The following is a 451,980-nucleotide window of genomic DNA, read 5'->3' on the forward strand; positions in this document are numbered from 1 at the left end:
AGAACCACAAAGTGGACGCGAGCAGCAAGCTCATGTTGTTGTTATCAAGTCATCGGCTTATTAGTACCGGTCAGCTCCATGGGTCGTTAGTCCCCACTTCCACATCCGGCCTATCAACCCAGTAGTCTGGCTGGGAGCCTCTCGCCCGAAGGCACGGAAGTCTCATCTTGAGGCCGGCTTCCCGCTTAGATGCTTTCAGCGGTTATCCATCCCGAACGTAGCTAATCAGCGGTGCTCTTGGCAGAACAACTGACACACCAGAGGTTCGTCCAACCCGGTCCTCTCGTACTAGGGTCAGATCCTCTCAAACTTCCAACGCGCGCAGCGGATAGGGACCGAACTGTCTCACGACGTTCTAAACCCAGCTCGCGTGCCGCTTTAATGGGCGAACAGCCCAACCCTTGGGACCTACTCCAGCCCCAGGATGCGACGAGCCGACATCGAGGTGCCAAACCATGCCGTCGATATGGACTCTTGGGCAAGATCAGCCTGTTATCCCCGAGGTACCTTTTATCCGTTGAGCGACAGCGCTTCCACAAGCCACTGCCGGATCACTAGTCCCGACTTTCGTCCCTGCTCCAGTTGTCACTGTCACAGTCAAGCTCCCTTGTGCACTTACACTCGACACCTGATTGCCAACCAGGTTGAGGGAACCTTTGGGCGCCTCCGTTACTTTTTGGGAGGCAACCGCCCCAGTTAAACTACCCACCAGGCACTGTCCCTGAACCGGATCACGGTTCGAAGTTAGATATCCAGAGTGACCAGAGTGGTATTTCAACAATGACTCCACATGCACTGGCGTGCATGCTTCACAGTCTCCCACCTATCCTACACAAGCCACACCGAACACCAATACCAAGCTGTAGTAAAGGTCACGGGGTCTTTCCGTCCTGCTGCGCGTAACGAGCATCTTTACTCGTAGTGCAATTTCGCCGAGTTCGCGGTTGAGACAGCTGGGAAGTCGTTACGCCATTCGTGCAGGTCGGAACTTACCCGACAAGGAATTTCGCTACCTTAGGATGGTTATAGTTACCACCGCCGTTTACTGGGGCTTAAATTCTGAGCTTCGCTTGCGCTAACCCTTCCTCTTAACCTTCCAGCACCGGGCAGGCGTCAGTCCGTATACATCGACTTGCGTCTTCGCACGGACCTGTGTTTTTAGTAAACAGTCGCTTCCCACTGGTCTCTGCGGCCTTCAAACGCTTCCAGCAGCAAGTGCTGTCACGCCTCAGGCCCCCCTTCTCCCGAAGTTACGGGGGCATTTTGCCGAGTTCCTTAACCACGATTCTCTCGATCTCCTTGGTATTCTCTACCTGACCACCTGAGTCGGTTTGGGGTACGGGTGACTAGAACCTCGCGTCGATGCTTTTCTTGGCAGCATAGGATCACAGACTTCCCTCTAGGGTTCGGCAAAGCTCTCAGGCTATATGTGCGACGGATTTGCCTATCGCACGCCCTACGGCTTACCCGGACTCAACCATCGGCCCGGTTCTGCTACCTTCCTGCGTCACACCTGTTAATACGCTAGCCGCACCAGCATGGGGTCGAGTGCTAGCCCAAGGGCGTCCCCCCGAAGGGTTCGGCCCGAGGATTCGGACTCTTAGCACCACTGGATTGACTGGGGCGGTTCTTCGCCAGCTCAGGAGTATCAACCTGATGTCCATCGACTACGCCTGTCGGCCTCGCCTTAGGTCCCGGCTTACCCAGGGAAGATTAGCTTGACCCTGGAACCCTTGGTCTTTCGGAGGACTGGTTTCTCGCCAGTCTTTCGCTACTCATGCCTGCATTCTCACTCGTGTGGCGTCCACGGCTGGATTCCTCCGCCGCTTCACTCGCCACACGACGCTCTCCTACCAATCCGCACGCCTGGACAGCCACAAGGGCTGCCGAGCTGTTGCGCGAATTCCACGACTTCGGTGGTGTGCTTGAGCCCCGTTACATTGTCGGCGCAGAATCACTTGACCAGTGAGCTATTACGCACTCTTTCAAGGGTGGCTGCTTCTAAGCCAACCTCCTGGTTGTCTAAGCAACTCCACATCCTTTTCCACTTAGCACACGCTTGGGGACCTTAGTCGGTGGTCTGGGTTGTTTCCCTCTCGACGATGAAGCTTATCCCCCACCGTCTCACTGCTGCGCTCTCACTTACCGGCATTCGGAGTTTGGCTGACGTCAGTAACCTTTTGGGGCCCATCGGCCATCCAGTAGCTCTACCTCCGGCAAGAAACACGCAACGCTGCACCTAAATGCATTTCGGAGAGAACCAGCTATCACGAAGTTTGATTGGCCTTTCACCCCTATCCACAGCTCATCCCCTCAGTTTTCAACCTAAGTGGGTTCGGTCCTCCACGAGGTCTTACCCTCGCTTCAACCTGGCCATGGATAGATCACTTCGCTTCGGGTCTAGGACATGCGACTGAATCGCCCTATTCAGACTCGCTTTCGCTACGGCTACCCCACTCGGGTTAACCTCGCCACATATCGCTAACTCGCAGGCTCATTCTTCAAAAGGCACGCCGTCACAGCTGCTAGGGCTGCTCCGACGGTTTGTAAGCAAACGGTTTCAGGTACTATTTCACTCCCCTCCCGGGGTACTTTTCACCTTTCCCTCACGGTACTTGTCCGCTATCGGTCATCTGGGAGTATTTAGGCTTACCAGGTGGTCCTGGCAGATTCACACGGGATTTCTCGGGCCCCGTGCTACTTGGGATGGACCTCGCGCCATCGCGCGGTTTCGGCTACGGGATTGTCACCCTCTTCGATGGACCTTTCCAAGTCCTTCGCCTACCGCGGTCTGTCACGCTTGCTGCTCGGCAGAACAGCTGAGATGTCCCACAACCCCGATCGTGCAACGCCTGCCGGCTATCACACACGATCGGTTTAGCCTGATCCGCGTTCGCTCGCCACTACTGACGGAATCACTGTTGTTTTCTCTTCCTGTGGGTACTGAGATGTTTCACTTCCCCACGTTCCCTCTACCCGCCCTATATATTCAGGCGGGAGTCACTGGGTCGGCACGCCGCCCAGCGGGGTTTCCCCATTCGGAGATCCTCGGATCGAAGCTCGTTTATCAGCTCCCCGAGGCTTATCGCAGATTACTACGTCCTTCATCGGCTCCAGATGCCAAGGCATCCACCGTTTGCTCTTAGAAACTTGACCACATACATGAGTATTTTGGTTAGGACACCGTCACCCGGAGGCGACGGCGACCAATGATCTATAAAGATCATCAAGACTCGAGCCGAAGCTCGAATCTAAGATGCTCGCGTCCACTGTGTAGTTCTCAACATACGGTCGGTGCCGTCGAATCCGCAGCACTGCTGCGAAGCCGGCCGGCCCAGAGGTTCGTCCAACGCCCAAAGGCGCCGTCCGGTCCCTCAGGACCCAACAGCGTGCACGTGCCCGGCCTCCCCGACCCTGCTCTTCCTGACCGCCGAAGCAGCCGTACTAGACAGGGACAGATCGTCCGAGCACCAATGTCAATGTTCCACCCATGAGCTGACCACCGATCGACGTTCGCGACCGAAGTGGCTCTGCGCCCCGAAGGGCGAGATGCTCCTTAGAAAGGAGGTGATCCAGCCGCACCTTCCGGTACGGCTACCTTGTTACGACTTAGTCCTAATCACCGATCCCACCTTCGACGGCTCCCTCCACAAGGGTTAGGCCACCGGCTTCGGGTGTTACCGACTTTCATGACTTGACGGGCGGTGTGTACAAGGCCCGGGAACGTATTCACCGCAGCGTTGCTGATCTGCGATTACTAGCGACTCCGACTTCATGAGGTCGAGTTGCAGACCTCAATCCGAACTGAGACCGGCTTTTTGGGATTCGCTCCACCTTGCGGTATCGCAGCCCATTGTACCGGCCATTGTAGCATGCGTGAAGCCCAAGACATAAGGGGCATGATGATTTGACCTCATCCCCACCTTCCTCCGAGTTGACCCCGGCAGTATCCCATGAGTTCCCACCATGACGTGCTGGCAACATAGGACGAGGGTTGCGCTCGTTGCGGGACTTAACCCAACATCTCACGACACGAGCTGACGACAACCATGCACCACCTGTATACGAGTGTCCAAAGAGTTCGCTGTCTCCAGCGCGTTCTCGTACATGTCAAGCCTTGGTAAGGTTCTTCGCGTTGCATCGAATTAATCCGCATGCTCCGCCGCTTGTGCGGGCCCCCGTCAATTCCTTTGAGTTTTAGCCTTGCGGCCGTACTCCCCAGGCGGGGAACTTAATGCGTTAGCTTACGCACTAAGACCGTGGAATGGTCCCCACATCTAGTTCCCAACGTTTACGGCGTGGACTACCAGGGTATCTAAGCCTGTTTGCTCCCCACGCTTTCGCTCCTCAGCGTCAGTTACGGCCCAGAGATCTGCCTTCGCCATCGGTGTTCCTCCTGATATCTGCGCATTCCACCGCTACACCAGGAATTCCAATCTCCCCTACCGCACTCTAGTCTGCCCGTACCCACTGCAAGCCCGAGGTTGAGCCTCGGGATTTCACAGCAGACGCGACAGACCGCCTACGAGCTCTTTACGCCCAATAATTCCGGACAACGCTTGCACCCTACGTATTACCGCGGCTGCTGGCACGTAGTTAGCCGGTGCTTTTTCTGCAGGTACCGTCACTCTCGCTTCTTCCCTGCTAAAAGAGGTTTACAACCCGAAGGCCGTCGTCCCTCACGCGGCGTTGCTGCATCAGGCTTGCGCCCATTGTGCAATATTCCCCACTGCTGCCTCCCGTAGGAGTCTGGGCCGTGTCTCAGTCCCAGTGTGGCCGGTCACCCTCTCAGGCCGGCTACCCGTCGTCGCCTTGGTGAGCCATTACCTCACCAACAAGCTGATAGGCCGCGAGCTCATCCTTGACCGAAGTTCTTTCCACCCACAGGAGATGCCTCCGAGGGTCGTATCCGGTATTAGACGCCGTTTCCAGCGCTTATCCCAGAGTCAAGGGCAGATTGCTCACGTGTTACTCACCCGTTCGCCACTAATCCAGAGGAGCAAGCTCCTCCTTCATCGTTCGACTTGCATGTGTTAAGCACGCCGCCAGCGTTCGTCCTGAGCCAGGATCAAACTCTCCGTAAAGAAATGTTGCTGACCGACCGGGGAAAAACCGGACGGCAGCGAGTTCGATCTGACAACAAGGATCGTCAACTGACAATCCATCATCATCCAAAGGAATCGTTGCGACCCCGAAAGGTCACGACGAGTAAAATTTGGCATTTGACATTGTGCACGCTGTTGAGTTCTCAAGGATCGGACGCTCTCGTGCTTTCCCTTCCGGGTCAGCGCCGAGGCAACTTCTCAATCGTAACCACTTCTTCGTCGGTGTCAAATCGACACACCGTGCGGAGTGAAACTCACACCGGCTTTCCAGTTTCCGTTCGTGGCAACCTCGCTAGGTTACACGCTTCGGAGCGACTGTCAAGTCGTCGTTCCGGCCGGGGCCGGCGAGTCGCCGAGGCGACTCCATGATCGATCGACAGCTGCCGACCATGCGTTCCGCACGTTCATCGTTGAAGTGGTTTGTCACCATACCCGCGTCATCGAGCGCCACGCAATCAGCGTGTCGCCTCTCGGCGGGGAGGTGGTCCCTCTTGATCCGCTGGCCTCTCCGGCCCGGCGTCTTTGGGGTGACGAGGAGATACGTTACATGGCTGGCGGCGCCTGGCCGCAAACGGCGCGCATCCCGGGCGTGTCGCCCTGGCCTCCGCCTATCGCCGGATGCGGGAACGGGGGCCCTCAGGCCCCCGCGTCGATCCCCGCCAGCGTCTTCTTGCCGCGCCGCAGCACGGCGAAGCGCCCGTGGAGCAGCCTGCCCTCGAGCGTGGCCGCCGCATCGTCGATGCGCTCGTTGTTCACCGACACGCCTCCCTGCCCGATCGCGCGCCTGCCGTCCGACAGCGAATCGACGAGCCCGGTCTCCAGCAGCAGCTGCAGCACGGGAGCGTCGGGCGTCGCCGTCGCCTGCTTGTCCAGCGAGACCACCGCCGCCTCGAGCGTGCCCGCGTCGAGCGCCGCCAGATCCCCCGAGCCGAACAGCGCCTGCGATGCCGCGATCGCCTGCTCGGTGGCCTGCGCGCCGTGGATGAACGCCGTGGCCTGGAGCGCGAGCTCGCGCTGCGCCTCGCGGCGGAAGGGCGCCTCGGCCGTCGCGGCCTCGAGCTCGTCGATCCGCGACTTCGGCAGGAACGTGAACGCCTTCAGCAGGTCGACCACGATCGCGTCGTCGACGTTGAGCCAGAACTGGTACATCGCGTACGGCGTCGTGAGCGCGGCGTCGAGCCACACGGCGTTGCCCTCGCTCTTGCCGAACTTGCGACCGTCGGCGTCGGTGATGAGCGGCACGCCGATCGCGTGCGCGTGCACGCCCTCCGCCTTGCGGATCAGCTCGGTGCCGGCGGTGAGGTTGCCCCACTGGTCGCTGCCGCCGGTCTGCAGCACGCAGCCGTAGGAGCGATGCAGCTCGAGGAAGTCCATGCCCTGCAGCACCTGGTAGCTGAACTCGGCGAACGAGATGCCCTCGTCGCTCGCCATGCGAGCCGCGACCGCGTCCTTCCGCAGCATCGTGCCGACGCGGAAGTGCTTGCCGATCTCGCGCAGGAAGTCGACCGTCGAGAGCGGCGCCGTCCAGTCGAGGTTGTTCACGAGGCGCATCGCGCTGTCGCCCTCGGCCGAGAGGAAGCGCGAGACCTGCGCCTGCAGGTACGTCACCCACTCCGCGACGGTCTCGCGCGCGTTGAGCGTGCGCTCGCTCGTGGGCTTCGGGTCGCCGATGAGGCCGGTCGAGCCTCCGACGAGCGCGAGCGGTCGGTGGCCGGCGAGCTGGAGGCGGCGCATGAGGATGAGCTGCACGAGGTTGCCGAGGTGCAGGCTCGGCGCCGTCGGGTCGAAGCCGCAGTAGAACGCGATCGGCTCGCCGCCGAGCAGCTCCCGCAGGGCCTCGGGGTCGGTCGAGACGTGCACCGAGCCGCGATAGACCAGCTCGTCCCAGACGTTGTCGAACGACGGGTCGAGCTGGATGGGGGCGATCTCGGTCACCCGACGAACCTACCGGAGGATCACGCCCCGGCCAGGCGCGCGAGCCGCGCGTCGAGCGCCGCGAGCTGCGCCGCGACGGCCGATCCTGCGGTGCCGCCGATGCCCGCGCGGGCGGCGATCGCGCCGTCGACCGTCAGGACCTCGCGGACCTCGGGCAGCAGGTGCTCCGAGACGGAGCGATAGTCCTCGTCCGTCGCCTCGTCGAGCTCGATGCCGCGCTCCTCGCAGAGCCGGACGAGCGCTCCCGAGATCTCGTGCGCCTCGCGGAAGGGCACGCGCCGACGCACGAGCCACTCGGCGACGTCGGTCGCGAGCGCGTAGCCCGCGGCCGCGCCCTCGCGCATCCTCGCCTCGTCGAAGTCGAGCGTCGCGACGAGCCCCGCGAAGGCGGGCAGCAGCAGGCGCAGCTGGTCGACGGCGTCGAAGACCGGCTCCTTGTCCTCCTGCAGGTCGCGGTTGTAGGCGAGCGGCAGCGCCTTGAGCGTGGCGAGGAGGCCCGTGTGGTCGCCGATGAGGCGGCCGGCCTTGCCGCGCGCGAGCTCGGCGATGTCGGGGTTCTTCTTCTGCGGCATGATCGACGACCCGGTCGAGAAGCCGTCGTGCAGCCTCGCGAACCCGAGGTCGCGCGTCGACCACAGGATGATCTCCTCCGAGAGGCGCGAGAGGTCGATCGCGGTCATCGCGAGGATCCAGGTGAGCTCGGCGACGACGTCGCGCGCGCTCGTGGCGTCGATGGAGTTGGGGCTCGGGGCCGCGAGGCCGAGCTCGGCCGCGACGAGCGCCGGGTCGAGCCCGAGCGTCGAGCCCGCGAGCGCGCCGGCGCCGTAGGGCGACTCGCTCGCGCGCACGCGCCAGTCGGCGAGGCGCTCGAGGTCGCGCACGAGCGGCCACGCGTGCGCGAGCAGGTGGTGCGAGAGCAGGATCGGCTGCGCGTGCTGCAGGTGCGTGCGGCCCGGCATCGGGGCGTCCGGGTGCGCCTCGGCCTGCAGGCGCAGCGCCTCGATCACCGCGCGGATGCCGCGGGCGACCTCCTCGGCCTCCTCGAGCATCCAGACGCGCACGAGCGTCGCGATCTGGTCGTTGCGGCTGCGGCCGGCGCGGAGGCGCCCGCCGAGCTCGGCGCCCGCGACCTCGATGAGGCCGCGCTCGAGCGCGCCGTGGACGTCCTCGTCGGACTCCGCGGCGACGAACGCGCCCGTGCGCACCCGCTCGGCCAGCGCGTCGAGCGCGCCGCGCATGTCGCGCAGCTCGTCGTCCGAGAGCAGGCCCGCGGCGTGCAGCGCGGTCGCGTGCGCCTTCGAGCCGCGGATGTCGTGCTGCGCGAGCCGCCAGTCGAAGTGCGTCGACTTCGACAGCGCCGCCATCTCGGGGCTCGGGCCCGAGGCGAAGCGGCCGCCCCAGAGCGAGCCCTCGTTGGTGCCGTGCTGCGGCGCGGCACCCGATGCACCGGTCCCCTGCGCGCCGCTCATGCCGCGCTCCGCTCGAGCAGGCTGCGCTCGAGCAGCCAGGCCAGCAGCGCCTTCTGCGCGTGCAGGCGGTTCTCCGCCTCGTCCCAGATGATCGACTGCGGGCCGTCGATGACCTCCGCCGTCACCTCGAAGCCGCGGTCCGCGGGCAGGCAGTGCATGAAGACCGCGTCGGGCTTCGCGAGCGCCATCATCGCCTCGTCGACGCGGAAGCCGCCGAAGGTCGAGACGCGCTCGGCCTTCTCGTCCTCCTTGCCCATCGACACCCAGGTGTCGGTGACGACGACGTCGACGCCCTCCACGGCCTCCGCCGCGCTCGCGACGACCGTCGCCGAGCCGCCCGTGCTCGCGGCGATGCGCTGCGCGTCGGCGACGACCTCGGCCTCCGGCGCGTATCCGGCCGGGGCGCCCACGCGCACGTGCATGCCGGCGGTCGCGCATGCCAGCAGGTAGGACTGCGCCATGTTCGAGCGGCCGTCGCCGACGAAGGCGACCGAGAGGCCGGCGAGCTCGCCCTTGTGCTCGCGGATCGTGAGCAGGTCGGCGAGCAGCTGGCAGGGGTGGAAGTCGTCGGAGAGCGCGTTCACGACGGGCACCGTCGTGCCCTCGGCCATCTCCTCGAGGCCCGCCTGCGCGTAGGTGCGCCACACGATCGCGGCCACCTGCCGCTCGAGCACGCGCGCGGTGTCGGCCGCGGTCTCCTTGCCGCCGAGCTGGCTCGATGCGGTCGAGATGATGAGCGGCGAGCCGCCCAGGTCGGAGATGCCGACGTGGAACGAGACGCGCGTGCGGGTCGACGACTTGTCGAAGATGACCGCGACCGACTGCGGGCCCTCGAGGGGGCGCTCCGCGAAGCGGTCGGCCTTCATCCTGGCGGCGCGCTCCAGGACCTCGCGCTGCTCGGCGGGGCTCAGGTCGTCGTCGCGGAGGAAGTGGCGGGTCATGCGTGCTCCTTGGCGTTCAGGACGGTGGCGTGCGTGGCGTCGGCCGGCGCGGGCACGACCTCGGTGCCCGAGCCGGCGCTCGTGAAGATCTCGGTGAGGATGGAGTGCGGCGATCGGCCGTCGATGATCGCAGCCTTCGGCACGCCCGCGCGGACAGCGTCGAGGCACGCCTGCATCTTGGGGATCATGCCCGACTCGAGCGAGGGCATGAGGGCTGCGAGCTCGACGTCGGTGAGCTCGCTGATGAGCGACGAGCGGTCGGGCCAGTCGGCGTAGAGCCCCTCGACGTCGGTGAGGATGACGAGCTTCTGCGCCCCGAGCGCTGCGGCGAGCGCCGCGGCCGCGGCGTCGGCGTTGACGTTGAGCGACTCCCCCGGCCGGTCGCCGTCGGGCGCGATCGACGAGACGACGGGCACGAGGCCCGCGTCGAGCAGGCGCTGCACGGGGGCGGGATCGACGGCGACGACGTCGCCGACCTGGCCGAGGTCGTGCTCCTGGCCGTCGATCACGACGCCGCGACGGCGGCCCGTGAAGAGGCCTGCGTCCTCGCCGGACATGCTCGCGGCGACGGGGCCGTGCGCGTTGATGAGCGAGACGAGCGTGCGCGCGACCTGCCCCGTCAGCACCATCCGCACGACGTCCATCGCCTCGCGGCTCGTCACGCGGTAGCCGCCCCGGAACTCGCTCTCGATGCCGTGGATGCGCAGCGCCTCGCTGATCTGCGGGCCGCCGCCGTGCACCACGACCGGGCGGATGCCCACGTGGCGGAGGTAGACGACGTCCTCCGCGAAGGCGCGCTGGAGGTCCTCGCTCACCATGGCGTTGCCGCCGTACTTCACGACCATCGTGGCGCCCCGGTAGCGCTCGAGCCACGGCAGCGACTCGATGAGCGTGGCGGCCTTCTGCGCGAGGAGCGCCTCGTCCCTAGCTGGCATATGCGGAGTTCTCGTGCACGTAGTCGTGGGTCAGGTCGTTCGTGCGGATCGTCGCCGAGGCCGAGCCCGCGTGCAGCTCGATGCGGATGCGCGTCGCGCGCGGCGAGAGGTCGACCTCCTCGCGCGGGCGGTCGGGCTCCCCCGCGTGGCACACGCGCACGCCGTTGAAGGAGACGTCGACCGCGTACGGGTCGAAGGCGGCATCGGTCGTGCCGATCGCCGCGAGCACGCGACCCCAGTTGGGGTCGTTGCCGAAGATCGCGGCCTTGAAGAGGTTGGAGCGGGCCACGGAGCGGCCGACGACGACCGCGTCGTCCTCGCTCGCCGCGCCGACGACCTCGATCGCGATGTCGTGGCTCGCGCCCTCCGCGTCGACCTGCAGCTGCGCCGCGAGGTCGTCGCACACCGCGGTCACGGCGGCGGTGAGGGCCGCCTCGTCGGGCTCGGCGCCCGAGGCACCCGAGGCGAGCAGCCACACGGTGTCGTTCGTCGACATGCAGCCGTCGGAGTCGAGGCGGTCGAAGGTGCGGGCGGTGGCCGCCCGCAGGGCGCGATCGAGCGCGTCGGGCGCCGCGACCGCGTCGGTCGTGAGCACGACGAGCATCGTGGCGAGGCCGGGGGCGAGCATCCCCGCGCCCTTGGCCATGCCGCCGACCGTCCATGCGCGCCCGTCGACGTCGCCGCCGGCGACCGCCTGCTTCGGCACGGAGTCGGTGGTCATGATGGCGCGCGCGGCGTCCTGGCCGCCCTCGGTCGAGAGCGCCTCCGCAGCGAGGTCGACGCCGCGCAGCACCGCCGCGCGGAAGGCCTCGTCGCCGACGCCGATGAGGCCCGTCGAGGCGACCTGCACCTCGATCGCGCCGATGCCGAGCCGCTCGGCGACGCGCTCAGCCGTGCGGTGCGTGGTCTGGAAGCCGAAGGATCCGGTGAAGCAGTTGGCGCCGCCGGAGTTGAGCACGACGGCGCGCGCGGCGCCGCCGGCCATCGCCTGCTGGCTCCAGAGCACCGGGTTGGCCTTCGCGCGGTTCGACGTGAAGACCGCCGCCGCCGCGTCGAGCGGCCCGTCGTTCACGACGAGCGCGACGTCCTTCGCGCCGGACGACTTCACGCCAGCCGCGACGCCCGCCGCACGGAAGCCCGCGGCGGCCGTCACGCTCACGGGGCGACCCCGTCGATCGTGAGGCCGAGGTGCTCCTCGAGGCCGAGGGCGATGTTGGCCGACTGGATCGCGGCGCCCGCCGTGCCCTTGCCGAGGTTGTCGATCGCGGCGATCGCCACGACGCGGCCCGCGGCCTCGTCGACGCCGACGCCGATCTGCACGGCGTTCGTGCCGAGCACATCTGCCGTCCGCGGGTACTGGCCCGCGGGCAGCACGTGCACGAAGCGCTCGTCGTCGTACTCGCCCACCCAGGCCGAGCGGACCTCCTCGGGGCTGGCATCGGCGATGAGCGGCGCCGTGACGGCGGCGAGGATGCCGCGCGACATGGGCACGAGCATGGGCGTGAAGGAGTGGCGCACCTCCGGCGCGCCGACGTGGCGCAGGTTCTGCGCGATCTCCGGCAGGTGGCGGTGGGTGCCGCCCACGCCGTACGCGTTCGCCGAGCCGAGGAGCTCGGAGGCGAGCAGCGAGACCTTCGCCGCCCGGCCGGCGCCCGAGGGGCCGACCGCGAGCGTCGAGACGAGGTCGCCGGGATCGACGAGGCCGGCCGCGATGCCCGGGGCGATCGCGAGCGTCACCGCCGTCGCGTTGCAGCCGGGCACCGCGATGCGGCGGGCCGCGCGCAGCTCGCGACGCTGGCGGCCGCCGTCGGCGAGGATGAGCTCGGGCATGCCGTAGGGCCAGGTGCCCGCGTGCTCGGTGCCGTAGAAGGCCGTCCAGTCCTCGGCGCGCTCGAGCCGGTGGTCGGCGCCCGCGTCGACGACGAGCGTCGACTCCGGCAGCCGCGCCGCGATCGCCCCGGAGTGGCCGTGCGGCAGCGCGAGGAAGACGACGTCGTGGCCTGCCAGCACCTCCGCGGTGGTCTCCTGGAAGGTCAGCGACGCGAGGGAGCGCAGGTTGGGATGCACGGCGACGAGGGGCTGCCCGGCGTTCGAGTGCGCCGTGACGGTGCGCACCTCGAGCTCGGGGTGCTGCGCCAGCAGGCGCAGCAGCTCGCCCCCGGCGTACCCGCTCGCGCCAGCGACGGCGACGGAGAGGCTCATGCCCTCCAGGCTATCTGCCTGCGGCGTCCCCTCCGGTCGCGAAGGTCGCCTCGACGTGCGCCTCGACCTCGAGCTCGCCCGCCTGGAGCTCCACCGATCCCCCTGCGGGCGCCCCCGCCATCATCACGTCGTGCACGCGGTGCTTGGGGCTCGGACCGGATCCGAACGGGCTCGGCTCGCGCACCTCGACGACGCGCACCTCGCCGATCGCGGCGGCGCGCGCGTAGTCCTGAGCGCGCTCGACGGCGTCGGCGACGGCGTCCGCGCGGGCGCCGCGCGCGAGCTCGCGCCGGGTCGGCTCGGTCAGCCTCCACTCGATGTCGCCCACCTCGAGGACAGGGTCGCCGCCGAGCGCCGCGATCCATCGGCCCAGCGCGTCGAGGTCGATGAACGTCGCGGTGACGCTCGCCGCCGCGGCGTAGACGAGGCGGGGCGCCTTGTCGTCGCCGCGCCACTCGCGGTGGTGCGAGAGCCAGACGCGATCGGCGTGCCACGACTCGGCCGCGCCGGCGGCGACGAGCTCCTTGACCTCCGCGACGACGCGCGCGTGCGCCTCCTGCACCGTCGCCATCGCGTCGGCGGGCGTCTCCGTCTGCCAGCGCGACTGCACCGTGAGCTCCGCGCGCTCGGCGGCGGCGCGGCGGGACCCCGTCCCCTGGACCGTGATGTGCACCATGCGACCGGATGCTAGCGGCGGCGCCTGCGACCGCCCTGGCGGGCGGCCGCAGGCCGGGCCGGGAGCGTCGTGCCTAGTCGCGGAGCCGCGCGCCGTGGCGCTCGGCCGCGACGGCGACGCCCGAGAGCTTCGCCTCGGTCGCCTCGGCAGCGGTGAGCGTGCGGTCGGCGGCGCGGAAGCGGAGCGCGAACGTCAGCGACTTCTCGCCCTCGCCGAGGCCCGCGCCCCGGTAGTCGTCGACGAGCGCGATGTGCTCGAGCAGCGCGCCGGCGCCCTCGCGCACGGCGGTGAGGACCTGCCCGGCGGGGACCGCCGCGGGCACGACGAGCGAGAGGTCCTGCGTCGCCGCCGGCACGGGCGCGATCCGCAGCGTGTCGAGGCCCACGCGCGCCGCGGCGATGATCGCGCCGAGGTCGAGGCTCCGCGACCGCGACGACGCGCGGCAGGTCGGCCGCCTCGGCGACGGCCGGCAGCAGGCTCGCCCGCGACGCCGACGACCGCGCCGTCGACGAGCAGGCTCGGCCGTGCGACCGGGGTGCAGCCACGGCCGCTCCGCCTGCCGCAGGCTCGAGCGCGAGGCCCGCGGTGCGCGCGACGCGCTCGGCCACCTCGACGGCGTCGGCGAGCCCGTAGCGCACCGCGGCGACGCCGGGCTGCTTGCGGACGCGCTCGCCGAGCAGCACCGCCGCGAGGCGCAGCGGCTGCTCGGGCAGGCGGTCGAGCGCCTCGAGCACGTCGTCGCTCGGGCGGCCCGCGGCCTCGGGCAGCGCCTCGGTGCCGTGGCCCTCGGTCGCGAGGAAGGCGTGGCCGATCTCGAAGAGCGCGAGGTCGGTCAGGCCACGACCCAGGTTGCGGTGGGCGGTGTCGAGCATCCCGGGGACGAGCGCGGTGCGCAGCCAGGGGCGCTCGCCGTCGAGGGGGTTCTCGAGGCGCACGGGCTCGTCGCCCGCGAGCCGCGCCTGCGCCTCGGTGACGAAGGGCGCCACGAGCACCTCGGTGAGGCCCGCGGCGGCGAGGCCGTCGGCGACGCGGCGGCGGAGCCGCTGCGCGCGGGTGTGGCCCCGACCCGGCGGGGCGACCGGGAGGACGGCGGGGATGCGGTCGAAGCCCACGACGCGCGCGACCTCCTCCACGAGGCCCTCGCGGTCGACGAGGTCGGGGCGCCACGACGGCGGCACGACGACCCACGACGCGCCGTCCTCCTCGACCGCCGCACCGATGCGCTCGAGCGCGTCGCGCGCCTCGGCGTCGAGGTAGTCGGCGCCGGTGTGGGCGCGCCAGTAGCCGACCGGGATGGCGATCGGCTCGCGCGCGGCCACCTCGCCGACGCGCGCGCCGAGCGCGTCGAGCGTGCCGCCCGCGAGCTCGACGAGCAGGCTGGGCGACGCGCGCCGCCGCCGCGTCGGCGACCGCGGGGTCGACGCCGCGCTCGAAGCGCTTCGAGGCCTCCGAGAACAGCTTGTGCCGGCGCGCGGTGCGGCCGATCGAGACGCCGTCGAAGGTCGCCGCCTCGATGAGCACGTCGGTCGTCGCCGAGCCGATCTCGGTCTCGGCGCCGCCCATGACGCCCGCGAGGCCGATCGCGCCGCGGTCGTCGGTGATGACGAGGTCCTCGGGGTGCAGGGCGCGGTCGACGCCGTCGAGCGTCGTGAGCCGCTCCCCCTGCTGCGCGCGGCGCACGCCGAGGCCGCCGCGGAGCGTGCCGAGGTCGTAGCCGTGGATCGGCTGGCCGAGCTCGAGCATGACGTAGTTCGTGATGTCGACCGGGAGCGAGATCGAGCGGATGCCCGCGAGCCGCAGGCGCGCCGCGAGCCAGCCGGGCGTCGCGCGGCCGGGGTCGATGCCGCGCACGACCCGCACGACGAAGCGCGAGCAGCCGACGCGACCGCGGATGGGCGCGTCGTCGTCGATCGCGACGGGGAAGCCGCGGCCCTCTCCCGCGTCGACCGCCGCCGGGTCGCGGAAGGCCTGCCCGGTGGCGGAGGCGACCTCGCGCGCGATGCCGCGGAGCGAGAGCGCGTAGCCGCGGTCGGGCGTGACGTTGATCTCGACGGCCTGGTCGTCGAGGCCGAGGATCGCGAGGGCGTCCTCGCCGACCTCGCCGGGGATCCCGAGCTGGTCGAGCCGCATGATGCCGTCGTGGTCGTCGCCGAGCCCGAGCTCGCGCTCGGAGGCGATCATGCCGTCGGAGACGTGGCCGTAGGTCTTGCGCGCGGCGATCTCGAAGCCGCCGGGCAGCGCGGCGCCCGGGAGCGTCACGACGACGCGGTCGCCCTCGACGAAGTTCAGCGCGCCGCAGACGATGCCGCGGACGCCGCCGTTCGCCTCGCCGACGTCGACCTGGCACCAGCGGATCGTCTTGCCGTTCTTCTGCGGCTCCGCCTCGATCGAGAGGACCCTGCCGACGACGATCGGCCCGCGGAGGTCGCCGCCGTGCACGGCCTCCTCCTCGAAGCCGACGCGCACGAGGGTCGCGTGGAGCCACGCGGCGGCGTCCTCCGTGGGGACGTCGACGTGGTCGCGGAGCCAGGAGAGCGGGATGCGCATCTCAGATCACCATCCCGAACTGCTCGGTGAAGCGGACGTCGCCCTCGATCATGTCGCGCATGTCGTCGAGCTGGTAGCGGAACTGGAGGGTGCGCTCGATGCCCATGCCGAACGCGAAGCCCGAGTACACCTCAGGGTCGACGCCGGCGGCGCGGAGCACGTTGGGGTTGACCATGCCGCAGCCGCCCCACTCGACCCAGCGCGGGCCGCCGCGCATGCCGGGGTGCCACACGTCCATCTCGGCGCTCGGCTCGGTGAACGGGAAGTAGTTGGGGCGCAGGCGGATGCGCGCCTCCTCGCCGAACATCTGGCGGGCCAGGTGCTCGAGCGTGCCGCGCAGGTGGGCCATGGTGATGCCCTCGTCGACGGCGAGGCCCTCGAGCTGCGTGAAGACGGGCAGGTGCGTGGCGTCGATGTCGTCGGTGCGGTAGACGCGGCCGGGCGCGACGACGTACACGGGCAGCTCGCGCGTGAGGAGCGAGCGGATCTGCACGGGGCTCGTCTGGGTGCGGAGCACCAGGTGGCGGTCGGCGGGCGCGACGTAGAAGGTGTCTGACTCGCTGCGCGCCGGGTGGTCGGGGTCGACGTTCAGGGCGTCGAAGTTGTACCACTCGTGCTCGAGCTCGGGGCCCTCGGCGATCTCCCAACCCATGCCGACGAAGACGTCGCCCATCTCGTCCATGAGCATCGTGAGCGGGTGGCGGCCGCCGGGTCGCTGGAGGCGCGGGAGCGCGGTGACGTCGACGCGCTCGGCCTCGAGCTGCACCGCCTGCTCGGCGGCCTCGAGCTCGGCCAGCCGCGCCGCGATCGCGGCGCCGACCTGCTGGCGACCGCCGCCGATCAGCTGCCCTGCCGCCTTCCGGTCCTCCGGGGCGATGTCGCGGAGCGAGGCGTTGAGCGCGGCGAGCTCGCTGCCCTGGCCGTTGTGCTGGCCCTTCGCGGCCTGCAGCTCGGCGGTGGTCTGGGCGGCCTCGATCGCGCTGAGCGCCGCGGCCACCGCGGCGTTGACGCGCGCGCCGAGGTCGGCGGAGGTGTCGGGGGGAGTCACCCGACGATCCTATCGACGGGCGGGGCCCGGGAGCCCGCTGCGACGACAGAGGGCGGGCACCTCTCGGTGCCCGCCCTCTCTGCCGCCACGCTTCGCTCAGCGCGGATGGCCTCCACCGTCGGGATCGTGATCGGAGGCTCGGCCGGTGAGCCCGAGCGTGCCTCCGCCGCCGACGACGTTGCCGGTGTTCGCGTCGACGCCGCGCTGCGTCAGCAGGAGCTGCGTGTCGGTCGCGCCGCCTGCGTTGCCGGGGCGCGTGCCGCCCGCCGCCTTGGGGCCGGCCGCCGAGCGACGCTGCACGACCGTCGCGAGCCACGACAGCAGCAGGCAGATGGCGATGTAGATGGCGCCGACGACGATGGTCGACTGGATGATCGGCCGGTCGAGGGTCGCGGCCGAGCCGAGCCGCTTCGCGATGAAGAGGAGCTCGGGGTAGGTGATGATGAAGCCGAGCGCGGTGTCCTTCAGCGTCACGACGAGCTGCGCGATGATCACGGGCAGCATCGACCGGATCGCCTGCGGCAGCAGGATGAGGCGCATGACGCCGGACTTCCGGAGGCCGATCGCGTAGCCCGCCTCCTTCTGCCCCCTCGGCAGGGCCTCGACGCCGGCGCGGATGACCTCCGCGAGCACCGAGCCGTTGTATGCCACGAGCGCGATGACGACCGCCCAGTACGGCGGGAGCCTCGGCCCGAGCACCGGCAGCGCGTAGTAGAGCAGCATCATGAAGATGAGCACGGGGATCGCGCGGAGCACCTCGGTGACCACGGCGGCCGGCACTCGGACCCACCGGTGGTCGGAGAGGCGCGCGATCGCGAGCACGAGGCCGAGCACCAGCGCACCGACGGCCGCGACCGCGAACGCGCCCAGCGTCGCGCCGAGGCCCGTGAGGATCTGCTCCCAGATCGTCTGGTAGGCGAACGCCTCCCACTTGCTGGCGCTGAACTGGCCCGTGACGGCCATGCGCCACGCGATCCAGCCGAGCGCCGCGAGCACGGCGGCGACGGTGACGACGCCGAGGATGCGGTTGCGCGCGACGGCCCGGGGGCCGGGCACGTCGTAGAGGACGGAGGCCTGGCTCATCGCGCCACCTTCCAGCGTCGTTCGAGCTGCGCCTGCAGCAGCGTGAGGAGCATGACGAGGGCGACGAAGATGATGGCGACCCAGAGCAGCACGTCCATCGGGTTCTCGCCGCGCTCCGACATGTAGGCGCGGATCGAGCCGAGGTTGAGCACCGAGAAACCGGCAGCGACCGTCGTGTTCTTCAGGAGCGCGATGAACACGCTCATCATCGGCGGGATCACCGCGCGCATCGCCTGCGGCAGGATCACGAGCGACATGACCTGGCCGAAGGGCAGGCCGATCGCGCGAGCGGCCTCCGCCTGGCCCACGGGCACGGTGTTGATGCCGGCGCGGAGGGTCTCCGCGACGTAGGTCGCGGTGTAGAGGCCGAGCGCCCAGATGGCGAGGCCCAGGAAGTCGACGTCGCCCTCGATGAGGACCGGGACGCCGAACGCGAAGAGGAAGAAGATGAGCGTGAGCGGGGTGTTGCGCACGAGGTTGACGTACACCGTGCCGACCGCCCGGGCGATCGGCACCGGCGAGACCCGCATGCCGCCGACGACGATGCCGAGCACGAGCGCGATGGCGCCGCCGCCGAAGAACAGCACGACCGTGCCCCAGAGCGCCTGGCCCCACAGGTCCAGGTGTCCGAAGAGCGCGTCCAGCATGCGGCTCCCCCTCTCAGTCAGATGTCAGCGGTGGGGGCGGCGGCTGCGCCGCCGCCCCCGTCGCGGATCAGTAGCGGTCGACCTCGGGCTGCTCGCCCTCGACGCCCGAGTCACCCAGGTTGGCGTCGTAGATCGCCTGCCAGGTGTCGGGGTTGTCCTCGAACAGCGCGTTGATGTGCTCGCGGAGCGCGTCGTCGCCCAGCGTGAGGCCGACGCCGTAGCGCTCCTCGCTGAACGGCTCGCCGACGACCTGGAGGTTGTCCGGGTCCTGCGCCGCGTAGCCGATGAGGATCGCCTCGTCGGTCGTCACGCCCTGCACGGTGCCCGCGAGGAGCGCCTCGACGCACTGCGAGTACGTGTCGAACTCCGTGGTCTCGATGTCGGGGTAGTTCTCGCGGATGTTCTGGATCGGCGTCGAGCCCGTCGCCGAGCAGACCGTCTGGCCGGCCATGTCGTCGATGCTCGCGATGTCCGAGTCGGCGGCGACGAGGAGGCCCTGGCCCGTCACGAAGTACGGACCGGCGAAGTCGATGAGCTCCTTGCGCGAGTCGGTGATCGAGTAGGTGCCCACGTAGTAGTCGATGTCGCCGTTCTGGATCGCCGTCTCGCGGTTGGCCGACGGGATCGACTGGAACGTGATCTGGTCCTCGGAGAAGCCGAGCGACGCCGCGATCCAGCGCGAGATGTCGACGTCGAAGCCGGTGCGCTCGCCCGTGACGGGGTCCAGGTAGCCCAGGTTCGGCTGGTCCTCCTTGACGCCGATCGTCACGCCGCCCGCCTCGGTCATCGCGTCGAACGTGGGCGAGCCCTCGAGCTGGACGTCGGTCGCGACCTCGAACAGGGCGCCGGTGTCGCCGCCGTCGGCGCCGTCGGTCGAGCCGGGGTCGCCGGGCGTGCCCTGGGCGCAGCCGACCAGTGCCAGGGCGGCGATCGCGCCCATGGCGATGGCGCTGCCGCGTCGTGTGATGCGCATGCTGTCTCCTTGGTTCCGTGCTTGGGATCTAGTGGGTGATGAGCTTGGAGAGGAAGTCCTTGGCGCGCGGCGTCCGCGGGTTCGTGAAGAACTCCTCCGGGGTCGCCTCCTCGACGACCTCGCCGTCGGCCATGAACACGACGCGGTCGGCCGCCTTGCGCGCGAACCCCATCTCGTGGGTCACGACGATCATCGTCATGCCCTCCTTCGCGAGCCCGACCATGACGTCGAGGACCTCGTTGATCATCTCGGGGTCGAGCGCGGAGGTGGGCTCGTCGAAGAGCATGACCTTGGGCTTCATCGCGAGCGAGCGGGCGATGGCCACGCGCTGCTGCTGTCCGCCGGAGAGCTGCGCGGGGTACTTGTCGGCCTGGTGGCCGACGCCGACGCGGTCGAGGAGGGCGCGCGCCTCCTGCTCGGCCTCCTTGCGCGAGAGGCCGCGGACCTTGACGGGGCCGAGCGTGACGTTCTCGAGGATCGTCTTGTGCGCGAAGAGGTTGAACGACTGGAAGACCATGCCGACCTCGGCGCGGAGCTTCGCGAGCGCCTTGCCCTCGGAGGGCAGCTCCTTGCCGTCGATGCGGATCGAGCCGCTCGTGATCGTCTCGAGCCGGTTGATCGAGCGGCAGAGCGTCGACTTGCCGGAGCCCGAGGGTCCGATGACGACGACCACCTGCCCCTGCTCGACGGAGAGGGTGATGTCCTTGAGGGCGTGGAACTCGCCGTAGTGCTTCTCGACGCGCTCGAGCTCGACCAGGGGCTGCATGGTTGCCATCCAAGCACGACCTGTCTCGGAGCCATGACCGGTCGCGGCATTCGCAACGAAACGGTTACACGCGTGCGCGCGCCCGCGGGCGGAGGACGGCCGGCTCAGCGGCGCTGGGCGAAGGCGCTCTGGTAGAGGCAGACCGAGGCGGCCGTCGCGAGGTTCAGCGACTCCGCCTCCCCGTAGACCGGCAGGCGGACGGCGCGGTCGGCGAGCGCGAGGGTCGCGTCGTCGAGGCCGCGCGCCTCGTTGCCGAAGAGCCAGGCCGTCGGGCCCGCGAGGCCGCCGTCCCGGTCGAGGGCGACGAGGTCCTCCCCCGACACGTCGGCGGCCAGCACCGCGAGGCCCGCGCGGCGCACGGCCTCGATCGCGTCGGCGGTCTCGGCGCCGACCGCGACGTCGACGTGGAAGAGCGAGCCCGTCGTGGAGCGCACGACCTTGGGGCTGTAGGGGTCGACGGAGTTGGCGGTCACGACGACCGCCGAGGCGCCGGCCGCGTCCGCGGCGCGCAGGATGGTGCCGAGGTTCCCGGGGTCGCGCACCTCGTGGAGGATCGCGACGAGCGGATGCGGGCGCGCCGCGGCCCGGGCGACGGCCTCCTCGAGCGCCACGGGACGCTGGCGGGCGATCGCCACGACGCCCTGCGGACGCACGGTGTCGGCGATCGCGGCGAGCGCGCGCTCGGAGACCTCGGTGAGCTGCGCGTGCTCGCCCGCGCGCTCGATGAGCTCGGGGTGGCGCTCGCGCGCCTGCTGGGTCCAGAAGACCTCGACGAGCTGCGCGCCCTGCCAGCGCACCGCCTCGTCGAGGGCCGCGGGGCCCTCCAACAGGAACAGCCCGGTCTGCGACCGGGCTGCTCGCTGCTGGAGCCTCGCAGCCTCGCGCACCCTGGGTGCGCGGGGGCTGTCGAGCACGCTCAGGCCTTGGCGGCCGAGGTGTCGGCGGGGAGGGCGGCCTTCGCGGCCTCGACGAGCGTCGCGAAGGTGGCGGGCTCGTGCACGGCGAGCTCGGCCAGCATGCGGCGGTCGACCTCGATGCCCGCGAGGCCGAGGCCCTGGATGAGGCGGTTGTACGTCAGGCCGTTCTGGCGGGCAGCGGCGTTGATGCGCTGGATCCAGAGGCGGCGGAACTCGCCCTTCTTCGCCTTGCGGTCGCGGAAGGCGTAGACGCGCGAGTGGAGGATCTGCTCCTTGGCCTTGCGGTACAGGCGCGACCGCTGGCCGCGGTAGCCCTCCGCCTGCTCGAGGATGACGCGGCGCTTCTTGGCGGCGTTGACCGCGCGCTTGACACGTGCCATGGTTCTTGACTCTCTTCTTGGTTCCGGGGCCGCGTCAGCGGCCGAGCAGCTTCTTGATGACCTTGGCGTCGGCCGGAGCCAGCACCTTGTCGCGGTTGAGGCGGCGCGTCTGGACCGACGACTTGACCTCGAGGTTGTGGCGCATGCCGGCCTGCTGCTTGCGGATCTTGCCGCTGCCGGTCACCTTGAAGCGCTTCTTCGCACCGGAGTGCGTCTTCTGCTTGGGCATTCTTCTCTCCTTGTACTGGCAGCCGCGGCTAGGCCGACGGCGTCGCCTTCGGGCTCGCGGGCTTGGGCGAGCCGGTCTTGGGCGCAGCGGGCTTGCCGGGCACGGCAGGCTTCGCGGCGGGCTTGGGCGCTGCGCCGGGCGTCGCGGCCGGCTTCGCCGCTGCGGGCGAGGCGGGGGCCGCGGACGTCGACGCGGGGCGCGGGGCACCGGCCGGGCGGGGGGCGCCGGCGGGCGTGGGCCGCACCGAGCGTGCCTGCGGACGATCGCCCTGCGGCCGGTCCGAGCGCTCCGAGCGGTCAGGACGGTCGCCGCGGTCCGGGCGGTCGCCGCGGTCGGGACGGTCGCCGCGGTCGGGACGGTCGCCGCGGCCGCGCGAGGGACGGTCGATGCGCTCGCCGCGCTCGAAGCGGTCGGGGCGCTCGCTGCGCACCGGGCGCTCGCTGCGCACGAACTCGCCGATGGTCGCGGCGCCGGGGATCGCCTCGCGCGCGGGGCGCGCCGCCTCGACCTCGGCCTGGTGCGCGGCCTGGCGCTCGGCCTCGAGCCGACGCTTCTCCTGGTCGGCCTTGCGCTGCTCCTGGCGGGAGGTGTTGAGCTCAGCCTTCGCGTCCGACTTCGAGCGGATCGGGCCGATGATCATCGTCATGTTGCGGCCATCGATCGTCGGCGACGACTCGACCTGCCCGAACTCGCGGATCTCCTCGGCGAAGCGCTGCAGGAGGCGCACGCCCATCTCCGGACGCGACTGCTCGCGGCCGCGGAAGAGGATCATCGCCTTCACCTTGTCGCCGGCCTTCAGGAAGCCCTCCGCACGCTTGCGCTTCGTCTCGTAGTCGTGCTCGTCGATCTTCAGGCGGAACCGGACCTCCTTGAGGATGGTGTTCGCCTGGTTGCGACGGGCCTCCTTGGCCTTCTGCGCCTGCTCGTACTTGAACTTGCCGAAGTCCATGATCTTGACCACGGGCGGACGCGAGTTGGGCGCCACCTCGACGAGGTCGAGGTCCGCCTCTCGGGCAAGACGAAGGGCATCCTCGACCCGGACGACGCCGACCTGCTCGCCACCGGGGCCGACCAGACGGACTTCTGGGACGCGGATGCGCTCGTTGATGCGGGGATCGCTGATCGCGGGCTCCTTCTCGTTGCTTCGTGTGCGGGATGCACGGCGAACGGGGAGCCTCGCGCGGGACCTGCCTGCGCATGCTCAGCACCCTCGGACGACGTGCGCCCTGGTGCTGCTGACCCGATAGCCTGGTGCGGCTGCGGGTGGGATCGCTCCACTTTCACCTCCGGGCTGACGCCCGAAACCTGCAGAAGCCTAGCAGAGACCACTCCTCGGAGGAAGAGCGCGATGACCGACACGATGCCGCACGAGCACCACGACGACGCGATGCCGCAGGCGCGGGACATCGCGGAGGTGCCCGCCGTCGAGCTCATCAACACCGTCGCCATCCACCTCCTGAGCGCCGCCGCGGTGAAGCTCGGCCTCGGCGACGGCCCGCAGGCGCAGGAGGAGCTCGACCTCGACGAGGCGCGCAAGCTCATCAACGCCCTCGCGGGCCTCGTGACGGCCGCGGCCCCCGAGGTCGGCAGCATCCACGCCGCGCCGCTGCGCGACGGCCTGCGCTCGGTGCAGCTCGCCTTCCGCGAGGCGAGCGCGATCCCCGACGCCCCGGGCAAGGGCCCGGGCGAGAAGTTCACCGGCCCCGTCACCTGACGCGGGCCGGAGCGATCGCCCCTGCCCGCTCCCCCTGCCTGGCGCGCCCAGGCCCGGTCGGCTCAGGCGCGTCGGTCGGCGCGCGTGACCGCAACGACGGCGGGCGCGGCGAGCGGCAGCTGGGCGGGTCCGCCGTCCCACCGATGCAGCCGCACGGCGAGGCTCGCGACGCGCTCGCGCAGCAGCGCGGCCTCCCCCAGCGCGGCAGCGGCGCGCTGCACCTGCTCGGCGGCGTCCGGCGCGTCGTCGACGAGCGCGTGCGCCTCGAGCTCGGCACCCGCGAGACGGCTCGCGGGGTCGCCCGGTGCGAGCACGACCCCCTGCACGGCGGGCGCGGCGAAGAGCGCGTCGAGCACGGTCGCCTGCACCTCGGCGTCCTGCAGCGGCGAGGACCAGGGCCCGCCGACCAGCAGCGCCTCGAGCATGGGGCGCGTCAGCACGAACTCCGTCTCGGCGCCCGGGTCGACGACGACGCGGCCCGGCCCGTCGAGCGCGGCCGCGGCAGCCCGGTCGACGCCCGTCGGCACGGGGCGGGCGCGCGCGTCCCACGCCTGCATGGCCCCCACGCTCGAGAACATCGGCAGGATCGGGGCGCCGTCGGGGCCGCCGACCGTGACGATCGAGAGCTCCTGCGTCTTGTCGACGGTGCGCCCGCGCTCGTCGACACCCGTCTCTCCCGCGGCCGCGAGCAGCGGCACGAGGAGCCGCTGGCCCCGCAGCGCGTCGACCGCCGCGTCCTGCGCGGCGTCGCCCGAGCGCAGCGCTGCGACCGCGGCCTCCCAGCCCTCGGGCGCCGAGCCGTCGTCGCCCGCGAAGGCCGTGTCGTGATGCTGGAAGGAGCGGCCCTCCCAGGGCCGTCCCGCCGAGTCGGCGCCGCGGCTCACGACGACGAGGTCAGTCGCCCGCGACGTCGAGCGCCGCGGCGAGCGTGAACGCGCCCGCGTACAGCGCCTTGCCGACGATGACGCCCTCGATGCCCGCGGGCACGAGCTCGCGGAGCGCCGCGATGTCGTCGAGCGTCGAGACGCCGCCCGAGGCCACCACGGGCTTCTCGGTGCGCTCGGCCACCTGGCGCAGCAGCTCGATGTTCGGGCCCTGCAGCGTGCCGTCCTTCGTGACGTCGGTGACGACGTAGCGCGAGCAGCCGGCTGCCTCGAGGCGGTCGAGGACGTCCCACAGGTCGCCGCCGTCCTGCGTCCAGCCGCGCGCCGCGAGCGTCGTGCCGCGCACGTCGAGCCCGACCGCGATCTGGTCGCCGTACTCCGCGATGACCGACGCCGTCCACTCGGGGTTCTCGAGGGCAGCGGTGCCGAGGTTGATGCGCTTCACACCCGTGGCGAGGGCCGACTCGAGCGACGCCTCGTCGCGGATGCCGCCCGAGAGCTCGACGTGCACGCGGCCCTTCACGGCCTTGATGACCTTCTTGATGACGGCGCGGTTGTCGCCCCGGCCGAAGGCGGCGTCGAGGTCGACGAGGTGCAGCCACTCGGCGCCCTGGCGCACCCAGTCCTCAGCGGCCTCGACGGGGCTGCCGAACGAGGTCTCGGTGCCTGCCTTGCCCTGCGTGAGCCGCACGGCCTTGCCGCCCGCGACGTCGACGGCGGGCAGCAGCTGGAGCTTGGGTGACTGGTTGAAGTCGGTCATGGGGTGTTGGAGCCTTCCGGGGACGAGCCGTAGCGATGCTACTGCCGTCGGTCAGAGCGAGCGAACCCAGTTGCCGAGCAGGCGGATCCCCGCCTCGCCCGACTTCTCGGGGTGGAACTGCGTGGCCGAGAGCGGGCCGTTCTCGACGGCGGCGATGAACCGCTCGCCGTGGTGGGCCCACGTGACCTGCGGCTGCCGGATCCGCGGGTGCGGATCGATGAGCCACTCGGTCGCGGCGTAGGAGTGCACGAAGTAGAAGCGCTCGTCGCGCACGCCCTCGAAGAGCATCGAGCCCTCCGGCGCCTCGACCTCGGCCCAGCCCATGTGCGGCAGGATCGGCGCCTCGAGCCGCCGCACCACGCCCGGCCACTCGTCGAGGCCGACGACCTCGCCGCCGCCCTCCTCGCCCGTGGCGAAGAGCGCCTGCATGCCGACGCAGATGCCGAGGACGGGCCTGCCGCCCGCGAGGCGGCGTCCGATGAGCTCGCCGCCGTGGATGGCCTGGATGCCGGCCATGACGGCCGCCATCGAGCCGACCCCGGGCACGACGAGGCCGTCGGACTCGAGCACCTCGCGGCGGTCGACCGTGAGCGTCACGTCGGCCCCGGCCAGCTCGAGCGCCTTCGCGGCCGAGTGGACGTTGCCGAAGCCGTGGTCGAGCAGCGCGACGCGGGGGCGGGACGCCGTCACAGCGCTCCCTTGGTGGAGGGCACGCCGCGCACGCGCGAGTCGGGCTCGACGGCCGCGCGCATCGCGCGCGCGAGCGCCTTGAACTCGGCCTCGGCGATGTGGTGCGGGTCGCGGCCCGCGAGCACCTCGAGGTGCAGCGTGATGCGGGCGTTGAGCGCGATCGCCTCGAGCACGTGCCGCACGAGCGAGCCCGTGAAGTGGCCGCCGATGCGGTGCAGCTCGAAGCCCGCGGGCTCGCCGGAGTGCACGAGGAAGGGCCGGCCGGAGAGGTCGACGACGGCGCGCGCGAGGGCCTCGTCGAGGGGCACGGTCGCGTCGCCGTAGCGGCGCACGCCCGCCTTGTCGCCGAGCGCGTCGGCGAGCGCGAGGCCGAGCGCGATCGCGGTGTCCTCGACCGTGTGGTGGGCGTCGATGTCGGTGTCGCCGGAGGCCTCGATCGTCAGGTCGATGAGCGAGTGCTTGGCGAAGGCCGTGAGCATGTGGTCGTAGAACGGCACCGTCGTCGAGATCGACGAGGCGCCCGTGCCGTCGAGGTCGAGCGAGAGGCGGATGCTCGACTCGCTCGTCGTGCGCTCGATGGATGCGGTGCGGGCCATGGCTCGATCCTATTCGGCGGCGGATCCCGCGCCGGACAGCGCCGCCATCGCCTCGAGCAGCGCCGTGGTCTCAGCCTCGGTGCCGGCGGTGATGCGCAGCGTGCCCGGCAGACCCACGTCCCGCACGAGGATGCCGCGCGCGAGGAGCGCCTCGAAGGTGGCGCGCGGATCGTCGACGCCGCCGACGAGCACGAAGTTCGCGTCGGAGGGGTGCGGCGCGTAGCCGAGCGCCGAGAGCTCGTCGACGATGCGGTCGCGCTGGACGCGCAGCGCGTCGACGCGCGAGAGCATCTCGTCGCTGTGGCGGAGCGCCGCGACGGCGGCGGCCTGCGTGATGGCAGAGAGGTGGTACGGCAGGCGCACGAGGCGCAGCGCGTCGACGACCGCCGGGTGCGCGGCGAGGTAGCCCACGCGGATGCCCGCGAACGCGAAGGCCTTGCTCATCGTGCGCGAGACGAGCAGGCGCGGCGAGCGCTCGAGCAGCGAGAGCGCCGTCTGCGAGCGGTCGTGCGCGAACTCGGCATAGGCCTCGTCGACGAGCACGATGCCGCGCGCGGCCTCGAGCGCCGCCTCGACCACGTCGAGGCCGATGGCCGTGCCCGTGGGGTTGTTGGGGGCGCAGAGGAACACGACGTCGGGGTCGTGCTCCTCGATCGCCGACCGGACGCCCGCGGGCGTCAGCGCGAAGCCCTCCTCGCGGGGCACGCCGACGTAGGCCATGCCGACGCCGCGCGCGAGGAGCGGGTACATGGAGTACGTGGGCGTGAACGAGAGCAGCGTGCGGCCGGGTCCGCCGAAGGCCTGCAGCACGTGCTGCAGCACCTCGTTCGACCCGTTGCCGGCCCAGATCTGCTCCGGAACGACGCCGTGGCCGAGGTAGCGGGCGAAGGCGGCGCGGAGCTCGTCGAACTCCCGGTCCGGGTAGCGGTTCGCCTCGGGCAGGGCCCTCGCGATCTCCTGCACGATGTCGAGGGCGACGCCCTCGGGCACGCGGTAGGCGTTCTCGTTGACGTTGAGCCGCACGGGCACCTCCAGCTGCGGCGCGCCGTACGGCGTCAGCCCGCGGAGGTCGTCACGGATCGGGAGGTCGTCGAGGCTCGTCACCAGACCAGCCTAGGACGGCGTGCGCACCCGGGCCGCGCAGGCCCGGGCAGCGGCTCAGGAGGCGTACTCGGCGGGGATGGCGAGGCGGTCGCCCGGCTGGATCGCGCCGGCGATGCCGTTCAGCAGCTCGATCTCGGCGACGACCTCGCGCGGGTCGGCGTCGGGCGCGACCGAGAGCGCGATCTGCCACAGCGACTGGCCGGGCAGCACCGTGACCTCCTGGAAGGCCTGGGTCTCGGTGGAGCTCGAGGCGACCGCGCCGGAGACGGCCTGGCCGACGATGCCCGCGCCGCCGAGGGCGCCGAGGGCGAGGACGGGGGCTGCGACCAGCAGGGCGAGCGCGCGGCGGCCGCGCGCGGTGATGCGCAGACGGGGGCTCGGGGTGATCGCGGTGATGGTGGTCATCGCCTGCTCCTCTCGGTCTGGGGTCCGCAGGCGGTGCTCGGCCGGGAGCGCCGCCTGCGAACCTCTGTTTCGAATGTATCTTCGATCTGAGCGATGCGTCAAGCCCTGTCGCGGAGGAATGCCGCGACACGGTCGAACATCTGTGTGGTTCCTGGGCATCCGTCGGATACGCTTTCGAACCGAGAGCAGTCAAGCGCAGGCCACTGACACGCCCACCTCCGGGCGCCGACGGCAGGCGGAGCGGAGCGGGCATGACCAGGCAGCTGACCGAGAAGCAGCAGGCGATCCTGCAGGTGATCCAGCAGGCGGTGCGCCAGCGCGGCTACCCGCCGAGCTACCGCGAGATCGGCGACGCCGTCGGCCTCTCCTCGCTCTCGAGCGTCACGCACCAGCTCGGGCAGGCTCGAGCTCGCCGGCGCCATCCGCCGCGATCCCGCGCGGCCGCGCGCGATCGAGGTGCTGGTGGAGGACGAGACCGACTCGGCCGCCGGCAGCATGGAGCAGGCCACGTTCGTCCCGCTCGTCGGCCGCATCGCCGCCGGCATCCCCATCACCGCCGAGCAGCAGGTCGAGGACGTCCTGCCGCTGCCCAAGCAGCTCGTGGGCTCGGGCGGCGACCTGTTCATGCTGAACGTGGTCGGCGACTCGATGATCGACGCCGCGATCTGCGACGGCGACTGGGTCGTCGTGCGGCAGCAGCGCACCGCGGAGAACGGCGACATCGTGGCGGCCATGCTCGACGGCGAGGCGACCGTCAAGGTGTTCCGCCAGCGGGACGGCCACACCTGGCTGCTGCCGCGCAACTCCGCGTTCGAGCCCATCCTCGGCGACGAGGCCGAGGTGCTCGGCCGCGTCGTCGCCGTGCTGCGCGCCGTCTGACCGTGCCGCTCGTCCCGATCGACGGCGTGCCGACCTGGCACGACGTCGCGGGCGCGGGGGAGCCCGTCGTGCTGCTGCACGGCGGGCTCTCGCACTCCGGGGCGATGCGTCCGCTCGGCCGCCTGCTCGCCGAGCGGCGCCGCGTGCACGCCTTCGACCGGCGCGGCCACGGCGCGACGCCCCGCGCCGGCGCGCCCTTCACCTACGCGGCGATGGGCCACGAGGCCGTGCGCTTCCTCGAGGAGGTCGTGGGCGGACCCGCGCACCTCGTCGGCTGGAGCGACGGGGCGGTCGCCGCGGTGCTCGCCGCGCTCGAGCGGCCGGACCTCGTGCGCCGGATCGTCGCGATCGACCAGTACCTCGCGCTCGAGGGCGCGCCGAACCCCGAGGGCTTCGACGCGAGCATGCGAGAGCACGCGACGCGCGAGCGGCTCCGTGCCGCCTTCGCGCGCCGCTCCCCCGAGCCCCGGGCCTTCGACGCCGCGCTCGAGGACTCGCTGCGGCTCTGGCGCACCGAGCCCGCGTTCGACCTCGCACGCCTCGAGCGCCTCCGCTCCCCCGTGCTCCTGCTCACCGCGGACGACGGCGAGGTGCTGCCGGACCACGCGGCCGCGCTCGTCGCGCGGATCCCCGTCGCCGAGCACCGGACGCTGCCCGGCACGCACCTGCTGCCGCTCGAGTCGCCGGAGGCCGTCGCGGCCGCCGTCGAGGACTGGCTCGACTAGGCCGCGTCGACCACGAAGTCGCGCAGGCGACCCGCCTCGGCCTCGGTCACCATCGCGTCGATGCGCGTGCCGGCCTCGACGTAGTCCTCCTGCACCACCTCGAAGCGGTCGTGCAGGTCTGCCACGACGTCGCCCCGGTCGTAGGGCACGAGCAGCGAGACCGGCACGCTCGGCCGCGGCAGCAGGGCGGCGATCCGTCCCAGCAGCTCGTCGACGCCCTCGCCCGTCCGCGCCGAGGCGAAGACGGCGTCCGGCTGGAGGCCGCGCAGCACGAGCCGCGTGCCGTCGTCGACGAGGTCGCTCTTGTTGAAGACGACGACCTCGGGGATGTCGCGCGCGCCGGTCTCGCCGATGACGTCGCGCACCGTCTGCAGCTGCGCCGCGGGATCCGGGTGGCTCGCGTCGACGACGTGCACGACGACCTCGGACTCCGCGACCTCCTCGAGCGTCGAGCGGAAGGCCTCGACGAGCTGGTGGGGCAGGTTGCGCACGAAGCCGACCGTGTCGGCGATCGTGAACTCCCGGCCGTCCGGCGTGCGCGCGCGGCGCACGCTCGTGTCGAGCGTCGCGAACAGCGCGTTCTCGACGAGCACGCCGGCGCCCGTGATGCGGTTGAGGAGGCTCGACTTGCCTGCGTTCGTGTAGCCGGCGATCGCGACGCCCGGCACCTCGAACCGGTCGCGGTTGGCGCGCTTCGCCTGGCGCGCGGGCGCGAAGCCCTTGATCTGCCGACGCAGGCGCGCCATGCGCGTGTGGATGCGGCGGCGGTCGAGCTCGATCTTCGTCTCGCCGGGGCCGCGCGAGCCCATGCCCGCGCCCTGGCCGCCGACCTGGCCGCCGGCCTGGCGCGACATCGACTCGCCCCAGCCGCGCAGGCGCGGCAGCAGGTACTCGAGCTGCGCGAGCTCGACCTGCGCCTTGCCCTCGCGGCTCTTGGCGTGCTGGCTGAAGATGTCGAGGATCACCGCGGTGCGGTCGATGACCTTGACCTTCACCTTGTCCTCGAGCGCGCGGCGCTGGCTCGGGGCGAGCTCGGAGTCGGCGATGACGGTGTCCGCGCCCAGCTCCTTCACGACGTCGGCGAGCTCCTCGGCCTTGCCGCGGCCGACGTACGTCGCGGGGTCCGGGTTGGGGCGGCGCTGCAGGAGCCCGGCGAGCACGCTCGCGCCCGCCGTCTCGGCGAGCGCCGCGAGCTCGCGCAGCGACTGCTCGGCGTCCTCGACGGAGCCCGAGTGCACGCCCACGAGGACGACGTTCTCGAGGCGCAGCTCGCGGTACTCGACCTCGGTGACGTCCTCGAGCTCGGTGCGGAGGCCGTCGACGCGGCGCAGCGCAGCGCGGTCGGCGCGGTCGAGCTGCTCGCCGTCGCGGTCGCCGTCGGCCACGCTCGCCTGCAGCGCCTGCGCGCGCTCCGCGAGGAGCGCCTCCGAGGGCTGCGCCCACGCCAGGATGCGGTCCGTCGCGCGGCCGGCGCCCTCGCCGTCCACGGTGCCGTCCTGCGGTGCTGCCATGCTTCGTCCTTCGCTACTGTCGATCCGTGCCGGACCACTACTTCTCGCCCGATCCTGCCGCGCCCGAGGCGCTCCGCACCATCCGGGTGCCGCTCGCGGGCTCCGAGCGGGAGATGGTGACCGCCACCGGCGTCTTCTCCGGCGACCGCCTCGACGTGGGCACGTCGGTGCTCCTCGACGCCGTGCCCGCTCCGCCCGAGTCCGGCGATCTGCTGGACCTCGGCTGCGGCTGGGGGCCGATCGCGGCGACGCTCGCGCTCCGCTCCCCCGCCGCCCGCGTGTGGGCGGTCGACGTCAACGCCCGTGCGCTCTCGCTCGTGGAGCGGAATGCCGAGCTGCTCAGTCTATCGAACATCACCCCTGCGACACCAGAGCTCGTGCCCGCCGACGTGCGCTTCGCGACGATCTGGTCGAACCCGCCCATCCGCATCGGCAAGGCGCAGCTGCACGCGCTGCTCGAGGCCTGGCTCCCCCGCCTCGCACCCGACGGCACCGCGTGGCTCGTCGTGCAGAAGCATCTGGGCGCGGACTCGCTCCAGCGATGGCTCGAGGAGCGCTTCCCCGGCTTCGACGTGGAGCGGGCGACGTCGAAGAAGACGTACCGGATCCTCGCGGTCACCGCGCCGTCGGAGGGCTGAGCGGCGGCCCGCGGCGAGGCGACCCGCGGCGCGGCGACCCGCGGCGAGGCGACCTGCGGGGAGGCGGCACGCGGCGCGGCCACCCGCGGATCAGCGCGCGAGCGTCGCCTCGCCGCGCGCGACGATCTCGGCCGGGCCCGTGAGCCACGCGTGGCCGCGCTCGTCGACCTCGACCTCGAGCCGTCCGCCCGGCACGTCGACGATCCAGCGGTCGGCCGCGTCACCCGACCAGTGCCGCACCGCCATCGCGGCCGCGACCGCCCCCGTGCCGCACGAGAGCGTCTCTCCGACGCCGCGCTCGTGCACGCGCATCCGGATCGCGCCCACGCCGTCGGCGATCGCGCCCGGCACCGCGAACTCGACGTTCGCGCCGTCGGCGGGCAGCGGGTCGAGCGCGGGCGCGGCGTGCAGGTCGAGCGCCTCGAGCTCGTCCTCGCCCGCGAGGGCGACGACGACGTGGGGGTTGCCGGTGGAGACGTCGAGACCCGGTCGCGCGACGTCGAGGCCGTGGGCGGCGACGAGGCGGTCGCCGCCGAGCTCGAAGGGGCCGAGGTCGGCCGAGAGCAGCGGGCCGCGACGCTCGACGCGCTTGGTCCCGGCGCGCGTCACGATCTGGAGCACCTCGCCGTCCGCGAGGCGCACGAGGCCCTCCTCGAGCAGGTAGCGGACGAACACGCGCACGCCGTTCCCGCACATCTCGCTCGTGGTGCCGTCGGCGTTCCAGTAGTCCATGGCCCACGTGCCCGGCTCGGCGGCGTCGAGCGCCGCGTCGCCCGCGCTGCCGGCGCGCACGGCGCGGATGACGCCGTCGCCGCCGATGCCGAAGCGCCGGTCGGCGAGCGCGCGCACGCGGTCGGCATCGAGCGGCGAAGCGCCCTCGGGGTCGGCGAGCAGCACGAAGTCGTTGCCGGTGCCGTGGCCCTTCGCGAAGGCGACGGGCGGCTGCGCGGCGAGGGAGGTCATGCCTCCAGGCTACCGACCGCGCGCGCCGCGAGCTCGGCGGCGGGCAGCGGCTCGGCCGCCGGGTAGCGCTGGAACCAGGAGACCTGGCGTCGCGCGTAGCGGCGGGTCAGCGCCTGCGTGCGCGCGATCGCCTCGGCCTCGTCGATGCGGCCGTCGAGCTGGTCGAGCGCCTGCCGGTAGCCGATCGCCTGCTGCGCCGTCGTGCCGCGCTCGATGCCGGCCTCGCGCAGCGTGCGCACCTCGTCGAGCATCCCCTCGGCCCACATGCGCTCCACGCGCGCGTCGAGCCGCTGCACGAGCTCGTCGCGGGGCGTGCGCTCGTGCTGGATGATCGTCGGCCGCGCGAGCGACTCCTCCGCGGGGAGGCCCACGCGGAAGGGCTCGCCCGTGAGGGTCACGGCCTCGAGCGCGCGCACGAGGCGGCGGCCGTTGTGCGGCCCGATCGCCTCGGCCGCCGCCGGGTCGACCGCCTCGAGGCGCGCGTGCATCGCGGCGGCGCCCGTGACCGTCAGCTCGGCCTCGAGCCGGGCGCGCAGCGCCTCGTCGGTGGCGGGGAAGGCGAAGTCGTAGAGGACGCTCGAGGCGTACAGGCCCGAGCCGCCGACGAGGATCGGCACGGCCCCGCGCGCCTCGATGCCCGCGACGGCGGCGAGCGCCGCCTCGCGGTAGGCGGCGACCGCCGCGTCCTGCCACGGGTCCAGCACGTCGAGCAGGTGGTGCGGATGCCCCGCGCGCTCGGCCTCCGTCGCCTTGGCCGTGCCGACGTCCATGCCGCGGTAGAGCTGCATCGCGTCGCAGTTCACCACCTCGGCGCGCGCGCCGAGCGCCGCCACCGCATCCGCGATCGCGATCGAGCGCGCCGTCTTGCCGGTGCCGGTGGCGCCGACGACGGCGATGAGCGTCACGCGCCGATGCGGAGGGTCGGCAGGCCGAGCGAGACGGCGCCGCCCTGGACGGCGCCGCCGGCACCCGCGCCGACCGCCGGGACCGCGCAGGAGTCGGCCTGCGCGCGGTCCCACGCGTCGCCCGAGCGCGTGCGGCGCACGTGCTGCACGCCGGCGTCGGCGAGGAGGTGGAACGGTGCAGCCTGCGTGATCTCGACCGTGGCGACGTCGCCAGGGCGCGGCTGCGCATCGCCTGGCGCGAAGTGCACGAGGCGGTTGTCCTCGGCGCGGCCCGAGAGGCGGTGCGTCTCGGCGTCCTTCTTGCCCTCGCCGATCGCGACCAGCACGTCGACGGTGCGGCCGACCTGGCGTCGGTTCTCCTCGGCCGAGATGCGGTCCTGGAGCGCGATGAGCCGCTCGAAGCGCTCCTGCACGACCTCCTTCGGCACCTGGTCGGGCATCGTGGCCGCGGGGGTGCCCGGGCGGATCGAGTACTGGAAGGTGAAGGCCGACGCGAAGCGCGAGGCCTCGACGACGCGCAGGGTGTCCTCGAAGTCCTCGTCGGTCTCGCCGGGGAACCCGACGATGAGGTCGGTCGTGATGGCCGCGTGCGGGATGCGCTCGCGCACGCGGTCGAGGATGCCGAGGAACCGCGTCGACCGGTAGGAGCGGCGCATCGCCTTCAGCACGCGGTCGGAGCCTGACTGCAGGGGCATGTGCAGCTGCGGCATCACCGCGGGCGTCTCGGCCATCGCGTCGATGACGTCGTCGGTGAAGGCGGCGGGGTGCGGGCTCGTGAAGCGGATGCGCTCGAGGCCGTCGATCTCGCCTGCGGCGCGCAGCAGCTTGCCGAAGGCCAGGCGGTCGCCGAACTCGACACCGTAGGAGTTGACGTTCTGGCCCAGCAGCGTGACCTCGATCGCGCCGTCGTCGACGAGCGCCTGCACCTCGGCGAGCACCTCGCCCGGGCGGCGGTCGCGCTCCTTGCCGCGGAGCGAGGGCACGATGCAGAACGTGCAGGTGTTGTTGCAGCCGACCGAGATCGAGACCCAGCCGGCGTAGGTCGACTCGCGCTTCGTCGGCAGCGTCGACGGGAAGACCTCGAGCGACTCGAGGATCTCGACCTGCGCCTCGTCGTTGTGGCGGCTGCGCTCGAGCAGCGCCGGCAGCGAGCCCATGTTGTGGGTGCCGAAGACGACGTCGACCCAGGGCGCGCGCTCGACGATCGTGGCGCGGTCCTTCTGCGCCAGGCAGCCGCCGACCGCGATCTGGAAGCCGGGCCGCTCGCGCTTCGTCTTCGCGAGGTGGCCGAGGTGCCCGTAGAGCTTCGTGTCGGCGTTCTCGCGCACGGCGCAGGTGTTGATGACGACGACGTCAGGGGCGCCGTCGACGGCTTCGGCGTAGCCTGCGTCCTCGAGCGATCCGCGCATCCGCTCGGAGTCGTGGACGTTCATCTGGCACCCGAAGGTCTTCACCTCGTAGGTGCGCACCGGAGCGATCGCGGACATGCTCCGAGGGTACCGGCGGCGGTGCCGGGACGTGCGACGGCGGACCGCCCCGCGGGGGCGGTCCGCCGTCGTGGATCGCAGCGCTGCGGGGCGCTCAGCCCTGCGAGGCGCTCAGCTCGTAGTCGCCGCCGTCGGTGCCCTGGCCGCTCAGCTCCATCGAGCCGTCGGCCGCGCTGCCCGAGAGCGTGACGTCGAAGGACTCCTGGCCCGTCTCGTCGACGGAGATCTGCGTGATCGTCATCTCGATCGTGTCGCCGTCCTGCGACCAGACGTCGGCCGGCGAGTCGAACGTGTCGCCCGCCCAGTCGGAGAAGTCGATCGTGCCGTCCTCGTTGAGGGTGAAGGCGATGTCGGAGACCTGGCCGTTGAAGTCGCCGGTCCACGAGGTGCCCGCGAGGTCGGCGGTGTCGCCGCTGCCGTCGTCCGAGCCGCCGTCGGGCTCGGTGGTGGCGTCGGTGCCGGTGGTGGCACCGCCCATCGGGGGCAGCTGGAAGCAGCCCGTGAGGGCGAGGAGGGACACGGCGGCGATTGCCGGGACAGCGAGCATCCTGGAGGTCTTCATAGCGGGAACGTAGCCGGGCGCCGCTTCGCCTACCTGGATGCCTGCTGAGGCTTGCGGGCGAGCGCGCTCGGCTCGCCCGCCATGCCGTCAGCGGAAGCGAGGCCCCCGTGGCCGCGTGCGCTCGATGGCCATGCGCACCGCGCCGCCGCCGAAGCCCCGCCGCTGCAGGAAGCCCGCGAGCCTGCGCTCCGCGGTCTCGTCGTCGAGCGAGCCCATGCGGCGGCGCCGATCGGCAGCGGCCTCGATCGCGCGCTCGAGCTCGTCGCCGTCGTCGGGACGCTCGAGCACCTCGGGATCGAGGCCGCGGCGACGGAGCTCGGCGGCGACGCCGCGCTCCCCCAGCTGCTTGCGCTCGCGCAGGCGCTCGGCGAGGTCCTGCGCGAGCTGCGCGTCGTCGACGAGGCCCTCGCGCTCGAGGCGGTCGAGGACGGCCTCGCGCACCTCGGGCTCGACCTCGCGCCGCTCGAGCGCGCGATCGAGCTCCTGCCGGCTCGCGGCCCGGCGGCCGAGGGCGCGGAGCGCGATCGAGCGCGCCGACTCCTCGTCCGGCGGCGCCGACGGCGCGTCGCGCTCGTCGGATGCGGCCGAGGCCCCGTCCTGCTGGACGGGGCCTCGTGCGTCGTCGTCCTTGCTGGCGATCCAGGCGGAGAGCTCGACGACGCCTGCCATGCGATCGGGCTCGCTCACGCGCCCTTGCGCTCCTCGCGACGGGCGTCGAGGGACTCGACCTGCGCCTGCGCCTGCGCCTGCGCCGCCTTGCCCTCGGCGCCGATGCCGAGCTTGCCCAGGATCTGGCGCTCGATGTCGGCGGCGATGTCAGGGTTCTTCAGCAGGAAGTTGCGGGCGTTCTCCTTGCCCTGGCCGAGCTGGTCGCCGTCGTACGTGTACCAGGCGCCCGACTTGCGGACGATGCCGTGCTCGACGCCGAAGTCGATGAGGCTGCCCTCGCGCGAGACGCCGACGCCGTAGAGGATGTCGAACTCGGCCTGCTTGAACGGCGGCGCCATCTTGTTCTTCACGACCTTGACGCGCGTGCGGTTGCCGACCGCCTCTGCGCCGTCCTTCAGGGTCTCGATGCGACGGATGTCGAGGCGCACCGAGGCGTAGAACTTCAGCGCCTTGCCGCCCGCGGTGGTCTCGGGGCTGCCGAAGAAGACGCCGATCTTCTCGCGCAGCTGGTTGATGAAGATCATCGTGGTCTGCGTCTGGTTGAGGCCACCGGTGAGCTTGCGCAGCGCCTGCGACATGAGGCGGGCCTGCAGGCCGACGTGGCTGTCGCCCATCTCGCCCTCGATCTCGGCGCGCGGCACGAGCGCAGCGACCGAGTCGACCACGACGAGGTCGATCGAGCCGGAGCGCACGAGCATGTCGGCGATCTCGAGCGCCTGCTCGCCCGTGTCGGGCTGCGAGACGAGCAGCGCGTCGATGTCGACGCCGAGCTTGCGGGCGTACTCCGGGTCGAGCGCGTGCTCGGCGTCGATGAAGGCGGCGATGCCGCCGTTGCGCTGGGCGTTCGCGATCGCGTGGAGCGTGAGCGTGGTCTTGCCCGAGGACTCCGGGCCGTAGATCTCGATGATGCGGCCGCGCGGGAGGCCGCCGATGCCGAGCGCTACGTCGAGGGCGATGGAACCGGTGGGGATGACCTCGACGGGGGCGCGCTCCTCGCTGCCGAGGCGCATCACCGTCCCCTTGCCGAACTGGCGGTCGATCTGCGCGAGCGCCGCCTCGAGCGACTTCTCGCGGTCTGCGGGTGTGGGCATTGCTGGCCTTCCGTTGGTGGGATGCGCTCACGGTACGTCGGGCCACCGACATGCGGGCGGCCACCGGCACCGCCTGTGGAGACGGGACCGTCGGACCCCTCCAGCGTACGCCTCGTTCGAACGGATCTTCGAACGGCGATGCGGCGTGTCGGCTCGGCTCGTGCCGCGCGGCGAGCGCCTCAGGCGCGCGGGTCGCGCAGCCCCCTGCCGTGGCGGCGGTCGGCCGGCACGTCCTGCGACTCGCAGAGCGCCGCCCAGACCTCGCGCGCGGGCACGCCGCCGCGGAGCGCCTCGGCGCCGGTCCGGCCGCCCAGGCGCTCGAGCACGAGGTCCGCGAGCAGGACGGCGCCCAGGGCGCCGAACTCCTCGCGGACCGCGATCTGCAGCTCGCTCCCGCGCATCGCCTACCGGACGGCCGCGTCGAACTCCGCGACGAGCCTCGTCGGGCAGCGTGTCGGGCACCGAGCCCAGCGTCGTGAGCGGAGCGTCGAGCTCCGCGAACGTCAGGCCCTCGAGCACTGCGAGACGGTCCCCCACCTCTCGCAGGATGCTCGACAGCGGCACCTCGAGCGCCTCGGCCACCGAGGCGAGGATCTCGCTCGAGGCCTCCTTCTGCCCGCGCTCCACCTCGCTCAGGTAGCCGAGCGCGACGGAGGCCCGCGATGCGACCTGCCGCAGGGTCCTGCCCTGCCGCAGGCGGACGTCGCGCAGCACGTCGCCGATCTCCTGTCGAACCAGCACCATGGTCTCCCCCTCCACCGTGGTCGGATGCCCCAGCCTAGTCCGCAGGACCTGCGGCTCCTCCGGGGCGCGTACCGATGACAACACCCATCCGAGCGGACGCATTCCGCAGCAGCCCCGGTTCAGGGTGTGGATCCGCTGTGGGGGCCGTCGGGCGCGAGATCGTCGCGGTCGAGCGCCTCGAGGAGCAGCTCGAGCGCCGCCCGGACCGCCGCCTCGCGCACGGCCGACCGGTCGCCGTCGACGGCGCGCGACGCCGCGCTGACGGCGCGGCCGGTCGCAACGCGCGCCTCGAGCCCGACGTGGAACTCGCCCGGCGCATGCCCGTCCTGCGGATCGGGGCCCGCGACGCCCGTCGTCGCGACACCGATGGTGCACGCTGCGCGGTCGATCGCCGCGAGCTCCCGCGCGCCGCGCGCCATCGCGACCGCGACCTCCGGATCGACCGGCCCGCGCTCGCGGAGCAGCGCCGCGGGCACGTGGAGCACCGAGCCCTTCATCTCGGTCGCGTAGGCGACGACCCCGAGGCGCAGCACCGCGGACGCGCCGGGGACCCCGACGAGCGCCGCCGCGAGCGCGCCGCCCGTGAGCGACTCGGCGACGGCGAGCGTCGCGCCGCGCTCGATCGCGCGGAGGACGGCGCGCTCGGCGAGCGCCTCGACGCCCGCGTGCTCGGTCACCGCCGGCTCCGCGCCGCCTGCACCGCGAACTCCAGCCCCGAGTAGATCGTGAGCGCCACCGCGACCGACATCGTCGCGACGCAGACCCAGTGGCCCCACTCGCCCACCCAGGCCTGCAGCGGCAGGAGCGCGAGCGGCAGCGCGATGCCCTGCGCCATCGTCTTCGCCTTGCCTGCCCAGTCCGCCGCGATCACGACCTGCGTCGCGACGACGAGCCGGTAGAGCGTGATGCCGACCTCGCGCACGAGGACGACGGCCGTGATCCACCAGTCGAGCTCGCCGAGGATCGACAGCACGACGAAGGCGCTGCCGGTGATCGCCTTGTCGGCGATCGGGTCGACGAGCTTGCCGAGGTCGGTCACGAGGTTCCTGCCGCGCGCGATCCAGCCGTCGACGAAGTCGGTGGCGATGAGCACCGCGAACAGCACCGCCGCGGCCGTGCGCGCGGCGCCCGGCTCCGGGTTCGCGAGCGCGACGGCGATGAAGACCGGCGTCAGCAGGATGCGGACGAAGGAGATGAGGTTCGGCACGCTCAGGACGCTGGCCGGGGCATCGCCCCGCGCCCAGATGCGACCGCGGAGCGGGCTGAGGATCCCCATGCGGCCCAGGCTACCCGCGCGTCCCGAGCGTCAGTCGCGCCCGGTCAGGGACCAGGCGTCCTCGTCGTCGCCCTCGGCCTCCACGACCTCGAGCCCGTCGCGGTTCGCCTCGTCGAAGGGGTCCGCGTAGCGGTCGTCCGAATCGACCCACGCCTCGCCCTCGTCGTCGCCGGCGGCGGCCGCGCCCGCTGCACCGGCTCCCACCACGGCGGCGCTCGTCCCGGCAGGGGCGGCGGCAGCGGGCGCCGACGGCGCGGGCGCAGGGCCCTCGCCGCGCAGCGACGCGAGCACGGCCGCGAGGCCGTCCGGCGGCACGAGCACGTCGCGCGCCTTCGAGCCCTCCGAGGGGCCGACGATCTCGCGCGACTCCATCAGGTCCATGAGGCGGCCCGCCTTCGCGAAGCCGACGCGCAGCTTGCGCTGCAGCATCGAGGTCGAGCCGAACTGGGTCGAGACGACGAGCTCTGCCGCTGCGCACAGGTCCTCGAGGTCGTCGCCGATGTCGGCGTCGATCTCGCGCTTCTCGGCGACCTCCGCGACGTCGTCGCGGTACTCCGGCTGGGCCTGGCCCGTGACGTGCTGCACGACGCGCTGGATCTCGGCCTCGTCGACCCAGGCCCCCTGCACGCGCATCGACTTGTTGGCGCCCATGGGCAGGAACAGGCCGTCGCCCTGGCCGATGAGCTTGTCGGCGCCCGGCTGGTCGAGGATGACGCGGGAGTCGGTGACCGACGACACCGCGAACGCGAAGCGCGAGGGCACGTTGGCCTTGATGAGGCCCGTCACGACGTCGACCGAGGGACGCTGCGTCGCGAGCACGAGGTGGATGCCGGCCGCGCGGGCGAGCTGCGTGATGCGGACGATCGAGTCCTCGACGTCGCGCGGTGCCACCATCATGAGGTCGGCGAGCCTCGTCGACGACGACGAGCAGGTACGGGTAGGGCTTCAGCGTGCGCTGGCTGCCGGCGGGCAGCACGATCTCGTCGTTGCGGACCGCGGCGTTGAAGTCGTCGATGTGCTTGTAGCCGAACGACGCGAGGTCGTCGTACCGCATGTCCATCTCCTTCACGACCCACTGCAGCGCCTCGGCGGCCTTCTTGGGGTTCGTGATGATGGGCGTGATGAGGTGCGGCACGCCCTGGTAGGCGGTGAGCTCGACGCGCTTCGGGTCGACGAGCACCATGCGCACCTCGGCGGGCGTCGCGCGCATGAGAAGGCTCGTGATCATCGAGTTGACGAACGACGACTTGCCGGAGCCCGTGGAGCCCGCGACGAGGAGGTGCGGCATCTTCGCGAGGTTCGCGACGACGAAGCCGCCCTCGACGTCCTTGCCGATGCCGATCGTCATCGGGTGGCGCGACTCGCCGGCCGCGCGCGAGCGCAGCACGTCGCCGAGCTTCACCGTCTCGCGGTCGGGGTTCGGGATCTCGATGCCGATGGCGCTCTTGCCGGGGATGGGCGAGAGGATGCGCACCTCGTTCGACGCGACGGCGTAGGAGAGGTTCTTCGACAGCGCGGTGACGCGCTCGACCTTCACGCCGGGCGCGACCTCGATCTCGTAGCGCGTGACCGTCGGGCCGCGGGAGAACCCGGTGACCTTCGCGTCGACGTTGAAGGACGACAGCACCTGCGTGATGGCGGCGACGATCTCGTCGTTCGCCGCCGAGCGCGCCTTCGGGGCGTCGCCCTGCCCCAGCGAGGCGATCGACGGGAGGCGGTAGGGGCGCTCCCGGCGGGGCGCCTGCGCAGCGGGCGCGGCGGGCAGCTCCGGCTGCTCGCCCGTCGTGCGCGCAATGGCCGCCTCGGCCTGCTCGAGCGATGCGAGCACCTCCGTGGCGTACTCGTCGTGCTCGCGCGGCGAGACGGCGGGCGCCTCCTCCGGCTCGACGGCGACCCCGAAGAGCGACTCCATGGACGCCGTGCCGGCGTCGGGGTCGACCTCGTCGCGGTCGACCTGGTCGCGATCGACGAGCACCGGGCTGTCGTAGGCGGGGTCGACCTCGCGGCCCGTGCTGTTGCGGCGCCAGAACGGCAGGTCGTCGCCGTCCTCGACGACCTCGTCCTCCGCCTCGGCCGTGCGTGCGGCCCTGCGCTCCTCGCGGCGCGCGCGGCGCGCCTCGTCGCGCTCCTCCTGCGTCGCTGCGTCGAGCCCGAAGAGGTAGGCGTAGAGGTCCTGCAGGCGCTCGGGGATGCGGGTGGGCGCGGTCGCGGTGATCACGAGGACCGAGAGCAGCGCGATGAGCCCGGCGACGATGCCGGCGCCGACCGGCGCGATGAGCGCCGCGAGCGGGGCCGCGAAGACCCAGCCGAGGATGCCGCCCGCGTCGGCCAGGGCCGGCATGCCGAGCGAGGCGTCGGGCATGCCGAGCAGCACGTGGCAGAGGCCCGCGACGGCCATGAGCAGCATCGCGAGGCCGACGCCGACGCGGCCGTTGTCGCTCACTGAGGCGGGATGGCGGAACATCCAGAGCGCGAGGAGGACGAAGACGACCGGCAGTGCGATCGCGACCTGCCCGAAGAGGCCCCCGAGCGTGTAGGCCGAGATCGCCTGCGCGACCTGGTTCGCGGGCAGGATCCACTCGACCACGGCCCCGGCGATCGCGAGCAGCGTGAGCAGGAAGGGCACGCCGTCGCGGCGCTCGTCCTTCTCGAGCGACTCGCGCCCGAAGACACGGGCCGCGCCGCCCGTCGCGTGCGCGAGCGCCATCCAGGCGCGCTGGCCGGCGCCCGGCCCCGTCTCCTCGAAGGTCGGCTGGACCTTCGTGGCGCGGGTCGTGCGCTGCGTCGGGGACGTGCGCGGGGCGCGCCCGGTGGAGCTCCCCTTCGAGGAGCCCTTGCCGGAGGCGCCGCCGCGCGGCGGCTTCGTGCTCGTGGCCATGCGCACACCCTAGGCGCGGCCGCCCCGCGGGCCCGGGAGGCGCTCCGTCGAACGCAGGAGCGCGCCGCCCCCGTGGAGGGTGCGGCGCGCTCCGATGCGACCTGGGCTCGCGGCTAGGCCTCGATGACGACCGGCACGATCATCGGGCGGCGGCGGATGCGCGTGCCCACCCAGCGGCCGACCGTGCGGCGCACGACCTGCGAGTACTGGTGCGTGTCGCGCGTGCCGGACTCGCCCGCCTCCGCGAGCGCCTTGACGATCTTCGGTCGGATGTCGTCGAAGATCGAGTCGTCCTCGGCGAAGCCGCGCGCGTGGATCTCGGGCCCCACGATGATCTTGCCCGTCTGCGGCTCGACCGCGACGAAGATCGAGATGAAGCCCTCCTCGGCGAGGATGCGGCGGTCCTTCAGGTCGGCCTCGTCGATGCGGCCCACCGACGAGCCGTCGACGTACACGAAGCCGATCTCGAGCTGGCCGGCGACGGCCACCCGGCCGTCCTTGAGGTCCCAGACGGTGCCGTTCTCGCCCACGTGCGCGCGCTCGCGCGGCACGCCCGTGTCGATCGCGAGCTGCGCCGCCGCGTGGAGGTGGCGGTACTCGCCGTGCACGGGGATGACGTTGCGCGGGCCGAGGATGTTGTAGCAGTACAGCAGCTCGCCGGCCGAGGCGTGGCCCGAGACGTGCACCTTCGCGGAGCCCTTGTGCACGACCTTCGCACCCAGCTGCATGAGGCCGTTGATGATGCGGAAGACGGCGTTCTCGTTGCCCGGGATGAGGCTCGACGCGAGGATGACGGTGTCGTCGTCGCCCACCTCGATGCGGTGCTCCTGGTTGACGATGCGGCTGAGCACGGCCATCGGCTCGCCCTGCGAGCCCGTCGACATGAAGACGACCTGGTGGCGGGGCATCTGCTCGGCCTTCTTCTGGTCGACGACCACGCCGTCCGGCACCTTCAGGTAGCCGAGGTCGGCCGCGATGCCCATGTTGCGCACCATCGAGCGGCCGACGAAGGCGACCTTGCGGCCGTGCTCGGCGGCGGCGTCGAGCACCTGCTGCACGCGGTGCACGTGGCTCGAGAACGAGGCGACGACGACGAGGCCCTTCGTCCGGCCGATGACCTGCGACAGCACGGGGCCGATCTCGCGCTCAGGGGCGGTGAAGCCCGGCACGTCCGCGTTCGTGGAGTCGACGAGGAACGCGTCCACGCCCTCCTCGCCGAGCCGCGCGAAGGCGCGGAGGTCGGTGATGCGGTCGTCGAGCGGCAGCTGGTCCATCTTGAAGTCGCCCGTGTGCAGCACGAGGCCCGCCTTCGTGCGGATCGCGACCGCGAGGGCGTCGGGGATGGAGTGGTTGACGGCGACGAACTCGGTCTCGAACGGACCCAGCTGCTCGACCTGGCCCTCGCGCACGGTGTGCGTGTAGGGCTTGATGCGGTGCTCCTTGAGCTTCGCCTCGATGAGCGCGAGCGTGAGCTTCGAGCCGAGCAGCGGGATGTCGGCCTTCAGGCGCAGCAGGTACGGCACGGCGCCGATGTGGTCCTCGTGCCCGTGCGTGAGCACGATGCCGACGACGTCGTCGAGGCGGTCGCGGATGGGCCCGAAGTCGGGCAGGATCAGGTCGACGCCGGGCTGGTGCTCCTCAGGGAAGAGGACGCCGCAGTCGACGATGAGCAGCTTGCCGTCGAGCTCGTAGACCGTCATGTTGCGGCCGACCTCGCCGAGGCCGCCGAGCGGGATGATGCGGAGCGTGCCTGCCTCGAGCGGGGCGGGCTGGGTGATGGCCGTCAAGGGCCCTCCTTCGTCTTCGGCTCGCCCTGGGGCGAGCGGTCATGTGGGGTGCGCGCACCTCGCGCGCGGAAGCCTGGTGCTGTGGTGGTGATCGTGATGGTGCGGTGCACGCTCAGCGCGTGGTGCCGTGCACCTTGGGCAGCGCGCCGCCGGCCGCCGCGTTGCGGTCGGGGCGGAAGCGGCTGAGGTCGAGGCCGTCGATGCCCTTGACGAGGGCGATCTCGTCCTCGATGAGGGCGGCCTCGGTGTCCTCGGGGCCGACGAGCGGCAGGCGCACGCGCGGGCTGCCGATGCGGCCGAGGCCGTGGAGGATGTACTTCGTGGCGACCGTGCCGGGCACGTGCGTCATGGTCGCGCGCACGAGCGGCTCGAGCGCGCGGTGCTGCGCCTGCGCCGTGCGCAGGTCGCCGGCGTTCACCGCGTCGATCATGGTGCGGTACGGCTTCGGGGCGATGTTCGCCGTGACGCCGATGAGCCCCGAGGCGCCGATCGCGAGGTGCGGGAGCACGTTCGCGTCGTCGCCCGAGAAGTAGAGCAGGTCGGTCTGGTTGAGCACGCGGCTCACCTCGGCGAGGTCGCCCTTCGCATCCTTCACGGCCAGGATGTTCGGGTGCTTCGCGGCCCGCAGGAGCGTCTCGTAGCGGATCGGGATGCCGGAGCGGCCGGGGATGTCGTAGAGGATGACGGGCAGGTCGGTGGCGTCGGCGATCATGCGGAAGTGCGTGAGGATGCCGGCCTGCGTGGGCTTGTTGTAGTACGGCGTGACGATCATGACGCCGTCGGCGCCCGCCCGCTCCGCCTGGCGGTAGAGGTCCATCGCGTGGGCGGTCTCGTTCGAGCCGCCGCCCTGGATGACCTTGGCGCGGTCGCCCGCCACCGCCTTCGCCACCTCGACGAGCCGGATCTTCTCCGGATCGGTGAGGGTCGAGGTCTCGCCCGTCGTGCCCGAGACGACGATGCCGTCGGCGCCGTGCGTCACGACGTCGTCGATGAGCCGCTCCACGTCGTCCCAGGCGACCTCGCCGTCGGCTGCGAACGGGGTCACGAGCGCGACGAGCACCTGGCCGAAGGGATTGTGGGTCACGGCTCCAGGCTATCGCGGCGGGCGCGCCCGCCCGGCCCTGGGCCCGTGGCAGGCCCTAGCGTGGGCGCATGATCCGCCTCCCGCTCCCGTCCCGCGCCCTGCACGGCGCCTGGCTCGAGGCGATGCGCGAGTTCGAGGGCGAGACGCTGCACGGCTTCTCGACCTTCGGCTACGAGGTCGAGGAGCTCGCGCTGCCGGACCGGTTCGAGCACTGGCTCGCGCGCGAGGCGCGCCAGCGCGTCGAGGGCCAGGACGGCTTCGTGCCGGCGACCGTGTGGTGGATCGTCGACGACGACGAGCCTGAGCGGGTGCTCGGCTCCATCCACCTGCGGCACGAGCTGGACGACTGGCTGCTCGCCGAGGGCGGCCACATCGGCTACGGCGTGCGGCCCTCCGCGCGGCCGGGGCGTCGCGACCGCGGCGCTGCGGCTCGTGCTCGACGAGGCGCGCGCCCTGGGGATCGGCCGCGCGCTCCTGCTCTGCGACGCCGACAACCCGCCGTCGCGCGCCACGATCCTCGCCGCGGGCGGCGTGCGGGATGCCGAGCCCAGCCCGTACGAGCGCTACTGGATCACGCTGTAGCGGACGCGGCCCGCTCGAGGGTGCGGTACCGGTAGCCGAGGCCGGTGCGGCTCTCGTGCCAGCCCTCGGCCGGATCGCGCGCGGTCTCGCGCCAGCCCTCCCCGGGCTCGGGCGCGGTCGTGTCACCCTCGGCCTCGAGGTCGATGTCGGTGATCTCGAGCACGTCGGCGCGATCGATCGCGTCGCGGTACACCCGGCCGCCGCCGATGACCCAGGCCTCGCCGCCCTCTGCGAGCCTGCCCGCCAGCACGAGGGCCTCCTCGAGGCTGCCGACCACCTGCGCGCCCGCCGCCTGGTACGCCGCGTCGGAGGTGATGACGACGTTCGCGCGGCCCGGGAGCGGGCGGAAGCGCTCGGGGAACGACTCCCACGTGCGGCGGCCCATCACGACGGGGTGCCCGGTCGTGATCGCCTTGAAGCGCGCCATGTCCTCCGGCAGCGACCAGGGCATGTCGCCCGCGTCGCCGATGACGCCGTCCCGGGCCTGCGCCCAGATCATGCCGATCCGCATCAGACGGCGACCGGCGCCTTGATGCCGGGGTGGTGCTGGTAGTCGACGACCTCGAAGTCGTCGAGCGCGTAGTCGAGGATGCTCTCGGGGGTGCGCAGGATGCGCAGGCTCGGCAGCGGGAAGGGCTCGCGCGCGAGCTGCCGCTCGACCTGCTCGACGTGGTTGTCGTAGATGTGGCAGTCGCCGCCCGTCCAGACGAGGTCGCCCGCCTCGAGGCCCGTCTGCTGCGCGAGCATGTGCGTGAGCAGCGCGTAGCTCGCGATGTTGAAGGGCACGCCGAGGAACATGTCCGCCGAGCGCTGGTACAGCTGGCACGACAGCCGGCCGTTCGCGACGTGGAACTGGAAGAACGCGTGGCAGGGCGCGAGCGCCATGTCGGGGATGTCGGCCGGGTTCCAGGCCGAGACGATGTGGCGGCGGGAGTCGGGGTTCGTGCGGATCGACTCGACGACCTGCGCGATCTGGTCGATCGTGCCGCCGTCGGGCGTCGGCCACGAGCGCCACTGGACGCCGTAGACGGGGCCGAGGTCGCCCTCCGCATCGGCCCACTCGTCCCAGATGGTGACGCCCTGCTCCTGCAGCCAGCGCACGTTCGACTCGCCGCGCAGGAACCACAGCAGCTCGAGCGCGATCGACCGGAAGTGCACGCGCTTCGTGGTGATGAGCGGGAAGCCCTGCGCGAGGTCGTAGCGCAGCTGGCGGCCGAACACCGAGCGCGTGCCGGTGCCGGTGCGATCGCCCTTCGCCTCGCCGTGGGCGAGGACGTCGGCGAGCAGCTGCTCGTAGGGGTGCCCGTCGAAGCGCGCTCCGGTGGCCGTGATGTCGCTCATGCTGCCTCCTGCTCTCCATCCTGCACCGGATCGGCCTGCGCCGGTCCGCCCACGCCGCGACGCAGGCGGAGCGCCGTGCGCGCGGCGCGTCGCGCCCGCTTGCGGTCGCGCGCCGCGTCGTACGCCATCGACAGCCGGAGCCAGGACTCCCACGAGCCCTCGTGCGCCTCCACGTCGGCGCGCGCCGCGGGGAAGGCCGCGAGCGCGGCGTCCTTGTCGGCCCGGCCCCCGGGCGTCGTCGGCAGGGGCTCGGGCATGCCGCCCGCGGCGTCGAGCGCTCGGATCGCGCGGTCGAGCTGGATGCCGAAGACGACCTCCCGCACGAGCGCCCACGCGCCGACGAGGAACATCACGAGCAGCGCGATGCCCACGACGACCGCGATCGGCTCGCCCGTGGCGATGAAGCGCACGGCGCGGTCGCCCGCGACGACGACGTAGAGGGCGAGCAGCGCCGCCATCGCGAGCGCGGCCGGCCGGGTGAGCCCCGCCGGGGCGGCGCGCCGCTCGCTCACGCGAGGCCCAGGAGGTCGCCGATGCCGACGACGACGCCGGGCTGCGGCTCGGCGCGGAGCGCGAGCAGGATGCCGGCCGCGTACGACTCGGGGCTCGTGGTGTCGTGGCGGATCGTGAGGGTCTCGCCGAGGCCGCCGAAGACGACCTCCTGGCGCGCGACGACGCCCGGCAGGCGCATGGCGTGCACGGGGACGCCGGCGATGACGGTGCCGCGGCCGGGCTCGTCGGGCGTCGGCGCCTCGAACGCGCGCACGGCGCCGATCGCCTCGGCCGTGCGCGTCGCGGTGCCGCTCGGCGCATCGACCTTGCGGGCGTGGTGGGCCTCGAGGATCTCGACGCTCTCGAAGTGGCGCGCGGCGATCGTCGCGAGGTGGGTCTCGAGCACGCTGCCGAGCGAGAAGTTCGGCACGATGCGCACGCGGTCGCCGCCGCGCCCGCGGAGCGCCGCGATGCGCGACTCGCTCCAGCCGCTCGTGCCGACGACGACGGGCACGCCCGCGGCGACGGCGGCCTCGACGACGCGCTCGCTCGCCTCGAGCACCGTGGCGTCGAAGAGCACGTCGAGGCCGTCGAGGTCGAGGCCGTCGCGAGCGTCGACCGGCACGGCCACCAGGTCGTCGGCCTCCTCGACGAGCCGGAGGGCGAGCGAGCCGAGCCTGCCGGTGCTGCCGGAGACGCCGACGCGGAGGGAGCGAGCCATGCCTCCAGCCTACGAGGCGACCGGGCGCCGAGGCGGTCGGCGGTCGCCGCGCGCGTAGGGTCGAGAGCGTGAGCGTCACCATCGAGCCCCTCGCCGCCGACTCCCCCGTCGCGCAGGCGCTGCTGCAGGCGTACTTCGCGGATCGCGCCATCACGTTCGTCGGCGGCGGGTACACGCCGAAGCCCGCCGACCCCGCGACCCTCGCCGCCCCCGACGGCGCGTTCCTCGTGGCGCGCGCCGAGGACGGCGAGGCGATCGGCTGCGGCGCGCTCCGGCGCCTCGGGCCCGCGCGCTTCGAGGTGAAGCACCTCTACGTCGCCCCCGCCGGCCGCGGCCGCGGCACCGGCGCCGCGCGCTGCGCGCGCTCGAAGCGGAGGCCGTGCGGCTCGGCGCCGACGAGGTCGTGCTCGACACGAACCGCTCGCTCGAGGCCGCGAACGGCCTCTACGCCTCGCGCGGCTACGCGGCGATCGAGCCCTACAACGACAACCCGAACGCGACGAGCTGGTTCCGCAAGCCGGTCGGCTGACCGCCCGGCCGGGCTCGTCGACCGGTCACGCGCGGCGACGCGCGGAGCCGCTCGGCAGCCATCCGCGACCGCTCGACGAGGCGGCGCGGCGGGAGCGACCGCTCGACGAGGCGGTGCGGCGGGAGCGACCGCTCGGGGGCCTCGGGCGGCGGGAGCGACCGCTCGGGAAGGGGCAGCGGGTCAGTAGGGCTGCGGGATCGCGAGGCCCGTGCGGTCCTCGGGCGGCAGGTGGCCGAGGTCGTTGTGGGCCACGAGCTGGGCGGGCTTGCCCGAGCGCAGGCGGATGATCGTGAGGCCGCAGTTGGCCTGGTTGAGGGCCATCCACTGCCAGGCCGGCGCCTGCATGACCTCGCGCACGAACCAGCCGATCACGAAGTTGTGGGTCACGAGGAGCTCGTTGACGTCGCCGCGCGAGGGCTGCAGCCACTGGTCGCCCGCGTCGGCCATCTGCGCGGCGCCCGCCTCGGCCTGCTCGGGCCGCACGCTCTCGAGGAAGCGGTGGAAGCCGGAGGGCGTGTCGGGCTCGAGGCCCGAGGGGATGCAGTCGAGCAGCAGCGACGAGCGCTCGAACGGCACCGCGGGGAGCCGCTGCTGCATGATCGACGCGGTCTCGATCGCTCGCTCGAGCGGCGAGGTCCACGCATGGTCGAAGCGCACGCCCGACAGCCGCTGCGCGATCGCCTGCGCCTGGCGGACGCCGCGCGGCGAGAGCGCGCCGTCCTCGACGCCGTGCTCGGCATCCACCTGCTCGCCGTGGCGGACCAGGTAGAGCAGATGGGTCATCGATGCCTCCGGGCGCGTGCAGCGTCGTACGTGTCAGGGGCCGGCGGGAGCCGACGGGCGACGGGCGTCGCGCATCGTCGCGCTCAGGCCGTCGCCTCCACCGTACCCCGAGCGGCGCCGGCGACGAGCCGATCGAGGCCGTCGACGGCGGGGCCGACCGCGGCGATCGAGCGCGGGCCCGCCGCGAGCTCGCCGGCGAGCGCGCGCACGTCGGCGTCGGTCACGGCGTCGATGCGCTCGAGCGCCGCGTCGAGGTCGGCGAGCTCGCCGAGCGAGAGCTCCGCGCGGCCGAGGCGCGACATGCGCGCATCCGAGTCCTCGAGCGCGAGCGCCGAGCCGCCTGCCAGCTGGCCCTTCGCGCGCCGCAGCTCGTCGGCGTCGACGCCGCCCTCGGCGAGCCGCTCGAGCTCCGCCGCCATGAGCGTCGCGACCTCGACGGCGCTCCGCGGCGCGCACGCCGCGGCGAGCGCCATGAGCCCGGCGTCCGCGTAGCCGGAGGAGTAGGAATAGACGGCGTAGGCGAGGCCGCGCCGCTCGCGCACCTCCTGGAAGAGCCGCGACGACATGCCGGAGCCCAGCACGGTGTTGAGCACGGCGAGCGCACCGCGCCGATCGTCGCGCGAGACGAGGCCGGGCATGCCCATGATGAGGTTCACCTGCTCGAGCGGGCGGTCGACGACCGTGAGGCCGCCGGCGCCGGGCTCGACGCGCGCGCGGTCGCGGCGGGGCCGGGGCCGGCCCTCCGCGAGGCTCCAGCCGTGGCGCACGAGCGCCTCCTGGAGCTGCGCGACGACCCGGTCGTGGTCGAGCGCGCCCGCGACGGTCACGACGACGTCGCCCGGGCCGTAGTGCTCGCGGTAGTGCTCCATGACGCGATCGCGCGAGACGGCGCGGATCGACTCGGGCGTGCCCGCGATCGGCAGGCCGAGCGGGTGGTCGCCGTGCACGAGCTCCGCGAGCCGCTCGGAGGCGACGTCGGCGGGGTCGTCGTCGGCCATCGCGAGCTCCTCGAGGATGACGCCGCGCTCGCGCTCGAACTCATCCGGGTCGAGCACGGAGGACGTCACCATGTCGGCGAGCACGTCGATCGCCATCGGCAGGTCGCGGTCGCGCACCTTCGCGTAGTAGCAGGTGTGCTCCTTGGCGGTGACGGCGTTGTGCTCGCCGCCCACCTCGTCGAACGCGACCGCGATGTCGAAGGCGCTGCGCGTCGGCGTGCCCTTGAAGAGCAGATGCTCGAGGAAGTGCGTCGCGCCGCGCGCATCCTCGCGCTCGTCGCGCGAGCCCACGGGCACCCAGAATCCCACCGAGGCGCTCTGCGCGCCGGGCATCTGCTCGGTGAGCACGCGCAGGCCGCTCGGCAGCAGGCTGCGGCGGACGATGGCGCCGCCGGCGGCGGCGATGGCGAGCTCGGGCGTCTCGCGCGGCAGGGGCACGACGGGCATCCGACCAGCCTAGCCGCGCGCCCCGCGGCCCGGGACGACGGAAGCCCCCGCCGAGGCGGGGGCTTCCGGGTGCGTCAGTCGCTGCCGATCACTCGGCGGCGGCCTCCGCGGGCGCCTCCGCGGGCGCGGCGTCCTTCGACTCGTCGACGAGCTCGAGCGAGAGCTTGCCGCGGTCGTCGAGCTTCGTGATCTCGACCTGGAGCTTCTGGCCGACCGACACAACGTCCTCGACGGCCTCGATGCGCTTGCCGCCGTTCAGCGGGCGCATCGCGGTCACGTGGAGCAGGCCGTCGCGACCCGGCAGCAGCGAGACGAACGCGCCGAACGACGCGATCTTCACGACGGTGCCGAGGTAGCGCTCGCCGACCTCCGGGTTCTGCGGGTTGGCGATCGCGTTGACCGCGGCGCGCGCGGCCTCCGCCGAGGGGCCGTCGACCGCGCCGATGTAGACGGTGCCGTTGTCCTCGATCGAGATCTGGGCGCCCGTGTCGTCCTGGATCTGGTTGATCGTCTTGCCCTTGGGGCCGATGAGCTCGCCGATCTTGTCGACCGGGATCTGCACGCTGATGACGCGCGGCGCCGTGGGCGCCATCTCGTCGGGGGCGTCGATCGCGGCGTGCAGGACCTCGAGGATCTTCGTGCGCGCCTCCTTCGCCTGCGTCAGGGCGCCCGCGAGCACCGAGGCCGGCAGGCCCGAGAGCTTCGTGTCGAGCTGGATCGCCGTGACGAACTCGGGCGTGCCCGCGACCTTGAAGTCCATGTCGCCGAGCGCGTCCTCGGCGCCGAGGATGTCGGTGAGCGCCGCGTAGCGGGTCTCGCCGTCGACCTCGTCCGAGACCAGGCCCATCGCGATGCCCGCGACGGGCGCCTTCAGCGGCACGCCGGCGTTGAGCAGCGCGAGCGTCGAGGCGCACACGGAGCCCATCGACGTCGAGCCGTTCGAGCCGAGCGCCTCCGAGACCTGGCGGATCGCGTACGGGAAGTCCTCCCGGCTCGGCAGCACCGGCATGAGCGCGCGCTCGGCCAGGGCGCCGTGGCCGATCTCGCGGCGCTTCGGGCTGCCGACGCGGCCCGTCTCGCCCGTCGAGTACGGCGGGAAGTTGTAGTTGTGCATGTAGCGCTTCGACGTCACCGGGCTCAGCGAGTCGATCTGCTGCTCGAGCTTCAGCATGTTGAGCGTCGTGATGCCCATGATCTGGGTCTCGCCGCGCTGGAAGATGGCCGAGCCGTGCACGCGCGGCACGACCGCGACCTCGGCGTCGAGCGGACGGATGTCGGCGAGGCCGCGGCCGTCCATGCGGACGCCCTCCGAGAGGATGCGGCCGCGGACGACCTCCTTCGTGACGGCCTTGTACGCGCCCGAGACCTGCGTGGCGACGCTCGGCTCGAGCTCGCCGCGCTCGACGCGGGCGTTGATCTCCTGCTTGACCTGCTCCTTGAGCGCGTCGTCGGCGTCCTGGCGCTCGATCTTGCCGGCGATCTGGTAGACCTCCGACAGGCGCTCCTTCGCGACCTCGCGGACGGCCGTGAGGGCCTCGTCCGAGTAGGGCGGGAAGAGCGGGTACTCCTGCGTCTCCTTCGCGGCCGTGCGCGCGACCTCGGCCTGCGCGGCGACGAGCTGCTTGATGAAGGGCTTGGAGGCCTCGAGGCCCTGGGCCACGACCTCCTCGGTCGGCTTGATGGCGCCGCCCTCGATGAGCTCCCACGCGTGGTCGGTGGCCTCGGCCTCGACCATCATGATCGCGACGTCCTCGACGCCCGCGGCGTCGGTGACGACGCGGCCCGCGACGACCATGTTGAACACGGCCTGCTCGAGCTGCGAGTGCTTCGGGAACGCGACCCACTGGCCGTCGATGAGCGCGACGCGCACGCCGCCGATCGGGCCGTCGAAGGGCAGGCCCGAGAGCTGCGTCGACATGGACGCGGCGTTGATGGCGAGGACGTCGTAGAGCTCGTCGGGCTCGATGGCGAGCACGGTCACGACGACCTGGACCTCGTTGCGGATGCCCTCGACGAACGACGGGCGCAGCGGCCGGTCGATGAGGCGGCAGGTGAGGATGGCGTCGGTCGAGGGGCGGCCCTCGCGACGGAAGAACGAGCCGGGGATGCGGCCCGCGGCGTACATGCGCTCCTCGACGTCCACGGTGAGCGGGAAGAAGTCGAAGTGGTCCTTCGGCTGCTTCGAGACGCTCGTGGCGCTGAGGAGCATGGTCTCCTCGTCGATGTACGCGACCGCGGCGCCCTGCGCCTGCTGCGCGAGGCGGCCGGTCTCGAACCGGACGGTGCGGGTGCCGAAGCGGCCGTTGTCGATGACGGCTTCGGCGAAGGTGATCTCAGGACCCTCCACGGGTCTCCTCTCGTCGGCGCGCGGACGCGCTGTCGAACACCGCGATCCGCGGCGAGGAGGTGGTCATCAGTGGAGGAGGTCGAAGCTCCGCTTCGGCATCCTCCACCAACGACCAGTCTCTGGGTCTCGTCGGGGATGCGCGATCGGCCGCCGCAGACGCTGACGCGGCCGGGTCGATGCTATCAGCCGGAGGCCCGGATGCCGCGGAGGCCTACGGTGCCGCGCAGACGACGAAGGGGCCGCCCCTCTCGGGACGGCCCCTCGTGCCTCTGCGGGCGGCGTCGAAGGCTGCGACTAGCGGCGCAGGCCGAGGCGCTCGATGAGCGCGCGGTAGCGCTCGATGTCGATGTCCTGGAGGTAGCCGAGCAGGCGGCGACGCTGACCGACGAGCAGCAGCAGGCCACGACGCGAGTGGTGGTCGTGCTTGTGCTCCTTCAGGTGCTCCGTGAGGTCCTTGATGCGGCGCGTCATGAGCGCGACCTGCACCTCGGGGCTCCCGGTGTCGCCCTCGTGCGTGGCGTACTCCTCGATGATGGCCTTCTTGACCTCTGCGTTCAGGCTCATGTGGACCCCTCTCTGCTTGCAGCGCGGTGCCCCTGCCCGATGCAGGAGCGCTCTCTGTCCGCGGCCGATGGACGGCAACCTGAAGACTCTACCAGGGATCCGCAGCGCCCGTCGCGCGCATCCGCGGCCCGCGCCCCGCGCTCAGCGGCGGATCGGCCAGGCGTCGAGGTCGCCGAAGCGCTGCACGCGCTGCCCCGCGACCGCCTGCACGGGCGTGCCCTGCGCGAGCTGCACCGGCTGGCCGATCACCGTCGTCACCATGCGCCGCCGATGCTGGAGCAGGCGGGCGAGCAGGCCCGCCTCGTCGGCGACGTCGCGCGCGACGTGCCGCCCGACGAGCGAGCGCTGCCGGTGGTTCGCGAGGCGCGTCGCCGTGTGGATGTAGTCGCGCATGGGCGCCCTGAGGCCCCGCCGCCGCGCCCAGTCCATGAGCGCCGCCCGCCCCTCGCCCGAGGAGAGCCGCTCGACCTCCTCGTGGGTGAACCAGCCCGCGCGCCCGTAGTCGTGCAGGCGTGCGCGCGTGATCCGCACCTCCTGCCGCAGCAGCAGCCAGACGAGCGCGGCCGCGAGCGCGCACAGCGGCACCTGCACCACGAGGTAGTAGGCGAAGAAGCCGAGCTCGCCGCCCGGCACCCAGAAGCCGGCGGAGTTCCACAGCGCGTGGAGCCCCGCCGAGACGAGCCAGCCTGCGGGGCCCGCGAGGAGCACCCACGCGCGCGAGCGCGCTCGCGCGGCGAGGCCGAGCGCGAGCCCGATGCCGACGGCCGTGAAGATCGCGTGCGTCAGCGGGCTCATGATGCCGCGGAGGAAGAAGATGAAGGAGCCGTCGCCCGTGTCGGCGAGCGTCGTGCCGAAGTAGAGGATGTTCTCGGTGAAGGCGAAGCCCGCGGCGGAGAGCGCCGCGAACACGACCCCGTCGACCGGCCCGTCGAAGGTGCGCCGGAACAGCAGGAACATGATGAGGACGGGCACGCCCTTCCACAGCTCCTCGACGACGGGCGCCTGCACGACCGTCGCGTAGAGGTCGTAGGCCGCCTGGTCGGGCAGGAACGGGCCGACGATCGGCAGCAGCACGAGCTCGTTCGTCGCGAGCGTCAGCAGCACCGCCGCGATCCCGCCCCACAGCGCCGCGAACCACATCGCGACGCGCGGCTCCGGCTCCCACCGGTCGATGGCGAGCACGGCCCAGATGACGAACGAGAGCGGCACGAGCGCCATGACGCCGGAGACCGCGAGCAGCACGGGGCTGCCGATCGCGCCGCCGAGGAAGAGGATGACCAGGAACGAGGCGAGCGCGAGCGCGACGATGCCGACGATGCCCGCGACGAGCCCCGTGCTCGGGCCCTCGCGCCGCCGCAGCGGCGACGGGACGGGGGCGGCCGCGGGGCCGGGCTGCGGTGCGCTCACGAGGGGAGCGTAGCCGCCCCGCTCCCCCCGCGCGCCGAGCGCGCGTCGGGAGCGGGGCGCGGGGCTCAGCGCGCGTCGCCCGCGGGGGCCGGCGCCTCCGGCATGGGGATCACGGGGATCGCCTGCGTCACGGGCTGGAGGCCCGAGAGCCGCGCGGGCTGCAGCAGCTTCTCGACGCGCTCGCGGTCCATGAGCCCCGCCTCGACGACGAGGTCGGCGATCGACTGGTGGCCCGTGAGCGCCTCGTGCGCGAGCTTCGCCGAGGCGGCGTAGCCGATGTAGGGCGTGAGGGCCGTGACGACGCCCACGGAGGTGCCGACCATGAGGTCGAGGCGCTCGCGGTTGGCCTCGATGCCGTCGACGCAGTTGACGCGCAGCGTGAGGCACGCCTGCGTCATCCAGTGCAGGCTCTGCAGGATCTGGTGGGCGATGACCGGCTCGAAGGCGTTCAGCTGCAGCTGGCCCGCCTCCGCCGCGGCCGTCACGGTGGCGTCGGAGCCGATGACGGCGAACGCCACCTGGTTCACGACCTCCGGGATGACGGGGTTGACCTTGCCCGGCATGATCGACGACCCGGCCTGCTTCGGCGGGAGCGTGATCTCGCCGAGGCCGGCCTGCGGGCCCGAGGAGAGCAGGCGCAGGTCGTTGCAGATCTTTGACAGCTTCGCGGCGCAGCGCTTCAGCGTGCCGGAGAGCGTCATGAAGACGCCCGTGTCGCTCGTGGCCTCGATGAGGTCGGCGGCCGCGACGATCGGCAGGCCCGTGAGGTCGGCGAGGTGGCGGCACGCGGCCTCCGCGTAGCGCGGGTCGGCGGTGATGCCCGTGCCGATCGCCGTCGCGCCGAGGTTGACCTCCGAGAGCCAGGCGATCGTCTCCTCGAGCCGGTCGCGGTCCTCGCGGAGCGTGACGGCGAAGCCGCGGAACTCCTGGCCGAGCGTCATGGGCACCGCGTCCTGCAGCTGCGTGCGCCCGACCTTCAGGACGTCGCGGAACTCCGTGGCCTTCGCGTCGAAGGCGTCGGTGAGCAGCGTCAGCTCGTCGAGGAGGCGGCGCAGCGTGAACGCCATCGCGACCTTGATGGAGGTCGGATACGTGTCGTTCGTCGACTGCGATCGGTTGACGTCGTCGATGGGGCTGAAGTGCTCGTAGGAGCCCTTGCGGTGGCCGAGCTCGACGAGGCACGCGTTCGCGATGACCTCGTTCGTGTTCATGTTCGTGGAGGTGCCGGCGCCGCCCTGGATGACGCCCACCTTGAACTGGTCGTGCAGCTCGCCGCCGCGGATGCGCCGGCACACGCGGTCGATGAGGTCGGCCTTCTCGGGGTCGAGCACGCCGATCTCGCGGTTCGCCCGCGCGCACGCCTGCTTGACGACCGCGAGCGCGTTCACGAGGTCGGAGTACACCGAGATCGAGCGGCCCGTGATGGGGAAGTTGATGAGCGCGCGCTCGGTGTGGATGCCCCAGTAGGCGTCGCGCGGCACGGGGAGCTCGCCGAGGGAGTCGCGCTCGAGGCGCGTGGGGCCGCTGTAGGCGTGCTCGCCCTGGGGCGCGGGGTCGAGCTTGTACGTGGGCGTGTCGGTCATCTCGGCTCCATCGCCTCGTGCCTCGCGGGGATCGTGCCCACGGGTCTGTCGGTGCATCGAACGCGGGGGTCGCCCGCGGCACCGAGCCTAGCCGGGCGCGCGGTGCCGATCGGCGATGCCGCGCCCGTCGGACGGCCATGGCGCGGCGGAGTATCGTGCTCCGGGTGCGCCGCCTCATCCTGCCCCTCGTCGTCGTGACCGCGCTCGCCCTCGCGGGCTGCCAGGCGGCCGAGCCCGAGCCCTCGACGACGCCCGCGCTGCCCGCGCCGAGCGGCTCGGCGGCGCCGAGCGAGTCGCCCGTGACCGCCGAGGGCGACCCGGACGCGCCCGAGGGCTACCCCATCGCACCGCCGACCGAGCTGCCGGAGTGCGCGGCGCTCGACGCCGCTGTGGCTCCGATCGTGCCCGCGGGCTTCGCCTTCGACCAGGAGGTCAGCGACGCGCAGGACCAGGAGGACGTCTCGGTCGAGCGCCAGTGCGCGTGGACCTCAGGAGAGCGGGTGCTGCGCATCACCGTCTCGGGCATCGCCTTCGCGCCCGAGGAGCTCATCGCGCTCTCCTCCTCGCGCCTCATCACCCCCGACGCCGCGGCGAACGAGCGCGGCCTGTTCGTGATGGGCGTCGACGAGCCGCCAGCGCTCGACGCGCCCTTCGCGGGCACCGTCAACGTCTACGACCAGTTCGTCACGGCCTCCGTCGGCTGGTCCGAGGGCCAGGCCCCGTTCTCGGGCCAGCAGGCCGTCGACGCGGCCGTCGCGGTGCAGGACGTCGTGCGCGGCTGAGGCCGACGCCTCCGCGCTCGGGCCCCGACCCGATCGCCTCCCGCCGCGGCCGCTCGGCCTCGCCGCGCCGCTCAGGCAGCGGCGCGCAGCTCCTCCGCGATCGCCTCGATGCCGACGAGCACCTCGGCGAAGGTCGTCGACAGCGGCGAGAGCCCGATGCGGATGCCGTCGGGCGCGCGGAAGTCGGGGATGACGCCCCGCTCCCACAGCCGCGCCGTGACCTCGCGGAACGCGGGGTGCGCGATCGTCAGGTGGCTGCCGCGGTGCGGCCCCGCCTCCGGGCTCACGAGGCGCGCGCCGAGCGGCAGCACGAGCGCCTCGATCGCCTGCTCCGCGAAGCCCGTGAGCGCCACCGACTTCGCGTGCACCGCCTCGATCCCGACCTCCTCGAGCAGCTCGACCATCGCCTCGAGCGCGACGGTCGCGAGCACGGGCGGCGTGCCCGAGACGAAGCGGCGGAGGCCCTGCGCGGGCTCGAAGCGCTCCCCCATCGCGAAGACGTCGGCGGCGCCCATCCACCCCTGGATGGGCTGCGCGAGCGAGGCCTGGTGCTCGGTGCGCACGTAGGCGAAGGCCGGGCTGCCGGGGCCGCCGTTCAGGTACTTGTAGCTGCAGCCGACCGCGAGGTCGACGCCCCAGGCGTCGAGCTCGGTGGGGATGACGCCCGCCGAGTGGCAGAGGTCCCAGAGCACGAGCGCGCCCGCGCGGTGCGCGGCCGCGGTGATGCCCGGCACATCGGCGACGAAGCCCGAGCGGTAGGCGACGTGGCAGAGCAGCACGAGCGCCGTGCGTTCGGAGACGGCCTCCTCGACCTGCTCGAGCGTCGCCCCCGCGGCGCGGTCGACGCGGAGCCAGCGGATGCTGCAGCCGCGCTCGGCCGCGATGCCCTCGACGATGAAGCGGTCGGTGGGGAACGAGTCGTCCTCGATGACGATCTCGGTGCGGGCGGGATCGGCGGCGAGCTGCGCGTCGACGGCGGCGCGCACGAGCTTGTAGAGCAGGACGGTCGTGGAGTCGCCGACGAAGGACTGCCCGGCCGCGGCGCCGACGAGCGCGCCGATGCGGTCGCCGAGCGCGTAGGGGCGCGCCATCCACTGCTCGTCCCAGCCGCGGATGAGCCGGGTGCCCCATTCGCCGCCGACGAAGTCGGCGAAGCGCTGCGGCAGGCTCGCGAGCGGACGGCCGAGGGAGTTGCCGTCGAGGTACGAGACGACGTCGCCCTCGCGCACGAAGGCCGAGGCGTGCCGGGCGAGCGGGTCGGCCGCGTCGAGCGCGGCGGCGCGGCTGCGGAGGTCGGTCGTGGCGTCGGTCATGCGGGGCTCCTCGGGCTCTCGTGCCGGTCAGGCGGCGAAGGATGCGGGGTCGAGGTCGGCGGCCGTGACGGCGCGCGCTGCGTGCAGCGACCAGATGGCGGCCTCGTCGTCGGCGACGTCCTCGGGCAGCGCGGTCGTGCTCGACGCGGCGCGGCCGAGCAGCGCGTCGAGCGGCGCGCCGACGAGCGCGTCGACGACGCGGCCGGCGCCGAGCGCCGCGGTCACGAGGCTCGCGACCTCCTCGTCGTCGATGCCGAGGCGGCTCGTGCCGTTGCCGAGGTCGGTGCCGTGCAGCACGGCGCCGCCCGCCTGCGCGAACCGCAGCAGGTTGTCGACCGCGCAGCCCCACGCGGCGTCGTCGCCGTCGCGGCGGTGCATGCCGAGGGTCGAGATCCACGTGGTGCGCGCGGCCGCGGCCTCGATGACGCGCCGCGGCAGCGCCTCCGACCAGGGCGCGTGGGCGAGGATCGCGACGCCGTGCTCGATCGCGCGCTCCGCCTGGCCCGCTCCCTGCACGTGCGCGGCGACCGGGAGGCCCGCGACGCGCGCGGCGGCGACGATCGCGACGAGCGTCAGGTCGTCGACGACGGGGCCGGCCTCGGCGTTGAGCGCGAGCCTTGACCACGGCGGCACCCGCGGCGGCCTGCGCGGCGACGGCGGCCGCCGCGTCCTGCGCACCCGCGACCGCGTGCGCCGCCTCCTGCGGCGCCCAGCCGCTGCGGCTCGGGTAGCCGCCGGGCGCCGTGAGCAGGGCGCCGGCCCACGCGACCTCGAGCGCGGGCGCCGCATGCCGGTGCGCGGCCGCGATGCCCGGCAGTAGGGCCGGATCCCAGCCGAGGTCGAGCGCGCGGCCGATCGCGGTCGGTCCGGGCTCGGCGAGGCCGAGGTGCACGTGGGCGTCGGTGAGCGCGGGCAGCAGCGCGATCGGGAGGCGCTCGAGGGCGGCGCGGTCGGCCTCGGGGGCGAGCCGCAGGCCTCGGCCGACGGCGACGGCGACGTCCTCGTGCCAGGCGCCCGCGACGCGCGCGCGGGCGACGCGGACGATGCGCTCGGCGGGCGCTGCGGGCGCGGCGACCACGGCGCTCAGGCGCCGATCCGGGTGCGGACGGCGTAGAGCTCGGGGAAGAACGTGAGCTCGAGCGCGCGCTGCAGGAAGCTCGTGCCGCTCGAGCCGCCCGTGCCCGTCTTCATGCCGATGGTGCGCGTGACCGTGCGCAGGTGCCGGAACCGCCACATCTGGAAGTTGTCCTCGAGGTCGACGAGCTCCTCGCACGCCTCGTAGGCGCGCCAGTCGTCGCCCTCCCCCGGCGTGCCCGCGCCCTCGTAGATGCCGACGAAGACGTCGACGAGCGGCTCATGGAAGACGTGCGCCTTCCGCACGTCGCGCTCGAGCACCTCCCGCGGCACCGCGTGGCCGCGGCGGGCGAGGTGGCGCAGGAACTCGTCGTAGAGGCTCGGCCGCTCGAGCTCGGCCGCGAGCGCAGCGTGGTCCTCGGGCGCGGCCTCGAAGACCTTGAGCATGCGCTCGTGCTTGTTGCCGAGCGCGAACTCCACCTGCCGGTACTGCGCCGACTGGAACCCCGAGGCGCTCGCGAGCGCGCCGCGGAACTGCGCGTACTCGGTGGGCGTGAGGGTGGCGAGGACCGACCACTGCTGCGTCAGCACCTCCTGGATGTGCTTGACGCGCGCGATGCGCTTCAGCGCCGAGCCGAGGTCGTCGGCCGCCAGCAGGCGCCGCGCGTCGTCGAGCTCGTGCAGCACGAGCTTCAGCCAGAGCTCCGTCGTCTGGTGCTGGATGATGAACAGCAGCTCGTCGTGGTGCTCGGGGCGGCTCTTGGGGTGCTGCGAGGCGAGCAGCGTGTCGAGGCCCAGGTAGGAGCCGTAGGTCTGCCGGTCGCGCAGGTCGGTGACGATCGTCGACTCGATCTCGCGGGTGTTGTCCTCGACGGCCACGTCGGCCCTCCCCTCAGCCGGGAGCAACGCTAGCGCGGCCCCCGATGCCCCGCGCGCGATGCGCGGTCGGCGCACGGGCGCCGGGCGGTGACGGCGGTCGCGCCGATCTCGTCGTCCTCGTGCACGCGCGCGCCCTGCAGCCCCGCGGCCTCGAGGATCCGGATCGCCTCGGCGACCTGCGGCGGCGCGACCTCGGTGCCGACGAGGCCGCCGGGCGCGAGCCGCGCGGCGACCTGCGGGGCGAGCGCGCGCAGGGGCTCGAGGCCGTCGGGGCCGCCGTCGAGCGCGAGCGGCGGCTCGTGCTCGCGCGCGTCGCGCGGGAGGTGCGCGAGCTCGGCCGTGGGCACGTACGGGAGGTTCGCGGCGACGGCGTCGAAGCGGAGGCCCTGCGGCAGCGCACCGAGGTCGGCGCCCAGCAGCACGAGCGCACCGGGGAGGTTGGCGCGCGCGTTGGCGACGGCGGCGGGATCGGCGTCGACCGCCGCGATGCGCAGGCCCGGCACCCGGTGGGCGGCGAGCGCCGCGATCGCGCCGGTGCCGCAGCCGAGGTCGAGGAGGCTCGCGCCGCCGCGCGCGGCGGCAGCCGCCGCGAGCGCCGCGGCGACGAGGCGCGCGAGGAGCAGGGTGCGGCGGCGCGGCACGAACACCCCCGGGCGCACGAGCACGCGCAGGCTCGCCGAAGGCGGCGCCGCCGACCACCACCTCGATCGGCTCGCCCGCGATGCGGCGCGCGACCATCGCGTCGAGCGATCCGGCGTCCGCGGCCGCGCGCCGCAGCTCGGCGAGCTCGGCCTCGGCGAAGGCGCTGCCCGAGGCGCGGAGCGCGGCGATGCGCGCCGCGTCGTCCTCGTGCCCCGCCATCGCTCCCCCGCCCCGCGCCGGATCCCGGCATCCGCTGCGCGCCCGATCCGGGCGCTCCGCCCCAGGCTCCCACGGCCCGCCGCGCGCGCGACGGTAGCCTGCGCGCATGCCGCGCATCGATGCCTCCGCCCTCGACCACCTCGTCGCGCTCGTGCAGGTGCCGACGGAGTCGCCCGAGCAGCTGCCGGCGTTCCGCGCGGCGCTCGAGGCCCGCTTCCCGCGGCTCTTCGCGGCGCTCGAGGTGGAGGCGGTGGGCGACACGATCCTCGCCCGCTGGGCCGGCCGCGGCGAGGGCGCGCCCGCGCTGCTCATGGCGCACCAGGACGTCGTGCCAGCGCCCGCCGAGGGCTGGACGCATCCGCCGTACTCCGGCCACCGCGACGGCACGCACGTGTGGGGCCGCGGCACGCTCGACGACAAGGGCTCGCTCGTGGGCATCTGCGTGGCCGTCGCGGCGCTGCTCGACGAGGGCTTCCGGCCCGCGCGCGACGTGTGGCTGCTCTTCGGCCACGACGAGGAGACGATGGGCACGGGCGCCGCCGACGCGATCGCGGTGCTCGCCGAGCGCGGCGTGCGGCCGGCCTGGGCGCTCGACGAGGGCGGCGCGATCATCGAGCCGCCCATCGCCGGCGTGGCGCGCGACGTCGCGGTCGTCGGCGTCGCCGAGAAGGGCTTCGCGAACGTGCGGCTGCGCGTCGCGCAGCAGGGCGGCCACGCCTCGACGCCGCCGCGGCTGCCCGCCACCTCGCGGCTCGCGCGAGCCATCGGGCGGCTCGACCGGGCCCGCTTCCCGCGCTCGCTGCCGGAGCCCGCGATCCGGATGCTCGAGCTGCTGGGCGCCGAGGCGCGCGGGGCCCAGGGCGCGGTGCTGCGGCGCGTGCGGCGGGCGCGGCCGCTCGTCGAGCGCATCCTCGCCCGCGGCGACGAGACGCGCGCGATGCTCGCGACGACCGCGGTCGTCACGCAGCTCTCGGGTGCGGCCGCGCCCAACGCGCTCGCAGAGGAGGCCGTGGCGGTCGCGAACGTGCGGATCGCCGTGGGCGAGGACGTCCCCGGCACGCTCGCGCGCATCCGTGCCGCGATCGCCGACCCGGCCGTCGAGGTCTCGCTGCTGCACGGGCACGGGCCGAGCCCCGTGAGCCCCTCGAGCGGGCCCGGGTGGCTCGACCTCGAGGCGGCGATCGGGCGCCTGCGACCCGACGTGCTCACGGTGCCCTACGTGGTGCTCGGCGGTACCGACGGCCGGCACGCGCACCGCGTCACCGACCGCGTGTACCGCTTCGCGCCGTTCGCGATGACGCGCGAGGAGCGGCTGGGCCTCCACGCCCGCGACGAGCGCATCCGCGAGGACACCTGGCTCGACGGCTGCCGCTGGTACGCCGACCTGCTCGAGCGCTCCTGCTGACTCGCCGAGCCGCCGGCCCGCCGAGCGGTCGCTCCCGCCCGCGCAGCCCCGCGAGCGGTCACGCGTGGTCGTCGGGAGGGCCCGATCGTGACCACAGGTGACCGGTCGGCGTCGCGGCGGCGAGCCGCCAGTGCAGGAGGGCCGCCCCGAGGACGCCGCCGAGCGCGAGGAGCGCGGGCACGAGGGCGATGAGGTGCTCGCCCGTCGCGGCGCCCGCGATCCAGCCGGTGAGGACGACCGCCCCGACGCCGAGGTGCGTCCTGAGCCACCGCCCGGGCGGCACGGACCGCCACAGCGAGCCCGCGGCGCGCCAGCTGCAGAGCACGAGGAGCGTGAGCGCCACCAGCACGAGCCACAGCGGCGGGGCGAGGTCGAAGGGCAGCGCCGCGAGGACGGAGAGCGGCAGCCACGACACGAGCGCGTAGCGGCCCACGAGCATCGGGGTCGTCGGGATCGTGTGCAGCGGCCGGCCGTCGTCGACCGAGCCGGTCACCGGGTTCGGGATCCGCGTGGCCGCGGCGTCGGTCGTCTCCATGCCCCGGGGCCAGCGAAGCGGACGATCGATCCGCTAGGCGTGCGTCGTCGTCTCGTGGGCGCTGTGGCCCGGGGGCTCCAGCTGGAACGTGGCGTGCTCGAGCGCCACCGGGAAGTGCTCGGCCGCGCACGCCTGCAGGGCGTCGAGGATGCGCGGCGCGTGCCCGTCGCGGAAGCACGCCTCGTCGATGACGACGTGCGCCGTGAGCTGGTGCGTGCCCGTGCCGAGCGTCGAGGCGTGCAGGTCGTGGACCGCGAGCACGTGCTCCTGCTCCTCGAGGTGCGCCCGCACCTCGGTGAGGTCGAGCTGCGGAGGCGTCGACTCCAGCAGGATCCGGCCGGCGTCGCGCAGCAGCACCGCCGCGCGCGGCACGATGAGCGCCGCGACGAGCGCCGAGGCGATGAGGTCGGCCTGCTGGAAGCCCCACAGCCAGATCGCGAGGCCCGCGAGGATCACGGCGACCGAGCCGACCGCGTCGTTCAGCACCTCGAGGAACGCCGCGCGCAGGTTCAGCGAGTCGCCCCGGCCGCGCGCGAGCACGACGAGCGAGATCGCGTTGCCGACGAGGCCCACGACGCCGAAGGCGAGCAGCATGCCGCCCGGCACCTCGGGCGGCTCGGCGATGCGGCGCACGCCCTCGACGACGACCACGAGGGCGACGACGAGCAGCGCCGCCGCCTGCGCGGCCGCCGCGAGCACCTCCACGCGCACGAGCCCCCAGGTGCGGCGCTGCGTCGGCGGCCGGGCGATGAGCACCTGCGCGACGAGCGCGACCGCGAGGCCCGCGACGTCGGTGAGCATGTGCACCGTGTCGACGAGCAGCGCGAGGCTGCCGGTGAGGATCGAGCCCACGACCTGCGTGACGAGCACGGCGGAGGTGATGCCGAGCGCGACCGCGATGCGCGTGCGGCCGGAGGCGCCCGCGCCGTGCGCGTGGCCTCCGGCGCCGTGCGCGTGGTCGTGCCCGGCCCCCACTACAGGCGGGACTTCGTGTGCCAGACCGTCTTCGTCTCGGTGAGCGCGAGGATGCGCTGCGGGGTGGCGGGCGGGAGGCCCGGCTCGGGACGGATCACGCGCTTGAGCGTATCGGCCGCCGTCGCCTCGAGCGCGACCCAGTCGAGGGCGCCCGCGCCCGTGAGGTCGAGCGCGTTCACGTCGGCGTGGCTCGCGAGCCACGGCGCGAGCTCGGCCGCCTCGCCCGTGAGCACGTTGACGACGCCGCCGGGCAGGTCGCTCGTGGCGAGCACCTCCGAGAGCGAGATCGCGACGAGCGGCGAGGCCTCCGCCGGCACGACCACGACCGCGTTGCCCGTGACGAGCGCGGGCGCGAGCACCGCCGAGAGGCCGAGCAGCCCCTGCTCCTGCGGCGCGACGATCGCGACGACGCCCGTCGGCTCCGGCACCGAGAGGTTGAAGTAGGGCCCGGCGACGGCGTTGGCGCTGCCGCCGATGGCGGCGATCTTGTCGGTCCAGCCGGCGTGGTGCACCCACAGGTCGATCGCCTCCTCCACCTGCTTCCGCGCGCGGGCGGCGGTGAGGCCCTCGGTGCGCTGCAGCTCGTCGACGAACTGGGCGGCGCGGCCCTCGAGCACCTCGGCCACGCGGTAGAGCACCTGCCCGCGGTTGTAGGCGGTGGCGCCCGCCCAGCCGGGATGCGCCTTGCGGGCGGCGCGCACGGCGTCGCGCGCGTCCTTGCGGCTCGCCTTCGCGACGTTCGCGACGAAGCGGCCCCGCCTGTCGAGCACCTCGGTGACGCGCCCCGACTCGCTGCGGGGGAACGCGCCGCCGATGAACAGCTTGTAGGTCTTCGGCACGTCGAGGCGCGCGGTCGTGGTGGTGGTCATCGCTTCCCTGCCTTCAGGTACGCCTGCATGCCGTGCACGCCGCCCTCGCGGCCGTAGCCGGACTCCTTGTAGCCGCCGAAGGGGCTCGCCGGGTCGAACTTGTTGAACGTGTTCGTCCAGATGACGCCCGCGCGCAGCCTGTCGGCAACCGCGAGCACGCGGGAGCCCTTGTCGCTCCAGATGCCGGCCGAGAGGCCGTAGGGCGTGTTGTTGGCCTTCGCGATCGCCTCGTCGGGCGTGCGGAAGGTCAGCACCGAGAGCACGGGCCCGAAGATCTCCTCGCGCGCGATCGTCGAGGAGGCCTCGACGCCCGTGACGACGGTCGGCGGGAACCAGTAGCCCGCAGCGGGCAGCTCGCACGGCGCGCTCCAGCGCTCGCCGCCCTCGGACTCGCCGAGCTCGACGAGGCGCGTGATGCGCTCGAGCTGCTCGGCGGAGTTGATGGCGCCGATGTCGGTGTTCTTGTCGAGCGGGTCGCCGAGCCGCAGCGTCGACATCCGCTCCTTGAGGCGCTCGAGCACCGCGTCGTGCACGTTCTCCTGCACGAGCAGTCGGCTGCCGGCGCAGCAGACGTGCCCCTGGTTGAAGAAGATGCCGTTCACGATGCCCTCGACGGCCTGGTCGATGGGGGCGTCGTCGAAGACGATGTTCGCGCCCTTGCCGCCGAGCTCGAGCGTGAGCCGCTTCTCGGTGCCGGCGACCGCCTTCGCGATCTCGCGGCCCACCGCGGTGGAGCCCGTGAAGGCGACCTTGTCGACGCCCGGGTGGCGCACGAGCGCCGCGCCCGTCTCGCCCGCGCCCGTGAGGATGTTCACGACGCCGGCGGGCAGGCCCGCCTGCTCGCACACCTCGGCGAAGAGCATCGCCGAGAGCGGCGTCGTCTCGGCGGGCTTCAGCACGACCGTGTTGCCGGCGGCGAGCGCCGGCGCGACCTTCCACGCGAGCATGAGCAGCGGGAAGTTCCACGGGATCACCTGCGCGGCGACGCCGTGCGGCTGCGGGCTCGCGCCGAGCCCGACGTGGTCGAGCTTGTCGGCCCAGCCGGCGCAGTGGAAGAACCACTGGGCGACGAGCGGGATGTCGGCGTCGCGCGTCTCCTTGATGGGCTTGCCGTTGTCGAGCGTCTCGGCGACGGCGAGCTCGCGCGCCCGCTCCTGCAGGATGCGCGCGATGCGGAAGAGGTACTTGCCTCGGTCGCGGCCGCTCATCGGGCCCCACGTCCGCTCGAACGCGGTGCGTGCGGCGCGGACGGCGCGGTCGACGTCGCCCTCGTCGGCGCTCGCGAACAGCGCGATGCGGCGCTCGGTCGCGGGCGAGGCGGAGGCGAAGGGCGTGCCGCCGCCGGCGACGTGCTCGCCGCCGATCCAGAGGCCGTACTCGTCGCGGAGCTGCAGGATGGACGTCGACTCGGGGGCCGGCGCGTACTCGAGGAAGGTCATGGTCGCCTCAGTCGATCGTCACGTAGTCGGGGCCGGAGTAGCGGCCCGTGGTGAGCTTCTGGCGCTGCAGCAGCACGTCGTTGAGCAGGCTGGAGGCGCCGAAGCGGAACAGGTGGGGGTCGAGCCAGGCCTCGCCGCAGGTCTCGGCGACCGTGACGAGGTACGTGATGGCGTCCTTCGCGGTCGAGATGCCGCCCGCGGGCTTCACGCCGATCCGCTCGCCGGCGAGGCGCTCCCAGTCGCGCACGACCTGCAGCATGAGCAGCGTCACCGGGAGGGTCGCCGCGGGCTGCACCTTGCCGGTGGAGGTCTTGATGAAGTCGCCGCCCGCGAGGATGGCGAGCCACGAGGCGCGGCGCACGTTGTCGTAGGTCACGAGCTCGCCGGTCTCGAGGATGACCTTGAGGTGCGCGTACGTGCCGTCCGCGCGGCGGCACGCCTCCTTGGTGCGCACGATCTCGTCGAAGACCCTGCCGTAGGCGCCCTCGAGGAACGCGCCGCGATCGATGACCATGTCGATCTCGTCGGCGCCCGCCTCGACGGCGTCGCGGGTGTCCTGGAGCTTCACCGCGAGGCTCGCGCGGCCGGAGGGGAACGCGGTGGCGACCGCGGCGACGTTGATGCCGTCGTCCTTCCCCGCGCTCCACGCGGACCCGAGCGCCTCGACCGCGTGCGGCACCATGTCGCCGTAGACGCAGATCGCGGCGGGCCTCGGCGTCGAGGCGTCGGAGGCGTCGGGCACGAGCGCCTTCGCGACGAGCGAGCGCACCTTGCCGCGGGTGTCGGCGCCCTGCAGCGTCGTGAGGTCGATCATGCGGATCACGAGGTCGAGCGCCGCGGCCTTCGACGTGGTCTTGATCGAGCGGGTGCCGAGGCTGGCCGCGCGGGCCTCGAGGCCCACCGCGTCGACGGCCGGCAGGCCCTCGAGGTGGCGGCGGAGGGCGACCTCGGACAGGTCGCCGCCGAGCAGCTGGACGGCGCGCTCGGCGGGTGCGAGCGCGGCACGGGATGGGGTCACTGCGTTCCTCACGTCTCCGCGCGGAGCGCCCTCGCTCCGTCGCGGTGGAATCCGGCGCGGGCGGGGCCCGCGGCATCTGGACGCACGAGTCTAGCCCGGCGCGCGCCCCGGGCGCGCGCGGCGCCGCTCAGCCCCGGTCGGCCGCCAGGATCTCGCGGGTCGCCTCGACGTCGCGCCCCATCTGCGCGATGAGCTCGTCGAGGCTCTCGAAGCGGTGCATCGGCCGCACGAAGTCGACGAGCTCGAGCGAGATCCGCTGGTCGTAGAGGTCGAGGTCGACGTCGAGCAGGTAGGCCTCGACCGTGCGCTGCGGCACGCCCTCGAAGGTGGGGTTGTCGCCGATCGAGACCGCGGCCGGGAAGCGCCCGGCGTCGACGTCGACCCACGCGGCGTAGACGCCATCCGCGGGCACGAAGCCCTCGACGGGTGCGCCGAGGTTCGCGGTCGGGTAGCCGAGCGCCCTGCCGCGCTGGAAGCCGCGCACCACGTCGCTGCAGAGCCGATGCCGGCGGCCGAGCATCTCGGTCGCCTCGCGCACGCGGCCGAGGGCGAGCGCCTCGCGGATCCAGGTGGAGGAGACACGCCTGCCGTCGGCGAAGCAGATGTCGTCGATCGACTCGACGCGCACGCCCGCGGGCGCGCCGAGCTCGCGCAGCAGCGCCGCGTCGCCCGCGCCGCGGGCGCCGAAGCGGAAGTCGTCGCCGACGAGCAGCACGCGCGCGTCGAGGCCGTCGAGGAGCACCCGCCGCGCGAACTCCTCCGCCGGCACCGCCGCGACCTCCGCCGTGAAGGGGATGACGACGACGCGGTCGACGCCCGCCTCGCGCAGCAGCTCGATGCGGTGCTCCGTCGTGGTGAGCGGCAGCGGCGCGCGGTCGGGGCGCACGACCTCGAGCGGGTTGCGGTCGAAGGTCACGACGACGGTCTCGAGGCCCTCGGCGTCGGCGATCGCCCGCAGCTGCTCGATGATGCGCCGGTGGCCGATGTGCACGCCGTCGAACTTGCCGACCGTCACGGCGCTCGGCCGCGGCTCGAGCGCGTCGGCCCAGTCGAGCGCGCTCATGCGGCGCTCCGCTCGCGGCTCGCCCGCAGCCACCAGAGCCCGAGGAACGGCAGCACGGCGGGGATGAAGAGGTAGCCCATGCCGAAGCGGCTCCAGACCGTGTCGTGGGCGAACAGCTCGGGGTGGAGCAGGGAGAGCGCACCGACCACGACGACGCCGACGAGCTCGAAGCACACGGCCGCGAGCGCGACGGGGCGCCAGCGCCGGCCCGGCATCGCGAGCGCGACCGTGGCGAGGATGTAGACGACGGCGGCGAGGGCGCTCAGCGCGTAGGCGAGCGGCGCCTCGTCGAAGCTGCGCACGATCTGCACGAACGAGCGGCCCGTCGCCGCGAGCGCCAGCACCGCGTACACCGCGATGAGGACGCGTCCGATCCCGGCATGCCTGCGCTCGCTCACTCGATCGATCCTACGCCGGGCGCAGGGGCCTCGAGACGCGTGCGCCGCAGGCTAGGCGACCTGCACGAACCAGATCTGGTGCATGCGGTAGACCATGACGGCGCAGGCGAGGATGCCGACGCCGACGATGAGCGTCGACCAGCTGCCGCGCCGGTCGATGAAGGCCCACAGCACCGAGGCGGGCGGCAGCAGGATCGCGGTGAGCAGGTACGTCCAGTACTCGAGCAGGTCGCCCGTGGGACCCGCGCCCGCGATGGGCGCGATGATCGATGCGACCACCTGCACGACGAGCGTCAGGAAGGTGAGCGCGGCGGCCCCGAGCACCCAGTCGCCGAAGGGCCTGCGGGCGAGGCCCGCGATCGCGACGACGGCGCCGATCGCGCCGAGCGCGATCGCCTGCGCGAGCATGAGCCAGGAGATCATGCGTCGGCCGTCGGGAAGTTCGTGACCGGCAGGAGACGGCGCCCGGAGACGCGGGCGATGCCCACGAGGCGCTGGCCGTGCACGGCGGCGACCACGCCCTCCTCGCCCTCGAGCGCCGGCGTGCGGCGGCCGTGGGCGAGGTCCGCGGCGCGCTCGTCGTCGAGCCTGCACGACGGGCAGGATGCGGGCGGCGGCGGCCGCGGGCGGCACGAGCAGCGCGGCGGCGTCCTCCGGCAGCCGATCGGCGATCGGGGCGCCGTCGACCGCGAAGGCGCCGATGCGGGTGCGGCGGAGGGCCGTGAGGTGGCCGCCGACGCCGAGCGCGGCGCCCAGGTCGCGCGCGAGGGCGCGGATGTAGGTGCCGCTCGAGCAGTCGACGACGACGTCGAGCTCGGCGACGGCGCCGGGGCGGAAGGCGAGCGCCTCGAAGCGCGCGACCGTGACGGGCCGCGCGGCGAGCGCGACCTCCTCGCCGGCGCGCACCCGCGCGTACGAGCGCTGGCCGTCGACCTTGATCGCCGAGACGGCCGAGGGCACCTGCTCGATGTCGCCCGTGAGCGCCGCCATGGGCGCGGCGAGGTCGTCGGCCGTCAGGTGCGACGCATCCGCCTCGCCCGTGACGTCGCCCTCGGCGTCGTCGGTGACCGTCGTGCGGCCGAGCGCGATCGTGGCCGTGTAGGTCTTGTCGAGGCCGACGACGTGCGTCAGCAGGCGCGTCGACGGTCCGATGCCGAGGATCAGCAGGCCCGTGGCCATGGGGTCGAGCGTGCCCGCGTGGCCCACCTTCTTCGTGCCGAGCGCGCGGCGGGCGCGGGAGACGGCCGTGTGGCTCGTGATGCCCTGCGGCTTGTCGACGAGCAGGATCCCGTCGGGCTGGACTGGCTGGGGCACCCTCCGAGCCTAGCCGCGCGCGGTCGGCGCCGCGTGCCGCCGTCGGTAGCCTGGCGGCATGGCGGGTGAGTGGACGCGGCAGCGCGTCGCGGTGATCGGCGCGGGCGCGATCGGGGGCGCGATCGCGGCGCGGCTCGACGCGATCGGGCACGAGGTCGTCGTCGTGGCGCGCGGCGAGAACCTCGCGGCGATCGAGCGGCACGGCCTCCGGCTGCGCGGCGCGCTCGGCGCCCACAACGCGCGCATCCCCGCGGTCGCCGCGCTCGAGGAGCGGCCCGAGGTCGCGATCCTCGCCACGAAGGCCACGGGCGCCGCGGCAGCGCTCGAGGCGAGCCGCGCGGCCCTCGCGGACGTGCCGCTGCTCGTCGTGCAGAACGGCCTCGGCGGCGAGCGCGCCGCCGCGGCGCTGCTCGGGCACGAGCGCGTCGCGGGCGGCATCGCCCTCATGGCGGCCAACTCGATGGAGCCGGGCGTCGTCACCGTGACCGCGGCGGGCGACACGATCGTCGGCGGGCGGGAGGGCGCGCGGTTCGAGGCGCTCCTCGGCGAGGCGCTCCCGACCTCGCTCACCGCCTCGATCGAGGGCGCCCAGTGGACGAAGCTGCTCATCAACATGGTGAACGCGATCCCCGCGATCGTCGGCCGCTCGGTGCAGGACGTCATCCGCGACCCGGGCCTGCGCGCCGTGCTCGTCGCCTCGATGCGGGAGACGGCCCGCACCGGGCTCGCGGCGCGCGTGCGCTTCCAGCCGCTGCAGGGGCTCGGCCCCGCGCTCGTGCGGCTCGTCGCGTCGGCGCCGGACCGCGTCGCGTCGCTCGTGCCGCTGCGGATCGCCGACCGCCTCGGCGAGGTGCCGAACCTCGGCTCGACGCAGCAGTCGATCCGGCGCGGGCAGCCGACCGAGGTCGACGCGATCAACGGCGCCGTCGTCGAGGCGGCGGCGACCCTCGGCCTCGACGCCCCCGTGAACGCGGCGCTCGTCGGGCTCGTGCACGAGGTCGAGCGCACGGGGCGCTTCCTGCCCGCATCGACGGTGCGGGCGCTGGCCTAGCGCCTCCCCCTGCTGTGCGCCCGCAGGGCGCTCGCTAGCAGCGGTCGTCGAAGACCTGTCGCGGCGCGCGCCAGTCGCTCGTGTCGATCACCATCGTCGCCCGCGCCCGCGGCCCTGTCTCGCGCTCGTAGCGATCGTGCGCCTCGCGGTAGCGCCTGTGGGAGTCGTGCTGCACGTCGGGGTGGGCGCCGTCGCGCGCGCGCAGCCGCTCGCCGCGCACGCGGTCGTCGGCCACGAGGAAGATGCTCGCGTGCCACTTGCCCGCGAGGGCGGGGCGCTGCAGGAAGACGCCGTCGACGATGAGGACGGCGTCGGGCCCGGCCGTGCGCCACTCCATCTCGATCGGCTGGTCGCGCTCGAGGTCGAACGCCGCCGTCTGGAAGCCCGTGGAGCCGCCCATGCGGAACGGCTGCAGCAGCACGCGGTCGAGCAGCTCGACGTCGAAGGCGTCCTCGTAGTAGCCCTTCGGGGAGTCCCGCCCCTGCCGGTACCGGAAGGCCTGCGGTCGGTGGAAGTCGTCGACGCTCGCGCGGAACGCCTCGACGCCCGCGCGCGCGAACGCCACCTGCAGCGCATCCGCGAAGCGCGTCTTGCCGACGGCGTCGCGGCCGTCGACGCCGATGATCCTGCGGCCGCGCGGGCTGCGGCGCTGCAGCTGGTCGACGACGCGCGTGTAGAGCTCCTTCTGCTCGGGCGTCCAGGACGCGGCGCGCATGAGGAGGGAGCGGTCGACCATGCGGCAAGCCTAGGCCGGGCGCGTGCGCGGCCGCCGAGAGCTCAGCGCATCGCCGAGGGCGCGGCGAGGCCGCGCCTGCCGTACGAGAGCCGGCGCAGGAGCGCCTCCGCCGGGCCGCGCCTGCCGCCGCGCTCGAGCACCGCCGCGACGGCGAGCGTCACGAGCCACACCGCGACCGCGAGCCCGGCCGCCTGCAGCGGCGAGAGCACGCCGCCGAGCCCGAGCCCCCAGGCCGCCAGCAGCGGCGCGAAGAGCACCGACTGCACGAGGTAGCAGGAGAGCGAGCGCTTGCCGACGGCCGCGACCGCGCGGCTCACCGCGCCCTGCCGGTCGCCGATGGCCGCTGCGACGAGGCCGAAGAGCGCGGCGTAGCCGACGCCGCCCGCGATGCCCGCGAGCATCGAGAGGCCCATGGTCGCCCAGCCGAGGGCGGGCTCGAAGAGGAGCCCGGCATGCTGGGCGGCCGCGAGCGCGCCGCCCGTCCAGCCGATCGCGATGCCGCCGACGGCGATCCGCACGAGCGCGCGGCGGTGCTCGGCGGGGCGGTCGAGGAGGCCGCGGCGCGCGGCGAGGATGCCGAGCACGACCGCGAGCGGCACCGAGAGGCCGAGCAGCTGCAGCGGGGTGGCGACGAGCCAGGCGCCGATGCTGTCGAGGGCGAACCGCAGGTAGTCCCCCTCCCCCGCCGCCTGCTGCAGCAGCGCGCCGCCGAACCCCGCGGGGTCGCCCGCGACGCCCGTGCTCAGCACGAGCCCGCCCGCGAGGCCCAGGAGGCCCACGAGCAGCAGCACGCCCGCCATGCTCCACGCGACGACGGCGAGGACGCGGTCGGAGCGGCGCAGCAGCAGCGCGGCGACCACGAGCCCCGTGAGCCCGTAGGCACCCACGATGTCGCCGAACCAGAGCAGGAGCGCGTGCACGGCGCCGAGCGCGAGCATCCACGCATGACGGCGCTGCAGCAGCCCGCGCGCCCGACGCCAGGGCGTCCCGGCAGCCGACTGGCGGCTGTAGAGCTGCCACATGCCGTAGCCGAAGAGGAACGCGAAGAGCGGGTAGGAGCGGCCGTCGATCGCGACGAGCGAGACGACCTGCCACGCGAGGTCGGCGCCGCCGTGCCCCAGCTGGTGGGCGGTCGTGACCGCCTGCTCGCGGCCGTGGAGCCACCACGGCACGTTCGCGAGCGCGATGAGGAGCAGCATGAGGCCGCGCGCGAGGTCGGGCGCGAGGCTGCGGCCGCGCGCGGCGGTCGCCGCAGCCGCGAGGTCCACCTCGAGCCGGGGATCGGCGGGCGCGGCTGCCTGGACGGGCATGGGAGGCGCGGCCCGGTGGGCGTGCTGGGCGGGGTGGGCGTCGGGATGGCTCACGGGATCGACGGTACGGAGGCGCGGTCTACGCTGGCTGGATGCTCGGTGCCCCCGACCTCGACGCGCTCGCCGACTGGTACCGCGAGCACGCCCGCGACCTGCCCTGGCGGCGGCCGGACTTCGACGCCTGGGGCACGCTCGTGAGCGAGATCATGCTGCAGCAGACGCAGGTGGCCCGCGTGCGCATCGCGATCGACGAGTGGCTGGCGCGGTGGCCCACGCCCGAGGCGCTCGCCGACGCCCCCACCCACGAGGTGCTGCGGCAGTGGGGCACGCTCGGCTACCCGCGCCGTGCGCTGCGGCTGCAGGACGCGGCGCGAGCGATCGCCGAGCGCCACGGCGGCGTCGTGCCGCGCGACGTCGACGAGCTCCTCGCGCTCCCCGGCGTGGGCGACTACACGGCACGCGCCGTGGCCGTCTTCCACTTCGGCGACCGCCACCCGGTCGTCGACACGAACGTGCGCCGCGTCGTCGCGCGCGCCGTCCACGGGCAGGGCGAGCAGGGCCCCGCCGCGCGCCGCGACCTCGCCGACGTCGAGGCGCTGCTGCCCGAGGCGCGCGCCGACGCCGCCGTCGTCTCGATCGCGCTCATGGAGCCTCGGCGCCCTCGTGTGCACCGCGCGCACCCCCGACTGCGAGGCGTGCCCGCTCGCGGCGGCGTGCGCGTGGCGCGCGGCGGGCCATCCCGCCTACGAGGGGCGCCGCGCGCCGCGGCAGCCGCGCTTCGCGGGGAGCGACCGCCAGGCCCGGGGAACGGTGCTGCGGGCGCTCCGCGGGCTCGACGGTCCGCTCGCCGAGGCGGAGCCTGCCGGCCCTGTGGCCGGACGCCGAGCAGCCTGGAGCGGGCGCTCGCCTCCCTCGCCGAGGACGGCCTCGTCGTGCGCGAGGGCGGCTCGGTCAGCCTGCCCGACTAGCCTCGGCGCCATGCCCGCACGACACCAGCGGCTCCGCGACGGCGACGGCGCCCTCGCGGCTGCGCTCGCCGCGATCCGCGCCGACCTCGAGCCTGCCCGAGGCCTTCCCCGCCGAGGCGGAGGCGGAGGCCGCGCGGCTCGCGGCGGCCCCTCCCCTGCCCGACGCCGACGCGACCGACGTGCCCTTCGTGACGATCGATCCGCCCGGCTCCACCGACCTCGACCAGGCGCTGCACCTCGCGCGCGAGGGAGCGGGCATCGTCGTCCGCTACGCGATCGCGGACGTGTCGGCCTTCGTCGCACCCGGAGGCGCGATCGACGCCGAGGCGCGGCGCCGCGGCCAGACGCTCTACGCGCCCGACGCGCGCATCCCCCTCCACCCGACCGCGCTCTCGGAGGGCGCCGCGAGCCTGCTGCCCGGCGAGGAGCGTGCGGCGCTCGTCTGGACGTTCCGGCTCGACGCCGACGGCAGGCCCACCGCCACGGCGCTCGAGCGGGCGCGGGTGCGCTCGCGCGAGCAGCTGACCTACGAGGACGCCCAGCGGCGCGTCGACGCGGGCGACCCGATGCTGGCGCTGCTGCGCGAGGTCGGCGAGGCGCGCATCGCGCTCGAGGCGGAGCGCGACGGCGCGAGCCTCGACATGCCCGAGGAGGAGGTCGTGGCCGAGGACGGCCGCTGGAGCCTGCGTCGCCGCGCCCTGCTGCCGGTGGAGCGCTGGAACGCGCAGCTGTCGCTGCTGACGGGCATGGAGGCCGCGCGCCTCATGCTCGAGGCCGGCGTGGGGATCGTGCGCACGATGCCCTCGCCGCCCGCCCCCGACGTGCGGCGGTTCCGGCAGGAGGTCGCGGCGATCGGCGAGACCTGGGCCGAGGACGAGCACTACGGCGCGTTCCTGCGGCGGCTCGACCGGGAGAAGCCCACGACGCTCGCGATCCTGCAGGCCGCGCGGCGCCTGTTCCGCGGCGCCGGGTACACGCTCGTGACGCCCGCGACGCGCGCCGAGGACGTCGAGCAGGCCGCGATCGGCGCCCCGTACGCGCACGTGACGGCGCCGCTGCGGCGGCTGGTCGACCGCTTCGGCCTCACGATCTGCGAGGCGGTCGCGAACGGGCGCGAGGCGCCCGCGTGGGCCGTCGAGGGGCTCGAGGGCCTGCCGGGGGTCATGCAGTCGTCGAGCGCGCTCGCCGGCCGGCTCGAGCGCGAGAGCGTCGATGCGGTCGAGATCGCGGTGCTCGAGGACCGCGTGGGCGAGGACTTCGACGCGGTCGTCGTCGAGCGCCGCGACGCCGGCGCGACCGTCCAGCTGCTCGACCCGCCCGCCGAGGCCGGCTGCGACACCGACGCCGAGCCGGGCGAGCGCATCCGCGCCAGGCTCGTGGAGGCCGACCTCGCGGCCCGCCGCCTGCGCTTCGCGGAGGCGCCGGCGGCGGGCTGAGCTCAGTCCTCGGGGTCGAGCTCGCGGGGCTTGCGGTAGGGGTCGGCCTCGCCGGCGTACTGCGCGCTCGACGCCGCGTCGTGGCTCTGCCTGTCGCGCACGCGCGCCTCGTCGAGCAGGTGCTCGATCGTCGACGCCGACTCCGGCAGCGCGTCGAGCATGAACTCGATCGACGGCGTGAGCCTGAGGCTCAGGCCCTTGCCGAGCTCGCGGCGCACGACGCCCTTCGCGCTCGAGAGCGCCGCCGTCGTGTCGGCCCGCTCCTCGTCGGTGCCGAGCACCGTGTAGAAGATCGTCGCGTGCTGCAGATCGCCCGTGACGCGCACGTCGGTGATCGTCACGAAGCCCAGCCGCGGATCCCGCACCTCGCGCTCGAGCGCGCGGACGGTGATCTCGCGGATGCGGTCGGCGACCTTCCTCGCCCTGGGGTTCTCGCTCATGGCTCGTCCCTCCTGCTCCCTGTGGGAGCGATCCTGCCTGGAGACGCCTGTGGGGCGGCCGAGGCCGCCCCACAGGTCGTCGATGCGATCAGTCGCGCGGCTTCTCGACCATCTCGGTGGTCTCGATCTCGTCGCCAAGCTGGATGTCGTTGAACTTGCCGAGGCCGATGCCGCACTCGAAGTCCGTGCGGACCTCGGTGACGTCGTCCTTGAAGCGGCGCAGCGACTCGATGGCGAGCCCGTCGGCCAGCACGACGCCGTCGCGGATGACCCGCGCCTTCGCGTTGCGCGTGATCGTGCCCGAGCGCACGATGACACCGGCGATGTTGCCGAACTTCGAGGAGCGGAAGACCTCGCGGATCTCCGCGACGCCCGACTGGACCTCCTCGTACTCCGGCTTCAGCATGCCCTTCAGCGAGTTCTCGATGTCCTCGATCGCCGCGTAGATGACGTTGTAGAAGCGGACGTCCACGCCCTCGCGGGCGGCGCGCTCGCGCGCCTTCGTGTCGGGGCGGACGTTGAAGCCGATGATGACGGCCGAGTCGACGGTCGCGAGGCTCACGTCGGACTCCGTGATGGCGCCGACGCCGCGGTGGATGATGCGCAGGTCGACCGAGTCGTCGACCTCGATCTTCATGAGCGACTCCTCGAGCGCCTCCACGGCACCCGACACGTCGCCCTTGATGATGAGGTTGAGCGTCTCGACCTTGCCCTGCTCGAGCGCCAGGCGGAAGTCCTCGAGCGAGAGGCGCTTGCGCGCCTTGGCGAGCAGCGCGTTGCGCTCGACGGCCTCGCGCTTCTCGGCGATCTGACGAGCCGTGCGGTCCTCCTCGGTGACGAGGAAGGTGTCGCCGGCGCGCGGGACGCTCGAGAGGCCCTGCACCTGGACGGGCATCGACGGGCCGGCCTCCTCGACCAGCTCGCCGCGGTCGTCGACCATCGCGCGGACGCGGCCGTAGGCCGTGCCTGCGACGATCGCGTCGCCGACGCGCAGCGTGCCGGACTGGATGAGCACGGTCGCCACCGAGCCGCGGCCCTTGTCGAGCTTCGCCTCGATCGCGACGCCGCGCGCCTCCTTGTTCGGGTTCGCGCGCAGGTCGAGACCCGCGTCGGCCGTGAGGAGGACCGCCTCGAGGAGGTCCTCGATGCCGATCTTCGCGAGCGCGGAGACGTCGACGAACATCGTGTCGCCGCCGTACTCCTCGGCCACGAGGCCGTACTCGGTGAGCTGCTGGCGCACCTTGGCGGGGTTCGCGCCCTCCTTGTCGACCTTGTTGACCGCGACCACGATCGGCACGTCGGCCGCCTGGGCGTGGTTCAGCGCCTCGATCGTCTGGGGCATGATGCCGTCGTCGGCCGCGACCACGAGGATCGCGATGTCGGTCACCTGCGCACCGCGGGCACGCATGGCGGTGAACGCCTCGTGACCCGGGGTGTCGATGAAGGTGATCGCGCGGTCCTCGCCCTCGTGCTCCTGCCAGACCTGGTAGGCGCCGATGTGCTGGGTGATGCCGCCGGCCTCGCCGTCGATGACGTTCGCGCCGCGGATGGCGTCGAGCAGTCGCGTCTTGCCGTGGTCGACGTGGCCCATGACCGTGACGACGGGCGAGCGGTACTCGAGGTCCTCGTCGGTCTCGTCCTCGAGCTCCTGCTCGAGGTCGAGGCCGAAGCCGCCGAGCAGCTCCTTGTCCTCGTCCTCGGGGCTGACGATCTGGACCTTGTAGCCCAGCTCGGCGCCCAGCAGCTCGAAGGTGGTCTCGTCGAGCGACTCCGTCGCCGTCGCCATCTCGCCGAGGTGGAAGAGCACGGTGACGAGGTCGCCGGGGCTCGCGTCGATCTTCTCGGCGAAGTCGGCGATCGAGGCGCCGCGGCGCATGCGGATGACGGTGTCGCCGTCGCCGCGACGGATCTTGACGCCGCCGACCGTCGGGGCCTCGCGCATCTCGAACTCGAGGCGCTTCGTGCGCTTCGACTTGCGCGACTTCGCCTTGCCGCCGCCCTTGCCGAACGCGCCGGCGGTGCCGCCGCGACCGCGACCGCCGCCGCGGCCCGCGAACGCGGGGCCGCCGCGACCGGGAGCGCCGCGACCGGGCGCGCCCTGGCCGGGACGCTGGAAGCCGCCGCCCGCACCGGGACGGCCGCCGCCGCCGGGGCGGGGCGAGCCGGGACGCGGGGAGCCGGGGCGCGGGGCGCCCGGGCGGGGCGCACCGGGACGCGGCGCGGCCGGGCGGGGACCGCCGGGGCCCGCCGACCCCTGGCGGCTCGTGAACGGGTTGTTGCCGCCGCGCGGCCGGCCCATGCCCTGGCTCGACGCGAACGGGTTGTTGCCGGGGCGGGGCGCGCCGGGGCGGCCCATGGGGCGCGGGATCGCGCTGGGCGTCGGGGCACCGGGCGTCGGCGCACCGGCTGCCGGAGCGCCGGGGGTCGGTGCGTCGCCCTGCGGCGCGGCCGGAGCCGCCTCCGCGGGCGCGGCGGGCGCGGCCGGAGCCGCGGGGGCCGGGGCGGGCGCCTCGGCGGCGGGGGCCTCGGCCGCGGGCTTCGCGGCCGGCTTGGCCGCGGGCTTCGCGGCCGGCGACTTCGACGCCGGCTTGGCGGCGGCGGGCTTCGCCGCTGCCGGGGCCGCGTCGGCGGGCGCGCCGACGTGGCCGTCCGCCTCGAGGGCGGCCTTGAGCTTCCGGGCGACCGGGGGCGCGATCGCCGAGGCGGGTCCCTTGACGAACTCGCCCATCTCCTTGAGCTTGGCCATGGCGACCTTGCTCTCGACGCCGATCTCGGCGGCGATCTCGTGCACGCGGGGGTTAGCCACTTACTCTCCTGTCCTGGTCCGCCCAGGACAGGGCGGACGTCACTTGCTGACGGGTCTCATCTCGAGCCGCTCATCAGTTGTCCATTGGCCGTTCGTTCCTTCGGTCGGGGCTCTGGCCGAGCCCGTCCTGTGCCCATCGTGCGATGGGTCCGGTGTCCAGGTGCTGGCGCAGCGCCCGCGGGATCGCGCGGATCGCGCGCTCCGCGCACTGCTGCGTCGGATGCACCCACGCGCCTCGGCCGGGAAGCCGTCGACCTTGGTCGACGACCGCCTGACCGCCCTGCGCGCCGATCCGCACGAGGATTGCGGATTCGGAGCGCGCGCGGCAGCCAAGACACGTTCGGATGACCCCCACTCTACCGCACGACACGCCCGGGCGCTGTGGCTCGCCCGGAGGCGACCCTCCCCCGCGCACCCCGCCACCGAGTGGCGGCATCCGGTGCTGAGTGGCGACGAACGGCTGGGATCGGCGGCGAATGACAGCCATCTGCCGCCACTCGCCGCCAGGTGCCGCCACTGGCCGCCAGGCGCCAGCAGCGCTCGACGCCGCTGGCGGCTCAGTCCTCCATGACGGAGTCGGGCTGGATGTCGATCTTCGCCCCCGTCAGCTTCGCGGCGAGGCGCGCGTTCTGGCCCTCGCGGCCGATCGCGAGCGAGAGCTGGAAGTCGGGCACGAGCGCCCGCACGGCCTTCGTCTTCGCGTCGAGCAGGAACGCGTCCGAGACGCGGGCCGGGCTCAGCGCCGAGGCGACGAAGGTGGGCAGGTCGTCCGAGTAGTCGACGATGTCGATCTTCTCGTCGCCGAGCTCCGACTGCACGGCGCGCACGCGCGCGCCCAGCTCGCCGATGCAGGCGCCCTTCGCGTTGATCCCCGGCTGCGTCGCGCGCACGGCGATCTTCGAGCGGTGGCCGGCCTCGCGCGCGATGGCGACGATCTCGACCGCGCCGGAGGCGATCTCCGGCACCTCGAGCGCGAACAGGCGGCGCACGAGCGCCGGGTGCGTGCGGGAGACGGTCACCTGGGGCCCGCGCTGGCCGCGCTCGACCTTCGTGATGTAGACGCGCAGGCGCTGGCCGTGGCGGTACTGGACGCCGGGCACCTGCTCCTCGGGCGGCAGCAGCGCCTCCATGTCGTCGCCGAGCTTGACGTGCACCATGCGCGGGTTCGGGCCCTGCTGCACGACGCCCGCGATGATGTCGCCCTCGCGGTCCTTGTACACGCCGAGCACCGACTCGTCGTTCTTCTCGCGCAGCGCCTGGAACAGCACCGACTTCGCGGCGGCGGCGGCGATGCGGCTGAAGTCGTCGGTGTTGGCGCGCGACTCGCCCACGACGTTGCCGTCCTCGTCGACCTCCGGCTCGAAGAGCGTGACGTCGCCGGTCCTGCGGTCGATCTCGACGCGCGGCTGCGGGCCCTCCGCGTCGTGCTTCTCGCCCGAGCGGAGGTGAGCCTGGAGGATCGCCTGCTCGATGATGCGGATCAGGTCGTCGGCGGCGATGTCACGCTCGCGCTCGACGGTCTTCAGCACGGTCAGATCGATCTTCACTTGTGGGCTCCCTCTCGCAGGTCCGATCGCTCGATGCGGACCCGACAGCCTACCGCGGACCGGGCGGCCGCGGCGAGCCCGCGGATAGGCTCGGCGGCATGGAAGCCCTCGACGCCTTCGTCCTCTCCGCCGGCGACTTCTGGTGGACCTGGATCGTGCTCCCCCTGCTCGCCGTGCTCGGCGTGTACTTCACCGTCCGCTCGGGCGTCGTGCAGCTGCGGCTGCTGCCCGCGATGTTCCGCGTGCTCGGCGACAAGACCCCGAACGGCCCCGACGGGAAGCCGCAGTCGGTCTCGTCGTTCCAGGCGTTCACGATCTCGGCGGCCTCGCGCGTCGGCGTCGGCAACATCGCGGGCGTCGGCACCGCGATCGCGATCGGCGGCCCCGGGGCAATCTTCTGGATGTGGACGATGGCCTTCGTCGGCGGCGCATCGTCGTTCATCGAGTCGTCGCTCGCGCAGCTCTTCAAGCACCGCGACGCGGATGGCTTCCGCGGCGGCCCGGCCTACTACATGCAGCGCGGCCTCGGTCAGCGCTGGATGGGCATCCTCTTCGCCGTGCTCCTCATCGTGTGCTTCCCCTTCGCCTTCTCGTCGCTGCAGGCCAACACGATCGCCGCCACCGTCTCCTCGACCGTCGGCACCGACGCCGCGTGGCTGCCCTGGATGGTGGGCATCGTCGTCGCCGGCCTCACGGCGCTCGTCGTCTTCGGCGGCCTCCGCCGCATCGCGCAGGTCACCGACAAGCTCGTGCCGGCGATGGCGCTGCTCTACCTGCTGCTCGGCCTCGTGATCGTCGGCATGAACGTGACCGAGGTGCCGCGCGTCATCGGCGAGATCTACGCCGGCGCCTTCGGCTTCCAGCAGGTCGCGGGCGGCGCGCTCGGCGTCATCATCATGCAGGGCGTCAAGCGCGGCATGTTCTCGAACGAGGCGGGCCTCGGCTCCGCGCCGAACGCCGGCGCGACGGCGGCCGTGACGCACCCGGTCAAGCAGGGCCTCGTGCAGACGCTCGGGGTCTACTTCGACACGTTCCTCGTCTGCTCGATCACGGCGTTCATCATCCTCGTCTCGACCCCCGACCTCGCAGGCGCCGCGCAGGGCATCGACCTCACCTACGGCGCCGTCACCGGGCAGCTCGGCGACTGGGCGGGCGTCGTGCTCTCGCTCGTGATCTTCCTGCTGGCCTTCTCGTCGATCATCGGCAACTACTACTACGGCGAGTCGAACATCGAGTTCATCACCGAGCGCCGCGGCGCGCTCGTCGCCTACCGCGTGCTCGTCGTCGCCGCGGTGCTCGGCGGCTCGGTCGTCGCCACCGGCGTCATCTGGAACACGGCCGACTTCGTCATGGGCCTCATGGCCGTCGTCAACCTCGTGGCGATCGGCCTGCTCTCGGGCGTCGCGTTCAAGCTCATGCGCAACTTCGACGAGCAGCGGAAGGCCGGCAAGGACCCGGTGTTCACGCGCGACATGCTCCCCGAGGTGCGGGGCATCGAGGTGTGGGAGTCGGTGGAGTCGGTCACCGGCACGGTCGCGAAGGTCGACGCGGAGCGCCCCTCGGGCGCCGAGCGCGGCTGAGCTACCGACCGCGCCCGACGACGAGGGGCTCCGCCGATCGGCGGGGCCCCTCGTCGTCGACGCGCGCTCGAGGCGCGGGGGTCAGCGGCCGAGCGCCACCGCGAGGCTCGTCGATGCGCACCTGCTGCCGCTCGCCGCTCGCGCGGTCCCAGACCTCGACGACGCCCTCGGGCGCGTCGCGGCCGACGACGACGGCGCGGGGCATGCCGAGCAGCTCGACGTCGCCGAACTTCACGCCCGGGGAGACCTTGCGGCGGTCGTCGTAGAGGACCTCGAGGCCGAGCGCCTCGACGTCGGCCGCGACCCGTTCGGCGATCTCGAAGACCGCCTCGTCGCGGCCCGTGGCGACGACGTGCACGTCGAAGGGCGCGACCTCGCGCGGCCAGACGATGCCCTTGTCGTCGTGGTACCGCTCGACGATCGCCGCGAGGTTGCGGGTGACGCCGATGCCGTAGGAGCCCATCGTGGGCGTGACGAGCTTGCCGTTGGCGTCGAGCACCTTGAGGCCCAGCGCCTCCGCGTACTTGCGGCCGAGCTGGAAGACGTGGCCGACCTCCATGCCGCGCTCGAGCGTGACGGGGCCGGAGCCGTCGGGCGCCTCGTCGCCCGCGCGCACGTCGGCGGCCTCGACGGTGCCGTCGGCCGTGAAGTCGCGGCCCGCGACGAGCCCGAAGACGTGGTGGCCCGCGACGTTCGCGCCCGTGAGCCACGCCGAACCCTCGACGACGCGCGGGTCGAGCAGGTACCGGATGCCGGTGCTCGACTCCTCGCCCAGCACCGCCCCGGCCTCCGACCAGGGGCCGATGTAGCCCTTGACGAGGCCCGGGTGCTTCGCGAAGTCCTCCTCGGTGGCGGGCTCGACCTCGGCCGGCTGGAACGCCACCTCGACGCGCTTGTCGTGCACCTCGCGGTCTCCGGGCAGGCCGACGACGACGAGCTCGGTCGAGCCGTCGGGGTGCGTGAGGCGCAGCACGACGTTCTTCAGGGTGTCGGCCGCCGTCCACTCGCGGCCGTCCTCGCGGGGCGCGTGCTCGTTCGCGTGCGCGACGAGCGTCGCGATCGTCGGGGTGTCGGGGGTCGCGCGCACGACCGCGGCCGGCTGGCCCTCGATCGGGATCGCGGCCGGCGGCACCGTGGTGAAGGCCTCGACGTTCGCGGCGTAGCCGCCCGCCGAGCGCACGATGGTGTCCTCGCCTACGGGCGTGGGGTGCAGGAACTCCTCCGACTTCGAGCCGCCCATGGCGCCCGCGTCGGCGGCGACGATGACGTAGTCGAGGCCGAGGCGCTGGAAGATGCGCTCGTACGCGTCGCGCTGCGCCTGATAGGAGGCCTCGAGGCCCGCGTCGTCGACGTCGAACGAGTAGGCGTCCTTCATCGAGAACTCGCGCGCGCGCAGGAGGCCCGCGCGGGGCCGCGCCTCGTCGCGGTACTTGTCCTGGATCTGGAAGAGCGTGAGCGGCAGCTGCTTGTAGCTCGAGACGAGGTCCTGCACGAGCAGCGTGAACATCTCCTCGTGCGTGGGGCCGAGCAGGTGGTCGGCGCCCTTGCGGTCCTGCAGTCGGAAGATGCCGTCGCCGTACTCCTCCCAGCGGCCCGTGCGCTCGTAGGGCTCGCGCGGCAGCAGACCCGGGAAGAGCACCTCCTGGCCGCCGATCGCCTCCATCTCCTCGCGGACGATGCGCTCGACGTTGCGGCGCACGCGGAGGCCCAGCGGCAGCCAGCTGAAGAGGCCGGAGCCGGCGCGGCGCACGAGGCCCGCGCGCAGCATGAGCGTGTGGCTCGCCACCTCCGCCTCGGCGGGGTCCTCGCGGAGGGTGGTGAGGAAGAGCTGGGACTGTCGGATCACCCTTGCGATCCTAGACGGCGGGCGGCGCGCGGCCGGCCCCGGGCGAGCGGCTCGGGCCCCTCACCAGGGCCGGTCGACCTGCGGCCCGCCCTGGCCCTCGCCCGACTCGTCGTACTGGTCCTGCTGCTGCTGCTCGGCCTGCGCGTCCTCGTTCTGCTGCTCGAGCTGCTCCTCGGGCGTCTGCGGCTCGTCGGTCCCCTCGCCCTCGCCCTCGCCCGAGTCGTCGCCGCCGGACGGCGGCTGCTCGATCTTCTCCTCGATGCGCGGCTGCGCGGCCTCGAGCTGCTCGCGCACCTGCGGCTCGCCCTCGCGAGGCTCCTCGAAGCAGCCCTCCCCCGCCCCGGCGATGAGCGCGAGCGCCTCCTCGTAGTAGCCGTTCGCGCTCTGCTGGTCGCCGGACTCGCGCAGCTCGTCGCCCTGCTTCTCGATCGCGGTCACGAGGGAGGCGACGATGATGCAGTGCTCGACGACCTGCGCGCGGCCCTCGGGCTCCCCGTGGAGCTCGAGCGCCTCCTCGAGCGCGGCCCTGCCCTCCGGCAGCGCGCCGCCCATGACGAGCGAGACGCCGAGGTCGAAGGGCGCCTTCCACGGCTCGATCCAGTTCCACACCTCGAGGCCCCGCGCGGCCTCGACCGCCTGCGGGTAGGCGCGCGCCTGGAAGCGGTCCTGCGCGGTGCCGGAGAGGACGTTGACGCTGATGAGCTTCGTCGCGAGCACGACGGCGACGAGCGCGACGGGGATGAGGCCGATGAGCAGCCAGCGGCGCAGCACCCGCCGCCGACCGTCGGTGAGGACGCGGCTCATGCGCCCCTCCCCTGGAAGCCGCCGCGCGTGGCGCGGAGGGAGCGCGCGAGGCTCAGGGCCTCCCAGCCGAGCAGCAGCGCCAGCGGTGCGCCGAAGAGCCACGCGAGCTCGAGCCGCGCCTCCTCGGTGCGGTCGAGGTCGGCCTCGCCGTCGGCCTCGGCCATCGGCTGCAGCGCGTCGGCGATCGGCAGCGCCGGCTCGCGATGGAGGTAGGAGACGCCGAGCTGCTCGGCGATGGCCCGCAGCCGGCCCTCGTCGATGCGGCTCACGGCGTCGCCGCCCGTGCTCGGGTCCTGCACGTAGCCCGGCTCCTGCCCCGTGTCGAAGCCGGAGGCCTGCATGCGCCCGCCCTGCGCCGTGCCGTAGCCGAGCACGAGGCCGCGGTCGACGAGCCCTGCGACGTCGCCGAAGGACTCCGGCTGGCCCTCGGCCGTGTGCTCGCCGTCGCCGAGGTAGAAGACGATCGCCGGGGAGGCGGGATCCGCCGCCTCCGAGCGCTCGAGCTCGGTGCGCAGCAGGTCGCGCGCGACGGCCACCGAGGTGCCGCGCGAGCGCTGCGCGATCTCGGGCCGCAGCGAGCGCACCATCTCGATCACCGCCGAGCCGTCGTCGGTGAGGGGCACGCGCAGCACGGCCTGGGAGTCGAAGGAGATGACCGAGAGGTCGGCGCCCGCGAACGCCCGCGCGATCTCGACCACGTCCTCCTGGACGCCCGCGAGGCGCGGCTCGCTCCCCCAGTCCTCGGCCGCGATCGACTGCGAGGTGTCGACCATGATGAACACGCGCGCCTGGATCGACGCGGTCGGCACCTCGCCGCCGGGGACCGCCGGGCGCATCGCCATCGCGACCGCGAGCACCACGAGCGCCGTGCGCCGCGCCCACGCGAGCCGTCGGCCGCGCTGCGCGACGAGCTGCCAGGCGCAGAGCCCCAGCAGCACGACGCCGATCGCGGCGACGAGCCAGGGCAGCTCGGCCTCGAACGAGAGCGGCGCGCCGGTCACAGCCGCGCCCTCCACGCCGCGAGCACGACGGCCCCCACGAGCACGAGCGCGACGAGCGGCAGCGCGCCCGGCCGGTCGACCACCTGGATGAGCGGCGGCGTCTCGATGTAGCCGGCCTCGATGGCGTTGACGCGATCGACGATCTGCGGCACCGTCTGGGCGAAGTCGAGCGGGAAGTACGCGCCGCCCGTGCCCTCCGACACCTCGCGCAGCTCCTGCGCGGCCTGGTCGGCGCCGAAGTCGAGCGGGTTGATCGCGTACACGCGCACCTCGTTCTGGACGGCGAGCTGGCCCGCCTGCTCCACGGTGAAGAGCTGCTGCCCGTTCACGTAGTTGTCGGTCGCGAGGATGATCGAGCGCGGCCGCTCGCTCGCCTCCAGGTCGGCGAAGTCGAGCACGCACGACGCCAGGCCGTCGCCGACGAGCGAGGCGCCGAGGCCGTTCGCGGTGCCCGCGAGGTAGTTGAACTGCTCATCGGGCCCGAGCTGCCCCGTGAGCGCCCGCTCGTAGCGCCCGAGCTGCTCGGCGACGTACTCGTAGTCGCTCGTGAGCGGGAAGGCCATGACGCTCGAGGCGTCGAAGATGCGCATGCCGATGCGCTCGCCGTCGAGCTCGCGCGCGAGCTGCTGGTAGACGCCCAGGATCTCGGCGTCGACGTCGACCATCGAGCCCGAGACGTCGAGGCACAGCACGATGTCGCGCTTGTAGTCGTCGTCCTGGTTCGCGCTCGTGCCCGCCGGCCGGGCCGCGACGGCGGCCGCGACGAGCGCGGCACCGATCGCCATCGCCGCTGCGCCGCCGATCCACAGCCGGTAGCGCAGGAGCGCGCCGCGGAAGGCGGCGAGGCCCGTCATGCGGTCGACGTGCGCGACCGCGAGGCCGCGGTCGCGCCGGCGGCGCGGCAGCAGCAGGCCGAGGACCGCGAGCGCGATCGCCGCGACCCCCAGGATCGGCAGCACCCACGGCCACAGCAGCATCACATCCACGTCGACACCACCCGCCGCGCGGCGTCGACGGCCGACTCCGGGTCGTGCCGGGCGGCCCGGCGGAACGACGAGGGGTAGTACTGCTCGACGGCGCCGCGCACCGTGGGCAGGTCGGCCTCGCCGAGGTCGCGGAGCGTCATGACCTCGGCGACGACGCCCGTCGACTCGTGGGCGAAGAAGCGCAGCACGAGGCTCAGCCGCTGCGCGAGGCCGCGCGCGTCGAGCTCGCCAGCCGCGTGCTCGGCGGCCACCTCGTCGATCATCCCCAGGTACTTCTCCTTGACGCTGCGCACGTCGATCGGCACGGGCGGGGGCGGCGGCGGCTCGAGGATGCCGCGCGGCCTCGTCCACGCCCACGCGAGGCCGTAGGCGAGGGCCACGGCCAGCAGCATCGCGACGCCCAGCACCCACCACGGCCCGTAGCCGAAGGGGCCGTAGGTGTCGGGCGCGGGCAGCAGCGCCAGCTCAGCGCCGGGCACGGCGGTGCCTCTCGAGCAGGCGGAAGAGCGTGCCGATCGCGGTCGCCTCCTCGGCGACGCGCACCGAGGCGATGCCGAGCGAGCGCAGGCCCTCCTCGAGGCGCGCGCGGCGCTCGGCGCTCGCCTCGTCGAAGGCGCGGCGGAGGCCCCGGTCGCGGCGCAGGAACGGCGGCAGCCCGATCCCGGACTCCACGCCGACGAGCTCGCGGTGGTCGCCGCGGCGCGCCATGAGGTCGGCGTCGCCGATCGAGACCCAGAGCACCTCGTGGCGCGCCTGCAGGCGGCCGAGGTGCACGTCGAGGTCGTGCGTGTAGGCGAGGTCGTCGGCGATGACGACGACGAGCGCGCGCCGCCGCATGCGCCGCACGGCGGTCTCGAGCACCTGGGCGAGGCTCGAGCGCGGGCCGTCGACCGAGATCGCCTCGTCGATGCGGCGCAGCAGTCGCTCGAGGTGGGCCTCGGAGCCGCCCTCCTGCTCGTGGAGCACGCGCTGCTCGTCGCCCGCGAGGAGCGCGACGCGATCGCCGTGGCGCGTGGCGAGGTAGCCGAGCACGCCCGCGACGAGGACCGCGAGCTCGCTCTTGGTCGTGCCCGACTCGGCGGTCGCCGCCATGTTGCGGCCCGAGTCGACGACGAGCAGCAGCGTGTGCTGGCGGGAGGCGATGTAGCGCTTGATGAGCGGCACGTGGCTGCGCGCCGTCGCCTTCCAGTCGATGTCCTTGACGTCGTCGCCCGGCTGGTACTCGCGGAGGTCGTCGAAGTCGTGGCTGCGGCCGTGGTGGATCGAGGCGTACTCGCCGTCGAGGAGCTCGAGCGTGCGACGGTGCGCGTGGATCGACATGGTCGTCCTGACCTTGCGCAGCCGTCGCTCCATCCGGGACCTCCTACGGGGTCCGGACGGCGGCGAAGATGGCGTCGACCACCTGGTCGCTCGTGACGCCGTCGGCCTCAGCCTCGTAGCCGAGGATGAGGCGGTGGCGCAGCACGGCGTGCCGGAGGTCCTTGACGTCCTCCGGGATCACCCAGTCGCGGCCCTGCACGAGCGCGAGGGCGCGCGCCGCCTGCGAGAACGAGAGCGAGCCGCGGGGGCTCGCGCCGTACTCGATGTAGCCGGCGAGCTCGGCGCCGATGTAGTCGGCCGCGTGCCGGGTGACGTACATGAGCTGCACGATGTAGTTCGTGATCGCCTGGTCGACGTAGACGCGCTTCGTGAGGCCCTGGAGGAACCGCACGTCGTCGAGGCTCGCGACGGGCTCGCCGTGGCCGCGCTCGAAGACGCCCGACTCGCTGCGGCGCACGATCTCGGCCTCCTCGGTGGGCGAGGGGTAGGTGAGCACCTCCTTGAGCAGGAAGCGGTCGAGCTGGGCCTCGGGCAGCGTGTAGGTGCCCTCCTGCTCGATGGGGTTCTGCGTCGCGAGCACGAGGAAGGGCTCGGGCAGCTTGTGCGTCTCGCCGCCGATGGAGGTCTGCCGCTCCTGCATCGCCTCGAGCATCGCCGACTGCGTCTTGGCGCTCGAGCGGTTGATCTCGTCGAGCAGCACGAAGTTGGCGTGCACGGGGCCCAGCTGCGTGCGGAACGCGCCCGAGTGCTGATCCCAGATCTGCGTGCCGACGATGTCGCTCGGCAGCAGGTCGGGCGTGCACTGGATGCGGTGGAAGGAGGCGCTCACGGAGCGCGCGATCGTCGCGGCCGCCGTGGTCTTCGCGAGGCCCGGCACCGACTCCATGAGCACGTGCCCGCCGCTCAGCAGCGCCACGAGCAGCGAGCGCAGCAGCTGGTGCTGGCCGACGACCGTCGACTGGAAGGACTGCTCGATGGCGCGGATGGCGCGCGTCGCGCGCTCGAGCTCCTCCGGGGCGATCGGCTCCCTGCCGGGCACTGCAGCGTTCACACGTCGCTCCTCGTGGATCGTGGCCGCGCGCCTGCTCGGATGGGTCGGCGCGGTCGCCGGAACACGGTACCGGCTTGCGCTCGCGCGGCGCTGTGCGGGCGCTGGGCGGGTCGCGCGATCACCGCGCCGCGAGATCGGCGCGGCGCGTGGCGAGGACGGCGCCGACGACGATCACCGCGATGACCGGCAGCATCGCGAGGTTGAGGCCCGCGTAGCCGACGAGGCCGAGCACGGGGCCCGCGACGGCGCCGGCGGCCGCGCCCGCGAGGCCCATGACGAGGTCGCTGCGGCCCTGCAGGGCGGGGCGCAGCTCGGTGGCGACGGCGCCCGCGACGATCGCGGAGCCCGCGACGGTCGCCGCGCTCCACCCGAGGCCGAGGAGCGCGAGCCCCACGGGCGCCGCGTCGGGCGGCAGCGCGAGGTTCGCGGCCACCGAGAGCAGCAGCAGAGCGGCGCCGAGCAGGACCGTCCGGCGCGCGCCCGCGCGGTCGGCGAGCCAGCCGAAGACGGGCGAGAGGGCGTACATCCCCGCGGTGTGGGCGCTCATCGTGATGCCGATCGCCGCGAGCCCGTGGCCCGCGTGCTCGAGGTGCACGGGCGTGAGCGCCATGACGCCCACCATGGTCGCGTGGGCGGCGGCGACGACCGTGACCGCGGCGACCGCCCGCGGGTGCTCGCGGATCCGGAGGCGCGCGGCCGGCCCCGAGGCCCTCGGCAGGCCCTCGCGCGCCGTCAGCAGCGGATCGGGGCGCAGCGCCGTCCACAGCACGAGGGCCGTGACGGCGAGCGCGCTGCCGGAGATGACGTAGGCGCCTACGAGCTGCGGGAGTCCCAGCGCCGTGCCGAGCGCGTCGCCCGGCGCGATGAGGTTCGGCCCCACGATGACGCCGACCGTCGTCATCCACACGACGAGCGAGAGGTCGCGGCCGCGCCGGGAGGGGCTCGAGAGGTCGGTCGCGGCGAAGCGCGACTGCAGGTTGATGGCGGTGGCGCCGCCGAGCACGAGGAAGCCGGGCAGCACGATGGCGGGCTGGCCGAGCGTGCCGCCCACGGCGAGGAGCACGGTGCCCGCGAGCGCGAGGAGCGCGCCCGTCGTGAGCGCGACGCGGCGGCCGCTGCGGGCCGCGAGCCGAGCGAGCGGCACCGCGAGCGCCGCGCCGCCGAGCACGAGCAGCGTGGCGGCGAGGCCCGCGAGCTCCTCGCGGCCCGTCACCTGCGCCACGAGCAGCGAGCCCACGCCGAGCGCGACGCCGTTCGCGACGCCGCCGAGCGCCTGCGCGACCGAGAGCACCACCAGGGTGCGGCGCTGCGCCGGGTGCGCGACGAGGCGGCCCGGCGCTGCGGCGCCGCGGGTGGTCATGTCAGGCCGTGACGACCTCGGCCTCGCCGGCGGGCAGGCCCTGCTCGTCGGCGATGCGACGCGCCTCCTCGATGAGCGTGCGCACGATCTCGGCCTCCGGCACGGTCTTGATGACCTCGCCCTTGACGAAGATCTGGCCCTTGCCGTTGCCGCTCGCGACGCCGAGGTCGGCCTCACGGGCCTCGCCCGGGCCGTTCACGACGCAGCCCATGACGGCCACGCGCAGCGGCACCTGCACGTCCTTGAGGCCCTCGGTCACGTCGTCGGCGAGCGAGTAGACGTCGACCTGCGCGCGACCGCAGGAGGGGCACGAGACGATCTCGAGCTTGCGCTCGCGGAGGTTGAGCGACTGCAGGATCTGCAGGCCCACCTTGACCTCCTCGGCCGGCGGCGCCGAGAGCGAGACGCGGATCGTGTCGCCGATGCCCTCGCCGAGCAGGATGCCGAAGGCCGTCGCCGACTTGATCGTGCCCTGGAAGGCGGGGCCGGCCTCGGTGACGCCGAGGTGGAGCGGCCAGTCGCCGCGCTCGGCGAGCTGGCGGTAGGCCTTGACCATGACCACCGGGTCGTTGTGCTTGACCGAGATCTTGAAGTCGTGGAAGTCGTGCTCCTCGAACAGGCTCGCCTCCCACACCGCCGACTCGACGAGCGCCTCCGGCGTCGCCTTGCCGTGCTTCTCGAGCAGGCGCGGGTCGAGGCTGCCCGCGTTGACGCCGATGCGCAGGCTCACGCCCGCGGCCTTCGCGCGCTTCGCGATCTCGCCCACCTGGTCGTCGAACTTGCGGATGTTGCCCGGGTTGACGCGCACGGCCGCGCAGCCGGCGTCGATCGCCTGGTAGACGTACTTCGGCTGGAAGTGGATGTCGGCGATCACCGGGATCTGCGACTTCTTGGCGATGATGTGCAGGACGTCGGCGTCGTCCTGGCTCGGCACCGCGACGCGCACGATGTCGCAGCCGGTCGCCGTGAGCTCGGCGATCTGCTGGAGGGTCGCGTTGATGTCGGTGGTCTTCGTGGTGGTCATCGACTGCACCGAGACCTGCGCGTCACCGCCCACGAGCACCTTGCCGACCTTGATCTGCCGGCTCTTCCGGCGGGGCGCCAGGGTGAGGGGCGCCGGCTTGCCGAGGTTGATCGCTGCCATGGCACCAGCCTAGACGTGCGGGCTGTGGACGACGGCGGCGTCCGGCGCCGCGGGCGGTCGCGCCGGCGGCGGTGCGGGCGGCGGCCGCGGCGCTGGCACGATGGACGCATGACGATCACGGCGGCCGCGGACGGCTCCTCGCTCGGCAACCCCGGGCCCACCGGGTGGGGCTGGTACGTCGACGACGAGCGCTGGGCCGCGGGCGGCGCCCGCATGGGCACGAACAACATCGGCGAGCTCACGGCGGTGCTCGACCTGCTGCAGCAGACGCGCGGCGTCGAGGCGCTCCACATCCTGTGCGACAGCCGCTACGTCATCGACTCGATCACCAAGTGGATGCCGGGCTGGAAGCGCAAGGGCTGGAAGAAGGCCGACGGCAAGCCCGTCATGAACGTCGGAGCTCATGCAGGCGCTCGACGCGCTCATGGCCGAGCATCGCGCGCTCGGCGGCCGCGTGACCTTCGAGTGGGTGAAGGGCCACGCCGGCCACCCCCTGAACGAGGCCGCCGATCGGCTCGCGAACGGCGCGGCGGCCGCCTACCAGCGCGGCGGCGTGCCGGATGCGGGGCCCGGCTTCCCCGGCACGGCCGCGCCTGCGCCTGCGGGGCCGACCGCGCGCGACGGGTCCGCGGCCTCCGCTCCCGCCGCGTCGCCCGCGCCCGCAGGCTGCGGCCGCTCCGAGGGCCGTGGCCGCGCAGAGGGCCGCGGCCGCACCGTCGCTGTTCGACGACCTCCTCGAGGGCCTCGACGACGCGCCCGCGGCCGATGCCGCGGAGGCGTCGGAGCACGAGGTCGTGCGCCTCGAGCGCTCCCTGCTGCGCAGCGAGGTGCGCGCCGACCGCGACGCGGTCGCGGCGCTGCTGCACCCCGCGTGGGAGGAGATCGGCGCGACCGGCCGGCGCTGGAGCCGCGACGAGATGCTCGACGAGATCGCGCCGCTCGACGCGCCCGTCGAGCTCGAGGTGCTCGCGACCCACGAGCTCTCGGCCGACGCCCGCCTCCTCGTCTGGCGCTCCGTCGGCGCGGCGCCCGCGCTCCGCAGCTCCCTGTGGGTGCGCGAGGGCGGCCGCTGGCTGCAGCGCTTCCACCAGGGCACCCGCGAGGGCTGACGTCCCATCTCGACGTCCCTGCGCGCATCCCGAGCCCGGATCCGGGGTCGAGGTGCGCACGGAGACGTCGACCTCCGCGCCGTGGCGCGCTAGCCGCCGAAGAGGCTGATGGGCTTCACGATGTCGGCGTAGATGAGCAGCGCGCTCATGACGCCGAGCACCATCGTGACCGCGAGCGTCACGGGCACCCACTTCGCGGTGTCGAGCGGCTTCGCGACCCTGCCGCGCAGCCGCGCCCAGCCGCGCCGCACCGCGTCGACGATGGCGCCGAGCACGTGGCCGCCGTCGAGCGGCATGAGCGGGATGAGGTTGAAGACGAAGAGCGCGACGTTGAGGTTGGCGAGCAGCTGCAGCATCGCGCTGACGCGCTCGGCGACGGGCACCTGATCGGTCGACGCGAGCTCGCCCGCGATGCGGCCGACGCCGACGACCGAGATGGGGCCGTTCGGGTCGCGCTCCCCCGGACCGAAGGCCGCGACCGCGACGTCGACGAGGCGCTGCGGCAGGTTGAGCACGAGGTGCACGACCCGCTCCACGTTCTCGCCCACGGCCGGCAGCACGGCCGTGACGGGCTGCTGCTGGATCTCGTACTGCGGCCCGATGCCCGCGAAGCCGACCGTCTCGACGAGCGGCTGGCCGTCGACCTCGACGGGCTGCCCCGCGTCGTCGAAGACGGCGCGCTCGGTCTCGAGCGGCGTGATGGTCAGCGAGCGCTGCTCGCCGTCGCGCTCCACCTCGACCGCGAGCGCCGTGCCCGCGCTCTCGCGGAACGCGGCCTGCACCGACTCCCAGCCCTCCACGGGGCGCCCGTCGATCGCCACGATCCGGTCGCCGGGCTCCACGCCCGCGGCCGCGGCCGGCGCCTCAGGGTCGGTCGCCTCGCACTCGGTGCGGTCGGCGGAGGCGCTGATGACGCACTCCGAGACGCTCGCGACCGTCGTGCCCGGCACCGCGGCGCCGAAGCCGCACAGCACGATCGCGTAGAGCACGATCGCGAGCACGAGGTTCATCGCCGGCCCGCCGAGCATGATGACGATGCGCTTCCAGGTGGCGAGCCGCCAGAACGCCCGGTGCTCCTCGCCCTCGCGCACCGTCTCGGCGCTCGAGTCGCGCGCGTCCTGCACGAGCGTGTCGAAGAAGCCCGTCGAGGCCGTGCGGCTCTCGCCGCCGCGCTCGCTGGGCGGGAACATGCCCGACATCGAGATGTACCCGCCGAGCGGGATGGCCTTGATGCCGTACTCGGTCTCGCCCCTGCGCCGCGAGAAGAGGGTGGGGCCGAAGCCGATCATCCACTGCCCGACGCGCACGCCGAAGGCCTTCGCGGGCCACAGGTGCCCGAGCTCGTGCAGGCCGATCGAGACGGCGAGGCCGACGACGATCACGAGCACGCCCAGGACGTAGAGGAGGACGGGTTCCATCGCCGCTCAGGGTAGTGCCACAGCCGATGTCCCTACCGTGGCTCGCATGTCCGTCCGCCCTGCGCGCCCGCGCGCGATCGCCGAGCGGCCCGCGCGCTCGGGCGACGTGCGCGGTCTCGTGCTCGGCCTGCTCGGCCTCGCGGTCGTCGTCGTGCTCGCCTCGCTGCTCCTGCGGCCGGCGCCCGCGGAGGAGCCGCCCGTCGTGCCGCAGTCGGCGGTCGTCGAGGGCGAGCTGCCCGAGCGCGTCGGCGAGTGGCGCGGGCAGCAGCTCGAGCAGGCCGCGATCGTCGTGCAGGCGGGCCGCGACCTCGGGATGTCGGATCGCGACGTGCGCATCGCGGTCATGACCGCGATGGGCGAGTCGAGCCTGCGGGTGCTCGACCGGGGCGACCGCGTCGGGCCCGACTCGCGGGGGCTCTTCCAGCAGCGCGACTCGTGGGGCGCGTACGAGGTGCGGATGGACGCCTACGCCTCGTCGGTGCTGTTCTACCGGGCGCTCGCGCGCATCGACGGCCGCGACGACCTCGCGCCCACGCGCGTCGCCCATGCCGTGCAGATCAACCGCGACCCCGACCACTACGCGCGCTGGTGGGAGGACGCGAACGCCGTCGTCGACGCGCTCGAGGCGTCGGACCACGACGTCGTCCGCACCGCCTGAGCCTGCTCCGCCCTCCGCCGCCCGGCCGTGCAGCCGCACATGTGCAGGAGTTGGTCGCTCTGGGGCCGTCAGAACGACGAATCCCTGCACATGTGCGGATCGGCAGGGGCGGCGGTGGCGGGCGGGGCGGGCTAGCGGTGGACGCCGCAGACGCGGTCGGCCTCCGCGCGCGCCCAGCGCTCGGCGGCCAGCACGCCCTCGAGCGTCAGCTCGCCCGGCTCGTGCGCGTCGAGCACGCGCTCGATCGCGGGGATGATGTCGAGGAAGCCGATCTCGCCCGCGTGGAAGGCGTGCACGGCCTGCTCGTTCGCGGCGTTGAAGACCGCCGGGAACGTGGAGGCCCTGCGCCCCACCTGCTTCGCGAGCGCCACCGAGGGGAACGCGGCGGCGTCGAGCGGCTCGAAGGTCCAGCTCGAGGCCACCGTCCAGTCGAGCGGGCGGCCGACGCCCGCGACGCGGCGCGGCCAGTCGAGCCCGAGCGAGATCGGCAGGCGCATGTCGGGCGGCGAGGCCTGCGCGATCGTCGAGCCGTCGACGAACTCCACCATCGAGTGCACGATCGACTGCGGGTGCACCGTGACGTCGATGCGGTCGTAGCCGACGTCGAAGAGCAGGTGCGCCTCGATCACCTCGAGGCCCTTGTTGACGAGGGTCGCGGAGTTCGTCGTCACCATGGGCCCCATGTCCCACGTGGGGTGCGCGAGCGCGTCCTTCGGCGTGACGGACGCCATCCGCTCCCTGCTCCAGCCCCGGAACGGCCCGCCCGAGGCCGTGAGCACGAGCCTGCGCACCTCGGGGTGCGCGCCCGCGAGCAGCGCCTGCGCGAGCGCCGAGTGCTCCGAGTCGACCGGCACGATCTGCCCCGGCGCGGCGCGCTCGGTGACGAGCGCACCGCCGGCGACGAGCGACTCCTTGTTCGCGAGCGCGAGCGTGCGCCCCGCGTCGAGCGCGGCGAGCGTGGGCGCGAGGCCCACGGAGCCCGTGATGCCGTTCACGACCACGTCGCACTCGACGCTCTCGATCATCGTCACGGCCGCGTCGGCGCCGAGCGCCGCCTCGCCGCCGAAGGCCGCCTGCTGCGCCTCGAGGCCCTCGCGATCGCGGCCGGCGACGAGCCCGACGACCTCGAAGCGGTCGGGGTTGGCCCTGATGACGTCGAGCGCCTGCGTGCCGATCGAGCCCGTGGAGCCGAGCAGGATGACGCGGCGGCGGCTCACGCGCCCGCCTCCGCCGTGCCCTGCTCCGACCCGTGCCCGGCCTCCGCGCGCGCGACGACCTCGCCGTCGGCGACGATCGTGGGCGCGTGCAGCACCGGGAAGGCGACGGAGGAGGCAATGAAGCAGTCGGCGCCCGCCTGGCCGTGCGCGTCGAGCGCGTCGGCGGCCTGCGAGGCGTCGGCGATCGTGACGACCGGGTGCAGCACGGCCTCGGTGAAGCGGCCTCCCGTGCCCGAGGTCTCCATCGAGCCCGTCGCGGCGTCGCGGTAGGCCGTGACGACGATGCCTCGGCTCGCGGCCTGGTGGAGGTAGCTGAGCATGTGGCACTGCGCGAGCGCCGCGAGCAGCAGCTGCTCCGGGTTGTGGCGGGCGCGGTCGCCGCGGAAGGTCGGATCGGCGGAGCCCAGGATGTCGGGCAGCCCCTCGACCCGGACGACGTGGTCGCGGCGGTACGAGCGGTAGGTCGCGGTGCCCTCCTCGCCCGCTCCCGTCCACTCGACCTCGACGGCGTAGGCGTGTCGCATCGGCATGGCTCCAGCGTAGGCCGAGCCGCCCGTGCGCCGAGGCGTAGGATCTGGGCATGACCGACATCGCCGCCCCCGCGACCTCCCGCGCCATCGTCACCGAGATCCCCGGACCCAACAGCCGCGCGCTCCTGGAGCGCAAGGCGGCGGCGGTGGCCCAGGGCATCCCGCACCAGCTGCCCGTCTTCATCGCCGAGGCGCACGACGCGATCATCACCGACGTCGACGGCAACCGCTTCATCGACCTCGGCTGCGGCATCGGCGTGACCACGATCGGCCACACGAACGACGAGGTCGTCGTGGCCGTGCGCGAGCAGGTCGGCAAGCTGACGCACTCGCTCTTCGGCACCACGCCCTACGAGCCCTACGTGCGCGTCGCCGAGCTGCTCGCCGAGCTGACGCCCGGCGACCACGCGAAGAAGTCGTTCTTCGTCAACTCGGGCTCCGAGGCCGTCGAGAACGGCGTCAAGGTCGCGCGCAAGCACACGGGCCGCCGCGCGGTCGCTGTCGTCGAGCACGGCTACCACGGCCGCACGAACCTCACGATGACGATGAACTTCAAGCCCGCGCCGTACGCGACCGGCATGGGCCCGCTCGCGAGCGACATCTTCCACGCCCCCGGCTCCTACCCGCTGCGCGACGGCCTCGACGGCGCCGCGGCCGCGAAGCGCACGCAGTGGTACCTCGAGAAGCACGTGGGCGTCAGCGACCTCGCGTGCCTCGTCATCGAGCCCATCCAGGGCGAGGGCGGCTTCATCGTGCCCGCCGACGGCTACCTGCCGCTCATGCAGGAGTGGTGCACCGCCAACGGCGTCGTCATGATCGCCGACGAGGTGCAGTCGGGCGTGGCCCGCACGGGCGCGACCTTCGCCTCCGAGCACTTCGGCTGGGTGCCCGACATCCTGCTCTCGGCCAAGGGCATCGCGGGCGGCATGCCCCTCGCCGGCGTGACGGGCCGCGCCGAGATCATGGACTCCGTGCACACGGGCGGCATCGGCGGCACCTTCGGCGGCAACCCCGTCTCGTGCGCGGCAGCCGTCGCCGTGCTCGAGCAGGTGACCTCGAAGGACCTCAACGCTGAGGCGCGCCGCGTCGAGTCGGTGCTGCGGCCCCTGCTCGAGGAGCTCGCGGCCTCGCACCCCGAGATCGCCGAGGTGCGCGGCAAGGGCGCGATGCTCGCCATCGAGCTGCTCGACCCCGAGACGCGCGAGCCGATCCCGACGGGCCCGATCTCGGCCGCCGCGGGCAAGGAGGGCGTGCTCGTGCTCACCGCGGGCACCGACTACAACGTGCTGCGCTTCCTGCCGAGCCTCGCGATCACCGACGAGCAGCTGCGGGAGGCGATCGAGGTCGTGGGCCGGGCGCTCTCGGCCCGCTAGCGACGCATCCCGGCGGCGCCGGGATCCGAGGGGCGTCGTCCGCGCGAGCGGGCGGCGCCCCTCGGCCGTCGGCGCGGCGAGGTCGTCCGCGCGCAGCGGTCGTCCGAGCGGCGAGGTCGTCTGCGCTCAGCGGTCGTCCGCGCGGCGAGGTCGTCCGCACTGCCGGGATCCGCGCGCGGGCGCGCTCAGGCCTGCAGGCGGTGCCAGCGGCTGCCGTCGAGCAGCCACGCCGGCTCGCCGCGCATGGGCGGCGGCAGCGGGGCGTGGCGCAGCACCTGCCGCAGCTGTCGCGCATCCGCCCCGAGCACGAGGACGGGCCGCTCCTGGCGCAGCCGCTCGAGCTCGCCCCACGCGCCCTCCCACGCCTGCGCGACGCCGGCGACCACCGGGGCCTCGGCCGCCTCCGGGCTGCCGGGCGCCGCCGCCCGTGCGGCGAGCGCAGGCGGCAGCGCGGCACCGGGGCCTAGCACGACGGCGACGCGGGAGGCGTGCAGCCGCGCCGCGCGCGGCGCCCAGCGCGGGGCGGGCCGCGGCGGGATCGCGAGCCTGCACGCGCTCGTCGGCGATCCATCCCGCGCCGGGCGGCAGGGCGGCGTCGTGGGTCCCGCCCGCGCCGCCGGCGACCACGTGCTCCTGCCTGCTCGCGATCCGCAGGAGCACGCGCAGGCTCGGCGAGCGGCGCGAGCCTGCCCCATCGCCGACGACACCCGGCGCGCCGTGAGCGCGACGGCGCGGCCCGAGCGCATCGCGGTCGCGAGCCGCTGCTGCACGACGGCCTGGTGCTCCTCGCCGAGCCGCGCGAGCAGGAGGTCGACGTCGTCGACGACGAGCGGCCCGTCGTCGTCGAGCGCGTCCCACAGGGCGTCCTCGCGGTCGACGACCGCGGTGCCGAGCTGCCCGGCGACGAGCTCCGCGAGGCCCGTGCGACCGGAGGCCGAGGAGCCGATCGCGAGCAGCGGCCCGTCACTCGCCGGGCGCCACAGCACCGGCTCGACCGCCTGCGCGGCCGGACGGTCGACGAGGCCGAGCCGCACGCCGCCACCCTCGCCCGGCACCGCCGAGAGCCTGCAGCCGCTCGGGCAGCGGCTCGCGCCATGGGCGCTCCGGCACCGGCAGGGCGCGGGATGCGGCGACGAGCCGCGCCAGCCTGCGCGGGCTCGGCGAGCGCCGCCTGCGCCAGCCGGGTGCGCCCGCCGCTCACGCGCACGACGCAGCGACCGCGCGCCTCGAGGCCGATCGACGCGGCCTCGGCCGAGCCCGTCACGGCGATCGCGTCCTGCTCGCCCGTGACGCGCAGCGAGACGCGGATGCCGCAGTTGGCGAGCAGCGCGTCGCGCACCGCCTCGGCGGGCCGCTGCGTGCAGAGCACCAGGTGCACGCCGAGCGAGCGGCCGCGCGCCGCGAGGTCGACGAAGAGGCGGTGGAGGTCGGGCAGCTCCTGCAGCATGGCCGCGAACTCGTCGACGACGATGACCAGCCGCGGCAGGCCCGTCGCCTCGGCCACGTCGCGCGCGCCCTGCTCGGCGAGCGCGAGCTCGCGCCGCCGGAGCTCCGCGCGGAGGCTCTCGATCGCGCGACGGGCGCCCGCCTCGTCGAGATCGGTCATCACCCCCACGCAGTGCGCGAGGCCCGCGAGCGCCGCGAACGACGCACCGCCCTTGAAGTCGACGAGCAGGAAGGTGACCTCCTCGGTCGACCGCCCCTCGGCCATCGCGGCGACCCAGGCGATGAGGAGCTCGCTCTTGCCGGAGCCCGTGGTGCCGCCGACGACCGCGTGCGGCCCGTCGCGCACGAGGTCGAGGTCGATGGGCTCGTCGGCGACGAGGAAGCGCGCCGCGAGCCCGCCGCGCGGCTGCTCGAGCGCGGCGAGGGCGACGTGCGGCGGCGGGCCGCCGCGCGCGCCGATGCCGGCGCGCTCCGCGGCCTCGGCGAGCGTCCGCGCCGCCGCCGCGGCCTCCCGGAGCGACAGGGCCTCCGGCGCCGCCTCCCGCGCCGCGGCGCGCACCGCGTCGAGCGCGGCGTGCACCACGACGCGGCACTCGCGCGGCAGCCCCTCGGCGCTCGTGGCCGCCGCGACGGTCGCCTCCGCGGCGTCGCCCACGATGCGCACGACGGCGCCGGGCTCGCGGTGCAGCTCGTGCGGGCACGCCTCGAGCCAGTCCCAGGCCGCGTCGTCGGGCGCGACGACGACCGCCTCGCCCGGCGGCAGCGCCTCGAGCACCTGCAGGACGGCGGTGCGGGCGACGGCGATCGCGGCAGGCCCCACGACGCCGACGCCGTCACGCGCGTCGACGACGAGCGGGCCCTCGACCGTCGCCGCGCGCGCCCGCACGCGCTCGGCGTCGTCGACCGCGCCCGCGCGCACCGCCGAGGGATCCGACGCCCGCACGTCGCCGGGCACGCCGATCCCCGAGTCGACCGGGCCGCGCCCGAGCACCACCGCCAGCGGGTCGCCGGACTGGCGGCGCCACCGGCGCGGATCGTGGGCCGGCATCGCGGCGAGGGCCCGCGCGCCGGGATGCTCCTCGCGGAGCGCCTCGCGGCGCGCCTCGAGCGCCGCGTCGAGCCGCTCCTCGACCTCCGCGAGCTCGCGCCGCCAGCGCTCGGCCTCGGCGCGCCTGCGGCGCCTGCGCGAGCGCCGGCCGTCGCCGAGGCTCGCGAGCGCGATCACCGGGCCGAGGAGCGCGAAGACGAGCACGGTCGGGGTCTGCAGCAGCAGCCACAGCGCGACCGCGCCGAGCACGGGCGCGAGGCTCGCGAGCAGCGGGAACGTCCCGGGCTCCGGCTCGGCGGGCGGGCGGGGCAGCGCGATGGGCTCCATGCGGGCGAGGATGCCCTGCGGGGCCCGCTCGCGCGCGCCTGCCGCCCTGGCCTGTGGAGGGACTCAGCGCCGCGCGAGCGAGGCCGGGTTGAGGCGTGCCAGCACGCGCTGCGCGCCGCCGGCCTCGCGGTCGCGGCGCGCGAGCACCTCGTCGCTGAGCGCCCACGCCTCGTCGATCTCGCCCTCGCTCGGCTCGACGGCGGCGAAGACGGCGCGATCCACGCGGCCGGCGAGCGCGCGCATGGTGCCGTCCTCCCCCGCCTGCTCGAGCCGCGTCGCACCCGGCGCGAGGCTCTCGCCGCGGTCGTGCAACGCGTCGACGAGCTCGGCCCACGCTCCCTCGGCGCGGTCGCGGGCGGCGTCCGCGCGGCGGCGACGACGCCGACGGATGACCTTCGACAGCACGAGCCCGACCGGCACCGCCGCGATCAGGGCCAGCAGGCCGAGCACGGCGGCCGCGGCACCGAGCGTCGCGAGCAGCCGGGAGCCGTCGTCGATGGGCTCCTGGGGCGCCGATGGCGGCGCCGCGTCCGCCCCGTCCTCCTGACCGCCCGGCGCGGGCGCGGGCGCCTGCTGCGCAGGCGGCTCGAGCACGACGCTCGGCGCACCCTCCTCCTGCTCGGGGATGGGGCGCGGCTCCGGCGTCACGTCGACGCCCACCCAGCCCGCCTCGGTGCGCACCTCGATCCACGCGTCGGCGTCCGAGCCCACGACGCGCGTCGGGGTGCCCGCGACGACGCCGTCGGGCGTGAAGCCCACGACCACGCGGGCGTCGAAGCCCAGCTGCCGCGCGAGGAGCATCGCCGCGGTCGCGTACTGCTCCGCGTCGCCCACCATCGGATCCTGGAACAGCGCCTCGAGCCGCTCGATCGAGTGGCCGGGGCGCGAGGGCGGCTCGTCGTCGAGCACCCCGTGGCTCACGTAGCCCTCGGCGCGCAGCCCCTCGAGCATCGCGGCGAGCCGCTCGCCCGGCACCTGCGCGTCGCCCGTCCACGCGGCGAGCGCCGTGAGCATGGCGTCCGGCAGCTCGATCGCCCCCTGGCGCGGGTCCGCCGGCTCGAGCGCCGCGACCTCCTCGGCCGCGACCACCTCGCCCCCGGGCTCGACGAGCAGCTGCACGCCGTCGCCGGGCCCGATGCCCGGCTCGACGACGAGCGCGTCGAGCTCGGCGTCGCGGTGCAGCCCCTCCGCGAGCTCGGCGCTGCGGTCGCCGACGAAGCGGATGGCCGAGGGCACGCCCACCGAGGGCAGCCACTGCGAGCGCAGCTCGTCCACCGTGATGCCCACGAGGCGGCCGGCGCCCTCCTCGACGGCCGCGACGCGCTCGAAGGATGCGCGGTCGACCGAGAGCACCGAGCCGTCGTAGCGGTCGAGCGCCGCGAGCCGGATGCGGTCGCCGGGCTCGAGGCCCGTCGCGGTGAGCTGCACGGCGTCGCGCGCCTCCGCGAGCCAGAACGAGCGGTAGGCGGACAGCGGCGAGGCCCCCACGAGGTCGACGCTCGAGGCCGGATCGCCGCGCAGGACGATGCGGTCCGGCAGCGGCACGAGCGCGCCGGCCGCGGCCGCAGCGCCCGCAGCGAGCACTGCGACGAGCGTGCCCGCGCCCACGCGCCGCGCGAGCGAGGAGAGCGCCCGCGGCGCCCGGCTGCGCCGGCGCGCCTGGCGGACGAGCGCGACGTAGGCCGTGATCGGCACGAGCGCCGCGAGCCCTGTGAGCCATGCCGCCGGCAGGCTCGTGCGGCCCCCACAGCACCGCCCAGACCCCGATCGCCGCGGGCACGACCGCCGCGGTCTCGGCACGCGGCGAGCGCAGCGCGACGGAGACGGCGACGACGGTGCCGACGAGCACGAGGACGACGGGGGCCACGAGCAGCGCGTCGCCCGTGCCGACCGGGAGCCCGATCGTCAGGAGCCGCCGCCACGACAGCACGAGCGCCGCGAGCGCGTCGACCGCGGCCGGCCCCCACTCGCCGCGGGGGATCCGCTGCGGCGACACGAGGGGCACCAGGAGGAGCGCGAAGGCCGCGAGCCCCGCGAGCAGCAGCGAGAGCGCCGACCAGCCGCGCACGGCACCGAGCACCGCGAGCCCCGCCCCCACGAGGAGCGCGACCGCCACCGCGACGAGCAGCTGCGGCGTGCCGAAGATCCACCACATCGGCGCGCAGGCCGCGGCGATCGCGATGAGGATGGCCGCGACGCCCGGTGCCCGCTGCACGAGGCGGCGACCCCGCACGGCGGTCACCGCCCGGCCTCCTGCCGGACCGAGCGCGCGAGGTCCTCGATCGCGCCCACCGTGACGACGTCGGCGTCACCGAGCCTCGACCGGGCGGGCACGGCGCCCACCGCGGCGCGCACGACGACGGCGACGACGCCCGCGGGCATGCCGTTCGACGCCGTGCGCAGGGCGCGAGGGCTCGCCTTCGACCCCGTCACGAGCCACGCGACGCTGCCCGGCGCGACCCCGCGGGCCGCGCGGGCCGCCGCGGCGACGCCGTGCTCGCTGCGCGGCTCGAGCACGGCGAGCGCGTCGAGCAGCCGGTCGCGCGTCGCCGCGTCGACGGGCTCGGCCCGCGAGCGCTCGGCGCGCGGGCTCTCGACGACGCGCAGCGTGCGCCGGTCCGCGAGCGCCGCCGTGCCGAGCGTGCCCACGAGCGAGAGCGCGAGCTCGAAGTCGTCGCCGTCGTACTCGCGCGGATCGGTCGACACGACGATGAGCGCGTCGGCGCGCCGCGAGGGCTCGAACTGCCGCACGAGCAGCTCGCCCAGCCGCGCGCTCGAGCGCCAGTGCACGAGCCGCCGGTCGTCGCCCGGCACGTACTCGCGGAGGCTGTGGAACGAGATGTCGTCGGCCGTGCGCTCCGCGGCCGCCTCGCCGTCGAGGTCGCGCACGATGCCCGCGGCGCCGCCGGGCAGCCGCACGATCCGCGGGTGCACGACGAGCGTGCGCGTCTCGGTGAGTCGGTGCCGGCGCTCGAGCACGCCGAAGGGGTCGGTGCGCAGCAGCGTCGCCGGCCCGATCGTGCGGAGCCCGCGCCGCGAGGTGTCGAGGGGGACGGACCGCAGCACGCTCCCGCCCACCTCGAGCGGCGGGATGTCGAGCACGGCCTCCTCGTCGCCGACGTCGAGATCGACCTGGCGCGGCGGCAGGGCGCGCGTCGGGCGAGCGATCTCGACGAGCGCGAGCGCGGGCGAGCCCACGGGCACCCGCTCCGCGCTCAGGCCGATGCGGGCGCGCGCCCACCGCTCGCCGACGATCCACGGCACGGCCCCCAGCAGCAGCGCCCCGGCCGCGACCGCCGCCACGAGCGCCTCCGTCCACCCGAGCGCGCGGGCCACGACCACGCCCACCACGAGGGTCGCGACGAGCGCCCACCCCCACGGGGTGACCGTGCGCCAGACGGGCTCGAGCCAGCGCACGTCAGCGCCTGGGCGGTGCCACGGTCAGCATGAGCTGCTGCACGACGCTCTCGGGCCGCACGTCGTCGAACTCGGCCTCGGGCTGCAGCACGAGGCGGTGGGCGAGCGCCGGGACGGCGAGCGCCTTGACGTCGTCGGGGGTCACGTAGTCGCGCCCGTGCACGGCCGCCCAGGCGCGCGCCGTCCGCACGAGCGCGAGCGCGCCGCGCACCGAGACGCCCAGCCGCACCTCGTCTGCCTCGCGCGTCGCCTCGACGAGGCGCGCCACGTAGTCGACGATCGAGGGCTCCACGTGGACGCCGCGGACGGCGACCGCCATGTCGCGGATCGTCTCGGCGTCGGCCGCGGGCCGCAGCTCCTCCGGGGCCACCTCCTCGCCGGAGTCGCCGAGGATGCGCAGGGTCGAGGCGTGGTCCGGGTAGCCGATCGAGGCCTTCAGCGCGAAGCGGTCGAGCTGCGCCTCCGGCAGGCGGTAGGTGCCGGCGTGCTCGATGGGGTTCTGCGTCGCGATGACCATGAACGGCTGCGGCACCGCGTGCGCGACCCCGTCGACCGTCACGTGCCCCTCCTGCATGACCTCGAGCAGCGCCGACTGGGTCTTCGGGCTCGCGCGGTTGATCTCGTCGGCGAGCACGACGTTCGCGAACACGGGCCCGGGCCGGTACTCGAACTCGCGCGTCGCCTGGCTCCACACCGACACGCCCGTGATGTCGCCGGGCAGCAGGTCGGGGGTGAACTGGATGCGGCTCGCCGTGCCGGAGACGCTCGCGGCGAGGGCGCGGGCGAGCGAGGTCTTGCCCGTGCCGGGGTTGTCCTCGATGAGGAGGTGCCCTCGGCTCAGCATGGCCGTGAGCGAGAGCTGCACCACGTGGGGCTTGCCCACGAGCACGCGCTCGACGCGCTCCACGATCCGCTCCGCCAGCTCCTGGATGCCCGCGACATCGATCCCCACGCCTGCTCCTGCCATGCTCGTCGCTCGCTCGTCCCGCCGGGTCACAGGCCGCACCCCGCGACGGTCGGCTGCGGATCCTTGTACGGCTCGGGGTCCTGATAGGTTACGACGCCCCTCGCCTCGACCCTGGTCGCCTGCGCGGGCACGGCCTGCGAGGCGGGCCGCCAGCTCGTCCACGAGCCGCCGACGAGGTACCGCGCCTCGACGTCGCCGCGCGCCTGCAGCGACGCGTTCGCGGGCGCCGTCGCCTCGAGCGGCGCGAGCGGCCGGCACGTCTCGACGGTCGCGCGGAGGCTCAGCGGCGTGAAGGGGCCGACCGTCGTCGGCTCCGAGCAGAGGCGGCCGTCGCCGGCGCCCGAGGGCGCGCACGCGCGCAGGTCGACGCGCGTGTCGCCGCGGCCGTAGGCGAACGAGCCGCCCGGCGGCGTGATCCAGGAGCCCTCGCTCACCCGCCGCCACTCGCTCGTGGACGTCTGCCGCGTCCGCACCTCGATCCAGGTGCCCGAGGCCAGCGCGGGTGCGCCCGCGAGGCGCAGGTCGCGCGCGTCGTCGCGGACCTCCGCGACGACGTCGACGTCGGCGGGGTCGATCGGATCGGGCCTGCCGAAGACGGGGCCGGACGTCGAGACCGAGCAGAACCAGCCGTTGTCGGCGATCACCGCGACCACGGCGCGCGCGCCGTCGGCCACCTCGAGCGAGGTGCTCGTCTCCGACGAGCCGGAGGGCGTGCCCGTGCCGGAGCTCGTGCACGTGAGCCCCGCGACGTCCGCCTCCGCGACGATCCGGGCCTGGTACCGCACCTGGCGCGCGCCGCCTGGCTCCACCGTCGCCCAGCGAGCCGCGACCGTGCCCGAGGCCTGGTCGCGCCCCGTGATCACGATGCTCGTCGTGCCGGGCTGCCCCACCGCGGTGAACGGCACGGTCGCCGCGGGCCAGCGCCAGCTCGCGTCGGGGACGCCCGCGGCATTCGCAGCGGCGACCTCCACCTGGTACGCGCGGCCCGCCGTGAGGCCGGCGACGACGGCGCTGCGCTCCCCCGCGCCGACGCGGACGATGCGGTCGGTGCCCGATCCCACGACGTGCACGAGGTACGCCTCGACGGGCGTGCCGCCCGCCGGCTGCGCGACGCCGCGCCACGTGACCCGCGCCGAGCCTGCCTCGGTGCCGGGCGCCACGGCGATGCCCTGGACCGCGGCGGGCAGGCGGTCGGCGTGGACGGGCTCCGAGGGCGCGGAGCGCTCGCTGTCGCCGAGCGCGTTCGTGGCGATCGCGTGCAGCCGGACGTCGACGCCCGCCTGCAGCCCCTCGATGCGGCAGCGGGGCTGCGCGCCGCAGTCGACGTCGACGCCGGGCCCGACGATCCGGTAGCCGGTGATGGGGCTGCCGTTCGAGGCGGGCGGCTCGATCGACATCGTCACGACGCCGTCGACGTGGTCGTCGAACGCCTGCACGGGAGGGACGGGCGCGTCGGGCACGTCCTGGACGGTGACCGTCACGGGGCTCCAGACCCCGCGGCGCACGTCGCCCGTCGCGTCGAGCACGAGCACGTTCAGGATGGTCGCGCCGATCTGCGCGTCGCCGGCGACGTCGATGCGGAGCCGATCGCCCTCGAGGCGCGCCTCGACCCCGCGCGCCGCGGCGCCCGCGTCGCGGAGCCCGCCGAGCCGCAGCGGCGAGTCGGGGAAGGGGTTCGATGCCTCGTCGTTCGCGAGCGGCCGCACCTCGGCGCTCGCCCCGCGCCGCACCGTCACCTCGTCGGCCTCCGGCGCGACGAGGGGCTGGGTCGACGAGACGACGGAGAGCACGATGTCGCCCGCGACCCCCTCGCCCGCGCCGTCGCGCACGCCGACGGAGAGCGCGGCCATGGTGCCCGGCACCGTGCGCTCGAGCGCGCGGACGGTGAGCGTGGAGCCGACGACCGCCGCTTGGAAGCCGGCCGGCACGGCGTCGGCGAGCGACCATGAGGCCGCCTCGAGCCGCGCGGCGTCGGGCGTGCGGGTGATGCGCGCGAGATCGATCTCGCGCTCCTGGCCCGGCTGCAGCTGCGCCTGGAAGCCCTGCACGGTGAGGGGCACGTCGTCGCCGGGCAGCACCTCGATCGGCAGCACGATCATGCCCCGCCGCCCCTCCGGATCGGAGGGGCTGTCGCCGTCCGTGACCTCGAAGGTGATGCTCGCGGGGCCGTAGTAGCCGCGCTCGGGCACGAAGCGGAGCGTGCGCTCGTCGATCACGGGGTTCGTGCCGTCGGTCGGGGTCGCGTCGACGTCGCTCGCGTCGGTGAGGATCGGGCCGTCGCCGTCGACGGTGTCGATGACGTCGGCGAGCGCGATCTCGAGCGTGCCGCCCGAGGGCACGGTGAGCGGGGCGACGCCGGGTCGCAGCTGCGGCAGGGCGTCGTCGCGGCCCGGCACCGCGACGACCGCGGTGCCGGTCGCACCGACGTCGTCGCTGCGGACGACGGCGAAGGGCACGTAGCGCGTGCGGTCGCCGACCGCGATCTCGATCGAGCCGTCCTCGCGCAGCACGACGCCCTCGGCCGGCATGGGCAGGCTCGCCTCCAGCACGTCGGCGCGGCCGTCGCGGACGCTCGCGTGCGCGAGCGGGTCGATCCGCACCGCGTCGGCCTCGGCGATCGACTGGATGCCCACCTGCACGTCCTGCACGTCGGGCGCGGGCGGCGCCGCATCCGGGTCGACGTCGACCCGCAGCCAGCTCGCTGCGGACGAGCCCGCCGAGTTCTCGACCGTGACGAGCACGCCGATGCGCGCGGTGCCCGGGCCCGCCGTGACCTCCACCGCGCCGTCGCGCTCCACGGCGGACGCGCCCGCGGAGTCGGTGCGCACGTCGACGATCCGCAGCGGCAGGCCCGCGGGGTCCTCGTCGTTGTCGAGCACCGGCACGACGAGCGTCGAGTCGGGCCGCATCGCCGCGACGTCCGCCCCGAGGACCGGCGGGAGGGCGGCGGAGGGCTCGACGACCGCGATGCGCACCGTGCCCTCCGCGACCCCGCCGAGGTCGTCGGCGATCCGGTAGCGGAACTCGTCGGTGCCGACGGAGTAGTCGCCCGCCTGGTACCGCAGGATCGACGGCCCCGACTGCGTGACGAACCCGAGCGATGGCGCGCTCGAGGGCCCGAGGAGCTGCACGGGGTCGCCGTTGGGGTCGGCGTTCGACAGCGGGAGCGGCAGGTCGACGCTCGCGCCGGCGACGACCCGGGCCTCCAGGGTGGGAGCCTCCGGCGCCGCGTTCGTGGTCTGCGCCGCCGCCGCGACCCGCAGCTCGACCGCCGCCGTCGCGGTCTGCCCGTCGGGGCCGCGCACGGCGTAGGTGGCGTGGAAGGTGCCGGGCTCGTCGGCCGCGACGTAGCGGAGGCGGTCGCCGTCGACGAAGAGGAGGCCCTGCTCGGGCGGCGCTACGATGCCGTCGACGACGACGTCGAGGCCGTCCGGCTGCTCGTCGTTCGCGAGCACGGGCACGTCGACGAGGCCGCCAGGGCGCACGCTGACGGCGTCGTCGCGCGCGATCGGCGCCTGCACCGCCGCCGCTGCGGCCGCCGAGACGAGCAGCTCCCCGCTCGCGGCACGCCCGCCGTTCGTCACCGTGTAGCGGACGAGGGCGGAGCCCTCGAGCTCGTCGACGAGGCGGAGCCGCACGCGGTCGCCGTCGACGACCTCCGCGCGCACCGCCGGATCCTCGCTCGTCGCGACGGTGACGGCGACGACGCCGCCCGCGGGATCGTGCGCGAGGCGATCGACCCCGACCTCGACCGCGCCGATCGCGGGCAGCAGCGCCCTGCCGGGCGTCGTGACGGGCGGAGCGGACGCGTCGACGGGGTCGAGGACGCGGACGGCGGCGAGCCCGTTGCGGGTGGAGGTGCCGTCGGTGACGACGTAGGTGAAGCGCATGAGGCCGGCCTCGGTCGGCACCACCTCGATCGTGCCGTCGCCGTAGTGCGGCTCGACCGGCAGCCCTGCGGCGACGACGTTGTGCAGGCTGAGCGCGCCGGCACCGCCGTGGGAGGCCAGCAGCGGCTCGAGCACGAGCCGCTGCCCCGGCCTGCCGACCGCCGTGATCGGGTCGGCGCTGATCGGCACGGCGCCCGCGTGCACGGTGAGCGGCAGGGAGGCCGTCGCCGTCGCCTGGCCGTCGGTCACGGTCACGGCGACCTCGCGCTGGGCGCCCGCCCGCCCGTCGCGGAACTCGAGCCTGCCGTCGGGGCGCACCGTCACCCGGTCGGGCGCCTCCGCCGTCGCGGACACCACGGCGAGCGAGTCGCCGTCGGGATCGAGCCAGCCGTCGAGCGCGTCGAGCACGATGGTGCCGCCCGCCTCGAGCGTCGCCTCGCGCGCGCGCTCGAGCCGCGGCGGCTCGTTGCCCGTGGGCCGCACCGTGACCACGGCGCGCGCCGCGTCGCTCTCGGTGCCGTCGGAGACGCGGTAGTCGACGACGACGACGCCCGCGTCCGGGGCCTCGAGGCGGATCCCGCGCCCGTCGGGCTGGATGGAGACCGGCGCGTCCTCCCGGTCGCTCGCGACGTCGGTGATGACGATCGGGTCGCCGTTCGGGTCGGTGTCGTTCAGCAGCACCGGCAGCACCGTGACGGCGCCCGGGCGCGCGCCGAGCTCGTCGTCGACCGCGGTGGGCGGGGCGGGGGCCGCCTCGACCTCCTGCTCCACGGTCTCGCCGTCGCTCGGCGCCTCGGCCTCGGGCTCCTCGGCCTCGAGCTGCCAGCCCTCGACGCGGCCGCCGTCGCGGTCGATCGCCCAGGCGTCGCCCGCGAGCGGGTCGACGAGCGCCGTCGCCGAGCCGCGGTGGAGGATCGCGAGCGGCGCGCTGGGCGCGACGCCGTCGATCGAGAGCACGACCGGCTCCTGCTCCTCGCAGTCGCGCCACGCGGTGCCGGAGGCCCAGGCGGCGAAGGTGCAGCCGCCGGCGACGAGCGGCGCGGCCGGCTCGCCCTGCAGGCCGGAGGCGAGCACCTCGCTCGCGTGGATCCCGAGCTGCTGGCGCACGAGGCCGTCGTCGGTCGCGTAGAGCACCGCGCCCGCGTCGTCGCCGGGTTCCTGCAGGCGCACCCCCGTGGCCTCGACGGCGGTCTCCCACGTGGCGGTGGAGAGCACGCCCGCGCCCGCGTCGAACAGCACCCACTCGTCGCCGAGCGCCGTGAGCTGCAGCGCGGGGGCGGAGGGCGAGATGGGGGCGCGCTCGCTCGCGACGGTCTCGCCCGCGTCGTCGATCGTCAGCACGCGGCCGAGGCCGGGCGAGGCGGCCATGAGCGCGGTCTCGCCGAGCACCGCGACGCCGCCCCGGCCGAGCGCGACGACCGCGTCGCCGAGCTGCGCGCCCTCGGCGAGCGCGCCGACGCTCGAGCGCCACACGTCGCCCGTGGTCTCGGCGGCGATGAGGACGTCGTCGCCGCGCACCTGCACGTCGGCGCCGGCGCTGATCGGCACCGCGGGCCCCGGCTCGGTCGCGGCGTCGAGCACCACCCGCACCGTCGAGGCGTCGCGGTCGACGAGCACCGTGCCGCTCGCGCCCACGAGCGCCTCGTCGACGGCGCCCACCCGCAGCACGCGCTCGATCGCGCGGTTCGCGGTGTTCGCGAGCCCGATCGCCCCCGCCTCGCCGTTCGCGACCCACACGCTCGAGCCGTCGAGCTCCGGCTCCACGGCCGCGTAGCCCGGGCTCAGCACCGCCCCGGCCACGACCCCGGCGACCAGGAGTCCGCCGAGGCCCGCCGCGGCGGTGCCGCGCCTCATGGCAGCGGCTCCGCGCAGGACTCGGTGCTCTCGCCCGTCGAGCCGTCGCGGTTGACGGCGACCTGCACGCAGAGGCGCTCGCCCGGCTCCCCCGTGAGGGTGAAGCTCGTGCCGCCCTGGATGAGGGAGTCGCCCGTGGAGGTGCGCACGAGGTAGGTGTCGGTGCCCGTGAGGCCCGGGTCCTGCCACGCGAACTCCACCGCGCCGCTCGCCGGCGTCGCGGCCACCTCGGCGACCGAGGGGATGCGGGCCGACACCGAGGAGAGCGCGAGCGCGGCGACCGCGACGATGCCGAGCACCACGACGGTCGCCGCAGCGATGCCCACGCCGACCGCGAGCCGCTTCGGCTGCTGGGGCGTCCTGCGGCCCGTCGACGAGGAGATGTCGATGCGGCTGCCCGTGATGCCCGGCGAGCGGCGCGCGCGGCGCTGGCGCAGCCGCAGCGCGTCGGCCTGCGCCTCGACGTCCTCCTCCGCCTGCGTGGCGGGCCCGGAGGCCCACGGGTCGAGCTCGACCTCGATCGGGGTGACGTCGAGCTCGAGCTCGCGCTGCACGCGCTGGAGGTCCTCGAGGAGCGCCTCGACGCTCGGGTGGCGGTCGGCGGGCTTCGCCGCCATCGCGCGATCGAGCACGGGGCGCAGCGCCGTTGGGATCGCGCGCGAGGGCAGCAGGTCGTGCGCGACGATCCGGTCGGTGAGCGCCGCCTGGTCGTTGGCGCGGCCCGGCTGCTCGGCGGGGCTGCGACCGGCGATGAGCGAGAAGATCGTGGCGCCGAGCGACCACACCTCGGTGGCGATCGTGCCGCCCGTGCCGCCGCGCAGCACCTCGGGCGCCGCCCACGGCACCGAGACCCCCGCAGCCTCCGAGACGTCGTGCCGGAGGCCGGCGATGCCGAAGTCGGACAGCACCGGATGCCCGAACGCGGTCGTCAGGATGTTCGCGGGCTTGATGTCGCGGTGCAGCACGCCCGCTCGGTGGGCGGTCTCGATCGCGGAGCCGATGTGGATCGCGACGCGGAGCGCGGCCTCGACGCCGAGCGGCTCGGTGCGGAAGCGCTCGCCGAGCTCGGGGTTCGCGAGCTCCATGACGAGGTAGGGCCTGCCGTCGCTCGCCACGGAGGCCGAGAAGACCGTGAGGATGCCCGGGTGCGACGAGAGCCGCCCCATGAGGTTGACCTCGCTGCGGAACGACGCCCGCACGTCCTCGTCGACGAGCTCCGCGAGCAGCACCTTGACGGCGACGGGCCGCCGCGGCAGCGCCTGCTCGTACAGGAACACATCGGCGTAGCCGCCGGTGCCCAGCACGTGCAGGTGCGAGAAGCCGGGCAGGACCGGCGGCGCTGAGGGGAGCCGCCTGGGCATCAGGGCCGCCCTGGCTCCTCGTCGCGGAGCGTCGTCCGGGGCACCGTGCGGTCGACGTCCTCGACCGTGGGCGCCCTCGTGACGTCGACGACGATGACGGACACGTTGTCGCGCCCGCCGTGGTCGAGCGCGGCGGCGACGAGCGCCTCGGCGGCGGCCGCGGGCTCCTCGTGCTCCCACAGCATGCGCTCGATGTCGACGTCGTGGACCTCCTTGGTGAGGCCGTCGGAGCAGACGAGCAGGCGCAGCCCGGGCATGATCGGGAGCAGGAAGTAGTCGGGCACGGGATCGATGCCGGCGCCCACGCCGCGCGTGACCACGTTGGCTTCGGGGTGCGTCTCGGCCTCCTCCTCGGTGAGGAGGCCCGCGTCGATGAGCTCCTGCACGACGGAGTGGTCGGTCGTGATGCGCGTGAGGCGCTCGCCGAGCATCGCGTAGGTGCGGGAGTCGCCGACGTTGAAGACCGCGAAGTGCGGCGCGCCCTCGTGGATCGCGAACGCGCAGCCCGTCACGGTGGTGCCCGCGGCGCCGTCGCCGTCGCCGAGGCGCTCGATCTCGTCGGTCGCCGCGCGCAGGGCGTCGACGACGTCGATGGGCTCGACGGCCTCGAGGCCTGCGAGGCCGCCCAGGTGCTCGACGACGGCCTTCGAGGCGAGGTCGCCGTGCGAGTGCCCGCCCATGCCGTCGGCCACCGCGAAGACGGGCGGCTGGGTGACGAGCGAGTCCTCGTTGTGCTGGCGGCGGAAGCCGGTGTCGGTGAGCCCCGCCCACCGCACCGCGAAGCGGCGCGCCTCAGGGCCCTCTGTCGCGTGCTCGCCGGCTGCCGATCCGATGTGGGTCACGCCTGCCAGTCTCCCACGACGCGGCTCCGAGCCTCGCGACGCGCCAGGCGACCGGGGATGGAGGCCATGCGGGCGGCTCTCAGAGACGGCCCGCGAGGATGCCCCGCCAGTACGTGCGCGGCAGCGCGTAGCGGTCGACGAGGTGCCACACGGGGCTCGAGCGCACCTCGTCGACGAGCGGGATGCTGCCGCGCACCCGCAGCTGCCGGTCGTACTCGCCGAACGAGAGGCTGCGGCGCCCGGTGGCGATGGGCGCGACCGTGTAGCCGTCGTAGCGCTCGAGCCTCGCGCCGGCGCGCGCATGCCGGATGTTGTCGACGACGATGCGCACCTGATGGCGGAGCGCGCCGCCCGTGCGGCCGTCGCCGAGCGCCGCGCCGTCGCCGACGCCCCAGATCCGGGGATGCGCGCGGTGGCGCAGCGGATCGGGGTCGACGTCGACGAACCCGCCGCTGCCCGGCCCGTCGAGCCCCGAGGCGGCGACGAGCGGCTGCGGCGCGTACGGCGGGAGCACGTGCAGCAGCGCGACCCGCTCGCGGCGCGCGCCGCCCGGGCCCTCGAGCACCGCGACGTCGCCCTCGATCGCGACGAGCCGGGAGCGGGCGATCGTGCGCACGCCGTAGCGGTCGAGGTGCCGGCCGACCTCGGCCGCGATCCGCGGCACGGGGTGCAGCGCCTCGCCCTCGTGGACGAGCACGACGTCGATCCGGTCGAGCGCACCCTCCGCGCGCCAGCGGTCGCACGCGATGAGCAGCGGCTTCAGCGCCGTCTCGCGCCCGGATGCCGGCTGGTCGTGGAGCGTGAACATCGCCGTGCCCTCGCGCAGCGCGGCCAGCCGCTCCGCCGCGGCCGCGAGCCTCGGCAGGCTCGAAGGCCGTGACGGCCAGGCGCGCGTCGAGCGCGTCCGCGGCGCCCGGCAGCGCCGCCCAGTCGATGCGGGCGCCGGGGGCGAGCACGAGGTCGCCGTAGCGGAGCCTCCTGCCGTCGTCGAGCTCGACGACGCGCGCCTCGGGGTCGATCCGGACCGCGGCCGCGCGATGCCACGTCACCCCCTGCGGGATGAGCGGTGCCTGCGGCCTCGTGAGCGCGGCCATGGGCGCGAGGCCCGTGGCGACGTAGTTCTGGAGCGGCTTGTAGACGTGGACCTCGGAGGGCTCGACGAGCCCGACGTCGGGGCAGCCGCGCCGCCGCAGGCGCGCCGCGGCGGAGAGCCCGCCGTTGCCGCCGCCGATCACCAGGACGTCGTGCTTGCCATCGCTCGCCATGCCGCGACGCTACGCGGTGTCCCCCGCTCGCGCCTCGGCGCGGGCTGGACGCGCGGTGCGCCCCCGCAGCCAGGCCGGCGCGCCGCGCGCGTCGACGAGGTCGCGCAGGAGCGGCGCCATCGTGAGCCCCGGGTCGATCGCGGCCGCCTGCTCGGCGCAGCGCGCCGCGGTGCGGCCGCGGCCCAGCGCGAAGTGCAGGAACCCGACGATGACGAGGAGCGGCGCGCGATCCTCGACGGGCGTCGCCGCGGCGAGCGCCGTCCAGGCCCGCAGCTGCGCGAGGACGCCGCCGTGATCGGGTGCCGGCCCCTCGCCCAGCATGCGCGCCGCGCCCGCGGCGTCGCCGGCGGCCTGCGCCTCCGGGCCGTCGATCGCGACGACGATCGCGAGGTCGCGGAGGGCCGGCCGATGCACGAGCGCCACGGCGAGCGCGGCCTCGGCCGCGCGGTCGACGCCGAGCGCCGAGCGCCCGCCCGAGGCGAGCAGCGGCGCGGCGGCGAGGCCCGCCTCGAGCGCCGGGACGGGGTCGTCGGCCGCGGCGGCCACGGCGGCGGGCGCGAGGGCCCTGAGCGCGGCGTCGAGGCGCGCGATGGCCGCGTCGTCGCCGACGGGGATGCCCGGGACCTCGGGCGGCAGCGGCGCGCCCGGCACGGGATCGTCCTCGAGGTCGAGCTCGGCCCTCGGCCCCCGGGCGGACGCCGGCCTCGCGTAGTCGCCCCAGGCGTCCGGTGCGAGCGCGAGCGACTCGAGCACGCCGAGCCGCTCGGCCACGAGCGCGGCCACGAGCGCGCGCTCCCCCGCCGCCCCCGGGAGGGCGCCGGCGCCGATCGGTGCCGCGAGGCTCGCGACGAGGAGCACGGCGTCGGCCTCGGGGGCACCGCGCCGGATCGCCGCCGCGAGCGCCGCCGCCGTCGCGGGCTCCGGCAGGTCGAGGGTCATGGGGGTGCCGGATCGGCCGCGCGCGAGCGGCACGACGAACAGCGCGTCGGGCTCCACGGGGCCGGCGATGCGCGGCAGCAGCGCGAGCAGGGACTGGGGCGTGCGGATGCGGACTCGTTCCATGCCGCGGAGCATGCGGGAGGCGCGCCGCGGCCCGCGCCGAGCGCGGCCGCACCTGTGGACGATCCGGGTTGCGACATACCCCCCAGGGGTATACGGTCGACCGCATGTCGAGCCACGACCCGCACGCCGCGAGCGCCGTACACGAGCGCGGGCCCCGCGCCGGCGGCGACGCGCACCACGGCCACGCCGGCCACCACGGCCACGGCGACCACGCCGCCGCCTTCCGCCGCCTCTTCTGGTGGATGCTCGCCCTCGCGATCCCCACGGTGCTCGCGAGCGAGATGTTCGCGATGATCGTCGGCTACCCGCTGCCCGACGCCCCCTGGGCGCCGTGGGTCTCCCCCGTGCTCGGCACGATCCTCTACGCCGTTGGCGGCCGCCCGTTCCTCGTGGGGGCCGTGCGGGAGCTGCGGGGCCGCCGCCCCGGCATGATGCTGCTCATCGGGCTCGCGATCACCGTCGCGTTCGTCGCCTCCTGGGCCGCATCCCTCGGCTTCGCCGAGCACGGCCTCGACTTCTGGTGGGAGCTCGCGCTGCTCGTGGCGATCATGCTCCTCGGCCACTGGCTCGAGATGCGCTCGCTCGCCCAGACGTCCTCCGCGCTCGACGCGCTCGCGGCGCTGCTGCCCGACGAGGCCGAGCGGATCGTCGAGGGCGGCACCGAGCGGGTCGCACCCGCCGACCTCGAGGTCGGCGACCTCGTGCTCGTGCGGCCCGGTGCCCGCGTGCCCGCGGACGGCGCGGTCGTCGAGGGCGAGGCGAGCGTCGACGAGTCGATGATCACGGGCGAGTCGCGCCCCGTGCACCGCGGCTCCGGGGACCGCGTCGTCGCGGGCACCGTCGCGACCGACTCGGGCCTGCGCATCCGGGTCGACGCGACGGGCGACGACACCGCGCTCGCGGGCATCCGCCGCCTCGTGGCCGACGCGCAGGCATCGAGCACGCGCGCGCAGCGGCTGGCCGACCGCGCCGCCGGCTGGCTGTTCTGGTTCGCGCTCGGCGCGGCCGTCGTCACCGCGATCGCCTGGACGGCCGTCGGCAGCCCGGACGACGCCGTCGTGCGCGCCGTCACCGTGCTCGTGATCGCCTGCCCCCACGCGCTCGGCCTCGCGATCCCGCTCGTCGTCTCGATCGCGACCGAGCGCGCGGCGCGCGGCGGCGTGCTCGTGGCCGACCGGCTCGCGCTCGAGACGATGCGGCGCGTCGACGTCGTCCTCTTTGACAAGACCGGAACCCTCACCGCCGGCGAGCCCGCCGTGGTCGATGCGATCGCCGCCGACGGCGACGTGCCGCGCCTGCTCTCCCTCGCTGCCGCCGCCGAGGCCGAGAGCGAGCACCCGCTCGCCCGCGCCATCGTGCGCCGGGCGGAGGCCGACGGCCTCGCCGTGCCCGCCGCCTCCGGCGCCGCCTCCTCCCCCGCCGTCGGCGTCACCGCGACGGTCGAGGGCGCGCGCGTGCGCGTCGGCGGCCCGCGCCTGCTCGCCGAGGAGGGCGCATCCGAGCTCGACGGCGTCGCGCCCTGGCAGGCGGCCGGCGCGATCGTGCTGCACGTCGTCGTCGACGGCGCCGTCGCCGGCGCCCTGCGCCTGGCCGACGAGATCCGCCCGGAGTCGCGCGAGGCCGTGCGGGCGCTGCGCGCGCTCGGGGTCGACGTCGCGATGGTGACGGGCGACGCGGAGGCCGTGGCCCGGCAGGTGGCGGGCGAGCTCGGCATCGAGCGCGTCGCCGCGGGCGTGCGCCCCGAGCACAAGGCGGAGGAGGTCGCGCGGCTGCAGGCCGAGGGCCGCACCGTCGCGTTCGTCGGCGACGGCGTCAACGACGCGCCCGCGCTCGCCCGCGCCGACGTCGGCCTCGCGATCGGCGCCGGCACCGACGTCGCCGTGGCCTCCGCGGGCGTCGTGCTCGCGAGCTCCGACCCGCGCAGCGTGCTCGGCGTCGTCGAGCTCTCGCGCCGCAGCGCCCGCACGATGGTGCAGAACCTCTGGTGGGCGGCCGGCTACAACCTCGTCTCCGTGCCGCTCGCGGCCGGCGTGCTCGCCCCCGTCGGCTTCGTGCTGCCCATGTCGGTGGGCGCGCTGCTCATGTCGGCCTCGACCATCGTCGTCGCCCTCAACGCGCAGCTGCTGCGCCGCCTCGACCTCGATCCCGCCCGCACCGCCGCGCGGATCCTGGACGCCCCCGAGGGCGACCGGGCCGCCGGCGACGACAGGAAGGAGCGCTGATGCGCACCACCACCGCCCTCGTCCCCCTCGCCGCCGCCCTCGCGGTCGGCCTCGGCCTCGCCGGCTGCAGCACGGGCGGCGCCGCCGCCGACCACGGCGACCACGGCATGCGGCCGAGCGCCGGCGATGGCGCCGGCGCCACGTGGAACGACGCCGACGTCGCGTACGCGACGGGCATGGCCGCCCACCACGAGCAGGCGGTCGAGATGAGCGAGCTCGTGCTGGCCCACGACGGGCTCGACGCGCGCGTCGCCGACCTCGCCGAGCGCATCCGCGCGGCGCAGGGCCCCGAGATCGCGCAGATGGAGCAGTGGCTCGAGGCCTGGGGCGCCGACGGCGACATGGCCGACCACGGCGACCACGGCATGGCCGGGATGCAGTCGGAGGAGGACCTCGCGGCCATCCGCGACGCCGACGCCGACCGCGCCGCCGTGCTGTTCCTGGAGGGCATGGCCCTGCACCACGAGGGCGCGCTCGAGATGGCCGAGGCGCACCTCGAGGCGGGCGCCGATCCGGCCGCGCTCGCGCTCAGCGAGCAGGTGATCGCCACGCAGCGGGCGGAGGTCGACGAGATGCGGGCGCTGCTCGACGAGCTCGCCTGAGCCGCCTCGACCGGCCTCCCACGCGGCCGCCGCGGGCCCTCCGGCCCCGGCGGCCGCACGGCGCGACCTCGCTACGGTGGAGGGCATGATGCGCACCAGGCCGCCGCTGCAGGGATCGTTCGGAGCCGTCGCCTCGACGCACTGGCTCGCGTCGTCGAGCGGCATGGCCGTGCTGGAGCGGGGCGGCAACGCGGCCGACGCCGCGGCCGCCGCGGGCTTCGTGCTGCACGTCGTCGAGCCGCACCTCAACGGCCCGGGCGGCGACCTGCCCGCCATCGTGCGCCTCCCCGGGCAGGAGCCGCAGGTGCTGTGCGGGCAGGGCGTCGCGCCCGCCGCCGCGACGATCGAGCGGATGCGCGCCGAGGGCATCGACCACATCCCCGGCACCGGCCAGCTCGCGGCCGTCGTCCCGGGCGCCGTGCCCGCGTGGCTGACGCTCGTGCGCGACCACGGCACGTGGCGGCCGGAGCAGGTGCTCGCGTTCGCGATCGAGCTCGCCGAGCGCGGCCACCGGGTGCTGCCGCGCGTCGCCCGCACCATCGCGGGCCGCGCCGACTTCTTCGCCGAGCACTGGGCCGCCTCGCACGCGCTGTGGTCGGCGCAGGTGCCCGAGGCCTGGGACGTGGTGCGGAACCCCGCGCTCGCCGAGACCTACCGCCGCCTCGCCGACGCCGGCAGCGGGCTCGGCCGCGAGGCCGCGTGCGACGCCGCGCTCGCCGCCTGGAGCGAGGGCTTCGTGGCCGAGGCGGTCGACCGGCACAGCCGCGAGGCCTTCATGGACTCCTCCGGCGCCGCCCACGCGGGCCTCCTGACGGGCGACGACCTCGCCGCCTGGCGGCCCTCCTGGGAGCCCACGATGTCGATGCCGTGGCGCGGCACGACCGTGCACAAGGCGGGCGCCTGGACGCAGGGGCCGATGCTGCTCGAGGCGCTCGGCATCCTCGAGCCGCTGCTGCCCGAGCGGGCGGAGGCCTTCGACGAGCGGCTCGTGCACCTCGCTGCCGAGGCCGCGAAGCTGGCCCTCGCCGACCGCGACGCCTGGTTCGGCGACGGCGCCGACCTCACGGGACTCCTCGACGAGCCCTACCTGGCCACGCGCCGCGCGCTCATCGGCGAGGAGGCCTCGCTCGAGCCTGCGCCCCGGCGCGCTGCACGGCGCCCCGCGCATGCCGCGCGCCGAGGCCGCGGGTGCCGCACCCAAGGCCGCGGGCACCGGCGAGCCGACCCGCGGCGACACGTGCCACATCGACGTCGTCGACCGCGACGGCATGGTCGTCTCGGCCACGCCCTCCGGCGGCTGGCTGCAGTCGGCGCCCACGATCGCCGAGCTCGGCTTCTGCCTCGGCACCCGCGCGCAGATGCTGTGGCTCGAGGAGGGGCTCACGACGAGCCTCGCGCCCTCCGTGCGCCCGCGTACGACGCTCTCGCCCACGATGCTCGTCGACGACGACGGCGGCACGGCTGCGCTCGGCACGCCCGGGGGCGACCAGCAGGACCAGTGGCAGCTGGCGATGCTGCTCGGCATGCGGGTGCTCGGGCTCGACGCGCAGGCGGCGATCGACGCGCCCTCGTGGCACGTCACGCACCTCGTCTCCTCCTTCGAGCCGCGCGTGTGGGAGCCGGGCGGCCTCCACGTGGAGTCGCGGCTCGGCGAGGCGGCGATCGCGGGCCTGCGCTCGCGCGGCCACGTCGTGACCGACGCGGGCGCGTGGGCGCTCGGCCGGCTCTCGTACGCGGCGCGCGACGCCGACGGCACGGTGCGCGCCGCCTCGAACGCCCGCGACGAGCAGGGCTACGCCGCGCTCCGCTGAACCGGAGCGCGCCTCCGGCTCCGGTAGCCTCGACGCGCCGGCGCCCCGCGCGCCGGCCGAACCGACGAGGAGCACCATGCGACGCGACGCACGCCCCCTGGATGCCCGAGCCCCGGGGCCCCGAGCCCTGCGCCTGCGGGCCATCGCGGTCGCGACGGTCGCGGCGCTCGCGCTCGTCGGCTGCGGGCCGCAGGAGGAGCCGGAGCCCACGCCGAGCACGACGCGCGCGCAGCCCTCGGTGACGGCCCCCGCGCCGACGCCCACCCCGGACGCGCCGATCGACCCGCTCCCGGAGGGCGCCGTCACCGCCCTGCTGCTCGGCTCCGACTCGCGGACGCCCGGCTCGTTCACGGGGCAGGCCGACACGATCATGCTCGCCCAGATCTCGGCCGAGCGCGACGCGCTCTCGCTCATCTCGATCACGCGCGACTCCTGGGTCGCGATCCCCGGGTACGGCTCGGGCAAGATCAACAGCGCCTTCGCCCGCGGCGGCACCGAGCTCATCCGCAGCACCGTCTCGGAGCTGTTCGGCGGCCTCGAGATCGACTACGTCGTGCAGACCGACTTCGAGGGGTTCATCGGGCTCACGCGCGCCCTCGACGGCTTCGACGCCGACAACCAGCACCCCACGCGCGTCACGGTCAACAGCACCGGGCGCGTCGTCGACCTCACGGCCGACCCCGTGCACCTCTCCGGCACCGACGGCCTGATCTTCGTGCGGCAGCGGAAGGGCCTGCCGCTCGGCGACCTCGACCGCACCGAGCGGCAGCGGGCCGCCATCGCGGGCATGCTCGCGCGCATCGACGACATCGCCGAGGACCCCGCCGCGCTCGCGACGCTCATGGGCCACGTGGCCTCGCGCGTGAAGATCACGGGAGACCTCTCGGTCGAGGACATGCTCGCGCTCGCCGCGATGAGCCAGGAGCTCGACGACGCAGCCGTGATCAGCCTCATGGCGCCGATCTCCGGCTTCGGGAACCAGGCGGGGCAGTCGGTGAACGTCGTCGACGAGGCGCGCACCGCCGAGCTCGGCGACGCGCTCCGCGCGGGCGACGTGCAGCCCTACGTCGACGCGCACGGCACCGACTACGCCCCCTAGCCCGGTCGCGCCGCAGCCCGGCCGCTCCCTGGCCCGGCCGCTCCCTGGCCCGGCCGCTCCCTGGCCCGGCCGCGCCGGAGTCGGGCCGCGCCGCCGGCGCTCAGGCGAAGACGCCCGCGATCTCCTCGACCGTCGCGGGGTCGAGCTCGCCCTGGCCGGCGGCCGCGTTCTGCGCGATCTGCTCGGGGCGGGTCGCTCCGGCGATGACGCTCGTCACCGCGGGCTGCGCGAGCAGCCACTGGAACGTCGCCTCGAGCATCGTGCGGCCCGCCTCGCGCGCGATGCGGTCGTACTCCGCCAGGCGCGTCCAGTCGGCCTCGTCGAGCAGCTGCGGCTTCAGGGCCGTCAGGCGGCCGCCGACCGGACGCGCGTCGGCCGTGTACTTGCCCGAGAGCAGGCCGTTCGCGAGCGGGAAGTAGGGCAGGAAGCCGATGCCGGCCTCGAGCACCGCGGGCAGCACCTCGCGCTCGACGTCGCGCTCGACGAGCGAGTACTCGTCCTGCGCCGAGACGAACCCGTTCGGGCTCTCGACCGCGGCGGCCTCGCGGATCTGCTCGGCGCTGAGGTTGGAGTGGCCGTAGGCGCGCACCTTGCCCTCGGCGACGAGCTCGTCGAGCGCGCGCACGGTCTCCTCGATCGGCGTCGAGGGGTCGGGCGTGTGCAGCTGGTAGAGGTCGATGCGGTCGGTCTGCAGGCGGCGGAGCGAGGCCTCGACGGCGCTGCGGATGTAGCCGCGGGCGCCCTTGGGCCCCCAGCCCTCGGTGCCCTCGATCGCGAAGCCGCTGTGGCCCCACTTCGTGGCGAGCACGACGCGGTCGCGGGCGGCGGATCCGGCCTTCGCGAGCGCGACGCCCATGAGGGCCTCGGAGGTCGTGGCGGGGTTGCCGTAGATGTCGGCCGTGTCGAAGAGCGTGATGCCGTGGTCGATCGCGGCGTGGATGACGGCGTCGGTGCCCGCCTGGTCCTCGGTGCGGGTGCCCCTGCGGCCGAAGTTGTTGCAGCCGAGGCCGATGGTCGAGACCTGGAGGCCGGAGGTGCCGAGGGCGCGCGTCGTCGTCATGCCTCCAGCCTAGGGACGTCGGCGGGAGGCCCGGTGCGCGCCCGAGCCTCCGCCGCCGACGCGGGGCGGGGCGGGGCGGCGCCGCAGCACCGCCCCGCCCCGCCCCGCACGCATTGCGCCTACGGGCGGCCGCCGGGGCCGCCGGGGCCTCCCTGGCCTCCGCCCATGCCGCCACCGGTCGCTGTGCCCAGCGTCGCCGCGGTCTCGGCGCCGTCGACCACGACCGTCGCGGTCGTGCCGGTGAGCGCCGCGCTCGAGAACACGACGTTCGCGAAGGCCGACGCCGCCTGGAAGCTCGCGATCGTCGCGCCGGACTCGTCGCGGACCTCGATGGTCGAGCCCGCCTGGCCGCTCGCGGCCACCTGCAGCCAGCCCTGCGTGGAGGTGTCGTCGGGCGACTCGGCCATGCCGGCGGACCCCACCGCGAGCAGCGTGCCGCCGGTGACTGAGAGGCCGCCGTTCGCATCGAGCGCGCCGTTGCCGTCGCTCGTCGGGCCCCAGACGACGACGGTGCCGCCGCTCAGCTCGATCGATCCGTTGGAGTCGAGGCCGTCGCCGCCGGCGCGCAGCGTCACGTCGCCGCCGGTGATGGCGACGAGCTCGCCGGAGTCGGCCATGCCGCCGCCCATGCCGCCCTGGTCGGCGGTCGTCGAGGACGAGCCCGCCGAGCCGTTGATGGCATCGTCGCTCGCGGTGACGTCGATCGTGCCGCCGTCGATCTGCACGAGCGCCGACTCGAGGCCCTCGTCGGACCCCGCGACGGTCACGCTGCCGCCCGCGATCGCGAGCGCCACGTCGGCGTGCAGGCCGTCGCCGACGGCGTCCACGGTGATCGTGCCGCCCGAGACGAGGATGTCGCTGGCCGCGTGCAGGCCGTCGTCGCCGGCGGTCGCCTCGATCGTGCCGCCCTCGATCGCGATCCAGCCGCGGCCCTCGCCGTCCTCCTGGTCGCTCTGCAGCGCGTCGCCGCCCGCGTCGAGGCGGAGCGCGCCCTCCTCGACGAGCAGCGAGTCGCCGCCCCGCAGCGCCTCGTCGCCGGCGACGACCTCGAGCTCGCCGCCGATGATCGCGAGGTCGTCGCTCGTCGAGATGCCATCGTCCGAGGCCTCGATCGCGAGCGCACCGGCACCCGAGACCGTCAGGTCGGCCGCGGCGTCGATCGCGGCGTGCGCCCCGGCGTCCGCGGCGTAGGCCGTCGTGTCGACGATCGTGCTCGAGGTGCCGTCGACGAGGTGGATGGCGACGTCGTCGGCCGTCTGCACCTCGATCGCGGGGCCGTCGTCGGAGGCGATCGAGGCGCCGTCGAGCAGCAGCACGACCTGGGCGTCCTCCGCCGCGGCCACCACGACCCTGCCGTCGAGGCCACCCGAGAGGCGGTACACGCCCGCCTCGGTGATCGTGACGACCCCGTCGGCGCTCGTCACGCCGCTCGCGGCGGTCGCGCCGGTGCCGGAGAGCGTCACGTCGATGGCGTCGGCGGCGCTCCACTCGTCCTCGCGGACGACGGTGCCGTCCTCGTTGACGGCGACGAGCTCGTCGAGCGTGGCGCTCGTGACGGCGCTCGTCGTGGTCGTGGTGCCGGAGGCGCTGCTCGTGCCGGCGCCCGCCGCGGCGATCCCTGCGGTGACGGCGGTGCAGCCGGCGAGCAGCGCGCCGGTCGCGACGATCGCGACGGCGGGCAGCAGGCGGCGCAGCGGCGCGCGGCGGCGATGAGGACGGGCGGCGAGGGCGGGCTCGTCGCGGATGGGCTCGAGCGGGCGGCGGTCGGTGGTCATGGTGGTCTCCTTCTCAGGGGTTCGGTGTCGGTGGGCCGCTCAGGCGGCGGTGCGCTCGGCGTCGGCGAAGCAGCGGCGCAGCACGCCGTGCCAGCGGTTGGCGGGGAGGTCGGGCCGGAGGGCCGCGAGGCCGGTGGCGAACTTGCTGACGCGATCGGGGCGGTGCCCCGCGCGCCACAGCAGCCGGTCGACGCTGCCCGGGCCGCCGGTCGCCTTCGTCTCGACGATGACGAGGCCGGGCGTCCGGAGGGTCGTGCCGTCGTCGAGGCGCCACGCGAGGTCGGTGTCGACGGTCGCGCGGGTGGCGCCGTCGGGCAGCAGCAGCGTCGTGCGGCGGTAGGCGGTCTCGATGACGGGCCGCAGCGGCGGCGCGGGGATGCCGACGACGGCGAGCCCCTCCTCCGCGTACGCGCGGCCGTCCTCGGTGAGCACGGCCCGGTCCTCCGGCGCGTACGCGATGCGCTCCTTCACGGTCGTGCCGCGGCCGCCGCGGGTCTTCAGCTCGAGGAAGGCGAGGTTCGCGTCGACGTAGGTGCGCGTGCGCAGCTTGAAGCGCCGGCGGCGGCCGTGCGCGGCGAGCCGGTAGGCGAGCAGGTCGCCGGAGTCGAAGTAGGTGGAGGCGTAGGCCAGCGCGCGCTCGCCCGCGATCTCGAGCGCCCGCGTGCCCTCGGGGAGCGCCGCGAGCATCCGCGCCGCGTCATCGGCGGCGAGCGCGTACTTGCGGTCGACGCGGGTGAGGAGCGCCGCCGCGGCCGTGAGCTCCTCGAGCGCCACCGGCTCGAGCGCGGCGACGGCGCGCTCGATCGTCCGCGACGCGGATGCGGCGGTCATGCCGCCACCGCCTGCCGCGCCGGTGCGACGTCCCAGCGCACGTCGACCAGGGTGCTGTCGTCGACGAGGTCGACCTCCACGACGCTCGCCTGGCGCACGCGGCCGCCGAGCAGCTGCTCGAGGTGCGCGACGAGCTCGGCGCGATCGACGATCGCGCGGTCGATGCGCACCTGCTGGTGCTGCCCGGCGGCCAGCAGGCGCGGGTGGTCGACGATCGCGAGGGCGCCGACGACGAGCGCGATGAGGGCGCCGGAGAGCACGAGGTCGGCGGCGCCGAGGCCCGCGACGAGGCCGATGGCCAGCGAGGCGAAGTAGTAGGCCACCTCGCGCTGCGAGATCTCGGTGGAGCGCAGGCGGATGATCGAGAGCACGCCGAAGAGGCCGAGGCCCACGCCGATCGAGGCGGTCGCGTCGGCGAGCACGAGGCTCACGGCGAGCACGCCCACGTTGACGCCCACGAAGGCGACGAGCAGGTCGCGGCGGCGGTGGCGGCGGTAGTAGAGGCCGTAGGCGAGGACGAGGATCGCGAGGGCGTCGACGGCGAGCAGGAGGGCGGTGTTCACGGGAGCTCCAGGTGGGGGTTCGGGTTGGATCGGTTCGGGATGGATCGGTTCGGGATGGATCGGCTCGACGGGACGGCGCGGGTGGCGGGCGGCACGGGTGCGGCCTCCGCCGCCCCGCCCGCCGCCGGGGCGAAGACGCCGAAGCGCTGCGCCGCGTAGGCGAGGCCTGCGAGGCACGCGTCGATCGCGAGCTTCGCGGGCAGGAGGGCGGCGCCGGCGGCCACGGCCGCCTGCAGCGCGCCCGCGCCGACGACGGCGCTCGCGACGGCGAGCAGCGCGTAGCGGCGGGCCTGGTCGAGGGTGCGCCCGGAGGCTGCGGCGAAGACCCAGCGACGGCCGACCGCGAAGTGCACGCCGGCGGTGACGGCGCGGGCCGCGAGCGCCGCGAGGCCGGCGAGCCCGAGCACGGCGGTGAGGGCGACGACGAGCAGCGCGTCGAGCGCGAAGCACGCGAGGCCGAGCGCAGAGAAGCGCAGGACGGGGCCGAGGAGCGGCGCGAGGACGCGCGCGGAGTCGGCGATCGGGCGGAAGTGCGAGGAGGCGTTGCCGTCGAGGTAGACCGTGGCGATCGGCACCCCGTGGAGCACGACGCGGCGGCGGGCGGCCTCGAGCAGCACGCGCTGCTCGTGCTCGAAGCGATCGCCCGGCACCCGCCCGATCCAGCGCAGCGCCCCCGCCGGGAGGCCCCGCAGGCCCGTCTGCGCGTCCCCGACGCGGACGCCCGAGGCGAGGGCGAAGAGGCCCCGGCTCACGGCGTTGCCGAGCCGGCTGCGCAGCGGCACGTCACCGACGAGCGCGCGCTCGCCGAGCACGATCGCGTCGGGGTGCGCACCCAGCGCGGCCTCGACGGCGGCGACGTCCTCGGGCGTGTGCTGGCCGTCGCAGTCGGCGGTGACGACGGCGCTGCCCGGGTGGGCGGCGCGCACGTGGCCGATGCCGGTGCGGAGGGCAGCGCCCTTGCCGCGGTTCGCGGGGTGCGTGAGCACGGTCGCCCCGAGGGCCCGCACCGCGGCGAGCGCGGCGGCCGCGCCCGGGCCGCTGCCGTCGTCGACGACGACGACCGGCCGAGGCGCGAGCGCCCGCACGAGGCGCTCGAGGCGCTCGTCCGGGTCGAGCGCGCAGATCAGGACGACGGCCACGGTCAGCCCACCACGTAGAGGATGTCGCTCGTGGCGCGCTCGCCGCCGTTCGACGGCTCGTTCACGACCTCCCCGTCGACGACGATCGTCGAGGAGCCGCCGCCGTCGAGGTTGTAGGCGACGTCCGCGCCGAGGCCCTGCAGGGAGGACGCGAGCTCGGTGAGCGTCATGCCCGCGCTCTCGTCGCTGCGGCCGTCGACGACCACGAGCGCGATCCGCCCGTCCTCGAGCACCGCGACGGCGGTGCGCGGCTGGTCGCCCTGGATGGAGTGGTTGCCGACGTTCGTGTCGACCTCGACGCTCTCGATGCCGCCGACGACCGCGCCGTCCTCGACGAGCGCGGGGCCGAACGAGAGCGTCTGCCAGGCCCCGTCGGCGAGCAGCTCCTCGCCGCTCGTGGCGGTCTCGTCGACGATCGCGGCGGTGCCGTCGCGGTAGAGCACGAGCGCCTCGCGGACGCCCTCGTCGCGGTAGAGCACGCCGTTGCGGATGACGATGCCGGTGTCGCGGAAGCCGTAGTAGTCGCCGTTGATGGCGATGCTCGCGCCCACCTGCTCGGCGATGACGCTCGGCAGCTCGGTGATGTTCTCGCCGAAGGCGTCGTCGGCGAAGGCGCTGCGCAGCTGCGTGATGTCGTCCAGCTCGAGGATCGCCGTCGTCACCGCCGCGGCGTCGTCGCCCTCCCCCACCGTCTCCGTCGTGACGGTCGCGGAGGCCGTGCCCGCCTCGGCGGCGACGGCCGCGGTGCCCGCGGCACGCTCGAGCGAGGAGGCGCTGACGACCTCGACGTGCTCGACGACGAAGCGGTCGAGCGCCCAGGCGACGCCGCCGATCGCGGTCGTGCAGGCGACGAGGCCGGCGGCGATCGCGACGCGGGCGCGGGTGCCGAGGCGGCGGCGCGGGCTGGCGGCGGGCTGGTCGGCGCCGACGGGCGCGCCGGGAGCGGGAGCGGGGGCGGGAGTGGAAGAGGCGGCGTCGTGCATGGATCCCACGATCCGCGGGGGCCCCTGCCCGGAGCAGAACCGCACCTTGGCCGCGCATGAGCGGAGCCGAGCGATCCCCGATGACGGGCCTGTGCGCCGCCTATGCGCGCTCGGCGAGCGGGAGCCGCACCGCGAAGGCCGTGCGGCCGGGGGCGCTCTCGACCTCGATGCGGCCGCCGTGGGCCGCGACGATCGCCGCCGAGATCGACAGGCCGAGGCCCGTGCTGCCCCAGGCGCGCTGCCGCGCCTCGTCGCCGCGCGCGAAGCGCTGGAACAGCCGCTCCTGCAGCGCGGGATCGATGCCGGGGCCGTCGTCGACGACCCGCACCACCGCCTCCGCGCCCTCGCGATCGAGCGAGGCCGTCACCGTCGTGCCGGCCGGCGCGTGCACGCGGGCGTTCCCCAGCAGGTTCGCGAGCACCTGGCGCAGCCGGTCAGGATCGCCGGGCACCTCGACCGGCTCGTCGACGTCGAGCAGCCACACGTGGCCGGGCGCCGCGGCGTGCGCGTCGCCCACGGCGTCGATGAGCAGCAGCGCGAGGTCGACCCGCTCCTGCCGCAGCGGCTGCCCCGCGTCGAGCCGGGCGAGCAGCAGCAGGTCGTCGACGAGCGCGCTCATGCGCACGGCCTCCGCGCCGATCCGCTCCAGCGAGCGCTGCTGCGTGGAGGTCATGGGTGCTCCCTCGGCCGCCGAGAGCTGCGCGTAGCCGCGGATCGAGGCGAGCGGCGTGCGCAGCTCGTGGCTCGCGTCGGCGATGAAGCGGCGCAGCTGCTCCTCGCTGCGCTGTCGCGCGGCGAGCGAGGCCTCCACGTGGTGCAGGAGCGTGTTGAGCGCGAGCCCCACCCGGCCGGCCTCCGTGCGCGGATCGGCGTCGCGATCCTGCACGCGCTCCGGCAGCTCGACCGCGCCCGCCGCGAGCGGCCTCGCCGCGACGCCCTGCGCGGTGGCCGCGACGCGCTCGAGCGGCCGGAGGGCGCGGGCGACGACGATCGCGATGCCCACGACGACGAGCAGCAGCGCGGCCCCCATGACGGCTGCGAGGATGCCCGCCGAGGCCGCGGTCGTCGCGTCGACGTCGCCGAGCGAGCTGCCCGCGATCACCGTCGTGCCGTCGCGGGACTCGGCGGCGACGCGCATGCGCCCCACCTCGCCGCCGAGGTCGACGGTCGCCGGGGTGCGCTCGCCCAGCCCGGCGTCGAGGAGCGCCTGCACCTGCGATGCGGCGAGCGGGATCTCCCCGCCGTCGAGCCCCGTGTAGTCGGCGCCGGAGACGGTGCCGTCGGCGGCCACGACGAGCTGCAGGGTGCCCACGCGCGGCGCGGGCCCGTCGCCCGGCTGGCCTCCGGGGCCTCCGGGGCCGCCGCGCCCCGAGCCCGCGATGTCGAGCCCGGCGAGCACCTGCTCGTCGAGCCGGTCGAGCACCGACTGGCGCAGCGTCGCCACCGCCGTCGCGCCCGCGACGAGCAGTGCGATCGCCACCACGGCGCTCGCGCCGACCACGAGGGTGCGGCGCAGCGTCCAGGCGCGGCTGCGCATCAGGCCGGCTTGATCGTGTAGCCGACGCCGCGCACGGTGTGCAGCATGGGCTCGCCGAGCGCGTCGACCTTCTTGCGCAGGTACGAGACGTAGATCTCGACGATGCTGGCCCTGCCGCCGAAGTCGTAGCTCCAGACGGCGTCGAGGATCTGCGCCTTCGAGAGCACCCGCCTGGGGTTCCGCATGAGGTAGCGCAGCAGCTCGAACTCCTTCGCCGTGAGCGCGATGGGCGTGCCGCCGCGCGAGACCTCGTAGGTCTCCTCGTCGAGGACGAGGTCGCCCACGACGAGGCGCGGATCGTCGTCGCCGGTCGCGACGTGGCGGCGCACCATCCGCCGCAGCCGCGCCACGACCTCCTCGAGGTTGAAGGGCTTCGTGACGTAGTCGTCGCCGCCCTCCTCGATGCCGGCGATGCGGTCGGTCACGGCGTCCTTCGCCGTGAGGAGCAGCACGGGCACCTCGTTGCCCGCGGCGCGGAGCCTGCGCAGCACCTCCATGCCGTCGATGCCGGGGAGCATGATGTCGAGCACCACGACGTCGGGCTGCAGCTCGCGGATCGCGTTCAGCGCGTCCTGCCCGTTCGCCGCGGTGCGGGCGAGCCAGCCCTCGTTGGCGAGCGCCATGCGCAGCAGCTCGGCGAGGTTGGCCTCGTCGTCGACGACGACCGCGCGGATGGGCTGGCCGTCGGCGCGCACGAGCGGGCGGCGCGGGGCGGCGGGGCGAGGATCCATGGCCATAGTCAATCCGATGCTGGGCGGCAGGGGTGCCACCAGCGTGCGCGGCTCGCACGAGCGGCGGCCCGGCGGAGCCTTGGAGGACGCCAAGCGCCGCGGCGCGGGTGCGCCGGCTCGACGCATCTGCGCAGGCGCACCCGGCTCAGGCGCCGGTTCAGGCGCCGCGCGTCTTCCGGGGCTTCCGCGGCTTGTGGGGCTGCGTCGCGGCGATGGTCTGCACGACCTCGTGCAGCCACTCGGTGTCGGCCATCGCGTCGTCGTCGGCGATGCCGTAGGGCTTCGAGCCCGGGTACGCCTCGCCGCGCGGGAGGTGCGCGGTGAGCTCGGCCGCCTCGGGCACGAGCTTCAGGAAGAGGGTGTCGTCGCACACGAACGCGAAGACGCGGTCGTCGCAGTACAGCGCGTGCTCCCCGAACATCGGCTGCAGGCGGATGGGCAGCGGGTCGAGCGCGCGCTCGATCCGCTCGAGCGTCTCGGGCAGGTTCGGCATGCCCCGATGATGGCGCACGCCGGTGACGGAGGCCGCACTGCCATCCAGCGGTGACCGGCCGCCGCAGGTCGAGGAGGCCGCGCCGGAGGCGCTGCCGTCACGAGACCCGCCGAGCGGGTCGGGTCTCGTGACGCGTGCGGGCGCGCCGCGCGCTCGTCGACCAGCGGGAGCGACGCGTCAGGCGGCGACGGCGCGCGGGTCGCGCACCGTGAGGCGGAGCCCCGACCCGGTGCGCTCGAGCGGCAGCCCGGCGCCGGCCGCCCAGGCCGCGAGCTCGTCCGCCGAGCCCGCGCGGGCGCCCGCCTCGGCGAGCGCGCGCACGAGCGCGCCCTTGCCGGCCTTGTTCCAGTGGTTGAGCGCCGTGCCCTCGGGCGAGACGACCTCCACGGCCACCGCGCCCGCGACGGGCGCGAGCTGCGCGTAGGCCTTCGAGCGGAGGTCCAGGGCGAAGCCGTCGAGCTCGGCGCCCGCGTCGGCCCAGAGCGCCTTCATCCGCGCCCCCGGCAGCCGCGTGTGCTCGGAGACCTTGTAGGCGGGGATCGCGTCGCCCGCGCGCACGAAGCCGAGCAGCGCCGACTGGATGACCACGTGGCGCTCCACCCACGCTCGCGCGTCGCGCTCGAGCGAGCCGGCGTCGAGCGCGTCGTAGAGCACACCCGTGTACCGGTCGATCGCGGGCATGGTCGCCGAGGTGCGCACCGCTGCGTTGTCGGCGGCCGCGCGCGCCTTCGCGGGCGTCGAGGTGTCCTGCCCTGCGGCGACGAGGCGGTCGAGCGCAGCCAGTGCCCGGGAACGGGCGACGGCCAGCCCGGGGAACCCCAGGCCGGCCGTCGTGAGGCTGGCGCCCGTCCCGCCTGCCGCCTTCGTCTCGCTGGGCGGCAGGAGGACGATCACGCGAGCGCTGCGTCGCGGGCGACGATCTCCACCCGGTCGTGGTCGACCGAGAGGAAGCCCTCGTCGGCCTGCACGCGGTGGACCGTGCCGGACGTGTCGGTGACGCGCACCTGACCCTCGGCGAGCAGCGCGAGGACGGGCTCGTGACCGGTCAGGATGCCGATCTCACCCTCCACCGTCTTGGCGATGATCTGCGACGCCTCGCCCGACCACACCTCCTGGGTGGCCGACACGATGCTCACCGAGAGCGGCATCAGCCGTTCTCCTTCTGGATCTGCGCCCACTTGGCCTCGACGTCCGAGATGCCGCCGACGTTGAAGAACGCCTGCTCGGCCACGTGGTCGAACTCGCCCTTGACGATCGCGTCGAACGACTCGATGGTCTCCTTGATCGGGACCGTGGAGCCCTCGACGCCGGTGAACTTCTTCGCCATGTAGGTGTTCTGCGAGAGGAACTGCTGGATCCGGCGCGCGCGCGACACCGTGATCTTGTCCTCCTCGGAGAGCTCGTCGACACCGAGGATCGCGATGATCTCCTGCAGCTCCTTGTTCTTCTGCAGGATCTGCTTCACGGCGGTCGCCACGCGGTAGTGGTCGGCGCCGATGTAGCGCGGGTCGAGGATGCGGCTCGTCGACGTGAGCGGGTCGACGGCCGGGTAGAGGCCCTTCGACGCGATCTCGCGGCTCAGCTCCGTCGTCGCGTCGAGGTGCGCGAACGTCGTGGCCGGGGCCGGGTCGGTGTAGTCGTCGGCGGGCACGTAGATCGCCTGCAGCGAGGTGATCGAGTGGCCGCGCGTCGAGGTGATGCGCTCCTGGAGGATGCCCATCTCGTCGGCGAGGTTCGGCTGGTAGCCCACCGCGGAGGGCATGCGGCCGAGCAGCGTCGACACCTCGGAGCCCGCCTGCGTGAAGCGGAAGATGTTGTCGATGAAGAGCAGCACGTCCTGCTTCTGCACGTCGCGGAAGTACTCCGCCATCGTCAGCGCCGAGAGCGCGACGCGGAGGCGCGTGCCCGGCGGCTCGTCCATCTGGCCGAAGACGAGCGCGGTCTTGTCGAAGACGCCCGCCTCCTCCATCTCGTGGATGAGGTCGTTGCCCTCACGCGTGCGCTCGCCGACGCCGGCGAACACCGAGACGCCGCCGTGGTCCTGCGCGACGCGCTGGATCATCTCCTGGATGAGGACGGTCTTGCCGACGCCGGCGCCGCCGAACAGGCCGATCTTGCCGCCCTGCACGTACGGGGTGAGGAGGTCGATGACCTTGATGCCGGTCTCGAACATCGCGGTCTTCGACTCGAGCTGGTCGAAGGCCGGCGCCTTGCGGTGGATCGACCAGCGCTCGGAGACCTCGAGCTGCTCGCCCTCCGGGAGGTTGAGCGGCTCGCCGATGACGTTGAAGACCTTGCCCTTGGTGACGTCGCCGACGGGCACCGTGATGGGCTCGCCGGAGTCGCGCACCTCCTGGCCGCGGACGAGGCCGTCCGTGGGCTTCAGGGCGATCGCGCGCACGAGGTCGTCGCCGAGGTGCTGGGCGACCTCGAGCGTCAGCGTGAACGACTCGGCGCCCTCGCCGAGCGACACCTCGGTCTTGAGCGCGTTGTAGATGCCCGGGATGGCATCGTGCGGGAACTCGATGTCGACGACCGGGCCGGTGACTCGGGCGATGCGACCGACGCCGCCTGCGGCCGCCTGCGGGGCCGACTGGGTGTCCGTGATGGTCATTGTCCTTGCCTTTCGTGGCTACTTCGCCGAGGAGAGGGCGTCCGCGCCGCCCACGATCTCGGAGATCTGCTGCGTGATCTCGGCCTGACGCGCGTTGTTGCGGAGACGCGTGTAGTCCGTGATGAGCTTGTCCGCGTTGTCGGAGGCCGACTTCATGGCCTTCTGCGTGGCCGCCTGCTTCGCGGCGGCCGACTGCAGGAGCGCGTTGAAGATGCGGCTCTCGACGTACACGGGGAGGAGGGCGTCGAGCACCGACGCGGGCTCCGGCTCGAACTCGTAGAGCGGCAGCGCCGCCTCGTCGGAGGCCTGGTCGGCCTCGACGATCTCGAGCGGGAGGAGGCGCACGACGCTCGGCTCCTGCGTCATCATGCTCACGAAGCGGTTGTAGACGACGTGGATCTCGTCGACCTCCCCCTTCGTGTACGACTCGATGACGAGGTCGGCGATCTCGCGGGCGAGCTCCGAGTCCGGCACGTCCGTCTGACCCTGCCAGTCCTTGATGAACGAGCGACGGCGGAACTGGAAGTACTGCACCGCCTTGCGGCCGACGAGGTAGTGGTCGACCTCCTTGCCGTCCTGCTCGAGCTGCGCCCGCAGCTCACCCGCCTCGCGGATGATCTGCGAGTTGAACGCGCCGGCGAGGCCGCGGTCGCTCGTGAGGACGATGACGGCGGAGCGCTTGATCTCCTCGCGCTCCGTCGTCAGCGGGTGCCCCTCGTTGGAGTACGTGGCCACGGCCGAGACGGCGCGCGTGATCGCCCGGGCGTAGGGGCTCGACGCCTCGACGCGACCCAGAGCCTTCTGGATGCGCGAGGCGGCGATGAGCTCCATCGCCTTCGTGATCTTCTTGGTCGTCTGCGCAGACTTGATCTTCTGCGTGTAGACCCTGAGCTTGGCGCCCATGGATCAGCGCTTGCCCTTCACGATCTGGGCCTGGTTGACGTCCTCGAGCGGCATCGCGCTCGAGGGGTCGTTGTCGACGATCGAGTCGGAGCCCTTGGCCTGGAAGCCCTTCGCGAACTCGTCGACCTCGCGCTCGAGCGTGGCGAGCGTGTCGTCGTCCAGGACGTTCGTGGCGCGGAGCGTCGCGAGCACCTCGGAGTTGTTGCGGAGGTGCTCGAGCAGCTCGGCCTCGAAGCGCAGGATGTCCTCGACCGGGACCTCGTCCATCTTGCCGTTCGTGCCGGCCCAGATGGAGACGACCTGCTCCTCGACCGGGTACGGCGAGTACTGCGGCTGCTTGAGGAGCTCGGTGAGGCGGGCGCCTCGCGCGAGCTGACGACGGCTCGCGGCGTCGAGGTCGGACGCGAACATCGCGAAGGCCTCGAGCGAGCGGTACTGGGCCAGCTCGAGCTTGAGCGTGCCGGAGACCTTCTTGATCGACTTCACCTGGGCGTCGCCGCCGACGCGCGACACCGAGATGCCGACGTCGACCGCGGGGCGCTGGTTGGCGTTGAAGAGGTCCGACTGGAGGAAGATCTGGCCGTCGGTGATCGAGATCACGTTCGTCGGGATGTAGGCCGACACGTCGTTGGCCTTGGTCTCGATGATCGGCAGGCCCGTCATCGAGCCCGCGCCCAGCTCGTCCGAGAGCTTCGCGCAGCGCTCGAGGAGGCGGGAGTGCAGGTAGAAGACGTCACCCGGGTACGCCTCGCGGCCCGGCGGGCGGCGGAGGAGCAGCGAGACGGCGCGGTAGGCCTCGGCCTGCTTCGACAGGTCGTCGAAGATGATGAGGACGTGCTTGCCCTGGTACATCCAGTGCTGGCCGATGGCCGAGCCGGTGTACGGCGCGAGGTACTTGAAGCCCGCGGGGTCCGAGGCGGGAGCCGCGACGATCGTCGTGTACTCCATGGCGCCGGCGTCCTCGAGCGCGCCCTTCACGGAGGCGATCGTCGAGCCCTTCTGACCGACGGCGACGTAGATGCAGCGCACCTGCTTCGTGATGTCGCCCGACTCCCAGTTGGCCTTCTGGTTGATGATCGTGTCGATCGCGATCGCCGTCTTGCCCGTCTGGCGGTCGCCGATGATGAGCCTGGCGCTGGCCGCGGCCGACGGGGATCATCGCGTCGATCGCCTTGATGCCGGTCTGGAGCGGCTCGTGCACCGACTTGCGCTGCATGACGCCGGGCGCCTGGAGCTCGAGCGCGCGGCGGCCGGTCGACGAGATCTCGCCGAGGCCATCGATCGGGTTTCCGAGCGGGTCGACGACGCGGCCGAGGTAGCCCTCGCCGACGGGGACCGAGAGGACCTCGCCCGTGCGGGTGACCTCCATGCCCTCGACGATGCCGTCGAACTCGCCGAGCACGACGACGCCGATCTCGGACTCGTCGAGGTTCTGGGCGAGGCCGAGCGTGCCGTCGGCGAAGCGCACGAGCTCGTTGGCCATGACGCCGGGGAGGCCTTCGACGTGGGCGATGCCGTCGGACGCGTCGATGACGCGGCCGACCTCGGCCGTCGTCGACGACGACGCCTCGTAGGACGAGACGAAGTCGGCGAGGGCGCCCTTGATCTCGTCGGGGCTGATGGTGAGCTCTGCCATGTGTCTTCCTCTTCGGGGTGCCTTCGACCTAGCCGAGCTGCAGGCGGAGGTCGGTGAACTTGGAGCGGACGGTGCCGTCGATGACGTCGTCGCCGATCGCGACGCGGAGGCCGCCGAGGACCTTCGGGTCGACGATCTGCTGCAGCTGCAGCGTGCGGCCGTACTGGCGCTCGAGGCCGACGCGGAGCCGGTCGAGCTGGGCCGCGGGGAGCTCGCGAGCGGTCGTGATGGTCGCGAGCGAGCGGCCGGATGCGGCGGCCACCTGGGTCGCCGCGCCGCTCAGCAGCTGTCGCACGCGACGGCCGCGCGGGGCGCGCACGAGGTGGTCGAGGATCGCCGCGGTCGCGGCGCTCGAGCGGCCGGCGAGGAGGCGCTCGACGAGCACCGCCTTGTCGTCGGCGCGGCCGAGCACGCCGCCGAGCGCGAGCTCGAGCTCGGCGTCGGAGGCCACGATCCGCTCGAACGAGGCGATCTCGCCCGCGACGTCGGCGTCGCCGGAGGCGCGCACCGCGATGCGGATGGCCGCGTCGTCGACGGCGGCGAGGATGTCCTCGGCCTTCGACCAGCGCTGGCGCGCCAGGTGCGCGACCACGGCGCGCGCCGGAGCGCCCACCTGGCCGAGCACCCGCTCGGCGAGCGCCGCGCGGGCGTCCGCCGTGGCGACCGGGTCGACGAGCGCCGACAGCACCTGCTGGCTGCGCTCGATGGCGCGCGAGGCCTGGAACAGGTCGCGCGCGTCGTCGAGCCCGGCGTGGGGCTGGCCCTGGAGCGCCTCGTCGATGCCGGCTCGCGCCTGGCTGGTCGCGCTGCCCACTAGCGGGCCGCCCCGTCGCGCTCGAGGTCGGCGAGGAAGCGGTCGACGATCGCCGCGCTGCGCGCGTCGTCCATCGACTCGCCCACGACCTTCTCGGAGAGGTCGATCGCGAGCGTGCCCACCTCGTGCTTGAGGGACGAGAACGCCGCCTGGCGCTCGGCCTCGATGCGCTGGTGCGCCTGCGCCGTGATGCGCTCGGCCTCGTCGTTGGCGCGAGCCTTGAGGTCGGCCTCGATCTTGGCGGCGTCGGTGCGGGCCTGATCCTTGATCCGGCTGGCCTCGGCGCGTGCCTCGGCGAGCTGGGTCGTGTAGGTCTCGAGCGCCGCGGCCGCCTCGGCCTGGGCCTCCTCGGCCTTCTTGATGCCGCCCTCGATCGCAGCGGAGCGCTCGTCGAGGAGCGCCTGCATGCGCGGGAGGACGACCTTCCAGAAGATGACCAGGAGGACGACGAAGATGACCGACGACCACAGGATGTCGTAGAACGCGGGGAGCAGCGGGTTGGGCGTGCCCTCTGCGCCTTCCTCCGCGAGGAAGAGAGGAGTGGTCAGCATGTCGCCTCGATCAGTTGGTCATGAAGAAGTACGTGGCGATGCCGATGAACGCCAGTGCCTCCGTGAACGCGATGCCGATGAACATGAGGACCGTCAGGCGGCCCTGGAGCTCGGGCTGGCGGGCGACCGACTCGATCGTCTTGCCCACCACGATGCCCACGCCGATGGCGGGGCCGATGGCCGCGAGGCCGTAGCCGACGGTGCCGATGTTGCCGTTGATCTCGGCGAGGATGGTCGTGGCGTTGTCCACGGTCGTTCCTTTCGGTTGTCCGGGGGTTCCGGGGTCAGTGCTCTTCAGCCAGCGCGAGCTGGATGTAGACGGTGGTCAGGATGGCGAAGACGTAGGCCTGCAGCACGGCGACGAGGATCTCGAAGGCCGTGAAGGCGAAGCCGAACGCGAGCGTGCCCACGCCGAACAGCGTGAAGAGGCCGCCGGCGCTGAAGAAGAAGAAGTGCGTGGCCGCGAAGAACAGCACGAGCAGCAGGTGGCCGACGAAGAGGTTCATCATCAGTCGCAGCGTCAGCGTGATGGGGCGCAGCACGAAGGTCGAGAGGAACTCGATCGGCGTGACGATGATGTAGAGGAACCACGGCACGCCGGGCGGGAAGAGCGCGTTCTTGAAGAAGGCGCCCGGGTGCTTCTTGATGCCCGCGTACATGAAGGCCACGTAGCTCACGAGCGCGAGCACGAGCGGGACGCCGATCACCGAGGTGCCGGCGATGTTGAGGAACGGGATGATGCCCGTGATGTTCATCGCCAGGACCATGAAGAAGATCGTGGTGATGATCGGCAGGAACCGCTTGCCGTCCTTCTCGCCGAGCAGATCGATCGCGATGCCGTCGCGCACGAAGCCGAGCGGCAGCTCGATGAGGCTCTGGCGGCGCGTCGGCACGATCGACATGCGGCGGGTGCCGAGCACGAAGATCAGGATGAGCGCGGCGGCCGCGATGAAGCGGACGAGCATGATGCGGTTGATGCCGAAGATCGGGTCCTCGTCACCGAGCCAGGCGATCGTCGGCTCCTGGAACAGGAAGACCTCGGGGAAGAACTCCGCGATCGACGGCGGGTGGAAGGGCTCCGGCTCGGTACCTGCAGAGGCCAGCAACGACAGGGGGACGTTCAGTGTCTCTTCCTCAACCTCATGGCGCCAGGCGCCTGATCGACGTCGGTGCGCCCCCTCGCGCACGATCGCTCGAAGCCGAGCGCAGCATGAGGGGGGACGTGAGAAAGCCTATCAGAATCCCAGCCTCCGCACGGCCCTCGCCGGGCGTGCGCCAGGGTCCGTCAGGCCCGCGCGCCCGAGGCGGGGCGGCCCTGCGTCTCGTCGTCGGCGGGGGTGTCGACGATCGGCTGGCGGCTCGTCGCGATGACGACGCAGTCGATGACGAGGGAGCCGATCACGGCCGCCACGAGCGAGCCGAACGCGACGCCGCGGTGCAGCCAGTCCTGGTCGGCGAGCACGAAGACGAGCAGGATGAAGAGGGCGAACTTCAGCAGCCAGCCGCCCAGCACGATGCCGAAGAAGGCGCCCGAGAGCATCTCGCCCCGCGAGGCCTTGAAGGCCAGGACGATGCTCGCCGCGGTGAGGCCGCAGAAGACGATCGCGAGGACGGTGCCGACGAGCGCCGAGGCGAGGCCCGCGCCGCCGGCCAGGAGCCAGCCGACGATGCCGCCGAGCACGGCCACGGCTGCGGCGAGCATCGCGCCCCACAGCATGATGCGTCGCATGATGGCGTTCGTGGTCATGGACCCTCTCCCGGTCGGTCGGCGCTGCTGACGGCGATGCGGCTGTGCCGGACTCCCCTGCGGGCCGCTCGCCGCTCGTGCATGACCCGCAGGAAGGTGCGCCACACGCGGCGGCCGACCGGCGCTGCGGTCAGGACGGCGCACACGACGAATCCGGCCACCATGATACCGACGGCCACCCACCAGGGCACGATGAGGAAGAGCAGGCAGCCCACCGACACCACGGCGGTCCACGCGTAGAAGATGAGCACGGCCCCGAGGTGCGAGTGCCCCATGTCGAGCAGCCGGTGGTGCAGGTGCTTGCGGTCGGCCGCGAAGGGGCTGTTGCCGTTCGCGAGGCGGCGCACGACCGCGAGCGCGAAGTCGGTGAGCGGCAGCAGCAGGATCGCGAGCGGCAGCAGGATGGGGATGAAGGCGGGGAGGATCTGGCTGCGGCCCGTGATGGTGCCGATGTCGATCTGGCCCGTGACCGCGATCGCGCTCGCGGCCGTGAGGAGGCCCAGCATGAGCGCCCCGCCGTCGCCCATGAACATCTTCGCCCGGTGCCAGTTGACCGGCAGGAAGCCGAGGCACACGCCGATGATGATCGCGGTGATGAGGCTCGCGAGCGAGAAGTAGGCGTTCGACTGCGCGAAGTCCTGGCTGATCATCCAGATGTACGCCCAGAACGCGGCGGCGCCGATGAGGGTCGTGCCGGCGACGAGGCCGTCGAGGCCGTCGATGAAGTTCACGGCGTTCATCACGAGCACGATGAGCAGGATCGTGAGGGCGATCGACATCTGCGACGAGGGCACGGTGAGCCCCGCGACGGGCAGGCTCACGATCTGCACGCCCAGGAGCGCCACGAGCGCGGCGACGAGCATCTGCGCGCCGAGCTTCAGCATCCAGTCGAGCTCGACGAGGTCGTCGAGCACGCCGACGGCGCAGATCGCGATCGCGGCGCCGAGCAGCGCCCAGATTCGCACGGGATCGGCGAAGACGCCCGCGAAGTCGGGCAGCAGCGCCGCGACGCCGAACGCCGCGAGCACGCCCACGAGCATCGCGACGCCCCCGAGGCGGGGCGTCGGGCGCGAGTGCACGTCGCGCTCGCGGACCGGCGGGTGGATGCCGTGCTTCAGCGCGACGCCGAGCACGATGCGGCTCGCCACGAGGGTCACGACGGCGGCGACGGCCGCGACGAGGAGGAAGGTCACCGGTGCACCCGCCTCACTGGATCGTCCCGCTCACCGGCTCACCCGGCGAGCAGCTCGCCGAGCGCCTCCGCGACCGTCGCGCGCGGCAGCACGCCCTGGCGGACGATGCGGACGACGCCGTCGGTCGAGCAGTCGAGGATCGTGGAGCCGTTCGCGGCGCCCTCGGGCACAGCGCCGCCCACGGGCCCGGCGTCGAGGATCGCGTCGACGCGGTCGCCGAGCATCTCGGCGGCCTCCTGGGCCGTCAGAGCGGCGGGCATCCCGTGGAGGTTGGCGCTCGAGACGGCGAGCGGGCCGGTCTCGCGCAGCAGGCCGATCGCGATCGGGTGGTCGGGCACGCGCAGCGCCACGGTGCCGCCCGTGTCGCCGAGGTCCCACGTGAGCGAGGCCTGGGCGCGCACGATGATCGTGAGCGGGCCCGGCCAGTGCGCGTCGAGCAGCGGCTCGAGCGCCGCGGGGATGGACTCCGCGAGCGCCGAGGCCATCGCGCGGTCGGCGACGAGCACGGGCGGCGGGAAGCCGCGGTCCCGGCCCTTCGCGGCGAGGAGGCCCGCGACGGCCGCGTGCGAGAAGGCGTCCGCGGCGATGCCGTAGACGGTGTCCGTCGGGATCACGATGCAGCGCCCCGCCGCGACCGCCGTGCGCGCAGCGCGGACGCCGTCGAGCAGGGACGCGGGGTCGGCGCAGTCGTGGATCGCAGGCACGATGACATGGTACTTCGGGCTGCCGCGAGCGGCGGTCGCGGCCGGGGTGGGAAGGCGGACGCGGCTCAGCGCAGCGCCGAGGTGACGCGGTCGCGCCCCGAGAGGTCGCGGCGCGTGCGCGCGCTGCGGAAGCCCGCGGCCGCGAGGAGGTCGCGGATCGCGCTCCCCTGGTGCTCGGCGTGCTCGAACGCGACGAGGCCCCCGGGCGCGAGGAGGTCGGCGGCGAGGGGTGCGAGCGAGCGGATGAGGTCGAGGCCGTCGGCGCCGGAGTAGAGCGCCGCCTGCGGGTCGTGGCCGCGCACCTCGGGGTCGGCAGGGATCGCCGCGTGCGGCACGTAGGGCGGGTTCGACACGAGCACGGAGAGCGAGCCGGGCAGCACGCCCACCGAGGCGAGCGCCGCGGCGTCGCGCGCGTCGGCGTGGAGCACGAGCACGTCGGGGGCGAGCTCGGCGACGTTGGCGCGCGCCCACACGTACGCGGCCGGGCTCGACTCGACCGCGACGACGCGGGCCGACGGCGCCTCGCGCGCGACCGAGATCGCGACCGCGCCGGAGCCGGTGCCGACGTCGAGCACGAGCGGCTCGCGGCCGGCACGGCGCAGGTGCTCGAGCACGACGTCGACGAGCACCTCGGTCTCGGGCCGCGGCGTGAAGACGCCGGGGCCGACCGCGAGCTCGACGTGCCGGAATGGTGCGACGCCCGTGATGCGCTGCAGCGGCACGCGCAGGGCGCGGCGCGCGACCGCCTCCTGGAGGCGCGCCTCCGCCTCCGCCTCGAGCGGCCGGCCGACCGCCATGTCGAGGCGCAGCTCCGAGAGCGAGCGGCCAGAGGCCCACGCCGCGAGCAGCTCGGCGTCGGGGCCGTCGACGCCCGCCTCGGCGAGCACGGCCCGCACGGAGCGGACGGCGTCGGCGACGGATCGAGCAGGCATCAGGCCACGGTACCGCCGCGCTCAGCCGGCGCCGGAGCATCGGGGACGATCCTCGGGCGAACGCGAGGCGAGCCTGATCCGCGCTCGGCGAGCGCTCGGGCGACGGGCCGTATGCTGAAAGCGCACGTTCCATGGGATGAAAGGCAGGCGCATGGCCCGCATCTTCGACGACATCACCGGCACGATCGGCGGCACGCCGCTCGTGCGGCTGCAGCGGCTCGACGACACGCACGCGACCGTGCTCGTGAAGCTCGAGTCGTTCAACCCCGCAGGCTCCGTGAAGGACCGCATCGGCAAGGCGCTCATCGACGCCGCCGAGGCCTCCGGCGAGCTGCGGCCCGGCGGCACGATCGTCGAGGGCACGAGCGGCAACACGGGCATCGCGCTCGCCTTCGTCGGCGCTGCCCGCGGCTACCGCGTCGTGCTCACGATGCCCGAGACGATGTCGGTCGAGCGCCGCGCGATCCTCAAGGCCTACGGCGCCGAGCTCGTGCTGACGCCCGGCCCCGACGGCATGCGCGGCGCCGTCGAGCGCGCGCAGCAGATCGTCGACGAGACGCCGGGCGCGATCCTCGCGCGGCAGTTCGAGAACGAGGCGAACCCGGCCGTGCACCGCGCGACCACCGCCGAGGAGATCTGGGCCGACACCGACGGCCAGGTCGACGTCTTCATCTCCGGCATCGGCACGGGCGGCACCATCACGGGCGCCGGCAACCGGCTCAAGGAGCTGAACCCCGACATCCGCATCGTGGCCGTCGAGCCGGCCGACTCGCCGCTGCTCACGAAGGGCACCGCGGGCCCGCACAAGATCCAGGGCCTCGGCGCGAACTTCGTGCCCGCGCTCCTCGACACCGAGGTGTACGACGAGGTGATCGACGTCGAGCTCGAGGACGCCGTCCGCGTCGGCCGCCGCCTCGCCGCCGAGGAGGGCATCTTCGCCGGCATCTCCTCGGGCGCGATCGTGCACGCGGCGCTCGAGCTCGCGAAGCGGCCCGAGTGCGCGGGGAAGACGATCGTCGCGATCGTGTGCGACACGGGCGAGCGCTACCTGTCGATGCCGATCTACGCCGAGCTGGCGTAGTCCGGCCGAGCAGCGAGAGGGAGGCGATGGGCCTGCTCCACGTCCGCGAGGACATCGAGAACGCGAAGCGGCACGACCCGGCGGCGCGCGGATCGCTCATGATCGCGCTCACCTACTCGACCCTGCACGCGGTGTGGGCCCACCGCATCCACCACCGCCTCTGGCACGCCGGCGCGCGCTCGCTCGCGCGCGCCGGCAGCCAGTGGATGCGCTTCCTCACCGGCGTCGAGATCCACCCGGGCGCGACGCTCGGCCGGCGCTTCTTCATCGACCACGGCATGGGCGTCGTGATCGGCGAGACCGCCGAGGTGGGCGACGACGTCATGCTGTACCACGGCGTGACGCTCGGCGGCACCGCGCTCGACGCCGTGAAGCGGCACCCGACGCTCGGCGACCGCGTGCTCGTGGGCGCCGGCGCCAAGGTGCTCGGCGCGATCGAGCTCGGCGACGACGTCAAGGTCGGCGCGAACGCCGTCGTGCTCCACTCGCACCCCGCCGGCACGACGCTCGTCGGCATCCCGGCGCAGCCCGTCGCGCGCGACACCCCCACGGGCCTCATCGAGTACGCGATCTAGCTGCGGCGCCGCGGTTCCTGCGACCCTCTCGCGGGCCCGCGCCGGCCTCCGACGATCGAGTGGCGGGATCCGGCTCGTGAGTGGCGGGATCCGGCCCGTGAGCGGCGCGATCCGGCCCGAGAGCGGCGGGATCCGGCTCCTGAATGGCGGCACCCGGCTCGTGAGTGGCGGCATCTGGCCGCGAGTGGCGCCGAACGGTTGGAATTCGGCGCCACTGTCGACGAATCGGCGCCGCTCACCGCCGAACGGCGCCACTCACCGAGGGCGGTGGAGGTTCGGATCGCGATGGGAGGCGGGCTCGGCGTGACAGGGGGCGAAGGCTCGGCTGCGAGCGGTCAGGCGGCGGAGGCCCGGCTGCGGGCGGTCAGGCGGCGGAGGCCCGGCCGCGGGCGGTCAGGCGGCGGAGGCCCGGCCGCGGGCGGTCGGGCGGCCGGCGGCTCGGAGTCGGAGGGCCCGACCGTGGGCGGTCAGGCGGCGGGCTCGACCGTGGGCGGTCAGGGGGCGGGCTCGACCGTGGGCGGTCAGGCGGAGGGCGGGCCTGCAGCGGGCTGCTCGGCGGCGGGCTTCGGCGCCGTGAGCTTCAGGCCGATGACGGCCGCGACGATGACGGCGACGAACAGGATCGTCCACCACGAGAACGCCTGCGCGCCCGCCGCGATCGCCCAGCCCACCGTGAGGGCCGCGCCGAGGCCCACCCACACCGCGTAGGCGGTGCCGATCGGGATCGCGCGGGCCGCGCGCTCCAGGCCGATCATCGAGAGCACGATGCCGATCGCGAAGACGACCGTCGGGATCGGCCGCGTGAACCCCGCAGACTCCCCCAGCGCCGTCGCCCACACGGCCTCGAGCACGGCGGAGACGACGAGGATCGCCCATGCGGCGCCCTGCCGGGGCGCCCGGCTCGCGCGCGCCATCAGGCCACGACCTTCAGGCCCGCGACCGCGGCCACGAGCACCGCGAGCAGCAGGATGCGCACGAGCGTCGCGCGCTCGGCGCGCGTCACCATCGCCCAGCCTGCGGTCGTGACCGCCCCGATCCCGACCCAGACGGCGTAGGCGGTGCCCGTGGGGATCGTGAGCATCGCGACGGCCAGCCCCGCCATGCTCGCGACGAGCGCGATGCCGAAGACGATCGTCGGGCGGCGCTTCGTGAAGCCCTCGGACCGCGAGAGCGCGATGGCCCAGACGGCCTCGAGCAGCCCCGAGACGATGAGGACGAACCAGTCCATGACGGACCTCCCTGGGTGGTCAGTCTTGTCGCTGTGCGGGTACTGCGCCCTCGTCCGCAGGCCTGTCGGGGCCTGCCTCCAGCCTAGGCGCGCCGCCCCGCCATCTCAACGTCTCCGCGCGCAGCTGCGGCCCGGAGCCGCGCCCCAGGCTGCGCGGGGAGGCGTCGAGACCGCAGCAGAGGCGCGCGGAGGCGTCGAGCGCGGAGCGGCGACGATCAGGGGCGGCGGCCGCCGAGCGCCGCGGTCACGCGATCGGCCGCCGCGACGACGTCGTCGACGAGCGCCTCGCAGCGCTCGCGCGAGAGCCGCAGCGTCGGCCCCATGACGGTGAGCGCGCCGACGAGCTGCGCGTGCGCGTCGAACACCGGCGCCGACAGGCCGCTCGCGGCCTCCACCCGCTCCCCCGTCGTGATCGCGAACCCCTGCGCCCGCGTCGTCGCGACCGCGTCGCGGAGCGCCCCCGCGTCGGTGATCGTCGAGGCCGTGAGGGCCTGGAGCGGCACGGCCAGGATCGCGTCGAGCAGGTCCTCGCGCCACGCGAGGATGACCCGGCCCGCGCTGCCGACGTGGAGCGGCTGGATGCGGCCGACGTACATCTCGCGCCGGAGGCCGTGCCGCGTCTCGGCGACGCCGATGCAGACGCGGGCGCGCCCCTCCGGCCGGAAGCAGCACGCCGTCTCGCCCGTCGCGTCGCGCAGGGCCGTGAGCTGCGGCGAGAGGAGGTCGGCGAGGTCGAGGCCGCGCACCGCGGGCCCCGCCCAGTAGGCCATGCGCGCACCGATCGCGTACCCGTCCCCCGCCCGGTCGAGGAAGCCGTGCTCGACGAGGTTCTGCAGCAGGCGATGGGCGGTGGAGGCGGGGATGCCCGTGGCGTGCCGCACCTGCGCGGCCGTGAGCGTCGGCCGCTCGAGCGTGAAGGCGTCGAGGATCGCCGCGATCTTGGCGAGCACGAGCAGCGGTGCGTCGGACATGCCCCGAGCGTAGCGGCGCCCGACACGCCGGACTATCCGCGATGTGGGAACTGTGCCACGATGTGGGAAACCGTGGCGTCGTCAGTTGGGCGTCGCCACCCTCGACGGAGAGGGAGCCCATGCCCGAGTGGTCCATCCTGGCGATCGTCGCGGTCGTCATCGTCGCGGTCGTCGTCATGATCGTGAAGCTGCACGTCAACCCCGTGATCGCGCTCGCGATCGGCGCCGCGTCGATCGGCCTGCTCTCGGGCCTCGGCGCCATGGGCACGGTCGAGACCATGGCCGCCGGCTTCGGCGACACCATGGCCGAGGCGGGCCTGCTCATCGCCTGGGGCGTGCTCATCGGCTCGCTGCTCAACCGCATGGGCGCCATCACCCGCCTCGTCGAGACGCTGCTGCGCGCCTTCGGCCCCAAGGGCGTGCCCTATGCGATCGGCATCTCGTTCGCGACCTACCTGCAGACGATCTTCGTCGACGTCATGATCGTGCTCGCGGCGCCGCTCGCCCGCCGCATCGCGCCGCGCCTGGGCAAGGCGGGCGTGGGCATCATGGCGGCGACCTTCGCGATCAGCCTCGAGACCGGCATCGCGCTCATGGTGCCGGGCATCGGCGCGGTGATGATCGCCGCGAGCCTCGGCGTCCCCATCGGCCAGATGCTGCTGTGGGGCGTCGTGGTCGTCGTGCCGACCGTCATCATCTCGATCCTGCTCATGACGATCGCGTTCCGAGCGGGGTTCTGGAAGGCGGGCGACGAGCTGGCGATGATCGACGACGGCGGCGAGCGCGATGCGTCCGGCGCGGGCCCCGAGGACGCCCCGCGCTCGGTCGCCGGCGCGACCCGCTCGATCCCCGTCGCCGACGCCGACGCGCAGGCCGACCGCAGCGGCGCGGGCGTGCTCGTGGCCGAGCACGACGACCCGACGATCCGCCGCCTGCCGCTCCTCGTGCTCTTCGCGCCGCTGCTGCTCTCGCTCGTGCTCATCGCGCTCGGCGCGATCCTCGACGTCGCGGGCCTCGAGGTGCCGCCGATGCAGTTCCTCGGCGCCCCCGCCATCGCGCTGCTCATCGGCGTCATCGGCACCGCCGTGATCGCGCGCCGCGTGCTCGGCCGCACCGAGCTCGAGCGCGCGCTCGTGCACGGCTTCAAGGACGCCGGCCAGATCTTCGCGCTCACGGGCGTCGGCGGCGCGCTCGCCGCGGTCATCGCCGCCGGCGAGCTGGGGCCGCTGCTCACGCAGTACCTGGGCGCCTCGGCGTTCGCGCCGATCCTGCTCGTGTGGGCCTTCGCCGCGATCCTCCACATCGCCGTGGGCTCGGTGACGCTCTCGGCCATGACCGCCGCCGGCATCCTCGCGCCCGTCGCCGCGAGCCTCGGCCTCGACCCCGTGCTCGTCGGCCTCGCGGCCGGCGCGGGCGCGCTCTTCTGCATCCACGTCACGTCGAACACCTTCTGGCTGCTGCAGTCGTTCCTCGGCCAGTCGGTGCGCGGCGCGCTCAAGTCGGTGACCGTCGGCGTCTCGGTCGCGAGCATCGTCGCGCTCGGCATGGTGCTGCTGCTCTCGCTCGTGCTCTGAGCCGCGCATCCGTCATCCAGGGAGGACCCCCATGACCCACCGCCCCCTCGCCGGCATCCGCGTGCTGGAGCTCGGGAACTACATCGCCGCGCCCACCGCCGGCCGCCTGCTCGCCGACTTCGGCGCCGACGTCGTGAAGGTCGAGCGGCCCGGCACCGGCGACGAGCTGCGCCGCTGGCGCCTCCACGCCGGCTCGACGTCGATGCTCTTCCGCGCCGTCAATCGCGGCAAGCGCTCGGTCGTGCTCGACCTCCGCTCCGAGGAGGGGCGCGAGGCCGTGCTCGCGCTCGCCGCGGAGGCCGACGTCGTGCTCGAGAACTTCCGCCCCGGCACGCTCGAGCGATGGGGCCTCTCCCCCGCGGACCTCGAGGCCAGGAACCCCGGGCTCGTGCTCGTGCGCATCTCGGCCTTCGGGCAGACCGGGCCGCTCGCGCCGCGGCCGGGCTTCGCGGCGGTGGCGGAGGCCCACGGCGGCTTCCGCGAGCTCGTCGGCGAGCCGGGGCGACCGCCGAGCCGCACCGGCTTCTCGATCGGCGACACGATCGCAGGCCTCTACGCCGCCTTCGGCGCCGTCATGCAGCTGCTCGAGCGCGAGCGCGGCCGCCCCGAGGGGGTGCCGCTCGACCGCCGCGCGATCGACGTCGCCCTCAACGAGGCGATGCTCTCGGTGACGGAGTCGCTCGTGCCCGACTGGGAGGCGTACGGCGTGCGCCGCGAGCGCACCGGCGGGCGCATGGAGGGCATCGCGCCGTCGAACGCCTACCTGTGCGCCGACGGCCGCTCGATCGTCGTGGCCGGCAACGGGGACGGCATCTTCCGCCGCTACATGGAGGCCATCGGTCGGCCCGAGCTCGGCACCGACCCGTCGCTCGCCTCGAACGAGGGCCGCTGGGCGCGCCGCGACGAGGCTCGACGCGGCGATCGGCGCGTGGACGGCCGGTCGCGCCGCGGCCGACGCGCTCGCGGTGCTCGACGAGGCGGGGGTGCCCGCTGGCCTCATCGCCACCGCCGAGGACGTGTGCGCCGACGCGCAGTACGCGGCGCGCGACATGGTGCAGCGCTTCGACGTGCACGACGGCGAGGCGCTCCGCGAGGGCGTCGGCTTCCCGGGCATCGTGCCGGTGATCGGCGGCCGCTCGCTGCCGATCGCGCATCCGGGGCCGGACCTCGGCGCGCACACCGCCGAGGTGCTCGGCGAGTGGCTCGGGTGGGATGCGGCGCGGGTCGAGGCGCTCGCCGGCGCTGCGACGAACGTGGAGGCCCGGGCGTGAGCGTCGCGATCCGCGACGTGACGCTCCGCGACGGCCTGCAGCTCACGGGCAAGCCGCTGCCGACGGAGCGCAAGGTCGCGCTCGTGCGAGCGCTGCTCGCGCTCGGCGTCGAGGAGCTCGAGATCGGCTCGATGGCGCGGCCCGACCTCGTGCCCGCCGTCGCCGACACGCTCGACGTCGTGGCGGCGCTGACACCTGCGGAGCTCGAGCGCTGCTGGATCTGGGTGGCGACGCCGCGGCACGTCGAGCGTGCCCGCGCTGCCGGGGCGACCCGCTTCCAGTACTGCTTCTCGGCCTCCGACGGCCACAACCGCGCGAACGTCGGCCGCGACACCGAGACCTCGATCGCGGCGATGCCGGAGGCCGTGGCCGCCGCGGGGCCGGCCGGCCGGGTGCAGCTCTGCATCGCCACGTCGTTCACGTGCCCCTTCGAGGGCGAGGTGCCGCTCGAGCGCGTCGCGGGGATCCTCGCCGACCCGCGGACGGCGGGTGCGAGCCACGTGGTGATCGCCGACACGCTCGGGCAGGCGCACCCGGCCGAGGTCGCGCGGCGCGTGGCGCTCGCGGCCCGCGAGCGGCCGGAGGCGGGCCTCGTCTTCCACGGCCACGACACGTGGGGCCTCGGCGTCGCGAACGCGCTCGCCGCCGCCGGCGCCGGCGCGGGCGTGCTCGACGGCGCGCTCGGCGGCCTCGGCGGCTGCCCGTTCGCCCCGGGCGCCTCCGGCAACACCGCCACCGAGGACCTCGCCTTCGGCCTGCGGCCCGCGTGGGCCGACCCCGCCTCCTTCGCCGAGCTCGTGCGGCTCGGGCAGGAGGTCACGGGGCTGCTCGCCGAGGACGACCGCGCCCGCGTGCTCGGCGGCGCGCTGAGCGAGCGCGCCCGCGCGTTCCCCTGGACGCTCCGCTAGCCGCGATCTCGACGTCTGCGCGCGCACCTCGCGCCCGATCCGGGGCTCGGGATGCGCGCCCAGGCGTCGAGACCGGAGGGGACGCGCCTCACGCGGTGGTGCGGAGGGTGTGGGGCTCGTCGGCGCCCGGCCACTCGAAGCCGTCCACGTAGGCGGCGAGGGCCGCGTCGCCGAGCACGACCGATTCGGGACCGGGCGCGCGGGCGCGCACGCGCTCGCGGAGCACCGCGAGCGGTGCCGACACCACGACGAGCTCGTGGCTCGCGCCGAGCGCCTCGCAGCGCGAGCGCCACGCATCGCGCACCCAGCGCGCCGCCATCGAGGCGTCGACCACCACGCGCTCCCCCGCCGCGACCGCCTGCCGCAGGCGCGCGTGCAGGTCGGCGTCGATCGCCTCGACGAGCGCGCGGGAGGGCCGCCCGTCGCGGACGCCGCGCGCCCACGCTTCGCGGTCGAACGAGAGCACCACGGCCCCCGCGGCCTCGAGCCCGCGCGCGAGCGTCGTCTTGCCCGCGCCCGCCGGGCCGCACAGCAGCGTCACCTGCGCCATGGCGCGAGCGTAGCGGCGGCGACCCTGCGGCGGCCTCCCCGCGCGGTGCCTGCCGCGCGGGGCATCTCGCGCGCCGGCTCCCCCGCGCCGCCGCCCGAGCACCGCCTCCGGCGCGGCTCGGGCCAGGGTCGCGTGGGTGCGCCAGGCGCCGAGGATCGCGCCGAGCGGGCGCGGCTCAGGCCACGGTCGCGTGCGCGCGCCAGGCGCCCAGGAGCGCGCCGAGCAGCAGCGAGATCGCCGCGAGCACGACGAGCACCGCCCCCGTCGCCGGCGAGCCCGCGAGCGCCGCCGCGAAGCCGCCGAACCCGGCGAGCGTCGCCACCGAGCCCGTCAGCCACGTGATGGGCGTCGCTGCGCGATGGCCGAGCCGCCACGCGTCGTCGCTCGCGAGGAGCGTGCGCGTGCGGATGCCGGCGTAGGGGTTGCGGCGCAGCCTCCCGATGCCGGCGAGGTGCACGAGCACGATCGCGCCGACCGATCCGAGCACGACGGCGGCCGAGGCGAGGGCCAGGCCCCATGCCGCCCCGGCGAGCTCCTGCGCATCCATGCCCCCATCGTCCCACGCCGGGCGCGGCGCTCGGCCTCAGCGAGCCGTGCGGAGCGGCGACGCGGCCAGCCCGATCGCGGCGACCGCGAAGCCCGCGACGACGGCGAGCAGCACGGGCCCGATGCCCCAGGCATCGGCGGCGATGCCCGCCGCGGGCGCCGCGAGCACGATCATGCCGCGGTTCACCGTGCGCATCGTCGCGTTCATGCGCGACTGCATCGCATCCGGCGTCGCCCGCTGCCGCAGCGCCATCTCGCTCGGGTTGCCGACGCCCATGCCGACGCCGACCACGACGAGGCCGGCGACCACGACCACGAGGCCGGCCCCCTGCGCCATCGGCGCGAGCGCGGGCACGGCCACGACGCCCCAGCCGAGCGGCGAGGTCGCGCGCGCGACGAGGATCGTCGCCGTCTCGCCGAGCCGGGCCGCGGCGACCGCAGCGAGGGCCGTGCCGAGCAGCGTCGCCGCCCCGAGCACGCCGAGGGCGAGCCCGAGGCCCGCGGGGCCGGCGTCCAGGCCCGTGAGCACGAGCGGCACGAGCAGCGTCATCGCGGCGCCGTTGCAGAGGAACCACGCGTGCGTCCACCGCGCGAAGGGGCCGAGCCGCGGGTGCCGGTGCACGAAGCGCAGGCCCCGCCCGATCGAGCGGCCGAGCGGCGCGCGCCGCGCGGGCGCGGGCTCGTCGACCGGCATGGTCGCGAGCACCGCGGCCGAGACGAGGTGCGCGACCGACGCCAGCAGCAGCGCGACGGGCGCCCCGAGCCACGCGATGAGCGCGCCCGAGGCCGCGGGGCCGGCCGACTGCGCGACGCCCGCGCCCGCGTCGAGGCGCTGGTGCGCCGCGAGCAGCGCGCGGCCTGGGCACGAGCCGCGGCACGAATGCCTGCGAGGCGGCGTCGTTCACGAGGCTCGCGGCCCCGAGCAGCAGCGCGCCCGCGAGGAGCGGCCAGAGCGCACCGCCGCCCGCGAGCCACAGCGCGCCGAGGCCTGCGAGGATCGCGAAGCGCGCGAGGTCGGAGACGAGCATCGCCGTGCGGCGACGCCAGCCCTCGACGAGCGCACCCACCGCGAGCCCGAGCACGACGTAGGGCAACCAGCGCGCCGCGGCGAGCCAGCCCACCTCCGCCGCCCCGCCGCCCAGGTCCTCCACGACCATCGCCTGCAGCGCGAGGAGCGCGAGGCCGATGCCCGTGCCGGTCGCGAGCTCGACGCCCCAGAATCGCCAGAACGCGGCGCCGAGGCGCTCCCGCCCCGACGCCGCGCTCATCGCAGGATCAGGCCTCGGCGGCGAGGGCCGCGAGGCGCGCCTCCTCGTCGGCCTGGATGCACGAGTCGATCACGGGCTGCAGCGCGCCGTCCATGACGGTGTCGAGGTTGTACGCCTTGAAGCCCGTGCGGTGGTCGGCGATGCGGTTCTCGGGGAAGTTGTACGTGCGGATGCGCTCCGAGCGATCCATGCCGCGGATCTGCGAGCGGCGCGCGTCGGACGCGGCCGCGTCGAGCTCCTCCTGCTGCTTCGCGAGCAGGCGGGCGCGCAGCACGCGCATGCCGGCCTCGCGGTTCTGCAGCTGGCTCTTCTCGTTCTGCATCGAGACGACGATGCCCGTGGGCAGGTGCGTGATGCGCACGGCCGAATCGGTCGTGTTGACGCTCTGGCCGCCCGGGCCCGACGACCGGAAGACGTCGATCTTCAGGTCGTTCTGGTCGATCTGGATCTCCTCGGGCTCGTCGACCTCGGGGAAGACGAGCACGCCCGTCGTCGACGTGTGGATGCGCCCCTGCGCCTCCGTCGCCGGCACGCGCTGCACGCGGTGCACGCCGCCCTCGTACTTCAGCGAGGCCCACACGCCCTCGGCGGGGTCGCTCGAGGAGCCCTTGATGGCGATCTGGACGTCCTTGAAGCCGCCCATGTCGCTCGGGGTCGACTCGAGCATCTCGACCTTCCAGCCGCGGCCGGTCGCGTAGTGCGAGTACATGCGCATGAGGTCGGCCGCGAAGAGCGCCGACTCCTCGCCGCCCTCGCCGCCCTTGATCTCCATGATCACGTCGCGCCCGTCGTCCGGGTCGCGCGGGATGAGCAGCCGCCGCAGGCGCTCCTCGGCCTCGTGGGCCGCGGCCTCGAGGCCCGGCACCTCCTCGGCGAAGGCGTCGTCCTCGCGGGCGAGCTCGCGCGCGGCCTCGAGGTCCTCGAGCGCGCCCGTCCACCGCTCGTGGGCGGCCTTGATCTGGCTGAGCTCCGCGTAGCGGCGGTTCACCCTGCGCGCACGGCCGGCGTCGGCGTGCAGCGCAGGGTCCGCGAGCTGCTGCTCGAGGTCGGCGTGCTCGGCGAGCAGGCCCGACACCGACTCGAACACGTCAGTCCTTGTCGTGCTGGCCGGGCACCGACTTCGAGACCTTCATGAGGAACTCGACGTTCGACTGCGACTCCTTGAGCTGCTTGAGCACGAGCTCGAGCGCCTGCTGCGTCTCGAGGCCCGCGAGCGCGCGGCGCAGCTTCCACATGACCTTCGTCTCCTCGACGCCCATGAGCATCTCCTCGCGGCGCGTGCCGGAGGCGTTGACGTCGACCGCGGGGAAGATCCGCTTGTCGGCCATGTGGCGCGAGAGCCGCAGCTCCATGTTGCCGGTGCCCTTGAACTCCTCGAAGATCACCTCGTCCATCTTCGAGCCGGTCTCGACGAGCGCGGTGGCGAGGATCGTCAGCGAGCCGCCGTGCTCGATGTTGCGCGCGGCGCCGAAGAACTTCTTCGGCGGGTAGAGCGCGCTCGAGTCGACGCCGCCCGAGAGGATGCGGCCGGAGGCGGGGGCCGAGAGGTTGTAGGCGCGGCCGAGGCGCGTGATGCCGTCGAGCAGCACGACGACGTCGTGGCCGAGCTCGACGAGGCGCTTCGCGCGCTCGATCGCGAGCTCGGCGACCGTCGTGTGGTCCTCGGCGGGCCGGTCGAAGGTCGACGCGATGACCTCGCCCTTGACGGTGCGCTGGAAGTCGGTGACCTCCTCGGGGCGCTCGTCGACGAGGACGATCATGAGGTGGACCTCGGGGTTGTTCTCGGCGATCGCGTTGGCGATTGCCTGCATCACGAGGGTCTTGCCGGCCTTGGGCGGCGAGACGATGAGGCCGCGCTGGCCCTTGCCGATGGGCGCGACGAGATCGATGACGCGGGTCGAGAGCTTGTTCGACGTGGTCTCGAGGCGCAGGCGCTCCTGCGGGTAGAGCGGCGTGAGCTTCGAGAACTCGACGCGCGCGAGCGACTCCTCGACGGTCTGGCCGTTCACCGAGTCGACGCGCACGAGCGCGTTGAACTTCTGGCGGCTCGACTGCTGCTCGCCCTCGCGCGGCTGCTTGATGGCGCCGACCACGGCGTCGCCCTTGCGGAGGCCGTGCTTCTTGACCTGCGCGAGCGAGACGTAGACGTCGTTCTGGCCGGGGAGGTAGCCGGAGGTGCGCACGAAGGCGTAGTTCTCCAGCACGTCGAGGATGCCGGCGACGGGCAGGAGCACGTCGTCCTCGTGGATCTCGGGCTCGGCGTCCTGGCCGCGGCGGTTGCGATCGCGCCCGCGCGAGCGGCGCGACGACTCGTCGGCCTGCTGCTGCGCCTGCTGCTGCTGGCCGCGGCCGCCGCGCTGGCCGTCCTTGCCCTGCTGCTGGCCGCCCTGGCGGCCGCCGCGCTGGCCGCCGCCCTGCTGGGCGTCGTCGGCGTCGTCCTGCTGGTCCTGCTGGCGGTCCTGGCCGCCCTTGCCGCGGCTGCGGCGGCGGCGCGAGGAGCGCTCGCCCTGCTCGGCCTGCTCGCCCTGCTCGGCCTTGGCGTCGCCCTCGGCGGCCTCGGCCTTCGCCTCGGGGGCCTCGGCCCGCTCCTGGGACGCCTCGGCCTGCGCCTTGGGCGCCTCCGCCTCGGCGGCGGGCTCTGCGGCGGGCGCGTCGGCGGCCTCGGCGTCGGCCTTCCGGCGACGCGGGGCGCGCTTCTTCGGCGCGGCCTCCTCCGCGGCGGGGGCGGCGTCGGCGGTCGCCGGGGCGTCAGCCTGCGCGGCGGGCGCCGCCTCGTCGGCGGCCGCCTCGGCGGCAGCGGCCTCGGCGGCGATGGCCGCCTTCGTGCGGCGCGGGGCGCGCTTCTTCGGCGCGGCCTCGGCGGCGGGCGCGTCGGCGGTCGGCTCGGCCTTCGCGGCCGCGGTGCCGGCCTCGGCCTTCGCGGCCTCGGTGCCGGTCGGCTCGGCCTTCGCGGCCTGGCTGGCCGCCTGGTCGACCGAGGCGCTCGTGGCGCGGCGCGAGCGGCGCTTCGGCGCGGCCTGCTCGGCGGGAGCGGCGGCCTCGGCCGCAGGGGTGGTGTCGGTGGTCTCGCTGGTCATGCGCGAGGGCTCCTTCAGATGTCGTACCGCGCGCGATGCGCGCAGGCGTGGGAGCTCATCTCCTGCTGCGTCGGTGGCCCCTGGGCCGGACCCGGCGCAAAGAACTGCGCGGAGAGGAGTGGGGATCGCCCCGTGCCGGGCTAGGCCGCGGCCGAAGGGGAGACGGATTCCACTGTACCACCGCGGATGTCGACGGCCAGCAGGAGCGCGCGCCACGGCTCGTCGCGCGCCTCGACGATCGCGGCGGCCTCCAGGCGCGCCGCCGGGTCGTTCGCGAGCACGAGCACCGAGGGCCCCGCGCCCGAGACGACCGCCGCGTGGCCGGCGTCGCGGAGGGCGGCGACGAGGGCGCTCGTGCCGGGCATCGCGCTCGAGCGGTAGGCCTGGTGCAGGCGGTCCTCGGTGGCGTCGAGCAGCAGCTCCGGGCTCTGCGTGAGGGCGGCGACGAGCAGCGCCGAGCGCGAGAGGTTGAAGACGGCGTCGGCGTGGGGCACGGCCTCCGGCTGGAGGCTGCGCGCGAGCTTCGTCGACATCGTCGCCTCGGGCACGGCCACGAGGAGCGAGACGCCGCGGTGCACCGCGAGCTGCTTGTGGCGCGGGCCCGTGCCGTCGACCCAGGCGATCGTGAGGCCGCCGAAGATCGCGGGCGCGACGTTGTCCGGATGCCCCTCGAGCTCGGTGGCGAAGCGCAGCACGTCGGCGTCGTCGAGCTCGACGATGCCCTCGAGCAGACCCTGCGCGGCCAGCACGCCCGAGACGATCGCGGCGCCCGAGGAGCCCATGCCGCGGCCGTGCGGGATCGCGTTGCGGGCGCGCAGCACGAGGCCGGGCGCCTCGACGCCCACGGCCTCGAGCACGTGCAGCAGCGAGCGGGCGACGAGGTTCTCGGCGTCGGTGGGCACCTCGCCGGCGCCCACGCCCTCCACCTCGACGCGCACGGCCGAGCCCTCCACGGCCTCCACGACGAGCTCGTCGTGCACGTTGAGGGCGAGCCCCAGGGTGTCGAAGCCGGGCCCGAGGTTCGCGCTCGTGGCGGGCACCTGCACGCGCACGCGGCGGCCGACCGGGATCGCCCCCGCCGGCGTCGCGCCGCTCGGCATCGCGCCGCTCACGCGAGGCCCAGCATCTGCGCGACCTGCGTCGTGTCGGCGTCGGCCGCCTCGGGCGTCGCGTCGGAGCCGTCGTCGAGCCGCAGGCCGTACTGCGCGTCCTTCAGCCCGTGACCCGTGACCGTGAGCGCGATCGTCGAGCCCGCGGGGATCTCGCCCGCCGCGTGGCGCTCGAGCAGGCCCGCGACCGAGATCGCCGATGCCGGCTCCACGAACACGCCCGTCGAGGAGGCCAGCAGGCGCTGCGCGCGCAGGATCGCGGCGTCGTCGATCGCGCCGATCCAGCCGCCCGACTCGTCGCGCGCGTCGAGCGCGCCCTGCCACGAGGCCGGGTTGCCGATGCGGATCGCGGTCGCGATCGTGTCGGGCTCGCGCACGACCTCGCCGCGCACGATCGGGGCGGCGCCCGCGGCCTGGAAGCCGAGCATCCGGGGCCGCTTCGTGGCCATGCCGCTCGTCTCCGCCTGGGCGTAGCCGCGCCAGTAGGCGGTGATGTTGCCCGCGTTGCCCACGGGGATGCAGTGGATGTCGGGCGCGTCGCCCAGCACGTCGACGATCTCGAACGAGGCGGTCTTCTGCCCCTCGATGCGGTCGTCGTTCACCGAGTTCACGAGGTGCACGGGGTAGTGCTCCGCGAGCTCCTTGGAGATCTCGAGGCAGTCGTCGAAGTTGCCGCGGATCTGCACGATGCGCGCGCCGTGCACGACCGACTGCGCGAGCTTGCCCATCGAGATGCGGCCCTCCGGCACGAGCACGACCGCCGTGATGCCCGCGGCGGCCGCGTAGGCCGCGGCGGCCGCGGAGGTGTTGCCGGTGGAGGCGCAGGCGATCGCCTTCGCGCCCGCCTCGACGGCCCGCGAGACCGCGACCGTCATGCCGCGGTCCTTGAACGAGCCCGTGGGGTTCAGGCCCTCGAACTTCACGAGCACGCGCCCGTCGACCATCGCCGAGAGCGCCCGCGACTCGATGAGCGGCGTGCCGCCCTCGCCGAGCGTGACCACGGTCGACGCATCCGTCACGCCCAGCTGCTGCGCGTACTCGCGCAGCACGCCCTGCCACTGCTTCGCCATCGTCTGCCTCCTAGTCGATGAGCCGGATCACGCTGTCGATCCGCTCCACGTCGTCGTGCCGCTCGAGCGCGTCGAGCACCGAGGCGATGCGCGCCTCGCTGGCCGTGTGGGTGCCGAGCACGAGCGCGGCCTCGTCGCCGCGCGCGTCCTGCCGGACCGACTCCACCGAGACGCCGTGCTCGGCGAAGAGCCCCGCGACCGCCGCGAGCACGCCCGGCCGGTCGGCGACCGTGAGCGCGAGCTCGTGGCGCGCGAGCACGTCGCCGAACTCGGCGACCGCGAGGTTCGCGTGCGAGGAGGGCGGCGAGCCCGGGCCGCCGAGCACGTGGCGGCGCGCGATCGAGACGAGGTCGCCGAGCACGGCGGAGGCCGTCTCGGGTCCGCCCGCGCCCGCGCCGTAGAACATGAGGTCGCCCGCGGCCTCCGCCGTGACGAAGATCGCGTTCTTCGCCTCGTGCACGGCGGCCAGCGGGTGCGACGCGGGCAGCGAGACGGGGTGCACGCGCGCGCTCACGCGGTCGCCGTCGGGGCCCGCGAGGCGCTCGCAGATCGCCACGAGCTTCAGCACGCGTCCCGTGCGCTCCGCCTGCGCGACCATGTCGGCGCTCACGCCCGTGATGCCCTCGCGGTGCACGCGCTCGGCCGACACGACGGTGTGGAACGCGAGCGAGGCGAGGATCGTGGCCTTCGAGGCCGCGTCGAAGCCCTCGATGTCGGCCGTCGGGTCCGCCTCGGCGTAGCCGAGGTCGGTCGCGATGCGCAGGGCGTCCTCGAGGCTCGCGCCCTGCGTGTGCATGCGGTCGAGGATGAAGTTGGTCGTGCCGTTCACGATGCCCATGACGCGCGTGACGCGATCCCCCGCGAGCGACTGCTCGAGGGGGCGGATGATGGGGATCGCGCCGCCGACCGCGGCCTCGTAGGCCACCTGGGCGCCCACGGCCTCCGCCGCCTCGAACAGCTCCGGGCCGTGCGCGGCGACGAGCGCCTTGTTGGCCGTGACGACGTCGGCGCCCGCGGCGATCGCGCCGAGCAGCAGCGAGCGGGCCGGCTCGATGCCGCCCAGCAGCTCGACGACGACGTCGGCGCTCGCGACGAGCGTCTCGAGGTCGGTCGTCAGGAGCTCGCGCGGCAGGTCGACGTCGCGCTTCGCGTCGACGTCGCGCACGCCGATGCCGACGAGCTCGAGCCGCGCGCCGGAGCGAGCGGCGAGCTCGTCGCCCTGCTCGAGCAGCAGGCGCGCCACCTGGGCGCCCACGCTGCCCGCGCCGAGCAGCGCGATCCGGAGGCTTCGGTAGTTCATTCGTGGTCCTCCCCCGCCGTCGGCGCGACGCGACCGAGGCCCGTGTCGCGCGCCAGCAGGTCGTCGATGGTCTCGCGCCGCACGAGGGTGCGCACGACGCCGTCGCGCACCGCGAGCACCGGCGGCCGGGGCGCGAGGTTGTAGTTCGAGGCGAGCGAGTGGCAGTAGGCGCCGGTCGCGGCGACCGCGAGCAGGTCGCCGGGGGCGACGTCCGCGGGCAGCCACTCGGCGTCGACGACGATGTCGCCCGACTCGCAGTGTCGGCCGGCGACGCGCACGAGCGCGGCCTCGGCCTCCGAGACCCGGCTCGCGATGCGCGCGCTGTACTGCGCGCCGTAGAGCGCCGGCCGGGCGTTGTCGCCCATCCCGCCATCGACCGAGACGTACGTGCGCACGCCCTCGTCGAGCTGCACGGGCTTGATCGTGCCGACCGTGTAGGCCGTGACGCCGGCGGGACCGACGATCCAGCGGCCCGGCTCGATCGCGATGCGGGGCACGGGGATGCCGAGCTCGGCGCAGCGCTCGTGCACGCTCGCCGCGAGGCGGTCGGCGATCGCCTCGATGGGCTCGGGGCTGTCGGCCGCCGTGTAGGCGATGCCGAAGCCGCCGCCGAGGTTGAGCTCGGGCAGCGGCGCGCCCGCCGCCTCGCCGAGCTCGGCGTGCAGCGCGAGCAGGCGGCGCGCCGACTCGGCGAAGCCCTCGTGGTCGAAGATCTGCGAGCCGATGTGCGTGTGGAGGCCCACGAGCTCGAGGCTCGGGAGCTCGCGGATGCGGGCTGCGAGCGCGGGCGCCTCGGCGATGGGCACACCGAACTTCTGGTCCTCGTGGCTCGTCGCGAGGAACTCGTGGGTCGATGCGTGCACGCCCACCGAGATGCGCAGGCGCACGCGCTGCACGCGCCCGGCGCGGGCGGCGGCCTCGGCGACGCGCTCGACCTCGACCTCGGAGTCGAGCACGAAGGTGCCGACGCCCGCGGCGACGCCCTGCTCGATCTCGAGCAGGCCCTTGTTGTTCCCGTGGAAGCCGAGGCGCGCGGGCTCGAGGCCCGCGGCGAGCGCGAGCGCGAGCTCGCCGCCCGTGCAGACGTCGAGGCGCAGGCCCTCCTCGCGCATCCAGCGCGCGACGTCGGCGGTGAGGAGCGCCTTGCCCGCGTAGTAGACGTCGGCACCGGAGACCGCGAAGGCGGCCTCGAAGGCGGCGCGGATGCGGCGGGCGCGGGCGCGCACGAGGCCCTCGTCGACGAGCAGGAACGGCGTGCCGTGCTCGGCGGCGACCGCGGGCAGGATCGCGCCGCCGACGACGAGCGCGCCGTCGCGGCGCTCGGCTCCCTCGGGCCAGACGCCCGCGGCGAGCGCGTTGGCGTCGTCGGTGGCCGGCAGCTGCGGGGCGAGCGGATGGGGCACGGGACTCCGTCCGAGGTGGGCGGTGGGCCTGGCGGGCGGACCGGCGGCAGGCGTCGAGCGGCGCTTGTGGCGCTGCCGACCATCCTACGAGGCCGTGCGTGCCGCGCCGACCGGGGGCGACGCGCGGCGTCGCGCGGGCGCCGGCGGGTGCAGGCTCGGCCTCGCGGGTCGGCGCGTGCCGGCCGCCGCGTGCCGCGCGGCGCCGCGGGCCGGCCTCCGGCGGTCGCCGCGTGCCGGCCCGCGGCACGCCACCCGCCGATAGCGTGCGGGCATGCCCACGCCGCCGCCCGACTGGTTCGAGCGCGACCCGCTCGAGCTCGCGCCCCTGCTGCTGGGCGGCGTGCTGCGGCGCGTCGACGCCGAGGGCGCCGTGGCGCTGCGGCTGACGGAGGTCGAGGCCTACCGGGGCGCCGACGACCCGGGCGCGCACTCCTTCCGCGGCCGCACCCCTCGGAACGCGACGATGTTCGGGCCCGGCGGGCGCGTGTACGTGTACTTCACCTACGGGATGCACCACGCGGTGAACCTCGTGGCGGGGTCCGCGGGCTCCGGCTGGGGCGTGCTCGTGCGGGCCGGCGAGGTGGTGGAGGGTCGTGCGCTGGCGCTCGCGCGGCGCTCGGCGCGGCGGGCGTCCGCGCCGGCGGGCGAGGCTCGCGCGCGGGCCGGGCAACGCGGCGCAGGCGCTCGGTGCGACGCTCGCCGACGACGGCGCGGCGCTCGGGGCCCCTGCGGCCGCGGCCACGTCGACCGGACGGGCGGGCTGGTCCTTCTCCCCCGCCGCCGAGCCTCCGACCTCCCGCACCGGCCCGCGCGTCGGCGTCTCCGGCCCGGGCGGCGATGCCGCGGCCTTCCCGTGGCGCTTCTGGCTGCCCGGCGAGCCGAGCGTGAGCGCCTACCGCGCGGCGACCCCGCGCCGCCGACGTCCCTGACCCGCCGTGCCCAGGCCCCGCGGCCGGCATCCGTGAGTGGCGCCATCCTGCACCGAGTGGCGCCATCCGGCATCGAGTGGCGCCGTTCGGCGCCGAGTGGCGCCATCCTGCACTGAGTGGCGCCGTTCGGCTTCGAGTGGCGGCGAATGGCTGGTTTCCGGCGCCACAGTCGACGCAACGGCGCCACTCGTCGCCCTATGCCGCCACTGGAGGACGGGGAAACGGTGCCCGTGCGGGTGCGGGTGGCCGTGCCGCCGCGGGTGGCCGTAGGGGTGCGGGTGCCCGTGCGGGCGCAGGTGCGAGCGGGCGGGAACCGCTACATGCGCTCCGGCGCGGAGACGCCGACGGTCGTGAGCGCCGTGCGCAGCACCTGGCCCGTCGCGTCGTTCAGCCACAGGCGCGTGCGGTTCACGGCCTCCACGGGCTCCTCGCCCTGCGGCACGACGCGGCATGCGTCGTACCAGCGGTGGTAGAGGCCCGCGAGCTCCTCGGCGAACCGCGCGACGCGGTGGGGCTCGCGCAGCTCGGCCGCCTGCGCGAGCACGCGCGGGAAGTCGGCGAGCGCACCGAGCAGCGCGGCCTCCGACGGGTGCGAGAGCAGCGAGGGGTCGAACTCGGAGCGGTCGACGCCCGCCGATGCGGCGTTCCGCGCGACGGCCGACATCCGGGCGTGCGCGTACTGCACGTAGTAGACGGGGTTGTCGTTCGTGCGCTGCGTGAGCAGCTCGAGGTCGATGTCGAGGGGCGTGTCGGCGCTCGAGCGCACGAGCGCGTAGCGGGCCGCGTCGACGCCCACCGCGTCGACGAGGTCCTCCATCGTGACGATCGTGCCCGCGCGCTTCGACATGCGCATCGGCTGCCCGTCGCGGATGAGGTTGACCATCTGGCCGATCATGATCTCGAGGTGCTGGTGCGGGGTGTCGCCGAAGGCCGCGCACATCGCCATCATGCGGCCGACGTAGCCGTGGTGGTCGGCGCCGAGCATGATGATGCACTCGTCGAAGCCGCGCTCGCGCTTGTTGCGGTAGTAGCCGATGTCGCCCGAGAGGTACGCCGGCATGCCGTTGGAGCGGATGACGACGCGGTCCTTGTCGTCGCCGAAGGCCGTCGTGCGCAGCCAGAGCGCGCCGTCCTCCTCGAAGACGTGGCCGCGCTCGCGCAGCTCGTCGATCGCGCGCTCGACCGAGCCGTCCGACTGCACCTGGTGCTCGTGGAAGAAGACGTCGAAGTCGACGCCGAACTCGTGGAGGTCCTGCTTGATCTCGTCGAACATCATCGCGACGCCGCGCTCGCGGAACGTCTCCTGCAGCGCCTCGTCGTCGAGGTCGAGGAGGTCGCCGTCGTAGGCGTCGTCGACGCGCCGCGCGATCTCGGCGATGTAGGCGCCGCCGTAGCCGTCCTCCGGCGTCGCCTCGCCGCGGAACGCCGCGACGAGCGAGCGCGCGAAGCGGTCGATCTGCGCGCCGTGGTCGTTGAAGTAGTACTCGCGGGTCACGAGCGCGCCCTGGCGCTCGAGCACGCGCCCGAGGCTGTCGCCCACCGCGGCCCAGCGGGTGCCGCCCATGTGGATGGGCCCCGTGGGGTTCGCGGAGACGAACTCGAGGTTGATGCGGCGGCCCGTGAGCGCGTCGCCCGAGCCGTACGACTCGCCCGCCTCGAGGATCGTGCGCGCGAGCTCGCCCGCGGCGCCCGCGGCGAGCGTGAGGTTGATGAAGCCGGGACCGGCGACCTCGGCGCGCTCGATGCCGTCGATCGCCGCGAGCGCCGCGGCCACCTCGTCGGCGAGCTCGCGCGGCGCGACGCCTGCGCGCTTCGCGAAGCGCATCGCGGCGTTCGTCGCCCAGTCGCCGTGCTCGCGCTGGCGGGGCCGCTCGAGCACGATGTCTGCCTCCGACACCTCGACGTCGGCCGCGCGTCGCCCGACCGCGTCGCGGACGGCGGCGAGCACGGCGGACGAGAGCGAGGAAGGCTGCATGGCCTCGATCGTAGTCCGCGCGGCGGGCCGGGGAGCGCGCTCGCCCGCCGTAGCCTGGCCGCATGCGGACGCCCCTGATGCCCCTGACGCCCCGCCGGATCCTGCCCGTCGCCGTCGTCGCGGCCGCGACGGCGCTCCTCCTGACCGGCTGCGAGCCCGGCGCGCTCGCGCCCTCCGCCTCGCCCACGTACTCGGAGCCGGGTGCGCTCCCCTCGGGCTCCCCCACCGCGGCACCCACGAGCGAGCCGCCGACGGCCGCACCCACCGGCACGGCGCTGCCGACGACGCCGCCCGTCGCGGGCGAGATCGCCTGCGCCGACCTGCTCACCGCCGACCAGCTCTACGAGTTCAGCCCCAACTTCGCGCCCGCCGCCGATGCGGGCGCGCTGCCCGGCGCGGTCGCGAGCATCGCGCAGGCCGGCGGCACCGTGTGCGCCTACCAGCACGTGACGGCCGGCGACCGCCTGCTCGTCGCCGCGCTGCAGTCGGGCGGAGGCTTCTCGGCCCCGGCGTTCGAGACGAGCGGCGACCTCGGCATCGCCGCGGCGACCGACGGCGAGACGGCCGTCGCGGTGGCCTCGGAGTACTTCGGCGTCGCGGCCGACGCCCAGCCGGTGCTCGACCAGGTGCTCGGCAACCTCGGCTGAGCACTGCGGCCAAGCCCGGCGGCAGCGCCGCGCGAGCGACGGCCGCATGCGCGCGCCTCAGCCGATGCGGATGCGCGCCGCGGGCTCGTCGACCGCGCCGTCGGGCAGCGCGTCGTCGTGCGCCTCGACCGAGAGCTCGAGCAGCGTCACGGGATGCCGGGACGTCGTCGCCCACGCCGTCTCGAGCGCGTCGGCGCCCGTGGCGATGCGGATGAGGCTGCCGCGGGGCGCGAGGCCCGTCGCATCGACGACCCACCACGCGCCGTCGAGGTGCACCTCGGCGACCGCGTGGAAGTCGGGCGGCACGAGCGCGGGCGCGTAGACGCCGACGTAGCGGGCGGGGATCCCCGCCGCGCGGGCGAGCGCGATCATGACGTGGGCGTAGTCGCGGCACATGCCGCCGCCCTTCTCGAGCGTCTGCACCGCGGTGTCGTCAGGGCCCGAGAGCGCCGGCGAGTAGGCGAAGCCGCGCTGGATCCAGCGGCGCATCGCGTCGACCTGCTCGAAGCCCGTCGCCCTCCCGAAGCGCTCGGAGACGAAGCCGCGGAGCGCGCTCGCCTCCACGTAGCGGGAGTCGTCGAGGTAGCGGGCGGGATCGCCGTCGTCGGCCCCCATGTGCCTGCCCTCGATCCGCGTGCGCACGTCGACGTCGAGGCGGCCCTCCCCCGCCGTGAGCACGAGCTGCCGCGCGCCGTGCGCGGCGGGCACGATGCGATGCGGCACGGGCTCGCCGTCGAGGCGCACGTCCACCGCGTCGTCGGAGCCGTAGCCCTCGGCGGGGAGCACGAGGAGCACGACGTCGGTCGCGCCGGAGAGCGACATCGAGAAGGCGGCGTGGGCGGTGCGCATCAGGGCACGATCCTCCCACGCCGCGGCGGCGCTCCCCTACGGCGCCGGGACCTCGGCCGCGGTGGTGAGCACGTAGAGGAAGCCGATGATCTCGGCCGTGCCCGTCGTGTCGGTCGCGGCGGGGTCGGGGGCGGTGATCGAGGCGGAGGTGACGGAGACGATCCTGTCGCCCGACTGCAGGCGGTCGAGGAGGCTCGTCAGCGCGGCGGGGTCGCCCGCGGCCGAGATCGTGAACGGCACGGCCGCGAAGTTCTCGGCGCCGATCCGCGGGTCGACGTAGGGCATGGGCGCCCCGGCGGCTGCGCCTGCGCCGTCGGCGGGGACGGCCTCGGGCGCGACGCCGGCGTCGGCGCCGCCGGTCGCTGCTGCCGAGGCGTCGGCCGACGAGGCCTCCGCCTCGCCCTCCGCGGTGTCGCCCTCGGCAGGGGCGGGCTCCGCGGCCGGCGCCTCGGCCACGGGCGCGAGGTAGGCGACGGGGTCGCCGGAGTCGACGCCCTGGATGGTCACGGAGGCGGCGGCGGCCATCGCGTCGAGGTCGCGCAGGAAGTCGCTGTACAGCGTGGCGCCGGGGATCCCGGCCGCGAGCGCGTCGCGCTCCGCCCGCAGCTCGTCGATCCGCGCGAGCTCCTCCTCGAGCGACGCGATGCGCAGCTGGTGCACGGCGTTGAGGTCCTGCACGTTCCGCAGGTCGTCCCGCGCCGTCGCGGTCGCGGAGAGCTCGGGCGAGATGACGCCGAACCAGGCGCCGAGTCCCAGCGCGAGGGCGACGATGCCCGCCCCGAGGCTCCAGAGCCGATCCATGGGGTTCACTGCTGGCCCTCCTCGCCGCTCGCGGCCTCGGCATCCGTGCCGGCGCCATCCCCGGCGCCCGCTGCGGTCGGCGCCTCCGGCGCCGGGAACCGGTTCGACAGCGCCCCGCCGTCGAGGTGCAGCACGAGCTCCGACTCGACGATGCCCTCGAGGGCCGAGCGCGACTGCACGTGCGCGTCGACGTAGCCGTCCATCTCGGCGAGGCGGTCGAGCACGGCCGCCGCGTCCTCGGCCGAGGGGCCGACGATCGTGAACGTGACGGTCGCGAGCCGCGGCCCCTGCAGCGGCACGACCGACTGGCCGTAGGCCGTCATGGGCGTCGCGCCGTCGGCCACGATCGTCGCAAGGGTGGATCCGGCGGGCACCATGCCCCTGATCTCGGTGACGACGCTCGCCCAGGCGATCTCCTGGCTGGTCGCGACGGCCCTCGCCGCCGAGCGCTCGTCGATCTCGGTCTGCACATCGGTGACCTCGCCGAAGGCGGCCTGCGCCTGCAGCAGCTCGATCGTGCGCGCCTCGCCCTCGGCGAGCTGCAGCTCCGCCACGAGCGACTGCGCCTTCGCCGCGACGGCGCCCGAGCCGGCGAGCACGACGACCGCGACGGCCGCGGCGACGACGCCGCGCCGTGTGCGCCGGCTGCGCTTCGCGATCCGCACCTCGGGCGGCAGCAGGTCGACGCCCGGCACGCCGCCGACGACGAGGGGCTGCTTCGGCGCACCGCCGCCGAGCTCGATCCCGAAGGCCTTCATGCTGCGCTCCGCATCGCCAGGCCGAGCGCCACGCTCGCGCGCGGGCCGCCGAGGGCGTCGCGCTCGCGGTCCTTGGGGCTCAGCGCCGTGTAGGGGTCCGCCCACTCGATGGGCACGCGCAGCACCTCGCGGAGCGCCGCGGGGAAGCCGCGGAGCGCCGTGCCTGCGCCGGTCAGGAGCACGCGCTGCACCGGCAGGTCCGGCCGCAGCCCCGCGAAGTAGCCGAGCGTGTTGCGCACACCCGTGACGAGCTCGCCCGTCTCCTCGCGGATCGCCTCGATGAGCTGCACGCGGTGCGGGTCGGCGCCCTCGACGACGCCGCCGTCGGGCTCCGCCGCGGGGGCGAGCCCGAGCGCGCGCTGGGCAGCCTCGCCGCCCGCGACGAGCGGGCGCCGCACGGTCTCCTCGCCGAGCCCGAGGTCGCGCTTCGTGGCCTCGGCGTTCGCTCGCTCGAGCCCGAAGCGGGCGTGGAGCGTGTGGGTGACGGCGTCGCCGCCCGCAGGGATGATGCGCACGAAGCGCGGCACCCCGCCCGCCACGATGACGACCGAGGTCGTGTGGGCGCCGACGTCGACGACCGCGGTGGTCTCGGGCGTCGGCGGCACGAGCGCGCGGCTGAGCGCGAAGGGGATGAAGTCGACCGAGACCGGCTCGAGCTTCGCGCGCCGCACGGCGTCGACCGTGGCGAGCACGCCCTCCTTCACGGCCGCGACAAGGAGCCCCTGCACCTGGCCGTGCTCGGCCTCCTGCACCGGGTAGAAGTCGAGGATCGCCTCGGAGACGGGCATCGGCAGCATGTCCTGCACCTGGAAGGGCAGCGCCTCGCGGATGAGCGGCAGCGGCGCGTGGGCGACGGTGAGCTCGCGCGCGAGCACGCGGTCGTTGCCGATGCCGAGGATGACCTGGCGGCTGCGGAACCTGCCGCGCTTCCAGAGCGCCTTGAGCGCGCCGGTGACGACCTGCGGCTCGACGACCTCGCCGCGCTCGACCGCGCCGCTCGGCAGCTCGATCGCGTCGGCGCGCACGAGCTTCACGCCGCGCTTCCCGGGCACGACCTCGACCGCGCGGATGCCGCCCGCGCCGATGTCGAGGCCCACGATGCTGTTGGCCATGTCCTACTCCAGTCCTACGAGTCGCAGGTACGCCTGCCAGATGGGGTCGCCTGCGAAGACCGCGAGGGCGGTGCCGGCGAGCATCCAGGGTCCGAACGGGATGCCGCTGCCGCGCCCGACGCGGCGCATCGCGGCGAGCACGGCGGCGAAGGCCCCGCCGAGGAGGAAGGCGCCGAAGCCGCCCACCGCGAGCTCGCCCCAGCCGAGCCACCCGAGGGCGATGCCGAGCACCCCGGCGAGCTTCACGTCGCCGAGGCCCATGCCCGCCGGGTAGGCGAAGGCGATGAGGAAGTAGGCGACGAGGAGGATCGCGCCGCCCGCGAGCGCCCGCAGCAGGGCGCCCCAGTCGCCGCCCGTCGCCGCCGCGACGGCCAGCAGCCCGGCGATCGCCGGGTAGGCGGGCAGCACGATCGCGTCGGGGAGACGCTGCGTGTCGAGGTCGATCCACGCGAGCGCGACGCCGATGGCCGCGAGTACGAGGAAGGCGAGGGTCTCGGCGAGCGCGGCCACGAGCTCGCCCGTGGGCGCGAAGAGCGCCTCCCACGGCGCGAACCGCACGACGACCGCGGCGAACACGACCCCCGTGAGCAGCTCGACGAAGGGGTACCGCACCGAGATGGGCGCGGCGCAGTCGCGGCAGCGGCCGCGCAGCAGCAGCCAGCTGAGCACCGGGATGTTGTCGAAGGGCCGCACGCGCGCCCCGCACGACCCGCACGCGCTCGGCGGCGAGACGATCGAGCGGCCCGCCGGCACCCGGAAGATGACGACGTTGAGGAACGAGCCGATGAGGAGCCCGAAGCCGCCCGCAAGGGCGATGAGCGGGGCGGTCATCGCACCGCTCCGTCGGCGCTGAAGGCTGCGGGGGTCTCGATCCACGTGGAGACGCCGTAGGCGATGGTGGTCGGCGAGAGGAAGTGCGGCGGCGACTGCGTGCGCATGCGCGGGTCGTAGTTGTAGTCCTTGCGGTAGCCGCTGTTGAACGACACGACACCGCGGAACGCCTGCGAGATCGAGCCGTAGACGGTGAGGCTGCTGTTGCGGGTGCCGCTGACGTCGGTGTTCTGCACCGCGAAGCTGCGGAGCGAGAGGATCGCCGCCTCGATCGTGTACGCCGGCGAGCGCGGCGAGTAGCTCAGGCAGCCCCGCGAGGTGCACGAGCTGCCCATCGACGGGTTCCAGACGTAGACCATGCTGTTGCCGATGAGCCCGAGCATGTCGTCGTCGCGGCTCTCCATCACCACGTTGCCGACGATGTAGATGAAGTTCTCGGAGGCGAGCGTCACCTCGCCGTCGAGGGTGCCCGAGACGAAGAGGTCGCCGCTGTGGCAGTCGTAGGGCGCCACGCGGTTGATCGCGGGCGGCGCCTGCTCGTTCGTGCGCGGGTAGCCGAGCGCGTTGCCGCTGGCGCAGTTCGCGGGCCGCACGCGGTAGTTCGGGTCGGCGGCGTTCGAGGGCACGTTCTGCACGTAGACGGCGCCCTCGGCGGGCACGTTCACGAGCGCGCCGGAGGACGACGCGAGCTGCGCCGGGGTGCCGCACGAGGAGGGCGCCGAGACGGCCTGTCCGGGCCGGGTCTGCCTGGTGAGGGGCGACTTCACGAGCATGCGTCCGTCCGCCCGCAGCTCGATGCTCGTGGGACCGGAGTAGATGCAGCCGGTCTGGAGCGCGGCGGCGCGGATCTCGGTGTTCGTCTCCGGCATCGGCAGCACAGGCTGGTAGAACGGCGAGTTGCCGCGCTGGGCGTCCGGCACCTGGAAGGCGGGGGTCGCGCCCGAGCCGCAGCGGTAGCGGGCCGTGCTTCCGGTCGGGTTCCACGCGGTGCTCACGCGCCCCTTGAAGGTCGCCGAGCACGCCCAGATGACGTCGTTGGAGTGCACCATGCCGTTGACGGTGTCGCCGTTGTCGAAGGTGATGCGCCCGCAGTCCGCAGGGCGCACGGGGCTCGACCACCCGTAGCGGTAGCACTCGGCGCGGTTCGTCGAGCTCGAGAGGGCGGGGTCTGCGATCTCGAGGTCGGTGAAGTAGAGGTAGTGCGCGAAGCCGGCCTGGCGCAGGTCGACGATGACGCTGCGCGTCTCCTGCCCGACGCGGCCCGTGGCCCGCAGCCGCAGGAGCTGATCGGAGTCGAAGGCGCGCGAGTCGAGCTCGTAGCGGTAGCTCGCGGTGCGGGGCCCGTCCGCGCGCGCCTCGCTGCCCGGCACCGTCGCCCAGGTGCCGCCGATGCCGAAGGCGGGGTTGTCGGGCGCGGCGGCGAGGGCGCTGCCCTGACTGAAGGGCGCGGCGGGGTTGCCCCAGATGTAGTAGGCCGGATCCTCGGCGAGGCGGCTCTGGTACTCCTCGATGCCGGCGTAGGCGGCGGCGAGCGCGCCGTTCCAGTCGGCGTCGTCGCGGGCGTAGCGCGCGCCGTTGACGGCGACGACGACGAGCGTCGCGACGAGCGCCATGACGAGCGCGCCGAGGCCGATGACGAGCACGAGCGCGGCGCCGCGCTCGCGCTCCTCGACGGGGGTGTGCAGCAGCGCGCGCATCAGGGGGCCGTCCTCGTGAGCTCGATGTTGGGCAGCGACACCGTGGCCTCGAGCCGGGAGGGCGCGACGCGGCCGGTGTCGTCGGCCTGCACCGCGTAGGAGACCCGCACCGCGGCGATCTCGCGCCGCTCGGCCGCGGTGAGGGCGCGCGCGGGGAGCGACGTGCCGTTCGCCCGCCGGTACGTGAAGACCGCGGCGTCGATGACGTCGCGCAGCACCACGCGCGTGCGGAACGGCGTGGTGCGGAACTGCCAGAGGCCGCTCGCGCGGTAGCTCGCGAAGCGCTGCTCCGTGATGGTCCCCGCGGTGGGGTCGAGCGTGAGGTCGACCCGGACGGGGCCGTCCTCGACGCGCTGCACGTCGAGGTAGGCGCTGATCGAGAGCGCGGTGGGCGACGCGGCGGCGAAGGCGGGCGCGCGCTCGCCCGTCGCGGTGTCGAGCTCGGCGGCGGCCCGGACGACGCGCGAGAGCTGCTGCATGCCGAGCGCGGCGGCCGTGCTGCTCTCGTGCTGGGCCTCCTCGCGCGTGAAGGTGCGAGAGACCGAGACGACGAGGGCGGTGACGAGGGTCATGGCGATCGCGAGCAGCGAGATGGCCACGAGCAGCTCGACGAGCGTGAGGCCGCGCTCGCGGTCCGCGGGCGCCAGGCGGCTCACGGCGCGACCTCCCTCGGGTCGAGCGTGATGGTGCCGGGCAGCAGCACCTGGCCGCGAGAGGCGGGGGTCGCGAGCAGGACGCCGAGGCCCGTGCCCGAGAGCGTCCACGTGCCGTACGGCACGGCGATCACGGTGCCCGCGGTGACAGAGCCGTAGCTGAGCACGGGGTGGCCGCTGCAGGTGGGGTCGCCGAGCCGTCCGGGCACCGAGGTGGCGCGGAGGTTCGTGACGCTCGTGGGGATGGTGATGAGGCCCATGCGCACGTCGGCCGTCGCGACGCGGCCGGGGTCGCCCGCGACGTCGGTGGCGGCGCCCTCGGCGAGCTGCTCGAGGCCCACGAGGCCGGCGGGCCAGGCGGTGGGGTCGACGGCGGCGCACTCCTGGCCGTTCGCCTGCAGCACGCTGCCCGCGAGCACGCGGTAGTTGACGCGCGGGTGGGCGGTGACGTCCTGCGTGCGGGTGGTGGAGGGCAGGGTCGAGGAGCGCACGCCGTAGGTGGTCACGAGCGAGAGCGGCATGCCCGTGGGCAGGCGCGGCGCCGAGGTGCCGGGGGCGAAGGTGAGCCGGAGCGTGGTGGCGAGGTCGTACTGCAGCGAGACGCTCGTGGAGGAGCTCGCCTGCACGCTCACGTCGCGCTGGCGCGGCGTGGCCTCGAGGATGCCGGTGTGGCCGAGCTTGGCGACCGAGACGTCGTAGATGCCCGGCGGCACCTGCAGGAAGTATGCGCAGCCCTGCGAGTCGGTGGAGACCGGCGCGATCGTCGCGCCGCCGGAGGTCGCGGTGAGCGAGACCGTGGCGGAGGGCACGCCCACACCGACGGAGTCGATGATCGAGACGAGCACGGTCCCCTTGGCGGGGTCGTTGATGTGCTCGGCGGGGTTGACGACGGTGTCGGCGCGCACGGGCAGCGCGGACTCGGGCATGTTGGGCCACGTGACGGTGACGTGCACGCGCTTGTAGCGCAGGCTGCCGCCGCCGGCGCCGCAGGCCGCCGCCGCGCCGGAGGCGCTCACCCAGGCGGTCGTGCGGGCGATCGTGTAGGGGACGCCGCCGACCGTGACGGTGCGCGTGGCGTCGAGGAGGGTGAAGAGGTCGGCGGTGTCGTGCGCGAGCTCGATCTCGGAGGCCGCGAGGCTCGCGGCGACGTGCTGCGCGCGCGACTCCCGGTTGGTGGCGAGCACCTGCACGAGGCTCGCGAGCACCGCCGTGGCGATGATGGCGAAGACGAACATGGCGACCATGACCTCGACGAGCGTCATCCCGCGGTCGCCTGCGGCGACCGGGAAGCGTGCTCGGATGCTGCGCATGGTCCCGTTCCTCTCCTGGGTCGTGGGGTGGTGCGGAGGGTGGTGGCGTGGCCGCGGGACGGGTCCCGCGGCCACGCCGGTGCGCCCTAGGGCGTGTCGAGAAGGCCGCCCTGAGCGCTGTCGTAGGTGACATTCGGCGTCAGGTCCGGGTGGTCGATCACGATGACGAAGTTGTTGCCATCTGCGCTAGGCGTGACCGTCGTGTAGTTCGCGGTAGTGCGCGACGGCTCGTAGCCCTCGCCCTCGAGGAGCGCAGCAGTCAGACCGGAGTACTTGCCGCTGTTGCCCGTGGCGTAAGTCTCGGCAGCGAGCGCCGCGTTGCGGGCGTCGGACTCGGCCTCGGCCTCCCAGGCGCTCGTGCGCTGGTTGAGGAAGACCGGGATCGCGATGCCGGCGAGGATGCCGATGATGATGACGACGACGAGGAGCTCGACGAGGGTGAAGCCCTTCTGGCCGTTCTCGGCCAGGCGCGTGCGACGGTCGCCGAGCGCCGTGAGGAGGTTCTGCATGGCTGTTCCTTTTCTGGTGGTGGTGAGGGGTGGTGGTCGGTCAGGGGACGACGAGCAGCTGGCGCGGGCGCGTCAGTTGATCTGCTCGAAGATGGAGAAGACGGGCATGTAGAGGGCGACGATCATGCCGCCGATGAGGACGCCGACGCCCGCGATGAGCAGCGGCTCGATGATCGAGGTCATCTGCGAGGTGGTGGCCTCGACCTCGTCGTCGTACGCGTCGGCGATCTTGCCGAGCATGGTCTCCATGGAGCCGGCGTCCTCGCCGACGGCGATCATCTGCACGACCATGGAGGGGAACACGGTCTCCTTCGCGAGCTGGTCGGCCACGGGCCGGCCCTCCCGCACGGCGTCGGCGACGCGCTGCGAGGCCTCGCGGATGACGGCGTTGCCGGAGACCTCGCCGACGACGGTGAGGGCGAGCACGATCGGCACGCCCGCGCCGAGGAGCGACGCGAAGTTGCGGGTGAAGCGCGCGAGGGCGATCTTGCGCACGAGCGGGCCGAACACGGGCAGCCTCAGCAGCAGCGGGTCGAGCACCGCGCGCACCTCGGGCGCGTTCTTGTTGCGGCTCCACCAGATCGAGAGCACGAGCGTGCCGACGATGAGGAGCGGCCCGAGCCAGATCATGTTGCCCGAGATCGAGACGAGGATCTGCGTCGGCAGCGGCAGCTCGCCGCCGAGGTCGGCGAACATGCCCTCGAAGATCGGCACGATGAACCAGATCATCGCGACGACCGCCACGAGCGCCATGCCCACGACGACCATCGGGTAGGCCATCGCCGACTTCACGGTGTTGCGCAGCTTGACCTCCTTCTCGAAGGTCGTGGCGACGGCCACGAGCGCCTCGTCGAGGAAGCCGCCGGTCTCGCCCGCGCCGATCAGGTGGATCATGAGCGGCGGGAAGACGTCGGAGTGCCGGCCGAAGGAGCCCGAGAGGCTGCCGCCCTGCTCGATCTCGAGCCGCACCTCGTCGAGCACGCGGCGGAGCGTGGGGTGCTCGGTCTGCTCGGCGAGGATGCGCAGCGCCCGCAGGAGCGAGAGGCCGGCGCCGACCATGGTGGCCAGCTGGCGCGCCATGACCGAGAGGTCCTCGAGCTTCGGCCGCTTCTTGAGGAACGAGAGCTCGATCTCGCGGTTGAGCCCCGTGCCGCCGCCGCTCTCGGCGACGCCGACGGGCGAGAGCCCCATCTCGCGCATGCGGGTGAGCACCGCGGCCTGCGAGGGGGCGTCGAGCTTGCCCTTGACGAGCTTGCCCGCGCCGTCGCGGCCCGAGTACTGCCAGGTCTTCGCGGTGGTCACGATCGCGCTCCCCTCGAGAAGGCGTCGCCGAAGTCGAGGCCGGAGGCGATGCCCGCGGAGGGGCCGGCGGCGACGACCATGCCGAGCATCTCGTCGACGTCCTGCGCCTTCTCCATCGCCGCGTCCTTCGTGATGATGTCGCGGTTCACGAGCTCGGCGAGGTGCTGGTCCATCGTGCGCATGCCGTGCGAGGCGCCCGACTGCAGGGCGCTGCCGATCTGGTGCGTCTGGCCCTCGCGGATGAGGTTCGAGATGGCCGAGGTGGCGACCATGATCTCGCTCGCCGCGACGCGGCCGCGGCCGCCGGCCTTCGGCACGAGCGTCTGGCAGACGACGCCCTGCAGGGTGGCCGCGAGCTGCGCGCGCACCTGGCTCTGCTGGTGCGGCGGGTAGACGTCGATGATGCGGTCGATGGTCTGCGCGGCGGACTGCGTGTGCAGGGTCGCGAAGACGAGGTGGCCCGTCTCGGCGGCGGTGAGCGCGACCGAGATCGTCTCGAGGTCGCGCATCTCTCCGACGAGGATCACGTCGGGGTCCTGGCGCAGCACGTGCTTGAGGGCCGCGGCGAAGCTGTGGGTGTCGTGGCCGACCTCGCGCTGGTTGACGATCGCCCGCTTGTGCTGGTGCATGAACTCGATCGGGTCCTCGACCGTCACGATGTGCTCGGCGCGCGTGCGGTTGACGAGGTCGATGAGGGCGGCCAGCGTCGTCGACTTGCCCGAGCCCGTGGGGCCCGTGACGAGCACGAGGCCGCGCGGCAGGGTCGCGAAGCGCGAGATGCTCGCCGGCAGGTCGAGCTCCTCGATCGTGCGGATGCGCGTGGGGATGAGGCGGAAGGCCGCGCCGCGCGCGGAGCGCTGCTGGTAGACGTTGACGCGGAAGCGGGCCTGGTCCGAGAGCGCGTAGGCGAAGTCGAGCTCGAGGTGCCGCTCGAAGGTCTCGCGCTGCTCGGGGCTCATGAGCGCCTCGATCGCTGCCGAGACGCGCTCGGCCGACCAGACGCCGAACTCCTCGAGCTGCACGAGCTGGCCGTCGAGGCGCATCGTCGGTGCCGACTCGGCGGTGATGTGGAGGTCGGAGCCGCCGGTCTGCACGACCCATTGCAGGGCCACGAGCAGGTCGCGCTCGTCGCCGCGCGAGACGGGCCCGGCCGCCTCGGCGGGCGCCGCAGGGGCCGACGCCGCCTGCGCCTCGCGGCGCAGGCTCGCACGGGTCTGGGGCTGGAGGAGCTCGGTCATACGATCACCCGCTGCACTTCCTCGACGGTCGTGAGGCCCAGGCGGGCCTTCGCCCACGCGTCCTGGCGGAGCGTGCGCATGCCCTGCGCCATCGCGACCTTCGCGATCTCGGAGGCCGAGGCGCGGGCGACGGTGAGCCGCTCGATCTCCTCGGTCACGGTCATGACCTCGTGGATCGCCACGCGGCCGCGGTAGCCGGTGCCGCCGCAGTGGGTGCAGCCGACGGCGCGGTGCACGTCCAGCTCGCCCGAGGCGTCGAAGCCCATGGCCTGGAAGTGCTCGGCGCTGCGCGGGTCCGGCTCCTTGCAGCGCAGGCACAGCCGGCGGGCGAGGCGCTGGGCGACGACGGCGTCGAGCGCCGAGCCGACGAGGAAGGGCTCGATGCCCATCTCGGTGAGGCGCGTGATGGCGCTCGGCGCGTCGTTCGTGTGGAGGGTCGAGAGCACGAGGTGGCCGGTGAGGGCCGCCTCGATGGCGATCTGCGCCGTCTCGTGGTCGCGGATCTCGCCCACGAGCACGACGTCGGGGTCGGAGCGGAGGATCGAGCGCAGCGCCGCGGCGAAGGTCAGGCCCGCCTTGTTGTGCACCTGCACCTGGTTGACGCCCGGCATCCGGTACTCCACCGGGTCCTCGACCGTGATGACGTTGACCTCGGTGCGCGCGACCTCGTTGAGGGTCGTGTAGAGGGTCGTCGACTTGCCGGAGCCCGTGGGGCCGGTGACGAGGATCATGCCGTAGGGCTTGCGGAACGAGGTCTGGTACGTCTCGAGGTTGTGCGGCAGGAGGCCGAGGTCCGAGAGGTGCAGCGACTGCCCGCCCGTGTCGAGGATGCGCATGACGACCTTCTCGCCCCACACCGTCGGCAGCGTCGCGACGCGGAGGTCGACCTTGCGGTCGCCGTGCATGACCGACATGCGGCCGTCCTGCGGGCGGCGGCGCTCGGCGATGTCGATGTCGCTCATGATCTTGAGGCGCGAGATGATGCCCTGCTGCATGTGCTTGGGCGCGCTCGGCATCTCCTGCAGCACGCCGTCGACGCGGAAGCGCACGCGCACGCCGCGCTCCCCCGGCTCGATGTGGATGTCGCTCGCGCGGTCCTGCACGGCCTGGCTCACGAGCAGGTTGACGAAGCGCACGATGGGCGCGTCGTCGTCGCCCGCGTCGGGGAGGTCGAAGCCGATCTCGACCGCGGCCTCCTCCTCCTGGAGCGTCGCGGTGATGTCGTTGAGCTCGCTGTCGACGCGGTGGAAGCGGTCGATGGCCGCGAGGAGGTCCGACTCCTCGGCGCCCACGGGCAGCACCGCGACGCCGGCGCTCTGGCGCACGTCGTCGATCGCGAGCACGTCGGAGGGATCGACCATGGCGACGACGAGGCGCCCGTTCTCCCGTGCGACCGGCAGCAGCGTGTGGCGGCGCGCCGTGGCGCTCGGCACCATCGCGACCGCGCTCTGGTCGACCGCGAGGTCGGCGACGACCACGAAGGGCACGCCCGCACGGGCGGCGCGAGCCGAGGCGGCCTGCGCGCTCGTGATCGTGCCGTCCTCGATGAGGAGCCGCAGCGCGGTCTCGTCGTCGTAGCCGGCAGCCACGAGCTGGTCGCGCCGCGTCGTCGTCAGCTCCCCGCGCCGCGCGAGGAGGTACGTCAGCGTCGCCATGGCGAGCCGGCCCTCTCGAGCGGGGTGCGGGCGCCGGTGGGCGCTGCCGCACGCAGGGATGCGTACATGGTGCGGGATCCTTCGTGACAGGTCCGGTGCTGGACGGTGCTGCTGCGCGGCTCGGGTGCTGGGTTCCTCCGCCGCTGTCCGGATCGCTGATCCCGACGCAAGGATGGTGGCACGGTGCTTGCGCGGCACGCAACAATCTGTCAGCGCAAGGTTCGCTGAAGCGGCAGAACGCCGCATCTGCACTTCGCCTCTTCCATACATCGGCGATTCTGGTAACGTTGTTACACATCTCGGATGCGCCGGGATCCCGCGGAATCCAGGTCCGCGGCGGTGGGCCGCCCGTGCGGCCGGTCGAGGCGACGGCGCACGAGACAGGAGGGGCGATGCCTGAGCGCGCATTGAGCAAGCCGGCGATCACCTTGCGCGCACCTCAGGGTCGGCCACGGCATCGCGCAGGTACAGTGAGGCGCCATGCCTGACCAGGACGCACGCCCCACTCCGGGCCTCCGCGAGCGCAAGAAGCAGCTGACGCGGCGCACGATCGCGGACGCCGCGTTCGCGCTCGCGGTCGAGCGCGGCCTCGACGGCGTCACGATCGACACGATCGCCGAGCAGGCCTTCGTCTCCCCGCGCACGGTCTCGAACTACTTCCCCTCCAAGGAGGCGGCGATCGTGGCCTCGGGCGCCGACGACCCCGAGCCCATTGCCGCCGCGCTCGTGCTCGAGCCCGGCGAGGCACCGCTCGTCGCGATCCGCGAGGCGCTCGCCGCGCGGGTGCGCGAGTGGGACGCCGAGCACCTCGCGACCCTCCGCGCCAAGGAGGAGCTCATCGACCGCTTCCCCGCGCTCCTGCCCCACCGGATGGCGCAGTACGACGCGCTCGAGGACGCCCTCCGCGTCGCGGTCGCGGCGAGGCTCGGCGCCGACCCCGACACCGACACGCTCCCCCGGCTCGTCGCCGGCGCAGGCGCGGCCGTGCTGAAGACGGCCATCCGCATCTGGGTGCAGCAGGGCGGCGACGGCGCCGAGCTCGCGGCGCTCGTCGAGCGCGGCTTCGACGAGGTCGAGGGCGGCCTCGGCGGCGACGCCTGAGCGCGGCTGCGAGACGCGTTCCCGTGATCGACGCCAGGACGGCGCCGACGGGGCACGGAGACGGCCAGCGCGAAAGCGCCTTCGACAGGCGTGTCTGTGCTCGGCGCCGAGAGGGCGCCGACGTGGCACGGAAATGGCCAGCGCGAAAGCGCTGGCCATGAGATCTTCCGTGCTCGGCGCCGAGACGGCGCCGGCGGGGCACAGACGTCGAAGGCGCGAAAGCGCCTTCGACAGGCGTGTCGGTGCCCCCAGTAGGATTCGAACCTACGGCCTTCTGCTCCGGAGGCAGACGCTCTATCCCCTGAGCTATGGGGGCCGGGCCGCCGAGGCAGCTCCGCCAATCTAGCACCGCGCGACGGCACGCCGGACCGCGCCTCCGCGGCACGCCGAACACGGACAGCGTACGCTTACCTGCATGGGACGCCCACGACTCCACGACGAGCAGCTGCGCCAGCGGCTGCTCGACGCCGCGACCGACCTGCTCGCCGTCGAGGGCGCCGACTTCTCGCTGCGCCCCCTCGTCGCCGCCGTCGGCACGTCGACCTCCGCCGTCTACTCGCTCTTCGGCTCGCGCGGCGAGCTCGTCGAGGCCATCACGCTCCGCGCCGCCGCGTCGTTCGTCGACGCGCAGCACGCGGTGGATGAGGACGCGCCCGGCGTCCGCGTGCTCGCGCTCGCCCGCGCCTGCCGCGGCTGGGCGCTCGAGCACCGCACGATGTTCCAGGTCGTCTTCGGCGGCGCGAGCGGCTCGGCCGCGATCGAGGAGGCCCGTGCCGCGACGACCGCGCCGCTCCTCGAGGCCGTCCGCGAGGCTGTCGCCGCCGGCGTGCTCGAGGGCGACCCCGAGGTCGCGACGCGCACGATCTTCGCCGGCCTCCACGGCTCCATCTCGCTCGAGCTCGTCGGCATGATCGCCGAGGGCGACGCCGCCTCGCTCTTCGAGGCGCAGCTGCAGGCGATCTGGCGCTCCTGGGCCTCCGAGGCGCACCGCACCGCCGACGCCGCCTGAGCCTCGACACCGATACCCCTCGGGGGTATGATGGCGTGACCATGGACACGCACGCGACGCACGGCTACGCCTCGGACAAGGAGGCGCTCCTCAAGCGGCTGCGCCGCGCCGAGGGGCAGGTGCGCGGCGTCGCCCGCATGGTCGACGAGGACGTCTACTGCATCGACATCCTCACCCAGGTCTCCGCCGCCACGAAGGCGCTCGAGACCGTGGCGCTGCAGCTGCTCGAGGACCACCTCGCGCACTGCGTCGCCGAGGCGGCCGAGCAGGGCGGCCCCGTCGCGCAGGAGAAGCTCGCCGAGGCGAGCGCCGCGATCGCGCGGCTCGTGCGCTCCTGATCCAGCAGACAGCCACAGGCAGAGGAAGGCACCACCGTGCAGCAGCCCATCGAGATCATCAGCACCCCGGCCGACGTCGACCAGCAGGCGGGCGGCTGCTGCGGCGGCGGCTGCTGCTCCACGACTCCCGCCGACGCCGCCCCCGCGGCCGCCACCCAGTCGTTCGAGGTCGAAGGCATGACCTGCGGCCACTGCGTCTCGTCGGTCACCGAGGAGCTCTCGGGCCTCGCGGGCGTCGCGGGCGTCGAGGTGCAGCTCGTCGCGGGCGGCCGCTCCACCGTCACCGTCGCCTCCGACGCGCCGCTGCGCCTCGACGACGTGCGCGCGGCGGTCTCGGAGGCCGGCTACTCGCTCGTCGAGGCCTGAGCCCGCACGATCCCCATCCCGAGGGCGTCGCACCGCGAGGTGCGGCGCCCTCGTCGTGCGCCGCGCGCTCCGCGGACGCCGCGGGCACGCTCGACAGGCATACCCCCCAGGGGTATGCTGGATGCCATGAGCGAGCCCCGCACCGTCGACCTCGAGATCGAGGGCATGACCTGCGCGTCCTGCGCCTCCCGCATCGAGCGCAGGCTGGGCCGCATGCCCGGCGTCGCGGCGAGCGTCAACTACGCCACCGAGGTCGCCCACGTCTCGCTGCCGGAGGGCACGAGCGTCGACGACGCCATCCGCACCGTCTCGGAGGCCGGCTACCGCGCCGCGCTCCCCCAGCCGGAGGTCGAGCGCGACGAGACCGGCACCCCGCTGCGCACCCGTCTCGTCGTCTCGGCGATCCTGGCGCTCCCCGTCGGCGTGCTCTCGATGGTGCCCGCGCTGCAGTTCGACGGCTGGCAGTGGGCGATCCTGCCGCTCGCGCTCGTCGTCGCCACCTGGGGCGCCTGGCCGTTCCACCGCGCCGCCGCCGTCAACCTCCGTCACGGCGCAGCCACGATGGACACGCTCGTCTCGCTCGGCGTCGCCGCCGCGACCCTCTGGTCGCTGTGGGCGCTCGTGCTGGGCGACGCGGGCCGCATCGGCATGCGCATGGAGCTGCACTGGTTCGGCGGCCACGGCGACGAGCTCTACCTCGAGGTCGCCGCGATCGTCACCGTCTTCCTGCTCGCGGGCCGCTGGATCGAGTCGCGCGCGAAGCGCCAGGGCCAGCAGGCGCTGCGCGCCCTCGCGCGCCTCGGCGCCAAGGAGGCGACGGTGCTGCGCGACGGCCGCGAGGAGCGCATCCCCGTCGGCGAGCTGCAGGCGGGCGACCGCTTCCGCGTCGTGCCGGGCGAGAAGGTCGCCGCCGACGGCGTCGTCGTCGAGGGCGCGTCCGCGATCGACGCGTCGCTCCTCACGGGCGAGTCGATGCCCGTGGAGGTCGTCCCCGGCAGCGAGGTCGTGGGCGCCACCATCAACGGGCACGGCGTGCTCGTGGTGGAGGCGACGCGCGTGGGCGCCGACACCGAGCTCCAGCGCATCGCGACGCTGCTGACGCGAGCCCAGGAGGGCAAGGCCGACGTGCAGCGCGTCGCCGACCGCGTCTCGCAGTGGTTCGTGCCGGCCGTGCTCGTGCTCTCGGCGCTCGCGCTCGTGGGTTGGCTCGTCGTGACGGGCGACGCCGCCGCCGCCTTCACCGCGGCCGTCGCGACCCTCATCATCGCCTGCCCGTGCGCGCTCGGCCTCGCGACCCCCACGGCCCTCCTCGCCGGCACGACGCGCGGCGCCGAGCTCGGCATCCTCATCCGCGACGCCCGCGTGCTGGAGTCGAGCCGCGGCATCCGCCGCATCCTCGTCGACAAGACGGGCACCGTCACCGAGGGCCGCATGGCGGTCGAGGAGGTCGCGGCCGGCGCGGGCGAGGACGCCGACGAGGCGCTGCGCGTCGCCGCGGCCGTCGAGCGCGCGAGCGAGCACCCGATCGCGCGAGCGATCGCCGCCGCAGTCGCCGAGGCCCCGACCGCCGAGGGCGTGCGCGCCGCGGCCGGCGCGGGCGTCACGGGCGTCGTCGAGGGCCGCGCCGTGCAGGTGGGCAAGCCCGACTGGCTCGCCGCCGACTGGGGCGTCGCGATGCCCGACGACCTCGCGGCGGCGTTCGAGGCCGCGGAGGCGCGCGGCGCCACCGCGCTCGCCATCGCGTGGGACGGCCGGATGCGCGCGGTCGTCGCCGTGCGCGACACCGTGAAGCCCACGAGCCGCGCCGCCGTCGAGCGGCTGCGGGGGCTCGGCGTCGACGTCGTCATGCTCACGGGCGACCACGAGCGCGCAGCGCGCGCCGTGGCCGCCGAGGTGGGCATCGAGCGCGTCGTCGCGGGCGTCTCCCCCGCCGGCAAGGTCGACGCGGTGCGCGCCGAGCAGGCCGACGGCGTGCGCGTCGCGATGGCGGGCGACGGCGTCAACGACGCGGCGGCCCTCGCCGCCGCCGACCTCGGGCTCGCGATGGGCACCGGCACCGACGCCGCGCAGCAGGCGGCCGACATCACGCTCGTGCACGGCGACCTCGCGGGCGCGGCCGACGCCGTCGCGCTCTCGCGACGCACGCTCCGCACGATCCGCGGCAACCTCTTCTGGGCGTTCGCCTACAACGTCGCCGCGCTCCCGCTCGCGATCGCGGGCCTGCTCAACCCGCTCATCGCGGGCATCGCCATGGCGCTCTCGAGCGTGTTCGTCGTGCTCCACTCGCTCACGCTGCGCGGCTTCCGCCCCACCGCGTGAGGCGCGCGGGCTACGGCGCGACGAGCCGGGCCCGGCCCCCGCGCACGAGCCAGATCGCGGCGGTCGTGCCGACGACGCCGATCCCCGCGAGCAGCGCGTCGAGGCCGAGCTCCATGATGAGGAAGGGCGCGATCGCGAACAGCAGCACCGCCGCGACCGTCGCCGCCCGCCCAGGGTGCACGGGGTCGGCGAGGTGGCTCGGGCTGCGCTCGTAGCGCACGAGCCACAGCGAGAGCAGCCAGACGACGCCGAGCACCGCGAGCAGCATCGGGATGCGCGTGGCCCACCACACGCTGGAGCCGGGCTCCGGCAGGGGCAGCGGCAGCAGCAGCTGGAGGCCCGTGAGCACCATGATGATCGGCAGGTGCCAGAGGTAGATCGTCATGAGGCGGCTGCCCGCGAGCCACACCACGGCGCGGGCCGGGCGCGTCTCCATGAGCGCGGCGAGCGGCCGGTGCAGGAGCGTGAGCGCCGCGGCCTGGATCGCCCCGAGCACGAGCATGGGCACGGTGGGCGGGTACTGGTTCGAGAGCATGCTGGGCGAGTAGCCCGCGAACGGCACGAGCACCAGCAGCAGCGCATAGCCGGCCAGCACGATGCCCGCGAGCGCCCAGGGCGAGCGCTGGCGGAACCAGCCGTCGTGCATCCAGAAGCCCAGCTGCTGCACCGCGACCCACACCACGACGACGTTGACCATGCCGAGCTGCGGGATGCCCGTGCCGAGCCGCGCGGCGTCGACGAGGCACGCCGCGAGCGCGAGGAGCGCGAGGGTGCGCAGGGGCGCGCGCTCGTGGAGGCGGATCATCGCCGGCGCGAGCGCCTGCGCGAGCACGTACGCCGCGAGGAACCACAGCGGCGAGCCGATGCCGATCGCCACGGTGTCGACGAGCAGCGGGTCGACGCCCAGGAGCGCCGCGCCGACGAGCGCGAGCGCCAGGAAGGCCAGGAGCGGCAGGGCCGGGCGGGCGAGCCGCACGAGGCGCAGGCGCACGAACGCATCCGCATCGCCGCCGCGCCGCTCGAGGCTGCGCCAGCCGGCCATCGCCGCGAAGCCGCCCACCACGAAGAAGAGCGGCATGACGTCGCCGAGCCACGTCGCCGCAGCGAACCACGGCTGCGCCTCGACCGTGCGCTCGATGAGCAGCTGGCCATCGGGGCCGTGGCCCACGCCGACGAAGAGCAGGTGGATGACCACGACGAGCAGCACGCACGAGACGCGGGCGAGGTCGAGGGTGAGGTCGCGCTGGGCGAGCCTGGCGTCGGCGCCGGTCGTCATGCGAGGACAGTAGCCCCTTGCGGGCGCCGCCGTGGGCCCGCCGCGCACGGCCCGCGTCAGCGGTCGAGCTGCGCGAGGAACTCGGCGGCTCGTCGCCGCACGCGGTCGCGGATGCGCCGCACCTCGTCGGTGCCGAGGCCCGCGGGGTCGTCGAAGTCCCACGCCTCCAGCCGCTGCCCGCGCGCGCGCGGGAAGGGGTGGCGCACGAGCATCGTGACGACGACGTCGGCGGCGGCCGCGACGTCCTCGGTCGCGGGCTTCGGGTACGCGGCATCGATCGGCACGCCATCCTCGGCCATGACGTCGACGACGGTGCGCAGCGGCTCGGCCGCGGGGTTCAGCGCCCCGGATCGCGCCTCGACCCTGCCGCCCGAGAGGGCGTTGAGGTAGGCGGCGGCCATGAGCGAGATGCCGTCGTTGCGGATCGACTCGACGAGCACGCGCACGGGCGAGCCCGCGGGGCGCGGCTCCGCGACGGCCTGGATCGCCTCCACGCGGTCCGCGGCGAGCGCGAGCGCCCGCGCCGTGCGCCCGGGCTCCGCGGCCCGCTCGAGCGCGTCGTGCGACTCGAAGACGATCCGCTCGACGCGCGCGGCGTCGAGCCCGGGGTGCGCGGCCGCGAGCCTCCCGCGCGCCGGCGCGCAGGAGGGCGTCGACCGACCGGTGCTCCTCGCGGTTCATGCTGCGCCCCTCCCCGCCGCGCGCGGCGTCGTGCCCAGGCTACGGCGCGGCGGCGCGGCGCGGGATGCGGCGTCGCGCCGTGGCCGCGGCGCTCGGGATGCGGCGTCGCGCCGTGGCCGCGGCGCTCATAGCGCCGGCGCGTGGCGCTCGAGGAAGGCGTAGAGCTCGCCGTCGTCGACGCCGGGGTAGGTGCCGGAGGGCAGCGGCGCGAGCGTGTGCTGGTGCATGCGCGCCGAGGCCCAGGAGTGCTGCCGCCAGCGCTCGACGAGGCCGGCCTCCGGGCTCGCGCAGCAGCGCACGTCGGGGCACGTGGAGCGCTCGCGGAACGCGGTCTGCGCGCCGCGGAACCACTTCGCGTCGTCGAAGCGCACGCCGAACGAGATCGAGAACTCGCCGTCGGTGCCGGAGCCCGTCTGCGTCGAGCACCAGAACGTGCCGCCGGGGGTGTCGGTGTACTGGTAGAACTCCGTCGTGCGCGAGGTGCGCTCGAAGGCCGTGCGGGCCGCGAAGCGGCGGCACACGATCTGGCCCTCGGCGTGCCCGGAGGCGTCGACCGGCACGGGCAGGCCGTCGTTCTCGTAGACCCGGATGAGCGTGCCGTCCTCCCCCACGCGCAGGAAGTGCACCTGCAGGTCGAGGTCGGTCGCGAGGTTCGTGAACCGCATCGCGGCCGTCTCGTGGGTGACGCCGAAGGCGTCGCGGAAGTCCTCGACCGCGAGGTTGCGGTCGCGCTTGGCACGGCGCAGGTACTCCACCGCGCGGCTCTTCGGCATGAGCGCGGCCGCGGCGAAGTAGTTGATCTCGAGCCGCTGCTGCAGGAACTCGCGGTAGGCGCGCGGCTCGCGGTGCTGCAGCAGGCGGTGCGCGATGGCCTGCAGCGCCATCGAGCGCAGTCCGTGCCCGCCGGGGATCGATGCGGGCGGCAGGTAGATCCGTCCGTTCTCGAGGTCGGTGACCGAGCGCGCCGAGTGCGGCATGTCGGTGACGTACACGAGCTCGAAGCCGAGCCGCGCCGCCATCTCGCTCACGGTGTTGTGGGTGAGGCTGCCGCCCTCGTAGCCGACCGCGGCGAGCTGCTGCTCGGCGAGCTCGTCGAGCTCGTCGATCGCGTTCGCCCGCTCGCGCATCTCGTGCCGCAGGGCCGTGGCGTCGCGCCGCGCCTGCTCGGGCGTCGCGATCGCCTCGCGGCTGCGGCGGTCGAGCTCGCGGTGGAGGCCGACGAGGGCGCCGAGCACGTCGTCGCCCATCGAGCGGCTCGGCCGCACGGCGGGGAGGCCGAGGCGCCGGTAGCTCGCACCCTCCTGCAGCCGCTGCAGGTCGAGCTCGAGCCGGGAGCGCTCGCTGGGCGGCTCGGGGTCGAGCAGCTGCGAGGTGGCGACGCCGAGCACCTCGGCGATGGCCTGCAGGTGGCTGAGCTTGGGCTCGCGGCGGCCGTTCTCGATGAGCGAGAGCTGGCTGCCCGCGAGGCCGATGCGCTCGCCGAGCGCGTCGAGCGTGAGCTCGGCGGCGGTGCGGAAGTGCCGGATGCGGTGTCCGAGGACGGCGGCGTCGACCATGCGCCCATCATACGAAAGATCGCGCGATCCTCGCACCACGCGCGAGGGATGACTGGCGCGCACGAGGGCGCGGGGGCGACGGACGGGCCGCGAGCGGCGGAGCGTGCCCGGCCCGCGCGCACGCGCCGCACCGGAACGAGCACGCGTCCCGCGATCGGACGACGACCGCGTCGCTCGACTTTGCAGGAGCGAAGGAAGCGCGCATCCTTCCTCGCTCGGAGGCATCGCAGCGCGCCGCCGCGCGAGCAGAGTGGAGGCATGACGATCCTCCCCGCCGCCCCCACCCGCGCCGCGAAGGCCGCGCCCTCCCCCGCGGCGCGCCGCGCGGTCGGCGCGCCGGAGTCCGCCGACCCCGCCATCGTCGCCTGGGTGCAGTCGGTCGCCGACCTCACCGAGCCCGCGCGCATCCAGTGGTGCGACGGCACCGACGCCGAGTGGAACGCGATCGTCGCCACGATGCTCGACGCCGGCACGATCGTGCCCGTGCCGAAGCGTCCCGGCAGCTACCTCGCGCGCTCGAACCCCGACGACGTCGCCCGCATGGAGGACCGCACCTTCATCTGCGCCGAGGACGCCGACGACGCGGGCCCCACGAACAACTGGCGCGCGCCCGAGGCGATGCGCCACGTGCTCGGCGGCCTCTTCGACGGCGCGATGCGCGGCCGCACGATGTACGTCATCCCGTTCTCGATGGGCCCCGTGGGCGGCCCCATCTCGAAGAACGGCATCGAGATCACCGACTCCCCCTACGTCGTCGCCTCCATGCACGTCATGACGCGCGTCGGCACCGCCGCGCTCGAGGCGATGCGCGGCACGAGCGACTGGGTGCCCGCGGTGCACTCGGTGGGCGCGCCGCTCGCCGAGGGCGAGGCCGACGTCGCCTGGCCCTGCAACCCCACGCGCTACATCTCGCACTTCCCCGAGACGCGCGAGATCTGGTCGTTCGGCTCGGCCTACGGCGGCAACGCGCTGCTCGCGAAGAAGTGCTTCGCGCTCCGCATCGCCTCGGTGCAGGCGCGCGACGAGGGCTGGCTCGCCGAGCACATGCTGCTGCTGCGCATGACGCACGAGGACGGCCGCCGCATCCACCTCGCGGGCGCCTTCCCGAGCGCGTGCGGCAAGACGAACCTCGCGATGCTGCAGCCGACGATCCCCGGCTGGAGCGTGGAGACGCTCGGCGACGACATCGTCTGGATGCGCCCCGGCCCCGACGGGCGCCTGTGGGCCATCAACCCCGAGCACGGCTTCTTCGGCGTCGCGCCCGGCACGAGCGAGTCGTCGAACCCGACCGCCATGGCGATGCTCGACAAGGACACGATCTTCACGAACGTCGCGATGACCGCGGACGGCGACGTGTGGTGGGAGGGCATGTCGAAGGAGGCGCCAGAGGGCCTCACCGACTGGCAGGGCCGCCCGCACGACCCGGCTCGCGGCCCGGCCGCGCACCCCAACGCGCGCTTCACCGTGCGCGCCGAGCAGTGCCCCTCGATCGCCCCCGACTGGGAGGCGCCGGAGGGCGTGCCGATCGACGCGATCGTCTTCGGCGGCCGCCGGCCCACGCAGGTGCCGCTCGTGCTCCAGGCGCGCGACTGGGAGCACGGCGTCTACGTCGGCGCGACGATCTCGAGCCAGCAGACCGCCGCCGCCGAGGGCCCGGTGGGCGAGATCCGTCGCGACCCCTTCGCGATGCTGCCCTTCTGCGGCTACAACATGGGCGACTACTTCGAGCACTGGGTCGACATGGGCCACCGGCTCGGCCGCGGCGCGCCGAAGATCTTCTCGGTCAACTGGTTCCGCCGCGACGACGAGGGCGGCTTCCTGTGGCCCGGCTTCGGCGAGAACGCGCGCGTGCTCGAGTGGATCGCGGGCCGCGTCGCCGGCACCGCGGCCGGCGTCGACACCGCGATCGGCGTGCTGCCCGCCGACGGCGCGATCGACCTCGAGGGGCTCGAGCTCGACCCGCGCGTCGTCGACGAGCTGTTCGAGATCGACCCGAAGGCGTGGCTCGGCGAGCTCGTCGACATCGAGGCCTTCTTCGGCCAGTTCGGTCGGGCGCTGCCCACGGGCCTCGTGCGCCAGCTGAACCACGTGCGCTGGCGCCTCGAGCAGCTGAGCGCCGTCGCGGCCTGACGCGCGGCCGCCGCGCACCGAGCCCCGCCCGCCCTCCGGCGCGGCGGGGCTCGGTCGCGAGCGGCAGGGGTGGGATGCTCGGAGCGTGCAGCCGAACCCGCAGTACCGCATCGACGAGCCCGCCGTGCGCGCGCTCATCGCCCGCGCGCCGTGGATGACGCTCGTCTCGCACCCCGCCGACGGGCCCGTCGCCTCCCCGAGCCCCGTGCTGCTCGACGACGAGGCGGACGCCGAGGGCATCGTCCTCGTCACGCACCTCGGGCGCGCCGACGCGCGCCTCCACGGCCTGCTCGCGCCCGCCCCCGATCCCGAGGCCCCCTTCGGCGGCCGCACGCTGCTGGCGATCTGCCAGGGCGAGCACGGCTACGTCTCGCCCTCCTGGTACCTCGGCGACGACGCCGGCCAGGTGCCCACGTGGAACTTCGAGATGGCGACCATGCGCTGCGCCGTCGAGGTGCTCGAGCACGAGGAGAACCTCGCGGTGCTGCGGCGGCTCGTCGCGCACTTCGAGGGGCCGGGCGGCGTCGAGCTCGACCTCTCGGACGACGACACCCGCGGCCTCGCGATGGGCACCGTCGGGCTGCGCCTCCACGTGACCTCGTTCGACGCGAAGGCCAAGATGAGCCAGAACAAGGGCGCGGCGACCCGCGCCTCCGTCATCGCGCACCTCGAGACCGGCAACCCGCGACTCGCCGCGCGCATGCGCGCCGCGAGCTGACCCCAACCCTCCCGTGCGCCCGTTCGTCCTAGGGAGCAGGAGGAGCATCGCGTGAGCGCCCGGTGGGAGCTGGTCGTGGCCGAGCTCGTGGCCGAGCGCGGCGAGGCGCTCGTGCGCTACGCGACGCTCCTGACGGGGAACGAGGAGGAGGCGCGCGACATGGTGCAGGACGCCCTGGCGGCGACGTTCGGCCGCCTGCGGAACGGCTTCGCCGTCGACCAGGCCGAGGCCTACGTGCGGCGCGCGATCGCCAACCGGTTCCTCGACACCGCGCGGCGCCGGCAGCGCTGGCGCCGGATCTCGCCGCTCGTGGTGACGCCCGAGCGCCTCGACTCGGGCTCGACGCTCGCGGGCGAGCGGCTCGACATGGCCGCGCGCCTCGAGGGCCTCGCCCCGCGCGAGCGCGCGTGCATCGTGCTGCGCTACGACGAGGACCGCACCGTCGAGCAGATCGCGGCGGAGCTCGGCATCTCGCAGGGCGCGGTGAAGCGCTACCTCTCGGACGCGCTGGGCAAGCTGCGCGGCATCCTGGATCGCGAGCGCCTCCGCGGCGAGCGGCTCGAGCACGGGGAGGACGGGCGATGAGCGATCCGCACGACGATGAGCTGCGCCGCCGGCTGCGCGCGCTGCCGGGCTCCGGCGGCCCCGGCGGCGGCCTCGACCCCGATGCGGCGATCGCGGGCGCCCGACGGCGACGGCGCCCGAAGGTCGCGGCGCTCTCGGCCGCGGCGACCGTCGCGGGCGTGCTCGTCGTCGCACCCTTCGTGGCGCCGTCGTTCGCCCCGGGCTCGATGGACGCCGCGACGATGCAGGAGGGCGGCGCGGCGCCCGAGGTGGCGCCCGGCGCCGAGCAGGAGCCCGCGACGGGCGGCGAGGACGCGGGCGCGACCGAGCAGGGCGGCATCGGCGACGGCGCCGTGGCGGCGCCCTGTGCCGCGCCGGCGCTCCGCGCCGACACCGGGATCCAGGCGCGGTTCCTCGACGACCCGGCCGACGGGGTCGCGTCGATCGAGCTCGAGTTCCCGCCCGCGGGCGGCGACCTCCGGATCGAGGGGGTCGGCATCGCGCAGGTCGCCGCGGACGGCGGGCCGCTCCGCATCGTCGCCGCGCCGGACGCCGCCCAGCTCGCGACCGGTGCGGAGGAGCGCTCGGCCAGCACGGGCTCCGGGGGCGGCACGATCGTGCTCGACGACGTGCCCGTCGACACGGCCGAGGGCGTCGGATGCGGGCTCGACGCGCCGACCGCGCCCGCGCCGCTCGTCGTCGGCGAGGCGGACGGGCGGCCCGTCGTCGGCGTCGGCGAGCCCTGGGCTCCCTGATCGGCGGAGCTCGGGCCGCCGCCGCCAGGAGCGGCGCGGCGGCGCGGCGGCGTTCGCCGAGGGCGTGCCGCCTCGGCCCGGTTCCCAAGGTGGCGGCGAGGTTCGCTCCCTAGACTCGCCGCGAGCCGACAGCCTGATCCGTCGGCCCGAGGGAGTCGCAGATGCAGGTCCGGATCGTCCGCCCCGTCGCGGTGCTCGCCATCGCCGCAGCAGGGATGCTGGGGCTCGGCGCGGGCGCGCTCGTCACCGAGGACCCCGTCGACCTCGGCGGCGAGGTCGTCGTCGACAGGACGGGCGACACCATCCGCGACCTCGGCCTCGTGCAGCAGCGGGTCGCCGACAACAACGCCTCGGCGGACGCAGACCTGTACGTCGTCGTCGTCGATTCCTTCGACGGCCTCGACCGAGGCGAGTGGGCCGCGCAGTCCGCCGACGCGTCCGGGCTCGGCACCGACGCGCTGCTGCTCGCGATCGCGATGCAGGACGGGCAGTACGGGCTCGCGGTCGCGGACGGCTACCCCTACTCGCTCGGCGAGGCCGAGTCGCTCGCCGTGGATGCGCTCGAGCCCGACCTCAACGACGGCCCCGACGTCGACGGCGCGATCAGCTCCTACAGCAACGCGCTCGCGAGCGGCGTCGGACTGGGCGGCGGCTCGGGCGACGGCGGCAGCACCGAGGTGAACGTCGACGGCTCCGCCGTGTGGCCGATCGTCGCGCTCGTCGGCGGCGGCGCGGTCGTGGGCGTCGGCGCGTGGGGCATCACCCGCGCCGTGCGGGCGAACCGGCGGCGCAAGGGCGAGCGCGAGGTCGCGCAGCAGCAGCAGCTGAGCCTCGAGGAGCTCAAGCAGCGCGCCGACATCGCGCTCGTGCAGCTCGACGACACCGTGCAGCAGAGCGAGCAGGAGCTCGCCTTCGCGGGCGCGCAGTTCGGCGACGACGCCGTGCGGCCCTACCAGGAGGCCCTCGCGAAGGCGAAGGGCGGCCTCCGCGAGGCCTTCCAGCTGCAGCAGCAGCTCGACGACGCCTTCCCCGACACCGACCAGGAGCGGCACGACTGGTCGAGCCGCATCCTGCAGATCGCCGACGGCGCGGGCCGCGAGCTCGCGGGGCACGCCGCCTCGTTCGACCAGCTGCGCGACCTCGAGCACACCGCGGCGCAGGCCATCGAGCACGCGGCGCAGCTGCGCACCGAGCTCGGCGAGCGCCTCGGCGACGCGCGCCGCACCCTCGAGCGGCTCGGGCAGCGGCACTCGGGCGGCTCGATCGCGCCCGTGCAGCAGAACATCGCCGGCGCCGAGCGCCTCCTGCCCGCGATCGACGAGGCCATCGCCGTCGGCCGCCAGGCGGCCGCCGCGGGCGACGGCTCGAAGGCTGCCGTCGCCGTGCGCACGGCGGAGGCCGAGCTCGCGCAGGCCTCGGGGCTCCTCGCGGGCGTCGAGCGGGCCGAGCAGGACCTCGGCACGGCCTCGCAGCAGCTCGCCGAGCTCGTCGAGGACTCGGTGGGCGACGTCGCCACCGCCAGGTCGCTCCCCCGCGGACCCGTCGACCTGCAGCCGCTCGTGGAGCTCGTCGAGCAGGGCGTCGCCCAGGCGCGCGCCGTGCCCGTCGACACCCTCGCGGTGCTCGCGGCCCTGCAGCGCGCCAACCAGCGCCTCGACGAGGCCACGGGCCAGGTGCGCGCCGAGGGCGAGCGCCAGCAGCGCACCGCGAGCGACCTGCAGCGATGGCTCACCGCCGCGCGCTCGAGCATCGACCTCGCCGAGCAGTTCATCCGCTCGCGCCGCATCGGCATCGGCTCGGCGGCCCGCCAGCACCTCGCGGCCGCGCAGGACGCGCTCGCGCAGGCGATCCGGCTCGAGCGCCAGGATCCCGCGCAGGCGGCCGCGCTCGCCCAGCAGGCCACGCAGCTCGCCGAGCAGGCGCAGCGCGAGGCGGACGACGACGTCGACCGGTGGCAGGGGCCCGGCGGCGTCCGCAACCCCTACTACCGGCGCGGCGGCTACGGCGGCGGGATGTTCGGCGGAGGCGGCGGCCGCGGGCAGGACATGCTCACGGGCGGCCTGCTCGGCTACATCCTCGGCGACATGATGAGCGGCGGCCACTCCGGACCGGGCTTCGGCCAGGCTTCCGGCGACCCCTTCGCCTCCGGCGGCGGCGCGGGCGGCGGCGGCGGCCTCGGCGACCTCTTCTCGGGCGGCGGCGGCTCGTTCGGCGGTGGCGGCGGCGGCTTCTTCGGCGGCGACTTCGGAGGCTTCTCCGGCGGCGGCGGCGACTTCGGCGGCGGGGGCGGCGGCTTCGGCGACTAGCCCGCCGCGGCGCCCAGCCCGCATCCACATCCGACAGGCACCATGACCACGACCCCCAGGCAAGGAAGGCACACCATGTCCAAGCAGTCCATCCTCGGCCGCATCGCGCAGCTCGCGAAGGCCAACATCAACGCGCTCCTCGACCAGGCCGAGGACCCGCAGAAGATGCTCGACCAGATGGTGCGCGACTACACGAACTCGATCGCCGAGGCCGAGGCCGCCATCGCGCAGACGATCGGCAACCTGCGCCTCCAGGAGCAGGACCACCAGGAGGACGTGCGCGCCGCCGAGGACTGGGGCCGCAAGGCGCTCGCCGCGAGCCAGCGCGCCGACGAGCTGCGCGCCTCCGGCTCGCCCGACGCCGCGAAGTTCGACAACCTCGCGAAGGTCGCCATCGGCAAGCAGATGCAGGCCGAGCAGGAGGCGCGCTCCGCCGAGCCCTCGATCCAGTCGCAGAACGAGGTGGTCGACAAGCTGAAGGCCGGCCTCGAGACGATGAAGGGCAAGCTCGACCAGCTCAAGTCGAAGCGCTCCGAGCTCATCGCGCGCGCGAAGGTCGCCGAGGCGCAGTCGCAGGTGCACGACGCGGTGCGGTCGATCGACATCCTCGACCCCACGAGCGAGATCGGCCGCTTCGAGGACAAGATCCGCCGCGAGGAGGCGAAGGTGCTCGGCCAGCAGGAGCTCGCCGCCTCGTCGCTCGACGCGCAGTTCGAGGCCCTCGAGGACGTGGGCCGCGAGACCGAGATCGAGGCGCGCCTCGCCGCGCTGAAGCACGGCGGCGGCCAGCTGGGCGCCGGCCGGCAGCAGGGCGCCCTCGGCGCCGCCGGGCAGAGCCAGGCGCACGGCGACGCCGTCGAGGCGGAGGTCGTCGACCGCTGACGCGCGCCGCGCGGCGACGCGTTTGGAGGGGGCGGACGAAGGTCCGCCCCCTCCTCGCACGCTCGGGCTAGCGTGCTCGCATGACCTCGCAGCCGAGTCCCCGCGTCCGCGTCGAGCGCGACGGCCCCATCCTCCGCATCGCCCTCGACCGGGTCGACAAGCGCAACGCCGCCGATGAGCGGATGCTGCAGGAGCTCGCGCTCGCCTACGGCGAGCTCGACCGCGACCCGACGCTCCGCGTGGGCCTCGTGCACGCGATGGGCGACCACTTCACGGGCGGCCTCGACCTCGGCGACGTCGCGCCGAAGCTCGCCGCGGGCACCCTGCAGGTGGTGCCGGAGGGCGGCCTCGACCCGTGGGGCGTGCAGAGCCGCCAGGTGTCGAAGCCCGTCGTGCTCGCCGTGCAGGGCACCTGCCTCACGCTCGGCATCGAGCTCGCGCTCGCGAGCGACGTCGTCGTCGCCGCCGACTCGACGACCTTCGCGCAGCTCGAGGTCGCGCGCGGCATCGTGCCCTTCGGCGGCGCGACGCTGCGCTTCCCGCGCCTCGGCTGGGGCGACGCGATGCGCTGGATCCTCACGGGCGACCGCTTCGACGCCGCCGAGGCGCTGCGGATCGGCCTCGTGCAGGAGGTGGTGCCCGTGGGCACCGAGCTCGAGCGCGCGGCGGCGCTCGCCGGGCGCATCGCCGCGCAGGCGCCGCTCGCCGTGCAGGCGGCGCTCGCGTCGGCGCGCGCGGCGCTCCCGGACGCCTCGGCCGCCGCCGCCGACCTCGTGCCCACCACGCGCCGCCTCGCCGGCACCCGCGACGCCCGCCGCGCCGCCGAGTCCTACCTCACGGGCACCCCCGTCGCCTTCGAGGGCGACTGACCGATCTAGCGGGCGGCGCGGCTCGCGCCGACGGCGCGGTAGACGCCCTCGAGCTCGAGGGCGACGTCCTGCCAGTCGCGGCGGGCCGCCGCCCTGCGGCCCGCGAGGCCGAGCTCGAGCCGCAGGTCCTCGTCGTCGAGGATCGAGGCGACGGCCGCCGCCCACCGCTCGGGATCGCGGCCCTCCACGAGCACGCCCGTCTCGCCGTCGACCACCGACTCCAGGAGGCCGCCGACGCGCGCCGCGACCACGGGCGTGCCGCTCGCCGCCGCCTCGAGCGGCACCAGCCCGAACGACTCCGTGCGGCTCGGCACGACCACGACGTCGGCCGCATCGAGCAGCTGCGCGAGCGCGGGCCGCTCGAGGCTGCCGATGTGGCGCACGCGCCCCGTGACGCCCGTCTCGCGCGCGAGGTCGTGGAGCGAGTCGAGGTAGCGCTCGGCGCCCGGCGTCGCGTCGCCCGCGAGCACGAGCACCGCACCGGGCAGGTGCTGCAGCATCCGCACCGCGAGGTCCTGCCCCTTCAGCGGCTGGACGCGCCCCACGCAGACGACGAGGCGGTCCTCGGCGCGCACGCCGAGCCGCGCCCGGACGTCCTCGCGCGCGTCGACCGACGCGGGCTGGAAGAGCGCGGTGTCGACGGCGGGCGGCACGAGCCACACGCGCTCGGCCGCGGCGCCGACGCCGTCGCAGAGCGCGTCGACCTCGGCGCGCGAGACGGCCGCGATCGCGTCGACCTCGTGCGCGAGGTAGCGCTCCGTGCGCACGCGGCGCTCGGGCTCGGGGCGGTCGCCTTCGGCGAGGCTGCGGTTCTTCTCCTCGGCGAGCGTGTGGAAGGTCTGCACGATGGGGATGCCGAGCGCGAGCGAGACCGGCAGCGCCGCGAGCCCCGACAGCCAGTAGTGCGCGTGGAGGACGTCGTAGGGCGTCGTCGCCGTCTGGGCCATGCGCCGGAGCTCCTCGCCGAAGGCGTCGGCGAGGTTCGGGAGGTCGTGCTTGCGCACGATGCCGCCGCCCGTCTCGAGCGCGTGCAGCGCCACGCCGGGGGCGATCGGCTCGGTGTGCGCGGCGCCGGCGGAGCGGGTGAAGAGGTCGACGCGGTGCCCGCGGCCGGCGAGGGCACGCGCGCTCTCGAGCACGAGCACGTTGAGGCCGCCCGCGTCGCCCTTGCCGGGTCGGTCGGCGGGCGAGGTGTGCATCGACACCATCGCGATCCGCAGCGGCGCCTCGTGAGGCGCGCCGAAGGGCTCGGGGCGCATGGCTCCAGGATATCCGCCGAGTATCGTCGCCGGCATGGACGGATCCTCGGCGCTCGCCCGCGCGGGCCGCGCGGTGGGGGCGCTCGGCCGCGAGGCCGCCGGGCCCGCCTTCCGCGCGCTCACCGCGCCGCCCCTCGCGCGCGCCGGCCATCGGTTCGCGACGCGGGCGGCGCGGCTGTGGGGGCGCGCGCTGGGCGGCGAGGAGCGGCGCGAGGGCGAGCTGTGGGTCGTGACGGGCCTGCCCTCGTGGGCGTTCGGGCGCGGCGGCACGACGATCGGTGCGACGTTCCTCACGAAGGACGCGACGAGCACCGCGGTGCTCGGCCACGAGGACGTCCACCGGCAGCAGTGGGAGCGCTACGGGCTGTGGTTCATCCCCATGTACCTCGCCGCGGGGCAGGATGCGCTCACGAACCGCTACGAGATCGAGGCCGGCCTCGAGGCGGGCGGCTACGTGCGGCGACCGGCGACGCGGCGCCCCCGGCCCGGCGCCTGAGGGCGCCTCCTCGGGCCCGGCTGCGCCGATTAGCGCGCCCGGGCGGCTCGCGCCGCACTCGATCGGCCTGAGCGAGGCGCGAGCCGCATGATGCGCCCGCCCTCCCGCTCAGGCCCATCGAGCGCGGGCAGGCCCCGTGACGCGTGCGGCGGCGCCGCGCGCTCCTCGACCGGCGGCTGCGCGCTGGGATCAGGGGCGCAGGAGGTCGCGCGACTCCGGGAGGGCACGGAAGCCGGCCGAGCGGTAGGCCGCGACGCCCCCGACGTTGGCGGTCTCGGTCGCGACCGCCGCGCTCGACGCGCCCTGGCTCCGCAGCGCATCGGCCGCTGCGAGCACGATCGCCCGGCCGAGCCCGCGACCGCGGAACGCGGGATCGACGCCCATCGGCTCCAGGATGCCCTGCCGGCCCTCCCCCGCCGACCACACCGTCACCGCCGCCGCGGGCGCGCCGTCGACGCGCGCGAGGAGGCTCGTGGCCCGGCTCGCCAGCGGGCTCGCCGCGAGCGCCGTCCACCGCTCGGGCGCCGGCCTGGTGCCGAAGGCTGCCGCGACGACCGCGCCGAACCCGTCGCGCGAGGTCTCGCCGTCGACGACCTCGAGGGCGAGGCCGTGCGGCTCGACCGGCGCGGCGAGGTCGCGCACGAGCGGCGTCCACGGGTCGTCCTCGACCCAGCCGAGCCGCGCGAGCGCCGCGTGCAGCGCGGGCGCGAGCCGCGCCTCGACCGCGGCGTCGCCCGCGGGCAGCATCCCTGCATCCGGGTCGTGGAGGTCGTCGGCGACGCGCGCCGCGAGCGCCGCGTCGTCGGCGAGCGCCGGCGCGACGCCGAGTCGCGCGAGCCCCGGCCCGTCGAGCAGCCCGATGGCCGCCGCGGCGCCATCGGCGCGCCACACGCGCAGCGCCGCCGCGGTCGCCGCCGCGCCGAGCCTCGTGTGCCAGCCGAGGTCGCCCGCGTGCAGCTGCAGCGCGACGTCGTCGGGCTGCCACCCGTCGAGCGCGCTCGCGAGCGCCGGGAGGTCGCCGACGGACGGCGTGGTCAGCTCGATGCGCATGGCAGGAGCCAAGCACAGCGCGTGCGCGGCTACGCCCGCATCCGGTCGACGACCCGCCGCTCCCACGGGATGCGCCGCTCGAGCTGGCGGCCGATCGCGAGCAGCGTCGCCTCCTCGCCGGGTCGCCCGATGAGCTGCACGCCCATGGGCAGGCCGTCGCCGGTGCGCGAGACGGGCAGCGTGATCGCCGGCAGGCCCGTGAGGTTCACGAACGAGGTGTGCGGCGTGTGCAGCACCTGCGCGTGGAAGTCGGCCTCGCCGTCCTCGAACGGGTACCACTCGAGCGGGCGGGGCGTGAGCGCCGTCGCGGGCGTGAGCACGGCGTCCCACGGCGCGAAGGCCGCGAGCACGCGCCGCTCGAAGTCGGTCGCCCACAGCTGCGCGCTCGCGAGGCCGCCGGCGCCCAGGTGGTCGCTGCCCTCGATGATCCAGCGCGCGAGCGGCTCGAGCAGGTGCCGCTCCTCGCGCGGCACGGGCACGGTGGCGGCCCCGCCCTGCCAGAGCGCCGTGAACGCGGCCGCGTAGCCCGTCGCATCCGGCAGCGCCACCTCGCCCACCTCGTGGCCCGCGGCCTCGAGCGCGGCGATCGTGGCCGCGACGGCGTCGGAGGCCTCGGGGGCGATGCGGATGTCGGCGACCTCGTCCCACGGGGTGCCGCCCGTCAGCACGGCGACGCGGAAGCGGCCCTCGCCCCGCACGGCAGCCGCGAGCAGCGAGCCGTCGTCGTGCTCGGGCGAGCGCAGCGTCGTCGTGTGCGGCACCCGACCGTTGACGCGGCCGATGAGCGCGTCGGCGAGCAGCGCGGCATCGATGACGGAGCGCGCGATCGGGCCCGCGGTGACGAGCCCGCCCACCTGGCCGACGCCGCCCTGCGCGGGGATGCGGCCGCGCGTGGGCTTCAGCCCCACGAGGCCGCACGTGGCCGCCGGGATGCGGATCGAGCCGCCGCCGTCGGAACCGGGCGCGAACGGCACGAGGCCCTGCGCGACCGCGGCCGCCGCGCCGCCCGAGGAGCCGCCCGCGTGGAGGTGCGGATGCCCCGGCAGCGTCGTCGTGCCGTGGAGCGCGGAGCGCGTGTAGCCGGCGAAGCCGAGCTCGGGTGCCGCGGTGCGACCGAGCGTCACGCCGCCCGCGGCGTCGAGCACGCCCGCGACGGGGTCGGTCGCGTCGCCGACGCGCCCCGCGAAGGCGAGCGAGGCGAGGTCGGCCGGCTGGCCGGCGCGCATCCCGAGGTGCTTGTCGGCGAAGGGCACGCCGTGCAGGAGACCCGTGCGGTCCTCCGCGTCGTCGGCCGCGCGGGCACGCAGCAGCGCGAGCTCCGGGTCGACGTGGACGAAGGCGTTCGCCTCGTCGAGCCTGCCGATGCGCTCGAGCTGGTGCTCGGCGACCTCGACGGCGCTCAGCTCGCGCGCGTGCAGGAGGCGCCAGAGCTCGAGCGCGCCGAGCTCGTGGATCGCGGTCACGCGGCCGCCCTCCTCGGTCGGAGCACGAGCAGCAGGGCCGCCGCGACCAGCAGCCCCCACGGCAGCGCCTGCAGCGCCTGGAGCATGCCGGTGGACGCGATCCGCCGCATGCCGCCGGAGAGCATGCGCCCGTCGGCGTCGAGCGTGCCCGGGTAGGCCACCTGCCAGCCGATGACGGTGCCCACCAGGAGCGCGACGGCGACCGCGGCGCACGCGAGCCACCAGCGCGCGCGCCGCAGCGCCTCCACGAGGGTCGCGCTCACGCGAGGTACCGCCCGGCTCGCCGCTGCAGCCGCCTGCGCTCGGTGCGCTCGAGCATCTGCTCGCGCGAGGCGTAGTTCGTCAGCTCGCGGAACGGGTCGCGGCCGACGAAGCGGGGCGGCTCCGCGACGAGCGCCGCGATGGCGCGCTCGAACTCCCAGTACTCGCCGATGCGCGTGCCCTGGCCCGGGTTCATGTGGCGCAGGCGCGCCTCGAAGCGCAGCTCGCCCCGCACCTCCACCTGCGTGATGAAGCCGCGGGTCGCACCCGCGATCGACACCATCCAGAAGCCGGGGCCGAGGTCGGTGACGGTCGCGCTCGCGGCGTCGCCCGCCGCGGCGGCGGCGGCCTGCGCGTCTGCTGCCTCGCGCGATGCGCGCCAGGCCTCGTAGTCGGTCACGCGCCCATCGTGCCACCGCGCGCCGACACGCGCCGGCGCGCCGCACGCGTGGCCCGCAGGAGGCCGCGCGCCGACGGCGATCCTCGTCGCGGTGCCGGGCGGTCACTCCCGCCACGACGTGCCACCGAGCGGTCACTCCTGTCGATACCCACCGCTGAGCGGTCGCTCCCGTCGAGTCCCGCCGCTGAGCGGTCGCGTGCGGCGGTGCCGGCCTCGCCACGCCCACCGCGAACGACCGCTCGATGCACGGCACCGGCGGGAGCGACCGCTCGGAGGGGAACGCGGGCCGGAGCGACCGCTCAGCGGCCAAGGCGGGCCGGAGCGACCGCTCGGCGGGGAGGGCGGGCGGGAGCGACCGCTCAGCGGCGAGGGCGGGCCGGAGCGACCGCTCAGCGGCGCTTGCGCAGCGAGGCCTGCATGAGGATGATGCCCAGCTCGCGGCCGAACTTCAGGCCCACGCGGCCCATCCGCCCGATCTCCTCGAAGCCGAGGCGGCGGTGCAGTGCGATGGAGGCCTCGGCCCCCTGATCGGCGATCACGGCGATCATCTCGCGCACCTTGCGCTCGCGCGTCGCATCCATGAGCGCGACCATGAGTGCCTTGCCGAGGCCTCGGCCCGCGGCGGCGGGCGCGAGGTAGACCGACGACTCGACCGTGTGCCGGTAGGCGGCGCGCTGCTTCCAGGGCTGCGCGATCGCGTAGCCGACGAGCGTGCCCGTCGCGCTCACCGCCACGAGGAACGGCAGCTGCAGCTCGGTCGCCTCGCGCAGCGTGCGGCGCCACTGGCCGAGCGTCTTGGGCCGCTCGTCGAAGGTGACGGTGCTGTTGAGCACGTAGTGCTTGTAGATGTCGCGCACCGCCGGGAGGTCGCCGGGCTCGGCGCGCCGGATCGTCCAGGAGAAGTCGGGCTCGCGGTGCTCGGGCGCCTTCAGGTGCTGCGGGAGGACCCGCCGGCGCTCGTACTCCTCGGGCAGCATGCGGTCATGCTCCCACGTCGAGCCGGGCGGGCGCCTCGGGATCCTCCGGGATCCGCCAGTCGATCGGCGCCGCGCCCCGCGCCGCGAGCGCCGCGTTCGCGCGCGAGAACGGCCGCGAGCCGAAGAAGCCGCGGCGGGCCGAGAGCGGCGAGGGATGCGCGGAGGCGATGGCGTCGACGCCCTCGGCGCCCTCGAGGATCGGCAGGAGCGACTGCGCCTGCGCGCCCCACAGGATCGCGACGAGCGGCACGGCCCGCCCCGCGGCGTCGCGGCGCGCGACGAGCGCTCGGATCGCGGCCTCGGTCACGGCCTCCCAGCCCATCCCGCGGCGACCGCCGTGGCCGCCCGCCTCGCCCGCGGGCACCGTGAGCACGCGGTTGAGCAGCAGCACGCCCTGCTCGGCCCAGGCCGAGAGGTCGCCGTGCGCGGGCGGCGCGATGCCGAGGTCGTCGTGCAGCTCGCGGTAGACGTTCTGCAGCGAGCGCGGCAGCGGCCGCACGCGCCGGTCGACGGCGAACGAGAGGCCCACGGGGTGCCCGGGCGTCGGGTACGGGTCCTGGCCGACCACGAGCACGCGCACCGCCTCGAGCGGCAGCTCGAGCGCGCGCAGCACCCGCTCGGGCGCCGGCAGCCAGGCGCGACCGGCCACCGCGTCCGCCTCCAGCCGCTCCGCGATCGCCCGCAGCCGCGGCTCGACCTCCGCGAGCGCCGCGGCCCAGCCCGCGTCGACGGGCGGGGCGAGCGGCTGCGCTGCGTCCACGGAGGGCGGCCTCAGGCGGTCGCGGCGAGCACCGCGACCGAGACGCGGTCGCCGTCCTGCGTCGCCGTCCACACGTTGCCGAGGCCCGCGACCTCGAGGCCGCCGGGGCCGACGATGAGCGAGGTGTCCTCGTCGATGCCGACCACGCGCTCCGCGAGGCCCGAGGAGGCGATCGCCACGACGCGACCGAGGTTGCCGTACTGCGCGACGTGCACGTCGACGACGAGGTCGACGAGGCCGAGGCCCGCGTCGAGCGTGACCTCGTCGAGGCCCTCGCCCGAGGCCCGCTGCGTCACCGCGACGCCCCCGATGCGCCAGCCGCCCAGCAGCGCGACGTCGCCCGCGATCATCGCGCCGGCCGAGAAGCCCGCGTAGGGCACGCCGGAGGCGACGAGCCCCCGGATGGTGTCGGCGGCGGGCATGACGGCAGCGTGGTAGCCGGGGGTGAGGCCGCCGCCGACGAAGATGCCGTCGGCGCCGCCGAGGTCGGTGGGCTCGAGCATGCGGCCGGCGTGCAGCTGCACGATGCGCACCTCGCCCGCGCCGAGCTTCGCGAGGTCCTGCCGGTAGTCGTCGTGCCACTGCGCGCCGTCGGCCTCGGCCTCCGCCCACAGCACCACCGCGATCGTCGGCGGCCCGCCCGCGCGCTCGCGCGCCTCCTGCACGAAGCGGCCGGTCCACGCGGTCTCGTCGTCGGCCCAGCCGCCGCCCAGGAGATGGATGCTCATGCCCACGATCCAAGCACGGGGCGGCCGGGCGGCCGCTCCGGCCCGCGGCGCGCTCGCGGCGCGCTCGCGGATGGGCGGGCGTAGGATCGTGGGCGCGCCGGGCACCACCTCCGCGCGCGAACCCGTCACACCGTTCGCGCCAGCATGCCCTGGAGGCCCCCGTTGCTCCGCACCCCGATCGCGCTCGCCGCATCCGTCCTCGTCGTCGCCCTCGCCGGGTGCGCCGCCGCCGCGCCGCCGGCGGACACCGGCGCGACGCCGACGGCCACCGGATCCGGCGCGGCGACGATCGTCGACTGCGGCATCGAGGTGGCGCCGCGCGCGACGCCCGCGGAGCGCATCGTCGCCGTGAAGTCGACCGCCGCCGACCTCGTCGCGGCGCTCGGGCTCGGCCCGGCCCTCGTCTCCACCGCCTTCCTCGATGCCGAGCCGGCGGACGCCGACGTGGCCGCCGCGCCCACGATCGAGGGCATGCCCTCACGGGAGGCCGTGCTCGCGCTCGAGCCGGACGCCGTGGTCGCCGGCTGGGAGTCGGCCTTCGCCCCCGAGGCGGCGGGCGACCGCGCCGCGCTCGAGTCGCTCGGCGTCACCACCTGGGTCTCGCCCGCCGCATGCCGCTCGACCGAGGTCGCCCCGCTCACGTGGGACGCCCTCTTCGCCGAGCTCGAGCAGGCGGGCGCCGCGCTCGGCGTGCCGGAGGCGGGCGCTGCGCTCGGCGCCGAGCAGCGCGATGCGCTCGAGGCGGTGACGCCCGTCGAGGGCGCCCCGACGGCCCTCTGGTACTCCTCCGGCGAGGACGCCCCCTACGTCGGCGGCGGCACGGGCGCCCCGCAGCTCGTGCTCGAGACGGCGGGACTGACGAACGTCGTGGCGGACGTCGACGAGTCCTGGACGACGCTCTCCTGGGAGGCCGCGGCCGCGGCCGACCCCGACGTCATCGTGCTCGTCGACGCCGCCTGGCACACCGCCGACGCGAAGCTCGAGCGGCTGCGCGCCAACCCCGCCACCGCGCAGCTCGAGGCCGTGCGGGAGGGCCGCGTGGTGGTCGTGCCGTTCCCGATGGCGGAGGCCGGGGTCGGCTCGGTCGCGGCCGCGCAGGCTCGTGGCCGACGCGGTCCGGGAGCTCGATCTGCCGTGACCCGCCTCGCTCCCCCGCCCGCCGCGACCGCCGCGCCGCGAGCCCCGCACCGCCCGGCGCGCTGGGCGCTCGCCGCGCTCGCGGCGCTGCTGCTGCTCACGGCGGTCGCCGCCGCCTGCGTCGGCGCGGCGGGCGTCGCCCCGGCGGATGCGCTGGGCGCCATCGCGGCGCGGGTCACGGGCGACGCCTCCCCGCTCGACGCGATCGGCGACGCGATCGTCGTCGACCTGCGGGTGCCGCGCATCCTCGCCGCGTGCGCCGTCGGCGCGGGCCTCGCCATCGTCGGCGTCGTCATGCAGGCGCTCGTGCGCAACCCGCTCGCCGACCCGTACCTCCTCGCCGTCTCGTCCGGCGCATCGGTGGGCGCCGTGCTCGTGCTCGTCTCGGGCGTCGCGCTGCTGCTGCCCGTCGCGGCCTTCGGCGGCGCGCTGCTCGCGCTGCTCGCGACGCTCGGGCTCGCGGGCGCGGCGGGCGGCGCGACGCCGACCCGCACGGTGCTCTCGGGCGTCGTCGTCGCCGCGGCCGCGTCGGCAGTCGTGAGCCTCGTGATCTTCTGGCGCGCGGATGGCGACGCCTACCGCGAGATCCTCGCGTGGCTGCTCGGCTCGCTCGCCTCCGCCTCCTGGCAGAGCGCACCCGTCGCGCTCGCGGGCGTCGCGCTCGCGCTGCCGCTGCTCGCGAGCGGCCGGATGCTCGACGCGCTCGCGCTCGGCGACGCGGCGGCCGGCGCCCTCGGCGTCGACGTGCGCCGGACCCGCTCGACCCTGCTGGTCGCCTGCGCGCTCGTCACCGGCGCGCTCGTCTCGGTCTCGGGCGCCATCGGCTTCGTGGGCCTCGTCGTGCCGCACGCCGTGCGCCTGCTCGTGGGCGCGAACCACGCGCGACTGCTGCCCGCCGCCGCGCTCGCGGGCGCCCTCGTGCTGCTCGTCGCCGACACCGTGGCCCGCGCGGCGTTCGATCCGCGGGAGCTGCCCGTCGGCATCGTCACGGCGCTGCTCGGCGCGCCCGCGTTCGCGGCCCTCATGCTCACCGGGCGGGTGCGGGCGTGAGCGACGCGAGCAGGGCGGGCGGCGCGAGCGGCGCGGATGCGGGCCTCGCCGTCGACGGCCTCTCGGTCGTCGCGGGCGACCGCGCCCTCGTCGACGCCGCCTCCTGGTCGGCGCCCGCGGGCGGCATCACGGCGCTCGTGGGGCCGAACGGCGCCGGGAAGTCGACGACGCTCCGCGCCATCGCGGGCCTCGTGCCCGAGCGGGCCAGGGCCTCCGGCGCCGTGCTGCTCGGCGGCGAGCGGCTCGACGCGCTGCCTGCGCGCGAGCGGGCGCGGCGCGTGGCGCTCGTGGAGCAGGCCGGTGAGGTGCTGGCGCAGGCTGACCGCGCGCGAGGCGGTGCGGCTCGGCCGCACCCCGCACCACCGGATGCTCGGCTTCGCGCTCGGCGACGACGCGATCGTCGCCGCCGCGCTCGCCGACGCGGGCGTCGAGCCGCTCGCCGAGCGGCGCCTGGGCGAGCTCTCGGGCGGCGAGCCTGCAGCGCGTGCACCTCGCCCGCGCGCTCGCGCAGCAGCCGCGGCTGCTGCTGCTCGACGAGCCCACCAACCACCTCGACGTCGCGGCGCAGCTCGACCTGCTCGCGCTCGCGCGGCGCATCGCGGCCGACGTGCCGGTCGTCATGACGCTGCACGACCTCGCGCTCGCCGCGACGCACGCCGACCGCGTGGTGCTGCTCGACGGCGGGCGCGTGCTCGCCGAGGGGGCGCCCGCCGAGGTGCTCACGGCCTCCCGCATCCGCGCCGCCTACGGCGTCGAGGCCACGATCGACGCGGCGCCCGAGGGCGTCGCCATCCGCTACCGCAGGCTGGAGGACCGATGACCGGGACGAGGCAGAGGATCGCCGTGCTCGCGGGCGGCGTGGGCGGGGCGCGGTTCGCCCTCGGGCTCCGCGAGGCCGCCCCGGAGGCCGACATCGCGATCGTCGCGAACGTCGGCGACGACGTGTGGCTCGCGGGGGTGAAGGTGTGCCCCGACCTCGACTCGCTGCTCTACGCGCTCGCGGGCGTCGGCGACACCGAGCGCGGCTGGGGCCGCGCCGGCGAGAGCGAGCGCGTGGCCGCGGAGCTCGCGGCCTACGGCGTCGGCTGGCCGTGGTTCACGCTCGGCGACCTCGACCTCGGCACGCACCTCGCCCGCACGGCGATGCTCCGCGACGGCGCGACCCTCACCGAGGCGACGGCGCGGCTCGCTGCGCGCTGGCCGCTCGGCGCGCGCCTGCTGCCCGTCACCGACGACGAGGTGCCCACCCACGTCGTCACCGACGAGGGCGTGCTGCACTTCGAGGAGTGGTGGGTGCGCACGCGGGCGCAGCTGCGCGCGCACCGCTTCGTGCAGCACGGGGTGGAGCGGGCCAGGATCACGGAGGCGGCGCGCGCCGCGATCGCGGACGCCGACGTCGTGGTCGTGGCGCCCTCGAACCCCGTCGTGTCGATCGGCACCATCCTCGGCGTGCCGGGCGTGCGCGACGCGCTCGCGACGGCCGCGGCGCCCGTCGTGGGCGTCTCGCCGATCATCGGCGGCCAGGCGGTGCGCGGCATGGCCGCGGCGTGCCTCGAGACGATCGGCGTCGCTCCGGATGCGGCCGCCGTGGGCCTGCACCACGGCGCGCGCTCGGCCGGCGGTGTGCTCGACGCCTGGCTCGTGGCCGAGGAGGACGCCGCCGCGGTGCCGGCGCTCGAGGCCGCGGGCATCCGCGCCGCCGCCGCCCCGCTGTGGCTCACGCCGGGCGGACCGGCCGCGCAGGTCGCGCGCGACGCGCTCGCGCTGGCCGACGCGGTCCGGTAGGGGCCCGCGGCCGTCCGCCGCGCGCGGCGGTCAGGCGGGCCTCGGCCGTCCGCCGCGCGCGGCGGTCAGGCGGCGTCGGTGACGTGCGCGCCGGCGAGCACGGCGCGCGTGTGGGCGCCGACGCCGAGGTCGAGCGCCACGTGCAGGTCGGCGAGGCCTCGTCGACGTCGACCCGCAGCCCCGAGGCGGCCGGGATCGGCAGCGCCACGTGCCCCTCGGCGCGGTGCCTGGCGGCCGAGCCCTCGCCGAAGCGCGGCCGCAGCGCATCCGCCCGCAGGGCCGCGAGCATCGTCGTGCCCGTCGCGAGGGCGTCCGGCACGAACGAGCGGTGCTCCTCGGCCGCGAGCTCGAGCGCCTGGCCGAGGGCGTCGGGCGTGAGCGCCGGCAGGTCGCCCAGCACGACCGCGGCCGGCGCCTCGGGCGCGAGCGTCGCGAGGCCCGCCTCGATCGCGGGGCGGAGGCCCGCCTCCGGATCGGCGACGACCTCGACGCCGTCGAGCCCGGCGGTCACCGCGTCGTCGCCGGTCACGACCACGACGCGCTCCACCGCCTCGCACGCGAGGGCCGCGGCGATCGCGTCGCGCGCGAAGGCGACGGCGAGCGCGGCGCGGGCGTCGCCCGCGTCGAGGCGCGACTTGCCGGCCTGGCCCTTCACGGGGAGCACGACCGTCCAGCGCATGCCGCCAGCCTACGACGGCGGAGCGCGGCCGCCGGACGCGCGGCGCCCCGTCGCGTCGGGGCTCGAGGTCGCGCTCGATCGGGCTGCGCGGGCAGCGAGGCGCACTGTGCGGCTCGCGCGCCGCTCTGCCCCATCGAGCGCGGCGGCAGCCGGCGCGCGCCGCCGGGACGGACACGCGGCGAGGCCCGTCCGCGCCGGTCGCGCTCGATCGGGCTGCGCGGGCAGCGAGGCGCACTGTGCGGCTCGCGCGCCGCTCTGCCCCATCGAGCGCGGCGGCAGTCGGCGCGAGCCGTCGGGACGGACACGCGGCGGGGGCCGGCGCGAGCCGGCGGGACGCGCGGCGAGGCCCGTCCGCGCCGGTCAGCGCTCGTCGCGCTCGCGCGCGACGACGCCCAGCAGCGACGGCGGCAGCAGCAGCGCGAGCGCCCGCCGCCACGGCGGCGCAGTGTCGAGCAGGGCCTCGCGCACCCCCTGCACGTCGCCCTCGAAGCGGCCGTCCCTCGGCCCCTCGGCGAAGGCGGCGCGCTCCGCGGCGAGCTTCACGCGCTCGGCCGCGGGGGTCAGCGGCTCGCCCGTGCGCCGCTCGATCGCGGCCGCGACGTCGCCGGCGGTCGCCGACGCCGGCAGCCGCACGCCGAGGTCGGCGAGCGTCGCCCGCAGGCTCGTGCCAGGCGCCCGGCGGACCGCGCCGCAGCCGCACCCGCCGCTGCACGAGCCGCACCGCCCACGGGGCGAGCACGAGCGCGATCGCCGCGAGCCACGCGAGCAGCGACAGCAGCGCCTCGGGGTCGAGGCGCGGGCCGGCGCCAGCACCGCCCGGCTCCGCGCCCGGCGAGGCCGGCACCGAGGCGCTCGGCCGCGGGCTGTCGGACGGGGCGGCGGAGTCGGAGGGCGTGGGGCTCGGCGTCGGCGGCTCGTCGGTCGGCGTGGGCGTCGGCGTCGGGCTCGGCGTCACCTGATCGCCCTCGGGGCTCACCGACCCCGTGCCCGCGCCCGGGGTGGTCTCCACCCGCACCCACCCTGCGCCGTCGACCCACGCCTCCGCCCACGCGTGCATCTCGTTCGTCGACACGGCCCATCCGCCCCGGATCTCGGCGCCCGGCAGGAAGCCGACGACCACCCGCGACGCGACGCCCGCGCCGCGCAGCAGCGCGGAGGTGGCGCTCGCGTAGTGGACGCAGTAGCCGCTGCGCGTGTCGAGGAAGCCCTCGAGCGCCGCCCAGCCGTCGCCGCCCGCGCCAGCGAAGCCGGGCAGGTCGAGCTGCTCGGAGTACTCCCAGAGGCCGCTCGTCATGTACTCGTGCACCGCGAGGACGCGGTCGCGCGCATCCATGCCGTCGTCGACGAGCGCGGCGCCCTGCGCGCCGATGCCCGCGGCGGCCTCCGGCAGCGCGAGCGCGTCGTCGTGGCCCGTCGAGCCGACGCCCGCGGGCAGCTCCTCGAGCGCGCCGATGCGCGTGCCGCTCGCCGAGTACTCGAGGCCCGAGGTGTCGAGGCCGTTCTCGAGGCGCAGGGCGTCGTTCGCGACGTCCCAGGTCGCGCCGCGGGGCGCCGTCACGCCGACCGCGCGCTCGGGCACCGGCAGCGACTCGGCCCGCACGTCCGACATCCGGATCGTCGAGCGCACGATCGTGCCGGCGTCCGCGCCCTCCACGAGCACGCCCGGCGCGCCCGCCTCGGGCGCGACGCTCTCGAAGCCCGCGGCGCCCGCGAGGGGCAGCGTCATGAGGCGCGTGACGACGGGCTCGCCGTCGGAGGTGGAGTAGGTGTAGACCGGGCGCGCCTCGGGCCTGCGGAGCTCGTCGCCCAGGTCGATGTCGGTGCGCAGCACCGGCGTCACGGGGCGGAAGAGCTCCTCGATCGTCGGCAGGTCGATGTCGGCCTCGCGCGGGCTCGGCGCCACGAGCGGGAGCGCGGCGGCGGCGACGCTCGCGGCGGCGACGAGCGCGAGCGCGCGCCCGACCCCGCGGCCGAGGTCGAGCCGCTCGTCGATCGTCGGCGCCGCGAGCACGAGCGCCGAGACGACGGCACCCGGCACGAGGTGCCACGTGGGCGCGTCCACGCGGAACGCGAGCGGCACGACCACGGGGAGCGCGGCGAAGAGGATCGCGACGGCGGGCACGCGGAGGGCGTGGCCCAGCAGGTCGACGTTGACGGCGAGGATCGCGGCGGCCGCGACCGCGACCGCGAGCACGGGCGCATCGATCGGGATGGGGGTCGCGAGCGCCCAGGCGATCGCCTCGATGCCGTCGGCGAGCACGTCGAGCGACGCGGGCACCGCGGAGGGCAGCGGCACGATGCCGAGCACGGTGTGCTCGGGCCCCCCGGCGAGCGCCGTGACCCACCAGGCGGCGACGAGCGCCGCGGCGGCCGTGCCCGCGAAGGCCGAGAGCGCCTGCCGCACGAACCAGGCGGCGAGAGCGACCGAGAGCGCCGCGGCGATGCCGAGCGGCAGCCACTCGGGCTCGAGCACGGAGCGCGTGGACCACAGCCACGCGATCGGCAGCACCGCGAGCGCGATCGTCTCGATGGGGCCGGCGCCGCCGAGCCGTCGCCGCTCGCGGCGCGCCTCGGCCCGCACCTCGGCCCGTTCCGCCGCGCGATCGGCGTCGCGGCGGCGCTCCTCGACGCCGGTCACGAGAGCTCCCTCGCGGGCCCCACGCCGTCGATCCACCGGCGCACGCGCACGCGCGAGCCGGGCGACACGGCGCGGGCGGCCGCCCACGGGTCGGCGACGAGCCACAGGGTGGAGCCGGGCGCGAGCGTCCAGCGCTCGGGCGCCGACTCCTGCAGCGCCACGACGTGCGCCGGCACGGCCTCCTCGGTGCCGGGCCGCTCCGCGGGCGCCGCCGGGGAGGCCGCCATCGTCGCGAAGGCCGCGAGCGCCGCGTCGCGGTCGCGCCACATGACGGGCCCCTGCGCGGCTGCGCCGATGCTCGGCGCGCCCGTCTCGCGCACGACGACGGCCCCGTCCCGGCCCGCGAGCGAGCGCACGATCGAGCACGCCGCGCGCGCGAGCCGGTCCTCGGCCTCGCGACCGAGGCCCTCGGCGAGCGCCGTCGCGACGACGACGACGTGGTCGTCGACCGCCGGGTTCGACTCCTGCCGCACCATGAGCTGCCCGCGCTTCGCGCTCTGCCGCCAGTGCACGCGCCGGCGCGGATCGCCGGGCCGCCACTCGCGCACCATCGCGTCGACGCTGTCGGCGGTGCGGGAGCGCGCCTCCCTGCCGGAGTCGCGGTCGGAGCGCAGCGTCGCGGGGGCGACGTCGAGCGTCGCGGGGCCGACGACGAGGCTCGCGCCCGGATCGACGGTGCGGATGGTGCGCACGACGCGGAAGGGGTCGAGCGCGACGACGTCGACGGGCGCGAGCCGCCACCGGCCGCGGGGCTGCTCGCCGAGCGGCACCTCGGCGCGGCCCGCGTCGTCGAGGTGCCCCTCGAGCAGCAGCGAGCGGTCGTCACCGGGTCCGTGCGTGCTCCAGCGGGCGCGCGCGTGCCGGGCGTCGCCGACGATCCGGATCGTCGCGCCCTGCCCCTCCTCCACGACGCCCGGCACGCCCAGGCGGACGCGGCCCGCGGGCTCGAGCGCCCACCACCAGCCGAGCGCGACGACGCCGAGGCACAGCGCCGCGGGCACGAGGAGCATCCCCTGCCGCTCCCAGTAGGCCGCGAGCAGGAGCCCGAGGCCCGCGAGCGCGAGCATGACCCCGCGGCCCGTGGGGCGCGCTCGGGGGCGCTCGCGGCGGGCCATCAGCGCATGACGGGGGCGACGGTCTGCGCGAGCGCGTGCGCGACGATGCGGCGCGCGTCGTCGTGGCGCGCCTGCGGGTCGTGCAGCACGAGGTGGTGCGGGAGCACCGCGGCGGCGAGCTCCTTCACGTCGTCGGGCGAGAGCCAGTCGCGCCCGGCGAGGTGCGCGCGGGCCTTCGCGGCGCGCACGAGCCTGCAGGGTGGCGCGGGGGCTCGCGCCCAGGCGCACCTCCGGGTGCTCGCGCGTGGCGCGCGCGATGCGCACGGCGTAGCGCTCGACGAGCTCGTGGGCGCGCACCTCGTGCGCGGCGTCGATCTCGGCGCGGAAGCTCGCCTCGTCGGTCACGGCGCGCACCGCATCGAGCGGCTGCGCGGTCTCGCGCGCCTGCACCATCGCGAGCTCCGCGTCGAGGTCGGGGTAGCCGAGCTCGAGCCGCGCCATGAAGCGGTCGCGCTGCGCCTCCGGGAGCGCGAAAGTGCCCTCCATGTCGATCGGGTTCTGCGTCGCGACCACGAGGAAGGGCGTGGGGAGGCGGTGGGTGACGCCGTCGACGGTCACCTGCCCCTCCGCCATGCACTCGAGCAGCGCCGCCTGCGTCTTGGGGCTCGCGCGGTTGATCTCGTCGGCGATCACGATGTTCGCGAAGACGGGCCCGGGCTGGAAGCGCAGCTCGCCCGAGTGCGGGTCGAGCATCGACAGGCCCGTGATGTCGGAGGGCAGGAGGTCCGGCGTGCACTGGATGCGGCGCACCGTGCCGCCGATCGCGGCGGCGAAGGCGCGCGCGAGCTGCGTCTTGCCGACGCCGGGCACGTCCTCGAGCAGCACGTGGCCCTCGGCGAGCAGCACCGTGAGCACCGTGCGGATCTCGCCCTGCTTGCCGGCGATGACGCTGCCGACGGCCTCCTCGATGCGCGCGAGGGCCTCCGGCGCCCCGGGCTCGTCGGTCGCGAGCCCCGTGCGTCGCTCAGCCTCCATGGCGTCCTCCAGCCTCGGCGATCCCCTCGATGCGACCGGCCTCGCGGCCCGCCCGGTAGGCCTCGTCGCTGCCGAGCCGGAACATGTCGTCCCCGGATCGTCGCACGAGGCGGCTGGCTCCCGGCTCCGTGAGGTCCCCGACGTGGCGGCCGAGGCCGCGCACGAGCACCGCGGGCACGCCATCGGCCTTGCCCGCGACGAGGTCGGCAGCCGCCGCGATCTCGTCGGCGATCGCAGGGGCGGTCACGACGAGCGGTCGCCCGCCCGCGTCGAGCTGGCCCGCGAGCGGCTCGAGCACGCGCACGCCCGCCGCGCCGATCGCGACGTCGGTCTGGCCGACGCGCCACGCACGGCCGAGGGTGTCGGAGACGACCACGCCGAGCGCCACGCCGAACCGCTCGCGCAGGTGCGTGGCGATCGCGAGCGCGGAGGCGTCGGAGTCGATCGGCAGCAGCAGGATCGTGCCGTCGTCGGTGTTCGAGGCGTCGACGCCCGCGGCGGCGAGCACGAGGCCCGTGCGGTGCTCGACGATGCGGGTGATGCCGCCGGGGTGCGCGCGGCTCGCGACGAGCCGCACCGATTCCTCGGTGATCGCCTGCTCGCGCTCGTCGGCGGGGCGCACGCGGCCCTCGGCCTTCGAGACGACCTTGCTCGTGACGACGAGGATGTCGCCCTCGCGCGGGCCGTGCGGGGCGAGCGCGTCGGCGAGGATGCCCGGGAGGTCGTCGCCCGGCCGGACCTCGCGGATCCCCCGGAGCGCGACGAGCTCGAGGTCGCTCATCGCGACTGGAGGAAGGTGGCGACCGCCCGCGGCACGTAGGGGCTGATGTCGCCGCCCAGCTCCGAGACCTGGCGCACGAGGCTCGAGGAGACGTGCGCGTTCTCGGGGTCGGGGAGCATGAAGATCGTCTCGACGCCCGCGAGGTTGCGGTTGACGATCGACATGGGCGTCTCGTACTGCAGGTCGGTGCTCGAGCGGATGCCCTTCACGAGCACCTCGGCGCCGACCTGCTGGCAGTAGTCGACGAGCAGGCCCATCGACCAGTTGGCGATCCGGATGGCGGCGCCCTCGATGCGCGCCTCCTCGATCGAGCGCTCGATGAGCGCCTCGCGCTCGGGCACCGGCAGGAAGGCGCGCTTGCCCGGGTTGTGCGTGACGACGACGTGCACCTCGTCGAAGATGCGGGCCGCGCGCGCGATGACGTCCAGGTGCCCCAGGGTGACGGGGTCGAACGAACCGGGCACGACGGCGATGCGAGGCATGCTCCCAGCCTATCGGCCCGGTTCGGCGGCCTCTCCCCCGGCTCCCAGGCGGGCCTCCCGCTCGGCCCGGGCCGCCCGTCCTCCGGGTGTGGTCACCTCGTGCCCCTGCAGCGCCGGTGGGGGGGCACTTCCTGACCACAGCACCGACCCGCACGGGCGGGTGTGGTCGCTCCGCGCCCTCTCCGCACCGGCGGGAGGGCACCTCCTGACCACAGCACCCACCCGCACGGGCGGGTGTGGTCGCTCCGCGCCCTCTCCGCACCGGCGGGAGGGCACCTCCTGACCACAGCACCCACCCGCACGGGCGGGTGTGGTCGCTCCGCGCCCTCTCCGCAGCGACGGGAGGGCACCTCCTGACCACAGCACCGAACCGCACGGGCGGGTGTGGTCGCTCCGCGCCCTCTCTGCGCCGGTGGGAGGGCACCTCCTGACCACAGCACCGACCCCGGCCAGGGCGAGTGCGCGGACGGGCGTGGTCGCGGAGCGGGCCCGGACGCTCAGGCGGTGACGAGCGCGGCGCGGGCGTCGGGGTCGAGCCGCTCGTGCACCGCATGCCGGAGGACCGGGTGGCGCTCGAGGGCCGGGTCGGCGTCGAGCACGGCACGGGCCGCGGCGCGCGCGGCCTCGATGATCGTGCCGTCGCGGGCGACGCGCAGCACGCGCAGGCCGCTGCGGGCGCCCGACTGCGCGCTGCCGAGCACGTCGCCCTCGCCGCGCTGCTCGAGGTCGACCTCGGCGAGCGCGAAGCCGTCGAGCGTCGAGGCGACGGCGTCGAGCCGCTCGCGGGCGGGCGAGAGCGCGTCGGCGTCGGTCACGAGCATGCACAGGCCCGGGTGCTCGCCGCGGCCCACGCGGCCGCGCAGCTGGTGCAGCTGCGAGACGCCGAAGCGATCGGCCGAGAGCACGACCATCATCGTCGCGTTCGGCACGTCGACGCCCACCTCGATGACGGTCGTGGCGACCACGACGTCGACCTCGCGGGCGGCGACGGCGCGCATCACCGCATCCTTCTCGTCGGTGGACATCGCGCCCGTGAGCGCGGCGATGCGCCGGCCCGCGAGCGCCGGCACGTGCGCGAGCCGGCGGACCGTGGTCTCGACGTCGTCGATCGGCGGCTTGGGCGTGCCGTCGTCGTCCTCGGGCGCCTCGATGCCCTCGAGCTCGCCCGGCGAGATCGCGGGGCAGACGACGAAGGCCTGGCGGCCGGCCGCGAGCTCCTCGCCCATCCGCTCCCACACGCGCAGGAACAGCTGCATGTCCTGCGCCCGGTCGACGACGAACGAGCGGATGGGGCTGCGGCCGGCGGGCAGCGTGCGGATGGTGGAGACGTCGAGGTCGCCGAAGGCGGTCATCGCGATGGTGCGCGGGATGGGCGTGGCCGTGAGCACGAGCGTGTGCGGGTGCACGCCCTTCGCCCGCAGGGCCTCCCGCTGCGCGACGCCGAAGCGGTGCTGCTCGTCGACGACCACGAGGGCGAGCTCGGCGAAGGTCGTGCGCTCCGAGAGCAGCGCGTGCGTGCCGACGACGATGCGGGCCTCCCCCGCCGCGATGCGCAGGAGCGCGCGCTTGCGCTCGGCGGCCGGCAGCTGCCCGGTGAGGAGGGTGGGGCGCAGCTCGGCCGCGAGCTCGGGCCCGAGGGATCGCGTGATCGAGCGCAGGTGCTGCACGGCGAGCACCTCGGTGGGCGCGAGCAGCGCCGCCTGCCCGCCCGACTCGGCGACGGCGAGCATCGCGCGCGTCGCGACGACGGTCTTGCCGGAGCCGACCTCGCCCTGCACGAGCCGGTGCATCGCGGTGCCCGAGGCGAGGTCGGCGAGGATCGCCTCGCCCGTCGCCGCCTGGTCGTCGGTGAGCGGCCACGGCAGGCCCGCGTCGAAGCGCTCGAGCAGCGCGCCGGGCTCGCGCGGGCGGGTCTCGAGCGAGTCGAACCAGTCGCGCGTCGCGAGCAGGTACGTCTGCAGCAGGAAGGCCTCGTGCCAGGCGAGGGCGTGCCGGGAGCGGAAGGCGTCGCGCTCCTCGGCGGGCTGGTGCGCGGTGCGGAGCGCCTCGCCGAGCGGCAGCACGCCGTGCTCGCGCCGCACGTCGTCGGGCACCGCATCCGGTACGGGCCCCAGCCCGTCGAGCGCGATCGCGATCGCGCCCTGCAGCTGCTTCGTCGTCACCTGCGCGGTCGCGGGATAGATCGGGATGGGCGTGGCCGCCCACGCCTCGGCGTCGACGCCGGCCTCGTCGTCGAAGGGCTCGTAGAGCGGATGCGCGAGCTGCCGTCGGTCGCGGTAGATGCCGACGGTGCCGGAGAAGAGGGCGGTGACGCCCTGGTGGAGCGTGCCCGTGACCCACGACTGGCTGAAGAACGCCAGGTCGATCGAGCTCTGGCCGTCGGTGATCGTGACGGTCGTGAGGGTCTTGGGGCGGCCGCGGCCGTCGCGGCCCGCGAGCTGGCGCGTCTCGACCGACTGCACCCTCGCGACGACGGTGACGTGCTCGCCGGGCACGAGGCTCGCGAGCGGCGTGAGCTCGCCGCGCTTCGCGTATCGGCGCGGCAGGTGCCAGAGCAGGTCGCCGACGGTCTCCATGCCGAATGCCTTGTGCAGCTTCGTGGCGAGCGGCTTCGTGAGGATGCGCTCGAGCGGTCGACGCATGCCCTCCGCGAGGGCGCCCGCTGCCTGGTCCGCCACGCCCCCAGGCTATGCCGTGCCGCCCACGCGGCTCCTCCGGCGCCGCCACTGCCAGGATGGAGCCATGACGCGCATCATCGCCGGGCTCGCGGGCGGCGTCCGCCTCCGCGTGCCCCTCGCGGGCACCCGCCCCACGTCGGAGCGCGTCCGCGAGGCGCTCTTCGGCGCCCTCGATGCGCGCGGCCTCTGCGACGGCGCGCGGGTGCTCGACCTCTACGCGGGCTCCGGCGCGCTCGGCCTCGAGGCCGCGAGCCGCGGCGCGGAGTCGGTGGTGCTCGTCGAGCGCGACCGCGCGGCCGCGAAGGTCGCCGAGCGCAACGCCGAGGCCGTCGCGCAGGCGGGCGCGGTCCGCGCCCTCGTCGAGGCGGTCGCGGTCGCGCCCTTCCTCGCGCGCACGGGGCGCCGCTTCGACCTCGTGCTCGTCGACCCTCCCTACGACCTCCCGCAGGCCGAGCTCGAGGGGGCGCTCGCCGCCCTCGCGCCCGCGCTCGACCACCCGGCGACGGTCGTGGTGGAGCGCTCGCGACGCTCGGCGCCGCTCGCCCTGCCGGGCGACCTGGAGGTCGAGCGCGAGAAGGCCTACGGCGACACGATCGTGCTCTCCCTCGCCACCCGCGGCACGGCGCGCGACGCCGATCCCGTCGCCGCGGCCGAGACGCCGCCGGCGGCCGAGGCGGGCGCACCGTGACCGGCCTCGTCGTCGAGCGCGCCGACTTCGCCGAGCCGGCGCTCCTCGCGTTCCTGCAGGCGCACCTCGACGACATGGCGCCGACCGCGCCCCCGGAGAGCCAGCACGCGCTCGACGCGCGCGAGCTGCAGGCGCCCGGCGTGCGCCTGTGGGTGGCCCGCAGCGGCGGCCGGATCGTCGGCACCGTGGCGCTCGCCGCCCTCGAGCCCGCGCACGAGGAGCTGAAGAGCATGCGCACCGACCCTGCGCTGCGCGGCGCGGGCGTGGGATCGCGCATGCTGCGGCACGCCCTCGACGACGCCGCCTCCCGCGGCATCGCGAGGATCTCGCTCGAGACCGGCGCGCAGGACTTCTTCGCGCCCGCACGCGCGCTCTACGCGACGCACGGCTTCGCCCCCTGCCCGCCCTTCGGCGACTACTGGGACGACCCGCTCAGCGCGTTCATGACCCGCGAGCTCGCGCCCGGCGCCTAGCGGCCGCGGTAGGGATCCCAGCCGCGCGGCGGCAGCGGCGATCCCCGAGCTGCACGCTCGGCGCCCCCGCCTCCACGTGCCCGATGCGCCGCACGACGTGGCCGCCGAGCTCGGCGGGCATCGCCGTGCCCGCCGGCACCGTGAGCAGCAGCGCGTGGTCCTCGCCGCCGTGCAGGGCGGCCTCGAGCGGCGCGCCCTCCGCGGCGCGGGCGACCGCCGCGGCGTCGAGCAGGATGCGCGCGCCCGAGGCGCGGGCGATGCGCGCCGCGTCGAGCGCGAGGCCGTCGGAGACGTCGAGCATCGCCGTCGCGCCGAGGTCGGCGAGGCGGGTGCCGGCGGCGACGGGCGAGACGGGCGCGAGCTGCGCCGCGATCCGCGGATCCTCGGCCCGCAGGCGCGCGACGGCCGCGGGATCCTCGGCGCCCTCGGCGTCGACGCCCTCTGCGAAGAGCCGCGCGAGCCCGGCCGCGGCATGGCCCAGGCGCCCGACGACCCACAGCTCGTCGCCCGGCCGGGCACCCGAGCGCAGCACGGCGGCGCGGCCCTCGAGGTCGCCGAAGGCCGTCACGGCGACGACGGCCGCGGCGGCGGTGCCGAGGTCGCCGCCGACGACGCCGCACCCGGGGGCCATCGCGGCCACGCCGTCCGCGAGGCCGCGCGCGAGGTCCTCGAGGTCGGCCACGCGCGTCGCGGGCGGCACCGCGAGGGCGACGACGAGCGAGGTGGGGCGGGCGCCCATCGCGGCGACGTCGATGAGGTTGGTGGCGACGGCCTTCCAGCCGAGGTCGTGCCAGGACGACCAGCCGAGCCGGAAGTCGGCGCCCTCGAGCATCGTGTCGGTCGTGACGACGAAGCGGCCGTCGGGCGCGGGCACGACCGCCGCGTCGTCGCCGGGACCGACGAGCGCGTCGCCCGCGGGCAGCAGCGGGAGGATGCGCGCGAGCGCCTCGAGCTCGCCCGCCTCCGCGAGCGTCCGCGCGTCCGGCTCATCCCCCATGCGGCCACCGTAGCCGCTCGGCGCTCGCCGCCAGGGCGGCGCCGCCTAGGATCGAGGGGTGCCCCGCAACCGCCCGCTCCTCGTCGTCGCGGCCGCGGCGCTCGCGCTCGCGGGCTGCGCGCCGGTCGTGAACCTGCCCGCCGCCGAGGACGCCGCCGACCCCGGCTGCGCCTCCGTCGTCGTCTCGCTGCCGGAGGAGCTGGGGGCCGAGTCGCTGCCGGAGCCGCTCGAGCGCCGCGACACCTCCTCGCAGGGCTCCGCCGCGTACGGCGACCCCGCCTCGGTCACGCTGCGCTGCGGCATGCCCGAGCCCGCGCCCTCGACCGAGCGCTGCATCACCGTCGGCGAGGTCGACTGGCTGCTGCTGGGGCAGGAGGACGACGTCTGGACGCTCGTGAGCTACGGCCGCTCCCCCGCGACCGAGGTGATCATCGACACGAAGGTGACGAGCTCGTCGTCGGCGCTCGAGGCGATCTCGCCCGCGGTCGCGCGCACCGAGCTCGTGCGCTCCTGCGAGTAGCCGGGCGACGGCCCGGCCAGAGCGGCTAGCCCTCGGCGTCCGCCGCGATGACCGCGGGCAGGAACACGCGCCCGTCGTCGTGCCCCGGGTCGAGCACGATCGCGTAGCCGGTCGGTGCGCCCGCCGCGACCTCCGCGCCCGTGAGGCGCAGGTGCCGCTTCGTGCGCGTGGCGAAGCCGCCGATGCGGCCCGTCGCCGTGAACGCCACGACGAGCTGCAGCTCGCCGTGCGGGATGGTGAGGAAGCGGCCCGAGGCGGGGTCCTTCGGATCCTGCACGACGGCGGGCACGACGAGCTCCGCCTCGCGCACCACCGCCCAGGCGGCGTCGTGGTCGGTGGCGGGGATGCCGCGCAGGGCGTCGAGCGTCGTGTTCTCCACGCGGCCATCCTCCCAGCAGCTGCCGCGCGGGCCTCCCAGTCGCGCGAGCGGCGCGGCGCGCGCGGTCCGGAGGTGTGGGCGGGCTCTGGGAGGATCGATGCATGGCGCTCGACTTCACCGCGATCGACTTCGAGACCGCCAACGGCAATGCCGCCTCCGCCTGCGCCGTCGGCCTCGTGAAGGTCGCGGGCGGCCGCGTCGTCGACCGCTGGTCGACGCTCATCCGCCCGCCCGCACCGTTCGACGAGTTCTGGGAGTGGAACGTGCGCATCCACGGCATCGAGGCCGCCGACGTCGTCGGTGCGCCGGAGTGGCCCGAGGTGCAGGCGCGCATCCTGGCGTTCGGCGACGGCGACGTCTACGTCGCGCACAACGCGGGCTTCGACCGCGGCGTCATGCGCGCGGCGGCGAAGGCCGCGCACCTGGCGGTGCCCGAGATGCGCTGGACCGACTCGCTGCGCATCGCGCGGAAGACCTACCACCTCGACTCCTACCGGCTGCCGGTGGCGGCGATGGCGGCGGGCTTCGAGGACTTCGAGCACCACGACGCCGCGGGCGACGCCGCCGCGTGCGCCGCGATCGTCGTGCACGCGGCCGCGCGCCACGAGTGCGACGGCATCGAGGCGCTCGTGCAGCGCTGCACCTCTGCGATCCACGAGATCGGCGAGCGGCACGAGGCCGTCGCCGAGCTCGCCGCCGCCCGCCGCGCCGCCGAGCGCGAGCGGCCCTGGTGGCAGTAGCGGCGCGGGCGACGCAGCCCCTCGGCCGCACCGCGCCGCGCCCGGGTCCGCCTCCTCGCACAGCCGGGCCATAACGAACGCATCACGATCGCGCGCTTGTCTGATAGCGCAGACCCCAGAAACCAGCGGAATCCGGCCCGACCGGCCCGAAGCAGCGCTTCTGGCGTGCGTACGGTGGTCGACCGGGCCGCCCGACGGCGTTCCCCATCCACAGGACGCGACCCCCGCCCACCCGGCGGGGAGCGTATGGTGCCGCAGCGCACGACCGGGAGGTCGGGCCGCACGGCAGACGACACACCGCTCGCGCGGCTGCACCCGTCCACGACTGAGCCCCTCGGGGCCGCCAGGAGTGCCATGACATCACCGAGCCCGCACGAGGCCGCGCCGCCCGAGCCCGACGTCGCCCTGCGCGTCGACGGCCTCACGAAGGTGTTCGGCCGCCGCCCCAAGGAGGCCCTCGAGCGCCTGCGCGCCGGGGCCACCCGCGAGGAGGTCGCGAAGCTCGGCACCGCCGCCGTGATCGACGCGTCGTTCGCGGTGCGGCGCGGCGAGATCTTCGTCGTCATGGGGCTCTCGGGCTCGGGCAAGTCGACGCTCATCCGCATGCTCAACGGCCTGCTCGAGACCACGGGCGGCACGGTCGAGATCGGCGGCGAGGCCGTCACCGGCATCGACGCGAAGCGGCTGCGCGCCGTGCGCCGCTCGCAGGTCTCGATGGTGTTCCAGCACTTCGCGCTGCTCCCCCACCGCACCGTGCTCGAGAACGTCGCCTACGGGCTCGAGGTGCAGGGCGTCGCCCGCGCGCGCCGCGAGGAGCTCGCGCACGACGTCATCCGCCGCGTCGGCCTCGAGGCCTGGGCATCGCGCATGCCGGGCGAGCTCTCGGGCGGCATGCAGCAGCGCGTCGGCATCGCGCGGGTGCTCTGCGCCGACACCCCGGTGCTGCTCATGGACGAGGCCTTCAGCGCCCTCGACCCGCTCATCCGCCGCGAGATGCAGGAGCAGCTCGTCGAGCTGCAGGCCGAGCTCGGCAAGACCATCGTCTTCATCACCCACGACCTCAACGAGGCGATGTTCCTCGGCGACCGGATCGCGGTGATGCGCGACGGGCGGATCGTGCAGATCGGCAGCCCTGAGGAGATCCTCACCGACCCCGCGAACGACTACGTCGCGCAGTTCGTGCAGGACGTCGACCGCGCCCGCGTGCTCACCGCCGCCTCCGTCATGGAGCCGCCGGCCGCGGCCGTGCCGCTCACGGTCGGCCCGCGCGGCGCCCTCAAGGCGATGCGCGACGCGCAGACCTCGACGCTGCTCGTCACCGGCCCCGGCCGCACCGTGCAGGGCGCCGTGCGCGACCGCGACGTGCTGCGCGCCGTGCAGCGCGGCGAGCGCGAGCTCCACCCCCTCGTCGACGCCGGCGTGCAGCAGGTGGCGCCCGAGACCTCGCTCGCCGAGCTGCCGGAGCTCGCCATCACGAGCGGCCTGCCGCTCGCGGTGGTCGGCGACGGCGGCCGGCTGCTGGGCGTCATCCCCCGCGTGATGCTGCTCGCGGCGCTCGGCAACGTGCCCACCGACACCTCGGAGCTGCAGGTCGTCGACCTGCCGCCCGCCCTCGACGCGACGCTCGTCGCGCAGACCCTCGACGCCGCCCCGGAGGTGCACGATGCTCGATGACGTCCGCATGCCGCTCGGCGACTGGGTGGAGTCCGGCGTCGACTGGATCACCGACCACCTCGGCGTCGTCTTCGACGTCGTCAAGGCCGTCGTCTCCACCCTCTACGACGGCGCCGAGTGGGCGCTCACCGAGCCGCCCGCCCTCGTGATCATCCTGCTGCTCGCCCTGCTCGGCTTCGCCGTGCGCGGCTGGAGGATGGGCGTCGGCACGATCGTCGGGCTCCTCGTGATCGTGCTCGTGAACCAGTGGGACAACGCCATGGCGACCCTCGCGCTCACGATCGTCGCGGCGCTCCTGGCGCTCGTCATCGCGATCCCGCTCGGCATCTGGGCGGCCCGCGACGACCGCGTCTCGACGGTCGTGCGCCCGGTGCTCGACTTCCTGCAGACGATGCCCGCCTTCGTCTACCTGATCCCCGCGATCATCCTGTTCAGCATCGGCGTCGTGCCCGGCATCATCGCCACGATCGCCTTCGCGATGGCGCCCGGCGTGCGCCTCACCGAGCTCGGCATCCGCGGCGTGAACTCGGAGATCGTCGAGGCCGGCCACGCCTTCGGCGCCTCGCCCGGCCGCATCCTGCGCCAGATCCAGCTGCCGCTCGCGCTGCCGACGATCATGACGGGCGTCAACCAGATCATCATGCTGTCGCTGTCGATGGTCGTCATCGCCGCGATGGTCGGCGCCGGCGGCCTGGGCCAGCCGATCGTGCAGGCGCTGCAGCGCATCGACGTCGGGCTCGGCGCCGAGGCGGGCCTGTCGGTCGTGATCCTGGCGATCGTGCTCGACCGCACGACCAACGCGCTCGGCGACCTGAAGGCGCACAGCCCGATCGCCAGGCTTCGGGCGCAGCGCGGCTCCTCGCGGCCCGCCGCGCAGCAGCCTGCTGCCACGGACGCGGTCGCAGCGCAGCGGGGCTGAGCCCGACCGACATCCAGACCCGCGCGCGCCGCAGCCGGCGGCGCCCGCAGCACCACCCATACGGAACCAGAGAGGAACACAGCACATGACCAAGCGCATCTTCAGGATCGCCGCCGTCGCCGCCGTGGGCGCGCTCGCGCTCGCCGGCTGCTCGGCCGGCGGCGACACCGCCCAGGAGGGCGCCGCAGGGGGCGACCGGACCGACCTCACGATCGGCGTCTTCAACGGCTGGCCCGAGGGCGAGGCCGTCTCCTACCTGTGGGAGGCGATCCTCGAGGAGCAGGGCTACGACGTCTCGCTCGAGTACGCCGACGCCGGCCCCGTCTGGGCCGCGGTCGCCGGCGGCGACTACGACGTCAACCTCGACGCGTGGCTGCCGATGACCCACGAGTCCTACCTCGAGCAGTACGGCGACGACGTCGTCGACCTCGGCGCCTGGAACGACGAGGCCGTGCTCACGATCGCCGTGAACGAGGACGCGCCCATCACGTCGCTCACCGAGCTCGCGGACAGCGCGGACGACTTCGGCAACCGCATCGTCGGCATCGAGCCGGGCGCGGGCCTCACCGCCGCCACGCAGGACAGCGTCATCCCCACCTACGGCCTCGAGGGCATGGAGTTCACGACCTCGTCGACGCCCGCGATGCTCGCAGAGCTGAGCGCCGCGGTCGACGCGGGCGAGAACGTCGCCGTCACGCTGTGGCGCCCGCACTGGGCCTACGACGAGTTCCCCATCCGCGACCTCGAGGACCCCGAGGGCACGCTCGGCGAGGCAGAGGGCATCCACTCGATCGCCCGCACCGGCTTCGACGAGGACTTCCCGCAGCTCACGCAGTGGCTGCAGGCGTTCGAGATGGACTCGGAGCTGCTCTTCTCGCTCGAGAACGCGATGTTCAACAGCGGCGCCGACCAGAGCGACTACCCCGAGATCGTCGCCGACTGGATCGCCGAGAACCAGGAGTGGGTCGACGGCCTCACGGCCGGCGCTGACGCCTGATCCGCGTTCTCACGAGCGAGGGCCGCACCCACACGGGTGCGGCCCTCCTCGCTTCCCTCGTCGTATCCCCTACCGCGCGCGCACCTCGAGGCCGCACATGTGCAGGGAATCGTCGTTCTGGACGCGTCAGAACGACGATCCTCTGCGCATGTGCGGGATCGGAGGGGTCAGTCGGCGGCTGCGACGTGGGCCAGGAGCGCGGCCGCGAAGCGGGCGGGATCCTCGAGGTGCGGCGCGTGGCCCGCGTGCTCGAAGACGTCCTCCACGTACGAGCCGCCCGCGGCGGCGTAGGCGTCGAGCACCGCGCGGGTCTGCGCCACCATCGGCTGCGGCGGCGCCGCCTCCTCCCCCGGCCAGCCCGGCACGATGCCGTGCTTGCCGAGCGCGTGGAGGTCGAAGAACGACTCGTCGGCGACGATCGCGTCGTGCGCGCCCCGCACCCACAGGATCGGAGGCTTCGCCGGCACCGAGACGACGCCCGTGAGGTCGAGGTGCTTCGCCGACATCGCGTTCAGCACCCCGCGATCGCCGGGCGCGAAGCCCGGCCAGTGCTCGGATGCCGTGCCGTCGCCCGGGTAGTGGTCCTCGCCCGTGCGCGTCGTCAGCATCGACGCCACCCACAGGTCCTCGTGCTCGTCCGAGAACCCCGGCGCCACGTAGCTCGAGCGGAACACCGAGCGCGGGCTCGTGGGCGCCTCGTCGGTCGTGTCGCCCGCCGCGAGCCGCGCCACGAAGTCGGGATTGGCCCCGAGGCCGCCGGAGCCGGCGGCGTCGGGCGTGCAGCGCGAGCCGTCGAGCCGCGTGCCGAAGCCCTGCGGCGGCACGGGAGCCTGCAGCGTGAGCGAGCGCACGAGATCGGGCCGGGCGAGCAGCAGCTGCAGCACGACGCCACCGCCCATCGACCAGCCGACGACGTGGGCCTCGGCGATGCCCAGCGCGTCGAGCACCGAGGCGACGTCGTCCGAGTAGTCGGCGAGGCCCCGGGTCGCGTCGACCGGCAGCGCCTCCGAGTCGCCGAAGCCGCGCAGGTCGATCGCGATCGTGGGCCGCGGCAGCGCGAGCATGAGCGGCTGCCAGAAGAGCGAGGAGGAGACGTTGCCGTGCACGAGCACGACGGGCGCGCCCTCGCCGTCGTGCCGGAGCACGGACGCCGAGAGGCGGTCCGTGCGGACCGCGTCTCGCACGATGCCGGGGAGCAGCGTGCTCACGCCAGGATCTCCGGCTCCGTCTGCGCGCGCAGCTCCTCGAGCGTCACGCCGGGGGCGAGCTCCACGAGCCGGAGGCCCTCGTCGGTCACGTCGAGCACGGCCAGGTCGGTGATGATGCGGTCGACGACGCGCTTGCCGGTGAGCGGCAGCGAGCACTCGCGCACGATCTTCGCCGAGCCGTCTTTGGCCACGTGCTCCATGAGCACGATGACCTTCGCGGCGCCGTGCACGAGGTCCATCGCGCCGCCGGGGCCCTTCACCATCTTGCCGGGGATCATCCAGTTGGCGATGTCGCCCGCGGCCGAGACCTGCATGGCGCCCAGGATCGCCGCGTCGATCTTGCCGCCGCGGATCATCGCGAACGAGGTGGCGGAGTCGAAGAACGACGTGCCGGGCAGCGTCGTCACGGTCTCCTTGCCGGCGTTGATGAGGTCGGGGTCGACGGCGTCCTCGGTCGGGTAGGGCCCGACGCCGAGGATGCCGTTCTCGCTCTGCAGGACGACGGTGACGTCGTCGGGCACGAAGTTCGGCACGAGCGTGGGCAGGCCGATGCCGAGGTTGACGTACATGCCGTCCTCGAGCTCCTGCGCGGCGCGGGCCGCCATGTCGTTGCGGGTCAGTGCCATGCTCAGCCGTCCTCTCGCACGGTGCGGCGCTCGATGCGCTTCTCGATGTCGGTGCCCACCTCGACGATCCGGTGGACGAAGACGCCGGGCAGGTGCACGCCGTCGGGGTCGATCTCGCCCGGCTCGACGAGCTCCTCCACCTGCGCGATGCAGATGCGGCCGGCCATGGCGGCGGGCGGCGAGAACTGGCGCGCGGCCTTGTTGAAGACGAGGTTGCCGTGGCGGTCGCCGCGCAGCGCGTGCACGAGCGCGAAGTCGGTCGTGATCGCCTCCTCGAGCACGAACTCCTGCGGCGTCCCGTCGACGTCGAAGACGGCGGTGGGCTTGGGCGCGGAGGCCTTCGCGATCGAGCCGTCGGCGTTGTAGCGCTGCGGCAGGCCGCCCTCCTGCACCTGCGTGCCGACGCCCGTGCGGGTGTAGAAGGCGGCGATGCCCGAGCCGCCCGCGCGCAGCTTCTCGGCGAGCGTGCCCTGGGGCGTGAGGATCAGCTCGAGCTCGCCCGAGAGGTAGCGCCGCTCGAACTCCTTGTTCTCGCCGACGTACGACGACGTCATCGTGTCGATCTGCCCGTTGCGGAGCAGGAGGCCGAGGCCCCAGTCGTCGACGCCGCAGTTGTTCGAGACGACGCGCAGCCCCGTCACCCCGCGCTCCTCGAGCGCCCGGATGAGCGCCATCGGGTTGCCGGACAGGCCGAAGCCGCCGACCGCGAGGGTCGCTCCGTCGGGGATGTCCGCCACGGCCTCCGCCGCGGAGGCCCAGGTCTTGTCGATCGCCATCAGCGTCCCTCCACCTGCGCGGAGGAGGCTGCGCCGCGGACCGCATCGGCCACGGCGCCCACCCCCTCGCCGAGCAGGATCGTGTAGTGGTTCGTGCCCTCGACGTCGGTCACGTCGAGGCGGGGCAGGCGGGCCGTCCACATCGCCAGCCACTCGTCATCGTAGAGGCCGGGCGCCTGGTCGAGCAGGTCGCGCGGGCTGCGCAGCAGCACCGCGGGCGCCTCGACCGCGGCCAGCGCCTCGGCGTAGCCCTCGCGCCCGTCGAGCTCGACGAGGTTCGCGACCACCGCGTCCGGGTTCGCGGAGGGCCGCAGCGCCCCGTCGACCTCGCGCAGGTCGTAGTCGACGTACTCCTCGATCGCGGGCGACCAGTAGGGCCCGAAGCCCGGGTGGGCGCGGAAGAAGGCGCGGTACGCCTCGCGGTCGGGGAAGGTGCGGGCGAGGCGCTCGAGGGCGGGGCCGAGGATGTCCTCCGGCTTCGCCCCGGCGGGCGCGGGCCGCAGCGGCACGCCGCCGTCGACGAGCACGAGCGCGGCGACGAGCTCGGGTCGCGCCTCGGCGAGACGCCCGGCGACGAAGGCGCCCATGGAGTGGCCGACGACGATCGCGCGGTCGATGCCGAGGGCGGTCATCGCGTCGGCGACGTCCTGCGCCTGCTGCACGAGGCCGTAGGGGCCCGGCAGGCCGCGGGAGGCGCCGCGGCCGCGCAGGTCGAGCGCGAGCACGGGCGCGTCGAGCCGCGCCGCGAGGCCCGAGAACGAGCGGTGGTTCGCGGTGATGCCGTGGATGGCGACGACGGGCGTGCCGGGCGCGCCCTCGTGCCAGAGCGTGCCGACGAGCTCGCCGCCCTCGACGGGCGCGGCGACCGGGCGCTCGGCGACGGCCGCCGCGGCCGCCTCCGTCGCCGTCACCGGGCGCTCCATCCGCCGTCCATGACGTACGACGAGCCCGTGACCATGCCGGCGTGCGGGCCGGCGAGCCAGGTGGCGAGCGAGGCGACCTCCTCGGGCTCGACGAGGCGCTTGATCGCCGCCTCGGTGAGCATGACCCTCTCGAGCACCTCGTCCTCGGGGATGCCGTGGGTGGCGGCCTGGTCGGCGATCTGCGACTCGACGAGCGCCGTCCGCACGTAGCCGGGGTTGATGCAGTTGGAGGTGATGCCGTGCGGGGCGCCCTCGAGCGCCGTCACCTTCGAGAGCCCCTCGAGGCCGTGCTTCGCGGCCACGTAGGCCGACTTGAAGGCGGAGGCGCGGATGCCGTGCACGCTCGAGAGGTTGATGACGCGGCCGAAGCCGCGCTCGACCATGCCGGGCATCGCGGCGCGGATGAGCAGGAACGGCGCCTCGAGCATGAGCGCGTGGATGCGGCGCCAGGCGTCGGGCTCGAACTCGGCGATGGGCGCGACGCGCTGGATGCCGGCGTTGTTCACGAGGATGTCGGCCTCGAGCGAGAGGGACTCGAGCGAGCGCGTGTCGAGCAGGTCGACCTCCCAGGCCTCGCCGCCGAGCTCGCTCGCGAGCGTCGTCGCGGCCGCGCCGTCGCGGTCGGCGACGACGACGTGCGCGCCCTCGGCCGCGAACGACCGGGCGATCGCGGCGCCGATGCCGGCGGCGCCGCCGGTGATGACGGCCCTGCGGCCGGAGAGCGTGCTCATGAGTCCTCCTCGGGGTGCGCCGCCGCTGCGGCGGGCTGGTCTGCGGTGCGTCCAGCGCCGAGCGCGCGCTGCACGAGCGCGACCATCTCGTCGAAGACGTGGTCGGGCACGGGCGTGGCGCCGGTGCCGTAGGGGCCGGTGTCGGCGGTGGGCCAGAGCACGTAGCGCATGCCGATCATCTCGCCGATGCCCATGAGCGCCCATGCGGCGACCTCCGGGTCGAGCTCGGCGATCTCGCCTGCCTCGCGCGCGGCCGAGAGGCCGCCGACGTAGCCCTCGACGATGCGCTCGTAGTGGCGGCGCATCGCGCCGGGCGAGACCTGCTCGGCCTCGCGCACGACGCGGTAGAGCGCGGGGTGCTCGGCGGTGAAGCGGAAGAACTCGCGGAAGCCCTCGCGCTCCGCCTCGGCGCGGTTCGTGCCGCGGGAGGCCCCGTCGCTCATCGCGGCGCGCACGCGGCGGTTCAGGTCGTCGACGAGCTGCTCGAAGACGTCGAGCTTCGACTCGAAGTACAGGTAGAAGGTGCCCTGCGCCACCTGCGCGCGCTCGGTGATGCGCGCGATCGACGCCGCCTGGTAGCCGTGCTCCGCGAAGACCTGCTCGGCTGCCGCGAGCAGCTTCGCCTTCGTGGCCTCGCCGCGCTTCGTCCTGGGCTCGGTCATCGGTCCTCCTCCGGGGCTGCGCCGGCCGCGAGCGCGCGGCGCAGCGGCTTGCCGCTGGGCGTGCGCGGGATCGCGTCGACGACGAGGTAGCGCTTGGGGTGCTTGAAGGCCGCGAGCCGCCCGTCGAGGTGCGCGCGCAGCGCGGCCTCGTCGACGGGCTCGGCGAGCACGAGCCACGCGGCGACCTCCTCGCCCCACCGCTCGCTCGGCAGGCCGGCGACGGCTGCGTCGATGACGGCGGGGTGCTCGAGGAGGGCGAGCTCGACCTCGATGGGCGCGATCGACTCGGCACCGGAGCGCACGATGTCCTTCATCCGGTCGACGACGCGGATGCGCCCCGCCGCGTCGCGCTCGACGAGGTCGCCGGTGCGGAGCCACTCGCCGAGCATCGCCGCCGCGGTCGCCTCGGGGTCGCCGAGGTAGCCGGAGAAGAGCGCGGGCCCTCGCACGAGCAGCTCGCCCGTGCCGGGGCCCCGCACGACGCGGTCGCCGTCGAGCAGCGCGACGTCGACGTGCGGGTAGGGCCGCCCGGCCGTGCCCGCGTCGGCGTCGCCCTGCGTGATGGTGACGTTGGGGCCCGCCTCGGTGAGCCCGTAGCCCTGCCGCAGCACCACGCCGCGCTCGGCGAGGCGCTGCGCGGTGCGCTCGTCGAGCATCCCGCCGCCGACGACCGCGGTGCGCACGCTCGAGAGGTCGCGGACCGCGAGGTCGGGGTGCTGCACGAGCGCGCGGTAGGTCGTGGGCACGCCCATCGTCGCCGTGACGCGGTGCCGCTCGACGAGCGCGAGCGCGCGGCCCGCGTCGAAGGTGCGCTCGAGCACGACAGTCGCTCCCACCCACCAGGCCAGGAGCGGCTGGATGTTCCAGCCGGCCACGTGGTGCTGCGGCAGCACCTGCAGCACGACGTCGTCGGGCACGAGCGGCGTCGCGCGCGAGAGCGCGATGTTCGCCCAGGTGCACGCGGCGTGGCTGAGCACCACGACCTTCGGCGCGCTCGTGGTGCCGGAGGTCGTGAGCAGCAGCAGGGCGTCGTCGTCCTGCGGCGCGCCCGCGGGCAGCGGCGCGGCCGCGGGCGGCACCTCGGCCTCGACGCCGGCCGCGCCGAGCCCGGCGAGGGGCATGGCACCGGAGGGCCCGCCGCCCGGGGACGCCGCGCCGTCGAGGAGCGCGAGCGCCTCCTCCCCCGCCCGGCGGTGGTCGTCCTCCACGAGCAGCAGCGAGGGCTCGATGCGGCGCAGCTGCTCTGCGAGCTCCCGCGGCGTCAGCCGCCACGACAGCGGCGCGAGCGCGACGCCCGCCTTCGCGCAGGCGAAGAGCAGCACGACCTGGTCGGCGGTCGATCCCGTGACCGTCGCGATCCGCGCGCCGCGCCCGTGCCCCGCGTCGGCGAGCGCGTGCGCGAGCGCGCTCGCGCGCGCCTCGAGCTCGCCGTAGGAGACGGCCACACCGCGGTCGACGATCGCCGTGCGGGTCGCGTGCGTGCCGGCGCGGTCGGTCGTCCACCGCCCGAGCGTCAGCGCGTCAGGAGCCATGCGTCGATGCTTCCACGTCGGCGCGGGGCGCGGGCCGAGCCTCGGCCGCCGCGCGCCGCCCGGCACGCCGGGGACGGCCGACGCGATGCGCGATGCCGACGATGCCGCCCGGCGCGAACATCACGACGAGCACGAAGAGCGTGCCCAGCAGGAACAGCGGCTCCGAGAGCGGGATGCGCAGCACGTCGGGCAGGCCGGCGATCGCAGGGCTCGAGGCGAGCGCCGAGAGCCGCTGGTCGAGCAGCGTGTAGACGATGCCGCCGACGATCGCGCCCCAGCGGTAGCCGACGCCGCCGAGCACGACGATCACGAGGAGCGTCAGCGTGAAGTCGGAGCCGGAGATGCGCGGCGTCGCGCTCGACTGCAGCAGCATGAAGCCGAGCCCCGCGACCGCGGCGAGGCCCGCGGCGATCGCGAACACCGCGAGCCTCGCGAAGTACGGGCGGATGCCGAGCACGGTCACGCGCAGCTCGTTCTCGCGCGCGGCCGCGACGACGTGGCCGAGGCGCGAGCGCTCCACCCACACGCACACGAGGTAGGCGACCACGAGGATCGCGAGCGCGAGCCAGTAGAGCGAGCGCGTGTTCACGACGCCGACGAGGCCCGGCGGCACGACGTCGACGAGCAGCGTCACGCCCTCCTCGCCGCCCGTGAGGCCGCCGACGTTGCGGCGGATCATCACGTTGACGGCCTGCGCGAAGGCGAGCGTCACCATCGCGAACGAGATGCCGGTCACGCGCAGCGCGAGGGAGCCCGCGAGCGTGCCGACGACGAGCGCGAGCACGATCGTCAGCAGGATCGCGAGCAGGAACACCGCTTCGCTCGGGATGCCCGAGGGGGCGAGCATGCGCAGCAGGATGCCGAGGCCGTAGGCGCCCGCGGCGAAGAACATCGCGTGGCCGAACGAGAGGAGCCCCGCGACGCCGAAGAGCAGGTGGTAGCTGAGCGCGAGCGCCGAGATGATGAGCGCGTACGCGAGCACCGCGAGCGTGCCGGGCGTGTAGGTGGGGCCGGGCAGCACGCCCGGGATGTCGAGCGCGAGCAGCGGCAGGCACGCGGCGGCCGCGACGAGCACGGCGCCGAGGGCGACGCGGCCCCAGGGCGAGCCGGCGACGGAGCGGAGGCGGTTCATCGTGCCGCCGCCTTCCCGAGGAGGCCGCGAGGTCGCACGAGCAGCACCGCCGCGAGCGCGAGCACGACCGCGAGGTCGCCCGTGCCGCCGAGGTAGAAGTTGGCGAGCTGCTGGATGACGGCCACGAGCACCGAGGCGATGGCGGCGCCCGCGAGCGAGCCGAGGCCGCCGATGACGGTGACGATGAACGCGTAGATGAGCAGCGACGTGCCCTGGTGGGCCGAGACCTGGCCGTAGTAGACGGAGGCGAGCACGCCGCCGAGGCCCGCGGCCGCGCCGCCGATCGCGAAGACGACCGTGAACGCGCGGCGCACGTCGATGCCGAGCGCGGTCACCATCGTGCGGTTCTCGACGCCCGCGCGGATGACGAGGCCGTAGGAGGTGCCGCGGAGGAACAGCACGATGAGGCCGAGCACGACGATCGCGGCGCCGATGAGCAGCCAGCGGTCGTTCGGCACGTTGGCGCCGAGGACGTCCGTCGTGCCGCCGAGCCACTCCGGCTTGGCGATGCGGATGGGGTCGGTGCCCCAGATGCCCTCGAAGAGCGCGACGGTGGCGAGGCCGAGGCCGACGGTGACGAGCACCTGCTCGATGTGCCGCTGGTAGAGGCGACGGATGAAGACGAGCTCGGTGATCGCGGCGACGAGCGCGCCGACGACGAGGCCCACGAGCATGCCGACGAGCAGCCCGCCCCAGGTGCCGTCGCCCACGCGGCGCCCGACCTCCCAGCCGAGGAAGCCCGCGAGGGTGAGGAACGAGCCGTGCGCGAAGTTCAGCACGCCCATGAGGCCGTAGATGAGCGAGAGGCCCGAGGCGACGAGGAAGTACAGGGCGCCGAGGCCGACGCCCGTGATGAGGAGCAGCAGCAGGGTGCTCATGCGGCGGCCTCCGCTCCGGCGACGCCGAGGTGGCGGTGCACGAGGTCGCTGTCGAGGAACTCGGCGGCGGGCCCCGCGTGCACGACGCGGCCGCCGGAGAGCACGACGACGCTGTGGGCGAGGTCGCGGACGACCTGCAGGTTCTGCTCGACGAGCAGCATGGGCGTGCGCTCGGCGGCGTCGCGGAGCGCCTTCGTCACGTCGCCGACGATGCGGGGCGCGAGGCCCTTCGTGGGCTCGTCGACGAGCAGGAGGCGGTTGTCGTTCATGAGCGCGCGGGCGAGCGAGACCATCTGCTGCTGGCCGCCGGAGAGCGTGCCCGCCTGCTGGCCGGCGCGCTCGACGAGCTCGGGGAAGAGCCGGGCGACGACCTCGCGGTGGCTGCCGTCGCGCTGCGCGAGGCGGAGGTTCTCGGCCACCGTGAGGCTGCCGAAGACCTCGCGGTCCTCGGGCACGTAGGCGATGCCGCGCTGCACGATGCGGTGCGTCAGCAGCCGGTCGATGCGCTCGCCGTCGAAGACCACCTCGCCCGTGCGCTCGAGGATGCCGAGCAGGGCCTTGATGGTCGACGACTTGCCGACGCCGTTGCGGCCGAGCAGCGCCGTGACGCCCTGGCCCGCGACGTCGAAGGCGACGTCCTCGACGACCTGCTGGCCGGCGATGCGCGCGGAGAGCCCGCGCACCTGCAGGATGGCGCTCACACGGCCTCCCCGAGGTAGGCCGACTGCACGGTGGCGTCGGCCATGACGTCCTGCGGGCTGCCGACGGCGAGCAGCTCGCCGTGGTGCATGACGGCGACGCGGTCGACGAGGCCCAGGAGCACCTCCATGTGGTGCTCGACCATGAGCACGGTGCGGCCGGAGGCGTGGAGGCGCCGGATCACCTCGACGAGGCCCGCGACGTCGCCGGAGCCGACGCCCGCCATGGGCTCGTCGAGCAGCACGAGCTCGGGCTCGGTCGCGATGAGCATCGCGATCTCGAGCTTGCGCTTGTCGCCGTGCGAGAGCACGCCGGCCTCGGTGCCGGCGTGGTGGTCGAGGCCGACCTCGGCGAGGCAGCGCTCGGCCACCTGCGTCGCCTCGTCGCCGCGGCGCGGGAAGCGCCACAGGCTCGTCGCGGCGCCGAGCTTCGCCTGCGCCGCGAGCCGCACGTTCTCGCGCGCGTCGAGGCCCGGGAAGACGCTCGAGGTCTGGAAGGTGCGGCCGAGCCCGGCCCGCGCCCGCTGGTGCACGCCGCGACCCGTGACGTCCTCCCCCGCGAGCAGCACGCGGCCGCTCGTGGGGGTCGTGACGCCCGAGATCACGTCGAACAGCGTGGTCTTGCCCGCGCCGTTCGGGCCGATCACACCCACCATCTCGCCGCGCGCGACCTCGAGGGACACGTCCTGGAGGATGCGCGCGCCGCCGATCTGCAGGCCGACGGCGTCCAGCTGGAGCGCGGGCTGGTCCGTCATCGGTCGCCCGCCACGGGCGGGGCGACCGCCTCGGCGTCGACGATCTCGACGAGCTCGGGCATCCACGTGCCGCCGTCGTCGACGAGGCGCACCTGGAACATCGGCTGCACGAGCGCGTGGTCGTCGGCGCGGATCGTCAGCTCGCCCTTCACCGACTCGAACGTCCACCCCTCGAGCGCGGCGATCATGGCGGCGGTGTCGCCCTCGCCCTCGGTGACGGCCTGCACGAGCATCTGCGCGCCGACGAAGCCGTCGACGGTGAAGAGGTCGGCCTCGTGGCCGTGCTCCTCGAGGTACGCGTCCATCGCCTGGGCGGCCTCGGTGTCGGTCGCGCCCGGGAAGTAGTGGTTGAGGAACTGGATGTCGCCGGAGCCCGGGCCGTAGGCCTGGTACGAGGCGCGGTCGGCGAGGCCCGTGACGACGGTGGTGTCGGCGAGCACGCCCTGCTGCGCGAGCGCCTCCCACATCGCGCCCGTCGTCGCGCCCGCCCAGGCGACGAAGACGAGGTCGGGCGAGGCGGCGGCGATCTGCTGCGCGAAGGGCGTGAACTCCGTCGCGTCCTCGGCCACGAGGATCGGCGTCACGTCGGCGCCCTCGGCGCCGAGCACCGACTCGACCGAGGCGACGTTGCCCTGGCCGAAGGCGTTGTCCTGCGCGAAGACGACGATGCTCGAGCCCTCGACCGAGTCGAGGAAGGTCGCGGCGGTCGCGACGTCCTGCAGCGTCTGGCGGCCCGAGCGGAAGGTCTGGTCGTTGATGCCGGTGATGGCGTCGGCCGCGGCGGGGCCGGAGAGGAAGAGCGTGTCGTTCTGCGCCGCCTGCTCGGCGACGGCGAGGGCGACGCCCGAGGCCGCCGAGCCGCCGATCACCTGGAAGCCGCGGCCGATGAGGTCCTTGGCCTGCGTGACGGCGGTGTCGGGGTTGCCCTGGTCGTCGACCCACTCGATCGTGAGGTCGACGCCCTCGATCTCGCCCGTGCCGTCCGTGGCGTAGTCGAGGCCGGCCTCGAAGCCCTGCTGGTAGGCCTCGCCGTAGGCGGCGAGGGGGCCGGTGATGGAGGTGAGCATGCCGACGCTGACGGCGACGCTGCCGTCCTCGCCCTCCGCGGGGGCGGTGGTCGTCGGGGCGCACGCGGTGAGGGCGAGCGCGGCGACGACGACGCTGGCGCCGACGAGCTTCGGGGTCCTGCGCATGGGGTGCCTTTCGAGCTGGGCGAGCGCGCGCGAGGCGCGGCTCGAAGCTCGAGCGCACGTCGTCGTGCTGCGTCACGGTCCTAACCTGACGACTGGTTCAGGTTTCAGGTTCCAGCATGCGACGGCAGGCCGCCGGTGTCAAACCGCCCGCGCGACCGTGACCGTTCCGTGACCTCCGGGCGCGTCGAACCCGCCGCGCCGATGCGACCGCGCCGGGCCGTCACGACACCGCACGGCGTCCTCAGCGACCGTCCGCCGGGGCGTCCTCGAGGGCCGGCCCCTCGTCGTCGACCCGCTCGCGCCGCGGCCAGAAGGCCCACGTGACGAGCGCGGCCCCCGCGAGCGTGACGCCCCCGAGCACGAGCGGCTGCTGCATCGCCTGGATCGCCGGGGCGACGCCGGGCACGGCGGCGAGCACGACGCGCGCGCGCTCCACGGCGTAGGGCGCGGGATCGGGCGCGGCGTTCGCGTCGCCCTGCATCGTGAAGGTGACGGTCTCGCCCTCGACCGCGAGGATCTCGACGATCCGGTGCGTGACCGGCAGCGCCCCAGCCCGGTCGACCGTCACGACGTCGCCCGGGCGCAGCTCGGTCGCGGGCACCTCGCGCACGAGCGCGGCGGAGCCCGCCGGGATCGCGGGCGCCATCGAGCCCGTGGCGAACAGCATGATCGAGCAGCCGAGCACGACCGCGCCGATCGCGAGCAGGATGCAGAGCGAGCCGGCGACCGCGAGCACGTCGAGCACCCGGCGCCCGAGCCACGCGACGCCGCGGCGACTCACGACCACCGCTGGCAGGAGGGCGCGACGAGGCCGAGCACGCCGGGCACGGCGAGGCCGCGGAGCGCGGTCGAGGTCCAGCCGGTGGCGCTGCCCGCGAAGGCGCGCACCTCGACGACGAGGCGCTGGCTCGCGGTGACCGAGACGCTGGTGGTCGTCGCGGGCAGCACCGCCTGGTCGACGAGCGCGCCCGCCTCGGTGCGCACCTGCGCGAGGTAGCCGGTGCGCACCTCCCCGGTGCTGCCGTGCGACCACTGGAAGGTCACCTGGTTGCCCAGCAGCACGCCCGCGCAGCTCGTCGCGACCGGCTGCGTGACGACGCCCGCGCGCACCGTCGCGCGCGCCGCCTCGGTGTCGGTCCAGGCGGCGAGCACGGGCGGCGCCGCGTGCGCGGCGACGAGCAGGCACGACGCGGCCGCGATCGCCGCGATCGCGCGCGCCGGCCTCACCGCCCTGCCTCCGCCCCGCCGCGCCGCGCGACCGCGAGGGCGCCCGCGAGCAGCAGCGCGCCGCCGGCCGCGAGGAGCCACGGCGGCATCGCCCCGCCCGTCTGCGGCAGCGCCCCCGCCTGGGGCCCCGGCCCGGGCGCGGCGCCGCCCTCGCTCGCGACCTCGTCGCCGAGGCCCACGGCGCGGAACGTGAGCGCCGCGGTCGCCGCCGCGCGCTCGACCAGCACGACTTCGATGCGGTACCAGGCCGCGGCCGCGGCCCGCTGCTCGCCGAGCGCGATCCGGCCGTCCCGGACCTCGCCCGAGGCGAGCGTCGCGCCGCGCTCGCAGCCCGCGACGCTCGCGCCGCATGCGACGACCGTCGCGCGGAAGGCGCGCGGCGTCGCGCTCGACTCGAGCGCGAGCGCGATCGTGCCGTCGTCGCGGCCGGCGCTCACCCCGAGGTCCCACGCGACGGGGACCCCCACCGCCATCGAGGCCATCGCGGCGCGATCCTGCACCGACTCCAGGCGCAGCACCTCGCCCTCGACCACGGTCGTGCTCGACGGGCGCGCCGCCGGCACCGGCACGGCGACGCCCGTGGCCGCGACGCCGGAGGCGACGAGCGCGGCCGCGAGCGCCGCGGCGATCACGTCGACCCCGTGAAGCGCCAGGTGATGCCGAAGGCGCCGCCCTGCGCGGCGCTCGGGGCGTCGCTCGGCAGCACGAGCTGCATGCAGTGATGCTGCCCGGAGGCGCCCGCGGCGGGGAGGGGCTGGGCGGCGGGCGAGATGGCGGCGTCGAGGCGCTGCGAGGTGACGAGCGCCGTGCCCTGGCTGCCGGCGAAGACCGCGGCGCAGTCGGCGGTCGGGGTCGTGACGACGCGCACCGAGTAGCGCAGCGCGCCGAGCAGCGCCTGGTCGGCGACGCCCTCGGCCCCCGTCGTCGCGACGCCGTCGAGCGTCGGCTGCTGGAACGTGACGGTGCCGGCCGCGGAGGCGGCGATCGTGCGGACGCCGAAGCGCGCGTACGTCGTGGCGCCCGGGACGAAGGGCGGCGTCGTGGGCGTCCACGAGAGCGTCGCGGGCGATCCGACGGGGTGCTCGGCGTAGGTCGTGCCGTTCACGGTGCCCTCGATGCCGAACCGCGCGGCCTCGACGCTCGAGCGCGCGTGCTCGTCGTCGGTCCAGGCGGCGAGCGTCGCGGTGGCGCCGAGGCCCAGCACGAGGCCGCCCGCGAGCCCGGCGCGGACGCGGAGCCTGCGGATGCGGCGGTCGGGGGCGCGGCGGTGGAGGCCTGCCACGGCGGCCTCAGTCCGTCGAGGTCGCCGTGAGCCTGCCAGGTGGCGGTCGCCGAGCCGCCCTGCTCGAGGTCGGGGCCCGCGACGACCTCGAAGCACAGCGCCGCCGCCTCGCCCGGCCCGGTCGTGGGGTCGCCGTTCACGAGGCTCGATCGTGGCGCCGCCCACCGCGGGCGCCGAGGCGAGCGTCGTGCCGGAGCCGAGCGAGGTGCCGCCGGCGATGCCCGCGGCGTCGCACGCGGCGCCGGGCGCGAGCGCCACGACCTCCCACGCGAGGTTCGCGGTGTTGTCGGGGGTGCCGGGCGCCGTCGTGAGCGCCGCGAGGTCGAGCGTCGCGTCGGTCGAGGTGCCCTCGGCCAGGCGCACCCAGAAGGGCGCGAAGACGACGTCGTCGGGCGAGAGGCTGCCCGCGAGCGGCACGGTGAACTCGAGCTCGGCCGCGTCCTCGGCGCTCTCGTGGTCGGTGAAGCCCGCCGTCGCGCTCGTGGTCGAGCCCTCGAGGTCGAACTGGCCCGCCGTGAAGATGCCGGTCGCGAACTCGTCGTCCGTCCACGCGGCGAGCGTGACCGCGGCGCCCACGCCGAGCACGAGCCCGCCGGCGAGGATCGCCCGGACCTTCCTGCGAGCAGTGCGGTCCTGGACGGCGATGCGGGTGGCCATGCGAGCTCCTCGTGACGGGTCGTGCGCCCTCCGGGACCGCGCGACAGGATGTGGACAATCGTCCAGGTCACGCCATTGTGGAGCGGAGTTCCGCTCCGGTCAACCCCGCGGCCTCCCAGGTTCGTCGCGCGCGGCCCGCGCGGCGAGCGCCCCCACGGCGGCCTCCAGCGGCCCCCGGGCGCCGGTCGCGGCGAGCGCGGCCCCGATGCCGAGCCCGACGGCCAGCCTGCAGCGCCCAGCCGCCCCACCCGGCGGCGACCGCCGCGGGCCCGACCACGAGGAGGACCGACACGAGCATCGCGTGCAGCGCGTAGACCGTGAGCGGCGCCGCGCCCATCGCGCGCACGGGCGCGAGCGCGCGGAGCGCCCCGGCGGGCAGCCGCGCCGCCACGAGCCCCGTCGCCGCGACGACGAGGAGCGCGATGCCGACCGTGCGGGCGACGTCGGCGGGCGTGCCCGTGTGGGGCGCGGCGACGAGCCTGCAGCAGCGGCTCGCCGCTCGCCGCGGCGCCGTAGCCGTTCACCACGAGCGCATCGCGTGCCGCCTCGAGCCCGCCCGCGGTCGGCGCGAGCAGGTGCAGCGCGAGCTCGGTGCTCGCGACCCCCAGCCCCACGAGCAGCGCGCCGAGCCCCGCGACGCGCACGAGCGCCGCCCGCTCCTCCCCCGCGGCCCGGCGTGCGAGCAGCCACCGCGCGAGCAGCATCCCGACGAGGAGGTAGCCGATCCACGTCAGGGCGGGGTAGACGCCGGTGAGCGCGAGCGCCGCGAGCGAGGCCGCGGGGTCGGCGACGGCCGTCGTGATCGAGAGCGGCTCCTGCAGCGCCGGCAGCCGCTCGTGCGCGAGCGCCGACGCCCAGCCGCCGAGCGCCGCGATGGGCAGGAGCAGCGCCCACAGCACCGCCGACGGCGCCGCGAGGAGCGCGCCGCACGCCACGATCGCGAGCCCGAAGGGCGGCAGCACCACGACGACCGCGGGCGCCACGGGCACGAGCAGGAGCCCGAGGAGCAGCACCGCGAGCCCGCGCGCGACGGCGGCTCGCACGGCCGCCCCGACGCGGCCCTCGGCGAGCCGTCTGCGCGAGGCGAGCACGAGGCTCGCGCCGCCGAGCACGGCGAAGAGCGTCGAGGGCGGCCCGTCGACCGCCGCCACGACGGCATCGGGCGACGAGCGCTGCAGCGCGGTGTGGGCGGCCATCATGCCCGCGAGCGCGATCGCGCGCGCGAGGTCGACGCCCACGAGGCGCGTCGAGCCCTCGACGAGAGGCATGCCCATGCCGCCCATCCTGCCCCGGGCGGCTGGAGAGGCGCCCGTCAGCCCCTCGTGGACTCCTTCTCGAGCCACTTCTCGGCGCGGTGCTCAGCGATGACGCGGCGCGCCGTGCCGGTCTTGGAGCGCAGCACGAGCGACTCGGTGCGGATGAGCGGCCCCTTGCGGCGCACGCCGTCGAGCAGGCCGCCGTCGGTCACGCCCGTGGCGACGAAGTAGGTGTTGTCGCTCGAGACGAGGTCGTCGAGACCCAGCACGCGGGTGAGGTCGTGGCCGGCCGCGGCGACCTTGCGGTGCTCCTCGTCCGACTGCGGCGAGAGCCGGCCCTCCATGAAGCCGCCGAGCGCCTTGATCGCGCACGCGGTGATGACGCCCTCGGGCGTGCCGCCCACGCCGGCGCAGAGGTCGATGCGGCTCTCCCAGCGCGAGGCGTTGATGCCGCCGGCGACGTCGCCGTCGCGCATGAGGCGCGTCCCGGCGCCCGCGGCGCGGATCTCCTCGATGAGCTCCGCGTGGCGGGGCCGGTCGAGCACGGCGACGACGATGTCCTCGACGTCGCGGCCCTTCGCGCGAGCGAGCTCGCGGATGTTGTCGCGCATCGACTGCTCGAGCGAGACGACGCCCACGGCCTCGGGGCCGCCGACGAGCTTGTCCATGTAGAACGCGTCGATCGGGTCGTACATCGAGCCGCGGTCGGCGACCGCGATGACCGAGAGCGCGTTCTGGCGCCCCGCGGCCGTGAGCGAGGTGCCGTCGATGGGGTCGACCGCGATGTCGCAGGCGGGGCCGCGCCCGTTGCCGACGTGCTCGCCGTTGAAGAGCATCGGCGCCTCGTCCTTCTCGCCCTCGCCGATGACGATGACGCCGTCGAAGGCGACGGTCGCGAGGAAGGTGCGCATCGCGTCGACGGCCGCGCCGTCGGCGGCGTTCTTGTCGCCGCGGCCGATGAACGGCACGGCGCGGATCGCGGCGGCCTCGGTGGCCCGCACGAGCTCCATCGCGAGGTTGCGGTCCGGGTTGTCGAAGACCGGGGCGCTGTGGCCTCCGGCCTCGTCGGGGCGCTGCGGCACGGGTGTCCTCCATCGGGGTCGGCTGGCTGCTTCGAGCCTAGTGAGCGGGGCGATCGTCGCCCCGCCCGGTGCGGCGAAGGATCCGCGGATCCTTCGCCCGAAGCAGGAGCGGCGAGCGCCGCGCGGATGCGGCGAGGGCCGGCGCGGGGTGTCGCGATCCCCGCACCGGCCCTCGTGCATCCGCTCGGATGCTGCGCCCCGCCTAGTGGCCGGGCGCGGTCTCCTCCTCGAGCAGCGTGTCGGCCTTCGCCGTGAACCGCTTGGTCGCGGCGAGCATGACCGCCGCGAGGAACGCGAACACGCCGAGCGAGACGACGCCCCACGTGCCGGCGTCGGTCGGGACCGCCTCGTTGACCGCGGTGCGCATGATGGGCGCGACGAAGCCGCCGAGGTTGCCGAGGGAGTTGATGAGGCCGATGCCCGCGGCCGCCGCCGTGCCCGTGAGGAACGCCGTCGGGTACGACCACGTGATGGGGCCGACCGAGAGGAAGCTCGCGACGGCGAGGGTGATGCACAGGATGCCGATGATCGGCTGTCCCGCGGCGCCCGCCCAGGCGGAGCCGAGGATGAACACGCCCGTCGCGAGGTAGAACATCGTGCCCCAGTGCCTGCGGCGGCGCACGGTGTTCGCGGCGCGGCCGAAGAAGTAGCAGGCGAACAGGCCCACGAGCCACGGGATGGCCGCCACGAGGCCCACCTGCCAGCCGACGTCCTGCCCGAGCAGGTTCGCCACCTGCTGCGGCAGGTAGAACGTGGTGCCGTACACCGCGATCTGGAGGCAGAAGTAGATGATCGTGAAGTACCAGACCTTCCAGTTGCCCATCGCCCGCCAGATGCCGGTGGGGCCGTCGGCCTCGCGGACCGAGTCCTCCTGCGCCATGACGTCGGTCAGGGCGCGCTTCTCGTCCTCGTCGAGCCACTTCGCGTCCTGCGGGCTGTTGATGAGGAACTTGAGGGCGAGGAGGCCGGCGACGATCGCCATGACGCCCTCGACGAAGAACATCACCTGCCAGCCGTGCCACGGCGTGAACTGGTCGCCGAAGCTGATGAGGCCGCCCGAGAGCGGGGCGCCGAGCATCTGCGAGAACGGCTGCGCCAGGTAGAAGATGGCGAACATCTTCACGCGGTGCTTGTTCGGGAACCACTCCGACAGGAAGAGGATGACGCCCGGGAACAGGCCCGCCTCGGTGACGCCGAGCAGGAAGCGCAGGATGATGAACATCGTGTCGTTCGTCGTCCACGCGAACGCGGCGGCGACGATGCCCCACGTGACCGCGATGCGCGCGAGCCAGAAGCGCGCGCCGAACCGCTTCAGCAGCAGGTTCGACGGGATCTCGAAGATCGCGTAGCCGATGAAGAAGATGCCCGCGCCGAGCGCGAAGGCGCCGGCCGAGATCCCGCGGTCGACCGCGAGCGCGTCCTCCGCGAAGCCGACGTTCGTGCGGTCGAGGAACGCGACGAAGTAGAGGACGACGAGCATCGGCATGAGATGCCGAGACGCCTTGGCGATGGCCGACCGCAGCGCGGGGCTCTCCCCCTGGGCTGCGGCCAGGCCGCTGGTGGTACCGGGCACATGAGACATGCTGCTTCGCTCCTTCGCGAGTGCCGTGATGGGTGTGGGACGGGCGCTACGCGCCCTGGGCGATCAGCCAGATCCCGATGCCGACGCACACGACGCCGAGCAGCAGGAAGAGGATGCGGGACTTGGACCAGGTGCCCATGGCCGCCTCAGTGCATGTAGAGGCCGCCGTCGACGTTCAGGGTCTGGCCCGTCACGAATCCGGCGTCCTCGCTGATGAGGTAGGCGATGGCGGCGGCGATGTCCCGAGGGGTGCCGATGCGCGGCAGCACGCCGTCGGCCGCCATGGCGGCCTTGCGCTCCTCGGTGAGCGTGCCGCCCATGATGTCGGTGTCGATCGGGCCGGGCGAGACGACGTTGAGCGTGATGCCCTCCTGCCCGAGCCTCGCGCGCCACCGAGCGGGTGAAGCCGATGACGCCGGCCTTCGCGGCCGAGTACGCGGTCTTCGAGAAGGTGCCGCCGCCGCGCTGGGCGGAGACCGACGAGAGGCTGACGACGCGGCCGACGCCGTGCTGCACCATCGACTCGACGGCGCGGCGCGTGGCGTGGTGCACGCCGTGCAGGTTGATGTCGACGACGCGGTGCCACTCCTCGGCCGAGACCTCGAGGTAGGGCACGGGGCTCGAGACGCCCGCGAGGTTCACGAGCGCGACGACCTGCGGCAGCGCGGCCTCGAGCTCGTCGAAGGCGCGGCGCACGGCCGCCTCGTCGGCGACGTTCGCGCCGGCGCCGGCCGCCTGCACGCCGTGCTGCTCGGCGATCTCGGCGGCCACGGCCCGCGCGGCCGCGTCGTCGAGGTCGATGATGCCCACGTGCCAGCCGCGCTCGGCGAGGAAGTGGGCGGCGGCGCGGCCGATGCCGCGCGGCGAGGCCGCGCCCGTGAGGACGACGGTGCGGGACTGGGGGAAGGCGGTTGCCATGACGCTCCTTCGCGTGCTCTGCCGCGCCTCAGCGCGCGGCGGCCTCGTCGGTCGAGGCGGGGTGGATGGGTGCGGGCCCGAGCTCGTCCTTCAGCCGCTGCATCGCGACGTAGGCGCGGTTGCGGTAGGCGACGAGCTCGGGCGTGCGCTCGGCGGGCACGTCGAGGTAGCCGGCACCCGACTTCGTGCCGAGCCTGCCCTCGTCGACGAGCCGCTGCAGGCTCTCGGGCGTCGCGAAGCGCTCGGGCCACCGCGTCTGCAGCGAGGCGTAGCAGAACGAGTAGACGTCGAGGCCGGCCATGTCGGCGATCGCGAAGGGGCCGAAGAACGGCAGGCGGAAGCCGAAGGTCGTGCGGACGATCGTGTCGATGTCGTCGGGGGTCGCGACGCCCTCCTCGACGAGCTGCGTGGCCTCGTGGAAGAGCGCGTACTGCAGGCGGTTGAGCACGAAGCCGGTCGCGTCGGAGACGCGCGCGGTCTCCTTGCCCGTCTCCGCCACGACCGCCTCGGCGAGCGCGACGGCGGCCTCGTCGGTGCCCGCGTGCGGGATGATCTCGACGCCGGGGATGAAGGGCGCCGGGTTCGAGAAGTGCACGCCGAGGAAGCGCTCGGGGCGCTCGACGGCCTCCGCGAGGCGCTCGATGAGGATCGTCGAGGTGTTCGAGCTGATGACGGCCTCGGGCCGCGCGGCGGCCGAGATGCGCCGCAGCGTCTCGTGCTTGATCTCGATCCTCTCCGGCACCGCCTCCTCGATGAGGTCGGCGTCGGCGACGGCCTCCTCGATCGATGCGGCGGCCGTGAGGTGCTCGCGGATCCGCGACACCGCGTCGGCCGGGAAGAGCCCGTCGGCGACGAAGGCGGCGGCCTCGTCGAGGAGCCGCTGGAGGTTCTGCTCGGCGATCTCCTGCGAGACGTCGGCGATGCGCACGTCGTGGCCCGCGAGCGCGAGCACCTGCGCGATGCCGCCGCCCATGTAGCCGGAGCCGACGACGGCGATGGTCCTGGTGGTCATGCGTTCAGCCCTTCGGGAGGAGCGATCGGAGGTAGCGCTCGTTGGTGGAGCAGTTGCCGAGGCTGTCGCCGCCGTAGTGCTCCATGAGGAAGATGCCGTCGAAGCCGAGCTCGAGCGCGTCGCGCACGACCTGGCGGTAGTTGATGAGGCCGGCCTCCATCGAGCTGGGGACGCTCGTGGCCCACGAGCCGTCGGCGGCCTCGTCGCGCGTGTAGTTCTTCACGTGCCAGTAGTTCGCATAGGGCAGCGTCTTGGCGTGCATCTCGCGCCAGTCCTCGATGGGCCGGTGGAGGCGGATGAGGTTGGCGATGTCGGGGTTGAGGCCGACGTTGTCGAGCCCGATCTCCTCGACGAGGCGCACCGCGGAGTCGGCGGTGCCGAGGTAGGTGTCCTCGTACATCTCGAGCGACATCCGGAGCCCCACCTCGGCCGCGTGCCGGCCGAGCTCCCGCAGGCGAGAGACCGCCGCGGCCCACACCTCGGGGTCGTCGGGGTCCTTCGGCCCCTGCGCGGTCCAGAACCACAGCGCCGCGCGCTGCGCCTCGGAGAAGGGCTGGTGCAGGCCGGTGGAGAAGACCTGCATGCCCCACTCGGCCGCGGCGTCGATCGTGCGGTGGGCGTAGGCGAGGTTGCGCTCCTCGTGGCCCGGCATGATGACGCTCTGCCGCTGCAGGTGCACCGAGGGCAGCGAGATGCCGTGCGTCGCGAGGATGTCGAAGAGCTCGTCCTTGCGGCTCGCCTCGAGGTCGGCGGGCCGGATGTGGCTGTCGGCGAGCTCGGCCATGGCGAAGCCGACGTCGGCGACCTGCGCGAACGCGGCGTCCCAGACCTCGGCGGGCGCGTCGTGGAGGGCGACGCCGTCTCGGCCCACGGCGGGGATCCCGTGCAGGCAGGTGGCGATGGGCCACTCCTCGGCGGTGAACGCAGGCTGCTGTGCCATTCCCTCTGCTCCGTCGCATCCGGGCGATCGTCTGTCGCCGTCGAAAAGATCCTATAGGAAATATAGACAGGCGAGGACGTGCGCGCAACCCGCGACCGCATCCCGGCCGGAACGGGCTCAGCCTGCCGCGCGCTCCTCGCCGATCGAGCGCGCGCGCACGCCCGCGATGTGGGCGCGCATCGCCGCGACCGCCGCGCCCTCGTCGTGGTGCTCGAAGGCGCGCAGGATCGCCTCGTGCTCGACGTGGGCCTCCTCCACGTCGCTCGTGCCGCGCAGCACCGCCTGCCGCAGGCGGTGCGTGAGGGCGCCGAGGTCGCTGTGCATCGCGACGAGGTAGCGGTTGCCCGTCGCGGCGAAGATGAGCCGGTGGAAGGCGTTGTCGGCCTCGAAGTAGTCGCGCGTGATCGCGACGGGCACCTCGCCCTGCTCCATGGCAGCCACGATGCGGGCGGCGCACGCCTCGTGCGCCTCGTGCGCGCGCTGCAGCTCGGGCACGAGCGCCTCGGCCCGGGGCGCCGCGAGCCGAGCCGCCTCGAGCTCGAGCATCATGCGCGCGTCGAAGAGCTCGGCGAGCTGCGCCTCGCCGAGCGGCGGCGCCACGCGGTAGCCCTTGAGCGCCTCGCGCGTCACGAGGCCCGTGCGCTCGAGCTGCACCATCGCCTCGCGCACGGGCGTGGGCGAGACGTCGAGCTGCTTCGCGAGCGTGTCGATCGAGAGGCGCGAGCCCGGCTCGACGTCGCCCTCGAGCAGCATCGCGAGGATGCGGTCGTAGACGCGGTCGCGGAGCCCCCTGCGCTCGAGCTCGCTCACGCCGCGGATCGGCAGCGCGGCGCTCATCGCGACGCCCCCGCGAGCTCGTGCGCCTCGTCGAGGATGCGGCCGAACGCGGCGGGGTCGTGCGCGAAGCGGCCGAGGAACATGCCGTCGACGCCGTCGGCGATGCGCGGCAGGAGGCCGGGGCCCGCGCTGCCGCCGTAGATGACCTGCGCGTCGAGCGCGGGATCGCCGGCGAGGTGGGCGCGGAGCGCCCCGCCGACCGCGCGGATGTGGTCGTCGCCCGCGGGCGCGGGCGCGCCGATCGCCCAGACGGGCTCGTACGCCACGACGAGGCGGCCGGTCGCCCCGGCCTCGCGCGCGAGCGCGAGCGATGCCTCGAGCCTGGGCGACGCATGCCGCCGCGGCGGCGTCGGGGGCGCCCTCGTCGGCCTCGCCGATGCACAGCACGGGCGCGATGCCGTGGCGGAGCGCCGCCGCGACCTTCCGCGCGACCGTCCCGTCGGTCTCGCCGAACATCGCGCGGCGCTCGGCGTGGCCGATCTCGGCCAGCCGCACGCCGTGCTCGGCGAGCTCCGGCGCCGAGACCTCGCCCGTGAAGGCGCCCTCGTCCTCCCAGTGGAGGTCCTGCGCGCCCACGAGCATGCGGCCCTCGGCCGCGATCGGGACGACGTCGGGGATCGACGGGAACGTGGGGATGACGAAGGGCTCCACGACCCCATCCTGCACCGCGGGGTGGGCGGCGCAGATGCGCGCGACCTCGCGGGTCCACTCGATCTGGCGCGCGCGCCCGAAGTACATCTTCAGGCTCGAGCCGATGAGCAGCCGGCGCATCTCAGCCCTCGTAGGCGCAGATGTCGTCGACGTTCGCCTGCGAGTGGCTCGAGGGGTCGAACTCGTACGTCAGCCACTCCTTCGCCAGCCGCTTCGCGAGCTCGATGCCCACGACGCGCTGGCCCATGCAGAGCACCTGCGCGTCGTTCGAGAGGATCGAGCGCTCGACCGAGAAGGAGTCGTGCGCGGTCACGGCGCGGATGCCCGCGACCTTGTTCGCGGCGATCGCGACGCCGAGGCCCGTGCCGCAGAACAGGATCGCTCGGTCGGCCTCGCCGCGCGCGATCCGCTCCGCCGCCTCGATCGCGACCTTCGGGTAGGAGGTCGCGCCGTCGGGGTCGTCGACGCCGACGTCGACGATCGACTCGAGCAGCGCGTGGCCCTGGAGGTCGGCCTTCAGGACCTCCTTGTAGTCGTAGCCGGCCTTGTCGCTGCCGATGATGAGGCGGATCGCCATGGTCACTGCTCCCTGTCCGCGGTGAGGACGTCGTAGATGGTCGTGCAGATGAGCGCGAACGAGACCGCGCCCGGGTCGGGGGTGCCGATCGACCTGTCGCCGTGCGAGCGGGCGCGCCCGAGGGTGGCCGCCATCGAGGCGGTCTCCTGCGCGGCCTCCTCGGCGACGCCGGCGGAGTGGCCCCACGCGTCGCGCAGGCGCTGGCCGCCGGCGACGCGCTGGCCCAGGTCGTCGGCGAAGGGCACGATCGCGTCGATCATGGTCTTGTCGCCGACCGTGGCCTTGCCGAAGGACATCACGGCGTCCTTCGCGGCGGCGACGCCGTCGGCCACGAGCTGCGCCGTGACCTCCTGCTGGTCGCCGAGCTCGCGGCCGAGCGCGCGCAGCATCTCGCCCCAGATGGCGCCGGAGGTGCCGCCCGCGCGGTCGCTCCAGGCGTCGGCGGCGCGCTGCAGCGTCGTCTGCGCGCCCGCGCCCGCCTCGGCGGCCGCCGACGCCGCAGCGGCGCCGGCGCGCGAGCCGCGCTGCATGCCGATGCCGTGGTCGCCGTCGCCGGCGACGGCGTCCATTCGGCCGAGGCTCGTCGGCGGCCTCGTCGACGGCCGCCGCCGCGGCGCGAAGGGCCGCGGCCACGAGGTGGGCCGCGTCGCGCGACTCCGCGCTCGACTCGGGCACGGCCTCCTCGTGCGCCTCGACGACGACGGCCTCGGCGCGGCGCTGCGGCGCGACCGAGCCCTTCGAGAAGCCGGGGGCGTCGGCGGGCGCCGTCCACAGCTCCTCGAGCTCCTCGTCGAGCCAGAGCAGCGTGAGCGAGGCGCCGGCCATGTCGAAGCTCGTGCACAGCTCGCCCACCTCGGGCTCGACCACCTCGATGCCGCGCTCCTCGAGCAGGCGGTGCACGCGGCGGTACACGACGAAGAGCTCCTCGTACTTCACCGAGCCGAGGCCGTTCACGAGCGGCACGACGCGCGCGCCCTCGACCTCGACGCCCTCGGGCACCTCGTCGAGCAGGCGCTCGACCCAGAGCTCCGCGAGCTCGTCGGCCGTCGGCACGTCGACCTCGTCGATGCCGGGCTCGCCGTGGATGCCGAGGCCGATGGCCATGCGGCCCTCCGGCACGGTGAAGAGCGGCGCGTCGGCGCCGGGCAGCGTGCAGCCCGAGAAGGCGACGCCGAAGGAGCGCGTGCGGTCGTTCGCGCGCCGCGCGACGCGCTCGACGCCGTCGAGGTCGTAGCCCGCCTCGGCCGCGGCGCCCGCGACCTTGAAGACCGCCAGGTCGCCCGCGATGCCGCGGCGCCGGCGCTCCTCGCCGCGCGGCGCGCTGAAGATGTCGTCGGTGACGGTGACCGTGCGCACGTCGATGCCCTGCTCGCGCAGGTGCGCCTGCGCCTGGTCGAAGTGCAGCACGTCGCCCGCGTAGTTGCCGTAGCTGAGCAGCACGCCGCGGCCCTGGTGCACGACGCCGGCGATCTGCTCGACCTGGTGCGCGGAGGGCGAGGCGAAGAGGTTGCCCATGACGGCGCCGTGGGCCAGGCCGGGCCCCACGAGGCCGCCGAAGGCCGGGTAGTGGCCGCTGCCGCCGCCGATGACGAGCGCGACCTGGTCGTCGTCGCCGCGCGTCGAGCGCACCACGCCGCCCGGGGCGGCCTGCACCCAGCGCGCGGCCGCGGCGGCGAAGCCCTCGATCATCTCGTCGGCGAACCGGCTCGGGTCGTTGAACAGTCGCGTCATTGCGCTCTCCTCGGTCGGCACCCTCTCGGGCGGGGGATGTGCAATGTCAACCCTATAGGAAGTGCGGTCGAGCGCCACCCCGGGATCCGGATCCCGCCCCGCGCGAGGGCGCTCGCTAGGCTGAGCCACGACATGCGCGGCTGCGTCCACGGCGGCCGCCGAGACGAGTCAAGGAGCTGTGCATGCCCGTCGCCACCCCAGAGCAGTACGCCGAGATGCTCGACAAGGCCAAGGCCAACGCCTTCGCCTACCCCGCGATCAACGTGTCGTCGTCGTCGACGATCAACGCGGTCCTCCAGGGACTCGCCGAGGCCGGCTCGGACGGCATCATCCAGGTCACCACGGGCGGCGCCGACTTCTTCGCCGGCCAGAGCGTCAAGAACCGCGCCGGCGGCGCGATCGCCTTCGCCAAGTACGTCACCGAGGTCGCGAAGGCCTACGACGTCACGGTCGCCCTCCACACCGACCACTGCCCGAAGGACGCCCTCGACTCCTTCCTGCTGCCGCTCATCGCCGCGAGCGAGGAGGAGGTGGCCGCCGGCCGCCCCGCGCTGTTCCAGTCGCACATGTGGGACGGCTCGGCCGTGCCGCTGGCCGAGAACCTCGAGATCGCGCAGCAGCTCCTCCCCCGCCTCAAGGCGATCGACGCGATCCTCGAGGTCGAGATCGGCGTCGTCGGCGGCGAGGAGGACGGCGTGCAGCACGAGGGCTCGAACGACGCCCTCTACACGACCCTCGGCGACGTCGAGCAGGCCGTCGACGCGCTGGGCCTCGGCGAGCAGGGCCGCTACATCGCCGCGCTCACCTTCGGCAACGTGCACGGGGTCTACAAGCCCGGCAACGTCAAGCTGCGCCCGGAGCTGCTCGGCGAGATCCAGGCGGGCATCGCCGCGAAGCACGGCACGGGCCCCAAGCCCCTCGACCTCGTCTTCCACGGCGGCTCGGGGTCGACCGACGCCGAGATCGCGGAGGCCGTCGCGAGCGGCGTCATCAAGATGAACATCGACACCGACACGCAGTACGCCTACACGCGCTCGGTGGCGCACAGCATGATCTCGGGCTACGAGGGCGTGCTGAAGGTCGACGGCGAGGTCGGCAACAAGAAGCAGTACGACCCGCGCGCGTGGGGCAAGGCCGCCGAGACGGCCATGGCCGCCCGCGTCGTCGAGGCCACGAAGCAGCTCGGCTCGGCCGGCTGGTCCGGCAAGTAGTCCCGGACGCGACGGAGGGCCCCCGCCTCGGCGGGGGCCCTCCTGCTGTCCTGGGCGCCGAGCCCGAGGGCCGGCGGTCGTGGGCTACTGGCCGTTGAACGAGCGCATCTGGTTGCGCATGCCGGTGTCGGCGCCCGCCTGGTGGTCGCGCTCGTCGTTGCCGCCCGCGGTGTGCGGGTCGTCGTAGGTGCGCACGCCGGAGCCGGTGAGGTCGCGGAAGAACGCGCGGATCCTCTGGACGATGGTCTGCTTGGCCATGGCTGCCTCCTGGAGTCGTGAGGGAATGGTATTCCGGGACGGCGCGGCTCGCTACTCCCAGTCGTCGTCGCCGTCGACGACGGCGTCGGTGCCCTCGGGCAGGCGGTCGGGCACGCCGTCGCCGTCGGCGTCGTACGCCGCGGGCGAGCCGCCCTGCTCCTCGGGGATGTCGGCGGGGTCGTCGCCCTCGTACTCCTCGTCGCGCGCCTGCGCGCCCTCGGGGGCGTCGTCGTCGTCGATCTCGTCGAGCTCGTCGGTCGCGAGCACGCGCTCCTCGCCCGCGCCCTCGCCGATCGACTCGTCGAAGTCCTCGCCGTCGGCCATCGAGTCCGCCCAGCCGTCGTCGGTCGCGGTGCTCTCCGGGGCCGCCGAGCCCGCCTCGTCGATGCCGATGATGCGGTCCTCGTCTCGCTGCTGTGCCATGCCACGACGCTAGCGAGGGGCGCTGGGAGCGCGCCCGGAGCGAGCGGCGCGCGAGGTCAGCGCGTGCGGCTGGGGCGCAGCTCCTTGGGGAGCGAGAAGATGAGGTCCTCCTCGGCCGTGCGCACCTCGGTCACGTCGCGGTAGCCGGCGTCCTCGAGCTCCGCGAGCACCTCGCGCACGAGGCCCTCGGGCACGCTCGCGCCGCTCGTGACGCCGACGCTGCGGACGCCGTCGAGCCAGGCCTGCTGGATCTCGGTCGAGTAGTCGACGCGGTAGGCGGCCTTCGCGCCGTGCTCGAGGGCGACCTCGACGAGGCGCACGGAGTTCGACGAGTTCGCGCTGCCCACGACGATCACGAGGTCGGCGTCGGCGGCGACCTTCTTGATGGCCACCTGGCGGTTCTGGGTGGCGTAGCAGATGTCGTCGCTCGGCGGGTCCTGCAGGTTGGGGAAGCGCGCGCGGAGGCGCCGCACCGTCTCCATCGTCTCGTCGACCGAGAGCGTCGTCTGGCTCAGCCACACGAGCCGGTCGGGGTCCCGCACCTGCACGGTGTCGGCCTCGTCGGGATCGTTGACGATCGTGACGCGGTCGGGCGCGTGGCCCGCGGTGCCCTCGACCTCCTCGTGGCCCTCGTGGCCGATGAGCAGGATCTCGAAGTCGTCGCGCGCGAAGCGGATCGCCTCGCGGTGCACCTTCGTGACGAGCGGGCAGGTGGCGTCGATCGCGTCGAGGCCGCGGTCGGCCGCGCCCTGCTTCACCATGGGGCTCACGCCGTGGGCGCTGAAGATGACGCGGGCGCCCTCGGGCACCTCGTCGACCTCCTCGACGAAGATGGCGCCCTCGGCCTCGAGCGAGGCGACGACGTGCTTGTTGTGCACGATCTCCTTGCGCACGTAGATGGGTGCGCCGTGCTGCTCGAGCGCCTTCTCGACCGCGAGCACCGCGCGGTCGACGCCGGCGCAGTAGCCGCGCGGCGTGGCGAGCAGGATGCGCTTGCCGCCCTCGACGGGCCGGTCCTCGAGGCGCCCGCGGCGGAGCGCCGGTCGTGGGGCGTCGAGCGGGACCCTGCCGTTCGTGATCGTCACCGGTCCAGTCTACGTTGGAGGCGACGGGCCCGGCTGGGCGGCGGACGGCGACGGGAGCGGCATGGCGGAGCGGATCACGGGCACGCCCGACGAGCCGTGGAGCGTGGAGCGGCTCGGCGCCGAGCTGAAGTCGTACATCGGCCGGCTCGGCCACCTGTGGGTCGAGGGCGAGATCACCCAGTGGTCGAACTCGCGCGGCAACGTCTTCGGCAAGCTCAAGGACGTCTCGGGCGACGCGACCGTCTCGTTCAACGTCTGGCGGTCGACGCTCTCGTCGCTCGAGGGCGACTTCTCGCAGGGCGACCGCGCGGTGCTGCTCGTCAAGCCCGACTACTGGCCGCGCGGCGGCACGCTCTCGATGGTCGCGCAGCAGATCCGCCACGTCGGCCTCGGCGAGCTGCTCGCGAGGCTCGAGGCCCTGCGCCGGCAGCTGGCATCCGAGGGCCTCTTCGACGTCTCGCGCAAGCGGCCCCTGCCCTTCCTGCCGAGCACGATCGGCCTCATCACGGGCCGCGACTCCGACGCCGAGAAGGATGTGCTCCGCAACGCCCAGCTGCGCTGGCCCGACGTGCGCTTCCGCGTCGAGCACGCGGCCGTGCAGGGCGACCAGACCGTGCCGACGGTGCTCGCCGCGCTCGAGCGGCTCGAGGCCGACCCCGAGGTCGACGTCATCGTCATCGCGCGCGGCGGCGGCGACTTCCAGAACCTGCTGGGCTTCTCCGACGAGCGGCTCGTGCGGGCCGTCGCGGCCGTGACGACGCCCGTCGTCTCCGCGATCGGCCACGAGGCCGACCGGCCGCTGCTCGACGAGGTCGCCGACCTCCGCGCCTCCACCCCCACCGACGCCGCGAAGCGCGTCGTGCCCGACGTCGCCGAGGAGCGCGCGCGCATCGCGCAGGGCCGCGCGCAGGCCGACGATGCGGCTCACGCAGGCTCGTGGCGCGGGAGGCCGAACGCCTCGAGGCCTTCCGCACGCGGCCCGCGCTCGCCCGCCCCGAGACGATCGTCGACCAGCGCGCCGAGGAGCCTCGGCCGCCTCGCCGCGCGCGCCGACGAGGCTCGCCGGCCGCGCGGTCGAGGTCGCCGGCCAGCGGCTCGAGCACCTGCGCGGCACGCTGCGCGCGCTCAGCCCGCAGTCGACGCTCGACCGGGGCTACGCGGTCGTGCAGACCACGTCGGGCCACGTGCTGCGCGATGCCGCCGAGGCCTCCCCCGGCGACCGCGTGCTCGTCACGCTCGCCGCGGGCTCGCTCGCGGCCGACGTGCAGGAGGCGCACCCGGTCGAGTGACCGAGCGCGCCTCCCCCGAGCAGCCGTCGCCGTGCTGCCGTCGGGTCAGCGCTGGCCGAACGTGCGCCGCACGAAGTACAGGCCCGCGAGCGACAGCGCCGCGATCGCCATGTAGTACAGGCTGGGCGCGTTGAGCGAGCCGGTCGCCTGGATGAGCCACGTGAGCACGAGCGGCGCGATGCCGCCGAGCAGCGTCACGCCGACGTTGTAGGTGATCGAGAGGCCCGTGCCGCGGACCTCCGCCGGGAACATCGACGAGAGCAGGCCCGGCAGCGGCGCGAAGTAGCACGCCATGATGAGGCCCAGCAGCGCGATCGAGATGATGAGCGCCGGCACGGTGCGGAGGGTCACGATCACCTGGAAGATCGGCCAGGCGAGCACGAGCGCCGCGACCGCCGCCCAGGTCATGACGCGGGCGGGCCCGACGCGGTCGGCGAGGCGGCCGACGAGCGGCGAGCCGACGAGCGCGATCGCGCCCGCGACGACGCCGCCCAGGTAGGCGGCCGCGGGCGGCACGTCGAGCTCGGCGACCGCGAACGTCGGCATGTACAGGATCATGTAGACCGAGATCGTGGCGACGCCGATGACGGCCGAGCCCGCGAGCATCCGGCCCAGGTGCTGCGTGAGCAGCGTGCCCATGGGCGAGCGCGTGCGCTGCGCGGCGCCGAGCTCCTCGGGCTCCGCGAGTCGTGCGCGGATGTAGAGGCCGACCGGCCCGATGAGGAGCCCGACGAAGAACGGCACGCGCCAGCCCCACGAGTCGAGCTGCTCGTCGGTCAGCGCCGTGTTGAGCGCGAAGCCGAACGCCGAGGCCAGCAGCATCGAGGCGCCCTGCGCCGCGATCTGCCAGGAGGCGTAGAACATCTTCCTGTGGGGCGCGGTCTCGATGAGGAAGGTCGTCGCGGTGCCGAACTCGCCGCCGGCCGAGAAGCCCTGGATGAGGCGCGAGAGCAGGATGACCACGCCGCCCCAGACGCCGACCATCGCGTAGGTGGGCGCGACGGCCATGAGGAGCGTGCCCACCATCATGAGCAGCAGCGTCAGCGTGAGCGCATTCTTGCGGCCCTTCCGGTCGGCGTAGGAGCCGAGCAGCCAGCCGCCGAGCGGGCGGATGAGGTAGGTCGTCGCGAAGGTCGCGAACGTCAGGACCAGCCCGTACTCCTCCGCGTCAGGGAAGAACACGCGCGTGATCACGACCGCGAACGACGCGTAGACGATGATGTCGAACCACTCGAGGGCGGCGCCGATCGAGCTCGAGATCACGGCCTTCCGGGCGGCGCGGAGGCGCTCGGGGCTCACCTCCTGCGCGGCTGCGGGTGCCTGGGGCGCTGCGGCGGTCATGCGGTCTCCTCGGGGGTCGGGGCGGTGAGGGCGTCGACGAGGCGGTCGACGAAGGCCTCGCACCGCGCGATCTGGTCGAGCTCGACGAACTCGTCGGGCGCGTGCGCCTGCGCGATGTCGCCGGGGCCGCACACGACCGTCGGGATGCCGGCCTCGGCGAAGAGGCCCGCCTCGGTGCCGTAGGTGACCTTGTCGTCGCTCGGCTCGCCGCCCCAGGCGGCGGCGAGCGACACGATGTCGGCGTCGGCAGGGGTGTCCACCCCGGGCGCGGCCGCCGTGGTCGTCAGGACGACGCTCGCGCCCGGGTGGCGCTCCTGCATCCCCGCCTCGATGCGGCGGCACTCGGCGCGGAAGCGCTCCACGAGGGCCTCGTGGTCGACGGTCGTGAGCGCGCGGAACTCGAAGTGCACGGTGCACTCGGCGGGGATCGTGTTGATCGCGATGCCGCCGTCGATGCGGTTGACGCTCACGCTCGTGTACGGCACGACGTAGCCGTCGTCGAAGGGCCCCTCGGCGCGCATCTCGTCGGCGACGCCCTGCACGAAGCGCACGAGCTCGGCCGCCGCCACGATCGCGTTCTCGCCCTGCGGAGTGAGCGAGGAGTGGGCGGCGAGGCCGCGCACGTCCACGCGGAAGACGTTCATCGACTTGTGGCCGCGCACGATCCGCATGCTCGTCGGCTCCCCCACGACGCAGCCGCGGGGCGCGAGGCCGCGGCGCGCGATCTCGTCGACGAGGCCGACGGCGCCGACGCAGCCGACCTCCTCGTCGTACGAGAGGGCGAGGTGGATGGGCTCGGCGAGGCGCGCGGCGACCATCGCGGGCGCCTTCGCGAGCACGACGCCGAGGAACGACTTCATGTCGGCGCTGCCGCGGGCGTAGAGGCGGCCGTCGCGGACCTCGGGCTCGAAGGGCTCGCTGCTCCAGTCCTGGCCGTCGACCGGCACGACGTCGGTGTGCGCCGAGAGCACGATGCCGCCCGTCGTCGTGCCGTCGGCTGCGGGGATCGTGGCGAGCAGGTTGGCCTTCGCGCCGTCCTCGCTCGGCACGAGCACGGGCTCGAGGCCGAGGGCGCGGAGGTCGTCGGCCACCGCCTCGACGAGCGGCAGGTTCGACTCCCGGCTCGTGGTGTCGAAGCGGATGAGCCGCTCGATCTGCTCCATGGTGGCGTCTGCGGGTGCTGCGGGCACGGTCGCTCCTCCTGGTCTCGACGGATCCGACGATCCTGGCACAGGCGGGCCGACCGATCAGATAGCGCGCCCCCAGGCGGTGCGCTCGTGCCCCGTGCGCGTCGCCGGCGCGCGATAGGCTTGGCCGGTGACCACCGAAGCCAGCACGCCCGTCGACGCGCTGTCGTACGAGCAGGCGCGCGACGAGCTCGTGCAGGTCGTCCAGGCCCTCGAGTCCGGCGGCGCGTCCCTCGAGCAGTCCCTCGCCCTCTGGGAGCGCGGCAACGCGCTCGCAGACCGCTGCGAGCAGTGGCTGCAGGGCGCGAAGGCGCGGCTCGACGCCGCCCGCGCCACGGCCCAGGCGGAGCCCGACGAGGCATGAGCCCCGAGCAGGACCGGCGGCGCTCGAAGCGCGAGCCGCGCATCGTGGCGGAGCTCGGGCGGCCCGAGACGCCCGAGGAGATGATGGCCCGCAAGGCCGCCGCCTCGAAGCGCCACCGCGACAACCAGACCTTCACGAACCTCGCGGCGGCGATCGTCGTCTGCCTCGGCATCGTCCTCGTCATGGTGCTCGTGGTGCTGCGGCCCGACATGGCGCCGCCCGAGCCCGTCGACGTCGCGGCCGCGGCCTCCGACGCCGAGGCGACCGTCGACGTCGAGCTCGTCGCGCCCGCGCTGCCCGAGGGCTGGGCCGCGAACGCCGCCGAGCTGCGCTCGGGCTCCGGCGGCGTCGTCTCCTGGTACGCCGGCTACGTGACGCCCGAGCAGCAGTTCCTCTCGGTGACCCAGGCGATCGACGCGAACCCCACGTGGCTCGCGCAGCAGATCCGCGACCTGCCCGCCACGGGCGAGCGCACCGTCGACGGCATCGCGTGGACCGAGCACGACAACCGCGACGCGCGCGACCCCGGCAACCTCGCCTACGTCCTCACCGCCGAGGTCGGCGCCTCCACCCTCATCGTCGCCGGCACGGCGGGCGACGCAGAGCTGCAGCAGCTCACCGAGGCCGTGAGCGCCGAGCTCGCCGCCGAGTGACCCCCGACACCCAGACATCGCACAGCAGCCGACAGGAAGGCACGACGACGTGAACGCCGAGACCGAGTACCGCATCGAGCACGACACGATGGGCGAGGTGCGCGTGCCCAAGGACGCGCTCTACGCCGCGCAGACGCAGCGCGCGGTCGAGAACTTCCCGATCTCCGGGAAGGGCCTCGAGCCCGCCCAGATCGTGGCCCTCGCGCGCATCAAGCGCGCCGCCGCGATCGCGAACCGCGAGCTCGGCATCCTCGAGGCCGACGTCGCCGACGCGATCGTCGCCGCCGCCGACGAGGTCGTCGCGGGCGGCCACCACGACCAGTTCCCGGTCGACACCTACCAGACCGGCTCCGGCACCTCGTCGAACATGAACATGAACGAGGTGCTCGCGACGCTCGCCACGCGCCACCGCGGCGCCGCGGTGCACCCGAACGACCACGTGAACGCCTCGCAGTCGTCGAACGACGTGTTCCCGACCTCGGTGCACATCGCGGTGACCGGCGCCCTCATCGAGCAGGCGATCCCCGCGCTCGAGCACCTCGCCGCCGCCCTCGAGGAGAAGGCGCAGCTGTGGGCCACGGCCGTCAAGCCGGGCCGAACGCACCTCATGGACGCCACGCCCGTCACGCTCGGCCAGGAGTTCGGCGGCTACGCCGCGCAGATCCGCTACGGCATCGAGCGCATCCGGGCGGCCCTCCCCCGCGTCGCCGAGGTGCCGCAGGGCGGCACGGCCGTCGGCACCGGCATCAACACGCCCCTCGGCTTCCCCGAGAAGGTCATCGCCGAGATCGCGGCCTCCTCCGGCCTGCCGATCACCGAGGCGCGCGACCACTTCGAGGCGCAGGCGAACCGCGACGGCCTCGTCGAGGCCTCGGGCGCGCTCCGCACGATCGCGGTCTCGCTCACGAAGATCAACAACGACCTGCGCTGGATGGGCTCGGGCCCCAACACGGGCCTCGGCGAGCTGCGCATCCCCGACCTGCAGCCGGGCTCGTCGATCATGCCGGGCAAGGTCAACCCGGTCGTGCCGGAGGCCGTGCTCATGGTGTGCGCGCGCATCATCGGCAACGACGCGACCGTCGCCTGGGCCGGCGCCTCGGGATCGTTCGAGCTCAACGTGCAGATCCCCGTCATGGGCACGGCGCTGCTCGAGTCGATCCGCCTGCTCTCGAACGCCTCGCGCGTGCTCGCCGACAAGACGATCGCGGGCCTCGAGGCCGACGTCGAGCGCGCCGCGGCGCTCGCCGGCATGAGCCCGTCGATCGTCACGCCCCTCAACCGCCTCATCGGCTACGAGGCCGCCGCGAAGATCGCGAAGCACTCCGTGGCCAAGGGCATCACCGTGCGCGAGGCCGTCATCGACCTCGGCCACGTGGAGCGCGGCGAGCTCACCGAGGCCGACCTCGACAAGGCGCTCGACCTGCTCTCGATGACGCACCCCGGCGTCGCGAAGTAGCCTCCGACTCGACGTCCCTGGCGGCACCTCGCCCTCCGATCCGGGGGTGAGGTGCCGCCAGAGACGTTGAGGGCGGAAACGTAGGGTGGGGAGCATGCGATACCCCGAGGTGCGACGGAGCGAGACGGTCGAGACGATCCACGGGGAGGCGATCGCCGACCCCTACCGGTGGCTCGAGGACGGCGACAGCGAGGAGACGGCGGCGTTCATCGCCGCGCAGAACGCCGCCGCCGAGCCGGTGCTCGCGGCGCTCCCCGCCCGCGACGCGTTCCGCGCCCGCACGACGGCGCTGCTGCGCGCCCCATCCCGCGGCTGCCCGTGGCTCCGCGGCGGCCGTGCCTTCGCCTGGCACTCCGACGGCCAGAACCAGCCCGTGCTCGTGACCGCCGACACCGTCGACGGCCTCGAGGGCGGCCGCGTGCTGCTCGACCCGAACGCGCTCTCGGACGACGGCACCGTCGCCGTGACGGTCGCCACCGTCTCGCCCGACGGCGCGCTGCTCGCCTACGGGCTCGCCGACGGAGGCTCCGACTGGCGCACGATCCGGGTGCGCGACGTCGCGAGCGGCGAGGACCTCGCCGACGAGATCCCGTGGACGAAGTGGAACGCGCCGGTCTGGCTGCCGGGCGCGCGCTCGTTCACCTACTGGCGCTACGACGCCCCGACCGGTGCCGCGCTCACCGACGAGATGGGCGCCGGGCGGCTCATGGCGCACGCGATCGGCGACGACGCAGCCGACGACCACGTGCTGTGCTCGCGCCCCGAGGAGCCGCGGCTCTTCGCCCGCAACTGGCCGCGGGACGACGAGTGGTTCGTGCTCTCCACCGACACCGGCGCGTCGAGCGGCAACGACCTCGCCGTGCGCCGCCACGACCAGCCGGACGCGCCGTTCCTGCAGGCTCGCCGAAGGCCACGAGCACGAGCGCAGCGCGATCGGCGCCCGCGATGGCCGCCTGTACGTGGTCACGGATGAGGGCGCGCCCCGCTACCGCCTCGACGCGTTCGATCTCGCGACCGGCGAGCGCACGACCGTCGTGCCCGAGCACCCCGAGGACGTCCTCCTCGATGCCTCGCTCACCGCGCACGGCCTCGTGCTCGAGTACTCGCACGACGCCAGCCACCGAGCGCAGCTCGCGACGCCCGAGGGCGAGCTCGGCGACCACCTGCCGCTCGGCGAGGGCGTGAGCATCACGGGGCTCGAGACGAGCGGCGAGGACGGCACGGTGCTCGCGAGCACCACGAGCTTCGTCGACCGCGGCACCCGCCACGTGCTCGAGGTCGACGGGCCGCGGCTGCTCTCGCACCGCACGCTGCCGACGCCGGGGCCTGCCGCGCCCGCCGCGACGACGACGCGCATCCGCACCGCCTCCAGCGACGGCGCCGAGGTGCCCGCGTTCCTCGTGCGGCCCGAGGGCGTCGACCACGACGGCCCGCGCCCCACGCTCATCTGGGCCTACGGCGGCTTCAACATCCCCATGAACCCGGAGTTCCGGGCCGTGACGGCGGCGTGGGTCGCGGCGGGCGGCACGCTCGTGGTGCCCAACCTCCGCGGCGGCGGCGAGTTCGGCTCCGACTGGCACAAGGGCGGCACGAAGGAGCGCAAGCAGCAGGTCTTCGACGACCTCTACGCGATCGCAGAGCACCTCGTCGCCACGGGCGTGACCACCCACGAGCAGCTCGCGCTGCACGGCCGCTCGAACGGCGGCCTGCTCGCGGGCGCCGCGCTCACGCAGCGGCCCGAGCTCTGGGCGGCGGTGCTGCCGGGCGTGGGCGTGCTCGACATGCTGCGCTTCCACCGCTTCACGATCGGCTGGGCGTGGACGAGCGACTACGGCGACCCCGACGAGGCCGAGGCCCACGCGTACCTGCGCCGCTACTCGCCGCTGCACAACGTGGCCGAGGTCGCCCATCCGCCCACCCTCATCACGACGGGCGACCACGACGACCGCGTCGTGCCCGCGCACTCGTTCAAGTTCGCGGCCGAGCTGCAGCGCGCGCAGGCGGCAGCGCGCGGCGAGGCGCCGATCCTGCTCTCGATCGACACGCGCGCCGGCCACGGCATGGGCAAGCCCAAGGATGCGGCGGCGCTCGAGTTCGCCGACCAGCTCGCCTTCGCCGCGGCGCACACGGGCCTGGAGCTCGCATGAGCTGGGAGGAGCGCGTCGCGGCCGTCTGGGACGACGCGTCGCTCGGCGACGACGCGGTGATCGAGCGGATGCGCGCGCTCGCCGAGCAGGCGCCGACGCTCAGCGTGGGCCTCTTCGAGCTCGCGGGCGCGCACGACTCGGCCGGGCGCGAGGAGGAGGCCGACGTGCTCTACCGCGCGGCGGTCGACGCCGGCCTCGCGGCCGACGACCCCGCCCGCGAGGCGCAGCGCGTCATCCAGCACGCCTCGACGCTCCGCAACCTCGACCGGCTCGACGAGGCCATCGCCATGCTCGAGGCCGCGGCGCCGCACCCCTCGACGGGTGCGGCGCGCGAGGCCTTCCTCGCGCTCGCGCTGCACAGCGCCGGTCGCGGCGACGAGGCGCTGCGGCTCGCGCTCGAGGCGCTCGCCCCCACGCTCCCGCTCTACCGCCGCTCGGTGCTCGCCTACGCCGAGGAGCTCACGAGCCCCGCCTGACGCGATCGCGAGCGGCGGCGGTCAGACCTGTGCAGCACCGCCTCAGCAGCACCGCCCCTGGGGGTTCGCGTCCTGCCAGCGGGCGTCCGCGCGCCAGAAGGCGTCGCGCGACATCGGCTCCCGGTCCGGGTGCGCGCGGCGCTCGTGCGCGATGTACGCGTCGTACCGCGACTCCCCCGTCAGCCCCTTCGCGTACCAGTGCACCGCCCGCGCCGCGCGCGCGAGGAGCGCGACGGCCGCGGCCGCCCGCCCCTCGCGCCGCGCCGCCATCAGTGCCCCGACCGCTGCGGCCGGTCCGCCTCCGCCAGCTCGTCCCACTGCCGCTGGATCGCGCGCTCCTCGGCCGTCGGCACGAGGCCCGACGGGGCGAAGATGCGCGACTCGTGCCGCTGCTCCTCGTGGTCGACGACCTCGGTGCCGCGGAAGGCGCGCACGGCCGCGACGACCGCGTAGCCGATCACGACGAGCGCGAGCGTGACGAAGATGATCGACAGCGTGCCCTGCACGGCCGTGTTGCGCACGACCGCCTCCATCGCCTGCACCGTCGTCGCCGTGCCGAAGCTCTGCTCGCCCGCGGCCAGCGCATCGCGGAACGCGACGTGGTTGGCCCAGTAGCCCACCTGGGGCACGGGCGAGAAGATCTTGAACATCGACGCCGTCACGGTGACGACGGTCACGAACGCGAGCGGCAGCGCCACGATCCAGAGCTGGCGGAAGGTGCGGCGGCGGGCGACGATCGTCATCACGACCGCGAGCGCGATCGCCGCGAGCAGCTGGTTCGCGATGCCGAACAGCGGGAAGAGGGTGTTGATGCCGCCGAGCGGGTCGGTGACGCCCATGAGCAGCACCGCGCCCCAGGCCGCGACCATGATGGCCGTGCAGATCCAGGCGCCGAGCGTCCAGGACGTGTCCTTGAACCGCGGCCAGATGTTGCCGAGCGAGTCCTGCAGCATGAAGCGGGCCACGCGCGTGCCGGCGTCGACGGCCGTGAGGATGAACAGCGCCTCGAACATGATCGCGAAGTGGTACCAGAACGCCATCATCGCGCTGCCGCCCAGCCACTGCTGGAGGATGTGCGCGAGCCCGAAGGCGAGCGTCGGCGCGCCGCCGGTGCGCGAGACGATCGACTCCTCGCCCACCGCCGCGGCGGCGTTCGAGAGCTCCGCCGCCGTGACGTTGACGCCGCTGAGGCCGAGCGAGTTCACGAACGCCGCCGCGCCCTCCACCGTGCCCTGCGTCGCCGCGGGCGAGGAGTTCATGGCGTAGTAGATGCCCTGGTCGATCGAGATCGCGGCGACGAGCGCCATGATCGCGACGAACGACTCCATGAGCATGCCGCCGTAGCCGATGAGGCGCGTCTGCTTCTCCTTCTCGACCATCTTCGGGGTCGTGCCCGAGGCGATGAGCGCGTGGAAGCCCGAGAGGGCGCCGCACGCGATCGTCACGAACAGGAACGGGAAGAGCGAGCCCGCCCACACGGGGCCGGTGTCGCCGAACGCGAAGTCGGTGAACGCGGGCACGGCGATCTCAGGCCGCACGAAGACGATCGCGATCGCGAGCGCCACGATGACGCCGATCTTCATGAAGGTCGAGAGGTAGTCGCGCGGCGTCAGCAGGATCCACACGGGCAGCACGGCGGCGACGAAGCCGTAGATGACGATGCCCCAGGCGATCGTGACACGGTCGAGCGTGAAGAGCTCGGCGCCCCACGCGGTCTCGGCGACCATGCCGCCGCCGACGATCGCCGCCATGAGCAGCACGAAGCCGATGATCGAGACCTCGAGGATGCGGCCAGGACGGATCCAGCGCAGGTAGGCGCCCATGAAGAGCGCGATCGGGATGGTCATGGCGACCGAGAAGACGCCCCACGGGCTCTCGCCGAGGGCGTTGACGACGACGAGCGCGAGGATCGCCGTGATGATGACCATGATGAGCAGCGTCGCGAGGATCGCGGCGGCGCCGCCGACCTTGCCGAACTCGTCGCGCGCCATCTGGCCGAGCGAGCGGCCGCCGCGGCGCATGGAGAAGAAGAGGACGAGGTAGTCCTGCACGGCGCCCGCGAGCACGACGCCCACGATGATCCAGATGGTGCCGGGCAGGTAGCCCATCTGCGCTGCGAGCACGGGGCCGACGAGCGGGCCGGCGCCGGCGATGGCGGCGAAGTGGTGGCCGAAGAGCACGCGGCGGTCGGTGGCGACGTAGTCGCGGCCGTTGGCGAGGTGCTCGCCGGGCGTCGCGCGGGTGTCGTCCGGCTTGAGGAGCCTTGCCCTCGATGTACTTCGAGTAGAAGCGGTAGAAGATCAGGTAGGTCGCGACCGCGGCGAACACGAACCAGATCGCGTTCACGGTCTCGCCGCGGACGATGGCGAGCATCGTCCAGCCGAGGCCGCCGACGAGGGCGACGATCGCCCACGCGATGATGCGCAGCGGGGTCCATCGGCGCTTCGCCTCGGGCGCCGCGGTGGGCGGCAGCTGCGGTCGTTCGGTCGTCGTGCCGGCCATGGCGATGCCTCTCTGCGTCCTTGCTCGAGCGCGCGCACGCCGCGGGGCGCCGGGGGCGCGCACGGGTGTCGCTCAGGGCGAGCCTAGCGGGAGCACAGCACCAGCGCAGGGCGGGCTGCATGCCGCCGCGGTGGCCCGCGTCGCCGCGCGGCCGGGGCCACCGCGCTAGCGCCGCAGCACGAGGCGGGAGAGCACGTTGCCGAGCGCCTGCACGAGCTGCGTGATCACGATGATGATGACGAGCGCGCTCCAGGTGACCACGGGCTCGAACTGCCGGAAGCCGTAGGAGAGCGCGTAGTCGCCCAGGCCGTCGCCGCCGACGATGCCGGCGACCGCCGACATGTCGATGAGCGCGACGATCGCGAACGTGAAGCCGAGGATGAGCGGCCCGAACGCCTCGGGCAGGATCACGGTGCGGATGATGCGCCACGGCCCCGCGCCCATGGCGCGCGCTGCCTCGATGACGCCGGGGTCGACGGAGACGAGGTTCTGCTCGACGATGCGCGCGATGCCGAAGGTCGCGGCGATCGAGATCGAGAAGACGATCATCTCGTTGCCGATGCCCGTGCCGATCACCGCGCGGGCGATCGGCTGCATCGCCGCGAGGAAGATGATGAACGGGATGGGGCGGAACGTGTTGACGAGCACGTTGAGCACCCAGAAGACCACGGGCTGCGCGAGGACGCCGCCGCGGCGCGTCACGTGGAGCGCGGTGCCCACGACGAGCCCGGCCGAGCCGCCGAAGAGCAGCGAGAGCGCCACGAGCCACAGCGTGATGCCGGTCTGCTCGAGGAGGGCGGGCAGGAGCCCCGCCACCTGTGCCACGAGATCGCTCATGCCTGCACCTCCCGCACCTCGACGCCGCCGCCGACGTCGGCGAGGGCGCGCTCCACCGCGCCGGCATCGCCGCGGACGGCGATCGTGAGCAGGCCGTAGACGCGACCCTGGATGTCGTCGACGCCGCCGTGCACGAGCTGGAAGTCGACCCCGGCGCGCGCGAGCGCGCCGAAGACGCGGGCGTCGGAGGCGCCGTCGTCGGTGAAGGAGATCGTGAAGAGGCGGCCCTCGTGCCGCGCGCGGAGCGCGTCGAGCGCATCGCCGTCGGGGAGCGCCCGCACGACGGTGCGCACGAAGCGCCTCGCCGTCTCGGTCTGCGGCCTCGTGAAGACGTCGTAGGTCTCCCCCGCCTCCACCACGCGGCCGCGATCCATGACGGCGACCTTGCCGGCGATCCTGGCGATGACGTCCATCTCGTGCGTGATGACGACGATCGTGACGCCGAGCTCGCGGTTGACGCGCGCGAGCAGGTCGAGCACCTCGTCGGTCGTCTCGGGGTCGAGCGCGCTCGTCGCCTCGTCGGCGAGCAGGATCGAGGGCTCGGCGGCGAGCGCGCGCGCGATGCCGACGCGCTGCTGCTGGCCGCCCGAGAGCTGCTCGGGGTAGGCGTCCGCCTTGTCGGCGAGGCCCACGAACCGCAGGAGCTCGTCGACCCGCGCGGCCCGCTGGGCGCGCGGCGTGCCGACGACCTCGAGCGGGTACGCGACGTTGCCGCGCACGGTGCGCGAGCGCAGCAGGTTGAAGCGCTGGAACACCATGCCGATGCCCTGCCGCACGCGGCGGAGCTCGGCGGCGGGGAGGGAGGTGATGTCGACGCCGTCGACGGCGATGGCGCCGGCAGTCACGGGCTCGAGGCCGTTGATGAGGCGCACGAGCGTCGACTTGCCGGCGCCCGAGTAGCCGATGACGCCGAAGACGTCGCCCTGCTCGATGGCGAGGGAGACGCCGTCGACCGCGACGACCGGGGCGCCGCCGCGCTTCGCGGGCGGGTAGGACTTCGTGACGTCGGCGAGCTGGATGTGGGGCATGGCGCTCCTGGGGGCTGCGGGGGCGGTCGGGGCGGCGCGGCGGCGCGGGCGCCCGGCTGCTGCCGGTGCCCGCGCCCCGGCGCTCAGCCCTGGAGGGAGGCCTCGACCTCGGCGAGCGAGGCCTGGAGCTCGTCGGCGGGCGTCGTGGCGAACACGGCGGTGCCGCCGGAGACCTCCTGCAGGCCGTCGAGCACCTCCTGGTCGGTCTGGAAGATCTCGACGATCCGCGCGAGCACCGGGTCGTCGGCGTCGTCGGCGCGCGCGGCGAAGATGTTGACGTAGGGCAGCGCGGCCGGGTCGCTCGGGTCGTCGGCGACAAGTGCGTCGTCGGAGGTGAGGCCCGCCGGGCCGAGGAAGTCGTTGTTGACGATCGCCGCGGCGACGTCGGGCAGCGAGTTCACGGTGAGCGCGGCGTCGACGGCCTCGACCTGCACGCGCGACGAGGGCAGCACGTCCTCGAGGTCGGAGGAGGGCGAGCCGCCCTCGGCGAGCTCGACGAGGCCCGCCGACTGCAGCACGAGCAGGCCGCGCGCCTGGTTGACGGTGTCGTTCGGGACGACGACGGTCGAGCCCTCGGGGATCTCGTCGACCGAGGCGAACTGCTGCGAGTAGAGGCCCAGCGGGTAGATCGCGGTCGCGCCGATCGGCTGCAGGTCGTCGCCCGAGGAGGCGTTGTAGTCGGCCAGGTACTGGATGTGCTGGAACTGGTTGACGTCGAGCTCGCCCTCGCTGAGCGCGGGGTTGGGCTGCGTGTACTCGGTGAAGTCGACGACGTCGATCGCGATGCCCTCGGCCTCGACGGCGGCCTCGTAGGTGTCCCAGTAGGGGTCGCTCGCTCCGACGACGCCGAGCTGCACGGGGTTGGCCTCGGTGCCGAGCTCGGCCTCCTCGGCGCCGGCGGCGCTGCAGCCGACGAGGGCGATCGCGACGCCGACGGCGCCCGCGAGGGCGACGGGGCGGAGGGCGCGGCCGCGAGGGCTGCGGTGCGTGGCGCGGAAGGACATGGCTGCTCCTGGGGATCGGGGTGCGGCGTCCGCGGGCGGCGGCCGGCCGGACGCCCTCCACGCTAGGAACCGCGACGGGCCGCGCGCGAGGCGGCCCGTCACGTTCCGTCACACGAGTGCGAGGCTCGCGCCGGCCGCGGCGCCCAGGAGCAGCCACGGGCCGAAGGCGAGCGACCGGCGGCCGAGCGCGAGCAGGACGGCGCCGACGAGCCCGCCGAGCAGGATCGCCGCGACGAGCCCGGCGACCGGCGCCGCCCACCCGAGCGTCGAGGCTACGAGGGCGAGCGCCGTGCCGAGCTTGACGTCGCCCATGCCCATGCCGCCGGCGACGGCCATGCCGAGCAGCGCGGCGCCGCAGCCCAGCGCCGCGAGCGGCGCGAGGTCGCCGCCGACGAGCCGCGCGACCGCGGCCGCGACGCCCACCGCGAGCAGCGGGAGCGTCAGCGCGTTGGGCAGCCGCCGCTCCGCCTGATCGATCCGCGCGAGCGCGGGCGCGGCGAGGGCGCACGCGGCGAGCGCGACCGCGGCCACGCCGTCGGCGCCACCGGCCAGCGCCGCCCACGCGGCGAGCGCCGCGAGCGGGGCGCCGAGGAGGTCGATGGGGCGGAGCCGGAGGGGCGGCGCGGGCGGCGCCTCCGCGATCCCCGCCTCCGCCGTCATGCGCGTCACGGTAGCCGCGGGGCAGTCGCTCCCGTGCGGCCTCTCCACAGCCGCGGCACCGAGGCGCGCCGTCCGCCACCGGCGCGACACGCCCGGGATGCCTCGATCGCGTCCCGCTGCAACCGGAGCGGGGCCGCCGCGCGATATGGGGGCAGGAGCGGCACGTCCGGTGCCGACGACAGAAGGAGAGAACGATGAAGCGCACGCTCACGCTCGGCACCGCGGCCGTCGTGGCCCTGACGGCGCTCGGCGCCGCGCCGGCCATGGCGGCCGAGGACGACGCCACCGTGTCCGTCCTGCACGCCGTCCCCGGCCTCACCGTCGACGTCTACGTCAACGGCGAGGAGGCCATCCCCGGCTTCGAGCCCGGCACGCTCACCGACCCGATGCCCATGGCCGCCGGCACGATCGACGTCCAGGTGTTCGCCGCGGGCGAGGACCCGGCCTCGGCCGAGCCCGCGATCGAGGCGAGCGGCATCGAGGTGCCCGCGATGGCGAACCTCACGCTCGTCGCGCACCTCGCCGAGGACGGCACGCCCATGCTCAGCGCCTTCGCGAACGACACCTCCGAGATCGCCGCGGGCGAGGCGCGCCTCACCGTCCGCCACCTCGCGGCCGCCCCGGCCGTCGACGTCCGCGCGAACGGCTCGGCCGTGGTCGAGGGCCTGACGAACCCGGACGAGGCCTCGCTCGAGACCGCGGCCGGCTCCGTCTCGGCCGACGTGGTGCTCGCGGGCACCGAGGACGTCGTGATCGGCCCGGCCGACCTCGACCTCGCCGAGGGCGTCAACACCATCGTGGTCGCGTGGGGCAGCGCCGAGGACGGCAACCTCGCCCTCGCCGTGCAGACGGTCGACGCCCACAGCGCCCCGAGCGGCGTGCCCTCGGGCCTCGGCGGCGCCGCCGGCGACGACTCGGCCGCGGGCATCGTGCTCGCGATCATGGGCCTGCTCGGCCTCGCGGCGGTGGCTGCCGTCGCGACGCGCCGCTCGGCCGTCGCCGCCCAGCGCCGCTGACCGGAGGGGATCCCCGCGGCGCACTCCGCCGCGGGGATCCCTGGCGCCCCGGCGGGCGCCCCGCCGATCCCCCGAACGACCGAAACCCAGCCACAGGAGCCGCCGTGTCCCGCACCCGCATCGCCGCCCTCGCCGTCGCGGCGCTCGCCGCCGTCGCGGCGATCGTCGTCGGCGTCTCGCTCGCGGCGCCCAGCGCCCCGCTCGAGGCGGCCGCGCCGGCGCCCGTCGCATCCTCCCCCGCCGCCGACCCGACGCCGTCCGCGACCCCCAGCGCCGCGCCCGCCGCCGAGGTCGGCAGGCAGGACGCCTCGATCGGCGCTCGCCCGGCGGTCGACGTCGATGAGCCGGTCGCGGTGCGCCTGCCGGAGCTCGACGTCGACCTCTCGGTCGTGCCCGTCGGGGTGCGCGAGGACGGCCAGATGGATGTGCCGCTCCTCGTCTCCGAGGCCGGCTGGTACCGATACGGCCCCGCACCGGGCGCCGAGGCCGGCTCGGCCGTGCTCGCGGCGCACGTCGACTCCGACCGGGGCCCCGCACCGATGGCGGTGCTGCTCGACGTCGCCGTCGGCACGGAGGTGGAGGTCGAGACCGAGGCCGGCGAGGTGCTGCGCTTCCGCATCGACGAGGTGCAGCAGCTCGGCAAGGGCACGCTGCCGCTCGACGAGCTCTTCGCCCGCGACGGCGAGCACCGCCTGCGCCTCATCACGTGCGCCGGCGAGTGGGATCCCGTGGCGCAGGCGTACGAGGACAACGTCATCGCGACGGCGACGCAGATCGGCTGATGTACCGTGACGGCGTGCGGCACGACGGCGAGGACGAGGCGATGATCGCCCGCGCCTTCGTCGACGGGCCCGGCGACGAGGGCCTCCGCCTCGCCTACGAGCGCTGGGCCGGCCTCGTGCTCGCCCTCGCGCTGCGCGCCATGGAGCGCCAGGACGCCGAGGACGTCGTGCAGCGCACCTTCGTCTCCGCCTGGCGCTCGCGCGCCTCCTACGACCCCGACGCGGGCCCGCTGGGAGCGTGGATCGTGCGGATCGCGCGGCGCCGCATCGCCGACCACTGCCGCTCCGCCGCCGTCCGCCACGAGCGGGCGATGGCGCCGGAGGTCGTCGAGGGCAGCCTCGACGGCCCGAGCGGGGAGGACGTGCCGGGGGCCGTGGCCGCGGCCATCGCGGTCGAGGAGGCGCTCGCCTCGATCGGCGAGCCGCAGGGCACGATCGTGCGGATGGCGGTGCTCGAGGACCGCCCGACGAGCGCGATCGCCGAGGCGCTCGACATGCCGATCGGAACGGTGAAGAGCCACTTGTCCCGTTCGCTCCGAAGACTCAGGGACCGATGGGAGGGAGCCCATGCAGCACATCTCGCCTGAGCGGCTCGCCGAGCTCGCCCTGCTCGACGATGCGCGCGAGCCGCACCTGGACGCCTGCGCGGCGTGCCGCGAGGAGCTCGCGTCGCTGCGCGGTGCCGTGGCGCGGCTGCGCGCCGACGCCGTGACCGCCGAGCCGCCGCCCGCGGGCCTCTGGGAGCGCATCGCCGCCGAGATCGACGAGGCGCCGCGCGCGGCCGCCGACCCCGCCGCGGTCCCCGCCGCCACGGCGGGCACCGCGCCCGACCGCGAGCATGCGCACGTCGCGCACCGCGGCCGCCGTCGCGCGCGCACCGGCGGCATCCGCCGCTTCACCGCCGGCACGCTCGCGCTCGCCTGCGCCGCCACCGCCGTCGTCGTCGGCGGCCTCAGCGCCGGCATCGCCGCCCTCGCCCCGCGCGAGGCTCCGGGCACGGTCGTCGCGGCGGCCTCGCTCGACGCGCTCACGGGTGCGGTGCAGCCGGCCGCGGCCGAGATCGTGGAGCGCGACGGCCGCCGGGTGCTCGTGCTCGACGCCGACGCCCTGCCCGAGGCCGACGGCTACCTCGACGTGTGGCTCATCGACCGCGACGTGTCGGCGATGATCAACGTCGGCATCCTCGACGCCGACACCCAGGAGTACGTGCTGCCGGACGGCATCGACCTCGACCGCTTCCCGATCGTCGACGTCTCGGTCGAGCCCTTCGACGGCGACCCGACGCACAGCGGCGAGAGCATCTGGCGGGGCCAGCTGAGCTGAGGCCCGGGCGGGCTCAGCCGCGCGGCGCGGTTCCGGCCTCGCGGTGCGGCCAGGCCCGGATCGCGCGCTCGACGGCCCTGCGGAGCGCCTCCGACGCCGGCTCGAGCAGCTCGACCACGGGGGCTCCGGCGCCTCGGGACGCCGCCGGCAGCCGCCAGGTGCCGACGACGCGCCCGTCGAGCAGGATGCATGGGCGGAAGACGCCGTTGCCGCCGGGCACGACGAGCTCGGACGCGGCGGGGCTCAGCACGAGCGAGCGGTCGGCGACGCCCAGGAGCCACTCGTCGAAGCCCGGCACGAGCAGCACGCCGCTGCGGCCGCGCGGCTCGAGGCCTGCGGCCATCCGCATCGGCACGCCCTCGACGACCACAGCCTCGAGCCCGGGCGCGGCCGCCGCGGCCGCCCGGACCGGCACCTTCGGCAGCCCCAGCCACCAGGCGACGTCGTCGTCGCGGAGGGGGCCGCGCGCGGCGACCAGGCGTCCCACGAGCTCGACGAGCGCGGCCTCCGGATCGGCGACCGCGGGCGCCGCACCGCCGACCAGCAGCCTGCTCCGCGCCCGCGAAGGGGCCCATCCGCACCCGCTGCCGCACCGCCATCAGGGCGAGCAGGTGGTAGCCGCGGCCCCCGCCCGTGCCGACGCCCGCCGCCTCCCACGCTGCCAGGAGCGCCGCGCGCGGCATGGGTCCTGCCGAGAGCGCACGCTCCGCGAGGTCGAGCGCGGCCTCGGCCGTCGCCGCGTCGACCTCGCGGTCCTGCAGATGCCGCAGCTCCTGCCGGGCCATCCGCTCCCCCGTGTGCGCGTGGAGCACCGCCAGGTCGGCGGGCGTCGTGGCGAAGAGGGTGCCCCGCATCGCCCACGAGCGCACGAGCTCGCCTCGGTCGAAGGCCGCCCGCACGTCGGCGAGCGCGGTGCCGCGCGCCGAGCGAATCGCGATGGCGCGCAGCACCGCCGGGAGGTCCTGCCCCTGCATCGCGACGGCGTCGCGCATCGCCTCGACCGGCGTGCGGTCCGCCTGGAAGCCGTGCGCGGCGAGCCGCGCGCGACGAGCCTCCGTGCGGGTGAGCGAGCGCGGGGCGGCCATGCGGCCAACCTAGCCGCGGCCGCCCACGCGGCGACGACGGGCGCCGGGCCCGCCGGCGCCGCGGCCTGCCGCGCACGAGGCGGGGGCCCGGCCGCGGCGGCGACCGGGCCCCCTGGGGATCCGTCGGGAGGTCGGCGCAGATCAGCCCTCGAGCATGCTCGTGACGAGCGCGGCGATGCGACTGCGCTCCGAGCGGGTGAGGGTGACGTGGCCGAACAGGTCGTGGCCCTTGAGGGTCTCGATGACGCTCGCGACGCCGTCGTGGCGGCCGACCCGCAGGTTGTCGCGCTGCGCCACGTCGTGGGTGAGCACGACGCGCGAGTTCTGGCCGATGCGCGAGAGCACCGTGAGCAGCACGTTCCGCTCGAGCGACTGCGCCTCGTCGACGATCACGAACGCGTCGTGCAGCGAGCGGCCGCGGATGTGCGTGAGCGGCAGCACCTCGAGCATCCCGCGGTCGGCGACCTCATCGAGCACGTTGTCGCTCACGAGCGCCCCGAGCGTGTCGTAGATCGCCTGCCCCCAGGGGTTCATCTTCTCGTCCTTGTCGCCGGGCAGGTAGCCGAGCTCCTGGCCGCCGACCGCGTAGAGCGGGCGGAAGACGATGATCTTCTTGTGGAGGCGCCGCTCGAGCACCGCTTCGAGGCCCGCGGCGAGCGCGAGCGCCGACTTGCCCGTGCCCGCCGAGCCGCCGAGCGAGACGATGCCCACCTGGTCGTCGAGCAGCAGGTCGATCGCGAGGCGCTGCTCGGCCGAGCGGCCGTGCACGCCGAAGACGTCGCGGTCGCCGCGCACGAGCGAGATCTCGCCCGTGCGGGTGACGCGGCCGAGGGCGGAGCCGCGCTCGGAGGAGATGACGAGGCCCGTGTTGAGGGGGAGGTCGGCGACGGCCTTCGTCTCGAGCCGCTCGTGCTCGTAGAGCTCGGCCATCTGCTCGCCCGAGAGCGCGATCTCGGCGGTGCCCATCCAGCCGGAGTCGACCGCCTGCTCGGCCAGGTACTCCTCGGCGGCGATGCCGATCGACGCGGCCTTGACGCGCATCGGCATGTCCTTCGACACGACGCACACGTCGAGGTCGTCGTTCTTGAGGTTGGCGGCGACCGCGAGGATGCGCGAGTCGTTGTCGCCCAGCTGCAGGCCGCTCGGGAGCACCTGCTGGTTCGAGTGGTTGAGCTCGACGCGGAGGCTGCCGCCGCCCTCGGTGGGCACGGGGAAGTCGAGGCGCTCGTGGGCGACGCGGAGCTCGTCGAGGTTGCGGAGCGCCTTGCGCGCGAAGTAGCCGATCTCGGGATCGTGCCGCTTCTTCTCGAGCTCGGCGATCACGATCACGGGGATCACGACCGAGTGCTCGGCGAAGCGGTGGATCGCCCCCGGGTCGGACAGCAGCACGCTCGTGTCGAGGACGTAGGTGCGCTGCCGCGTGTCCGAGCCGGAGGTCGACTGGACTGCGGGCGGGGTGACGAGTGCAGGCACGTGGCGCTCCCTTCCGACCGAGGTCGGATCTCACGCGGCCGTCGCCTTCCCGAGGTGCTCGCGACGGCTGAGGCCGCTTGCATGCCGGGCGGGTGCCCGACACGGCTGACGCTACGCCCACGGCTCCGATCGCCGCGCGCTCGACACGCCGCGGCGCGCCGCGAGTTCACGAGCCCGAAACCTGGTGCGGAGCAGCCTCCCAGGGTGCGCGGCGGCGGCCGCCGCGGCCGACGCTCGGCGCTCGTCGCTCAGCGGCCGTAGCGGCGCTCGCGCAGGCCGTACGCGCGCACGGCACGCAGGAAGTCGACCTCGCGGAGGTCGGGGCCCAGCGCCTCCATGAAGTAGAACTCGCTGTGCGCGCTCTGCCAGAGCATGAAGTCGGAGAGCCGCTGCTCGCCCGAGGTGCGGATCACGAGGTCGGGGTCGGGCTGGCCGGCGGTCGAGAGGTGCTCGGCGATGAGCTCGGGGGTGAGCCGCTCGGCGAGCTCCGCGGTGCTCGCGCCGTCCGCGCCCTCGAGGATGCGGCGCACCGCCTCGACGAGCTCGTGCCGCCCGCCGTAGCCGACGGCGAGGTTCACGGTGATGCCCTCGACGCCCTCGGTGCGGGCGATCGCGCCCTGCAGCGCCTGCACGAGCGGCTCGGGCAGCCCCTTGAGGTCGCCCACGTGACGGATGCGGTGGCCGGGCCGCCGCGAGAGGTCGTCGGCGAGGTCGGCGATGATCTCGCACAGCTCGCCGAGCTCCTCGGAGGCCCTGCCCGTGAGGTTGTCGCGCGAGAGGAGGTAGAGGGTGACGACGCCGACCCCGACCTCCTGGCACCAGTCGACGAACTCGCGCAGCCGCTCGGCGCCGACGCGGTGGCCGTGGCCGACGCTCGCGAGCTTCTGCTCGCGCGCCCAGCGGCGGTTGCCGTCGATGATCATGGCGATGTGGCACGGCACCGGCCGCCCCTGGAGGTCGCGGCGGAGCCGCCGCTCGTAGTAGCGGTAGACGAGCCTCGAGCCCGGGGCGCTGCGCAGTCGCACCAGGCGAATCTACTCGCCCCGGCCGCTCGCGGACGCTGGACAGCGCGACTGCGTACGCCGTACACTGTCCCCATGGCTGTCCAGTCCGACCCCGAGCTCCGCCCCGCGAGCCTCGGCGACGCCGCCGCCACGGCCGCGCGCGAGGCCCGCACCGAGGCACCCGAGGCGCGCGCGCACCTGCCGCTCATCGAGGCGGCCGGCGATGCGATCGTCGAGGCCGCCGTCGAGCGGAAGCCCTCCTGGCGCGGCTGGATCCACGCGGGCACCGCACCCCTCGCGCTCGCCGCGGGCATCGTGCTCATCTCGCTCGCCGACGGCGCGGTCGCCAAGATCGCCTCGGCGGTCTTCATGACCTCCAGCCTGCTGCTCTTCGGCGTCTCCGCGGTGTACCACCGCTTCCACTGGTCCGAGCGCGTGCGCCTCGTGCTGAAGCGGCTCGACCACGCGAACATCTTCCTGCTCATCGCGGGCACCTACACCCCCATCGCGCTCCTCACGCTCGAGCCGCCGAAGGCGACGCTCCTGCTCTCGTGCGTGTGGGGCGGCGCGATGCTCGGCATCGCCTTCCGCGTCTTCTGGATCACGGCGCCGCGGTGGCTGTACGTGCCGCTCTACCTCGCGCTCGGCTGGGCCGCCGTGGCGTTCCTCGGCGACATCTGGGCGGCGAACGCGGCCACGACGATCCTCGTCGCCGTCGGCGGCCTCGCCTACACGGCGGGCGCGATCGTCTACGGCCTGAAGCGGCCGAACCCCTTCCCCGGGCACTTCGGCTTCCACGAGATCTTCCACGTGTGCACCGTCGTGGCGTTCCTGTGCCACTGGACCGCGGTGCTGCTCGTCGCGATCGATCCGCCGCTCGCCTGAGGCTCGCCTCCCGAGCGCCTCGCGCCTCCGCGCTCCCAGCGTTCCCGGGGCGGCACGGCCTAGCGTTGGGCCGCCCGCCAGGAGGACCCATGCGCATCGCCCGCGCGGCCGCCGTCGCCGCATCGCTCGTCGCCGTCGTCGCGCTCAGCGGCTGCATCCCGCTGCCGCCGCCGCTGCCGACGGCCCGCGAGCCTGCCCCGCACCACCTCGACGCCCGTGCCGCAGCCGACGCGCGGCGACACCGACGGCGGGCCGGACATCGAGGCCGTGCAGCCCGACGCGCCGGTCACCGACGTCGACGCGACCGCCGCCGACACGGGCGAGCTCTACGCGGGCTTCCCGCCCATCACCGACGACGGCTACTCCCCCGACGCCGCCGTCGACGTCGTGCTGCCGCCCACGGCGGGCACGCCCATCGTCGAGCCCGGCGCGGCGCTCCCCGCGACGGACGCGGGCGACGAGCTGCGCCCGGGCACCGAGCACGTCGGCTCCGGCGACCTGCTGCTCACGACGACCGGACGCCTCGAGATGCAGAGCGGCTCCGACGCCTACACGTGCTCCGGCACCGTGATCAACAGCGCGACCGGCCTCATCGTGCTCACCGCGGCCCACTGCATCTTCGACGACGACACCCGGGAGTACTTCGACCGCATCCGCTTCAGCCCCGCCTACGAGCGCGGCGAGTCGCCGCTCGGGGTCTGGGAGGCGACCGACTGGTGGGTGCCGGAGCAGTACCTCGAGGCCAACGACCGCTGGCTCGACGGCGCCGACGACGACGGCTGGATGGGCTTCGACTTCGGCTTCGTGCGGGTGGCGCCGCAGGACGGCCGCACGCTCGAGGACGTCGCGGGCGGGCAGGGCGTGAGCTTCACCGCCGAGACCAACGGCGTCGTCATCGCCGGCTACCCCGGCAACGACGACTTCGACGCGGAGGTGCTGCGGCACTGCGCCGATGACGAGGTCGACTACGGCGCGGGCGGCGACGCGAACTACGGCGCCGAGTGCGAGATGGGCGACGGCGCCTCGGGCTCCGGCTGGGTCTCGAACCTCGACCCCGCCACGGGGGCCGGCCATGTCGTGGCCGTCTACTCGAACGGCGGCGACTCCGGCGCCTACGGCCCGCCCCTCGGCGTCACCGCCTGGAACGGCCTGCAGTCGCTCGACCGCTAGATCCGATGCCGGGCCCCGGAGGGCCCGGCATCTCGGCTCAGCGGGAGGTCAGCGCTCGTCGTCCTGCGACTGCGCCTGCCCGAACGCGCCCACCTTCGGGGCCTGCTTGGCGGCCGCGCGGCGCTGCTGGCGGTTGCCGGCCGGCTGCGCGGGCTGCGCCGCGCCCGCGGGCTCGGCCTGCGCCGCGACCGCCGGGTTGCCCGAGCGACCGCGGGCCTTCGCGGCCTGCGCGCCCGAGAGCTCGCGGCCCTTCGCGTCGTGCACCGAGGCGGAGCCGTCCTCGTCGGGAGCGGTGTACGTCAGCTTCGAGGCGTCGTCCTCGACCTCGTCGAGCCCGCCGCCCTCGATGGCCGGCGCCTCGCTCGGCGCGCCCTGCTGCACCTTGACGTCGAGGTTGAAGAGGAACTGGACCGACTCCTCGCGGATCGCGGTCATCATCTGCTGGTAGAGCGCGAAGCCCTCGTTCTGGTACTCGACCACGGGATCGCGCTGCGCCATGGTGCGCAGGCCGATGCCCTCGCGCAGGTAGTCCATCTCGTACAGGTGGTCGCGCCACTTGCGGTCGATGACCGAGAGCACGACGCGGCGCTCGAGGAGCCGCATGGCGCTCGATCCGAGCGCCTCCTCGCGCTTCTCGTAGGCGATCCGGGCGTCCGAGAGCAGCTGCTCCTCGACGAAGTCCTGCGTGAGCCGCGGCCGCGCCTCGGCGACGACCTCGTCGATCGTGATGCCCACGGGGTAGATCGTGCGCGCCTCGGTCCACAGCGCCTCGAGGTCCCAGTCGTCGCTGTCGCTCGCGGCGGTGTGCTCGGCGACGATCGAGCGGATCGTCTGCTCGAGGAAGCCCTGCACCTTGCCAGCCAGGTCGTCGCCGTCGAGGATGTGGCGGCGGTCGGAGTAGATCGCCTCGCGCTGGCGGTTCATGACGTCGTCGTACTTCAGGACGTTCTTGCGCATCTCGGCGTTGCGCGCCTCGATCTGCCCCTGCGCGGAGCGGATCGTGCGCGTGAAGAGCTTCGACTCGAGCGGGATCTCGTCCTCGTCGGCGTCGACCTGCAGGAAGCGCTGGGCGACGGAGCCGCCGAACAGGCGCAGCAGGTCGTCCTGCATCGAGAGGTAGAAGCGGCTCTCGCCCGGGTCGCCCTGGCGGCCCGACCGGCCGCGCAGCTGGTTGTCGATGCGGCGCGACTCGTGGCGCTCGGTGCCGAGCACGTAGAGGCCGCCGGCCTCGACGACCTTCTCGGCCTCCGCCTGCACCTCGGCCTTGACGGCCTCGAAGACCTCGTCCCAGCGCTCCTCGTACTCGTCGGGCGTCTCGGTCGGGTTGAGGCCCAGCTCCTGCATGCGCGTGACCGCGAGGTGCTCGGCGTTGCCGCCGAGCATGATGTCGGTGCCGCGGCCCGCCATGTTCGTGGCGACCGTGACGGCGCCGAGGCGACCGGCCTGCGCGACGATCGCGGCCTCGCGCGCGTGGTTCTTGGCGTTGAGCACCTCGTGCCGCACGCCCCGCTTCGCGAGCTGGGCCGAGAGGTACTCGCTCTTCTCGACGCTCGTCGTGCCGACGAGCACCGGCTGGCCGGCCTCGTGGCGCTCGGCGATGTCGTCGACGACCTGCTTGAACTTGCCCTCGACCGTCGCGTAGACGAGGTCGGCCTTGTCCTGCCGCTGCACGGGCTTGTTCGTCGGGATGGGCACCACGCCGAGCTTGTACGTCGACATGAACTCGGCGGCCTCGGTCTCGGCCGTGCCGGTCATGCCCGCGAGCTTGCCGTAGAGGCGGAAGTAGTTCTGCAGGGTGACCGTCGCGACCGTCTGGTTCTCGGCCTTGATCTGCACCCCCTCCTTCGCCTCGATCGCCTGGTGGATGCCCTCGTTGAAGCGGCGGCCCTGCATGATGCGGCCCGTGTGCTCGTCGACGATGAGCACCTCGCCGTTCATGACGACGTAGTCGGAGTCGCGCTTGAAGAGCGCCTTCGCCTTGAGCGCCGTGTTGAGGAACGAGATGAGGGGCGTGTTCGCGCTCTCGTAGAGGCTGTCGATGCCCAGGAGGTCCTCGACCCGCTCGATGCCGGGCTCGAGCACGCCGACGGTGCGCTTCTTCTCGTCGACCTCGTAGTCGGTGCCGGCGCGCAGGCGCTTCGCGATGCGCGCGAACTCCGCGAACCAGCGGTTCGCCTCGCCCGCGGCGGGGCCGGAGATGATGAGCGGCGTGCGGGCCTCGTCGATGAGGATCGAGTCGACCTCGTCGACGATCGCGAAGCCGTGGCCGCGCTGCACCATCGACTCCTTCGAGTGCGCCATGTTGTCGCGCAGGTAGTCGAAGCCGAACTCGTTGTTCGTGCCGTAGGTGATGTCGGCCGCGTACTGCTCGCGGCGCACCTCGGGGCTCTGGCCCGCGACGATGCAGCCCGTCGTCATGCCGAGGGCGCGGAAGACGCGGCCCATGAGCTCCGACTGGTAGCTCGCGAGGTAGTCGTTGACGGTGACGATGTGCACGCCGTCGCCGGGGATCGCGTTGAGGTACGCGGCGATCGGCGCGACGAGCGTCTTGCCCTCGCCCGTCTTCATCTCAGCGATGTTGCCGAGGTGGAGCGCCGCGGCGCCCATGACCTGCACGTCGTACGGGCGCATGCCGAGCGTGCGCTTCGCCGCCTCGCGGACGGCCGCGAAGGCCTCCGGCAGCAGCGCGTCGAGGGGCTCGCCCGCGGCGTGGCGCGCGCGGAACTCGTCGGTCTCGGCCGCGAGCTCCTCGTCGGTCAGGTCCTCGAAGGCGTCCTCGAGCGCTGCGACGTCGTTGGCGATGCGCTCCAGTCGGCGGCGCAGCCGGCCCTCGCCGGCGCGCAGCATGGTCTCGAAGATGTTGGCCACGAAAGAGCCTTCCGTCCATCGGGGAAAAGGTCACGGTTCGACAACCGACTGCCCACTGTACCAACGCGCGCCCTGCCGACCCCCTGACGCGGCAGGAGGGCCGGCAGGGCGCGCGGCGGCTCGGCCTACGAGGCCCGGCGCTCCTCCTCGGCGCCCGCGGCCTCGCCGGCCTCCTCCTCGAGGGTGATCACGCCGTAGGACCAGCCCTTGCGGCGGTACACGACTGCGCACGCGCCGCTCTGCTCCTCGACGAAGAGGTAGAACGGGTGTCCGACGAGCTCCATCTGGTCGACGGCGTCGCGCACCGACATCGTCTTCGCCGGGAAGCGCTTCTCGCGGATCACGACCGGCGACCAGGACGTCTCGCCCTCCTCCGCGTGCGCCGGCTGGATCGGGATGGCGCCCGTGGCGACCGCCTCGACGACGGCCGGGTCGGCGGCCGTGAGCGCGACGCCCTCGAAGCCGGAGCTCGCGGCCTCGCGCAGCGGCGTCGCGCGCTTGCCGCGGTGGTCGGTGCGCTTGTCGTGCACGCGGCGCGCGCGCTCCATGACGCGGTGGAACGCCGCGTCGAAGGCCATGTACTTGTCGGGCCCCTCGGACTCGGCGCGGATGACGGCTCCCGGTCCGTGCACCGTGATCTCGACGCGGCCGCCCGCGATCGCGCTGTGCGCGACGGCATGGCGGGTGAGCTTGACGTCGAGGGCGGTGGCGCGAGGGAGGAGCTGCGCGACCTTTGCGAGCTTCTCCTCCGCGTAGGCGCGGAAGCGGTCCGTGATGTCCGCGCCCTTGGCACCGAACATGATCTCCATCGTGGCCTCCCATCGGGATCGGCGTCGGCGCCAGTGGCTGCTGGGCCGACTTGCGTGCGGTCACGCTACATGGTCGCCCTGGGCGGACGCCAGGGTGACAACGCCGGTCCGCCGAGCGCGCGCGACGGCGGCGATCGCGACGGGCCTGGCGCCCGCGGCGCGCAGCGCCCGGACCGCCTCGAGGGCCGTGGCGCCCGTCGTCACGACGTCGTCGACCACGACGACCTCGCGGCCGCGGAGCCGCCGCGCGAGCGGTGCGGGCACCGCGAGCGAGCCGCGCGCCGCGGCGAGGCGCTCGCCCGCCGCGCGGCCCTTCTGCGTGCCCTCGCGCCCCACGCGGCGGAGGGCGGGCGCGGCGACGCCGGCGCGGCGCAGCACGAGCCGCACGGGGTCGAAGCCACGACGGCGGAGGCCCTCGCGGCTCGAGGGCACGCGCACGACCACGGCGCCGTCGGCGCCCGTCGCCGCGTCGAGGGCGCGCGCGAGTCCCGCCGCGAGCGCCGCGGCCTCCGCGCCTCCGCCGTGCTCCTTCGCGGCGCGCACGATCGCCCGCGCGGCGCCCTCGTAGTGCGCGGCCGCGACGAGCGGCAGGCCGCCCAGCCGCTCGCGCACGAGGGGTCCGGCGAGGGCCGCGCGGCACGCGCCGCACACCGCCGCGTCGCTCGCGCCGCAGCCCGCGCACGCGCGCGGCCAGAGCACGGCGGCCGCCTCCGCGACCGCCGCCGCCAGCACCCTTCGCACGTGCGTCGCATCCATGCCGCGAGCATCGCGCGCGGCCGCCCATCCGCGTCCGCGACGGCGGCGGGCCTGTGGACGCCGGGCCCGCCCGGTGGGCCCGAGGGCCCGCCCCGGCCGCCGCTACTGCTGCGTCGCGACGAGCGCGACGGGCCCGAGCCCGCCCGCAGGGCTCCAGACCCGGCCGCGCAGCGAGAGCAGCGAGCCGTCCTCGGCGAGCGCCCGCAGGGTCGAGGTGCCCTCGCTGCCGCCGACGATCGCGCGCACCGCCGCCCCGGGCTGCGGCAGCTGCTGCGAGTCGCCGCCGACCGTGAGCTGCACGACCTGCGGCGCGTCGGCGCTCTGCGCGAGCACCGCGATCTGCGTCGCGCTCGTCCACGTCACGTCGGAGGCGGTGCCGTCGATCCTCGGCATGGCGAAGGGCTCCCCGAGCGCGATCGGGCGGCCCGCCGCGTCGCGCTCGACCGCCGCGACCCACACGACGCTCTCGGCCCCGTCGAGCTCGACGAGCGCGAGCCGCGCGCCGTCGCGCGAGAGCCTCCATGGCCGCGAGCCTGCCCGTGCCGGCCGGCAGCGCGACGGCCGAGCGCTCGCCGTCGCGCCACGCCACGAGGCGCTGCGGCGCCGCCTGCTCCTGCAGGAGCACCCAGCCGGAGTCGTCGACCGTGGGCACGACGGCGGCGTCGGTGGCGATGACGACCGGCTCGGCGCCGGGCACGATCCACGCGGCGGTCGTGCCCGTGTGGGCGACGCCGCCGGACTCCCCCACCGTGAAGCTCGTGGCCCCGATGCTCGCGAGCACGGGACCGACGTCGTCGATCGTCGCCGCGCCCGCTCCGACCGCGCGCAGGCTCGCGCCCTCGAGCACGAGCGGCCGCTGGTCGACGTCGCCCTCGTCGAGCGCGGGCGCGTCGTCGCTCGAGATGACGAAGCCGTCGAGGCCCACGACCTCGAGCCGCACCTCCCGCACGCCGACGCTGCGGAGCGAGAGCTGCAGCTGCTGCGCGAGCGGCTGCAGGCTGCCGTTGCCCTGCTGCTGCACCTGCGAGAACGGCAGCGTGAGGGTGGCCGTCGGCCCGTCGATCTCGGGATCGCCCACGAGGTCGATGTCCGCCGCTGCCGAGGTGCGCACGCCCTGCGCGAGCCACGAGGGCGGTCCCGCGAGGAGCGCGTCGACGATCCGCTCGGGCAGCGTCGCCGCCGTGCGCTCGAACCAGTGCACGTCGGGCACGGCGCGCGTGCCGTCGGCGGTGAGCCAGTGGAGGGCGTGCGAGCGGAAGAGCTGCCCGAAGTGGAAGCTCGAGAGCACGATGCCGTCCGGCGCCTGCGCGATGCGCCACTCCCCGCCGACCCGCAGCAGGCGGAACTCGAGCATCCGCTCGCCCTCCGCGACGCGGGCCGCGCCCGTGCCGTCGACGACCGACACCGCGGAGACGACCGCGGAGGCCGCGGCCTCGCCCGTCAGGGTCACCTCCGGCGGCACCGAGCGGACCACGACTCCGGCGCCCGGGTCCCACGCGCCCGCGGCCTCGGTCGTGAGGTACTCGCGGGCGATGGCGAAGTCGTCGACCGGGCTCACCGCGGCCTCGAGGAAGCCGAGGATGATGTCCTCCTGGGTCGCGCCGGGCGTCGGCTCCTCCGCGAGGAAGACGAGGTCGCTCGACTGCACGCTCGTGTCGACGACGCCCTCCGTCACCGGGCCGGAGTCGGGGATCGCGACGCAGCCCGCGAGCAGCGCCGCGAGCACGGCCGCGGGGATCGCGAGGGCGCGCCTCATCGCTCGACCTCCTCGGTCGTCGTGGCGATCGTCGGGTCGACGAGCGCGATCGCCTCGGTGTCGGTCGGCTCCGGCTCGGGCGCCGGCCCCAGCGCGGGCAGCGCGATCGCGGCCGTGTCGGCCGGCGGCAGCTCGATGGGCGAGACGATCGCGGTCGCGCCCGCGCGCGGCAGCGTCAGCCGGAACGCCGTGCCGCGCCCGGGCTCCGACCAGACGTCGATCCAGCCGCCGTGGAGGGCCGCGTCGTCGCGGCTGATCGAGAGGCCGAGGCCCGTGCCGCCCGTGCGGCGCTGCCGCGACGGGTCGGCCCGCCAGAACCGGTCGAAGACCCGCTCCGCCTCCTGCGGCGTCAGGCCGACGCCGTGGTCGCGCACGGCGATCGCGGCCGCCTCGGACGTCGAGTCGACCGTCACCACGACGGGCCGGCCCTCGCCGTGGTCGATCGCGTTGCCGAGCAGGTTCTGCAGGATGCGGCGGATGCGGCGCGGGTCGACCTCCGCCTCGAAGTGCCCGCCGGGCGCGACGAGCCGCAGCTCGGTGCCGCGCTCCGCGGCGAGCGGCTCGACCGCGTCGATCTCGCCCTCCGCGAGCCGCACGAGGTTGGTCGGCTCGATCTCGAGCTGCGCGGCGCCCGCGTCGAAGCGGCTGAGCTCGAGCAGGTCGGCGAGCAGCTGCTCGAAGCGCTCGATCTGCGTGTGCAGCAGCTCGACCGTGCGCGCCGCCACGGGGTCGAAGGCCTCGCGGCGGTCGTGCAGCACGTCGCCCGCGAGGCGGATGGTCGTGAGCGGCGTGCGCAGCTCGTGCGAGACGTCGGAGACGAAGCGCTGCTGCACCGTCGAGAGCGTGCCGAGCTCGGTGATCTGCCGCGAGATGGAGTCGGCCATGTCGTTGAAGGAGCGCGCGAGCGTGGCGAGCTCGTCGGAGCCGTGCACGGGGATGCGCACCGAGAGCTGGCCAGCGGCGATGCGCGCGCTGGACTCCGCGGCGGTCTGCACGGGCCCCACGACCATGCGCGCGACGAACCAGGTGATGGCGCCGATGAGGCCGATGAGGGCGACGCCGCCGAGCACCATCGTCAGCTGCATGAACGAGAGCGTGTCCTGCGTGGCCTGCAGGCTCGTGAGCAGGTACAGCTCGTACCGGCCGGCGAGCGGCACGTCGACGGTCGTGCCCACCACGATCGCCGGCTCCGCGGCGCCCTCGCCCTGCAGCCGCACCGACTGGTAGAAGGGCGAGTCGGCGCTCGCGGCGACCGCGGTGCGCAGCTCGCCCGAGAGCAGGTCGGCGTCGAAGCCCTGCGACTGCACGTCGTTCATCGTCAGGATCGTGTCGGCCTGCGCCTCCGAGCGCAGCATGGCGTACTCGGTCGCGGAGCGGCTCGAGATGATGCCTGTGACGGCGTCGAGCGCGCGGTCCTGGAGCGCGTCGATCTCGCCGGAGGTGAGGTTCTGCGTCACGGCCTCCGAGAAGATCCGCTGCATCTCGCTCGAGGCACGGGAGGCCTCGACGATCGCCTCGTCGCGCCGGGTCTCGAAGAGGTTGGAGCCCACCGAGGCCGACATGTAGCCGAAGACGCCGATGAGCGCGAGGGTCGACAGCAGCATGCTGGCCGCGACGACCCGCGCCTGCAGGCTCCGCCGCAGCACGTGGGTGGCGCGCTGCCACCAGCGGCGCGGCGCGGCCACGGCTCAGCCCTGCGGGGCGCCCGCGCGGTAGCCGACGCCACGGACGGTCGTGACGACCACGGGGTTGTCGACGTCGCGCTCGACCTTGGAGCGCAGCCGCTGCACGTGCACGTTGACGAGGCGCGTGTCGGCCTTGTAGTGGTAGCCCCACACCTGCTCGAGCAGCATCTCGCGCGAGAAGACCTGCTTGGGCTTCGAGGCGAGCGTGACGAGCAGCTCGAACTCGAGCGGCGTGAGCGCGATCGGCGCGCCCTCGCGGCGCACCTGGTGCCCCTCGACGTCGATCTCCAGGTCGGCGACGCGGAGCGTGGACGCCGCGGCCTCCCGGGTGGGCCGCAGGCGCGTGCGGATGCGCGCCACGAGCTCCTTCGGGTTGAAGGGCTTCACGATGTAGTCGTCGGCGCCCGACTCGAGGCCCACGACGACGTCGGTGGGGTCGCCCTTCGCCGTGAGCATGATGATCGGCACGCCCGACTCCTCGCGGAGCTCGGTGCAGATCTGGATGCCGTCCTTGCCGGGCAGCATGAGGTCGAGCAGCACGAGGTCGGGGCGCACCTCGTGGAAGCGGTCGATCGCCTCGCCGCCGTCGGCGCAGAACTCGAGCCCGTAGCCCTCGGCGCTCAGCACGATGCCGATCATCTCGGCGAGCGCGGGGTCGTCGTCGACGACGAGGATCGTCTGCTCCGCCATCGGCGCCCCTCCTGCCGGGTCACGGTGCGACGCGCCGCATCGCGCGGCCGTCGCAGGTCGTCGCCACTGTATCCGCTCGACCTTGGGCCGGGGCGCACGCCGCCTCCGGGAGCCGCCGGAGGCTGCGTGCGCTCACGCGGCCGCGACGGGCCGCTCGGTCGGCCGGGTCGGCAGCTGCCGCATCCGGGCGTACGGGCTCAGCAGCAGCGGCAGGGCGCCGAGGATCGCGACGACCGTGCCGATCCAGATCGCGGGCACCGTGCCGAGCACCGTGCCGAGCCAGCCGGAGACGAGCGCGCCGATGGGCATGACGCCCCAGACGACGAAGCGGATGGACGCATTCATGCGGCCGAGGAGCGGCTTCGGGCAGATCCGCTGGCGGGCGGTGACCTGGACGATGTTGTAGACGAGCACGCCGAAGCCGAGCAGCACCTCGAACGCCACGAGCAGCGGCACGGCCGCGCCCGGGAGCATGGCCGCGAGCGGCAGCAGCGCGGCCGACCCGCAGAAGACGAGCGTCGAGATGCTGAGGGCCGGGCCCTCGCCGATGCGGCGGGCGATGCGGGTGGCGAGCAGGCTGCCCGCGAGGCCGCCGAGCGCGCCGAGCGTCAGGAGCAGGCCGTAGACGGCGGGGTCGAGGCCGAGGATGCGCAGGATGAGGATGGGCGAGAGCGTCATCGCGATCGTCGAGCCGAGGTTCGTGAGCGCGGTGGTGCCGACGATGCGGACGAGGAAGTCGGTGCGGGCGACGAAGCGCAGGCCCTCGCCGATCTCGCGCACGAGGTGCTGCCGCTCGTGCTTGGGGCGCACCTGCTCCCGATCGCGCACGAGCAGCAGGCTGAGGGCGCTGAGGAGGAAGCCGAGGGCGTTGGCCGCCAGCAGCAGCGGCGCCGAGAGCACCGCGAGGAGGCCGCCCGCGACGGCGGGGCCGCCGAGGCGCATGGTCTGCGCGGTGGCCTCGAGGGCGCCGTTCGCGGGGCCGACGTGCTCGTCGCGCACGAGGACCGGCACGAACGACTGGTAGCCGACGTCGAAGAAGACCGTCGCGACGCCGACGACCGCGCCCACGACGAAGAGGTGCCAGATCTCGAGCATGCCCGCGATCCAGAGGAGCGGGATCGTCGCCACGGCGACGACGCGCACGAGGTCGGCGGCGATCATCACGCGGCGCTTGCGCATCCGGTCGAGCCAGGCGCCCGCGGGGAGGCCGACGAGCAGGAACGCGGCGGTCTCGGCGGCGTGGAGGAAGCCCATCTGCGCGTCGGTCGCGTGGAGCATCGTGACCGCGACGATGGGCATGGCGATCGCGGCGAACTGGGCGCCGAGCTGGCTGAGGCCCTGGCCGAGCCAGAACGCGGGGAAGCCGGGCTCGCGCCAGAGGCCGCGGTGGTCGGGCACCGGGGGCGCGATGGGCTCGTGCGGGACGGTCACGAGGCGAGCGTAGCACTGCGATTGGGTTCTCCCAATCGCGTTCCCGGGCGCGGTAGGTTGGGCCCATGACGGATGCTGCGCAGCCCGGCGCGACCGAGCTCACCGCCAAGGCCCGCGCCCTCGCCTCGCCGCTGCGCTGGCGCATCCTGCGCCTGTGCCTCCACGAGCCCCGCACGAACAAGGAGCTCGCCGGGGCCCTCGGCATGAACCCCGGCTCCATGCACCACCACGTGCAGTCGCTCGTCGAGGTCGGCTTCCTCGTCGCCGAGGAGCCGCGCGCCGGCGCGCGCGGCGCCAAGGAGATCCCCTACCGCGCCACGGGCCTCACGTGGCACGGCTCGGAGGCGCCGCTCGTGGGCCCCGTGCTCGTGCAGACCTTCCTCGAGGAGATCCAGGGCGTGCAGCCGGGCGACCTCGAGGTCAGCCGCCTCGGCGTGCGCCTGAGCGCCGAGGACCACGCGGAGTACGAGCGCCGCGCGGGCGAGCTGCTCGAGTGGCTGCGCTCGCGCGACTCCGCCGAGGGCGACCCGTGGTCGTTCCTCGTCGCCGCCCACCCCGACGTGCAGCAGCGGCGGCGCGACGCGGACGGCGCCGCCCCGGATCCCGCCCCGACCGGGCAGGCGCAGCCGGACTAGCCCTCGAGCGCCTCGTGCGCGGCGAGCCACTGCTCCTCGAGCGCGCCGACGCGCTCCTGGGCGGCCGCGAGCTCGGCCTGCAGCGCCGCGAGCGCCGCGTAGTCGCCGTGGTCGGCGGTCTCGAAGCGCGCGACGACCTCCGCCTGCGCCTCGGTGGCCTTCGCGAGCCTCCGGTCGAGGCTCGCGGCCTCCTTCTCGAGCGCGCGGCGCTCGGCACCGCTGAGGCCCGGTGCCGCGGCGGCCGCCGCTTCGGGCGTCGCCGCGTCCTGCGGCTGGGCCGCGCGGCGGCCGACGGAGGCCTCCCCGGCCTGCGCGAGGTACGCATCCACGCCGCCGGGCACGTGCCGCAGGGAGCCGTCGACGACGGCGTACTGCACGTCGGTGACGCGCTCGATGAGGTACCGGTCGTGGCTGACGACGATGAGGCAGCCCGCCCAGGAGTCGAGCACGTCCTCCATCGCGGCGAGCATGTCGGTGTCGAGGTCGTTCGTGGGCTCGTCGAGGATGAGCACGTTCGGCTCGTCGAGCAGGATGAGCAGCAGCTGCAGGCGGCGGCGCTGACCGCCCGAGAGGTCCTTGACGAGCGTCGAGAGCTCGCCCGAGCGGAAGCCGAGGCGCTCGAGCAGCTGGCCGGGGCTCAGCTCCTTGCCGCCGGTCTCGTAGCTCGTGCGGAGGCGCCCGACGACGGTGCGGACGGGCTCGTCCTCGTGCTCGGCGAGCTCGGCGAGCTCCTGGGTGAGCTCGGCGATGCGCACGGTCGAGCCGGTCTTCACGCGGCCGCTCGTGGGCTGCAGGCGGCCGGCGACGAGCGCGAGCAGCGTCGACTTGCCGGCGCCGTTCCGACCGAGGATCCCGGCGCGCTCGCCGGGCGCGATCCGCCAGGTGACGTCGTCGAGGATCCGCCTGCCGCCGAGCTCGACGCCCGCGTCGAGCACGTCGACGACGTCCTTGCCGAGGCGCGTGGCCGCGAGCTGCGCGAGCTGGATCGGGTCGCGCACGGGCGGCTCGTCCTCGATCAGCTGCGTGGCCGCGTCGATGCGGAACTTCGGCTTCGAGGTGCGGGCGGGGGCGCCGCGGCGGAGCCACGCGAGCTCCTTCTTCATGAGGTTCTGGCGCTTCGCCTCGCTCGCGGCGGCCATCCGGTCGCGCTCGACGCGCTGCAGGACGTAGGCCGCGTAGCCGCCCTCGAAGGGCTCGACGATGCGGTCGTGGACCTCCCACGTGCCCGTGCACACGGCATCCAGGAACCAGCGGTCGTGCGTGACGGCGACGAAGGCGCCGCGGCCGGTGGCGTAGCGGGCGTTCAGGTGGTCGGCGAGCCAGGCGATGCCCTGCACGTCGAGGTGGTTGGTGGGCTCGTCGAGGAAGAGCACGTCCCAGTCGCCCGCGAGCAGGTGCGCGAGGGCGACGCGGCGGCGCTGGCCGCCGGAGAGGTCGCCGACGCGGGCGTCCCAGGGCAGGTCGCCGACGAGGCCGGCGATGACGTCGCGGATGCGGGCGTCGCCCGCCCAGTCGTGCTCGTCGCGGTCGCCGACGACCGCGTGGCCCACGGTCGCGTCGCCGTCGAGGGTGTCGCGCTGGTCGAGCACGCCCACGCGGATGCCGCCGCGGCGCGTGACGCGGCCGCTCGTCGGCTCGAGCGTGCCCGCGAGGATGCGGAGCAGCGTCGACTTGCCGTCGCCGTTGCGGCCGACGATGCCGATGCGGTCGCCGTCCTCGAGCCCCAGCGAGATGGAGTCGAACACCGTGCGCGTCGGGAATGCGAGCCCGACCTTCTCGGCCCCCAGGAGATGTGCCATGTCGACTCCATCCTCCCATCCGCCGCGCCACTCCCCCGCCGCGCCGCCCTCCGCCCCCTCCCCCCGGCCGCCCGCCCTGGCCGCCCTGCCGAGTGGCGGCGAATGGTGTCGAGTGGCGGCGATCGGTCGACTGCGGCGGCGAATGACGACCATTCGGCGCCACTCAGCGCCAGATGTCGCCACTCAGCGACGGGAGAGGGGGATCGGAGGCGCGGGGAGGCGCCGCGCGGGCAGGCGCCGCGAGGTCCGGCCCGGCGCGTCAGTCGCAGAGGCGGGCGCCGCCGACCGGGCCCGTGACCTTCACCGCGCGCAGCTGCGCGGCCGAGAGCGAGACCTGCAGCTCGATCGCCGACTCCAGGTCGTCGCAGAGGAACGCGACGGTGGGGCCGGAGCCCGAGACGATCCCCGCGAGGGCGCCGGAGCGCTCGCCGAGCTCGAGCGTGCCCGAGAGGCGCGGCATGAGCCGCAGCGCCGGCGCCTGCAGGTCGTTCTGGAGCGCGTCGGCCAGCATCGAGGCGTCGCCCGCGCGCAGGGCCTGCAGCACGCGCGCCTCGACGACCGGCACGTCGTGCGCGGGCGCGATGTCGGCGGCGTGGACGGCGCGGTGCTCGTCGAGCGCGCGGTAGACGTCGGGCGTCGAGAGCCCGCCCTCCGCGTACGCGAGCACCCAGTGGAACTGGCCCTTCGCGAGCGCCGGGCTCAGGCGGTCGCCGCGGCCCGTGCCGACGGCGGTGCCGCCGGCGAGCGCGAAGGGCACGTCGGCGCCGAGCTCGGCGGCGATCTCGTGGAGCGCCTCGCGGCCGAGGTGCAGGCCCCACAGCTCGTCGCACGCGACGAGCGTGGCCGCGGCGTCAGCGCTGCCGCCGCCCATGCCGCCGGCGATCGGCACGTGCTTCTCGATCGAGAGCGAGACGCCCGTCGTGACGCGGCCGCGCCGCGCGAGCGCCATCGCCGCGCGGATCGCGAGGTTGTCGGCGCCGGTCGAGAGCGCCTCGTGGGCGATGGGGCCCGAGAAGCGCACCGAGAAGTCGTCGGCCGGCGCGGCCTCGACGAACTCGTAGAGGCTCACGGCCTGGTAGGCGGTGGCGACGTCGTGGTAGCCGTCGTCCTGCAGCGCGCCCACCCCGAGGAAGACGTTGATCTTGCCGGGCGCCTTGGCCCGCACCGTGCTCCCTCTCACCACGCCTCGACCCTACTTGGATCGGGCATGCCCTCCTGCACGCGCCCTGGGTGGGGGACACCCGGAGCCGGCCGTGACGACGCCGGGCCGCGTCGCGGTCAAGCTCAGCCGACGGCGTCGAGGAGCGCCTCGAGCGCGGCGCGCGCCGGCTCGAGCGCCGCCTGCGAGGGCAGCCGCTCGAGCGTCGCGGCGACGGGCGTGCCGGAGGCGTTCGGCGCCTGCGCGGCGATCGTGAGCCGCGTGCCGTCCGCGAGCCGCCAGCGCACGTTCGGCTGCGACGCCGCCAGGCTCTCGCCGTGCGCGTCGCCGTGCTGGGCCTCGATCGCGGCGCGCACGCGCGCGAGGGCCTCGAGCCGGTCGCCGGGGAAGGTGCGGGTGCGGCTCGTGGCGAAGGTGCCGTCGGTGCGCTGCCCGGGAGCGCGGCCCTGGTGCGCCTGCTCGAAGTCGATCGCGATCCCCTGCGCCCACCAGCCGTCGACGCCCTGCTCGTCGACGAGCCAGCGGGCGATGCGCGCGTGCGGCCACATCTTCGCGCCGGCCTCGAGCAGCAGCGCCCGCCATCCCTCGTGATCGCGGCCCGTCGCCGCGCGCACGGCCTCCGGTCCCTTGCTCTGCGCCATCGACCGTGCCATGCGTCCTCCGCGGGTCAGTCGCGCAGCTGCTGCGCGATCCGGATGAAGTCGGGCAGGGCGAGCGCCTCGCCGCGATCGGTGGGGGCGACGTCGGCCGCCTCGAGCGCCGCGGAGGCCTCGGCCGACGAGCCGAAGAGCCCCGAGAGCGCCTGCCGCAGCATCTTGCGGCGCTGGCCGAAGGCGGCGTCGATGACGCGGAAGGCCCGGCGGCGCAGCGCCTCGTCGCCCATCGACGGCCCGCGGCGGAAGCCGACGAGCACGGAGTCGACGTTCGGCACCGGCCAGAAGATCTGGCGCGAGACGTCGCCCTCGAGCGCCCACGGCCCCCACCACGCGACCTTCGCGCTCGGCGAGCCGTAGACCTTCGAGCCCGGCTGCGCCGCGAGGCGGTGGCCGACCTCGGCCTGCACCATGACGAGCGCCCGCTCGACGCTCGGGAAGCGCTCGAGCAGGTGGATGAGCACGGGCACCGAGACGTTGTAGGGGAGGTTCGCGACGATCGCGCGCGGTTCGTGCGGCAGCGCCTCGATCGTGAGCGCGTCGTGGTGCACGACCTCGAGCCGCGCCTCCGGCTGCTTCGCCCCGACCGTCTCGGGCAGCAGGGTCGCGAGCCGCTCGTCGATCTCGACGGCCGTGACGCGGCAGCCGGCCTCCGTGAGGCCGAGCGTCAGCGAGCCGAGGCCCGGGCCGACCTCGACGACGTCGAGGCCGGCGACGTCGGCGGTGCGGACGATGCGGCGCACCGTGTTGGCGTCGTGCACGAAGTTCTGGCCCCAGCGCTTCGTGGGCGTGAGGTCGAGCGAGGCCGCGAGGCGGCGGATCTCGGCGGCGCCCAGGAGGGCATCGGCGGCCCGCGCGTCGCGGGCCGGGATCGTCTCGTCGCTCACGCGGCAAGCCTACGCGGGGCGGGGCCGCTCCCCGCCCGCGCTCCCCCGCCGCCCAGTCGCCCTCCAGGCCGCAGCGGCACGATGGGAGGCCACGCACACCGCGCCACGACGGCGCACCCTGGACGGAGGCGCCATGCGCACCACGCACCTCGGCCTCGCGGCCGCCGCCGCGCTCGCCCTGCTCGTCACCGGCTGCGCCTCGGCCCAGCCGGGCGGCACGACCGCGCCCACCACGACCGCCGATCCCGCGCCCACCGAGATCGCGCCCACCGAGACGGCGCCGCCCGCGCCCACCGACGACGGCGACGACGACGCGGCCGGCACGCCCATCCCCGACGACCGGCTCGCGGGGCTCGACGTCATGGACGCCGTCTCGACCGACGGCGCCGCCGCCATGTGGGCGGAGCCGGGCACCTCGCTCGCCGTCTTCATCGGCGGGTCCGGCTCGAGCGCCTGCGTGCCCGCACCGGAGTCGGCCGAGGTCGAGGACGGCACGATCGTCGTCGAGTTCGAGGCGCCCGACCTCGCCGCGATCTCCTGCACGGCCGACTTCCGCGTCTACGGCTGGACCTTCCCCGTCGAGGTCGACGCGAGCGGCCCGGTCGACGTGCGCGTCGAGGGGCTGAGCCCCGCCGACGACCAGGTGGTCGAGCTCACGGTCGCCCCGGAGGCCGTGCTCCCCTGATCACCGGGGTCGGCGCCGTCGTCGGCGCCTGCACCTCGCGCGGGCGGCCCGCGCGGCGGACGCCGCGATCAGTCCCAGCTGCCGTAGGCGCGCACCGTGTTCTCGGCCGTGATGGCCGCGAGCTCGTCGGCCTCGATGCCGAGCCGCTCCGCGATCGCGCGCACGGTGACGGGCACGAGGTAGGGGCTGTTGGGGCGGCCGCGGTAGGGCGTGGGCGTCAGGAACGGCGCATCGGTCTCGACGAGGATGCGGCTGCGGTCGGCGACCTCGAGCGCCCGGTGCAGGTTCTTCGCGCTCGAGAAGGTGGCGGTGCCCGAGAACGAGAGGTACCAGCCGTGCTCGGCCGCGACGCGCGCGAGGTGCTCGTCGCCCGAGAAGCAGTGGAACACCGTCGTCTCCGGCGCCCCGACGCGCAGCAGCGTCTCGACCACCTCGTCGTGCGCATCCCGGTCGTGGATCTGCAGGGCGACGCCGTGCCGCTTCGCGACGTCGATGTGCGCCTCGAACGACTCGTGCTGCGCGCGGCGCCCGTCGTCGCCCGTGCGGAAGAAGTCGAGCCCCGTCTCGCCGACGGCGCGCACGCGCGGCTGCGCGGCGAGCCCGTCGATCGTGGCGATCGCCTCGAGGAGCGTGCCCGCCTCGGCGTAGCCGGGCGCCTCGTTCGGGTGGATCGCGACGGCCGCGAGCACGCGCGCATCCTGCGCGGCGAGCGCGGCCGACCAGATCGACGACTCCACGTCGCCGCCCACCTGGATGACGCCCGCGATGCCCACGGAGGCCGCGAGCGCGAGCGCCTCGCCGTAGGCGGGGGCCTCGCCGTCGCGGATCTCGAGGTGCGCGTGGTTGTCGTACGTCGCGACGCCCAGCGGCTCCGGCAGCGGCGGCCGCGTGCGGTCGCGGCGCCCGTCGTCGAAGCGCTCGCGGATGTACTCGCCGCCGGGGAGCACGGCCGCCGTCGGGGCGTCGGTGAGGGGCGCGGTTCCGTCGTCGCTCGTGGCCATGCCACAAGCCTAGGAGCGCCGACGATGAGCGGAGGCTGAGGCGGCGTCCAGCGCGCACCCCGGATCCGGTGCCACGATGGAGCGACCCCACCCCACAGGAGGATCCTGCGGCATGCTCCACCGCCTCTCGCTCCCCGTCGCCCTCGCCGCGGCGCTCGCCCTCGCCGGCTGCTCGCCGACCGGCGGCGCCGCGCCCGTCGATCCGGGCGGCAGCGCCCAGGCGCCGCAGACGGCGCAGGAGCCCGCGGCGGAGAGCTCGGCGGCCATGGACCAGCAGGCGCTCTCGCTCGACTCGGGCGTCGCGGGCGTGCCCGCCGGCAGCGGCGCGTCGATCGACGACGTGCTCCGCGGCGGGGCCATCGCGATGTGGACGGCCGAGCCCGGCACCTTCACGCTCACCGTGCCCGCCTCCTCGACCTGCATCCCCAGCGTGTTCGGCGCAGAGGCCGTGAGCGCCTCGCAGATCGCCGTCGAGCTGGTCGCGGGCGCGGGCCCGTGCCCCGCGCCCGACGAGGCGCGCACCTACGAGCTCCGCGTGCCCGACGGCGCCGACGCCTCCGGCGGCCTCGAGATCCTGGTCGGGGGCATCGAGGACGCGCCGTCGACGATCGCGCTGCCGGCGCCATGAGGCCCCGCCGCCTCGCGCTCGCCGCCGCCCTCGCGCTCCCCGCACTCGTGCTCGCGGGCTGCGCGCCGGGCCTCTTCGACCCCACGACCCCCACGGCCGTCGACGAGGCGCCGTGGGCGGGCGGCACCCCCTCCTCCACGCCCGGGGCGTCGACGCCCGCCGATCCCGCGCCGTCGGCGTCCGACGCCGACGGCGGGGCGGAGGCGGATCCGCAGCCGAGCGAGGTCGGGGGCCCGGGATCGTCGGCGGACCCCTCGGTGCCGCCCTCCGCGGTCGACGACGGCCCTGCGCTCGTCGAGCGCTCCGGGTTCCTCGTGCTCGCGCTGCCCGCCCGCGAGGGCTGCGAGCCGCTCCTGGGCCGCATCGTGCAGGAGCCCGCGACCTGGACGGTGCAGATGCTCGTGCAGCCGGGATCCGCGTGCAGCGGCGGCGCGACCGTCGCGACCTACCCGCTGCCGGGCGGCGACCGGCCGCAGGAGGTCGTCGTCGACCTCGGCGGCGAGCGCACGACGCTCGACGTGCCCTAGGCACGGGGCGTCGCGACGCGCGCGGCCGCGCCGCGCGCCTCGACCGGCCGCGCGTCAGCTCGCGGGCGTCGCCTGCTCGATCCGCGGGAACAGCGGCGGCACGGTCGTGACGCGGCCCGTGCCCTGCCAGCGGTGGGCCTCGTGGATCGGCTGCGCCGTCACCTCGCCCTCGCCGCCCACGGCGGCCCACAGCCGCTGCGCGGTCGTGGGCATCACGGGGGCGAGCAGGATGGCTGCCGTGCCGATGCCGTGCACGTTCGAGGCGAGGACGGCGGCGAGGCGCTCCTGCTGCGCGTCGTCCTTCGCGAGCACCCACGGCGCCTGCTCGGTGATGTAGCCGTTCAGGCGCTCGACGATGCCCATCGCGGCGTCGACGGCCTCGTCGATCGCGAAGCGGTCGATCGCCGCCTCCGCGGTCTCGACGGCCCGCTCCGCGAGCGCCGCGATCTCGGCGTCCGGCGCGGCCTCCGGCACGACGCCGTCGCAGTACTTGTGCACCATCGCGATGACGCGAGAGGCGAGGTTGCCGAGGCCGTTCGCGAGCTCCGCGTGGTAGCGGGCGTCGAGGTCCTCCCACGAGAACGAGCCGTCGGAGCCGAACGCGATCGCCGACATGAAGTAGTAGCGGAACGCGTCGACGCCGAAGACGTCGGTGATCTGCCGCGGCTCGATGCCCGTCGCCTTCGACTTCGACATCTTCTCGCCGCCCACGAGCAGCCATCCGTGCCCGAAGACGTGGTCCGAGATCGGGAGGCCCGCCGCCATCTGCATCGCCGGCCAGATGACGGCGTGGAAGCGCGCGATGTCCTTGCCGACGATGTGCGTGGCCGGCCAGCGGCGCTCGAACCGCTCGTCGTCGACGCCGTAGCCGATCGCGGTGATGTAGTTCAGCAGCGCCTCGAACCAGACGTAGACGACGTGCGTCTCGTCCCACGGCACCTTGATGCCCCAGTCGAAGGTGTTGCGGCTGATCGACAGGTCGGTGAGGCCCTGCTTGACGAACTGGCGCACCTCGTTGCGCACGTGCTCGGGCTGCACGTAGTCGGGCCGCTCCTCGTAGAGCGCGAGGAGGCGGTCGCCGAACTCGGAGAGCTTGAAGAAGTAGTTGGCCTCGCGCACCGTCTCGGTGGGGCGCGAGTGGATCGCGCACACCTGCTGGCCCTCGTACTCGCCCGTGCCGGGCACGAGGTCGTTCGGGGTCTTGTACTCCTCGCAGCCCACGCAGTACTGGCCCTCGAACTCGCCGTGGTAGATGTACCCGGTCTCCTTGAGCCGCTCGAGGAAGATGCGCACGCCCGCCTTGTGGCGCTCGCTCGTGGTGCGGATGAAGTCGTCGTTCTGGATGTCGAGCAGCTCGAGCTGCGGCTTCCAGGCCGACTCGACCAGCCGATCGGTCCACTCCTGCGGCGTCGTGCCGTTCGCGACCGCGGTGCGCATGATCTTCTGGCCGTGCTCGTCGGTGCCCGTGAGCATCCAGGTGTCGTCGCCGCGCATCCGGTGCCAGCGCGCGAGCACGTCGGTGGCGACCTCGTTGTAGGCGTGGCCGATGTGGGGCACGTCGTTGACGTAGTAGATCGGCGTCGTCACCGTGAAGCGGGCAGGCATGCCCCCAATCCTACGGAGGCCGCGGCGCATGTGACGCCGTGCTTCGCCCGACTACGGCCGCGGCGCCGCGAGCGCCGCCTGGTACAGCGCGTTCCGCGCGTGGCCCGTCGCCTCCGCGACCTCGGCCGCCGCGTCCTTCAGGCGCATCCCGGAGGCGCGGAGCGCGAGCACCTGCGCGACGGCCGCCGCCTCGTCGGCGAGCACGGGCTCCGCCCCGGCGAGCACGAGCACGATCTCGCCCTTCACGCCCGCCTGCGCCCACGGCAGGAGCTCGGCCGCGGTGCCGCGGCGCACCTCCTCGAAGCGCTTCGTGAGCTCGCGGCAGACGGCCATCGGCCTGCCGGGCATGGCGCGGCCGATCGCCTCGATCGACTCCGCGAGCCGGTGCGGCGCCTCGAACAGCACGAGCGTGCGCTCCTCGCGCGCGACGCCCGTCAGGTAGCGGTCGCGCTCGGCGCCCTTCCGCGGCAGGAAGCCGTCGAAGGCGAAGCGGTCGGTCGCGAGGCCCGAGAGCGCGAGCGCCGTGAGCACCGCGGAGGGCCCCGGCAGGCACGTGACCGCGACGTCGGCGGCGACCGCGGCCTGCACGAGGCGGTACCCGGGGTCGGAGACCGTGGGCATGCCCGCGTCGGTGAGCACGAGGACGTCCTCCTCGCGCGCTCGCTCGACGAGCCCGACGGCGGCTGCGGCCTCGTTGTGCTCGTGGAGGGCGACGAGCTGCGGCTGCGCGTCGATCCCGAGCGCGCGCAGCAGCTGGCGCGTCGTGCGGGTGTCCTCGGCCGCGACGACCGGCGCGCTCGCGAGCGCCTCCCGCAGCCTGCCGCTCGCGTCGCCCAGGTTGCCGATGGGCGTCGCGCCGAGGATGATCACGCCGCCGATGGTAGCGAGGCGCAGCCGCGCGGCGGGCGCGCGGACCGCGCAGCGCGGCGGACGCGGAAGCGGCGTCTGGGATGATCGCCCGGTGACGAACCCCGGCGACCGCGACCCCGACGACGGCCGCGACCGCGAGGGCGCCGGAGCCCCGGAGCACGCGGGCGTCGCCGTCGCCGATGCCCCGGCCGCCGAGGCTCCGCGGCGATCGCGCGCGTCGGAGCGCCTCGACCGAGTCGCCGAGCGCTTCGGCCGCGTCGAGGCCGCGCTCTCGCGCCCCGCGGTCGTGCGCCGGCTCGAGGTCGGCGCGCCGCTCGCGATCGTCGCGCTCGCGGCGGTGCTGCGCCTCACCGCCCTCGGGCATCCCCCCATCCTCGTCTTCGACGAGACCTACTACGTCAAGGACGCCTTCTCCACCTGGCAGCTCGGCTACGAGGGCGAGTGGACCGAGGACGCGAACGCGCGCTTCGAGGCGGGGGACGCGAGCGGCCTCACGACCGTCGCCGACTACGTCGTGCACCCGCCGCTCGGCAAGTGGATCATCGGTGCGGCGATGGCGGCGTTCGGCATCGCGGACCCCGCGATGTGGCGCCTCCCGACCGCGATCATGGGCGTGCTGCTCGTCGCGCTCACCTACGCGATCGCGCGCGGCCTCACCCGGTCGGTCGCCTTCGCCTCGCTCGCGGCGCTCTGGCTCGCGATCGACGGGTTCGCGATCGTCATGAGCCGCACGGCGCTGCTCGACGGGGTGCTCGCGACGCTCGTACTCGCGGGCGCCGGTGCGCTGCTGCTCGACCGCAGGGGCTCGCCCGCGCGCACGGTGCGGGCCCTCGCGGCGGCGCCGCGCAGGTTCGGCGCGGCGATGTGGTCGCGGCCGTGGCTCGTCGTGGCGGGCGTGCTGCTCGGCGCCGCGTGCGCGACGAAGTGGTCCGGGGCCGCCTTCGTCGCGGCCTTCGGCCTCTGGTCGGTGCTCATGGACGTCCTCGACCGGCGCCGCGCGGGCTTCCGGCACCCCTGGATCGGCACGCTCCTCACGCAGGCGCCCGTGAGCTTCGTGCTGCTCGTCGTGCCCGTCGTGGTCGTCTACGTCGCCTCCTACGCCGGCTGGTTCGACGGAGGCTGGGGCTCGCAGCTGCTCGTCGACCGTCCCGACCTGCGCTGGACCGGCCTGCTCGCCTGGGTGCCGCTGGGCCTCCAGGCGCTGTGGGCGTACCACGCGCAGCAGCTGGGCTTCCACGTGGGCCTCACCAGCGAGCACGCCTACGAGTCGCCCGCGATCCAGTGGCTGTGGCTCGGCCGCCCGACCGCGTTCGAGAGCGAGTCGGCCGACGGCTCGGTGTGGTGGATCACGGCGCTGCCGAACCTGGTGGTCTGGTACGCCGCCGTCGTCGCGCTCGGCTTCCTGCTCTTCCACCTGGGCCGCGCGCTCGACCGGCGCGCGGGCTTCGTGCTCGTGGGCGTCCTCGCGGGCTACGCCCCCTGGCTCGCCTTCCCCGATCGCACGATCTTCTTCTTCTACGCGATCGTCTTCCTGCCGTTCCTCGTCATCGGGCTCGCGCTCGCGCTGCAGCAGCTCGTGGGGCCGCGGCGGCTCGTCGCCGTCGCCCCGACGGCGCTCGAGCGCGACCTCGAGCGCGCCGTGCCGGATGCCGCAGGCCTGGAGGCGCACGAGTCCCTCCAGCGCCGCGCGGCCGGCTGGGCCGTCATCGCGCTGCTCCTGCTGCTCAGCGTGCTCGCCCTGCTCTGGTACGCGCCGGTCGCCTACGGCATGTGGCTGCCCGCCGATGCGATGCGCTTCCGGTTCTGGCCGCCCACCTGGCCCTGACCCCGGCGCGCGATCGGCGCGCCCGGTGGGGCTGCGCGGGCCGCGAGGCGCACTGCGCGGCTCGCGCCCCGCTCCGCCCGATCGAGCGGGGACGCGACGACGCCCCCGCCGATCGGCGGGGGCGTCGAGCGTGCTGGATCGGTCAGGCGACCTCGGCCGGGTCGGCCGAGACGCGCCCCGCCGCGCCCTGGTCGAGCGCGTCGATCGCCGCGAGGTCGTCGGCCGTCAGCTGCACCGACGCGGCGGCGAGGTTCTCCTCCATGCGCTCGCGGCGGTTCGACTTCGGGAACACGATGCGGCCCGACTGCAGGTGCCAGGCGATGAGCGCCTGCGCCCACGAGACGCCGTGGCGCTCGGCGATCTCGCCGACGACGGTCGACGCGTAGTCGACCTTGCCCTGGCCGAGCGGGCCCCAGGCCTCGATCTTCACGTCGTGCTGCGCCGAGAGCTCGGTGGCGGCGCGCTGCTGGAACTGCGGATGCAGCTCGATCTGGTTCACGGCGGGCACGATGCCCGTCTCGAGGATCTCGGGCAGGTAGCGCTCGTCGAAGTTCGAGACACCGATCGAGGTCGTCAGGCCCTCGTCGCGGAGCGACGCGAGCGTCTGCCAGGTCTCCACGGGGCTGCCGTTGGCGGGCGTCGGCCAGTGGATGAGGTACAGGTCGACGCGGTCGAGGCCCAGCTTCTCGAGGCTCTCGCCGAGCGCCGCGCGGGCCTCTGCCTCGCCGCGGCGGTCGTTCCAGAGCTTCGTCGTGACGAAGAGCTCGTCGCGCGCGATGCCCGACTTCGCGAGCGCCGCGCCGACGCCCTCCTCGTTGCCGTAGATGGCGGCGGTGTCGATGTGCCGGTACCCGGCCTCGAGCGCGTCGGTGACGATGCGCTCGGTCTCGGCCGGGTCGACCTTGAAGACGCCGAAGCCGAGCTGCGGGATGGTGCGGCCGTCGTTCAGCGTGAGCGTGGAGATGGTCATGCTTCCTCCTCGATGGTGGACGTGTCCTCGGGCAGGTCTGCCTGCGAGACGCCCTCGACATGACGCTCGGCGGGGCCGATGTATTCCGAGAGCGGGCGGATGAGCGCGTTGTCGGCGCGCTGCTCGACGATGTGCGCCGTCCAGCCGACGACGCGCGCGGCCACGAACAGCGGCGTGAAGATCGGCACGTCGAAGCCGATGAGCGCGTAGGCGGGGCCGGACGGGAAGTCGAGGTTGGGCTTGATGGGCTTGCGGTCGGCCATGGCCTGCTCGAGCGCGTCGTAGATGTCGAGCACCTCCTGCGCCTCGTAGTGCTCGACGAGCCGCACGAGGCCCGCGCGCATCGTGGGCACGCGCGAGTCGCCGTTCTTGTAGACGCGGTGGCCGAAGCCCATGATCGTGCGCTTGGAGTCGAGCGCCTCCTGCATCCAGGCGTCGGCGCGATCGGCCGAGCCGACCTCGCGGAAGACGTCCATGACGGCCTCGTTGGCGCCGCCGTGCAGGTGGCCCTTGAGCGCGCCGATCGCGCCCGTGACGGCCGAGTACAGGTCGGCGAGCGTCGAGGTGATGACGCGCGCCGTGAACGTGGAGGCGTTGAAGGAGTGCTCGGCGTAGAGCACCATCGACTGGTTGAAGGCGTCGACGACCGTCGGGTGGGCCTCCTCGCCGAACGACATCCAGAGGAAGTTCGCGGCGTAGTCGAGGTCGGCGCGCGGCGGCACGAGCGCCTGGCCGTTGCGGCGACGCTGCTCGTAGGCGACGATCGCCGGCAGCACCGCGTAGAGGCGGAAGGCCTTCTCGAGGTCGGCCTCCGGGTCGTCGGCCTTCGGGTCGTTCGCGCCGACGATGCTCACGGCGGTGCGGACGACGTCCATGGGATGCGCGGTCTCGGGCAGCGCGTCCATGACCTGCTTGACGGTGTCGGGCAGGGCGCGCAGCTCGCGCTCGCGGTCGCGGAGCGCGGCGAGCTCGGCCTCGGTGGGCAGCTCGCCGTGCCACAGGAGGTAGGCGACCGCCTCGAAGGGCTGCGTCGCGGCGAGCTCCTGCACGGGGTAGCCGCGGTACAGCAGCGAGTTCGTCTCGGGGTTGACCTTCGAGATCTCGGTGGTGTCGGCGTAGACGCCCGCGAGCCCCTTCTTGATGTCGTGCTCGGCCATGATGCTCCTCGCTGAACGCCGTGGGTGTGGTGGGCTGGCGGCAGCCAGGAGGATGCCCCGACCTGCGCCGGATCGACCCTACGGCACCGCGGCTGGTGGCCTCCGGCGAGGTCACGATCGCGTGACGATCGCGGTCGCTCCCCGGTGGCTCCCACGACCCGCCGGTACCGTTGCCGGCTGGTCCGCGAGGACCGAGCCCTGCCCATCGAACGGAAGACAGCACCATGGCCGAGAGCCATCCGCCCACGCCCGAGCATCGACGCACCCCCGTGCGGCAGGTCATCAGGGAGGTGACGGAACCGGGGCTCGTCCACCCCGCGCTCATCCCGGGCATCGGGGTCGAGCGCACCGGCCGCGCCTTCCCCACGAACTGGCTCGTCTTCGCGGTCGCGGGGGCGCTCGTGCTGGCCGTGATCGTCTGGGGCATCGTCGCCCCCGACAGCATCCAGGCCGCCGGATCCGCCTCGCTCACGTGGGTCGCCGACACCTTCGGGTGGATGTTCGGCGCCCTCACGATCGCCGTCACCGTCTTCATGCTCTTCGTCGGCTACGGCCGCACCGGCGGCATCCGCCTCGGGGCCGACGACGAGGCGCCCGAGTTCTCGACCGTCTCGTGGATCGCGATGCTCTTCTCGGCAGGCATCGGCATCGGCCTGCTCTTCTACGGGCCGATGGAGCCGCTCACCTTCTTCAACGCGCCGCCCCCGGGGTTCGACGTGGAGCCCGGCACGGTCGAGGCGATGCACGACGCGCTCGCGCAGACGATCCTCCACTGGGGCCCGATGGCGTGGGCGTACTACGCGCTCGTCGGCGGCGCGATCGCCTACATCGCCTACCGCCGCGGGCGCTCCCCGCTCATCTCGGCCATCTTCGTGCCCATCTTCGGCCGTCGCACCGAGGGGCCGCTCGGCTCGATCATCGACGTCTTCGCGATCGTCGTGACCCTCGGCGGCACCGCCATCTCGCTCGGCATCGGCGCGCTGCAGATCGGCCGCGGCGTCGAGATCGTGACCGGCATCGGCCCGGTGGGCAACGGCTTCATCATCGGCACGATCGCGGTGCTGACCGCCGCCTTCGTCGTCTCGGCCGTCTCGGGCATCAAGCGCGGCATCCGGGCGCTGTCGAACATCAACATGGTCATCGCGGGCGTGCTCGGCGTCTTCGTGCTCGTCGCGGGGCCGACGCTGCTCATCCTCAACCTGCTGCCGTCGACGGTCGTCGCGTTCTTCTCGGAGCTCGGCACCATGCTCGTGCGCAACCCCGCGCAGGGCGAGGACACTGCGAGCTTCCTCTCGGCGTGGACGACCTACTACTGGGCGTGGTGGGTGTCGTGGACGCCGTTCGTCGGCATGTTCGTCGCGAAGATCTCGCGCGGCCGCACGCTCCGCGAGTTCGTCACGGTCGTCGTGGTCGTGCCCTCCGTCGTCTGCCTCGTGTGGTTCACGATCGTCGGCGGCACCTCGATGTGGATGGAGCAGCAGGGCCTCGGCATCAGCGAGTCGGGCTCCTCGGAGGCCATGCTCTTCGCGGTGCTGAACAACCTGCCGCTCGGCACGATCACGTCGATCCTCGCGCTCGTCTCGATCGTCGTGTTCTTCGTGACCTCTGCCGACTCCGCCTCGATCGTCATGGCCTCGATGAGCCAGCAGGGCCGACCGGAGCCGACGCGCTGGGTGACGATCACGTGGGGCCTGCTGCTCGGCCTCGTCGCGGGCGTGCTCCTGGTCGCGGGCGGCGCGACGGCGCTCGGCGGCCTGCAGTCGCTCATGGTGGTGTCGGCGCTGCCCTTCGCCTTCGTCGTGATCGGCGTCATGGTCGCCTGGGCGATCGACCTGCGCACCGATCCCTACGTGCTGCGTCGGAAGTACGCGAAAGCGGCCATCGCGCAGGGCGTCCGGATCGGCATCGAGCAGCACGGCGACGACTTCGTCTTCGGCGCGAGCTCGGTCGACGCTCAGCAGGGCGCTGGCGCGTGGCTCGACTCCGAGGACCCCGCGCTCACCGACTGGTACACGGACGCCACGACCGGCGCGGTCGACGTGGTGACCGCGCCGGACGTCGAGCGCACCCTCGAGCCGCGACGGGTGCAGCCGCGCGGCGACATGCCCGAGCGAGCCGCCTCGGGCGAGGCCTCGACGGTCGTCGGCGAGCGCAGCGGCGAGGCCGAGCGGCCCTAGCCCTCGCGACGGCGGAGGGCCGAGGGAGCGATCCCTCGGCCCTCCGCCGCGCGGTGCGGCTCAGCGCGCGGCGGCGACGGCTGCCGGGCGCGAGCGGGCGCGCGTGTACTGCACGGGCCACGCGGAGCCCTCGGGGGCGCCGTCGAGCTCGGCCTCGGCGAGCAGCGCCCAGTGGGGGTTCCGCAGGAGGCCGCGGGCGAGCATGATCGCGTCGGCGCTGCCCTCGGCGAGCGTGCGCTCGGCGAGCTCGACGTCGTCGAGCATCCCGACCGCCGCGACGGGCGCACCGGTGGCGGCGCGCACGGCCTCGGCGAGCGGCACCTGGTAGCCGGGCCCCACCTCGATGCGCTGGCGCGGGTCGAGCCCGCCGGAGGAGATGTCGAGCCAGTCGGCGCCCGCCTCGAGGGCGACGCGCGCGTGCTCGGCCGTCATCGCCTCGTCGATGCCGCCCTCCACCCAGTCCTGCGCCGAGAAGCGCACGAGGATCGCGGCGTCGGGCGCCGCGGCGCGCACGGCCTCCACCACGCGGCGCAGCAGCAGCGTGCGCTCCCCCCAGGCGTCGGTGCGGTCGTTGACGAGCGGCGAGAGGAACTGGTGGATGAGGTAGCCGTGGGCGGCGTGCACCTCGAGGGCGACGAAGCCGGCCTCGAACGCGCGCCGGGCGGCGTCGCCGAAGGCGGCCACGACCTCCTCGACCTCCTCCGAGGTCATCGCGCGAGGGGCGGCGTACTCGCTGAACGCGGCGTCGGTGGCGCCGAGCGACTGCCAGCCGCCCTCGGCCTCGGGCACGGAGCCGCGGCCCGACCACTCGCGGAACGTCGAGGCCTTCCGGCCCGCGTGCGCGAGCTGCATCGCGGGCAGCGCGCCGTGCGCTCGGATGCGGGCGGCGATGGGCGCCCAGGCACCGGCCTGCTCGTCGTTCCAGATGCCGGCGTCCCACGGCGAGATGCGCCCCTCGGGCAGCACCGCCGCGGCCTCGGTCATCGCGAGGCCCACGCCGCCGCGGGCGAAGGAGGCGAGGTGCTCGAGGTGCCACGCGGTGGGCACGCCGTCCTGCGCCTCGCACGAGTACTGGCACATCGGCGCGAGCCAGACGCGGTTGCGGACCTCGAAGGGGCCGACCTGGACGGGGCTGAAGAGCAGGCTCATGGGTTCCTCTCGTGACGCGTGCGGGGCACTCGGAGGCCAACGCGCCCGCCCCGCCGATGCTTCCCGCGACCGTCTCAACCGGTTCTGTGGTCAGCAGATGGGACTATCGCGTCCGCCGACCACAGGACCGGTTGAGCATCAGCGACGGCGCGGGTCAGTGGGCGCCGGGCACCTCGAAGTCGAACAGGCGCGAGTCGAAGGCGCTGTAGGCGGCGTAGTCGTTCAGCTCGTAGAGCCGCGCGCGCGTCTGCATGCGCGGCACGGCGCCCTCGAGCGTGCCGGTCTCGCGCAGGCCCTCGAGCTCCCGCTCGATCGCGCCCATCGCGATGCGCAGGAGCGACACCGGGTGGATCACGATGTTCACGCCGACGTCGGCCAGCTGCGCGTGCGTGAACAGCGCGCTCTTCCCGAACTCCGTCATGTTCGCGAGGATCGGCACGTCGACGGCCGCGCGGATCGCCGCGAACTCCTCGAGCGAGGCCATCGCCTCCGGGAAGATCGCGTCGGCGCCCGCGGCCTCGAGCGCCTTCGCGCGGTCGATCGCCGCCGCCATCCCCGCGACGCCGCGGATGTCGGTGCGCGCCATGATCACGAGCCCCGCGTCGCGCCGCGCCGCGACGGCCGCCGCGATGCGCTGCACCGCGACGTCCTGGCCCACGACCTCCTTGCCGTCGAGGTGGCCGCACCGCTTGGGGTTGACCTGGTCCTCGAGGTGGAGGCCCGAGACACCTGCGTCCTCGAGCTCCTGCACGGTGCGCGCCACGTTCATCGCCTCGCCGAAGCCGGTGTCGGCGTCGATGAGGGTCGGGAGGTCGGTCATGCGCGAGACCTCGCGGCCCCGCTGCGCGACCTCGGTGAGCGTCGTGAGGCCGATGTCGGGCAGGCCGAGCTCGGCCGCCATCACGGCGCCGGAGATGTACGCGCCCTCGAAGCCGAGCTCCTGGATGAGCGGCGCCGAGAGCGGCGTGAAGGCGCCCGGGAAGCGCTGCAGCGCGCCGGAGGCGAGGCCGGCGCGGAGCGCCTGCCGCTTCTCGGCGGGCGTGCGGGTGGTGGAGAGCATCCGCGCGCCGCCTAGAACAGGCCCTGCGTGGTGCCGCGGTCGACGGTGCCCTCCGGTGCCACGAGCGTGAGCTGCCGCACCTCCTCGGCCGTGAGGCTCCGGCAGGCGCTCGACGAGGCCGAGGAAGCGGTCGAGCTCGTCGGCCTCGACGATGCCCTGCGCGAGCGTGCGCAGCTTCTGCACGTACTCGGCGCGGCCGAAGGGGCGCGCGCCGGCCGGGTGCGCGTCGGCGACTGCGATCTCGTCCTCGATCGTCGTGCCGTCGGCGAGCTCGATGACGATGCGGCCGCCGAACGCCTTCCGGTCGGGGTCGGGGTCGTGGTAGCGCTCGGTCCACACCGGGTCCTCGAGCGTCGTGATCTTCTGCCACAGCGCGACCGTGTCGGGCCGCTGCGCGCGCTCGGGGGCGTAGGAGTCGACGTGGTGCCAGCCGCCGTCCTGCAGCGCGACCGCGACGATGTACGGGATCGAGTGGTCGAGCGTCTCGCGGCTCGCGGTCGGGTCGTACTTCTCGGGGTCGCCCGCGCCCGAGCCGATGACGAAGTGCGTGTGGTGGCTCGTGTGCAGCACGATGGAGGTGACGCGCTCGGGGTCGCGCAGCTCGGGGTGCTCGGCGGAGAGCCTGCGCGCGAGGTCGATCCACGCCTGCGCCTGGTACTCGGCCGAGTGCTCCTTCGTGTAGGTGTCGAGGATGCCGCGCTTCGGCTCGCCGGGGGCGGGCAGCGGCACGGTGTAGCGGCCCTCGAAGCCGTCGAGCAGGCGCGCGATCACGCCGTCCTCGCCCTCGTAGATGGGCACGGGGCTCGTCTGGCCGCGCATGGCGCGATCCACGGCCTCGATCGCCATCTTGCCCGCGAAGGCGGGCGCGTGCGCCTTCCAGGTCGAGATCTCGCCCTTCCGCGACTGGCGCGTGGCGGTGGTCGTGTGGAGGGCCTGGCCGACCGCCTGGAAGATCGTCTCGGCGTCGAGGCCCAGCATCGTGCCGATGCCCGCGGCCGCGGACGGGCCGAGGTGCGCGACGTGGTCGATCTTGTGCTCGTGCAGGCAGATGGCGCGCACCAGGTCGACCTGGATCTCGTAGCCCGTCGCGATGCCGCGCACGAGCGCGCGGCCGTCGGCGCCGACGTGCTGCGCGACCGCGAGGATCGGCGGGATGTTGTCGCCCGGGTGCGAGTAGTCGGCCGCGAGGAAGGTGTCGTGGAAGTCGAGCTCGCGCACGGCCACGCCGTTCGCCCAGGCCGCCCATTCCGGGCTCACGCGCTCGTCGACGCCGACGACCGCGGCTCCCGGCGCGCAGGGGTGGCGGAGCGCCTGCTCGCGCGCGGCCACCACCGGCGGCCGGTTGAGGCTCGCGACGGCGACGGCCGCGTTGTCGATGATGCGGTTGCCGATCATCAGGGCCACCGCCTCCTCGACCTCGACGGGGTCGACCGCGACCTGCGCGATCTTCCAGGCGAGCTGGCCCTCGCGGGGCAGGGACTCGGCGCTCCGGTGCGCACGGACCTCGTGGTTCTGCATGCCTGCGACCCTACCGACCCGAGGCCGAGCGCCCCGCCGCGCCTCAGCCCTCGACGAGGCTCGCGAAGGCGATGAAGTTGTTCGGGAAGGTGCCGTCGCCCTGCCCGAGGTCGTCGCACGTGATGAGCCGCAGCTCGGCGCCGCTGGCCGGGAAGTAGACCTCGCGCGTGGGGAAGTCGTCCTTCTCGAAGGTGTCGACGCGATAGATCTCGAACGAGGCCGTCGTGCCGTCCTCGCGGAGCACGTCGATGACGTCGCCCGGCTGGGCGTCGTGCAGCTCGAAGAACGCGCCGCTCTCGTCGGTGAGGGAGTCGACGTGCCCGAGCAGCACGGAGGTGCCGCGCTCCCCCGGCGTCGGCGAGCCGTCGTACCAGCTGGCGGGCGAGCCCTCCTCGCCGGGCGGGACCTCGAGCGAGCCGTCGGCGCGCATGCCCGTCTCGATGAGCGGGGTGTCGAGGCCGACGCGCTCGATCGAGACCTGCGTCGGGCGCGAGGCGGGGAGCGTCGCTGCGCTCGGCTCCGCGGAGGGCGAGGCGGACTCGGCGGGCGACGCCGCTGGCGTCGTGACCGCCGGCGGGGCCGCCTCCGTGGCCGCCGGCGCCGGAGCGGACGAGCAGCCCGCGAGCGCGGCGGCGGAGGCGAGCAGGAGGGCCGCCGCCACCGCGATGCGGTGACGGCGGCCCTGGATGTGCTGCATCATGCGGTGAGCGGAGCTCAGCCCTCGATGGTGGCGCGACGGCGCACGGCGAGCACGCCGCCGAGCGTCGCGACCGCGAGGACGCCGCCGAGCGCGGTCAGGGTGAGCGCAGCAGCGCCCTGGTCCTGGCCTGCGGCGCCGCCGACGCCCGTGTCGACGCCGCCCATGGGAGCAGCGGCGAGGGTGCCGCAGAGCGCCGGCGACGTCGCCGCGAGCGGCAGCTCGGGGACGAGGTCGCTGGGGCTCGTGCCGGCCTCGGGCTGCGTGGCCGGGTCGAGGCCGTGCACCACGACGACGGCCGTGCCGGCCTCGAGCGAGTCGAGGGTGGCCTGGTCGAGCTCGAAGGTCTCCTCGTAGGTGATCGTGTCACCGGCGGGCGCCGTCATGAGGTCGAGGCCGCCCGCAGGGGTCTTGTCGGCGTCGCCGACCGAGAGCGTCGTGCCGATGTCGCCGTAGAACGGGCCGCCCTCGGTGGTCGAGATGATGCCGTCGCCGTTCGTGTCCGCGTCGTCCGAGGGGCACAGGCCCTGGGCGCCGATGTGAATGTGCTGCACGTGCGGGTAGGGGTTGCCGTCGAACTCGGCGGCCAGGCCGGTGGCGTTGAGCGTGACCGTCGCGGTGGTGCCCTCGAGGTCGATCCACGCCTCGCCGGAGGCGCCGCTGTTGTTCAGCTGGTCGAGCGTCGTGGAGTAGGACTCCACGTGGTCTGCCGCCATCGCGGGCGCTGCGCCGACCATCAGGATCCCGAGACCCAGCGCCGGAGCGCCGAGGGCGAGTGCTGCCTTCTTCTTCATTGGAGTGCACCTCTTCAGAACTGTCGCGGACGCAGAGTCCTGCATCCTGGTCATCGTGCTTCGGCGCCGTGGGGGACGACGGATTGGATGCCTCGGATCCCGGGCGTGTCGTGGACGCCGAGCCGAGACCAATCCGCGCGATCGTGCGGCACCGAAGCACCATGACGGCACGGCTGCCGCTCCGGCCCGTGCGCTCGACAGGAACGGACCCTCCCCATGCCCCGCATCGCAGGCCTCGCCGCGCTGGCCGTCGCCGCGCTCGTGCTCGCAGGCTGCTCCACGGCCACGGTCGAGCCCGGCGTCACCGCCGGGCAGGGCGGGGTCGACCCCTCGCACACCATGCCCGACGGCTCGACGATGGACGGTGCCGAGCACGGCGACCACCACGCCCAGGACGGCGACGGCAGCGGCCCCTCGGCCGCGGCCGAGATGGTGTGCGGCGGCCAGGTCGACACCGCGGTGCGCCTCATCGTCGCCGAGCCCGACATCCCCGAGCCATCGACCGCGTGGACGGCGCCCGACTTCACGTGCACCTTCGACGTCGACGGCGCGCCGCTCGTGCTCACGGTGCACGACGCCACCGACGTCGCCGAGGGCGAGGCGGCGTTCGACGCGATGCAGGCCGAGCTCGGCGCGGACGACATCGAGGGCCTCCTGGGCCTCGGCCTCCCCTCCTTCTCCACCGGCGAGGGCGTGGTCGGCTTCCTCCGCGACGGCAAGACCCTCGTGGTCGACGCGACGGCGCTCCCGGCGGACATCGGCGGCGACCGCACGCTCGACGGCGTCGCCTACGCGGTCGCCTCGGCGGTGCTCACCTGCTGGGTCGAGCACGACTGACGGCGCGCCTCAGCGGCGGTCGACGACCCGCCGCAGGTAGTGGATGCGGTCGCGCAGCTGCTGCATCGAGGCCTGGGCGACGGCCGGGCCGCCGCACACGCGGCGCGTCTCGGCGTGCACGAGCGCGTGCGCCTCGCCGCGGCGCTTCGCGACGATCGCCACGAGCGAGTTGAGCAGCTGCCGCTCCTCGCGCATCGAGCGGTAGAGCGGCTCGGGCGCCTCGTGGTTCGGCGGCCGGTCGCGGATGCGCGCCGCCTGCCGCGCGTGGCGGCGCTTCAGGAGGTCGGAGACCTCCTCGGGGTCGAGCAGCCCCGGGATGCCGATGAAGTCCATCTCCTCCTCGGTGGCGGGCTCGACCAGCTGGCCGAACTCCGCGTCGCCGAACAGCACGCGGTCGAAGGTCGCGCTCGACTCGAGCGGCTCCCATGTGAAGGGCGCCGGCTCGCGGTCGTCCGTGTCGCCCTTCGCGGCCGCGTCCATGAGGTCGTCGTCGAGCAGCTGGTCGTCGGGCGTCTCGCGGTCGAGCGCGTGGTCGCGCTGCCGCTCGAGCTCGGCCGCGAGGCCCATGAGCGGCGGCACCGACGGCAGGAAGACCGTCGCGACCTCGCCGCGGCGGCGCGAGCGCACGAAGCGACCGATGACCTGCGCGAAGAACAGCGGGGTCGACGAGCTCGTCGCGTAGACGCCCACCGACAGCCGCGGCACGTCGACGCCCTCCGACACCATCCGCACCGCGACCATCCAGCGGGAGTCGCCCTTCGAGAAGGCGTCGATGCGGTCGGAGGCGCCCGTGTCGTCCGAGAGCACGACCGTCGGCTCCTCGCCCGAGATGCCGCGCAGCAGCTGCGCGTACTGGCGCGCCTGCGCCTGGTCGGTGGCGATGACGAGGCCGCCCGCGTCGGGCACGCTCTGCCGCACGTGCGTGAGCCGCACGTCGGCGCTGCGCAGCACCTGCTGCATCCACTCGCCGCCCGGGTCGAGCGCGGTGCGCCACGCGGCGGAGGTGATGTCCTTCGTGTCCTCCTGGCCGAGCGTCGCCTTCATCTCGTCGCCCATCGACGTGCGCCACTGCATCGTGCCCGCGTAGGCCATGAACAGGACCGGGCGCACGACGCCGTCGCGGAGCGCCGCGTCGTAGCCGTAGGCGTAGTCGGTGCTCGAGATCCGCACGCCCTTCTCGTTGCGCACGTACTCGACGAACGGGATGGGCGCGGTGTCGCTGCGGAAGGGCGTGCCCGTGAGCGAGAGGCGCCGGGCGGCGGGGCCGAAGGCCTCGAGCACCGCGTCGCCCCAGGAGAGGGCGTCGCCCGCGTGGTGCACCTCGTCGAGGATGACGAGGCTCGGCGCGGAGGTGGTGATGCGCGCGTGCACCGAGGGGCGCGCGGCGACCTGCGCGTAGGTCACGGCGACGCCGTGGAACTGCCGGGGGTAGTCGCCGTGCGCGTTCGCGAAGTCGGGGTCGAGGCGGATGCCCGCGCGATGCGCGGCGTCGGCCCACTGCTGCTTCAGGTGCTCGGTGGGCGCGACGACGGTGATGCGCGCGATCGCGCCGCGGCGCAGCAGCTCGGAGGCGAGGCGGAGGGCGAAGGTGGTCTTGCCTGCGCCCGGGGTCGCCGCGGCGAGGAAGTCGCGCGGCTCGCGCCGGAAGTACAGCTCGAGCGCCTCCTGCTGCCACGCGCGTAGCGGCTGCGCGGTGCCCCACGCCGCGCGCTCGGGATACGCGGGAGAGAGGTGGTCGGCGGCCCAGGATCCGTAGTGGGGCTCCGCGCTCGCGTGCGTCGCCGTGCTCTCCTGGGTCATCGGATCGAGGATAGGCGAGGCCGCCGACGCGACTCGCCGAGGGCCGCCGTCCGGCCCGGCGCGGCCCTCCCGGAACCCAGGGTGCGCGCATAGGGTGGCCGCATGCACTTCCTGCTCGGCCTCACCGCCCTCGTGCTCGGCGCGGTGATCGCGACGCGACGCACGCGCCCCGGCTGGTTCGTCATCACGACGAGCGTGCTCGTGGGGCTCGGCGCGCTCTTCGCCGTGCTGGGCTTCGCGCGCGTCACCGACGGGCTCGGCATCGTCGCGCTCAACGCCATCGGCTGGACCTTCGTGGGCCTCTCGCTCATCACGATGCTCTCGGCCGTGTTCGTGCTGGAGCGGCGCGGCCCGGCGGGCGAGGAGCTGCCGCCGCTCATCGGCGACAACCCCTTCGACGGCGACGCCGACGACAGCGACGACCCCGCGCCCGGCACCGCCCCCGGCGCGCAGCACGACGACCGACCCCGAGGAGCGACCCCGATGCAGCACGACGAGACGCACGACGACGCCATCCGGCCCGGCACCGCCCCCGTCGGCGACGCCGGCGCCTCCGAGCCCATCGACGGCACGGTCGTCGTGGGCGCCGACCCCGACATCGCGACGCCCGAGGGCGACGAGGCGCTGCGCGCGGAGGCCGACGAGGCCGCGCGGCGCGACCCTGCGGGCCCCGAGGACGCGCGGCGGCCCGAGCAGCCGTAGCCGACCCGACAGGCGGACGACCGGCACGAGCGGCACGTCGCCGCCCCGGGCGGCCGCCCGGCCCTCACGACGCACGAGCGCCCGGTCCCCTCGCGGGGCCGGGCGCTCGCTCGTCCGTCTCGGGCGGTCGTCGCGGCTAGGCCGACTCCTCGCCCTTGGTGTCGACCTCCTCGACCCACGACGGCGGCTCGTCGCGGCCCGCCTCCTCGTCGGCCTCCGCGTCCTCCGGCGTCTCCTGCACGATCCCGACCGCGTGGTGCGTCGGCGCGTAGACCGAGTACAGGCGCAGCGGCTCGTCGCCCGTGTTGCGCACGTCGTGCCACGTGCCGGCGGGCACCTGGATCGACCAGCCGTCGGAGACCTCGCGCTCGAAGCTCAGGTCGTCCTTGTCGGGGCCCATCACGACGGTGCCGCGCCCGGCGTCGATGCGCAGGAACTGGTCGGTGCCGTGGTGCACCTCGAGCCCGATCGAGGCGCCCGGCTCGATCGACATGAGCGTGACCTGCAGGTGCTTGCCCGTCCAGGCGACGTGGCGGTAGGCGGTGTTCTCCTTGGTCGCGGCCTCGACGTCGAAGGCGTTCGGCTCGGGCCCGTTGTCCGTGATCTCCATGGCGCGATCCTGCCGCCCGGCGCTGAACGTCCCCCGAGCGGCCGGCGGCACCGCGCCCGATCGGTCTGAGCGCGTCGCGAGGCGCACAGTGCGCCCCGTGGTCCGCTCCGACCGATCGAGCGCGCGGGGACCCCGGATCGCGCCGGCCGGCGGCGCGGAGGCGGGTCGCGCCGGCGTGCGCGAGAATGGCGGGATGCGCATCGAGTACCCGGACCTCCCGGTCTCCGCTCGACGCGACGAGATCATGGCGGCGATCCGCGACCACCAGGTCGTGATCGTCGCGGGCGCCACCGGCTCCGGCAAGACGACGCAGCTGCCGAAGATGTGCCTCGAGCTCGGCCGCACCGCCATCGGCCACACGCAGCCGCGCCGCATCGCCGCGCGCACGATCGCCGAGCGCATCGCCGAGGAGCTGGGCGAGGAGCTCGGCGGCACCGTCGGCTACAAGGTGCGGTTCACCGACGTCGTGGGCGCCGACACGCAGGTCAAGGTCATGACCGACGGCATCCTGCTCGCCGAGATGCACCGCGACCGCGACCTCGCCGCCTACGACACGATCATCATCGACGAGGCGCACGAGCGCAGCCTCACGATCGACTTCCTCATCGGCTACCTGCAGCGCCTCCTCCCCCGCCGTCCCGACCTGAAGGTGATCGTCACCTCCGCGACGATCGACCCGGAGTCGTTCTCGCGGCACTTCGGCGGCGCCCCGATCATCGAGGTCTCGGGCCGCACCTTCCCCGTCGACGTGCGCTACCGCCCGCTCGTCGCCGAGGCGATGGAGGACGACGAGGGCGAGGAGCCGGGCGCCGACCTCGACCCGATCGACGGCATCGCCGCGGGCCTCGCCGAGATCGCCCGCGAGGATCCGGGCGACGTGCTCGTCTTCCTGCCGAGCGAGGCCGAGATCCGCGAGGCGCAGCGCGCGCTCGAGGGAAGGCTCGGCGAGCGCACCGAGGTGCTGCCGCTCTACGGCCGCCTGAGCGCCGCCGAGCAGCACCGCGTCTTCGAGCGCTCGAGCCGCGCGGGCGTCCAGCGCCGCGTGGTGCTCGCGACGAACGTGGCGGAGACCTCGCTCACCGTGCCCGGCATCCGCCACGTCATCGACACGGGCACCGCGCGCATCTCGCGCTACTCCGCGCGTGCGAAGGTGCAGCGCCTGCCGATCGAGGCCATCAGCCAGGCGAGCGCCGACCAGCGCTCCGGCCGCGCGGGCCGCGTCGCTCCGGGCATCGCGATCCGCCTCTACGCGGAGGCCGACTTCGCGAAGCGGCCCGCGTTCACGGACCCCGAGATCCTGCGCACCAACCTCGCCGCCGTCATCCTGCAGGCGGCGACGCTCGGGCTCGGCCCGCTCGAGGCGTTCCCGTTCCTGCAGCCGCCCGACCCGCGCGGCCTCAAGGACGGCCGCGACCTGCTCCGCGAGCTCGGCGCGCTCTCGCCGAAGGGCGACGTGACGCGCATCGGCCGCGACCTCGCGCGCCTCCCCGTCGATCCGCGCTTCGGCCGCATGGCCATCACCGGGCGGGATGCGGGCGTCGCCCACGAGGTCGTCGCGATCGTCGCGGGCCTCACGATCCAGGACCCGCGCGAGCGGCCGGTCGAGCGCCGCGAGGAGGCCGACCGGCAGCACGCGCGCTTCGTCGACCCGACGAGCGACTTCATCACGATGCTGGCCCTCTGGCGCTACCTGCAGGAGCGGCAGGCGACGCTCTCGGGCAACCAGTTCCGCCGCACGCTGAAGGCCGAGCACCTCTCGTTCCTGCGGGTGCGGGAGTGGCAGGACGTGGTGCGGCAGCTCTCGAGGGCGCTGGGCCTGAGGCGGGAGGTCCTTTCGGACCTCCCGCGGCCCGCCAGCCCCGAGGCCCGTCCCGGGCGTCGGCAGCCGAGCGGGGAGGGCGAGGGCGCGGGCGCGGAGTCCAGCGATCGCCGCCGCGACGCCCCGACCCTCGCCGACCGCGCCGCCGCCGACGGCGCCCCCGGCTCGCTCGCCGTGTCGGTCGACGCCGACGCCGTCCACCGCGCGCTGCTCGCGGGCCTCCTCGGCCGCATCGGCGTGCGCGACGACGGCGCGAAGCAGGCGCAGCCGCGGCCCGGCGAGTCGAAGCGCCGCACCCGGATGCGCGCCGAGTACCTCGGCGCCCGCGGCGCGCGCTTCCAGCTCTTCCCGGGCTCCGGCCTCGCCAAGCAGCCGCCGCGCGCCGTGATGGCGGCCGAGCTCGTCGAGACGAGCCGCCTCTTCGCGCGCACCGCCGCCTCGATCGACCTCGCCTGGGCGGAGCCGCTCGCGGGCGACCTCGCGAAGCGGCAGGTCTCCGAGCCGCACTGGGAGCGGAAGCAGGGCGCCGTCGTCGCCTTCGAGAAGGTGACGCTGTTCGGCGTGCCGATCGTGGAGCGCCGGCGCATCCAGTTCCAGCGCATCGACGCCGAGCACGCGCGCGAGCTCTTCATCCGCCACGCGCTCGTGGAGGGCGAGTGGGACTCCCCGCAGGAGTTCGAGCGCCGCAACCGCGAGCTCATCCGCGAGCTCGAGCGCCTCGAGGAGCGCCAGCGTCGCCGCGACCTGCTCGTGGGCGACGAGGCCGTCTTCGCCTTCTTCGACGCGCGCATCCCGGCCGACGTCGCCTCCACGCGCTCGTTCGAGGGCTGGTGGCGGAAGGAGCGGGAGACGCGGCCGGACCTCCTCACGATGACGCGCGCCGACCTCGTGGGCGAGGACGCGACGATCGACCAGCGCGCCTACCCGGGTCGGTGGCGGCAGGGCGAGCAGCAGCTGCGCCTCACCTACCGCTTCGAGCCCGGCGCGGCCGATGACGGCCTCACGGTGCACGTGCCCGTCGCGGTGCTGCCGCGGCTCAGCCCCGCGGGCTTCGACTGGCTCGTGCCGGGCATGCGCGAGGAGCTGCTCACGGCGATGATCAAGGCGCTGCCGAAGCAGATCCGCAAGCACGTCGTGCCCGCGGGCGACTGGGCGCGCGGGATGCTCGCGGAGCTGCCCGACGAGCCGGGCGAGCGCAGCCTCGCCGAGGTGCTCGCCGCCCGCATCGCCCGCACGGCGCACGTGCAAGCATCCGGCAGCGACGTCGACATGCTGCGCGTGCCGGAGCACCTGCGGCCCACGTTCGCCATCGAGGACGGCCGCGGCCGCCGCCTCGGCGCCGGCAAGGACCTCGAGCAGCTGCGGCGGCGCTTCGCCGAGCGCAGCCGCGAGCAGGTCGCGAAGGTCGCCGAGCGCGTCACGAGCGACCTCGAGCGCGACGAGGTCGCGGGCTTCGACACCGACCTCCCCGCGCACATCGACGTGCAGCAGGGGCGCTCGCGCGTGCGGGCGTTCCCCGGCTACGCCGTGACGGGCAAGGGCCGGGTGGGCATCCGGCTCGCCGCGACGCCGGAGGCGCAGGCCTCGGCGCAGCGGGAGGCCGTGCGGCAGCTGCTGCTCGCGCAGGTGCCGAGCCCGGCGCCCTACGTGCAGTCGAACCTGACGCAGGCCGAGCGGCTCGCGATCGGCTCGAGCCCCTACCCGTCGACCGACCGGCTCTTCGACGACCTCATGCTCGCGATCATCGACGCCGAGATGACGCCCGTCTCGGGCGTCGCGGAGTTCGAGGCGCTGCGGGCGCGCGTGGCCGACGGGCTCGTCGACCGCCTGTTCGCGCTCGCCTCGCGCGTCGCCGCCATCCTCGCCGCGCACCGCCTGGCCGACCGCGCGATCCGGGAGGGGCAGTCGCTGCAGCACATGTCGGCGCTCGCCGACGCGCGGGCGCAGCTCGACGCGCTCGTCTTCGACGGCTTCGTCTCGCGCACGGGGCTCGAGCGGCTGCCGCGCGTCGAGACCTACCTCAGGGCCGTCGAGCATCGCGTGCGGCGCCTGCCGGAGGCGGCCCACCGCGACCGCGTGTGGATGGGCGAGGTCGACCAGGCCACGGCGCTCTACCGCGAGGCGGGCGGGCAGCTGCCGCTGCAGGCGGGCGCCGAGGAGCGCATCGCGACGGCCCGCTGGCTGCTCGAGGAGCTGCGCGTCTCGCTCTTCGCGCAGCAGCTGGGCGCCGCGGGGCCCGTGTCGCTGCAGCGCATCCGGAAGGCCCTCACGGCCTCCTGATCCGACCCTCGCGCGCCCGCGCGCCCGCGAGGTCGTAGGGTTCTCGGGTGCGGTCGTATGCGGAGGTGCTGAGGGTCCCGGGGCTGGCGCGCATCATCCTGGCGCAGCTCATCGCCCGCTTCCCCGCGGGCATGTACTCGCTCGGCATCCTCATGCACATGGAGCACGAGCACGGCTCCTACACGGCGGCCGGCCTCGTGCTCGCGACGTTCTCGATCGGCATGGCGCTCGCGGGGCCGATCGTCACGCGGCTCATGAGCCGCTTCGGCACCGTGCCGGTGCTGACCGTGACGACGACGATCGCGGTGCTCGCGCTGCTGTCGATCGCGACGCAGCACGTGCCGCTCTGGGTCGACCTCGTCGCCGGCGCGGTCGCGGGCGCCGCGATGCCGCCCGTGACGCCGACGGTGCGCACGCTCTACCCGCGCATGGTGCCGCAGCGGCTGCTGGCCCCGCTGTTCTCGTTCGACGCGGCGCTGCAGGAGATCATCTGGGTCTTCGGGCCCGTGCTGCTCGTCGGCCTCGTCGCAGGCCTCGGCACCGGCCCCGCGCTGCTCGTGACGATCGGCATCCAGGTCGTCGGCGGCCTCTGCTTCATCCTCTCGCCCGAGGTGCGGCGGCTGCGCATCCCGCCCACCTCCCGGAAGCTGGGGCGCGTGCTGCGGAAGCCGCCGGTGCTGCTCTCGGTCGTGGTCTCGGCGCTGTTCATCGGCGGCTTCTCGGCGGTCGAGGCCGGCATCATCGCGAGCTTCGGGGAGGGCGCGCTCGAGGCGGGCCTCATCCTCGGCATCTGCGCGCTCGGTTCGCTCATCGGCGGCTTCGCCGTGGGGCACCGCGGCATCTCGCCCTGGTCGATCACGATCCGGCTCGGGGTCGTGCTCGTGGGCTTCGCGATCGCGATCCCGCTCCAGGACGTCGTGGGGCTCTCGCTCGCGCTGTTCCTCGCGGGGCTCGGCACGGCCCCGGCGCTCGCCGCGTTCTCGGCGATCATCGCGGGCACCGTCAAGTTCGCCGACACCCCGGAGGCCTACGGCTGGATCGGCACGGGGCAGCTGCTGGGCGCCGCGGTGGGCAGTGCGCTCGCGGGCGTCGCGATCGACGGCACGGGCGGCGGCGTGGGCGGCGTGGTCGTCGCCGTCGTGATGGTGGCGATCGCAGCCGCGGTGGCCGCGGTGTTCCGCCGGCACCAGCCGGACCTCCGCGACGGCATCGGCGAGCCGCCCGAGACCGCGCCGGTCGAGCTGCCGCGCTGACAGGTGGCAGCTGCCCGGCTCGTCGGGTGGATCGTCGCGCGGCCTGACCGCACGCTTCCCTGGCCGTGCGCTGCGCGCCTCCGCCGGCCTCCGCCTCGGCCTTCGTGGCCGGCTCAGCCCCTGCCTCCTTCCGTCAGCAACGTGCCCAGTGCGGCATCCCATTGGCGACATTCGGCGGTGAGTGGCGCCGAACGGTCCACAGTGGCGCCGAAATCCAGCCGAATGCCGCCACTCGATGGCAGATGTCGCCACTCGGCGCCAAGTGTCGCCACTCGATGGCAGATGTCGCCACTCAGCGCCAGGTGCCGCCACTCGATGGCAGATGTCGCCACTCAGCACCAGGAGTCGCCGATCAGGGGCACGAGCGAGCGGAAGGCGGAGGCGGACCCGGGGCGGCGCGGACGCGCTCGGCAGCGGCGCGACCGGCGCTCCGCCGTGCGGCGGAGCCGCCCGCGGCAGCGCGCTGGCAGAATCAGGGCGTGCCCGAGAACCTGACGCTCCACGACGGCCACCGGATGCCCGCGCTCGGCTTCGGCCTCTACAAGGTCGCGCCCGCGGAGGCTGCCGACGTGGTCGAGGCGGGCATCGCCGCCGGCTACCGGCTCGTCGACGGCGCCGAGCTCTACGGCAACGAGGCGGAGGCGGGCGAGGGCATCCGCCGCGCGATCGACGCCGGGCTCGACCGCGCCGCGCTCACCGTCACGAGCAAGTTCTGGGGCGAGGAGGCGCAGACGCGCGACGCGGTGCTGCGCGCCTTCGACGCGAGCGAGGCCGCGGTCGGCGTCGGCATCGACCTCTACATGATCCACTGGCCGCGCCCCGCGCGCGGGCAGTACCCGCAGGTCTGGGCGGCGCTCGTCGAGCTGCAGCGGCAGGGCCGCGTGCGCTCGATCGGCGTCTCGAACTTCACCGAGGCGCACCTGACCCGCATCGTCGACGAGACGGGCGTCGTGCCGGTCGTCAACCAGGTGGAGTCGCACCCGTGGCTGCCGCAGCACGAGCTCCGCGCCTTCCACGAGCGCCACGGCATCGTCACGCAGGCATGGAGCCCGCTCGGCCGCGCCCGGGTGCTGGAGGACGCGGGCGTGGCCGAGATCGCGCGCGAGCACGGCGTGAGCCCCGCGCAGGCGATCCTGCGCTGGCACCTGCAGCTGGGCGGCGCCGCGATCCCGAAGTCGACGCGGCCCGAGCGGCTCCGCGAGAACCTCGACGTGGACGGCTTCGCGCTCACCGAGGCCGACATGGCCCGGATCGCGGCGCTCGAGACCGGCGAGCGCGCCGGCACCCACCCGGACGAGCGCCAGTGAGCGCCCCCGAGGCGCTCCCGGCCGACGCCGCCGAGCCGCACGACTCCCCGCCCCTGCCCCACGCGCACGCCGTCACGTGGGGCGTCGCCGCGCTCCCGCACCGCGGGCCCAAGCGCGAGCTCTCGACCGAGCGGATCGTCGAGGCCGCGATCGAGATCGCGGACGCCCAGGGCCTCGAGGCCGTCAGCATGGGCAAGGTGGCATCGGCGCTCGGCTTCACGACGATGTCGCTCTACCGCTACGTGACGGGCAAGGACGACCTGCTGCTGCTCATGTACGACGCGGCGAGCGAGGTGGCGGTGCCGACGACGGGCGGCTCGTGGCGCGAGCGCCTCCGCGACTGGGCGATGTTCGTGCGCGCGAGCTACGACGCGCACCCGTGGATGGCCGACCTGCCGCCCTCGTCGACGCCCACGACGCCGAACCGGCTCGCGGTCGTGGAGGCGGGCTTCGCGGCGCTCGAGGACGTGCCCGCGGACGACCGGCTGAAGCTCGCGACGCTCCTGCTGATGCTCGGCTACATCGGCCTCTACGCGCGCGCCTCGAGCGACGCCGACGTCGACGACGCGGTGCGCGCCGCCCTCCCCCAGCTCGTCACCGACGACCGCTTCCCGATCCTCGCGCCCATCGTGCGGCAGGGGCTCTTCGACGAGCCCGTCGCCGAGCCGGAGTCGGGCTTCCGCTTCGGCCTCTCGCGCCTCCTCGACGGCGTCGAGCGCTGGGTGGAGCGCGCGGGCGCCGAGGACGAGCAGCCCCAGCGCCTCCCCGCCGCGATCGTGACCGACAAGCAGGTGCGGGAGGCCGCGAAGCAGGTCGACGAGGCGCGCGCGCAGCCTGCGGCGCGCGGAGGCGAAGGCGGCCGAGGCCGTCGCGAAGGCCACCGAGCGACTGGCGGCCGCCGACGCGAAGGCCGCCGCCAAGGCCGACGCGAAGGCCGAGGCCCGCGCGAAGGCGGACGCGAAGGCCGAGGCCAAGGCGCGCAGGAAGGATCCCGAGCGCGGCTGAGCGCGAGGCGCGCTCCGCTCGGACGGTGGGCAGCTCGGTGGGCGGCCCGCTCGGGAGGGCGGCCGACCGTCCTGCGGGGCGCCGCCGGACGCGCCGGAGCGCGGCGCGGACGAGCGAGTCGCGGGGAACGTTGGGCTGTGCGTGCCCTGCCGCGAGCGGAGCATGGGGGCATGCGAAGGCTCCGTATCCCGTCCGGCGCGGCGATCGCCGGCTCCGTCCTCCTCGTCGCGCTCCTCGCGGGCTGCGGCGCGCTCGCCTCCAGCGAGCCGAACGATCCGAGCGATCGCAGCGGCACCACGGGCGGCGGCTCCGGCGTCGCGGGCCCCGAGCCTCGGCGCACCGGAGCCGATGGAGCCGGGCGCGCAGCCCGGCGCGGCCCCGGACGCGCCCGCGGAGGACGGCGGCGGCGACGGCCTCCCCGCCGCGGGCGTCGGCGACGAGGCCTCGGTCATCGTCTCCGGCACGCTCGCGATGCGCGCCGCCGATCCGATCGGTGTCGCCGATGCGGTAGCCGACGCCGCCGAGGCGCGCGGCGGTGGCGTCGAGCAGCGCTCGGAGGGCGCCTCGACCGACTTCGAGCCCGCGTGGGCGACGCTCGTCGTGCGCGTGCCCGCCGCGGAGGTCGAGGGGCTGCTGACCGCGCTCCGCGGCCTCGGCGAGGTGGCGCGCGTCGACCTCGGCGAGCAGGACGTCTCGGCGCAGGTGCGCGACCTCGCGGTGCGCGTCGACGCGGCGCGGGCCTCCGTGGAGCGGCTGACGGCGCTGCTCGCGAGCGCCGCCGACACCGAGACGCTGCTCGAGGTCGAGGCGCAGCTGACGCAGCGCACCGCGGAGCTCGAGCAGCTCCTCTCGGAGCAGCGGGCCATCGAGGATGCGGTGGCGATGTCGACGATCGGCGTGGACATCCGCTCCACGACCGTCGCCGGGCCCACGGGCACCCCGAGCTTCTGGGACGGCCTCGCGGCGGGGTGGGCGGCGTTCCTCGCCTGGGGCGCGACGCTGCTGTTCGGCCTGGGGCAGTCGGTGCCCGGGCTCGTGCTGCTCCTGGTGCTCGGCGGCGCGGGCTGGCTGGTCGTGCGCGCGGTGCTGCGGCGCCGCGGCGCGAGCGTCGGGATCGAGCAGCGGGCCGAGGCGAGGGTCGACAACCCCACCGGCTGATCGCCGGTCGACGGCGGCGCGCGGCACCGCAGAAGACCCTCTAGGTGAGGTTGAATGTTTCGGGTACGATCGGAACTCGGTTCTGCCCCACCGGTCACGAGGTCCCGCATGCGCCGCCCGCTCCTCGCCGCCGCTGTCGCCATCGGCGTCGGCGCGGCGCTCCTCCAGCTCCCCGCCGCCCCCACGGCGGCCTCCGACCTGCCCGCGGTGCAGGAGCGGCACCTCGCCGTGATCGAGCGCATCGGGCACATCGACGCGCTCGCCGCCGAGCAGCATCTGGGCGCGGTCACGGGCGATCCGCTGGCCGGATGGATCGAGGTCGGCTGGAGCGGCGAGGTGCCCGCCGAGGTGCAGCAGGTGGCCGATGCCGCGGCCGCCGAGGGCATCGACGTCCGCTTCGTGCCCGCCGCCGCGAGCGCCGCGGACATCGCGGACGTCGCCGCATCCTTCGCCGCGAGCCTGCCCGCCGAGGGCGCCTTCGGGCTGCAGCTGGGCGCCGAGGGCATCACCGTCGAGGTGCCGACGGCCGACGCCGCCGCGGCCGGGGGCAGCGAGGCCATCCCGCTCGACGACGCGGGCGTGCAGGACGCGATCGCCGACGCGCGCGCCGACGCGGCGGCCCTCGGCGTCGACCTCGTCGTCGAGGAGACCGAGGAGCTGCCGCTCTCGACCGCGAGCACGATCGACCCCGTGGGGCGCGCCCCCGTGCAGACGGCGCGCACCGACGACACCACGGTGTTCTCGGGCGGCATGCGCGTGATGACGCAGTTCCGTTCGGGCGCCTTCGTCTCGTGCACCTCCGGCTTCTCCGGCGTCTACGGGCACCGCCCCATGATCCTCACGGCCGCGCACTGCAGCGACTATCGCGACGGCAGGGCCGTGCGCAACTACAGCGGGACGCGCGTGGGCACCTCGGAGCTCGTCGCCACGCTGAACGACGGTGCGTACGCGACCGATCTCGGCGCCATCGCGCTCGACTACGACGCGCGCACGCTGCCCCGGATCTACACCGGCCAGACCTCGACGCTCGCGATCACCTCGGCGATGACGACTCGCCCGCCGGCCGGCTACTACCTGTGCTCCTCCGGCCAGGTCACGGGCTGGAAGTGCGACCTCCGCTCGGGCGACTCCTACGTCGCCTGCTACTCCTCCGTCGCAGGCCAGGAGTGCGTCAACGTGATCCTCGTGACCTCGTCCGCCGGTCGCGCCTTCTGCCTGGGCGACTCCGGCGGCCCCGTCGTCACGCACCCCAACGCCGAGGGCGCGACGGCGGTCGCGGTGGTGTCCGGCATCCGCGGCACGCCCGTCGGCGGGTGCGGGCCGACGGGCCTCATCGCGCCCGTCAGCGACCTCTACGGCATGGTCTTCGGCGCGCAGCTGCACACCACCCCGCTCGGCTGAGCCGCTCGGCCGAGGTCGTCGCGGCGCCCCGGCCCCGACGCCGCTGGCCCGTGCGGACGCGGAGGTCGCACGGAGGCGCATGAGCCATCATGGGCCCATGGGCGAGCTCACGACCGACCCGCACCACCTCGACGACGACCGCGTGGTCGAGGCGGTCGCCGCCTGGATGCCTGGCACGCGCTGGTATCCGCTGAAGGGCACGCGACCGGCCGTCGTGCTCGAGCGCACGTGGCCCCTCGGCGACGACGCGGCGATCCTGCTGCTGCGGGCGGACGACGTGCTGCTCCAGGTGCCGGTCGCGCTGCGCGACGAGCCGGGTGAGGCCCCCATCGCGCGGCTCGGCGATCGTTGGCTCGTCGACGGCTGCGCGGATCCGGCCACGGTGCGTGCGCTGCTCGCCGCCGCGACGGGCACGACGGCGGTGCCGGGCCTCGAGGGCGACGCCGTCGAGACCCCCGCCGAGGGCGGCATCCGCGTGCTCGCGGGCGAGCAGTCGAACACCTCGATCATCGGTGGCGACGGCCGCTGGATCGCGAAGGCCTTCCGCGTGGTCTCCCCCGGCGACAACCCCGAGGTCGTCGTCACGGGCGCCCTCACGCGCGGCGGCACGCGAGGCGTCCCGCGCCTGCTCGCCTCCCTGCGCGGCTCGTGGGCCGCGGGCGAGACGACGGTCACGGGCCACCTCCTCGCCGTCTCGTCGTTCGTCGCGGGCGGCGAGGATGCATGGGCGCTGTTCCGCGCGCACGCGCTCGAGTCCGTGCGCGGGGGCGCCTCGCCCGCGCCCGACGCCCGCGGGCTCGGCGCTGCTGTCGCCACGGTGCACCGAGAGCTCGCGACGGCGCTCGGCACCGCGGAGGCCGACGACGAGGACGCCCTGCGCTTCGTCGCGGGGCTCGAGCAGCGGATGGCGTGGGCGCGCGACGAGGCGGCCGAGGCGCTCGAGCCGTTCGCGGGCGGCCTCGCGCTCGAGGCAGAGCGCCTGCGGGGCGCGACCCGCCTCGGCACGCTCCAGCAGATCCACGGCGACCTGCACCTCGGGCAGGTGCTGCGCGATCTCGAGGGGCGCTGGATCCTGCTCGACTTCGAGGGCGAGCCGCTGCGGCCGCTGCACGAGCGGATGGTGCGCGAGACGCCGCTCCGCGACGTCGTCGGCATGCTGCGCTCGTTCGACTACGCCGCGGGCTCCGCGCTGCAGGAGGCCCGCGACGGCGACGCGGATGCCGCGCGCGACTGGGTCGCGGCGCGGCAGGCCGAGTTCCTCGCGGGCTACGAGGCCGAAGCGGGCCCGGTCGACCGCGACGACCCCGTGCTGCGGGCGCTCCTGCTCGACAAGGCGCTCTACGAGGTCGTCTACGAGGTGCGCAACCGCCCCGAGTGGCTGCCGGTGCCGCTCGAGGCGGTGCGGGCGATCGTGGGCTGAGCGGTGCGCGGTCCCGACCGGCGCGGCGCTCGCGCCCGCGCGCTGCTGGTCGCGGGAGCGCTGGCCGCCCTCGTCGTCGGCGCCCTCGTGGTGCGCGCCGTGGCCGACGCGCGACCGGCGCCGACCGCGCCGCCCGACGCCGACGGCCCCCGTCCCCTCGCCGCCTTCATCGGCGACTCCTACACGTACGGCGACGCGACCGAGCTCGCCGGGACCGGATTCCCGTCGCTGCTCGGCGAGCTGCGCGGCTGGGACACCGTGAACCTCGGCGTCAACGGCTCCGGGTACGTGCGGGCCCCGGCCTACGCGGAGCGGATCGACGACGCGGCACGCCTCGCACCGGACGTCGTCGTGGTCTCCGGCGGCCGCAACGACCTGCTGCCCGCCGGCGGCGCCGAGAGCGACGCAGCGCTCGACGCGGCGGTGCGCGAGCCTCTTCCGCGGCCTCCGCCGCGCGCTGCCGGATGCGCGCATCGTCGCGACCTCGCCGCTGTGGGACGCATCGCCGACGCCGGAGGCGCTGCTCCGGCTCCGCGCGGTCGTCGAGCGCGAGGTGCTCGCGATCGGCGGCGAGCATGTCGACCTCGGCGACCTCTTCGCCGAGCGCCACGACCTGATCGCCGACGACGGCCTCCACCCCGACGCCCAGGGCCTCGAGCGGATCGCGCGGCGCATCGACGCGCTGCTCGACCCCTGACGGCTCGACCCTGCGCGCGGCTCGGGCGACACGCCGGGACGGCGTCGCCGCCCCCGCGGCCGCCCTACCCTGGTTCGCATGGGGGAGCACGTCGTCGCGCGCGCGAGGCGCAGGATGATCGCGGCTGCCGTGGTCGTCGCTGCCGTGGTGATCGCCGCGATCGCGGTGGGCGTCGTCCGCGTCGCGGGCCAGGAGGGCCGCGACACCGCGTCGGCGGCGCTCGAGCACGCCCCGCTCGCCGAGCCTGCCCCGTCGGCCGCGCAGGAGCCGGTCGCCGTGTTCATCGGCGACTCGTACACCTACGGCGCCGGGAGGTCGAGCGAGGCGGCCAGCTTCCCCGCGCAGCTCGGCGAGCTGCGCGGGTGGCGGGTGGTGAACATCGCCCGAGGCGGCACGGGCTATGCGACGAGCGCGGGTGAGGACGGCTGCGGCTTCGCCTACTGCGAGACCTACGCCGAGGTGATCCCGGAGGCCGTCGCCGCCGCTCCCGACGTCGTCGTCGTCTCCGGCGGCCGCAACGACCTGGGCACCGAAGACCTGGAGGCCGGCGTCGTCGCGTTCTTCGAGGAGCTGCGAGCCGCGCTGCCGGAGGCGCGCATCTACGTGACGTCGCCGCTGTGGGGCGCGACCGAGCCGCCGGCGGAGCTGCGCGCGCTCGCGCGGTGGGTGGAGCGCGAGGCGGAGGCGCACGACGCCACCTACCTGGAGCTCGGCGACCTGTTCCTCGGGCAGCCCGAGCTCATCCAGGCCGACGGCGTGCATCCGAACGACGACGGCCTCGCGCGCCTCGCCCGCGCCATCGACGACGCGCTCGACGTGGCGCTCCGGTCCGCGGTCGGCTGAGCGCCCCATCGTGGGACGCGTGGACGGCGCGGACGCCTCGATCGGACCGCGCCGCCGAGGCCGTGCCCGGCCCGGCGGCGGCCGCGCCCGTCGCCGGTCAGCGGTTGCGGTAGCGCTCGACGAGGTCTGCCGGGATGCGGCCGCGGGTCGCGACCGGGATGCCCTCGGCCTGGGCCCACTCGCGGATCGCGGCGGTCTCGCCCGAGCCGCCCTTGCGCGAGGTGGACGCCGCGCGCCCGCCCGCCCGGCGACCGGACACCCGGCGCGACGCGCGCACGTACTGCTCGAGGCTCGCCGAGAGCTCCTCGATGTGGGAGCTGGTCAGGTCGATCTCGTAGTCGGCCCCGTCGAACGAGAACCGCACCGTGCGCCCTGCGCCCTCCTCGATGCTCTCACCGGAGAGGTCGTCGACGAGCTGCACGAAAGTCTGCTTTGCCATATTCCGATGCTAATGGAATTCGGGATGGCGATGCAATATGGAATGGAATCCCGAATCCCGGCGGAATTCGAAATGCGAAGCCCGAACGGCGTTCACTCCTCGAGCGAGGGCACGAACTCCCGCAGCCACGAGCGCAGGCCCGGTCCGATGTCATCGCGCTCGACGGCGAGCTGCACGTTCGCCTTGATGTAGTCCAGCCGGTCGCCCGTGTCGTAGCGGCGGCCGCGGAAGACCACGCCGTGCACCCCTCCCACGGACTCGTCGCGGGCCATCTCCAGCAGCGCGTCGGTCAGCTGGATCTCGCCGCCCTTGCCGGGCTCGGTGCGCTCGAGCACGCCGTAGACCTCGGGCCGCAGCACGTAGCGGCCGACGATCGCGAGGTTGGAGGGCGCCGAGCCGGGCTCCGGCTTCTCGACGAGGCCGAGGACGCGGACCACGTCCTCCTCGTCGGTCGCCTCGACGGTCGCGATGCCGTAGAGGTGCGCCTGCGAGGGCGGCACCTCCATCAGCGCGACCACGGTCGTGGAGCGAGCGCCCTGGACCTCGAGCATCCGCTCGAGCAGGTGGTCCCGCTCGTCGATGATGTCGTCGCCGAGCAGCACCGCGAAGGGCTCGTCGCCCACGTGCGCGCGCGAGCGGAGCACGGCGTGGCCGAGCCCCTTCGGATCGCCCTGGCGCACGTAGTGGACGTCGGCGAGGTCGGAGGACTCCTCCACCTTGTGGAGCTTCGTCTGATCGCCCTTGCGGTGCAGGATCTGCTCGAGCTCGGTCGCGCGGTCGAAGTGGTTCTCGAGGGCGTTCTTGTTGCGACCCGTGACGAAGAGCACGTCGCCGAGGCCCGCACGGACCGCCTCCTCCACGACGTACTGGATGACCGGCTTGTCGACGACCGGGAGCATCTCCTTGGGCAGCGCCTTCGTCGCCGGCAGGAAGCGCGTGCCGAGCCCCGCGGTGGGGATCACGGCCTTGGTCACGGGGGTCGACATGGGAGCAAGGCTAGTGGGTGGGAGGATTGCCGCATGGCAGCCCGCGTCACGCCCCTCCTCGTCGCGCGCGGGGCGGCCGCGCGATCCTCACGCATCGCCGGCAACGCGGCGCTCGCGGCCGCGACGGGTGCCCGCTCGATCGGCGAGGACCCGACGACCTTCGCGGTGCAGGCTCGCACGCCGCTTCCCCGCCGCTCGCGGGCCCCTGGGCGCCCTCGTCCGCGCGGCGCGCGGCGCCGACCGCGCGCTGCTCGGCACGTGGCTCTCCGGCGATCTCGCCGCGACGCGTGCGCTGCTGCCGGAGCTCGCCGCATCGGGCCTCTCGAGGCTCGGCGCAGAGGTGGCGCAGGCGGCCGGCCTGCCCGAGCTGGTCGTCGACGACCCCCGCTGCCCGGCGGCGGCTCGGGCGCGGGCGGCGTGGCAGCTGGGTGAGGCGAGCGAGGCGATCGCCCTGCTCGCGCGCACGGGCGCGGCGCCGCGCCTGCACCGCGCGCTGCGCGCCGAGCTCGCCATCATGACGCCCGGCACGCGGCTCCGCTGGAGCCTCCGGGGCGGCAGGGCGCGCGGCGGCGACGGCGTGCTGCACCTGCTCACCAACTCGCTCCCCCACACCCAGTCGGGCTACACGCTCCGCTCGCACGCGGTGCTGCGCGCCCAGCAGGAGGCAGGGCTGGCCCCCGTGGCGATGACGCGGATCGGCTACCCCGTCGTCGTGGGCGGGCTCGCCGCGCGCTCGGTCGACGAGGTCGACGGCATCCGCTACCACCGCGCGCTGCCGACGATGCTGGCGCCGACGCCCGACGGCCGCCTCGTGCAGCAGGCCGACGCGCTCGCCCGCCTCGCCGCCGAGGTCGAGCCGATGGCGCTGCAGACGACGACGCACTACCCGAACGCCGTCGTCGTGCGGGAGGTCGCGGACGCACTGGGACTGCCCTGGGCGTACGAGGTGCGCGGGATGCTCGAGCAGACCTGGCTCGCGGGCCTCGGCAGCGAGGAGGCGCGCGATCGCGCGGCGGCGAGCGAGCGCTACCGGCTGACGCGCGAGCGCGAGGCGGAGCTCGCGGCCGACGCCGACTCGGTCTTCACGCTCGCCGAGCGGATGGCCGACGACCTCGTGGGACGCGGCGTCGCGCGCGAGCGCATCCGGCTCGTGCCCAACGGCATCGACCGGGCGGCGCTCGAGCGGCAGCGGCCGGAGCCGCGCGACGCGAGGGCCGCGCTCGGGCTCCCCCGCGACGGCTGCTGGGTGGGCGCCGCCTCCTCGCTCGTCGACTACGAGGGGTTCGACGTGCTGCTGCGCGCCGTGGCGGCCGCGCGATCGCGCGGCGCCGACGTCCGCGCGCTCCTCATCGGCGACGGCACGGCGCGCCCGGGGCTGCTCGCGCTCGCCGACGAGCCTCGGCCTCGGCGACGCGGCCGTGCTGCCGGGGCGCGTGCCGCGCGAGCGCGCCACCGAGTGGCGCGACGCGCTCGACGCGGTCGTGGTGCCGCGCCTCGACCGCGCCGTCACCCGCACCGTCGCGCCGCTCAAGCCCGTCGAGGCGATGGCCTCGGGCACACCGCTCCTCGTGAGCGCGCTGCCGCCGCTCGAGGAGATCGTCGGGGATGCGCTCGTCGCCGCGGGCGCGACCGTGCCCGCGGGCGATGCGGAGGCGCTCGCCCACCGCCTCGAGGCCCTCGCCGCCGATCCCGCGGAGCGCGCCAGGCTCGCCGTTCTCGGCCTCGAGCGGGCGGCCGAGCGCACCTGGGACGCGATCGGCGAGCGCTACCGCGAGACCCTCGCGCGCCGCGGTGCGTGAGCCCTTGGGTACCATCGAGGGCGGAGCGACCCGCGTTCCGCTTCCCGCACGCCCACAGATTGCCCAGGTCCCTGCATGACTCGCACGTCGCCGCGTCCTGAGTCCCGCGGACTCCGGACGCAGTGGCGACGCGCGTGGTCGACGCGGAAGTCGGGCGCCGCGATGCTCTCGACGGGGCTCCGCCGCGAGCTCCAGTCGCACTACGGCGACCTCAGCCACCTGCGGCGCGTGGGCAGCCGCCCGCCGCTGCGCGAGTACGTGACCGAGCTGTGGGACCGCCGCCACTTCATCTGGGCGGGCGCCCGCGGCGAAGCGCTCACGCGCTACTCGAACGAGCGCCTCGGGGTCTTCTGGCACATCCTCCGGCCGATGCTGGACGCCGCCTTCTACTGGGTGATCTTCGGGCTCCTGCTGCAGATCGGGAACGGGATGGACAACTTCATCGCGTTCATCCTCATCGGCGTCTTCATGTTCCAGCTCTCGAGCCGCTCGATCACCGGCGGGGTCTCGCTGATCCGCAACTCGAAGTCGATGATCCGAGCCTTCGCGTTCCCGAAGGTGTCGCTCGCGATCTCGATGGTGCTCCGCGACCTGCTCGTCAGCGTGCCCGCGATGGCCGTGATGCTGCTCGGCATCATGGTGATCCCGCCGCACGAGCCGATCACCATCACCTGGTCGCTCTTCCTGCCGATCCTCGTGCTGCACTGCGCGCTGAACCTCGGCTTCGCGCTCCTGTTCGGCTGGGCCGGCGCGCGCGTGCCCGACCTCGCGCAGGCGATGGGCTTCGTCGCGCGACTGCTCATGTACGCTTCGGCCGTCATCTTCCCGATCGAGCGCTTCGTCGACCACCCGACGATGCTCGCCATCATCCAGGCCAACCCCGTCTACGTCGTGCTCGATGCCTACCGCACGATCCTCATGGACGGCGCGGTGCCCCCGATCGAGGAGCTCGGGATGCTCGCGGCCTGGTCGATCGGCACCCTCGTGGTCGGGTTCCTGCTGTTCTGGGCGGACGAGGAGCGCTATGGCCGAGAGTGAGCTGGCGGTCGGCTGGCGCCTGAGCGAGGAGCCGAAGGTCACGATCGCCGCCGAGAACGTGCGGCTGCGCTACCGCAGCCGCCGTGCCGAGGGCTCGGGCCTCGCAGGCATGCTGCGGCGCCCCAAGGTGTCGGGTCCCGTGCTGCGGGGCGTCTCGCTCGCCGCGCGCGAGGGCGAGATGCTCGGGCTGGTGGGGCTGAACGGCTCGGGCAAGAGCTCGCTCCTGCGCGTGCTCGCGGGGCTCCAGCCCGCCACCTCAGGCACCGTCGTCGCGAGCGCGCAGCCGCAGCTGCTCGGCGTGAGCGCCGCGCTCGTGCCCGAGCTCTCCGGGCTCGAGAACATCTGGCTCGGGACGCTGGCGATGGGCATGACCCCCGACGAGGCGTACTTCGCCCGCGAGCGCATCGAGGCGCTCGCGGACCTCGGCGAGGCCATCCGCGACCCCATGCGCACCTACTCCTCCGGCATGGGCGCGCGCCTGCGCTTCGCGATCTCGGTCGCCGCCGATCCCGAGATCCTCATGATCGACGAGGCGCTCTCGACGGGCGACGCCTCGTTCGCGGAGCGGGCGAAGGAGGCGATGCACGGGCTCATCAACAGCGCGGGCACCGTCTTCCTCGTCAGCCACGCCGCGAAGACGATCGAGGAGATGTGCACGCGTGCGCTCTGGCTCGACAGCGGCACCCTCATCGCCGACGGCCCGGCGGACGAGGTCGCCACCATGTACCGCTACTACGCCCACTGCATCGCGCTCGGCAAGGAGGAGTCCGCGAAGCGGGCCCTCCAGTCGGCGACCGAGGCGCATCCCCCGCTGTTCTCCGGCACCTGATTCGACACGGAACGAGAAGACCATGGCACCGCAGAAGATCATGACCGTCTACGGCACGCGCCCCGAGGCGATCAAGGTCGCCCCGGTCATCGAGGCGCTCGAGCAGGACGAGCGCTTCGAGTCGATCGCCGTCGTCACCGGCCAGCACCGCGAGATGCTCGACCAGGTGAACGCGATGTTCGGCATCGAGCCGAAGCACGACCTCGACCTCATGCAGCCGGGCCAGCCGCTCAACTCGATCGTCGCGCGCGCGATCGCGGGGCTCGACGACCTCATCCAGCGCGAGCAGCCGGACATCGTGATCGTGCAGGGCGACACCTCCACCGCCATGGCGGCCGCGATCGCGGCGTTCAACCGCCAGGTCACGGTCGTCCACCTCGAGGCGGGCCTGCGCACGGGCGACATCGACTCGCCGTTCCCCGAGGAGGCGAACCGCAAGCTCATCGGCCAGGTCGCCAAGCTGCACCTCGCCCCCACCGCCGGCTCCCGCGACAACCTGCGCCGCGAGTCCGTCGATCCCGCGACGATCGTCGTCACGGGCAACACGGTCATCGACGCGCTGCTCGAGGCCTCCTCGTGGGACACGGTGCCCACCGACGCGCGCGTGGCGGAGGCGATCGCGAGCGGCCGCCCGATCATCCTCGCCACCACGCACCGGCGCGAGAACCTCGGCGGCTCGATGAAGGCCATCGGCAAGGCGCTCGCGACCATCGCGAAGCGGCACGCCGACCACACGATCGTGCTGCCCATCCACCGCAACCCCGCCGTGCGGGAGTCGGTGCTGCCGCAGCTCGAGGGGCTCGAGAACGTCATCGTCACCGAGCCGCTCGGCTACGCCGACTTCACGAAGGTGATGGGCGCGTCGACGATCGTCCTCACCGACTCCGGCGGCGTGCAGGAGGAGGCGCCGAGCCTCGGCAAGCCCGTGCTCGTCATGCGCGAGAACACCGAGCGGCCCGAGGCCGTGGACGCCGGCACCGTGCGGCTCGTCGGCACCGACCGCGAGCGCATCGAGTTCGAGGCGCACCACCTGCTCACCGACAAGAAGGCCTACAAGGCGATGGCGAACGCCGTGAACCCCTACGGCGACGGGCGCGCCGCCGCGCGATCGGTCGCCGCGATCGCGGCGCTCCTCGGCGTCGGCGAGCGCGAGCCCGACTTCGGCGCCTAGGCGTCCGCCTCGGGGCCCCGAGCGGCAGTGCCGCTCGGGGCAGCCTGCTGCGTCCCGGCACCGAGCCGGGCGCGGAGCTCGCCGATCCGCTCTCGCGCCGCCGCGAGCTCCGCGCCGAGCTCCGCGCCGACCTCGGCGATGCGGTCGCGAGAGGCGACGAGCCGCTCGCGCGTCTCGATGAGCCGCTCGCGCGTCTCGAGCAGCTGCTGCCGGGACTCGGCCGCGCGCCGCTGGGCGTCGGCCGCTCGAGCGGAGGCGGCGGATGCCCTGGCCGCGGCCGCGGCGATGCGCTCCTGCGCGTCCGCGAGGCGTGCCCTGACCTCGACGAGCTGATCGCGACGCTCGACGAGCTGATCGCGACGCTCGTCGAGCCGGGCGCGCGCGTCGCGGAGCGCGACGGCGCGCTCCCCCTCGCGCTCGCCTGCCGCGGTGAGCCGGTCCGCCATCGCCGCGAGGCGCCGCCGGTGCTCCTCGGCCTCCCGCCGACGGCCCTCCTCGAGCGCGACGACCCTGCGTCGGGACTCCTCAGCCTCGCGCCGACGGCGCTCCTCCAGCGCGACGAGCCGCTCTCGGGCGGCGGCGACCTCCGCGCGGACCTCGTTGGTCCGCTCCGCGGCCTCCAGCCGAGACGCCGCCCCCTGTCGCAGCCGTTCCTGCAGCTCCTGGATGCGCTCGCGGGCCTCCGAGAGCTCGGCCCGGGCGCGCGACTCCCGCTCGGACGCGGCGCGCAGGCGCTCCCGCAGCTCGGCGGCCTCCGTCTGCTGGCCGGCGGCGCGCACGCGCGCCGCGTCGGCCGAGCTCGTGATGCGCGATCGAAGCGACGCGACCTCCGCGCGCTGGCGCTGCTCGCGCTCCCGCGCCTCGGCGAGCTGCTGCCGCAGGCGCTCGATCTGCGTCCGCTGGGACTCGCTGCCCTCGAGCGCGGGCCGCACGAACCGCTCGAGCCGCCCGAGCTGCTCCGTCTGCTCCTGCACGCTCGCTCCCGTCCTCAGCCGCCCCGCCCACGTCCAGGTCGCGCGACGACGCCATGCTAGCGTCGCGAGCGCGGCGGCCAGCGCGCCGAGGGGGGCGCCTGACCCGCCCCGCACCCCGAGCACCGCGGAGCCAGGAGGAGCCCCCAGCATGGCCCCGCAGATCGACTCGCGACTGCCGGTCGTGGTGTCGTTCGCCGCCGGCGACGAGTACTACCACCGCCGCGCGGAGCGGCTGGCGGCGGCGTGCGATCGGCTCGGCATCGACCACTCGATCGACCACTTCGACGACCCCTCGCTCGATTGGGTCGGCTGGTGCCGCAGGAAGGTGCGCTTCTACCGCGAGAAGCTCGACGAGCTCGGCCGACCGATCGTGTGGCTCGACGTCGACACCGACCTGCGGGCTGCCCCCGAGACGCTGCGCGGCATGCAGGCCGACTTCGCGGCCTTCACCCAGGGCACCGGGCTGCGCGACCTGGATCCGTACCGCTTCGCGAGCATGTGGCGCCCTGGCCTCGTGGCCTTCAACGACACCGCGCCCGCCCGCGCGTTCCTCGAGCACATGGAGGCGCTCGAGGCCGCGGAGGCGCAGCCCGTGACCGACGCGTACCTGCTGCAGCGCGCCTGGTCGAGCTTCGAGGGGCAGCTGAGCGTGCTCGTCCTGCCCTCGACGCGGATCGCGCGGCATCCCGAGCAGGTCGGCGACGACACGTGGATCCTCGACGGCCACAGCGGCAACGTGGCTCAGCACCGCGCGGGCGTCGCCCAGCTGCCGCTCCTGCGGAACCCGGGCGAGGTGCTCACCGCCGTCGCGGGGGACTATCTCCGCAAGCAGGAGCACGGCGCGGCGGAGGCGATGCTGCTGGCGGCCGAGGACTACGGCTACGACAGCATCGCGCACGCGCAGCGGCTCGCCGCCGTGCACCGGCGACGGGGCCGGCGCGCCGAGGCGGACGAGGCCGTGCGCTCCCACGTGCGACGCCACCCGGACGACGGCGCCGCGCGCCTGCTCGGCGCCCGCACGGCGCTCGAGCACGCCGATCTCGACGGCGCGCAGGAGCACGTGGACGCCGCGCTCGCCTTCGGCGGGGCGACGGCGCTCGAGGCCCGCTCGCTGCAGGTCGACCTCGAGCCTGGAGCGCCGCGCGGCCGAACTGGGGGTCGCCCCGGAGGAGCGGCCGGCGATGTGGTGGATGAAGCGGCCGTTCCCGGGCAACCTGGGCGACGCGCTCAGCCCCTACGTCGTCGAGCGCGTCTCGGGGCTGCCGCCGAGGTTCGTCCGGCCCGACCAGGGCATGCTCGCGATCGGCAGCATCATCCGCCTCGCGGGCGACGACCAGCACGTCTGGGGCTCTGGCACCCCGAGGATGAGCGACGAGCTGAACCCCCGCGCGCGCTACAGCGCCGTGCGCGGGCCGCTCACGCGCGAGCTCGTCCGGCGCTCCGGCGGCGCGGCGCCCGAGGTCCTCGGCGACCCCGCGCTGCTGCTGCCGCGGTTCTACGCCCCCGAGGTCGAGGCCGTCCACGAGCTCGGCGTCATCCAGCACGTCGCCGACCGCGGCCTCGGCAGGCTCGGCGAGGGCGTCGTCGACCTCGACCTGCGGCAGGTGGGCTACGGCGAGATGGAGTCGGTGGTCGACCGCCTCCTCACCTGCCGCGCCGTCGTCTCGACCTCGCTCCACGGCCTCGTGCTGGCCGCCGCCTACGGCATCCCGGCGCGCTGGGCGAGGTTCTCGGGCGCGCCGAGGCAGATCGCGGGCGACGGCACGAAGTTCCTCGACTTCCTCCGGTCGGTGGGCCTGCCCGACCAGGAGCCCCTCGACCTCTCGCAGCTCGAGGTGCTCGACGCCTCGCTCCTGGCGCACGTCGATCCCTCGACCGCGCACGCCGAGTTCGACGCGGAGGCGCTCCTCGAGTCCTACCCCGGGCCGCGCCGCTGACCCCGCGCCGTCGTCGGGGTGTGGGAGAGTGGCTCGCATGCCGGACGACGGACGGACGACCACGACCATGCTGGAACGAGACGAGCGACACGAGGCGGACGTACGCCGCTGGCCCGCTGTGGAGGCCCTGGAGGTGGGGCCCGACGATCGGCGGATCCGCCACGACGTCGTCGAGGACGGCTTCCTGGACCTCCAGTCGCTGCTGATCCGCAGGCCTGGCTCGGATGCGCTCGTGGTGCACCTGCACGGGTCGATCGAGCGGCAGCACTACGACCTCCCGCGGTTCGAGCGGCTCTCGTCGCTCCAGGAGGTCGACGCGAACCTGCTGCTGCTCGCCGACCCCACCCTGCTGCTGGACGACCAGCTGCGGATCGGGTGGTACCTGGGACGCGACGGCGAGGACGCCACGGAGCGCCTCGCCGCGCTCATCCGCCGCGTCGCCGCCCAGCTCGGGGTCGCGCGCATCGTGCTCGCGGGCTCGTCCGCGGGCGGCTTCGGCGCCATCGCGCTCGCGCCCAGGATCCCGGGAGCGCTCGCGGTCGCCTTCTCGCCGCAGGTGCACGTGCGGCGCTTCGGCGAGGAGTGGGCCGAGCGGCTCCGCGGCGCGGCCTTCCCGTCGCGGGACCGGTTCGAGGCCCTCGAGCTCGACCCCGGCACGCGCACGAGGGTCGACCTCGCGGCGCTCTACGAGGAGGTGCCGGGCGGTCGCGTCTGGTACGTGCAGAACTCCGGTGACCTTGACCACGTGGCGCTGCAGCGCGATCCCTTCGAGGCGGCGGTCGACGACCGCGTGACGTTCGTCGACGAGTTCCACTGCGCGGGCCACAATCCGCCGACGCGCACGAGGGTGCGCGCCTGGATCGAGCGTGCGCTCGAGGCGCCCGACGAGGATCCGCGGTCGTTCGCGCTGCCTGCCGCCTGAGGGCTCAGAGCGCCCCGCGCAGCAGCGCGAGGTAGCGGTCGGCGAGCGCGTCGTACTCGACGTTCGCCGCGACCCACTCCCTCGCCGCGGGATCGGCCTCGAGCCGCTCTGGCTCCGCCTGCAGTCGCGTCCACAGCGCGGCGAGCGCGTCGACGTCGCCCGGCCGGACGACGTCGCCGCCGCTGGCCGCCCGCACGAGCGTCGCGCTCTCGCCCGCCACCAGCGCGGTCATGTGCCTGCCGGCAGCGAGCAGCTCGTACAGCCTTCGACGGCACGGTCCAGCGGAACGGCTCCCAGTCGCGCAGCGAGACGATGCACGTGTCCGCCCAGGCGTAGTGCTGCAGCACCTCGGCGCCCGGCACCGGGCCGACGATCTCCGCCGGGCCGCCCAGCCGAGCGTTGAGGCTGCGCAGGAACGGCAGCGCCGCGCCCTGCCCGACGATGCGGACCCGGATCGGCACGCCGGCGTCGCGCACGCGCGCGGCGGCCTCCACGACCGCCTCCAGGCCCTGGCTGCGGCCGACGGTCCCCATGTAGAGGGCCCGCAGCTCCACGTGGTCGGCGCTGCGCGGCGGCACCGCCGCGTAGCGACCGAGGTCGGTGCCGTTGCGGATCACGGCGGTCGCCGTCACGCCGCGCTCCTCGAGCACCCGGGCGAAGCTCTCGGTCGTGGTCACCACGCGCGACGCCCCGCGCTGCAGGGCCGTGATGCCCTCGTGCACCCAGCGCTTCACCGCGGCGACCGCACCGCGGCCGCGGACGAGCCCGGGCGTGTGCGAGACGAGGTCGGGCCAGGCATCGCGCATCTCGACCACGAGGGGGCTGCCGAGCGCGCGCGCCACGCTCCTGCCGGCGATGAGCGTGGGCAGCGCGGGCGCCGTGGCGACCACGATCCTCGCCTCCGCCTCGAGCCTGCCGGTGCGCAGCAGCTGGCGCGCCCGCCGCACCGTCGCGGCCGCGACGAAGACGTGATCGATCGTGCGTCGCACGATGCCGCCGTCGTGCGGCAGGTACCCGACCCGGTGCACGGCGACGCCGGAGCCGTCGCGGTGGGTCGAGCCCGGGCGATGCGCACGGTGCTCGCGGGGCATCCTGCCCCCCGGGTGGTGCGGGGCCGGGCAGATGACGTCGACCTGGTGCCCCTCGCGGGCGAACCGCTCGGCGAGCGCGCTCCATCGCCGCTGCGGCGCACCGTTCTCGGGCGCGTAGTAGTGGGTCAGGAGGAGGATGCGCATGGGTGGATCGGCGTGGACGGAGGTTCCGCTACGCCCCCGAGCATCGTAGACGATCGTGCGCAGTCATCGCGAAGACGCCCGCACCGCGACGTCCCAGCCGCCGTGCGCGGCCAGGAACGCCTCCCCGAGCTCAGCGGCGCGGTCGAGGTCGACGCGGACCCACGGCTCGGGCCCCGGGTCGCCGCCCGGCCGCACGTAGTCCCAGTCGACGAGCCTGCGGCAGACCGCCATGACGATCGCGGCGAAGCGCGGATCGTCGTGCTGGAGGCCGCCGATGCGCACGGGCGAGAGCAGCGCCCCGCCGCGGACGAGGGTGCTCTGCACCGCTGCCGTGGGGATGCGGTCCGGCGCGACGCCGAAGCTCGTCGCGAGCGCCGCGAGCGCGCCGACCGCCTCGCCCGTGGCGATGACCGTCGGGTGGAGGCGGATGGCGCCGGCGGCGATCCGGCTCGCCGAGATGTTCTTCTCGGCGGCGAGGATCCTGCCACCGGCGCGCGGCACGAGCGCACCCATCGGGATCGGGAACGGGCCCTCGCGCCAGATGCTCGGCTTGTCCTGGAGCGACTCGCCGAGGTCGGCCTCGAGGTGCTCCGCCCGGCGTCCGCCGTGGAGGTCGGGCGGATACGTCCCGACGGCGATCGCGTCGACGTCCCAGGGCGCCATCTGGTGGTGCGCCCGTCGGAAGATGTCCTTGCCGGTCAGGGTCGACCTGCCCAGCAGGCGCCGGGCCTCCCGGACGTAGGGCCGCAGCGGCAGATGCTGGACCATGGCCGAGTACCGCTCGAGGCCCTCGGGCACCGGCCGCTCGCCACCGTGCGCGAAGCCGTCGTCGTCCGCGATCCCCCACGGCAGCCCGAGCTCGACCTGGAGGTAGTGGAGGATGCTGAGCGAGCGCAGGATCGCGACGCGGTCGGCGGTGCGGCGGGCGTCCTCGTCCGTCAGGTACGCGGCGCTCACGGGCTGGTCGTTGTGGAAGTTCAGCGCCGTCTTCGTGATGCGCTCCCAGGCGAGCCCGTCGTACCGGTCGTCCGACCTGAGGTCGGGGGTCGCGCGATAGCCCGCGAACGCGTTCGGGCCCGTGAACTGGTGACCGGGCGAATCGGGGTAGCTCGCGGCGATGGTGCGTCGGAAGCGCTGGTACTCCGGCGGCGCCTCGTCGACGCGCGCCCAGTCGGGCAGCCCCTCGTCGTACCGGCGCACGACGGCGGCCATCGTGATGTCCTGGATCATCAGCTCGTGCACGTCGTCGGGATCCGGCGCCGCGGCAGGCACGACGCGGTTGCCGAGCCGGTGGGCCACCCGTCCGAGCCCCAGCAGCTCGCCCGTCTCGGTCGCGTCGATCGCGTACTCGGCCCGGACCTCGACGCCGTCGAAGCGCAGGACGAGGCTCGAGGCGAGCCGCTCGAGCGTCCGCAGCGGGGCGTTCCTGACGACGTGGACGCCCTCCTCCGCCAACCACTCGCCCAGCACGCGCTCGATGACGACGACGTTGGGCGCGAACGAGTCGTCACGGTAGCGCGCCGTGTTGCAGGGCCGCTGCAGCTCGTCGTCGTAGACCGCGCGGATGCGCGCCACGAGCTCCGACCAGAGCCCGTGCTCACCGAGGCTCTCGGCGTAGTAGGTGGTGACATCCATCGCCGAGACCGCCGAGGTCGTGGCCTGGCCGCCGAGCATGTGCGTCTCCTCGACGAGCACCGTGCGGGCGCCGCGCCGGGCCGCGGCGATCGCCGCCGCGGCGCCGCCGAGCCCGCCGCCCACGATGAGGACGTCGGCGCGCAGCCGCAGGCCCTGCGGGCGCACCGCCCATGAGACGCGCTGCGCCGCCGTGGTCCCCGGGACGTCGTCGACGTCGTGCTGCTGCATGCGCTCCTCCTGAGACGGCCGGGTGAGACCGGCGCGCTCAGGAATGCGCCTGAGGATGCGTCCCTGCTGCCGCATCCAGATCGTTCGGGGGACACGCTATCGGATGGCGGCTGCGCGGTCCGCGATACCATCGCGCGAGCCCTGTGCCGACCGGAGAGGAACCCCGTGCGCGACGCCATCGCCCGCTCGCTGCCCGTCGCCGCCGGGCTGGCGGCCGCAGCGGCGGCCGTGCTCGCGATCTCCGGCGCGCCGGGGCCGGCGGTCGCGCTCCTCGCCCTCGCGGTCGCGCTGCTGGCGGGCCGCAGCGCGCTCGCGGCCTCGCGCCTGCACGCCGAGGCTCGCCTCGCTGCGATCGGCCCAGCGCGCCGCCTTCGCGCGGGGCCGCAGCACGCTCGAGGCCGTCGAGCGCGTCGCAGCGCGCCTGGAGGCGGCCGACGCCGTCCTCGCGCGCCTCGCGGACGAGGCCGCGCTCGACGGCGCCGCCGCGCGCGAGCTCGACGTCGAGGCCGCGGCGCCGGCCGAGGGAGAGACGCTGCTGCTCGTCGGCGGCCCCCCGGTCGCGACCAGGGGCAGGGCGATCGAGCAGGTGGCGCTCGGTCGCGGGATGCTGGCGCTGCAGCCGCACGGCGCGCACGCACGCGTCCTGCTCAGCACGGCCGACCTCCCCGACGCGGATGCCGACGACCGGCGCTGGCTCGCACGGGCGCTGCGCTGGCCGCTCGCGACGATCGTCGTGCCCGTCAGGGAGGAGACCGCCGCTCGTGCCCTCCTGCCGGGCGTCCTCGACGCGGAGGTCGAGCTCGTCGACCGGGGTCGGCTGCTCGAGCTGCGCGGCCCGGCGGAGCCCGCCCCGGCTGGGGCGCCGCGTGACGAGCACCGGGCTCGCCGCGCTCGCGGCGTCCTCGGCACAGCGGCCGGTGCGACGGGCCGACCTCCCGCGCGCGGTCGCGGTGCTCGACGACCGCACCGCCGCCGGCCTCGCGCCGCACCTCGACGTGTGGCGGATCGAGCCGCGCGGCGTCGGGACCGACGTGGCGCGGATCGATCCCGCGCTGTGCCTGGTCGGCACGTTCGCGGACGGCGCGCAGCGCGCCTGGCAGGCGCACCCCGATCTGCGGCAGGGACCAGCCGCGCGGCTGCTCGGGCTCGCCGCGGAGCGCGGACTGCCCGCTGTCGTCTGGGACCTCGACGGAACCGCCCCGGTTCCCGGCCCGTCGGGATCGGCGACTCCGACGCCGGTGCGGCGCTTCGCCCTGCGGCCTCGCGACGGCGCAGCCGCGGCGCTGCCTCCCGCGGCCTCGCCCACCGACGACGGGCCCGCCGCGCTCCGCGCGCTGCACGGCTCGGCGACCCTGGAGGGCCGCCCCTCGCGCGCCGCGCTGCGAGCGGCCCGCGACGCGGCGGTGGTGGAGGTGCGCACCGACGACCCGGGGGCGGTGCACGTGGCGCTCGCCGCCGCCGCGGGCGGCGGCGCCGTGATCGCCCCCGAGGGCTCGTGGATCGCCGAGGCTCCTCGGCGACGCCATCGCCATCGCCGCCAGCCCCCACGAGTCGGCCTGCGGAGGCCGCGCGCCTCGCGGACGACCCCGCAGCGCGCGAGCGGCTCGGACGCGCCGCGTGGACGTCGGTCGCCCGCTCGCACCTCTGGCGGGATCGCGCGAGGGCCCTCCTGGACCTCGACCCAGCTCCGCTCCCCTCGCTGCGCGTCGTGCTCGCGGCCGAGGTCGACGCGCTCGACCGAGGCGTCTCGGCGATCGCGGCGCAGCGCCTGGACGGGGTCGTCGGCGCGCTCGAGGTCGTGGTGCGCCGACCGCTGGGCGGGCACCACGAGCCCGAGGTCCTCGACGCGCTCGCCGCGCGCACCGGCCTCGTGATCCGGTCCGAGGCGACTGGCCCGAGCACGCTCGTCGCCTCCCTGGACGCGCGCGAGCTGCCGGATCCCGACGACCTCGCCGGGCTCGCCCTCCTCGTCGACCGGCTCGGGGTCGGTCCCGTCGCAGCGACGACGGCGCACGCCGACGCGCCCTTCGCGCGAGCGGACGCGGTGCGGCGCGGCACCTGGCTCGCCACGAGCGCGGCGGCCGGGCCGCTCCTCCGCGCCGAGGAGCGCGGAGCCGAGGCCATCGGGGCCGATGCCTTCCTCGTCAACAGGGCGGACGGTACCCGCTCGGCCAGGGCGGGGGCGCGCTGATGCGGATCGCGCTCTTCGACGGCATCCTCGAGCACCACCTCCACGAGTCGCTCGCCCGAGCGCTGGCGCAGCGCGGCCACGACGTGCTCGCGACCGGCCGGATCGGCCACGGCTTCCGCTTCCCCGCCGCCGGTGCGCCCATCGAGCACCTCGAGCGCGCGGTCGACGCGTGCATCGCCTTCGAGCCCGACTGGCTGCTGTGCTTCCGGCCCGCGTCGCTGCCGCCCCGCTCCCTCGCCAGGCTCCGGGACGCCGGCATCCGGCTCGCCGCCTGGTTCTCGGACGACCCCGTGCTGTTCGACCTCTCGTACGCGCCCGTGCTCGAGCAGTACGACCGGATCGCGCACTGCGGCGGCCCCGCGGTGCTCGCGCACTACGAGCGCTACTTCGGCCGCCCGACGGGGGTGAACCTCCCGTTCTGGACGGACCGCGTCGCGTTCCCGGCCGTGTGGGGCACCGAGCCCGCGGAGTCCCGGGCGATGTTCCTCGGCAACGTCGACGACGCGGTGCGGCGCGGGCGCTACTTCGAGCTCGGGGCCCTCGCCGGGCTCGTCCGGGTGCACGGCCGCGTCGGCGCGGACCACCTCGGCCTCTCGGGCGGGTACCTCGACGCCGACGACGAGGTCCTCGTCGCCGGGGCGCGCACCGACTGGGCGATCAGCATCCCGCAGCGGTTCGCCGACCACCGCAGCCTCGAGACGTGGTTCCCCGGGCTCGACGCCCTGGGGTCGTTCCAGCTGCCGAGCCGCATCGTGCAGTGCATGGCGATGGGCATCCCGACGGTCTCGATCGATCCGGGGCGCGGCGGCGCGGAGCTCTACCCCGAGCTCGTGGTCGTCGCGAGCGCCGAGGAGGCGAAGGAGGTCGTCGAGGACCCCTCCTGGGGCCGAGAGCGGCTCCAGGAGCGCTCCGCGGCCGTCCTCGCACGCTTCGATCGGCACTTCAGCGCCGCGTCGCGCGCGGTCGCCCTCGAGGCGCTGCTCGGCGACGACGAGCGCTGGCGCGAGCTCGACCCCGACGGCCGCTCCCGCTGGTTCGCCGATGTCGCCGACGCCGCGGGAGACCTCGGGCGGCACCCCGCGCACCAGCGCGACCCCGGCCGGGCCCCGGCCCCGATCGGCGCACCGCCGCTCCCTGCGGCATCGATCGTGGTGTCGGACGGTCCCGACCACGAGGACGACCTCGTCGCGGGGCTCTCTGAGGCCCTCGACGAGGCGCGCTTCGACCGCCTCACATGGGCTGACGCGGAGCGGCTGTCCGGGGCGGCGCTGCGCGAGCAGCTCGCGGACACCGCCGTCGTGCTCTGCCCGCCGGGGCCGCCGCGCGACGCCGCGCTCGTCGCCGCGGTGCTCGCGCTGCCCGGCGTCGTCCTCGCGCCTCGAGGCGCCGCGCTCGAGCACGAGCCGGGGACCGTGATCCGGTTCGCGAGCGTCGACGAGCTGCAGACCAAGGCCCGGCGCCTGGAGGGCTCGCCGCTGTGGCGCTCGCTCGTGGCCGATGCGCGCTCGCGGCTGCGGGAGCGCAGCCGCGAGCGCGTCTGAGGCTCAGCCGCTCAGCGGCTCCACCGTCGGCGGCGCGCGACCGGTGCCGCCGCTGCAGGCGCGCCCTGCGCCGCGGGGAGCGCCGCGGGGCTCGAGGCGCCCCAGCTCGTGCCGCTGCCCGACCATCGCATCGCGCGGGCGCGCTCGATCGTGATGGGGCTCGACTCGCCCCACTTCCAGTCGGGGCAGTCGCGCAGCGCCTCGAGGCGGACGGTGACGGTGGTGTCGGCCACGTCCTCGCCCATCGCGATCCAGACCGTGTTCCTCGGCTGCCAGGCCGTGACGTCCTGGGTGAAGAGCACCTGGTCGCCGACGAGCACCGAGTAGGCGAGGTGGCCCGCGACCTCCGGCTTCTCGGCGTACTTCTGCTGGAGCCAGAGCTCGACCCGGACCCCGGGGCCGCCCTGCAGGCTCCAGCTCCAGTCGACGTGGTCGCCCTTGCGCGGCCCGCCCGAGACGAGCGCGATCGAGTCGCCGTCCGGGTCGGTGGTCCGAGCGTGCTCGACGACCGCGGCCGAGTCGAGGAGGTTGCCGCTGCGCACCCGCGCGGCATCGAGGCGGAGCCACGTGCCGGCATCGTGCGCGCCGCCCTGCGAGGCCGCGATCGCAGGCGCCTCGGGCGCCGCAGGCACCGCAGGTGCCGCCTCGCCGGGCGTCGCCTCGGCGGCCGACGGCTCGACGGCCGTCGGGACCGGCTCCGAACCCCGCGCATACGGGCTCGATGCGCCCCAGCGCAGGTCCTCCCGACCGTGCCAGGCCTCCTGCCGTCCGCGCTCGACCGTCATCGCGGCGGCCGGCCCCCAGTTCCAGTCGGGGCAGTTCCGGAGCGCCCGGAGGCGGATCCTGACCCTGCGCTCCTCGTTCGAGGCTCCGAGCGCGATCCACACGCTGTTGCGGGGCTGCCAGTCGGTGATGTCCTGCTCGAACAGCTCGTGGTCGTCGACGAGCACGGCGTAGGCGAGGTAGCCGCCCATGCGCTCGCGCTCGGCGTAGCGCTGCTTGACCCAGAGCTCGATGCGGGTGCCCTCCTCCGACGGGGGCACGACCATCGACCACTCGACGAAGTCGCCGGTGCGGGGGGCGCGCAGGTCGAGCGCGAAGGTGTCGCCCGCTGCGCTGCGGCGGCGCACATGGCCGACCTCCCGCTCGGGGTCCAGCAGGTTGCCCGAGCGGAGCACCGCGCGGTGCACGTCGATCGCGTCGCGCTCGGGCCAGATCGCGCGGTCGAGGTCGGCGCTGCGCGTCTGCGCCTGCGCCGCCACCGGCTCGTGGACCATGCCCGCGATGGGTGAGACCTGCACGGGGCCCTCGGCGATGGCGGTCGCGACGGCGGCGATCGCTGCGCGGGAGGCCGCCTCGAGGCTCCGCGACGCGGGCGCGGGCCCGCTCGCCGAGACCGCCCTCGTCGAGCGCGGCGTCGAGCGCCGCCTCGAGCTCGTGCTCCTGCGCCTCGAGGTCGAGCACCAGGTGGTCGCGGCCGAGCTGCGCGAAGTGCGAGCGCACCTTCGGGTCGTAGGAGAAGCCGACGGCGGGCGTCCCGAGGCGGTGCGCGAGCAGGTTGGAGTGCAGGCGCATCGACACGACCGCGGCGGCGCGCTCGATGACGCCCAGGAACTCCGCGCCCGGCATCGACGCGGGCACCGCGGCGGCGTAGTCGTCGCGCTCGCTCTCGAGCGCGCGCTCGTCGATCGTCTGCATGGGCAGCGCCACGACGGCGAGGCCCCGCTTCGCCGCGACGCGCAGCACCATGTCGCGCAGCCGTGCCGAGACCGCGGGATCCGTGCCCCAAGGACGCACGTTCAGCGCGATGTAGCGCTCGGGCAGCGCGATGCCGGGCTCGCGCACCTCGAGCGGCAGCGAGTACACCGCGTCGGGCGCGACGACCGGCTGCGCCGCCCAGCGGTCGGCGACGCCGCCGAGCAGTCGGAGCGACTCCTCGTCGCGCACCGTCACGCTCGACGCGATCGAGCCGGTGAGGCGCACAGCAGCCTTCGCCGCCTCGTCCTGCAGCGGGCCGACGCCCATGCCGTAGACGTGCAGCGAGCCGCCGTAGGCGCGCGCCATGAGTGGCAGCTGCACGAGGTGCGAGGGCGAGACGCTCGCGTTCGTGACGACGCCCGAGACGCCGCCCGCGCGAGCGATCGTGTAGTCGTGCCACAGGCCGCCGGCGCCGAGGATGACGGAGGTCGCCATGGACGCGTACCGCTCGGCCACGTGCTGCTCGGTACGACGGAAGGACTGATAGCCGGAGGATCGCTCGACCTCGGCGGCCTGCACGCCGGCGACGATGACGTTCACGTCGGGGTCGGCTTCGGCGAGCGAGGCCGCGATCGCGTCGAGCAGCAGGTCGTCGCCGCGGTTCTGGGCGCCGTAGAAGCCGGAGATGATGACGTGCCGCGGGCGGCCGTGCGTGGTCGCGAGGACGCCGCGGAGGCGCTCGCGCTCGGCCTCGTCCTTGCCGCTCGCGCCCGTCTCGAGGTCGTCCTCGATGTCGGCGAGCAGGCGCAGCCAGCGGTGCTCGTAGAGGTGCTCCGAGAGCAGCCTGGCGAAGCCCTTGCGGCGCAGGCGCTCCAGCTCGACGGGCTGCTCCTTCAGCGCCGCGATCTGGCCCGCGAGGTCCTCGGCGCTGTCGTAGCCCAGGATCTCGTCGCCGTAGTCGAAGAGCCTGCCCATCTCGTCGAAGCGGGCGGTCGCGAGGATCGAGCCGGCGCCGATGGTCTCGAACACGCCGCACTTCACGTTCGTGAAGCCGGCGCGCGTGGCCGGGAAGTTCACGTGGATGAGGCCCTCGTGCGCCGCCTGCAGGAGGCGGTCGCCCGCGACCGGCTCCGCGCCGGGCAGCGGCCAGCCGTTGCCGTACACCCGGACGTCGACGAGCTCGGCGAGCCGCACCATCACCTCGTGGCGGTCCGGCCTGCCGGCCGCGTGGCCGATGCAGATGGCGTCGGCGCGCAGCTCGGGGGCGGGCGGCACGTCGCGCAGCACGTAGTCGCGGTCGATGCCGAACGGCATCAGGAAGGTGTTCGTGTGGCCCTCGGCGTGGTACCGCTCGAGCGAGAGCGCCGCATTGGTCGTGTGGTAGTCGAACCGGCCGACGTGGTCGATGACCGAGTCCTGCACGTCGGGGTCCGAGAGCGTGAGGCCGATCGTGAGGATGCCCCGCTCGCGGAACCAGGCCGCGCCCTCGTCGTCGAGCACGACGCCGCCCGCGCAGAAGACCACGATCTCGGGCCGGAAGGCGCGGAAGACGGCCTCGACGGGCTCGGGGCGGAAGAAGATCGGACCGTAGCCGCCGGTCGCGCCGCTCGAGCGGTCGAAGGCGTCCTTGTGGCGCGCCAGCTCGAGCTGGAACACGGTGTGCCCGAGGCTCTCGAGCGCCCGGTGCAGCGATGCCACGATGCCCGTCGGCCCCTGGAAGAAGCGGCCGACGAACACGATGCGGTGCTTCCGGTCGGCCTCGAGCACCGCGCCGCGCAGCGCGGCCCTCTGCTCCTCGACGCTGGGCAGGTCGAGCTCGGCGAGCGCGCGCTCGTCTTCGGTCATCGTGTCGCCTTCCGATCGGTGGGGCGCGGCGGTGCGGTCGGGAGCCGAGGCGCTCATCGGAGCGCTCCGGGCACGTCGAGGACCTCGAGCCCCTCGAGGAGGCTGCGGTCCATCGCGCGGAACTGCTGGTGGCCGACGAGCACGACCGCGAGGTCGGCGCCCGCGAGCGCCTCCTCGAGCGGGAGGAGCTCGACCGCTGCGTGCTCGGCGAGCGCGGTCGGCAGGTCGTCGACGTGCGGCTCGACGACGCGCAGCCGCGCCTCGGGCAGCGCCTCCGCGAGCCGGGCGACGACCTCCACGCTCGGCGACTCGCGGAGGTCGTCGATGTCGGGCTTGAAGGCGACGCCGAGCACGGCGATCGCGGGCCGCTCGAGCCCCGCGGCCCGGTCGCGCACCTGCCGCACGACGAAGTCCGGCTTCGCGTCGTTGACCTCGCGCGCCGTGCGGATCAGCTGCGACTCCTCGGGCGCGGCCGAGACGATGAACCACGGGTCGACCGCGATGCAGTGCCCTCCGACGCCGGGACCGGGCCGCAGGATGTCGACGCGCGGGTGGTGGTTGGCGAGGGCGATGAGCTCCCAGACGTCGACGTCGAGCCGCTCGGCGATGACCGAGAGCTCGTTCGCGAAGGCGATGTTGACGTCGCGGTAGGAGTTCTCGGCGAGCTTCGCGAGCTCGGCGGTGCGCGCGTCGGTGAGGTGCAGGGCGCCCTTGCAGAAGGTCGCGTACAGCGCGCGGGCGAGCTCCGCCGCCTCGGGCGTGACGCCGCCGACGATCCGGTCGTTGTCGACGATCTCGATCATGATGCGGCCCGGCAGCACGCGCTCGGGGCAGTGCGCGAAGTGGAGCGAGGTCGGGTGGCCGGGATCGCCGGTGAGATCGGGCCTCGCCTCGAGGATCGCGGCGGCCATGCGCTCGGTGAGGCCCGGGGGCGACGTCGACTCGAGGATGATGAGCTCGCCGCCCCGCAGCTGCGGCGCGATCGCCTCGGCCGCCGAGCGCACGAACCTCGGGTCGACGTCCTTGTCGGCGGTGAAGGGCGTCGGCACGGCGACGATGAAGACGTCGGCGGCGGGCATCGTCGTGCGCGCCGTGAGCCTTCCCTGGGCGACGACCCCCGCGAGCACCGACTCGAGGTCGGGCTCCACGAACGGGATCCGGCCCGCGGCAACGTCGGCGACGCGCTGCTCGTCGACGTCGACGCCGATGACCGTGTGGCCCTGCGCCGCCAGGATCGCCGCGGTCGGAAGACCGATGTAGCCGAGCCCGACGACGCAGACGATCTGTGCGTGATCCATTGCGATGCGTTCCCTCGATGTCGTGACCGTGCCGCACCCGCGGCAGGCCGGGCGCGGGTCGCCGAGGACGAGCGTACCGGTGCGGCCGACCGGGCGGGGCCCGGGTTGCATCCCCGCCGGGTCTAGGGTGGATGCGCCGTCCGTCCGGGCGGCGCCGACGAGCGGAGCCCAGTGACCGGAGCAGCGCAACCGCCGCGGGTGCTGGTGTACGGCTCCTGCGTCGCGCGGGACACCGTGGAGGCCGCGGGCGACCGCATCGACCTGCGCGGCTACGTGGCGCGCCAGTCGCTCCTCTCCGCCGGCAGCGACGCCTCCGCGCACCTGCCCGACGACCTCGGCCTCGAGTCGAGCTTCCAGGCCCGGATGGTGCGGGCCGACTTCGCCGGGCTCCTGCCCGCGAGGCTCGCAGAGCTCGCCGACGGCATCGACCTCCTGCTGTGGGACCTCGCCGACGAGCGCCACGGCGTGCACCGGTTCTCGGACGGCACCTTCGTGACCCGGAGCATCGACACGATCCGCTCCGACGCGGTCGCCGCGGTGCTCGACGAGGCGGTGCACCTGCCCTTCGGCGACGACGGCCACTTCGCGCTGTGGCGGGAGCGCGCGACCCGCTTCGTCGAGGAGCTGCGCCGGCAGGGCCTGCTGGAGCGCACCGTGGTCCTGGAGGTGCCGTGGGCGCTCCGCACCACCGAGGGCGCGTCGACGCCGTGGAGCATGGGCGTCCGCGCGGGCGACGCGAACGCGCGCTTCGCCCGCTACTACGCGACGCTGCACGACCTCGGCGTGCGCACGATCGCGCTGCCGCCCGAGTCGGTGCTGGCCGACCCGGGGCACCGCTGGGGCCTCGCCCCGTTCCACTACGCGCCGGGCGTGTACGCCGAGATCCTCCGCAGGCTGCAGGACGAGCACGGCGTCGACGGGGTCGCGCTGCCGTCCTGACCTCGCCCGGCTCGGGCCGCCCCGGGCGACGGCCTAGAGCATCACGTGCGCGTCGGCGCGGCCGAAGCCGTGGACGACGCCGTTGGCGAGGATCCGCTCGTCGCCGATGTGCCACGTGTGGCCCGCGCGCGCGTCGCGCATCTGCACGAAGTTCCAGCGGTCGGCGCTGTAGATGCCGCCGCCGGCCGCGAGGATCGCGCGCTGGAAGCCGGTGTCCTCGCCGAGCGTGCGGTCCTCGAAGGGGTGCGCCTGCCAGGTCTCTCGGGGCCCCACCATGGTCGGGCCGCCGACGAGCTGCGACCAGCGGTGCTCGCGGTGGGGATGCTGCAGCACCGTCGCGTCGATCGAGGCGAGGTGGAGGTAGCGCGCCTCCTTGCCGACGAGCTGGGCGCCGGAGTAGTCGAGCGCGAAGCACGCGTCTGCGAGGTAGTGCGGGCCGTAGAGGTCGTCGTCGTCCATCTTCGCGAGGATCGCGCCGTCGGCGACCGCGACCATGCGGTTGAGCTGCTCCCCGAGCGACGTGCCCGCCTCGCCGTGCAGCACGACCAGGTCCGCCACGCCCGCCTCCTGCGCCTGTCGACGCAGCTCCGCCTCCTCGAGCTCGAAGCCGTGCAGTAGCAGCACGAGCTGCACGTCGACGCCCTCCTGGCGGCCCGCGGTGGCGATGATGCCGGGCACGAGGTGCGGGCGGATCGTCGGCGCGAGGACGCTCACCCGCGGCCTGCGCCAGGCAGCCGGATCGGCGATGCCGACCGACTCCAGCACCTGCGTCGCGCGGCGCGAGAACGTGTGCTCGCGCCAGATGCGCCGCTGCGCGAGGTGCACCTGCCGGTCGCGGAGCTCCGGGGAGGCGATGAGCGCCCGCAGCACGAGCTCCGCCTCCTCCTGCGAGTCGACGATCGAGAGCTCCTCGGGCGCGAACCAGTGCTCGACCGCGGGGCTGCGGGTCGTCACCACGGGCGTGCCGGAGGCGAGGATCTCGAAGACGCGGCGCGCGAGCATCGTCGGGCTGTCGACGACGGAGTTCACGTTCAGCATGACCTTGTGGAGGCGGTACGCGGTGAGCATGCGGTCGTAGTCGAGCGAGCCGCGCACCCAGCCGCGGAACCGGTGCGGGAACCGGTACTTCTCCTCCGACTCGAAGCGCGAGTAGATGTCGAAGCCGATGCCGCGCCGCTCCGCGACCTCGGTCGCGGCGCCGAGCAGCAGGTCCATCTGCGCCTGGCGCTCGGGGAACTTGTGCGACCAGTAGCTGCCGCCGAAGCCGACATCGAGCACCTGGTGCGCGTCCTTGCGCCGCATGGGGTGGTGCAGCGCCGGCTGCGCCGCGAAGCCGAGCACCTCGACGCGGTCGTGGCCGAGCGCCTCGCGGTAGCGCGGCAGGAGCGCCTCGTCGGTGGTGCAGACGCGGTCGAAGATCCTGGCCGTGTCGAGGAAGTCCTCGAAGTGCGGCGGGTCCTCCTTGTTCCAGAGGACCGAGGGCACGCCGCGTTCGCGGCAGTGCGCGACGAGCTCGCGGAGCGCGGCGCTCGGCGCCTGCGAGCCGGTGAGCTGGTAGCGCCAGGCGCCGCCGGAGCCCGCCCAGGCGGACTCGGCGAAGAGCAGGTCGATCGGCTCGCGCGCGAGCTCGGTGCGCCAGCCGTCGGGGGTGAGCTCGACGACGTCGAACTCGTAGCCCCACGCGCTCGCGGAGAAGGTGTCCATGATGACGCCGACGCGGAGGCCGGGACGCCTCGTCGGGCGCTCCGCGATCGGCCAGACCGGGACGTCGAGCGGCGCCACGGGGGCGATCGCAGGCGTGGCGCGCTCGGCGGCGGCCGGGGACGCGTTCCGGGCGCTCGTGCCCCGGCTCTCGCGCCAGCGTCGCAGCTGCGCGATCCCGCCCTTCCTGAGGTGCCAGAGCGCGGTGCGGAAGGTCCGCAGGTTCATGTTCTTCCGATCGGTAGGGCGTCCGAGCAATCGTACGGATGCCGGCTCAGCGTCGGATCCTGGGCACCTCGGGAGGCGGCTCCCGCACGAAGCGGCGCGGATCGGCGTCGGGCTCCTCGAGCGCGTGCTCGATCCAGCTCCGCACCCGCTCTGCGCTCGGCGGGTTGTGGCCGGGGCAGTGGTACTCCTCCGCGGCGCGCACGATCTCCCCTCCGTGCGCCTCCAGGAAGGGTCGTGCGTGCCGATCGAGGTGCTCGAGATCGCCGGAGTTCTGCACGTACCAGGCGCGGCCCGGCCCGAGCGCCTCGTAGCGGTGGACGAGATCGACGCGCTCGCGCAGCTCGCTGCGCGCTTCGATGCCGTCCCAGCCGCCGAAGCGGTTGTAGACGAACTGGCGGAAGGGCCGTGCCGTGGGCCGCAGCCGCAGCCGCGTCTGCGGCGAGATCGCGACGGCCAGGGCCTCCGGCACCCGAGGTGCCATCGCGAGCGCCGCGAAGCCGCCGGAGGACGCACCCGCGACGACCGCGGACCGGATGCCCCACGCCTCGATCGCGCGGCGCACGAGGGACGCGTAGCGGTCGATGAGCGGGGTGTCCGGGTCGCCCACGAACCACGCGGTGGCGAGGCTGCGCTCGAGGCTCAGCGTCGTGTCCGCGAGCAGGAGGAGGTTCGCGTCGAGCGCCGAGAGGCTGCGGAGCCGCTCGAACCTCGGCAGCTCGTCGTGCGCGCGGTCGAGCGTGCCGTGGAGGTGCACGACGAGCCGGTCGGAGCCCGGGCGCCGGAGGGCGAGCGCAGCGAGCGGCAGCTCGCCCGAGGCGCCGGCGATGTCGTGCCGGACGAGCTCCTCGCCGTCGTCGAGGCGGAGCTCGGCGAGGGATCCCCAACTGCGCCGCACGGCATCGCCTGCCACGAGGGGATCGGTGTCGGCGTCGGTCGAGGGATGGTCAGGCATCCGGAGCATCGTACCGCCGGGCGATCGCCCGCGCGGCTCATGGCCGCGGCTCAGGCGGCTGCGGGAGCCTGGGTGCGATGGCATCCCTCGACTCGCGCGACCCCGCTCCCCGCCGCCAGCGGGGCGCGGTGGGCGCGCCCCTGCGCCGCCCCGCCCTCGCCGCGCTCGCGATCCTGGTGCCCGTCGCGCTCCTCGTCACGCTGTGGCCCACGCACGCGCTCCTGCGGCTGAAGCCCGTCACGGTCCGCGGCCTCACGTGGCTGCACGACCGCGGGGTCGTGGAGTGGCTCACGTGGGTGCGGCTGGAGGTGCTCGCGAACGTCGCGATGCTCGTGCCCGTGGCGGCGGCGCTCGCGCTGGCGCTCGGCGCGCGCCGATGGCCGTGGGTGCTCGGCGCGTGCGTCGCCGCGAGCGTCGGGGTCGAGCTCGTGCAGCTGCAGATGCCTGGCCGCGTCGCCTCGCCCCTCGACGTCGTGGCGAACGCCGCGGGCGCCGCGCTCGGCTGCGCGCTGGGCGTCGCCCTCGAGCGCGTCGCCGTGGCCGCTCGCCGCTCGCGCATGCGCCGTGCCGTGGCCGAGCACGAGCCGGCGGCCGGCGGCGCCCCGCTCTCGGGACCTGGCCGGGGCGGCTCCGGGCGGTAGGCTGGGCGGTCGCCGAGGGCACCGCCTCGGCCCGACGACGGAAGCGCCGCCCATGCCCCTCCCCCGCCTCATCGCCTTCGACCTCGACGACACCCTCGCGCCGTCGAAGTCGCCGCTCGAGCCCGCGATGGTCGCGACCCTGTCGCGCCTCGTCGCCTCCACGCCCGTGTGCATCATCTCCGGCGGCAACTACGAGCAGTTCCGCAAGCAGGTCGTCGAGCCCCTGGCGGCCGCCGGCGCCACGGGCCTCGAGGACCTCCACCTCATGCCCACGTGCGGCACCCAGTACTTCCGCCTCGTGGACGGCGAGTGGCAGCGCGTCTACGCCGAGCTGCTGACGCAGGACGAGATCGACCGCGCCGCGGAGGCCGTCGAGCGCCGCGCCAAGGAGCTGGGCCTCTGGGAGGCCGAGACCTGGGGCCCGCGCATCGAGGATCGCGAGACGCAGGTGACCTTCTCGGCCCTCGGGCAGTCGGCCCCCGTCGAGGCGAAGTCGGCGTGGGACCCCGACGGCGCGAAGAAGAGCGCGCTGCGCGACGCCGTCGCGAAGGACGTGCCCGACCTCGAGGTGCGCTCGGGCGGCTCGACCTCGGTCGACATCACGCGCCGCGGCATCGACAAGGCGTACGGGATGCGCAAGCTCGAGATCGCCACCGGCATCCCGCTCACCGAGATGCTCTTCATCGGCGACCGCCTCGACGTCGACGGCAACGACTACCCCGTCGTCGGCACGGGCGTGCCCACGCTCGCCGTGACCGGCTGGGAGCACACGGTCGAGGTGGTCGAGGGGCTCCTCGCCGACGCCTGAGCGCGCCGCACCTCCTACCATGGGAGCGCCGTCCCGCAGCCGCGGGTCGGCGCTCCTGCGATCGGAGGCCCCATGCGCGTGCTCCTCACCGGCGGCGCCGGCTTCATCGGCACCCACACCGCCGTCGCGCTCGCCGAGCACGGCCACGAGCCCGTCGTGCTCGACGACCTCTCGAACGCGAGCGAGGAGGCGGTGCGCCGCGCCGCCGCGATCGCGGGGCTCGAGATCCCGCTCGTCGTCGGCGACGCCGGCGACGCCGCGGTCGTGGGCCGCGCGATCGCCGACCACGGCATCGAGGCGGTCATCCACTTCGCGGGCCTGAAGGCCGTCGGCGAGTCGGTCGCGCAGCCGCTCGCCTACTACCGCGTCAACATCGGATCCGCGGTCGCGACGCTCGAGGCGATGGCCGCGCACGGCGTCGACCGCTTCGTCTTCTCCTCCTCGGCCACCGTCTACGAGCAGCCGGGCGCGGGCCTGCGCGAAGACGCGCCCGTCGGCATCGACCTCGGCAACCCCTACGGCCGCACCAAGGCGATGATCGAGGCGATCGTCGCCGACGCCGCGGCGGCCGATCCGGCGCTCCGCGCCGCGGTGCTGCGCTACTTCAACCCCATCGGCGCGCACCCCTCGGGCGAGATCGGCGAGGACCCCAAGGGCGTGCCGAACAACCTCGTGCCCTTCCTCGCGCAGGTCGCCGCCGGCGAGCGCGCCTCGCTGCGGATCTTCGGCGACGACTACCCGACGCCCGACGGCACGGGCGTGCGCGACTACATCCACGTGCTCGACCTCGCCGAGGGCCACGTCGCCGCGCTCGAGGCGCTGGAGCCCGGCGTGCTGGTGGCGAACCTCGGCACGGGCCGCGGCGGCTCGGTGCTCGAGGTGCTGCGCGCCTTCGAGGCCGCGGTCGGGCACGACCTGCCCCACGAGGTCGTGCCCCGACGCCCGGGGGATGCCGCGATCTCGACCGCCGACCCGTCGCGCGCGCACGAGCTGCTCGCCTGGCGCGCGACCCGCACGCTCGACGAGGCGATCGCCGACACCTGGCGCTGGCAGCAGCGGAACCCGCGCGGCTTCCGCGGCTGAGCGGCGATCCCAGGGCTGCCGTTCCGGCTGCCTGCGCGGGCCGCCGTGAGCGGAGCGCGAGCGATCGCGCCCTCGGCGCATGCGGGGTGTGAGGTGCAGGCGCGAGCCAGCCCCGCGCGAGTAGGCAGGAGGCATGCCGACCTCCCGACCGCGCGACGCGCAGCGCCGATGACGCTCACCGACCTCCTCCCGACGCTCCGCGCGTCGATCGCCGACCCCCTCGACGTCGACGCGTGGCCTGCGGGCACCCGTGCCGCCGTCGGCGACGTCGCCGTCGGCGGCCGGTCGCTCGCCCGCCTCGCCGCCCTGCAGGGCACGCCCTGCGCATGCTCGACGGCCGCTGCGGTGCCCTGCACGGGCGGGCGCCCCTCCCCCTCCCATCGCGCGGGCGCCGTGGTCGTCGCGGTGCGCGCCATCGACGAGACCGGCGCCGTCGCCGTGGGCGCAGACCTCGCGGGGACGTCGCTCGCGTGCGCCGACGTGGCGCTGCGCTGGACCGAGGCCCGGCTCATCGGCCGTGCCTCGACCGCGCGCCGCGCGAGCACCCCCGTCGGGGGAGGCTGCGCCCTGCTCCCCGTCGACCTCAGGGTCGGCGACCTGCTGGCGGTGCCGACCGAGGCCTGGGCCGAGGTGCAGGACGGGGCGGACGCGCGCACGCGGCGGCACGCATGACCGCCTGCGCCGCGATGGCGACCGCCGCCGCGAGCCTGGACGTCCGCCTGACGACACGCGCGCCGGGGCGCGCGATGCTGGGGGACATGACCGAGACCTACCACCACGAGCCCCCGTACCGGATCGGCGTGATCGTCGGCAGCATCGCCGCATCCTCGATCAACCGCCGCCTGGCCCGCGCGCTCATGGCCCTCGCGCCCGAGTCCCTCGAGTGCTCCTTCATCGAGATCGACCGCCTGCCGCTCTACGACCGCGAGCGCGACGACGCGTTCCCCGAGGAGGCGACCGCGCTCAAGGAGGCGATCGAGGGCTCCGACGGCCTCATCATCGTGACGCCCGAGTACAACCGCTCGATCCCCGGCACCCTGAAGAACGCGATCGACTGGGCCTCGCGCCCCGGTGGCAGCAACTCGCTCACGCGCGTGCCCGTCGGCGTCGTCGGCACCTCGCCGAGCGCCATCGGCACCGCCGTCGGCCAGCAGCACCTCAAGTCGATCCTCTCCTACTGCAACGCCCCGCTCATGAACGAGATCGAGGCCTTCATCCAGTACCCGGACGGGCTCGTGGACGACGACGACCGCATCACGGTCGAGAGCACGCGCGAGTTCCTCGCCGACTGGATGCGCGCCTACGACGGCTTCGTGCGGCGGGTGCTGACGGTCGTGCCGCAGGACTGACGCCGCAGGACCGACGCGGCGGCGGCGCCCGGGCGCCCGAGGCGGCGGCGCGCGGGCGCGCCGAGCCGCTACCGTGATGCCGTGGAGCTCCTCGACTCGGCCGGCGCGATCGGCGAGCTCGTGTCGTGGCTCGGGCTGCTGCTGGGCCTGCCGTTCCTCGTGGTCTCGTGGGCGATCCGGCTGCGCGACGGCGACTGGCTGCCGGTGGAGGTCGTCGTGGTGCCGGTGCCCGGCGGCGCGATCGCGCGCTGGTTCGCGGGCGGCGACTTCCACGAGCGCCGCCTCGCCCACGACGAGCGCGACCGGATCGGCGAGGGCGACCACCAACCGGCCTACGTCGCGGAGCGCCGCCCGTGGCGCATGGAGGTCGAGCCGCACTCCCCCGCCGCGCGCATCATGCGCATCATCGGCCTCGTGCTCGTCGTGCTCGGCCTCGTCGGCCTCGCGGTCTCGTTCCTGCCGATGCTCGCCTGACGGCGCGCCTCGGGTCGACGCACCCGCTGCGCCTGCGTGGCGAAGGGCCCGGCGGTCCCCCGCCGGGCCCTTCGCTCGCTGCGGTCAGCTGCGGCGCGCCCTGCGCGAGAGCAGGATCGCGGCGGCCCCCGCGAGCAGGAGCAGCACCGCCAGCCCGAGACCCCACGGCTCCGCACCGGTACGAGGGAGGCTGTCGCCGACCTGCGGATCGGGGCCCGCGCCGCCGTCGGCGTCGCCGTCCTCGCCGCCGCCCTGGCCGTCGCCGGGCTCTCCGCCCGTGCCCTCGCCCTCCTCGAGCGCCACCGACCGCACCTCGGATCGCACCTCGCCGCCGAACGCATCGGTCGCGGTCACGTACCAGCCGTGCGTGCCTGCTCCCGGCGCCCAGTCGACCGAGACCACCGCACCGCTCGCTGCGCTCCGCACCGCCCCGATCTGCGTGCCATCGAGCGCAGCGCCGGCCTCGATCACCGCCCCCGTGAGCACCTCCGCGCGGAACCCGTCACCGACGAGCTCCTTGTCCCGCGGCTCGATGCCGAGCGTCTCGTACGAGACGACGAAGTCCTGATCCTCGGCCGGCAGCGAGGCGTCCTCCGCGTCGTAGTCCTGGAGGGAGGGCGAATAGGTGCGCACGCGCATCTGCGCGCCCTCGTTGTCGAACTGCAGCAGGCGCAGGTACCCCAGGCCGCCCTCCGGCAGCCCCTGGTAGTCGAACAGCATCTGCGTCACGGTGCGGTCGTCGACCCCGTCGCCGTCGTCGTCGAACGAGTCGAAGCGCGTGTAGGCGTCGTGGTAGTGCCCCGACATGACCATCGACACGTTCGGGTTCGTCGCCACGACCTCGTCCTGCACCCGCTGCGGCACGGGCCCGAGCCCGCCGGTCGTGAGCAGGTACTCGTGGAGGTTGATGATGCCGACCCGCTCCGGGTGCCTCGCGAGCGCCTCGTTCATCCACGCGATCTCCGCGTCGCCCGGTTCCCAGCTCATCGAGACGACGACGAAGTCGATGCCCCCGGCCGTGAAGAGGTCGACGTGGCCGCGGTTGTCCTCGTACGACTCCGCGTACCAGGGGTTCGACGCGTAGCGCGCCTCGCCGAAGTACCGGCCGTAGGAGCCGTAGTCATCCTCGAAGTTGCCGACGTCGTGGTTGCCGGCCAGCATGCCGTAGGGCAGGCGCGCCTCATCGAGCATCCGGTACGCGGCGTCGGCGTTCTCCCACTGGTAGCCCTGGTCGCGCTCGTCGACGATGTCGCCGGTGTGGAACACGTACTGCAGGTCGATCGCCTCGCGCTGCTCCAGGAAGTACTCGTGGATCGCGAGCTGGTGGTCGTAGAACTCCTCGTTGTAGTACTGCGTGTCCGACTCCCAGCCGAGCGTGAAGTCGTACTCGTCCCGCGGGGTGTCGTCGGGATGCGCGGGCGTCACCGCGGTGCCGCGGTCCGACTGCGGGGCGCCGGCCCAGCCCTCGGAGTGCTGCACGAGGAACCGCGCGGTGCCGTCGACGACGCGATCCTGCGCCGCCACCTCGGCCGCGAGCACGAACGCCTCGCCGTCGGCGGTGGTGCTGTGCTCGTCGACCCGCTCCCAGCCCGCCTCTGCGGCGTTCCAGACGTGCAGCACCACCGTGGCGCCGGTGTTCGCCGAGCCGTCCCACCGCACGCGCAGCGTCGCATCCTCCGCACCCTCGGGCACCGCGACGTCGAACGCCTGGTAGGGCAGGGCGTCGGCGCTCGCCGTGGTCACCGAGCCGCCGCCGATCGCGGCGAGCGCGTCGCGCTGCGCGACATCGAGGCTCGGCGCCCTCGCGCGCCTCGGGCGCCGCGAGCGCGTCGCGGGTCTCGCCCGCGCTCGCCGTCACCGCAGCGTCGGCGGCGTCGAAGGCGTGGCCCTCGCGGAAGACGACGTCGAGGTCGTCGCCCGTGGGGTCGGTGGCACGGGCCGAGAGCTCGACCTCGTCGCCGACGACGGTCGCGCCGTCCTCGGGCGAGAGCAGCTCGATGGCCGGATCCTCGGCCGCGGTCGTGAACGTCCGCGTGGTCTCGGATGCGTTGCCTGCGGCGTCCGTCGCGGTCACGACGAGCCGGTGCTCGCCGGCCGCGAGCGCGAGGGTCGACGTGGTGTGCGGCAGCGCGACCTCGACGCCGTCGAGGGTCGCGACGACCTCGGCGACCTCGCTCGTCGCATCCGTCGCCTCGGCGTCGAGCACGATCCCGCCCTGCAGGCGCTCGCCCTCGACGCGGTCGGCGGTGGCCGTCGTGGTCACCTCGGGGGCCGTGTTGTCGACCACGACGCGCGCCTCGGCGCTCGCGGACCCGTCGGTCGCCGAGACGACGTGCTCGCCGTCGGCCGTGGCCGTCGTGTCCCAGGCGTGGGCGACGGCGACGAAGGCGTCGGCCGGCAGGTCGAACAGGGCCGGGTAGGTGTCGTGCTGGCCGTCGTTCGAGTCACCCATGCCGATCGAGCCGCCGGCGTACCCCTGCGGCTGCAGCGTGCGGCCGTCCGGCAGCACGAGGCGCGGGTTCGAGAACGAGAAGTCGTCGTTGTTCTCGTTCGCGTCCTCGCACGGCCAGGCCTTCGTGCCGGCCGAGACGAGCAGCTCGAGCTGCTCGCCGAGCGCGATCGCGTCGAGCGGCACCTCCGCGGTGATCGTCTCGGTCTCGGCGTAGGTGCCGCGCTCGAAGACCGTGAGCACCTCGCCGGAGGTGCAGCGCTCGTCGACGGTCGCGCCCACGCCCGGCAGCACGATCGCGTTGCGGAAGCGCGCGTCGGTCGCGGTGACGTCGATCGCGAAGACCGGCGCGGCCTCGAGCTGCGGCGTGGTGGAACTGACGGCGGCGCCGTCGATCGCGAGCTCGACGTTCGACGGGTACGACTCCCCCGCCGCCGAGATCGACGCGGTGCCCGAGAGCAGGTCGCCGTCCTCGACGCTCAGCCGCACGGGCGACGTGTCGACGCCCTCGATCGGCACGCGCACCACATCGGTCCGCGCCTCGTTGCGGCCGTCGGTCGCGACGAAGCGGTACTCGTACCAGGCCTTGCCGGTCAGGTCGACGGCCTCGATCGCATGCGCGAAGGCGTCGCCGTCGCCGCGCTCGAGGTTGACGTCGGCGAACTGCTCGTCGACGTCGGAGCGCAGCTGCAGCGTGACGCGGCGCACGATGGTGTCGTCGGCGATGGTCGCCTCGATCGCGAAGGCCCCGCCGGGCTGGATCCGGTCGACCGTGCGGTCGTCCACCGTCGGCGCCGCAGCGTCGGCCGCCGGCACGGTGCGCTCGGTCGGCACCTGGTCGGCCTCGACCGCGCCGGGCGTCGCCGCGCGCGAGCCGAGCAGCCGCTGCTGCCCGAAGTCCTCCGGGTCGACGCCGTACGCGAGGCCGCGGTCGGTCTCGACGTCGCGCGCGCCGCCCATGTTGTAGAAGCCGGTGCTCACGGGCACGCCGGTCGCGGTGCTGACCTCCATGCCGCGGGCGCTGCCGTTCGCCATGCCGCCGACTGCGGTCTCGACGAGCCGGGCCTCCGGGATGCTCGTGCCCCAGAAGGCGTTGAAGTCGTCGCGGTCGAGGTCGCCGTTGCCGCCGTTCTTCACCCAGATGACGAGCGCCTCGCCCGGTGCGATGACCGCATCCGCGGGCTCGAGCGCCCAGAGCGCCGAGCTGCCGCTGTCGGGGTAGAGGTAGCGGAGCCGGTGGTCGGCCATCGACACGGGCTCGGTGGTGGTGTTGTACAGCTCGACGAACTCGTAGCCGTCGCTGCCGCCGACGTTCGTGGAGTCGACCCCCAGCTCGGTGAGCAGGAGCGTGCCGACCGTGGAGTCGGGCGCAGGGCCGGGGATGGGCTCGCCCGGGTCGGGCTGGGGCTCGGGCTCGGGCTCCGGCTCCGGCTCCGGACTGCGGTCCTCGAGCTGCGCCGGATCGACGGTGCCGGGGCTCGTCGCGGCGTTGCCCGCGAGCAGCGGCATCGAGCGCTCGGCGGCGTCGGCGGGCACGCGGAACTGCGCGGCCTCGTCCTCTCCCGTGGAGCCGGCGGGGTAGTGCGACCAGCCGACGATGCCGCCGTCGGGGCCGAGGACGCGGATCGTGCGGCTGCCGCCGTTGGCCATGCCCGCCTGGCCCGTGATGCGCACCAGCTGGTAGTCCTCGGCGCCGCCGCGCTCGGCCCAGTAGGCGCGGAAGTCGTCCTCGCTGAGGGCGGGCGAGTCGACGGAACCGTCCGCGCTCGTGTACGAGAGCCAGAGCACGGCCGTGCCACCTGCGGGGATCGCGGTGCCGGGGGGAGCGCTCAGCGGCACGTCGCGCGCGGTGTCGGCGTCGTCGGCGTAGCCGTACGCGAGCCCGTAGCCGCCATCGCCGAGCGTCAGCGGCGCGCCCGTCGTGTTCACGACCTCGACGTACTCGAACTGGTCGGCGCCCGTCGTGTTGGGCACGATCTCGGTGACCACGAGCGGCCAGGCCGCTGCGGGCGCCGCGGTGGCCGCCGCGGCGGGCACGAGCAGGCTGGCGCCGATCGCGACGAGGGCGACCGCGGCGGCTCCCGTCCTCGTTCGGCGGACGGATGGGGTGCGCGGTGTCACGGGTGCTCCTCGAGGCGGGGATGGGGACGCCGCGAACCTAGGGAGCGCATGTGGCCGCAGGGTGAACGCCGCGAGGCCGGACGGCCAACGAGGGCCTGCGCGACGCGGCGGGCCGCGGGCGACGGCGGGCACGGCCGGCGGGCGACGCGCCGAGCGCAGCGCGCGGCCCCGCCCGGACACGACGAAGGCCCCGCCTCACGGCGGGGCCTTCGTGACCGGTGGACCCTAGGAGATTCGAACTCCTGACCTCCTCGATGCGAACGAGGCGCGCTACCAACTGCGCCAAGGGCCCGGACTCGACGAGCATACAAGGATGCGCGCCCGTGCGCGAATCGGCGCGTCAGCCGACGCGGCGGCGCAGGAACGCCTCGTGCACGTCGACGCCGGCGAGGTCCTCCTCGACGACGCCCATGGCGGCGAACCGCGATCCGGAGGCCGTCGCGCGCCGCGCGGGCGCCGTCTCCGCGGCCGGCGCCGCAGCCTGCTCCGCCACCTCGGCGCGAACGACGTCGAGCGCCTCGGCGGCGTCGAGCGCCTCGTCGAGCTCGATGCGGCGGATCGGCACCGCGGGCGCCGTGGGCGCGAGCCTGCGCTCGACGTCGGTCTGCGGCACCTCCCCCGTCACGATCTCCTCGAAGCTCGGCTCCAGCGGCGAGACGCGCGCGAGCGGGCCGGAGATCGCGCGACGGTCCTCGGCGAGGCGACGGCGCGCCCGCTGCAGCAGCTCGTCGCCGGGCTGCGCCGCGAGGGCCTGCGCCCCGGCCTGCGCCGCCGTAGCCTGCGCCGCGACTGCGCGCTGCTCGGCCGCCGGCCGCCGCACGGCGCGCGCCCGCTGCTCCGGCACCTGCGCGGGGCTCCAGCTGCGCGAGCGCAGCAGCTCGTCGGTGCGCTGCACGCGGGCCACGACCTGCTCGGCCACGCGCGCCTCGGCCGCGACGGCCTCGGCGGCGACCTCGCGCGCCTCGACGAGCGTGCGCACGCTCGGCGCGGTCGCGGCGGCCACCGAGCGCACGCGCGCGGCAGAGGCGTTCACGGCCACGAGGCCGACGAGGCCCAGCACGAGGGCCGCGCCGCCCGCGAGGAGCAGCATGCCGAGCCCGGGCAGCAGCGCGCCAGCGACGACGGCGGCGACGGCGAGCAGCACGAGGGCGAAGCACGCGAGGCGGGTGCGGCGGAGGCGCTGGGCGCGCGAGACGGTCGTGCGCACGGCGGCGCGCACCTCGCGCTCCACCGCCTTGATCTGCTCGTCGAGCTCGCGGGCCCTGGCGACGGCCTTCGCGTGCTCCATGGCCTGCTTGAGGCGCGCCTCCTTCGCGACGGCGCGCTGCTGCACGGCGATCGTGCGGGCGTCCGCCTCGATGCGGACCTCCTCGGGCGACTCCGCCGACTCGGCCATGATGCGCAGGGTCTGCTGCAGGCGGATGGCGTTGCGCTCGGTCGCGAGGTACTCGCGCCTGCGGGTCCAGACCGGCACCAGGTAGGCGACCCAGAGCAGGACGGCGACGATGAGGACGAGCGACGTCCCGAGACCTGCGAGCTCCGGCATGAGCGGCACGGTATCGGCGGCGCGAGCCCGATCGACGGAGGGCGCGCGGCGCGCCCCGCGTTCAGGCCCCGGCGCGCCCGCGCGGGTCGCCGCCGACGTCGACGGGGTACACCGAGCGGTCGAAGGGCTGCACCCGTCCGCCGAGCCAGCGCGAGAGCAGCGGCTCCGCGAGCTCCTCGCGCACGAGCGCGAAGCAGAGGTGGTCGCGCCAGTCGCCGTCGATGTGGATGTAGCGCCTCCGGCAGCCCTCGTAGCGGAAGCCCAGCTTCTCCACCACGCGCAGGCTCGCGACGTTCTCGGGGCGGATGCACACCTCCACCCGGTGCAGGCCGCCGGCGCCGAGCAGGTGGTCGGCGACGAGCGCGACGGCCGTCGTCGTGGCGCCGCGGCCCGCGAAGCGCTCGGCGACCCAGTAGCCGATGGTCGAGGAGGCGAGCGCGCCGCCCGTGATGCTCGCGACGTTCAGCTGCCCGGCGAAGCGCCCGTCGACCTCGATCGCGAACGCGAGGCCCGAGCCGTCGCGCTCGCCGTCGAGGAGGGAGCGGATGGACGAGCGGGTGTCGAAGCGGCCGCTCGGGCGCGAGCCCGGCAGCGTCGCCTCCCACGGCTCGAGCCAGGACCGGTTGCCGACGAGCTCGGCCTCGAGCGCCCTCGCGTCGCGCATCCGGATGCCGCGCACGGCGACGGCGCCGTGGCTGAGCCGGGGCGCGGTGTCGAACACAGGTCGAGCCTAGGGCCGCGATGCTGGAGCCGCGGCGCGGAGGCGCGGCCGGCCCAGCGCGGCGCGATACCCTCCGACCCGTGAGCGAGGACGAGGCGGCCATCGAGGAGGCGAAGCGCGTCCTGCGCCGTCGCCTCCGCACCGAGCGGGCGGAGCTCGGCGCCGCGCGCGCCGCCGAGCGCTCCCCCGCCCTCACCGAGCACCTCGTGGCGCTCGTGCGCGAGCGCGGGGCCCGCACGATCTCCGCCTACCTGTCGCTCCCCGACGAGCCCGACACCCGCGGCCTCATCCGCTGGGCCGACGCGGAGGGGCTGCGCGTGCTGCTGCCGATCATCCGCACCGACGGCCTGCTCGACTGGGCCGAGCACGACGGCACCGAGACGATCGAGGCGAGCCTCGGCATCCCGGAGCCCACGGGCGAGGCCCTGCCGCCGACGGCGCTCGACGACGTCGACCTCATGCTCGTGCCCGCCACGGCCATCGGGCGCGACGGCTCGCGCATCGGCGGCGGCCGCGGATTCTTCGACAGGACGATCGCCGCGATGGCAGAATGTCCTCCTGTGTACGCCATCGTGCACGACGAGGAGCTCCTCGACTCCGTGCCGCACGCCGCGTACGACCAGCCCGTCGACGGCGTGGTCACCGAGTCGGGGGTCCTGACCTTCCACCCGAGGAGCTGAGCCATGCCCGTCTACGCCTACGCCTGCACCGCCTGCGGCCACGCGTTCGACGCCCGCCAGTCCTTCAGCGAGCCCGCGCTCACGACCTGCGAGCAGTGCGGCGGCGCGCTGCGCAAGCAGTACGGCGCCGTCGGCGTCACCTTCAACGGCTCGGGGTTCTACCGCACCGACTCGCGCGCCGGCGGCGCCGCGAAGGCACCCGCGGCAAGCTCCGGCTCGTCCGACTGACCCCACCCCTGAGCACCCGGAGGCACGAGATGCAGGGCTTCAAGAACTTCCTCCTGCGAGGCAACGTCATCGAGCTGGCGATCGCGGTCGTCATCGGCGCCGCCTTCACGGCCGTCGTCGCGGGCTTCACCGAGGCGATCATCAATCCGCTCATCGCGCAGGCGTTCGACGCCGAGGCGCTGTCGGAGGCGACGGTCGGCATCTTCCCGATCGGCGTGCTGCTCGCCGCGATCATCAACTTCCTCATCGTGGCGGCGATCTGCTACTTCGTGCTGATCCTCCCGATGCAGAAGCTCAAGGAGCACCACGACAAGCTCCGCGGCTTCACCCCCGACGCGCCCGCCGAGACCGACCTCGACGTGCTCCGCGACATCCGCGACCTCCTGCAGCAGCAGGCCGGCGAGAAGCCGGCGACGCCGCCCGCGGCCTGACGCGCGCGGCGCGGGATCGGAGGGGCGGGGCCTGCGGGCCCCGCCCCTCCGTCGTCCCCGGCGGCTCAGCCCCAGTGGGGCGGCACGTCGCTGCGGAGGCGCTCGTCGTTCTCGCGCGACTGCGCGCGCTCCTGCGCGGGCTCGCCGGTCCAGCCGGGCGTGGGCTCGGTCGTGACGCGGCGGCCGCGCCGACGGATCACGAGCGGCGCGGGCTCGGCGCCCGCGACCTGCTCGTCGTCCGACGCGGGGCGCGCCCGCTCGCCGTCCGACGCGGGGCGCGCCCGCTCGTCGCTCACCGGGCGGCGTCGGCGCCGACGAGCTCCGCGATGCGGTCGGCGACGCCCTCGGGGTCGGTGAAGAGCTCGAAGGCGTGCACGCGCATCGTGTGCCACCCGAAGCGGCGCAGCACGTCCGGCCGCAGGCGGAGCGCCTCGCGCAGCGTGCGGTCGCCGTCGTCGTGGTCGGCCTCGATCGCGGCGCACACGCCGCCGTTCGCGACCACGAGCGGCAGCGCACCGTCGTAGGCGACGTCGGCGCGGAGGCCCCGGCGGCGCAGGCGCGTCGCGAGGTCGACCATGAGCGGGTCGCCGCCGCGGCTCGGCTGGTGCCGCTCCGGCGAGGCCGCGTCGAGCAGCACCTCGCGCAGGATCGCGGCGCCGTGCTCGAGCCGCTCGGGGTCGAGCTCCGCGGCGTCGAAGGACGTGACGATCTGCATCGCCTTGCGTGCGCGGGTCATCGCGACGGCGAGCAGCCGCTCGCCGCCCGGCTGCCCGAGCGTGCCGAAGTCGACGTTGCGGCCGTGCTTCGTGTGGCCGTAGCCGACCGAGAAGATGACGCGATCGCGGCTGAGCGCGCTCGCGTGCGTCACGTCGACGATGACGAAGGGCTCCTCGCGATCGGCGACGACGAAGTCGGCGAGCGGGCCGTTGCTCGCGAGCGCCGCCATGATCGACTGCTGGATGCGCACCTCGTGCCGCTCGTTCGCGGTCACGACCATGAGCGACTCCTGCGGGCGCGAGCGCGCGTGCTGGGCCACGAGCTGCACGACGCGGTCGACCTCGGCGTCGGGGCTCTCGATCGTCGCCGCGCCCTGCTCGGGCAGGCCGTGCGCGCCGTGCACGATCGACGTCGTGAGCGAGGCGTGCCCGAGGTAGGCGCCCGCCCACGGCAGGGCCTCGATCCGGCCGCCGTAGAAGCGCTGGTCCACCGCGGCGACGAGGTCGGCGCCGCCCGTGCGGTACGAGCGGGTGAGCGAGCGCGAGGGCAGGACCTCGCCGAGCCGCGAGAGCGCCGACTCCGCGTGCAGCTCGTCGGGCGTCGCGAGCTCCTCGGTGGGGCGCACGCCGAGCGTCGAGATGCCGACGTCGAAGGGCGCGGGGGTCTGGGTGGTCGAGTCGCCGAGCGCGATCACCTGGCGGGCGCGCGCGATGGCGCCCGCGGCCTCCGCGATCGTCACGGCACCGGCATCGGCGAGCACGACGGCGTCGAAGGGGATGCTGCGCGCCACGCGGTGCAGGTCGTACGGCGAGGCCAGCCACACGGGGGCGACGGCGCGCGTCAGGTGCGGGGCGAGCCGCTGGAGGTCCTCCGAGGCGACGGCGCCCGCGCGGATGAGGCCGCGCACGGCGGCGGCCTCGTCCGGGTGGTCGTCGACCGCGAGCCGCCACTGCTCGGCGAGCTGGTGCGCGAGCCGGGCGCTCGACGCGTCGACGTGCGCCTCGTCGACGAGCGCGAAGTCCTGCTCGAGGCGGCGCAGCACGTCGGTGTTGCCGCGCAGCAGCGCGCGCTCGCGGCCGAGCATCGCCTGCAGGGCGGACTGCCACCACGCGAGGTCGAGCTCGTGCTCGATCTCGTCGTCGGCGACGTGCCGGGCGGCGAGGTCCGCGAGCAGCGGCTCGAGCCCGAGGCGCTCGATCGAGCCCATGAGCTCGGCGCGCTCCTGGATGTTCTGCAGCGCGTCGCTCGGCGCGGCGAGCTCGCGCACGCGGTCCTCGAGGTCGGCGAGCGGCAGGTCGACGCTGCGCACTTCCGGGGCGAGGCCCGCGTCGAGCCGGTCGAGGCGCTCGGCGACGTCGCGCAGGCGCACCTCGACGCCTGCGAGGCCCGCGGGCACCGTGGGGATCGAGCCGTCGGGCGCGAACTTGGCCCAGAGGCGACGCTGCTGCTGCGCGGCCTGCAGCACGTCGTTGAGGTCGGGCACGTGCGCGCCGGGGCGCACGTACTCCTCGGCGAGGCGCTTGAGGCGGCGCCGCTGCATGCCGCCGAGCGCCTGCATCGCCTCGCGGCGCGGCCCCGTCGCGGTGATGAGCTCGCCGAGCGGGCGGTCGTAGATCGCCGGCGTCATGACGTCGAGCGTCGCGCGCACGTCGGTGAGCAGCGCGATCTGGATGCCGAGCTCGGCGAGCGTCGCCGCCGGGCGCAGCTTGGTGTCGCCCACGACCTCCTTGGCCTGCGCGAGCAGCTCGGCGAGCGCGCCGGCGTCGAGCGCCTTCGCGTCGTCGTACGCGGCGGAGGCGTCGGCGGAGGTCGCGAACGACGCGCCGTACCAGGGGGTGTCGTTCGGGCCGTAGCGGAACTGGCCGAGTTCGGCCGCCTTCCGCATCGTCGCGGCGACGCGCGGGCGGTCGGTCGCGAGCGCGCGCGTCGAGGCCTCGGTGAGTCGCGCGCGCGTCGAGGGCGGCGTCGGCAGCATCGCGAGCCGCGAGAGCTCCTTGAGCGCGTCGAGCACCGAGACCTGCAGCTCGCCGTCGACGCGGCGGAGCGCGCCGCGGTAGTCGAGCAGCACCTTGCGCAGGCGCAGCATGGCCTCGTCGATCTCGGCCGTCTCCGGGCGCTCCGAGCGCTCGATCCGGCGGATCGCCGCGATCAGGTCGCGGCGCAGCGTCGCCTCCCCCACCGCGAGCGCCTCGAGCTTCGTCGCCGCGAGCCGATCAGCGATGCCCCGGAGGGTCGCGCGGCGCGGGCTGACGACGAGCACGCGCTTGTCGTCGCCGACGAGCGCGGCGACGACGTTCACGATCGTCTGCGTGAGGCCCGTGCCCGGCAGCGCCTCCACGACGAGCGAGTTGCCGGCGGCGGCCTCGGCGATGACGGCGTCCTGCTCGCCGTCGGCGTCGAGCACGAGGCGGTCGACCTCCGGGTCGCGCTCGTCCTGGGGCGTCTCGTCGATGCCCGCGCGGCCCTCGCGCACGCGCCAGGCCGCCTGCTCGTCGCCGCGCACGGCGTCGAGCACGTCGTGCGGCACGGGCTCGAGGTCGGCCGCCATGGGCTCGCCGACGTCGGCGAAGGTCGAGGCGAGGAGCCGCGCCTCGAGCGAGAAGCCGGGCACGTGCGCGGCGGCGAGGCGCACCGCGTCGAGCACGGCGTTGGGGGTGAAGGTGCCCTCGCCCGAGGCGAGGTCGACGAGCTGGCGGTCGTCGAGCCGCACCCCGTGGTGCTCGCGGAGGATGCGCGCGATGCGCGGGTTCAGGAACGGCCGGCCGAGCAGCTGCAGCTCGAAGTCGCGCCCGCGCCTGCGCACGATGAGGGGGCGCAGCAGCACCGGGCCGTAGACCTCGCCGTCGCCGTGCGGGAAGCGCGCCATGCCGATGCCGAGGTGCACCGCGTCGATCGAGCGGGCGGCGGCGAGCTCGACGCCCTTCGAGGCGATGGAGGCGGCGGCGGCGCGGGCGGCGCGGAGCGCGAGGTCGTCGCGGATGAGGCTCGAGAGGGCCGTCGGGCGGCCGGTGATGAACTGCGCGAGCCCGCCGGGGTGGGTGGTCGAGAGCTCGACGCGCGTCGCGGTGGTGTCGATGAAGCCCGTGAGGGGGCTGCGGCCGCCGACGCGGCGCAGCGCCTCTGCCCACGCGTCCCACTCGCCCTGGCGCCGCTGGCGGCGCGGCGCGGGCTCGGGAGCCGCCTCGTGGCTCGGCGCGGGGGCCTCCGCGGACTCCTCGCGCTCTGCGTCGTCGGTCCCGGCTGCTGCTGCGGGGTCGACGGGCGCCTCGGGCGCCTCGCCCCGGTCCACGGTCTCGTCCTCACGCACACCGTCACGATAGTCAGGCGGCGGGGGCGGCGCGCTGCGGCGCGGCGGGGAACGGCGCGATTGCCCGGGCGGGCGGCTGCTCAGAACCAGGCGTCGCCCGTGCGGCGCGTGTAGACGGCGCGCAGCCAGCGGCCGGCCTTCGCCCAGAGCGCGTAGCGGCCCGTGAGCGGCAGCTCGTAGGTGGGCATGTAGCGCACCGGCTCGGGCGCCCACGCGGTCTTGAACGTGTAGAGGCCCTTGATGTCGCTCGTCTCCCACGACGCGGGGTCGGGGATGTTCGCGAGCTCGTAGAGCGTGACGCCCTGGCCGTGGAGGTCCTGCATGATCTTCCACTGCATGAGGTAGGGCGCGAAGATCTTCGCGTTCTCGCGGATGCTGCCGGCATCCTTGTACCAGGCGGTGTCGCCGAAGCGCATGACGAAGGCCATCGACTGCACCTCGCCCTCGTACTCGGCGACGTAGAAGTGGCCCTGGCCGACGCCCTTGTAGACGTCCCAGATGCGCTGGAAGTAGTCGGGGTGGCGGAAGTAGCCGCCCGAGCGCACCTTGGTCTCGCCGATGAGGCGATGCATCTCGGCCTCGTTCTCGCGCGTCATCGGCGTCTTCGTCACGGTGACGCCGAACTTGTTCTCGGCCGCGCGGTAGGAGTTGCGGGCGCGCTTCTTGAAGCGGGCCGCGACCTCCTCGAGGCTGCCCGAGAGGTCGACGGCGACCGCGTGCTGGTACTGGCTCGACGCCGCCGGCACCCAGCCGTTGCGCTCGAAGGCCTCGACGAGCTCGGGGGTCTCGGGCTGGAAGGTCTCCATCTTCAGGCCGAACCAGCGCTTCGGGTAGGCCTTGGCGCGGGCGGTGATCGCGTCGATCGCCTCGGGCGTGATGCCCGCGACGCGCGGCAGGAAGAGGATGCGGCCCGCGAGCGGCGCCGTCCGCTCGAAGAGCTGGATCGGCAGCGCGCGCTCGCCACCCGCCTCGCCCGTCACCGGGACGACGTCGCGCAGGGCCGACCAGGGCGAGCCGTCCCGCGTGCGGGCCCAGGCGTCCGACTGCATGTAGTGCGCGCGCGCCTGCGCCTCGAGCACCTGCGCATCCCAGGCCGCCCCGTCCGTGGTCCGGTAGGGCTTCGGCTGGGTCGCGCTCATCTCGCTCGCTCTCTGCGTCGTCAGGGGTGCGGCGGCACCGCCGTCGATCGTACCGGCGCTCAGTAGGAGCCCGCGGGCTCCGCGCCCTCGACGATCGCGCGCGTGCTCGAGAGGCCGAGGCGCGTCGCCCCCGCCGCCGTCATCGCCTCGGCGTCGTCGTGGGAGCGGATGCCGCCGGAGGCCTTCACCTCGAGGCGGTCGCCCACCGTCTCCTTCATGAGGCGCACGGCGTGCGCGCTCGCGCCACCGGACGGGTGGAAGCCCGTCGAGGTCTTCACGAAGTCGGCACCGGCCGCCTCCGCGGCGCGCGAGGCGCCGACGATCGCCTCGTCCGAGAGCGCGGCCGACTCGATGATGACCTTGAGGACGACGTCGGGCGCCGCCTCGCGCACGGCGCGCACGTCGGCCTCGACCGCGTCGAAGCGGCCCTCGATCGCCGCGCCAACGTCGATGACCATGTCGATCTCGTCGACGCCGTGCGAGGCCGCGAGGCGCGCCTCCGCAGCCTTGATCTCGCTGTGGTGCTTGCCGCTCGGGAAGCCGACGACGACCGCGAGCTTGAGGCCCTCGGGCATCTCGACGGGCACCATCGACGGCGACAGGCACACGCTGTACGCGCCGAGCGCGGCGGCCTCGGCGATCGCGGCCTCGACCTCGGCACGCGTGGCCGTGGGCTGCAGCAGGGTGTGGTCGACGATCCGGGGCAGGGCGGCGGCGTTCATGGGTTTCCTCGTGGGTGGGTGCGGCGCGGGCGACCCGGCGCGCCTCGTGGGCGCGGCGACGAGGGCGCTCGCGGAGGGCATCGATGCCCCTGGCATCCGCGGCCGAGCGGCCGAGGCGGATGCGTGGTGCCCCTGGAGGGATTCGAACCCCCAACCAGCTCCTTAGGACGGAGATGCTCTTCCATTGAGCTACAGAGGCCGGACCCGACGATCCTACCGCGGCGCGCGGCGGCCGATCGCGGCCCCGGGACGACGGAGCGCCCGCCCCGAGGGGCGGGCGCTCACGATCGGACGTCTCAGGTGATGTCGATGAAGACCGGGGCCGAGCCGCCGATGTTCACGCCGGCGACGACGGTGTTGTAGCCGCTCCAGCCGCCGTGCACCGCACGGCCGCCGCCGATGTAGATCGCGACGTGGGCGCTGCCGGTGCCGCCGTTCGCGTAGTAGATGACGTCGCCGGGCGAGGCCTGCGACATGGGGATGGTCGGGCCGAGGTTGAAGAGCGAGCCCATGCCGGAGTACGGCAGGCCCGCAGCGGCGATCGAGCTGCGCACGAGCGCCACGCAGTCCTGCGCGACGCCGACCTGCGCGAGCGCGGCGTTCGCGATGACCGAGCCGGAGGCGCCGGCCGAGGCCGCCGCCGAGCCCGTGGAGGCCGACGACGAGGAGGACGAGGAGGACGACGACGACGATGCCGCGGCGGCGGCCTCCTGGCGGGCCTGCTCCTCGCGCTGCACCTCCGCCTCGATCTCGGCGCGGATCTGCGCGAGCTCCTCGGGCGTCGTGGCCTGGACGTCGAGGCGGGCCTCGCTCAGGCCGCTCTCGCCCGCCGTCACGATGCCGGAGACCGACTGCGCGTCCTGAGCCACGAGGGCCGACATCGACTGCTCGGCACCGTTCGAGGCGCCGGAGGCGAATGCGGGCAGGGCCAGCGGGGAGGCCAGCGCGGCCGCGGCCGCGATCACGCCGACGCGGCGGGCGCCGCGGACGAAGGCTGCGCGCGAGACGCGCTTCGTCGGCTCCTGGGCCGTCTGCTCGTTGGTAGTCGTCACTGCTGCTCGCTCCTGGGATCTCGTTCCGTGCACGGCCGCCGAGGCGGCACGTCGGGCTACGTTACCAAATCGTTATCGTCTTGTCACCAGGCACTCGGGATCAGCCGAAGCGCCGCACCTGGGGGGTGCCGAACGCCGCGACCATCGCGGAGTAGCTGGAGTACTTCACGGGCTTGCCGCTGGTCGCGGCGTGGATGATCTGCCCGCCGCCCGCGTAGATCGCGACGTGGCCGTTCCACACGAGCAGGTCGCCCGCGGCGACGGCCGATGCCGGCACCGGGGTGCCGTAGCCCGCCTGCGCGTTCGAGGAGTGGGGCAGGTAGTGGCCGGCCTGGCCGTAGACCCACATCGTGAAGCCCGAGCAGTCGAAGCCCGTCGAGGGGCTCGCGCCGCCCCACACGTACGGGGCGCCGAGCTGCGATGCGGCGATGCCGACGACGGAGCCGTCGGCGGGGATGCTGGCAGCCGCGGTCGCGGGGGCCTCCGCGGCACCGCCCGACGCCTGGGCGAGCTCCGCCGCGGACTCGCGGGCGGCCTCGAGCTCCGCCTGGCGCGCATCCTCGGCCGCCTGCGCCGCGGCCTGCAGCTCCGCGAGCTCCTCGGCGGTCGTGCCGGCGATGCCGTCGCGCGCGATCGCCTCGGTGCGGGCATCGGCGGCGACGGTGACCGACTGCGAGTTCTCGGCGACGATCGCGGCGAGCTCGCCCTGCGAGTAGCGCTGCGTCGTCGGCTGGAAGGCGGCGGCGGGGAGCGAGAGCGCCCCCACGAGCCCGGCCGCGATGCACACGACGCCCACGCTCTTCACGCCGCGGCGCAGCGTCCCGTACGCAGGTCGCTCGGCCATCGGCGCGACGGCGATGGCCGTCGAGTGCTGCAGGGTCATGTGGCGGTGGTCCTCCATCAGGCGCCCGCGCACGCTCCGGTGCGGGGCTGACTGACGGGGACACTACCCGACCGTTACCGTTCCGTCACAATCCGGATGCGGTCGTGCGGCGAGCCTCGACGCGGCCTGGGAGGCCCCTGGACGCACCGGCCCGCGCGCCCGGCGCGGGAGGGGCGTCAGGCCTCGAGGTACACGTGCTGCGCGAGCTCCTGCGGCAGGTCGATCGCCGCACCGCCCACCACGGCGATCCGCACCCGGTCGCCGGCCGCCGAGACGGCGACGCGGGCGCCGGGCAGCACCCCCGCCGACTGCAGCTCGGCGAGGCCCTCGACGTCGAACTGGATGGGCTCGCCCAGCCGCCGCACCGTCCGCTCGCCCTCGGCCTCCGTCGCGCGGACGACGCCGTCGAGGAACGCGTCCGCCGGCGCCAGCCCGAGCTCCGCGAGCCCCGGGATCGGCGTGCCGTACGGCGACTCCGTCGGGTTGCCGAGCAGCGCGAGGAGCCTGCGCTCCACCTGCTCGCTCATGACGTGCTCCCAGCGGCACGCCTCGTCGTGGACGAGGCTCCAGTCGAGCCCGATGACGTCGGCGAGCAGCCGCTCCGCGAGGCGGTGCTTGCGCAGCACGCGCGTCGCGAGCGCGCGGCCCTCGCCGGTGAGGTCGAGGTGGCGGTCGGCGCCGACGACGACGAGGCCGTCGCGCTCCATGCGGGCGATCGTCTGCGACACCGTCGGGCCCGAGTGGCCCAGCCGCTCGGAGATGCGCGCGCGCAGGGGCGTGATGCCCTCCTCCTCGAGGTCGAGGATCGTGCGGAGGTACATCTCGGTGGTGTCGACGAGATCCGTCACCCACGACCCCCGTCCCTCGTCCGCATGGCGTCAACCCTAGTGTCGCGCCCGGTGCCGCGCGCGCCGTCCTGCCGCGCACGCGCCGCCGGCGCGCAGGCGCCCGCTCGTCGGCCCGCGCGCACGCGCCCGCTCGTAGGATCGGAGGCGTGACCGAGATCACCATCCCCTCCGACCTCCTCCCCGTCGACGGCCGCTTCGGCTGCGGCCCCTCGAAGGTGCGCCCCGAGCAGGTCGCGCGCCTGACGAGTAGCCTGCAGCTGCTGGGCACGAGCCACCGCCAGGCTCCTGTGAAGTCGCTCGTCGCCTCCGTGCGGCAGGGCCTCGCCGAGCTCTTCTCGCTGCCCGAGGGCCATGAGGTGCTGCTGGGCAACGGCGGCTCCACGGCCTTCTGGGACGCCGCCGCCTTCGGCCTCATCGAGCGCCGCTCGCACCACCTGGCCTTCGGCGAGTTCGGCGCGAAGTTCGCGAAGGCCGCCGCGGCGCCCTGGCTCGAGGCGCCGAGCGTCGCCCGCTCGGAGCCGGGCTCGCGCCCCGTGCTCGAGGCGGTCGAGGGCGTCGACGTGGTCGCGTACCCCCACAACGAGACCTCGACGGGCGTCTTCCACCCCGTGGTCCGCGGCCAGTCCGACGCGCTCACCGTCGTCGACGCGACGAGCGCGGCGGGCGGCCTCGCGGTCGACGTCTCGAAGGCCGACCTCTACTACTTCGCGCCGCAGAAGAACTTCGCGGCCGACGGCGGCATCTGGTTCGCCCTCGCCTCCCCCGCCGCGATCGAGCGCATCGAGCGCATCGCGGCCTCGGGCCGCTACATCCCGGAGTTCCTCTCGCTGCAGCAGGCGGTCACGAACTCGCGGCTCGAGCAGACCCTCAACACCCCCGCGCTCGCGACGCTGCTGCTGCTCGACGAGCAGCTGCGGTGGATGCTCGCGGCGGGCGGCCTCGACGCGATGGCCGCGCGCACGGCCGAGTCGTCCTCGACGCTCTACGCGTGGGCCGAGGGCCGCGCCGAGGCGACGCCGTTCGTCGCCGACGCGGCGCACCGCTCGAACGTGGTCGTCACCATCGACTTCGACGACTCGGTGGACGCGGCGGCGCTCGCGAAGGCGCTGCGGGCCAACGGCGTCGTCGACACCGAGCCGTACCGCAAGCTCGGCCGCAACCAGCTGCGCGTCGCGACCTTCGCGGCGATCGAGCCGAGCGACGTCATGCAGCTCACCCGCAGCCTCGACTGGCTGCTCGACCGCCGCTGAGGCGGAGGCGGGCCCGACGGCGGCCGCGGCGCTCAGGCGTCGCGGCCGCCGTCGTCGTCGTGGTCCTCGTCGACATCGGCGCCGTCGCCATCGTCGTCGATCGGGTCGACGTCCTCGTCGAGCGCGTCGACGTCCTCGTCGAAGTCGTCGTCGAAGTCGTCCTCGAGATCGGCGTCGAGGTCGGACTCCAGCTCGTCGTGGTCGTCGAGCTCGTCGTCGTCGCCGTCGGCCGATGCCGCGTCCTTGGCCGCGAGGTACTCGGCCATGCGGTCGGCCCACGGCGTCCACGCAGGCGCGAGCAGCGACCCCTCGCCGGGCAGCAGCGCGGCCTCGAGCACGGTCGGGCCGCCCTCGACGTCGCGCGAGAGCAGCACGGTCCAGGTCCAGTCGGGGTAGCCGGAGAGCGTGGACGCGTGCCGCACCGCGACGACGCCGTCGCCCTCGGCCACCGCGTCGACCACATCGCCGACGGCGCCCCTCGGCGCGATCTCGTCGAGCGCCGCGAGCGCGAGCGCGAGCTCCTGCGCGGTCGGGGTCACGGGCACGGCGGTCGCGGGCGACGCCTGCGCGTCGTCCTCGCGAGCGTCAGGCGTCGAGGTCATCGGCGACCTTCCGGAGCATCTGGGCCACGCGCGAGCCGTGGTCGGCGCTGGGGTAGCGGCCGCGGCGCAGGTCGTTGCCGATCGAGTCGAGCAGCCGCACGAGGTCCTCGACGATGATCGCCATGTCCTCGGTGTCGCGGCGAGCGGCCCTCGGAGCGCCCTTGGCAGCGCCGAGCACGCGGAGCGACAGCGCCTGCGGGCCGCGGCGGCCGTCGGCGATGCCGTACTCCACGCGGGCGCCCGGCGCGATGCGCGTGCCCTCGGGCACCGCGGAGGCGTGGAGGAACACCTCGACGCCGTCGTCGCCCGCGATGAAGCCGAAGCCCTTGGCCTCGTCGAAGAACTTCACCCTGCCGCTCGGCATCGCACCCTCCCGCGCGTCTGTCGGCGGCGCCCTGCCGCACCGCACCAGCGTAGTGGGCGGGGCCTGGGCGCCCGGCGCGCGATATCCTGGCCGGATGCCGAAGGCGAGCAGCAACCCCACGCAGCGGCCGAAGCCGCGCGAGCGCACGACCGCGCCCGTCGCGCGCACCCGGCGCGAGGTCGTCGAGCGCGTGCTCGCGGCGCTCGTCGTCGGCTTCGGCGGCGTCGCCGTGCTGGGCTTCGCGGCGACGCTCCTGCACATCGGCCTCCGCGACTCGGTGCCGCTCTTCGCCGGCGTCGCCTGGCAGCTCGCCTTCTGGCTGCCGCTCGTGGCGCTGCCGCTCGCGATCGTCAGCCTCGTGACCCTCGTCGTCGTCTCGGCGGCCGGGCGGGCGCGCGGGCGCTGATGGACGTCGTCGGGCTCGCGGCCCGGATCCAGTCGCTCTCGGACGAGGCGCTCGACCTGCTCGTCGTCGAGCGGCAGGTGCCACCGCAGCTCGCCTCCACCTTCGACCTCGCCGAGCACCTCGTCGCCGAGGAGCCGATCGCCCGCGCGCTCAGCCAGCGCACGGCCGACGAGCTGCGCGCGCTCGCTGCGGGCCGATCGACGCCCCGGCTCGACGCGCTGCTGCTGGGCGTCGACGGCGCGGCGCTCCCGCCCGTCGCCGCGGCCGCCGCCGAGGCGCTCGCCGACCGCGCCGCGGACTGGTCGCCGTCGGCGCCGGCCGAGAGCCCCACCGCCCCGCAGACCGCGATCGACGAGGCGATCAAGGTGGGTGAGCTCGTGCACCGCGTCGCGGAGGCGCCCATCGCCCTCCGCGCCCGCGCGCAGGCGCCCGCCGCGGCCGCGCGCGCCCTCGCCGCCGCGATCGACGCCGACCCCGCCCGCATCGAGGAGCGCCTGGAGCCCGCGCTGCTCGCGGGCCTGCTCGACCGCCGCGACGGGCGGCTGCGGGCGACCGTCGACGCCGACGCGTGGCTCGCCGCCCCCGTGCCCCAGCGCTGGCTCGCGCTCGCGCAGGCGTGGCTGCGCGCCCACGCCGACGTCGACGGCATCGCCGCCGAGCACCTCGCCGGGGCCTTCCCCTCGCCGACCCGGCCGCGCTCGCCGTCCGCGAGCGCGAGGCGCGGCAGGCCACGGCCCTCGGGCTCGTCGACCGCGGCGGCCGCACCGCGATCGCCGCGCAGGCCCTCGACGCGCCGGAGGCCGCGCTCGCGGCGCTCGCCGCGCACGTGCCGCCCTCGACCGCATCGGTCTACCTGCAGCCCGACCTCTCCATCGTCGCGCCCGGCCCGCTCGAGGCGGCCGTGGAGGCGCGCCTGCGCCGCGTCGCGCGGATCGAGCGCGCCGGCATCGCCTCGCAGTGGCGCATCACGCCGCAGAGCGTCGCCGCCGCGCTCGCCGACGGCGAGGGCGCTGACGGCGTGCTCGACTTCCTGCGCGAGGTCTCGCTCACGGGCCTCCCCCAGCCCGTCGCCTACCTCGTGCGCGACACCGCGGCGCGCTTCGGCGCCGTGCGCGTGCGCGCGGTCGATCCGCTCGCCGAGGGCGGCGCCCGCGCGCAGGCGCGCTCGGAGGACGCGCAGCTCATCCGCACCATCGCCGTCGACCGCGCGCTCGCGCCCGCGGGCGTGGAGGCCTCGGGCGCGCATCGCGTCACCTTCCGCACGAGCGCGGAGGAGGCCCTCGAGGCGCTCCTCGAGGAGCGCTACCCGGCCGTGCTCGAGGACGAGGACGGCGCGCTCGTCGTGCGCGACCGGGAGCGCGCGCCCCGCCGTGCCCCCGAGCCGCACCGGCTCGTCGCCCGGCTGCGCGACACGGGCTTCGACGTGTCGAGCAGGAGCGCGCCTGGCTCGAGCGGCAGCTGCAGGCCGCGGTGCGCGAGCGCGTGCCCGTGCGCCTGACGGTCGTGCTCTCCGCGGAGCCGGTCGACGTGGAGCTCGTACCGCTCGCGGTCGCCAACGGCAGGCTCCGCGCGCGCGACGCGCAGCGCGACGTCGAGCGCACCCTGCCCCTCAGCGCGATCACGCGCGTCGCGGGCCTCGGCCTCGCCAGCTGAGCCGCCGCCCTGCCGTCGGGGGACGAGCGGGAGTAGGCTGGTCGGCTGTGACGCTCCCCGGCCCGCTCATCGTCCAGTCCGACCGGACGGTGCTCCTCGAGGTCGCGCACCCGGAGGCCGCCGCCGCGCGGCAGGCGCTCCAGGTGTTCGCCGAGCTCGAGCGCGCCCCCGAGCACATCCACACCTACCGCGTGACGCGGCTCGGGCTGTGGAACGCCCGCGCCGCCGGCCACTCGGCCGACGAGATCGTCGGCACGCTCGACCGCTACGCGAAGTTCCCGGTGCCGACGGGCGTCGCCCAGGACATCCGCGAGACGATCGGGCGCTACGGCCGCCTCACGATCGAGCGCGACGACGAGGGCCTCGTGCTGCGCAGCCAGGACCGCCCCGTGCTCGAGGAGGTGCGGCGCTCGAAGAAGGTGCAGCCGCTGCTCGCGGGCCCCGCGGGCGACGGCATCCGCGTCGTCGACTGGGCGCGCGGCGAGCTGAAGCAGGAGCTCGTGAAGATCGGCTGGCCGGCCGAGGACCTCGCGGGCTACACCCCCGGCACCCCGCTCGACATCGACCTCGTCGAGGACGGGTGGGAGCTGCGGCCCTACCAAGCGGACGCCGTGCACCACTTCGCCGAGGCGGGCTCGGGCGTCGTCGTGCTCCCCTGCGGCGCCGGCAAGACGATCGTGGGCGCGGGCGCGATGGCCGCGAACGACACGACGACGCTCATCCTGGTCACGAACACCGTGTCGGCGCGCCAGTGGCGCGCGGAGCTGCTGGCGCGCACGAGCCTCACCGAGGACGAGATCGGCGAGTACTCCGGCCAGAGCAAGGAGATCAAGCCGGTCACGATCGCGACCTACCAGATCCTGACGGTCAAGCGCGGCGGCGAGTACGCGCACCTGGGCGTGCTCGACGCGCTCGACTGGGGCCTCATCGTGTACGACGAGGTGCACCTGCTGCCCGCGCCGGTCTTCAAGCTCACGGCCGACCTGCAGGCGCGGCGGCGCCTCGGCCTCACCGCGACGCTCGTGCGCGAGGACGGCCGCGAGTCGGACGTGTTCAGCCTCATCGGCCCGAAGCGCTTCGACGCACCGTGGAAGGAGATCGAGGCCCAGGGCTTCATCGCGCCCGCGGAGTGCTACGAGGTGCGCATCGACCTCGACGAGGACGAGCGGCTCGAGTACGCGGCCGCGGGCGACCGCGACCGCTACCGGATCGCGGCCTCGAGCCCGCGCAAGATCCGCACGGTGCGGCGCGTGCTCGAGCAGCACCCCGACGAGCAGACGCTCGTCATCGGGCAGTACCTCGACCAGCTCGACGAGCTCGCGGAGGCCCTCGACGCGCCGCTCATCACGGGCGAGACGCCCGTCTCGGAGCGCGAGGAGCTCTTCCAAGCGTTCCGGACGGGGCAGGAGCGCGTGCTCGTGGTCTCGAAGGTCGCGAACTTCTCGGTCGACCTGCCCGACGCCTCGCTCGCCGTGCAGGTCTCTGGCTCCTTCGGCTCGCGCCAGGAGGAGGCCCAGCGCCTCGGCCGGCTGCTGCGCCCGAAGGGCGGCCGCACCGCGAGCTTCTACACCGTCGTCGCGCGCGACACGGTCGACCAGGAGTTCGCGCTCGGGCGCCAGCGCTTCCTCGCCGAGCAGGGCTACGCGTACACGATCCTCGACGAGCACGAGCTCGGCGCGGCCGACCGCGCCGGCGTCGCCTGAGCGGGACCGCGGGTGTTCAGGAACATCACAGCCGACGATCAGAGACTGGGCGCATGACGGAGCCCAGCGCCAAGATCCTCGTCGTCGACGACGAACCCCACATCCGCGACCTGCTGACCACGAGCCTGCGCTTCGCCGGCTTCGACGTGCGCGCCGTCGGCGCGGGCGCCGCGGCCATCTCGGCCGTCCTCGAGGACGAGCCCGACCTCATCCTGCTCGACGTGATGCTGCCGGACATCAACGGCTTCGGCGTCACGAAGCGCCTGCGGGCCTCGGGCTTCACCTCCCCCATCCTCTTCCTCACGGCCAAGGACGACACCGACGACAAGATCACCGGCCTCACGGTCGGCGGCGACGACTACGTCACGAAGCCGTTCTCGCTCGACGAGATCATCGCCCGCATCAAGGCGATCCTCCGCCGCACGATGGCCGAGACCGATGACGCCACCATCCGCGTCGGCGAGCTCGCCATGAACCAGGACACGCACGAGGTCACCGTCGCCGACGAGGAGGTCGAGCTCTCGCCCACCGAGTTCAAGCTCCTCCGCTACCTCATGCTCAACGCGAACCGGGTGCTCTCGAAGTCGCAGATCCTCGACCACGTCTGGGAGTACGACTTCAACGGCGACGTCGGCATCGTCGAGTCGTACATCTCCTACCTGCGACGCAAGATCGACGGCTCGACCTCCGAGCCGATGATCGTCACGAAGCGCGGCTTCGGCTACATGCTGAAGTCCCCGAAGGCGTAGGTGCTCGCCCGGCTCCGCGAGCTCATCGCCCGGACCTCGCTGGCCGGGCGCATCAGCGGACTCATCGTCGTCGTCATGGCGCTCGGGCTCGCGCTCGCGGGCGTCGGCACGCTCAGCATCATCCGCGACGCGATGATCGCCGACTCCGACCGCGAGCTCGAGCAGGCCATGCGCGCCTTCACGAGCGACCCCGTCACGCGCTCCGACCGGCCCGAGCAGTGCGACCTCGCGCAGCGCATGCCCAACCGCTACTACCTGGGCATCGCCGACGCGAGCGGCACCGTGCTGTGCGACAACAAGCTGCCCGACCCCGCGAACCCCGACCTCGCCCGGGTCTCGATCGGCACGGTCGCGGAGCAGGACACCTCGTTCACGATCCTCTCGAGCGACGGCCTCACGCAGTACCGGATGCTCGTGGCCCCCACGACCGTCGAGGGCACGGGCGAGCTGCTCGTCTCGATCGTCGCGGTCGACCTCGACGGGCTCGAGTCGACGACGGCGACCTTCACGCTCGTCTTCGTGGGCTTCTCGGCGCTCGCGATCATCCTGGGCGCGGCGCTCACGCGCATCCTCGCGGTCTCGACGCTGCGCGACCTGCGCGGCGTCGCGGCGCAGGCGCAGCGCTTCGCCGACGGCGACTACGACGCCCGCATCTCCGGCGCGCACCCGCGCACCGAGGTCGGCACGCTGCAGCTCTCGCTCAACACGATGCTCGCCCGCATCGAGGCGGCCATCGAGCAGCGCGACGCCTCGGTCGCGCAGATGCGCCAGTTCGTCGGCGACGCCAGCCACGAGCTGCGCACGCCGCTCGTGTCGGTGCGCGGCTACGCCGAGCTCTACCGGATGGGCGCGATCACGCGCCCGGAGGACGTCCAGAACGCGATGGAGCGCATCGAGGGCGAGGCCAAGCGGATGGCGCGGCTCGTCGAGGACCTGCTGCAGCTCGCGCGCCTCGACGAGCGCAGGCCGCTCGACCTGCAGCCGCTCGACCTCGTGCCGATCGTGAACGACGCGGCGAGCGACACCCGCGTGCAGGCGCCGGAGCGGCGGATCACCGTGCACCCGATCGAGCCGGACGCGATGGCCCCCGTCGACGAGGCGCCGGAGGACGCGGAGCCGGCGCTCTTCACCCCGCCGCCCCTCACGCCGCCCGCCGTCGTCCTCGGCGACGAGCACGCCCTGCGGCAGGTGGTCTCGAACCTCATCGGCAACGCCCTGCGCTACACCCCGGAGGGCACCCCCCTCGAGCTCGGGGTGGGCGTGGCCGCACGCCGCCGCCAGGCCGTCGTGCACGTCGTCGACCACGGCGAGGGCGTGCCGAAGGAGCTGCGCCGCCGCATCTTCCAGCGCTTCTTCCGCGCCGACACCTCCCGCGCGCGGGAGACGGGCGGCTCGGGCCTCGGCCTCGCGATCGTGCAGGGCATCGTGCGCGCGCACGAGGGCCGGATCGACGTCGTCGAGACCCCGGGCGGCGGCGCCACCTTCCGCATCGCGATCCCGCTCGCCGACGACGCCGCCGTGCTCGCGCTCAGCGAGCGGCTGCGCCGCGACCCGGGGGCCGCGACGGGCGATCCACAGGCCGCCGCCGCACCCCGGCGCTGAGCGCGCCCCCTCCCCTACCGTCCTGCTCGAGCGCGGAGCCGCCGCGCAGGAAGCAGGGGATCATGAGCAGGTTCGTCGTCGACGCCGACGCCATCCAGGGCGCCCACATCGCGGTGCGCGGCACCGCCTCGCGCGTGCAGTCGGAGGTCGCCGCGATGCACGCGCAGCTGCAGGCGCTGCAGGACACCTGGAGCGGCCAGGCATCGGTCGCCTTCCAGGGCGTGCTCGCCGACTGGCGCGCCACGCAGGTGCGCGTCGAGGAGTCGCTCGCGGCCATCACCGAGGCGCTCGCCGTCGCGGGCCGCCAGTACGACGAGGTCGAGTCGGGCAACACCCGGCTGTTCGCGGCCTAGCCGCGGGAACGGGAAGGGCCCCGGTGCTGACGCACCGGGGCCCGACTCGTGGGATGGATCAGAAGTCCATGCCGCCCGTGGGGTCGGCGGGCATCGCCGCGGCCTTCTCGGGCTTGTCGGCGACGACGGCCTCGGTCGTGAGGAAGAGGCCGGCGATCGACGCGGCGTTGGCGAGCGCCGAGCGCGTCACCTTCACCGGGTCCGAGATGCCCGAGGCGAGCATGTCGACGTACTCGCCCGTGGCGGCGTTGAGGCCGTGACCCACGGGGAGGTTGCGGACCTTCTCGGCCACGACGCCCGGCTCGAGGCCGGCGTTGAGGGCGATCTGCTTCAGGGGCGCGTCGACCGCGACCTTGACGATGTTCGCGCCGGTCTGCTCCTCGCCCTGCAGCTGGAGGGTCTCGAAGACCGTCTTCGCCGCCTGGATGAGCGCGACGCCGCCGCCGGGGACGATGCCCTCCTCGACGGCCGCCTTCGCGTTGCGCACGGCGTCCTCGATGCGGTGCTTGCGCTCCTTGAGCTCGACCTCGGTCGCGGCGCCCGACTTGATGACGGCGACGCCGCCCGCGAGCTTCGCGAGGCGCTCCTGGAGCTTCTCGCGGTCGTAGTCGGAGTCGGTGTTCTCGATCTCCGAGCGGATCTGGCGCACGCGGCCCGCGATGGCCTCGGCCTCGCCGGCGCCCTCGACGATCGTCGTCTCGTCCTTCGTGATGACGACCTTGCGCGCGCGGCCCAGGAGGTCGAGCGTCGCGTTCTCGAGCTTGAGGCCGACCTCCTCGGAGATCACCTGGCCGCCCGTGAGGATCGCCATGTCGGCGAGCATCGCCTTGCGGCGGTCGCCGAAGCCGGGGGCCTTGACGGCGACCGACTTGAAGATGCCGCGGATCTTGTTCACGACGAGCGTCGCGAGCGCCTCGCCCTCGACGTCCTCGGCGATGATGACGAGCTGCTTGCCCGCCTGGATCACCTTGTCGACGATCGGGAGCAGGTCCTTGATGTTCGAGATCTTCGAGTTGACGATCAGGATGTACGGGTCCTCGAAGACCGTCTCCTGGCGCTCGGGGTCCGTCACGAAGTACTGCGACAGGAAGCCCTTGTCGAAGCGCATGCCCTCGGTCAGCTCGAGCTCGGTGCCGAAGGTGTTCGACTCCTCGACGGTGACGACGCCCTCCTTGCCCACCTTGTCGATGGCCTCGGCGATGAGCGCGCCGATCTCCTCGTCGGCGGCCGAGATCGACGCGGTCGCGGCGATCTCGTCCTTCGTCTCGATCTCCTTCGCGTTGGCGAGCAGCTGCTCGCTCACCGCGGCGGCGGCCTTCTCGATGCCGCGCTTGAGGCTGATCGGGTCGGCGCCCGCGGCCACGTTGCGCAGGCCCTCGCGCACGAGCGCCTGGGCGAGGACGGTCGCCGTCGTCGTGCCGTCGCCGGCGACGTCGTCGGTCTTCTTCGCGACCTCCTTGACGAGCTCGGCGCCGATCTTCTCGAACGGGTCCTCGAGCTCGATCTCCTTGGCGATCGAGACGCCGTCGTTCGTGATGGTGGGGGCGCCCCACTTCTTCTCGAGGACGACGTTGCGGCCGCGCGGGCCGAGGGTCACCTTCACCGCGTCGGCGAGCGTGTTGAGTCCACGCTCCAGCCCGCGGCGGGCCTCCTCATCGAAAGCGATCATCTTTGCCATAGCGGTCTCGTCCCTCCTGGACGTGTCGACGTTCACTGGCACTCCACCAGAGCGAGTGCCAGGGGCAAGTCTGGCACTCAGCGCATGGGAGTGCAAGCGAGCGCCGAGCGCTTCGCCGAGGGCGGACGGGCGGGCGTCAGGCCTGCTCGCCGAGGCGCGGCTCGACCCGCTCCGCCTGCGGCCCGCCGGGCGCCGCGCCGACCGCCAGCAGCACGCGCTGGCCCTCGTCGAGCACGCGGAAGCCGGGCATGAGGATCTGCGAGTAGTGGACGAAGACCTCGTCGCCCGTCCCGTCGACGCGGATGAAGCCGAAGCCCTTCTCGCGGTCGAACCACTTCACGGTGCCCAGGACCCGCTCGTCCTCGCTCGTGGACGTCTCGATGCTCATCGCGCCTCCCCCTCGACGGTCACGCCGGGCGTGGGCCCGTCGAGTGCGGCGCTGCGCCGCGTCGATGTGTACCCCACGAATGTACCCCAATCGGGGGACAGCGCGGAATCGGGCGGGCCGCCTCGCGGGGCGGCTCGCACCGGGGCCGGCGGCCTATGGCGCGGGCGTGCCCGAGTGCTCGACGCCGCCGTCCTCGCGGGGCTCGACGCTCGGCACCGTGCCGGGGGCGTCCGCACCGAGCACGATCGTGATGGGCGAGCCCGAGATGCGGCCGTCGGAGAGCGCGGCCTCGCCGACGCCGAGGCCCTGCACGAGCCCGCGCGCGACGGCCGCGAGCTCCTCGCTGTCGTACCAGACGACCGTCTCCGCCTGCTCGTCGGTCGAGCCGCCCGTGGCCGTGACATCCCAGCCGAGGTCCTCGAGCGACTGCCCCACGCCGGCGGCGAGGCCGTCCTCCCCCGAGGCGTCGAGCACCGAGATCGAGGCATCGAGCGACGGATCGATCTCGCCGGGGTTCGTGACGACCTCGGGCGCTGCCGACTCGGAGGCCGCGGGCGCGGGCGCCTGCGGCCGCAGCAGGTCGAGCGCCACGATGCCGGCGCCCGTCAGCACGACGACCGCGCAGACGGCGGCGAGCAGGATGCCCCACCAGGGCCACCCCGGCGCGTCCGCCGTGCGGTGCGCGCCCACGCGGTGCGTGCGGCTCATCGGCCCTCCCTCAGGCGCAGCAGCCGGCGCACGAGCATGGGGTCGTGGCGCACGGCCTCCGGCGTCGCGAGGAGGCCGTCGAGCACCTGGTAGTAGCGGGTGGTCGACCACCCGAACTCCGCCCGGATGGCGCGCGCCTTCGCGCCCGCGTGGCTCGACCAGCGCCCCTCGAAGTCGAGGATGCGCCGCACGCGCGCCTCGCGCGCGGCGGCGACGTCGTCATCCGCCTGCGCGATCTGCGCGTCCTCGAGCGCTGCGCCCTCGGCGAAGGCCAGGGCGGCCGCCTCGTCGGCGGACCCCCCTCCATGCGCGCGGGGCTCGTTCGGCATGCCTCGATCCTAGATCGGCGCAGGCGCTTCGCCCGCCGCGAAACACGAGCCGCGCGGGCGTACGATCGAGGCATGACCGACCGCATCGAACGCTCCGACTCCGAGTGGCGCGAGGCCCTCTCGCCCGACGCCTACCGCGTGCTGCGCGAGGCCGGCACCGAGCGCCCCTGGACGGGCGCCCTGCTGGACGAGCACCGCCAGGGCGTGTACGCCTGCGGCGCGTGCGGCAACGAGCTCTTCGACGACGAGACGAAGTTCGACTCCGGCTGCGGCTGGCCGTCGTTCTTCGACGCGCGCGAGGACGCCGTCGAGCTCATCGAGGACCGCTCGCTCGGCATGGTGCGCACCGAGGTGCGCTGCGCGAAGTGCGGCAGCCACCTCGGCCACGTCTTCAAGGACGCGCCGCAGACCCCGACGGGCGACCGGTTCTGCATGAACTCGCTCGCCATGACCTTCACGCCCGAGGACTGAGGCCCGAGGGCTGAGCGCCCGGCTCGCAGCGCCGCCTCACGCGGCGCTGCGGCGCCGCGTCCTGATGGCCGAGACCGCGACGGCCGCGATCGTGAGCGCCGCGGCGCCGACGGCCGCGGGCGTCACGCCGTGCGCGTGCACGGGCAGCACGACGTCGAGCAGCAGCGAGGCCAGCACCTGGCCGCAGATCGTCGCGAGGCCCAGGGTCAGCACGCCCAGGTGGTGCACCGCGACCGAGGCCGTGGCGATGAAGGCGACGCCGAGCGCGCCGCCGATGTAGAGGATCGGGTTCGCGGGCAGCGGCTGCGCCTCGACGCCTGCGAGCGCCTGCACGAGGACGACGAGCCCGAGCGCGAGCGTGCCGAGCAGGAAGTTCGACGTCGCCTGCGCGAGCGCCGAGCCGGAGCTGCGCTGCACGACGCCACCCATCGCCTGCTGCAGCGACTGCAGGAGCCCCGCGACGAAGGGCAGCACGAGCAGCCAGGAGGCCCCGGTCCCCTCGCCGCCGCCCTGGCCCGCGACCGCGAGCAGCACGGCGCCGAGCGCCATCGCCGCGCCGAGGAGCCGCGGCGCGGTGATGCGCTTGGGCGCGAGGCCGCCGAGGCCCATGCGGTCGACGGCGAGCGACGAGATGGTCTGGCCCGCCACGACGCCGACGGTGAAGAGCGCGACGCCCGTGATGCCCGCGGTGAGTCCCTGCGCGGCGACGAAGAAGGCGCCGATGAGGCCCGTCGTCGCGTACCACCAGGGCATCTCGCCCGTGCGGATGACGGTGACGAGGCGACCGAGGCCGCGGCGGAGCGCGGGCGAGCAGAGCGCGATGACGCCCAGGAGCGCGAGCCCGATCGAGAACGAGATGAGCGCCGCGAGCATGCCCTGGTCGAGCTGGAGGCCGAGCTCGCCGTTGACGCGCGACTGCACGGCCATGCCGGCGCCCGCGAGCACCGCCAACAGGGTCCAGACGATCTGCGTGCGCACCGGACAAGCCTAGAATGGCCGAGCGCCTGCGGGCGCACGCCTCCTTAGCTCAGCTGGTAGAGCACTGCTCTTGTAAAGCAGGGGTCGTCGGTTCGAGCCCGACAGGGGGCTCCGACGCCGCCCGGTGCCGCCGGCTCAGCCGACCGGCTGCTCGGCGACGAAGGCCGCGAGCGCCTCCGGATCGCCCACGTCGCCGCCGAAGGTCGCCCCGTCGACGATGATCGTGGGCACGCCGCGCAGCGGCTCGACGCCCTGCAGCGGCTGCTCGATCGCCCGCACGGTCGCCTGCCGCACCCACCACGCGAAGCGCGCGGTGCCGATGCAGTCGCCGACCTCGGCGCCCCGGCCCTCGGCGAGGGCCGTCACCTCGTCGGCGTCGAAGGCGTGCTCCTGCAGGTGCGCGAGCAGCGCGCCCTGGAAGCCGCGGTACGCCTCGGGCGCGGCGTCCGCGACGCACGCGAGGGCGTTCGCGCCGAGCGTCGAGGCGTAGCCGTTGCCGATCTGGTCGCCGAGCGAGACGGGCAGGTACGACACCCGCGCCTCCCCCGCGTCGGCGAGCGCCTCGAGCGCGCCGCCGCTCGCGGCGAGCGCTCGGTCGCAGTACTCGCAGTCGGGGTCGATGACCACGAGGATGTCGTGCACGCCCTCGGCGGGCGGGGGCGCGGCGGGCTCGCCCTCGGCGGGCACGGGCTCGGCCGGCACCACGCCCTCGGCGTCGAAGGCGATCGCGTCGGCCATGTTCGCGGGGCCGTCCGCGGGCGCGAGCGTGACGACCTCGCCGCCGAGCGCCTGCTGCAGCGCCTGCACCTCCGGGTCGCGGATCACCCAGCGGTCGTGCACGAGCACCGTCTGCTCCTGGAGCTGGCGCTGCGTCGCGATGCCGAGCGCCTCGTCGGCGTCGGCGGCGAGCACGAGCTCGGTCGCGTCGCCGCACGCGGCGACCACGGGCTCCTCCTCGGAGGCCCGGTACTGCTCGACGAGGTCGGTGCACTCGCCGCCGGCCGCGACGTAGGCCGCGCCCAGCTGGCCGATCGTGGTGATCTGGGCCGGCGCGGGCGCCGGAGCGCACGCGGCCAGCGCCAGCACCGCGCACCCGGCCAGCCAGGCGCGCCCCCGCATCAGCCCTCGCTCGGCGTGGGCTCGGGGGTCGCGGTCTCGCCGCCGCCGGTCAGCTGGCCGGCGGTCGCGGTCACGAAGGCCTGGAAGCCCGCGGCGTCGGAGGGCGAGCCGGGGTACTGCTGGCCGTTCACGATGACCGTGGGGGTGCGGTCGGCGACGACGCCGTCGGTGCCGGGCAGCGGCTGCGTGCCGGCCCGCACGGTGGCGTCCTCGGCCCACGAGCCGAAGCGGGTCTCGCGGATGCAGTCGGCGAGGCCGCCCGAGACGTCGATGCCGGCGGTCTCGGCGACGCCGACGATCTCGTCGTTCGACAGGCCCGCGGTGTTCTCGGCCGGCTGCGCGTCGTACATGGCGCTGTTGAAGGCCCAGAACTGGTCGGGCGCGAACTCGCCGACGCACGCGGCGGCCGAGGCCGAGCGGGTCGAGTACTTCGTGCCGAGCGAGGCCCGGTCGAGGATCGAGATCGGGTGGATCTCGACCGTGGCGGCGCCGGTCGAGAGCAGCTGCTCGAGCGTCGCGCGGTTCGTCTCGTCGAACGCACCGCACACCGGGCACATGTAGTCCTGGTAGATCTCGATCTGGATGATGTCGTCGCGCGGCTCGGTGGGCGTCGGCTCGGCCTCGGGCGCCGTCGCGGCGGTGCGCTCGGCCACGAAGTCCTGGCCGATCACGATGCCGTTCGAGGCCATGTTCTCGGGGCCGGGGCCTGCGGGCCGGATGCTGTTGACGATCACGACCGCGACGATCGCGACGATCGCGACCGCCGCGACGACGATGCCGCCGATCGTGAGGCCCTTGCGGACGCGCTCCTTGCGGCGGCGCTGCTCCTGCATCTTCCGGGCCTGCTCGCGCGCCTGCGCGCGGCGCTCGTTCTTCGTCAGCTTCTCGCTCATGCGGTCCTGTCCTGGATCGGCTGTGGGCTCGTACGTGCGGCGCATCGGGGAATCGCGCCGAGCCCTAGGGTACCGGGCGCTCCTCGTGGCAGGATGTCGCCAGCGGGCTCCGCCCGCCTTTCACAACGGATCGTCCGGCACGTTCCTGCCGGTGAATGGAGCACACGATGGCGTCTGTCACCTTCGACAAGGCAACCCGGCTGTACCCGGGTGCCACCACCCCCGCGGTCGATGCGATCGACCTCGAGATCGCGGACGGCGAGTTCCTCGTCCTCGTCGGCCCCTCGGGCTGCGGCAAGTCGACCACCCTGCGCATGCTCGCGGGCCTCGAGGAGGTCAACGACGGCCGCATCGTCATCGGCGACCGCGACGTCACCGACATGCCGCCCAAGGACCGCGACATCGCGATGGTCTTCCAGAACTACGCCCTCTACCCGCATATGACGGTGGCCGAGAACATGGGCTTCGCGCTCAAGATCGCGGGCGTCGCGAAGGAGGAGCGCGCGAAGCGCGTCGAGGAGGCGGCGAAGCTGCTCGACCTCGAGCCCTACCTCGGCCGCAAGCCCAAGGCCCTCTCCGGCGGTCAGCGCCAGCGCGTCGCGATGGGCCGCGCGATCGTGCGCCAGCCGCAGGTCTTCCTCATGGACGAGCCGCTGTCGAACCTCGACGCGAAGCTGCGCGTGCAGACGCGCACGCAGATCGCGTCGCTGCAGCGCCGCCTCGGCGTCACGACCGTCTACGTCACGCACGACCAGACGGAGGCGCTCACGATGGGCGACCGCATCGCGGTGCTCAAGGACGGCATCCTCCAGCAGGTCGGCACGCCGCGCGAGCTGTACGCGAACCCGCAGAACGTGTTCGTGGCCGGCTTCATCGGCAGCCCGGCGATGAACCTCATCGAGCTGCCCGTCACCGAGGGCGGCGTGCGCTTCGGCCAGCACCTGACGCCCGTCTCGCGCGAGCAGCTCGCGGCCGCGGGCTCCGGCCTCGTCGTCGGCGTGCGCCCCGAGGACGTCAGCGTCTCGTCGGACGGCGGCGACGGCCTGCCGGTCACGGTCGACCTCGTCGAGGAGCTCGGCGCCGACGGCTACCTCTACGGCCACGCGGAGGTCGAGGGCAAGCGCGTCGAGATCGTCGCGCGCGTCGACGGCCGCGCGCACGCGACCGCCGGCGACACCGTGCACATCACGCCCGCGCAGGAGCACGTGCACCTCTTCGACAAGGAGTCCGGCACGCGCGTCTGAGGCGCGCAGGACGGCGGCCGGGGCCTCGCGCCCCGGCCGCCGTCGCGTCGGGGCGCGGGCCTACGATGGCCGCATGGCCTCGACCGACCTCCGCATCACCTCGGCGATGATGGACGCGACCCTGCTCGACCTGCCCTGGGACCTGCCGCTCGACGAGTGGTCGGACGACACGGTGGTGTCGCTCCCCAAGGGCATCTCGCGCCACCTCGTGCGCTTCGCGCGGCTCGGCGGCCGGGTGGTCGCCATCAAGGAGACCACCGAGGAGATGGCGACGGGCGAGTACCGCATGCTCCGCCGCCTGCAGCGCCTCGACGTGCCCTGCGTCGAGCCCGTCGCCGTGGTCGCGGGCCGACGCACCGTGCTCGGCGAGCCGCTGCCGACGGCGCTCGTCACGCGGCACCTGCGGTTCTCGCTCCCCTACCGGGCGCTCTACTCCTCGGCGCTCAAGCGCTCGACGGCGCAGCGCCTCGTCGACGCGCTCGCGGGACTCCTCGTGCGCCTGCACCTCGTGGGCTTCTACTGGGGCGACGTGTCGCTCTCGAACACGCTCTTCCGCCGCGACGCGGGCGCCTTCGCCGCCTACCTCGTCGACGCCGAGACCGGCACGATCCCGCCGGGCGGGCTCTCCGACGGCCGGCGGGCCGACGACCTCGAGATCGCGCGCGTCAACATCGCGGGCGAGCTGCTCGACCTCGCCGCGGGCGGCCGCCTCGACGACTCCATCGACCCCGTCGCGGTCGCCGGCTCGATCGTCGAGCAGTACCGCGAGCTCTGGCACACCCTCACGAGCGACGAGATCGTGCCCTCGACGGAGCGCTGGCGCATCAACGCGCGGCTCGAGCGGCTCAACGCGCTCGGCTTCGACATCGAGGAGCTCTCGCTCTCGACCGGCGACGGCGGCACGACGGTGCGGATCCAGCCGAAGGTCGTCGACCCCGGCCACCACCACCGGCGGCTCTCGTCGCTCACGGGCATCGACGCCGAGGAGAACCAGGCGCGGCGCATGCTCAACGACCTCGACCAGTACGTGGCGCACGAGCGCGAGGCGCGGCCGCGGATGGGCGACGAGGCGCTCGCGAACGAGTGGTTCGAGCGCGTCTACCTGCCCATCGTCGACGCGGTGCCGCGCGAGCTCGGCGGCAAGCTCGAGTCCCCCGAGGTCTTCCACGAGGTGCTCGAGCACCGCTGGTACCTCTCCGAGCGCGAGCGGCGCGAGATCCCCCTCGACGAGGCGGTCTCGAGCTACATCGAGACGCAGCTGCAGCACCGGCGCGACGAGGCAGCGCTCCTGGGCGTGCCCGTGACGGTGACGATGCCCATCATCCCGCTCGAGACGGGCGAGATCGACCTGGCCGACGAGGACGACGACCCCGATTGGCGCAGCAAGGTCTGAGGCCGCGCTCGAGGAGCGCGCCGCCGCAGCAGGGACCCCGCCGCTGGCCGAGGAGCGCGCCGCCGCAGGCGGGGCCCCACCGCCGGCCGAGGAGCGCGCCGCCGCCGGCGGCTCGCGTCACGAGGCCCTCAGCGGCGCGAGCGGCGCTTCGCCACCTCGTAGAGCGTGACCGAGGCCGCGATGCCGGCGTTCAGCGACTCCGCGGCGTCCGAGATCGGGATCGACACGATCGCGTCGCAGGTCTCGGCGACGAGCCGCGACAGCCCCTTGCCCTCGCTGCCGACGACCACGACGAGCGGCCCGCTCGCGAGCTCGAGCTCGTGGAGCGGCACGTCGCCGTCGCCGTCGAGGCCGATGATGAAGACGCCCTGCTTCTTGAGCTCCTTGAGCGTGGCCGTGAGGTTCGAGGCCATGGCGACGGGCACGCGCGCCGCGGCGCCCGCGCTCGTCTTCCACGCGCTCGCCGTCACGCCCACCGAGCGGCGCTGCGGCACGATCACGCCGTGCGCGCCGAAGGCGGCGGCCGAGCGGATGATGGCGCCGAGGTTGCGCGGGTCGGTGACGCCGTCGAGCGCGACGAGGAGCGGCGTGCGGCCGCGGTCGACCGTCTGCTCCAGCAGGTCGATCGGGTGCGCGTACTGGTACGGCGGCACCTTGAGCGCGACGCCCTGGTGCACGGCGTCGTGGCCCGAGATGCGGTCGAGCTCCGGCCGCATGACCTCGAGCACGGGCACGCCGCGCTTGTTGGCGAGCGAGAGGATCTCCTTGACGCGGTCGTCCATCTCGAGCCGCGCCGCGAGGATGAGCGAGGTCGCGGGGATCCTCGTGCGGAGCGCCTCGAGCACGGCGTTGCGGCCGGTCACGAGCTCCGACTCGTCCTTCGCGGAGGAGGGCTTGCGGTGGCGCGGCGGCTGCGCGGCACCGGGCTTGCCGGAGCGCGAGCGCGCGGCGTCGAGGCGCTCCTTGGCGGCCTTGCGCTTGCCGGCGACGTGCCAGGAGCGGTCCTCCGCCTTGGGCGTGGGGCCCTTGCCCTCGAGCGCCTTGCGGCCGTTGCCGCCGGTGCCCTTCGAGGGGCCCTTCTTGCGCGGCGAGCGACTCGGCTTGTTCATGCGATGCTCCAGGTGGTCGTGTCCTTGCCGTCCTCGACGGCGATGCCCGCGGCGGCGAGCGCGTCGCGGATGCGGTCGGATGCGGCGAAGTCCCGCGCGGCGCGCGCCTCGCGCCGCTCGGCGAGCAGCGACTCGACGAGGCTCTCGAGCGCCGCGGCTCCAGCCGACCCCTCAGGATGCCACACGGCGTCGGCCGGGTCGAGCCCGAGCACCCGCAGCATCGCGAGCGCCTCGCCCGCTCGGGCGAGGCCGGAGGCCGCGTCGCCCGCGTCGAGGGCGGCGTTCGCGGCCCTCGTGGTGTCGTGCAGCACGGCGACGGCCTGCGGCGTGGAGAGGTCGTCGTCCATCGCGGCCGCGAAGGCCTCCGGGACCGCGGCGTCGGGCAGCGCGCCGGCGCGTGCCGCGCGCTCGAGCATGCCCTCGATGCGGCCGAAGGCGGCCTCGGCCTCGGCGAGCGAGCCGCCCGCGAGCGAGCCCTCCGCCGTGCGCAGGTCGATCGTCGAGCGGTAGTGCGGCGCGACGAGGAAGTACCGGACGACGATCGGGCGCGTGGCAGCGAGCAGGTCGGCGGCGAAGATCGAGTTGCCGAGCGACTTCGACATCTTCTCGCCGTCGACGTGCACGAGCCCGTTGTGGCTCCAGACGCCCGCGAAGCCGAGGCCCGCGGCGCTCGACTGCGCGAGCTCGTTCTCGTGGTGCGGGAAGCGCAGGTCGAGGCCGCCGCCGTGGATGTCGAAGGCGTCGCCGAGGTACCGCCGCGCCATGGCCGAGCACTCGATGTGCCAGCCGGGGCGCCCCTCGCCCCAAGGAGAGGCCCAGGAGGCGTCGGCGGGCTCGTCGTCCTTGCGCGCCTTCCAGAGCGCGAAGTCGCGCGGATCGCGCTTGCCGCGCGGGTCGGCGTCCGCGGCCGGCTCCATCGCATCGATCGACTGGCGGGTGAGGGCGCCGTAGGCGGCGAAGGAGCGCACGTCGAAGTACACGTCGGCGGAGCCGTCGAGCGCGGGGTAGGCGTGGCCGCGCTCGATGAGGAGCGCGATGAGCGCGTGCATCTCGGGGATCGAGGCGGTCGCGCGCGGCTCGTAGGTGGGCGCGAGCACGCCGACGGCGCGGTACGCGGCGGCGAACTCCTGCTCGACGCGGTAGGCGAGCGCCCACCACGGCTCGTCGACGGCGTTGACGAGCACCTTGTCGTCGATGTCGGTGACGTTGCGCACGAAGGTGACGCGGTGGCCGCGGTGCTCGAGCCAGCGGCGCCACACGTCGTAGGCGACGGCGCTGCGCACGTGGCCGACGTGCGGCGACGACTGCACGGTGGGTCCGCAGACGTACATCGACACCGCGCCGTCGCGCAGGGGACGGAGGTCGACGACGGCCTGCTGCCTCGAGTCGTGGATGCGCACGGTCACGATCCCCAAGGCTACTGGCGCATCCGCTCTCGCAGGCCCAGCGGGGACCGGACGGGATCGTCGCGCCTGCTCGCCGCTGAGCCTGCGATGGTGGAGGGGCGGGTGGGATGCTGGAGGCCGGTGAGCGCGAAGGAGCACCCATGTCGTTCCAGGCCTACCTCGACGCGATCGAGGCCAAGACGGGGCTGACGCCCCGGCAGCTGCTGGAGCAGGCCCGCGAGCGCGGCTTCGACGCCGGCACGAGGGCGACGCCCATCCTCGAGTGGCTGCGCGACGAGCACGGCCTCGGCCGCGGCCACGGCATGGCGATGGTGCACGTGATCACGAAGGGGCCGCGCATCAGCGCGAAGCACGTCGGCTCGGGCGGCACGCACGCCGATGCCAGCGACGAGCTGTGGCTCGACGGGGCGGCCTCGAACCCGCACACCTGACGGCCGCGGGCGACCGCCGCCGGTCGACGCGGCCGCTACGCGCGCGCGACGAGGGCGGTCGCGATCGCCTGGAGGCCCTCGCCGCGGCCGAGCGCGCCCAGGCCGTCGGTCGTCGTGCCGGAGACGCTCACGGGCGCCCCGACCATCGCGGCGAGCACCGCCTGCGCCTCGTCGCGCCGCGCGCCGATGCGGGGCCGCACGCCGAGCACCTGGACGCTCACGCTCTGCGGCCGCCAGCCGTGCTCGGCGAGCCGCTCGACCGCGAGGCGCACGAAGGTCTCGCCCCTCGCGCCCGCGTGCTGCGGATCGTCGACGCCGACGAGGCCGCCGATGTCGCCGAGGCCCGCCGCCCCCAGCAGCGCGTCGACGATCGCGTGGCAGACGACGTCGCCGTCGGAGTGGCCCGCGAGGCCCTGCCCCTCCCACTCGAGCCCTGCGACGCGCAGCGGCCCGTCGCCGCCGAAGGCGTGGACGTCGACGCCGATCCCGACGCGCGTCGCGGGCCCGAGCAGCATCGCCGCGCGGTCGGCGTCGGCGGGCGTCGTGATCTTGAACGCGAGCTCGTCGCCCGGCACGGCCACGACCGGCTCGCCGAGCGCCTGCACGAGCTGCGCGTCGTCGGTCGAGGCGGCCCGACCCTCCCCCGCCGCCGCGTAGGCGCGTCGCAGCAGCGCGGCCTCGAAGCCCTGCGGGGTCTGCATCGCCCGGAGCGCGGCCCGGTCGACGATCGCGCCGAGCGCCTCGCCCTCCGCAGCCCGGATCGTGTCGACGACGGGCAGCACCGGCACGACCGCGCCCGCGCCGGCGCGGAGCGCCGCGAGCACGCGCTCGACGAGCGCGCGCGGCGCGAGGGCGCGCGCGGCGTCGTGCACGAGCACGTGCTCGGCCCCCTCCGCGGCCTCGAGGCCCGCCGCGACCGAGTCGGCGCGCGTCGCGCCGCCCGCGACGACGTCGGCCTCGACGCCCGCGCGCGCGGCGATCGCCCGCGCCTCGGCCTCGCCGCCCGCGGGCGCGACGACGACGATCCGGGCGTCGACGCCGGCGAGGCCGCGGAGCGCGTGCTCGAGCACAGGCGCGCCGGCGACCGTCGCGAAGGCCTTGGGCACGCCCCGGCCGAGGCGGGTGCCGGAGCCGGCGGCGACGACGATGAGGGCGGTGGCGGTCACCCGCTCAGCCTAGGCGGCGGGAACGGAAGAGGCGCCCTGCCTTGGGGACAGGGCGCCTCGGTCCGTGCGATCCGGACCGCGCGGGGCGGCCCGTGGGATCGGGGTCTCAGCTCGCGGGCGCGAGGGCCTCGTCGAGGCGGACGGCGGCGGCGTCCTCGTCGGTGTGCTCGGCGAGGGCGAGCTCCGAGACGAGGATCTGGCGGGCCTTCGCGAGCATGCGCTTCTCACCGGCCGACAGGCCGCGGTCCTGGTCGCGGCGCGAGAGGTCGCGCACGACCTCGCTCACCTTGATGACGTCGCCCGAGGCGAGCTTCTCGACGTTGGCCTTGTAGCGGCGGGCCCAGTTCGTGGGCTCCTCGGTGAAGTCGGCGCGCAGCACCTCGAACACGCGGTCGAGGCCCTCCTCGCCGATGACGTCGCGGACGCCCACCATGTCGACGTTCTGCGCGGGGACCTCGATGGTCAGCCCGCCCTGCGCGACGTTCAGCTTGAGGTAGGTGGTCTCGACGCCCTTGATCTTGCGGACCTTCACCTCGGTGATGGTCGCTGCGCCGTGGTGGGGGTAGACGACCGTCTCTCCGACCTCAAAGTTCATCGAACGCTCCTCGTCGTAGCCAGAACCTTGATTTTATCACAGCGTGTCGTGTGCGGAGCCTGCACGAGGGGTGGTTGGATCGGCGCCCTGCGCCATCGCCGACGCCCTCCGCCACGGCTCCCCCGGGCCTCGCCCTCGCCGTCGCGCGGGCCCCGGCGCGCCCGTCTCGACGCCCGTACTAGACTCGTCGGAGACCGCGGGCGCGTCCGTCCTAGCGCCTCGCGGCCACCGTCGAAAGGGTCCCCGTGCAGGTTCGCACCGTCGCCGCAGCCGCCGCAGCCGTCGTCGTCGCGCTCGTCGCCACCGGCTGCAACATCTTCACGCCGCAGGCGACGACGATCCAGTACGACCCCTCGGACGGCATCTCCGGCACGACGGGCCAGGTGCAGATCCACAACGCCGTGCTCGTGGGCGAGCCCGACGGCGACGCCCTGAGCCTCGCGGTCACGTTCACGAACCCGGGCGAGGCCACGTTCCTCGAGGTCCGCGTCGAGGACGAGGCGCAGGACGTGCGCATCCCCAGCGGCACGACCGTCTACGGCTTCCAGGACCAGCAGCTCGTCTTCGACGCCCCGGCGATCGACTTCGGCGGCCACCGCAGCGTCTCGTTCACGGCCGACGGCGCCGTGCCGACGGGCCTGCCCGTGCAGATGGTCTCCACCGAGTTCGTCGGCTACGAGACGCTCGGCCCGACCGAGCCCGCCATGGAGGCGCCCTCCGCGACGCCCGCCCCCACCGAGGCCCCCGGCGCCACCGAGGCGCCTGCCCCCACGGAGACCGCGGCCCCGTAGCCCGCTCCACCCGAGCTCGAGAGCCCCGCTGCCGGTCGGCAGCGGGGCTCTCTCGTGCGGCGGGCGTCCCGTACGGCGGGTGCCGTGCCCGCCGCGTCAGCGCTCGAAGCGGTACCCGAGGCCCCGGCGCGTGACGACCGTGACCGGGTTCGAGGGGTCCTCCTCGATCTTCGCCCGCAGGCGCTTGATGTGCACGTCGAGCGTCTTGGTGTCGCCGAAGTAGTCGCTGCCCCAGACGCGGTCGATGAGCTGCCCGCGCGTGAGCACGCGGCCGGCGTTGCGCATGAGGTACTCGAGCAGCTCGAACTCGCGCAGCGGCATCGGCACCTCGTCGCCGTCGACCGTGACGGTGTGGCTGTCGGCATCGAGGCGCACGCGGCCGATCTCGACGACGGCGTCGTCCTCGTCCTCCTCCACCGCGCGGCGGCGCATGACGGCGCGGATGCGGGCGACGAGCTCGCGCGAGGAGTAGGGCTTCGTGACGTAGTCGTCGGCGCCGAGCTCGAGGCCGACGATCGTGTCGACCTCCGAGTCCTTCGCCGTCACCATGATGATCGGCACCTGCGACCTCGCGCGGATCGCGCGGCACACCTCGGTGCCCGGGCGGCCCGGCAGCATGAGGTCGAGCAGCACGAGGTCGGCGCCGTCCTCCTCGAACATGCGCACCGCCTCGTCGCCGTCCGGGGCGTGCGCGGTCTCGTAGCCCTCGAGCTCGAGCAGGTAGGCGAGCGGCTCGGCGAGCGCGGTCTCGTCCTCGACGATCAGGATGCGCGTCATGCGTCCTCCTTGCGGGCGGGTGCGGCCGCGACCGGCAGCCGCAGCGTGAACGTGGAGCCCTGGCCGGGTCGCGACCACAGCGTGACCTCGCCCCCGTGGCTCGTGGCGACGTGCTTGACGATGCTGAGCCCGAGGCCCGTGCCGCCCGTCACGCGGCTGCGCGCGGGATCGACCCGGTAGAAGCGCTCGAAGACGCGATCGCGGTCCTCGGGCTCGATCCCGACGCCCTTGTCGGTGACGGCGACCTCCACGACGCCGCCCTCGAGCCGCACGCCGACGCCGACGTGCGTCGCCTCCGGCGAGTACTGCACGGCGTTGGCGACGAGGTTCTGCAGGGCCATCGTCAGCAGCTCCTCGGAGCCGAGCACCTCGACGTCGTCGAGCACGCGCGGGATGATCCGCATCCGCTTCGCGTCGGCGGCGACGCGATTGCGGTCGACCGCGACGTCGACGACGCGCGCGAGCGGCACGCGCGCCGCGTGCTCGAGCGGGTCGTCGGCCTGGATGCGCGAGAGGTCGATGAGCTCCTTGGTCATGCGCCCCAGCCGGTCCGCCTCGAGCTGCATGCGCTGCGCGAACGAGCGCACGCGGTCGGGATCGAGCGCGGCCGCCTCGATTGCCTCGGCGAGCACGGCGACGGCGCCGATGGGCGTCTTGAGCTCGTGCGAGACGTTGGCGACGAAGTCGCGGCGCACGCCCGCGAGCCGCACCTCCTCGGTGCGGTCGGCGGCGAGCACGAGCACGAAGCGGTTGCCGAGCGGCGTCACCCGCACCCGCAGCTGCAGCTCGGTGCCCGAGCCGATGCGGCCGCGCCGATGCACGAGGTCGACGGTCTCGGCCTCGCCCGTGCGCCACACGCGGCGCACGGCCTCGAGGATCGTCGCCTGGCGCAGGTGCCGGCCGTCGACGAGGTCGAGGGCCTCGGCACCGGGCGAGGAGAGGATGACCTGGTTCGAGCCGTCGAGGACGATGCCCGCCGACTCCAGCACGCCGATCATCGCGGCGATGCCGTCGGGCACGGGCTCGCTCGCGATCGCCATGACGCGACGGCCGCGCTGCGCGGCCACGCCGAGCAGATGCACCGAGAGCGCTCCGACGGCGAAGCCCAGCAGGAGCGCGAGGAGGACGTACCAGGCCGCATCCACGGCACCAGCGTAGCCGGGCGGACCGCCGCGATCCTGCCGCCGGGGCCCTCGCGGGGCAGGCTTCCCCTGCGGTTCAGGCGCTCGTCACCCGGCGGTAACCTTGCGGGGCAACACTCGGGGTCACAACCGTGCCCGCGCCCCCGCGGCGCAGGCAGCACAAGGAGCAGGAGCCATGCGCGAAGTCTTCCAGCAGGAGCTCGCCGAGGTGCAGGAGCGCCTCGTCGACATCGCCGGCCACGTCGTCGTCTCGATCAGCACGGCCGTGCAGGCGTTCGGGGAGTCGAACGTGCAGCTGGCCGAGCAGGTCATCGCGACCGACCCGCTCATCGACGACAAGGCCGCTGCGCTCGACGAGCTCGCGATCGACATCATCGCCCGCCAGTCGCCGGTCGCCCGCGACCTCCGCATCGTCGTCTCGGCCCTGCGGATCTCCGCGTCGCTCGAGCGCATGGGCGACCTCGCGCGCCACATCGCGATGCTGGCGCGCTACCGCTTCCCGCTGCAGGTGGTGCCGGAGTCGCTCCAGCCGACGTTCGCCGAGATGGGCCGCCACGACATCGAGGTCGCGAAGCCTGCTCAAGGAGCTGCTCGAGACGCAGGACCTCACGATCGCGGCGCGCATCGAGGCCGCCGACGAGCACGTCGACCGCCTGCACCGCGAGGTCTTCGCGCAGGTGCTCGGCACGAGCTGGGAGGGCGCCGCGCACGCGACGGTCGACGCCACGCTCGCGAGCCGCTACCACGAGCGCTTCGCCGACCACGCGGTCGGCATCGCCCGCAAGGTGCAGTACCTCGCGACGGGCGACTGGGTGGGCAACGACTCGCACGCCGATCCCGAGCTCGAGCCGGTGCAGCCGGAGTCCTGAGCGCAGCACCCCGGACATCGAGAGGGCCCCCGCCTCGGCGGGGGCCCTCTCGCGCGGTCGTGGGCTAGTGCTTCGCGCCCTGCGCCGCCACCGCCGCCGCACCGGCCGCCGCGGCCTCCGGGTCGAGGTACTCGCCGGGGCCGAGCGGCATGTTGTCGTCGCCGAGGCGGTAGACGAGCGGGATGCCCGTGGGGATGTTGAGGCCGGCGATGTCGTCATCGGAGATGCCGTCGAGGTGCTTCACGAGCGCGCGCAGCGAGTTGCCGTGGGCGGTGACGAGCACGGTGCGGCCGGCGTCGAGGTCCTTGGCGATCGTCGACTCCCAGTAGGGCAGGAAGCGGTCGATGACGTCCTTGAGGCACTCGGTCGCGGGCACCTCGCCGTCGATGCCGGCGTAGCGCGGGTCGCCGGCCTGCGAGAACTCGTTGTCGTCGGCGATGACGGGCGGCGGCACGTCGAACGAGCGGCGCCACAGCATGAACTGCTCCTCGCCGTACTGCGCGAGCGTCTCGGCCTTGTCCTTGCCCTGCAGGTCGCCGTAGTGGCGCTCGTTGAGGCGCCACGAGCGGGTCACCGGGATCCACGCGCGGTCGGCGGCGTCGAGCGCGATGTTCGCCGTCTGGATCGCGCGGGTGAGGAGCGAGGTGTAGAGCACGTCGGGCAGCAGGCCGCGCTCGGCGAGCAGCTCGCCGCCGCGGCGGGCCTCCTGCTCGCCCTGGGGCGTGAGCCGCACGTCGACCCATCCCGTGAAGAGGTTCTTCTCGTTCCACGTCGACTGGCCGTGGCGGAGCAGGATGAGGGTGCGCTCGGTCATGCTGCAAGCCTAGCCAGGAAGCCATCGCGCGAGCGGCCGGATCGATGATGGCCGACGCGTGCCAGGATGTGCGGATGGCCTCCGACCACCCCGTCCAGGCGCGCATCGGCGCCGTGTTCGTGCCCGTCTCCGACATCGCGCGGTCCGCCGCCTGGTACGGCGCGCTGCTCGGGGTGCCAGTGGGCACCACGAGCCACGAGGATCGCATCCACGACGTGCCGCTGGCGGGCGAGGCCGCGCTGATCCTCGACGCCCACCGGCCGGTGGCGGTCTCGTCGCAGCCGCTGTGCTTCCTGTGGTCGGACGACCTGGAGCGCGCCGCGGCGCTCGTCGAGGACCTCGGCGGCCGCCCCTCCGCGATCGAGGACATCGGCAGCGTGCGCACGATGCGCCTCGAGGACCCGGACGGCAACCTCCTCATGCTCTGCCAGCGCACCTGAGCCGGCGGGGCCGGCGATCCGCCAGGATGGAGGGGTGGCGAAGCCGGTGGGTCGCATCACGCGAGGGACGACGGGCATCAACCGCCTGCGCCGCGTCGACCGCTGGATCGCCGCGCAGCCGGCCGCGCGCGCACCTGGCGCGCTCGTCGTCGACCTCGGCTACGGCGCGAGCGCCACGACGAGCCTCGAGCTCCACGAGCGGCTCTCGCGCCGCGCGCCGGGCGTCGAGGTGCTGGGCCTCGAGATCGACCCGGAGCGCGTCGCGCGCGCGACGGCAGAGCTCGCGGCCGCGCGCGAGGCGGGGCCCGAGCGCTACGGGCGGGCGATCGCGGCCGACGCGCGCGTCTCGTTCGCGCTCGGCGGCTTCGAGGTGCCCGCGCCCCGCCGCCCGCACGTGATCCGCGCCATGAACGTGCTGCGGCAGTACGACGAGCACGAGGTCGCCGGCCATTGGGCGACGATGCTCGGCCGACTCGCGCCCGGCGGCCTGCTCGTCGAGGGCACCTCGAACGAGGTCGGCCGCGTGTGCGCGTGGGTCGCGCTCGATGCCGACGGCCCCCGATCCCTCACGATCGCCCTCAAGGTCGACGAGCTCGGCACCGGGCCCTCCCCCGCGCCCTCGGTGGTGGCGGAGCGGCTGCCGAAGGCGCTCATCCACCGGAACGTGCCGGGCGAGCGCATCCACGCCCTGCTCGTCGACCTCGACCGCGCGTGGGCGAGCAACGCGCCGCTCGCCGACTTCGGCGCGACGCAGCGCTGGGTGGCGACGGCGCGGGCGCTCCGCGAGGGCGGCTGGCCGGTCGCCGACGGGCCGGCGCGCTGGCGGCTCGGCGAGCCTCACCGTGGCGTGGCCGGCGGTCGCGCCCGCCTGACGCGGCTCCCGCCGCTCGAGGGCGCCGCGGCCCTCAGGCCGTGGGCGCGCTCGGGCGGCGCACGGCGCCGAGCCGCGGGAGGCGCGGCGGGCGGTGCGCGTGGCCCGCGCTCGGCGGCACGAGCACCTGCTGCGCCGCGGCGACGTCGACGCCCTCCGCGGTGCGCACGACGAGGTCGGCCTCCGCCGGGGCGCCGCGCTTCACGACGGCGAGCGCGATGGGCCCGAGCTCGTCGTGGATGGCGGCGGAGGTGATGCGGCCCACGAGTGCGCCCTCGTGCAGCACCTCGTCGCCCGCGGCGAGCTGCGCGCCCTCCGAGCCGTCGACGTGCAGCAGCACGATGCGGCGCGGCGGCGCCCCGAGGTTGTGCACCTTCGCGACCGTCTCCTGGCCGCGGTAGCAGCCCTTCGACAGGTGCACGGCGGTCGTGAGCCAGTCGAGCTCGTGCGGGATGGTGCGCTCGTCGACCTCGGCGAGCGAGGGCCGCCCCGCCGCGATCCGCAGCGCGTCGACCGCGAGCGTGCCGACGAGCGAGGCGGGGTCGATCGCGGTCGCCTCCTCGGGGGCGAGCACCGCCTCCGACCACCGCCACGGCTCGCCCGTGGGCTCCCCGTAGCGCACGCCGCCCGGCGCGACCTCGGGCCAGCCGTCGACCCACGCGACCGGGCCCGCGGGCTCGGCGGCGCTGCCGACGACGACGACCTCGGGCCGCTCGATCTCGACCTGCTTGAAGAAGCGCATCCGCGTGAGCCACGCCTCGAGCGCATCGCCCGTGCCCGCGTCGACCAGGATCCAGAGCGCGCCCTCGGCGTCGCGGTGCAGGCGCATGGCGTGCTCGACGCGGCCCTCGGGCGAGAGCACGAGCGACTCGGCGGAGGCGCCGGGCGCGAGGCCCGCGATCGCCTGCGAGGTGATGGAGTCGAGCCACGGCAGCGCGTCGGGCCCCGTGAGCCGCAGCACGTCCCGCGGCAGCAGCACGGGCGCGCCCGCGCGGAGGCGCCGCTGCTCGGCGATGGGGCTGCCGACGTGCAGGGGCAGGCCGTCGGGCCCGACCACGGCGCCCGGGATGGCGGGCAGCGCGATCACGCCTCGCCCGCCTCGTTCCGCGTGACGCGGGCCAGCCGCGCGGAGGCGTGGCTCTCGAGGCCCTGGCCGAGCGCGGCGAGGTCCCACGCCCACAGCAGGTGGTCGTCGACGAGGCCGAGCATGCGCGTGGAGGCCGCGTGGTCCTTCGCGCCCGCTCCCCGGAGCACCGCGTCGGTCGCGAGGTCGATGCGCGGGCCGGCGATCGTGCCGAGGTAGAGCTCGGCGACCCCCGCGGGGTGGGCGATGAGCGCCTGCAGGTCGAACGCGCCGTCGGGGCGGCGCAGCGTCTCGACGGCCTCCGCGGTGCCGTAGGCCGGCTCGCCCTCGGGCGGCAGCATGCCGGGGCCCGCGTCGCTCGGGCGCGACTCGCGCGCGAGGCGCCAGAAGCCCGTCTCGGCGGCGAGCGGCGTGAGCTCGTCGTCGAGCAGCCACGCGTAGGCCTCGTAGGTCAGGTACGGGTGCCCGTGGTGCGCGAATGCCACCCGCTGGGCGAACTCGTGCTCGATCGTGCGCCCGTGCACCGGGAACGAGAGCACGCCGGTGCCCTCCCAGTCGCCGATGAGCCACTGGAGCGGACCCAGCTCCGCGGGGAGCGTCGGGTCGATCTCGAGCATGGGCTAGCGCTGGCCGCGGAAGAGGTTGCGCAGCACGACGAACGAGACGCCGGCGATCGCCACCATCGCGAGGCCCAGGAGGCCGAGGAAGAAGATCTCGAGCGCGAGCAGGGGGATACCAGCCATGCTCCGATCCTATCCCCCGCCGCCTGCGCGCCGCGCGGGACGGCGCGCGCTCACAGGTGCGTGAGCGGCACGAGGATCGCGGTCGCGAGCGCGAGGACCACGACCGAGCCGAGCACGGCCGCCGCGAGGCGGTCGACGAGCCCCGGCTCCGTCGGTCCGCCCAGCTGCACGGCGAACGCCGTGAGCGTGCAGACGCCCAGGACGATCGGCAGCCACACGATGCCGTCGGCGGGCTGCGCGATCCCGACGACGACCGCGCCGATGAGCGCGATCAGCCAGATCGGCCACACGCTCGCCCACTGCCACGACACGCGCACCATCATGGCGCATGCCGGCGCCCGCCGCCCGAGCGCGCGGTGTCAGACCTCTTCGCGCCTCCCCGTAGGATGTGCGGGGCAGGAGGGCGCATGTCGCACATCGTGATCTTCACGCGCCGCGATCGCGGCGTCCTGCCGAGCCTGGAGCTGCTGGAGCACCGCGTGACCACGCTGCCGGGCACGGCAGAGGCGGTCGCGCACGCCCCCGACGCCGACATCATCGTCGTCGACGGCGCCGCCGAGCTCGCCGCGGCGAAGGCCATCTGCCGCCTGCTCGAGCACGACCCGACGCCCGTGGTGCTCGTGCTCGCCGAGGGCGGCTTCACGGCCGTCACGCCCGAGTGGGGCGTCACCGACATCGTGCTCGACGCGGCCGGGCCCGCCGAGCTCGAGGCGCGCCTCCGGCTCGCGGCGGCCGACGCCCGCGGCCGCGGCCCCATCGTCGCGAGCGGGCTCTCGATCGACGAGGCCAGCTACCAGGCGAAGGTCGACGGCAAGCCCATCGACCTCACCTTCAAGGAGTTCGAGCTGCTGCGCTTCCTCGCCTCGCACCCGGCGCGCGTCTTCACGCGCGAGCAGCTGCTCAGCGAGGTGTGGGGCTACGACTACTTCGGCGGCACCCGCACGGTCGACGTGCACGTGCGGCGCCTGCGCGCGAAGCTCGGCGACCTGGAGTCCGTGATCGGCACCGTGCGCGGCGTCGGCTACCGCTTCGAGCTGGTCGAGGCATGATCGACGCCGCCCGCGCCCTCGCCGCCGCCTGCCGGGCGGCGGACGGCACGCCGCCGTTCTCGGACCAGGCCCTCGTCGAGGCTCGCGCGCGGCGATCGCCGCGCGGTCGGCGACGCGACGGCCCTCGCCGTGGTCGCCGACGGCGAGCGGGAGGCGGAGCTCGCCGTGCACCCGGACGCCCGCGGCCGCGGCCTCGGCCTCGCGCTCGCGCGCCGGCTGCTCGACGAGGCGCAGGGCCCCCTCGACCTCTGGGCGCACGGCGACCTGCCCGCCGCGACGGCGATCGCGGAGCGGCTCGGCTTGGCGCGGGTGCGCACCCTCCTGCAGCTGCGCGCCCCCGTGCCCGCCGCGCCGCACGGGCACGACGGCCCGCCCGCCGGGACGCGCGCCTTCGAGCCCGCGGACGCCGAGGCGCTGCTGGCCCTCAACGCCGCCGCCTTCGCGGACCACCCCGAGCAGGGCCGCATGAGCGCCGACGACCTCGCCGCCCGCCGCGCCGAGCCCTGGCACGACGACGCGAACCTCCTGGTGCTGCCGGGCGCCGACGGCCTCGACGCCTTCGCATGGGTGAAGCCCGACGACGCTGTCGCCGAGCTCTACGTGCTCGGCGTGCGGCCCGGCGCGCAGGGCGGCGGCATCGGCCGCCGGATGCTCGACGCCGCCCTCTGGCGCATGCGCGCCCTCGGGCACGGCACCGCGCACCTGTACGTCGAGGGCGACAACGCGCCCGCGCTCGCGCTCTACGAGCGCACGGGCTTCGAGCGGTGGGCGATCGACGTGCGCTGGCGCCACGAGGGCTGAGCACCACGGAGGCTCGCGGCCGCCCGCGTCACGCGCCGTTCATCGTCGAGGGCCATGATGGGTGCATGACCGACTCCCCCTCCTCGGCAGCCTCCCCCGTCGACGAGCTGCGCCGCGAGCAGCGCGAGCGCACGATCGAGGAGGAGCGGAGCCTGCAGGACGCCGCCGTCGCCGACCTCGCGGAGGACGACGACGACGAGCCCGGCTGGAGCGCGGAGGAGCAGGGCGGCGAGACCGACGACGGCCTCCCCGCCGACCGCTTCGTCGACCGCGAGCTGTCGTGGCTCGCGTTCAACCAGCGCGTGCTCGAGCTCGCCGAGGACGAGACGGTGCCGCTCCTGGAGCGCGCCAACTTCCTCGCGATCTTCGCCTCCAACCTCGACGAGTTCTTCATGGTGCGCGTCGCGGGGCTGAAGCGCCGCATCGTCACGGGCCTCGCGGTGCCGACGAACGTCGGCACGGGCCCCGTCGACCTGCTCGACCAGATCGTCGAGCGCGCCCACGAGCTCCAGGAGCGGCACGCGCACGTCGCGATCGACTCCCTCGCCCCCGGCCTCGCGGCGACCGGCATCGCCGTCGTGCGCTGGCAGGACCTCTCGGAGGCCGAGTGCGAGGCCATGTCGGCGCGCTTCGAGGCCGAGGTCTTCCCCGTGCTCATGCCGCTCGCGGTCGACCCCGCGCACCCCTTCCCCTACATCTCCGGCCTCTCGCTCAACCTCGCGGTGCGCGTGCGCGTGCCCGACGAGGAGGAGGAGCAGTTCGCGCGCCTCAAGGTGCCGGCGGTGCTCCCCCGCTTCATCGCGCTCGGCGCCGAGGGCGGCGACCAGCGCTTCCTGCCGCTCGAGGAGCTCATCGCCAACAACCTCGACGAGGTCTTCCCCGGCATGGAGATCGTCGACCACCACGTCTTCCGGGTGACCCGCAACGAGGACGTCACGATCGACGAGGACGAGACCGAGAACCTCATCCAGGCGCTCGAGCAGGAGCTCTCGCGCCGCAAGTTCGGCCCGCCCATCCGCCTCGAGGTCGCCGACGACATCGACGACGACACCCTCGAGCTGCTCGTCGACGAGCTCGGCATCACCGAGCGCGAGGTGTACCGCCTGCCGGGCCTGCTCGACCTCACGTGCCTGTTCCAGGTGGCCGGCCTCGACCGGCCCGACCTGCGCTACACGAAGCGCGTGCCCGTGACGGCCTCCGCCTTCCTGCCGAACGACCAGAACGAGCAGGACGACCTGTTCCAGTCGATCACCCGCAAGGACGTGCTCGTCCACCACCCCTACGAGTCGTTCGCGACGAGCGTGCAGGCCCTGCTCGAGCAGGCCGCCGACGACCCCGACGTGCTGGCCATCAAGCAGACGCTCTACCGCACCTCCGGCGACTCCCCGGTGGTGGCGGCGCTCATCCGCGCCGCGGCCGCCGGCAAGCAGGTGCTGGCGCTCGTGGAGGTGAAGGCCCGCTTCGACGAGCAGGCGAACATCCGCTGGGCGCGCCAGCTCGAGCGCGCCGGCGTGCACGTCGTCTACGGCATGGTGGGCCTCAAGACCCACTGCAAGCTGCTCATGGTCGTGCGGCGCGAGAACGGCCGCCTGCGCCACTACTGCCACATCGGCACGGGCAACTACAACCCGAAGACGAGCCGCATCTACGAGGACTTCGGCCTCTTCACCGACAACGACCAGGTCGGGCGCGACATCACGCGCCTGTTCAACGAGCTCTCGGGCTTCGCGATCGAGAAGTCGTTCCAACGCCTGCTCGTCGCGCCGCGCCACCTGCGGAAGGGCCTGCTCTCGCGCATCGAGCGCGAGACGGCCGCGGCTCGGGCCGGGCGGCGCGCGCGCATCCGCCTGAAGATGAACTCCATCGTCGACGAGCAGATCATCGACGCCCTCTACCGCGCGAGCCGCGCGGGCGTCGAGGTGCAGCTGTGGGTGCGCGGCATCTCCTCCGTGAGGGCGGGCGTGCCCGGGCTCTCGGAGCACATCGCGATGCGCTCGATCGTGGGCCGCTACCTCGAGCACTCCCGGGTGTTCGCGTTCTGGAACGACGGCGACGAGGAGGTGTTCATCGGCTCTGCCGACATGATGCACCGCAACCTCGACCGCCGCGTCGAGACGCTCATCCAGCTCACCTCCACCGAGCACATGCGCGACATCTCCGCGCACTTCGACAAGGCGATGGCCGACACCACCGCCTCCTGGTGGGCGGAGCCCGACGGCACCTGGACGCGCCACGCGTTCGCCGAGGACGGCTCGCCGCTCGACGACCTGCACCGCGACCGCATGCTGCAGATCCAGCGCAGGAAGCGCCAGCGATGAGCCAGGCGACGACGGCCACGGGCACCGTGCTCGCCGCCGGCGCGCTCGTGTGGCGGCGGGTGCGGGGCGAGGTGGAGGTGCTGCTCGTCGAGCGCACGCAGCATCGCGACATCTCCCTGCCCAAGGGCAAGCTCGACCCGGGCGAGACACTGCCCGAGTGCGCCGTGCGCGAGCTCGAGGAGGAGACGGGCCTCGCGATCGTGCTGGGCGCGCCGCTCGGCCACAGCGAGTACCGGCTGCCCGACGGCCGCGACAAGGTCGTCTACTACTGGCAGGCGGAGGCGACGCCGGGGGCGCTCGAAGCCGCGGCGTTCTCGCCGAACGACGAGATCCTCGCGCTCCACTGGGCCCCGCTGGACCGCGCGAAGGCCGCATGCTCCTACCGCCACGACGTCGCGATCGTCGAGCGCTTCGAGGAGCGCCTCGCCGCCGGCCACGAGGCGACCTTCCCCATCGTGGCGCTGCGGCACGCGAAGGCGGCGAACCCGTTCTCGTGGGAGGGCGACGACGCCTCGCGGACGCTCACGGAGCGCGGGCGCTCGCAGGCGCACGCGGTCGCGCCCGGCATCGCCGCCTACGCGCCGCGGCGCGTGGCCACCTCCGACGCCGTGCGGTGCCGCGAGACCGTCGCGCCGCTCGAGGCGGCGCTCGGCGTCGCGGCGAAGGCGACGGCGGAGCTGAGCCAGGAGTCGCCCGTCGACCCGCGCGCGGCGATCGAGGCGCGCGTCGCGAAGGCGATCGGCAAGCGCCAGGGCGTCGTGCTCTGCAGCCACGCGCCCGTGATCCCCGAGATCGTCACCGCCGTCGTGCACGCCACCGGTGCCGCCGAGACCGAGCGGACGCACCGCGCCTCGATGCTGCACACGGCGGAGTTCACGGTGCTGCACGTGAGCGCGGGCGAAGAGCCGGCGCTCGTCGCGCTCGAGACGCACGGGCCCACCGAGCGCTGACCGGGCTCGTGACGCGTGCGGCTGCGCCGCGCGCTCCTCGACCAGCGGCAGGCTCGGCCCTCGGTCGTCGGTCAGGAGGCCGCGGCCGCAGGGCGCTGCCGGCACGAGGCCCGAGCACGGCGAAGGGCCCCGCTCGCGCGGGGCCCTTCCTCGTGCCGGCGGCTCAGCCGAAGCGGCCCGAGACGTAGTCCTCGGTCGCCTGCACCTTCGGCGTCGAGAACATCGTCGCCGTGTCGTCATACTCGATGAGCTTGCCCGGCTTGCCCGTGCCCGCGATGTTGAAGAAGGCCGTCCTGTCGCTCACGCGCGAGGCCTGCTGCATGTTGTGCGTCACGATCACGATCGTGTACTCGGTCTTCAGCTCCTCGATGAGGTCCTCGATCGCGAGCGTCGAGATCGGGTCGAGGGCCGAGCAGGGCTCGTCCATGAGGAGCACCTCGGGGCTGACGGCGATCGCGCGCGCGATGCAGAGGCGCTGCTGCTGGCCGCCCGAGAGGCCGGAGCCCGGCAGGTTCAGGCGGTCCTTGACCTCGTTCCAGAGGTTGGCGCCGCGCAGCGAGCGCTCGACGAGGTCGTCCTGGTCGGAGCGCGACATGCGGCGGTTGTTGAGCAGCACGCCCGCGAGCACGTTCTCGCGGATCGACATCGTCGGGAAGGGGTTGGGGCGCTGGAAGACCATGCCGATCTGGCGGCGCACGTTCACGGGGTCGACGCCCGGGGCGTAGAGGTTGGCGCCGTCGAGCAGCACCTCGCCGTCGACCCACGCGCCGCTGATCACCTCGTGCATGCGGTTGAGCGTGCGCAGCACGGTCGACTTGCCGCAGCCCGAGGGGCCGATGAAGGCCGTGACCGAGCGGGGCTCGATGTCGATGGAGACGCCCTCGACGGCCTTGAAGTCGCCGTAGTAGACGTCGAGGTCGTTGGTCTCGATGCGCTTGGACATGTGGGTTACCTCCCGGCCTTCGGCGCGAAGACCTTGGCGATGATGCGAGCGATGACGTTGAGGAGCATGACGATGAGGATCAGCACGAGCGCGGCCGTCCAGGCGCGGTCGAAGTAGGCCTGCTCCTGCACGCCCGGGCTGACGTACTGGTTGTAGGCGAAGACCGGCAGCGTCATCATGCGGCCGTCGAACACGTTGTAGTTCATGTTCGTCGTGAAGCCGGCGATGATGAGCAGCGGCGCGGTCTCACCGATGACGCGGGCGATCGCGAGCGTGACGCCCGTGACGATGCCGGCGAGCGCCGTCGGCAGCACGACCTTCGCGATCGTAAGCCACTTGGGCACGCCGAGCGCGTAGGACGCCTCGCGGAGGTCGTTCGGCACGAGCTTCAGCATCTCCTCCGTCGAGCGGACGACGGTGGGGATCATGAGCAGGCTGAGCGCCACGGCGCCGCCGATGCCCGAGCGCACGCCCTCGCCCGCGAAGAGCGCGAAGAGCGCGTAGGCGAACAGGCCCGCGACGATCGAGGGGATGCCCGTCATGACGTCGACGAAGAACGTGATCGCCTTCGAGAGGCGGCCGCGGCCGTACTCGACGAGGTAGATGGCCGTGAAGATGCCGACGGGCACCGAGATGATGGCCGCCCACAGCGTGACGAGCAGCGTGCCGACGATCGCGTGCAGCACGCCGCCGCCCTCGCCCACGACGCTGCGCATCGAGTACGTGAAGAACTCGATGTCGAAGCGCGCCATGCCGTTGATGACGACGGTGGAGACGAGCGAGACGAGCGGGACGAGCGCGAGCGCGAAGGCGCCCACGACGACGCCCGTGACGAGGCGGTCGACGGCCTTGCGGCCTCCCTCGATCTGCTGGCTCACGACCGTGATCGCGACGAGGTAGAGCACGAAGCCGAGGACGGCCGTCGCGACGATGCTGAAGCCGGAGCCGGAGGCGCCCGCGACGAGCGCGGAGACCGCGGCGCCGATGGCGATCGCGACGCCGAGGAGCACCCAGGGGCCCCAGGCGGGCAGCTGGCCGGCCGTGAGCGGGTTCGTCGCGTCGCGGCGGGCGGGAGCGGTGGTCGTGGCGGTCATGGCTCAGCGGCCTCCCTGCACGGTGGTGCGCGCGATGATCCAGCGCGAGACGCCGTTGACGAGCAGCGTGATCGCGAACAGCACGAGGCCGGAGCCGATGAGCATGTTCACGGTGATGCCGTGCGCCTCCGGGAAGCGCAGCGCGATGTTGGCGGCGATCGTCGACGGGTTCTGCTGCGCGGTGAGCGCGAACGAGATGATGCCCGAGGAGCTCAGCACCATGGCGACGGCCATGGTCTCGCCGAGGGCGCGGCCGAGGCCGAGGATCGACGAGGCGATGATGCCCGAGCGGCCGTGCGGCAGCACCGCCATCTGGATCATCTCCCAGCGGGTCGCGCCGAGCGCGAGGGCGGCCTCCTCGTTGAGCCGCGGCGTCTGCAGGAAGATCTCGCGGCAGAGCGCGGTGATGATCGGCAGCACCATGACGGCGAGCACGATGGAGGCGGTGAGGATGGTGCGGCCCGTGCCCGAGGCGGGCGGGGCGAAGAGCGGCAGCCAGCCGAGGTTCGTCGTCAGCCAGGTGTAGGCCGGCTGCATGAACGGCGCGAGCACCGTGATGCCCCAGAGGCCGTAGATGACCGAGGGGATGGCGGCGAGCAGGTCGACGACGTAGCCGAGCCCCTGCGCGAGGCGGCGCGGGGCGAAGTGCGTGATGAAGAGCGCGATGCCGATCGCGACCGGCACGGCCATGAGCATCGCGAGGAGCGCCGACCAGATGGTGCCGAAGGTCAGCGGCCACACCCATGCGAGGAACCCGGCGTCGGCGCCCGGCAGCGGGCCGATGAGCGCCGGCACGGCCTGCGCGACGAGGAAGATCGCGACCCCGGCGAGGGCGAGCAGGATCAGCACGCCCGCGGTCGTCGAGATCGACCGGAAGACGACGTCGGCCAGGCGCTGCTTGGCGACGGGCTGGACTGCGGTGGTCATGGAGCTCCCAGGGGCGAGGCGGTGGGGATGACGTGCGTCTGCCGGGGCGGGAATCCGCCCCGGCAGACGGTATCAGTCGGTCGGCTCAGCCGATCATCTCGAGCGAGGCGGTGATCTGCGCGCGCAGGTCTTCCGAGATCGGGGCGGAGCCCGCGTTGTCGGCCGCGGCCTGCTGGCCCTCCGCCGAGACGACGTACTCGAGGTAGGCCTTCACGAGCGCGCCCTGCTCGGCGTCGGCGTACTCGGTGCACGCGATCGCGTAGGAGATGAGCACGAGCGGGTAGGCGCCCGCCTCGGTCGTCGTGCGGTCGAGCTCGATCGCGAGGTCGCCCTCGTGGCGGCCCTCGACGGGCGCCGAGGCGTCGACGGCGGCCGCGGCGGCCTCCGCCGAGAACGGCACGTACTCGTCGCCGACCATGAGCGCGACGGTGCCGAGGTCGCCGGCGCGCGAGGCGTCGGCGTAGCCGATCGTGTTCGTGCCGTTCGTCACCGCGTCGACGACGCCCGAGGTGCCCTGGGCGCCCTCGCCGCCGTACGCGGCGGGCCACGTCTCGAACTCGCCCTCGGTCCACGCGTCTGCCGCGTTGGCCGCGAGGTACTGCGTGAAGTTCTCGGTGGTGCCCGAGTCGTCGGAGCGGTGCACGGCCGTGATGGTCGCGTCGGGGAGGGTGACGCCCTCGTTCTGCGAGGCGATCGCCTCGTCGCTCCAGTTCGTGATCTCGCCCGAGAAGATGCCGGCGATGGTCGCGGCGTCGAGGTTGAGCGAGTCGACGCCCTCGACGTTGAAGATCACAGCGATCGGCGAGATGTAGACGGGGAGGTCGACGGGCAGCGAGTCGGCGACGCACGCGCCGAAGGTGCCCTCGAGCTCCTCGTCCTTCAGGTACGCGTCGGAGCCGGCGAAGCCGACGCCGCCCGCGATGAACTGCTCGCGGCCCGCGCCCGAGCCGGCGGGGTCGTAGGTGACGTTGACGTCGGGGTTGTTCGTCTGGAAGCCCGCGATCCAGGCCTCCTGCGCAGCACCCATCGACGAGGCGCCGGCGCCGGCGAGGTCGCCGGAGAGCGACGACTCGGGGGCCTCGGAGCCGCCTGCGGCGGGAGCGGTGCCCTCGTTGGCGGCGCACGAACTGAGGAGGAGCGCGCCGGCGACGGCGACGACCGCGGTGCGGCCGAGCTTCGTGAACTTCACGGTGTTCCCTTCGGGATGTGTGTGGTGCAGGGGCGGCTGGACGCCCCGCGGGCGGCCCGACGAGCAGGCCGTGACACACGGTAGGGAGCGCGGGTGACCGCGAGGATCCGCGAAGGTGAACGAGAGGTGAACGGCGGCGAGGCGGAGGCTCAGGAAGCGCCCCGCGCGGCATGGCGCGGCATGCCGCGGGATGCGCGGCATGCCGCGGGATGTGCGGCGTGGCGCGAGCGCTGCGGCCACGGGGCGAGCGCCGCGGACGTGGAAGAGCCGGGCCGCGAGACGCCTCTCGGCGGAAGGCCGCTCGAAGCGGCGAATATTGGAGCCCGGGGTTTCGCGGCCCGGCCCCATCAGCGTAGCGAGGTCGGCGGCCCGGCGCAGGCCGGTGCGCTCCGGGCGAACGGCGGCGCCGCCCGGGCGCGTCGGCGCGGCCTAGCCTTCGACGTCGAGCACGGTGTCGGGCACGTCAGGGTGCCCGTACGTCGAGCGCAGGATCACCTGCGTCGGCGCGACGCCCTCCGGCAGCTGCACGACCGCGCGCGCCCCCTCGAAGGTGTCCTCGACGTAGTAGATGTCGTCCTCCGCGGTGACCGCGACGGTGTCGGCCCAGTCGTAGGTCTGGCCGTCGCTGCCCACGACGAAGACGTCGAAGCAGCCCATGAAGCTCGTGGTGCCCTCGTCGTGGTTGCCGTCGATGCGCACCGCCGTGAAGTAGGTGCCGTCGGCCGGCTCGCCCGACTCCATCGGGGGGTTGTCGTCGATGCTCGTGACGCTGAACGACCAGATGTCGCCGAGGCCGTCGTCGACCGTGTAGGCGTACTCCCCCGCCGACGGCGGCGTCGTGGGCTCCTCGGTCGGATCGGCGGCCTCGGTGCTCGTCGTCGGGTCCTCGGGCGCCGGCATCGTGGGCGCTGCCGTCGGCACGGCGGGCGGCATGGGGATGCAGCCCGTGAGCGCGAGCGAGGCTCCGCCGAGCACGAGGGCGGCGGCGAGCAGTCGGCGGGGGGGCGTGCGGTGCGTCAAGACGGCCTCCGGGTGCGGCGGGGTGCGGGATCCGGCGCCGAGGGACGCGGTGCCGACGCTCGAAGCGTACGCCGCCGCGGCGCGCTCGGCGATCAGCCCGCGCTCAGGCGAGGCTGTCCGCGCGCCAGAGACGCGCGCAGATCCGCAGGTCGCCCGCGATGTCGGTGAGGGAGGCCGCGAGCGCCGTGCGGGCGCTCGCGCGCTCCGGGTGCGCGGCGTCGTCGTCGTGCGCGGCGCGCACCGCGCCGTGCGCGGTGACTGCCGCGAACGCGGCGGCGCGCTCGAGCGCGAGCGCGAAGTCGCCCGCGAACACGCCCCGCAGGATCTCGTCCGAGAGCGAGCGCAGCTCGCCGGGGGTCGCCGGGGCCGGGACGCCCGCGATCACGGGGGCCGCGGTCGGCAGCGCGTCGGCGCCCGCCTGGTAGAGCCGCGCCGACTCCTCGGCGCGCTGCGTCACGAGCGCGTGCAGCAGGTGCACCCGCCACAGCGTGCCGGGCAGCGAGTGCGGCCGAGCCCGCGACCAGAGCTCCGCGACCGTGTCGATGCCGTCCTCGCGCGCGACCGCGAGGATCCGCTCCACCACCTCCGGGTCCGCGCCGCCGCGCACGCGCGCGAGCAGCGCGTGCGCCGTCTCGCTCGCGAGCTGCAGGCGCACGGCGGGGTCGACGTCGCCCTCCACGCGGTCGAACCAGTCGTTGGAGAAGCGGGTGGGCTTGATGGAGCGGTCGTCTGCCATTGCCCCCATCCTCCCACCGCGGCGGCCGGGCGCCGAGGGGTGCCCCGGCGGCCGACGGGTGCCGGTGCACCGGCACCGCCCATCCGGCCGAGCACCGCTCGCCGCGCGACTACCCTGGGAGCGCGGGCCTCTAGCTCAGTCGGTAGAGCATCGGACTTTTAATCCGCTGGTCGTGGGTTCGAGCCCCACGGGGCCCACTTCGTGCACGCGCGGAACCCCGCCCCGACCTCGGGCTCGGACGACCACCTCGGGCTGACTTCGGGCACCAGCCGCCGCGTGCGCGACTCGAAGCGATGGAGCACGGGCTCGCATGCGCTCCGCTGACGCTCGATGTCGGCTGGGTTGCGGCTCGATGAACAGTGCCTGAAGGCGCTGGACCGCCCGCCGCTGGTGCTCCATCATCAGGCCATGAAGCCGCACGAGCGGTCGAAGCGACTGCCAGAGCCCATCGGCACCGTGCACCCCACTGAGCAAGAAGCCGTCGAGCACCTCTACGGGGTACTCGCCGCGCTCGACCCGAACCACACCGTCGCCTGGAGCCGGCTGCAGCGCCTCACGATCTACCAGGACGAGCGCACGCCCCTCATCTGGCACGTCATCGCCGCCGAGGAGATCCAGACCTTCATCGAGCTGCTCCGCCTCGACAAGGCAGCGCGCGACGAGCAAGCGAGGCCGTCTTCGACCGCTTCTCCGTAGCCCGCTCGGTCAGCACCAGCAGGAAGTCCTGCACGGGACTGCCGACGATCGTGTTCGGCTCCTCCGTCGCCATGCGCTCGACCTCGGCGGCGTCCCAGTCCGGGTTCCGGTGATCAGCCGATGCGTGACCTGGGCGAGGATCTCGTCGCGGTCGATGTTCGCCGCCATGCGCCCAGCAGGCACCGTCACGAGCCGCCGCGGGCAAAGCGCCTTCGTCTGCCTTGCCACATGACAAGTGCAGATCGACTGCGGCACCTTCCAGACCGCCTGGAAGGTCGGCACCTCGTGGGCCCTCGGCCGCGCCGAGATCGAGCGCCACGCTGACCCGCGCCGCGACGACTTCGCTCGCGCCGGCGGCGAGGAGTCCGCGGACACGACGCAACGCCCCTCCCCGCTGTGAGGCAGTCGAGGAGGGGCGATGTCCACGCTTCCGGATCGAGTCCAGAAGAGCGCCGACTGGCTCGTTGCTCCGCTCGGTCGCGATGAGCATCGGGGCAGCCCGGAGCCGACATGCAAGGCGAGTCCTCGGTATCCCAGTCGAGCGTGCTCTCCTGACCAGATGGCAAGGGTGGTTCGCGCCCCCGCTGCAGCCGTTCCCTACGGACGGGCTCTCGACGAGCTTGCTGGGCAACGTGCCGAGTCGGTCCGTCGTGCCGACTCCTGAGCAGCGGGACACGTTCTTCCTCTACGGCGGCACCTGGTGCTGGCTCTCCGAGAGCGAGTTCGAGAACCTGCCTCGGCAGTTGCCACGTGTTCTGACGAGCGCTCGCAGCCGAGCGACAAGGCCGAAACCGCGCGCCCCTCGGCCGTCGGAGCTCGATGGCGACGGTGACGCGCGTCTCGTGGCCTGGGTCGAGCGAGGTTGCTGCCCCAGCCGCCCGACGCAGCACCCGGACGATGGGCGAACCGCGGCGCCGGGGCGCGGCCCTGCCAGACGGCTCGCAGGCGGGTGCGAGACGATGGCCTGTCGGCCGAGAGGCCGCTTCCGAGCCTTCGACGTGTGGGGCGATCACCACGAGCGCGATTGGCGCGACCGATGCAGCCAGCCCACGAAGCACCATCCGAACCGGACCGACGAGCGCGAGGGCCCGCGCACCGGCCCGGGAACGCACTCCCGCTGCTGCGCGTCGGCCTGCGCGCCGTCTACGCCGCGCTCGACGCGCAGGCGCGCGAGGCACCCGCGCGACGCGCGGCCTGGCTCGCCCGCGGTGCGCGAGGCCGACGATGAGCCGCCACGGCACCCGCAGCGCCGCCGTGCTCGAGCTCGCACGCATGCTCCGCAGCCGCGATGCGACGAGCGAGGTCCCCTTGGAGCGCGTCGCGGCGAGCGCAGTGGTCTTCGACCCCGCGTCCGATCCCTTCCGGCCCTGGTGGGTGTGCGGCCCGTTCGAGCTCGAGCAGCTGCTCTGGTGGATGCGAGCCCGGTGACGCGATGGCCGACCGCTACGAGGTGCACGTGCGCATCAGCGTGCTCGTCACCGACGCCACCGCGCTCTGCGCGGCGTGGGCGACGGTCGACTCGACGGACGGCGACATCACCTCCCTGATCACGCACTCGAGCGAGCACGACCTCGCGCGCGACGCGCATCGGATGCTCGCCATGGGTCGTGCGAAGCTCGGCGAGCGGGGCTACGAGATCCTCGGGATCACCGCAGCGGCGACGCGCTCGGAGGGTGCACAGGACCCCGCGGGGATCGAGGAGCCGTGACCCGGTGGGGTCCGTCCGGGTCAGCGGCGCTCGCGGCGGCGGCGCTCGAAGCGCCAGCCGCGGAAGGCGACCGCGGCGAGCGCGACGCCGGCGAGCATCCACCAGATGATGTCCATGCGGACACGCTACCCGCGACCGAGGGCGGGACGGCCCCTCGCGTCGCAGCCCCACCGGTCAGGCGCTGGTCGCGGATCCCGGTCAGGCGCTGATCGCGGATCCCGGGTCGGCGTCGACGTCGAACGCCTCACGGAGGCGCCGCATGCCGTCGCGGAGCCGCGTCTTGACGGTGCCGAGCGGCACGCCGAGGCGGCGCGCGATCTGCGCGTGCGAGAGCCCGTCGAAGTGCGCGAGCACGATGGCCTCGCGCTGCACGGCGCTCAGCAGCCGGAGCGCCGCGCGCACCCGCTCGCCGTCGAGCGCTCGCTCGACGAGCTCGTGCACCGACGCCACGGGTGTCGCCCGCGACAGCCGCGCGTCGGCGAGGTCGCGCTCGCGATGCGCGACGCTGCTGCGCACGCGATCGACCGCCTTGCTGTGGGCGATCCGCAGCAGCCAGCCCGTGCCGGAGCCACGGGCGCGGTCGAAGCGCGCGGCCGTCCGCCAGGCGTGCAGGTAGACCTCCTGCACCACCTCCTCCGCCTGCGCCCGATCGACGACCACGCGGACCGCGAGCGCGAGCACGCGCGGCCTCGTCGCGTCGTGGACCGCCATGAAGGCGCGGGCGTCACCCGAGGCAGCTCGCTCGAGCTCGTCCTCCACCGTCCCCCGCACGTGCCCGATCGTCGCACGGCGAGCGGCCAGGAGCCTGGAACGTGATGCAAGCGTGATGCGCCGACGAGCGCTCGCCTCGAGAGCAGCGCAGGGGCCCCTGCCTCAGAGGCCGACCGGCGAGATCCCCCACTGGCCGCGCCACGTCTCGCCGGCCTCGAGCCACACGAGGCCCTGCCCGGAGTTCAGGGCGTTGGCGGGCGCGCTCATGGGCTCGACCGCGGCCACGTGCCGCGGGCCGTCGGCGGCCGGGAAGTCGCTCGGCGTGAAGACGACGACGTACGGGAAGGCGGCGTCCTGCCAGAGCGCCGCGCCGCGCCCCTCGCGATCCAGCAGCGTCGAGGTCGCGATGCCGCCGTGGAACTCCACGCCGCCGTAGTTGTGGTCGACGTCGAGCTCGGTGAGCGCGCGGCCGCCGCGCAGGTCGGGCGCCGAGGCGGGCATCTCGTCGACGAGCACCTCCTCGACGGGGATGAGGTCGACGGCGGTGAAGACCGTCGCCGCCGGCACCGTGAGGGTGAGCTGCTCGGCCGGCACGTCGCCGACCGCGAGGTACGGATGCGCGCCCATCGCCCACGGTGCCTTGGCGGTGCCGGCGTTGATCGCCTCGTGCGTGACGACGAGGCCGTCGTCGGTGAGCTCGTAGGTGACGAACGTGTCGACGAGGAACGGCCAGCCCGTCTGCGGGTGGATCGTCGCCTGCAGCATGACCTTCGACTCGTCGTGCTCGAGCATCCGGTACGCCGTGTAGCGGAGGAGGCCGTGGCTCGCGTTGCCGAGGTCGCGCTCGCTGATCGCGAGCCGCTGCACCTCGCCGTCGAGGGTCCAGTCGCCGCCCGCGACGCGGCCGCCCCACGGGGCGAGCACGATGCCCTGGCCTTTCGCGGGCCGCTTGTCCTCCGGGAACGGCTCGACGAGGTCGATGTCGTCGACCAGGTACTCGCGGAGCGCCGCCGCCACCTCGGTGATCGTCGCACGCAGCCGACGGCCGTCGACCGTGCGGGTGATGGTGAACTGCTGACCGGTGGGCGGGCGCATGCGCCGAGCCTACGGCGTGCCCCCGCTGGGGTTCGAACCCAGACTGGGCGGAGTTTAAGTCCGCTGCCTCTGCCAGTTGGGCTACAGGGGCCCGGATCCCACGGTACGACCCTCAGGCATCGAGGATCGCGCGGAAGCGCGCAGGCAGCAGCACGTTCTCGCCCGCGTCCGCGAGCAGCGGCGCGATCTCGGACGGCTCGTGGCCGGCGATGCCGCAGCCGAGCTCGGTGACGAGGAAGTCGGTGCCGGGATGCGCGGCCGCGAAGGCGAGGAAGGCCGCGACCTCGCGCTCGATCGTCGGGAGCCCGCTCATCGTGTCGATCGCGTACGACTGCCCGTGGAGGCCGTGCCCCTCCCCCGGCACGGCGCCGAAGCGCTCCTGCGCGAGCCGCGCGGCGCCCCCGCCGTGCGCGCCCGAGGCGTTGGAGCCGAACACGAAGACCTCGTGCGGGGCGAGCTGCTCGATCCGGTCCGGGGAGGTGCGCATGCGGCCTGCCTGCCACCGGCCGCCCACCCGGAGCCGCCGGTCGCATCCGCGCCAGGGGTCGCATCCACCCGGATCGCGCCGCGGCGCCCGGCGTACGCTGGCGCCATGACCGTCCACGAGCGCGCCACCGTCGTCCCGCTGCCGGGCCACGTGCCCCACCTGCCGAAGTCCGCGCTCGTCATGCCTGGGGCCGTGATCGCGGGGCAGGTGTCGCTCGGCGAGCGCGTGAGCGTGTGGCCCGGCGCGAGCCTCCGCGCCGAGGAGGAACCCATCGCCATCGGCGACGACAGCAACGTGCAGGACTCCTGCTCGCTGCACGTCGACGCCGGCTCGCCGCTCACGATCGGCGCGCGCGTCTCGATCGGCCACAACGCCGTCGTGCACGGCTGCACCGTCGAGGACGACGTGCTCATCGGCATGCACGCGACCGTCATGAACGGCGCCGTGATCGGCTCCGGCACGATCGTCGCGGCCGGCGCGCTCGTCACCGAGGGCACGGTGGTGCCTCCGAACTCGCTCGTGGCCGGCGTGCCCGGCAGGGTGCGGCGCGAGACGACCGACGCCGAGCGCGACGGCATCGCCCGCAACGCGAGCGTCTACAGCGAGCGCATCGCGACCTACGTCGAGGCCTTCGGCCGCTGACCGGCACGGCACCCTGGCGGCGCCCGGCCCGCATGCGTAGGCTCGGCGGCACCGGAGGGAGCTGCATGCCCGAGACGCCGACCGGCACGGTCACACCCCACGGCGAGGCCGCGGAGCTCACGCTCGAGCGCCGCGTCGACGCCGACGCGATCGCCGTCTGGCCCTTCCTCACCGAGTCGCGCGAGCTCGGCCGCTGGTTCGGCGTGTACGTCGGCGACCCCGACTCGGGCGAGGTCGTGCTCTCGATGACGGCCGAGGAGGGCGACGCCACGAGCGCGATCGAGATCCTCGACTGCTCCGCCCCCGAGCATCTCGCGGTGCTCTCCACCGACGAGACCGGGTCGTGGAGCCTCGAGGTGGAGGTCGTCGACGGCGGCCCCGAGCGCGGCAGCGGCTCGACCATCCGCTTCACGCAGCACGACCTGCCGCTCACGCAGCTGCCCGACATCGCCACGGGCTGGGAGTGGTACCTCGACCGGCTCGTCGCCGCGATCGCGGGCCGACCGATGCCCGACTGGGACGACTACTACCCCGCCCTCCGCGACGCCTACGCCGCCTGACGGGCGCCCGACCGGCGTCGGAGCGCCGCAGCCCCGTCCGACGTGGTCGCTGTGGTCACTCGGCGCCCTCGCTGTGGTCGCTTCGCGCCCACCGGCAGGCCTGGGCGGGGCGCGAAGCGACCACAGCGCACCGGCCGGGTGGGCGCGAAGCGACCGCAGCACGCGGGCCGGGGCGGGCGCGGGCGGGCGCAGCACGCCGTCGGGCGCGGGCGCACGCGGGATCGGCGCGAGGTCAGGCGGGCAGGGCCGCCTCGGCCATCCGCACGACGTTCGCGAGCAGCATGACGCGCGTCATGGGGCCCACGCCGCCCGGCACGGGCGAGAGCCAGCCCGCGACCTCGGCGACGCCCGGATCGACGTCGCCCAGGAGGTGCGCGCGCGAGGAGCCGGGCAGCGGCTCGCCGCGCGTGATGCCGACGTCGAGCACCGCGGCGCCCGGCCGCACCCAGGAGGGCTCGATGAGCCCGGGCCTGCCGACGGCCGCGACCACGACGTCCGCCTCCCGCACCCGCGCCGCGAGGTCGGGCGTGTGCGAGTGGCAGAGCGTTACGGTCGCGTCGATGCCGCGGCGCGTCAGCAGCAGGCCGAGCGGCCTGCCCACGGTGAGGCCCCGGCCCACGACCACGACGTGCGCACCCGCGAGCGGCACGCCGTGCCGCGCGAGCAGCTCGACGATCCCGGCGGGCGTGCACGGCAGCGGCGAGGCGATCGTGCCGTCGACGCCGAGCACGAGGCGGCCGAGGTTCACCGGATGCAGGCCGTCGGCGTCCTTCGCGGGGTCGACCGCCTCGAGCACCTCCCTCGGGTCGAGGCCCGCGGGCAGCGGCAGCTGGACGAGGAAGCCGGTGACGCGCGGGTCGGCGTTCAGCGCCGCGACGGCCGCGAGCACCTCCGCCTCGGTCGCGCCTGCCGGCAGCGTCGCCTCGATCGAGGCGATGCCGACCTCGGCGCAGTCGCGATGCTTGCCGCGCACGTACGACGCGCTCGCGGGGTCGTCGCCCACGAGCAGCGTGCCGAGGCCGGGGACGACGCCGCGCTCGCGCAGCGCCGCCACCCGGCCTCGCAGCTCGTCCTTGACGGCGGTCGCGGTCGCGACGCCGTCGAGGACGCGCGCGGTCACGCGTGGATGCTCGAGGGGAGCTCGTGCTCGAGCGCCGGCTGCCCCGACGGGCCGACGCCCGGGTAGAGCGGGAAGGCGCCCGCGAGCGCCGCGACGCGATCGCGCAGCGCGGGCAGGTCGGCACCCGGCTGCAGCGCGAGCGCGATGACGTCGGCCACCTCCGTGAACTCCTCGTCGCCGAAGCCGCGCGTCGCGAGCGCGGGGGTGCCGATGCGGAGGCCCGAGGTCACCATGGGCGGGCGCGGGTCGTTCGGCACCGCGTTGCGGTTGACGGTGATGCGGATCTCGTGCAGGAGGTCCTCGGCCTGCTTGCCGTCGATCGCGGCGTCGCGCAGGTCGACGAGCACGAGGTGCACGTCGGTGCCGCCCGAGCGCACCGAGATGCCGGCGGCCGCGACGTCGTCCTGCTGCAGGCGCTCGGCGAGGATCTGCGCACCGCGGATGGTGCGCTCCTGGCGCTCCTTGAACTCGTCGGTCGCGGCGAGCTTGAAGGCGGTGGCCTTCGCGGCGATGACGTGCATGAGCGGGCCGCCCTGCTGGCCCGGGAAGACCGCCGAGTTCAGCTTCTTGGCGATGTCGTCGTCGTTCGTGAGGATGAAGCCCGATCGGGGGCCGCCGATGGTCTTGTGCACCGTCGACGAGACGACGTGCGCGTGCGGCACGGGGCTCGGGTGCAGGCCCGCGGCGACGAGGCCCGCGAAGTGCGCCATGTCGACCCAGAGCAGCGCGCCGACCTCGTCGGCGATCGCGCGGAACGCGGCGAAGTCGAGCTGGCGCGGGTAGGCCGACCAGCCGGCGATGATGACCTTCGGCCGGTGCTCGACCGCGAGGCGACGCACCTCGTCCATGTCGACGCGGCTCGTCTCGGCGTCGACGCCGTAGGCGACGATGTCGTAGAGGCGGCCGGAGAAGTTGATCTTCATGCCGTGGGTCAGGTGGCCGCCGTGGTCGAGCGAGAGGCCGAGGATCGTGTCGCCGGGGCGGGCGATCGCGTGCAGCACGGCCGCGTTCGCCGAGGCGCCCGAGTGCGGCTGCACGTTGGCGTGCTTCGCGCCGAAGAGCGCCTTCGCGCGCTCGATCGCGAGCGACTCGGCGACGTCGACGTGCTCGCAGCCGCCGTAGTAGCGGCGGCCGGGATAGCCCTCGGCGTACTTGTTCGTGAGCACCGAGCCGGCCGACTCGAGGACGGCGACGGGCACGAAGTTCTCGCTCGCGATCATCTCGAGGTAGTCGCGCTGGCGGTCGAGCTCCTGCTGGAGGACCGCGGCGATCTCGGGATCGACCTCGGCGAGCGGGGCGTTGAACGTGCTGGGCAGGCGGTCGGTCACGGGTGCTCCTTCGCTTCGCGCACTGGCGGCGCGCTGTCGGGATGGACACTGCGATGCGGTGTCGCCCAGGCGCGCGGCTCGTGGTCGGCCGCTCCCCGGTGGTGCTCCACCAATGCGCCAGTCACGGCCGAGGCCATCGTAGCCGCCGGCGGCGCCGACGCGCGGGATGCGCGTCATCGGGCGTCAGGCGGCCGCGCGCCTCCGGCCGGCGAGCACGTCGCCGCCGACGAGCACGAGCGCGACGACGAGGCCCGCGCACAGCACCCAGGGCATCGCGCCGACGCCGACGCCGTCGAGCACGAGCGCGCCGAGCAGCGCGCCGCCGCCGATGCCGACGTTGAAGCCCGTCGTGTACCAGGCGGTCGCGGGCTGCAGCAGCCGCTCCGGCGTCGCCTGCAGCTGCCGCGTCTGCAGCAGCGCGGGCAGCGCGCCGAGGGCGAAGCCCCACACGAGCACCGCGGCCACCGTGGGCACGAGGCCGCCCGTGGTGCCGAGCACGACCATGGCGACGATGCCGGCCGCCATCATCGCGAGCGTCGAGGCCGTGGGGCGGCGGCCGAGCCACAGCGCGATCGCGAGCACGGCCGCGGCGCCGACCGCGCCGTAGGCGAACAGCGCGGGCGAGAGCCACGCCTCCGGCAGGCCCGCGTGCTGCACGAGGAACGGGGAGACGTACGTGTACATCGCGTACTGCCCGAGCATGACGACGGTCGTGGAGACGATCGCGATCGCCACGCCCCGCACGCTCTTGCCCGGCTCCGGCGTGGGCAGCGCGACGGAGCCCGTGGAGGTCGTGGCCTGGTCCTTGAGGTGGTCGACGGCCGGCAGCAGCCGCCAGACGGCGACGGCGACCGCGAGGCAGACGAACCCGAGCAGCGCGAACGACCACCGCCAGCCCACGAGCTGGCCGAGGAGCGTCGCGAGCGGCAGGCCGAGCACGTACGCGAACGAGCCGCCCGCCGAGGTGATGGCGACCGCGCGCGCGAGCTGCTGCGGCGGCACGAGGTAGGCGGCGTAGGCGCCCACGACCGTCCAGAACACCCCGTGCGCGAGGCCGCCGAGCACGCGGAACGCCACCGACCACCCGTAGTCGGGCGCGAGCGCCGAGCCGAAGACCGAGACGGCGAAGACCAGGAGCACCGCGATCACCAGGCGGTGCCGCGGCACGCGGCGCGTGAGCCGGATGAGGGAGGTGCTCGAGGCGACGACCGTGAAGGCGAAGATCGTCACGAGCAGGCCGACGGCGCTCTGGCCGACGCCCAGCTCGCGGCTCATCGGCAGCAGCAGCCCCATGGGCAGCATCTCGACCGTGATGTTCGTGAAGATCGCGAGCGCCAGCACGAGCAGCGCGGGCATCGGGAAGCGCGCCGGGGATGCCCCCTGCTGCGTCGTCGCCCGCGTGCTCACGAGGGGACAGCCTAGCCGCGGGACGGCGCGGCCGCCGACGCCCTCGGGGCGCGTGCAGGGAGCGGCCGTAGCCTCGCCGCATGCTGACTCCGGAGGACGTGCTGCAGCGGCGCTTCGACGAGGTCAACCTGCGCTCGGGCTACGACCCCGACGAGGTCGACGACTTCCTCGACACCGCCGCCCAGGCGCTGCGCGAGCTCGCGACGCCGGGTCCGACCGAGCCGCTCCTCACCGCCGACCGCGTCGCCCTGATCCGCTTCACCGGGACGCGCTTCCGCAGGGGCTACGAGCCCGCCCAGGTCGACGCCCTCCTCGCGGAGCTCGCCGAGGCGCTGCGCGCGCACGAGGCGCGGACGGCCGGGGGATCCCCCGCCTCGTAGGATCGTGTGGTGAGCGCCAACCACTGGATCCTCTCCTTCGTGTGCGACGACCAGCCCGGCATCGTGCACGCCATCTCGGGCGCGATCGTCGACTGCGGCGGCAACATCACCGAGTCGCAGCAGTTCTCCTCCGTCGACACCGACCGCTTCTTCATGCGCCTGCAGGTGGAGGCCGAGGGCGCGCGCGACGACTTCGAGGCGCGCCTGGCGCCCGTGGTCGAGCGGTACGGGATGCAGTGGCAGCTCGATGACGTCGGCCGGCCGCTCAAGACGCTCGTGCTCGTGTCGAAGGCGGCGCACTGCCTCAACGACATGCTCTTCCGCCAGCGCGCAGGGCAGCTCTCGGTCGACATCCCCCTCGTGATGTCGAACCACCCCGACCTCGGCTCGCTCGCGGCGTTCTACGACGTGCCGTTCGAGCACCAGCCGGTCACGGACGCGGCGTCGAAGGCCGCGTTCGAGCGCCGCGTGCTCGAGGTGGTCGAGGCCGAGGGCATCGAGCTCGTCGTGCTCGCCCGCTACATGCAGGTGCTCTCGCCCGAGCTCTGCGCCGCGCTCGAGGGCCGCATCATCAACATTCACCACTCCTTCCTGCCGGGGTTCAAGGGCGCGAACCCCTACCGGCAGGCGCACGCGCGGGGCGTGAAGCTCATCGGCGCGACCGCCCACTTCGTCACCGCCGACCTCGACGAGGGGCCGATCATCGAGCAGGAGGTCGTGCGCGTCGATCACGCGCAGAGCCCCGCGCAGCTCGTGGCGATCGGCCAGGACGAGGAGTCGCGCACGCTCTCGCGGGCCGTGCAGTGGTTCGCGGAGGACCGCGTGCTGCTCGACGGGCACCGCACGATCATCTTCCGCTGAGGCCGGCCGCGGGGGCGGAGCGGAGATCCGCTCCGACACGCGCTGTTCACCGACACGCCGGGCGCGCGTCACAGGGGGTCGCTAGGTTGGCGAACGACCCCCTTGTCCCCGACGGAGCGGAACCATGCACGCACGCACCACGCTCGGCGCCTCGGCGGCCGTCGCGATCGCCCTGACCGGGCTCGTCGCGACACCCGCCGCCGCAGCAGAGCATCCGGTCATCAACGAGTTCAACGCGGACATCGCCGGCACCGACGCCGGCGAGTTCGTCGAGGTGCTCGCGGCGCCCGGCACCGACCTCAGCGGCCTCTCGATCGCGATCGTCGAGGGCGACCTCAACGCGCGCCAGGGCACGATCCTGCGCGTCGACGCGGTGCCCGCCGCCGACGACGAGGGGCTTGCGCTCCTCGAGTACCCGGTGAACGGCATCCAGAACGGCTCGGCCTCGTTCCTGCTCGTCGAGGGCACGGTCTCCAGCGGCCAGCTGGTCGACGCCGACCTCGACGGCACGATCGACGACGGCCTCGGCTTCACGGTGCTCGACGCGGTCGGCGTGCACGACGGCGGCGCCGACGATCTCGCGTGGGGCACGGTCCTCACCACCGCACACCCGGGCGGCACCGGCGTCGTCGGCGGCGCGAGCCGCATCCCCAACGGCACCGGAACGGATGCGGCAGCCGACTGGGTGCGGAACGACTACGACGGCGCGGGCCTGCCCGGTCGCGCCGGGAGCCCCGAGGTCGGCGAGGCGATCCACACCCCCGGTGCCCCCAACCGGCTGGTCGAGGAGGGCGGCGAGGAGCCGCCTGCGCCCAGCAGCTGCGAGGCGACGCCCACCGCGATCGGCGCGGCGCAGGGCTCGGGCGCCTCGACCCCGATCCTCGGCCAGGCCGTGACGATCGAGGGCGTCGTGACCGGCGACTGGCAGGCGGGCGGCTTCGGCGGCATCACCGTGCAGGACGCCGGCGACGGCGACCCCGCCACGAGCGACGGCATATTCGTGTACGCCCCGGGCGCCCCCGCGGTCGCGCAGGGCGACGTGGTGCAGGTCACCGGCATTGCCGCCGAGCACTTCGGCATGACGCAGCTCTCGAGCGCCACGATCGTCGACTGCGGCGAGGACGCGGCGCTGCCCGCGCCCGTCGCGCTCGAGCTGCCGATCGCCGACCACGAGCCCTTCGAGGGCATGCTCGTCACGCTCCCGCAGGAGCTGTCGATCCTCGAGCACTACGACTACGGCCGCTACGGGCAGGTGGTGGTGGGCACCGGCCCCGACGGCACGGGCCGCCAGTTCCAGCCGACCGCGGTCGCCGCGCCCGGCTCGGCCGAGGCCCAGGCGGTGCGCGAGGCCAACGCCGCGAACCGCATCACGATCGACGACGGCCGCTCGTCGCAGAACTCCGACCCCGCGATCCACCCGGGCAACCTGCAGCCCTTCACGCTCGAGAACGGCTTCCGCGGCGGCGACACGATCACCGGCATCACGGGCGTGCTCGACTGGCGCTTCGACACGTGGGCGGTGCAGCCGACCTCGGCGGGCACCTACACGGCCGCCAACGAGCGCCCGGCCGCGCCGTCCATCGAGGGCGCCACGCTCGAGGTCGCGTCGTTCAACGTGCTCAACTACTTCACGACGCTCGGCAGCCGAGGCGCCGCCACGGCCGAGGAGCTCGAGCGCCAGGAGTCGAAGATCGTCGCCGCCATCACCGAGCTCGACTCGGCCGTGGTCGGCCTGCTCGAGATCGAGAACAACGACGGCGTCGCCCTCGACACCCTGGTCGCAGCGCTCAACGAGGCGGCCCCGACCGGCGACGGCAGCCTCCGCTGGGCGGGCATCGACACCGGTGTGCTCGGCACCGACGAGATCACGACCGCGATCGTCTACCAGCCGGCGCTCGTCGCCCCCGAGGGCGCCTTCGCGGTGCTCGACGAGAGCGTCGACCCGCGCTTCGACACCTCGCGCAACCGCCCCGCGCTCGCGCAGTCCTTCGAGGACCTCGCGACCGGCCGGGTGCTCACCGTCGCCGTCAACCACCTGAAGTCCAAGGGCTCCGCGTGCGAGGGCGACACCGGCAGCCCCGAGCAGGGCAACTGCAACGCGGTGCGCACGCAGGCCGCGGCCGCCCTCGCCGACTGGCTCGCGACCGACCCGACGGGCGCGGAGGCCGACGGCTCGCTCATCATCGGCGACCTCAACTCCTACGACCACGAGGACCCGATCACGACGCTCGAGGCGGCCGGCTGGACCGACCTGCTCGAGGCGCACCAGGGCGAGGAGGCCTACACCTACGTCTTCGACGGCATGCTCGGCTACCTCGACTACGGCCTCGCCGACGCGGCGCTCGCGCCGAGCGTCGTGGGCGCGGCGGCCTGGCACGCGAACTCGGACGAGGCGAGCCTCATCGACTACACGATGGCGTTCAAGCAGCCCGCCCAGGACGCGCTCTTCGCGCCCGACCCGTACCGCGCGAGCGACCACGACGCCGTCGTGATCGGCATCGCGTTCGAGGCGGAGGAGCCGGGCGACGGCGACGGCGACCCGGGCGATGGCGGCCCTGGTGACGGCGACGGCGACCCGGGTGACGGCGGCCCCGGTGACGGCGGCCCCGGTGACGGCGGCCCCGGTGACGGCGACCCCGGCGACGGCGACGGCGACCCGGGCCAGCCCGGCAACCCGTTCGACGGGCTGCTGTCGGCGCTCCTCTTCCTGCTCGCCCTCTTCGGGCGCTGGTTCGGCGGCCTCTGGCGCTGAGGCGCGACGACCGCTGATCGATCCGCGATGGGCCCGGCCGCGAGGCCGGGCCCATCGCCGTCGAGGGTCTCGTGACGCGAGCGGCTGCGCCCCGCGCTCCCCGACCGACGGGCGGGCCTAGGCGAAGTCGCGCGAGCGCGGGCTCGGCACGTCGAAGCGCTCGAGCTTGTCGGCGAGCACCGCGATGACCCCCTCGGGCGTGCGCTGCAGCATCCCCCGCACCACGAGCGCCGGCGAGTGCCGCGCCACCTGCCGCGCGTGCGCCCACAGGCCCTTCGAGACGATGACGTTGAGCATCCCCGTCTCGTCCTCGAGGTTGAGGAAGGTCACGCCCATCGCCGTGCGCGGCCGCTGCCGGTGCGTCACGATGCCGGCCGCCTGGATGCGCCTGCCGGGCTCGGCCTCCGCGAGCGCCGCGATCGGCAGCACGCCGCGCCCCTCGAGCATCGCCCGCGCATGCCGCACCGGATGGTCGTCGGTCGCGACGCCCGTCGACCACACGTCGAGCGCCACCTGCTCCTCGGCCGTGAGCATCGGCAGCAGCGGCACCTCGAGCGTCACCTGCGTGCCCTCCAGCTGATCCTCGCGCTCGGTCGAGGCGGGGCCCGCGAGCCACAGCCCCTCGCGGCGGCCGACGCCGAGGCCGTCGAGCGCGCCCGCGGTCGCGAGCGCCTCGAGCTCGCCGCGATCGAGCCTCCGCGCGGCGCGCGAGGTCGTGGATGTCGCGCAGCGGCCGCGCCTCGCGCGCCGCCACGATCCGCTCCGCCGCCGGGCGGCCGAGCCCGGCGATGCCCGAGAGCCCCTGCCGCACCGCGAGCCCCGCGTCGCGGCGGTGCCGGTCGCGCGCCCGCCGCGACTCGCGCGCCTCCTTCGGCACGGGCGGCTGCACGCGCTCGAGGCACGCGAGCGCGCCCGCACGGCGCTCGCCGTGCGGCTCGAGCCCCGCCTCGACGCCCGAGCGCACGACATCGGGCCGCAGCGTCTCGACCCCGTGCCGCGCGGCGTCGGCCACGAGCGAGGCGGGGCTCCAGAAGCCCATCGGCTGGCTGCGCAGCAGCCCGGCGAGGAACGCCGCCGGGTAGTGCAGCTTCAGCCACGAGGAGGCGTACACGAGCTTCGCGAAGGCGAGCGAGTGCGACTCCGCGAAGCCGAAGCCCGCGAAGGCCTCGATCTTGCGGTAGATCGACTCGCCCACGTCGGGGGCGATGCCGTTGGCCGCCATGCCCTCGAAGAGCTTCGCCTTGAGCGCCTCGATGCGCTCCTTCGAGCGCTTCGAGCCGATCGCGCGCCGCAGCTGGTCGGCCTCCCCCGCGTCGAAGCCGCCCACGGCGACCGACATCTGCATGAGCTGCTCCTGGAACAGCGGCACGCCGAGCGTGCGCTCGAGCACGGGCACGAGCAGCGGGTGCGCGTACGTGATCGGCTCGGTGCCCGCGCGCCGGCGCAGGTACGGGTGCACGGCGTCGCCCTGGATGGGGCCGGGGCGGATGAGCGCGATCTCGACCACGAGGTCGTAGAAGCAGCGCGGCTTGAGCCGCGGCAGCGTCGCCATCTGCGCCCGCGACTCCACCTGGAAGACGCCCACGGCATCCCCCTCGCAGAGCATGTCGTAGACCCCGGCCTCCTCGGCCGGCATCGTCGCGAGGCTCCACCGCTCCCCCGTGTGCTCGGCCGCGAGGTCGAGCGTGTGCGAGAGCGCGCCGAGCATGCCGAGGCCCAGCAGGTCGAACTTCACGAGCCCCATCCACTCGCAGTCGTCCTTGTCCCACTGCAGCACCGTGCGCCCCTCCATGCGAGCGGGCTCGATGGGGCAGACGCTGCCGACGGGCTCCTCGGTGAGCACCATGCCGCCCGAGTGGATGCCGAGGTGCCGCGGCGCGTGCAGCAGCTCGCCCGCGAGCTCGGTCACCGCCTCCGGGATGCCGGCGACGTCGGGCCGCGAGTACGACTCCACCGACTTCGACCACGCGTTCTGCTGGCCGACCGCGTAGCCGAGCGCCTTCGCGGCATCGCGCACCGCCGACTTCGGCCGGTAGGTGATGACGTTGGCCACCTGCGCCGCGTTCCGGCGGCCGTAGCGCTCGTAGACGTGCTGGATGACCTCCTCGCGCCGGCCCGCGTCGAAGTCGATGTCGATGTCGGGCTCCTCCTCGCGCATCATCGAGATGAAGCGCTCGAACGGCAGCCGGTAGAGGATCGGGTCGACGGCGGTGATGCCGAGGATGAAGCAGACGGCGCTCGCCACGGCGCTGCCGCGGCCCTGGCAGAGGATGCCGCGCGAGTGCGCGAACTCGGCGATCTCGAACACGATGAGGAAGTAGCCGGCGAAGCCCTTCTGCTCGATGAGGCCGAGCTCGTGGTCGAGGCGGGCGCGCACGTGGTCCGGGGCGCGGCCGTCGGGCGTCGGGTAGGCGCGCGGCAGCCGCTCGGCGACGAGCGAGCGCAGCCACGACATCTGCGTGTGCCCCTCCGGCACCTCGGTGGCGGGCAGCCGCGGGGAGGCGGCGCGGAGGTCGAAGGCGAGGCTCGCGGCCGAGCGCGGCCGCGGTGGCGACGGCGCCGGGGAAGGCGGCGAAGCGGCGCGCCATGACGGCGCCGGAGCGCAGCGACGGCACGCCGCCCGCGGGCAGCCAGGCGTCGAGGCTCGTCGATGGAGCGGCGCGCGCGCACCGCTGCGACGGCGTCGCCGAGGTGCTGGCGGCGGGGCGATGCGATGTGCGCGTTCGTCGTGGCGATCACGGGCAGCCGGAGGTCGGCGCCGAGCCCGGCGAGGGCGCGGTTGCGCTCGTGATCGCGCGGGTCGCCGACGTCGCTGAGCTCGACGACGACGCGGTCTCGGCCGAAGAGCGCGCAGAGGCGGTCGAGGCTCGGTGCGCGCGGCCTCGGCGCCGCCCTGCTCGAGCGCCTGCCGCACGCCGCCCTTCCGGCAGCCCGAGAGCACCATCCACTCGCCGCGCGCCGTCTCGGCGAGCCGCTCGAGCTCGAAGACGGGGCGGCCCTTCTCGCCCGGGGCGCCGAGGCGGTCGGTGGTGAGGTAGCCGTCGGTGAGCGCGGTGGCGAGGTTCGTGTAGCCCGCGGGCCCGGTCGCGAGCGCGACGAGGTGGCTGCCCTCCGGGTCGGGCACGCCGTTCTGCGGCGCGCTGAGGCCGAGCGAGAGCTCGGCGCCGAAGACCGTCGGCAGCCCGGCCTCCGCCGCCGCCTCGGCGAAGCGGACCGCGCCGTAGAGGCCGTCGTGGTCGACGAGCGCGAGCGCCTCGAGGCCGAGGGCGCGCGCCTCGTTCACGAGCTCGGCGGGGCTCGAGGCGCCGTCGAGGAAGGAGTAGTGCGAGTGCGCGTGCAGCTCGGCGTAGGGCGTCGCGGCGCCCGCCGCGGGCACGCGGATGCGCGGGCGGCGCGGGTCGTCGGGATCCGTCTCGTGCTTCGTCCCGACGTCGCGGTCGCTCAGGATGCCCTCGAGCTCGCGCCACGGCATCGCGGGGTTGTTCCAGCCGGCCATCGCCCCTCCTCTCGTCTGCTCCTGCTCCTGGCCTCAGCGGGCGGTCACGTGTAGCAGCCCTCGGCGAGCCAGGCGCCGTCGGCGTGCAGCAGCACCCAGGCATCGCCCTCGCCGTCGAGCAGCTGGATGCGGTGCACGACGTCGCCGAGGTCGCGGCGCCGGATGGGCCACGGCCCCGCCCACGCCACCACGCGGCGGCGGCCCGCCGCGGGCGGCACGAACCAGGCGGGCGCGCCCTCGCGCACGTCGAGCGCCTCGGCCTCCACCTGCGCGCCCGCCCCGTCGACGAGCCGCACCGCGAGCGGCGGCCGGAACACGGTCGTCGGCCTCGGGGCGGGCAGCGCGCCCGGCCACGGCCCCTGCTGCACGGCGGGCGCGGCGTCGCCCCAGGGCGTGAGCACGCCGCGCTCGGCGAGCAGCCGCCCGCCGCCGGGCGCGGCCGTGAGCACCGCCTCGCGCCCGAGCATGCCCTGCAGCCGCTCGAGCGCGTGCTTCGCGCGGTCGTCGATGCCGCCCCCGCCCCACAGGCCCGGCATGTGCTCGGCGTCGGGGTCGAGCCGCTCGGGCAGCGCCTGCACCTCGACGAGCGCCGAGCCGAGGTCGCTCTCGGCCAGCTGCCACCGCATCCGGTCGACGATGTCGGGAGCGCGCAGGAACCCCGGCTGCCGCCAGAGCCGCTCGCTCACGCGCCCCTCCTCGGCGCGCAGCACGATGCGGATCTCGCTGCACACGAGCCGCTGCTCGGCCAGCTGCCGCACGAAGCGCTCCACGGGCTCGCGCACCGCGAGCGCCAGCTCGGCCGTGCCCTCGAGCCCGGGCTCGAACGCGAGGCGCAGCACGCGCTCCTCGCCGAGCCCCGGATCCTCCACCCGACGGTCGTCGTCGCCGCGCGCGCGGGCGAGCGCGACGAGCCCGGCCTCGCCGAAGCGGTCGCGCACGCTGTCGTCGGGGAGGCGCGCGAAGCCGCCGAGGGTGTGCACGCCGAGGCGGTGGAGCATGCCCGCGAGCTCGCCCTCGCCCAGCACCCCCACGGGCAGGGCGGCGAGGAACGCGGCACTGCCGCCCGTCGGCACGATCGCGCCCGCCTCGGCGGCGAGTTCTGCGGCGAAGCGGTCGTCGGCCACGCCCACGACCGCCGTCAGACCCATGGGCGCGAGCGCGCCGCGCACGGCGGCGATCGCGCCGGCCTCGGAGCCGTAGAAGCGGCTCGCGCCGCGCATGCGGAAGGCGAGGCCGCCCTCGCCGATGGGCTGCGCGGCCGGCACGACGGCGTGCACGGCGCGCAGCACCCGCTCGAAGGCGAGCGACTCCCCCACAGGATCCGCGGGCGCGAGCGCGAGCATGGGCGCGGCCGCCTGCGCGTCGCGGATGCGCATGCCGGGACGCACGCCCTCGGCTCGAGCGCCCTCGTCGCACGCGACGATGCGCATGGCGTGCACGACGGCCCCGGGCGAGCCCTGCTCGCCCCCGGCGGGGAGGGCGCCGGTCTGGCGCGCCACGACGACGGGCCAGTCGGGCACGCGGAGCACGCCGATGCGGCCACGGACGCGGCTCGGCGCGCGCTGCGCCGCCTGCCCGTCCGGGCCTCCGGTCTGCTCGATCCCCACGGTCCATGATCGAACATACGTTCGAACGCCGTCAAGCCGCGTCGGCGCGTCGCGGCGTCGCCGGGCATGCGGAGGTGCGGGACGCGGCTCGCGCGCCCCGCACCTCCCGATCCGTCACCGCGTCATGCGAGCGCGGCCTCCCACGAGCAGCAGGACCGCGCCGAGCAGGAGCAGGGCGAGCGCAGGCAGCGCGAGCCCCGTCACCGAGGCGCCGGTCTGCGGGAGCATGCCGGCAGCCTCCTCCTGCACCGACAGGTCGGTCTTGCCGCTGTCACCGGGCTGGCCCGGGTCACCGGGCACCATCGGGTCCGTCGGGTCCGTCGGGTCCGTCGGGTCCGTCGGGTCCGTCGGGTCCGTCGGGTCCGTCGGGTCCGTCGGGTCCGTCGGGTCCGTCGGGTCGACCGGGTCCGTCGGGTCCGTCGGGTCGACCGGGTCCGTCGGGTCCGTCGGGTCGACCGGGTCCGTCGGGCCGACCGGGTCCGTCGGGTCCGTCGGGTCGACCGGGTCCGTCGGGTCCGTCGGGTCGACCGGGTCCGTCGGGTCCGTCGGGCCGGCGGCCGTGGCGCAGTCGCCCGTCGAGGCGTCGCCGAGCACGCCGAGCGCGTTGCAGCCGATCGCCACGGGGAGCTCGACGCCGATGCCGCCGATGATCCCGCCGAGGAGGCCGTCGCCGACCTCGCCCGCGGTGCCGTCACCGGCGCCGGGAGCGGAGGCCGACGTGTCCGACCCCTCGGTCGTGGCGTCGCCGCCCACGGCCACGGCGTTGCCGCCGACGGCCACGGGGAGCGCAGCGCCGACCTCGGCCACGATGCCGCCGAGCAGCCCGTCGTCGCCCGAGGCCGAACCGGCCTCGCCAGCGGTCGAGCCCGAGCCCGTCATGGCACCCTCGCTCACAGCGTCGCCACCGACCGCAACGGCGTTGCCGCCGACCGCGACCGGAGCCGCAGCCTCGACATCCGCCAGCACGCCACCGAGCAGGCCGTCATCGCCCGAGGCCGAACCGGCCTCGCCGGCCGTCGAGCCCGAGCCCGTCGTGGCACCCTCGCTCGACGCGTCACCCAGCACGCCCACGGCGTTGCCGCCGACCGCCACCGGAGCAGCAGCCTCGACATCCGCCAGCACGCCACCGAGCAGGCCCTCGTCGCCCGAGGCCGAACCGGCCTCGCCAGCGGTCGAGCCCGAGCCCGTCATGGCACCCTCGCTCACAGCGTCGCCACCGACCGCAACGGCGTTGCCGCCGACCGCGACCGGAGCCGCAGCCTCGACATCCGCCAGCACGCCACCGAGCAGGCCGTCATCGCCCGAGGCCGAACCGGCCTCGCCGGCCGTCGAGCCCGAGCCCGTCGTGGCACCCTCGCTCGACGCGTCACCCAGCACGCCCACGGCGTTGCCGCCGACCGCCACCGGAGCAGCAGCCTCGACATCCGCCAGCACGCCACCGAGCAGGCCCTCGTCGCCCGAGGCCGAACCGGCCTCGCCAGCGGTCGAGCCCGAGCCCGTCATGGCACCCTCGCTCACAGCGTCGCCACCGACCGCAACGGCGTTGCCGCCGACCGCGACCGGAGCCGCAGCCTCGACATCCGCCAGCACGCCACCGAGCAGGCCGTCATCGCCCGAGGCCGAACCGGCCTCGCCGGCCGTCGAGCCCGAGCCCGTCGTGGCACCCTCGCTCGACGCGTCACCCAGCACGCCCACGGCGTTGCCGCCGACCGCCACCGGAGCAGCAGCCTCGACATCCGCCAGCACGCCACCGAGCAGGCCCTCGTCGCCCGAGGCCGAACCGGCCTCGCCAGCGGTCGAGCCCGAGCCCGTCATGGCACCCTCGCTCACAGCGTCGCCACCGACCGCAACGGCGTTGCCGCCGACCGCGACCGGAGCAGCAGCCGAAGCGTCCGCGACGGTGCCGGACAGCACGCCGTCGTCACCGGAGGTCGACGCGCCCGATCCCGCGCCAGTCGTCGCCGAGCCCGTCGTGGCACCCTCGCTCGACGCGTCACCCAGCACGCCCACGGCGTTGCCGCCGACCGCCACCGGAGCCGCGACGTCGCCGAGCACCTGACCGCCCGAGCGCAGCCCGTCATCGCCCGACGTCGAGGTCGCCGCCTCGCCCGAGTCGCTCGAGGCCGTGGCCTCCGAGCCCTCCGACGACGCGTCGCCGGCGACGCCGATCGCGTTGCCGGACACCGTCACCGGTGCCGCGACGTCGACGACGCCCAGGATGCCCGAGGCGATGCCGTCGTCGCCCGAGGCCGTCGAGCCGGAGCCCGACGAGCCGGTCGACGCCGACGACGCCGACGAGCCCTCGCTCGTCGCGTCGCCGAGCACGCCCAGCGAGTTGCCCGAGACGGTCACCGGAGCGGCGACCGAGACGAGCGCGGTGCTGCCCGAGAGCAGGCCGCCGATGCCGGACGTCGAGACGTCGGCCGACGGCTGCTGCGCCGAGCTGTTCGATGCGGCATCGGTCGACTCGGCGTCGCCGGCGATCCCGATGGCGTTGCCGCCGATCGTCACCGGCGCCGAGATCGACACCACCGCCTGGTTGCCCGACACGAGGCCTTCCGCGCCATCGGTGTCGGCTGCACTGGCGATCCCAGTGCCTGCGGCCCAGAGGCCGCCGGCGAGCGCTGTCGTGCACAGCACTCGCATCGCGAGCTTTCGCATCGCTCTCTCCTTCTGATCGATCCAGCCGCCCCGCTCCGGGGCGGCGAAGCATGCTGCGCCGAGCGCAGCCGCGGATCGGTCAGTCGGGGCTGGAGTCGTGCTCCTGGATCGCGGAGTCGGGGGTGCGCTCGTGCTCGATCGCACCGGTCGCGCCGCCCGCGAGCGCGGGCAGGACAACGGTCTGGGTGTCGGCCGGGGTCGTCGCCGAGGCGGCGCCCGTCGCACCGGCGGAGCCGGACGGCGCCGCGGGCGAGGCGCCGCGGTCGAGGGACAGGAGCCCGGAGATCGTGGGGGCTGCCGACGTCGCCGCATCGCCGTCGACGGTCGAGGCGGGCGCGCGATCGGTCATCGCGGCGGCGGCCGGCGCGGCAGCGACGGCGTCGCCCGCGTCAGCGGCTCCGCCATCCTTCGCGCCCTGCACATCGCTCTGCGCATCGTCCGTCGCGTCCGCAGCACCGGGCTCGTCGGCGACGGGCGGCGCGGCGATCGGCGCACCGGGGATGGGCGCCTCGGGCAGCGGCACCTCGGGCAGCGGGAGCTGCGGCACGCTGCCCGATCCCGGCGGCACGACGGCGTCCACCACGGGGTCGACGACCTCCTCGACCACCGGGTCGACAATGCCCGCCACCGGCGCCTCGCCCAGCACGTCGTCGACGACCGGGAGCGCGCCGACCGCGTCGTCCACCACGTCGACCACGGGATCGACGACGTCGACGACCAGGTCGCGCACGGGCGTCACGACGGGCTCGAGCGGCGCTGCGACGGGCCGGACGACCTCGACGACGGGCGTCACGATCGGCGCCGCCACGGGCTCGACGACGGGCCGCAAGGCCTCCACCGCGGCGACGGGCGCCTCCACGGCGCGCTCGACCACGGGAGCGATCGGCTCGACCACGGGAGCGGCGACGGGCTCGACGATCGCGTCGACCGCGCGGGTCGCGGGCGCGAGGGCGTCGGTGATCGACGACGCCTGCGTCGCGACCTCCTGGACGGGCGCCGCGAGGGGCTCGGTCACGTCGCCGACGAGGCCGCCGACCTCCTGCACCACGCCGCCGAGCAGGCCGCGGCCGTCGTCCTCCGCCGCGGTGGCGGCACCGCCGCCCACGAGGAGCGAGAGCCCGACGGCGCCGATCGAGGCGGCGCCGGCGACCACGGCGAGGCGGAGCATGCGGGCTCGCACGCCTGCGCGCTGCTCCATGGCTCTCACCCCCGTCATCGTGACCTGCCGGTTCGTACCCAGGACTGTACGGACGTCCAAGACGGACGACAAGTGGACTCAGCGTCCTGCCAGCGGCTTCGGATGGCGCGCCCGGCGTCGCGCGTCAGGCGACGAGCTCCTGCGCCGCGCCCGGCAACGGCTCGATGCCCGTGATCGGGATGCGCGCCAGCCGCGGCGCGCCGCCCGTCGCGGCCTCCACGACGAGGCTGCCCGCGGCGATGCGCCCGTCGCCCGCCGCGAGCCCCTCCCACTCGGCGCGCACGCTGCGCACGACGGTCGCGGCGCCCTGCCAGGGGCCCGCGACGAGCAGGGTCGACGACGCCTGCCGCAGCCGAGCGGCGAGCCTCGCCGCGTCGGTCGGGGCGACCCTGCCGGGCGAGGCGGCGAGCACCACGGGCATCGCCTCGGCGAGGCTCGCCACGACGTCGAGCCACGCCCGACCGGGGTGGGGCACGAGCGCGACCCGCTCGATCGGCACCCCGAGGTCGCGCGCCGCCTCGATGCCGAGGTCGGGCATGCCCACGATCGCGCCCCACGCACCCCCGGGGAGCGCGGCCCCCATGCACGCGAGGGCGAGGCTGCGCGACTCGATGCTGTGCACGGCGCCTGCGCGGAGGCTCTGCACGACATCGCCGAGGCCGGCGGGCACGGGCGCCGCGCGCTCGGGCACCGCCTGCGCCTGCTGCATGCCGCGCAGGCGCTCGCGCAGCGCCTCGACCGTCGCCGTGCGGTCGTCGCCCGTGCGTCGCTCGAGCCTCGTCGCAGCCATCCTCACCCCTTCATCTTCGAACGTGTGTTCGAACGCGTCAACAGCCTGCGGCGTGTCCGCATCGTCCCCGCGTGGGAGGATGAGCCGTCCCGCGCAGCGACGAGGAGGCCCCGATGGCGACGACCGCCGACGACGCGAGCGTCGCACGAGCCGCTGACGCGGCGTCCGCGCCCGACCCCCGCCAGGAGGCCGTCCGCGGCCCGGTCCTCTGCGTGACCACGAACCCCGCGATCGACATCACGTACACGATCGACGAGCTGCGGCCCGGCACGAGCCACCGAGTGCCCACGGGGCTCGCACGCGCGGGCGGCAAGGGCGTGAACGTCGCGCGGGTGCTGCACCAGCGCGGCGAGGAGGCGCTCGTCGTCGCCCCCGTCGGCGGTCCCGTGCGCGACATCTTCGTGCACGACCTCGACCGCTCCCGGATCCCCCATCGACTCGTCGAGGTCGACGCGCCCACGCGCCGCACGACCGCGATCGTCACGCCCGCGGGCACCACGAACCTCAACGAGCGCGGCCAGGCGATCGGCGCGGACGAGTGGTCGCGCGTGCTCGACGCGCTGCGCGAGGAGGCCGGCCGCGCGCGCCTCGTGATCTGCTCCGGCTCGCTCCCCCCGCAGACCCCGGAGGGCCTGTGCACGTCGATCGTGCGCATCGCCGCCGAGGCCGGCGCCCACGTCATCGTCGACGTCGGCGGCGAGCAGCTGCGGCAGGCGGTCGCCTCGGGCGCGCGCGCCGCGAAGCCCAACCGCCACGAGCTGCTCGAGGCCATGGGCGGCAGCGATCCGCTCGACGCCGCGCGCCGCCTCGCGGCCTCCGGGACCGGCACCGTGTTCGCCTCCCTCGACGTCGAGGGCATGCTCGCGGTGCTGCCCGACGGCCGCGCCTGGCACGCGATGCTCGACGGCGTGCTCGAGGGCAACCCGACCGGCGCCGGCGACGCCGCGGTCGCCGCGCTCGCGCAGGCGCTGTGCGAGGGCGTGCCGCTCGAGGAGCAGGCTCGCGCGCGCGACGGCGTGGTCGGCGGCGGCCGTGCTGGCGCCGCAGGCGGGCTCGATCGGCGATCCCGAGGAGCTGCGCGGGCGCATCCGCATCCGCCCGATCGGCTGATGCGGGACCGCGCCGGAGCCCTCCGACCCCCAGCCTTCCGGGAGGCGCCGGGCAGCGGCGCGCTGGTACGGTGACGGCATGGACACCCTGCGCCTCGAAGAGCTCTCGGCCGGCAACGTCGTCGCGGCCAACGGCATGACGCTGAAGCGTGGCCAGGAGGCGTTCCTCGCCGCGAACGCGCGGCTCGACGAGTTCGTGAACGTGCAGAGCGCGTGGCAGCGGGTCGTCTTCGACGGTGACGAGCCCGTCGCCTTCGTCATGGCCTACTTCGACCCCGAGGTCGACCGCGAGGAGTACCGCTCGAGCGTGCTGCGGATGTACGTGGCCGGCAACGCCCAGCGCAAGGGCGTCGGCACCTACACCGTCGAGCAGGTCGCCGAGGAGGCGCGCCGCCAGGGCTTCGACAGCCTCTACGCCGTCTGGGAGGACGGCGACCAGGGGCCCGGCCGCTTCTTCCAGGCGGTCGGCTTCGAGGTCGTCGGCGAGTCGGAGTACGGCGAGGTCATCGGCCGCAAGGCCCTCTAGCCCCAGCATCGCGGAGGCCCCCGAGCAGCAGCTCGGGGGCCTCCGTCGTGCGAGCGCGGCTCAGACGAGCGAGTCGCGCCAGGCCCGGTGCAGCGAGGCGAACTTGCCGCCCTGCTCGATGAGCTCGGCAGGGCTGCCGTCCTCGATGATCCGGCCGTGCTCCATCACGAGCACGCGATCCGCGATCGCCACCGTCGAGAGCCGGTGGGCGATGATGATCGCCGTGCGGTCGGCCAGGAGGGTCGTGAGGCCCTCCTGCACGAGCCGCTCGGAGGGGATGTCGAGCGAGGCCGTGGCCTCGTCGAGGATGAGCACCCGCGGGTCGGCGAGGAACGCGCGCGCGAACGACAGCAGCTGCCGCTGGCCTGCGCTCACGCGCCCGCCGCGCTTGTTCACGTCGGTGTCGTAGCCGTCCGGCAGCGCCTCGATGAAGGTGTGCGCGCCCACCGCGCGTGCGGCGGCCTCGATCTCCTCGTCGCTGGCCCCGGGCCTGCCGAGCGCGATGTTGTCGGCGACGGAGCCGGAGAAGAGGTACGCCTCCTGCGTCACCATGACGACCGCGCGGCGGAGGTCCTCGTCGGCGAGCTCGCGCAGGTCGACCCCGTCGAGGCGCACCGCGCCCGCCGAGGGGTCGTAGAAGCGCGAGACGAGCTTCGCGAGGGTCGACTTGCCGGCGCCCGTCGTGCCGACGAGCGCGATCGTCTGCCCGGCCGGGATGTCGAGGTCGAAGCCCGGCAGCACGACCTTGCCCTCGCCGTACGCGAACTCGACGCCGTCGAAGTCGATCGCGCCGCGAGCCTGCGGCAGCGCGCGCGGGCGCTGCGGCTCGGGCACCGTGGGCCGCTCCTCGAGCACGCCCGAGATCTTCTCGAGGGCCGCGGCCGCCGACTGGTAGCCGTTGAAGAACATGCCGATGCCCTGGATGGGCTGGAAGAAGGTGCGCGCGTAGAGCGCGACCGCCAGCAGCGAGCCGACCGCGAGCTCGCCCTCGAGCACGCGGAACGCGCCGACCGTCACGACCGAGGCGATCGTGAGCGCGCCGATCGACATGATGCCCGGCTCGTAGATGCCGAAGATCTGGATGGTGCGGAAGTTCGCGTCGCGGTACGCCTCGACCTTGCCGCCGAAGTCGCGCTCGTTCTCGGGCTCGGTGCGGAACGCCTTGACGGCGCGGATGCCCGTCATCGTCTCGACGAACTTCACGATCATCTGCGCGCTCGTCGTGCGGGTCTCGCGGAACAGCACCGTGGAGCGCGATTGGAACCAGCGGGTGAGCAGCGTCGCCGGCACGAGCGCGATGAGGATGACGATGCCGCTCGTGGGGTCGAGCACGATCATCGCGATGGCCGTGAAGGTCATGAACAGCACGCCGCGCACGAGCTCGTTGAGCCCCTGGTCGAGCAGGTCGCGGATCGACTCGAGGTCGCTCGTCTGGCGCGCGATGATGCGGCCGGACGTGTAGGACTCGTGGAACTCCAGGCTGAGGCGCTGCGTGTGGTCGAACAGCCGCCGGCGCAGCGTCAGCAGCACCGCCTGGCTGACCTTCGCCGTGCCGATCGTGAAGACGTAGAACGCGATGCCGGAGAGGATCGCGGCCACGACGTAGCCGCCGCCCGCGAGCCACAGCGGCATCGCGTCGTCGGCCTGGAGCGCCGGCAGCGCCACGTTGATGCCGAACGCGAGGATCGCGGGGCCCGCGACCGTCATGCCCGTCGCCACGATGACGAGGGCGGCGATGCCCACGAGGGTGCGGCGGTGCGGCCGCACGAGCTCGAGCAGCAGCCGCTGCGAGCGCTTGCGGAGCGCGCGCGACTCCTCTTTCGTGTAGTCGTCGCGCTCCTCGCCCTGGACGCCCTGGATGCTCATCGGTCCTCCTCCCGGTCCTGGCCGGAGCCGGCGATGCCGGCGTCGATCTGCTGGAACGCGCCCGTCGCGACCTGCTCGAGGTCCTGGCGGTCGCGCTGGGCCTCCTCGAGGCTCGCGATGACGTGCACGTAGTGGTCGTTGCGCGCGAGCAGCTCGGAGTGGGTGCCGACGTCGTCGATGCGGCCGTCGCGCATGAGCGCGACGCGGTCGGCGAGCTGCACGGTCGAGGGGCGGTGCGCCACGATGAGCGCGGTCGTCGAGCCGAGCACGTGCCGCAGGGCGTCCTCGACGAGCGCCTCGGTCTCGACGTCGAGCGCCGAGAGCGGGTCGTCGAGCACGAGCACGGCGGGCTTCGCGGCGACGGCGCGCGCGAGCGCGAGGCGCTGGCGCTGGCCGCCGGACAGCGAGAGGCCCTCCTCGCCGATCGTCGTGTCGAGGCCCTCGGGCAGGTCGTGGGCGAACGACGCCTGCGCCACCTGCAGCGCCTCCTCGACGAGCGCGTCGGAGCGCTCCGGGGCGCCCATGAGCACGTTGTCGCGCACCGAGGCCGAGAACAGCGTCGCGTCCTCGAACGCCATGGCGACGTGCGTGCGCAGCTCCTCGAGGGTGAGGTCGCGCACGTCGACGCCGTCGAGCGTGACGCGACCGTCGGTCACGTCGTAGAGGCGGCCCGGCAGCGCGGTGAGCGTCGTCTTGCCCGAGCCCGTGACGCCCACGAGCGCCATGGTCTCCCCGGGCTCGATCGCGAGCGTCGCGCCGTCGACGAGGTCCCGCTCCTCGGCCGCCGCGTCCTGGTAGCGGAAGTGGACGTCCTCGAACACGAGCCGTCCGCGCGGGCGCTCGATCGACCGCGGCTCCTCCGGGTCGACGATGTCCTCCTCGGCGTCGAGCACCTCGAACAGGCGCACCGAGGCGTTGGTCGCGTCGATCGCGAACGCGTAGAGGAAGCCGAGCGACTCGATCGGCCAGTTCAGCACGACCGCCGTCGAGAGGAAGCCCACGAGCTCGCCCACCGTGAGGAGGCCCTCCGAGACCTGCCAGATGCCGACGACGAGGCAGACGGCGTAGGAGACGAAGGGGATGATCGTCAGCCACATCCACAGCATCGCCTCGCTGCGGGCCTTGGTGAGCTCGGTCGAGCGCAGCGACTCCGCCTGCCGCTCGAAGCCCTCGAGCGCGGTGGCCCCTCGGCCGAAGGCCTTGAGCACGCGGATGCCGTGCACCGACTGCTCGACGGCGGTGGCGAGGTCGCCCTGCTGGTCCTGCGCCCTGCGCGCGACCTGCGAGTAGCTCTGCTCGAAGCGGAAGGCGATCACGACGATCGGGATCGACGTCACGATGAAGAGCGCGCCGAGCAGCGGGCTCCAGGTGAGCAGGATGCCGAGGCCGATGAGCAGCGTCAGCAGGTTGGTGATGAAGATGACCGCGCCGAAGGCGAAGAAGCGGCGCAGCATGCCGAGGTCGCCGACGGCGCGCGAGAGCAGCTGGCCGGACTGCCAGCGGTCGTGGAAGGCGATGGGCAGGCGCTGCAGCTTGGCGTAGAGCGTCTGGCGCATCGTCGCCTCGATCGCCGTCGAGGGCAGCGTGACGAAGAGGCGGCGCAGGAAGACGAACACGGCCTCCGTGAGGCCGAGCAGCAGGATGGCGACGCCGCCGATCCAGATGAGCGACTGCTCGCCGCTCGTCAGCGGCCCGTCGACCAGCCAGCGGAGGGCGACGGGGATGAGGAGGGCCACGACGGCGGCGACGAGCGCCGTGGCGATGCCGGCGATGAAGCGCGGCAGCACGGGGCGCACGAACGGCATGAGGCGCCGCAGCGAGGGGAGGATCTTGGGGCGCTCGTGCGCCTGGGGGGTCGCGGAGGGCGATGCGGGGGGCATGGGGGTCCTTGCGGGGGCGCAGGCGTGATGCACCTGCGGCGATGGCTGCGGCGGGTGGCCGCGGGAGGTGGTGCTGCGTCGATCGTCGGCGGTGCCGCCGGCACGACGGGGCGAGCGGAGCTCGCGGCGGGGCGGTGCCCTGCTCCCTAGCGGCGTCCGAAGGGGCGGACGGCGACGAGGAGGGCGGGCGCGGCGGCGAGCGTGGCGGTCGTGGTCGAGCTCATGGCTTCCTCCTTCGTCAGCCGTGCCGTGGTCCGGCGCGGTCAGCCCTGCAGTCTATGACCACGCTGTGGTGGACGTCCAGCCCCGATCCGGTATTCCCGATCGCTCGGCGTGTCGCGGTCAGCGGGAGCCCGCGGGCAGCGCGTCGAGCAGCGCCCGGGCGTCGGCCGGGCGCGGGAGCAGCAGCACCGGCGGCGCCGCGGGATCGGCGTGCCAGCGCCGCATCCGCTCGCGCTTGCTCCGCCACGACCGGACGTGCCACGCCACGATCGAATCCGCCGAGAGCACCCGGCCGAGCGTCTCGACGTTGCCGTTGCAGACGAGCTCGCGCGTGCGGATGCGCCGCCAGGTGCGGCGCACGAGGCGCGCGAGCGAGACCGCGCGCGGGTAGTCGAGCGCGACGACGACGTCGACGCGGGCGAGCGCGTCGGCGTTCTGGCCGCCGTAGACCGAGTCGAAGACGTAGCCCTCCCCGTCGAGGAGCGGCAGCACGACCTCGCCGAGCTCCTCGCGATCGAGCTGACGCCACCCCGGCTGCCAGGCGATCTCGTCGATGAGCACGACCGGCAGCCCCAGCCGCTCGCCGAGCGCCGTCGCGAGCGTCGACTTGCCCGAACCCGTCGCGCCGAAGCAGAGGATGCGCCGCGCGCTCCGGACGTCGTCGATGCTCCCTGCGCTCATCCGGCGACCCTACCCGGGCCCCGCCCCGTCCCTCTCGTCCCGTCCCGCATCGCAGGCTCAGCGGCCAGCGGACGCGATGGTCGCGCCTGCTCGACCCTGAGCCTGCGACGCCGGAGCGCGGAGGGGGTCAGTGGGCGAAGTGGCGCTCGCCCGTGAGGTACATCGTGATCCCGGCGGCGTCGGCCGCGGCGATGACCTCGTCGTCGCGCACCGAGCCGCCCGGCTGCACGACGGCCGCGATGCCCGCGTCGAGCAGGATCTGGAGGCCGTCGGCGAAGGGGAAGAAGGCGTCGGAGGCCGCGACCGAGCCGGCCGCCCGCTCCCCCGCCCGCGCCACGGCGAGGCGGCACGAGTCGAGCCGGTTGACCTGGCCCATGCCGACGCCCACGGAGGCGCCGCCCGAGGCGAGCAGGATGGCGTTCGACTTCACCGAGCGGCAGGCGCGCCACGCGAACTCGAGGTCGGTGAGCACGGCGTCGGAGACGTGCGAGCCGGAGACGCGCCGCCAGGTGTGCGACGAGAAGCCCTCGAAGGTGTCGGGCTGCTGCACGAGCAGGCCGCCGGACACCTGGCGCAGCTCCGAGCCCTCGCGGGCGTAGCCCTCGGGCAGGCGCAGGAGGCGCACGTTCTTCTTGCGCGAGAGCACCTCGAGGGCCTCGGGCTCGAAGTCGGGGGCGACCACGACCTCCGTGAAGATCGCCGCGACCGCCTCGGCCATCGCGAGCGTCACGGGGCGGTTGGCGGCGATGACGCCGCCGAACGCCGAGACGGGGTCGCACGCGTGCGCGCGCTCGTGCGCCGAGGCGATGGGGTCGACGGCCCTCGGCGCCGCGATCGCGATGCCGCAGGGGTTCGCGTGCTTCACGACCGCGACCGCGGGCTCGTGGAAGTCGTAGGCGGCGCGCAGCGCGGCATCCGCGTCAACGTAGTTGTTGAACGACATCGGCTTGCCGTGCAGGAGCTCGGCCTGCGTGATGCCGCGGCCGCCGGGCAGCGCGAAGAGGCCCGCCTGCTGGTGGCTGTTCTCGCCGTAGCGGAGGCCAGAGACGAGCGTCGCGGCGCCGACGGCGCGCACGAGGCCCGAGGCGCTCGAGGTGTCGGTGGCCTCGGCGCTCGGGTCCGGTGCCGCCGCGGGGGCGGGCGCCGCGGCCGGCTCGACGAGCGCGGGCGGTTCGGCGGCCGCGGGTGCCGTCTCGGCCTCGGCCGGAGCGGCCGGCGCCTCGACCGGCTCGCCCGCGAACCAGCGCGCGACCGCGCCGTCGTAGGCGGCCGTGTGGGCGAAGGCGTCGCGCGCGAGCGCGCGACGCTGCAGGAGCGTGAGGCCCGTGCCCGCGGCGCGCGCGATGAGCGGGTACACGCGCGGGTCGGTGACGATCGCGACGTTCGCGTGGTTCTTCGCCGAGGCGCGCACCATCGCGGGGCCGCCGATGTCGATCTGCTCGACGACCGCGTCGTCCTCGGCGCCCGAGCGCACCGTCTCGACGAACGGGTAGAGGTTGACGACGACGAGCTCGAAGGGTGCGATGCCGAGCTCGACGAGCTGGCGCTCGTGGTGCTCGAGCCGGAGGTCGGCGAGGAGGCCCGCGTGGATCGCCGGGTGGAGCGTCTTCACGCGGCCGTCGAGGGCCTCCGCGAAGCCCGTGACCTGCGCGACCTCGGTGACCGGCAGGCCCGCCTCGGCGAGGAGGCCCGCCGTGGAGCCGGTGGAGACGAGCTCGACGCCGGCCGCGGCGAGCGCCCGGCCCAGCTCGACGATCCCCGTCTTGACGCTCACCGAGAGCAGCGCGCGGCGGAACGGCACCTGGTCGCGGTCGCGGTAGAGGCTCGGGTCGTGCTGGGGTCCGCTCATGCGGTGGGCTCCTCGGGGTTCGGGGTGCGGGCGCCTGCCTCGTGGAGGTCGATCGCGCCCTCGGCGATGTCGGTGAGCACGCTCGCGAGCAGGTCGCGCTCGACGAGCTTGATGCGGTCGTGGAGGCTGGCCTCGTCGTCGTCCGCCTCGATCGCGATGCGCCGCTGCGCGAGGATCGGGCCGGTGTCGACGCCCGCGTCGACGACGATGACGGAGGCGCCCGTCTGCGCGACGCCCGCCGCGAGCGCGTCGCGGACGCCGTGGGCTCCCGGGAACTCCGGCAGGTGCGCGGGATGCGTGTTGAGCAGCGCGGGCGAGAAGCGCGCGACGGCCTCGGGTGAGAGCAGCCGCATGAAGCCGGAGAGCACGACGAGATCGCCGCCAGCAGCGGCGATGCGATCGGCGATGCGTGCCGACCACTCGGCGCGCGGGGCGGCGAAGGGCACGACGAAGGTCGGGATGCCTGCGGCGCGCGCGATGTCGAGGCCCGGGCACTCGCGGTCGGCGCCGACGGCGACGACCTCCGCGGGCACGCGGCCGTCGCGCGTGCGCTCGAGCAGGTCGGCGAAGTTGGTGCCGCTGCCGGAGACGAGGACGACGAGACGCAGCACGGGTTCGATCCTACCGAGCAGTGCGGTCGCCCTCGGGCTCGGGGCCGCGAGGGATCGCGGCGGTCTCCTGCTCGTCCGCCGGCGTGCGGCGGTCGGCCTGGGGGCCGTGCTCCCCGCCGCCCAGCGCTGCTCGAGCGGGGCGAGCGGCTCGGTCGGCTGCGCGTCGGCCGCGGCACCGTGGGGCTCGCGGGCGACGGACGCGGGCTCGGCGGCGGAGGCGGGCTCGTCGGGGCCGTGATCGCCGCGCGTCGGCGCGCCGACATCGGCCCGCTCGGCGCCGGTGGGGGTGGTGTCCGCCGCCTCGGTGCGCGGCGCTGCGGCGTCGACCCCGTCGGCCTCGTCGCCCTCGGCCGCCTCGGCGTCGGTCGCCGCCGCGTCGCGTCGGTCGCGCTCCCGCTCCTCGGGCTCGCGCGCATCGTCGTCGTCACCGGCTCCGGCCCGGCCGATGCCCAGGACGCCGCGGATCGAGGTCGCGCGCCCCTCCGCAGCGAGCGGCAGCGCCTCGCCGAGCGCGATCGCACCGCCGACGCGCGCGCCCGCCGCGAGTCCGAGCGCGAGGCCCACGCCCACCTCGAGCGCGCCCCACGCCGCGACGAGCACCGCATCCGGGCCCGTGTCCGCCAGCCGGCCCGGCCCGGCGGCCCCCGACGAGAGCGCGGCGAGCGCGCCGAGCAGCGCACCGGCCACGACCGCGCCGCCGAGCGCGGCGGCCGCGAGCCTCCCACCAGTGGGCGGGCCGCTCGGGCGTGCCGGCCAGCACCGTCTGCCGCGCGAGCACGCCCACGACCACGCCGACGACCACGGGCAGCGCGACGACCGCGAGCATCCACGGCTGCGCGGCGGGATCGATCGCGGCGAGCAGCGGCAGCGAGGGGACGGGCCCCAGGTCGGTGCCGAGCGGCGAGACGCTCGAGCCGGTGCCCAGCTGGAACCCGGGGCCGATCGCCCACGACGAGGCCCAGATGATCGCCACGGGCGCGAGCGCGAGCTGCACGACGAAGAGGACCACCACGCCGACGCGCGTGGGCTCGAGCGACTCCAGCAGCACGATCGCGTCGGTGAAGCGCACCAGCAGGCCCACTCCCACGAGCAGCGCGCCGACGCCCAGCACGCCCGCCGTCGCGGCGAGGCCGGATCGCAGCGCCGCACGCGCGGCGCGGAGCCACGGCTCGTCGACCGTGAGGGCGCGGCTGGAGGCGACGAGCCAGTCGTCGCCGCGGCGCGCGAGCACGGCGGCCGCCATGCCCACGAGCGCCACGAGCGCGGGCAGCGCGAAGGCCTGGCCGAGGTCCGGCGCGGCGCTCGGATGCTGCGCGCTCGCGCCCGCGGCGAGGCCCACGAGCCCCGTCGCCACCGCGCCCGCAGCCGCCGCGATCCCCGCCTCGACCACCGGCAGCTCGGCGAGCCGGCGACCCGCCCGCCAGTGCAGCCAGAGCGTGACGAGGCCGATCCCCCACGCGCCGAGGCCCAGCACGAACGAGCGGCTCGCCTCCTCGATCCCGACCGCCACGACCGCGTCGGTCGCGAGCGTCACCCCGATGTCGACGCCGTGGCCGAGCATCCACGCGTCGACCGCGAGGCGCCACTGCACGAGCGGATCCCCGCCGAAACCCTGGTCGACGCCCCACACCACGAGCAGCACGAGCGCGGTCGCGACGAGCCCGACCGCCGCGATGGCGGCGGACTCGATGGCTTGGCCGATCCCGGCCCACACGCGACGCACGACGGGCACACTACCGAGGCCCCGCGGCCCCCGCGGCCTGCCTCGCCGGGCGCCCGCATGCCCGCGCCCGGGACGCCTCCGAGGCGGACGCGCGGCCAGGCGCGGCGCGATAGGTTGGAGGCGCACGGCGCGGCCGCGCCCGCAGTCGCGCGCCGCCGTCCACACACACCGCGAGGGGTTCGAGCCGCATGGCCAAGATCATCTACACGTACACCGACGAGGCGCCGATGCTCGCGACGCACTCGTTCCTGCCGATCATCCAGGCGTTCGCGTCCGCCGCCGACGTCGAGGTCGACACCCGCGACATCTCGCTCGCCGGCCGCATCGTCGCCGCGTTCGCCGACCGCCTCCCGGCGGACCAGCAGGAGGCCGACGCCCTCGCCGAGCTCGGAGAGCTCGCGAAGTCGCCCGAGGCCAACATCATCAAGCTCCCCAACATCTCGGCCTCCGTGCCGCAGCTGAAGGCCGCGATCGCCGAGCTGCAGTCGCAGGGCATCGCGCTCCCCGCCTACCCCGACGAGGTCGTCACCGACGAGGACCGCGACGTGCGCGCCCGCTACGACGCCGTCAAGGGCTCGGCCGTCAACCCCGTGCTCCGCGAGGGCAACTCCGACCGCCGCGCGCCGCGCTCGGTGAAGGAGTACGCCCGCAAGCACCCGCACTCGATGGGCGCCTGGACGGCCGACTCGAAGACCGCGGTCGCGACGATGGGCGAGCACGACTTCCGCGCGAACGAGCGCTCGGTCACGATCGCCGCCGACGACACCCTCACCATCCGCCACGTCGCCGCCGACGGCACCGAGACCGTGCTGAAGGACGGCCTGCAGGTGCTCGCCGGCGAGATCGTCGACGCGACCTTCCTCTCGGCGAAGGCGCTCGACACGTTCCTCGCCGCGCAGGTGCAGCGCGCCCGCGACGAGCACGTGCTCTTCTCCGTGCACCTCAAGGCCACGATGATGAAGGTCTCCGACCCCATCATCTTCGGCCACGTCGTGCGCGCCTTCCTCCCTGAGGTCTTCGAGCGCTACGGCGCGCAGCTCACGGCCGCGGGCCTCACGGGCGAGAACGGCCTCGCCGCCATCCTCTCCGGCCTCTCGGAACTCGACGAGGCCACCGCGAACGGCGTCCGCCAGGCGATCGAGGACGGCCTCGAGCGCGGCCCGCGCCTCGCCATGGTCAACTCCGACCGCGGCATCACGAACCTGCACGTGCCCTCCGACGTCATCGTCGACGCGTCGATGCCGGCGATGATCCGCACCTCGGGCCACATGTGGGGCCCGGACGGCGAGGAGGCCGACACCCTCGCGGTCATCCCCGACTCCTCGTATGCGGGCATCTACCAGGCCGTCATCGAGGACTGCCAGGCGAACGGCGCCTTCGACCCGACCACGATGGGCTCGGTGCCGAACGTCGGCCTCATGGCACAGAAGGCCGAGGAGTACGGCTCGCACGACAAGACCTTCACGATCGCAGCCGACGGCCGCGTCGAGGTCGTCGACGCATCGGGCGCCGTGCTGCTCTCGCACGAGGTCGAGGCCGGCGACATCTGGCGCGCCTGCCAGACGAAGGACGTGCCGGTGCGCGACTGGGTGAAGCTCGCGGTGACGCGCGCCCGCGCCTCCGAGACGCCCGCCGTGTTCTGGCTCGACGCCGACCGCGCGCACGACGCCGAGCTCATCAAGAAGGTGCAGGACGAGCTGCCGAACCACGACACCGAGGGCCTGGACATCCAGATCCTCAGCCCCGTCGAGGCGACGAAGCTGTCGATCCAGCGCATCCGTGAGGGCCTCGACACCATCTCGGTGACGGGCAACGTTCTGCGCGACTACAACACCGACCTCTTCCCGATCCTCGAGCTCGGCACCTCGGCCAAGATGCTCTCGGTCGTGCCGCTGCTGAACGGCGGCGGCCTGTTCGAGACCGGCGCCGGCGGCTCCGCGCCGAAGCACGTGCAGCAGGTCGTCGAGGAGAACCACCTGCGCTGGGACTCGCTCGGCGAGTTCATGGCGCTGGCCGAGTCGTTCCGCCACCTGGCGACCGCGACGGGCAACGCCCGCGCCGGCGTGCTCGCCGAGACGCTCGACGCCGCCACCGGCACGTTCCTCGACGAGAACAAGTCGCCCTCGCGCAAGGTCGGCGAGATCGACAACCGCGGCAGCCACTTCTGGCTCGCCCGCTACTGGGCCGAGCAGCTCGCGGCGCAGACGGACGACGCCGCGCTCGCCGAGGCGTTCGCGCCGGTCGCCGAGGCGCTCGTCGCCCAGACGGCCACGATCGAGCAGGAGCTCGTCGACGCCCAGGGCGGCCCCGTCGACCTCGGCGGCTACTACCGCGTCGACACCGACCTGGCAGACGCCGCGATGCGTCCCAGCACGTCGCTCAACGCGATCGTCGCGCAGCTGCGCGGCTGACGCGCGCACCGAAGGGGGGGCCCGGCTCGCGCCGGGCCCCCTTCCGCATTCCCGGAGGAATCGGCCGACAGCGGGCACATGGCTGCGCTATGCGGCCATGTGCCCGCTCAGCGCTGATTCCTCCGGGCGAACCGGTGATCCCCGCGCCGGATGATGGCGAGGATGTCGCGCTCGATCGCGGGCCACTCCTCATGGATCTGCCGGTAGGACAGACGGAGGACCACGAATCCGCGGGCGACGAGGCGACGGTCGCGCTCCTGATCGCGCTCGTACGCTGCCGCATCGGTGTGGTGCTCGCGACTGTCGCACTCGATGACCAGCCGCTCGCCGACCAGGAGGTCGACGCGCATGCCTGGCAGGACTCGGACCTGGATGCGGACGCCGATGCGGAGCTGCCAGAGGCGGAGACGCAGCATGGACTCGGTGCCGGACTCGGCGCGCCCGTCGAGCAGGGCGAGCAGGGCACGGACCCTGGCGGGCGCGTTCGCGGCCCACGATCGCAGCTCGTCCATCGTCGCGAGGCGACGATGGAGCAGGGAGTCGAGCACGACGACCAGTGCCTCGCGATCGCCGCATCGAAACGCGCACCGGACGGCCGTCTCGAGGTCGTCGACCGCGCTGCGCACCGGAACGCTCGGTCCGAAGGGCCTGCAGGAGGCACCCGACCGATGCCGAGCGCGCCGGACATGCGATCCGCTGCCCTGCGGCACCCACGCTCCGCGCAGACGCAGGGCACTGAAGCACGAGATGCAGCCGCCTGCGCGGACCGCGGCGAGCGCCGTGGCATCCGGGCCGCGACCGAACCATCCCGGCCTGATCCGCTCCAGCACCAGCTGGTGCACGGCGCGCTCGATCTGCCACTTCGACCAGCCGAGCGCCGCGAGCTGTGCCGTGGTGACGACGCCGAGCTGGAGCACGAGAGGTTCGACCATCGGCGCACCATGCCCCTTCCCTGCGCAGCGCCGCTCTGACCCCGCCTCCCCCTGTGGACGCCGGAAGAATCGGCGCTCTCGGGGCTCATGGCCGCATAGCGCAGCCATGTCGCCGCTGAGGGCCGGATCCTCCGGGCTTCCAGGGCGGCCGGGCAGGATGGCGGCATGAGCGGGCGACGGTGGTCGGATGCGCCGGTGTGCGCGACGTGCGGGGTCGAGCAGGCGGAGCCGCTGCCCGAGACGTGCCGCATCTGCGCGGACGAGCGGCAGTGGGTGCCCGGCAGCGGCCAGGCGTGGACGAGCCTCGACGCGCTCACCGCGACCCGCGAGATCCGCGTCGAGGAGCTCGAGCCGGGGCTCTGGGGCCTCACGAGCGAGCCCGCGGTGGGCATCGGCCAGCGCGCGATCCTCGTGCCGGGCGATCTGCTGTGGGATCCGCTCGGCGTCGTCACCGAGGCGGCGGTCGAGCGCGTCCGGCAGCTCGGCGGCGCCCGCCGGATCGTGGCCTCGCATCCGCACATGCACGGCGCGCAGGTCGCGTGGGCGGAGGCGCTCGGCGCGCGCGTGCTCGTGCACGAGGCGGATGCCGAGTGGCTGCAGCGCGACCACGAGCTGGTCGAGCGCTGGAGCGGCTCCCGTGAGCTCGCGCCCGGCCTCGCCCTCCACACGCTCGGCGGCCACTTCCCCGGCGCCGCGGTCGCGATCTGGGCGGCCGGCTCGGGCGGCCTCGGCTCGATGCTCGCGGGCGACACCATCCAGCCGAAGCCCGACCGCCGGCACGTCGCCTTCATGCGCAGCTACCCCAACCACCTGCCGCTCAGCCACCGCGTCGTGCGCCGCATCGCCGACGCCGCCGCGGGCCTGCGCTACCGGCGCCTCTACGGCAACATCCCCGGGCAGCTGATCGAGGACGGGCCGGAGGCCGTGGAGCGCTCGGCCGTGCGCCACATCCGCTGGGTGCTCGGCGACTTCGACCACCTCACCTGAGCGACCGGCACAGGCGCGTCGAGGGCCGCAGCACGACGAAGGCCCCCGGCGGGAGCCGGGGGCCTTCGAGCGGGTCGCGTCAGAGCGACTCGATGACCTCGCGCATGAGGCGGGCGGTCTCCGACGGCGTCTTGCCGACCTTGACGCCGGCGGCCTCGAGGGCCACCTTCTTCGCCTCGGCGGTGCCCGACGAGCCCGAGACGATGGCGCCGGCGTGGCCCATGGTCTTGCCCTCGGGGGCCGTGAAGCCCGCGACGTAGCCGACGACCGGCTTCGTGACGTTCGCCTTGATGAAGTCGGCCGCGCGCTCCTCCGCGTCGCCGCCGATCTCGCCGATCATGACGATCGCCTTCGTCTCGGGGTCGGCCTCGAAGGCCTCGAGCGCGTCGATGTGCGTCGTGCCGATGATCGGGTCGCCGCCGATGCCGATGGCGGTCGAGAAGCCGATGTCGCGCAGCTCGAACATCATCTGGTAGGTCAGCGTGCCCGACTTCGAGACGAGGCCGATGGGGCCCTTGCCCGTGATGTTCGCGGGCGTGATGCCGACGAGCGACTCCTCCGGCGTGATGATGCCGGGGCAGTTCGGGCCGATGATGCGGGTCGTGCCCTTGGCCTTCGCGTGGGCCCAGAACTCGGCGGAGTCCTGCACGGGGATGCCCTCGGTGATGACGACGAGCAGGCCGATGCCCGCGTCGACGGCCTCGATGACGGCGTCCTTGGCGAAGGCCGGCGGCACGAAGACGATCGAGACGTCGGCGCCGGTCTCGGCCATCGCCTCGGCGACGGAGCCGAAGACGGGCAGCTCGACGGCCGAGCCGTCCTTCGCGGTGTGCGAGACGGTCGTGCCGGCCTTGCGGGCGTTCACGCCGCCCACGACCTGCGTGCCGGCCGCGAGCATGCGGGCGGTGTGCTTCGAGCCCTCGCCGCCGGTGATGCCCTGGACGATGACCTTGCTGTCCTTGTTGAGGTAGATCGACATGTCCTCTTCGCTCCCTTAGGCCGCAGCCAGCTCGGCGGCCTTCGCCGCGGCCTCGTCCATGGTGTCGACGACCGTCACCAGCGGGTGCGCGGCGTCGGCGAGGATCTGGCGACCCTCCTCGACGTTGTTGCCGTCGAGGCGCACGACGAGCGGCTTCGAGGCCTCGTCGCCCAGGATCTCGAGCGCCTTGACGATGCCGTTCGCGACGGCGTCGCACGCGGTGATGCCGCCGAAGACGTTGACGAAGACGCTCTTGACGTCGGCGTCGTTCAGGATGACGTCGAGGCCCGCGGCCATGACCTCGGCCGAGGCGCCGCCGCCGATGTCGAGGAAGTTGGCGGGCTTGACGCCGCCGAACTGCTCGCCGGCGTAGGCGACGACGTCGAGCGTCGACATGACGAGGCCCGCGCCGTTGCCGATGATGCCGACCTGGCCCTCGAGCTTCACGTAGTTGAGGTCGGACTCCTTGGCCTTCGCCTCGAGCGGGTCGGCCGCGGCCTTGTCCTCGAGCGCGGCGTGCGCCTCGTGCCGGAAGCCGGCGTTCTCGTCGAGCGTGATCTTGCCGTCGAGCGCGACGATGTCGCCGGAGGCGGTGCGCACGAGCGGGTTGACCTCGACGAGCGTGGCGTCCTCGCCGGCGAAGACGCCGTAGAGCTGCACGAGCACGGGCGCGACCTTGGCCACGAGCTCCTCGGGGAAGCTCGCGGCGCGCACGATCTCCTCGGCCTTCGCGGCGTCGATGCCGACGGCGGGGTCGACCTCGACCTTCGCGAGCGCCTCGGGGCGCTCCTCGGCGAGCTGCTCGATCTCCATGCCGCCCTCGTACGAGCACATGGCGAGGTAGGAGCGGTTGGCGCGGTCGAGCAGCACCGAGAAGTAGTACTCCTCCTCGATCTGCGCGCCCTCGGCCACCATCACGCGGTGCACGGTGTGGCCCTTGATGTCGAGGCCGAGGATGGCCTCCGCGGCCTCCTTCGCCTCGGCGGGGCTCTTGGCGAGCTTGACGCCGCCAGCCTTGCCTCGTCCGCCGGTCTTGACCTGTGCCTTCACGACCACGACGCCGCCGCCGAGCTCAGCGGCCGCAGCCTCTGCCTGCTCGGGGGTGTCGGCGACGATGCCGCGCAGCACGGGGACGCCGTGCTGCTCGAACAGGTCCCTTGCCTGGTACTCGTAGAGATCCAAAGCGTCATCCAATCGATGTCTTGGTGGGGATTCGCCGCCGTCCAGCCTAGACCCGCGGCCGCTCCCGCCCTGGCGGTTTCGGAATCCCGAACCGCGAAGATTCGGCGATCTTGCGGGCTTTCGCGGAGCCGTGCCTTGCTTGCGCGCGCCGTTCGGGCCGCCGACCATGGTCTCGGAGAGGAAGAACCATGGATCCTGCGATGCAGCGTCGGCCCGACCTGCCGCGCCCGGTCGAGTCGCTCGCGGCGAAGCTGAACTGGCTGCGCGCCGGCGTGCTCGGCGCGAACGACGGCATCGTCTCGACCTCGGCCCTCATGGTCGGCGTCGCGGGCGCCGGCACCGGCATCGGCGGCATCCTCACCGCGGGCCTCGCCGCGCTCGTGGCGGGCGCCTTCTCGATGGGCGTCGGCGAGTACGTCTCGGTCTCGTCGCAGCGCGACTCGGAGCGCGCCGCCATCCGCCGCGAGCGCGCGCTGCTCGACACCGACCCCGAGGGGCAGGTCGACCAGCTCGCCCACATGTACGAGCTGCGCGGCCTCACGCCGCGCACGGCGCACCAGGTGGCCGTCGAGCTCACCGAGCACGACGAGCTGCGCTCGCACCTCGACGTCGAGTACCGCCTCGACCCCGACGACCTCAACAACCCGTGGGCCGCGGCCTTCGCCTCGGCGGCGGCGTTCACGCTCGGCTCGCTCGTGCCGCTGCTCGCGGCGCTCTTCGCACCGACCGCCTGGATGCCGTGGCCGATCGCCGCCGCGACGCTCGTGGCGCTGCTCGTCACGGGCATCGTCTCGGCCCGGATCGGTGGCTCCGGCAAGCGCCTGGGCACCGTGCGGGTGCTCATCGGCGGCACGCTCGCGCTCGTCGGCACCTACGCGATCGGCACGCTCTTCGGCTCGCCCGTGCACTGACGGGGCCGCTGTCGGCGGGAGGAGGCCGCGCGATCGCCCGGCTCAGCCGAGGTCGAGCGGCGCGGCGCCGAACGAGACCGCGAAGCGCTCGCACCAGATCGAGACGCTCGTGATCGTCGCGAGGTCGAGGTCGTCGGGGATCGCGTACTGCTGGGTGCCGAGGTTGCCGCGGAGCGGACCGAGCGACGTCCAGGCCCCGTCGTCGAAGAGGAACCAGCCGTCGCGCCCCTCGACGACGGGCTGGTCGGTGAGCCAGACGTGCAGGTCGGGGCCGTTCTCGGTCGCGAGCTCGTCGAGCACGAGCACGCGGGAGCCGTCCTCGAGCTCCAGCACGCGCGCGGTGCCCTCCGTCGGGTGCTCGTGCGGGATCAGAGCGCCGCTCGCGAGCTCGACGGGGCCCGAGGGCGCGGGCTGCACGGCCGGTCCGCCTGCGCCCGACGGCTCGGCCGACGGGGCGGGCTGCGTCGGGGCGGCGGAGGGGACCGCCTCGTCGACGCGCTGGTCGTAGAGCAGCCGCCACGGCTGGAAGAGCGCACCGGCGAGCACGAGCCCGGCCGCGCCCGCGACGAGCAGCGCCGCGATCACCCGACGACGCACGGGTCCACGTCGCTCGACCATGTTCGACCTCCGGCCCGGCCTCTGCGCCGGCCACCGCGCCGACGATGCCCAGCGTACGCCGTCAGCGCCGCGGGCTGTAGCGCAGGCTCCGGCCGCCCCGTGCCGCCGTAGCGCGGGGCGACCTCGGCGCGCCCGTCGACGACGAGCCGCTCGAGGTAGCGGCGCGCGCTCACCCGCGACATGCCCAGGCGCTCCCCCACCTCGGCCGCGCTCAGCGTCTCGTCGAGCTCGTCGAGCAGCGCCGCCACGCGGTCGAGCGTGAGCTGCGAGGTGGCCACCTGCTTGGGCCGCTCGCTCGGCTGGAGCATCGCGTCGACGGCGCGCTGGTCGAGCCGGCGCGCGCCGATCGCCTCGGCGTGCACGATCTCGGCCCGGATCGCCTCGAGGCGCTCGCGCATCGCCTCGAGGCCG

At 74.5% G+C, this 451,980-nt stretch carries 396 protein-coding genes, 6 tRNA genes, 2 rRNA genes, 38 pseudogenes and 2 riboswitches (1 of these 444 only partly in view); of the genes and pseudogenes, 143 read left to right on the forward strand and 299 right to left on the reverse strand.

The features are described 5' to 3' along the window. Window positions 1-40: 40 nt before the first annotated feature. The 21 genes and pseudogenes from OVA14_RS00005 to infC all read right to left on the reverse strand — a co-directional run. Window positions 41-3,156: ribosomal RNA gene (locus OVA14_RS00005) — 23S ribosomal RNA — on the reverse strand. 404 nt (window positions 3,157-3,560) lie between these two features. Beyond that, window positions 3,561-5,084: ribosomal RNA gene (locus OVA14_RS00010) — 16S ribosomal RNA — on the reverse strand. Together the 16S and 23S rRNA genes form the textbook arrangement of a ribosomal RNA operon. Before the next feature lie 657 nt (window positions 5,085-5,741). Next, window positions 5,742-7,040, reverse strand: coding sequence for a tyrosine--tRNA ligase (gene tyrS, locus OVA14_RS00015; protein WP_267504304.1), 1,299 nt, complete (start codon window positions 7,038-7,040; stop codon window positions 5,742-5,744). Window positions 7,041-7,060: 20 nt separating this feature from the next. Then, entirely contained in the window at window positions 7,061-8,509 is a 1,449-nt protein-coding gene (gene argH, locus OVA14_RS00020) for an argininosuccinate lyase (protein WP_267504305.1), read from the reverse strand. Beyond that, window positions 8,506-9,450, reverse strand: a complete 945-nt coding sequence (gene argF, locus OVA14_RS00025; RefSeq protein ID WP_267504306.1) for an ornithine carbamoyltransferase — start codon at window positions 9,448-9,450, stop codon at window positions 8,506-8,508. The genes argH and argF overlap by 4 nt, the downstream gene beginning before the upstream one ends. Further along, window positions 9,447-10,385, reverse strand: a complete 939-nt coding sequence (gene argB, locus OVA14_RS00030) for an acetylglutamate kinase (RefSeq protein WP_267504307.1) — start codon at window positions 10,383-10,385, stop codon at window positions 9,447-9,449. Before argB ends, argF begins: the two co-directional genes overlap by 4 nt. Then, on the reverse strand, window positions 10,375-11,544 hold the full coding sequence (gene argJ / locus OVA14_RS00035) for a bifunctional glutamate N-acetyltransferase/amino-acid acetyltransferase ArgJ (protein WP_267504308.1): 1,170 nt from the start codon (window positions 11,542-11,544) through the stop codon (window positions 10,375-10,377). The genes argB and argJ overlap by 11 nt, the downstream gene beginning before the upstream one ends. Continuing rightward, window positions 11,541-12,587 carry an N-acetyl-gamma-glutamyl-phosphate reductase gene (argC, locus tag OVA14_RS00040; protein ID WP_267504309.1) on the reverse strand — a complete coding sequence of 349 codons (1,047 nt, stop codon included), beginning with the start codon at window positions 12,585-12,587 and terminating at the stop codon, window positions 11,541-11,543. Before argC ends, argJ begins: the two co-directional genes overlap by 4 nt. Before the next feature lie 10 nt (window positions 12,588-12,597). Next, window positions 12,598-13,263: an SIMPL domain-containing protein gene (locus tag OVA14_RS00045; protein WP_267504310.1), complete on the reverse strand. Its 666-nt coding sequence runs from the start codon at window positions 13,261-13,263 to the stop codon at window positions 12,598-12,600. Window positions 13,264-13,336: 73 nt separating this feature from the next. Then, a complete protein-coding gene (locus OVA14_RS13625) occupies window positions 13,337-13,648 on the reverse strand; it encodes a hypothetical protein (RefSeq protein ID WP_420710599.1) in 312 nt (103 codons plus the stop codon). 94 nt (window positions 13,649-13,742) lie between these two features. Next, window positions 13,743-14,582: pseudogene (locus OVA14_RS13630) on the reverse strand (phenylalanine--tRNA ligase subunit beta); the annotation flags it as partial. A gap of 118 nt (window positions 14,583-14,700) precedes the next feature. Continuing rightward, window positions 14,701-15,810: pseudogene (locus OVA14_RS13635) on the reverse strand (phenylalanine--tRNA ligase subunit beta); the annotation flags it as partial. A gap of 1 nt (window position 15,811) precedes the next feature. Continuing rightward, on the reverse strand, window positions 15,812-16,858 hold the full coding sequence (pheS, locus tag OVA14_RS00055; RefSeq protein ID WP_267504311.1) for a phenylalanine--tRNA ligase subunit alpha: 1,047 nt from the start codon (window positions 16,856-16,858) through the stop codon (window positions 15,812-15,814). 96 nt (window positions 16,859-16,954) lie between these two features. Next, complete coding sequence (locus OVA14_RS00060) at window positions 16,955-17,941, reverse strand: amino acid ABC transporter permease (RefSeq protein WP_267504312.1); 987 nt, start codon at window positions 17,939-17,941, stop codon at window positions 16,955-16,957. Further along, complete coding sequence (locus OVA14_RS00065; RefSeq protein WP_267504313.1) at window positions 17,938-18,588, reverse strand: amino acid ABC transporter permease; 651 nt, start codon at window positions 18,586-18,588, stop codon at window positions 17,938-17,940. Before OVA14_RS00065 ends, OVA14_RS00060 begins: the two co-directional genes overlap by 4 nt. A 67-nt stretch (window positions 18,589-18,655) precedes the next feature. Then, the gene (locus OVA14_RS00070; RefSeq protein WP_267504314.1) at window positions 18,656-19,561 is read right to left on the reverse strand and encodes a glutamate ABC transporter substrate-binding protein; all 906 of its coding nucleotides are present in this window, start codon (window positions 19,559-19,561) and stop codon (window positions 18,656-18,658) included. 28 nt (window positions 19,562-19,589) lie between these two features. Next, window positions 19,590-20,336, reverse strand: coding sequence for an amino acid ABC transporter ATP-binding protein (locus OVA14_RS00075; RefSeq protein ID WP_324288020.1), 747 nt, complete (start codon window positions 20,334-20,336; stop codon window positions 19,590-19,592). 95 nt (window positions 20,337-20,431) lie between these two features. Further along, window positions 20,432-21,241: a TrmH family RNA methyltransferase gene (locus tag OVA14_RS00080; RefSeq protein WP_267504315.1), complete on the reverse strand. Its 810-nt coding sequence runs from the start codon at window positions 21,239-21,241 to the stop codon at window positions 20,432-20,434. Between the two features lie 2 nt (window positions 21,242-21,243). Then, a complete protein-coding gene (rplT, locus tag OVA14_RS00085) occupies window positions 21,244-21,624 on the reverse strand; it encodes a 50S ribosomal protein L20 (RefSeq protein WP_267504316.1) in 381 nt (126 codons plus the stop codon). Between the two features lie 34 nt (window positions 21,625-21,658). After that, window positions 21,659-21,853, reverse strand: a complete 195-nt coding sequence (rpmI, locus tag OVA14_RS00090) for a 50S ribosomal protein L35 (RefSeq protein ID WP_188718138.1) — start codon at window positions 21,851-21,853, stop codon at window positions 21,659-21,661. Window positions 21,854-22,373: 520 nt separating this feature from the next. After that, window positions 22,374-22,976, reverse strand: a pseudogene (infC, locus tag OVA14_RS13640) (translation initiation factor IF-3); the annotation flags it as partial. Window positions 22,977-23,201: 225 nt separating this feature from the next. Between infC and OVA14_RS00100 the strand changes: the two are divergent. Continuing rightward, on the forward strand, window positions 23,202-23,567 hold the full coding sequence (locus tag OVA14_RS00100) for a DUF1844 domain-containing protein (protein ID WP_267504317.1): 366 nt from the start codon (window positions 23,202-23,204) through the stop codon (window positions 23,565-23,567). Window positions 23,568-23,629: 62 nt separating this feature from the next. Here the strand turns inward: OVA14_RS00100 and OVA14_RS00105 are convergent, their stop codons facing one another. Genes OVA14_RS00105 through OVA14_RS00130 form a run of 6 tightly spaced genes read right to left on the reverse strand, consistent with a single transcriptional unit; the run spans window position 23,630 to window position 28,006 of the window. Further along, window positions 23,630-24,451, reverse strand: coding sequence for an SseB family protein (locus OVA14_RS00105; protein ID WP_267504318.1), 822 nt, complete (start codon window positions 24,449-24,451; stop codon window positions 23,630-23,632). A 10-nt stretch (window positions 24,452-24,461) separates the two neighbouring features. Next, window positions 24,462-25,211, reverse strand: coding sequence for a bifunctional 1-(5-phosphoribosyl)-5-((5-phosphoribosylamino)methylideneamino)imidazole-4-carboxamide isomerase/phosphoribosylanthranilate isomerase PriA (priA, locus tag OVA14_RS00110; RefSeq protein ID WP_267504319.1), 750 nt, complete (start codon window positions 25,209-25,211; stop codon window positions 24,462-24,464). A gap of 51 nt (window positions 25,212-25,262) precedes the next feature. Beyond that, window positions 25,263-25,901 (reverse strand): imidazole glycerol phosphate synthase subunit HisH, encoded by a 639-nt coding sequence (gene hisH / locus OVA14_RS00115; protein WP_267504320.1) that lies wholly within the window; start codon window positions 25,899-25,901, stop codon window positions 25,263-25,265. Beyond that, the gene (gene hisB, locus OVA14_RS00120) at window positions 25,898-26,497 is read right to left on the reverse strand and encodes an imidazoleglycerol-phosphate dehydratase HisB (RefSeq protein WP_267504321.1); all 600 of its coding nucleotides are present in this window, start codon (window positions 26,495-26,497) and stop codon (window positions 25,898-25,900) included. The genes hisH and hisB overlap by 4 nt, the downstream gene beginning before the upstream one ends. Window positions 26,498-26,506: 9 nt before the next feature. After that, window positions 26,507-27,604, reverse strand: a complete 1,098-nt coding sequence (locus OVA14_RS00125; RefSeq protein ID WP_420710629.1) for a histidinol-phosphate transaminase — start codon at window positions 27,602-27,604, stop codon at window positions 26,507-26,509. 51 nt (window positions 27,605-27,655) lie between these two features. Continuing rightward, entirely contained in the window at window positions 27,656-28,006 is a 351-nt protein-coding gene (locus tag OVA14_RS00130; protein WP_267504323.1) for a hypothetical protein, read from the reverse strand. Window positions 28,007-28,257: 251 nt separating this feature from the next. On the opposite strand from OVA14_RS00130, the pseudogene OVA14_RS13645 reads away from it, so the two are divergent. The 3 genes and pseudogenes from OVA14_RS13645 to OVA14_RS00140 all read left to right on the forward strand — a co-directional run. Continuing rightward, window positions 28,258-28,472, forward strand: a pseudogene (locus tag OVA14_RS13645) (LexA family protein); the annotation flags it as partial. After that, window positions 28,457-28,885, forward strand: coding sequence for a transcriptional repressor LexA (gene lexA / locus OVA14_RS00135; protein WP_420710630.1), 429 nt, complete (start codon window positions 28,457-28,459; stop codon window positions 28,883-28,885). The pseudogene OVA14_RS13645 and the gene lexA, both read left to right, overlap by 16 nt. A gap of 2 nt (window positions 28,886-28,887) precedes the next feature. Continuing rightward, window positions 28,888-29,610, forward strand: a complete 723-nt coding sequence (locus tag OVA14_RS00140; RefSeq protein WP_267504324.1) for an alpha/beta fold hydrolase — start codon at window positions 28,888-28,890, stop codon at window positions 29,608-29,610. On the opposite strand, the gene hflX is transcribed toward OVA14_RS00140, so the two are convergent. Further along, a complete protein-coding gene (gene hflX, locus OVA14_RS00145) occupies window positions 29,607-31,121 on the reverse strand; it encodes a GTPase HflX (protein WP_267504325.1) in 1,515 nt (504 codons plus the stop codon). The genes OVA14_RS00140 and hflX overlap by 4 nt on opposite strands. A gap of 26 nt (window positions 31,122-31,147) precedes the next feature. Between hflX and OVA14_RS00150 the strand changes: the two genes are divergently transcribed. Continuing rightward, entirely contained in the window at window positions 31,148-31,759 is a 612-nt protein-coding gene (locus OVA14_RS00150) for a class I SAM-dependent methyltransferase (RefSeq protein ID WP_267504326.1), read from the forward strand. A gap of 90 nt (window positions 31,760-31,849) precedes the next feature. Here OVA14_RS00150 and dapF read toward each other — a convergent pair whose 3' ends face one another. From dapF to OVA14_RS00205, 11 genes and pseudogenes are all read right to left on the reverse strand, one after another. Continuing rightward, complete coding sequence (gene dapF, locus OVA14_RS00155; RefSeq protein WP_267504327.1) at window positions 31,850-32,722, reverse strand: diaminopimelate epimerase; 873 nt, start codon at window positions 32,720-32,722, stop codon at window positions 31,850-31,852. Then, window positions 32,719-33,627, reverse strand: a complete 909-nt coding sequence (gene miaA, locus OVA14_RS00160; RefSeq protein ID WP_267504328.1) for a tRNA (adenosine(37)-N6)-dimethylallyltransferase MiaA — start codon at window positions 33,625-33,627, stop codon at window positions 32,719-32,721. The genes dapF and miaA overlap by 4 nt, the downstream gene beginning before the upstream one ends. Beyond that, a complete protein-coding gene (gene miaB, locus OVA14_RS00165; protein ID WP_267504329.1) occupies window positions 33,624-35,114 on the reverse strand; it encodes a tRNA (N6-isopentenyl adenosine(37)-C2)-methylthiotransferase MiaB in 1,491 nt (496 codons plus the stop codon). The genes miaA and miaB overlap by 4 nt, the downstream gene beginning before the upstream one ends. 94 nt (window positions 35,115-35,208) lie before the next feature. Then, the gene (locus OVA14_RS00170; RefSeq protein WP_267504330.1) at window positions 35,209-35,676 is read right to left on the reverse strand and encodes a hypothetical protein; all 468 of its coding nucleotides are present in this window, start codon (window positions 35,674-35,676) and stop codon (window positions 35,209-35,211) included. Between the two features lie 87 nt (window positions 35,677-35,763). Next, the gene (locus OVA14_RS00175) at window positions 35,764-36,363 is read right to left on the reverse strand and encodes a regulatory protein RecX (protein WP_267504331.1); all 600 of its coding nucleotides are present in this window, start codon (window positions 36,361-36,363) and stop codon (window positions 35,764-35,766) included. Then, a complete protein-coding gene (gene recA, locus OVA14_RS00180) occupies window positions 36,360-37,436 on the reverse strand; it encodes a recombinase RecA (protein WP_267504332.1) in 1,077 nt (358 codons plus the stop codon). Before recA ends, OVA14_RS00175 begins: the two co-directional genes overlap by 4 nt. Before the next feature lie 179 nt (window positions 37,437-37,615). Beyond that, entirely contained in the window at window positions 37,616-37,837 is a 222-nt protein-coding gene (locus OVA14_RS00185) for a DUF3046 domain-containing protein (RefSeq protein ID WP_267504333.1), read from the reverse strand. A gap of 37 nt (window positions 37,838-37,874) precedes the next feature. Continuing rightward, window positions 37,875-38,180 (reverse strand): annotated as a pseudogene (locus OVA14_RS00190) (helix-turn-helix domain-containing protein); the annotation flags it as partial. Window positions 38,181-38,299: 119 nt separating this feature from the next. Beyond that, the gene (locus OVA14_RS00195; RefSeq protein WP_267504334.1) at window positions 38,300-38,857 is read right to left on the reverse strand and encodes a CinA family protein; all 558 of its coding nucleotides are present in this window, start codon (window positions 38,855-38,857) and stop codon (window positions 38,300-38,302) included. Then, window positions 38,854-39,456 (reverse strand): CDP-diacylglycerol--glycerol-3-phosphate 3-phosphatidyltransferase, encoded by a 603-nt coding sequence (gene pgsA, locus OVA14_RS00200; protein ID WP_267504335.1) that lies wholly within the window; start codon window positions 39,454-39,456, stop codon window positions 38,854-38,856. The genes OVA14_RS00195 and pgsA overlap by 4 nt, the downstream gene beginning before the upstream one ends. Before the next feature lie 30 nt (window positions 39,457-39,486). Further along, window positions 39,487-42,163, reverse strand: a pseudogene (locus tag OVA14_RS00205) (DNA translocase FtsK). Here OVA14_RS00205 and OVA14_RS00210 point away from each other — a divergent pair. Next, window positions 42,066-42,347 (forward strand): hypothetical protein, encoded by a 282-nt coding sequence (locus tag OVA14_RS00210; protein ID WP_267505608.1) that lies wholly within the window; start codon window positions 42,066-42,068, stop codon window positions 42,345-42,347. The pseudogene OVA14_RS00205 and the gene OVA14_RS00210 sit on opposite strands and share 98 nt — an antisense overlap. Window positions 42,348-42,447: 100 nt before the next feature. Here OVA14_RS00210 and OVA14_RS00215 read toward each other — a convergent pair whose 3' ends face one another. From OVA14_RS00215 to OVA14_RS13650, 3 genes are all read right to left on the reverse strand, one after another. Continuing rightward, a complete protein-coding gene (locus OVA14_RS00215; protein ID WP_267504336.1) occupies window positions 42,448-44,121 on the reverse strand; it encodes a ribonuclease J in 1,674 nt (557 codons plus the stop codon). A gap of 112 nt (window positions 44,122-44,233) precedes the next feature. Continuing rightward, window positions 44,234-45,205 carry a 4-hydroxy-tetrahydrodipicolinate synthase gene (gene dapA, locus OVA14_RS00220; protein ID WP_267504337.1) on the reverse strand — a complete coding sequence of 324 codons (972 nt, stop codon included), beginning with the start codon at window positions 45,203-45,205 and terminating at the stop codon, window positions 44,234-44,236. After that, window positions 45,202-45,576 carry a hypothetical protein gene (locus OVA14_RS13650; RefSeq protein WP_420710601.1) on the reverse strand — a complete coding sequence of 125 codons (375 nt, stop codon included), beginning with the start codon at window positions 45,574-45,576 and terminating at the stop codon, window positions 45,202-45,204. The genes dapA and OVA14_RS13650 overlap by 4 nt, the downstream gene beginning before the upstream one ends. Window positions 45,577-45,637: 61 nt before the next feature. Here OVA14_RS13650 and OVA14_RS13655 point away from each other — a divergent pair, with 61 nt between their 5' ends. Next, window positions 45,638-45,787, forward strand: a complete 150-nt coding sequence (locus OVA14_RS13655) for a hypothetical protein (protein WP_420710602.1) — start codon at window positions 45,638-45,640, stop codon at window positions 45,785-45,787. Here the strand turns inward: OVA14_RS13655 and OVA14_RS00230 are convergent. From OVA14_RS00230 to dapB, 4 genes are read right to left on the reverse strand one after another with little or no spacing between them, the layout of a single operon-like run. Beyond that, complete coding sequence (locus tag OVA14_RS00230) at window positions 45,777-46,286, reverse strand: dihydrofolate reductase (RefSeq protein ID WP_324288021.1); 510 nt, start codon at window positions 46,284-46,286, stop codon at window positions 45,777-45,779. The two genes, OVA14_RS13655 and OVA14_RS00230, sit on opposite strands and share 11 nt — an antisense overlap. 11 nt (window positions 46,287-46,297) lie before the next feature. After that, on the reverse strand, window positions 46,298-47,128 hold the full coding sequence (locus OVA14_RS00235; RefSeq protein WP_267504340.1) for a thymidylate synthase: 831 nt from the start codon (window positions 47,126-47,128) through the stop codon (window positions 46,298-46,300). After that, complete coding sequence (locus OVA14_RS00240; protein WP_267504341.1) at window positions 47,125-47,640, reverse strand: hypothetical protein; 516 nt, start codon at window positions 47,638-47,640, stop codon at window positions 47,125-47,127. The genes OVA14_RS00235 and OVA14_RS00240 overlap by 4 nt, the downstream gene beginning before the upstream one ends. Further along, window positions 47,637-48,341 carry a 4-hydroxy-tetrahydrodipicolinate reductase gene (gene dapB, locus OVA14_RS00245; protein WP_267504342.1) on the reverse strand — a complete coding sequence of 235 codons (705 nt, stop codon included), beginning with the start codon at window positions 48,339-48,341 and terminating at the stop codon, window positions 47,637-47,639. Before dapB ends, OVA14_RS00240 begins: the two co-directional genes overlap by 4 nt. A 227-nt stretch (window positions 48,342-48,568) precedes the next feature. Between dapB and OVA14_RS13395 the strand changes: the two are divergent. Together OVA14_RS13395 and OVA14_RS00250 are read left to right on the forward strand one after the other, a co-directional pair. After that, window positions 48,569-48,631, forward strand: a pseudogene (locus tag OVA14_RS13395) (hypothetical protein); the annotation flags it as partial. Between the two features lie 89 nt (window positions 48,632-48,720). After that, window positions 48,721-48,870, forward strand: coding sequence for a hypothetical protein (locus tag OVA14_RS00250; protein WP_267504343.1), 150 nt, complete (start codon window positions 48,721-48,723; stop codon window positions 48,868-48,870). Between the two features lie 180 nt (window positions 48,871-49,050). Here the strand turns inward: OVA14_RS00250 and OVA14_RS00255 are convergent, their stop codons facing one another. The 6 genes from OVA14_RS00255 to OVA14_RS00280 all read right to left on the reverse strand — a co-directional run bounded on the left by OVA14_RS00255 (window position 49,051) and on the right by OVA14_RS00280 (window position 56,999). Continuing rightward, window positions 49,051-49,653 (reverse strand): histidine phosphatase family protein, encoded by a 603-nt coding sequence (locus OVA14_RS00255; RefSeq protein ID WP_267504344.1) that lies wholly within the window; start codon window positions 49,651-49,653, stop codon window positions 49,051-49,053. 83 nt (window positions 49,654-49,736) lie between these two features. After that, on the reverse strand, window positions 49,737-51,098 hold the full coding sequence (locus OVA14_RS00260; RefSeq protein WP_267504345.1) for a M16 family metallopeptidase: 1,362 nt from the start codon (window positions 51,096-51,098) through the stop codon (window positions 49,737-49,739). Between the two features lie 88 nt (window positions 51,099-51,186). Next, a complete protein-coding gene (locus OVA14_RS00265; RefSeq protein WP_267504346.1) occupies window positions 51,187-53,445 on the reverse strand; it encodes a polyribonucleotide nucleotidyltransferase in 2,259 nt (752 codons plus the stop codon). Window positions 53,446-53,739: 294 nt separating this feature from the next. Beyond that, the gene (gene rpsO / locus OVA14_RS00270) at window positions 53,740-54,009 is read right to left on the reverse strand and encodes a 30S ribosomal protein S15 (RefSeq protein WP_267504347.1); all 270 of its coding nucleotides are present in this window, start codon (window positions 54,007-54,009) and stop codon (window positions 53,740-53,742) included. Window positions 54,010-54,150: 141 nt separating this feature from the next. After that, window positions 54,151-55,416, reverse strand: coding sequence for a PrsW family intramembrane metalloprotease (locus OVA14_RS00275; RefSeq protein WP_267504348.1), 1,266 nt, complete (start codon window positions 55,414-55,416; stop codon window positions 54,151-54,153). Between the two features lie 65 nt (window positions 55,417-55,481). After that, a complete protein-coding gene (locus OVA14_RS00280; RefSeq protein ID WP_267504349.1) occupies window positions 55,482-56,999 on the reverse strand; it encodes an aspartate ammonia-lyase in 1,518 nt (505 codons plus the stop codon). A 164-nt stretch (window positions 57,000-57,163) separates the two neighbouring features. Between OVA14_RS00280 and OVA14_RS00285 the strand changes: the two genes are divergently transcribed. Beyond that, complete coding sequence (locus tag OVA14_RS00285; protein WP_267504350.1) at window positions 57,164-57,781, forward strand: hypothetical protein; 618 nt, start codon at window positions 57,164-57,166, stop codon at window positions 57,779-57,781. A gap of 71 nt (window positions 57,782-57,852) precedes the next feature. Here OVA14_RS00285 and OVA14_RS00290 read toward each other — a convergent pair whose 3' ends face one another. The 4 genes from OVA14_RS00290 to OVA14_RS00305 all read right to left on the reverse strand — a co-directional run bounded on the left by OVA14_RS00290 (window position 57,853) and on the right by OVA14_RS00305 (window position 61,712). After that, on the reverse strand, window positions 57,853-59,094 hold the full coding sequence (locus OVA14_RS00290; protein WP_267504351.1) for a kynureninase: 1,242 nt from the start codon (window positions 59,092-59,094) through the stop codon (window positions 57,853-57,855). Window positions 59,095-59,121: 27 nt separating this feature from the next. Next, window positions 59,122-59,727 (reverse strand): hypothetical protein, encoded by a 606-nt coding sequence (locus OVA14_RS00295; RefSeq protein WP_267504352.1) that lies wholly within the window; start codon window positions 59,725-59,727, stop codon window positions 59,122-59,124. A gap of 450 nt (window positions 59,728-60,177) precedes the next feature. Continuing rightward, window positions 60,178-61,047 carry a tryptophan 2,3-dioxygenase gene (locus OVA14_RS00300; protein WP_267504353.1) on the reverse strand — a complete coding sequence of 290 codons (870 nt, stop codon included), beginning with the start codon at window positions 61,045-61,047 and terminating at the stop codon, window positions 60,178-60,180. 29 nt (window positions 61,048-61,076) lie between these two features. Beyond that, a complete protein-coding gene (locus OVA14_RS00305; protein WP_267504354.1) occupies window positions 61,077-61,712 on the reverse strand; it encodes a methyltransferase domain-containing protein in 636 nt (211 codons plus the stop codon). Between the two features lie 302 nt (window positions 61,713-62,014). Here OVA14_RS00305 and OVA14_RS00310 point away from each other — a divergent pair, with 302 nt between their 5' ends. Next, the gene (locus OVA14_RS00310) at window positions 62,015-63,313 is read left to right on the forward strand and encodes a M20/M25/M40 family metallo-hydrolase (RefSeq protein WP_267504355.1); all 1,299 of its coding nucleotides are present in this window, start codon (window positions 62,015-62,017) and stop codon (window positions 63,311-63,313) included. 58 nt (window positions 63,314-63,371) lie between these two features. Here the strand turns inward: OVA14_RS00310 and OVA14_RS00315 are convergent, their stop codons facing one another. The 9 genes and pseudogenes from OVA14_RS00315 to truB all read right to left on the reverse strand — a co-directional run bounded on the left by OVA14_RS00315 (window position 63,372) and on the right by truB (window position 70,924). Continuing rightward, window positions 63,372-63,848, reverse strand: coding sequence for a hypothetical protein (locus OVA14_RS00315; protein ID WP_267504356.1), 477 nt, complete (start codon window positions 63,846-63,848; stop codon window positions 63,372-63,374). 33 nt (window positions 63,849-63,881) lie between these two features. After that, window positions 63,882-64,823, reverse strand: coding sequence for a cation diffusion facilitator family transporter (locus OVA14_RS00320; RefSeq protein WP_267504357.1), 942 nt, complete (start codon window positions 64,821-64,823; stop codon window positions 63,882-63,884). Continuing rightward, window positions 64,823-65,692 (reverse strand): aldehyde dehydrogenase family protein, encoded by an 870-nt coding sequence (locus tag OVA14_RS00325; RefSeq protein WP_267504358.1) that lies wholly within the window; start codon window positions 65,690-65,692, stop codon window positions 64,823-64,825. The genes OVA14_RS00320 and OVA14_RS00325 overlap by 1 nt, the downstream gene beginning before the upstream one ends. Next, window positions 65,689-67,131 carry an aldehyde dehydrogenase family protein gene (locus OVA14_RS00330; protein WP_267504359.1) on the reverse strand — a complete coding sequence of 481 codons (1,443 nt, stop codon included), beginning with the start codon at window positions 67,129-67,131 and terminating at the stop codon, window positions 65,689-65,691. Before OVA14_RS00330 ends, OVA14_RS00325 begins: the two co-directional genes overlap by 4 nt. A gap of 7 nt (window positions 67,132-67,138) precedes the next feature. Further along, entirely contained in the window at window positions 67,139-68,149 is a 1,011-nt protein-coding gene (deoC, locus tag OVA14_RS00335; protein ID WP_420710631.1) for a deoxyribose-phosphate aldolase, read from the reverse strand. A gap of 127 nt (window positions 68,150-68,276) precedes the next feature. Then, window positions 68,277-69,212, reverse strand: coding sequence for a bifunctional riboflavin kinase/FAD synthetase (locus OVA14_RS00340; RefSeq protein WP_267504361.1), 936 nt, complete (start codon window positions 69,210-69,212; stop codon window positions 68,277-68,279). Continuing rightward, entirely contained in the window at window positions 69,209-69,610 is a 402-nt protein-coding gene (locus OVA14_RS00345; protein ID WP_267504362.1) for a hypothetical protein, read from the reverse strand. The genes OVA14_RS00340 and OVA14_RS00345 overlap by 4 nt, the downstream gene beginning before the upstream one ends. A gap of 51 nt (window positions 69,611-69,661) precedes the next feature. Continuing rightward, entirely contained in the window at window positions 69,662-70,033 is a 372-nt protein-coding gene (locus OVA14_RS00350) for a hypothetical protein (protein ID WP_267504363.1), read from the reverse strand. Continuing rightward, a pseudogene (gene truB / locus OVA14_RS00355) lies at window positions 70,030-70,924 on the reverse strand (tRNA pseudouridine(55) synthase TruB). Before truB ends, OVA14_RS00350 begins: the two are co-directional and overlap by 4 nt. Before the next feature lie 58 nt (window positions 70,925-70,982). Here truB and OVA14_RS00360 point away from each other — a divergent pair. After that, window positions 70,983-71,975 (forward strand): ketopantoate reductase family protein, encoded by a 993-nt coding sequence (locus OVA14_RS00360; protein WP_267504364.1) that lies wholly within the window; start codon window positions 70,983-70,985, stop codon window positions 71,973-71,975. A 34-nt stretch (window positions 71,976-72,009) separates the two neighbouring features. On the opposite strand, the gene OVA14_RS00365 is transcribed toward OVA14_RS00360, so the two are convergent. Then, window positions 72,010-72,711, reverse strand: coding sequence for a uridine kinase (locus tag OVA14_RS00365; RefSeq protein ID WP_267504365.1), 702 nt, complete (start codon window positions 72,709-72,711; stop codon window positions 72,010-72,012). A 41-nt stretch (window positions 72,712-72,752) separates the two neighbouring features. Further along, a complete protein-coding gene (locus OVA14_RS00370; RefSeq protein ID WP_267504366.1) occupies window positions 72,753-74,075 on the reverse strand; it encodes a DUF418 domain-containing protein in 1,323 nt (440 codons plus the stop codon). Between the two features lie 38 nt (window positions 74,076-74,113). On the opposite strand from OVA14_RS00370, the pseudogene OVA14_RS00375 reads away from it, so the two are divergent. Continuing rightward, window positions 74,114-74,989 (forward strand): annotated as a pseudogene (locus tag OVA14_RS00375) (A/G-specific adenine glycosylase). 179 nt (window positions 74,990-75,168) lie between these two features. Further along, window positions 75,169-76,425 (forward strand): RNB domain-containing ribonuclease, encoded by a 1,257-nt coding sequence (locus OVA14_RS00380; RefSeq protein ID WP_324288022.1) that lies wholly within the window; start codon window positions 75,169-75,171, stop codon window positions 76,423-76,425. A gap of 2 nt (window positions 76,426-76,427) precedes the next feature. Here the strand turns inward: OVA14_RS00380 and rbfA are convergent, their stop codons facing one another. The 4 genes from rbfA to nusA all read right to left on the reverse strand — a co-directional run bounded on the left by rbfA (window position 76,428) and on the right by nusA (window position 81,218). Continuing rightward, window positions 76,428-76,865, reverse strand: coding sequence for a 30S ribosome-binding factor RbfA (gene rbfA, locus OVA14_RS00385; RefSeq protein WP_267504368.1), 438 nt, complete (start codon window positions 76,863-76,865; stop codon window positions 76,428-76,430). An 88-nt stretch (window positions 76,866-76,953) separates the two neighbouring features. Continuing rightward, entirely contained in the window at window positions 76,954-79,671 is a 2,718-nt protein-coding gene (gene infB, locus OVA14_RS00390) for a translation initiation factor IF-2 (RefSeq protein ID WP_267504369.1), read from the reverse strand. Between the two features lie 73 nt (window positions 79,672-79,744). Next, window positions 79,745-80,158, reverse strand: coding sequence for a YlxR family protein (locus tag OVA14_RS13660; protein WP_420710603.1), 414 nt, complete (start codon window positions 80,156-80,158; stop codon window positions 79,745-79,747). Window positions 80,159-80,228: 70 nt separating this feature from the next. Continuing rightward, a complete protein-coding gene (gene nusA / locus OVA14_RS00395) occupies window positions 80,229-81,218 on the reverse strand; it encodes a transcription termination factor NusA (RefSeq protein ID WP_267504370.1) in 990 nt (329 codons plus the stop codon). Window positions 81,219-81,316: 98 nt separating this feature from the next. Between nusA and OVA14_RS00400 the strand changes: the two genes are divergently transcribed. Beyond that, entirely contained in the window at window positions 81,317-82,798 is a 1,482-nt protein-coding gene (locus OVA14_RS00400) for an alanine/glycine:cation symporter family protein (protein ID WP_267504371.1), read from the forward strand. A gap of 1 nt (window position 82,799) precedes the next feature. On the opposite strand, the gene OVA14_RS00405 is transcribed toward OVA14_RS00400, so the two are convergent. From OVA14_RS00405 to ispG, 9 genes are all read right to left on the reverse strand, one after another. Then, window positions 82,800-84,644, reverse strand: coding sequence for a proline--tRNA ligase (locus OVA14_RS00405; RefSeq protein ID WP_267504372.1), 1,845 nt, complete (start codon window positions 84,642-84,644; stop codon window positions 82,800-82,802). A gap of 60 nt (window positions 84,645-84,704) precedes the next feature. Beyond that, on the reverse strand, window positions 84,705-85,448 hold the full coding sequence (locus OVA14_RS00410; RefSeq protein ID WP_267504373.1) for a hypothetical protein: 744 nt from the start codon (window positions 85,446-85,448) through the stop codon (window positions 84,705-84,707). Continuing rightward, complete coding sequence (locus tag OVA14_RS00415; RefSeq protein ID WP_267504374.1) at window positions 85,445-86,449, reverse strand: vWA domain-containing protein; 1,005 nt, start codon at window positions 86,447-86,449, stop codon at window positions 85,445-85,447. Before OVA14_RS00415 ends, OVA14_RS00410 begins: the two co-directional genes overlap by 4 nt. Beyond that, on the reverse strand, window positions 86,446-87,435 hold the full coding sequence (locus tag OVA14_RS00420) for a hypothetical protein (RefSeq protein WP_324288023.1): 990 nt from the start codon (window positions 87,433-87,435) through the stop codon (window positions 86,446-86,448). Before OVA14_RS00420 ends, OVA14_RS00415 begins: the two co-directional genes overlap by 4 nt. Then, window positions 87,426-87,914 carry a hypothetical protein gene (locus OVA14_RS00425; protein ID WP_267504375.1) on the reverse strand — a complete coding sequence of 163 codons (489 nt, stop codon included), beginning with the start codon at window positions 87,912-87,914 and terminating at the stop codon, window positions 87,426-87,428. Before OVA14_RS00425 ends, OVA14_RS00420 begins: the two co-directional genes overlap by 10 nt. Further along, window positions 87,901-88,788, reverse strand: coding sequence for a DUF58 domain-containing protein (locus tag OVA14_RS00430; protein WP_267504376.1), 888 nt, complete (start codon window positions 88,786-88,788; stop codon window positions 87,901-87,903). The genes OVA14_RS00425 and OVA14_RS00430 overlap by 14 nt, the downstream gene beginning before the upstream one ends. Before the next feature lie 10 nt (window positions 88,789-88,798). Next, entirely contained in the window at window positions 88,799-89,806 is a 1,008-nt protein-coding gene (locus tag OVA14_RS00435; RefSeq protein ID WP_267504377.1) for an AAA family ATPase, read from the reverse strand. Between the two features lie 118 nt (window positions 89,807-89,924). Continuing rightward, window positions 89,925-91,166 (reverse strand): MFS transporter, encoded by a 1,242-nt coding sequence (locus tag OVA14_RS00440; RefSeq protein ID WP_267504378.1) that lies wholly within the window; start codon window positions 91,164-91,166, stop codon window positions 89,925-89,927. Window position 91,167: 1 nt separating this feature from the next. Beyond that, on the reverse strand, window positions 91,168-92,310 hold the full coding sequence (gene ispG / locus OVA14_RS00445) for a flavodoxin-dependent (E)-4-hydroxy-3-methylbut-2-enyl-diphosphate synthase (protein ID WP_267504379.1): 1,143 nt from the start codon (window positions 92,308-92,310) through the stop codon (window positions 91,168-91,170). A 108-nt stretch (window positions 92,311-92,418) separates the two neighbouring features. Between ispG and OVA14_RS13400 the strand changes: the two are divergent. The 3 genes and pseudogenes from OVA14_RS13400 to OVA14_RS13410 form a co-directional block, all read left to right on the forward strand. Next, a pseudogene (locus OVA14_RS13400) lies at window positions 92,419-92,646 on the forward strand (RNase H family protein); the annotation flags it as partial. A gap of 88 nt (window positions 92,647-92,734) precedes the next feature. After that, window positions 92,735-92,788, forward strand: a pseudogene (locus OVA14_RS13405) (hypothetical protein); the annotation flags it as partial. 208 nt (window positions 92,789-92,996) lie between these two features. Then, window positions 92,997-93,419, forward strand: coding sequence for a nuclear transport factor 2 family protein (locus OVA14_RS13410; protein ID WP_324288024.1), 423 nt, complete (start codon window positions 92,997-92,999; stop codon window positions 93,417-93,419). Window positions 93,420-93,508: 89 nt separating this feature from the next. Here the strand turns inward: OVA14_RS13410 and OVA14_RS00455 are convergent, their stop codons facing one another. Beyond that, window positions 93,509-94,837, reverse strand: a complete 1,329-nt coding sequence (locus OVA14_RS00455; RefSeq protein ID WP_267504380.1) for a M50 family metallopeptidase — start codon at window positions 94,835-94,837, stop codon at window positions 93,509-93,511. Window positions 94,838-94,883: 46 nt separating this feature from the next. Here OVA14_RS00455 and OVA14_RS00460 point away from each other — a divergent pair, with 46 nt between their 5' ends. Continuing rightward, window positions 94,884-95,495 carry a hypothetical protein gene (locus OVA14_RS00460; RefSeq protein WP_267504381.1) on the forward strand — a complete coding sequence of 204 codons (612 nt, stop codon included), beginning with the start codon at window positions 94,884-94,886 and terminating at the stop codon, window positions 95,493-95,495. A 131-nt stretch (window positions 95,496-95,626) separates the two neighbouring features. Here the strand turns inward: OVA14_RS00460 and dxr are convergent, their stop codons facing one another. Together dxr and OVA14_RS00470 are read right to left on the reverse strand one after the other, a co-directional pair. Next, window positions 95,627-96,712, reverse strand: coding sequence for a 1-deoxy-D-xylulose-5-phosphate reductoisomerase (gene dxr / locus OVA14_RS00465; protein ID WP_267504382.1), 1,086 nt, complete (start codon window positions 96,710-96,712; stop codon window positions 95,627-95,629). Next, window positions 96,709-97,242 (reverse strand): OsmC family protein, encoded by a 534-nt coding sequence (locus tag OVA14_RS00470; RefSeq protein WP_267504383.1) that lies wholly within the window; start codon window positions 97,240-97,242, stop codon window positions 96,709-96,711. Before OVA14_RS00470 ends, dxr begins: the two co-directional genes overlap by 4 nt. Before the next feature lie 50 nt (window positions 97,243-97,292). Between OVA14_RS00470 and OVA14_RS00475 the strand changes: the two genes are divergently transcribed. Continuing rightward, the gene (locus OVA14_RS00475; protein WP_267504384.1) at window positions 97,293-98,615 is read left to right on the forward strand and encodes an aminotransferase class III-fold pyridoxal phosphate-dependent enzyme; all 1,323 of its coding nucleotides are present in this window, start codon (window positions 97,293-97,295) and stop codon (window positions 98,613-98,615) included. Between the two features lie 185 nt (window positions 98,616-98,800). On the opposite strand, the gene OVA14_RS00480 is transcribed toward OVA14_RS00475, so the two are convergent. The 11 genes and pseudogenes from OVA14_RS00480 to OVA14_RS00525 all read right to left on the reverse strand — a co-directional run bounded on the left by OVA14_RS00480 (window position 98,801) and on the right by OVA14_RS00525 (window position 116,094). Next, entirely contained in the window at window positions 98,801-99,085 is a 285-nt protein-coding gene (locus OVA14_RS00480) for a hypothetical protein (protein WP_267504385.1), read from the reverse strand. Then, the gene (locus OVA14_RS00485) at window positions 99,079-101,436 is read right to left on the reverse strand and encodes an FtsK/SpoIIIE domain-containing protein (protein WP_267504386.1); all 2,358 of its coding nucleotides are present in this window, start codon (window positions 101,434-101,436) and stop codon (window positions 99,079-99,081) included. The genes OVA14_RS00480 and OVA14_RS00485 overlap by 7 nt, the downstream gene beginning before the upstream one ends. Before the next feature lie 63 nt (window positions 101,437-101,499). Then, entirely contained in the window at window positions 101,500-103,131 is a 1,632-nt protein-coding gene (locus OVA14_RS00490; protein ID WP_267504387.1) for a transglutaminase domain-containing protein, read from the reverse strand. Window positions 103,132-103,674: 543 nt separating this feature from the next. Beyond that, on the reverse strand, window positions 103,675-104,853 hold the full coding sequence (locus OVA14_RS00495; protein ID WP_267504388.1) for a DUF58 domain-containing protein: 1,179 nt from the start codon (window positions 104,851-104,853) through the stop codon (window positions 103,675-103,677). A gap of 1 nt (window position 104,854) precedes the next feature. Further along, window positions 104,855-105,820, reverse strand: coding sequence for an AAA family ATPase (locus OVA14_RS00500; RefSeq protein ID WP_420710604.1), 966 nt, complete (start codon window positions 105,818-105,820; stop codon window positions 104,855-104,857). Between the two features lie 26 nt (window positions 105,821-105,846). Continuing rightward, entirely contained in the window at window positions 105,847-111,564 is a 5,718-nt protein-coding gene (locus tag OVA14_RS00505) for an Ig-like domain-containing protein (protein ID WP_267504390.1), read from the reverse strand. Beyond that, window positions 111,561-112,925, reverse strand: coding sequence for a serine/threonine-protein kinase (locus OVA14_RS00510; protein ID WP_267504391.1), 1,365 nt, complete (start codon window positions 112,923-112,925; stop codon window positions 111,561-111,563). The genes OVA14_RS00505 and OVA14_RS00510 overlap by 4 nt, the downstream gene beginning before the upstream one ends. Further along, complete coding sequence (locus tag OVA14_RS00515) at window positions 112,925-113,767, reverse strand: PP2C family protein-serine/threonine phosphatase (protein ID WP_267504392.1); 843 nt, start codon at window positions 113,765-113,767, stop codon at window positions 112,925-112,927. The genes OVA14_RS00510 and OVA14_RS00515 overlap by 1 nt, the downstream gene beginning before the upstream one ends. A 79-nt stretch (window positions 113,768-113,846) precedes the next feature. After that, window positions 113,847-114,575 carry a hypothetical protein gene (locus OVA14_RS00520; RefSeq protein WP_267504393.1) on the reverse strand — a complete coding sequence of 243 codons (729 nt, stop codon included), beginning with the start codon at window positions 114,573-114,575 and terminating at the stop codon, window positions 113,847-113,849. A gap of 106 nt (window positions 114,576-114,681) precedes the next feature. Beyond that, window positions 114,682-115,032: pseudogene (locus tag OVA14_RS13665) on the reverse strand (FAD-dependent oxidoreductase); the annotation flags it as partial. 9 nt (window positions 115,033-115,041) lie between these two features. Beyond that, window positions 115,042-116,094 (reverse strand): hypothetical protein, encoded by a 1,053-nt coding sequence (locus OVA14_RS00525; RefSeq protein ID WP_267504394.1) that lies wholly within the window; start codon window positions 116,092-116,094, stop codon window positions 115,042-115,044. Window positions 116,095-116,198: 104 nt separating this feature from the next. On the opposite strand from OVA14_RS00525, the gene OVA14_RS00530 reads away from it, so the two are divergent. From OVA14_RS00530 to OVA14_RS00545, 4 genes and pseudogenes are all read left to right on the forward strand, one after another. Further along, on the forward strand, window positions 116,199-118,316 hold the full coding sequence (locus OVA14_RS00530) for a heavy metal translocating P-type ATPase (RefSeq protein WP_267504395.1): 2,118 nt from the start codon (window positions 116,199-116,201) through the stop codon (window positions 118,314-118,316). Next, window positions 118,316-118,918: a DUF305 domain-containing protein gene (locus OVA14_RS00535; RefSeq protein ID WP_267504396.1), complete on the forward strand. Its 603-nt coding sequence runs from the start codon at window positions 118,316-118,318 to the stop codon at window positions 118,916-118,918. The genes OVA14_RS00530 and OVA14_RS00535 overlap by 1 nt, the downstream gene beginning before the upstream one ends. A gap of 85 nt (window positions 118,919-119,003) precedes the next feature. Then, window positions 119,004-120,729, forward strand: a pseudogene (locus OVA14_RS00540) (gamma-glutamyltransferase family protein). A gap of 76 nt (window positions 120,730-120,805) precedes the next feature. Beyond that, window positions 120,806-121,828 carry an LCP family protein gene (locus OVA14_RS00545; RefSeq protein ID WP_267504397.1) on the forward strand — a complete coding sequence of 341 codons (1,023 nt, stop codon included), beginning with the start codon at window positions 120,806-120,808 and terminating at the stop codon, window positions 121,826-121,828. Between the two features lie 100 nt (window positions 121,829-121,928). Here OVA14_RS00545 and OVA14_RS00550 read toward each other — a convergent pair whose 3' ends face one another. The 22 genes and pseudogenes from OVA14_RS00550 to prmC all read right to left on the reverse strand — a co-directional run bounded on the left by OVA14_RS00550 (window position 121,929) and on the right by prmC (window position 142,034). Next, window positions 121,929-122,888 (reverse strand): aldo/keto reductase, encoded by a 960-nt coding sequence (locus OVA14_RS00550; RefSeq protein WP_267504398.1) that lies wholly within the window; start codon window positions 122,886-122,888, stop codon window positions 121,929-121,931. Window positions 122,889-123,007: 119 nt separating this feature from the next. After that, window positions 123,008-124,663: a carbohydrate-binding domain-containing protein gene (locus tag OVA14_RS00555; RefSeq protein WP_267504399.1), complete on the reverse strand. Its 1,656-nt coding sequence runs from the start codon at window positions 124,661-124,663 to the stop codon at window positions 123,008-123,010. A 39-nt stretch (window positions 124,664-124,702) separates the two neighbouring features. Next, on the reverse strand, window positions 124,703-125,494 hold the full coding sequence (locus OVA14_RS00560) for a polyphosphate polymerase domain-containing protein (RefSeq protein WP_267504400.1): 792 nt from the start codon (window positions 125,492-125,494) through the stop codon (window positions 124,703-124,705). After that, entirely contained in the window at window positions 125,491-126,057 is a 567-nt protein-coding gene (locus OVA14_RS00565) for a DUF4956 domain-containing protein (protein WP_267504401.1), read from the reverse strand. The genes OVA14_RS00560 and OVA14_RS00565 overlap by 4 nt, the downstream gene beginning before the upstream one ends. Continuing rightward, window positions 126,054-127,196 (reverse strand): glycosyltransferase family 2 protein, encoded by a 1,143-nt coding sequence (locus OVA14_RS00570; RefSeq protein WP_267504402.1) that lies wholly within the window; start codon window positions 127,194-127,196, stop codon window positions 126,054-126,056. Before OVA14_RS00570 ends, OVA14_RS00565 begins: the two co-directional genes overlap by 4 nt. Before the next feature lie 2 nt (window positions 127,197-127,198). Further along, on the reverse strand, window positions 127,199-128,179 hold the full coding sequence (locus OVA14_RS00575) for a phosphodiester glycosidase family protein (RefSeq protein ID WP_267504403.1): 981 nt from the start codon (window positions 128,177-128,179) through the stop codon (window positions 127,199-127,201). A gap of 100 nt (window positions 128,180-128,279) precedes the next feature. After that, window positions 128,280-129,716, reverse strand: a complete 1,437-nt coding sequence (locus OVA14_RS00580; RefSeq protein ID WP_267504404.1) for a sensor histidine kinase — start codon at window positions 129,714-129,716, stop codon at window positions 128,280-128,282. Beyond that, window positions 129,716-130,447: a response regulator transcription factor gene (locus tag OVA14_RS00585; RefSeq protein WP_267504405.1), complete on the reverse strand. Its 732-nt coding sequence runs from the start codon at window positions 130,445-130,447 to the stop codon at window positions 129,716-129,718. Before OVA14_RS00585 ends, OVA14_RS00580 begins: the two co-directional genes overlap by 1 nt. Before the next feature lie 157 nt (window positions 130,448-130,604). Further along, window positions 130,605-130,940: a TfoX/Sxy family protein gene (locus tag OVA14_RS00590; RefSeq protein WP_267504406.1), complete on the reverse strand. Its 336-nt coding sequence runs from the start codon at window positions 130,938-130,940 to the stop codon at window positions 130,605-130,607. A gap of 177 nt (window positions 130,941-131,117) precedes the next feature. Continuing rightward, the gene (gene yaaA, locus OVA14_RS00595; RefSeq protein ID WP_267504407.1) at window positions 131,118-131,834 is read right to left on the reverse strand and encodes a peroxide stress protein YaaA; all 717 of its coding nucleotides are present in this window, start codon (window positions 131,832-131,834) and stop codon (window positions 131,118-131,120) included. Then, the gene (locus tag OVA14_RS00600; RefSeq protein ID WP_267504408.1) at window positions 131,831-132,088 is read right to left on the reverse strand and encodes a F0F1 ATP synthase subunit epsilon; all 258 of its coding nucleotides are present in this window, start codon (window positions 132,086-132,088) and stop codon (window positions 131,831-131,833) included. Before OVA14_RS00600 ends, yaaA begins: the two co-directional genes overlap by 4 nt. Further along, window positions 132,088-133,554 carry a F0F1 ATP synthase subunit beta gene (gene atpD / locus OVA14_RS00605; protein WP_267504409.1) on the reverse strand — a complete coding sequence of 489 codons (1,467 nt, stop codon included), beginning with the start codon at window positions 133,552-133,554 and terminating at the stop codon, window positions 132,088-132,090. The genes OVA14_RS00600 and atpD overlap by 1 nt, the downstream gene beginning before the upstream one ends. Before the next feature lie 18 nt (window positions 133,555-133,572). Then, on the reverse strand, window positions 133,573-134,457 hold the full coding sequence (locus tag OVA14_RS00610) for a F0F1 ATP synthase subunit gamma (protein ID WP_267504410.1): 885 nt from the start codon (window positions 134,455-134,457) through the stop codon (window positions 133,573-133,575). 3 nt (window positions 134,458-134,460) lie between these two features. After that, window positions 134,461-136,093, reverse strand: a pseudogene (gene atpA, locus OVA14_RS00615) (F0F1 ATP synthase subunit alpha). A 28-nt stretch (window positions 136,094-136,121) separates the two neighbouring features. Beyond that, window positions 136,122-136,907 carry a F0F1 ATP synthase subunit delta gene (locus tag OVA14_RS00620; RefSeq protein ID WP_267504411.1) on the reverse strand — a complete coding sequence of 262 codons (786 nt, stop codon included), beginning with the start codon at window positions 136,905-136,907 and terminating at the stop codon, window positions 136,122-136,124. Beyond that, on the reverse strand, window positions 136,907-137,458 hold the full coding sequence (locus tag OVA14_RS00625; protein WP_267504412.1) for a F0F1 ATP synthase subunit B: 552 nt from the start codon (window positions 137,456-137,458) through the stop codon (window positions 136,907-136,909). The genes OVA14_RS00620 and OVA14_RS00625 overlap by 1 nt, the downstream gene beginning before the upstream one ends. Window positions 137,459-137,468: 10 nt before the next feature. After that, on the reverse strand, window positions 137,469-137,708 hold the full coding sequence (atpE, locus tag OVA14_RS00630; protein ID WP_308421876.1) for an ATP synthase F0 subunit C: 240 nt from the start codon (window positions 137,706-137,708) through the stop codon (window positions 137,469-137,471). A gap of 34 nt (window positions 137,709-137,742) precedes the next feature. After that, window positions 137,743-138,570: a F0F1 ATP synthase subunit A gene (atpB, locus tag OVA14_RS00635; RefSeq protein WP_420710632.1), complete on the reverse strand. Its 828-nt coding sequence runs from the start codon at window positions 138,568-138,570 to the stop codon at window positions 137,743-137,745. A gap of 173 nt (window positions 138,571-138,743) precedes the next feature. Then, window positions 138,744-139,205, reverse strand: a complete 462-nt coding sequence (locus tag OVA14_RS00640; RefSeq protein ID WP_267504413.1) for a hypothetical protein — start codon at window positions 139,203-139,205, stop codon at window positions 138,744-138,746. Then, window positions 139,202-140,398, reverse strand: a complete 1,197-nt coding sequence (locus OVA14_RS00645) for an MraY family glycosyltransferase (RefSeq protein WP_267504414.1) — start codon at window positions 140,396-140,398, stop codon at window positions 139,202-139,204. Before OVA14_RS00645 ends, OVA14_RS00640 begins: the two co-directional genes overlap by 4 nt. 38 nt (window positions 140,399-140,436) lie before the next feature. Then, window positions 140,437-141,102 carry an L-threonylcarbamoyladenylate synthase gene (locus OVA14_RS00650; RefSeq protein ID WP_267504415.1) on the reverse strand — a complete coding sequence of 222 codons (666 nt, stop codon included), beginning with the start codon at window positions 141,100-141,102 and terminating at the stop codon, window positions 140,437-140,439. 65 nt (window positions 141,103-141,167) lie between these two features. Further along, a complete protein-coding gene (gene prmC, locus OVA14_RS00655) occupies window positions 141,168-142,034 on the reverse strand; it encodes a peptide chain release factor N(5)-glutamine methyltransferase (protein ID WP_267504416.1) in 867 nt (288 codons plus the stop codon). A gap of 151 nt (window positions 142,035-142,185) precedes the next feature. On the opposite strand from prmC, the gene cysK reads away from it, so the two are divergent. Next, complete coding sequence (cysK, locus tag OVA14_RS00660; RefSeq protein ID WP_267504417.1) at window positions 142,186-143,115, forward strand: cysteine synthase A; 930 nt, start codon at window positions 142,186-142,188, stop codon at window positions 143,113-143,115. 26 nt (window positions 143,116-143,141) lie between these two features. After that, window positions 143,142-143,690 (forward strand): serine O-acetyltransferase EpsC, encoded by a 549-nt coding sequence (gene epsC, locus OVA14_RS00665; protein WP_267504418.1) that lies wholly within the window; start codon window positions 143,142-143,144, stop codon window positions 143,688-143,690. A 521-nt stretch (window positions 143,691-144,211) separates the two neighbouring features. On the opposite strand, the gene OVA14_RS00670 is transcribed toward epsC, so the two are convergent. From OVA14_RS00670 to OVA14_RS00680, 3 genes are all read right to left on the reverse strand, one after another. Next, window positions 144,212-144,604 carry a DMT family transporter gene (locus OVA14_RS00670; RefSeq protein ID WP_267504419.1) on the reverse strand — a complete coding sequence of 131 codons (393 nt, stop codon included), beginning with the start codon at window positions 144,602-144,604 and terminating at the stop codon, window positions 144,212-144,214. Then, window positions 144,604-144,918: a DMT family transporter gene (locus tag OVA14_RS00675; protein WP_267504420.1), complete on the reverse strand. Its 315-nt coding sequence runs from the start codon at window positions 144,916-144,918 to the stop codon at window positions 144,604-144,606. The genes OVA14_RS00670 and OVA14_RS00675 overlap by 1 nt, the downstream gene beginning before the upstream one ends. A gap of 14 nt (window positions 144,919-144,932) precedes the next feature. Continuing rightward, window positions 144,933-144,995, reverse strand: a riboswitch (guanidine-III (ykkC-III) riboswitch). A 138-nt stretch (window positions 144,996-145,133) separates the two neighbouring features. After that, window positions 145,134-145,889: an IclR family transcriptional regulator gene (locus OVA14_RS00680; RefSeq protein ID WP_267504421.1), complete on the reverse strand. Its 756-nt coding sequence runs from the start codon at window positions 145,887-145,889 to the stop codon at window positions 145,134-145,136. A gap of 119 nt (window positions 145,890-146,008) precedes the next feature. Between OVA14_RS00680 and OVA14_RS00685 the strand changes: the two genes are divergently transcribed. From OVA14_RS00685 to OVA14_RS00695, 3 genes and pseudogenes are all read left to right on the forward strand, one after another. Beyond that, on the forward strand, window positions 146,009-147,463 hold the full coding sequence (locus OVA14_RS00685) for a GntP family permease (protein ID WP_267504422.1): 1,455 nt from the start codon (window positions 146,009-146,011) through the stop codon (window positions 147,461-147,463). 31 nt (window positions 147,464-147,494) lie between these two features. Next, window positions 147,495-148,734, forward strand: a pseudogene (locus OVA14_RS00690) (CaiB/BaiF CoA transferase family protein). 14 nt (window positions 148,735-148,748) lie between these two features. Next, window positions 148,749-149,642: pseudogene (locus OVA14_RS00695) on the forward strand (hydroxymethylglutaryl-CoA lyase); the annotation flags it as partial. Between the two features lie 88 nt (window positions 149,643-149,730). Here OVA14_RS00695 and OVA14_RS00700 read toward each other — a convergent pair. From OVA14_RS00700 to lysA, 9 genes are all read right to left on the reverse strand, one after another. After that, a complete protein-coding gene (locus OVA14_RS00700; protein ID WP_267504424.1) occupies window positions 149,731-150,192 on the reverse strand; it encodes an AAA family ATPase in 462 nt (153 codons plus the stop codon). Between the two features lie 175 nt (window positions 150,193-150,367). Next, window positions 150,368-150,739, reverse strand: coding sequence for an SdpI family protein (locus tag OVA14_RS00705; RefSeq protein WP_267504425.1), 372 nt, complete (start codon window positions 150,737-150,739; stop codon window positions 150,368-150,370). Between the two features lie 36 nt (window positions 150,740-150,775). Next, window positions 150,776-151,588, reverse strand: a complete 813-nt coding sequence (locus OVA14_RS00710) for an MFS transporter (RefSeq protein ID WP_267505452.1) — start codon at window positions 151,586-151,588, stop codon at window positions 150,776-150,778. 425 nt (window positions 151,589-152,013) lie between these two features. After that, window positions 152,014-153,093: a peptide chain release factor 1 gene (gene prfA, locus OVA14_RS00715; RefSeq protein WP_267504426.1), complete on the reverse strand. Its 1,080-nt coding sequence runs from the start codon at window positions 153,091-153,093 to the stop codon at window positions 152,014-152,016. A gap of 1 nt (window position 153,094) precedes the next feature. Beyond that, on the reverse strand, window positions 153,095-155,083 hold the full coding sequence (rho, locus tag OVA14_RS00720) for a transcription termination factor Rho (protein ID WP_267504427.1): 1,989 nt from the start codon (window positions 155,081-155,083) through the stop codon (window positions 153,095-153,097). 140 nt (window positions 155,084-155,223) lie between these two features. Further along, entirely contained in the window at window positions 155,224-156,183 is a 960-nt protein-coding gene (gene thrB, locus OVA14_RS00725; RefSeq protein WP_267505453.1) for a homoserine kinase, read from the reverse strand. Window positions 156,184-156,191: 8 nt separating this feature from the next. Next, window positions 156,192-157,262, reverse strand: coding sequence for a threonine synthase (thrC, locus tag OVA14_RS00730; protein WP_267504428.1), 1,071 nt, complete (start codon window positions 157,260-157,262; stop codon window positions 156,192-156,194). A gap of 10 nt (window positions 157,263-157,272) precedes the next feature. After that, window positions 157,273-158,562, reverse strand: coding sequence for a homoserine dehydrogenase (locus tag OVA14_RS00735; RefSeq protein ID WP_267504429.1), 1,290 nt, complete (start codon window positions 158,560-158,562; stop codon window positions 157,273-157,275). Beyond that, entirely contained in the window at window positions 158,559-159,965 is a 1,407-nt protein-coding gene (gene lysA / locus OVA14_RS00740) for a diaminopimelate decarboxylase (protein ID WP_267504430.1), read from the reverse strand. Before lysA ends, OVA14_RS00735 begins: the two co-directional genes overlap by 4 nt. A 271-nt stretch (window positions 159,966-160,236) precedes the next feature. Between lysA and OVA14_RS00745 the strand changes: the two are divergent. Continuing rightward, window positions 160,237-160,894, forward strand: a pseudogene (locus tag OVA14_RS00745) (DNA-3-methyladenine glycosylase). A 316-nt stretch (window positions 160,895-161,210) separates the two neighbouring features. Here OVA14_RS00745 and argS read toward each other — a convergent pair. Continuing rightward, entirely contained in the window at window positions 161,211-162,869 is a 1,659-nt protein-coding gene (gene argS / locus OVA14_RS00750; protein ID WP_267504431.1) for an arginine--tRNA ligase, read from the reverse strand. Window positions 162,870-162,931: 62 nt separating this feature from the next. Here argS and OVA14_RS00755 point away from each other — a divergent pair, with 62 nt between their 5' ends. After that, window positions 162,932-163,516, forward strand: coding sequence for a hypothetical protein (locus tag OVA14_RS00755; protein WP_267504432.1), 585 nt, complete (start codon window positions 162,932-162,934; stop codon window positions 163,514-163,516). 57 nt (window positions 163,517-163,573) lie between these two features. On the opposite strand, the gene OVA14_RS00760 is transcribed toward OVA14_RS00755, so the two are convergent. The 12 genes from OVA14_RS00760 to OVA14_RS00815 form a co-directional block, all read right to left on the reverse strand. Further along, complete coding sequence (locus OVA14_RS00760; RefSeq protein WP_267504433.1) at window positions 163,574-164,365, reverse strand: transglutaminase-like domain-containing protein; 792 nt, start codon at window positions 164,363-164,365, stop codon at window positions 163,574-163,576. Between the two features lie 36 nt (window positions 164,366-164,401). After that, window positions 164,402-165,175: a hypothetical protein gene (locus OVA14_RS00765; protein WP_267504434.1), complete on the reverse strand. Its 774-nt coding sequence runs from the start codon at window positions 165,173-165,175 to the stop codon at window positions 164,402-164,404. Next, complete coding sequence (locus OVA14_RS00770; protein ID WP_267504435.1) at window positions 165,172-165,924, reverse strand: hypothetical protein; 753 nt, start codon at window positions 165,922-165,924, stop codon at window positions 165,172-165,174. The genes OVA14_RS00765 and OVA14_RS00770 overlap by 4 nt, the downstream gene beginning before the upstream one ends. Next, complete coding sequence (gene pilM, locus OVA14_RS00775; protein ID WP_267504436.1) at window positions 165,921-167,036, reverse strand: type IV pilus assembly protein PilM; 1,116 nt, start codon at window positions 167,034-167,036, stop codon at window positions 165,921-165,923. Before pilM ends, OVA14_RS00770 begins: the two co-directional genes overlap by 4 nt. 3 nt (window positions 167,037-167,039) lie before the next feature. Next, window positions 167,040-167,867, reverse strand: a complete 828-nt coding sequence (locus OVA14_RS00780; protein WP_267504437.1) for a prepilin peptidase — start codon at window positions 167,865-167,867, stop codon at window positions 167,040-167,042. Then, window positions 167,864-169,564, reverse strand: a complete 1,701-nt coding sequence (locus OVA14_RS00785; protein ID WP_267504438.1) for a hypothetical protein — start codon at window positions 169,562-169,564, stop codon at window positions 167,864-167,866. The genes OVA14_RS00780 and OVA14_RS00785 overlap by 4 nt, the downstream gene beginning before the upstream one ends. Beyond that, a complete protein-coding gene (locus OVA14_RS00790) occupies window positions 169,564-170,220 on the reverse strand; it encodes a PulJ/GspJ family protein (RefSeq protein ID WP_267504439.1) in 657 nt (218 codons plus the stop codon). Before OVA14_RS00790 ends, OVA14_RS00785 begins: the two co-directional genes overlap by 1 nt. Continuing rightward, complete coding sequence (locus tag OVA14_RS00795) at window positions 170,217-171,527, reverse strand: prepilin-type N-terminal cleavage/methylation domain-containing protein (protein WP_267504440.1); 1,311 nt, start codon at window positions 171,525-171,527, stop codon at window positions 170,217-170,219. Before OVA14_RS00795 ends, OVA14_RS00790 begins: the two co-directional genes overlap by 4 nt. Window positions 171,528-171,613: 86 nt before the next feature. Beyond that, window positions 171,614-172,036 carry a type II secretion system protein gene (locus OVA14_RS13415; RefSeq protein ID WP_324288025.1) on the reverse strand — a complete coding sequence of 141 codons (423 nt, stop codon included), beginning with the start codon at window positions 172,034-172,036 and terminating at the stop codon, window positions 171,614-171,616. 72 nt (window positions 172,037-172,108) lie between these two features. Then, complete coding sequence (locus OVA14_RS00805) at window positions 172,109-173,338, reverse strand: type II secretion system F family protein (protein WP_324288026.1); 1,230 nt, start codon at window positions 173,336-173,338, stop codon at window positions 172,109-172,111. Further along, the gene (locus OVA14_RS00810) at window positions 173,335-174,576 is read right to left on the reverse strand and encodes a type IV pilus twitching motility protein PilT (protein WP_324288027.1); all 1,242 of its coding nucleotides are present in this window, start codon (window positions 174,574-174,576) and stop codon (window positions 173,335-173,337) included. Before OVA14_RS00810 ends, OVA14_RS00805 begins: the two co-directional genes overlap by 4 nt. After that, window positions 174,573-176,231: a GspE/PulE family protein gene (locus tag OVA14_RS00815; protein ID WP_267504441.1), complete on the reverse strand. Its 1,659-nt coding sequence runs from the start codon at window positions 176,229-176,231 to the stop codon at window positions 174,573-174,575. The genes OVA14_RS00810 and OVA14_RS00815 overlap by 4 nt, the downstream gene beginning before the upstream one ends. A 480-nt stretch (window positions 176,232-176,711) precedes the next feature. On the opposite strand from OVA14_RS00815, the gene OVA14_RS00820 reads away from it, so the two are divergent. Then, complete coding sequence (locus tag OVA14_RS00820; RefSeq protein WP_267504442.1) at window positions 176,712-177,332, forward strand: TetR family transcriptional regulator; 621 nt, start codon at window positions 176,712-176,714, stop codon at window positions 177,330-177,332. Window positions 177,333-177,575: 243 nt separating this feature from the next. Here OVA14_RS00820 and OVA14_RS00825 read toward each other — a convergent pair. Next, a tRNA-Arg gene (locus tag OVA14_RS00825) sits at window positions 177,576-177,648 on the reverse strand. A gap of 99 nt (window positions 177,649-177,747) precedes the next feature. Between OVA14_RS00825 and OVA14_RS00830 the strand changes: the two genes are divergently transcribed. The 4 genes from OVA14_RS00830 to OVA14_RS00845 all read left to right on the forward strand — a co-directional run bounded on the left by OVA14_RS00830 (window position 177,748) and on the right by OVA14_RS00845 (window position 181,364). Further along, window positions 177,748-178,341 (forward strand): TetR/AcrR family transcriptional regulator, encoded by a 594-nt coding sequence (locus tag OVA14_RS00830; RefSeq protein WP_267504443.1) that lies wholly within the window; start codon window positions 177,748-177,750, stop codon window positions 178,339-178,341. A 41-nt stretch (window positions 178,342-178,382) separates the two neighbouring features. Then, complete coding sequence (locus OVA14_RS00835) at window positions 178,383-178,679, forward strand: metal-sensitive transcriptional regulator (RefSeq protein ID WP_267504444.1); 297 nt, start codon at window positions 178,383-178,385, stop codon at window positions 178,677-178,679. 36 nt (window positions 178,680-178,715) lie between these two features. Beyond that, the gene (locus tag OVA14_RS00840) at window positions 178,716-179,045 is read left to right on the forward strand and encodes a heavy-metal-associated domain-containing protein (RefSeq protein WP_267504445.1); all 330 of its coding nucleotides are present in this window, start codon (window positions 178,716-178,718) and stop codon (window positions 179,043-179,045) included. Window positions 179,046-179,171: 126 nt separating this feature from the next. After that, entirely contained in the window at window positions 179,172-181,364 is a 2,193-nt protein-coding gene (locus OVA14_RS00845; protein WP_267504446.1) for a heavy metal translocating P-type ATPase, read from the forward strand. Between the two features lie 10 nt (window positions 181,365-181,374). Here the strand turns inward: OVA14_RS00845 and OVA14_RS00850 are convergent, their stop codons facing one another. The 3 genes from OVA14_RS00850 to OVA14_RS00860 form a co-directional block, all read right to left on the reverse strand. Continuing rightward, window positions 181,375-182,640 carry an acyltransferase family protein gene (locus tag OVA14_RS00850; protein WP_267504447.1) on the reverse strand — a complete coding sequence of 422 codons (1,266 nt, stop codon included), beginning with the start codon at window positions 182,638-182,640 and terminating at the stop codon, window positions 181,375-181,377. A gap of 56 nt (window positions 182,641-182,696) precedes the next feature. After that, window positions 182,697-183,134, reverse strand: a complete 438-nt coding sequence (locus OVA14_RS00855; RefSeq protein ID WP_267504448.1) for a phosphotyrosine protein phosphatase — start codon at window positions 183,132-183,134, stop codon at window positions 182,697-182,699. A gap of 312 nt (window positions 183,135-183,446) precedes the next feature. Beyond that, window positions 183,447-184,877 carry a helix-turn-helix domain-containing protein gene (locus OVA14_RS00860; protein WP_267504449.1) on the reverse strand — a complete coding sequence of 477 codons (1,431 nt, stop codon included), beginning with the start codon at window positions 184,875-184,877 and terminating at the stop codon, window positions 183,447-183,449. 258 nt (window positions 184,878-185,135) lie between these two features. On the opposite strand from OVA14_RS00860, the gene OVA14_RS00865 reads away from it, so the two are divergent. The 7 genes from OVA14_RS00865 (at window position 185,136) to OVA14_RS00895 (ending at window position 193,101) form a co-directional block, all read left to right on the forward strand. Further along, window positions 185,136-187,007, forward strand: a complete 1,872-nt coding sequence (locus OVA14_RS00865; protein ID WP_267504450.1) for a phosphoenolpyruvate carboxykinase (GTP) — start codon at window positions 185,136-185,138, stop codon at window positions 187,005-187,007. Window positions 187,008-187,092: 85 nt separating this feature from the next. Continuing rightward, window positions 187,093-187,725, forward strand: coding sequence for an FMN-binding negative transcriptional regulator (locus tag OVA14_RS00870; RefSeq protein WP_267504451.1), 633 nt, complete (start codon window positions 187,093-187,095; stop codon window positions 187,723-187,725). A 51-nt stretch (window positions 187,726-187,776) separates the two neighbouring features. Next, window positions 187,777-188,310, forward strand: a complete 534-nt coding sequence (locus OVA14_RS00875; protein ID WP_267504452.1) for a sigma-70 family RNA polymerase sigma factor — start codon at window positions 187,777-187,779, stop codon at window positions 188,308-188,310. Beyond that, a complete protein-coding gene (locus OVA14_RS00880) occupies window positions 188,307-189,044 on the forward strand; it encodes a hypothetical protein (protein WP_267504453.1) in 738 nt (245 codons plus the stop codon). Before OVA14_RS00875 ends, OVA14_RS00880 begins: the two co-directional genes overlap by 4 nt. Before the next feature lie 161 nt (window positions 189,045-189,205). Next, window positions 189,206-191,350 (forward strand): TPM domain-containing protein, encoded by a 2,145-nt coding sequence (locus OVA14_RS00885; protein ID WP_267504454.1) that lies wholly within the window; start codon window positions 189,206-189,208, stop codon window positions 191,348-191,350. A 75-nt stretch (window positions 191,351-191,425) separates the two neighbouring features. Then, entirely contained in the window at window positions 191,426-192,232 is an 807-nt protein-coding gene (locus tag OVA14_RS00890) for a PspA/IM30 family protein (protein WP_267504455.1), read from the forward strand. Between the two features lie 80 nt (window positions 192,233-192,312). Continuing rightward, a complete protein-coding gene (locus OVA14_RS00895; RefSeq protein ID WP_267504456.1) occupies window positions 192,313-193,101 on the forward strand; it encodes a crotonase/enoyl-CoA hydratase family protein in 789 nt (262 codons plus the stop codon). A gap of 5 nt (window positions 193,102-193,106) precedes the next feature. On the opposite strand, the gene OVA14_RS00900 is transcribed toward OVA14_RS00895, so the two are convergent. Beyond that, entirely contained in the window at window positions 193,107-194,360 is a 1,254-nt protein-coding gene (locus OVA14_RS00900) for a glycosyltransferase (protein WP_267504457.1), read from the reverse strand. A gap of 34 nt (window positions 194,361-194,394) precedes the next feature. Between OVA14_RS00900 and OVA14_RS00905 the strand changes: the two genes are divergently transcribed. Then, window positions 194,395-194,856 (forward strand): hypothetical protein, encoded by a 462-nt coding sequence (locus OVA14_RS00905; RefSeq protein ID WP_267504458.1) that lies wholly within the window; start codon window positions 194,395-194,397, stop codon window positions 194,854-194,856. A 189-nt stretch (window positions 194,857-195,045) separates the two neighbouring features. On the opposite strand, the gene OVA14_RS00910 is transcribed toward OVA14_RS00905, so the two are convergent. From OVA14_RS00910 to OVA14_RS00940, 7 genes are all read right to left on the reverse strand, one after another. Then, window positions 195,046-195,906 carry a GNAT family N-acetyltransferase gene (locus tag OVA14_RS00910; RefSeq protein WP_267504459.1) on the reverse strand — a complete coding sequence of 287 codons (861 nt, stop codon included), beginning with the start codon at window positions 195,904-195,906 and terminating at the stop codon, window positions 195,046-195,048. A gap of 29 nt (window positions 195,907-195,935) precedes the next feature. Further along, window positions 195,936-197,369: an amidase gene (locus tag OVA14_RS00915; protein ID WP_267504460.1), complete on the reverse strand. Its 1,434-nt coding sequence runs from the start codon at window positions 197,367-197,369 to the stop codon at window positions 195,936-195,938. Continuing rightward, window positions 197,366-197,632 (reverse strand): hypothetical protein, encoded by a 267-nt coding sequence (locus tag OVA14_RS00920; protein ID WP_267504461.1) that lies wholly within the window; start codon window positions 197,630-197,632, stop codon window positions 197,366-197,368. Before OVA14_RS00920 ends, OVA14_RS00915 begins: the two co-directional genes overlap by 4 nt. Then, on the reverse strand, window positions 197,629-198,030 hold the full coding sequence (locus OVA14_RS00925) for a hypothetical protein (RefSeq protein ID WP_267504462.1): 402 nt from the start codon (window positions 198,028-198,030) through the stop codon (window positions 197,629-197,631). The genes OVA14_RS00920 and OVA14_RS00925 overlap by 4 nt, the downstream gene beginning before the upstream one ends. A gap of 389 nt (window positions 198,031-198,419) precedes the next feature. Beyond that, complete coding sequence (locus tag OVA14_RS00930) at window positions 198,420-199,007, reverse strand: GNAT family N-acetyltransferase (RefSeq protein ID WP_267504463.1); 588 nt, start codon at window positions 199,005-199,007, stop codon at window positions 198,420-198,422. 4 nt (window positions 199,008-199,011) lie between these two features. Next, complete coding sequence (locus tag OVA14_RS00935) at window positions 199,012-199,767, reverse strand: uracil-DNA glycosylase (RefSeq protein WP_267504464.1); 756 nt, start codon at window positions 199,765-199,767, stop codon at window positions 199,012-199,014. A gap of 11 nt (window positions 199,768-199,778) precedes the next feature. Next, window positions 199,779-200,495 (reverse strand): Type 1 glutamine amidotransferase-like domain-containing protein, encoded by a 717-nt coding sequence (locus OVA14_RS00940; RefSeq protein WP_267504465.1) that lies wholly within the window; start codon window positions 200,493-200,495, stop codon window positions 199,779-199,781. A 144-nt stretch (window positions 200,496-200,639) separates the two neighbouring features. Between OVA14_RS00940 and OVA14_RS13670 the strand changes: the two are divergent. The 5 genes and pseudogenes from OVA14_RS13670 to cofD form a co-directional block, all read left to right on the forward strand. After that, window positions 200,640-201,488: pseudogene (locus tag OVA14_RS13670) on the forward strand (ABC transporter substrate-binding protein); the annotation flags it as partial. Between the two features lie 66 nt (window positions 201,489-201,554). Further along, a complete protein-coding gene (locus OVA14_RS13675) occupies window positions 201,555-202,682 on the forward strand; it encodes an iron chelate uptake ABC transporter family permease subunit (RefSeq protein ID WP_420710633.1) in 1,128 nt (375 codons plus the stop codon). A gap of 137 nt (window positions 202,683-202,819) precedes the next feature. Next, window positions 202,820-202,936 (forward strand): annotated as a pseudogene (locus tag OVA14_RS13680) (ATP-binding cassette domain-containing protein); the annotation flags it as partial. A gap of 230 nt (window positions 202,937-203,166) precedes the next feature. Continuing rightward, on the forward strand, window positions 203,167-203,502 hold the full coding sequence (locus OVA14_RS00950) for an ABC transporter ATP-binding protein (RefSeq protein WP_267504467.1): 336 nt from the start codon (window positions 203,167-203,169) through the stop codon (window positions 203,500-203,502). Next, on the forward strand, window positions 203,499-204,467 hold the full coding sequence (gene cofD, locus OVA14_RS00955) for a 2-phospho-L-lactate transferase (protein WP_267504468.1): 969 nt from the start codon (window positions 203,499-203,501) through the stop codon (window positions 204,465-204,467). The genes OVA14_RS00950 and cofD overlap by 4 nt, the downstream gene beginning before the upstream one ends. Here the strand turns inward: cofD and cofC are convergent. From cofC to OVA14_RS00985, 8 genes and pseudogenes are all read right to left on the reverse strand, one after another. After that, on the reverse strand, window positions 204,400-205,146 hold the full coding sequence (cofC, locus tag OVA14_RS13685; RefSeq protein ID WP_420710634.1) for a 2-phospho-L-lactate guanylyltransferase: 747 nt from the start codon (window positions 205,144-205,146) through the stop codon (window positions 204,400-204,402). The genes cofD and cofC overlap by 68 nt on opposite strands. Window positions 205,147-206,161: 1,015 nt before the next feature. Next, window positions 206,162-207,889: pseudogene (locus tag OVA14_RS13690) on the reverse strand (transglutaminase-like domain-containing protein); the annotation flags it as partial. Next, window positions 207,781-208,899, reverse strand: a complete 1,119-nt coding sequence (locus OVA14_RS13420; protein ID WP_324288028.1) for a DUF58 domain-containing protein — start codon at window positions 208,897-208,899, stop codon at window positions 207,781-207,783. The pseudogene OVA14_RS13690 and the gene OVA14_RS13420, both read right to left, overlap by 109 nt. Continuing rightward, window positions 208,899-209,087 carry a hypothetical protein gene (locus tag OVA14_RS13695; RefSeq protein ID WP_420710635.1) on the reverse strand — a complete coding sequence of 63 codons (189 nt, stop codon included), beginning with the start codon at window positions 209,085-209,087 and terminating at the stop codon, window positions 208,899-208,901. Before OVA14_RS13695 ends, OVA14_RS13420 begins: the two co-directional genes overlap by 1 nt. Before the next feature lie 310 nt (window positions 209,088-209,397). Beyond that, window positions 209,398-209,874, reverse strand: a pseudogene (locus tag OVA14_RS13700) (AAA family ATPase); the annotation flags it as partial. After that, window positions 209,864-210,655: a coenzyme F420-0:L-glutamate ligase gene (cofE, locus tag OVA14_RS00975; RefSeq protein ID WP_267504470.1), complete on the reverse strand. Its 792-nt coding sequence runs from the start codon at window positions 210,653-210,655 to the stop codon at window positions 209,864-209,866. The pseudogene OVA14_RS13700 and the gene cofE, both read right to left, overlap by 11 nt. Continuing rightward, on the reverse strand, window positions 210,652-211,137 hold the full coding sequence (coaD, locus tag OVA14_RS00980; protein WP_267504471.1) for a pantetheine-phosphate adenylyltransferase: 486 nt from the start codon (window positions 211,135-211,137) through the stop codon (window positions 210,652-210,654). Before coaD ends, cofE begins: the two co-directional genes overlap by 4 nt. Window positions 211,138-211,634: 497 nt before the next feature. Further along, window positions 211,635-213,779 carry an ATP-dependent DNA helicase RecG gene (locus OVA14_RS00985; protein ID WP_420710636.1) on the reverse strand — a complete coding sequence of 715 codons (2,145 nt, stop codon included), beginning with the start codon at window positions 213,777-213,779 and terminating at the stop codon, window positions 211,635-211,637. A 100-nt stretch (window positions 213,780-213,879) separates the two neighbouring features. Between OVA14_RS00985 and rsmD the strand changes: the two genes are divergently transcribed. After that, complete coding sequence (rsmD, locus tag OVA14_RS00990) at window positions 213,880-214,503, forward strand: 16S rRNA (guanine(966)-N(2))-methyltransferase RsmD (RefSeq protein WP_267504473.1); 624 nt, start codon at window positions 213,880-213,882, stop codon at window positions 214,501-214,503. Then, window positions 214,500-214,976: a GNAT family N-acetyltransferase gene (locus OVA14_RS00995; RefSeq protein ID WP_267504474.1), complete on the forward strand. Its 477-nt coding sequence runs from the start codon at window positions 214,500-214,502 to the stop codon at window positions 214,974-214,976. Before rsmD ends, OVA14_RS00995 begins: the two co-directional genes overlap by 4 nt. Here OVA14_RS00995 and thiL read toward each other — a convergent pair. Then, window positions 214,945-215,973: a thiamine-phosphate kinase gene (thiL, locus tag OVA14_RS01000; RefSeq protein ID WP_267504475.1), complete on the reverse strand. Its 1,029-nt coding sequence runs from the start codon at window positions 215,971-215,973 to the stop codon at window positions 214,945-214,947. The two genes, OVA14_RS00995 and thiL, sit on opposite strands and share 32 nt — an antisense overlap. Before the next feature lie 58 nt (window positions 215,974-216,031). On the opposite strand from thiL, the gene OVA14_RS01005 reads away from it, so the two are divergent. After that, window positions 216,032-216,493, forward strand: a complete 462-nt coding sequence (locus OVA14_RS01005) for a DUF3515 family protein (protein ID WP_267504476.1) — start codon at window positions 216,032-216,034, stop codon at window positions 216,491-216,493. Window positions 216,494-216,518: 25 nt separating this feature from the next. Here the strand turns inward: OVA14_RS01005 and OVA14_RS01010 are convergent, their stop codons facing one another. Further along, a complete protein-coding gene (locus OVA14_RS01010; RefSeq protein ID WP_267504477.1) occupies window positions 216,519-216,872 on the reverse strand; it encodes an SseB family protein in 354 nt (117 codons plus the stop codon). Window positions 216,873-216,973: 101 nt separating this feature from the next. On the opposite strand from OVA14_RS01010, the gene OVA14_RS01015 reads away from it, so the two are divergent. From OVA14_RS01015 to OVA14_RS01030, 4 genes are all read left to right on the forward strand, one after another. Next, window positions 216,974-217,612 carry an exonuclease domain-containing protein gene (locus tag OVA14_RS01015; protein ID WP_267504478.1) on the forward strand — a complete coding sequence of 213 codons (639 nt, stop codon included), beginning with the start codon at window positions 216,974-216,976 and terminating at the stop codon, window positions 217,610-217,612. A 354-nt stretch (window positions 217,613-217,966) separates the two neighbouring features. Next, the gene (locus OVA14_RS01020) at window positions 217,967-219,286 is read left to right on the forward strand and encodes a quaternary amine ABC transporter ATP-binding protein (RefSeq protein WP_267504479.1); all 1,320 of its coding nucleotides are present in this window, start codon (window positions 217,967-217,969) and stop codon (window positions 219,284-219,286) included. Continuing rightward, the gene (locus tag OVA14_RS01025; RefSeq protein ID WP_267504480.1) at window positions 219,276-220,205 is read left to right on the forward strand and encodes an ABC transporter permease; all 930 of its coding nucleotides are present in this window, start codon (window positions 219,276-219,278) and stop codon (window positions 220,203-220,205) included. The genes OVA14_RS01020 and OVA14_RS01025 overlap by 11 nt, the downstream gene beginning before the upstream one ends. A gap of 85 nt (window positions 220,206-220,290) precedes the next feature. Next, on the forward strand, window positions 220,291-221,202 hold the full coding sequence (locus OVA14_RS01030) for a glycine betaine ABC transporter substrate-binding protein (protein ID WP_267504481.1): 912 nt from the start codon (window positions 220,291-220,293) through the stop codon (window positions 221,200-221,202). A 167-nt stretch (window positions 221,203-221,369) separates the two neighbouring features. On the opposite strand, the gene OVA14_RS01035 is transcribed toward OVA14_RS01030, so the two are convergent. The 27 genes and pseudogenes from OVA14_RS01035 to OVA14_RS01155 form a co-directional block, all read right to left on the reverse strand. Then, on the reverse strand, window positions 221,370-222,410 hold the full coding sequence (locus OVA14_RS01035; protein ID WP_267504482.1) for an alpha/beta hydrolase: 1,041 nt from the start codon (window positions 222,408-222,410) through the stop codon (window positions 221,370-221,372). Then, a complete protein-coding gene (locus OVA14_RS01040; RefSeq protein ID WP_267504483.1) occupies window positions 222,407-223,036 on the reverse strand; it encodes a CoA transferase subunit B in 630 nt (209 codons plus the stop codon). The genes OVA14_RS01035 and OVA14_RS01040 overlap by 4 nt, the downstream gene beginning before the upstream one ends. A 2-nt stretch (window positions 223,037-223,038) precedes the next feature. Next, window positions 223,039-223,812, reverse strand: a complete 774-nt coding sequence (locus OVA14_RS01045; protein WP_267504484.1) for a CoA transferase subunit A — start codon at window positions 223,810-223,812, stop codon at window positions 223,039-223,041. Continuing rightward, window positions 223,812-224,723: an alpha/beta fold hydrolase gene (locus OVA14_RS01050; RefSeq protein ID WP_267504485.1), complete on the reverse strand. Its 912-nt coding sequence runs from the start codon at window positions 224,721-224,723 to the stop codon at window positions 223,812-223,814. The genes OVA14_RS01045 and OVA14_RS01050 overlap by 1 nt, the downstream gene beginning before the upstream one ends. After that, on the reverse strand, window positions 224,720-225,466 hold the full coding sequence (locus OVA14_RS01055) for a 3-hydroxybutyrate dehydrogenase (protein ID WP_267504486.1): 747 nt from the start codon (window positions 225,464-225,466) through the stop codon (window positions 224,720-224,722). Before OVA14_RS01055 ends, OVA14_RS01050 begins: the two co-directional genes overlap by 4 nt. Then, window positions 225,463-226,128 (reverse strand): TetR/AcrR family transcriptional regulator, encoded by a 666-nt coding sequence (locus OVA14_RS01060; protein ID WP_267504487.1) that lies wholly within the window; start codon window positions 226,126-226,128, stop codon window positions 225,463-225,465. The genes OVA14_RS01055 and OVA14_RS01060 overlap by 4 nt, the downstream gene beginning before the upstream one ends. Continuing rightward, window positions 226,125-227,660 carry a class I adenylate-forming enzyme family protein gene (locus tag OVA14_RS01065; protein ID WP_267504488.1) on the reverse strand — a complete coding sequence of 512 codons (1,536 nt, stop codon included), beginning with the start codon at window positions 227,658-227,660 and terminating at the stop codon, window positions 226,125-226,127. The genes OVA14_RS01060 and OVA14_RS01065 overlap by 4 nt, the downstream gene beginning before the upstream one ends. Beyond that, the gene (locus OVA14_RS01070; protein ID WP_267504489.1) at window positions 227,650-228,792 is read right to left on the reverse strand and encodes a branched-chain amino acid ABC transporter permease; all 1,143 of its coding nucleotides are present in this window, start codon (window positions 228,790-228,792) and stop codon (window positions 227,650-227,652) included. The genes OVA14_RS01065 and OVA14_RS01070 overlap by 11 nt, the downstream gene beginning before the upstream one ends. Continuing rightward, window positions 228,789-229,670 carry a branched-chain amino acid ABC transporter permease gene (locus tag OVA14_RS01075; protein WP_267504490.1) on the reverse strand — a complete coding sequence of 294 codons (882 nt, stop codon included), beginning with the start codon at window positions 229,668-229,670 and terminating at the stop codon, window positions 228,789-228,791. The genes OVA14_RS01070 and OVA14_RS01075 overlap by 4 nt, the downstream gene beginning before the upstream one ends. Beyond that, a complete protein-coding gene (locus OVA14_RS01080; protein ID WP_267504491.1) occupies window positions 229,667-230,371 on the reverse strand; it encodes an ABC transporter ATP-binding protein in 705 nt (234 codons plus the stop codon). The genes OVA14_RS01075 and OVA14_RS01080 overlap by 4 nt, the downstream gene beginning before the upstream one ends. Further along, on the reverse strand, window positions 230,368-231,123 hold the full coding sequence (locus OVA14_RS01085; protein ID WP_267504492.1) for an ABC transporter ATP-binding protein: 756 nt from the start codon (window positions 231,121-231,123) through the stop codon (window positions 230,368-230,370). The genes OVA14_RS01080 and OVA14_RS01085 overlap by 4 nt, the downstream gene beginning before the upstream one ends. Further along, complete coding sequence (locus OVA14_RS01090) at window positions 231,120-232,316, reverse strand: substrate-binding domain-containing protein (protein WP_267504493.1); 1,197 nt, start codon at window positions 232,314-232,316, stop codon at window positions 231,120-231,122. Before OVA14_RS01090 ends, OVA14_RS01085 begins: the two co-directional genes overlap by 4 nt. A 241-nt stretch (window positions 232,317-232,557) precedes the next feature. Continuing rightward, complete coding sequence (locus OVA14_RS01095; protein WP_267504494.1) at window positions 232,558-233,103, reverse strand: signal peptidase I; 546 nt, start codon at window positions 233,101-233,103, stop codon at window positions 232,558-232,560. Next, window positions 233,094-233,543 carry a hypothetical protein gene (locus OVA14_RS01100; protein WP_267504495.1) on the reverse strand — a complete coding sequence of 150 codons (450 nt, stop codon included), beginning with the start codon at window positions 233,541-233,543 and terminating at the stop codon, window positions 233,094-233,096. Before OVA14_RS01100 ends, OVA14_RS01095 begins: the two co-directional genes overlap by 10 nt. Continuing rightward, a complete protein-coding gene (locus OVA14_RS01105) occupies window positions 233,540-234,175 on the reverse strand; it encodes an LPXTG cell wall anchor domain-containing protein (RefSeq protein ID WP_267504496.1) in 636 nt (211 codons plus the stop codon). Before OVA14_RS01105 ends, OVA14_RS01100 begins: the two co-directional genes overlap by 4 nt. Continuing rightward, window positions 234,172-235,482, reverse strand: a complete 1,311-nt coding sequence (locus tag OVA14_RS01110) for a SipW-dependent-type signal peptide-containing protein (protein ID WP_267504497.1) — start codon at window positions 235,480-235,482, stop codon at window positions 234,172-234,174. The genes OVA14_RS01105 and OVA14_RS01110 overlap by 4 nt, the downstream gene beginning before the upstream one ends. 686 nt (window positions 235,483-236,168) lie before the next feature. After that, window positions 236,169-236,765: pseudogene (locus OVA14_RS13705) on the reverse strand (hypothetical protein); the annotation flags it as partial. A gap of 29 nt (window positions 236,766-236,794) precedes the next feature. Continuing rightward, a complete protein-coding gene (gene glpX, locus OVA14_RS01115; protein WP_267505457.1) occupies window positions 236,795-237,748 on the reverse strand; it encodes a class II fructose-bisphosphatase in 954 nt (317 codons plus the stop codon). A gap of 274 nt (window positions 237,749-238,022) precedes the next feature. Beyond that, a complete protein-coding gene (locus tag OVA14_RS01120; protein WP_420710606.1) occupies window positions 238,023-239,402 on the reverse strand; it encodes an MFS transporter in 1,380 nt (459 codons plus the stop codon). A gap of 146 nt (window positions 239,403-239,548) precedes the next feature. Next, a pseudogene (locus tag OVA14_RS01125) lies at window positions 239,549-240,320 on the reverse strand (SDR family NAD(P)-dependent oxidoreductase). Window positions 240,321-240,348: 28 nt separating this feature from the next. Then, window positions 240,349-241,332 carry a 3-hydroxyacyl-CoA dehydrogenase family protein gene (locus OVA14_RS01130; protein WP_267504499.1) on the reverse strand — a complete coding sequence of 328 codons (984 nt, stop codon included), beginning with the start codon at window positions 241,330-241,332 and terminating at the stop codon, window positions 240,349-240,351. Window positions 241,333-241,336: 4 nt separating this feature from the next. Next, window positions 241,337-242,272, reverse strand: coding sequence for a sugar phosphate isomerase/epimerase family protein (locus tag OVA14_RS01135; RefSeq protein ID WP_267504500.1), 936 nt, complete (start codon window positions 242,270-242,272; stop codon window positions 241,337-241,339). Window positions 242,273-242,389: 117 nt separating this feature from the next. Then, the gene (locus tag OVA14_RS01140) at window positions 242,390-243,109 is read right to left on the reverse strand and encodes a GntR family transcriptional regulator (protein ID WP_267504501.1); all 720 of its coding nucleotides are present in this window, start codon (window positions 243,107-243,109) and stop codon (window positions 242,390-242,392) included. Next, the gene (locus OVA14_RS13425) at window positions 243,106-243,375 is read right to left on the reverse strand and encodes a triose-phosphate isomerase (RefSeq protein ID WP_324288054.1); all 270 of its coding nucleotides are present in this window, start codon (window positions 243,373-243,375) and stop codon (window positions 243,106-243,108) included. Before OVA14_RS13425 ends, OVA14_RS01140 begins: the two co-directional genes overlap by 4 nt. Window positions 243,376-243,478: 103 nt before the next feature. After that, a pseudogene (locus OVA14_RS13430) lies at window positions 243,479-243,880 on the reverse strand (triose-phosphate isomerase family protein); the annotation flags it as partial. Window position 243,881: 1 nt separating this feature from the next. Continuing rightward, the gene (locus OVA14_RS01150) at window positions 243,882-244,337 is read right to left on the reverse strand and encodes a ribose-5-phosphate isomerase (RefSeq protein ID WP_267504502.1); all 456 of its coding nucleotides are present in this window, start codon (window positions 244,335-244,337) and stop codon (window positions 243,882-243,884) included. Window positions 244,338-244,339: 2 nt separating this feature from the next. Continuing rightward, a pseudogene (locus tag OVA14_RS01155) lies at window positions 244,340-246,068 on the reverse strand (dihydroxyacetone kinase family protein). Between the two features lie 182 nt (window positions 246,069-246,250). Here OVA14_RS01155 and fbaA point away from each other — a divergent pair. After that, on the forward strand, window positions 246,251-247,279 hold the full coding sequence (fbaA, locus tag OVA14_RS01160) for a class II fructose-bisphosphate aldolase (RefSeq protein ID WP_267504503.1): 1,029 nt from the start codon (window positions 246,251-246,253) through the stop codon (window positions 247,277-247,279). Between the two features lie 84 nt (window positions 247,280-247,363). Here fbaA and OVA14_RS01165 read toward each other — a convergent pair whose 3' ends face one another. Genes OVA14_RS01165 through OVA14_RS01175 form a run of 3 tightly spaced genes read right to left on the reverse strand, consistent with a single transcriptional unit; the run spans window position 247,364 to window position 249,039 of the window. Continuing rightward, window positions 247,364-247,537 (reverse strand): hypothetical protein, encoded by a 174-nt coding sequence (locus OVA14_RS01165; RefSeq protein ID WP_267504504.1) that lies wholly within the window; start codon window positions 247,535-247,537, stop codon window positions 247,364-247,366. 51 nt (window positions 247,538-247,588) lie between these two features. Further along, window positions 247,589-247,960: a hypothetical protein gene (locus tag OVA14_RS01170; RefSeq protein ID WP_267504505.1), complete on the reverse strand. Its 372-nt coding sequence runs from the start codon at window positions 247,958-247,960 to the stop codon at window positions 247,589-247,591. A gap of 56 nt (window positions 247,961-248,016) precedes the next feature. Continuing rightward, the gene (locus OVA14_RS01175) at window positions 248,017-249,039 is read right to left on the reverse strand and encodes a 4-hydroxy-3-methylbut-2-enyl diphosphate reductase (RefSeq protein ID WP_267505458.1); all 1,023 of its coding nucleotides are present in this window, start codon (window positions 249,037-249,039) and stop codon (window positions 248,017-248,019) included. A 67-nt stretch (window positions 249,040-249,106) separates the two neighbouring features. Between OVA14_RS01175 and xseA the strand changes: the two are divergent. After that, a pseudogene (gene xseA / locus OVA14_RS01180) lies at window positions 249,107-250,334 on the forward strand (exodeoxyribonuclease VII large subunit). Between the two features lie 45 nt (window positions 250,335-250,379). On the opposite strand, the gene OVA14_RS01190 reads toward xseA, so the two are convergent. Further along, entirely contained in the window at window positions 250,380-251,675 is a 1,296-nt protein-coding gene (locus OVA14_RS01190; protein ID WP_267504506.1) for an MFS transporter, read from the reverse strand. Continuing rightward, entirely contained in the window at window positions 251,672-252,865 is a 1,194-nt protein-coding gene (gene argE, locus OVA14_RS01195) for an acetylornithine deacetylase (RefSeq protein WP_267504507.1), read from the reverse strand. The genes OVA14_RS01190 and argE overlap by 4 nt, the downstream gene beginning before the upstream one ends. A gap of 127 nt (window positions 252,866-252,992) precedes the next feature. On the opposite strand from argE, the gene OVA14_RS01200 reads away from it, so the two are divergent. The 6 genes from OVA14_RS01200 to OVA14_RS01225 all read left to right on the forward strand — a co-directional run bounded on the left by OVA14_RS01200 (window position 252,993) and on the right by OVA14_RS01225 (window position 257,958). Then, entirely contained in the window at window positions 252,993-253,226 is a 234-nt protein-coding gene (locus tag OVA14_RS01200; RefSeq protein ID WP_267504508.1) for an exodeoxyribonuclease VII small subunit, read from the forward strand. Further along, window positions 253,223-253,879, forward strand: coding sequence for a DUF4245 domain-containing protein (locus OVA14_RS01205; protein WP_267504509.1), 657 nt, complete (start codon window positions 253,223-253,225; stop codon window positions 253,877-253,879). Before OVA14_RS01200 ends, OVA14_RS01205 begins: the two co-directional genes overlap by 4 nt. A gap of 49 nt (window positions 253,880-253,928) precedes the next feature. Further along, window positions 253,929-255,335: a class II fumarate hydratase gene (locus tag OVA14_RS01210; protein WP_267504510.1), complete on the forward strand. Its 1,407-nt coding sequence runs from the start codon at window positions 253,929-253,931 to the stop codon at window positions 255,333-255,335. A gap of 94 nt (window positions 255,336-255,429) precedes the next feature. Then, window positions 255,430-256,308, forward strand: a complete 879-nt coding sequence (locus OVA14_RS01215) for a hypothetical protein (RefSeq protein WP_267504511.1) — start codon at window positions 255,430-255,432, stop codon at window positions 256,306-256,308. After that, window positions 256,268-257,482, forward strand: coding sequence for a prolyl oligopeptidase family serine peptidase (locus tag OVA14_RS01220; protein WP_324288055.1), 1,215 nt, complete (start codon window positions 256,268-256,270; stop codon window positions 257,480-257,482). The genes OVA14_RS01215 and OVA14_RS01220 overlap by 41 nt, the downstream gene beginning before the upstream one ends. Beyond that, the gene (locus OVA14_RS01225; protein ID WP_267504512.1) at window positions 257,479-257,958 is read left to right on the forward strand and encodes a tetratricopeptide repeat protein; all 480 of its coding nucleotides are present in this window, start codon (window positions 257,479-257,481) and stop codon (window positions 257,956-257,958) included. The genes OVA14_RS01220 and OVA14_RS01225 overlap by 4 nt, the downstream gene beginning before the upstream one ends. A gap of 42 nt (window positions 257,959-258,000) precedes the next feature. Here OVA14_RS01225 and OVA14_RS01230 read toward each other — a convergent pair whose 3' ends face one another. The 6 genes and pseudogenes from OVA14_RS01230 to OVA14_RS01255 form a co-directional block, all read right to left on the reverse strand. After that, window positions 258,001-258,228 (reverse strand): YbdD/YjiX family protein, encoded by a 228-nt coding sequence (locus tag OVA14_RS01230; protein WP_267504513.1) that lies wholly within the window; start codon window positions 258,226-258,228, stop codon window positions 258,001-258,003. Beyond that, a pseudogene (locus OVA14_RS01235) lies at window positions 258,228-260,460 on the reverse strand (carbon starvation CstA family protein). The gene OVA14_RS01230 and the pseudogene OVA14_RS01235 overlap by 1 nt, the downstream one beginning before the upstream one ends. A 165-nt stretch (window positions 260,461-260,625) precedes the next feature. Further along, window positions 260,626-261,297, reverse strand: coding sequence for a methionine ABC transporter permease (locus tag OVA14_RS01240; protein ID WP_267504514.1), 672 nt, complete (start codon window positions 261,295-261,297; stop codon window positions 260,626-260,628). After that, a complete protein-coding gene (locus OVA14_RS01245) occupies window positions 261,294-262,325 on the reverse strand; it encodes a methionine ABC transporter ATP-binding protein (protein WP_267504515.1) in 1,032 nt (343 codons plus the stop codon). Before OVA14_RS01245 ends, OVA14_RS01240 begins: the two co-directional genes overlap by 4 nt. Window positions 262,326-262,408: 83 nt before the next feature. Further along, window positions 262,409-263,329, reverse strand: coding sequence for a MetQ/NlpA family ABC transporter substrate-binding protein (locus tag OVA14_RS01250; protein ID WP_267504516.1), 921 nt, complete (start codon window positions 263,327-263,329; stop codon window positions 262,409-262,411). Between the two features lie 108 nt (window positions 263,330-263,437). Beyond that, window positions 263,438-263,989, reverse strand: a complete 552-nt coding sequence (locus OVA14_RS01255; protein ID WP_267504517.1) for a prepilin peptidase — start codon at window positions 263,987-263,989, stop codon at window positions 263,438-263,440. A gap of 194 nt (window positions 263,990-264,183) precedes the next feature. On the opposite strand from OVA14_RS01255, the gene OVA14_RS01260 reads away from it, so the two are divergent. From OVA14_RS01260 to OVA14_RS01275, 4 genes are all read left to right on the forward strand, one after another. Beyond that, window positions 264,184-265,005, forward strand: coding sequence for a DUF4397 domain-containing protein (locus OVA14_RS01260; RefSeq protein WP_267504518.1), 822 nt, complete (start codon window positions 264,184-264,186; stop codon window positions 265,003-265,005). A 104-nt stretch (window positions 265,006-265,109) separates the two neighbouring features. After that, on the forward strand, window positions 265,110-265,787 hold the full coding sequence (locus OVA14_RS01265) for a class F sortase (RefSeq protein WP_267504519.1): 678 nt from the start codon (window positions 265,110-265,112) through the stop codon (window positions 265,785-265,787). Between the two features lie 14 nt (window positions 265,788-265,801). Then, window positions 265,802-266,374: an RNA polymerase sigma factor gene (locus tag OVA14_RS01270; protein WP_267504520.1), complete on the forward strand. Its 573-nt coding sequence runs from the start codon at window positions 265,802-265,804 to the stop codon at window positions 266,372-266,374. Beyond that, entirely contained in the window at window positions 266,355-267,110 is a 756-nt protein-coding gene (locus OVA14_RS01275) for an anti-sigma factor (protein WP_267504521.1), read from the forward strand. The genes OVA14_RS01270 and OVA14_RS01275 overlap by 20 nt, the downstream gene beginning before the upstream one ends. 13 nt (window positions 267,111-267,123) lie before the next feature. Here OVA14_RS01275 and OVA14_RS01280 read toward each other — a convergent pair whose 3' ends face one another. From OVA14_RS01280 to uppS, 3 genes are all read right to left on the reverse strand, one after another. Next, the gene (locus tag OVA14_RS01280; protein ID WP_324288056.1) at window positions 267,124-267,657 is read right to left on the reverse strand and encodes a DNA glycosylase AlkZ-like family protein; all 534 of its coding nucleotides are present in this window, start codon (window positions 267,655-267,657) and stop codon (window positions 267,124-267,126) included. Window positions 267,658-268,336: 679 nt separating this feature from the next. After that, window positions 268,337-269,668, reverse strand: a complete 1,332-nt coding sequence (locus tag OVA14_RS01285; protein WP_267504522.1) for a PhoH family protein — start codon at window positions 269,666-269,668, stop codon at window positions 268,337-268,339. A gap of 248 nt (window positions 269,669-269,916) precedes the next feature. Further along, window positions 269,917-270,696 (reverse strand): polyprenyl diphosphate synthase, encoded by a 780-nt coding sequence (uppS, locus tag OVA14_RS01290; protein ID WP_420710637.1) that lies wholly within the window; start codon window positions 270,694-270,696, stop codon window positions 269,917-269,919. A gap of 69 nt (window positions 270,697-270,765) precedes the next feature. Here uppS and trhA point away from each other — a divergent pair, with 69 nt between their 5' ends. Both trhA and OVA14_RS01300 read left to right on the forward strand, forming a co-directional pair. Then, the gene (trhA, locus tag OVA14_RS01295; protein WP_267504524.1) at window positions 270,766-271,557 is read left to right on the forward strand and encodes a PAQR family membrane homeostasis protein TrhA; all 792 of its coding nucleotides are present in this window, start codon (window positions 270,766-270,768) and stop codon (window positions 271,555-271,557) included. A gap of 216 nt (window positions 271,558-271,773) precedes the next feature. Then, window positions 271,774-272,727, forward strand: coding sequence for a trypsin-like serine peptidase (locus OVA14_RS01300; RefSeq protein ID WP_267504525.1), 954 nt, complete (start codon window positions 271,774-271,776; stop codon window positions 272,725-272,727). 48 nt (window positions 272,728-272,775) lie between these two features. On the opposite strand, the gene secA is transcribed toward OVA14_RS01300, so the two are convergent. From secA to OVA14_RS01335, 7 genes are all read right to left on the reverse strand, one after another. Beyond that, window positions 272,776-275,595, reverse strand: a complete 2,820-nt coding sequence (gene secA, locus OVA14_RS01305; RefSeq protein ID WP_267504526.1) for a preprotein translocase subunit SecA — start codon at window positions 275,593-275,595, stop codon at window positions 272,776-272,778. A 125-nt stretch (window positions 275,596-275,720) separates the two neighbouring features. Then, on the reverse strand, window positions 275,721-276,404 hold the full coding sequence (gene hpf / locus OVA14_RS01310) for a ribosome hibernation-promoting factor, HPF/YfiA family (RefSeq protein ID WP_267504527.1): 684 nt from the start codon (window positions 276,402-276,404) through the stop codon (window positions 275,721-275,723). A 60-nt stretch (window positions 276,405-276,464) separates the two neighbouring features. Next, complete coding sequence (locus OVA14_RS01315; protein WP_267504528.1) at window positions 276,465-277,160, reverse strand: ComF family protein; 696 nt, start codon at window positions 277,158-277,160, stop codon at window positions 276,465-276,467. Window positions 277,161-277,262: 102 nt separating this feature from the next. Further along, on the reverse strand, window positions 277,263-278,231 hold the full coding sequence (locus OVA14_RS01320) for an LpqB family beta-propeller domain-containing protein (RefSeq protein ID WP_267505462.1): 969 nt from the start codon (window positions 278,229-278,231) through the stop codon (window positions 277,263-277,265). Between the two features lie 681 nt (window positions 278,232-278,912). Next, window positions 278,913-280,601, reverse strand: coding sequence for an MtrAB system histidine kinase MtrB (gene mtrB, locus OVA14_RS01325; RefSeq protein WP_267504529.1), 1,689 nt, complete (start codon window positions 280,599-280,601; stop codon window positions 278,913-278,915). Between the two features lie 3 nt (window positions 280,602-280,604). Next, window positions 280,605-281,291 (reverse strand): MtrAB system response regulator MtrA, encoded by a 687-nt coding sequence (gene mtrA, locus OVA14_RS01330; protein WP_267504530.1) that lies wholly within the window; start codon window positions 281,289-281,291, stop codon window positions 280,605-280,607. 132 nt (window positions 281,292-281,423) lie between these two features. Then, the gene (locus OVA14_RS01335; RefSeq protein WP_267504531.1) at window positions 281,424-282,722 is read right to left on the reverse strand and encodes an MFS transporter; all 1,299 of its coding nucleotides are present in this window, start codon (window positions 282,720-282,722) and stop codon (window positions 281,424-281,426) included. 65 nt (window positions 282,723-282,787) lie between these two features. On the opposite strand from OVA14_RS01335, the gene OVA14_RS01340 reads away from it, so the two are divergent. After that, window positions 282,788-283,357, forward strand: coding sequence for an ArsR/SmtB family transcription factor (locus OVA14_RS01340; protein ID WP_267504532.1), 570 nt, complete (start codon window positions 282,788-282,790; stop codon window positions 283,355-283,357). On the opposite strand, the gene OVA14_RS01345 is transcribed toward OVA14_RS01340, so the two are convergent. From OVA14_RS01345 to rsmA, 4 genes are all read right to left on the reverse strand, one after another. Next, window positions 283,354-285,156 carry an ABC-F family ATP-binding cassette domain-containing protein gene (locus OVA14_RS01345; RefSeq protein ID WP_267504533.1) on the reverse strand — a complete coding sequence of 601 codons (1,803 nt, stop codon included), beginning with the start codon at window positions 285,154-285,156 and terminating at the stop codon, window positions 283,354-283,356. The two genes, OVA14_RS01340 and OVA14_RS01345, sit on opposite strands and share 4 nt — an antisense overlap. 259 nt (window positions 285,157-285,415) lie before the next feature. Beyond that, a complete protein-coding gene (locus OVA14_RS01350; RefSeq protein ID WP_267504534.1) occupies window positions 285,416-286,339 on the reverse strand; it encodes a 4-(cytidine 5'-diphospho)-2-C-methyl-D-erythritol kinase in 924 nt (307 codons plus the stop codon). A 101-nt stretch (window positions 286,340-286,440) separates the two neighbouring features. Beyond that, complete coding sequence (locus OVA14_RS01355; RefSeq protein WP_267504535.1) at window positions 286,441-286,956, reverse strand: hypothetical protein; 516 nt, start codon at window positions 286,954-286,956, stop codon at window positions 286,441-286,443. 26 nt (window positions 286,957-286,982) lie between these two features. After that, on the reverse strand, window positions 286,983-287,855 hold the full coding sequence (gene rsmA / locus OVA14_RS01360) for a 16S rRNA (adenine(1518)-N(6)/adenine(1519)-N(6))-dimethyltransferase RsmA (RefSeq protein WP_267504536.1): 873 nt from the start codon (window positions 287,853-287,855) through the stop codon (window positions 286,983-286,985). A 133-nt stretch (window positions 287,856-287,988) separates the two neighbouring features. On the opposite strand from rsmA, the gene OVA14_RS01365 reads away from it, so the two are divergent. After that, entirely contained in the window at window positions 287,989-288,540 is a 552-nt protein-coding gene (locus OVA14_RS01365) for a hypothetical protein (RefSeq protein WP_267504537.1), read from the forward strand. Between the two features lie 68 nt (window positions 288,541-288,608). Here the strand turns inward: OVA14_RS01365 and OVA14_RS01370 are convergent, their stop codons facing one another. Next, a complete protein-coding gene (locus OVA14_RS01370) occupies window positions 288,609-289,541 on the reverse strand; it encodes a TatD family hydrolase (protein WP_267504538.1) in 933 nt (310 codons plus the stop codon). Between the two features lie 112 nt (window positions 289,542-289,653). Between OVA14_RS01370 and OVA14_RS01375 the strand changes: the two genes are divergently transcribed. Continuing rightward, window positions 289,654-290,169, forward strand: a complete 516-nt coding sequence (locus tag OVA14_RS01375; RefSeq protein ID WP_267504539.1) for a hypothetical protein — start codon at window positions 289,654-289,656, stop codon at window positions 290,167-290,169. Continuing rightward, window positions 290,166-290,696 (forward strand): hypothetical protein, encoded by a 531-nt coding sequence (locus OVA14_RS01380; RefSeq protein WP_267504540.1) that lies wholly within the window; start codon window positions 290,166-290,168, stop codon window positions 290,694-290,696. Before OVA14_RS01375 ends, OVA14_RS01380 begins: the two co-directional genes overlap by 4 nt. Window positions 290,697-290,750: 54 nt before the next feature. Here the strand turns inward: OVA14_RS01380 and metG are convergent, their stop codons facing one another. After that, on the reverse strand, window positions 290,751-292,301 hold the full coding sequence (metG, locus tag OVA14_RS01385; RefSeq protein ID WP_267504541.1) for a methionine--tRNA ligase: 1,551 nt from the start codon (window positions 292,299-292,301) through the stop codon (window positions 290,751-290,753). Between the two features lie 51 nt (window positions 292,302-292,352). After that, window positions 292,353-293,171 (reverse strand): 16S rRNA (cytidine(1402)-2'-O)-methyltransferase, encoded by an 819-nt coding sequence (gene rsmI / locus OVA14_RS01390; protein ID WP_267504542.1) that lies wholly within the window; start codon window positions 293,169-293,171, stop codon window positions 292,353-292,355. Between the two features lie 91 nt (window positions 293,172-293,262). Between rsmI and OVA14_RS01395 the strand changes: the two genes are divergently transcribed. Next, a complete protein-coding gene (locus tag OVA14_RS01395; RefSeq protein WP_267504543.1) occupies window positions 293,263-294,996 on the forward strand; it encodes a dolichyl-phosphate-mannose--protein mannosyltransferase in 1,734 nt (577 codons plus the stop codon). Window positions 294,997-295,138: 142 nt separating this feature from the next. Here OVA14_RS01395 and OVA14_RS01400 read toward each other — a convergent pair whose 3' ends face one another. Together OVA14_RS01400 and OVA14_RS01405 are read right to left on the reverse strand one after the other, a co-directional pair. Then, on the reverse strand, window positions 295,139-295,966 hold the full coding sequence (locus tag OVA14_RS01400; protein ID WP_267504544.1) for an aldo/keto reductase: 828 nt from the start codon (window positions 295,964-295,966) through the stop codon (window positions 295,139-295,141). After that, window positions 295,963-297,123, reverse strand: a complete 1,161-nt coding sequence (locus tag OVA14_RS01405) for a bifunctional 2-methylcitrate synthase/citrate synthase (RefSeq protein ID WP_267504545.1) — start codon at window positions 297,121-297,123, stop codon at window positions 295,963-295,965. Before OVA14_RS01405 ends, OVA14_RS01400 begins: the two co-directional genes overlap by 4 nt. 224 nt (window positions 297,124-297,347) lie before the next feature. Between OVA14_RS01405 and OVA14_RS01410 the strand changes: the two genes are divergently transcribed. After that, window positions 297,348-299,300, forward strand: coding sequence for a BCCT family transporter (locus tag OVA14_RS01410; protein WP_267504546.1), 1,953 nt, complete (start codon window positions 297,348-297,350; stop codon window positions 299,298-299,300). Between the two features lie 60 nt (window positions 299,301-299,360). Here the strand turns inward: OVA14_RS01410 and OVA14_RS01415 are convergent, their stop codons facing one another. From OVA14_RS01415 to OVA14_RS01435, 5 genes and pseudogenes are all read right to left on the reverse strand, one after another. After that, window positions 299,361-300,449 carry a tRNA-dihydrouridine synthase gene (locus tag OVA14_RS01415; RefSeq protein ID WP_267504547.1) on the reverse strand — a complete coding sequence of 363 codons (1,089 nt, stop codon included), beginning with the start codon at window positions 300,447-300,449 and terminating at the stop codon, window positions 299,361-299,363. 154 nt (window positions 300,450-300,603) lie between these two features. Beyond that, window positions 300,604-301,509: a methylisocitrate lyase gene (gene prpB, locus OVA14_RS01420; RefSeq protein WP_267504548.1), complete on the reverse strand. Its 906-nt coding sequence runs from the start codon at window positions 301,507-301,509 to the stop codon at window positions 300,604-300,606. 11 nt (window positions 301,510-301,520) lie between these two features. Next, window positions 301,521-303,027: pseudogene (locus OVA14_RS01425) on the reverse strand (MmgE/PrpD family protein). Between the two features lie 43 nt (window positions 303,028-303,070). After that, a complete protein-coding gene (locus OVA14_RS01430) occupies window positions 303,071-303,727 on the reverse strand; it encodes a class F sortase (RefSeq protein WP_267504549.1) in 657 nt (218 codons plus the stop codon). A gap of 14 nt (window positions 303,728-303,741) precedes the next feature. Next, on the reverse strand, window positions 303,742-304,518 hold the full coding sequence (locus tag OVA14_RS01435; RefSeq protein ID WP_267504550.1) for a hypothetical protein: 777 nt from the start codon (window positions 304,516-304,518) through the stop codon (window positions 303,742-303,744). Between the two features lie 216 nt (window positions 304,519-304,734). On the opposite strand from OVA14_RS01435, the gene OVA14_RS01440 reads away from it, so the two are divergent. Then, window positions 304,735-305,355 carry a hypothetical protein gene (locus OVA14_RS01440; RefSeq protein WP_267504551.1) on the forward strand — a complete coding sequence of 207 codons (621 nt, stop codon included), beginning with the start codon at window positions 304,735-304,737 and terminating at the stop codon, window positions 305,353-305,355. Window positions 305,356-305,364: 9 nt separating this feature from the next. Here OVA14_RS01440 and OVA14_RS01445 read toward each other — a convergent pair whose 3' ends face one another. Further along, complete coding sequence (locus OVA14_RS01445; protein ID WP_267504552.1) at window positions 305,365-307,155, reverse strand: DEAD/DEAH box helicase; 1,791 nt, start codon at window positions 307,153-307,155, stop codon at window positions 305,365-305,367. A 102-nt stretch (window positions 307,156-307,257) separates the two neighbouring features. Between OVA14_RS01445 and OVA14_RS01450 the strand changes: the two genes are divergently transcribed. Continuing rightward, the gene (locus OVA14_RS01450) at window positions 307,258-307,857 is read left to right on the forward strand and encodes a hypothetical protein (protein WP_267504553.1); all 600 of its coding nucleotides are present in this window, start codon (window positions 307,258-307,260) and stop codon (window positions 307,855-307,857) included. A 136-nt stretch (window positions 307,858-307,993) separates the two neighbouring features. Here OVA14_RS01450 and OVA14_RS01455 read toward each other — a convergent pair whose 3' ends face one another. Next, complete coding sequence (locus tag OVA14_RS01455) at window positions 307,994-308,467, reverse strand: cupin domain-containing protein (RefSeq protein ID WP_267504554.1); 474 nt, start codon at window positions 308,465-308,467, stop codon at window positions 307,994-307,996. A 193-nt stretch (window positions 308,468-308,660) separates the two neighbouring features. On the opposite strand from OVA14_RS01455, the gene hrpA reads away from it, so the two are divergent. From hrpA to OVA14_RS01495, 10 genes and pseudogenes are all read left to right on the forward strand, one after another. After that, window positions 308,661-312,566: an ATP-dependent RNA helicase HrpA gene (gene hrpA / locus OVA14_RS01460; protein WP_267504555.1), complete on the forward strand. Its 3,906-nt coding sequence runs from the start codon at window positions 308,661-308,663 to the stop codon at window positions 312,564-312,566. 65 nt (window positions 312,567-312,631) lie between these two features. Then, window positions 312,632-313,819: an MFS transporter gene (locus OVA14_RS01465; protein ID WP_267504556.1), complete on the forward strand. Its 1,188-nt coding sequence runs from the start codon at window positions 312,632-312,634 to the stop codon at window positions 313,817-313,819. Window positions 313,820-314,298: 479 nt separating this feature from the next. Then, the gene (locus tag OVA14_RS01470) at window positions 314,299-315,126 is read left to right on the forward strand and encodes an aldo/keto reductase (protein WP_267504557.1); all 828 of its coding nucleotides are present in this window, start codon (window positions 314,299-314,301) and stop codon (window positions 315,124-315,126) included. Continuing rightward, window positions 315,123-315,833, forward strand: a pseudogene (locus OVA14_RS13710) (TetR/AcrR family transcriptional regulator); the annotation flags it as partial. The gene OVA14_RS01470 and the pseudogene OVA14_RS13710, both read left to right, overlap by 4 nt. 646 nt (window positions 315,834-316,479) lie before the next feature. After that, the gene (locus OVA14_RS01475; protein ID WP_267504558.1) at window positions 316,480-317,289 is read left to right on the forward strand and encodes a DUF4349 domain-containing protein; all 810 of its coding nucleotides are present in this window, start codon (window positions 316,480-316,482) and stop codon (window positions 317,287-317,289) included. A 108-nt stretch (window positions 317,290-317,397) separates the two neighbouring features. Further along, window positions 317,398-318,690, forward strand: coding sequence for a trypsin-like serine protease (locus OVA14_RS01480; RefSeq protein ID WP_267504559.1), 1,293 nt, complete (start codon window positions 317,398-317,400; stop codon window positions 318,688-318,690). Between the two features lie 97 nt (window positions 318,691-318,787). Continuing rightward, window positions 318,788-320,110, forward strand: a complete 1,323-nt coding sequence (locus tag OVA14_RS01485; RefSeq protein WP_267504560.1) for a maltokinase N-terminal cap-like domain-containing protein — start codon at window positions 318,788-318,790, stop codon at window positions 320,108-320,110. A gap of 99 nt (window positions 320,111-320,209) precedes the next feature. Then, window positions 320,210-320,530 (forward strand): annotated as a pseudogene (locus OVA14_RS13715) (SGNH/GDSL hydrolase family protein); the annotation flags it as partial. Between the two features lie 133 nt (window positions 320,531-320,663). Next, window positions 320,664-320,807, forward strand: coding sequence for a hypothetical protein (locus OVA14_RS01490; protein ID WP_267504561.1), 144 nt, complete (start codon window positions 320,664-320,666; stop codon window positions 320,805-320,807). A 78-nt stretch (window positions 320,808-320,885) separates the two neighbouring features. Beyond that, entirely contained in the window at window positions 320,886-321,650 is a 765-nt protein-coding gene (locus tag OVA14_RS01495) for an SGNH/GDSL hydrolase family protein (RefSeq protein WP_267504562.1), read from the forward strand. A 97-nt stretch (window positions 321,651-321,747) separates the two neighbouring features. Here OVA14_RS01495 and OVA14_RS01500 read toward each other — a convergent pair whose 3' ends face one another. Beyond that, entirely contained in the window at window positions 321,748-322,089 is a 342-nt protein-coding gene (locus tag OVA14_RS01500) for a histone-like nucleoid-structuring protein Lsr2 (protein ID WP_267504563.1), read from the reverse strand. A 92-nt stretch (window positions 322,090-322,181) separates the two neighbouring features. Next, window positions 322,182-323,075: a UTP--glucose-1-phosphate uridylyltransferase GalU gene (gene galU, locus OVA14_RS01505; protein ID WP_267504564.1), complete on the reverse strand. Its 894-nt coding sequence runs from the start codon at window positions 323,073-323,075 to the stop codon at window positions 322,182-322,184. A gap of 514 nt (window positions 323,076-323,589) precedes the next feature. Here galU and OVA14_RS13720 point away from each other — a divergent pair. From OVA14_RS13720 to wecB, 5 genes and pseudogenes are all read left to right on the forward strand, one after another. Then, window positions 323,590-324,225: pseudogene (locus tag OVA14_RS13720) on the forward strand (glycosyltransferase); the annotation flags it as partial. Between the two features lie 256 nt (window positions 324,226-324,481). After that, a pseudogene (locus OVA14_RS01510) lies at window positions 324,482-324,874 on the forward strand (glycosyltransferase); the annotation flags it as partial. A 162-nt stretch (window positions 324,875-325,036) separates the two neighbouring features. Beyond that, the gene (locus OVA14_RS01515) at window positions 325,037-325,912 is read left to right on the forward strand and encodes an ABC transporter permease (RefSeq protein ID WP_267504565.1); all 876 of its coding nucleotides are present in this window, start codon (window positions 325,037-325,039) and stop codon (window positions 325,910-325,912) included. After that, the gene (locus OVA14_RS01520; protein ID WP_267504566.1) at window positions 325,899-326,741 is read left to right on the forward strand and encodes an ABC transporter ATP-binding protein; all 843 of its coding nucleotides are present in this window, start codon (window positions 325,899-325,901) and stop codon (window positions 326,739-326,741) included. The genes OVA14_RS01515 and OVA14_RS01520 overlap by 14 nt, the downstream gene beginning before the upstream one ends. Before the next feature lie 22 nt (window positions 326,742-326,763). Further along, window positions 326,764-327,912, forward strand: coding sequence for a non-hydrolyzing UDP-N-acetylglucosamine 2-epimerase (wecB, locus tag OVA14_RS01525; protein WP_267504567.1), 1,149 nt, complete (start codon window positions 326,764-326,766; stop codon window positions 327,910-327,912). On the opposite strand, the gene OVA14_RS01530 is transcribed toward wecB, so the two are convergent. Next, complete coding sequence (locus tag OVA14_RS01530) at window positions 327,909-328,886, reverse strand: hypothetical protein (protein ID WP_267504568.1); 978 nt, start codon at window positions 328,884-328,886, stop codon at window positions 327,909-327,911. The two genes, wecB and OVA14_RS01530, sit on opposite strands and share 4 nt — an antisense overlap. A 1,181-nt stretch (window positions 328,887-330,067) precedes the next feature. Here OVA14_RS01530 and OVA14_RS01535 point away from each other — a divergent pair. Then, a complete protein-coding gene (locus OVA14_RS01535; RefSeq protein WP_267504569.1) occupies window positions 330,068-330,823 on the forward strand; it encodes a polysaccharide pyruvyl transferase family protein in 756 nt (251 codons plus the stop codon). A gap of 133 nt (window positions 330,824-330,956) precedes the next feature. Further along, the gene (locus tag OVA14_RS01540) at window positions 330,957-331,745 is read left to right on the forward strand and encodes a hypothetical protein (protein ID WP_267504570.1); all 789 of its coding nucleotides are present in this window, start codon (window positions 330,957-330,959) and stop codon (window positions 331,743-331,745) included. A gap of 4 nt (window positions 331,746-331,749) precedes the next feature. Here OVA14_RS01540 and OVA14_RS01545 read toward each other — a convergent pair whose 3' ends face one another. The 3 genes and pseudogenes from OVA14_RS01545 to OVA14_RS01555 form a co-directional block, all read right to left on the reverse strand. After that, a complete protein-coding gene (locus tag OVA14_RS01545) occupies window positions 331,750-331,977 on the reverse strand; it encodes a hypothetical protein (protein WP_267505609.1) in 228 nt (75 codons plus the stop codon). A 103-nt stretch (window positions 331,978-332,080) separates the two neighbouring features. Next, window positions 332,081-332,980: pseudogene (locus tag OVA14_RS01550) on the reverse strand (glycosyltransferase); the annotation flags it as partial. Window positions 332,981-333,043: 63 nt separating this feature from the next. Next, the gene (locus tag OVA14_RS01555; protein ID WP_267504571.1) at window positions 333,044-334,843 is read right to left on the reverse strand and encodes an FAD-dependent oxidoreductase; all 1,800 of its coding nucleotides are present in this window, start codon (window positions 334,841-334,843) and stop codon (window positions 333,044-333,046) included. A gap of 1,708 nt (window positions 334,844-336,551) precedes the next feature. On the opposite strand from OVA14_RS01555, the gene OVA14_RS01560 reads away from it, so the two are divergent. Then, window positions 336,552-337,034 carry a hypothetical protein gene (locus OVA14_RS01560; protein WP_267504572.1) on the forward strand — a complete coding sequence of 161 codons (483 nt, stop codon included), beginning with the start codon at window positions 336,552-336,554 and terminating at the stop codon, window positions 337,032-337,034. Beyond that, window positions 337,034-338,575 carry a hypothetical protein gene (locus OVA14_RS01565; protein ID WP_267504573.1) on the forward strand — a complete coding sequence of 514 codons (1,542 nt, stop codon included), beginning with the start codon at window positions 337,034-337,036 and terminating at the stop codon, window positions 338,573-338,575. The genes OVA14_RS01560 and OVA14_RS01565 overlap by 1 nt, the downstream gene beginning before the upstream one ends. A 3-nt stretch (window positions 338,576-338,578) precedes the next feature. On the opposite strand, the gene OVA14_RS01570 is transcribed toward OVA14_RS01565, so the two are convergent. Further along, window positions 338,579-342,118 (reverse strand): polysaccharide pyruvyl transferase family protein, encoded by a 3,540-nt coding sequence (locus OVA14_RS01570; RefSeq protein ID WP_267504574.1) that lies wholly within the window; start codon window positions 342,116-342,118, stop codon window positions 338,579-338,581. 53 nt (window positions 342,119-342,171) lie between these two features. Continuing rightward, the gene (gene wecC / locus OVA14_RS01575; protein ID WP_267504575.1) at window positions 342,172-343,416 is read right to left on the reverse strand and encodes a UDP-N-acetyl-D-mannosamine dehydrogenase; all 1,245 of its coding nucleotides are present in this window, start codon (window positions 343,414-343,416) and stop codon (window positions 342,172-342,174) included. Between the two features lie 171 nt (window positions 343,417-343,587). Here wecC and OVA14_RS01580 point away from each other — a divergent pair, with 171 nt between their 5' ends. Continuing rightward, entirely contained in the window at window positions 343,588-344,355 is a 768-nt protein-coding gene (locus OVA14_RS01580; RefSeq protein WP_267504576.1) for a DUF6270 domain-containing protein, read from the forward strand. Between the two features lie 33 nt (window positions 344,356-344,388). Here OVA14_RS01580 and OVA14_RS01585 read toward each other — a convergent pair whose 3' ends face one another. Next, on the reverse strand, window positions 344,389-346,284 hold the full coding sequence (locus OVA14_RS01585; RefSeq protein WP_267504577.1) for a glycosyltransferase: 1,896 nt from the start codon (window positions 346,282-346,284) through the stop codon (window positions 344,389-344,391). Window positions 346,285-346,330: 46 nt separating this feature from the next. Beyond that, the gene (locus OVA14_RS01590; protein ID WP_267504578.1) at window positions 346,331-347,236 is read right to left on the reverse strand and encodes an alpha/beta fold hydrolase; all 906 of its coding nucleotides are present in this window, start codon (window positions 347,234-347,236) and stop codon (window positions 346,331-346,333) included. A gap of 77 nt (window positions 347,237-347,313) precedes the next feature. Here OVA14_RS01590 and OVA14_RS01595 point away from each other — a divergent pair, with 77 nt between their 5' ends. The 6 genes from OVA14_RS01595 (at window position 347,314) to OVA14_RS01620 (ending at window position 351,591) form a co-directional block, all read left to right on the forward strand. Further along, window positions 347,314-347,877, forward strand: coding sequence for a VanZ family protein (locus OVA14_RS01595; RefSeq protein WP_267504579.1), 564 nt, complete (start codon window positions 347,314-347,316; stop codon window positions 347,875-347,877). A gap of 52 nt (window positions 347,878-347,929) precedes the next feature. After that, the gene (locus OVA14_RS01600) at window positions 347,930-348,685 is read left to right on the forward strand and encodes an HAD-IIB family hydrolase (RefSeq protein ID WP_267504580.1); all 756 of its coding nucleotides are present in this window, start codon (window positions 347,930-347,932) and stop codon (window positions 348,683-348,685) included. A gap of 72 nt (window positions 348,686-348,757) precedes the next feature. Further along, entirely contained in the window at window positions 348,758-349,768 is a 1,011-nt protein-coding gene (galE, locus tag OVA14_RS01605) for a UDP-glucose 4-epimerase GalE (RefSeq protein WP_267504581.1), read from the forward strand. Window positions 349,769-349,936: 168 nt separating this feature from the next. Next, window positions 349,937-350,440: a hypothetical protein gene (locus OVA14_RS01610; RefSeq protein ID WP_267504582.1), complete on the forward strand. Its 504-nt coding sequence runs from the start codon at window positions 349,937-349,939 to the stop codon at window positions 350,438-350,440. A gap of 86 nt (window positions 350,441-350,526) precedes the next feature. Next, window positions 350,527-351,117: an NADPH-dependent FMN reductase gene (locus OVA14_RS01615; RefSeq protein ID WP_267504583.1), complete on the forward strand. Its 591-nt coding sequence runs from the start codon at window positions 350,527-350,529 to the stop codon at window positions 351,115-351,117. 81 nt (window positions 351,118-351,198) lie between these two features. Then, window positions 351,199-351,591 carry a hypothetical protein gene (locus tag OVA14_RS01620; RefSeq protein WP_267504584.1) on the forward strand — a complete coding sequence of 131 codons (393 nt, stop codon included), beginning with the start codon at window positions 351,199-351,201 and terminating at the stop codon, window positions 351,589-351,591. A gap of 84 nt (window positions 351,592-351,675) precedes the next feature. Here OVA14_RS01620 and OVA14_RS01625 read toward each other — a convergent pair whose 3' ends face one another. The 5 genes from OVA14_RS01625 to OVA14_RS01645 all read right to left on the reverse strand — a co-directional run bounded on the left by OVA14_RS01625 (window position 351,676) and on the right by OVA14_RS01645 (window position 358,428). Continuing rightward, on the reverse strand, window positions 351,676-352,857 hold the full coding sequence (locus tag OVA14_RS01625; RefSeq protein ID WP_267505463.1) for a metallophosphoesterase: 1,182 nt from the start codon (window positions 352,855-352,857) through the stop codon (window positions 351,676-351,678). Next, a complete protein-coding gene (locus tag OVA14_RS01630) occupies window positions 352,772-356,161 on the reverse strand; it encodes a hypothetical protein (RefSeq protein ID WP_267504585.1) in 3,390 nt (1,129 codons plus the stop codon). The genes OVA14_RS01625 and OVA14_RS01630 overlap by 86 nt, the downstream gene beginning before the upstream one ends. 219 nt (window positions 356,162-356,380) lie before the next feature. After that, window positions 356,381-356,453: transfer RNA gene (locus OVA14_RS01635), tRNA-Ala, on the reverse strand. Between the two features lie 48 nt (window positions 356,454-356,501). After that, window positions 356,502-357,707, reverse strand: a complete 1,206-nt coding sequence (locus OVA14_RS01640; protein ID WP_267504586.1) for a hypothetical protein — start codon at window positions 357,705-357,707, stop codon at window positions 356,502-356,504. Window positions 357,708-357,768: 61 nt separating this feature from the next. Then, a complete protein-coding gene (locus OVA14_RS01645) occupies window positions 357,769-358,428 on the reverse strand; it encodes a GNAT family protein (protein WP_324288029.1) in 660 nt (219 codons plus the stop codon). Window positions 358,429-358,508: 80 nt separating this feature from the next. Here OVA14_RS01645 and OVA14_RS01650 point away from each other — a divergent pair, with 80 nt between their 5' ends. The 3 genes from OVA14_RS01650 to mscL are packed head-to-tail and all read left to right on the forward strand — an operon-like array spanning window position 358,509 to window position 359,767. Then, window positions 358,509-359,108, forward strand: a complete 600-nt coding sequence (locus tag OVA14_RS01650; protein ID WP_267504587.1) for a 5-formyltetrahydrofolate cyclo-ligase — start codon at window positions 358,509-358,511, stop codon at window positions 359,106-359,108. Window positions 359,109-359,111: 3 nt separating this feature from the next. After that, window positions 359,112-359,336, forward strand: a complete 225-nt coding sequence (locus tag OVA14_RS01655; RefSeq protein ID WP_267504588.1) for an FmdB family zinc ribbon protein — start codon at window positions 359,112-359,114, stop codon at window positions 359,334-359,336. Between the two features lie 29 nt (window positions 359,337-359,365). Next, a complete protein-coding gene (gene mscL / locus OVA14_RS01660; RefSeq protein WP_267504589.1) occupies window positions 359,366-359,767 on the forward strand; it encodes a large conductance mechanosensitive channel protein MscL in 402 nt (133 codons plus the stop codon). Between the two features lie 65 nt (window positions 359,768-359,832). On the opposite strand, the gene OVA14_RS01665 is transcribed toward mscL, so the two are convergent. The 8 genes from OVA14_RS01665 to OVA14_RS01700 form a co-directional block, all read right to left on the reverse strand. Further along, window positions 359,833-360,063, reverse strand: coding sequence for a hypothetical protein (locus tag OVA14_RS01665; protein ID WP_267504590.1), 231 nt, complete (start codon window positions 360,061-360,063; stop codon window positions 359,833-359,835). Then, window positions 360,060-363,791 (reverse strand): AAA family ATPase, encoded by a 3,732-nt coding sequence (locus OVA14_RS01670; protein WP_267504591.1) that lies wholly within the window; start codon window positions 363,789-363,791, stop codon window positions 360,060-360,062. The genes OVA14_RS01665 and OVA14_RS01670 overlap by 4 nt, the downstream gene beginning before the upstream one ends. Before the next feature lie 80 nt (window positions 363,792-363,871). After that, window positions 363,872-364,930, reverse strand: a complete 1,059-nt coding sequence (locus OVA14_RS01675; RefSeq protein ID WP_267504592.1) for a lipid II:glycine glycyltransferase FemX — start codon at window positions 364,928-364,930, stop codon at window positions 363,872-363,874. 59 nt (window positions 364,931-364,989) lie between these two features. Next, window positions 364,990-365,652: a deoxyribose-phosphate aldolase gene (deoC, locus tag OVA14_RS01680; protein ID WP_267504593.1), complete on the reverse strand. Its 663-nt coding sequence runs from the start codon at window positions 365,650-365,652 to the stop codon at window positions 364,990-364,992. Between the two features lie 124 nt (window positions 365,653-365,776). Beyond that, a tRNA-Arg gene (locus OVA14_RS01685) sits at window positions 365,777-365,851 on the reverse strand. 97 nt (window positions 365,852-365,948) lie between these two features. Further along, entirely contained in the window at window positions 365,949-366,704 is a 756-nt protein-coding gene (locus OVA14_RS01690) for an NlpC/P60 family protein (RefSeq protein WP_267504594.1), read from the reverse strand. A 100-nt stretch (window positions 366,705-366,804) separates the two neighbouring features. Next, window positions 366,805-367,587 (reverse strand): C40 family peptidase, encoded by a 783-nt coding sequence (locus OVA14_RS01695; protein WP_267504595.1) that lies wholly within the window; start codon window positions 367,585-367,587, stop codon window positions 366,805-366,807. A gap of 176 nt (window positions 367,588-367,763) precedes the next feature. Next, the gene (locus OVA14_RS01700; RefSeq protein WP_267504596.1) at window positions 367,764-368,435 is read right to left on the reverse strand and encodes a metal-dependent transcriptional regulator; all 672 of its coding nucleotides are present in this window, start codon (window positions 368,433-368,435) and stop codon (window positions 367,764-367,766) included. 146 nt (window positions 368,436-368,581) lie between these two features. Here OVA14_RS01700 and serC point away from each other — a divergent pair, with 146 nt between their 5' ends. Further along, on the forward strand, window positions 368,582-369,685 hold the full coding sequence (serC, locus tag OVA14_RS01705; protein ID WP_267504597.1) for a phosphoserine transaminase: 1,104 nt from the start codon (window positions 368,582-368,584) through the stop codon (window positions 369,683-369,685). Between the two features lie 32 nt (window positions 369,686-369,717). Here the strand turns inward: serC and OVA14_RS01710 are convergent, their stop codons facing one another. Beyond that, window positions 369,718-370,287, reverse strand: a complete 570-nt coding sequence (locus tag OVA14_RS01710) for a DUF3027 domain-containing protein (RefSeq protein WP_267504598.1) — start codon at window positions 370,285-370,287, stop codon at window positions 369,718-369,720. Then, a complete protein-coding gene (locus tag OVA14_RS01715) occupies window positions 370,271-370,651 on the reverse strand; it encodes a cold-shock protein (protein ID WP_267504599.1) in 381 nt (126 codons plus the stop codon). The genes OVA14_RS01710 and OVA14_RS01715 overlap by 17 nt, the downstream gene beginning before the upstream one ends. 94 nt (window positions 370,652-370,745) lie before the next feature. On the opposite strand from OVA14_RS01715, the gene OVA14_RS01720 reads away from it, so the two are divergent. From OVA14_RS01720 to OVA14_RS01750, 7 genes are all read left to right on the forward strand, one after another. Further along, window positions 370,746-371,057 carry a hypothetical protein gene (locus OVA14_RS01720; protein ID WP_267504600.1) on the forward strand — a complete coding sequence of 104 codons (312 nt, stop codon included), beginning with the start codon at window positions 370,746-370,748 and terminating at the stop codon, window positions 371,055-371,057. Window positions 371,058-371,673: 616 nt separating this feature from the next. Continuing rightward, complete coding sequence (locus OVA14_RS01725) at window positions 371,674-372,555, forward strand: helicase-associated domain-containing protein (protein ID WP_267504601.1); 882 nt, start codon at window positions 371,674-371,676, stop codon at window positions 372,553-372,555. After that, window positions 372,546-372,710, forward strand: coding sequence for a hypothetical protein (locus OVA14_RS01730; protein ID WP_267504602.1), 165 nt, complete (start codon window positions 372,546-372,548; stop codon window positions 372,708-372,710). Before OVA14_RS01725 ends, OVA14_RS01730 begins: the two co-directional genes overlap by 10 nt. A gap of 47 nt (window positions 372,711-372,757) precedes the next feature. Further along, the gene (locus OVA14_RS01735) at window positions 372,758-374,413 is read left to right on the forward strand and encodes a DNA repair helicase XPB (RefSeq protein ID WP_267504603.1); all 1,656 of its coding nucleotides are present in this window, start codon (window positions 372,758-372,760) and stop codon (window positions 374,411-374,413) included. A gap of 53 nt (window positions 374,414-374,466) precedes the next feature. Then, window positions 374,467-375,162 (forward strand): response regulator transcription factor, encoded by a 696-nt coding sequence (locus OVA14_RS01740; RefSeq protein WP_267504604.1) that lies wholly within the window; start codon window positions 374,467-374,469, stop codon window positions 375,160-375,162. Next, the gene (locus OVA14_RS01745) at window positions 375,163-376,764 is read left to right on the forward strand and encodes a sensor histidine kinase (RefSeq protein ID WP_267504605.1); all 1,602 of its coding nucleotides are present in this window, start codon (window positions 375,163-375,165) and stop codon (window positions 376,762-376,764) included. It abuts the gene before it with no gap. Between the two features lie 62 nt (window positions 376,765-376,826). After that, window positions 376,827-377,117, forward strand: coding sequence for a WXG100 family type VII secretion target (locus OVA14_RS01750; protein ID WP_267504606.1), 291 nt, complete (start codon window positions 376,827-376,829; stop codon window positions 377,115-377,117). Between the two features lie 58 nt (window positions 377,118-377,175). Here the strand turns inward: OVA14_RS01750 and groL are convergent, their stop codons facing one another. The 4 genes from groL to OVA14_RS01770 form a co-directional block, all read right to left on the reverse strand. Then, entirely contained in the window at window positions 377,176-378,795 is a 1,620-nt protein-coding gene (groL, locus tag OVA14_RS01755) for a chaperonin GroEL (protein WP_267504607.1), read from the reverse strand. A gap of 136 nt (window positions 378,796-378,931) precedes the next feature. Next, a complete protein-coding gene (locus OVA14_RS01760) occupies window positions 378,932-379,183 on the reverse strand; it encodes a cold-shock protein (RefSeq protein WP_267504608.1) in 252 nt (83 codons plus the stop codon). Between the two features lie 153 nt (window positions 379,184-379,336). After that, entirely contained in the window at window positions 379,337-379,891 is a 555-nt protein-coding gene (locus tag OVA14_RS01765) for a LytR C-terminal domain-containing protein (RefSeq protein WP_267504609.1), read from the reverse strand. Beyond that, a complete protein-coding gene (locus OVA14_RS01770) occupies window positions 379,888-380,220 on the reverse strand; it encodes a DUF3263 domain-containing protein (protein WP_267504610.1) in 333 nt (110 codons plus the stop codon). Before OVA14_RS01770 ends, OVA14_RS01765 begins: the two co-directional genes overlap by 4 nt. Before the next feature lie 72 nt (window positions 380,221-380,292). Here OVA14_RS01770 and msrB point away from each other — a divergent pair, with 72 nt between their 5' ends. After that, a complete protein-coding gene (gene msrB / locus OVA14_RS01775) occupies window positions 380,293-380,691 on the forward strand; it encodes a peptide-methionine (R)-S-oxide reductase MsrB (RefSeq protein ID WP_267504611.1) in 399 nt (132 codons plus the stop codon). Window positions 380,692-380,727: 36 nt separating this feature from the next. Here the strand turns inward: msrB and OVA14_RS01780 are convergent, their stop codons facing one another. Continuing rightward, the gene (locus OVA14_RS01780) at window positions 380,728-381,669 is read right to left on the reverse strand and encodes a DMT family transporter (protein WP_267504612.1); all 942 of its coding nucleotides are present in this window, start codon (window positions 381,667-381,669) and stop codon (window positions 380,728-380,730) included. A gap of 38 nt (window positions 381,670-381,707) precedes the next feature. Between OVA14_RS01780 and OVA14_RS01785 the strand changes: the two genes are divergently transcribed. Then, window positions 381,708-381,780 (forward strand) — tRNA-Thr (locus OVA14_RS01785). A gap of 24 nt (window positions 381,781-381,804) precedes the next feature. Here the strand turns inward: OVA14_RS01785 and OVA14_RS01790 are convergent. After that, on the reverse strand, window positions 381,805-382,788 hold the full coding sequence (locus OVA14_RS01790; RefSeq protein ID WP_267504613.1) for a DsbA family protein: 984 nt from the start codon (window positions 382,786-382,788) through the stop codon (window positions 381,805-381,807). Continuing rightward, window positions 382,788-383,681, reverse strand: coding sequence for a DsbA family protein (locus OVA14_RS01795; RefSeq protein ID WP_267504614.1), 894 nt, complete (start codon window positions 383,679-383,681; stop codon window positions 382,788-382,790). The genes OVA14_RS01790 and OVA14_RS01795 overlap by 1 nt, the downstream gene beginning before the upstream one ends. A 167-nt stretch (window positions 383,682-383,848) precedes the next feature. Between OVA14_RS01795 and OVA14_RS01800 the strand changes: the two genes are divergently transcribed. Then, entirely contained in the window at window positions 383,849-384,925 is a 1,077-nt protein-coding gene (locus OVA14_RS01800; RefSeq protein ID WP_267504615.1) for an ABC transporter ATP-binding protein, read from the forward strand. A 73-nt stretch (window positions 384,926-384,998) separates the two neighbouring features. Beyond that, complete coding sequence (locus OVA14_RS01805) at window positions 384,999-386,318, forward strand: DUF4032 domain-containing protein (protein WP_267504616.1); 1,320 nt, start codon at window positions 384,999-385,001, stop codon at window positions 386,316-386,318. Between the two features lie 128 nt (window positions 386,319-386,446). On the opposite strand, the gene rlmB is transcribed toward OVA14_RS01805, so the two are convergent. Next, window positions 386,447-387,427, reverse strand: coding sequence for a 23S rRNA (guanosine(2251)-2'-O)-methyltransferase RlmB (rlmB, locus tag OVA14_RS01810; protein ID WP_267504617.1), 981 nt, complete (start codon window positions 387,425-387,427; stop codon window positions 386,447-386,449). Then, the gene (cysS, locus tag OVA14_RS01815; protein WP_267504618.1) at window positions 387,424-388,833 is read right to left on the reverse strand and encodes a cysteine--tRNA ligase; all 1,410 of its coding nucleotides are present in this window, start codon (window positions 388,831-388,833) and stop codon (window positions 387,424-387,426) included. The genes rlmB and cysS overlap by 4 nt, the downstream gene beginning before the upstream one ends. A 140-nt stretch (window positions 388,834-388,973) precedes the next feature. On the opposite strand from cysS, the gene OVA14_RS01820 reads away from it, so the two are divergent. Continuing rightward, window positions 388,974-389,264: a DUF4287 domain-containing protein gene (locus OVA14_RS01820; protein ID WP_267504619.1), complete on the forward strand. Its 291-nt coding sequence runs from the start codon at window positions 388,974-388,976 to the stop codon at window positions 389,262-389,264. Window positions 389,265-389,299: 35 nt separating this feature from the next. On the opposite strand, the gene ispD is transcribed toward OVA14_RS01820, so the two are convergent. Further along, a complete protein-coding gene (gene ispD, locus OVA14_RS01825) occupies window positions 389,300-390,430 on the reverse strand; it encodes a 2-C-methyl-D-erythritol 4-phosphate cytidylyltransferase (protein ID WP_267504620.1) in 1,131 nt (376 codons plus the stop codon). Between the two features lie 106 nt (window positions 390,431-390,536). Continuing rightward, window positions 390,537-391,025, reverse strand: a complete 489-nt coding sequence (locus tag OVA14_RS01830; protein ID WP_267504621.1) for a CarD family transcriptional regulator — start codon at window positions 391,023-391,025, stop codon at window positions 390,537-390,539. 245 nt (window positions 391,026-391,270) lie between these two features. On the opposite strand from OVA14_RS01830, the gene OVA14_RS01835 reads away from it, so the two are divergent. Further along, the gene (locus OVA14_RS01835; protein WP_267504622.1) at window positions 391,271-391,816 is read left to right on the forward strand and encodes a hypothetical protein; all 546 of its coding nucleotides are present in this window, start codon (window positions 391,271-391,273) and stop codon (window positions 391,814-391,816) included. A gap of 96 nt (window positions 391,817-391,912) precedes the next feature. Here OVA14_RS01835 and OVA14_RS01840 read toward each other — a convergent pair whose 3' ends face one another. Together OVA14_RS01840 and OVA14_RS01845 are read right to left on the reverse strand one after the other, a co-directional pair. Beyond that, window positions 391,913-392,593, reverse strand: a complete 681-nt coding sequence (locus tag OVA14_RS01840; RefSeq protein ID WP_267504623.1) for a response regulator transcription factor — start codon at window positions 392,591-392,593, stop codon at window positions 391,913-391,915. Continuing rightward, a complete protein-coding gene (locus OVA14_RS01845; RefSeq protein WP_267504624.1) occupies window positions 392,590-393,738 on the reverse strand; it encodes a sensor histidine kinase in 1,149 nt (382 codons plus the stop codon). The genes OVA14_RS01840 and OVA14_RS01845 overlap by 4 nt, the downstream gene beginning before the upstream one ends. Before the next feature lie 172 nt (window positions 393,739-393,910). On the opposite strand from OVA14_RS01845, the pseudogene phoU reads away from it, so the two are divergent. Further along, window positions 393,911-394,604: pseudogene (gene phoU, locus OVA14_RS01850) on the forward strand (phosphate signaling complex protein PhoU). Between the two features lie 64 nt (window positions 394,605-394,668). Here the strand turns inward: phoU and OVA14_RS01855 are convergent. Continuing rightward, window positions 394,669-395,418 carry a phosphoglyceromutase gene (locus OVA14_RS01855; protein WP_267504625.1) on the reverse strand — a complete coding sequence of 250 codons (750 nt, stop codon included), beginning with the start codon at window positions 395,416-395,418 and terminating at the stop codon, window positions 394,669-394,671. Between the two features lie 74 nt (window positions 395,419-395,492). Between OVA14_RS01855 and OVA14_RS01860 the strand changes: the two genes are divergently transcribed. Both OVA14_RS01860 and OVA14_RS01865 read left to right on the forward strand, forming a co-directional pair. Continuing rightward, complete coding sequence (locus OVA14_RS01860) at window positions 395,493-395,858, forward strand: VOC family protein (RefSeq protein ID WP_267504626.1); 366 nt, start codon at window positions 395,493-395,495, stop codon at window positions 395,856-395,858. Between the two features lie 34 nt (window positions 395,859-395,892). Next, window positions 395,893-396,730 (forward strand): annotated as a pseudogene (locus tag OVA14_RS01865) (class I SAM-dependent methyltransferase). 33 nt (window positions 396,731-396,763) lie between these two features. Here OVA14_RS01865 and OVA14_RS01870 read toward each other — a convergent pair. From OVA14_RS01870 to OVA14_RS01885, 4 genes are read right to left on the reverse strand one after another with little or no spacing between them, the layout of a single operon-like run. Beyond that, window positions 396,764-397,816: a YgfZ/GcvT domain-containing protein gene (locus tag OVA14_RS01870; RefSeq protein ID WP_267504627.1), complete on the reverse strand. Its 1,053-nt coding sequence runs from the start codon at window positions 397,814-397,816 to the stop codon at window positions 396,764-396,766. Beyond that, on the reverse strand, window positions 397,813-398,430 hold the full coding sequence (locus OVA14_RS01875; RefSeq protein WP_267504628.1) for an FABP family protein: 618 nt from the start codon (window positions 398,428-398,430) through the stop codon (window positions 397,813-397,815). The genes OVA14_RS01870 and OVA14_RS01875 overlap by 4 nt, the downstream gene beginning before the upstream one ends. A gap of 3 nt (window positions 398,431-398,433) precedes the next feature. Beyond that, the gene (locus OVA14_RS01880) at window positions 398,434-398,556 is read right to left on the reverse strand and encodes a hypothetical protein (protein ID WP_267504629.1); all 123 of its coding nucleotides are present in this window, start codon (window positions 398,554-398,556) and stop codon (window positions 398,434-398,436) included. Between the two features lie 50 nt (window positions 398,557-398,606). Next, entirely contained in the window at window positions 398,607-398,867 is a 261-nt protein-coding gene (locus OVA14_RS01885) for a hypothetical protein (protein ID WP_267504630.1), read from the reverse strand. Window positions 398,868-398,963: 96 nt separating this feature from the next. Between OVA14_RS01885 and OVA14_RS01890 the strand changes: the two genes are divergently transcribed. From OVA14_RS01890 to OVA14_RS01905, 4 genes and pseudogenes are all read left to right on the forward strand, one after another. Beyond that, entirely contained in the window at window positions 398,964-399,605 is a 642-nt protein-coding gene (locus tag OVA14_RS01890) for a winged helix-turn-helix transcriptional regulator (RefSeq protein WP_267504631.1), read from the forward strand. A gap of 120 nt (window positions 399,606-399,725) precedes the next feature. Next, window positions 399,726-400,406 (forward strand): annotated as a pseudogene (gene mshD / locus OVA14_RS01895) (mycothiol synthase); the annotation flags it as partial. A gap of 152 nt (window positions 400,407-400,558) precedes the next feature. After that, entirely contained in the window at window positions 400,559-402,724 is a 2,166-nt protein-coding gene (locus tag OVA14_RS01900; protein WP_420710638.1) for an RNA degradosome polyphosphate kinase, read from the forward strand. Then, entirely contained in the window at window positions 402,721-403,674 is a 954-nt protein-coding gene (locus OVA14_RS01905) for an NUDIX hydrolase (RefSeq protein WP_267504632.1), read from the forward strand. The genes OVA14_RS01900 and OVA14_RS01905 overlap by 4 nt, the downstream gene beginning before the upstream one ends. Window positions 403,675-403,837: 163 nt before the next feature. On the opposite strand, the gene pstB is transcribed toward OVA14_RS01905, so the two are convergent. From pstB to OVA14_RS01935, 6 genes are all read right to left on the reverse strand, one after another. Next, on the reverse strand, window positions 403,838-404,617 hold the full coding sequence (pstB, locus tag OVA14_RS01910; protein ID WP_267504633.1) for a phosphate ABC transporter ATP-binding protein PstB: 780 nt from the start codon (window positions 404,615-404,617) through the stop codon (window positions 403,838-403,840). A 5-nt stretch (window positions 404,618-404,622) separates the two neighbouring features. Then, window positions 404,623-405,711 carry a phosphate ABC transporter permease PstA gene (gene pstA / locus OVA14_RS01915; protein WP_267504634.1) on the reverse strand — a complete coding sequence of 363 codons (1,089 nt, stop codon included), beginning with the start codon at window positions 405,709-405,711 and terminating at the stop codon, window positions 404,623-404,625. Window positions 405,712-405,714: 3 nt separating this feature from the next. After that, window positions 405,715-406,638, reverse strand: coding sequence for a phosphate ABC transporter permease subunit PstC (pstC, locus tag OVA14_RS01920; RefSeq protein ID WP_267504635.1), 924 nt, complete (start codon window positions 406,636-406,638; stop codon window positions 405,715-405,717). Between the two features lie 85 nt (window positions 406,639-406,723). After that, window positions 406,724-407,827, reverse strand: a complete 1,104-nt coding sequence (pstS, locus tag OVA14_RS01925) for a phosphate ABC transporter substrate-binding protein PstS (protein ID WP_267504636.1) — start codon at window positions 407,825-407,827, stop codon at window positions 406,724-406,726. 429 nt (window positions 407,828-408,256) lie between these two features. Then, window positions 408,257-408,847 carry a hypothetical protein gene (locus OVA14_RS01930; RefSeq protein WP_267504637.1) on the reverse strand — a complete coding sequence of 197 codons (591 nt, stop codon included), beginning with the start codon at window positions 408,845-408,847 and terminating at the stop codon, window positions 408,257-408,259. Window positions 408,848-408,950: 103 nt separating this feature from the next. Further along, entirely contained in the window at window positions 408,951-409,583 is a 633-nt protein-coding gene (locus tag OVA14_RS01935) for a DNA-directed RNA polymerase subunit beta (protein ID WP_267504638.1), read from the reverse strand. 124 nt (window positions 409,584-409,707) lie between these two features. Here OVA14_RS01935 and OVA14_RS01940 point away from each other — a divergent pair. From OVA14_RS01940 to OVA14_RS01960, 5 genes are all read left to right on the forward strand, one after another. Then, window positions 409,708-409,780: transfer RNA gene (locus OVA14_RS01940), tRNA-Lys, on the forward strand. A gap of 211 nt (window positions 409,781-409,991) precedes the next feature. Then, a complete protein-coding gene (locus OVA14_RS01945) occupies window positions 409,992-410,279 on the forward strand; it encodes a hypothetical protein (protein WP_267504639.1) in 288 nt (95 codons plus the stop codon). Window positions 410,280-410,514: 235 nt separating this feature from the next. Beyond that, the gene (locus OVA14_RS01950; protein WP_267504640.1) at window positions 410,515-410,679 is read left to right on the forward strand and encodes a hypothetical protein; all 165 of its coding nucleotides are present in this window, start codon (window positions 410,515-410,517) and stop codon (window positions 410,677-410,679) included. Between the two features lie 824 nt (window positions 410,680-411,503). Then, window positions 411,504-411,707, forward strand: a complete 204-nt coding sequence (locus OVA14_RS01955) for a hypothetical protein (RefSeq protein WP_267504641.1) — start codon at window positions 411,504-411,506, stop codon at window positions 411,705-411,707. A gap of 4 nt (window positions 411,708-411,711) precedes the next feature. Next, window positions 411,712-411,987: a hypothetical protein gene (locus OVA14_RS01960; RefSeq protein WP_267504642.1), complete on the forward strand. Its 276-nt coding sequence runs from the start codon at window positions 411,712-411,714 to the stop codon at window positions 411,985-411,987. A 198-nt stretch (window positions 411,988-412,185) separates the two neighbouring features. On the opposite strand, the gene OVA14_RS01965 is transcribed toward OVA14_RS01960, so the two are convergent. The 4 genes from OVA14_RS01965 to OVA14_RS01980 form a co-directional block, all read right to left on the reverse strand. Beyond that, the gene (locus tag OVA14_RS01965; RefSeq protein WP_267504643.1) at window positions 412,186-412,758 is read right to left on the reverse strand and encodes a sigma-70 family RNA polymerase sigma factor; all 573 of its coding nucleotides are present in this window, start codon (window positions 412,756-412,758) and stop codon (window positions 412,186-412,188) included. Window positions 412,759-412,860: 102 nt separating this feature from the next. Continuing rightward, window positions 412,861-413,793: an aldose 1-epimerase family protein gene (locus OVA14_RS01970; RefSeq protein ID WP_267504644.1), complete on the reverse strand. Its 933-nt coding sequence runs from the start codon at window positions 413,791-413,793 to the stop codon at window positions 412,861-412,863. Between the two features lie 17 nt (window positions 413,794-413,810). Next, window positions 413,811-413,884 (reverse strand) — tRNA-Leu (locus OVA14_RS01975). Window positions 413,885-413,905: 21 nt separating this feature from the next. After that, window positions 413,906-414,280, reverse strand: coding sequence for a hypothetical protein (locus tag OVA14_RS01980; protein ID WP_267504645.1), 375 nt, complete (start codon window positions 414,278-414,280; stop codon window positions 413,906-413,908). A 105-nt stretch (window positions 414,281-414,385) separates the two neighbouring features. Between OVA14_RS01980 and OVA14_RS01985 the strand changes: the two genes are divergently transcribed. After that, complete coding sequence (locus OVA14_RS01985; RefSeq protein ID WP_267504646.1) at window positions 414,386-414,922, forward strand: gamma carbonic anhydrase family protein; 537 nt, start codon at window positions 414,386-414,388, stop codon at window positions 414,920-414,922. Window positions 414,923-414,987: 65 nt separating this feature from the next. After that, entirely contained in the window at window positions 414,988-415,482 is a 495-nt protein-coding gene (locus OVA14_RS01990) for an SRPBCC domain-containing protein (RefSeq protein WP_267504647.1), read from the forward strand. Between the two features lie 232 nt (window positions 415,483-415,714). On the opposite strand, the gene OVA14_RS01995 is transcribed toward OVA14_RS01990, so the two are convergent. From OVA14_RS01995 to OVA14_RS02005, 3 genes are all read right to left on the reverse strand, one after another. Then, window positions 415,715-416,602 carry a bifunctional methylenetetrahydrofolate dehydrogenase/methenyltetrahydrofolate cyclohydrolase gene (locus tag OVA14_RS01995; RefSeq protein ID WP_267504648.1) on the reverse strand — a complete coding sequence of 296 codons (888 nt, stop codon included), beginning with the start codon at window positions 416,600-416,602 and terminating at the stop codon, window positions 415,715-415,717. Then, complete coding sequence (glyA, locus tag OVA14_RS02000) at window positions 416,599-417,930, reverse strand: serine hydroxymethyltransferase (RefSeq protein ID WP_324288030.1); 1,332 nt, start codon at window positions 417,928-417,930, stop codon at window positions 416,599-416,601. The genes OVA14_RS01995 and glyA overlap by 4 nt, the downstream gene beginning before the upstream one ends. A gap of 56 nt (window positions 417,931-417,986) precedes the next feature. Further along, window positions 417,987-418,065: riboswitch (ZMP/ZTP riboswitch) on the reverse strand. Window positions 418,066-418,113: 48 nt separating this feature from the next. Then, window positions 418,114-419,337 carry an MFS transporter gene (locus OVA14_RS02005; RefSeq protein ID WP_267504649.1) on the reverse strand — a complete coding sequence of 408 codons (1,224 nt, stop codon included), beginning with the start codon at window positions 419,335-419,337 and terminating at the stop codon, window positions 418,114-418,116. 80 nt (window positions 419,338-419,417) lie between these two features. On the opposite strand from OVA14_RS02005, the gene OVA14_RS13725 reads away from it, so the two are divergent. The 3 genes from OVA14_RS13725 (at window position 419,418) to OVA14_RS02025 (ending at window position 423,330) form a co-directional block, all read left to right on the forward strand. Further along, entirely contained in the window at window positions 419,418-419,717 is a 300-nt protein-coding gene (locus OVA14_RS13725; RefSeq protein ID WP_420710607.1) for a DivIVA domain-containing protein, read from the forward strand. A 9-nt stretch (window positions 419,718-419,726) separates the two neighbouring features. Then, window positions 419,727-420,578 (forward strand): formyltetrahydrofolate deformylase, encoded by an 852-nt coding sequence (purU, locus tag OVA14_RS02020; RefSeq protein WP_420710608.1) that lies wholly within the window; start codon window positions 419,727-419,729, stop codon window positions 420,576-420,578. A gap of 124 nt (window positions 420,579-420,702) precedes the next feature. Next, entirely contained in the window at window positions 420,703-423,330 is a 2,628-nt protein-coding gene (locus OVA14_RS02025; RefSeq protein ID WP_267504651.1) for an ExeM/NucH family extracellular endonuclease, read from the forward strand. A gap of 117 nt (window positions 423,331-423,447) precedes the next feature. Here OVA14_RS02025 and OVA14_RS02030 read toward each other — a convergent pair. The 5 genes and pseudogenes from OVA14_RS02030 to OVA14_RS02050 form a co-directional block, all read right to left on the reverse strand. Then, window positions 423,448-426,826 (reverse strand): annotated as a pseudogene (locus tag OVA14_RS02030) (error-prone DNA polymerase). A gap of 44 nt (window positions 426,827-426,870) precedes the next feature. Further along, window positions 426,871-428,433, reverse strand: a complete 1,563-nt coding sequence (locus OVA14_RS02035) for a DNA polymerase Y family protein (RefSeq protein WP_267504652.1) — start codon at window positions 428,431-428,433, stop codon at window positions 426,871-426,873. A 114-nt stretch (window positions 428,434-428,547) separates the two neighbouring features. Then, complete coding sequence (locus OVA14_RS02040; protein ID WP_267504653.1) at window positions 428,548-430,983, reverse strand: beta strand repeat-containing protein; 2,436 nt, start codon at window positions 430,981-430,983, stop codon at window positions 428,548-428,550. A 190-nt stretch (window positions 430,984-431,173) separates the two neighbouring features. Next, window positions 431,174-432,292 (reverse strand): hypothetical protein, encoded by a 1,119-nt coding sequence (locus OVA14_RS02045; RefSeq protein WP_267504654.1) that lies wholly within the window; start codon window positions 432,290-432,292, stop codon window positions 431,174-431,176. A 124-nt stretch (window positions 432,293-432,416) separates the two neighbouring features. Further along, on the reverse strand, window positions 432,417-433,082 hold the full coding sequence (locus OVA14_RS02050; protein ID WP_267504655.1) for a hypothetical protein: 666 nt from the start codon (window positions 433,080-433,082) through the stop codon (window positions 432,417-432,419). A 113-nt stretch (window positions 433,083-433,195) separates the two neighbouring features. Here OVA14_RS02050 and OVA14_RS02055 point away from each other — a divergent pair, with 113 nt between their 5' ends. Both OVA14_RS02055 and OVA14_RS02060 read left to right on the forward strand, forming a co-directional pair. Then, on the forward strand, window positions 433,196-434,266 hold the full coding sequence (locus OVA14_RS02055) for a 1-phosphofructokinase family hexose kinase (RefSeq protein WP_267504656.1): 1,071 nt from the start codon (window positions 433,196-433,198) through the stop codon (window positions 434,264-434,266). Between the two features lie 4 nt (window positions 434,267-434,270). Next, window positions 434,271-434,717 carry a GNAT family N-acetyltransferase gene (locus OVA14_RS02060; RefSeq protein WP_267504657.1) on the forward strand — a complete coding sequence of 149 codons (447 nt, stop codon included), beginning with the start codon at window positions 434,271-434,273 and terminating at the stop codon, window positions 434,715-434,717. A 60-nt stretch (window positions 434,718-434,777) separates the two neighbouring features. On the opposite strand, the gene OVA14_RS02065 is transcribed toward OVA14_RS02060, so the two are convergent. The 6 genes and pseudogenes from OVA14_RS02065 to OVA14_RS02090 form a co-directional block, all read right to left on the reverse strand. Further along, window positions 434,778-436,583: an ABC transporter ATP-binding protein gene (locus OVA14_RS02065; protein ID WP_267504658.1), complete on the reverse strand. Its 1,806-nt coding sequence runs from the start codon at window positions 436,581-436,583 to the stop codon at window positions 434,778-434,780. Next, the gene (locus OVA14_RS02070; protein WP_267504659.1) at window positions 436,580-438,463 is read right to left on the reverse strand and encodes an ABC transporter ATP-binding protein; all 1,884 of its coding nucleotides are present in this window, start codon (window positions 438,461-438,463) and stop codon (window positions 436,580-436,582) included. Before OVA14_RS02070 ends, OVA14_RS02065 begins: the two co-directional genes overlap by 4 nt. Before the next feature lie 342 nt (window positions 438,464-438,805). Further along, on the reverse strand, window positions 438,806-439,366 hold the full coding sequence (locus OVA14_RS02075; RefSeq protein WP_267504660.1) for an adenylate kinase: 561 nt from the start codon (window positions 439,364-439,366) through the stop codon (window positions 438,806-438,808). 127 nt (window positions 439,367-439,493) lie between these two features. Further along, window positions 439,494-441,215, reverse strand: coding sequence for a bifunctional phosphoribosylaminoimidazolecarboxamide formyltransferase/IMP cyclohydrolase (gene purH, locus OVA14_RS02080; RefSeq protein ID WP_267504661.1), 1,722 nt, complete (start codon window positions 441,213-441,215; stop codon window positions 439,494-439,496). Then, entirely contained in the window at window positions 441,212-441,826 is a 615-nt protein-coding gene (purN, locus tag OVA14_RS02085; RefSeq protein ID WP_267505468.1) for a phosphoribosylglycinamide formyltransferase, read from the reverse strand. The genes purH and purN overlap by 4 nt, the downstream gene beginning before the upstream one ends. A gap of 603 nt (window positions 441,827-442,429) precedes the next feature. Further along, window positions 442,430-443,714, reverse strand: a pseudogene (locus OVA14_RS02090) (DUF6350 family protein); the annotation flags it as partial. A gap of 23 nt (window positions 443,715-443,737) precedes the next feature. On the opposite strand from OVA14_RS02090, the gene OVA14_RS02095 reads away from it, so the two are divergent. Next, a complete protein-coding gene (locus OVA14_RS02095; protein WP_267504663.1) occupies window positions 443,738-445,960 on the forward strand; it encodes an NADP-dependent isocitrate dehydrogenase in 2,223 nt (740 codons plus the stop codon). Between the two features lie 107 nt (window positions 445,961-446,067). On the opposite strand, the gene OVA14_RS02100 is transcribed toward OVA14_RS02095, so the two are convergent. After that, the gene (locus OVA14_RS02100; protein WP_267504664.1) at window positions 446,068-446,892 is read right to left on the reverse strand and encodes a type IV toxin-antitoxin system AbiEi family antitoxin domain-containing protein; all 825 of its coding nucleotides are present in this window, start codon (window positions 446,890-446,892) and stop codon (window positions 446,068-446,070) included. Window positions 446,893-447,057: 165 nt separating this feature from the next. On the opposite strand from OVA14_RS02100, the gene OVA14_RS02105 reads away from it, so the two are divergent. After that, window positions 447,058-447,879: a hydrolase gene (locus OVA14_RS02105; protein WP_267504665.1), complete on the forward strand. Its 822-nt coding sequence runs from the start codon at window positions 447,058-447,060 to the stop codon at window positions 447,877-447,879. Between the two features lie 79 nt (window positions 447,880-447,958). On the opposite strand, the gene sucD is transcribed toward OVA14_RS02105, so the two are convergent. Then, window positions 447,959-448,858, reverse strand: a complete 900-nt coding sequence (gene sucD, locus OVA14_RS02110; RefSeq protein ID WP_188715914.1) for a succinate--CoA ligase subunit alpha — start codon at window positions 448,856-448,858, stop codon at window positions 447,959-447,961. A 15-nt stretch (window positions 448,859-448,873) separates the two neighbouring features. Next, on the reverse strand, window positions 448,874-450,040 hold the full coding sequence (gene sucC / locus OVA14_RS02115) for an ADP-forming succinate--CoA ligase subunit beta (protein ID WP_267504666.1): 1,167 nt from the start codon (window positions 450,038-450,040) through the stop codon (window positions 448,874-448,876). A gap of 188 nt (window positions 450,041-450,228) precedes the next feature. Between sucC and OVA14_RS02120 the strand changes: the two genes are divergently transcribed. Next, entirely contained in the window at window positions 450,229-450,951 is a 723-nt protein-coding gene (locus OVA14_RS02120) for a VIT1/CCC1 transporter family protein (RefSeq protein WP_267504667.1), read from the forward strand. Between the two features lie 42 nt (window positions 450,952-450,993). Here the strand turns inward: OVA14_RS02120 and OVA14_RS02125 are convergent, their stop codons facing one another. Both OVA14_RS02125 and OVA14_RS02130 read right to left on the reverse strand, forming a co-directional pair. Next, window positions 450,994-451,536 carry a DM13 domain-containing protein gene (locus tag OVA14_RS02125; RefSeq protein WP_267504668.1) on the reverse strand — a complete coding sequence of 181 codons (543 nt, stop codon included), beginning with the start codon at window positions 451,534-451,536 and terminating at the stop codon, window positions 450,994-450,996. Beyond that, window positions 451,533-451,980, reverse strand: the 3' portion of a protein-coding gene (locus tag OVA14_RS02130; protein WP_267504669.1) for a response regulator transcription factor. The gene runs 323 nt beyond the window's last position; the window shows 448 of its 771 coding nt (coding positions 324-771); the start codon falls outside the window, past its right edge — the gene reads right to left on this strand; its stop codon occupies window positions 451,533-451,535. The genes OVA14_RS02125 and OVA14_RS02130 overlap by 4 nt, the downstream gene beginning before the upstream one ends.

Origin of the sequence: Agrococcus sp. SL85 (assembly GCF_026625845.1) — a bacterium.
GTDB lineage: Bacteria > Actinomycetota > Actinomycetes > Actinomycetales > Microbacteriaceae > Agrococcus.

What these genes read in the sequence shown, in the direction of transcription:
- argH (WP_267504305.1), bottom strand. Translation starts at nt 8,509, where the DNA reads ATGAGCGGCGCGCAGGGGACCGGTGCATCGGGTGCCGCGCCGCAGCAC.
- argF (WP_267504306.1), bottom strand. Translation starts at nt 9,450, where the DNA reads ATGACCCGCCACTTCCTCCGCGACGACGACCTGAGCCCCGCCGAGCAG.
- argB (WP_267504307.1), bottom strand. Translation starts at nt 10,385, where the DNA reads ATGCCAGCTAGGGACGAGGCGCTCCTCGCGCAGAAGGCCGCCACGCTC.
- argC (WP_267504309.1), bottom strand. Translation starts at nt 12,587, where the DNA reads ATGAGCCTCTCCGTCGCCGTCGCTGGCGCGAGCGGGTACGCCGGGGGC.
- OVA14_RS00045 (WP_267504310.1), bottom strand. Translation starts at nt 13,263, where the DNA reads ATGGTGCACATCACGGTCCAGGGGACGGGGTCCCGCCGCGCCGCCGCC.
- OVA14_RS00060 (WP_267504312.1), bottom strand. Translation starts at nt 17,941, where the DNA reads ATGAGCCAGGCCTCCGTCCTCTACGACGTGCCCGGCCCCCGGGCCGTC.
- OVA14_RS00065 (WP_267504313.1), bottom strand. Translation starts at nt 18,588, where the DNA reads ATGCTGGACGCGCTCTTCGGACACCTGGACCTGTGGGGCCAGGCGCTC.
- OVA14_RS00070 (WP_267504314.1), bottom strand. Translation starts at nt 19,561, where the DNA reads ATGCGCATCACACGACGCGGCAGCGCCATCGCCATGGGCGCGATCGCC.
- OVA14_RS00075 (WP_324288020.1), bottom strand. Translation starts at nt 20,336, where the DNA reads ATGGCAACCATGCAGCCCCTGGTCGAGCTCGAGCGCGTCGAGAAGCAC.
- rplT (WP_267504316.1), bottom strand. Translation starts at nt 21,624, where the DNA reads ATGGCACGTGTCAAGCGCGCGGTCAACGCCGCCAAGAAGCGCCGCGTC.
- rpmI (WP_188718138.1), bottom strand. Translation starts at nt 21,853, where the DNA reads ATGCCCAAGCAGAAGACGCACTCCGGTGCGAAGAAGCGCTTCAAGGTG.
- OVA14_RS00100 (WP_267504317.1), top strand. Translation starts at nt 23,202, where the DNA reads ATGACCGACACGATGCCGCACGAGCACCACGACGACGCGATGCCGCAG.
- priA (WP_267504319.1), bottom strand. Translation starts at nt 25,211, where the DNA reads ATGACCGACTTCAACCAGTCACCCAAGCTCCAGCTGCTGCCCGCCGTC.
- hisB (WP_267504321.1), bottom strand. Translation starts at nt 26,497, where the DNA reads ATGGCCCGCACCGCATCCATCGAGCGCACGACGAGCGAGTCGAGCATC.
- OVA14_RS00130 (WP_267504323.1), bottom strand. Translation starts at nt 28,006, where the DNA reads ATGACCACCATCACCGCGATCACCCCGAGCCCCCGTCTGCGCATCACC.
- hflX (WP_267504325.1), bottom strand. Translation starts at nt 31,121, where the DNA reads ATGGCAGCACCGCAGGACGGCACCGTGGACGGCGAGGGCGCCGGCCGC.
- dapF (WP_267504327.1), bottom strand. Translation starts at nt 32,722, where the DNA reads ATGACCTCCCTCGCCGCGCAGCCGCCCGTCGCCTTCGCGAAGGGCCAC.
- miaB (WP_267504329.1), bottom strand. Translation starts at nt 35,114, where the DNA reads ATGTCCGCGATCGCTCCGGTGCGCACCTACGAGGTGAAGACCTTCGGG.
- OVA14_RS00170 (WP_267504330.1), bottom strand. Translation starts at nt 35,676, where the DNA reads ATGAAGACCTCCAGGATGCTCGCTGTCCCGGCAATCGCCGCCGTGTCC.
- recA (WP_267504332.1), bottom strand. Translation starts at nt 37,436, where the DNA reads ATGCCCACACCCGCAGACCGCGAGAAGTCGCTCGAGGCGGCGCTCGCG.
- OVA14_RS00185 (WP_267504333.1), bottom strand. Translation starts at nt 37,837, where the DNA reads ATGCGCGGGAGCGAGCTGCAGATCGCGGTCCGCGAGGAGTTCGGCGCC.
- pgsA (WP_267504335.1), bottom strand. Translation starts at nt 39,456, where the DNA reads ATGGGGATCCTCAGCCCGCTCCGCGGTCGCATCTGGGCGCGGGGCGAT.
- OVA14_RS00230 (WP_324288021.1), bottom strand. Translation starts at nt 46,286, where the DNA reads ATGATCTGGGCGCAGGCCCGGGACGGCGTCATCGGCGACGCGGGCGAC.
- OVA14_RS00235 (WP_267504340.1), bottom strand. Translation starts at nt 47,128, where the DNA reads ATGAGCGACATCACGGCCACCGGAGCGCGCTTCGACGGGCACCCCTAC.
- dapB (WP_267504342.1), bottom strand. Translation starts at nt 48,341, where the DNA reads ATGGCTCGCTCCCTCCGCGTCGGCGTCTCCGGCAGCACCGGCAGGCTC.
- OVA14_RS00255 (WP_267504344.1), bottom strand. Translation starts at nt 49,653, where the DNA reads ATGACCCATCTGCTCTACCTGGTCCGCCACGGCGAGCAGGTGGATGCC.
- OVA14_RS00260 (WP_267504345.1), bottom strand. Translation starts at nt 51,098, where the DNA reads ATGCCCGTCGTGCCCCTGCCGCGCGAGACGCCCGAGCTCGCCATCGCC.
- rpsO (WP_267504347.1), bottom strand. Translation starts at nt 54,009, where the DNA reads ATGAGCCTGAACGCAGAGGTCAAGAAGGCCATCATCGAGGAGTACGCC.
- OVA14_RS00280 (WP_267504349.1), bottom strand. Translation starts at nt 56,999, where the DNA reads ATGACCGACACGCCCACGTACAAGCTCGACCCCGCGCCCCAGGGCGAG.
- OVA14_RS00290 (WP_267504351.1), bottom strand. Translation starts at nt 59,094, where the DNA reads ATGACCGACGCCACGACCGACCTCCGCAGCCGCGCCGCCGCGCTCGAC.
- OVA14_RS00310 (WP_267504355.1), top strand. Translation starts at nt 62,015, where the DNA reads ATGCCGCGCATCGATGCCTCCGCCCTCGACCACCTCGTCGCGCTCGTG.
- OVA14_RS00315 (WP_267504356.1), bottom strand. Translation starts at nt 63,848, where the DNA reads ATGGAGACGACCGACGCCGCGGCCACGCGGATCCCGAACCCGGTGACC.
- OVA14_RS00325 (WP_267504358.1), bottom strand. Translation starts at nt 65,692, where the DNA reads ATGACCACCACCACGACCGCGCGCCTCGACGTGCCGAAGACCTACAAG.
- OVA14_RS00330 (WP_267504359.1), bottom strand. Translation starts at nt 67,131, where the DNA reads ATGACCTTCCTCGAGTACGCGCCGGCCCCCGAGTCGACGTCCATCCTG.
- OVA14_RS00340 (WP_267504361.1), bottom strand. Translation starts at nt 69,212, where the DNA reads ATGAGCGCGCTCGACTGGGCCGACGCGCTCGAGCCGCGGCCGAGCGCC.
- OVA14_RS00350 (WP_267504363.1), bottom strand. Translation starts at nt 70,033, where the DNA reads ATGATCTCCTGGCTCATGCTCGCGCAGGCGATCGCGCTCGGCGCGATC.
- OVA14_RS00360 (WP_267504364.1), top strand. Translation starts at nt 70,983, where the DNA reads ATGGCGGGTGAGTGGACGCGGCAGCGCGTCGCGGTGATCGGCGCGGGC.
- OVA14_RS00365 (WP_267504365.1), bottom strand. Translation starts at nt 72,711, where the DNA reads ATGGTCGACCGCTCCCTCCTCATGCGCGCCGCGTCCTGGACGCCCGAG.
- rbfA (WP_267504368.1), bottom strand. Translation starts at nt 76,865, where the DNA reads ATGAGCGAGAACCCCAGGGCGAGGAAGGTCGCCGACCGCATCCGCGAG.
- OVA14_RS13660 (WP_420710603.1), bottom strand. Translation starts at nt 80,158, where the DNA reads ATGGCTGTCATTCGCCGCCGATCCCAGCCGTTCGTCGCCACTCAGCAC.
- OVA14_RS00400 (WP_267504371.1), top strand. Translation starts at nt 81,317, where the DNA reads ATGGAAGCCCTCGACGCCTTCGTCCTCTCCGCCGGCGACTTCTGGTGG.
- OVA14_RS00410 (WP_267504373.1), bottom strand. Translation starts at nt 85,448, where the DNA reads ATGAGCCGCGTCCTCACCGACGGTCGGCGGCGGGTGCTGCGCCGCTGG.
- OVA14_RS00430 (WP_267504376.1), bottom strand. Translation starts at nt 88,788, where the DNA reads ATGGAGCGACGGCTGCGCAAGGTCAGGACGACCATGTCGATCCACGCG.
- OVA14_RS00440 (WP_267504378.1), bottom strand. Translation starts at nt 91,166, where the DNA reads ATGACCACCCGCGGCGCCGCAGCGCCGGGCCGCCTCGTCGCGCACCCG.
- ispG (WP_267504379.1), bottom strand. Translation starts at nt 92,310, where the DNA reads ATGGCAGCGATCAACCTCGGCAAGCCGGCGCCCCTCACCCTGGCGCCC.
- OVA14_RS00455 (WP_267504380.1), bottom strand. Translation starts at nt 94,837, where the DNA reads ATGGAACCCGTCCTCCTCTACGTCCTGGGCGTGCTCGTGATCGTCGTC.
- OVA14_RS00460 (WP_267504381.1), top strand. Translation starts at nt 94,884, where the DNA reads ATGTCCGTCCGCCCTGCGCGCCCGCGCGCGATCGCCGAGCGGCCCGCG.
- OVA14_RS00470 (WP_267504383.1), bottom strand. Translation starts at nt 97,242, where the DNA reads ATGCCGATGCGACACGCCTACGCCGTCGAGGTCGAGTGGACGGGAGCG.
- OVA14_RS00475 (WP_267504384.1), top strand. Translation starts at nt 97,293, where the DNA reads ATGACCGACATCGCCGCCCCCGCGACCTCCCGCGCCATCGTCACCGAG.
- OVA14_RS00485 (WP_267504386.1), bottom strand. Translation starts at nt 101,436, where the DNA reads ATGGAGCCCATCGCGCTGCCCCGCCCGCCCGCCGAGCCGGAGCCCGGG.
- OVA14_RS00500 (WP_420710604.1), bottom strand. Translation starts at nt 105,820, where the DNA reads ATGGCAGGAGCAGGCGTGGGGATCGATGTCGCGGGCATCCAGGAGCTG.
- OVA14_RS00505 (WP_267504390.1), bottom strand. Translation starts at nt 111,564, where the DNA reads ATGAGGCGCGGCACCGCCGCGGCGGGCCTCGGCGGACTCCTGGTCGCC.
- OVA14_RS00510 (WP_267504391.1), bottom strand. Translation starts at nt 112,925, where the DNA reads ATGCCCAGGCGGCTCCCCTCAGCGCCGCCGGTCCTGCCCGGCTTCTCG.
- OVA14_RS00520 (WP_267504393.1), bottom strand. Translation starts at nt 114,575, where the DNA reads ATGTTCACGCTCCACGACCAGCCGGCATCCGGGCGCGAGACGGCGCTG.
- OVA14_RS00525 (WP_267504394.1), bottom strand. Translation starts at nt 116,094, where the DNA reads ATGGAACGAGTCCGCATCCGCACGCCCCAGTCCCTGCTCGCGCTGCTG.
- OVA14_RS00530 (WP_267504395.1), top strand. Translation starts at nt 116,199, where the DNA reads ATGTCGAGCCACGACCCGCACGCCGCGAGCGCCGTACACGAGCGCGGG.
- OVA14_RS00535 (WP_267504396.1), top strand. Translation starts at nt 118,316, where the DNA reads ATGCGCACCACCACCGCCCTCGTCCCCCTCGCCGCCGCCCTCGCGGTC.
- OVA14_RS00545 (WP_267504397.1), top strand. Translation starts at nt 120,806, where the DNA reads ATGCGACGCGACGCACGCCCCCTGGATGCCCGAGCCCCGGGGCCCCGA.
- OVA14_RS00550 (WP_267504398.1), bottom strand. Translation starts at nt 122,888, where the DNA reads ATGACGACGACGCGCGCCCTCGGCACCTCCGGCCTCCAGGTCTCGACC.
- OVA14_RS00555 (WP_267504399.1), bottom strand. Translation starts at nt 124,663, where the DNA reads ATGACCACCGACCGCCGCCCGCTCGAGCCCATCCGCGACGAGCCCGCC.
- OVA14_RS00560 (WP_267504400.1), bottom strand. Translation starts at nt 125,494, where the DNA reads ATGACCGCCGCATCCGCGTCGCGGACGATCGAGCGCGCCGTCGCCGCG.
- OVA14_RS00575 (WP_267504403.1), bottom strand. Translation starts at nt 128,179, where the DNA reads ATGCACGACGCCGCCTCTTCCACTCCCGCCCCCGCTCCCGCTCCCGGC.
- OVA14_RS00580 (WP_267504404.1), bottom strand. Translation starts at nt 129,716, where the DNA reads ATGCGCAGCCGCGCCTGGACGCTGCGCCGCACCCTCGTGGTCGGCGCG.
- OVA14_RS00585 (WP_267504405.1), bottom strand. Translation starts at nt 130,447, where the DNA reads ATGGATCCTCGCCCCGCCGCCCCGCGCCGCCCGCTCGTGCGCGCCGAC.
- OVA14_RS00590 (WP_267504406.1), bottom strand. Translation starts at nt 130,940, where the DNA reads ATGCCGAACCTGCCCGAGACGCTCGAGCGGATCGAGCGCGCGCTCGAC.
- OVA14_RS00600 (WP_267504408.1), bottom strand. Translation starts at nt 132,088, where the DNA reads ATGCCGCTCTCGGTGAGCATCGTGTCGGCCACCCAGGAGGTGTGGTCG.
- atpD (WP_267504409.1), bottom strand. Translation starts at nt 133,554, where the DNA reads ATGACCATCACGGACACCCAGTCGGCCCCGCAGGCGGCCGCAGGCGGC.
- OVA14_RS00610 (WP_267504410.1), bottom strand. Translation starts at nt 134,457, where the DNA reads ATGGGCGCCAAGCTCAGGGTCTACACGCAGAAGATCAAGTCTGCGCAG.
- OVA14_RS00625 (WP_267504412.1), bottom strand. Translation starts at nt 137,458, where the DNA reads ATGCTGACCACTCCTCTCTTCCTCGCGGAGGAAGGCGCAGAGGGCACG.
- OVA14_RS00640 (WP_267504413.1), bottom strand. Translation starts at nt 139,205, where the DNA reads ATGACCACGAACGCCATCATGCGACGCATCATGCTGTGGGGCGCGATG.
- prmC (WP_267504416.1), bottom strand. Translation starts at nt 142,034, where the DNA reads ATGCCTGCTCGATCCGTCGCCGACGCCGTCCGCTCCGTGCGGGCCGTG.
- cysK (WP_267504417.1), top strand. Translation starts at nt 142,186, where the DNA reads ATGGCCCGCATCTTCGACGACATCACCGGCACGATCGGCGGCACGCCG.
- epsC (WP_267504418.1), top strand. Translation starts at nt 143,142, where the DNA reads ATGGGCCTGCTCCACGTCCGCGAGGACATCGAGAACGCGAAGCGGCAC.
- OVA14_RS00670 (WP_267504419.1), bottom strand. Translation starts at nt 144,604, where the DNA reads ATGGCGCGCGCGAGCCGGGCGCCCCGGCAGGGCGCCGCATGGGCGATC.
- OVA14_RS00675 (WP_267504420.1), bottom strand. Translation starts at nt 144,918, where the DNA reads ATGGACTGGTTCGTCCTCATCGTCTCGGGGCTGCTCGAGGCCGTCTGG.
- OVA14_RS00680 (WP_267504421.1), bottom strand. Translation starts at nt 145,889, where the DNA reads ATGTCCGACGCACCGCTGCTCGTGCTCGCCAAGATCGCGGCGATCCTC.
- OVA14_RS00685 (WP_267504422.1), top strand. Translation starts at nt 146,009, where the DNA reads ATGCCCGAGTGGTCCATCCTGGCGATCGTCGCGGTCGTCATCGTCGCG.
- OVA14_RS00700 (WP_267504424.1), bottom strand. Translation starts at nt 150,192, where the DNA reads ATGGCGCAGGTGACGCTGCTGTGCGGCCCGGCGGGCGCGGGCAAGACG.
- OVA14_RS00705 (WP_267504425.1), bottom strand. Translation starts at nt 150,739, where the DNA reads ATGGATGCGCAGGAGCTCGCCGGGGCGGCATGGGGCCTGGCCCTCGCC.
- rho (WP_267504427.1), bottom strand. Translation starts at nt 155,083, where the DNA reads ATGACCAGCGAGACCACCGACACCACCCCTGCGGCCGAGGCCGCCGCT.
- thrB (WP_267505453.1), bottom strand. Translation starts at nt 156,183, where the DNA reads ATGCCGAGCGGCGCGACGCCGGCGGGGGCGATCCCGGTCGGCCGCCGC.
- thrC (WP_267504428.1), bottom strand. Translation starts at nt 157,262, where the DNA reads ATGGCGAAGCAGTGGCAGGGCGTGCTGCGCGAGTACGCGCAGCAGCTG.
- OVA14_RS00735 (WP_267504429.1), bottom strand. Translation starts at nt 158,562, where the DNA reads ATGAACTACCGAAGCCTCCGGATCGCGCTGCTCGGCGCGGGCAGCGTG.
- argS (WP_267504431.1), bottom strand. Translation starts at nt 162,869, where the DNA reads ATGCAGCCTTCCTCGCTCTCGTCCGCCGTGCTCGCCGCCGTCCGCGAC.
- OVA14_RS00755 (WP_267504432.1), top strand. Translation starts at nt 162,932, where the DNA reads ATGCGGACGCCCCTGATGCCCCTGACGCCCCGCCGGATCCTGCCCGTC.
- OVA14_RS00760 (WP_267504433.1), bottom strand. Translation starts at nt 164,365, where the DNA reads ATGCGCACCGCCCACGCCGCCTTCTCGATGTCGCTCTCCGGCGCGACC.
- OVA14_RS00770 (WP_267504435.1), bottom strand. Translation starts at nt 165,924, where the DNA reads ATGAAGGCCTTCGGGATCGAGCTCGGCGGCGGTGCGCCGAAGCAGCCC.
- pilM (WP_267504436.1), bottom strand. Translation starts at nt 167,036, where the DNA reads ATGGCCAACAGCATCGTGGGCCTCGACATCGGCGCGGGCGGCATCCGC.
- OVA14_RS00780 (WP_267504437.1), bottom strand. Translation starts at nt 167,867, where the DNA reads ATGACCGCCCCGCTCATCGCCCTTGCGGGCGGCTTCGGGCTCCTCATC.
- OVA14_RS00785 (WP_267504438.1), bottom strand. Translation starts at nt 169,564, where the DNA reads ATGCGCGCGCTGCTGCACACCCCCGTCGAGGAGCGCGAGCGCGGCGCC.
- OVA14_RS00795 (WP_267504440.1), bottom strand. Translation starts at nt 171,527, where the DNA reads ATGCGCAGCATCCGAGCACGCTTCCCGGTCGCCGCAGGCGACCGCGGG.
- OVA14_RS13415 (WP_324288025.1), bottom strand. Translation starts at nt 172,036, where the DNA reads ATGCAGAACCTCCTCACGGCGCTCGGCGACCGTCGCACGCGCCTGGCC.
- OVA14_RS00810 (WP_324288027.1), bottom strand. Translation starts at nt 174,576, where the DNA reads ATGACCGAGCTCCTCCAGCCCCAGACCCGTGCGAGCCTGCGCCGCGAG.
- OVA14_RS00815 (WP_267504441.1), bottom strand. Translation starts at nt 176,231, where the DNA reads ATGGCGACGCTGACGTACCTCCTCGCGCGGCGCGGGGAGCTGACGACG.
- OVA14_RS00820 (WP_267504442.1), top strand. Translation starts at nt 176,712, where the DNA reads ATGCCTGACCAGGACGCACGCCCCACTCCGGGCCTCCGCGAGCGCAAG.
- OVA14_RS00830 (WP_267504443.1), top strand. Translation starts at nt 177,748, where the DNA reads ATGGGACGCCCACGACTCCACGACGAGCAGCTGCGCCAGCGGCTGCTC.
- OVA14_RS00835 (WP_267504444.1), top strand. Translation starts at nt 178,383, where the DNA reads ATGGACACGCACGCGACGCACGGCTACGCCTCGGACAAGGAGGCGCTC.
- OVA14_RS00845 (WP_267504446.1), top strand. Translation starts at nt 179,172, where the DNA reads ATGAGCGAGCCCCGCACCGTCGACCTCGAGATCGAGGGCATGACCTGC.
- OVA14_RS00850 (WP_267504447.1), bottom strand. Translation starts at nt 182,640, where the DNA reads ATGACGACCGGCGCCGACGCCAGGCTCGCCCAGCGCGACCTCACCCTC.
- OVA14_RS00860 (WP_267504449.1), bottom strand. Translation starts at nt 184,877, where the DNA reads ATGGTCGACGCCGCCGTCCTCGGACACCGCATCCGGCACTTCCGCACC.
- OVA14_RS00865 (WP_267504450.1), top strand. Translation starts at nt 185,136, where the DNA reads ATGACGATCCTCCCCGCCGCCCCCACCCGCGCCGCGAAGGCCGCGCCC.
- OVA14_RS00880 (WP_267504453.1), top strand. Translation starts at nt 188,307, where the DNA reads ATGAGCGATCCGCACGACGATGAGCTGCGCCGCCGGCTGCGCGCGCTG.
- OVA14_RS00885 (WP_267504454.1), top strand. Translation starts at nt 189,206, where the DNA reads ATGCAGGTCCGGATCGTCCGCCCCGTCGCGGTGCTCGCCATCGCCGCA.
- OVA14_RS00890 (WP_267504455.1), top strand. Translation starts at nt 191,426, where the DNA reads ATGTCCAAGCAGTCCATCCTCGGCCGCATCGCGCAGCTCGCGAAGGCC.
- OVA14_RS00895 (WP_267504456.1), top strand. Translation starts at nt 192,313, where the DNA reads ATGACCTCGCAGCCGAGTCCCCGCGTCCGCGTCGAGCGCGACGGCCCC.
- OVA14_RS00900 (WP_267504457.1), bottom strand. Translation starts at nt 194,360, where the DNA reads ATGCGCCCCGAGCCCTTCGGCGCGCCTCACGAGGCGCCGCTGCGGATC.
- OVA14_RS00905 (WP_267504458.1), top strand. Translation starts at nt 194,395, where the DNA reads ATGGACGGATCCTCGGCGCTCGCCCGCGCGGGCCGCGCGGTGGGGGCG.
- OVA14_RS00910 (WP_267504459.1), bottom strand. Translation starts at nt 195,906, where the DNA reads ATGCGCATCGAGCTGACCACGCCGTCCGTCGGCGACCTCCCGGCGCTC.
- OVA14_RS00930 (WP_267504463.1), bottom strand. Translation starts at nt 199,007, where the DNA reads ATGCTGCCCGAGGAGTACGAGCGCCGGCGGGTCCTCCCGCAGCACCTG.
- OVA14_RS00940 (WP_267504465.1), bottom strand. Translation starts at nt 200,495, where the DNA reads ATGAGCATCCATCTCCTGGGCGGCGGCTGGGCCGACGACGAGACCGCG.
- OVA14_RS13675 (WP_420710633.1), top strand. Translation starts at nt 201,555, where the DNA reads ATGGCGGAGGCCGGGGTCGGCTCGGTCGCGGCCGCGCAGGCTCGTGGC.
- cofD (WP_267504468.1), top strand. Translation starts at nt 203,499, where the DNA reads ATGACCGGGACGAGGCAGAGGATCGCCGTGCTCGCGGGCGGCGTGGGC.
- cofC (WP_420710634.1), bottom strand. Translation starts at nt 205,146, where the DNA reads ATGCGCTGGACGGTCGTGCTCCCCGTGAAGGGCCAGGCCGGCAAGTCG.
- OVA14_RS13420 (WP_324288028.1), bottom strand. Translation starts at nt 208,899, where the DNA reads ATGGCCCGCCGCGAGCGCCCCCGAGCGCGCCCCACGGGCCGCGGGGTC.
- cofE (WP_267504470.1), bottom strand. Translation starts at nt 210,655, where the DNA reads ATGAGCGACCTCGAGCTCGTCGCGCTCCGGGGGATCCGCGAGGTCCGG.
- coaD (WP_267504471.1), bottom strand. Translation starts at nt 211,137, where the DNA reads ATGCCTCGCATCGCCGTCGTGCCCGGTTCGTTCGACCCCGTCACCCTG.
- OVA14_RS00985 (WP_420710636.1), bottom strand. Translation starts at nt 213,779, where the DNA reads ATGCGTCGACCGCTCGAGCGCATCCTCACGAAGCCGCTCGCCACGAAG.
- rsmD (WP_267504473.1), top strand. Translation starts at nt 213,880, where the DNA reads ATGACGCGCATCATCGCCGGGCTCGCGGGCGGCGTCCGCCTCCGCGTG.
- thiL (WP_267504475.1), bottom strand. Translation starts at nt 215,973, where the DNA reads ATGGGGGATGAGCCGGACGCGCGGACGCTCGCGGAGGCGGGCGAGCTC.
- OVA14_RS01015 (WP_267504478.1), top strand. Translation starts at nt 216,974, where the DNA reads ATGGCGCTCGACTTCACCGCGATCGACTTCGAGACCGCCAACGGCAAT.
- OVA14_RS01020 (WP_267504479.1), top strand. Translation starts at nt 217,967, where the DNA reads ATGACATCACCGAGCCCGCACGAGGCCGCGCCGCCCGAGCCCGACGTC.
- OVA14_RS01025 (WP_267504480.1), top strand. Translation starts at nt 219,276, where the DNA reads ATGCTCGATGACGTCCGCATGCCGCTCGGCGACTGGGTGGAGTCCGGC.
- OVA14_RS01030 (WP_267504481.1), top strand. Translation starts at nt 220,291, where the DNA reads ATGACCAAGCGCATCTTCAGGATCGCCGCCGTCGCCGCCGTGGGCGCG.
- OVA14_RS01040 (WP_267504483.1), bottom strand. Translation starts at nt 223,036, where the DNA reads ATGGCACTGACCCGCAACGACATGGCGGCCCGCGCCGCGCAGGAGCTC.
- OVA14_RS01045 (WP_267504484.1), bottom strand. Translation starts at nt 223,812, where the DNA reads ATGGCGATCGACAAGACCTGGGCCTCCGCGGCGGAGGCCGTGGCGGAC.
- OVA14_RS01055 (WP_267504486.1), bottom strand. Translation starts at nt 225,466, where the DNA reads ATGAGCACGCTCTCCGGCCGCAGGGCCGTCATCACCGGCGGCGCCGCC.
- OVA14_RS01060 (WP_267504487.1), bottom strand. Translation starts at nt 226,128, where the DNA reads ATGACCGAGCCCAGGACGAAGCGCGGCGAGGCCACGAAGGCGAAGCTG.
- OVA14_RS01065 (WP_267504488.1), bottom strand. Translation starts at nt 227,660, where the DNA reads ATGGCTCCTGACGCGCTGACGCTCGGGCGGTGGACGACCGACCGCGCC.
- OVA14_RS01070 (WP_267504489.1), bottom strand. Translation starts at nt 228,792, where the DNA reads ATGAACCGCCTCCGCTCCGTCGCCGGCTCGCCCTGGGGCCGCGTCGCC.
- OVA14_RS01075 (WP_267504490.1), bottom strand. Translation starts at nt 229,670, where the DNA reads ATGAGCACCCTGCTGCTGCTCCTCATCACGGGCGTCGGCCTCGGCGCC.
- OVA14_RS01085 (WP_267504492.1), bottom strand. Translation starts at nt 231,123, where the DNA reads ATGACGGACCAGCCCGCGCTCCAGCTGGACGCCGTCGGCCTGCAGATC.
- OVA14_RS01090 (WP_267504493.1), bottom strand. Translation starts at nt 232,316, where the DNA reads ATGCGCAGGACCCCGAAGCTCGTCGGCGCCAGCGTCGTCGTCGCCGCG.
- OVA14_RS01110 (WP_267504497.1), bottom strand. Translation starts at nt 235,482, where the DNA reads ATGGCCACCCGCATCGCCGTCCAGGACCGCACTGCTCGCAGGAAGGTC.
- glpX (WP_267505457.1), bottom strand. Translation starts at nt 237,748, where the DNA reads ATGGAGCTCGTGCGGGCCACCGAGGCCGCCGCGATCCGCGCCGTGCCG.
- OVA14_RS01120 (WP_420710606.1), bottom strand. Translation starts at nt 239,402, where the DNA reads ATGTCTCATGTGCCCGGTACCACCAGCGGCCTGGCCGCAGCCCAGGGG.
- OVA14_RS01130 (WP_267504499.1), bottom strand. Translation starts at nt 241,332, where the DNA reads ATGACCACCAGGACCATCGCCGTCGTCGGCTCCGGCTACATGGGCGGC.
- OVA14_RS01135 (WP_267504500.1), bottom strand. Translation starts at nt 242,272, where the DNA reads ATGGCACAGCAGCCTGCGTTCACCGCCGAGGAGTGGCCCATCGCCACC.
- OVA14_RS01140 (WP_267504501.1), bottom strand. Translation starts at nt 243,109, where the DNA reads ATGAGCGCCGCGCTGCCGATCCGCGGCGTGAGCGAGCTCGAGCGCAGG.
- OVA14_RS01150 (WP_267504502.1), bottom strand. Translation starts at nt 244,337, where the DNA reads ATGGCGATCCGCCTCATCATCGGCAGCGACAAGGCCGGCTACGACTAC.
- fbaA (WP_267504503.1), top strand. Translation starts at nt 246,251, where the DNA reads ATGCCCGTCGCCACCCCAGAGCAGTACGCCGAGATGCTCGACAAGGCC.
- OVA14_RS01165 (WP_267504504.1), bottom strand. Translation starts at nt 247,537, where the DNA reads ATGGCCAAGCAGACCATCGTCCAGAGGATCCGCGCGTTCTTCCGCGAC.
- OVA14_RS01170 (WP_267504505.1), bottom strand. Translation starts at nt 247,960, where the DNA reads ATGGCACAGCAGCGAGACGAGGACCGCATCATCGGCATCGACGAGGCG.
- OVA14_RS01190 (WP_267504506.1), bottom strand. Translation starts at nt 251,675, where the DNA reads ATGACCGCCGCAGCGCCCCAGGCACCCGCAGCCGCGCAGGAGGTGAGC.
- OVA14_RS01205 (WP_267504509.1), top strand. Translation starts at nt 253,223, where the DNA reads ATGAGCCCCGAGCAGGACCGGCGGCGCTCGAAGCGCGAGCCGCGCATC.
- OVA14_RS01215 (WP_267504511.1), top strand. Translation starts at nt 255,430, where the DNA reads ATGCGATACCCCGAGGTGCGACGGAGCGAGACGGTCGAGACGATCCAC.
- OVA14_RS01225 (WP_267504512.1), top strand. Translation starts at nt 257,479, where the DNA reads ATGAGCTGGGAGGAGCGCGTCGCGGCCGTCTGGGACGACGCGTCGCTC.
- OVA14_RS01230 (WP_267504513.1), bottom strand. Translation starts at nt 258,228, where the DNA reads ATGGCGGCGCGGCGCGAGGGGCGGGCGGCCGCGGCCGTCGCGCTCCTC.
- OVA14_RS01240 (WP_267504514.1), bottom strand. Translation starts at nt 261,297, where the DNA reads ATGAGCGATCTCGTGGCACAGGTGGCGGGGCTCCTGCCCGCCCTCCTC.
- OVA14_RS01245 (WP_267504515.1), bottom strand. Translation starts at nt 262,325, where the DNA reads ATGCCCCACATCCAGCTCGCCGACGTCACGAAGTCCTACCCGCCCGCG.
- OVA14_RS01250 (WP_267504516.1), bottom strand. Translation starts at nt 263,329, where the DNA reads ATGTCCTTCCGCGCCACGCACCGCAGCCCTCGCGGCCGCGCCCTCCGC.
- OVA14_RS01255 (WP_267504517.1), bottom strand. Translation starts at nt 263,989, where the DNA reads ATGACGGCGGAGGCGGGGATCGCGGAGGCGCCGCCCGCGCCGCCCCTC.
- OVA14_RS01260 (WP_267504518.1), top strand. Translation starts at nt 264,184, where the DNA reads ATGAAGCGCACGCTCACGCTCGGCACCGCGGCCGTCGTGGCCCTGACG.
- OVA14_RS01275 (WP_267504521.1), top strand. Translation starts at nt 266,355, where the DNA reads ATGCAGCACATCTCGCCTGAGCGGCTCGCCGAGCTCGCCCTGCTCGAC.
- trhA (WP_267504524.1), top strand. Translation starts at nt 270,766, where the DNA reads ATGGCTGTCCAGTCCGACCCCGAGCTCCGCCCCGCGAGCCTCGGCGAC.
- hpf (WP_267504527.1), bottom strand. Translation starts at nt 276,404, where the DNA reads ATGGAGATCATGTTCGGTGCCAAGGGCGCGGACATCACGGACCGCTTC.
- OVA14_RS01315 (WP_267504528.1), bottom strand. Translation starts at nt 277,160, where the DNA reads ATGGATGCGACGCACGTGCGAAGGGTGCTGGCGGCGGCGGTCGCGGAG.
- mtrA (WP_267504530.1), bottom strand. Translation starts at nt 281,291, where the DNA reads ATGGCGGAGCAGACGATCCTCGTCGTCGACGACGACCCCGCGCTCGCC.
- OVA14_RS01340 (WP_267504532.1), top strand. Translation starts at nt 282,788, where the DNA reads ATGACGGATGCTGCGCAGCCCGGCGCGACCGAGCTCACCGCCAAGGCC.
- OVA14_RS01345 (WP_267504533.1), bottom strand. Translation starts at nt 285,156, where the DNA reads ATGGCACATCTCCTGGGGGCCGAGAAGGTCGGGCTCGCATTCCCGACG.
- OVA14_RS01355 (WP_267504535.1), bottom strand. Translation starts at nt 286,956, where the DNA reads ATGGCGCAGAGCAAGGGACCGGAGGCCGTGCGCGCGGCGACGGGCCGC.
- OVA14_RS01365 (WP_267504537.1), top strand. Translation starts at nt 287,989, where the DNA reads ATGCGCACCACGCACCTCGGCCTCGCGGCCGCCGCCGCGCTCGCCCTG.
- OVA14_RS01370 (WP_267504538.1), bottom strand. Translation starts at nt 289,541, where the DNA reads ATGGCCACGAGCGACGACGGAACCGCGCCCCTCACCGACGCCCCGACG.
- OVA14_RS01375 (WP_267504539.1), top strand. Translation starts at nt 289,654, where the DNA reads ATGCTCCACCGCCTCTCGCTCCCCGTCGCCCTCGCCGCGGCGCTCGCC.
- OVA14_RS01380 (WP_267504540.1), top strand. Translation starts at nt 290,166, where the DNA reads ATGAGGCCCCGCCGCCTCGCGCTCGCCGCCGCCCTCGCGCTCCCCGCA.
- metG (WP_267504541.1), bottom strand. Translation starts at nt 292,301, where the DNA reads ATGCCTGCCCGCTTCACGGTGACGACGCCGATCTACTACGTCAACGAC.
- OVA14_RS01400 (WP_267504544.1), bottom strand. Translation starts at nt 295,966, where the DNA reads ATGACCATCTCCACGCTCACGCTGAACGACGGCCGCACCATCCCGCAG.
- OVA14_RS01405 (WP_267504545.1), bottom strand. Translation starts at nt 297,123, where the DNA reads ATGGCCGAGCACGACATCAAGAAGGGGCTCGCGGGCGTCTACGCCGAC.
- OVA14_RS01410 (WP_267504546.1), top strand. Translation starts at nt 297,348, where the DNA reads ATGGCCGAGAGCCATCCGCCCACGCCCGAGCATCGACGCACCCCCGTG.
- OVA14_RS01415 (WP_267504547.1), bottom strand. Translation starts at nt 300,449, where the DNA reads ATGAGCCTGCTCTTCAGCCCCGTCCAGGTCGGCCCCTTCGAGGTCCGC.
- prpB (WP_267504548.1), bottom strand. Translation starts at nt 301,509, where the DNA reads ATGCTCTCCACCACCCGCACGCCCGCCGAGAAGCGGCAGGCGCTCCGC.
- OVA14_RS01430 (WP_267504549.1), bottom strand. Translation starts at nt 303,727, where the DNA reads ATGATGCAGCACATCCAGGGCCGCCGTCACCGCATCGCGGTGGCGGCG.
- OVA14_RS01435 (WP_267504550.1), bottom strand. Translation starts at nt 304,518, where the DNA reads ATGAAGAAGAAGGCAGCACTCGCCCTCGGCGCTCCGGCGCTGGGTCTC.
- OVA14_RS01440 (WP_267504551.1), top strand. Translation starts at nt 304,735, where the DNA reads ATGCCCCGCATCGCAGGCCTCGCCGCGCTGGCCGTCGCCGCGCTCGTG.
- OVA14_RS01445 (WP_267504552.1), bottom strand. Translation starts at nt 307,155, where the DNA reads ATGACCCAGGAGAGCACGGCGACGCACGCGAGCGCGGAGCCCCACTAC.
- OVA14_RS01450 (WP_267504553.1), top strand. Translation starts at nt 307,258, where the DNA reads ATGCACTTCCTGCTCGGCCTCACCGCCCTCGTGCTCGGCGCGGTGATC.
- OVA14_RS01455 (WP_267504554.1), bottom strand. Translation starts at nt 308,467, where the DNA reads ATGGAGATCACGGACAACGGGCCCGAGCCGAACGCCTTCGACGTCGAG.
- hrpA (WP_267504555.1), top strand. Translation starts at nt 308,661, where the DNA reads ATGCGCATCGAGTACCCGGACCTCCCGGTCTCCGCTCGACGCGACGAG.
- OVA14_RS01475 (WP_267504558.1), top strand. Translation starts at nt 316,480, where the DNA reads ATGGAGCCGGGCGCGCAGCCCGGCGCGGCCCCGGACGCGCCCGCGGAG.
- OVA14_RS01480 (WP_267504559.1), top strand. Translation starts at nt 317,398, where the DNA reads ATGCGCCGCCCGCTCCTCGCCGCCGCTGTCGCCATCGGCGTCGGCGCG.
- OVA14_RS01485 (WP_267504560.1), top strand. Translation starts at nt 318,788, where the DNA reads ATGGGCGAGCTCACGACCGACCCGCACCACCTCGACGACGACCGCGTG.
- OVA14_RS01495 (WP_267504562.1), top strand. Translation starts at nt 320,886, where the DNA reads ATGGGGGAGCACGTCGTCGCGCGCGCGAGGCGCAGGATGATCGCGGCT.
- OVA14_RS01500 (WP_267504563.1), bottom strand. Translation starts at nt 322,089, where the DNA reads ATGGCAAAGCAGACTTTCGTGCAGCTCGTCGACGACCTCTCCGGTGAG.
- galU (WP_267504564.1), bottom strand. Translation starts at nt 323,075, where the DNA reads ATGTCGACCCCCGTGACCAAGGCCGTGATCCCCACCGCGGGGCTCGGC.
- OVA14_RS01515 (WP_267504565.1), top strand. Translation starts at nt 325,037, where the DNA reads ATGCTCTCGACGGGGCTCCGCCGCGAGCTCCAGTCGCACTACGGCGAC.
- OVA14_RS01520 (WP_267504566.1), top strand. Translation starts at nt 325,899, where the DNA reads ATGGCCGAGAGTGAGCTGGCGGTCGGCTGGCGCCTGAGCGAGGAGCCG.
- wecB (WP_267504567.1), top strand. Translation starts at nt 326,764, where the DNA reads ATGGCACCGCAGAAGATCATGACCGTCTACGGCACGCGCCCCGAGGCG.
- OVA14_RS01535 (WP_267504569.1), top strand. Translation starts at nt 330,068, where the DNA reads ATGTGGTGGATGAAGCGGCCGTTCCCGGGCAACCTGGGCGACGCGCTC.
- OVA14_RS01545 (WP_267505609.1), bottom strand. Translation starts at nt 331,977, where the DNA reads ATGACCGCGCTGGTGGCGGGCGAGAGCGCGACGCTCGTGCGGGCGGCC.
- OVA14_RS01555 (WP_267504571.1), bottom strand. Translation starts at nt 334,843, where the DNA reads ATGCAGCAGCACGACGTCGACGACGTCCCGGGGACCACGGCGGCGCAG.
- OVA14_RS01565 (WP_267504573.1), top strand. Translation starts at nt 337,034, where the DNA reads ATGCGGATCGCGCTCTTCGACGGCATCCTCGAGCACCACCTCCACGAG.
- OVA14_RS01570 (WP_267504574.1), bottom strand. Translation starts at nt 342,118, where the DNA reads ATGACCGAAGACGAGCGCGCGCTCGCCGAGCTCGACCTGCCCAGCGTC.
- wecC (WP_267504575.1), bottom strand. Translation starts at nt 343,416, where the DNA reads ATGGATCACGCACAGATCGTCTGCGTCGTCGGGCTCGGCTACATCGGT.
- OVA14_RS01585 (WP_267504577.1), bottom strand. Translation starts at nt 346,284, where the DNA reads ATGAACCTGCGGACCTTCCGCACCGCGCTCTGGCACCTCAGGAAGGGC.
- OVA14_RS01590 (WP_267504578.1), bottom strand. Translation starts at nt 347,236, where the DNA reads ATGCCTGACCATCCCTCGACCGACGCCGACACCGATCCCCTCGTGGCA.
- OVA14_RS01595 (WP_267504579.1), top strand. Translation starts at nt 347,314, where the DNA reads ATGGCATCCCTCGACTCGCGCGACCCCGCTCCCCGCCGCCAGCGGGGC.
- OVA14_RS01600 (WP_267504580.1), top strand. Translation starts at nt 347,930, where the DNA reads ATGCCCCTCCCCCGCCTCATCGCCTTCGACCTCGACGACACCCTCGCG.
- galE (WP_267504581.1), top strand. Translation starts at nt 348,758, where the DNA reads ATGCGCGTGCTCCTCACCGGCGGCGCCGGCTTCATCGGCACCCACACC.
- OVA14_RS01610 (WP_267504582.1), top strand. Translation starts at nt 349,937, where the DNA reads ATGACGCTCACCGACCTCCTCCCGACGCTCCGCGCGTCGATCGCCGAC.
- OVA14_RS01615 (WP_267504583.1), top strand. Translation starts at nt 350,527, where the DNA reads ATGACCGAGACCTACCACCACGAGCCCCCGTACCGGATCGGCGTGATC.
- OVA14_RS01640 (WP_267504586.1), bottom strand. Translation starts at nt 357,707, where the DNA reads ATGCCGGAGCTCGCAGGTCTCGGGACGTCGCTCGTCCTCATCGTCGCC.
- OVA14_RS01655 (WP_267504588.1), top strand. Translation starts at nt 359,112, where the DNA reads ATGCCCGTCTACGCCTACGCCTGCACCGCCTGCGGCCACGCGTTCGAC.
- mscL (WP_267504589.1), top strand. Translation starts at nt 359,366, where the DNA reads ATGCAGGGCTTCAAGAACTTCCTCCTGCGAGGCAACGTCATCGAGCTG.
- OVA14_RS01675 (WP_267504592.1), bottom strand. Translation starts at nt 364,930, where the DNA reads ATGAGCGCGACCCAGCCGAAGCCCTACCGGACCACGGACGGGGCGGCC.
- deoC (WP_267504593.1), bottom strand. Translation starts at nt 365,652, where the DNA reads ATGAACGCCGCCGCCCTGCCCCGGATCGTCGACCACACCCTGCTGCAG.
- OVA14_RS01695 (WP_267504595.1), bottom strand. Translation starts at nt 367,587, where the DNA reads ATGACCCTGCAGCACTCGACGGCCATCGCCGTCGCGCCGATGGCCGAG.
- OVA14_RS01710 (WP_267504598.1), bottom strand. Translation starts at nt 370,287, where the DNA reads ATGACCTCGACGCCTGACGCTCGCGAGGACGACGCGCAGGCGTCGCCC.
- OVA14_RS01715 (WP_267504599.1), bottom strand. Translation starts at nt 370,651, where the DNA reads ATGCCGAGCGGCAGGGTGAAGTTCTTCGACGAGGCCAAGGGCTTCGGC.
- OVA14_RS01720 (WP_267504600.1), top strand. Translation starts at nt 370,746, where the DNA reads ATGCCGAAGGCGAGCAGCAACCCCACGCAGCGGCCGAAGCCGCGCGAG.
- OVA14_RS01740 (WP_267504604.1), top strand. Translation starts at nt 374,467, where the DNA reads ATGACGGAGCCCAGCGCCAAGATCCTCGTCGTCGACGACGAACCCCAC.
- OVA14_RS01750 (WP_267504606.1), top strand. Translation starts at nt 376,827, where the DNA reads ATGAGCAGGTTCGTCGTCGACGCCGACGCCATCCAGGGCGCCCACATC.
- groL (WP_267504607.1), bottom strand. Translation starts at nt 378,795, where the DNA reads ATGGCAAAGATGATCGCTTTCGATGAGGAGGCCCGCCGCGGGCTGGAG.
- OVA14_RS01760 (WP_267504608.1), bottom strand. Translation starts at nt 379,183, where the DNA reads ATGAGCATCGAGACGTCCACGAGCGAGGACGAGCGGGTCCTGGGCACC.
- OVA14_RS01765 (WP_267504609.1), bottom strand. Translation starts at nt 379,891, where the DNA reads ATGAGCCGCACGCACCGCGTGGGCGCGCACCGCACGGCGGACGCGCCG.
- OVA14_RS01770 (WP_267504610.1), bottom strand. Translation starts at nt 380,220, where the DNA reads ATGCCGAACGAGCCCCGCGCGCATGGAGGGGGGTCCGCCGACGAGGCG.
- msrB (WP_267504611.1), top strand. Translation starts at nt 380,293, where the DNA reads ATGACCGACCGCATCGAACGCTCCGACTCCGAGTGGCGCGAGGCCCTC.
- OVA14_RS01790 (WP_267504613.1), bottom strand. Translation starts at nt 382,788, where the DNA reads ATGCGGGGGCGCGCCTGGCTGGCCGGGTGCGCGGTGCTGGCGCTGGCC.
- OVA14_RS01795 (WP_267504614.1), bottom strand. Translation starts at nt 383,681, where the DNA reads ATGAGCGAGAAGCTGACGAAGAACGAGCGCCGCGCGCAGGCGCGCGAG.
- OVA14_RS01800 (WP_267504615.1), top strand. Translation starts at nt 383,849, where the DNA reads ATGGCGTCTGTCACCTTCGACAAGGCAACCCGGCTGTACCCGGGTGCC.
- OVA14_RS01805 (WP_267504616.1), top strand. Translation starts at nt 384,999, where the DNA reads ATGGCCTCGACCGACCTCCGCATCACCTCGGCGATGATGGACGCGACC.
- rlmB (WP_267504617.1), bottom strand. Translation starts at nt 387,427, where the DNA reads ATGAACAAGCCGAGTCGCTCGCCGCGCAAGAAGGGCCCCTCGAAGGGC.
- OVA14_RS01820 (WP_267504619.1), top strand. Translation starts at nt 388,974, where the DNA reads ATGTCGTTCCAGGCCTACCTCGACGCGATCGAGGCCAAGACGGGGCTG.
- OVA14_RS01830 (WP_267504621.1), bottom strand. Translation starts at nt 391,025, where the DNA reads ATGAACTTTGAGGTCGGAGAGACGGTCGTCTACCCCCACCACGGCGCA.
- OVA14_RS01840 (WP_267504623.1), bottom strand. Translation starts at nt 392,593, where the DNA reads ATGACGCGCATCCTGATCGTCGAGGACGAGACCGCGCTCGCCGAGCCG.
- OVA14_RS01855 (WP_267504625.1), bottom strand. Translation starts at nt 395,418, where the DNA reads ATGACCGAGCGCACCCTCATCCTGCTCCGCCACGGCCAGTCGACGTGG.
- OVA14_RS01860 (WP_267504626.1), top strand. Translation starts at nt 395,493, where the DNA reads ATGGCCTCCGACCACCCCGTCCAGGCGCGCATCGGCGCCGTGTTCGTG.
- OVA14_RS01875 (WP_267504628.1), bottom strand. Translation starts at nt 398,430, where the DNA reads ATGCTCGAGATCGACCCGACGCTCCCCGCGGAGCTGGGTCCGCTCCAG.
- OVA14_RS01880 (WP_267504629.1), bottom strand. Translation starts at nt 398,556, where the DNA reads ATGGCTGGTATCCCCCTGCTCGCGCTCGAGATCTTCTTCCTCGGCCTC.
- OVA14_RS01890 (WP_267504631.1), top strand. Translation starts at nt 398,964, where the DNA reads ATGTCGCACATCGTGATCTTCACGCGCCGCGATCGCGGCGTCCTGCCG.
- OVA14_RS01905 (WP_267504632.1), top strand. Translation starts at nt 402,721, where the DNA reads ATGAGCCAGGCGACGACGGCCACGGGCACCGTGCTCGCCGCCGGCGCG.
- pstB (WP_267504633.1), bottom strand. Translation starts at nt 404,617, where the DNA reads ATGTCCAAGCGCATCGAGACCAACGACCTCGACGTCTACTACGGCGAC.
- pstA (WP_267504634.1), bottom strand. Translation starts at nt 405,711, where the DNA reads ATGACCGCCACGACCACCGCTCCCGCCCGCCGCGACGCGACGAACCCG.
- pstC (WP_267504635.1), bottom strand. Translation starts at nt 406,638, where the DNA reads ATGACCACCGCAGTCCAGCCCGTCGCCAAGCAGCGCCTGGCCGACGTC.
- OVA14_RS01935 (WP_267504638.1), bottom strand. Translation starts at nt 409,583, where the DNA reads ATGGCAGACGACCGCTCCATCAAGCCCACCCGCTTCTCCAACGACTGG.
- OVA14_RS01945 (WP_267504639.1), top strand. Translation starts at nt 409,992, where the DNA reads ATGAAGCCGCACGAGCGGTCGAAGCGACTGCCAGAGCCCATCGGCACC.
- OVA14_RS01955 (WP_267504641.1), top strand. Translation starts at nt 411,504, where the DNA reads ATGAGCCGCCACGGCACCCGCAGCGCCGCCGTGCTCGAGCTCGCACGC.
- OVA14_RS01960 (WP_267504642.1), top strand. Translation starts at nt 411,712, where the DNA reads ATGGCCGACCGCTACGAGGTGCACGTGCGCATCAGCGTGCTCGTCACC.
- OVA14_RS01970 (WP_267504644.1), bottom strand. Translation starts at nt 413,793, where the DNA reads ATGCGCCCGCCCACCGGTCAGCAGTTCACCATCACCCGCACGGTCGAC.
- OVA14_RS01980 (WP_267504645.1), bottom strand. Translation starts at nt 414,280, where the DNA reads ATGCGCACCTCCCCGGACCGGATCGAGCAGCTCGCCCCGCACGAGGTC.
- OVA14_RS01985 (WP_267504646.1), top strand. Translation starts at nt 414,386, where the DNA reads ATGACCGTCCACGAGCGCGCCACCGTCGTCCCGCTGCCGGGCCACGTG.
- OVA14_RS01990 (WP_267504647.1), top strand. Translation starts at nt 414,988, where the DNA reads ATGCCCGAGACGCCGACCGGCACGGTCACACCCCACGGCGAGGCCGCG.
- OVA14_RS13725 (WP_420710607.1), top strand. Translation starts at nt 419,418, where the DNA reads ATGCTGACTCCGGAGGACGTGCTGCAGCGGCGCTTCGACGAGGTCAAC.
- OVA14_RS02025 (WP_267504651.1), top strand. Translation starts at nt 420,703, where the DNA reads ATGCACGCACGCACCACGCTCGGCGCCTCGGCGGCCGTCGCGATCGCC.
- OVA14_RS02045 (WP_267504654.1), bottom strand. Translation starts at nt 432,292, where the DNA reads ATGGAGCAGCGCGCAGGCGTGCGAGCCCGCATGCTCCGCCTCGCCGTG.
- OVA14_RS02050 (WP_267504655.1), bottom strand. Translation starts at nt 433,082, where the DNA reads ATGGCTGCGACGAGGCTCGAGCGACGCACGGGCGACGACCGCACGGCG.
- OVA14_RS02055 (WP_267504656.1), top strand. Translation starts at nt 433,196, where the DNA reads ATGGCGACGACCGCCGACGACGCGAGCGTCGCACGAGCCGCTGACGCG.
- OVA14_RS02060 (WP_267504657.1), top strand. Translation starts at nt 434,271, where the DNA reads ATGGACACCCTGCGCCTCGAAGAGCTCTCGGCCGGCAACGTCGTCGCG.
- OVA14_RS02065 (WP_267504658.1), bottom strand. Translation starts at nt 436,583, where the DNA reads ATGAGCATCCAGGGCGTCCAGGGCGAGGAGCGCGACGACTACACGAAA.
- OVA14_RS02070 (WP_267504659.1), bottom strand. Translation starts at nt 438,463, where the DNA reads ATGCCCCCCGCATCGCCCTCCGCGACCCCCCAGGCGCACGAGCGCCCC.
- OVA14_RS02075 (WP_267504660.1), bottom strand. Translation starts at nt 439,366, where the DNA reads ATGAGCGCAGGGAGCATCGACGACGTCCGGAGCGCGCGGCGCATCCTC.
- purH (WP_267504661.1), bottom strand. Translation starts at nt 441,215, where the DNA reads ATGAGCGGACCCCAGCACGACCCGAGCCTCTACCGCGACCGCGACCAG.
- OVA14_RS02095 (WP_267504663.1), top strand. Translation starts at nt 443,738, where the DNA reads ATGGCCAAGATCATCTACACGTACACCGACGAGGCGCCGATGCTCGCG.
- OVA14_RS02100 (WP_267504664.1), bottom strand. Translation starts at nt 446,892, where the DNA reads ATGGTCGAACCTCTCGTGCTCCAGCTCGGCGTCGTCACCACGGCACAG.
- OVA14_RS02105 (WP_267504665.1), top strand. Translation starts at nt 447,058, where the DNA reads ATGAGCGGGCGACGGTGGTCGGATGCGCCGGTGTGCGCGACGTGCGGG.
- sucD (WP_188715914.1), bottom strand. Translation starts at nt 448,858, where the DNA reads ATGTCGATCTACCTCAACAAGGACAGCAAGGTCATCGTCCAGGGCATC.
- OVA14_RS02120 (WP_267504667.1), top strand. Translation starts at nt 450,229, where the DNA reads ATGGATCCTGCGATGCAGCGTCGGCCCGACCTGCCGCGCCCGGTCGAG.